General features: G+C 39.1%; 394 protein-coding genes, 10 tRNA genes, 3 pseudogenes and 2 riboswitches (2 of these 409 only partly in view). Of the genes and pseudogenes, 219 read left to right on the top strand and 188 right to left on the bottom strand.

Features of this window, described 5'->3' with window-relative positions; all coding sequences use genetic code 11:
• The 4 genes from fbaA to AC5NT5_RS10915 all read left to right on the top strand — a co-directional run.
• Positions 1-280, top strand: partial view of a class II fructose-bisphosphate aldolase gene (gene fbaA / locus AC5NT5_RS10930; protein WP_002962276.1) — the final stretch only. Its footprint begins 803 nt before the window's first position; the window shows 280 of its 1083 coding nt (coding positions 804-1083); its start codon lies beyond the left edge, outside the window; it ends in the stop codon at positions 278-280.
• Entirely contained in the window at positions 277-1239 is a 963-nt protein-coding gene (locus AC5NT5_RS10925) for a class 1 fructose-bisphosphatase (RefSeq protein ID WP_494512822.1), read from the top strand. Before fbaA ends, AC5NT5_RS10925 begins: the two co-directional genes overlap by 4 nt.
• Before the next feature lie 449 nt (positions 1240-1688).
• Positions 1689-4421 carry a poly(beta-D-mannuronate) lyase gene (locus tag AC5NT5_RS10920; RefSeq protein ID WP_494512823.1) on the top strand — a complete coding sequence of 911 codons (2733 nt, stop codon included), beginning with the start codon at positions 1689-1691 and terminating at the stop codon, positions 4419-4421.
• Positions 4422-4744: 323 nt separating this feature from the next.
• A complete protein-coding gene (locus AC5NT5_RS10915; RefSeq protein WP_494512824.1) occupies positions 4745-7777 on the top strand; it encodes a TonB-dependent receptor in 3033 nt (1010 codons plus the stop codon).
• Positions 7778-8097: 320 nt separating this feature from the next.
• Here AC5NT5_RS10915 and AC5NT5_RS10910 read toward each other — a convergent pair whose 3' ends face one another.
• The 3 genes from AC5NT5_RS10910 to AC5NT5_RS10900 form a co-directional block, all read right to left on the bottom strand.
• The gene (locus AC5NT5_RS10910; protein WP_033021837.1) at positions 8098-10008 is read right to left on the bottom strand and encodes an aminotransferase class V-fold PLP-dependent enzyme; all 1911 of its coding nucleotides are present in this window, start codon (positions 10006-10008) and stop codon (positions 8098-8100) included.
• A gap of 347 nt (positions 10009-10355) precedes the next feature.
• Positions 10356-11177: a hypothetical protein gene (locus AC5NT5_RS10905; protein ID WP_303428715.1), complete on the bottom strand. Its 822-nt coding sequence runs from the start codon at positions 11175-11177 to the stop codon at positions 10356-10358.
• Between the two features lie 123 nt (positions 11178-11300).
• Positions 11301-11633, bottom strand: coding sequence for a DUF1493 family protein (locus AC5NT5_RS10900; RefSeq protein WP_182672796.1), 333 nt, complete (start codon positions 11631-11633; stop codon positions 11301-11303).
• Between the two features lie 305 nt (positions 11634-11938).
• Between AC5NT5_RS10900 and AC5NT5_RS10895 the strand changes: the two genes are divergently transcribed.
• Positions 11939-12562 carry a tyrosine-type recombinase/integrase gene (locus tag AC5NT5_RS10895; RefSeq protein ID WP_182672797.1) on the top strand — a complete coding sequence of 208 codons (624 nt, stop codon included), beginning with the start codon at positions 11939-11941 and terminating at the stop codon, positions 12560-12562.
• 140 nt (positions 12563-12702) lie between these two features.
• On the opposite strand, the gene AC5NT5_RS10890 is transcribed toward AC5NT5_RS10895, so the two are convergent.
• The 3 genes from AC5NT5_RS10890 to AC5NT5_RS10880 are packed head-to-tail and all read right to left on the bottom strand — an operon-like array spanning position 12703 to position 14309.
• On the bottom strand, positions 12703-12918 hold the full coding sequence (locus tag AC5NT5_RS10890) for a putative antibiotic biosynthesis monooxygenase (protein ID WP_024594841.1): 216 nt from the start codon (positions 12916-12918) through the stop codon (positions 12703-12705).
• A 60-nt stretch (positions 12919-12978) separates the two neighbouring features.
• The gene (locus tag AC5NT5_RS10885) at positions 12979-13602 is read right to left on the bottom strand and encodes an isochorismatase family protein (protein WP_058551563.1); all 624 of its coding nucleotides are present in this window, start codon (positions 13600-13602) and stop codon (positions 12979-12981) included.
• 23 nt (positions 13603-13625) lie between these two features.
• Entirely contained in the window at positions 13626-14309 is a 684-nt protein-coding gene (locus AC5NT5_RS10880; protein WP_182672799.1) for a pirin family protein, read from the bottom strand.
• A gap of 112 nt (positions 14310-14421) precedes the next feature.
• Between AC5NT5_RS10880 and AC5NT5_RS10875 the strand changes: the two genes are divergently transcribed.
• Positions 14422-15321, top strand: coding sequence for a LysR family transcriptional regulator (locus tag AC5NT5_RS10875; protein ID WP_024595477.1), 900 nt, complete (start codon positions 14422-14424; stop codon positions 15319-15321).
• Positions 15322-15412: 91 nt separating this feature from the next.
• On the opposite strand, the gene AC5NT5_RS10870 is transcribed toward AC5NT5_RS10875, so the two are convergent.
• The 14 genes from AC5NT5_RS10870 to AC5NT5_RS10805 all read right to left on the bottom strand — a co-directional run bounded on the left by AC5NT5_RS10870 (position 15413) and on the right by AC5NT5_RS10805 (position 26595).
• Entirely contained in the window at positions 15413-15793 is a 381-nt protein-coding gene (locus AC5NT5_RS10870) for a VOC family protein (protein WP_494512825.1), read from the bottom strand.
• Positions 15794-16545: 752 nt separating this feature from the next.
• Entirely contained in the window at positions 16546-17178 is a 633-nt protein-coding gene (gene nth, locus AC5NT5_RS10865) for an endonuclease III (protein ID WP_024595475.1), read from the bottom strand.
• Positions 17179-17227: 49 nt separating this feature from the next.
• Complete coding sequence (locus tag AC5NT5_RS10860) at positions 17228-17926, bottom strand: electron transport complex subunit E (protein WP_182672803.1); 699 nt, start codon at positions 17924-17926, stop codon at positions 17228-17230.
• Positions 17923-18564 carry an electron transport complex subunit RsxG gene (gene rsxG, locus AC5NT5_RS10855; RefSeq protein WP_182672804.1) on the bottom strand — a complete coding sequence of 214 codons (642 nt, stop codon included), beginning with the start codon at positions 18562-18564 and terminating at the stop codon, positions 17923-17925. Before rsxG ends, AC5NT5_RS10860 begins: the two co-directional genes overlap by 4 nt.
• Entirely contained in the window at positions 18561-19619 is a 1059-nt protein-coding gene (gene rsxD, locus AC5NT5_RS10850; protein ID WP_154903409.1) for an electron transport complex subunit RsxD, read from the bottom strand. Before rsxD ends, rsxG begins: the two co-directional genes overlap by 4 nt.
• Positions 19616-22063, bottom strand: coding sequence for an electron transport complex subunit RsxC (gene rsxC, locus AC5NT5_RS10845; protein ID WP_494512826.1), 2448 nt, complete (start codon positions 22061-22063; stop codon positions 19616-19618). The genes rsxD and rsxC overlap by 4 nt, the downstream gene beginning before the upstream one ends.
• Positions 22064-22071: 8 nt before the next feature.
• Positions 22072-22626 carry an electron transport complex subunit RsxB gene (gene rsxB / locus AC5NT5_RS10840; protein ID WP_007585357.1) on the bottom strand — a complete coding sequence of 185 codons (555 nt, stop codon included), beginning with the start codon at positions 22624-22626 and terminating at the stop codon, positions 22072-22074.
• A 1-nt stretch (position 22627) separates the two neighbouring features.
• On the bottom strand, positions 22628-23209 hold the full coding sequence (rsxA, locus tag AC5NT5_RS10835; protein ID WP_008172491.1) for an electron transport complex subunit RsxA: 582 nt from the start codon (positions 23207-23209) through the stop codon (positions 22628-22630).
• 81 nt (positions 23210-23290) lie between these two features.
• Positions 23291-24109: a substrate-binding periplasmic protein gene (locus tag AC5NT5_RS10830; protein WP_494512827.1), complete on the bottom strand. Its 819-nt coding sequence runs from the start codon at positions 24107-24109 to the stop codon at positions 23291-23293.
• A gap of 15 nt (positions 24110-24124) precedes the next feature.
• Positions 24125-26068, bottom strand: a complete 1944-nt coding sequence (locus tag AC5NT5_RS10825; RefSeq protein WP_494512828.1) for an EAL domain-containing protein — start codon at positions 26066-26068, stop codon at positions 24125-24127.
• Between the two features lie 148 nt (positions 26069-26216).
• A tRNA-Asn gene (locus AC5NT5_RS10820) sits at positions 26217-26293 on the bottom strand.
• 29 nt (positions 26294-26322) lie between these two features.
• A tRNA-Asn gene (locus tag AC5NT5_RS10815) sits at positions 26323-26399 on the bottom strand.
• Positions 26400-26420: 21 nt separating this feature from the next.
• Positions 26421-26497, bottom strand: a tRNA-Asn gene (locus AC5NT5_RS10810).
• A 21-nt stretch (positions 26498-26518) separates the two neighbouring features.
• A tRNA-Asn gene (locus AC5NT5_RS10805) sits at positions 26519-26595 on the bottom strand.
• Positions 26596-27648: 1053 nt separating this feature from the next.
• Between AC5NT5_RS10805 and AC5NT5_RS10800 the strand changes: the two genes are divergently transcribed.
• The 5 genes from AC5NT5_RS10800 to AC5NT5_RS10780 all read left to right on the top strand — a co-directional run bounded on the left by AC5NT5_RS10800 (position 27649) and on the right by AC5NT5_RS10780 (position 33765).
• Positions 27649-29028: an MATE family efflux transporter gene (locus AC5NT5_RS10800; RefSeq protein ID WP_138489356.1), complete on the top strand. Its 1380-nt coding sequence runs from the start codon at positions 27649-27651 to the stop codon at positions 29026-29028.
• The gene (uvrB, locus tag AC5NT5_RS10795) at positions 29025-31019 is read left to right on the top strand and encodes an excinuclease ABC subunit UvrB (protein ID WP_039487290.1); all 1995 of its coding nucleotides are present in this window, start codon (positions 29025-29027) and stop codon (positions 31017-31019) included. Before AC5NT5_RS10800 ends, uvrB begins: the two co-directional genes overlap by 4 nt.
• Before the next feature lie 2 nt (positions 31020-31021).
• Entirely contained in the window at positions 31022-31960 is a 939-nt protein-coding gene (locus AC5NT5_RS10790) for a class I SAM-dependent methyltransferase (protein WP_182682114.1), read from the top strand.
• Entirely contained in the window at positions 31961-32641 is a 681-nt protein-coding gene (locus AC5NT5_RS10785; protein ID WP_494512829.1) for a tRNA (adenine(22)-N(1))-methyltransferase, read from the top strand.
• A gap of 101 nt (positions 32642-32742) precedes the next feature.
• Positions 32743-33765, top strand: coding sequence for a hypothetical protein (locus AC5NT5_RS10780; RefSeq protein ID WP_278380883.1), 1023 nt, complete (start codon positions 32743-32745; stop codon positions 33763-33765).
• 4 nt (positions 33766-33769) lie between these two features.
• Here the strand turns inward: AC5NT5_RS10780 and AC5NT5_RS10775 are convergent, their stop codons facing one another.
• Entirely contained in the window at positions 33770-34012 is a 243-nt protein-coding gene (locus AC5NT5_RS10775) for a hypothetical protein (RefSeq protein ID WP_010553668.1), read from the bottom strand.
• A 197-nt stretch (positions 34013-34209) separates the two neighbouring features.
• Here AC5NT5_RS10775 and AC5NT5_RS10770 point away from each other — a divergent pair, with 197 nt between their 5' ends.
• On the top strand, positions 34210-34659 hold the full coding sequence (locus tag AC5NT5_RS10770; RefSeq protein WP_494512830.1) for a methyltransferase family protein: 450 nt from the start codon (positions 34210-34212) through the stop codon (positions 34657-34659).
• A 94-nt stretch (positions 34660-34753) separates the two neighbouring features.
• Here the strand turns inward: AC5NT5_RS10770 and queC are convergent, their stop codons facing one another.
• On the bottom strand, positions 34754-35410 hold the full coding sequence (queC, locus tag AC5NT5_RS10765) for a 7-cyano-7-deazaguanine synthase QueC (protein WP_002960416.1): 657 nt from the start codon (positions 35408-35410) through the stop codon (positions 34754-34756).
• Positions 35411-35555: 145 nt separating this feature from the next.
• Between queC and queE the strand changes: the two genes are divergently transcribed.
• The 3 genes from queE to AC5NT5_RS10750 all read left to right on the top strand — a co-directional run bounded on the left by queE (position 35556) and on the right by AC5NT5_RS10750 (position 39012).
• Positions 35556-36221: a 7-carboxy-7-deazaguanine synthase QueE gene (queE, locus tag AC5NT5_RS10760; protein ID WP_002960417.1), complete on the top strand. Its 666-nt coding sequence runs from the start codon at positions 35556-35558 to the stop codon at positions 36219-36221.
• Positions 36222-36438: 217 nt separating this feature from the next.
• Positions 36439-37182: a class I SAM-dependent DNA methyltransferase gene (locus AC5NT5_RS10755; protein WP_024604945.1), complete on the top strand. Its 744-nt coding sequence runs from the start codon at positions 36439-36441 to the stop codon at positions 37180-37182.
• Between the two features lie 249 nt (positions 37183-37431).
• Positions 37432-39012 carry an SNIPE associated domain-containing protein gene (locus AC5NT5_RS10750; protein WP_169045016.1) on the top strand — a complete coding sequence of 527 codons (1581 nt, stop codon included), beginning with the start codon at positions 37432-37434 and terminating at the stop codon, positions 39010-39012.
• 43 nt (positions 39013-39055) lie between these two features.
• On the opposite strand, the gene AC5NT5_RS10745 is transcribed toward AC5NT5_RS10750, so the two are convergent.
• The 3 genes from AC5NT5_RS10745 to AC5NT5_RS10735 all read right to left on the bottom strand — a co-directional run bounded on the left by AC5NT5_RS10745 (position 39056) and on the right by AC5NT5_RS10735 (position 40549).
• Complete coding sequence (locus AC5NT5_RS10745; protein WP_494512831.1) at positions 39056-39322, bottom strand: hypothetical protein; 267 nt, start codon at positions 39320-39322, stop codon at positions 39056-39058.
• Positions 39323-39524: 202 nt separating this feature from the next.
• Positions 39525-40004: a thioredoxin-dependent thiol peroxidase gene (gene bcp / locus AC5NT5_RS10740; protein ID WP_002963124.1), complete on the bottom strand. Its 480-nt coding sequence runs from the start codon at positions 40002-40004 to the stop codon at positions 39525-39527.
• Positions 40005-40015: 11 nt separating this feature from the next.
• The gene (locus AC5NT5_RS10735; protein WP_149591933.1) at positions 40016-40549 is read right to left on the bottom strand and encodes a glycine cleavage system transcriptional repressor; all 534 of its coding nucleotides are present in this window, start codon (positions 40547-40549) and stop codon (positions 40016-40018) included.
• 358 nt (positions 40550-40907) lie between these two features.
• Between AC5NT5_RS10735 and bamC the strand changes: the two genes are divergently transcribed.
• Together bamC and AC5NT5_RS10725 are read left to right on the top strand one after the other, a co-directional pair.
• The gene (gene bamC / locus AC5NT5_RS10730) at positions 40908-41969 is read left to right on the top strand and encodes an NlpB/DapX family lipoprotein (RefSeq protein ID WP_494512832.1); all 1062 of its coding nucleotides are present in this window, start codon (positions 40908-40910) and stop codon (positions 41967-41969) included.
• 66 nt (positions 41970-42035) lie between these two features.
• Positions 42036-43406 (top strand): YjiH family protein, encoded by a 1371-nt coding sequence (locus AC5NT5_RS10725; RefSeq protein ID WP_138489349.1) that lies wholly within the window; start codon positions 42036-42038, stop codon positions 43404-43406.
• Between the two features lie 52 nt (positions 43407-43458).
• Here AC5NT5_RS10725 and AC5NT5_RS10720 read toward each other — a convergent pair whose 3' ends face one another.
• The gene (locus AC5NT5_RS10720) at positions 43459-43605 is read right to left on the bottom strand and encodes a DUF2897 family protein (RefSeq protein WP_076914920.1); all 147 of its coding nucleotides are present in this window, start codon (positions 43603-43605) and stop codon (positions 43459-43461) included.
• Between the two features lie 88 nt (positions 43606-43693).
• The gene (locus AC5NT5_RS10715; RefSeq protein WP_138489347.1) at positions 43694-44230 is read right to left on the bottom strand and encodes an acyloxyacyl hydrolase; all 537 of its coding nucleotides are present in this window, start codon (positions 44228-44230) and stop codon (positions 43694-43696) included.
• Between the two features lie 245 nt (positions 44231-44475).
• Here AC5NT5_RS10715 and AC5NT5_RS10710 point away from each other — a divergent pair, with 245 nt between their 5' ends.
• Both AC5NT5_RS10710 and AC5NT5_RS10705 read left to right on the top strand, forming a co-directional pair.
• Complete coding sequence (locus AC5NT5_RS10710; protein ID WP_024595677.1) at positions 44476-45069, top strand: MlaC/ttg2D family ABC transporter substrate-binding protein; 594 nt, start codon at positions 44476-44478, stop codon at positions 45067-45069.
• A 356-nt stretch (positions 45070-45425) separates the two neighbouring features.
• Positions 45426-46763, top strand: a complete 1338-nt coding sequence (locus AC5NT5_RS10705; RefSeq protein WP_494512833.1) for an ankyrin repeat domain-containing protein — start codon at positions 45426-45428, stop codon at positions 46761-46763.
• Between the two features lie 76 nt (positions 46764-46839).
• Here the strand turns inward: AC5NT5_RS10705 and AC5NT5_RS10700 are convergent, their stop codons facing one another.
• Genes AC5NT5_RS10700 through AC5NT5_RS10680 form a run of 5 tightly spaced genes read right to left on the bottom strand, consistent with a single transcriptional unit; the run spans position 46840 to position 50359 of the window.
• On the bottom strand, positions 46840-47283 hold the full coding sequence (locus tag AC5NT5_RS10700) for a DUF2069 domain-containing protein (protein ID WP_494512834.1): 444 nt from the start codon (positions 47281-47283) through the stop codon (positions 46840-46842).
• Positions 47280-47834 carry an NAD(P)H:quinone oxidoreductase gene (wrbA, locus tag AC5NT5_RS10695; RefSeq protein WP_002961459.1) on the bottom strand — a complete coding sequence of 185 codons (555 nt, stop codon included), beginning with the start codon at positions 47832-47834 and terminating at the stop codon, positions 47280-47282. Before wrbA ends, AC5NT5_RS10700 begins: the two co-directional genes overlap by 4 nt.
• The gene (arsC, locus tag AC5NT5_RS10690; protein WP_024595681.1) at positions 47834-48181 is read right to left on the bottom strand and encodes an arsenate reductase (glutaredoxin); all 348 of its coding nucleotides are present in this window, start codon (positions 48179-48181) and stop codon (positions 47834-47836) included. The genes wrbA and arsC overlap by 1 nt, the downstream gene beginning before the upstream one ends.
• A 53-nt stretch (positions 48182-48234) precedes the next feature.
• Positions 48235-49692, bottom strand: a complete 1458-nt coding sequence (gene bepA / locus AC5NT5_RS10685) for a beta-barrel assembly-enhancing protease (protein ID WP_039487326.1) — start codon at positions 49690-49692, stop codon at positions 48235-48237.
• A gap of 1 nt (position 49693) precedes the next feature.
• The gene (locus AC5NT5_RS10680) at positions 49694-50359 is read right to left on the bottom strand and encodes a hypothetical protein (RefSeq protein WP_024597628.1); all 666 of its coding nucleotides are present in this window, start codon (positions 50357-50359) and stop codon (positions 49694-49696) included.
• A 145-nt stretch (positions 50360-50504) separates the two neighbouring features.
• On the opposite strand from AC5NT5_RS10680, the gene AC5NT5_RS10675 reads away from it, so the two are divergent.
• The 11 genes from AC5NT5_RS10675 to AC5NT5_RS10625 all read left to right on the top strand — a co-directional run bounded on the left by AC5NT5_RS10675 (position 50505) and on the right by AC5NT5_RS10625 (position 65732).
• A complete protein-coding gene (locus tag AC5NT5_RS10675; protein WP_039487329.1) occupies positions 50505-50723 on the top strand; it encodes a hypothetical protein in 219 nt (72 codons plus the stop codon).
• On the top strand, positions 50716-51792 hold the full coding sequence (locus AC5NT5_RS10670) for an AI-2E family transporter (RefSeq protein WP_182682122.1): 1077 nt from the start codon (positions 50716-50718) through the stop codon (positions 51790-51792). The genes AC5NT5_RS10675 and AC5NT5_RS10670 overlap by 8 nt, the downstream gene beginning before the upstream one ends.
• Before the next feature lie 135 nt (positions 51793-51927).
• Positions 51928-54183 carry an aminotransferase class V-fold PLP-dependent enzyme gene (locus AC5NT5_RS10665; RefSeq protein ID WP_494512835.1) on the top strand — a complete coding sequence of 752 codons (2256 nt, stop codon included), beginning with the start codon at positions 51928-51930 and terminating at the stop codon, positions 54181-54183.
• A gap of 400 nt (positions 54184-54583) precedes the next feature.
• Entirely contained in the window at positions 54584-56230 is a 1647-nt protein-coding gene (gene pgi / locus AC5NT5_RS10660; protein ID WP_494512836.1) for a glucose-6-phosphate isomerase, read from the top strand.
• Positions 56231-56501: 271 nt separating this feature from the next.
• Entirely contained in the window at positions 56502-57974 is a 1473-nt protein-coding gene (gene zwf, locus AC5NT5_RS10655) for a glucose-6-phosphate dehydrogenase (protein WP_024597624.1), read from the top strand.
• A gap of 2 nt (positions 57975-57976) precedes the next feature.
• A complete protein-coding gene (pgl, locus tag AC5NT5_RS10650) occupies positions 57977-58687 on the top strand; it encodes a 6-phosphogluconolactonase (RefSeq protein WP_188162351.1) in 711 nt (236 codons plus the stop codon).
• Positions 58688-59024: 337 nt separating this feature from the next.
• Positions 59025-59729, top strand: coding sequence for a SapC family protein (locus AC5NT5_RS10645; RefSeq protein WP_024597622.1), 705 nt, complete (start codon positions 59025-59027; stop codon positions 59727-59729).
• 127 nt (positions 59730-59856) lie between these two features.
• Positions 59857-60888 carry an isoaspartyl peptidase/L-asparaginase family protein gene (locus AC5NT5_RS10640; protein WP_494512837.1) on the top strand — a complete coding sequence of 344 codons (1032 nt, stop codon included), beginning with the start codon at positions 59857-59859 and terminating at the stop codon, positions 60886-60888.
• Between the two features lie 194 nt (positions 60889-61082).
• A complete protein-coding gene (gene hrpA, locus AC5NT5_RS10635; RefSeq protein ID WP_182672823.1) occupies positions 61083-64970 on the top strand; it encodes an ATP-dependent RNA helicase HrpA in 3888 nt (1295 codons plus the stop codon).
• A gap of 75 nt (positions 64971-65045) precedes the next feature.
• The gene (locus AC5NT5_RS10630) at positions 65046-65426 is read left to right on the top strand and encodes a response regulator (RefSeq protein WP_024597850.1); all 381 of its coding nucleotides are present in this window, start codon (positions 65046-65048) and stop codon (positions 65424-65426) included.
• A 9-nt stretch (positions 65427-65435) separates the two neighbouring features.
• A complete protein-coding gene (locus tag AC5NT5_RS10625) occupies positions 65436-65732 on the top strand; it encodes a PilZ domain-containing protein (RefSeq protein ID WP_024597619.1) in 297 nt (98 codons plus the stop codon).
• Positions 65733-65762: 30 nt separating this feature from the next.
• Here the strand turns inward: AC5NT5_RS10625 and AC5NT5_RS10620 are convergent, their stop codons facing one another.
• Positions 65763-66953, bottom strand: coding sequence for a class I SAM-dependent methyltransferase (locus tag AC5NT5_RS10620; protein ID WP_002961441.1), 1191 nt, complete (start codon positions 66951-66953; stop codon positions 65763-65765).
• A 140-nt stretch (positions 66954-67093) separates the two neighbouring features.
• On the opposite strand from AC5NT5_RS10620, the gene AC5NT5_RS10615 reads away from it, so the two are divergent.
• Positions 67094-67750, top strand: coding sequence for an HD domain-containing protein (locus AC5NT5_RS10615; protein ID WP_442449249.1), 657 nt, complete (start codon positions 67094-67096; stop codon positions 67748-67750).
• Between the two features lies 1 nt (position 67751).
• Positions 67752-68192, top strand: coding sequence for a VOC family protein (locus tag AC5NT5_RS10610; protein ID WP_182672825.1), 441 nt, complete (start codon positions 67752-67754; stop codon positions 68190-68192).
• Here the strand turns inward: AC5NT5_RS10610 and AC5NT5_RS10605 are convergent.
• Positions 68189-69181, bottom strand: a complete 993-nt coding sequence (locus tag AC5NT5_RS10605) for a response regulator (RefSeq protein ID WP_200219122.1) — start codon at positions 69179-69181, stop codon at positions 68189-68191. The genes AC5NT5_RS10610 and AC5NT5_RS10605 overlap by 4 nt on opposite strands.
• Positions 69182-69184: 3 nt before the next feature.
• Positions 69185-72517 (bottom strand): MHYT domain-containing protein, encoded by a 3333-nt coding sequence (locus AC5NT5_RS10600; protein WP_494512838.1) that lies wholly within the window; start codon positions 72515-72517, stop codon positions 69185-69187.
• Positions 72518-72833: 316 nt separating this feature from the next.
• On the opposite strand from AC5NT5_RS10600, the gene AC5NT5_RS10595 reads away from it, so the two are divergent.
• Positions 72834-73532 carry a M48 family metallopeptidase gene (locus tag AC5NT5_RS10595; RefSeq protein WP_182672827.1) on the top strand — a complete coding sequence of 233 codons (699 nt, stop codon included), beginning with the start codon at positions 72834-72836 and terminating at the stop codon, positions 73530-73532.
• 191 nt (positions 73533-73723) lie between these two features.
• Here the strand turns inward: AC5NT5_RS10595 and AC5NT5_RS10590 are convergent.
• Together AC5NT5_RS10590 and AC5NT5_RS10585 are read right to left on the bottom strand one after the other, a co-directional pair.
• Positions 73724-73808: transfer RNA gene (locus tag AC5NT5_RS10590), tRNA-Tyr, on the bottom strand.
• Positions 73809-73857: 49 nt separating this feature from the next.
• A tRNA-Tyr gene (locus tag AC5NT5_RS10585) sits at positions 73858-73942 on the bottom strand.
• A 112-nt stretch (positions 73943-74054) separates the two neighbouring features.
• Here AC5NT5_RS10585 and AC5NT5_RS10580 point away from each other — a divergent pair.
• The 3 genes from AC5NT5_RS10580 to AC5NT5_RS10570 all read left to right on the top strand — a co-directional run bounded on the left by AC5NT5_RS10580 (position 74055) and on the right by AC5NT5_RS10570 (position 76175).
• The gene (locus AC5NT5_RS10580) at positions 74055-74582 is read left to right on the top strand and encodes a VC2046/SO_2500 family protein (RefSeq protein ID WP_182673112.1); all 528 of its coding nucleotides are present in this window, start codon (positions 74055-74057) and stop codon (positions 74580-74582) included.
• 179 nt (positions 74583-74761) lie between these two features.
• Positions 74762-75064 (top strand): DUF6172 family protein, encoded by a 303-nt coding sequence (locus AC5NT5_RS10575; RefSeq protein ID WP_002961433.1) that lies wholly within the window; start codon positions 74762-74764, stop codon positions 75062-75064.
• A gap of 193 nt (positions 75065-75257) precedes the next feature.
• Positions 75258-76175, top strand: a complete 918-nt coding sequence (locus AC5NT5_RS10570) for a diguanylate cyclase (RefSeq protein ID WP_182682131.1) — start codon at positions 75258-75260, stop codon at positions 76173-76175.
• A gap of 74 nt (positions 76176-76249) precedes the next feature.
• Here the strand turns inward: AC5NT5_RS10570 and AC5NT5_RS10565 are convergent, their stop codons facing one another.
• From AC5NT5_RS10565 to AC5NT5_RS10555, 3 genes are all read right to left on the bottom strand, one after another.
• Positions 76250-76729 carry a YchJ family protein gene (locus AC5NT5_RS10565; RefSeq protein WP_182673114.1) on the bottom strand — a complete coding sequence of 160 codons (480 nt, stop codon included), beginning with the start codon at positions 76727-76729 and terminating at the stop codon, positions 76250-76252.
• A 38-nt stretch (positions 76730-76767) separates the two neighbouring features.
• Positions 76768-77202, bottom strand: coding sequence for a SulA-like leucine-rich domain-containing protein (locus AC5NT5_RS10560; protein ID WP_494512839.1), 435 nt, complete (start codon positions 77200-77202; stop codon positions 76768-76770).
• Between the two features lie 298 nt (positions 77203-77500).
• A complete protein-coding gene (locus tag AC5NT5_RS10555; RefSeq protein WP_002961427.1) occupies positions 77501-77965 on the bottom strand; it encodes a tetratricopeptide repeat protein in 465 nt (154 codons plus the stop codon).
• Between the two features lie 118 nt (positions 77966-78083).
• Here AC5NT5_RS10555 and AC5NT5_RS10550 point away from each other — a divergent pair, with 118 nt between their 5' ends.
• A complete protein-coding gene (locus AC5NT5_RS10550; RefSeq protein WP_002961426.1) occupies positions 78084-79376 on the top strand; it encodes an NCS2 family permease in 1293 nt (430 codons plus the stop codon).
• Between the two features lie 72 nt (positions 79377-79448).
• On the opposite strand, the gene AC5NT5_RS10545 is transcribed toward AC5NT5_RS10550, so the two are convergent.
• Complete coding sequence (locus AC5NT5_RS10545) at positions 79449-80207, bottom strand: hypothetical protein (protein WP_182673115.1); 759 nt, start codon at positions 80205-80207, stop codon at positions 79449-79451.
• Positions 80208-80531: 324 nt separating this feature from the next.
• Between AC5NT5_RS10545 and cysB the strand changes: the two genes are divergently transcribed.
• Positions 80532-81509, top strand: a complete 978-nt coding sequence (gene cysB, locus AC5NT5_RS10540; protein ID WP_002961670.1) for an HTH-type transcriptional regulator CysB — start codon at positions 80532-80534, stop codon at positions 81507-81509.
• Between the two features lie 76 nt (positions 81510-81585).
• Here cysB and AC5NT5_RS10535 read toward each other — a convergent pair whose 3' ends face one another.
• The 3 genes from AC5NT5_RS10535 to pabB form a co-directional block, all read right to left on the bottom strand.
• On the bottom strand, positions 81586-82962 hold the full coding sequence (locus tag AC5NT5_RS10535; RefSeq protein ID WP_494513219.1) for an L-serine ammonia-lyase: 1377 nt from the start codon (positions 82960-82962) through the stop codon (positions 81586-81588).
• A 103-nt stretch (positions 82963-83065) separates the two neighbouring features.
• Complete coding sequence (locus AC5NT5_RS10530) at positions 83066-83641, bottom strand: NUDIX hydrolase (protein ID WP_182696425.1); 576 nt, start codon at positions 83639-83641, stop codon at positions 83066-83068.
• 6 nt (positions 83642-83647) lie between these two features.
• Complete coding sequence (gene pabB / locus AC5NT5_RS10525; RefSeq protein WP_494512840.1) at positions 83648-85006, bottom strand: aminodeoxychorismate synthase component I; 1359 nt, start codon at positions 85004-85006, stop codon at positions 83648-83650.
• Between the two features lie 155 nt (positions 85007-85161).
• On the opposite strand from pabB, the gene AC5NT5_RS10520 reads away from it, so the two are divergent.
• From AC5NT5_RS10520 to AC5NT5_RS10500, 5 genes are all read left to right on the top strand, one after another.
• The gene (locus tag AC5NT5_RS10520; RefSeq protein WP_165742758.1) at positions 85162-86688 is read left to right on the top strand and encodes a fumarate hydratase; all 1527 of its coding nucleotides are present in this window, start codon (positions 85162-85164) and stop codon (positions 86686-86688) included.
• 430 nt (positions 86689-87118) lie between these two features.
• Entirely contained in the window at positions 87119-88159 is a 1041-nt protein-coding gene (locus AC5NT5_RS10515; RefSeq protein ID WP_494512841.1) for a Leu/Phe/Val dehydrogenase, read from the top strand.
• Between the two features lie 136 nt (positions 88160-88295).
• Positions 88296-88934, top strand: a complete 639-nt coding sequence (locus AC5NT5_RS10510) for a CatA-like O-acetyltransferase (protein WP_494513220.1) — start codon at positions 88296-88298, stop codon at positions 88932-88934.
• 352 nt (positions 88935-89286) lie between these two features.
• Entirely contained in the window at positions 89287-90111 is an 825-nt protein-coding gene (locus AC5NT5_RS10505; RefSeq protein ID WP_182673534.1) for a M90 family metallopeptidase, read from the top strand.
• Between the two features lie 105 nt (positions 90112-90216).
• On the top strand, positions 90217-93396 hold the full coding sequence (locus tag AC5NT5_RS10500; protein WP_494512842.1) for an amidohydrolase family protein: 3180 nt from the start codon (positions 90217-90219) through the stop codon (positions 93394-93396).
• A gap of 138 nt (positions 93397-93534) precedes the next feature.
• On the opposite strand, the gene AC5NT5_RS10495 is transcribed toward AC5NT5_RS10500, so the two are convergent.
• Entirely contained in the window at positions 93535-93876 is a 342-nt protein-coding gene (locus tag AC5NT5_RS10495; protein ID WP_494512843.1) for a hypothetical protein, read from the bottom strand.
• Between the two features lie 150 nt (positions 93877-94026).
• Between AC5NT5_RS10495 and AC5NT5_RS10490 the strand changes: the two genes are divergently transcribed.
• Positions 94027-94779: a Nif3-like dinuclear metal center hexameric protein gene (locus AC5NT5_RS10490; protein WP_182198005.1), complete on the top strand. Its 753-nt coding sequence runs from the start codon at positions 94027-94029 to the stop codon at positions 94777-94779.
• A gap of 14 nt (positions 94780-94793) precedes the next feature.
• Here AC5NT5_RS10490 and AC5NT5_RS10485 read toward each other — a convergent pair whose 3' ends face one another.
• The 3 genes from AC5NT5_RS10485 to AC5NT5_RS10475 all read right to left on the bottom strand — a co-directional run bounded on the left by AC5NT5_RS10485 (position 94794) and on the right by AC5NT5_RS10475 (position 99280).
• Positions 94794-95558, bottom strand: coding sequence for a YdcF family protein (locus AC5NT5_RS10485; protein ID WP_182682136.1), 765 nt, complete (start codon positions 95556-95558; stop codon positions 94794-94796).
• 54 nt (positions 95559-95612) lie between these two features.
• Complete coding sequence (locus AC5NT5_RS10480) at positions 95613-96500, bottom strand: LysR family transcriptional regulator (RefSeq protein ID WP_002961689.1); 888 nt, start codon at positions 96498-96500, stop codon at positions 95613-95615.
• A 410-nt stretch (positions 96501-96910) separates the two neighbouring features.
• Entirely contained in the window at positions 96911-99280 is a 2370-nt protein-coding gene (locus tag AC5NT5_RS10475; protein ID WP_494512844.1) for a bifunctional diguanylate cyclase/phosphodiesterase, read from the bottom strand.
• A gap of 291 nt (positions 99281-99571) precedes the next feature.
• On the opposite strand from AC5NT5_RS10475, the gene pyrC reads away from it, so the two are divergent.
• From pyrC to AC5NT5_RS10430, 9 genes are all read left to right on the top strand, one after another.
• Positions 99572-100624, top strand: a complete 1053-nt coding sequence (gene pyrC / locus AC5NT5_RS10470) for a dihydroorotase (RefSeq protein WP_494512845.1) — start codon at positions 99572-99574, stop codon at positions 100622-100624.
• 438 nt (positions 100625-101062) lie between these two features.
• The gene (locus AC5NT5_RS10465; RefSeq protein ID WP_002961702.1) at positions 101063-101266 is read left to right on the top strand and encodes a cold-shock protein; all 204 of its coding nucleotides are present in this window, start codon (positions 101063-101065) and stop codon (positions 101264-101266) included.
• Between the two features lie 1069 nt (positions 101267-102335).
• Positions 102336-103106, top strand: coding sequence for a DUF3450 domain-containing protein (locus tag AC5NT5_RS10460; protein ID WP_024590812.1), 771 nt, complete (start codon positions 102336-102338; stop codon positions 103104-103106).
• Positions 103107-103112: 6 nt separating this feature from the next.
• Positions 103113-104477, top strand: coding sequence for a MotA/TolQ/ExbB proton channel family protein (locus AC5NT5_RS10455; protein ID WP_494512846.1), 1365 nt, complete (start codon positions 103113-103115; stop codon positions 104475-104477).
• A complete protein-coding gene (locus AC5NT5_RS10450; RefSeq protein ID WP_002961709.1) occupies positions 104477-105001 on the top strand; it encodes a MotA/TolQ/ExbB proton channel family protein in 525 nt (174 codons plus the stop codon). The genes AC5NT5_RS10455 and AC5NT5_RS10450 overlap by 1 nt, the downstream gene beginning before the upstream one ends.
• 14 nt (positions 105002-105015) lie before the next feature.
• Positions 105016-105420 (top strand): ExbD/TolR family protein, encoded by a 405-nt coding sequence (locus AC5NT5_RS10445; RefSeq protein WP_002961710.1) that lies wholly within the window; start codon positions 105016-105018, stop codon positions 105418-105420.
• Positions 105420-106037, top strand: coding sequence for an energy transducer TonB (locus AC5NT5_RS10440; protein WP_007583869.1), 618 nt, complete (start codon positions 105420-105422; stop codon positions 106035-106037). Before AC5NT5_RS10445 ends, AC5NT5_RS10440 begins: the two co-directional genes overlap by 1 nt.
• Positions 106038-106048: 11 nt before the next feature.
• Entirely contained in the window at positions 106049-107308 is a 1260-nt protein-coding gene (locus AC5NT5_RS10435) for a tetratricopeptide repeat protein (protein ID WP_002961712.1), read from the top strand.
• Between the two features lie 61 nt (positions 107309-107369).
• Positions 107370-108413, top strand: coding sequence for a DUF885 domain-containing protein (locus AC5NT5_RS10430; RefSeq protein WP_494512847.1), 1044 nt, complete (start codon positions 107370-107372; stop codon positions 108411-108413).
• Between the two features lie 16 nt (positions 108414-108429).
• Here AC5NT5_RS10430 and AC5NT5_RS10425 read toward each other — a convergent pair whose 3' ends face one another.
• Both AC5NT5_RS10425 and AC5NT5_RS10420 read right to left on the bottom strand, forming a co-directional pair.
• Positions 108430-108756 (bottom strand): TraR/DksA family transcriptional regulator, encoded by a 327-nt coding sequence (locus tag AC5NT5_RS10425; protein WP_002961716.1) that lies wholly within the window; start codon positions 108754-108756, stop codon positions 108430-108432.
• A gap of 61 nt (positions 108757-108817) precedes the next feature.
• Positions 108818-109798, bottom strand: coding sequence for a tRNA-dihydrouridine synthase (locus AC5NT5_RS10420; RefSeq protein WP_002961717.1), 981 nt, complete (start codon positions 109796-109798; stop codon positions 108818-108820).
• Positions 109799-110024: 226 nt separating this feature from the next.
• On the opposite strand from AC5NT5_RS10420, the gene AC5NT5_RS10415 reads away from it, so the two are divergent.
• The 12 genes from AC5NT5_RS10415 (at position 110025) to adk (ending at position 122325) form a co-directional block, all read left to right on the top strand.
• Positions 110025-110522, top strand: a complete 498-nt coding sequence (locus AC5NT5_RS10415; protein WP_272450451.1) for an HvfA family oxazolone/thioamide-modified RiPP metallophore — start codon at positions 110025-110027, stop codon at positions 110520-110522.
• Positions 110523-110589: 67 nt separating this feature from the next.
• Positions 110590-111447 carry an HvfB family MNIO-type RiPP peptide maturase gene (locus AC5NT5_RS10410; protein WP_494512848.1) on the top strand — a complete coding sequence of 286 codons (858 nt, stop codon included), beginning with the start codon at positions 110590-110592 and terminating at the stop codon, positions 111445-111447.
• 36 nt (positions 111448-111483) lie between these two features.
• Positions 111484-112236: an HvfC family RiPP maturation protein gene (locus tag AC5NT5_RS10405; RefSeq protein ID WP_494512849.1), complete on the top strand. Its 753-nt coding sequence runs from the start codon at positions 111484-111486 to the stop codon at positions 112234-112236.
• Between the two features lie 72 nt (positions 112237-112308).
• Positions 112309-112431 (top strand): hypothetical protein, encoded by a 123-nt coding sequence (locus AC5NT5_RS10400; protein ID WP_002962301.1) that lies wholly within the window; start codon positions 112309-112311, stop codon positions 112429-112431.
• A gap of 171 nt (positions 112432-112602) precedes the next feature.
• A complete protein-coding gene (gene apt / locus AC5NT5_RS10395; RefSeq protein WP_002962303.1) occupies positions 112603-113148 on the top strand; it encodes an adenine phosphoribosyltransferase in 546 nt (181 codons plus the stop codon).
• 3 nt (positions 113149-113151) lie between these two features.
• The gene (gene dnaX, locus AC5NT5_RS10390; protein WP_494512850.1) at positions 113152-115677 is read left to right on the top strand and encodes a DNA polymerase III subunit gamma/tau; all 2526 of its coding nucleotides are present in this window, start codon (positions 113152-113154) and stop codon (positions 115675-115677) included.
• 60 nt (positions 115678-115737) lie between these two features.
• Positions 115738-116064, top strand: a complete 327-nt coding sequence (locus tag AC5NT5_RS10385) for a YbaB/EbfC family nucleoid-associated protein (protein ID WP_002962306.1) — start codon at positions 115738-115740, stop codon at positions 116062-116064.
• 7 nt (positions 116065-116071) lie between these two features.
• Complete coding sequence (recR, locus tag AC5NT5_RS10380) at positions 116072-116680, top strand: recombination mediator RecR (protein ID WP_182756146.1); 609 nt, start codon at positions 116072-116074, stop codon at positions 116678-116680.
• Between the two features lie 133 nt (positions 116681-116813).
• On the top strand, positions 116814-118715 hold the full coding sequence (locus tag AC5NT5_RS10375; protein ID WP_494512851.1) for an MFS transporter: 1902 nt from the start codon (positions 116814-116816) through the stop codon (positions 118713-118715).
• 4 nt (positions 118716-118719) lie between these two features.
• The gene (locus tag AC5NT5_RS10370) at positions 118720-119457 is read left to right on the top strand and encodes an RluA family pseudouridine synthase (RefSeq protein ID WP_494512852.1); all 738 of its coding nucleotides are present in this window, start codon (positions 118720-118722) and stop codon (positions 119455-119457) included.
• A 118-nt stretch (positions 119458-119575) separates the two neighbouring features.
• Positions 119576-121489 carry a molecular chaperone HtpG gene (htpG, locus tag AC5NT5_RS10365; RefSeq protein ID WP_024605323.1) on the top strand — a complete coding sequence of 638 codons (1914 nt, stop codon included), beginning with the start codon at positions 119576-119578 and terminating at the stop codon, positions 121487-121489.
• Positions 121490-121680: 191 nt separating this feature from the next.
• Complete coding sequence (gene adk, locus AC5NT5_RS10360) at positions 121681-122325, top strand: adenylate kinase (protein ID WP_002962321.1); 645 nt, start codon at positions 121681-121683, stop codon at positions 122323-122325.
• 88 nt (positions 122326-122413) lie between these two features.
• On the opposite strand, the gene tpx is transcribed toward adk, so the two are convergent.
• The gene (gene tpx / locus AC5NT5_RS10355) at positions 122414-122995 is read right to left on the bottom strand and encodes a thiol peroxidase (RefSeq protein ID WP_182671668.1); all 582 of its coding nucleotides are present in this window, start codon (positions 122993-122995) and stop codon (positions 122414-122416) included.
• Positions 122996-123228: 233 nt separating this feature from the next.
• On the opposite strand from tpx, the gene AC5NT5_RS10350 reads away from it, so the two are divergent.
• Both AC5NT5_RS10350 and AC5NT5_RS10345 read left to right on the top strand, forming a co-directional pair.
• The gene (locus tag AC5NT5_RS10350) at positions 123229-124233 is read left to right on the top strand and encodes a response regulator (RefSeq protein ID WP_024590825.1); all 1005 of its coding nucleotides are present in this window, start codon (positions 123229-123231) and stop codon (positions 124231-124233) included.
• A gap of 3 nt (positions 124234-124236) precedes the next feature.
• Entirely contained in the window at positions 124237-125208 is a 972-nt protein-coding gene (locus tag AC5NT5_RS10345) for a sensor domain-containing diguanylate cyclase (protein ID WP_494512853.1), read from the top strand.
• Positions 125209-125305: 97 nt separating this feature from the next.
• Here AC5NT5_RS10345 and AC5NT5_RS10340 read toward each other — a convergent pair whose 3' ends face one another.
• From AC5NT5_RS10340 to AC5NT5_RS10325, 4 genes are all read right to left on the bottom strand, one after another.
• On the bottom strand, positions 125306-126820 hold the full coding sequence (locus AC5NT5_RS10340; protein WP_494512854.1) for a SpoVR family protein: 1515 nt from the start codon (positions 126818-126820) through the stop codon (positions 125306-125308).
• Positions 126821-126839: 19 nt separating this feature from the next.
• Complete coding sequence (locus tag AC5NT5_RS10335; RefSeq protein ID WP_149602426.1) at positions 126840-128123, bottom strand: YeaH/YhbH family protein; 1284 nt, start codon at positions 128121-128123, stop codon at positions 126840-126842.
• Positions 128124-128154: 31 nt separating this feature from the next.
• Positions 128155-130077 (bottom strand): PrkA family serine protein kinase, encoded by a 1923-nt coding sequence (locus tag AC5NT5_RS10330; RefSeq protein ID WP_494512855.1) that lies wholly within the window; start codon positions 130075-130077, stop codon positions 128155-128157.
• 210 nt (positions 130078-130287) lie between these two features.
• Positions 130288-130869: a superoxide dismutase gene (locus AC5NT5_RS10325; protein WP_494512856.1), complete on the bottom strand. Its 582-nt coding sequence runs from the start codon at positions 130867-130869 to the stop codon at positions 130288-130290.
• Between the two features lie 266 nt (positions 130870-131135).
• Between AC5NT5_RS10325 and AC5NT5_RS10320 the strand changes: the two genes are divergently transcribed.
• On the top strand, positions 131136-131474 hold the full coding sequence (locus tag AC5NT5_RS10320) for a Grx4 family monothiol glutaredoxin (RefSeq protein ID WP_004335359.1): 339 nt from the start codon (positions 131136-131138) through the stop codon (positions 131472-131474).
• An 89-nt stretch (positions 131475-131563) separates the two neighbouring features.
• On the opposite strand, the gene AC5NT5_RS10315 is transcribed toward AC5NT5_RS10320, so the two are convergent.
• The 6 genes from AC5NT5_RS10315 to AC5NT5_RS10290 form a co-directional block, all read right to left on the bottom strand.
• Entirely contained in the window at positions 131564-132877 is a 1314-nt protein-coding gene (locus tag AC5NT5_RS10315; RefSeq protein ID WP_494512857.1) for a sensor histidine kinase, read from the bottom strand.
• Positions 132877-134208 (bottom strand): sigma-54-dependent transcriptional regulator, encoded by a 1332-nt coding sequence (locus AC5NT5_RS10310; RefSeq protein ID WP_494512858.1) that lies wholly within the window; start codon positions 134206-134208, stop codon positions 132877-132879. Before AC5NT5_RS10310 ends, AC5NT5_RS10315 begins: the two co-directional genes overlap by 1 nt.
• A 71-nt stretch (positions 134209-134279) precedes the next feature.
• Entirely contained in the window at positions 134280-135488 is a 1209-nt protein-coding gene (locus AC5NT5_RS10305; protein WP_494512859.1) for an ABC transporter permease, read from the bottom strand.
• Positions 135489-135499: 11 nt separating this feature from the next.
• Positions 135500-136813, bottom strand: a complete 1314-nt coding sequence (locus AC5NT5_RS10300) for an ABC transporter permease (RefSeq protein ID WP_494512860.1) — start codon at positions 136811-136813, stop codon at positions 135500-135502.
• 3 nt (positions 136814-136816) lie between these two features.
• The gene (locus AC5NT5_RS10295) at positions 136817-137527 is read right to left on the bottom strand and encodes an ABC transporter ATP-binding protein (protein WP_004335374.1); all 711 of its coding nucleotides are present in this window, start codon (positions 137525-137527) and stop codon (positions 136817-136819) included.
• Between the two features lie 42 nt (positions 137528-137569).
• Complete coding sequence (locus tag AC5NT5_RS10290; protein WP_494513221.1) at positions 137570-138823, bottom strand: efflux RND transporter periplasmic adaptor subunit; 1254 nt, start codon at positions 138821-138823, stop codon at positions 137570-137572.
• Positions 138824-139520: 697 nt separating this feature from the next.
• Here AC5NT5_RS10290 and gltB point away from each other — a divergent pair.
• The 3 genes from gltB to AC5NT5_RS10275 all read left to right on the top strand — a co-directional run bounded on the left by gltB (position 139521) and on the right by AC5NT5_RS10275 (position 147210).
• The gene (gene gltB / locus AC5NT5_RS10285; protein ID WP_494512861.1) at positions 139521-143978 is read left to right on the top strand and encodes a glutamate synthase large subunit; all 4458 of its coding nucleotides are present in this window, start codon (positions 139521-139523) and stop codon (positions 143976-143978) included.
• A gap of 9 nt (positions 143979-143987) precedes the next feature.
• Entirely contained in the window at positions 143988-145403 is a 1416-nt protein-coding gene (locus tag AC5NT5_RS10280; RefSeq protein ID WP_494512862.1) for a glutamate synthase small subunit GltD family protein, read from the top strand.
• A gap of 1069 nt (positions 145404-146472) precedes the next feature.
• The gene (locus tag AC5NT5_RS10275; RefSeq protein WP_226929041.1) at positions 146473-147210 is read left to right on the top strand and encodes a GGDEF domain-containing protein; all 738 of its coding nucleotides are present in this window, start codon (positions 146473-146475) and stop codon (positions 147208-147210) included.
• A gap of 13 nt (positions 147211-147223) precedes the next feature.
• Here the strand turns inward: AC5NT5_RS10275 and AC5NT5_RS10270 are convergent, their stop codons facing one another.
• From AC5NT5_RS10270 to nadK, 4 genes are all read right to left on the bottom strand, one after another.
• On the bottom strand, positions 147224-147547 hold the full coding sequence (locus tag AC5NT5_RS10270; RefSeq protein WP_004335381.1) for a hypothetical protein: 324 nt from the start codon (positions 147545-147547) through the stop codon (positions 147224-147226).
• Between the two features lie 32 nt (positions 147548-147579).
• Complete coding sequence (gene recN / locus AC5NT5_RS10265) at positions 147580-149253, bottom strand: DNA repair protein RecN (protein ID WP_039487455.1); 1674 nt, start codon at positions 149251-149253, stop codon at positions 147580-147582.
• 75 nt (positions 149254-149328) lie between these two features.
• Positions 149329-149886: a hypothetical protein gene (locus tag AC5NT5_RS10260; RefSeq protein ID WP_024597393.1), complete on the bottom strand. Its 558-nt coding sequence runs from the start codon at positions 149884-149886 to the stop codon at positions 149329-149331.
• Positions 149887-149963: 77 nt separating this feature from the next.
• Positions 149964-150848: an NAD(+) kinase gene (gene nadK, locus AC5NT5_RS10255; RefSeq protein WP_004335384.1), complete on the bottom strand. Its 885-nt coding sequence runs from the start codon at positions 150846-150848 to the stop codon at positions 149964-149966.
• A 154-nt stretch (positions 150849-151002) separates the two neighbouring features.
• Between nadK and AC5NT5_RS10250 the strand changes: the two genes are divergently transcribed.
• Both AC5NT5_RS10250 and grpE read left to right on the top strand, forming a co-directional pair.
• The gene (locus AC5NT5_RS10250; RefSeq protein ID WP_004335385.1) at positions 151003-151968 is read left to right on the top strand and encodes an HrcA family transcriptional regulator; all 966 of its coding nucleotides are present in this window, start codon (positions 151003-151005) and stop codon (positions 151966-151968) included.
• Positions 151969-152026: 58 nt separating this feature from the next.
• Positions 152027-152638 carry a nucleotide exchange factor GrpE gene (gene grpE / locus AC5NT5_RS10245; protein WP_024597391.1) on the top strand — a complete coding sequence of 204 codons (612 nt, stop codon included), beginning with the start codon at positions 152027-152029 and terminating at the stop codon, positions 152636-152638.
• A gap of 26 nt (positions 152639-152664) precedes the next feature.
• Here the strand turns inward: grpE and AC5NT5_RS10240 are convergent, their stop codons facing one another.
• Positions 152665-153867, bottom strand: coding sequence for a Bcr/CflA family multidrug efflux MFS transporter (locus AC5NT5_RS10240; protein WP_494512863.1), 1203 nt, complete (start codon positions 153865-153867; stop codon positions 152665-152667).
• A gap of 197 nt (positions 153868-154064) precedes the next feature.
• Here AC5NT5_RS10240 and AC5NT5_RS10235 point away from each other — a divergent pair, with 197 nt between their 5' ends.
• Positions 154065-154862: a M48 family metallopeptidase gene (locus AC5NT5_RS10235; protein ID WP_182681084.1), complete on the top strand. Its 798-nt coding sequence runs from the start codon at positions 154065-154067 to the stop codon at positions 154860-154862.
• 111 nt (positions 154863-154973) lie between these two features.
• On the opposite strand, the gene AC5NT5_RS10230 is transcribed toward AC5NT5_RS10235, so the two are convergent.
• From AC5NT5_RS10230 to AC5NT5_RS10220, 3 genes are all read right to left on the bottom strand, one after another.
• Positions 154974-155990 carry an alpha/beta fold hydrolase gene (locus AC5NT5_RS10230; protein WP_494512864.1) on the bottom strand — a complete coding sequence of 339 codons (1017 nt, stop codon included), beginning with the start codon at positions 155988-155990 and terminating at the stop codon, positions 154974-154976.
• Between the two features lie 198 nt (positions 155991-156188).
• Positions 156189-156977, bottom strand: a complete 789-nt coding sequence (locus AC5NT5_RS10225; RefSeq protein WP_494512865.1) for a nucleoside-binding protein — start codon at positions 156975-156977, stop codon at positions 156189-156191.
• Between the two features lie 132 nt (positions 156978-157109).
• Entirely contained in the window at positions 157110-158423 is a 1314-nt protein-coding gene (locus AC5NT5_RS10220; RefSeq protein ID WP_004335396.1) for a Na+/H+ antiporter NhaC family protein, read from the bottom strand.
• Positions 158424-158777: 354 nt separating this feature from the next.
• On the opposite strand from AC5NT5_RS10220, the gene dapB reads away from it, so the two are divergent.
• The 6 genes from dapB (at position 158778) to ribB (ending at position 167366) form a co-directional block, all read left to right on the top strand.
• Positions 158778-159581, top strand: a complete 804-nt coding sequence (gene dapB, locus AC5NT5_RS10215; RefSeq protein ID WP_494512866.1) for a 4-hydroxy-tetrahydrodipicolinate reductase — start codon at positions 158778-158780, stop codon at positions 159579-159581.
• 361 nt (positions 159582-159942) lie between these two features.
• Positions 159943-161079, top strand: coding sequence for a glutamine-hydrolyzing carbamoyl-phosphate synthase small subunit (gene carA / locus AC5NT5_RS10210; protein WP_494512867.1), 1137 nt, complete (start codon positions 159943-159945; stop codon positions 161077-161079).
• Between the two features lie 16 nt (positions 161080-161095).
• Complete coding sequence (gene carB, locus AC5NT5_RS10205; protein WP_039487473.1) at positions 161096-164314, top strand: carbamoyl-phosphate synthase large subunit; 3219 nt, start codon at positions 161096-161098, stop codon at positions 164312-164314.
• A gap of 48 nt (positions 164315-164362) precedes the next feature.
• Positions 164363-164839 (top strand): transcription elongation factor GreA, encoded by a 477-nt coding sequence (greA, locus tag AC5NT5_RS10200; protein ID WP_494512868.1) that lies wholly within the window; start codon positions 164363-164365, stop codon positions 164837-164839.
• Positions 164840-165160: 321 nt separating this feature from the next.
• Positions 165161-166219: a S66 family peptidase gene (locus AC5NT5_RS10195; RefSeq protein WP_494512869.1), complete on the top strand. Its 1059-nt coding sequence runs from the start codon at positions 165161-165163 to the stop codon at positions 166217-166219.
• 76 nt (positions 166220-166295) lie between these two features.
• Positions 166296-166467, top strand: a riboswitch (FMN riboswitch).
• A gap of 245 nt (positions 166468-166712) precedes the next feature.
• Positions 166713-167366, top strand: coding sequence for a 3,4-dihydroxy-2-butanone-4-phosphate synthase (ribB, locus tag AC5NT5_RS10190; protein ID WP_182671740.1), 654 nt, complete (start codon positions 166713-166715; stop codon positions 167364-167366).
• 80 nt (positions 167367-167446) lie between these two features.
• On the opposite strand, the gene AC5NT5_RS10185 is transcribed toward ribB, so the two are convergent.
• Both AC5NT5_RS10185 and AC5NT5_RS10180 read right to left on the bottom strand, forming a co-directional pair.
• The gene (locus AC5NT5_RS10185; RefSeq protein WP_004335410.1) at positions 167447-168103 is read right to left on the bottom strand and encodes a nitroreductase family protein; all 657 of its coding nucleotides are present in this window, start codon (positions 168101-168103) and stop codon (positions 167447-167449) included.
• A 362-nt stretch (positions 168104-168465) separates the two neighbouring features.
• Positions 168466-169491 carry a zinc-binding alcohol dehydrogenase family protein gene (locus AC5NT5_RS10180; protein WP_494512870.1) on the bottom strand — a complete coding sequence of 342 codons (1026 nt, stop codon included), beginning with the start codon at positions 169489-169491 and terminating at the stop codon, positions 168466-168468.
• Between the two features lie 133 nt (positions 169492-169624).
• Between AC5NT5_RS10180 and AC5NT5_RS10175 the strand changes: the two genes are divergently transcribed.
• The 3 genes from AC5NT5_RS10175 to rhlP are packed head-to-tail and all read left to right on the top strand — an operon-like array spanning position 169625 to position 171808.
• Positions 169625-170560, top strand: a complete 936-nt coding sequence (locus AC5NT5_RS10175) for a LysR family transcriptional regulator (RefSeq protein WP_494512871.1) — start codon at positions 169625-169627, stop codon at positions 170558-170560.
• Between the two features lie 13 nt (positions 170561-170573).
• Complete coding sequence (locus tag AC5NT5_RS10170) at positions 170574-170918, top strand: VOC family protein (RefSeq protein WP_007375815.1); 345 nt, start codon at positions 170574-170576, stop codon at positions 170916-170918.
• 53 nt (positions 170919-170971) lie between these two features.
• The gene (gene rhlP / locus AC5NT5_RS10165) at positions 170972-171808 is read left to right on the top strand and encodes a rhombotarget lipoprotein (RefSeq protein WP_494513222.1); all 837 of its coding nucleotides are present in this window, start codon (positions 170972-170974) and stop codon (positions 171806-171808) included.
• A 25-nt stretch (positions 171809-171833) separates the two neighbouring features.
• Here the strand turns inward: rhlP and AC5NT5_RS10160 are convergent, their stop codons facing one another.
• The 5 genes from AC5NT5_RS10160 to AC5NT5_RS10140 all read right to left on the bottom strand — a co-directional run bounded on the left by AC5NT5_RS10160 (position 171834) and on the right by AC5NT5_RS10140 (position 178473).
• Complete coding sequence (locus AC5NT5_RS10160) at positions 171834-172724, bottom strand: dienelactone hydrolase family protein (RefSeq protein WP_494512872.1); 891 nt, start codon at positions 172722-172724, stop codon at positions 171834-171836.
• 106 nt (positions 172725-172830) lie between these two features.
• Complete coding sequence (locus AC5NT5_RS10155) at positions 172831-173787, bottom strand: alpha/beta hydrolase (protein WP_494512873.1); 957 nt, start codon at positions 173785-173787, stop codon at positions 172831-172833.
• Between the two features lie 38 nt (positions 173788-173825).
• Positions 173826-173999, bottom strand: coding sequence for a hypothetical protein (locus AC5NT5_RS10150; RefSeq protein ID WP_494512874.1), 174 nt, complete (start codon positions 173997-173999; stop codon positions 173826-173828).
• Between the two features lie 143 nt (positions 174000-174142).
• A complete protein-coding gene (locus AC5NT5_RS10145; protein WP_494512875.1) occupies positions 174143-177292 on the bottom strand; it encodes an efflux RND transporter permease subunit in 3150 nt (1049 codons plus the stop codon).
• A gap of 2 nt (positions 177293-177294) precedes the next feature.
• A complete protein-coding gene (locus AC5NT5_RS10140; RefSeq protein ID WP_494512876.1) occupies positions 177295-178473 on the bottom strand; it encodes an efflux RND transporter periplasmic adaptor subunit in 1179 nt (392 codons plus the stop codon).
• A 169-nt stretch (positions 178474-178642) separates the two neighbouring features.
• Between AC5NT5_RS10140 and AC5NT5_RS10135 the strand changes: the two genes are divergently transcribed.
• On the top strand, positions 178643-178906 hold the full coding sequence (locus AC5NT5_RS10135) for a YkgJ family cysteine cluster protein (RefSeq protein WP_007375812.1): 264 nt from the start codon (positions 178643-178645) through the stop codon (positions 178904-178906).
• Positions 178907-179280: 374 nt separating this feature from the next.
• On the opposite strand, the gene AC5NT5_RS10130 is transcribed toward AC5NT5_RS10135, so the two are convergent.
• Positions 179281-181134, bottom strand: coding sequence for a TonB-dependent receptor plug domain-containing protein (locus tag AC5NT5_RS10130; protein WP_494512877.1), 1854 nt, complete (start codon positions 181132-181134; stop codon positions 179281-179283).
• Positions 181135-181474: 340 nt separating this feature from the next.
• Here AC5NT5_RS10130 and AC5NT5_RS10125 point away from each other — a divergent pair, with 340 nt between their 5' ends.
• Positions 181475-181963 carry a peptide-methionine (S)-S-oxide reductase gene (locus AC5NT5_RS10125; protein WP_002963276.1) on the top strand — a complete coding sequence of 163 codons (489 nt, stop codon included), beginning with the start codon at positions 181475-181477 and terminating at the stop codon, positions 181961-181963.
• 151 nt (positions 181964-182114) lie between these two features.
• On the opposite strand, the gene AC5NT5_RS10120 is transcribed toward AC5NT5_RS10125, so the two are convergent.
• The 4 genes from AC5NT5_RS10120 to AC5NT5_RS10105 form a co-directional block, all read right to left on the bottom strand.
• Positions 182115-182666, bottom strand: coding sequence for a DUF4136 domain-containing protein (locus AC5NT5_RS10120; RefSeq protein WP_494512878.1), 552 nt, complete (start codon positions 182664-182666; stop codon positions 182115-182117).
• Positions 182667-182774: 108 nt separating this feature from the next.
• Positions 182775-185552 (bottom strand): Mks condensin complex protein MksF, encoded by a 2778-nt coding sequence (locus tag AC5NT5_RS10115; protein ID WP_182673496.1) that lies wholly within the window; start codon positions 185550-185552, stop codon positions 182775-182777.
• On the bottom strand, positions 185549-186097 hold the full coding sequence (locus AC5NT5_RS10110; protein ID WP_024605891.1) for a condensin complex protein MksE: 549 nt from the start codon (positions 186095-186097) through the stop codon (positions 185549-185551). The genes AC5NT5_RS10115 and AC5NT5_RS10110 overlap by 4 nt, the downstream gene beginning before the upstream one ends.
• A gap of 3 nt (positions 186098-186100) precedes the next feature.
• On the bottom strand, positions 186101-187372 hold the full coding sequence (locus tag AC5NT5_RS10105; RefSeq protein WP_494512879.1) for an MksB family condensin complex protein: 1272 nt from the start codon (positions 187370-187372) through the stop codon (positions 186101-186103).
• A gap of 222 nt (positions 187373-187594) precedes the next feature.
• On the opposite strand from AC5NT5_RS10105, the gene nhaD reads away from it, so the two are divergent.
• Complete coding sequence (gene nhaD, locus AC5NT5_RS10100) at positions 187595-188842, top strand: sodium:proton antiporter NhaD (RefSeq protein WP_101217585.1); 1248 nt, start codon at positions 187595-187597, stop codon at positions 188840-188842.
• Positions 188843-188943: 101 nt separating this feature from the next.
• Positions 188944-189116, top strand: a riboswitch (Lysine riboswitch).
• A gap of 75 nt (positions 189117-189191) precedes the next feature.
• The gene (lysC, locus tag AC5NT5_RS10095) at positions 189192-190583 is read left to right on the top strand and encodes a lysine-sensitive aspartokinase 3 (RefSeq protein ID WP_494512880.1); all 1392 of its coding nucleotides are present in this window, start codon (positions 189192-189194) and stop codon (positions 190581-190583) included.
• 33 nt (positions 190584-190616) lie between these two features.
• On the opposite strand, the gene AC5NT5_RS10090 is transcribed toward lysC, so the two are convergent.
• Positions 190617-191375, bottom strand: coding sequence for a 4'-phosphopantetheinyl transferase family protein (locus AC5NT5_RS10090; RefSeq protein ID WP_494512881.1), 759 nt, complete (start codon positions 191373-191375; stop codon positions 190617-190619).
• Between the two features lie 141 nt (positions 191376-191516).
• On the opposite strand from AC5NT5_RS10090, the gene AC5NT5_RS10085 reads away from it, so the two are divergent.
• The gene (locus tag AC5NT5_RS10085) at positions 191517-192839 is read left to right on the top strand and encodes a sodium-dependent transporter (protein ID WP_494512882.1); all 1323 of its coding nucleotides are present in this window, start codon (positions 191517-191519) and stop codon (positions 192837-192839) included.
• A gap of 95 nt (positions 192840-192934) precedes the next feature.
• Here the strand turns inward: AC5NT5_RS10085 and AC5NT5_RS10080 are convergent.
• A pseudogene (locus AC5NT5_RS10080) lies at positions 192935-193914 on the bottom strand (2-hydroxyacid dehydrogenase).
• A gap of 110 nt (positions 193915-194024) precedes the next feature.
• On the bottom strand, positions 194025-194585 hold the full coding sequence (locus AC5NT5_RS10075) for a glutathione peroxidase (RefSeq protein ID WP_007581908.1): 561 nt from the start codon (positions 194583-194585) through the stop codon (positions 194025-194027).
• A 121-nt stretch (positions 194586-194706) separates the two neighbouring features.
• Here AC5NT5_RS10075 and AC5NT5_RS10070 point away from each other — a divergent pair, with 121 nt between their 5' ends.
• The gene (locus tag AC5NT5_RS10070; RefSeq protein WP_494512883.1) at positions 194707-195588 is read left to right on the top strand and encodes an NAD(P)-dependent oxidoreductase; all 882 of its coding nucleotides are present in this window, start codon (positions 194707-194709) and stop codon (positions 195586-195588) included.
• Between the two features lie 511 nt (positions 195589-196099).
• Here AC5NT5_RS10070 and sbcB read toward each other — a convergent pair.
• Positions 196100-197545: an exodeoxyribonuclease I gene (sbcB, locus tag AC5NT5_RS10065; protein WP_007581911.1), complete on the bottom strand. Its 1446-nt coding sequence runs from the start codon at positions 197543-197545 to the stop codon at positions 196100-196102.
• 300 nt (positions 197546-197845) lie between these two features.
• Between sbcB and AC5NT5_RS10060 the strand changes: the two genes are divergently transcribed.
• From AC5NT5_RS10060 to AC5NT5_RS10040, 5 genes and pseudogenes are all read left to right on the top strand, one after another.
• On the top strand, positions 197846-198886 hold the full coding sequence (locus AC5NT5_RS10060; RefSeq protein WP_494512884.1) for a GAF domain-containing protein: 1041 nt from the start codon (positions 197846-197848) through the stop codon (positions 198884-198886).
• Between the two features lie 15 nt (positions 198887-198901).
• Positions 198902-199081, top strand: coding sequence for a hypothetical protein (locus AC5NT5_RS10055; RefSeq protein WP_197102435.1), 180 nt, complete (start codon positions 198902-198904; stop codon positions 199079-199081).
• A 207-nt stretch (positions 199082-199288) separates the two neighbouring features.
• Positions 199289-199417, top strand: a pseudogene (locus AC5NT5_RS10050) (alpha/beta fold hydrolase); the annotation flags it as partial.
• Between the two features lie 188 nt (positions 199418-199605).
• A complete protein-coding gene (locus tag AC5NT5_RS10045) occupies positions 199606-200013 on the top strand; it encodes a hypothetical protein (RefSeq protein ID WP_290175155.1) in 408 nt (135 codons plus the stop codon).
• Positions 200014-200305: 292 nt separating this feature from the next.
• Positions 200306-201556 carry a cation:proton antiporter gene (locus AC5NT5_RS10040; RefSeq protein WP_494512885.1) on the top strand — a complete coding sequence of 417 codons (1251 nt, stop codon included), beginning with the start codon at positions 200306-200308 and terminating at the stop codon, positions 201554-201556.
• 105 nt (positions 201557-201661) lie between these two features.
• Here AC5NT5_RS10040 and AC5NT5_RS10035 read toward each other — a convergent pair whose 3' ends face one another.
• A complete protein-coding gene (locus AC5NT5_RS10035; protein ID WP_494512886.1) occupies positions 201662-202210 on the bottom strand; it encodes a hypothetical protein in 549 nt (182 codons plus the stop codon).
• Positions 202211-202588: 378 nt separating this feature from the next.
• Between AC5NT5_RS10035 and AC5NT5_RS10030 the strand changes: the two genes are divergently transcribed.
• The 7 genes from AC5NT5_RS10030 to AC5NT5_RS10000 all read left to right on the top strand — a co-directional run bounded on the left by AC5NT5_RS10030 (position 202589) and on the right by AC5NT5_RS10000 (position 210510).
• Complete coding sequence (locus AC5NT5_RS10030; RefSeq protein ID WP_002963253.1) at positions 202589-202996, top strand: hypothetical protein; 408 nt, start codon at positions 202589-202591, stop codon at positions 202994-202996.
• Positions 202997-203506: 510 nt separating this feature from the next.
• On the top strand, positions 203507-203917 hold the full coding sequence (locus AC5NT5_RS10025; RefSeq protein ID WP_182711598.1) for a hypothetical protein: 411 nt from the start codon (positions 203507-203509) through the stop codon (positions 203915-203917).
• 556 nt (positions 203918-204473) lie between these two features.
• Positions 204474-207563 (top strand): pilus assembly protein, encoded by a 3090-nt coding sequence (locus AC5NT5_RS10020; RefSeq protein WP_494512887.1) that lies wholly within the window; start codon positions 204474-204476, stop codon positions 207561-207563.
• A 250-nt stretch (positions 207564-207813) separates the two neighbouring features.
• The gene (locus AC5NT5_RS10015) at positions 207814-208152 is read left to right on the top strand and encodes a methanolan biosynthesis protein EpsI (protein ID WP_182673484.1); all 339 of its coding nucleotides are present in this window, start codon (positions 207814-207816) and stop codon (positions 208150-208152) included.
• Positions 208145-209485, top strand: a complete 1341-nt coding sequence (locus AC5NT5_RS10010; RefSeq protein ID WP_494512888.1) for an SPFH domain-containing protein — start codon at positions 208145-208147, stop codon at positions 209483-209485. The genes AC5NT5_RS10015 and AC5NT5_RS10010 overlap by 8 nt, the downstream gene beginning before the upstream one ends.
• A 152-nt stretch (positions 209486-209637) precedes the next feature.
• A complete protein-coding gene (locus tag AC5NT5_RS10005; protein ID WP_494512889.1) occupies positions 209638-209904 on the top strand; it encodes a YrhK family protein in 267 nt (88 codons plus the stop codon).
• A 90-nt stretch (positions 209905-209994) separates the two neighbouring features.
• Entirely contained in the window at positions 209995-210510 is a 516-nt protein-coding gene (locus tag AC5NT5_RS10000) for a M23 family metallopeptidase (protein WP_188161533.1), read from the top strand.
• Positions 210511-210584: 74 nt separating this feature from the next.
• On the opposite strand, the gene AC5NT5_RS09995 is transcribed toward AC5NT5_RS10000, so the two are convergent.
• The 4 genes from AC5NT5_RS09995 to AC5NT5_RS09980 all read right to left on the bottom strand — a co-directional run bounded on the left by AC5NT5_RS09995 (position 210585) and on the right by AC5NT5_RS09980 (position 216116).
• Positions 210585-211754 (bottom strand): MFS transporter, encoded by a 1170-nt coding sequence (locus AC5NT5_RS09995; RefSeq protein WP_188161532.1) that lies wholly within the window; start codon positions 211752-211754, stop codon positions 210585-210587.
• A 397-nt stretch (positions 211755-212151) separates the two neighbouring features.
• Entirely contained in the window at positions 212152-213153 is a 1002-nt protein-coding gene (locus AC5NT5_RS09990; RefSeq protein ID WP_010553502.1) for a LacI family DNA-binding transcriptional regulator, read from the bottom strand.
• A gap of 75 nt (positions 213154-213228) precedes the next feature.
• On the bottom strand, positions 213229-214755 hold the full coding sequence (locus AC5NT5_RS09985; RefSeq protein WP_165742816.1) for an MFS transporter: 1527 nt from the start codon (positions 214753-214755) through the stop codon (positions 213229-213231).
• Positions 214756-214787: 32 nt separating this feature from the next.
• The gene (locus AC5NT5_RS09980; RefSeq protein ID WP_494512890.1) at positions 214788-216116 is read right to left on the bottom strand and encodes a GH1 family beta-glucosidase; all 1329 of its coding nucleotides are present in this window, start codon (positions 216114-216116) and stop codon (positions 214788-214790) included.
• 238 nt (positions 216117-216354) lie between these two features.
• On the opposite strand from AC5NT5_RS09980, the gene AC5NT5_RS09975 reads away from it, so the two are divergent.
• Positions 216355-218931, top strand: coding sequence for a glycoside hydrolase family 3 protein (locus tag AC5NT5_RS09975; protein WP_494512891.1), 2577 nt, complete (start codon positions 216355-216357; stop codon positions 218929-218931).
• 77 nt (positions 218932-219008) lie between these two features.
• Here the strand turns inward: AC5NT5_RS09975 and AC5NT5_RS09970 are convergent, their stop codons facing one another.
• The 3 genes from AC5NT5_RS09970 to AC5NT5_RS09960 all read right to left on the bottom strand — a co-directional run bounded on the left by AC5NT5_RS09970 (position 219009) and on the right by AC5NT5_RS09960 (position 225108).
• Positions 219009-220496 (bottom strand): tryptophan halogenase family protein, encoded by a 1488-nt coding sequence (locus AC5NT5_RS09970; RefSeq protein ID WP_494512892.1) that lies wholly within the window; start codon positions 220494-220496, stop codon positions 219009-219011.
• Positions 220489-222039, bottom strand: a complete 1551-nt coding sequence (locus AC5NT5_RS09965; RefSeq protein ID WP_494512893.1) for a tryptophan halogenase family protein — start codon at positions 222037-222039, stop codon at positions 220489-220491. Before AC5NT5_RS09965 ends, AC5NT5_RS09970 begins: the two co-directional genes overlap by 8 nt.
• A gap of 102 nt (positions 222040-222141) precedes the next feature.
• The gene (locus tag AC5NT5_RS09960; protein WP_494512894.1) at positions 222142-225108 is read right to left on the bottom strand and encodes a TonB-dependent receptor; all 2967 of its coding nucleotides are present in this window, start codon (positions 225106-225108) and stop codon (positions 222142-222144) included.
• A gap of 677 nt (positions 225109-225785) precedes the next feature.
• On the opposite strand from AC5NT5_RS09960, the gene AC5NT5_RS09955 reads away from it, so the two are divergent.
• The 7 genes from AC5NT5_RS09955 to AC5NT5_RS09925 all read left to right on the top strand — a co-directional run bounded on the left by AC5NT5_RS09955 (position 225786) and on the right by AC5NT5_RS09925 (position 230244).
• Positions 225786-226457, top strand: coding sequence for a hypothetical protein (locus AC5NT5_RS09955; RefSeq protein ID WP_494512895.1), 672 nt, complete (start codon positions 225786-225788; stop codon positions 226455-226457).
• 3 nt (positions 226458-226460) lie between these two features.
• Positions 226461-227135, top strand: coding sequence for a Crp/Fnr family transcriptional regulator (locus AC5NT5_RS09950; RefSeq protein ID WP_182711610.1), 675 nt, complete (start codon positions 226461-226463; stop codon positions 227133-227135).
• A gap of 71 nt (positions 227136-227206) precedes the next feature.
• Complete coding sequence (locus tag AC5NT5_RS09945; RefSeq protein ID WP_494512896.1) at positions 227207-227614, top strand: hypothetical protein; 408 nt, start codon at positions 227207-227209, stop codon at positions 227612-227614.
• Between the two features lie 84 nt (positions 227615-227698).
• Positions 227699-228202, top strand: a complete 504-nt coding sequence (locus tag AC5NT5_RS09940; RefSeq protein WP_494512897.1) for an Mpo1 family 2-hydroxy fatty acid dioxygenase — start codon at positions 227699-227701, stop codon at positions 228200-228202.
• Positions 228203-228262: 60 nt separating this feature from the next.
• Positions 228263-229054, top strand: a complete 792-nt coding sequence (locus AC5NT5_RS09935) for an SDR family oxidoreductase (RefSeq protein ID WP_494512898.1) — start codon at positions 228263-228265, stop codon at positions 229052-229054.
• A 61-nt stretch (positions 229055-229115) separates the two neighbouring features.
• A complete protein-coding gene (locus AC5NT5_RS09930; protein WP_290192931.1) occupies positions 229116-229709 on the top strand; it encodes a DUF2238 domain-containing protein in 594 nt (197 codons plus the stop codon).
• 82 nt (positions 229710-229791) lie between these two features.
• Positions 229792-230244 (top strand): GNAT family N-acetyltransferase, encoded by a 453-nt coding sequence (locus AC5NT5_RS09925; protein ID WP_494512899.1) that lies wholly within the window; start codon positions 229792-229794, stop codon positions 230242-230244.
• A gap of 39 nt (positions 230245-230283) precedes the next feature.
• Here the strand turns inward: AC5NT5_RS09925 and AC5NT5_RS09920 are convergent, their stop codons facing one another.
• Entirely contained in the window at positions 230284-230601 is a 318-nt protein-coding gene (locus AC5NT5_RS09920; protein ID WP_494512900.1) for an antibiotic biosynthesis monooxygenase family protein, read from the bottom strand.
• 290 nt (positions 230602-230891) lie between these two features.
• Between AC5NT5_RS09920 and AC5NT5_RS09915 the strand changes: the two genes are divergently transcribed.
• Positions 230892-231845: an IS110 family RNA-guided transposase gene (locus AC5NT5_RS09915; RefSeq protein ID WP_024598675.1), complete on the top strand. Its 954-nt coding sequence runs from the start codon at positions 230892-230894 to the stop codon at positions 231843-231845.
• A 21-nt stretch (positions 231846-231866) separates the two neighbouring features.
• Here the strand turns inward: AC5NT5_RS09915 and AC5NT5_RS09910 are convergent, their stop codons facing one another.
• The 3 genes from AC5NT5_RS09910 to AC5NT5_RS09900 form a co-directional block, all read right to left on the bottom strand.
• Positions 231867-232475: a DUF6988 family protein gene (locus AC5NT5_RS09910; RefSeq protein WP_494512901.1), complete on the bottom strand. Its 609-nt coding sequence runs from the start codon at positions 232473-232475 to the stop codon at positions 231867-231869.
• 775 nt (positions 232476-233250) lie between these two features.
• Positions 233251-233430, bottom strand: a complete 180-nt coding sequence (locus tag AC5NT5_RS09905) for a DUF6435 family protein (protein ID WP_007375469.1) — start codon at positions 233428-233430, stop codon at positions 233251-233253.
• A 151-nt stretch (positions 233431-233581) separates the two neighbouring features.
• Entirely contained in the window at positions 233582-234757 is a 1176-nt protein-coding gene (locus tag AC5NT5_RS09900) for a PQQ-dependent sugar dehydrogenase (RefSeq protein WP_494512902.1), read from the bottom strand.
• A gap of 266 nt (positions 234758-235023) precedes the next feature.
• Between AC5NT5_RS09900 and AC5NT5_RS09895 the strand changes: the two genes are divergently transcribed.
• The 3 genes from AC5NT5_RS09895 (at position 235024) to AC5NT5_RS09885 (ending at position 238310) form a co-directional block, all read left to right on the top strand.
• Positions 235024-236067: a flavin reductase family protein gene (locus AC5NT5_RS09895; protein ID WP_494512903.1), complete on the top strand. Its 1044-nt coding sequence runs from the start codon at positions 235024-235026 to the stop codon at positions 236065-236067.
• Positions 236064-237116 (top strand): fatty acid desaturase family protein, encoded by a 1053-nt coding sequence (locus AC5NT5_RS09890; protein ID WP_024595642.1) that lies wholly within the window; start codon positions 236064-236066, stop codon positions 237114-237116. Before AC5NT5_RS09895 ends, AC5NT5_RS09890 begins: the two co-directional genes overlap by 4 nt.
• 192 nt (positions 237117-237308) lie before the next feature.
• On the top strand, positions 237309-238310 hold the full coding sequence (locus AC5NT5_RS09885; protein ID WP_272941825.1) for a branched-chain amino acid aminotransferase: 1002 nt from the start codon (positions 237309-237311) through the stop codon (positions 238308-238310).
• Between the two features lie 105 nt (positions 238311-238415).
• Here the strand turns inward: AC5NT5_RS09885 and AC5NT5_RS09880 are convergent, their stop codons facing one another.
• Both AC5NT5_RS09880 and AC5NT5_RS09875 read right to left on the bottom strand, forming a co-directional pair.
• Positions 238416-240986, bottom strand: coding sequence for a TonB-dependent receptor plug domain-containing protein (locus AC5NT5_RS09880; protein WP_182733732.1), 2571 nt, complete (start codon positions 240984-240986; stop codon positions 238416-238418).
• A gap of 512 nt (positions 240987-241498) precedes the next feature.
• Positions 241499-241813, bottom strand: coding sequence for an Mpo1-like protein (locus AC5NT5_RS09875; protein WP_182733733.1), 315 nt, complete (start codon positions 241811-241813; stop codon positions 241499-241501).
• A 164-nt stretch (positions 241814-241977) separates the two neighbouring features.
• On the opposite strand from AC5NT5_RS09875, the gene AC5NT5_RS09870 reads away from it, so the two are divergent.
• A complete protein-coding gene (locus AC5NT5_RS09870) occupies positions 241978-244134 on the top strand; it encodes a prolyl oligopeptidase family serine peptidase (protein ID WP_494512904.1) in 2157 nt (718 codons plus the stop codon).
• A 97-nt stretch (positions 244135-244231) separates the two neighbouring features.
• On the opposite strand, the gene AC5NT5_RS09865 is transcribed toward AC5NT5_RS09870, so the two are convergent.
• A complete protein-coding gene (locus AC5NT5_RS09865) occupies positions 244232-245524 on the bottom strand; it encodes an anti-phage deoxyguanosine triphosphatase (RefSeq protein WP_494512905.1) in 1293 nt (430 codons plus the stop codon).
• A 248-nt stretch (positions 245525-245772) separates the two neighbouring features.
• Between AC5NT5_RS09865 and AC5NT5_RS09860 the strand changes: the two genes are divergently transcribed.
• Both AC5NT5_RS09860 and AC5NT5_RS09855 read left to right on the top strand, forming a co-directional pair.
• Positions 245773-246579: a glucosaminidase domain-containing protein gene (locus tag AC5NT5_RS09860; RefSeq protein ID WP_494512906.1), complete on the top strand. Its 807-nt coding sequence runs from the start codon at positions 245773-245775 to the stop codon at positions 246577-246579.
• Entirely contained in the window at positions 246572-247240 is a 669-nt protein-coding gene (locus AC5NT5_RS09855) for a DUF2987 domain-containing protein (RefSeq protein WP_024606444.1), read from the top strand. The genes AC5NT5_RS09860 and AC5NT5_RS09855 overlap by 8 nt, the downstream gene beginning before the upstream one ends.
• A 64-nt stretch (positions 247241-247304) precedes the next feature.
• Here AC5NT5_RS09855 and AC5NT5_RS09850 read toward each other — a convergent pair whose 3' ends face one another.
• The 3 genes from AC5NT5_RS09850 to AC5NT5_RS09840 all read right to left on the bottom strand — a co-directional run bounded on the left by AC5NT5_RS09850 (position 247305) and on the right by AC5NT5_RS09840 (position 251069).
• On the bottom strand, positions 247305-248309 hold the full coding sequence (locus AC5NT5_RS09850; protein WP_182696452.1) for a LacI family DNA-binding transcriptional regulator: 1005 nt from the start codon (positions 248307-248309) through the stop codon (positions 247305-247307).
• 62 nt (positions 248310-248371) lie between these two features.
• Positions 248372-249694 (bottom strand): glycoside-pentoside-hexuronide (GPH):cation symporter, encoded by a 1323-nt coding sequence (locus tag AC5NT5_RS09845; RefSeq protein ID WP_494512907.1) that lies wholly within the window; start codon positions 249692-249694, stop codon positions 248372-248374.
• Between the two features lie 46 nt (positions 249695-249740).
• Positions 249741-251069 carry a GH1 family beta-glucosidase gene (locus tag AC5NT5_RS09840; protein ID WP_494512908.1) on the bottom strand — a complete coding sequence of 443 codons (1329 nt, stop codon included), beginning with the start codon at positions 251067-251069 and terminating at the stop codon, positions 249741-249743.
• 268 nt (positions 251070-251337) lie between these two features.
• Here AC5NT5_RS09840 and AC5NT5_RS09835 point away from each other — a divergent pair, with 268 nt between their 5' ends.
• Positions 251338-252612: a sugar MFS transporter gene (locus tag AC5NT5_RS09835; RefSeq protein WP_494512909.1), complete on the top strand. Its 1275-nt coding sequence runs from the start codon at positions 251338-251340 to the stop codon at positions 252610-252612.
• A complete protein-coding gene (locus tag AC5NT5_RS09830) occupies positions 252612-255164 on the top strand; it encodes a glycoside hydrolase family 3 protein (protein WP_494512910.1) in 2553 nt (850 codons plus the stop codon). Before AC5NT5_RS09835 ends, AC5NT5_RS09830 begins: the two co-directional genes overlap by 1 nt.
• Positions 255165-255298: 134 nt before the next feature.
• On the opposite strand, the gene AC5NT5_RS09825 is transcribed toward AC5NT5_RS09830, so the two are convergent.
• Together AC5NT5_RS09825 and AC5NT5_RS09820 are read right to left on the bottom strand one after the other, a co-directional pair.
• A complete protein-coding gene (locus tag AC5NT5_RS09825; RefSeq protein ID WP_182692543.1) occupies positions 255299-256462 on the bottom strand; it encodes a GGDEF domain-containing protein in 1164 nt (387 codons plus the stop codon).
• 155 nt (positions 256463-256617) lie between these two features.
• A complete protein-coding gene (locus tag AC5NT5_RS09820; protein WP_494512911.1) occupies positions 256618-257508 on the bottom strand; it encodes a TIGR01777 family oxidoreductase in 891 nt (296 codons plus the stop codon).
• Positions 257509-257678: 170 nt separating this feature from the next.
• Here AC5NT5_RS09820 and AC5NT5_RS09815 point away from each other — a divergent pair, with 170 nt between their 5' ends.
• The gene (locus tag AC5NT5_RS09815) at positions 257679-258716 is read left to right on the top strand and encodes an AI-2E family transporter (RefSeq protein WP_024595420.1); all 1038 of its coding nucleotides are present in this window, start codon (positions 257679-257681) and stop codon (positions 258714-258716) included.
• A 69-nt stretch (positions 258717-258785) separates the two neighbouring features.
• Here AC5NT5_RS09815 and AC5NT5_RS09810 read toward each other — a convergent pair whose 3' ends face one another.
• From AC5NT5_RS09810 to AC5NT5_RS09785, 6 genes are all read right to left on the bottom strand, one after another.
• Entirely contained in the window at positions 258786-259865 is a 1080-nt protein-coding gene (locus AC5NT5_RS09810; protein ID WP_494512912.1) for a flavin monoamine oxidase family protein, read from the bottom strand.
• A 123-nt stretch (positions 259866-259988) separates the two neighbouring features.
• On the bottom strand, positions 259989-260399 hold the full coding sequence (locus tag AC5NT5_RS09805; RefSeq protein ID WP_494512913.1) for a hypothetical protein: 411 nt from the start codon (positions 260397-260399) through the stop codon (positions 259989-259991).
• Positions 260386-261723, bottom strand: a complete 1338-nt coding sequence (locus AC5NT5_RS09800; protein WP_002959804.1) for an ATP-binding protein — start codon at positions 261721-261723, stop codon at positions 260386-260388. The genes AC5NT5_RS09805 and AC5NT5_RS09800 overlap by 14 nt, the downstream gene beginning before the upstream one ends.
• Entirely contained in the window at positions 261717-262391 is a 675-nt protein-coding gene (locus AC5NT5_RS09795; protein WP_002959806.1) for a response regulator transcription factor, read from the bottom strand. Before AC5NT5_RS09795 ends, AC5NT5_RS09800 begins: the two co-directional genes overlap by 7 nt.
• A 3-nt stretch (positions 262392-262394) precedes the next feature.
• Positions 262395-262652: a PepSY domain-containing protein gene (locus AC5NT5_RS09790; protein WP_024594903.1), complete on the bottom strand. Its 258-nt coding sequence runs from the start codon at positions 262650-262652 to the stop codon at positions 262395-262397.
• A 160-nt stretch (positions 262653-262812) separates the two neighbouring features.
• Positions 262813-263115, bottom strand: coding sequence for a YciI family protein (locus tag AC5NT5_RS09785; RefSeq protein ID WP_024599115.1), 303 nt, complete (start codon positions 263113-263115; stop codon positions 262813-262815).
• A gap of 189 nt (positions 263116-263304) precedes the next feature.
• On the opposite strand from AC5NT5_RS09785, the gene AC5NT5_RS09780 reads away from it, so the two are divergent.
• Both AC5NT5_RS09780 and AC5NT5_RS09775 read left to right on the top strand, forming a co-directional pair.
• Entirely contained in the window at positions 263305-264729 is a 1425-nt protein-coding gene (locus tag AC5NT5_RS09780; RefSeq protein WP_024606454.1) for a sodium-dependent transporter, read from the top strand.
• A 274-nt stretch (positions 264730-265003) separates the two neighbouring features.
• Positions 265004-265456, top strand: coding sequence for a lysozyme inhibitor LprI family protein (locus AC5NT5_RS09775; RefSeq protein ID WP_024599117.1), 453 nt, complete (start codon positions 265004-265006; stop codon positions 265454-265456).
• Positions 265457-265526: 70 nt separating this feature from the next.
• On the opposite strand, the gene moeA is transcribed toward AC5NT5_RS09775, so the two are convergent.
• Entirely contained in the window at positions 265527-266744 is a 1218-nt protein-coding gene (moeA, locus tag AC5NT5_RS09770; RefSeq protein WP_182769805.1) for a molybdopterin molybdotransferase MoeA, read from the bottom strand.
• A gap of 96 nt (positions 266745-266840) precedes the next feature.
• On the opposite strand from moeA, the gene modA reads away from it, so the two are divergent.
• From modA to AC5NT5_RS09755, 3 genes are read left to right on the top strand one after another with little or no spacing between them, the layout of a single operon-like run.
• Positions 266841-267542 carry a molybdate ABC transporter substrate-binding protein gene (gene modA / locus AC5NT5_RS09765; protein ID WP_494512914.1) on the top strand — a complete coding sequence of 234 codons (702 nt, stop codon included), beginning with the start codon at positions 266841-266843 and terminating at the stop codon, positions 267540-267542.
• Complete coding sequence (gene modB / locus AC5NT5_RS09760) at positions 267529-268206, top strand: molybdate ABC transporter permease subunit (protein WP_494512915.1); 678 nt, start codon at positions 267529-267531, stop codon at positions 268204-268206. Before modA ends, modB begins: the two co-directional genes overlap by 14 nt.
• A 1-nt stretch (position 268207) precedes the next feature.
• Positions 268208-269236 (top strand): ATP-binding cassette domain-containing protein, encoded by a 1029-nt coding sequence (locus tag AC5NT5_RS09755; RefSeq protein WP_024595621.1) that lies wholly within the window; start codon positions 268208-268210, stop codon positions 269234-269236.
• Here AC5NT5_RS09755 and moeB read toward each other — a convergent pair whose 3' ends face one another.
• Positions 269237-269995, bottom strand: a complete 759-nt coding sequence (gene moeB, locus AC5NT5_RS09750; RefSeq protein WP_024595622.1) for a molybdopterin-synthase adenylyltransferase MoeB — start codon at positions 269993-269995, stop codon at positions 269237-269239. It lies immediately after the preceding gene.
• A gap of 288 nt (positions 269996-270283) precedes the next feature.
• Here moeB and AC5NT5_RS09745 point away from each other — a divergent pair, with 288 nt between their 5' ends.
• The 13 genes from AC5NT5_RS09745 (at position 270284) to AC5NT5_RS09685 (ending at position 284458) form a co-directional block, all read left to right on the top strand.
• Positions 270284-271753 (top strand): NarK family nitrate/nitrite MFS transporter, encoded by a 1470-nt coding sequence (locus AC5NT5_RS09745; protein WP_024595623.1) that lies wholly within the window; start codon positions 270284-270286, stop codon positions 271751-271753.
• A 13-nt stretch (positions 271754-271766) separates the two neighbouring features.
• Positions 271767-273509 (top strand): bifunctional protein-serine/threonine kinase/phosphatase, encoded by a 1743-nt coding sequence (locus tag AC5NT5_RS09740; protein ID WP_494512916.1) that lies wholly within the window; start codon positions 271767-271769, stop codon positions 273507-273509.
• A 9-nt stretch (positions 273510-273518) separates the two neighbouring features.
• A complete protein-coding gene (locus AC5NT5_RS09735) occupies positions 273519-274712 on the top strand; it encodes an alginate export family protein (RefSeq protein WP_494512917.1) in 1194 nt (397 codons plus the stop codon).
• 227 nt (positions 274713-274939) lie between these two features.
• Positions 274940-276463: an FAD-dependent oxidoreductase gene (locus AC5NT5_RS09730; protein ID WP_494512918.1), complete on the top strand. Its 1524-nt coding sequence runs from the start codon at positions 274940-274942 to the stop codon at positions 276461-276463.
• A gap of 43 nt (positions 276464-276506) precedes the next feature.
• Positions 276507-279215, top strand: coding sequence for a nitrate reductase (locus AC5NT5_RS09725; RefSeq protein ID WP_494512919.1), 2709 nt, complete (start codon positions 276507-276509; stop codon positions 279213-279215).
• Between the two features lie 16 nt (positions 279216-279231).
• Positions 279232-280203 carry a GTP 3',8-cyclase MoaA gene (gene moaA, locus AC5NT5_RS09720; RefSeq protein WP_494512920.1) on the top strand — a complete coding sequence of 324 codons (972 nt, stop codon included), beginning with the start codon at positions 279232-279234 and terminating at the stop codon, positions 280201-280203.
• A 37-nt stretch (positions 280204-280240) separates the two neighbouring features.
• Entirely contained in the window at positions 280241-280915 is a 675-nt protein-coding gene (gene mobA / locus AC5NT5_RS09715; protein ID WP_494513223.1) for a molybdenum cofactor guanylyltransferase, read from the top strand.
• The gene (gene moaB, locus AC5NT5_RS09710) at positions 280912-281451 is read left to right on the top strand and encodes a molybdenum cofactor biosynthesis protein B (RefSeq protein WP_494512921.1); all 540 of its coding nucleotides are present in this window, start codon (positions 280912-280914) and stop codon (positions 281449-281451) included. The genes mobA and moaB overlap by 4 nt, the downstream gene beginning before the upstream one ends.
• Position 281452: 1 nt before the next feature.
• Positions 281453-281923, top strand: a complete 471-nt coding sequence (moaC, locus tag AC5NT5_RS09705; RefSeq protein WP_494512922.1) for a cyclic pyranopterin monophosphate synthase MoaC — start codon at positions 281453-281455, stop codon at positions 281921-281923.
• Positions 281901-282200 (top strand): MoaD/ThiS family protein, encoded by a 300-nt coding sequence (locus tag AC5NT5_RS09700; RefSeq protein WP_494512923.1) that lies wholly within the window; start codon positions 281901-281903, stop codon positions 282198-282200. The genes moaC and AC5NT5_RS09700 overlap by 23 nt, the downstream gene beginning before the upstream one ends.
• Complete coding sequence (moaE, locus tag AC5NT5_RS09695; RefSeq protein WP_494512924.1) at positions 282200-282658, top strand: molybdopterin synthase catalytic subunit MoaE; 459 nt, start codon at positions 282200-282202, stop codon at positions 282656-282658. Before AC5NT5_RS09700 ends, moaE begins: the two co-directional genes overlap by 1 nt.
• A 435-nt stretch (positions 282659-283093) precedes the next feature.
• Positions 283094-283777 (top strand): hypothetical protein, encoded by a 684-nt coding sequence (locus tag AC5NT5_RS09690; protein ID WP_518528052.1) that lies wholly within the window; start codon positions 283094-283096, stop codon positions 283775-283777.
• A 21-nt stretch (positions 283778-283798) separates the two neighbouring features.
• Positions 283799-284458 carry an MOSC domain-containing protein gene (locus AC5NT5_RS09685; protein ID WP_494512926.1) on the top strand — a complete coding sequence of 220 codons (660 nt, stop codon included), beginning with the start codon at positions 283799-283801 and terminating at the stop codon, positions 284456-284458.
• Between the two features lie 392 nt (positions 284459-284850).
• Here the strand turns inward: AC5NT5_RS09685 and AC5NT5_RS09680 are convergent, their stop codons facing one another.
• From AC5NT5_RS09680 to nirB, 5 genes are all read right to left on the bottom strand, one after another.
• Positions 284851-285345 carry a hypothetical protein gene (locus tag AC5NT5_RS09680; protein ID WP_494512927.1) on the bottom strand — a complete coding sequence of 165 codons (495 nt, stop codon included), beginning with the start codon at positions 285343-285345 and terminating at the stop codon, positions 284851-284853.
• A gap of 275 nt (positions 285346-285620) precedes the next feature.
• Complete coding sequence (locus tag AC5NT5_RS09675; RefSeq protein ID WP_494512928.1) at positions 285621-286883, bottom strand: nitrate- and nitrite sensing domain-containing protein; 1263 nt, start codon at positions 286881-286883, stop codon at positions 285621-285623.
• A 274-nt stretch (positions 286884-287157) separates the two neighbouring features.
• A complete protein-coding gene (gene cobA, locus AC5NT5_RS09670) occupies positions 287158-288021 on the bottom strand; it encodes a uroporphyrinogen-III C-methyltransferase (RefSeq protein ID WP_494512929.1) in 864 nt (287 codons plus the stop codon).
• 9 nt (positions 288022-288030) lie between these two features.
• On the bottom strand, positions 288031-288384 hold the full coding sequence (nirD, locus tag AC5NT5_RS09665; protein WP_002959861.1) for a nitrite reductase small subunit NirD: 354 nt from the start codon (positions 288382-288384) through the stop codon (positions 288031-288033).
• Entirely contained in the window at positions 288371-290944 is a 2574-nt protein-coding gene (gene nirB, locus AC5NT5_RS09660) for a nitrite reductase large subunit NirB (RefSeq protein ID WP_494512930.1), read from the bottom strand. Before nirB ends, nirD begins: the two co-directional genes overlap by 14 nt.
• Positions 290945-291338: 394 nt before the next feature.
• On the opposite strand from nirB, the gene AC5NT5_RS09655 reads away from it, so the two are divergent.
• On the top strand, positions 291339-291572 hold the full coding sequence (locus tag AC5NT5_RS09655; RefSeq protein ID WP_182681440.1) for a hypothetical protein: 234 nt from the start codon (positions 291339-291341) through the stop codon (positions 291570-291572).
• A gap of 44 nt (positions 291573-291616) precedes the next feature.
• On the opposite strand, the gene AC5NT5_RS09650 is transcribed toward AC5NT5_RS09655, so the two are convergent.
• From AC5NT5_RS09650 to AC5NT5_RS09635, 4 genes are all read right to left on the bottom strand, one after another.
• The gene (locus AC5NT5_RS09650) at positions 291617-292468 is read right to left on the bottom strand and encodes a universal stress protein (RefSeq protein ID WP_182681157.1); all 852 of its coding nucleotides are present in this window, start codon (positions 292466-292468) and stop codon (positions 291617-291619) included.
• A gap of 10 nt (positions 292469-292478) precedes the next feature.
• On the bottom strand, positions 292479-293969 hold the full coding sequence (locus AC5NT5_RS09645; RefSeq protein ID WP_182672193.1) for a SulP family inorganic anion transporter: 1491 nt from the start codon (positions 293967-293969) through the stop codon (positions 292479-292481).
• Between the two features lie 271 nt (positions 293970-294240).
• The gene (locus tag AC5NT5_RS09640; protein WP_259395736.1) at positions 294241-294366 is read right to left on the bottom strand and encodes a hypothetical protein; all 126 of its coding nucleotides are present in this window, start codon (positions 294364-294366) and stop codon (positions 294241-294243) included.
• 44 nt (positions 294367-294410) lie between these two features.
• Entirely contained in the window at positions 294411-294608 is a 198-nt protein-coding gene (locus AC5NT5_RS09635; protein WP_494512931.1) for an NrtR DNA-binding winged helix domain-containing protein, read from the bottom strand.
• Positions 294609-294754: 146 nt separating this feature from the next.
• On the opposite strand from AC5NT5_RS09635, the gene AC5NT5_RS09630 reads away from it, so the two are divergent.
• Positions 294755-295210, top strand: coding sequence for a carbohydrate binding domain-containing protein (locus AC5NT5_RS09630; RefSeq protein WP_494513224.1), 456 nt, complete (start codon positions 294755-294757; stop codon positions 295208-295210).
• A 185-nt stretch (positions 295211-295395) separates the two neighbouring features.
• On the opposite strand, the gene AC5NT5_RS09625 is transcribed toward AC5NT5_RS09630, so the two are convergent.
• Positions 295396-296349, bottom strand: coding sequence for an MBL fold metallo-hydrolase (locus AC5NT5_RS09625; protein ID WP_494512932.1), 954 nt, complete (start codon positions 296347-296349; stop codon positions 295396-295398).
• 308 nt (positions 296350-296657) lie between these two features.
• Between AC5NT5_RS09625 and AC5NT5_RS09620 the strand changes: the two genes are divergently transcribed.
• Positions 296658-296960 (top strand): helix-turn-helix domain-containing protein, encoded by a 303-nt coding sequence (locus AC5NT5_RS09620; RefSeq protein WP_494512933.1) that lies wholly within the window; start codon positions 296658-296660, stop codon positions 296958-296960.
• A gap of 5 nt (positions 296961-296965) precedes the next feature.
• On the opposite strand, the gene AC5NT5_RS09615 is transcribed toward AC5NT5_RS09620, so the two are convergent.
• Positions 296966-298105, bottom strand: a complete 1140-nt coding sequence (locus AC5NT5_RS09615; RefSeq protein WP_259395096.1) for a LysR family transcriptional regulator — start codon at positions 298103-298105, stop codon at positions 296966-296968.
• Positions 298106-298302: 197 nt separating this feature from the next.
• On the opposite strand from AC5NT5_RS09615, the gene AC5NT5_RS09610 reads away from it, so the two are divergent.
• The 9 genes from AC5NT5_RS09610 to AC5NT5_RS09570 are packed head-to-tail and all read left to right on the top strand — an operon-like array spanning position 298303 to position 306015.
• Positions 298303-298992: a 4-carboxy-4-hydroxy-2-oxoadipate aldolase/oxaloacetate decarboxylase gene (locus AC5NT5_RS09610; RefSeq protein ID WP_494512934.1), complete on the top strand. Its 690-nt coding sequence runs from the start codon at positions 298303-298305 to the stop codon at positions 298990-298992.
• The gene (locus AC5NT5_RS09605; protein WP_494512935.1) at positions 298993-300066 is read left to right on the top strand and encodes a 4-oxalomesaconate tautomerase; all 1074 of its coding nucleotides are present in this window, start codon (positions 298993-298995) and stop codon (positions 300064-300066) included.
• A gap of 49 nt (positions 300067-300115) precedes the next feature.
• Positions 300116-301135 (top strand): amidohydrolase family protein, encoded by a 1020-nt coding sequence (locus tag AC5NT5_RS09600; protein ID WP_494512936.1) that lies wholly within the window; start codon positions 300116-300118, stop codon positions 301133-301135.
• Positions 301132-302025, top strand: a complete 894-nt coding sequence (locus AC5NT5_RS09595) for an amidohydrolase family protein (protein ID WP_494512937.1) — start codon at positions 301132-301134, stop codon at positions 302023-302025. The genes AC5NT5_RS09600 and AC5NT5_RS09595 overlap by 4 nt, the downstream gene beginning before the upstream one ends.
• 9 nt (positions 302026-302034) lie before the next feature.
• Positions 302035-302424 (top strand): protocatechuate 4,5-dioxygenase subunit alpha, encoded by a 390-nt coding sequence (gene ligA, locus AC5NT5_RS09590; RefSeq protein ID WP_154903787.1) that lies wholly within the window; start codon positions 302035-302037, stop codon positions 302422-302424.
• A gap of 2 nt (positions 302425-302426) precedes the next feature.
• Positions 302427-303266 (top strand): class III extradiol dioxygenase subunit beta, encoded by an 840-nt coding sequence (locus AC5NT5_RS09585; protein WP_154903788.1) that lies wholly within the window; start codon positions 302427-302429, stop codon positions 303264-303266.
• Between the two features lie 14 nt (positions 303267-303280).
• Positions 303281-304225, top strand: a complete 945-nt coding sequence (locus tag AC5NT5_RS09580) for a Gfo/Idh/MocA family oxidoreductase (protein ID WP_182681164.1) — start codon at positions 303281-303283, stop codon at positions 304223-304225.
• A 20-nt stretch (positions 304226-304245) separates the two neighbouring features.
• On the top strand, positions 304246-305232 hold the full coding sequence (locus AC5NT5_RS09575) for an aldo/keto reductase (RefSeq protein WP_182734037.1): 987 nt from the start codon (positions 304246-304248) through the stop codon (positions 305230-305232).
• Positions 305233-305256: 24 nt separating this feature from the next.
• Positions 305257-306015 (top strand): sulfite exporter TauE/SafE family protein, encoded by a 759-nt coding sequence (locus tag AC5NT5_RS09570; protein ID WP_494512938.1) that lies wholly within the window; start codon positions 305257-305259, stop codon positions 306013-306015.
• An 87-nt stretch (positions 306016-306102) separates the two neighbouring features.
• Here AC5NT5_RS09570 and AC5NT5_RS09565 read toward each other — a convergent pair whose 3' ends face one another.
• From AC5NT5_RS09565 to AC5NT5_RS09540, 6 genes are read right to left on the bottom strand one after another with little or no spacing between them, the layout of a single operon-like run.
• Entirely contained in the window at positions 306103-307233 is a 1131-nt protein-coding gene (locus tag AC5NT5_RS09565; RefSeq protein ID WP_494512939.1) for an FAD-dependent oxidoreductase, read from the bottom strand.
• 1 nt (position 307234) lies between these two features.
• Positions 307235-307591 (bottom strand): Rieske (2Fe-2S) protein, encoded by a 357-nt coding sequence (locus AC5NT5_RS09560; protein ID WP_494512940.1) that lies wholly within the window; start codon positions 307589-307591, stop codon positions 307235-307237.
• A 2-nt stretch (positions 307592-307593) separates the two neighbouring features.
• Positions 307594-308529 carry a VOC family protein gene (locus AC5NT5_RS09555; RefSeq protein WP_494512941.1) on the bottom strand — a complete coding sequence of 312 codons (936 nt, stop codon included), beginning with the start codon at positions 308527-308529 and terminating at the stop codon, positions 307594-307596.
• Between the two features lie 10 nt (positions 308530-308539).
• A complete protein-coding gene (locus AC5NT5_RS09550) occupies positions 308540-309700 on the bottom strand; it encodes an alpha/beta hydrolase family protein (protein WP_154902989.1) in 1161 nt (386 codons plus the stop codon).
• Positions 309701-309735: 35 nt separating this feature from the next.
• The gene (locus AC5NT5_RS09545; protein WP_154902990.1) at positions 309736-310524 is read right to left on the bottom strand and encodes a cyclase family protein; all 789 of its coding nucleotides are present in this window, start codon (positions 310522-310524) and stop codon (positions 309736-309738) included.
• Positions 310517-311506, bottom strand: a complete 990-nt coding sequence (locus AC5NT5_RS09540) for a fumarylacetoacetate hydrolase family protein (RefSeq protein ID WP_182681170.1) — start codon at positions 311504-311506, stop codon at positions 310517-310519. The genes AC5NT5_RS09545 and AC5NT5_RS09540 overlap by 8 nt, the downstream gene beginning before the upstream one ends.
• 149 nt (positions 311507-311655) lie before the next feature.
• On the opposite strand from AC5NT5_RS09540, the gene AC5NT5_RS09535 reads away from it, so the two are divergent.
• The gene (locus tag AC5NT5_RS09535) at positions 311656-312564 is read left to right on the top strand and encodes a LysR family transcriptional regulator (protein ID WP_182681171.1); all 909 of its coding nucleotides are present in this window, start codon (positions 311656-311658) and stop codon (positions 312562-312564) included.
• 43 nt (positions 312565-312607) lie between these two features.
• On the opposite strand, the gene AC5NT5_RS09530 is transcribed toward AC5NT5_RS09535, so the two are convergent.
• Together AC5NT5_RS09530 and AC5NT5_RS09525 are read right to left on the bottom strand one after the other, a co-directional pair.
• Entirely contained in the window at positions 312608-313597 is a 990-nt protein-coding gene (locus AC5NT5_RS09530; RefSeq protein WP_494512942.1) for an MBL fold metallo-hydrolase, read from the bottom strand.
• Between the two features lie 13 nt (positions 313598-313610).
• Positions 313611-316127, bottom strand: coding sequence for a TonB-dependent receptor (locus tag AC5NT5_RS09525; RefSeq protein ID WP_182681173.1), 2517 nt, complete (start codon positions 316125-316127; stop codon positions 313611-313613).
• Between the two features lie 361 nt (positions 316128-316488).
• Here AC5NT5_RS09525 and AC5NT5_RS09520 point away from each other — a divergent pair, with 361 nt between their 5' ends.
• Positions 316489-317055 carry an MFS transporter gene (locus AC5NT5_RS09520; protein ID WP_494512943.1) on the top strand — a complete coding sequence of 189 codons (567 nt, stop codon included), beginning with the start codon at positions 316489-316491 and terminating at the stop codon, positions 317053-317055.
• Positions 317040-317696: an MFS transporter gene (locus AC5NT5_RS09515; RefSeq protein WP_494512944.1), complete on the top strand. Its 657-nt coding sequence runs from the start codon at positions 317040-317042 to the stop codon at positions 317694-317696. The genes AC5NT5_RS09520 and AC5NT5_RS09515 overlap by 16 nt, the downstream gene beginning before the upstream one ends.
• A gap of 19 nt (positions 317697-317715) precedes the next feature.
• Here AC5NT5_RS09515 and AC5NT5_RS09510 read toward each other — a convergent pair whose 3' ends face one another.
• Positions 317716-318609, bottom strand: a complete 894-nt coding sequence (locus AC5NT5_RS09510) for a LysR family transcriptional regulator (RefSeq protein ID WP_494512945.1) — start codon at positions 318607-318609, stop codon at positions 317716-317718.
• A gap of 98 nt (positions 318610-318707) precedes the next feature.
• On the opposite strand from AC5NT5_RS09510, the gene AC5NT5_RS09505 reads away from it, so the two are divergent.
• The 3 genes from AC5NT5_RS09505 to AC5NT5_RS09495 are packed head-to-tail and all read left to right on the top strand — an operon-like array spanning position 318708 to position 321285.
• Positions 318708-319424, top strand: coding sequence for a CoA transferase subunit A (locus AC5NT5_RS09505; RefSeq protein WP_182681175.1), 717 nt, complete (start codon positions 318708-318710; stop codon positions 319422-319424).
• A gap of 2 nt (positions 319425-319426) precedes the next feature.
• Positions 319427-320098: a 3-oxoacid CoA-transferase subunit B gene (locus tag AC5NT5_RS09500; protein ID WP_494512946.1), complete on the top strand. Its 672-nt coding sequence runs from the start codon at positions 319427-319429 to the stop codon at positions 320096-320098.
• Entirely contained in the window at positions 320095-321285 is a 1191-nt protein-coding gene (locus AC5NT5_RS09495) for an acetyl-CoA C-acetyltransferase (RefSeq protein WP_494512947.1), read from the top strand. Before AC5NT5_RS09500 ends, AC5NT5_RS09495 begins: the two co-directional genes overlap by 4 nt.
• A gap of 99 nt (positions 321286-321384) precedes the next feature.
• On the opposite strand, the gene AC5NT5_RS09490 is transcribed toward AC5NT5_RS09495, so the two are convergent.
• Positions 321385-322101 (bottom strand): GntR family transcriptional regulator, encoded by a 717-nt coding sequence (locus AC5NT5_RS09490; RefSeq protein ID WP_494512948.1) that lies wholly within the window; start codon positions 322099-322101, stop codon positions 321385-321387.
• 214 nt (positions 322102-322315) lie between these two features.
• On the opposite strand from AC5NT5_RS09490, the gene AC5NT5_RS09485 reads away from it, so the two are divergent.
• The gene (locus AC5NT5_RS09485; RefSeq protein ID WP_182681435.1) at positions 322316-323407 is read left to right on the top strand and encodes an aromatic ring-hydroxylating dioxygenase subunit alpha; all 1092 of its coding nucleotides are present in this window, start codon (positions 322316-322318) and stop codon (positions 323405-323407) included.
• Between the two features lie 14 nt (positions 323408-323421).
• Positions 323422-324378: a PDR/VanB family oxidoreductase gene (locus AC5NT5_RS09480; protein ID WP_182681179.1), complete on the top strand. Its 957-nt coding sequence runs from the start codon at positions 323422-323424 to the stop codon at positions 324376-324378.
• Positions 324379-324447: 69 nt separating this feature from the next.
• Here AC5NT5_RS09480 and AC5NT5_RS09475 read toward each other — a convergent pair whose 3' ends face one another.
• The 3 genes from AC5NT5_RS09475 to AC5NT5_RS09465 form a co-directional block, all read right to left on the bottom strand.
• Positions 324448-325800: an MFS transporter gene (locus AC5NT5_RS09475; protein WP_494513225.1), complete on the bottom strand. Its 1353-nt coding sequence runs from the start codon at positions 325798-325800 to the stop codon at positions 324448-324450.
• 243 nt (positions 325801-326043) lie between these two features.
• Positions 326044-327096, bottom strand: a complete 1053-nt coding sequence (locus tag AC5NT5_RS09470) for a Rieske 2Fe-2S domain-containing protein (RefSeq protein ID WP_182753508.1) — start codon at positions 327094-327096, stop codon at positions 326044-326046.
• A 36-nt stretch (positions 327097-327132) separates the two neighbouring features.
• Complete coding sequence (locus AC5NT5_RS09465; RefSeq protein ID WP_494512949.1) at positions 327133-328080, bottom strand: PDR/VanB family oxidoreductase; 948 nt, start codon at positions 328078-328080, stop codon at positions 327133-327135.
• A 202-nt stretch (positions 328081-328282) separates the two neighbouring features.
• On the opposite strand from AC5NT5_RS09465, the gene AC5NT5_RS09460 reads away from it, so the two are divergent.
• Positions 328283-328774: a MarR family winged helix-turn-helix transcriptional regulator gene (locus AC5NT5_RS09460; protein WP_182681183.1), complete on the top strand. Its 492-nt coding sequence runs from the start codon at positions 328283-328285 to the stop codon at positions 328772-328774.
• Positions 328775-329196: 422 nt separating this feature from the next.
• On the opposite strand, the pseudogene AC5NT5_RS09455 reads toward AC5NT5_RS09460, so the two are convergent.
• Together AC5NT5_RS09455 and AC5NT5_RS09450 are read right to left on the bottom strand one after the other, a co-directional pair.
• Positions 329197-330377: pseudogene (locus AC5NT5_RS09455) on the bottom strand (IS3 family transposase).
• Positions 330378-330458: 81 nt separating this feature from the next.
• Positions 330459-331187 (bottom strand): NUDIX hydrolase, encoded by a 729-nt coding sequence (locus AC5NT5_RS09450; protein WP_182672192.1) that lies wholly within the window; start codon positions 331185-331187, stop codon positions 330459-330461.
• Positions 331188-331551: 364 nt separating this feature from the next.
• On the opposite strand from AC5NT5_RS09450, the gene AC5NT5_RS09445 reads away from it, so the two are divergent.
• The 9 genes from AC5NT5_RS09445 (at position 331552) to AC5NT5_RS09405 (ending at position 344016) form a co-directional block, all read left to right on the top strand.
• Positions 331552-332907 carry an MFS transporter gene (locus tag AC5NT5_RS09445; protein WP_494512950.1) on the top strand — a complete coding sequence of 452 codons (1356 nt, stop codon included), beginning with the start codon at positions 331552-331554 and terminating at the stop codon, positions 332905-332907.
• A gap of 62 nt (positions 332908-332969) precedes the next feature.
• On the top strand, positions 332970-334037 hold the full coding sequence (locus AC5NT5_RS09440; RefSeq protein WP_494512951.1) for a glycoside hydrolase family 43 protein: 1068 nt from the start codon (positions 332970-332972) through the stop codon (positions 334035-334037).
• A gap of 429 nt (positions 334038-334466) precedes the next feature.
• Positions 334467-337454 carry a TonB-dependent receptor gene (locus AC5NT5_RS09435; protein ID WP_494513226.1) on the top strand — a complete coding sequence of 996 codons (2988 nt, stop codon included), beginning with the start codon at positions 334467-334469 and terminating at the stop codon, positions 337452-337454.
• A gap of 176 nt (positions 337455-337630) precedes the next feature.
• On the top strand, positions 337631-338374 hold the full coding sequence (locus AC5NT5_RS09430; RefSeq protein ID WP_494512952.1) for a SapC family protein: 744 nt from the start codon (positions 337631-337633) through the stop codon (positions 338372-338374).
• A 10-nt stretch (positions 338375-338384) separates the two neighbouring features.
• Positions 338385-339395: a cupin-like domain-containing protein gene (locus AC5NT5_RS09425; protein ID WP_494512953.1), complete on the top strand. Its 1011-nt coding sequence runs from the start codon at positions 338385-338387 to the stop codon at positions 339393-339395.
• Between the two features lie 21 nt (positions 339396-339416).
• Positions 339417-340901: a tryptophan halogenase family protein gene (locus tag AC5NT5_RS09420; RefSeq protein WP_494512954.1), complete on the top strand. Its 1485-nt coding sequence runs from the start codon at positions 339417-339419 to the stop codon at positions 340899-340901.
• Positions 340902-340906: 5 nt separating this feature from the next.
• Complete coding sequence (locus tag AC5NT5_RS09415) at positions 340907-341650, top strand: DUF6445 family protein (protein ID WP_494512955.1); 744 nt, start codon at positions 340907-340909, stop codon at positions 341648-341650.
• A gap of 7 nt (positions 341651-341657) precedes the next feature.
• Complete coding sequence (locus tag AC5NT5_RS09410; RefSeq protein ID WP_494512956.1) at positions 341658-342494, top strand: ThuA domain-containing protein; 837 nt, start codon at positions 341658-341660, stop codon at positions 342492-342494.
• Positions 342495-342735: 241 nt separating this feature from the next.
• Entirely contained in the window at positions 342736-344016 is a 1281-nt protein-coding gene (locus AC5NT5_RS09405; protein WP_494512957.1) for a family 8 glycosyl hydrolase, read from the top strand.
• 152 nt (positions 344017-344168) lie between these two features.
• Here the strand turns inward: AC5NT5_RS09405 and AC5NT5_RS09400 are convergent, their stop codons facing one another.
• Positions 344169-345143 carry an SMP-30/gluconolactonase/LRE family protein gene (locus AC5NT5_RS09400; protein WP_494512958.1) on the bottom strand — a complete coding sequence of 325 codons (975 nt, stop codon included), beginning with the start codon at positions 345141-345143 and terminating at the stop codon, positions 344169-344171.
• Between the two features lie 115 nt (positions 345144-345258).
• On the opposite strand from AC5NT5_RS09400, the gene AC5NT5_RS09395 reads away from it, so the two are divergent.
• The 4 genes from AC5NT5_RS09395 (at position 345259) to AC5NT5_RS09380 (ending at position 351168) form a co-directional block, all read left to right on the top strand.
• The gene (locus tag AC5NT5_RS09395; protein WP_494512959.1) at positions 345259-346392 is read left to right on the top strand and encodes an endo-1,4-beta-xylanase; all 1134 of its coding nucleotides are present in this window, start codon (positions 345259-345261) and stop codon (positions 346390-346392) included.
• A gap of 246 nt (positions 346393-346638) precedes the next feature.
• Positions 346639-348600, top strand: a complete 1962-nt coding sequence (locus AC5NT5_RS09390) for an AAA family ATPase (protein WP_494513227.1) — start codon at positions 346639-346641, stop codon at positions 348598-348600.
• Positions 348585-350630, top strand: a complete 2046-nt coding sequence (locus tag AC5NT5_RS09385) for a UvrD-helicase domain-containing protein (protein WP_494512960.1) — start codon at positions 348585-348587, stop codon at positions 350628-350630. The genes AC5NT5_RS09390 and AC5NT5_RS09385 overlap by 16 nt, the downstream gene beginning before the upstream one ends.
• A gap of 97 nt (positions 350631-350727) precedes the next feature.
• Complete coding sequence (locus AC5NT5_RS09380; protein ID WP_494512961.1) at positions 350728-351168, top strand: GNAT family N-acetyltransferase; 441 nt, start codon at positions 350728-350730, stop codon at positions 351166-351168.
• A gap of 263 nt (positions 351169-351431) precedes the next feature.
• Here the strand turns inward: AC5NT5_RS09380 and AC5NT5_RS09375 are convergent, their stop codons facing one another.
• Both AC5NT5_RS09375 and AC5NT5_RS09370 read right to left on the bottom strand, forming a co-directional pair.
• Positions 351432-351869, bottom strand: a complete 438-nt coding sequence (locus AC5NT5_RS09375; RefSeq protein ID WP_494512962.1) for a cupin domain-containing protein — start codon at positions 351867-351869, stop codon at positions 351432-351434.
• A gap of 14 nt (positions 351870-351883) precedes the next feature.
• The gene (locus tag AC5NT5_RS09370; protein WP_494512963.1) at positions 351884-353731 is read right to left on the bottom strand and encodes a DUF5060 domain-containing protein; all 1848 of its coding nucleotides are present in this window, start codon (positions 353729-353731) and stop codon (positions 351884-351886) included.
• A gap of 157 nt (positions 353732-353888) precedes the next feature.
• Between AC5NT5_RS09370 and AC5NT5_RS09365 the strand changes: the two genes are divergently transcribed.
• Positions 353889-355028: an endo-1,4-beta-xylanase gene (locus AC5NT5_RS09365; protein ID WP_494512964.1), complete on the top strand. Its 1140-nt coding sequence runs from the start codon at positions 353889-353891 to the stop codon at positions 355026-355028.
• A 68-nt stretch (positions 355029-355096) separates the two neighbouring features.
• On the opposite strand, the gene AC5NT5_RS09360 is transcribed toward AC5NT5_RS09365, so the two are convergent.
• The 6 genes from AC5NT5_RS09360 to xylB form a co-directional block, all read right to left on the bottom strand.
• Positions 355097-356074 (bottom strand): aldose epimerase family protein, encoded by a 978-nt coding sequence (locus AC5NT5_RS09360; RefSeq protein ID WP_494512965.1) that lies wholly within the window; start codon positions 356072-356074, stop codon positions 355097-355099.
• A 13-nt stretch (positions 356075-356087) separates the two neighbouring features.
• Positions 356088-356471, bottom strand: a complete 384-nt coding sequence (locus AC5NT5_RS09355) for a hypothetical protein (RefSeq protein ID WP_024593043.1) — start codon at positions 356469-356471, stop codon at positions 356088-356090.
• Positions 356472-356578: 107 nt separating this feature from the next.
• Positions 356579-358597, bottom strand: coding sequence for a transketolase (gene tkt / locus AC5NT5_RS09350; RefSeq protein ID WP_494512966.1), 2019 nt, complete (start codon positions 358595-358597; stop codon positions 356579-356581).
• A gap of 58 nt (positions 358598-358655) precedes the next feature.
• Positions 358656-359594: a transaldolase gene (tal, locus tag AC5NT5_RS09345; protein ID WP_494512967.1), complete on the bottom strand. Its 939-nt coding sequence runs from the start codon at positions 359592-359594 to the stop codon at positions 358656-358658.
• Between the two features lie 39 nt (positions 359595-359633).
• Positions 359634-360953, bottom strand: a complete 1320-nt coding sequence (gene xylA / locus AC5NT5_RS09340) for a xylose isomerase (protein WP_494512968.1) — start codon at positions 360951-360953, stop codon at positions 359634-359636.
• 30 nt (positions 360954-360983) lie between these two features.
• Positions 360984-362441, bottom strand: coding sequence for a xylulokinase (gene xylB / locus AC5NT5_RS09335; RefSeq protein ID WP_494512969.1), 1458 nt, complete (start codon positions 362439-362441; stop codon positions 360984-360986).
• A gap of 162 nt (positions 362442-362603) precedes the next feature.
• Between xylB and AC5NT5_RS09330 the strand changes: the two genes are divergently transcribed.
• Positions 362604-363560, top strand: coding sequence for a Gfo/Idh/MocA family protein (locus AC5NT5_RS09330; RefSeq protein ID WP_494512970.1), 957 nt, complete (start codon positions 362604-362606; stop codon positions 363558-363560).
• A 94-nt stretch (positions 363561-363654) separates the two neighbouring features.
• On the opposite strand, the gene AC5NT5_RS09325 is transcribed toward AC5NT5_RS09330, so the two are convergent.
• The gene (locus AC5NT5_RS09325; RefSeq protein ID WP_494512971.1) at positions 363655-365265 is read right to left on the bottom strand and encodes a glycoside hydrolase family 43 protein; all 1611 of its coding nucleotides are present in this window, start codon (positions 365263-365265) and stop codon (positions 363655-363657) included.
• A 211-nt stretch (positions 365266-365476) separates the two neighbouring features.
• Here AC5NT5_RS09325 and AC5NT5_RS09320 point away from each other — a divergent pair, with 211 nt between their 5' ends.
• Together AC5NT5_RS09320 and AC5NT5_RS09315 are read left to right on the top strand one after the other, a co-directional pair.
• Positions 365477-366517 carry a LacI family DNA-binding transcriptional regulator gene (locus AC5NT5_RS09320; RefSeq protein ID WP_007585144.1) on the top strand — a complete coding sequence of 347 codons (1041 nt, stop codon included), beginning with the start codon at positions 365477-365479 and terminating at the stop codon, positions 366515-366517.
• A 59-nt stretch (positions 366518-366576) separates the two neighbouring features.
• A complete protein-coding gene (locus AC5NT5_RS09315; protein ID WP_404936274.1) occupies positions 366577-367980 on the top strand; it encodes a sugar porter family MFS transporter in 1404 nt (467 codons plus the stop codon).
• Between the two features lie 219 nt (positions 367981-368199).
• On the opposite strand, the gene AC5NT5_RS09310 is transcribed toward AC5NT5_RS09315, so the two are convergent.
• Both AC5NT5_RS09310 and AC5NT5_RS09305 read right to left on the bottom strand, forming a co-directional pair.
• Entirely contained in the window at positions 368200-369567 is a 1368-nt protein-coding gene (locus AC5NT5_RS09310; protein WP_182672168.1) for a TrkH family potassium uptake protein, read from the bottom strand.
• Positions 369564-370223 carry a potassium channel family protein gene (locus tag AC5NT5_RS09305; RefSeq protein ID WP_024596486.1) on the bottom strand — a complete coding sequence of 220 codons (660 nt, stop codon included), beginning with the start codon at positions 370221-370223 and terminating at the stop codon, positions 369564-369566. Before AC5NT5_RS09305 ends, AC5NT5_RS09310 begins: the two co-directional genes overlap by 4 nt.
• A 182-nt stretch (positions 370224-370405) precedes the next feature.
• Between AC5NT5_RS09305 and AC5NT5_RS09300 the strand changes: the two genes are divergently transcribed.
• Together AC5NT5_RS09300 and AC5NT5_RS09295 are read left to right on the top strand one after the other, a co-directional pair.
• Positions 370406-371710 carry a DUF4118 domain-containing protein gene (locus AC5NT5_RS09300; RefSeq protein WP_188162286.1) on the top strand — a complete coding sequence of 435 codons (1305 nt, stop codon included), beginning with the start codon at positions 370406-370408 and terminating at the stop codon, positions 371708-371710.
• Positions 371703-372371 carry a response regulator gene (locus tag AC5NT5_RS09295; RefSeq protein WP_101163047.1) on the top strand — a complete coding sequence of 223 codons (669 nt, stop codon included), beginning with the start codon at positions 371703-371705 and terminating at the stop codon, positions 372369-372371. Before AC5NT5_RS09300 ends, AC5NT5_RS09295 begins: the two co-directional genes overlap by 8 nt.
• 47 nt (positions 372372-372418) lie before the next feature.
• Here the strand turns inward: AC5NT5_RS09295 and AC5NT5_RS09290 are convergent, their stop codons facing one another.
• The gene (locus AC5NT5_RS09290) at positions 372419-373861 is read right to left on the bottom strand and encodes a sugar porter family MFS transporter (RefSeq protein ID WP_494512972.1); all 1443 of its coding nucleotides are present in this window, start codon (positions 373859-373861) and stop codon (positions 372419-372421) included.
• Positions 373862-373888: 27 nt separating this feature from the next.
• Entirely contained in the window at positions 373889-376501 is a 2613-nt protein-coding gene (locus AC5NT5_RS09285; protein ID WP_494512973.1) for a glycoside hydrolase family 3 C-terminal domain-containing protein, read from the bottom strand.
• Between the two features lie 414 nt (positions 376502-376915).
• Here AC5NT5_RS09285 and AC5NT5_RS09280 point away from each other — a divergent pair, with 414 nt between their 5' ends.
• Both AC5NT5_RS09280 and AC5NT5_RS09275 read left to right on the top strand, forming a co-directional pair.
• Entirely contained in the window at positions 376916-379924 is a 3009-nt protein-coding gene (locus tag AC5NT5_RS09280) for a TonB-dependent receptor (protein ID WP_494512974.1), read from the top strand.
• A gap of 84 nt (positions 379925-380008) precedes the next feature.
• Complete coding sequence (locus AC5NT5_RS09275; protein ID WP_494512975.1) at positions 380009-381520, top strand: tryptophan halogenase family protein; 1512 nt, start codon at positions 380009-380011, stop codon at positions 381518-381520.
• A gap of 32 nt (positions 381521-381552) precedes the next feature.
• On the opposite strand, the gene AC5NT5_RS09270 is transcribed toward AC5NT5_RS09275, so the two are convergent.
• Complete coding sequence (locus AC5NT5_RS09270; protein WP_494512976.1) at positions 381553-382728, bottom strand: helix-turn-helix domain-containing protein; 1176 nt, start codon at positions 382726-382728, stop codon at positions 381553-381555.
• Between the two features lie 218 nt (positions 382729-382946).
• Here AC5NT5_RS09270 and AC5NT5_RS09265 point away from each other — a divergent pair, with 218 nt between their 5' ends.
• Positions 382947-385460, top strand: a complete 2514-nt coding sequence (locus tag AC5NT5_RS09265) for a glycoside hydrolase family 3 protein (protein ID WP_494512977.1) — start codon at positions 382947-382949, stop codon at positions 385458-385460.
• Positions 385461-385533: 73 nt separating this feature from the next.
• Complete coding sequence (locus AC5NT5_RS09260) at positions 385534-387258, top strand: glycoside hydrolase family 9 protein (RefSeq protein WP_494512978.1); 1725 nt, start codon at positions 385534-385536, stop codon at positions 387256-387258.
• A 438-nt stretch (positions 387259-387696) separates the two neighbouring features.
• On the opposite strand, the gene AC5NT5_RS09255 is transcribed toward AC5NT5_RS09260, so the two are convergent.
• From AC5NT5_RS09255 to AC5NT5_RS09240, 4 genes are all read right to left on the bottom strand, one after another.
• A tRNA-Val gene (locus tag AC5NT5_RS09255) sits at positions 387697-387773 on the bottom strand.
• A 26-nt stretch (positions 387774-387799) separates the two neighbouring features.
• Positions 387800-387876, bottom strand: a tRNA-Val gene (locus tag AC5NT5_RS09250).
• A gap of 113 nt (positions 387877-387989) precedes the next feature.
• Positions 387990-389036, bottom strand: a complete 1047-nt coding sequence (locus tag AC5NT5_RS09245; RefSeq protein ID WP_494513228.1) for a DUF3080 family protein — start codon at positions 389034-389036, stop codon at positions 387990-387992.
• The gene (locus AC5NT5_RS09240) at positions 389017-390387 is read right to left on the bottom strand and encodes an MATE family efflux transporter (RefSeq protein WP_494512979.1); all 1371 of its coding nucleotides are present in this window, start codon (positions 390385-390387) and stop codon (positions 389017-389019) included. The genes AC5NT5_RS09245 and AC5NT5_RS09240 overlap by 20 nt, the downstream gene beginning before the upstream one ends.
• Positions 390388-390515: 128 nt before the next feature.
• Between AC5NT5_RS09240 and AC5NT5_RS09235 the strand changes: the two genes are divergently transcribed.
• Positions 390516-391142: a riboflavin synthase gene (locus tag AC5NT5_RS09235; RefSeq protein ID WP_024603969.1), complete on the top strand. Its 627-nt coding sequence runs from the start codon at positions 390516-390518 to the stop codon at positions 391140-391142.
• Between the two features lies 1 nt (position 391143).
• Here AC5NT5_RS09235 and AC5NT5_RS09230 read toward each other — a convergent pair whose 3' ends face one another.
• Positions 391144-391347, bottom strand: coding sequence for a CPXCG motif-containing cysteine-rich protein (locus tag AC5NT5_RS09230; RefSeq protein ID WP_002962509.1), 204 nt, complete (start codon positions 391345-391347; stop codon positions 391144-391146).
• A gap of 103 nt (positions 391348-391450) precedes the next feature.
• Positions 391451-392323, bottom strand: coding sequence for a fructosamine kinase family protein (locus AC5NT5_RS09225; protein WP_494512980.1), 873 nt, complete (start codon positions 392321-392323; stop codon positions 391451-391453).
• Between the two features lie 124 nt (positions 392324-392447).
• Here AC5NT5_RS09225 and AC5NT5_RS09220 point away from each other — a divergent pair, with 124 nt between their 5' ends.
• From AC5NT5_RS09220 to AC5NT5_RS09205, 4 genes are all read left to right on the top strand, one after another.
• Complete coding sequence (locus AC5NT5_RS09220) at positions 392448-393140, top strand: hypothetical protein (RefSeq protein WP_024603971.1); 693 nt, start codon at positions 392448-392450, stop codon at positions 393138-393140.
• Between the two features lie 227 nt (positions 393141-393367).
• Complete coding sequence (locus AC5NT5_RS09215; RefSeq protein ID WP_002962505.1) at positions 393368-394153, top strand: hypothetical protein; 786 nt, start codon at positions 393368-393370, stop codon at positions 394151-394153.
• Positions 394154-394253: 100 nt separating this feature from the next.
• Positions 394254-395636, top strand: coding sequence for an amidohydrolase (locus AC5NT5_RS09210; protein ID WP_182672155.1), 1383 nt, complete (start codon positions 394254-394256; stop codon positions 395634-395636).
• Between the two features lie 12 nt (positions 395637-395648).
• On the top strand, positions 395649-396896 hold the full coding sequence (locus tag AC5NT5_RS09205; protein ID WP_138489161.1) for an amidohydrolase family protein: 1248 nt from the start codon (positions 395649-395651) through the stop codon (positions 396894-396896).
• A gap of 283 nt (positions 396897-397179) precedes the next feature.
• Here AC5NT5_RS09205 and AC5NT5_RS09200 read toward each other — a convergent pair whose 3' ends face one another.
• Positions 397180-399402: an NADP-dependent isocitrate dehydrogenase gene (locus AC5NT5_RS09200; RefSeq protein ID WP_494512981.1), complete on the bottom strand. Its 2223-nt coding sequence runs from the start codon at positions 399400-399402 to the stop codon at positions 397180-397182.
• 512 nt (positions 399403-399914) lie between these two features.
• Complete coding sequence (cspD, locus tag AC5NT5_RS09195; RefSeq protein WP_002962500.1) at positions 399915-400133, bottom strand: cold shock domain-containing protein CspD; 219 nt, start codon at positions 400131-400133, stop codon at positions 399915-399917.
• Positions 400134-400341: 208 nt separating this feature from the next.
• Here cspD and clpS point away from each other — a divergent pair, with 208 nt between their 5' ends.
• Both clpS and clpA read left to right on the top strand, forming a co-directional pair.
• The gene (clpS, locus tag AC5NT5_RS09190) at positions 400342-400650 is read left to right on the top strand and encodes an ATP-dependent Clp protease adapter ClpS (protein ID WP_021032429.1); all 309 of its coding nucleotides are present in this window, start codon (positions 400342-400344) and stop codon (positions 400648-400650) included.
• A 93-nt stretch (positions 400651-400743) separates the two neighbouring features.
• Positions 400744-403005, top strand: a complete 2262-nt coding sequence (gene clpA / locus AC5NT5_RS09185) for an ATP-dependent Clp protease ATP-binding subunit ClpA (RefSeq protein WP_024595509.1) — start codon at positions 400744-400746, stop codon at positions 403003-403005.
• Between the two features lie 212 nt (positions 403006-403217).
• Here clpA and infA read toward each other — a convergent pair whose 3' ends face one another.
• The 4 genes from infA to trxB all read right to left on the bottom strand — a co-directional run bounded on the left by infA (position 403218) and on the right by trxB (position 405988).
• Complete coding sequence (infA, locus tag AC5NT5_RS09180) at positions 403218-403436, bottom strand: translation initiation factor IF-1 (protein ID WP_002962494.1); 219 nt, start codon at positions 403434-403436, stop codon at positions 403218-403220.
• Positions 403437-403526: 90 nt separating this feature from the next.
• Positions 403527-404231: an arginyltransferase gene (locus AC5NT5_RS09175; RefSeq protein WP_024606094.1), complete on the bottom strand. Its 705-nt coding sequence runs from the start codon at positions 404229-404231 to the stop codon at positions 403527-403529.
• Positions 404224-404940: a leucyl/phenylalanyl-tRNA--protein transferase gene (gene aat / locus AC5NT5_RS09170; protein WP_024595507.1), complete on the bottom strand. Its 717-nt coding sequence runs from the start codon at positions 404938-404940 to the stop codon at positions 404224-404226. Before aat ends, AC5NT5_RS09175 begins: the two co-directional genes overlap by 8 nt.
• 97 nt (positions 404941-405037) lie before the next feature.
• Positions 405038-405988 carry a thioredoxin-disulfide reductase gene (gene trxB, locus AC5NT5_RS09165; RefSeq protein WP_494512982.1) on the bottom strand — a complete coding sequence of 317 codons (951 nt, stop codon included), beginning with the start codon at positions 405986-405988 and terminating at the stop codon, positions 405038-405040.
• Positions 405989-406275: 287 nt separating this feature from the next.
• Here trxB and pssA point away from each other — a divergent pair, with 287 nt between their 5' ends.
• A complete protein-coding gene (gene pssA / locus AC5NT5_RS09160; protein WP_002962483.1) occupies positions 406276-407601 on the top strand; it encodes a CDP-diacylglycerol--serine O-phosphatidyltransferase in 1326 nt (441 codons plus the stop codon).
• A gap of 120 nt (positions 407602-407721) precedes the next feature.
• Here the strand turns inward: pssA and ald are convergent, their stop codons facing one another.
• Entirely contained in the window at positions 407722-408843 is a 1122-nt protein-coding gene (gene ald, locus AC5NT5_RS09155) for an alanine dehydrogenase (RefSeq protein ID WP_002962982.1), read from the bottom strand.
• 142 nt (positions 408844-408985) lie between these two features.
• Here ald and lrp point away from each other — a divergent pair, with 142 nt between their 5' ends.
• The 6 genes from lrp to serS all read left to right on the top strand — a co-directional run bounded on the left by lrp (position 408986) and on the right by serS (position 415783).
• A complete protein-coding gene (gene lrp / locus AC5NT5_RS09150) occupies positions 408986-409465 on the top strand; it encodes a leucine-responsive transcriptional regulator Lrp (protein ID WP_007582985.1) in 480 nt (159 codons plus the stop codon).
• Between the two features lie 173 nt (positions 409466-409638).
• Positions 409639-412137 (top strand): DNA translocase FtsK, encoded by a 2499-nt coding sequence (locus tag AC5NT5_RS09145; protein ID WP_188161752.1) that lies wholly within the window; start codon positions 409639-409641, stop codon positions 412135-412137.
• Positions 412134-412760 carry an outer membrane lipoprotein periplasmic chaperone LolA gene (lolA, locus tag AC5NT5_RS09140; protein WP_138489158.1) on the top strand — a complete coding sequence of 209 codons (627 nt, stop codon included), beginning with the start codon at positions 412134-412136 and terminating at the stop codon, positions 412758-412760. Before AC5NT5_RS09145 ends, lolA begins: the two co-directional genes overlap by 4 nt.
• Positions 412753-414096, top strand: coding sequence for a replication-associated recombination protein A (locus AC5NT5_RS09135; protein ID WP_188161753.1), 1344 nt, complete (start codon positions 412753-412755; stop codon positions 414094-414096). The genes lolA and AC5NT5_RS09135 overlap by 8 nt, the downstream gene beginning before the upstream one ends.
• Entirely contained in the window at positions 414089-414469 is a 381-nt protein-coding gene (crcB, locus tag AC5NT5_RS09130; protein WP_021032117.1) for a fluoride efflux transporter CrcB, read from the top strand. Before AC5NT5_RS09135 ends, crcB begins: the two co-directional genes overlap by 8 nt.
• Positions 414470-414478: 9 nt before the next feature.
• Positions 414479-415783, top strand: a complete 1305-nt coding sequence (gene serS / locus AC5NT5_RS09125; RefSeq protein ID WP_494512983.1) for a serine--tRNA ligase — start codon at positions 414479-414481, stop codon at positions 415781-415783.
• A 445-nt stretch (positions 415784-416228) separates the two neighbouring features.
• Here the strand turns inward: serS and AC5NT5_RS09120 are convergent, their stop codons facing one another.
• Positions 416229-416903, bottom strand: a complete 675-nt coding sequence (locus tag AC5NT5_RS09120) for a hypothetical protein (RefSeq protein ID WP_182672146.1) — start codon at positions 416901-416903, stop codon at positions 416229-416231.
• 690 nt (positions 416904-417593) lie between these two features.
• Between AC5NT5_RS09120 and AC5NT5_RS09115 the strand changes: the two genes are divergently transcribed.
• Positions 417594-418013, top strand: coding sequence for a hypothetical protein (locus tag AC5NT5_RS09115; RefSeq protein ID WP_188161755.1), 420 nt, complete (start codon positions 417594-417596; stop codon positions 418011-418013).
• A gap of 117 nt (positions 418014-418130) precedes the next feature.
• Positions 418131-418562, top strand: coding sequence for a hypothetical protein (locus AC5NT5_RS09110; RefSeq protein ID WP_518528051.1), 432 nt, complete (start codon positions 418131-418133; stop codon positions 418560-418562).
• Between the two features lie 197 nt (positions 418563-418759).
• Here the strand turns inward: AC5NT5_RS09110 and AC5NT5_RS09105 are convergent, their stop codons facing one another.
• Complete coding sequence (locus AC5NT5_RS09105) at positions 418760-419950, bottom strand: PQQ-dependent sugar dehydrogenase (RefSeq protein ID WP_494512985.1); 1191 nt, start codon at positions 419948-419950, stop codon at positions 418760-418762.
• Here AC5NT5_RS09105 and AC5NT5_RS09100 point away from each other — a divergent pair.
• Complete coding sequence (locus AC5NT5_RS09100; RefSeq protein WP_494512986.1) at positions 419935-420387, top strand: hypothetical protein; 453 nt, start codon at positions 419935-419937, stop codon at positions 420385-420387. The two genes, AC5NT5_RS09105 and AC5NT5_RS09100, sit on opposite strands and share 16 nt — an antisense overlap.
• Positions 420388-420486: 99 nt before the next feature.
• Here the strand turns inward: AC5NT5_RS09100 and AC5NT5_RS09095 are convergent, their stop codons facing one another.
• From AC5NT5_RS09095 to AC5NT5_RS09080, 4 genes are all read right to left on the bottom strand, one after another.
• Positions 420487-421686: an Nramp family divalent metal transporter gene (locus AC5NT5_RS09095; RefSeq protein ID WP_494512987.1), complete on the bottom strand. Its 1200-nt coding sequence runs from the start codon at positions 421684-421686 to the stop codon at positions 420487-420489.
• Between the two features lie 294 nt (positions 421687-421980).
• Positions 421981-423243 (bottom strand): valine--pyruvate transaminase, encoded by a 1263-nt coding sequence (locus AC5NT5_RS09090; protein WP_494512988.1) that lies wholly within the window; start codon positions 423241-423243, stop codon positions 421981-421983.
• A gap of 136 nt (positions 423244-423379) precedes the next feature.
• Complete coding sequence (locus AC5NT5_RS09085) at positions 423380-424039, bottom strand: glutathione S-transferase (protein ID WP_494512989.1); 660 nt, start codon at positions 424037-424039, stop codon at positions 423380-423382.
• 10 nt (positions 424040-424049) lie between these two features.
• Positions 424050-426341 (bottom strand): peptidase U32 family protein, encoded by a 2292-nt coding sequence (locus AC5NT5_RS09080; RefSeq protein WP_494512990.1) that lies wholly within the window; start codon positions 426339-426341, stop codon positions 424050-424052.
• Between the two features lie 506 nt (positions 426342-426847).
• On the opposite strand from AC5NT5_RS09080, the gene AC5NT5_RS09075 reads away from it, so the two are divergent.
• The 3 genes from AC5NT5_RS09075 to AC5NT5_RS09065 all read left to right on the top strand — a co-directional run bounded on the left by AC5NT5_RS09075 (position 426848) and on the right by AC5NT5_RS09065 (position 431124).
• Complete coding sequence (locus AC5NT5_RS09075) at positions 426848-427951, top strand: endonuclease/exonuclease/phosphatase family protein (RefSeq protein WP_494513229.1); 1104 nt, start codon at positions 426848-426850, stop codon at positions 427949-427951.
• Positions 427952-428092: 141 nt separating this feature from the next.
• On the top strand, positions 428093-430516 hold the full coding sequence (locus AC5NT5_RS09070; protein WP_494512991.1) for a diguanylate cyclase: 2424 nt from the start codon (positions 428093-428095) through the stop codon (positions 430514-430516).
• A gap of 188 nt (positions 430517-430704) precedes the next feature.
• On the top strand, positions 430705-431124 hold the full coding sequence (locus tag AC5NT5_RS09065) for an MAPEG family protein (protein WP_002963227.1): 420 nt from the start codon (positions 430705-430707) through the stop codon (positions 431122-431124).
• A gap of 129 nt (positions 431125-431253) precedes the next feature.
• On the opposite strand, the gene AC5NT5_RS09060 is transcribed toward AC5NT5_RS09065, so the two are convergent.
• Positions 431254-433101 carry an ABC transporter ATP-binding protein gene (locus AC5NT5_RS09060; RefSeq protein ID WP_494512992.1) on the bottom strand — a complete coding sequence of 616 codons (1848 nt, stop codon included), beginning with the start codon at positions 433099-433101 and terminating at the stop codon, positions 431254-431256.
• A 97-nt stretch (positions 433102-433198) separates the two neighbouring features.
• Positions 433199-434035, bottom strand: coding sequence for a hypothetical protein (locus tag AC5NT5_RS09055; RefSeq protein ID WP_494512993.1), 837 nt, complete (start codon positions 434033-434035; stop codon positions 433199-433201).
• Positions 434036-434258: 223 nt separating this feature from the next.
• Between AC5NT5_RS09055 and AC5NT5_RS09050 the strand changes: the two genes are divergently transcribed.
• Complete coding sequence (locus tag AC5NT5_RS09050) at positions 434259-434663, top strand: GFA family protein (RefSeq protein ID WP_494512994.1); 405 nt, start codon at positions 434259-434261, stop codon at positions 434661-434663.
• A gap of 6 nt (positions 434664-434669) precedes the next feature.
• On the opposite strand, the gene AC5NT5_RS09045 is transcribed toward AC5NT5_RS09050, so the two are convergent.
• Positions 434670-435467: a class I SAM-dependent methyltransferase gene (locus AC5NT5_RS09045; protein ID WP_494512995.1), complete on the bottom strand. Its 798-nt coding sequence runs from the start codon at positions 435465-435467 to the stop codon at positions 434670-434672.
• Between the two features lie 149 nt (positions 435468-435616).
• Between AC5NT5_RS09045 and AC5NT5_RS09040 the strand changes: the two genes are divergently transcribed.
• The 3 genes from AC5NT5_RS09040 (at position 435617) to AC5NT5_RS09030 (ending at position 438172) form a co-directional block, all read left to right on the top strand.
• The gene (locus tag AC5NT5_RS09040; RefSeq protein ID WP_182197906.1) at positions 435617-436030 is read left to right on the top strand and encodes a hypothetical protein; all 414 of its coding nucleotides are present in this window, start codon (positions 435617-435619) and stop codon (positions 436028-436030) included.
• Positions 436031-436204: 174 nt separating this feature from the next.
• The gene (locus AC5NT5_RS09035) at positions 436205-437608 is read left to right on the top strand and encodes a M28 family peptidase (protein ID WP_182753554.1); all 1404 of its coding nucleotides are present in this window, start codon (positions 436205-436207) and stop codon (positions 437606-437608) included.
• Positions 437609-437725: 117 nt separating this feature from the next.
• Entirely contained in the window at positions 437726-438172 is a 447-nt protein-coding gene (locus AC5NT5_RS09030; protein ID WP_024594685.1) for a DUF4826 family protein, read from the top strand.
• A 62-nt stretch (positions 438173-438234) separates the two neighbouring features.
• On the opposite strand, the gene AC5NT5_RS09025 is transcribed toward AC5NT5_RS09030, so the two are convergent.
• The 5 genes from AC5NT5_RS09025 to mnmA all read right to left on the bottom strand — a co-directional run bounded on the left by AC5NT5_RS09025 (position 438235) and on the right by mnmA (position 443198).
• On the bottom strand, positions 438235-438693 hold the full coding sequence (locus AC5NT5_RS09025; RefSeq protein ID WP_494512997.1) for a GNAT family N-acetyltransferase: 459 nt from the start codon (positions 438691-438693) through the stop codon (positions 438235-438237).
• A 154-nt stretch (positions 438694-438847) separates the two neighbouring features.
• Complete coding sequence (locus tag AC5NT5_RS09020) at positions 438848-440005, bottom strand: ribosomal protein uL16 3-hydroxylase (RefSeq protein ID WP_494512998.1); 1158 nt, start codon at positions 440003-440005, stop codon at positions 438848-438850.
• 88 nt (positions 440006-440093) lie between these two features.
• The gene (gene purB / locus AC5NT5_RS09015) at positions 440094-441464 is read right to left on the bottom strand and encodes an adenylosuccinate lyase (RefSeq protein ID WP_494512999.1); all 1371 of its coding nucleotides are present in this window, start codon (positions 441462-441464) and stop codon (positions 440094-440096) included.
• Between the two features lie 31 nt (positions 441465-441495).
• The gene (hflD, locus tag AC5NT5_RS09010) at positions 441496-442098 is read right to left on the bottom strand and encodes a high frequency lysogenization protein HflD (protein ID WP_024594681.1); all 603 of its coding nucleotides are present in this window, start codon (positions 442096-442098) and stop codon (positions 441496-441498) included.
• Positions 442098-443198 (bottom strand): tRNA 2-thiouridine(34) synthase MnmA, encoded by a 1101-nt coding sequence (gene mnmA / locus AC5NT5_RS09005; protein WP_494513000.1) that lies wholly within the window; start codon positions 443196-443198, stop codon positions 442098-442100. The genes hflD and mnmA overlap by 1 nt, the downstream gene beginning before the upstream one ends.
• Before the next feature lie 361 nt (positions 443199-443559).
• On the opposite strand from mnmA, the gene AC5NT5_RS09000 reads away from it, so the two are divergent.
• Complete coding sequence (locus AC5NT5_RS09000) at positions 443560-444831, top strand: sensor domain-containing diguanylate cyclase (RefSeq protein WP_494513001.1); 1272 nt, start codon at positions 443560-443562, stop codon at positions 444829-444831.
• A 1-nt stretch (position 444832) separates the two neighbouring features.
• Here the strand turns inward: AC5NT5_RS09000 and AC5NT5_RS08995 are convergent, their stop codons facing one another.
• From AC5NT5_RS08995 to AC5NT5_RS08965, 7 genes are read right to left on the bottom strand one after another with little or no spacing between them, the layout of a single operon-like run.
• Positions 444833-445270: an NUDIX domain-containing protein gene (locus AC5NT5_RS08995; protein ID WP_494513002.1), complete on the bottom strand. Its 438-nt coding sequence runs from the start codon at positions 445268-445270 to the stop codon at positions 444833-444835.
• The gene (locus tag AC5NT5_RS08990; protein WP_494513003.1) at positions 445263-445949 is read right to left on the bottom strand and encodes a pseudouridine synthase; all 687 of its coding nucleotides are present in this window, start codon (positions 445947-445949) and stop codon (positions 445263-445265) included. The genes AC5NT5_RS08995 and AC5NT5_RS08990 overlap by 8 nt, the downstream gene beginning before the upstream one ends.
• Positions 445949-446278 (bottom strand): TusE/DsrC/DsvC family sulfur relay protein, encoded by a 330-nt coding sequence (locus AC5NT5_RS08985; protein ID WP_494513004.1) that lies wholly within the window; start codon positions 446276-446278, stop codon positions 445949-445951. The genes AC5NT5_RS08990 and AC5NT5_RS08985 overlap by 1 nt, the downstream gene beginning before the upstream one ends.
• Before the next feature lie 3 nt (positions 446279-446281).
• Complete coding sequence (locus tag AC5NT5_RS08980) at positions 446282-446548, bottom strand: DsrH/TusB family sulfur metabolism protein (RefSeq protein ID WP_494513005.1); 267 nt, start codon at positions 446546-446548, stop codon at positions 446282-446284.
• A complete protein-coding gene (gene tusC, locus AC5NT5_RS08975) occupies positions 446545-446901 on the bottom strand; it encodes a sulfurtransferase complex subunit TusC (RefSeq protein ID WP_182681243.1) in 357 nt (118 codons plus the stop codon). The genes AC5NT5_RS08980 and tusC overlap by 4 nt, the downstream gene beginning before the upstream one ends.
• Positions 446898-447251 carry a sulfurtransferase complex subunit TusD gene (tusD, locus tag AC5NT5_RS08970; RefSeq protein ID WP_494513006.1) on the bottom strand — a complete coding sequence of 118 codons (354 nt, stop codon included), beginning with the start codon at positions 447249-447251 and terminating at the stop codon, positions 446898-446900. Before tusD ends, tusC begins: the two co-directional genes overlap by 4 nt.
• A 55-nt stretch (positions 447252-447306) precedes the next feature.
• Positions 447307-447972: a Bax inhibitor-1/YccA family protein gene (locus tag AC5NT5_RS08965; protein WP_008133668.1), complete on the bottom strand. Its 666-nt coding sequence runs from the start codon at positions 447970-447972 to the stop codon at positions 447307-447309.
• A gap of 251 nt (positions 447973-448223) precedes the next feature.
• On the opposite strand from AC5NT5_RS08965, the gene AC5NT5_RS08960 reads away from it, so the two are divergent.
• The 13 genes from AC5NT5_RS08960 to AC5NT5_RS08900 all read left to right on the top strand — a co-directional run.
• A tRNA-Ser gene (locus AC5NT5_RS08960) sits at positions 448224-448314 on the top strand.
• A gap of 81 nt (positions 448315-448395) precedes the next feature.
• Positions 448396-448486 (top strand) — tRNA-Ser (locus AC5NT5_RS08955).
• A 177-nt stretch (positions 448487-448663) separates the two neighbouring features.
• Positions 448664-449044 (top strand): hypothetical protein, encoded by a 381-nt coding sequence (locus AC5NT5_RS08950; protein ID WP_002961912.1) that lies wholly within the window; start codon positions 448664-448666, stop codon positions 449042-449044.
• A gap of 128 nt (positions 449045-449172) precedes the next feature.
• Positions 449173-449631, top strand: a complete 459-nt coding sequence (gene msrC, locus AC5NT5_RS08945) for a free L-methionine (R)-S-oxide reductase MsrC (RefSeq protein ID WP_149592244.1) — start codon at positions 449173-449175, stop codon at positions 449629-449631.
• The gene (locus AC5NT5_RS08940; RefSeq protein ID WP_149592688.1) at positions 449631-449909 is read left to right on the top strand and encodes a hypothetical protein; all 279 of its coding nucleotides are present in this window, start codon (positions 449631-449633) and stop codon (positions 449907-449909) included. Before msrC ends, AC5NT5_RS08940 begins: the two co-directional genes overlap by 1 nt.
• A 15-nt stretch (positions 449910-449924) precedes the next feature.
• A complete protein-coding gene (gene proQ, locus AC5NT5_RS08935; protein WP_002961909.1) occupies positions 449925-450575 on the top strand; it encodes an RNA chaperone ProQ in 651 nt (216 codons plus the stop codon).
• A 26-nt stretch (positions 450576-450601) separates the two neighbouring features.
• Complete coding sequence (gene prc / locus AC5NT5_RS08930; protein ID WP_154903037.1) at positions 450602-452626, top strand: carboxy terminal-processing peptidase; 2025 nt, start codon at positions 450602-450604, stop codon at positions 452624-452626.
• A gap of 181 nt (positions 452627-452807) precedes the next feature.
• Positions 452808-454271 (top strand): Na+/H+ antiporter NhaC, encoded by a 1464-nt coding sequence (nhaC, locus tag AC5NT5_RS08925; RefSeq protein ID WP_002961908.1) that lies wholly within the window; start codon positions 452808-452810, stop codon positions 454269-454271.
• Positions 454272-454318: 47 nt separating this feature from the next.
• Positions 454319-456913: an aminopeptidase N gene (pepN, locus tag AC5NT5_RS08920; RefSeq protein WP_494513007.1), complete on the top strand. Its 2595-nt coding sequence runs from the start codon at positions 454319-454321 to the stop codon at positions 456911-456913.
• Entirely contained in the window at positions 456914-457135 is a 222-nt protein-coding gene (locus AC5NT5_RS08915) for a DUF2835 family protein (protein WP_010552655.1), read from the top strand.
• Positions 457136-457387: 252 nt separating this feature from the next.
• On the top strand, positions 457388-459487 hold the full coding sequence (locus tag AC5NT5_RS08910; protein WP_182674349.1) for a DUF1302 domain-containing protein: 2100 nt from the start codon (positions 457388-457390) through the stop codon (positions 459485-459487).
• 13 nt (positions 459488-459500) lie between these two features.
• A complete protein-coding gene (locus AC5NT5_RS08905) occupies positions 459501-460865 on the top strand; it encodes a DUF1329 domain-containing protein (RefSeq protein WP_182681437.1) in 1365 nt (454 codons plus the stop codon).
• A gap of 126 nt (positions 460866-460991) precedes the next feature.
• A protein-coding gene (locus AC5NT5_RS08900) for a WD40/YVTN/BNR-like repeat-containing protein (RefSeq protein ID WP_494513008.1) crosses the window boundary here: on the top strand, positions 460992-461373 show its beginning. 614 nt of this gene lie beyond the right edge of the window; 382 of the gene's 996 nt are visible here — the first part of the coding sequence; its start codon is at positions 460992-460994; the stop codon falls past the right edge of the window.

Here is a 461373-nt window from a genome sequence, read left to right as displayed (position 1 = left end):
TTCTGAGTACAGTAAAATTGCAGAGTCTTTAACGTATGGCGTAGTGAAGATGAATATTGATACCGATACGCAGTGGGCGTGTTGGACAGGTATTTTAGATTACTACAAAGACAAGCAAGCATACCTACAAGGGCAAATTGGTAACCCTGACGGGGATGATAAGCCAAATAAGAAATACTATGACCCTCGTGTATGGTTGCGTCATTCAGAGCAAAGTATGGTTGCAAGACTAGAGCAATGCTTTGACGATCTAAATTGTGTAAACAGGTATAGCGCATGAAAAGATTAAATACAGTATTGAAAGAAGACGGTGTAGATACCGATCTTATTTTACTTATTCGCACAATTTTAGCGACCAGTAAAGAAATTGCTTTTCGAGTAAGCCAAGGTGAATTAGCCGGTGTTTTAGGCTCAACTTTGAATGAAAACGTTCAAGGTGAAGTTCAAAAAAAGCTTGATGTAATCGCAAACCAACTACTTAAAGACATCCTACTTGATGATAGCAGTGTACGATCTGTTGCATCAGAGGAAGAAGATCATGCGGTAGGTGGCCACCCTGAAGGTAAGTTTATTGTTGCTTTTGACCCGTTAGATGGCTCTTCTAATATTGATGTTAATGGGCAAATAGGCACTATATTTACTATTTACTTAGCCCGTGATGATGTTCCTTTTGACAGCGACGAGCAATTTAGTCAGCCCGGTGTAAATCAGGTGTGTGCAGGCTATGTGTTATACGGCCCTTCATCATTACTTGTAATGAGTACTGGCGGTCCTACGCGTTGTTATACGTTAGACTCAACACATGGCGGTTACTTACTGACAAATAAGCAGTTAAGTGTGCCAGAACAAAGTTGTGAATTTGCCGTTAATATGGCTAACTACCGTTACTGGGACGAACCAACACAAGTGTATTTTGATAAATTGCTATACACCTGTGAAAGCTTTGAAAAAAGCTCAATGCGTTGGAATGCAGCGATGGTAGGTGACGTTCATCGTATTTTATGCCGAGGCGGGTTATTTTTGTATCCACAAGATAAACGCAGTGGTAACGATAATGGAAAAATAAGACTGCTTTATGAAGCAAACCCGTTAGCACTTTTAGTTGAAAACGCAGGTGGTAAAGCAACCTCTAGAGGAACGCGAATTTTAGATATTGCGCCCACTAGCTTGCACCAGCGTGTGCCTGTAGCTTTGGGTTCAAATGAGCCTGTAGAGTTTTATAATAACGCCATGTTATAAAACAGCACTCAAAAAAAGGGGTAAGAAAATTGCCCCTTTTTACCTTTAATTTTAATTCTCTTTGTAAATCATCCTCTTTAGACAAACTCACTTCTTTTCTTATTGTCTTCAAATAAGAATACTTCACATATATTTAATAATATTACTTACTAAACCCTATATAAAACTAAGTTTTTACTATAACGCTATGTATCTTCAACGTTATTTTTCACAATTGAATTCAATTCTTAACCAACAATAAAAGCCCGAGGTTAACTTGGTGTTTATTTATTGTTATTTAATTAGGTGGGGATAGTGGAAAAACTTATTTTATTGTGGTTATATTACCAGGTTGGTTAACAATTTATTTGAAATTCAAATGAATTTGGTAATAAGCACATGATTTATTTGGTAACACACACAATAGATAACCAAATATTAAAACTATAAATTTGGAGAATAGAGCCACCATGAAATTCAAACATTTTGCGCTATGCGCTATTGCAGCAGCAATCGTTGGTTGTGACACAAACTCAAACAACAATGACAACAACTTGGGCTCTATTGCTCTTAGTGGAACTGTTACAAGCGGACAAACATTAACAGCTGAAGTTAGTGACCCTGATGGTATCTCAGGTGACGTGACTTACTACTGGTATGCAGATGGTGAGGCAATTGCTGGTGCAAATAGCGCTTCATTTACATTGACTGACGATCAGATAGGGTTACCAATTACAGTTCAAGGGCTTTATACCGATGATGGCGGTATTAATGAATCGCATATTACAGAACCAACCGCAGATGTTGCCGCAATCGCATTTCCTGCAAGTTTAACTATTACAGGTGACGCACTAGTTGGTTCGCAACTAACTGCTAATGTAGCTGACGACAATGGCTTTGATGGCGATACAGTAACTTATAAATGGTTTGCAGATGACGTAGAAATTGCTGATGAAGCACTTTCAACGCTCACGTTAACAGACGCACAGTTTGGTACAGTTATTACAGTTAGTGCATCTTTTGAAGATAGCCGTGGGTTTAACGAGTCTGTAACTTCAGCCGGTACAGAGGTTGTCGCACGAACAAACTCAGAAGGCGAAGTTACAATTAGCGGCACGCCAACTGTTGGAAATACTTTAACAGCAGAAATTAATGATACCGATGGGGCGACAGGAGATATTACTTATCAATGGCTTGCTGACGCACAAGAGATAGATGGCGCAATAGAGAGCACCTTTACAGTTGATGCATCACTTTTAGGTCAAAAGATAAGTGTTCAGGTTGCTTATACAGATGATAATGGGTTTATCGAGGATAATACATCAGAGGAAACAATTGCTGTTTCTGCTGTTGCGGTTGATGAAGCCGGTAGCGTAGCCATTATGGGTGTAGTGCCTTATTTAACAAATGGCGAGTTAACCGCTGAGATAACTGATAACAACGGCGTTGAAGAGGCTAACGTTACTTATACTTGGTCTGCTGATGGTGTTGAAATAGCTGGGAGCAATAGTAAAACATTTACGCCTTCTGATTACGCTGGCTCAATAATGTCAGTAAAAGCCACGTATACAGATAATGATGGCTTTGCGAGTGAGGTTACAAACTCACTTGATACACTGGTTTACACACAATTAGTTAGTAACCCTGAAGCACTTCTTGGTGCTATAAGTGGCGGTTTAGCTGACGGTGATGTTATCGGCTTAAACACGGGTGTTTATGCTGATATGGACGCAATTTTATTAACCAGTGCAGTAACGCTTCGCGCTGTAGAAGGTCAAACTCCTGTACTTAGTGGTGAAGTATGTGTGCATGTAGCTGCTGGAGTAGATGGCGCTGGGTTAACAGGGCTTACCTTTAAGAATATAGATACTAAAGCGGGTGCATTTTGTGAAACCGAAGAAGGTGCTGTTATTTACTCAGAAGGGGATAACTTTACTTTTTCGCAAAACACGATGGATGGAGAAGAAGCTACACTCAATAACTCTGAATACCATTGGCTGATGATAAAAGGTCAAGGTGCGTTGGTTGAGCGAAATACATTCTCTAATCGAAATGTAGCAGAAAAAGGGTCTGTGATAAAAATATCATCATCAAGCTCTGATCACATTATTCAATATAATTTATTTAGTGACAGTGATAATCCAAACTTTGATCAATCAAGTTTATACTTAATCAATGCAGGTAGTACAACGGGTAGTGGTGCAGCTGATAACGCAAACTTTACTATTCAGTATAACCGCGTAGAAAACTTTGTAACGGGTCGTCGTTTAATGCGTGTACAAACTTCTGGCGCAACCATCAAAGGCAATACAATCGTAAATCCTAATGGTGGTATTTCATTAGAAGATGGTGGATTTAACAGTGTTACAGACAACATTATTATTCGTACTACAGATATTGCAAGCTCAAGCGACAGACCTGCTGGGGTATTGATCACACCACTTGGTCACACCGTTAGTAACAACTACATTGCAGGTATTCGTTCTGGTAATAAAGAAGCGGGCGGTATTGTATTTACAGCTAACCCATTTTCACAAGCTGATGGCGGTGTGCCAAACTCAGGTAACCAAGCTGTACTTGATAGCGCTGGCGACTTTACACTAAATGTAACAAACAATACGGTTTTGAACTCACAGCAACCTATTGTATTTAGTACGGAAATAGGCCCTAAAGCACCAACAAGTGATTGCGATGAGTTAACCGCAGCGAATGCACCGGTACTATACGGGCTGACCAAAAATGCGTTTGTTATAAACTTTAATGGAAATTTAATTGCAAACGGTTTAGGCGATCAAACAGACGCAGATACAATAAACAGCAGTGCCACAACTCAAGGCCTATTTTACCCAAATACACTTGAAAGTGACCATGCTTTTGAATATGACTGTGACTTAATTAATCATGATAGTTCGGTGCTAAGTAATAACTTTGGTTATATGGATAGTCGAGTATCAGGCGATGCAAGCGGTGACTGGGTTGAAATTAGAAAACTAAATGGTAATGGCGCATTCGATACTGATGGTGCAATTGACCAAGACCCAGCAACTAACGGTAAAGAAGTGCTTGAGTACGTTACAGCAGCAAGTACGTTATTAGAAACTGACCCTGCAGGCCTTCAGGCAGAGGCGGGTGCTAAAGGTCTTCATTATATTCAATCATCTGAAGTAGGTGTTGGATCTACATGGAAAATACAAAACGATTAAGTAACCAATTAATCAGTTAACTTTTAAAAGCCCCAAATTTGGGGCTTTTTTATTATTTATACTTTTCACCACGCTTTTTTAGCCTCCATAACTCATTTATGGACTAGTTTAGAGCTATTTATATTCTAGTAAAAAACCTGCCTGACCCACTGGTAATGCCGTTAAGTTAAAATTGGTATACCTTATGGTAATATTAAAACGTCAAATTGGTTGATCATCGTGCTGGGTTTAAGTATATTAATGTCAAAGGTCACATAAAATATACATCAGCATAACAAGCTAACACACTAAAATCACACAACAACAACCAGCGGAGAATTCAAATGTCGTTGAAGTCACGAGATAACAATAATTCTACAACAGGGCAGTTTGCAATGCGCCCAGTTGCAAAATGGGTAAGAACAGCGGTCATCGCAGGTATGGCAAGTTCTTGCGTATTTACAGCAAGCGCACAGGAAGATCAGGGAAAAGCGACAGAAGTTGAAGAAGACGTTGAAATAATTAGTGTTACAGGTACACGTAGAACGATACAAGATCAAATAGCAATTAAACGTGAAGCAACAACAGTAGTTGATGGCCTGTCATCTGAAGATATTGGTGATTTACCAGCACTGTCTATCGGTGAAGCACTAGAATCAATTACAGGTGCTGCATCTCACCGTGAAAACGGTGGTGCTACAGAAATCACTATCCGTGGTCTTGGTCCATTTTTAAGTGCAACACACATTAATGGTCGTGAAGCGACAAATGGTAGTGGTGACCGCTCAGTTAACTTTTCGCAGTTTCCTTCTGAACTTGTAAAAAAAGTAGCGATATATAAAACGCAAGATGCGTCAATGATTGAAGGTGGTGTTGCAGGTGTTATTGCACTTGAAACTATAACTCCACTTGATTTTGGCAAACAGCGCGTATCAGCTGAGGTTAAATTAAATTACAACCCTGATGAAGGTAATGTAGATAACTCGCTGCAAAGTGACGCGGGTTACCGTGGCACGTTTAGTTATGTTGATCAGTTTGAATTTGATAACGGCCAAGCCGTTGGTGTGTCTTTTGGTGTGCAGCGCCAAGAAATTAGTCAACCAGAGGCTGAATACAGAAGCTCTAGCCCATCAGGTTCTTCATTATGGGCGTGTTTAAACGATCCGACTAATACCAATGAAGGTTTTTACCGAAGCAGCGCAGGCGACTGTGAAGACCAAGTTAATGGCAGTAGCAACCAAGGTTACGATACAGAAATCGATCCAGAAACAGGTAAAGCAGTAAGTGATGGGACTCCTTATGCTTGGACTGGCAGTAGCCGAAGCTTTCGTCAAAACGAGACATCTGATGAACGTGATGCAGTATTTTTTGCACTGCAATACCAACCGTCAGCTGATTGGGATATTAACTTTGATGCACAAATTTCAGATAGAACACAACAAGAAGCACGCCACGATTTAATCTTTTTACAAAAACGTGCAACACCAGGTGTAACCGGTCCAACTCTTGTAACTAACGATGTAGGCGGTATTTTACATTGGGAAGGTGAAGAGCGTATTGAATCAGCGGGTGAGCAATTTTCTCGTGAAGAAAACTACCAAGGTTACGGCATAAATATAGAACATACAGTTACCGATAGATTAACTGTTGACTTAGATTTAGCGTATTCAAAAACTGAACGTGAAGAACTTCAAATATCTAATCGTGGTAGAACATCAGGTCGCAATTTCTTTTCTTGGGATATGGGCGATGAAATTCCTCATTTCACATTGACAGATTTTGACGTAACAGATATTTCAAACTTTACAGATAGCCTAAGAACACGACTTGACCGTGAAAATGTTCGTGAAAACGAAGTTATCTCAGCGCGACTAGATTTTGACTATGCGCTAGATGGCAACGTTATTACAAGTATTCAAGGTGGTATTAGAACATCTGAAATGACCTTCCTACAGTATGGTGGTAGCCAAGGTAACGGTTCAAGAAACGAATTTACACTAGACTCTGGTACTGAAGCGCTTGACGTATTACAAGGTTGTCAAATCGATTTTCCTGAATCAGGCTTTTTATCGAGTGTATCTGATGGCGATATCGTAACAAATATTGATAGCGACGGTAACGTTGTAGCTAGCGGTACAGGTTCATCATGGGCTACATACGATAACGTATGTTTCTCACAAGCTGTAGCTGGTTCTAACGCTGATGGTGTGTTTGCTTACCCAGAAGTTGAATATGAAAATGCTGGTACAATTGATGTAACAGAGAAAACAACATCAGTGTACTTAATGGCTAACTACGATACTGAAATGTTTGGCAAATTCATTCGCGGTAACTTTGGTCTTCGTATTGTAGACACAGAAGTAACTTCGATTGGCTTTAGAAATAGCTTTGACGTAGTAACAAGTGACACAGGTATACTGTCTCTAGTTGAGTCTGATAACGGTTCAATGGATAAAATAAAAAGTGGTGGCGATTACACTAAGTATTTACCAAGCTTTAACCTAGTTATTGATTACAGTGAAGATATTTTATTCCGTGCAGGTATATACCGTGGTATGTCACGCGCAGATCCATCTGATTTAGGCTATAGCCGTACATTCCAAGAAGATACAGAAGGTACAGCAACATCAATCAGCGATTTATTAGTGGGTGTAAATGGTTCTGGTAATCCAGACACTCAACCACTTATGTCTTGGAACTACGACGCTGCGTTTGAATGGTACCCTAACGAAGATTCAATCTTAGCGTTAAGCCTATACTACAAACAGTTCAATGGCGGTTTTCAACAACAAACCGTAATTGAAGAATTTACTGTTGGTGGTGAAACAGTTTCACTACCAATCACCAACTCTGTTACGTCAGACGAGGACAGTGAAATACTAGGCCTAGAAGCTTCATTTTCTTACCGCTGGGATAATGGCATCGGTATGAAATTTGGTTACAACTATGCAGACACTGACTTTGAGTTCCAAGATAGCTTATACGGCGATACGTTTGTTACTGATGTAGACGGTAATACTACACAATTAACTGACGGTATTGTTGAGTCGGCTTCAGTACCTGGCTTCTCAAAGCATGTATTTAGCAGCCAGCTGTACTACCAAATTGGTGGGTTTGATACTGCCGTTATTTACAAATATCGTAGTGAGTATTTCCAACCATATACTACAAATGGTACTCGACTTCGTTATGTTGATGGCGTAGGTGTGTGGGAAATGCGCGCATCATACAAAATCGATGAGCACTTCAGAGTTAAAGCAGAAGCAATTAATTTGTTCAGCGCACCTAAATCACAAGATTTCTTTGTTGAAGGTAACCTAGGTGAAGTGAATGACTACGGCCCACGCTTATTCTTAGGTTTAAGCTACAAGCTGTAATAATAGTTAAAATATTATAAACATTAAAAAGGCGGTTTTACCGCCTTTTTTCATGTTTATAATTCAAGTTAGATTAGTTATGTAGACTGGTATGTGCCAGTGTAGGACGGATAAGCGAAGCGGCATCCGACACAGTAAAATACCTTGCCAATTATCATCAACATTTTGTGTTGTCGAGTGGCTGAACTCACAGCCCAAAGGAAACAAAAAATCTAGCCCGTTTGATCTTCAAACTCACACAAACCTTCAATGTTACAGCGGCAATATCTTACGATACTACCGCCAGTAATAATGCTCGAGATAGTATTAAACCAATACCTTTATTTTTTAACTTTTCCCTTAAGAACATAAATTTCACCATCGAAACTGCCTTGAATCGTTAGCCCTTGGCTTGCCAACTCTTGCAAATATTCAACATGATCATCAGTAATATGCTGGCCTGGGACTAAAAGCGGAATGCCCGGTGGGTATGGAGTAACTAAACCTGCACAAATGCGGTTGTTACTTTTGCTAATAGGCACAGATTCGCGGTCACCATAAAAAGCATCGCTTGGAATACACGCCAAGTCTATGGCTGGTAAATTTTCAGGTAAGCGAGCTCTACGCGTCGATTTCGATAATTTTACTTTACCGCTGTCTAGCTTTTTCAATGCATTGTACAAACGAATTATTTTTGAGCGCGTGCCGCCAAGCGTCAGTAAAACCAAAATGGTGCTGTGTGTGTATTTTTCTATCTCTAGCCCAATTTCATCCAGTAGATATTTATGAATATCTTTTAATGAGTAAGGTAGCTCACTAATATCAATAAGGATCTTTAATGGGTCGTGGCCCATATTATCACCACTAAAATGCGGGAATATTTCCATAAAGTCTTGCTTAGCTAATACTTTAATTTGCTTAAGCGAGGCCATCTGTTGTTTAAACTCCTCAACATGATTTAGCAGCGCATTGAGTAGCTTATAGCCTTCCATCTCTAATTGCTTTTGGCACACGTCAAGCGATGCAATAAGCTGATATTTAGGCGATGTACTAGCGTAGATACTATAAATCTCTCGAAAGAAATCGGCATCAAAATCGGGATCGTTAATATGAATATAAGACGCTTGAGAAAACGCCGATACTACTTTATGCGCCGAATGCGTAATGTAGTCAGCCCCTGCATGTATCGCAGAATAATGACGAAAGCTAGGATGAAACAAAGAGTATGCAAACCAAGCTTCATCTATAAATACCTTAATACCATATTGATGAGCATAATCTACGACTTGTTTTAGGTCGCTAAGTAAGCCATCGTAAGTACAACCGGTAAGCACTAGTAGTTTAGCATCAGTATTGTTTTCAATTGCTAACTTGATGTCGGCCAACGATGGTGGCGCGAAAATGCCATATTTTGGATTTAAAATACTCGCCAAGTAAATGGGGTAACTAGCTGATTGCAAGATGCCATAGTGTACTGATTTATGGCAATTACGGTCGACAATTACTTTATCTCCCTTACGCAGGAGCGTCTGCAAGATGATTTTATTTGAGGTGGATGAGCCATTTGTAACAAAGTAGGTGTGCTTAACTTCAAACGTCGCCGCGGCTGATTCTTGGGCGCGACCAATAGTATTAGTGCTGTCTGATAATGAACCTAGCGAGTCTACCGAAACCGACAGGTCGCCAACAAATACATTGCGGCCGTAAAACTGATAAAAATCTTTGATGTAAGGTGAGTTTCTAAAGCTAGAACCCCCACTATGACCCGGTGTATGCCAAGAGTCGTTTGCTTCACCAACGTAACGACGATACGCCGTCCAAAATGGCGTTTCAGAGCGGTCGTCAAAATCGTTGATCATATATCCTAAAATAGCTTCTGGGTCAGAAATCACTTCATCTTTAAAAAAGAATGATTCGATTTCTTCTGATTCGTTAACGATTTCCAGCCCTTTAGTGTCGTCGCCAATAACATAAACCGGTAACTCAAGACGAATTGCCTTTAAATCTTCAATAAAGCGGCTATACATCCGCTCACCCACTTTGTTGTGCATATCCCAGCTTAGAACCACGGCTTGAATATCACCATCTTCCTCTACACATTCCAGCGCGTGTTTAAGCTCGAGGCATTCAATAATATCGATATGAATATCGTCTCGCTCAAAGTTAGGAATGGTCTTTGATAGGTTCGTTGAAAGCCCTTGTAAAGTGGCTGGGTCTTGCTCAATTATCAAGATACGAAGTAGAGGTAGCATAGAGGGTTTCGCAATATAATTTTATAATGCTCACTAGCATAACCAAAGGAGTGTAACTTGTGAAATTAATACTTTGATAATGTTCTAATAATTATTCTATTTAATTGGCTACTACAAATAAGAGGCGCAATGAAATTCATGTGTTTTCTGTTTGCATCGTAAGCATAAAGATTTTGATCATTATCAACGACAATATACTTCCCTTTAAGTTTTATACCACTGCAGTATAAAAATTATACCTATTTGATGGGCAGTTTTGTGCCAATAGCGGACGTTCGTAACGACTCAAGCAGCGGCGCACGTTAGCGCGTCCAGCCACGTAGTGGCGATGCTGCCTTCTTGACTTGTTACATGTATGATATTAGCCATTGCCATACCTCCCCTAAATCAATCAATGCGGGTGAAGTAATTAGACCTGATTGAAATGCAGCGAAAAATGCCAAAATAGCAGTAAGCCTAAGCATCCAAGTATTAGAAGATTCAGCATCTTTAGCTCTGGCAGTTTCTATTTGATACTGTTCAAGAGTTGATACGGCTTTCCCGGTTATAAAATATTCAAGTTTGCCACCGTTACGTCTAAGCTCGCCAGAAGCCTCAAATGACGATAAATATAAATCCATCTTTTTCCGCAACTCTGATCTCTGAGGGTGAAGATACCACCTGAGAGAATACATATAGCTCATAAGATCTAAAGAACTAAATGCCTTTTCGGGCTCCTCGGATTGTTTTGCAATTATTGCTTCTAGAATTGACATTCGTTTGGGAAGCTGAAGTTTCTTTTTATTAAAGAAGAACTGCGGAACAGAATGCTTTGCTAGAGCAAAAATAGATTGGAGCCTATAAAATTTTGTCCACTCATGAATTGCGAAGTCGATTAACCCTGTGTATGTATGTGTAATGAGGCCGTGATAATGTTCAATCCTGATATTTAATCCTTTCGTTAGATTGAAAGGAATAGATGCATCGGTGCGAAAACCACCTCCCTCAAAATGGCTGCCACTTAGACAGTTATCATCAATAGAGTTAACCAGCATAATTGGGATATTGCCTTCATATAAACTGATCGAATAGCAATTGACTTGCTTACCGCTATCACCTGTTCTTGGAATGCGAGTTGGGCATGGCTTTGTTAGTAAGCCCTTTAAAATCCATTTCTGCAATTTATTCATATGATGTGGATTACTTTGTATATGTAACTTTTCAATAACGGGCGCAGACATGTGGGGCATAATGGCGCAGCCGCCCCGCGTGTATGCGTCCCAGCGAACGAAGTGAGTGAGTTTATTGAGTTGTTATACAAGTTTTTCAAAATCACCTTGTTCACAAGCATTGACTAAATCAGCTACAGTAAATCTTTCCTTTTTCCTTGCTAAATGCTCGTCTTTTAACTTTAGCTTACGAAACATATAGAAAGCTCCCTTGTAGCAAGGCTCTGAGCTGAAATAATCTGTGAATTTCAAGTTGCATAGATCTAAGTTAAATTGTTCATAACAACGCTCAAAAACTTCCCAAGCGTCATCGCCGTCGATATTCAAATCGACTAAAAAAGTACTGTCCATTGAAATCGATTCAATAGGCAAATTCATTTCTTGTGAAATTATTTCTACCACTTTATCTATAATCATCAGCTACTTGTATAACAATTTAATAGTGCGCTCATCGCGCATATTTCTGCCGACTAGACGCTTATTCATCTACTTTTAACAAATAACCTAAAGCATTACTACCAAAAGTTTTTTAAAGCTTTAAAGTAAAGTTTAATAGAACAATATGCGCGCGTCGCTCATTTTTATGAATATATGCGCAAAGAGCAGTTTGACCAATCAAGAACTACGATATTTAGTCAACCTCAACGTCAGCTCATCGCTCATACCCGAATTCTTTTGTAGCGGGCTAAGCTTAAAACTCCATAAACACCGGAGTACAACTAATGCATCAGTTAACAATATATCAGCCTAAAGAGCCTTGGAATAAAAATAAGCTTGTAGGACAAAAGTTACCTCTGAAATTACAGCAAATATGGGCTATCCGAATACGACTAGAACTTTTTCATAAAATAAGAGATCTAGCACTATTTAACCTAGCCATAGATAGCAAACTAAGAGGATGTGACTTAGTTTCACTAAAAGTTAACGACATCGCACATGGTAAAACAATCCAATCAAGGGCAATAGTCGTTCAAAATAAAACTGGTATGCCTGTTCAATTTGAAATTACTGGAAATACAAGGATCTCAATTGTGGCGCTCATAGAGCAATTTAGTCTCAATTCTTATGATTACTTGTTTAAATCACGAGTTCATTCTTCTGCACACCTCTCAACCCGTCAATATGGACGTATAGTTGACTCTTGGGTCACCTCAATTGGGTTAGATAAGACTCAATATGGTACTCATTCAATGAGACGTACCAAACCATCACTAATTTACAAAAAAACTAAAAATTTAAGAGCCTGTCAGCTTCTACTTGGCCATAGAAAACTAGAGAGCACTGTCAGATACTTGGGAATAGAAGTTGATGATACGTTAGAAGTATCAGAACAGATCGATGCTTAAATTTGAAGCTAAGCCAGACTCGAAGTTAGAGTCTGGCACGTGCCAATAGCACTCATAGCAACTTGTTGACTTGCTTTAGTTAGCAGTAAGCGGTCTGTTTGTTCACTTTGACAATTTCTGCTTCTAAAATTAAATGGTCCTTAATCTAACTTCTTATCAAGTAATTTTAGTGAGAGTGGTACAACAACATAAGAAATTAATGGCACAATAATACCTACAGCTACGATAACGTTGAGCAACTTATTATCTGTTACATACCGCCCAATAAAATCAGGGATAAAATAAACCAAAGGTACGAGCGCTAAGAATGAAATCAGCGCTATGATATGTTGATTAGGTTTTTTTACATTATTCATAGTCAATACATTTATCAAGAATTTTAAATAACGGCCGTACTCACATACGGCCAAATGGTTTTAGTTCTGGCCACTGGCCTGAAGGAAACTGTTATACACCCAACGATAGCTTGTATGTTCGCCCAACACTCCGCCGAGCGCTATGCCATGCTCGCTTCGCCAGTCATCCATCACTTCCGCTAATACAGATGCCCATGTGACCACTTTCACACCAGCTTGTGTCATTCGATGCATAGCAGCATCAGTTACAGCTTTATTCCAAGTGCCAGAAGCATCAACAACGGCATATACATCGTACCCCTCAGCAACGGCTGATATGGCTGGAAATAGTAAACAAACATCAGTCACAATACCTGCCATGATAATTTTCTTTCGGCCAGTGGCTTTAATGGCTTGTTTAAACTCAGGGCTTTTCCATGCATTAATCTCACCAGCACGCTCTATTATATCATCGCCTAAAATATCTGTAATTTCAGTCATGATAGGCCCGTTAGGTCCATCAGGCATACTGGCAGTAATAATGGATGGCATGCCCACGGTTTTTGCTAATGAACACAACCCCTTGATATTTTGTGTCATCAAATGCGGATCTTGGTCTCTACAACTAACCAATAAGCCTGTTTGATGGTCTATCATTGCCAAAACGGCGTTATCTATAGTTAGCATTTCAGTAAACTTATTCATTTCTTTCTCCTGATGGTTTGTAATTATTGATGTACGACTATCATGCTAAGTGGCGTAATTGCTTTTACTTCAGCATCAATGCTTCGAATTAGGTCGCCGTCTTGAATAGCCTGTCTGTCATTGGCTTCAGTAAATTCAGCGCTTCCATCTGTTACGTATACCAAAGACTCATTTGGTAATTGAATGCTTTTGCCGACATCAAGTTTTATGATGTCGATAATTGTCGAGCTATTGAATGTGTCGGACTGCTCTTTACTCCCCCCATAGATGCGTGTTACACCTTGAGCTTTTGGCGAGTAATATTTGTAACCCGCTGGTTGGCCCTTCTCTTCAGGCAATGCCCATAGTTGTATCATTCGATTTCTTTGGCTGTCGGGGTTGATTTCATTATGCGAAAAGCCCTCTCCACCAGCCCGCTGCACCTGCACATCGCCCTTTTCAAGACCTTGACCGTTTTCCAACGATCCTTCGTGGCTAACTTGACCATCAATCATCACCGAAATTACATCAATCTCCATATGCGAATGCATACCTGTTTCACCATGTGGGTTAAACTGTGCATCAGCCAAATAAACAAAATTGCCTAAGCCTTCTGATGTTTCAGGTGATTTGCGTTGCCCAAAAAGCTGTGTGTCTGTCACTAATCGATGTTCACGTAAACCTGCAAAACCTCCCAAAGTGAGGGTGTTTTTTGAAAGTATATGCATTTCATACTCCTGTCATATCTGTTAATAAAGCAATCATAGGCGCTATTTACTGTTTTATATATAAGGGCTTTTTGATAAGATAATTCCACTTTCAACAACAATTAGAAATTATATGAATTATGATGTGGATGACCTGTTAGTTTTCCTTGCAGTGGTTGAGGCTGGTAGTTTTACTGTTGGTGCTAAACGTTTAGGCATACCTAAAGCTAATGTTAGTCGCAAGGTATCACGGTTGGAGCAAAAATTAGGGGTGACACTGCTTGAAAGGTCAACACGCTCACAAAATTTAACAGAGGTAGGTACACGCTTTCTAACACATTGCAAACGCATTCGTGAGGAAATCGATTTAGCTGATGCTACCGTTTCTGAAATACTTCACAGTTATAAAGGCACGATAAGAATTGGCGCATCGGTGACTATAGGTCAGCAAATCATCAAACCGGTTATCTCTTCATTTTTACGCAAATACCCCGATATCAATATAGAACTAAGTTTAGCTAATCACCAAGTTGATCTTATTGAAGAGGGCTTTGATCTTTTAATTCGGATTGGTGACTTAGATGATTCACGTTTAATTGGTAAACGATTAGGAAGTGCTCAAAGAAAATTCTATGCAAGCCCTTCCTATTTAAAGCTTAACAATGAGCCCAAAGAAATTGGTGAGCTGTGTAATCATCACTTATTGTTAATGCGTATGCTTGGTAGCGATAATAAGGTAGAGCTTATATCAAAGGAAAAAAAAGAAATAGTTCAGCTAAATCCAAGGCTTGCTGTTGATGATTTTTCTGTCGTAAAGCAGGCGACTATTGACGGTGAAGGTATTGCACTCTTACCCAGCTATATGTGTAAAAAAGCAATCAGCAATGCAGAATTAATCAACATCCTTCCCAAATGGGGTATGAGTGATATCGATGTTTATGTGCTATATCCAAAGCATCGCGCAAAGATACCTAAAGTGAAAGCTTTTCTTAACTTTACAACAGATACTTTTTTAAAAAAATTATCACGCTGAAGGACTGCTTTGACAGTACATTTTTCTTTGAAGGTATCATTACTGAGTGATGGTTATGTGCTGAGCTGACGCTCATAAACTTAGTCACTTTTTATATACGTTTCTCAACTTTCCAAGGAAAATTTAAGCGGTTTTCACCTGCCCAGTAAAGTTTGATTTTATTACCAGACGGATCTTTAAGTATTGCTTCTTTCCACAAGTACCGTTGCTCTGTCGGCTGTTGTTCAAACTGAAAACCTTTTTTGGTCAACTCAGCACAAAGTTCATCAAGTTTTTCATGCTCGAAGTAAATCACAGAACTGTTTTCAAATTCACTGGATTCGAGTGATAAGGAAAAAGTAGAATTCCCATCTGGGCAAGAAAACCTTGTGTAATGGGGCGTATCGACAATTTGAGTGAAGCCGAGTTTTAGATAAAAGTTAACAGCAATATCCATATCTTTTACTGGTAAAGTAACCAGGTTAAGTTCCATTTAAATTCCTAGCGTATAACTTTTCAATAACGGGCGCAGGCACGTAAGCATAATAGCGAAGCCGCCCTGCGTGTATGCGTCCCAGCGAACGTAGTGAGCGAGTTTACTGAGTTGTTATGCATGTTTATATACAGAGTGAGTTGTGTTTTTAAAACAGTGTAAGGCGATAAAGGCCCCTAAAGTTAAACTAGCCACACTGCACAAATAATTTAAGCCATAGATTATCGTTTCCATTCGGCTCTCACTGTCGAGAAAAACATAACACGAGGAAATTATGTAAAGTAAAGCTATAACAGAGCTCCCAATTTTATAGGAAATCTTTGACGTGTTAAAAGCAGCGAACAGCAATGCTACTGAAAAAAACACACTTGAAAATGCTCCGATGTAATAAGCTGAATCTTGGAATTGATAACCTAATTCTTCATTTCGTAACATGACAAAAGGGGATATGAAACCGATTAATTCGGCTAGAATTGGTCCACTAAATAGTCCAAAAATTAAAATTTTAAGAGCACGGATCACTACACCTCCTTCTAAATGTATAACAACTTTATCAGAGGGCACTTTTCCTATTTTAGTGCGAAAACATCCTCATTTTGTGAACTTATATTAATAACAAATAGTGTAAGTTATTACCAGTTATAAGTATTATGCTTATTTAAACATGTGAAAAAGGGAAAGTATTCTTTTATTATTACGAAGACAATTACAACCCACCTGAATGTCTGGTTATCGCTCAAGGCTGCCTATAGTTACTCTGTTTTATCTTTAAACTCACACAAGTCTTCAATAATACAGCTGCCACATTTAGGTTTACGTGCTACGCAGGTGTAGCGCCCGTGTAGTATTAGCCAATGGTGAACGTCTACTTTAAATTCTTTTGGTACAACCTTTTCAAGCTTTTGTTCTACAGCGACAACATCTTTACCCATGGCAAGCTTGGTACGGTTAGATACACGAAATATATGAGTATCCACGGCTATTACAGGCCAGCCAAAGGCTGTGTTGAGTACAACATTAGCGGTTTTACGGCCAACGCCTGGTAGGGCTTCTAGGGCTTCACGATTTTCTGGCACGATGCTGTTATGTTCATCTACCAATATTTGGCACATTTTGTACACGTTGGCAGCTTTAGAGTTAAATAAGCCGATGGTTTTTATATAATCACGCAGTGTATCGTGACCTAAATCTAAAATGGCTTGTGGTGTATTAGCAACAGGGAACAACTTTCGAGTGGCTTTATTAACGCCTACATCAGTTGCTTGTGCTGAAAGAGTTACTGCTACTAGTAACTCAAATGGGCTTGAATATTCAAGCTCTGTAACTGGGTGCGGGTTATCGTCGCGCAGGCGCGACAGTATTTGGTGACGTTTTTCTTTATTCATGCAACTTAAAACGTATTAGTGCAAATTGTTGCTCTAATACGTTTTCCCCTTAAGTTAAGCTAGTAACACGTGCTCGAGGGCCTTTTTCAGCCTCTGGCGGTGCAACTTGTTTTGATTTTATTTGTGCGTCAATTACGTTTTTTGCAGCAATAAGCAGCCCAAGCCCTAGAAAGGCACCCGGTGGTAAAATTGCCAATAAAAACTTGTTATCAAAGTTAAATACTTCTATACGCAAGCTCTGTGCCCATGGGCCAAGTAATAAATCGGCTCCGTCAAACAGCGTACCTTGGCCAATTAATTCACGCATAGCCCCTAATACTAACAATACAGCCATAAAGCCTAAGCCCATCATTAAGCCGTCAAATGCTGATAAATGAACAGGATTTTTAGAGGCGTATGCTTCGGCGCGGCCAATAATGGCGCAGTTAGTTACAATCAACGGGATAAAAATTCCCAATGATTGATATAAACCAAAGGTATAAGCGTTCATAAGTAATTGAACTATTGTTACAAAGCCCGCGATGATCATTACAAATACAGGTATACGAATATCTTTTGGCACCCAGTTACGCACAATCGATACGGTAACATTTGAGCCTATTAGTACGAGTAAAGTTGCTAAGCCTAAACCTAAGGCATTTGTTACAGTTGAGGTAACGGCAAGCAGTGGACATAAACCTAAAAGCTGTACAAGGGCAGGGTTATTTACCCATACACCTTCTTTGTATAATGTTTTTAACTCACTCATTTAGCTACCTCCATACATTCGGCATTAGGTGCTGCAAAAATATCATCAAAATTAGTTTGTGCGAACAATACGGCATTTTTAACAGAGCCCACAACAGCACGTGGCGTTATGGTCGCGCCTGTAAATTGATCAAACTGGCCGCCATCTTTTTTAACAGCCCAGCGAGCGTCTTCTTCGCCTTCAACCGTTAAGCTTTTAAATGTTGTGATCCAAAGTGATTTTTTAACTTCTACTTTGTCGCCTAAACCAGGGGTTTCTTCGTGTTTAGTCGTACGCACGCCAGCAATAGTGCCATCGGTCAATACCGCTGTTAATAAGTTAATATCGCCACTGTAGCCGTTTGGCGTAACATGCCTAATAACAACAGCGACTGGTTTATTATTTTTACGAGCACGATAAATTACTTGATTTGCGTATGGGCCTAGTTTTTCGTCAGTAATAACTACGCAATCTTGTGATAATTGATTGTCGTACGATTTTGGGTCGAGCACTTCTTGTAGCTGCGCAGTAAGTTGCAGTTGTTCTTGCTCTGCAATTTTATCGGCAGTAAGCGCGTTGATAGAGGCAACTAAGCCCGTTGTTGCTAACGCAAACGCAGTTAAAATAGCACCATTTTTAGCCATTGACGAAATGATCATTTTACTGCTCCATGGCCATAAGTACGTGGCTGTGTGTAGTAGTCTATTAGCGGGACTGCAATATTAATCAGTAATACGCTAAATGCGATAGCATCAGGAAAACCACCAAAGGTACGAATTAAATAAATTAGTAAGCCAATTAGCGCGCCATAAATTAAGCGCCCTTTGTTAGTTGTTGCTGCAGATACCGGATCGGTTGCTATGAAAAAGGCTCCCATCATAGTGGCACCACTTAATAAGTGAAATAGGGTGCCCGGCTCTGTGCCTGGTGATGCGATATAACCAATAGCACTACATACAGCTAAAGTTACGATAAAACTGACAGGAATATGCCAGTTAATTATTTTTGCTTTTAGTAAGTATAAACCACCCACTAAATAGCCTAAATTAACCCATGCCCAACCAAGGCCAGCCCATTCGTTAAATATTGGCTTTTGCATGCTCTCGGTAACGGTTAAACCGTGGGCTATGTCTGTTTTAACAGTATCCAGCGGGGTTGCCATTGTTAGGCCATCAACCCCTGCGCGCACTTGATCTAGGCTAAACCCAGAGGCCGTAAAATCGGTAAATATTAGCCTTAGCTGATCTGCAAAGCCTATTGGCGTATTTATTAAATCAGTGACAGGCAACCATGCGGTCATTTGCACCGGAAACGAAACTAATAGCAGTACATAAGCCGCCATTGCTGGATTGAATAAGTTAAACCCAAGGCCGCCATAAAGCTGTTTAACTATAACGATAGAAAATAAACAGCCAATAACGATTATCCACCAAGGGGCAAGTGGTGGAATACTCAGTGCCAATAACACGGCAGTAAGCCACGCACTGCCATCACTTAATGCAGGCCAAACAGGGCGCTTTCGTATTAGCATTATTGCAGCTTCAAATACGCTTACAGCAACAAGCGCGAGCACCAGTTGAATAAGTACACCTGTTCCAAAAAAGAAAACTTGAGCAATTAGCCCAGGAATACACGCAGCAATAACGCTAAGCATTAATCGCGTTAACGATTTATGGCTGTGATTATGCGGCGAACTGGCCATGGTTAATTTCATGACTGATTATTTCCTTCTTTTTGTAACTTTTTAGCTTTTGCTCTCGCAATTGCAGCAGCCACGGCGGCTTTTTTCTTATCGTCGGCTGATTTAGGTTTATCTACGTTAATAAGATCTGATGAGTCATCGGTGTTACTTTCTGCACTCTTAGGTGCTGCGCTATCAACTTGTAGCTGAGTTTGTTCGGTATCTTCTAGTGCTTTAGCTGCTTTTTTAGCTTTAGCACGAGCTATGGCCGCCGCTACCGCTGCTTTTTTATCATCAACAGGGGCATCACTTTGTGGCTCTTCACTTGTGGCTTGCTCAGCGTCTTCTAATGCTTTAGCTGCTTTTTTAGCTTTAGCACGAGCTATGGCCGCCGCTACCGCTGCCTTTTTATCATCAACAGGGGTATCACTTTGTGGCTCTTCACTCACGGTTTGCTCGGTTTCTTCTAATGCTTTAGCTGCTTTTTTAGCTTTAGCGCGAGCTATGGCCGCCGCTACTGCTGCCTTTTTGTCATCAACAGGGGCATCACTTTGTGGCACTTCACTCACGGACTGCTCAGCGTCTTCTAATGCTTTAGCCGCTTTTTTGGCTTTAGCACGAGCAATGGCGGCCGCTACTGCTGATTTTTTGTCATCAACGGGGGCATCAGTTTGTGGCTCTTCACTCACTGTTTGCTCAGCGTTAACTAATACTTGTGCTGCTTTTTTAGCTTTAGCTCGAGCAATGGCTGCAGCGACTGCTGATTTTTTATCATCAACGGGTGTAGTCTCGGCCGATTCATCTGTTTGCGATTTTTGCTCTTTATATTTACGCGCTTGTTCTTTACGTAGTGCGCGCTCTTTTGCTACTTCGCTGTTGTCTGGCTCTAGTTCTTCGCCTTGTTGCTTTTTAGCTTTAGCGCGTGCAATAGCGGCAGCAACAGCTGATTTTTCATCGCCGTTATCTGATTTATTTTTAACACGGGCTAGTGCCTCAGCTACTTTTTGCTTTTCGTCAGCAGACTTAGCAGCAGGTTTGCGTTTATGGCGGTTTTGGCGTTCTTCTTGCTCACGCTCTAAACGTTCTTTTCGGGCATCAAAACGCTCTTTTGCTCTGTCGGCTTTAATTTTGTCAGCTTGTTGTTCTTTAATTTCAACTTTGGCTATACGGTAGTACTGTACAAGAGGGATTTCGCTTGGGCACACATAGGCACAAGCACCACATTCAATACAATCAAATAAATTGTGCTCTTGTAGCTTGTCGTACTCTTTTGATTTAGCAAACCACTGCAATTGTTGTGGCAATAAAGAAGCAGGGCAGGCATCGGCACAGGCGCTACAACGTATACAGGCTTTTTCAGGGCCGGGTTCCGCTAGCTCTTTATGATCAGGCGCTAAAATACAGTTGGTTGTTTTAACTATGCCAATACGTACTGTGGGTAGTGTAAAGCCCATCATTGGGCCGCCCATCACAACACTTTGCTGCGGCACAGGCGAGAACCCTTGGCAATCAAGTAAGTGTTTTATTTCAGTACCAAGTAGTGCCCATACATTTCCAGGTTTATGAATAGTGTTGCCTGTTACTGTAACTATACGCTCAATTAGCGGTTTGCCTTCATAAACGGCCTGCTGTACGGCAAACAAAGTACCCGTGTTGTGCACTAAAATACCAATATCGGCAGGAATACCAATGCTAGGAACTTCACGGTTAGTAAGTAATTTAATTAATTGCTTTTCACCGCCAGATGGATAAATAGTTGGCACCGTTTGAATAATAATTTTTGAGTTATGCTCAGCTGCTTGCTTCATTGCTGCAATAGCTTCAGGCTTGTTATCTTCTATACCCACAATGCACAGTGTTGGGTTTAAAAGTTGCTGCATTATTTCAATGCCTTGGATAACTTCTTTAGCGTGTTCGCGCATTAAAACGTCATCGGCAGTAATATAAGGTTCGCACTCAACAGCATTTACAATCAAAAATTCGATAGGTTGCTTGGTATCTGCTTTTACATAAGTAGGAAAACCAGCACCACCCATACCGCTAATACCGGCTTGGTGAATAATATTTATAAGCTCATCATGGCTAAGCTCAGCAGGATTTTTATTTTTATTTAGAGCTACCCATTCGTCTTTGCCGTCTGGTTCAATAATAACACTTAGTTCAGGCAGGGCCGATGGATGTGCTGATGGCATAGGTGCAATATCAGTAACCACACCAGAGCTTGGCGCATGCACAGGTACCGACCAGTTAGCAGCAGGCTCTGTTAGTGGTTGGCCTTTTAATACGTGTTGGCCTTTTTCTACAAGTAACTTACCATTTGCGCCTATGTGCTGCTTAAGCGCAACAATGAGTTTGTCGGGCAAAGGTAGGCGAGTGATACTCGCACTATTAGAGAGTGATTTTTGTTGTGGTGGGTGTATGCCGCCAGGAAATGCCCACACGGTGCCTTTTTTTATTTGTTCAAGTAACTTGTCCACTCAAACCTCTAATCTATTTGTGTAACAGGAATAGCGTCTAGCTGCCATTTCCAGTTTTGTTTAGTTTCGGCTACAGGTAGCATATCAATGCAATCTACAGGGCAAGGCTCAACACATAAATCACAGCCAGTACATTCATCAATTAACACTGTATGCATTTGACGAGTTGCGCCCAAAATGGCGTCAACCGGGCAGGCTTGAATACATTTGGTACAGCCAATACATTCATCTTCGCGAATATAAGCCACTGTTTTTATAGGTTCTGCTTGCTCGCCACCGGCAAGTGGTTTTTCATCAACCCCCATTAAGCCGGCAAGCTTTTTCATGGTTGATTCACCGCCTGGTGGGCATTTATTTATTTCATCGCCATTAGCTATGGCTTCGGCGTAAGGGCGACAACCCGGGTAGCCACATTGTCCGCATTGAGTTTGCGGTAAAATAGTATCAATTTGCTCAACAATAGGGTTACCTTCAACGCGAAAGCGAATTGCTGCAAACCCTAAAATAAGTCCAAAAATGAGTGCTAGCGAACCAATCGCTATCAAGGCATAAAACAAGGTCATATTAAAACTTCACTAATCCAGTAAAACCCATAAACGCCATCGACATTAAGCCTGCAGTGATCATTGCAATAGAGGCGCCTTTAAAAGGCGTAGGAACGTCAGCAGCTGCTAAACGCTCTCGTAGTGCTGCAAACAATACAAGCACTAAAGAAAAACCAACCGCAGCACCAAAACCATATACCGCAGATTGTAAAAACGAATGATCTTCTTTGATATTTAATAAAGCCACACCTAATACCGCACAGTTAGTGGTGATCAGCGGTAAAAATATGCCTAATAAACGATATAGAGTAGGGCTGGTTTTACGCACAACCATTTCGGTAAATTGCACTACAACGGCAATCACTAAAATAAAGCTCATGGTGCGTAAAAAGGCGATATCCAGAGGGATTAAAATATATTGATTAACTAAATAGCTAGTTACAGAGGCAAGGGTAAGCACAAACGTGGTTGCCAAAGACATACCAATCGCCGTATCAAGCTTACCTGATACGCCCATAAACGGACATAAGCCTAAAAATTGTACTAATACAAAGTTATTAACCAGAACGGTTCCAATCAATAACAAGACATATTCTGTCATGTGTGCCTCACGCTATAATAAACGTGGGTATTATCCTTTTTTCTTTATCGATTAACAACACATGAGAAGCAAATAAACGACTCAATCAGTAATGATATTAAAGCGACTTAAGATTTCAGGTGTAATTAGAATAGGATCAATATTATACGGCTTTAAAATATCTTTAAATTGATCGTGTTCTTGGTATAAATCTAATAGTGCTTTATTAAATAGGGCGATTTGTTCAGGAGATAATTGAATTTTATTAAACCCAATAAAATAGGGAGATTCGCTTTGTAAAAAAGCCAAATTAACATGATGTAAGTTAAATTGTTTTAGCCTAGCGCGCGCTTGTAAAGTATTGGCAAAATATCCATCTATACGGTTGTTTTCTATCATTTTTACACCCGTACCATTGGCATCAGTGAGTAAAACAATATCAAATTCTCTCAATCCGTCTTTAATCATTTGTTGCTGTATTTTGATTAGTTGAAAAGATGCATTTGAAGGGCCAAAAACAGCAATTTGCATTTTTTGTAGATCATTGAGGCTTTTAATGGTTTTTTTAGCACCTTCAGGTTGAAAAAAACCATATTGCATTTTCATAAGCGGAATCGAAAAGTAAAGCCATTCGTTGCGGTCAATATTCCAGCCCATAGGAAAGTTTCCTTGAGCTTGCAGGTTTTTTAACATCAGCTTAGAGCGACGATTTGGTACGCTAATAAACTCACATTTATAATTGAGGCGTTTACACGCTAAGGTAAGTATATCAACAAAGGGGCCAGTGGCATTATTGCTTTCATCAACAAATGAAAATGGAGGATAGTTGTGAGTGCTAAAAACTAATTCTTTTTGCGGGGTGCTTGCGTACAAACTCAAAGGCATAATAAAAAGTATAATAAAGGTAACTACTCTTTTCATGATGCCTCCAATAGACTATATGTCTTTAGGTTTTTCTATGTAATAACCCTGAACGCCATCTAAACACAAAGTTTCTATAATGTGCTTTTCTTCTTGGCTCTCAACGCCTTCGGCAAATACGCTAACACCAATACGGTGGGCTAAATCAACCATTAAGCGCATAAAATACTGATTATTTTTATCATCTTCAAGGCCGCGAGTGTAACTTGCATCCATTTTAATAAAGTCAGGTTTTAAATCGCGGAAAAATTTAAACGATGTTAAGCCAACACCAAAACGTTCAACAGTTACGCGAGCACCAACGCGGTGAACCATGTCGATAAAGCGTTTACTAGCTTTTATGTTTTGCTGTAAACCAAACTCGCTTACTTCAAATACTAGTTTAGATGCAATGTGCGTATCTTTTAATAATCGGCGTTCTAGCCAAATTACAAACTGATCGTTGTGTGCACTAGAGGCTGTTACGTTTAAACCAAAAAACTTTTCAGATAAATTACGGCTTTTAACTTTTTCAAGAGAAGAGTCGATGATCAGGCGGTCAATTTCTATTGCCATATCGAGCTTTTCAGCCATGGCTAAAAAAGAAGCGGTAGGCAGTACTTGATTGTCTTCTGTTTTAAATCGAACTTGTACTTCAGCGTAGGCTTTTATGCTTTTACCAAGCGGCATAATGTTTTGCATCACTAAATGTACACGTTTAGAGTCAATAACTTCCTTAATAACCTTGCGCCAGTTTTGATTACCAAAACCTGCACTCACATTATTAACTAAATCAGTTTCACGTTGTACGTGCCATGCGTTTACCTGTTTTGATTGCGCCATACTCATCGCGTTATCAACAACAGAAAGTAGTTCGCCTAACGGCTTACCTTTTTCGTAACCTACAATACCTGTATTAGCAACTGAGCTTAATTCTTGGTTTTGTTGGTACTGAGTGAAGCGCGATTGCAGGTTTTCACCAAAGCGCTCAGCTTCTTTTAGAGGAATGTGGGGTAGCACTACCGCAAAGTCAGAGCTGTTTAATCTAAACACTTGGCTACCTGTGTAAGTGCCGCTTATGTGCTTGATAATATCGGCAACACCTTTAACGTACTCGTCACCTTTTTGATAACCACGGCTTTGGTTTATAGCTTGTAGTTCGCTACAACGAACCATAGCTAAAGAGCCAAATGTACTTTGCTCAGTGTTTTCAATATTTTTTTCGTAGTACTCAACAAACATATTACGATTACCAAGCGAGGTAATTACATCTTTGTACGCTTCATGCTTGATAGTCATAGCAGCGCTTTGTATGTCTTCGTTTTTGTTTTTTAAAAAATGTGATAACCGATTAAAACTAGGTACTAAATCTTTTCCCATTTTTTTCAATCGAGTGCCATCTAATGCTGTTTCTAAATCATTATCAAGTTGGTTTTGATTGATATAAATATCGATAATGTCAGCAACTGTTGTACTTATATTTTTATTTAAATGATAAAAAATAGATTTCATTAGAATTATTGGAATAATAACTAAAATGGCAGAAATCAAAATAACAATAAAAAGGGACGTTTGTAGCTGCGACGCTAAATGCTCAATGTTAAGTACAAATTCAACTTTTATATCTGCGGCATCGTTTACAGCAAACTGTGGGCGTACAGAGTTAAAGTTAGAGAGTACAAAATCAGCAAACATTGGTAATTGAGTAGGGGGGTTAATGCTAAATACTTCAGCACCTTGGTAATCTCTTAGAGTAAAGCTTGAAAACGTATTACCATCTGCAATTGATTGTTTTAAATTTTGAGCAGAAATATCGTCTAAAGAAAGGTCATTAATATACTTAGTAACAGTTGTTTGTGCATTTTTTTGTGCATCACTTACCGCAGTATCAAAGCTTATAGATATGAAGTAGCTTCCTGCTGCAACACACAATAACCAAGAGATAATTTGTATAAAAATAAGTTTTTTAAATCCAGCCATGTTTTCAGTCTTTTAATGATCAAAAGGGAAGGAATCAAGTCCTTGATTAATAAACTAAGTACAGCGCATTAAAGAATTAAACTAATGCTTTAGTTATATATGGAAGAGTAGTGGAAATAGCTTGGAATGTCTATGAAATTCTTAGAATTGGCTCCCCCTCCCCGACTCGAACGGGGGACCTGCGGATTAACAGTCCGTCGCTCTAACCAACTGAGCTAAGGGGGAACTAATGTACTGATATTATTATGATGATTTGGCTCCCCCTCCCCGACTCGAACGGGGGACCTGCGGATTAACAGTCCGTCGCTCTAACCAACTGAGCTAAGGGGGAACTACATCATAAACATAAACTTGGCTCCCCCTCCCCGACTCGAACGGGGGACCTGCGGATTAACAGTCCGTCGCTCTAACCAACTGAGCTAAGGGGGAATCGTTTATGGTTGAAAAACTTGGCTCCCCCTCCCCGACTCGAACGGGGGACCTGCGGATTAACAGTCCGTCGCTCTAACCAACTGAGCTAAGGGGGAAGCGTCTTGCCTTTCAACGGGGCGAAATATTAATGATGGAGCCGCAAAGTGTCAACATATAAAAGTCATAAATTGAAAAAAGAGGTTTATTCGTTGTTTTTGTGTTCGATCTGCGTGATTTATAGCTCTATTAAAGCTGTTTTTTTAAGAATTTAAGAATACTAATGCGAGTTTTATTATTGTTGAGTCTTTAAATTGGTTAAATTAAACACGCCATTAAAGCCACTTGTAATTAAAAAACAACTCAAAAACATAAAATTTCATTTTTTACTTTGGGGTATTCTTCGTATTTATTTACTTTTTTATTTTAATTTTCTAAAAATATACCTGCACGAATAGTCATAAAAGTATTTTTCCCTCTTAATAGTGATCCAATTTTGATCTATAAATTGAGCATTTATTATCTTCGCTCAAAAATAGAACAATCAATAACTTAACTTTGTATTAAACGTTTTTTATTTACTAACGTATAACTATGTTAAGAAGAAAAATCGGCAAGCTTGCGTTTTCAGTGTGAGTTTATAAAAATGCCACAATTAGCAAATCAACAATTGGTTGGACCTCAGCGAAAATTGCGAGTCTCTCAAGGCCTTTATAAATGCGGCTTTGAATGAGTTATCCACGGTTTCTGTGGATAACTCTGTTTATGAAACTTTAAGAACATCATCGGCACCAATGTTTTAGGGTGCTACAACGATTTCAAGCTTTTAAATCACTATTTTTTATTCATTGTAAAACAGTAGGTTATGTTTTGGTGGCTAATAGATGTAACTCCATGAATGAATTTTTTCGTAACGATAAACCAAGTAGTTGCTTTGTGTAAAAAAGCATCAGATAACACAGGGTGTTTGTAATAAAAGTTATAAAAATGTGTTTTAATTGTTTTTTGGCGTGTTTAGGCTCTATTTTAACAAAAAGATGTAAAAATCAAGTTTTACTATTTTTTAGAATATTTACTTCCGTAATTACATCAATTGTAGTGATAAATCCGTGGCTTGAACTGCCTTGATGCTTTAAAATGATTCGTTCAGTAAAAAGAGGCCTATTTATTTCATGCGCGCAATTTCAAAATCTCAGACTCGCCCAGATTTACTAAACGATCCTATCTTGCCTACATTAAAGACGATGACCATACCGATGATATTCGGCATGATCACACTAATGATGTTCAATATTGTAGACACCTTTTTTATAAGCTTACTTGGCACCGAACCACTAGCTGCCGTGAGCTTTACATTTCCGGTTACTTTTACCGTTATCAGCTTAGCAATAGGGCTGGGGATCGGTACATCAGCAGTAATAGCGAAAGCGCTCGGCAGTAATAAAATTGATGAAGCACGTTTTGATGCCAGTATTTCTTTAATGGTTGGTGTGGTTCTGGTTATTGTGTTGTCATCTGTTGGATATTTACTGATTGACCCCATATTTACTTTGCTAGGAGCGGGCGCGCAAGTATTGCCGTTAATACACGAATACATGAATGTATGGTTTATCGGTAGCGTATTTTTAATAACCCCAATGATTGGTAATTCGGTACTGCGTGCCAGCGGTGATACCAAAACGCCAAGTATAGTAATGGGCGGAGCCGGGCTGATAAACGCCGTACTTGACCCAATACTTATATTTGGCTTTGGGCCGGTACCCGCGTTAGGAATTCAAGGCGCTGCCATAGCAAGTGTTGTTGCATGGTCGGTCGCTGTGGTTATTATTTTATATATATTAGCGGTTAAAAAACGTTTGTTGAGTCTCAAAGCGGGCAAGCAAACTGTAACTGGCGCTATTCGTAAAATATTAAAAATTGGTTTACCTGCTGCAGGTGCAAACATGCTTACACCCGTTGCAATGGCCGTAATGACCGCCTTAGTAGCGCATCATGGGCCAGAAGCCGTGGCCGCATTTGGAGTAGGAAGCCGGATAGAATCTATTGCAAGTATATTAGTGCTTGCACTATCGATGACATTACCGCCATTTGTGAGTCAAAACTTTGGGGCTGGCAAATTATGCCGTGTTAAAGAAGCGTATACCGGCACACTAAAATTTGTGATGGTATGGCAATTTGCCATTTACGTATTACTAATTGCATTTTCAGGTGTTATAAGCCAATTATTTGGTAAAGAACAAGCCGTAATAGATGTAATTAAGCTCTTTATTTATACCATCCCACTAAGCTATGGCTTACAAGGGGTGATCATATTATCAAACTCATCGTTTAATGCTTTACACAAACCAATGAACGCATTGGTACTAAGCGTTATTCGTTTATTCATATTTTATGTACCATTTGCTTATATCGGCAACGAAATAGCCGGATTATTAGGGTTATTTATAGGCGCTGCCATAGGTAATTTATTTACAGCAATAGTGGCATATAAATGGTTTATGAAAAAACTAGAAGCGCTGAGCGGCGAATCGTTACAGGAGTGCAATAATTGAGCGACCATTTTCAGTTAAAATCACATTTCAAACCAGCAGGCGATCAGCCTACCGCCATTAAACAGCTATGCGAAGGGTTAGAAGCGGGGCTTGCACACCAAACGTTATTAGGTGCCACCGGTACAGGTAAAACCTTTACTATGGCCAATATTATTAGCGATTTAAATCGTCCAACAATAATAATGGCGCACAATAAAACATTGGCTGCGCAGCTATACGGCGAGATGAAAGAGTTTTTTCCTAAAAACGCGGTTGAATACTTTGTATCGTATTACGATTACTACCAGCCAGAAGCCTATGTTGTATCTAGCGACACATTTATTGAAAAAGATGCTTCGATAAATGAGCACATAGAGCAAATGCGTTTAAGTGCGACCAAAGCATTGCTTGAGCGTCGCGACACCATTATTGTGGCATCAGTATCGGCTATTTATGGTTTGGGTGACCCTAAATCGTACATGAAAATGATGCTACTTTTAAAAGTGGGCGAAAAAGTCGATCAACGCGACATGCTACGCCGCCTTGCTGAAATACAATATACCCGCAATGATATAGATTTTAGCCGAGGTACATACCGCGTACGTGGCGAAGTAGTTGACATATTCCCAGCAGAGTCAGACACTTTTGCTGTACGTGTAGAAATGTTTGATGATGAAATAGAACGCCTAAGTATTTTTGACCCGCTTACCGGTGCAATTGAAAAGCACATAGTGCGCGCTACTATTTATCCTAAAACGCACTATGTTACCCCGCGTGAAAAAATACTTGGCGCTATCGAAAAAATAAAAGAAGAACTAAAAGAGCGACGCGCCCAGTTACTCAGTGCAAACAAATTAGTAGAAGAGCAACGTGTAGCACAGCGAACGCAATACGATATAGAAATGATGACCGAGCTAGGTTATTGCTCGGGTATAGAAAACTACAGCCGTTATTTATCGGGGCGTACGCCAGGCGATCCGCCGCCAACATTGCTTGATTACCTACCTGATGACGCATTAATGATTATTGATGAATCGCATGTAACCGTATCGCAAATTGGTGCAATGTATAAAGGCGACAGAAGCCGTAAAGAAAACCTTGTTGAGTATGGTTTTAGAATGCCATCCGCAATGGATAATAGGCCACTGCGTTTTGAAGAATTTGAAGCCATAGCACCACAAACTATTTATGTATCGGCAACGCCTGGCGACTTTGAGTTAGAGCGCTGTGCGGGTGAAATAGCAGAGCAAGTAATTCGCCCAACAGGGCTGCTCGACCCACTTATAGAAGTACGTCCTGTGGGCGATCAGGTTGATGATTTACTCTCAGAAATATACAAAAGTGTGGAGAAGGGCGAACGCGTACTGGTAACTACACTTACTAAACGTATGTCTGAGGATTTAACAGACTACCTAAGCGAGCATAATGTAAAAGTACGTTACTTACATTCAGACATTGATACCGTTGAGCGCGTAGAAATAATTCGTGACTTACGAGCTGGCGTGTTTGATGTGTTAGTGGGCATTAACTTACTGCGAGAAGGCCTTGATATGCCAGAAGTGGCACTAGTTGCCATACTTGATGCTGACAAAGAGGGCTTTTTACGCTCGGCTCGCTCGCTGATACAAACCATTGGCCGTGCTGCTCGTCACTTAGATGGCCGCGCTATTTTATATGGCGACAGAATTACAAAATCAATGGCCAAAGCCATGGACGAAACAGCACGCAGGCGCGAAATTCAGCATGCATATAACGTTGAGCACGGCATAGAGCCTCATGCTCTGGCTAAAAAAATACTTGATGTAATGGATGTAGGTGAAGAAGCGGCCCCTAAAGACAACCTTAAACTTATTCGTAAAGAGTCTAAAAAGGTTCTTAGTGCGAAAGAAATTGCCGTGCAAATTAAGCAGCTTGAAACCAAAATGCATGCATACGCAAGCGACCTAGAATTTGAAAAAGCGGGCTCTGTTCGCGATGAAATACATGAACTACAACAACAGTTGATTAATTAAAAATGACAGCAAACTTTACACCTCTTATTACTGCGCTTGAAAATGCGCCAATTTTAAAAAATGAACTGTGTCGTGTTTTTCATGGCCGAGGTCATAGCGTCGAAGCATTAAGCCATATTAATTTAGACTTTTACCCGCCCAGTTTATTTTTGGTTTCGTACGATGAAATTGACGAGCAAACACTAAGCGAGCTCACCAATGTTGTGTGGCAGTGGGCACAAAAAAATCAGCCAGAGCTTATTACGTCACTTGTGTACCAGCAACGTGCTGGCGTACAAAGCCAAAACACCGTGGTTTATGGGCAATTACCTAACCCACATGTTGTAACCGAAAATGGCATTCGTTTTTTGGTTGATTTACAGAGCCGTCAAAATACCGGAATATTTCCCGATATGCGTAGCGGCCGTGAATTTGTAATGGCTAACAGCAAGCATGGTAAAGTGCTTAATTTGTTTTCGTATACATGTGGGTTTTCGCTTGCCGCCATGCAAGGCGGTGCAGATCATGTGATGAACATGGATATGAGCAAAGGCGTGCTTAAAGTCGGCAAGCAAAACCATCAACTAAATGGTTTTGAGCGCGGCGTCAGTTTTTTACCTCACGATATTTTAAAATCGTTTGGAAAACTAAAAAAAGCAGCCCCGTTTGATTTAATAATAGTTGATCCGCCAAGCTTTCAAAAAGGCAGCTTTATATTAACTAAAGACTATCAAAAAGTGCTGCGCAGGTTGCCAGAGCTACTTTGCGATACCACACAATTACTATTGTGTGCTAATAGCCCAGAGCTTAGCGAAGATGCATTTAAAGCATTAATAAACGAGAACACCCAAGGCGCAATTGAATTTGTTGAGCGCCTAGCCCCCACCGAGCGTTTTATTGAAGTAGACAGCGACAAAAGTTTAAAAGCGCTTGTCTATAAAACGTCACAAATACCTGCTTAAATGAAGCTCAGTAAACGCCTAACTGCCATTGATAAATTAATTTCGCAGCATCACGATATTATTTGGGATTGTTGCTGCGACCATGGTTATTTAGGTATGGCGCTATTAAAACGCGCAGCTGCAAACCACGTTATTTTTGTAGATATAGTCGCCACTTTAATGAACGATCTAGAAGCGCAATTATCATCTATTAATAAATTACAAAAAACCTGTGATAAAAATCCGCAGTGGCAGGTCTTATGTCAGGATGTAGGCAAAATAGAAATTGCTCAAAGTAAAAGCCAAGTAGTTGTAATAGCAGGTGTTGGCGGTGAGCTGTTATTAAGTTTAGTACAACAAATCATTGCTAATAACGCAGTTGAGCATTTAAATAATGTTCGGTTTATTTTATGCCCAGTGCATCACACTTATAAGTTGCGAGTGGGTTTAAAACAACTCGGTTTAGGGCTTATAAGTGAACAAATAGTTTACGACAACAAACGTTTTTATGAAGTGATTGAAGTGAGCTTTAGTACCAATAATGAGATTAGCCATACCGGCAACAAAATGTGGGACTTTGCTAGTACAGAGCACGCTATGTACCAACGACAACTCATAAATCATTATAATAAAATGCTCAATAAAGATAAGCCATACTATCAAAAAGTTATAACAGACTATCAAGAACTCACTGATAGTTAAAAAAGCCCAAAAGTAGGGCGTACATGTGATCTAATTACGACATTGACGACGTAATGTGTTCATAGTTTATATCGCACTACGCGAGTTTATTTGGTTTATTTATGTCAGATAACAAGAGTCACATTAATCATTTGCTCAGCAATGAGCAAAAATGGCAACACAGTTACGAGCAACCTATTTCTTATGCACCCCTTGTGCAATTGGCTAATAGTAATTGGGTGGTGCCACAGCATTTTTTACGTTACAAGCACACGCTCCAAAGCGTAAACGAAGTACTTGAGAGTATTGAGTTTTCGGCTCACTTTAGAGTGCTCGCTGCACAAAAAGGTGAAGAAATTTACCTGCAAGTAGCAGTGCTGAGCCCTGATAACTACCAAAAAAGCGCATCTACTAATGAAGCCAAAGCTAAAAAACTATTATTTGGCAGACGCTGGATTGTAGAGGAAAACTTACCTACCTCAGAGCTTATTCAAACCGCATTTTTAGCGTTAAAAGTAGCGCGTGAACATGAAGTAAGAGAGCTTTTTCAGTTAATGCAAAGCGGTGCAACAAGCACACCATTTAACAATCACCACGACTTACCTGTAATGGCGCAAAACCCTGAACTTGTTAAAAGCGAAGCGGTTACAAGTAACGTTGATGAAGTGCTTAAACGTATTGTATTTGCAGGAAAAAGTATTGAGCTTAAAAGTCAGCAGCAAGTAGCCGAGCAACATTTATATACTGTTGAACTGTTGTGTGAGGATTGCCAGCTTAGCGAGTTTAATAAAAAAACAATTGCGTTTTTAACAGCAGACTCATCCGCTAATAGCTTTTTACACGGCTTAATTGCGGCATTGGTGGCCACAAGTAATGACTACGTAAACGAGCAGTTTAAATACAAAGGTTTTGCCCGTTTTAGTAAGCACGTTGCAGTTGAACAAATAGGTAACCTAAGTATCGCTATGCGCTCGCCAAGTACCGTAGGGCTTTGCTCTATGGGTAAGCAACATGCTAATCAGTTAAACTTTGAGATAGACAGTGGGCGAGCACCACAGGGCTGCGGGCAAGCTATTGGTGGGTTTTTAGCTGCTCACGGCATTGAGCAGCCAGAAAATGCGCATTTATATCCAAATTACTTATAACAACTTAAAGTTTATTAATTTCATCTTTAACGTTAAAGCTTGAATCAGTAACAATAGCCTCAAGTGTTTGTACACGCTCTTTTAATGCAAGCACTTGTGCGTTTGTTTCAGCTAGTTGTTTATGAGCATCGCTGTTGTTGTTTTGCATTTTATGCTTAAACTCAAGATGCTTTTTATACATATCGTAAACTACTCCTGAGCCAACCGAAATTAGCACAATAAGTACAATCATCGTAGTTCCAGACATAACCTCATTCCTTATCATTTTATTATTCGTTTATGGTTAAAGTATAACCTTTAAGCGCTTTTGTTAAAGCTGACAATTGTAACTTAATTTGTATACTTTATTTAATTCAGCTTTGAGCGTGTTCATCATTTATACACTTTAGATATTGTTTAATGGCTACTTAAATAAACATATTTTAGTCAATACAGTGAGTTGCCATGTTAAATAATAAAATTCCACCGGTTATCGTTGTGCTGTTTTTTGCAGGCATAATGGCGCTTATTGCGCATTACAGTGTTATTGATTTCACCGCCTTTATTACCTACTTAGCAGCAAGTTTGGTCATTATTGGGTGTGTTTTTTGTATTGCAGGGGTAGCGAGCTTTAAAATAGCAAACACCACAGTAAACCCAAATAAACCTGAGCAAGCGTCAAAACTTATTACGAGCGGCATTTATAAAATTTCGCGTAACCCAATGTATGTGGGTTTTGCATTTATTTTAGCAGGGTGGGGTGTTTGGTTAAGTTCCTTGTGGGCGCTTTTATTTATTATCGGGTTTATTGCGTATTTAACGTTTTTTCAAATAATACCCGAGGAGCGTGCGCTCACTAAATTATTTGGCGAAGAGTTTACCGCTTACAAAGCGCGCGTAAAACGCTGGCTGTAATCAATATCATTGACTTAAAACGTGACAAACAAAAAAGGCTATCGATGATAGCCTTTTTTTGTTTGCAGCAATTGTATTACTAATTAATTGCGGCTTATTCGTATTCTAACGGGTCTGTAATGTTATTTAGTGCAAATGCTTCAAGGCGTTCTTGGCAAGCGCCACATTTACCACAGGCCTTTTCACGGCCGTTATAACAGGTCCACGTTTGGCTGTAATCTAAACCCATTTCAATACCGTCGGTTAAAATACCAATTTTAGTATTATTTAAATACGGGCTAAAAATTTCTACCGCGTCGTAGTTAGCAATACGACACACATCATCCATTTTTTGCACAAATTCAGGACGGCAATCAGGGTAAATAGCATGATCCCCAGAATGAGCGCCGTAATAAACTTGGCTAGCTTTAAGTGATACCGCGTAACCAACAGCAAGCGAGAGCAAAATCATATTACGATTAGGTACAATCGTACTTTTCATGCTTTCTTCTTCGTAATGGCCTTCAGGCACATCAATATCATCAGTAAGTGATGAGCCACCAATAAGTTGGTTAATCGCCGAAATATCAACAATTTTATGTGGAACGTTTAATTTTTCACACACACTTGCCGCTACTTTAAGCTCTTTTACATGACGCTGACCATAGTCAAATGAAAGGGCATATACATCATGGCCTTGTTGCAGGGCTTTATTTAATACGGTAAATGAGTCCATACCGCCGGAATAAATAACAACTACTTTTTGCGTCATATCTGTTTTGCTCTTAGTTTTAATAGAGGTTTATATCAGGGCGCGATATACTACACGGCCGCAGCTTAAATAACAATTTTTGCACAGCGCTTTTTGGTTTTTTAATAGTAGCAATTTGGCTGCTAGGTAGTAAGTGAGATCTCTTTTGTACAAAATTAATGAAGTGTTTGAAACCATTCAAGGTGAAGCTAGCTTTACTGGCACACCCTCAATATTTTTACGTCTGCAAGGCTGCCCAGTAGGCTGCTCTTGGTGCGACACCAAGCAAACGTGGGATGTTGATAATGTATATAAAGTATCGCTGGATGAAACCGTAGAAAAAAAAGCCGACTCAGATCATTGGGCTAACGCCAGTGCAGAGCAAATTTTAGCGTTGTTTCAATCACGTGGTTATACCGCAAAGCACGTAGTTATTACTGGCGGCGAGCCATGTATGTTTGATTTAAATCCAGTATGTAACTTATTACACGAACACGGCTTTAGTACACAAATAGAAACCAGCGGCACGTTCGAAATACTCGCCCCAGAGCAAACATGGGTAACGGTATCACCAAAAATCAATATGCGCGGTGGTTATGAAGTACTTACCAGCACCATGAAGCGTGCCAACGAAATTAAACACCCCGTTGCCATGCAAAAGCATGTAGAAGAGTTAGAAGAATTATTTGCTAAAACAGGTGTTAACCCTAAGCTTGTTTATTTACAGCCAATTAGCCAAAAAGTATCAGCAACTAAACTCGCAATCGACACCTGTATTGCCAAAAACTGGCGCCTATCAATACAAGTACATAAGTATTTAGGAATTAGTTAAAGAGTTATATTGCGTATGTTGGGTAGAGCGAAGCTACACCCAACAAATCTCCACTTCCGCACCATTTTCTAATAACGTTTTATAATATTTAAATACGTAGGTCGGATAAGCGAAGCGCCACCCGACAACCCTAAAGCACATATCTTCTTCGCTAATAGCCCTAACTAGTTTACTATGCGCGACTTAAAAATATTCTACTACTTACCACTAGGCTTATATGTCCGCAAATGCGCTTTACACCGACCTTTCAGATTACTACGACTTAATGTGTGCAGATATTAATTATCAAGCCCAAAGCAATTCTATTCACAGGCTGCACCAAATTTTTGGTAATGGCGCAAACACCCATCTAGATTTAGCATGTGGCACCGGCCCGCATGTACGCCACTTTATTGATAACGGTTATAAAAGTAGTGGGCTTGATTTAAACCAGCCAATGCTAGATAAAGCAAAAACGCGTTGCCCAGAAGCGCAATTTTCATTGCAAAACATGAGTGAATTTAAGGTAACCGAGCACTTGGATTTAATTACCTGCTTTTTGTATTCAATCCATTACTGCGACGGCATTAATAAGTTAAAAGAATGCCTTGCCAGCGTACACAGCGCATTAAACGTAGGTGGAATATTTTGTTTTAACACGGTTGATAAAAACAAAATCGACAGCGATTCATTTGTAGAGCACACAGCAACAAGCGAAAATAGCTTCTTCACATTTCGTTCTGGCTGGCACTATAGTGGCAGCGGCAGTAAACAGTTATTAAAACTCAGCATAGAAAAAACCACCGCAGACAAAACACTCGTATGGCACGACGAGCACCCAATGGTCGCTTTTAGTTATACCGAGCTTAAAGAAGCCCTAAAGCCGTACTTCGAAATCCACATATTTGAACATGACTACGACAAAATAACCCCATGGGCAGAGCGCTCAGGCAACGCCATTTTCGTCTGCGTAAAAATTTAAGGCAAACACGTATGTTGGGTAGAGCGTAGCTAAACCCAACGAACCTCCATATCCACGGCCAATACCCACACCCTATAACCCCGCATTATATATTTGAAAACGTAGGTCGGATAAGCGAAGCGCCATCCGACGATGCACCGTATTTGAGTTTCGGCGCGTAAAATTCTGTATATTAATTTCAGTTTCATCGACTCAAAAATATATGCTACCTTCAAATAGTGGATTTAATAATGATAAAAGGAATTTAAAATGGAACACTCTGCATCAATTCTCCTCCTAATAATTACCATATTGATTTGTCTTGGTTGGTACAACCATACAAAAAATTTAAAAATACAGTTTAAAAAAAATATTAAGGCATTAAATGATTCTTTAGCTTTAGCGCGAGAAGAAGCTAAAAAGCAATCATTGAAAAATAAAGAGCTAACTGAGAAATATAGCCCAATCATTCAAGCCGAAGCTTACTCTCAAGCTTTATTAGATGAAGCGAAACTAAAAGCAAATGCTATAAAGCAAACTGCTGAAAATTTAGCTAATGAAGTAAAAAATGAATCTATTACTGTAAGTGAGTCATTAAAGGAACAAAGAATAGAGGGGAGCCTAAGACTTCGAGAAGCGAAGGAGAAAGCTGAAAAAATTAGGTTGGATGCTAATCAAGAAGCTGACCGTATTACTTTATTCGCAGAGCAAAGGGCTAAAGAGATTGCGGGTGATGCGTATGAAGCAAAAGAAAAAGCTAATACCTACGAGCAAGCAATAAAAGCAATGCGAAATACTATCGAAGGCTATAAGGACGACTATATCATTCCTAATCACTCAGTTTTAGATGACTTAGCTGAGGATTTTGGTCACAAAGAAGCTGGAGCAGAGCTAAAGTCAATACGTCAAAATATTAGGCAAATGATAAAAGAAGGATTTGCTGGGGATTGTGACTATGTTGAACAACATAGAAAAACATATGCAATCCATTTTGTAGTTGATGCATTTAACGGTAAAGTAGACAGTGCATTATCTAAAGTAAAACACGATAATTTTGGGAAAATAAACCAAGAAATATTAGATGCGTTCGCATTAGTTAACCACAATGGCGTTCCTTTTAGAAAAGCTAGAATTAATGAAAAATATCTTAATGCACGTTTAATTGAACTAAAGTGGGCTGTAGCTACAAGTGAATTAAAAAGAATCGAACGTGAAGAGCAAGCAGAAATTAAGGCTCAAATTAGGGAAGAAGAAAAGGCTTTAAGAGATATTGAGAAAGCAAAGAAAGAAGCCGAAAAAGAAGAACGCTTACTTCAGAAAGCTTTGAAAAAAGCACGAGAAGAACTTTCTACTGCAAATGATGAGCAGCGAGCCGACTATGAAGCGAAATTACTTGATCTAGAAAAGCAATTAAAAGAAGCAGAAGATAAAGGTCAAAGAGCTATGTCGATGGCACAACAAACCCGAAGAGGGCATGTATACGTAATAAGCAATGTAGGCAGTTTTGGTGAAGAGGTATTCAAAATTGGTATGACCCGAAGACTTGAGCCTATGGATCGTGTAAAAGAACTAGGCGATGCATCTGTTCCTTTTTCCTTTGATGTTCATGCGATGATATTTAGTGAAGATGCGCCATCTTTAGAAAAAGAACTTCATCGCCGTTTTGATATTTACTCAGTGAATAAAATAAATTCAAGGAAAGAATTTTTCAAAACTACAATATCAGAAGTTAAGAAAGCTGTAGAGGGCAATGGGATTAAAGATGTTCATTGGACTTTAAAAGCTGAAGCTTCTGAGTATCGTGAGAGTTTAGCAATAGAGAAAAACTTACAATGTAATGCGGTTGCTTAACTCTTTCTTATTTAGTTTCATGTATTAAGACAAAGTAGGTGAATTAGTTTTTTTCATCAATTTCTTTTCCGCAATTATAACAATCGTTAGTGGGAAGCTTACAACTAGAAATAGAGCGCATTACTTGGTTTTTCTTACAGGCAGGGCAGACGTAATTAATTACAGAGATTATAAGCGCAATAGCAAAAACAAAACTACCGATATAAAACGGGTTTGAGTAAAATTGCATACTTGGTTCTGAAAAGTTAAAACCAATAATACAGATGATTAATGCAGTTAAATAAAGTTTAAATTTTAGGCTTTTATTCAAGGTTTAAATATCCAATTGGCAAGGTGCTAATAATAAGTGCTTTGGCAGTTTTAACAAATTATTTACTAAATTACTAATTAAGTTTTTATATAGCGCAAATGTATAGGCATAAAAAAAGCGTTGCCCTTGAGCAACGCTTTTCTGTATTTGTCTAATAGCTGGTAGTTAACTTACTGTGCCGCTAGCTTATTCTGCAGCTAACTTATTCTGCTGCGAGATAGTCTAACACTACTTGATGGTGATCTTTGGTTTTAAACTTATCAAATAGGTGTTTAATTTTACCGTCTTGGCCTACTAAAAACGTCAAACGGTGAATACCATCGTACTCTTTACCCATAAATTTTTTGTAGCCCCATACACCAAATGCTTCAGCAATGGCGTGATCTTCGTCGGCTAATAAATCAAAGTTAAGCTCTTTTTTAGTTTCAAAGTTTTTAAGGCGCTTAATTGGATCTGGGCTAATACCTACAACGCGGGTGTTAAATTTAGCAAGCTGTGCTTGCTCATCGCGTAGGTTTTCGGCTTGTACAGTACAGCCCGGCGTTGACGCTTTAGGGTAAAAGTACACGAGTACTTGTTGCTCTTTTAACAGCTCGCTTAATGTTACTGTTTCGTCGTTTTGGTTTTGTAGGCTAAAAGCGGGTGCAGTATCGCCAGCTTGTAATGGACTAATTGTGTTCATGTTTAGCATCCTTAACGAATTCGTTTAAAAATATAATCTACGTTTAGCGTGTGAGAAAGGCTCTCAAAACTAATTTTAAATTGATCTATATCTACATCAACAGGTATGTTGAATTCAAGTTCACAACGCATCTTTATGTTGTCTTCTTGGGAATAAGTGTCTGACTTAAGTGAGCAAATACTAATATTATTGTCGGCAAAAAAGCGCGTTACTTTGCTCAATGTACCAGGGGTGTCTATGCCTGTGTATTCTAGTGTGTAACCTGCACAAAACTCCTCAGGAGTATGACTTGCTGTACGCTTCATCATGGTTAGCAGGCCAAGTTCCATGGCTTTAGTGGGCAGTACGTGCTCTATGCGGCTTATTGCCGACATGTCGCCGCTCAGTAGCATTATGAAGGTAAATTCGCAGCCTAAAATAGCAATTCGGCTGTCAATAATGTTGCAGTGGCAATCGCTAACCAGTTGGGTTAGTTCACTTACTATACCGGGTCTGTCTTCGCCAATCGCTGTTAAAACAATTTGATGATTTGAAAATGCAGTCATGAGTTCAAATACCTTGTTACTTGGATTATATCAACCGAGTTGGCAACACCAAAAATACACACGAGAAGTTGCACGGCGGCGAAGTTTAACACAAAAAGGGCTCTAAACTACAGCACACGCTAATTAAGCGCTTTTAAAGTGCGGTGTTTCTTGTTTTTACTGGCACGGGAAAGTACCATAGCTAAAATTTGCTTATTTGCGCTTAGTTGCTTACTAAGTTGAAGTGCTGAACTTTATTGCATTTAGGCAGCCAAATAATAAATGTAAAGTTAATATTGATTTTACACTGAACCAAATCGGTATTACCCACTCATATATTTGTTAAAACAATTAAAGGGTATGCTAAGGAGAAATATCTGTGCAGTATTGGATCCCAAAAGCACTTGCAGTAAGTGTATTGGTAAGTTTATCAGGGTGTAGTGTATTTATTAATAAGGCACATGACGAACGTAACTATCGTACGCATGAGCCTGTAAAAGCACCAGCGTCGTTATCTCAACCAGCTCAAGACCCAGTTTATAAAATGGATGTAGGTCAATACGACAATAATCCTGAAGCTACAAATTACCGCCCACCGGCACAAGTATTAACAATTGCGAAAGGCAGTTGGGTAGAAGAGACAGATAAACAAGCGCGTATTTATTTTGATAAAAATGATGGCATTGCTGATTTAGATGAGTTTCTTTGGGATACGATTAAATCTGTCCTAGCTGATAATAATGCAGGAACTACTAAAGAAGATAAGCTACTTGGTATTATTGAAACTGATTGGTACTCAATCATTAAAACCGAAGAAGGTTTTTGGTGGTGGGGCGATGAAGTTAACGATGATTTAGAAAAGTTTAGATTCACTATTGAAGAAAAATCACATCAACGCACTGCGTCTTTACGTGTAGAGCTGATTGATTTTAAAGGTGATAAAACGCTAACAGACTTACTCAAGCAGCAGCTAGAAGTACGTGCGCTTAACCAAGTAGTGAGCGAGTTTGATTACCGTTACCGTCAACTTGAAGTTGATATGCGTAAACGCCAAGGTATTATTTCTCTTGAAATGGGCTTTGATAATAAAGGCAATGCAGCACTTGTAACTGAGCAATCTTACGACGCTGTGTTTGACCGTTTCTCTGGGTTTTTAGAGCGCTTGTCGTTCTCTATTGTTGAAATTAACCCAGATACGGGCTTAATTACTGCAGATTATACTAAACCAGAAACAAGCGTTTGGGATTCAATTTGGGGTGATGACATAGCTCAACTACCTATTGATGAAGGCCAATACCAAATTTTAGTAAGTAAAACTAAAGAAGGCGGTACTAGCTTAACGTGGATGGATGATAAAGGCGAAACGCTTGAGCCAGGTACAATGAATGGTTTACAACAAGCATTAGAAGCAGCACTCATTCAGCGCGGCATTAAAATTTAAATAATAATAAGTTTTACCACAAAAAGAGCGCTATGCTCTTTTTGTGGTTTTTATAGGTTAAACAATATGTCTCAGCTACCTGAACGTTCACACTATACGTGGCGCACTTGGTTTACTTTTTTGGTTCCTTCGTTAATTGGTGTGTTTTTATTTATGACACCCATTAGTACTTCGCAAGGGATGACCATTCCTATTGCCGTTATGGCAAAAGCGGTTCAAGCAATGATGCTTGGCTCTGCTCAAGCAATTATTACCCTCATTATTTGTATTACAGGGGTTATTTCTGTAATTACTAAAGTGTTTAAACCCGCAGCTATATGTAACTCACCTTTGTTAAAGCATTTATTTGATGTGAGCTGGACATGGCTGGTGGTACGCTTATTTGGTATGGCGTTTGGTTTAATGACGTACTTAAGCCTAGGCAGCGAGATGATTACCTCGGCCAATACTGGCGCGCTGGTATTAAATGATTTATTGCCTGTGTTGTTTTCGGTATTTATTTTAGCGGGCTTATTACTGCCGCTATTAATTAACTTTGGCCTATTAGAGCTTGCTGGTACGTTAATGACCAAAGTAATGCGCCCTGTATTTGGTGTACCAGGTAGAAGCGCGGTTGACTGTACTGCATCGTGGTTAGGTGATGGCAGTGTGGGTATTCTGATGACTGCAAGGCAGTACGATCAAAAGCACTATACACAACGCGAAGCGGCTATTATTGGTACTACGTTTTCAGCGGTTTCAATTACATTTAGTTTAGTGGTGCTTGGGCAAGTTAAACTTGAATACCTATTTGCACCGTTTTACGCAACGGTATGTTTAGCCGGTATTGTTGCCGCTATTATTGTGCCGCGATTACCGCCACTGCGCTTTAAAAAAGACTTACTCATTGATGGCACTGAGCCAGATAGAGACGCTGAAACAATTCCGGGTCATAAAACTTTATTTGGCCATTCGTTAGATGTTGCACTAGCTAAAGCAGATAATTCAACGGGTGTTAAAGGCACTATAAAAGAGGGCGTACATAACGCGCTTGATATGGTGTTTGGTGTGTTACCTGTAGTTATGGCGGTAGGCACATTTGCACTGATAATTGCTGAGCATACGCCTATATTTCAGTATTTAGGTATGCCGTTTGTGCCATTTTTAGAGCTATTGCAAGTACCCGAAGCAGCCGCAGCGTCGCAAACTATTATGGTAGGCTTTGCTGATATGTTTATTCCGTCAATATTAGCTGCAGGGACTATCGAAAGTGATGTAACGCGCTTTATTATTGCCGCAATGAGTGTAACTCAGCTTATTTATATGTCTGAGGTAGGTGCACTTTTACTTGGCAGTAAAATACCGGTAAATATTTTAGAGCTATTTATTATATTTATTTTGCGAACGCTAATTACTTTACCTGTTATTGCGCTAATGGCGCATTGGCTAGTAGGCTAAATTAGCAAAAATATATTTAGCGAATTGGTATTATTGAAAAAGCCCTGATTGATCAGGGCTTTTTTGTGTCTGTTGTATTTTTTATATTGGCGTTGGGCTTTATAAACTCCTGTTTTGCAGAGAGTCTAATCAGCGCAATATTACCAATGATAATGGCAAAAACAACAGCGACAATAATTACAATATGCCAAGTTTGCATCGCAGTATCACTTAATATTTAGTACGTTTAAGTGTGACCGTTTTACGCTATAACAGCAATTAAATTACTCAAAATACAATCAATAACGTTAAAAACGTCTCGCTACCGAAAGCGTTAAAAAGTTAAGCCCAGGGTTTGGCTCTTTAAAGCCTGCGTTTGAATAGTGAATAACTCTAAGGGCAACGTTAGTATGACCAAAATCGGCTACAAGGCCTATGCGGTCTTCAAACTGGTAGTGAGTACTTATGTTTTTACCGGCAAACTGCGTTTCATCAATCAGTGATACACCAATGCCTGCTTCTACATAAAATGGGGTGTTGTTAAAACTAAAAGCAGGAAATTGTAGTACAGGTGACATAGCAAGTACTAGGTTTGATTGTGTTTCATCGCCGTGGCGGTATTCCCACATGTTTACGCTGGTTTCAAAGTAAAAGCGTGCATCACCAATAATGTTTTGCATACCAGGTGCATGATACTGATACGCAAGCTTAACGCCGTTTACGTTACCTTCGCCTTTGAGAAAGTCAACGGCATAACCGTGGTCCGATTGAGCAAAAGCAAGCTTGCCAAAAAGTGAAACTACTAATACAAAAGAGATAATAAGTGTTTTAAGTGACGTTTTCATAGGTGCCAAATGTTTGTTTGATTTAAGTTGATAACTAAATGATAAGGGCGGCCTGTTAACAATTACAATGAGGACAAAATGCCGGTTGTATATGAGCTGTTAATGGAATTTTCTAACTGCTTGAATTTATTTTATTTATTTGATTGGTGCTAATTGGGCATTAATAAGTTGCTTATTTGTGCCTTTTTTATTGCGTATAGTTCGCGTAAATTACAGCCATCTTAATCACACAGACATATACAATTATGAAACTCTTTAAACTATTCGTTTTAGCCACTGCTTTTTTTAGCAGTTCGTTATTTGCACAAGCTCAGCAATCACCAGATCAGTTACTTGAATCGGTAGCCGACAAGCTTTTTGCAGATATTGGCCAAGTAAACTCAAAAGGTACAGCCAGCAAAGACGCGATGGCTGCCATTGTTGAAAAACGTTTAATGCCACATATTGACGTTAAGTTTGTGTCGTTTAAATTATTAGGTAAACACATTAAAGGTATTGAGCGCGAGCAAGCTGTTCAATTTATAGATGCAGTAGAGCACTACTTAACAGGCACATACGCCGGTGCACTAATGAAGTACACGGGTCAAAAAGTAGTATTTGAGCGTAATAACGCAAAAAGTGACTCTGAGTACGCAACAGTTAATACGCAAATTATTGAGCCAAATGCGCCTACTATCGACTTAAGCTTTAAGCTTCGTTTAGGTAAAAACAATGAGTGGAAAGTATACGATATTGTTGCTGAAGGCATTTCACTATTAAGTGCTAAACAAAAAGAGATTATTCAACGCATTTCTGATGTGGGTTTAGAGCAAGTTATTAGCGAGTTAAAAAGTAAATAGACTATTTGTCTGGCTCTGATTAAGCCCAACTCCAACCTCAAAAACGGCCAATTACTTATGTACTTGGCCGTTTTTATATTTTTGCTAAGGACAATACCAATCCACAGTAATACTTAATCATTTAGAACAACTAAATAACGAAATTTTTCCTTGCTATCACACGGTTTTCTACCTCAAAATAAATCACTTAATTAAGCGAATTGTTATAATCCTAAAGGATTGTTGTTATTGCGTAATTTTGCGCTAGCAGCAAAACAAAGGTGTGCTAGAATATCGGCACTTTGATTAAGCGTGGTGTCAGCTTAAAACTGATATAACTTACCACCCCCAAGCCACACTGGAGTTGTGTTGTTTTAATGGAAAATGTACTGATTTGGCCAAAGGAATACCCATTACTTATTAAAGGACTGGTAGAACAAAACGGTGCCTTTATTTTAGATGCTTTGGAAGCTTGGCCTGCTTGTCGTTCTACAAATGAAGACGATGGTGTATGCACCACCGTGCTGCCACCTATTTATTATTTGGCATGGCTAACCCCGCTGGAGCCATTTGAAGAATGTTACTTTCAACATATCTCTGAATATGACGAAGACGCACAAGCGTATATTAGTGCGGTTAAAAGCCATTACTACGATAATGAATACACCCCTGAAAGCTTAGTGCTTATGCTGTGCCAGCGCCTTGAAAAATACGCAAGCGTGGCTGCACAAAATACCATAGATACGCCACTGTCTTTAGTCGATTTATTTTTTAGTAAACGCTACTTCACCTTAATTGAGCATGCGTTAAATAATAAAAGTAAACTCTCGGCAAAGGACACATTAGCGCTTTGGAAGGAAGTTGATTTTAGAGAGCGCCTAAGTGCGTTTATTCCAGAGTCTATTGCTGATTTAGATACTCTTTGTGAACTTGCCAGCGAAAAAGTGGCGACGGGTAAAGACTATTTTACGCTGCTGACGCAGGTTTCTCCTGATGTTGACTCTGTTGTTCTCTTAGAAAAAGCTTTGCTTACTCATTTACGTAAAAAAACAGCTAAGCAAACAATGGCAATGCGTTTTATTGAGCAAGGCGCTACTGGTGTACTTGCTGATGAAAACAATAAAACAGCCTTTATGTGGGCGGCCGAAAAAGGCTTTGTAAATGTGGTTGAAACACTACTTGCAAAGCAAGACAAAAAAGCGACAGATAACTTAGGTAATACTGCGCTTCATTATACTGTGTTTGCTAAAAATGAGTCGTTAATGGTGCTGCTTATTAAAGCCGGATACGATTTTAGAGCACGTAATAAAGAAGGTTTAAGCTGTTACCGTTTAGCGGTTAGTATTAAAGCTAATAACTTAGTTAAATGTTTAGAGCGTGACTTTGGTATTAAAGAACTTTCGCCAGAAGGGCAGTTCGATCGCATTAAAAAAGTGCATGTGCTACATGCTATTGTGACTATATTGCTGCCTTTACAGTTGTTTTTCTTTTTTGATGAAACCCTCTCAATTAAAAGTGAGCTGACGCTGGGTTTAACTATGACTGCGGTGATTTGTTTTTTCTTTGCGACCACATTAAAGCGCTGTGCGCTATATCCACATATTAAACACCCTTGGGGTTTATTTGTGCTTAGAGGCTTTTCGTTTATTAGCTTAATTGCTCAAATAGGGTTGGCGAGTATTGTGGTGCTAGCTGCCTTGAGCGACTTAGTTTAGCTAGTTTTAAACAGTTAAAAAACGCGCTTAAAGCAATTTAAGCGCGTTTTTTTGTATATAGCGTTATTGTTAAGCCTTATTTACCCTGCTCATTTGCTGCTTTTTCTTCAGCTAATTCTTCTTTAAGCTTACGGATTTTTAAACCTTGTTCTTGTCCGCGGTGTCTTGCGTAGTAAGTACAGCCAATAAACATAGATGATGCAAATACCAGCTCTAACAACACCCAAATTAATTCATCAGGAGCGGCCCACAGCATAGTAAGCCCGTGGATAAAATAAAGCATTACAATAAAGTTAGCCCACGCATAGGTATATGTGTTGTCTTGAATTATGCCTCTTAGCGGCAGCAGTAAAGGAATGATAGGAAAAAACAATGACACCCAACTAGTATTACCGTCTAGAGGGGGGACAAAATACATCCACAAAGGAATAAGAATAAGTAAACCAACATAGCCAAATAGTGCTGCACGTTGAAATTTTACCGTAATCGGCTTTTTAGCTGGACTGTCAGCTGTATTCATTTAAGTTTTCTCGCAATGTGAGTAAGGCGTTTACCAACGCTTTGGCATATTTTAATTTCGTCTTTGCTTAGCTGTGCACTGTTAGCGCTGCCAGCGACGTGTGTTGCACCGTATGGTGTTCCACCGGTTTGTGTTGCGAGTAGTTCGGGCACATCATATGGCACGCCCATAAGCATCATACCGTGGTGTAATAGTGGCAAAGATAAGTTAAGTAAGGTTGCTTCATTTCCACCATGCATACTACTTGATGACGAAAATACACACGCTGGCTTATCGATTAATTGGCCTTTTAGCCACAAGTCGCTGGTGGTTTCCCAAAAGCTTTTTGCTTGAGAGGCCATCATGCCAAATCGAGTTGGTGTACCAAATGCTAAACCATCGCAATTTATTAAATCATCTTTGGTGATCACAATATCGTGCGCATTTTTAGCCACAAAGGTGCGAAGTAGTGCACTAGCACCTTGTTGCTCTATCGACTCTGCTATCTCGTGAGCCATTGCTTCAACTGAGCCATGGCTTGAGTGATAAAGCACCACTATGGTTGCACTCATTATAAAACGCTTAGTACGTTTTCTGGTGGGCGACCAATCGCTGCTTTATTGTTATTAACTACGATAGGGCGTTCAATCAATTTTGGGTATTTAACCATAGCGTTAATAAGTGCGTCCTCATTTGTTTCATCTTTCAAATTAAGCGCTTTGTAGTCATCTTCTTTGGTGCGCATCATTTCACGTACGGATGAAAAACCAAGTTGGATTACAAGCGTTGAAATTTGCTCGTGAGTAAGAGGGGTTTTTAAATACTCTACAACACTTGGCTCTATCGCTTTACTTTGCAGTAGCGCTAGCGTTTCGCGTGATTTAGAACAACGTGGGTTGTGGTAAATAGTAACAGACATAAAATGATTCCAAAGTGTGAATTGCGTCTATTTTAGGGTAAGCGCTTGCAGACTTAAAGTCTTGCAAGCTCTTTTTGTAAAAGTCGATACTGGGTAAGTAGTGCTTTTAAACGTTGTTGCTTTACAAGTTCGGTTGGCTCTACGAAGTTAAGTGCTTTTTGTACTTCGTCTGCGGCTTTTAAATAAGCGCCGTATTGAGCCAATACATCGGCGTTCGCTTCGTGATATGAGGCTAATTTATCTTGTTTTTTATACGCATCAGCAAGAAGTTGCTTGCCTAGGTTATGATCTGGCTTTTCGAGTAAAAAACTCTTCAAAATATTTTCGGCTAGTTCATATTGCTCAGCTTCAAGTGCTGCGTTGGCATAGTTAAGCGTAATTACCTGATTATTAGGGCGATACTGATTTAAATCAGCTAAAAATTTTACGGCTTCATCTGCCTTTTTTTGCGCGATGAGTAAATCGGTATGGGTATCTATATAAAATAGGTTTTTAGGATCGTTTTTTAAAAGCTCGTCTAGTATTGGGGCTGCTTCATCAAGCTTTTTTTGATCAAGTAAGCTAATAGCTAAACCGTACTTTAAAGCGGTGTTATCGTAGCTATTTTCGCGTAGTCGTTTTCTAAATAGGTCTTCGGCGTTTTCTGGTTTGTTGTCGTAGCGGGCAAGTACGCGGCTTTTAGCTAAATTAAACTCAAGACTGGCACTCATATGACGCACAGGAAATTGCTCTGCACGCAAACGTACATCAGATACTCGGCTCTCTGGTAATGGGTGAGTAAGTAAAAACGCAGGTGGTTTATATTTATAACGAATTTGCGCGGCAAGTTTAGTTAAAAATTCGCTCGATGCACGAGCATCAAAGCCTGCATTGTTAAGCGTTTGCATGCCTATGCGGTCAGCTTCTTGCTCGGCTGAGCGACTATGCGTTAACTGACTAAAAGCAGATTGTGTTTGGCTGGCAGATATAATGGCAATACCCGCATCTGGTGCAACAACGGTTGCTAATATACCTGCAATCATACCGGCAATAGTCAGCGCGCTGTTATCTTGTTGTTGCTGTATTCTTCGCGCTAAGTGGCGCTGTGTTACGTGAGCTATTTCGTGGCCAAGCACTGAGGCAAACTGGCTCTCGTTATCGGCTTGCGCTATTAATCCTGTATGCACACCAACGTGTCCGCCATAAAAGGCGAAGGCATTTATTTCTGAGTTGTTTATCCAAAAAAACGAAAACGGAAAGCGCACGTCATTAGCATTAGCAACGAGTTTACGGCCAATAGTTGTGAGGTATTCATCAAGCACTGGGTCATTTATTACTGGTGATGAGCCTCGTATTTGCATCATCATTACTTCGCCAATGGCTTGTTCTTTTTCGAGTGGCAGTGCTTGTAATGCAGATGTCCCTAAATCAGGAAGCGTAAAGTTGGTTTGCGCTTTTAAAGGTTCGCTTATTAATAAGCTAAACGTAAGCGCAGCACTGCATAAAGTGATAAATGCTGATTTTAGCTGCATTTTATTCCTTGTTAATTTGTTCGCCAATTGCAATTTTGGCTATGTCTATTTCGTCACTGCTTGCACGGCTGTCTTTTTCGCACAATTGGTACAGTTCTTTTATTGTGACTCCATCAAGCTTTACAACGTTCAATTCTCGCTGCAAAAAAGTAATAATTTTATGTACTACTTTGTGTGCATGTAAAATAATGGCTTTATCTGCTTTGTCGCCTCGTTCAAAATAAAAGCCAATAAACTTATGTAACTGACTTATTCTGATCAAGTTTTTCATTGAATGTGGGTCCCACACTCTAAACTCCATAAAGCGATTATTTTTTATGTATTGATCAACAATAACATCTTTAGCATAAGGCTGTGCCCATAGCTCAAAGCCTCTGTCGGTAAATACTTGGTGCAGCGCAATACGTGGCTTATGTTTGGTATGTATTTCACCTAGGTTATCTTCATAGCCTTCTAATAAATCTAAGTTCCAATTGCGTTTATCTAAAAGTTGTTTAACTGCATTGTCGAACCCATGATCTAAAATTCCTTCTGATTCGCTTATTGATGAGGCAACAAGATGATAAAAAGGAGGTAGTTCGCCCCAATTAATCTGCTTTTTAAACCAATTAATCTCTTTGAGTGTTGGATTACTTGGTAGTTGCGCTTTATTATGCGTGCCAGGCATTAACTTATCCTTACTGCTAGTTATGTTATAAGGATAAACTATTGCAGGAATTGTTTTAACAAAAAGTTACAACGGTTTGAGTATATAAATACGTAGACCGTAAATATGCGACTTATTATTCATTTACTATACGGATAAAGTAGTTATGGTAGAGCGCGATTTAAAAGAGTTTAAGTGTCCTCAGCAATTTGTGCAGTTTAAGCTTGCGCTTCGAAGTGCACAGTCATCAAAACAATGCATCACTTTTAGTCTTAATAGAGGTGAAAGTGCGAACGACATTGAACGTTTTTTGCAAAAAAATGCTTATAGTTACAATTTTGATAAACAACGTGGGTTGTTATTAGTGGAGCCATTACATGTTTGAATACGTAAAAACATGGTACGAAAGGAAGTTCTCGGATCCTCATTCGTCCACCTTATTATTTTTATTATTGGTATCAGTTGCCTTACTTTACTTTTTTGGCGCGTTAATTGTTCCTGTGCTTGTTGCACTGGTTATCGCTTATTTACTAGATTGGCCGGTTGTTCATTTAGAGCGTGTTGGCTTAAAACGTTTTACTGCAACAATTATTGTAATGTTGATATTTATTAGCATTATGCTCACCCTTATTTTAGTTATTGGCCCAGTGCTTTGGAAGCAAACAAGTAACTTAGTGCAAGAAACACCGCATATGCTAGAGCAGGGGAAGTCTTATTTAATGGCTTTACCTGAACAATACCCAAGTTTAATTAATATAGAACAAGTACAAGCTATTGTTGCAACCGTAGAAGCTAAAATTATTGAGTTTGGTCAAGCGGTGTTATCGTTTTCACTTACGTCTTTAAAAGATGTTGTTGCTTGGCTTATATATTTGGTACTTGTGCCGTTACTGGTGTTTTTTATGCTTAAAGATAAGCTGGAGCTGACAGGCAGTATAGCTAAACTGATCCCGCAGCAACGACGCTTGATTTTACAAGTGTGGAACGAAATGAACCAACAAATTATGAATTACATTCGCGGTAAAGTATTCGAAATTTTAATTGTTGGTGGTGTGTCTTTCATTGCATTTACTGTTTTAGATTTGCGCTATGCAGCTTTACTTGGTGTGCTTGTTGGCTTTTCGGTATTAATTCCATTTATTGGCGCGGCACTCGTCACTATTCCGGTAGCGGCAGTTGCGCTGTTTCAGTTTGGATTAGAAACACAGTTTTGGACCATTTTAATTATTTACGGAATTATTCAGGCGCTTGATGGCAACGTGCTTGTACCGCTGTTGTTTTCTGAAGCAGTTGATTTAAATCCGGTATTTATAATTGTCGCGGTATTATTTTTTGGAGGTTTATGGGGTTTTTGGGGCGTATTTTTTGCCATCCCGTTGGCCTCATTAGTAAAAGCGCTAATAACAGCTTGGTCGTCAACGCACGAAGAGATCAGCAAAGAGCTCATTGAATAGTTAAGCAAACAGACTTTTAGTTTAAAAAAGCATAGTAAACGCACCTCTAGTGCTAATTGATTATTACTCATTACCTGTAAACTTATGTACTATTGGTAATAAGATATATTTTTTAGTAATAAGGTGCGTTTTTTAATGTCTGAGTTTTTATTGCACGATGAGCCAGTAAAACAAGTTTACCTTGATGCAAATGCAACGACCCCTGTGTTGCCTTGTATTGCTGATGTTGTTTCTCATACCATGCAAATATGTTTTGGTAATCCTTCAAGCCCGCACATCACAGGTATTCAAGCCAAGCATTTATTAGAACAAACACGTCAAAAGGCACGCACGGTTATTGGCGCAACTAATGGCGATATCCTATTTACCTCTGGTGCAACGGAGGGTATTCAAACTGCGGTGGTTTCTACATTAATTAATGCTAAAAAGCAGTCTATTAAAAACCCTGTATTATTATATGGCGCTACTGAGCATAAAGCGGTGCCAAATACACTCAAGCACTGGAATAGCGTACTTGACGTTAATGCTGAGGTGCTTGCTATTCCGGTTGATAGTAACGGTATTTTAGATTTAGATTTTATCGCAGAGCATATTAATAACGCTTTGATGATTTGCACCATGGCCGTTAATAACGAAACCGGTGTATATCAAGATTTACCCGCTATAGAGCAGGTAATTCGCAGCCGTAATAAAAATGTATCGTGGATGGTGGATTGCGTGCAGGCACTCGGTAAACAAGCGCTCGCACTGAGTAATACAACTATTGATTACGCTCCTTTTTCGGGGCATAAGCTTTACGCACCTAAAGGTATTGGCTTTTTATATATTCGCAGTGGCAGTGCGTACACACCTTTTATAGCGGGTGGCGGTCAAGAAAGTGGAATGCGCTCAGGCACCGAAAATCTACCCGGTATTGCAGGGTTAAATAAACTATTTAGTATGTTGCTTGATAAATCAGACGTTACATTTAAACCAATTAGCATACTTAACTCTTATCGAAGCCAGTTACAAAGCGCGATAAAAGACACCTTTGGCGATATTACATTTAATCATGATTTTGCTTATAGCGTGCCTACCACACTTAACTTTGCGGTAAACGATTTAACGAGCAAAGAAGTGATTGATTTATTTGATGCTGCGGGCATTCGCGTAAGTGGTGGTTCGGCTTGTAGTACGGGTGCATCTACAAGTTTTGTTTTAGATGCAATGGGTGCAAGTAAGTGGCAAAGCGAAAACGCGATTAGGCTATCGTTTGGACCTGCAGCAACACAACACGATATTGATGATGCTTGTGTGCGAATTCGCGCTCTTAAAGCAATACTACAGGCTAACTGTTTAATTGTATCTGATAGCACTACACCACAGCAAGAAGTGTGCGCACTTGGCCTTACTCAGTTTAGGCACCAAGGAGCATGTAGTTGGCTTTATGTAAGCGATGATAAGCGCGCAGTTATAATAGACCCGATTGTTGAGCTTATTCCGCGCTTTGAAAAAATAGCCAATACACAAAACTTAACTATATCAGCGGTGCTTAATACTCATCTGCATCAAGAGCGAGAGTCAGCGACTCATTTATTAACCAGTGTTCTTGCATCAAGAGTTGTAAAAGGTGAAGTTGATGCTTTAGGTTGGCCACTAAATGCAAAAAGTATTAGCTTAGCAAATGACGTACTTGAAAAAGTAGCGACACCTGGGCACAGCAAAGATAGCGTAAGTTATTTATTAAAAAATAGTAATGGCGAAACGCGTTATTGTTTTTGTGGTGATTTAATTTTGCCTGCAGGGCTTGGCAATACATCGCTTATAGGTGGGGATGCAAAAGCAATGGCACGCTCTATTTTAGCAATAAGCGAGCAACTTAATAGCACCAGCATTATTTGCTCAGGGCACGACTACCAACAATGTTTTGCCATGAACTGGGCTGTACAACAAAACCAAACGCCATTACTTAATGCGTTAGTAAGCGGCAGTATTTCAGTTGATGAATTTACAATACAAAAGCAGCAGTATGACGCTTCAAAGCAAGTAAATAACACGCAATTGTGTGGTTATGTAAATGCATTGCCTGAGATTGATACACAGCAATTAAATTTTGATGACGCTAAAGCAATGTTAAACACCAGCGATGCATATTTAATAGATACTCGGGAGCCGTATGAACATGGAGCAAATAATGTTGCTCAGTTATTTAATACGCTAGATGAAAAAACATTAAATATACCACTTAGCAGAATGGCAAATGCGGTGTTTGAAGGGCAGTTAAGTAAAAATAACAACTATATTTTATTATGCCGCAGTGGTAACCGCTCAAAAATTGCTGCGAGCAATTTAATGCAGCTAGGGTACAAAACTGTTTATAACCTAAGTGGTGGGCTAGCGCTTAGTAATTAAGCAAAGATTGTAATTTATACAAAATCGGCTTTAGAGCCGATTTTTTGTTTTTAAGGTTTATTTGTTTGCAAGGCAAACAATTACAGTAATTAGTGAATAACTATGAAAAGTAATTAGCAGCGCTTATAAAAATTCATTAATATTTCATTTTGATTGATTAAGCTATGCCGTTGCCTTTAAAATTACAGGTAAATTAATTTATAAAATTTTTATGATACCGGTGTCAAAAGCTAAAAATTGCGTTATCATCTGCACATAAAATTATAAAAACAGCACTTTTTTTGCATTTTTAGTTATACTATTTGCGCTTTAATTTATTGTGAATAAGTAGTATTAAGAGCTTTGCTTTTATAAAAAACATTTTTAAATCAATTGATTGAAAAAAATAGAGGATATTTCCATGTCTAACCGAACGCAACTAGCAAGTTGGCAAGCACTAGAACAAAGTGCAGCTAAGATGAAACAAACACATCTAAAAACGTTATTTGCACAAGATGACACGCGCTTTTCTCAGTTTTCTACTCAAGTACCAGGCGTATTATTCGACTATTCTAAGCAACTTATTGATAACGATGTTTTTGCTAACTTAATGTCGCTTGCTAAAGAATGCGATATTGCATCGTGGCGCGATAAAATGTTTAGCGGTGAAAAAATAAATATCACTGAGGATCGCTCAGTTTTGCATACGGCACTTCGTAATCGTGCTCACACTCCATTAATTGTTGATGGCGAAAACGTGACACAAGCCGTAGACAACGAGTTAGCTAAAATTAAAGTGTTTGTAGAAAAAGTTCGTAGCGGTAAATGGTTAGGCTATACCGGCAAAGCGGTAAAAGATGTTGTAAGTATTGGTGTTGGTGGCTCTAACCTTGGTCCACAAATGGCAACTGAGGCATTAAAAGCACTTGCTGATGATACGTTAAATGTTCACTACGTATCTAATGCTGACGGTGTACAAATTTCGTCTATATTAAAAGCCATTGACCCTGAAACAACATTATTTGTTATTTCTTCAAAAACATTTACGACGTCAGAAACCATGACAAACGCAAAAACGGCGGTTGACTGGTTTTTACAAACAGCAAAAGATGAAAGTACAATTGCAAAGCATTTTGTTGCAGTAAGTACAAATTTAGAAAAAACGGCAGCCTTTGGTATCAGCGACGAAAACGTATTCACTATGTGGGATTGGGTTGGCGGTCGCTTTTCACTTTGGAGTGCGATAGGCTTACCCATTGCTTTATATTTAGGCTACGACGCCTTTGAAGCAATTTTAGAAGGTGCGTTTGAAATAGACGAGCACTTTAAATCTGCGCCGTTTGAGCAAAATATACCATTAATTATGGCGTTGCTTAGTGTATGGAATACGAGCTTTTTAGGTTATACAGCGCAAGCTATATTACCGTACGACCAAGCTCTGCATATGTTGCCAGCTTATTTACAGCAAGGCGAAATGGAAAGTAATGGTAAGCACGTTAACTTTGCGGGCGAAACGGTACCTTACACCACGGTTCCAATTATTTGGGGCATGACGGGTATTAATGGTCAGCATGCCTTTTATCAGTGCTTACACCAAGGTAATGTAATTGTACCTGCAGATTTTATTGCATCAGTTAAACCACAAGTGAATGTTGATAAACATCACGATATTTTATTATCGAACTTCTTTGCACAAACAGAAGCGATGATGAGTGGTGTAGATGCAGCGCAAGTTACAGCTGATTTAACCGCTAAGGGTAAATCGCAAGCAGAGATTGATGAGTTATTAAATCATAAAATTCATCAAGGCAATCGTCCTACAACATCTATGTTATTAGATACTGTAGATGCTAAAACAGTGGGTCGTTTAATTGCACTGTATGAACATAAGATATTTTGCCAAGGCATTATTTTAGAAATATGTTCGTTTGATCAATGGGGTGTAGAGCTAGGTAAAGGGTTAGCATCTAAAATTGAAAGTGAGCTCACTGATGAAAGCGTAAAACACGCCCATGATAGTTCGACAAACGGCTTAATGGCGTACTACAAGCAAAACCGTACGCAGTAAAAATTCGCTTACGTAAGTAAGTAAACCGAGTACCTTTGAACGGGTAGCGCTGGAGTGCTTAGGGTCTGTATTTTTGTGAGAGGAGATACAGGGCCCCTAAGGCTCATTTAATAAGCGCAAATGATAAAATAAATAATAATAAATCATCAATACAGAACAATTCAGCAGGCTTTTATTTAAATACAGTTATAAAAGCCATCTAATCTAGCAATAAATAGGCATACCCGCGCATTTATAAAATGTACTGGGTATCACAACGTAGAGAGTAACTATGCTTAATCCTTTTGATATTATAATTTTTGGGGGCGGTGGTGATCTTGCGTTACGCAAATTGCTACCTGCAATGTACAGAGCATATCAAGAAGGTAATTTACCTGAAGGCTCACGTATCCTACCAACAGTGCGCGAAGAATCGAAACGTGCTGAATACATAGAAACAGCGCATAAAGCATTACAAGAATTTTTAAGCAAAGGTGAGTTTAACGCTAAAGATTGGAAAGCGTTTTCTACTTTTTTAGTGCCAGTGGTAAGTAATGTTACAGAAGCAGACGACAACTGGGATGTGCTAAAAGGCATTTTAGATGAGCACGAAAGCACTAAGTCTCGCGTGTTTTACTTATCGCTTCCGCCTGCTGTTTACGGCACATGTTGTGAAATATTATCGACTAAAGGTTTAATTACACCTACATCACGCGTTGTTGTTGAAAAGCCAATTGGTTATTGCGGTGATTCTGCTGAAGCAATTAATGGAAAAATTGCAGAGTTTTTTAATGAAGAACAAATTTTCCGTATTGACCATTACTTAGGTAAAGAAACAGTACAAAACTTAATGGCGCTGCGTTTTTCAAACTCATTGTTTGAAAATATGTGGGATGCTAAATCTATTGATAATATTCAAATTAGCTTGTCAGAAACGGTTGGCCTTGAAAGCCGCGCTGGTTTTTATGATAAAGCCGGTGCACTTCGTGACATGGTTCAAAACCACTTATTACAACTACTTTGCTTAGTTGCAATGGAGTCGCCTAATAAGCTTAACGCTAACAGCATTCGTAACGAAAAACTAAAAGTATTAGAAGCACTTCGCCCGCTTGTAGATGGTGATGTTGATGAAAATATTGTTCGTGGTCAATACGTACCAGGTGACTTAAACGGTAAAATTGTACCGGGTTACTTAGAAGAGCTAAATGAAGGTTCTAGTAAAACAGAAACGTTTGTAGCTATTCGCGCGCATATTGATAACTGGCGCTGGGCAGGTGTTCCATTTTACCTTCGTACGGGTAAACGTATGGCTAAGCGCTGTGCAGAAATTGTGGTTGAATACAAAAAAGTATCTCACAATATCTACGAAGATAACGTGGGTAATATCGAGCCAAATCGTCTTGTTATTCGTTTGCAGCCAGAGGAAACAATTCAACTAACGCTTATGTCTAAGCGCCTTGATAATCTTCAAATGCAACTTGAGCCAGTAACAATGAATATTGAGCTTTCACAAGCTTACAGCAATGGTTTCCACTCAGATGCGTACAAGCGTTTAATGCTTGATGCCGCTGCTGATAACCCGTCGTTATTTATTCACCGTGATGAAGTTCGTCAAGCGTGGAAGTGGATTGATCCAATCATCGACCGTTGGCAAGACAAAGGCAAGCCTGCGCTTTACCGTGCTGGTAGCTGGGGACCTGATGATGCTGATGAATTATTGGCAGAAAACAATCATGTATGGTTTAACACAGGCGATAAGGTATAAGCATGGCAACACTAGTTGAAAAGTTTTTTGATGATAAAGACGCGTTAACAGCTGAGCTTTCTGCAACGCTTGAGCAATCATTACGTGATGGCATTAAAAACGATGGCCGTGCTGTATTAATGGTGTCGGGCGGCTCGTCTCCTGCGCCCGCTTATAAGCATTTATCAACGCTTGATTTAGATTGGCAACATGTTGATGTTGCTATGGTTGATGAGCGTTGGGTAGACCCAAGCCATGAAAAAAGTAATGAAGCATTTATTAAAAGTACTTTATTACAAAATCATGGTAGTGCTGCCAACTTTATTACTATGAAGAATGCTGCAGCAACGGCTCAACATGGCGCACAAGAGTGTGAAGCGGCTTATAGCGAGCTAAAAAGCCCATATGATGTAACTATTTTAGGTATGGGCCCAGATGGCCATACAGCGTCGTTATTCCCAAATGCAGACGGTTTAGAGCATGGTTTAACAACTGAGCAAACAGTATGTGCAATTAATGCAATACAAAGTGATGTGACGGGTAGTATTACTGAGCGAATGACGCTTACGTTAAATGCCATTGCGCAATCTAAAGTGGTTAAGCTTTTAATTAGCGGCGAAGAAAAACTCGCTGTTTATAAGCAAGCAAAAGCGGGCGGCGATGTGAACGACATGCCACTACGCGCTGTGCTTAACCATCCAAGTATCAATATTGAAGTATATTGGGCACCTTAATTTAGATGCCAATTTAACTTTTAAAGGCCGCTTAATATAAGCGGCCTTTTTTATTTGCTTAAATTTAAGCCTAAACACTGCAAAAAAATAGCTTTGAACTGTTAACCAATGTTAATGAATAACTTTGGTTTGTATTAAAATCAACCACGAAGTGTGTTGTTTTTGAACAAAATTTATGAGTTTGAGCTGTATGTTTTTTAGCAACGTTCAGATTTAGTTAAATTTTATTTTTTCATGGTTGTTGTCATAAAAGTTTCCCTTCCTTTTTTAGCTCAAAAGCATTAGCCTAAAGGCATTAACAATGAAACATATAAATTAAAATAAACGGAGCAGTAACATGGCGGAGCAACAAGTACAGCCTTTACACAACGAAAAACATGCCAACACTAAAATTCAAAACGGCATCAATGTAGAATTCATGAAAACTCAACACTTAGTGCCAGTAGTTGCACATGAGTTTGCACGTGTAGCAAACGAGTTTCCAATGTCATTCGTTAAAAATAACGAAACCGGCACTTTTCAAGCAGTTGCTATGTTTGGCTTAGAGCCAGGCGAAAACCTTTTTGTAGAAGATGGTAAATGGACTGCAGCATTTGCACCTATGGCATCTACTCGTTACCCACTTGGTTTAGTTAAACACCCAGATCAAGATCAATACGGTATCGTAATTGACGAAGCAAGTGCGCTTGTTGGTGAAGACGAAGGTAACGCATTATTTGAAAACGGCGAAGAAACAGATTACCTAAAACGTCGTAAAGAAGCGCTAGTATCATTTATTGAGTTTTCTCAAGTAACTGAAGCGTTCACTAAATTCCTTGCTGATAAAGAGCTACTAATTGCGCAAACGCTAACAGTAGACATTAAAGGCGAGAAAAAAGACATCAACGGTATTTACCTTATCGATGAGAAAAAACTAAACGAGTTAAGCGATGCTGATTTCTTAGAGCTTCGTAAACGTGGTTACTTAGCACCAATTTACTCGTTCTTAACGTCTACTCACCAAGTAGCACGTTTAGCGCGTTTAAAAGCTAAACAAGCTTAATTACAAACACGTAAAATTTTAAAAAGCGCCTTAAGGCGCTTTTTTTATGCCATTAAACTCACTTTAGTTGAAATTAAGTCCGTAACCATTCACATTAGTTTGTAACTTCCCCATAAAAGAACTCATTATGAAAACACCATTATTAGCTATTTTTGCGAGCAGCCTTGTTGCTTTAAGTAATAGCGCAGTAGCTGCAGAGACTCCTTTTGCCATTGCGATTCATGGTGGGGCAGGGACAATTGAAAAAGCACGATTTACACCCGCTCAAGAAAAAGAGTATCGTGCAAAATTAACGCAAGCAGTAGAGACTGGTTATAAAGTATTACACCAAGGCGGCGAAAGCTTAGATGCGGTAATTGCAGCAATTGCAGTATTAGAGCAATCCCCTTATTTTAATGCAGGGCGTGGGGCGGTATACACCTACGATGGCGGGCATGAGCTTGATGCATCCATAATGGATGGTCGAAACCGTGAAGCAGGCGCAGTTGCGGGTGTAAAGCATATTGAGAGCCCAATTAACTTAGCACGTTTGGTAATGGATAACTCTGTACATGTAATGCTTAGTGGGCAAGGCGCTGAAGAGTTTGCTAAAGAGCAAGGTGTTGAGCTTGTCGAAAATAACTTATTTGATACCGAGCCTCGCTACAAAGCGCTTTTAAAAGCAAAACAAAAATTAGATAAAGCCAAAGCAACCAGTAAAGAGTACCAAGCCGCGCACAAAGCATTACCTAACTCTTACAAAATGGGCACGGTTGGCGCAGTGGCGCTTGATAAAAATGGTAATTTAGCGGCAGGTACATCAACAGGTGGTATGACCGCAAAACGTTATGGTCGTGTGGGGGATGCGCCGGTAATTGGGGCCGGAACATTTGCTGAAAATGAATCGTGCGCGGTATCGGCAACAGGGCATGGTGAATATTTTATTCGCTATAACGTAGCAAGCGATATATGTGCGCGAGTTAAGTACCAAGGTAAAACCATAGCCGAAGCAGGGGATGAAGTTATAAACGGTGTGCTTAAGCCTATTGGTGGCACTGGCGGCGTAATTATTATTGATACAAAGGGTAATATTAGCTTACCGTTTAATACCTCTGGCATGTATCGGGCAAGTAAATCGAATACGCAAGCGACCTACGTGGGCATTTTTAGTGACGAATAAGCCAACGTCATTTAATTTATTCAATGTAGTTAGCCCTGTAAATAATTGTTTAAAATAAATTTATTATTCACAGTTTAGTTCAATAGCAGCGTTTATATAACAAACAACCCCGCGTTATGCATTTTGTAGGATTAACCCCAGCCGTTTAATTTGATACAATTACGGCTCTTTAACTAATTTTATAAGGTATGCGGGTGGTAAACCTAGGTCAGTTGTTTGGCGAGCTAAAAACGTGCTTAAAAAAAGATCAATTCATTTTCAAAAAACGCTTACATGGCGTAAAAAAAATAACCGATGAAAACAAGCATGCCAACGCGCTTGAAAAAATAGCGGCTGATATAACCCGTAGCCAAGAATTACGCGATAAACGCTTAGCTGGCCTCCCTAAAGTGACTTACCCTGAGCAATTGCCGGTAAGTCAAAAAAAGGAATTAATTAAAGACGCCATTGCAAATAACCAAGTGGTTATTATTGCCGGTGAGACGGGCTCAGGCAAAACAACGCAAATACCTAAAATGTGTTTAGAGCTTGGTCGCGGTGTTGATGGTTTAATTGGTCATACGCAACCACGTCGATTAGCAGCGCGTACGGTGGCTAATCGTATTGCTGAAGAAATGAAGTGTGAACTTGGTCAGCAAGTTGGCTTTAAAATTCGTTTTAGCGATCAGGTATCTAATAATACGTATATTAAATTAATGACCGACGGTATTTTGCTGGCTGAAATTCAGCAAGACCGTTTTTTAAATCAATACGACACGATTATTATTGATGAAGCGCATGAGCGTAGTTTAAATATTGATTTTATTTTAGGTTACTTAAAAAACCTGCTTCCAAAACGCCCTGATTTAAAAATAATAATTACTTCAGCGACTATCGATCCTGAGCGTTTTTCAAAGCACTTTGATGATGCGCCCATTATAGAAGTATCGGGTCGTACTTTCCCTGTTGATGTGCGCTACAACCCTATTACTGATATTAATAAAGATGATATGGAAGCGGAGGGCGATCAGCTACAAGGTATTTTTGATGCCGTTGATGAGCTGTGCGCTGAAGGCCCTGGCGATATTCTCATATTTTTAAATGGTGAGCGTGAAATACGCGATACCGCAGATGCACTTAGCAAGCGTAATTTAAAACACACCGATGTATTGCCACTTTACTCGCGTTTATCTAACGCAGAGCAAAACCGTATATTTGCGCCGCATTCTCGTCGTCATATTATTTTATCGACTAACGTAGCCGAAACATCATTAACCGTGCCAGGTATTCGTTATGTAATAGACCCAGGTACTGCGCGTATAAGTCGTTACAGCTATCGTACAAAAGTACAGCGCTTACCAATAGAGCCTATATCGCAAGCAAGCGCTAATCAGCGTATGGGGCGTTGTGGACGTGTTGAAGCGGGTATTTGTATTAGGTTGTACTCTGAGGATGATTTTTTATCACGTCCAGAGTTTACCGACCCTGAAATACTGCGTACTAACCTTGCATCTGTTATTTTACAAATGTTGGCGCTAGGGCTTGGGGATATGGCGCAATTTCCGTTTGTACAAGCGCCAGATAGCCGCAATATTAATGATGGCCTAACATTGCTTGAAGAGCTACAAGCGGTAAAACCAGCTAAACGCGATAGTAAAACCAGCCTAACTCAATCGGGCAGGGAGCTTAGTCGATTACCCGTTGACCCACGTTTAGCAAAAATGGTGCTAACAGCCCATAAACTTGGCGCATTGCGTGAAGTGATTATTATTGTGGCGGCGTTGTCTATTCAAGACCCACGTGAACGCCCACAAGAAAAACGTGCTGCTGCCAATGAAAAACACGGTCGTTTTGATGATCCAGATTCTGATTTTATCGCTTTTTTAAACTTATGGAATTACCTAGAAGAGCAGCAAAGCGAGCTGACTAATAGCCAATTTAGAAAGCTGTGTCAAAAAGACTTCTTAGCCTATATGCGCCTGCGTGAATGGCAAGATATTGTTTATCAAATAAGTACTGTGTGTAACGAAATGGGCATGAAAGCAACCAGCCAAGCGGCTGATGGCGAACTTGTTCACAAAGCGTTGTTAAGCGGGATGCTAAGCCATATTGGCTTTAAAGATGAAAAACAAATATACAAAGGCGCACGTAATAGTCAGTTTCATATTTTTCCGGGTTCAGGTTTATTTAAAAAGAGCCCTAAATGGATCATGTCAGCGGAGCTGGTAGAGACAAGTAAGTTATATGGCCGCACAAATGCAAAAATAGACATTAACTGGGTAGAACCATTAGCACAGCACTTAGTTAAACGTAGTTACACAGAACCTCATTGGGAGAAAAAGCCAGGTGCGGTAATCGCGTTTGAACAGCAAACTTTATACGGCTTACTTGTTGTAAATAAACGCCGCTGTGTTTATAGCAACATAGACCCTAAAGTGAGTCGAGAGCTTTTTGTGCGCACTGCATTAGTTGAGCAAGAACTGGGCTTAAACGAGGGCTTTTTAGCGTTTAACCGTGAGCTAATAGAAGATATTCAAGTTCTGGAAAATAAGTCACGTCGTCGTGATATTTTAGTTGATGAGCAAACGTTATTTGAGTTTTACGATAAAAAAATACCCAAAGAAATTAATAACCGCGCTGCATTTTTAAAATGGTATAAAACACAAAAACAACAAAATAAGCATTACTTACACATGACTCGTGAAGAGTTAATGCAGCATGGTGCAAGTAATATCACTGAGTTTGACTACCCTGACACATGGCAGCAAGACAATATTATATTGCCGCTTGCTTATCATTTCGACCCAGGCCAAGCAGTTGATGGCGTTGCGGTACAAATACCGGTCGCGCTTTTAAATCAAGTACAAGAAAGTGGTTTTGACTGGCACATACCAGCATTTAGGCATGAGCTAATAAGTGGGCTTATAAAGTCATTGCCTAAATCGCTTCGTCGTAATTTTGTGCCAGCACCAAATTATGCTGATGCAGTGCTGGCAGCTATTGAGCCAATGCAAGGTAGCTTAATTGATGCTTTAGCCACGCGTTTATTAAGAATGACAGGTGTGAGGGTTGATCCTGAGGCGTGGGATTTAACCGCACTTGCACCGCATTTACGATTGCAGTTTGAAGTACGTGATGAGAGCGATAAGTTACTTGCACGAGGACTTGATTTAGCCAAGCTCAAAGCAGAGCTGCAAGGTGAAGTAACCGAAACACTCTCTAAAGTAGCCGATAAAGGCATTGAAAAGTCAGACCTAACACAATGGGATTTTGGTGAGTTACCCGCTTCATACGTTAAAAAACAAGGTCAATATGAGATAAAAGCATACCCTGCGCTGGTGGATAAAAAATCAGCCGCTGCAGTGGAGCTTTTTGATAGCGAAGCAAAAGCGCAGCAAGCACATCAACAAGGTTTGCGCCGTTTAGTACTATTAAATGTGCCATCGCCAATTAAGTACTTACAACAAAACTTACCGAATAAGGCAAAGCTGGGTTTGTACTTTAACCCATTTGGTAAAATAGCTGATTTAATTGATGACTGTATTGCCGCAGGTGTTGATAGCTTATTAGTAAAACACGGTGATATACGCGACGAAAAAGCATTTGAAACAGTAAAAGAGCAAATACGCGGTGAGCTGGGCGATGCCGTTGTATCGATTGCAACGCAAGTTGAGCAAGTATTAAGTATTGCTCATGCCCTGCATAAAAAAATGAAAGGGCGCGTTGATTTAACCATGATAACCGCGCACGGCGATATTAAGTCACAGCTTGAGTCACTTATATTTAAAGGTTTTGTGAGCGCGCATGGCGCAGATAAAATAGCGGATTTAATTCGTTATTTAAAAGCGATTCAAAAACGTTTAGAAAAGCTGCCTGTGGATCCAAATCGTGATAGGTTATGCGTACTAGAGCTAGATAAAGTTGCGCAAGAGTATAAAAAAGTAGTTAATAAAACGCCTAAAGGGTTGCCTATACCACAAGAGGTAACCGCTATTTTTTGGATGCAACAGGAGCTTAGAGTGTCGTTATTTGCTCAAACACTAGGAACGCCTTACCCAATTTCAGCCAAGCGGGTACTTAATGCGATAAAAGAGATAGAATAAAACTTGCATTTTCTATTAAGCTTAGTACCTTAATAGAAGGATTTATTTTTGTTTTGAAAAGGAAGCGACATAGTTATGTCCTCATCGATTGAACATAAAACAAAGCGACTTTTAGTGGTAGATGACGAGTATTTTAATTTTGAAATGCTCAAAGCCGCACTAGCGTCGAAATTTGATGTTAGTTACGCAGATTCAGGGCAAAGCTGCCTTGCGTCAGCAATTGCGAGTCCGCCTGATATAATTTTGCTTGATGTTTGTATGCCTGGTCTTGATGGTTATGATACATGCCGAATGCTAAAGCACACACCTGAAACAAAAAATATTCCTGTTGTTATGGTATCGGGCCTAGAGTCCCCATCTGAAAAACAAGCAGGGTTTGATGCTGGTTGTAACGCGTATGTTGTAAAGCCATTTTCAGTGGGTGCTTTGTTGGAAGAAATTAACACGGTTGTTTAGAGGTAACATATGTTTACTGATGATAAGCGAAATTTTAGACGCATGCAGATTAACACGCCTGCAAATTTAACAACGATAGAACCAATAGCGGGTTTAAGTTTTGCCGCAGAGTGCGTGGATTTAAGTGCAACAGGTTTATCAATTCATTTAGATGAATTGCTTGAACCTAATACCTTACTGACGGTGAACATTGATTCGACTCATCCAAGTATTGCGCCTTTAAATGCAACTGCAAAAGTAATACGTGCCAGCAAAGAAGATGATGGCACGGTAACAGCAGGTCTTGAAATCATTGAGTTTAACTAAATCGAATTAAGTTAAACTCAATAGTAGATATTAAAAAACCTTACAGATTAAGCCTTTTAAGTAAAAGCCTTCAGGGTAGCTGCCAGCAATTGGGTGATCGGCTGCCTGGTTTAATCGCTCCATTATCAGTAGGTCTTTACCTGCATCAAGTGCTGCATCGGCTACTACTTTTTGAAACAAGTTTTGTTCCATTAAACCAGAGCATGAGAATGTTAATAGTGTTCCGCCTGGTTTTAGTATTTGCATGGCAATCATGTTGATATCTTTATAGCCACGACACGCTCCCGTTAACTGCGCTTTATTATCAGCAAATTTTGGTGGGTCCATTACGATGGTATCAAACTGTCTACCTTCGTCGCGGTATTGGCGTAATAATTTAAATACATCCTGCTTAACAAAGCTCACTTTGTTTAAATCTAAGTTATTATGCTCAACATTACGCTTTGCTGTATCTAAAGCGGGTTGCGATACATCTACGTTAGTTACATGCTCACATCCACCACGCAGGGCATACAACGAGAATGTACCTGTGTAACTAAAGCAGTTAAGGACAGTTTTACCTTTTGAGAAGCGCTCAAGTGCAGCACGGCTGTCACGCTGATCTAAGTAAAATCCTGTTTTGTGACCTTCAATTATATCAACTTCGATTTTTAAGCCGTTTTCTTCAATAAGCACAGGCTCTTTTGGTTCATTGCCCCAAAGTGCGCCTTTAATTGGTTCTAAGCCTTCTTTAGTACGTACATCTACGTCAGAACGTTCATATATGCTAGAGCCGGGGAAAATAGACATCAAGGCGCCTACAATCTCGCCTTTATGGCGCTCGGCACCGGCGCTTAATAGCTGGCACACTAATACGTTGTCAAATTTATCTATTGTAACGCCTGGTAAGTAATCAGACTCAGCAGCGCATAAGCGAAACCCTGTTAATCCGCCTTCTTCAATAACTTGGCTACGGGCTTCTAATGAGCGACGTAAACGGCGTTCAAAAAAGTGTTGATCGATGACTTCTTTTTCGTCAAAGCTCCAAACACGTGCACGAATTTGTGAGTGAGGGCTATATGCAGCAGTTGCTAAAAACTTACCTTCGCTGTCGTGAATCGTTACTGTGTCGCCTAATCCAGGTTTACCTTTAATTTTTTTGATGGCTTTTGAAAATAACCAAGGGTGTTTTCTTTTTAATGATTTATCGCGACCAGCTTGTAGGTAAACGGCAGATGACATAAGGCTTCTCAGTAGTAATAAATAAGCGCTGTATTTTAGTCAAGCGAGGAGCAACATACAATGAATGTTTTGCAAGGGGGGCATAAAGCACGGTAAAGTACGGATAATTCATTGATTAATTAGCTTTTTGGAACCTAACTTTGCCTGACGTCGCTTTAAGCCCTGATTTAGAAATACTTAACTCACAATGTAGAGGGTTTATCGCCTCTTTAGTGCATGCCGATGTTGCTCATGACATTACTCATATAGAGCGAGTGGTGCGCGTTGCAATACAGTTATGTAATGCGGAGCAGGCAAACATGTCAGTAGTATTACCTGCAGCGTGGATGCACGACTGTGTGGCGGTGGCTAAAAACCACCCTGATCGTACAAAAGCCTCTACTATGGCAGCTGATAAGGCATTGGAGTTTTTAAAATCGATTAATTATGACGAGTCACTTTTTGATGAGATTCATCATGCAATTGCAGCACATAGCTTCAGCGCAAATATAAAAATTAAAACAGTTGAAGCGCAAATAGTACAAGATGCCGACAGAATGGATGCATTGGGCGCTATTGGCGTTAGCCGGTGCATGAAGGTTGGTGGCTCAATTTCTCGGTTATTATATAACCCAAATGACCCTTTTTGTGTTGAACGCGAGGCTGATGATAAAACATACACGCTTGATCACTTTTTCATAAAGTTATTACATATTGCCGATAGTATGAATACCCCATCAGCTAAAGCAGAGGCGAATAGACGAACAAGGTATATGCATGAGTTTTTAGAGCAATTAAAGTCAGAAATTGGTGAGTAACGTGAATAATACAAGCATACCGAAATTATCTGGCATTGATCATTGCCATTTAAATGTTGATAACTTAGCTAATGCCGTTAAGTGGTATGAGCGGGTTTTAGGTTTTAGCGTAGTGCCAGAACTTGCCTTTTGGGATGAGGATGGGCGAGGCCCTTTAACGCTTGAAGATGCTTGTTCAACCACTCGTTTAGCATTGTTTGAAGGAGAGGGGCGCAGTAAAGGGATTGCATTTTTGGCCTCAGGGGATCAATTTATTCAATGGCGTATTCATCTTGAGAGTTTAAATATAAAAGTAGTTTTAGCAGATCATGGTGTAACGTTTTCTATGTACTTTAAAGACGAAAGTGGCAATAGCCATGAAATTACGTCACATGACTATCGTTATATAAAATCTTGTTACCCAAATGTTGAGCTTGGCTCTCACAGTGCTAAAAAGAATTAGCTTTCTTGATTTGCATTTTTTATAGCAATAATATTGTCTAAGTTTTTTACTAATAGCTCGATTAGAGCGGGATCGAAATGAGTTCCTGCTTGCTCTTGCATATGCAAAACTGTTTTCTCTACACTCCAAGCCTCTTTGTAAGGGCGTTTTGAGGTAAGTGCATCAAATACGTCAGCTATAGCAACAATTCTACCTTCAACTGATATTTCTTCGCCTTTGATCCCGTTAGGATAGCCTGAGCCATCCCATTTTTCGTGGTGTTCAATTGCAAGTGTATGTGCAAGTTGTAGTAAAGGAGATGATGAGTTTGCTAAAATTTGCGCGCCAATGGTGGCGTGTTCTTTCATATGATCAAACTCTTCAGAGGTTAACTTTCCAGGTTTGAGTAGGATAGCATCAGGGATGCCTATTTTTCCTACATCGTGCATTGGGGCAGCTTGACGTAGAAGTTCTGCTCGTTGTTCATCCATACCTAGTGCTAACGCTAATACTTTACTGTATTGGCTCATGCGCACTATATGTTCACCCGTGTCGGTGTCTTTATATTCCGCTGCACGGCCTAGACGTTCTACTAAATCTACATGAGCTTGCTTTAATTGCTCTGCTTGTACTAGCGACAAGTGAGTATTAACCCTTGCCCTTACAATGGCAGGGCTTATTGGTTTAGTAATATAATCTACTGCACCTAACTCAAAACCTTTGTATTCATCGCTTTCATCGCCAAGCGCAGTTACAAAAATAATTGGGATGTGTGATGTTTTAGGATTTCTCTTAACTATTTGGCATACTTCAAAGCCATTCATATCTGGCATCATTATGTCGAGCAAGATTAGCTTTGGTAGCTCTTTTTCAAGTAGTGCTAGTGCGGCATCACCCGATTTAGCAAACGACATACGATATTGATTACCTAACACTTCGCGCATTACTTTTAGATTTGCAGGCTCATCGTCAACAATTAATACCCGTGGCCTATCTGTCGTAAAATCCATTAATTAATACTCATTGTTTGTTAGTTTTTCAAGTAAGGTTTCTAGTATTACGTGTGCTTTATCAAAATCAAATTCATCAAAGGCTTCGGCTATATCATCAACTTCATTTTGAAAGGTAGAAGGTGCGCCGCGTTGCAACTTTGCGAGTAGTTCATCATTTAATTCTGCGTTTTGCGCATCTTGATGAAGTGTTTCACACAATTGCTTAATCTCATCTATTGATAGAGTGTCGGAGCTATCATCTTCAGGCGTGCTATTTGGCTCATCGCAAGTATTTGATGACAGTAGTTGCGTTATAATAAGTAGTTCGTTTTTGATATCGTCTAAAAGACTAATAACTTTAGCATCACTTTGCTTGTGCTCTAAATCGGTTAATAACTTCATTAACGTTGTTAGCCCTAAGTTACCAGCAACACCTTTGAGTGTGTGAATGAGGCTATCGACATCTTTTATGTTTGATAATTTATCATTAAATAATCTCTCAAACCGCTTATCACTATCACTAACAAACTTAGTAATCTCTGTAAGTTGCTTACACTTAGAACCCCAAAGTGCTAATCCTTTTTCAAAATCTATATGCTGCGCTTTAGGATCGCTTTGCGATATAACCATTTCTTTGGCAATACCAAGCCCCAGCACTTGCGCTATTTCTTGGTTAAGCTGATTTATATCGACGGGTTTGTTGGCAAAGCCATTCATGCCTGCTTTTTTAGCCGTAAGCTTATCTTGCTGTAATACGCTTGCTGTGAGCGCGATAATTGGCGTGTACTTAAGCTGCCTTTGGTTTTCTATTGCTCTTATTTTTTGTGCTGCTTGTATGCCATCACACAAGGGCATATGTATATCCATTAATATGACATCAAAGTCTTGCTCTTCAAATACTTTAATCGCTTCAAGTCCGTTTGACGCTTTGGTAACTGAATGCTGATCGCGTGACAGAAGCAAAGACAGTAGTTCTGTATTTTGCTCTATATCATCAACTACTAGCACTCTAAGTGCAGGCAGTTGGGTGTGTAGACCATCAAAATAATCTATTTTAGATTCGTCACCTAAAGTAAGCGGCAATGAAAAGTAAAAACAGGTGCCTTTACCTAGCTCACTTACTAAGTTTATTGTTCCGCCCATAAGCTCTACAAGTTGTTTACTTATGGTTGTACCAAGGCCTGTACCACCAAAGCGGCGAGTAGTAGTGCCATCGGCTTGCTCAAAAGGTTGAAATACAGCTTGAATACGATCTTTTGCAATACCAATTCCGGTATCTTGCACTTCAAAAAACAGATGCTGATTTTGTGTCATGCCAACGGTGACCGTAACAGAGCCTTCTTCGGTGAACTTAATCGCGTTACCAATTAGATTAGTGAGTACTTGTCTGAGTCGATCTGGGTCGCCGTAGTACGTAGAACTTACTGATTCTTTAATATGGAGTTTAAGTTCTAAATCTTTCTTTTTAGCCTCTAACCAAAAAGTAGAAATAATACTGTCTATCACTGGTTTTAAGCTAAAGTGCACTGGCTCAATGGTCAGCTTACCGCGTTCTAGTTTTGCAGAATCGAGAATTTCATTTAACAATCTTAGCAATGAACGCGCTGCATTATTTACGGTAACCAAGTGCTTTTGTTGTTCTTGATCAAGTGGGGTATCCATTAATAGATCGCTAAAACCTATTATAGAATTCATTGGGGTGCGTATTTCATGGCTCATATTAGCCATAAAAGATTGCTTTGCATGAGCAGCTTCTTCAGCTTTAAATTTAGCTTGCTCTAGTTTTTCTTCATATTCTTTGCGTTCAGTAATATCGACTAAAACACCATCAATCCACTTTGGATTGCCTTGAGCATCAAAGTCGATACTCCCTTTATCTAACAACCACAAAATTTTGCCATTTCTATGTCTAATTCGGTATTCAATAGAATATTGAGACTTTGCATCAACAGCTTTAGTGACTTCATCAACTATTTGTTTTTGGTCTGATTTCAAGACCAAGTCATTAAACTCGATACAATGCTCTGTAAACTCATTTGGGTTATACCCTGTAAGCTCAATTATATTTGGACTAATAAATAACATAGTCCAGTTGTCATCAAACTTGCATCTAAACGCGACTCCGGGCATGTTATCGATAAGAGAGCGGTATTTTTGTTCTTTCTCTTCTAAACTTTGCTGCAAAGCGCGTTGTTCGGTCAAGTCGGTGATAAAGCCAACATATAAAGGGTTATGGCCCGGCTGATTTACTTCGCCTATACCTAAGCGAATAGGAAAAACATGTCCGTTCATGTGTTTTGCATATACATCACGGTTTATGCCTATTATTTTACCTAGATCAACATTGTGAGCATTTAAGAGGTATTCGTCGTGGTGCTTGGCAATGTTATCGTCCATTAGCATTTTTACGTTTTTGCCTTGAACTTGGTTTTCTTGCCAGCCAAAAATTTTACTTGCGGCTTCATTAAAACTTAAAATAATACCAGCATGGTCAATGGTAACAATGCCATCTATAGCGGTACCTAAAATAGCATTTAGACGGGATTCTTTTGCCGACTTCTCCTCAAGTAGCATGCGATAGCGAACCATACCATTTATTACACCAACCACGCTTGTAATCGCGATAGTTGCTGTGGCGACTGCAATGGCGATAAAAGTTAGTCCTGCGGTTGCGTTAGCATCATCATAGATTAGTGGCGATGTAGCTACAAAACGTGTAGCGGCCATACCCATATAGTGCATACCAGCAACAGCACACCCTAAAATAACAGCGCTAATTGAGTTATTTTGAAGAGGTGATAAAGAGGGTAAAAAACGCTCAAGATTAAAGCGACTGTAAAGGGCTATAAAGGAGAGGGTTACAGCAACAATGATTGATAACGCAAATATCAATGGATCATATCTAAGTAAAGGAGCAAGATCCATTGCAGCCATGCCGCTATAATGCATAGTGCCAATGCCAGCTCCTAGTAACACGGAGCAAATCGACAATATTTTTAGATTCCCTTTACTATTTACTAGCATTGATACAGCGTACTGACATGCTATAAATGCTGGTATAAAAGAAAGGAGAGTGATTGTTGGATCATAATCAATATTAGTACACAGTGAAAAGGCAAGCATACCAATAAAGTGCATACTCCAAATACCAGCCGAAAAAACAGTAGCAGCGGTCACATTTGCTAAACGTTGGTAGCTAGGAAATTGAGTTTCTTTTGCGAGCTCTATAAGTCGAATGGTGAAAAAGGCTGCAAAAATAGCAATTAGCAATGACATTGAAACTAATAGAGGATCGTAAACGCCATTAATGATTAAGCTAGGATCTTGGTCTGTGATAAAAAAAGCTGATAACATAATGGCTCAAAATATAATCTTTATTTATCAAGTCTAATCTAATTAATTAATAAATAAACCGTTAATTCAATGAAGTGAATAAAATAACGAATTTATTACTTTTAGTTTTCTTTTATTTATCAGGGATTAGTTTTTTAGTTGGTGTTTTTTATTCTAATGTATTGCCTGTCACAGGACTAAGTTAGATTTATATGGTCATATTTAAGTTTCTATCGAGTAACCTTAAGAAAACTAATGAATTGGCTTAACTAAGCGAAAATTACACTTTATTTGGTTTTATTAATTGCTGGTGAATTTTCTCGTAGCAATATCATTAATGAGTATGAAAGTGTTTGAATATCAGTTAAAGAAAAGTATAAAACGTAAAACGGTTGCCATTAAAGTACATAACAAAAAGGTGACTGTATATGCCCCTCAGTTTGTTAGTAACAAACACATTCAAGAATGGCTTTTTGATAAGCAGGTGTGGGTAAATGCTCAATTAACTAAACAGCACAATATTGCTGATAACAGACAGAACCCGCTCAAAGACAAACAAATTTTAATCTTTGATAGCATTGTAAACATAGAATTTAAGCAAGGTACTAAGTCCGAAGTACTAAACTGTAACGACAGCTTGCTTATTACACACTCTTCGCGCGTTAAAAATACTTCGCAAAAATATCAGCAACTTCTTGAAGAATATTTAAAAGAGCAACTAACTGCATATATAGAAATGCGTTTAGCGTACTTCTGCGCACAAATGGGTGAAGAATTACCTACGAGTCTAAAAGTAGCTATTTATAAGCGAAAGTGGGGAAGTTGTAATAGTAAGCGAGAGCTAACATTTAATTTGCATTTAATCGGAGCGCCTTATCATGCTATTGATTATGTGATTGTCCACGAGTTAGCGCATTTACGTCACTTAAACCACAGTAAAGCTTTTTGGCAACACGTTGAGCATTTTCTTCCTAATTATAAAGCATCATCAACATGGCTAAAGAAAAACAGTATGAGTTTACAATGGGTGTTTTGAAGTTAACCTGAATATAGGAATATAGGAATATAGGAATATAGGAATATAGGAATATAGGAATATAGGAATATAGGAATATAGGAATATAGGAATATAGGAATATAGGAATATAGGAATATAGGAATATAGGAATATAGGAATATAGGAATATAGGAATATAGGAATATAGGAATATAGGAATAGTAGAGAAGTGGTGGAGGGAGCTGGATTCGAACCAGCGAAGGCTGAGCCGTCAGATTTACAGTCTGATCCCTTTGGCCGCTCGGGAACCCCTCCACACTAATTTTATTGCATTTGGCCCCACTTAACTTAGCGGTAAGAAAAGTGGTGGAGGGAGCTGGATTCGAACCAGCGAAGGCTGAGCCGTCAGATTTACAGTCTGATCCCTTTGGCCGCTCGGGAACCCCTCCAATGCAACGGCGCTGATAATAGCAAATTGCGTATTTAAGTAAAGAAAAAAGCTAAAGAAAATTGAAATAAAGCCGATAAATATCTATCAGTTACCACAATCGACTAAAGACTATGCAAATAGATGATTTGTTAATCACAGAGAGTCAGTTAAACAGTAGGCTCAATAATAGTGTGCATGAAAATCGCCGTGGCGAATTTTCTCTACTATTAGCGATGCTGTCACATGACGCACTCGACTTTAGCCAATTTCATTTACCAAAAACTGAAATAGATAATTTAGTTATAGAAGAAGAGGCATTAAGAAAGCAATTTGGCGCAGGTCCAAAGCAACTTTTAGCCCCTGATGAATACAATATGTTGGTTGGACAGTTTAATGCCTCATTAATATCTCAAGAAGGGGAGCGCTGTGGTATGACAAGTATTAAGTTAAGGCAATGCTTAAGCCCTGAACCACTTGCGATTAGAAATGATGATAAGCATATTCCACTTAATATAATAGATAACTGTGAGCTTGCTGTCAGAAGAAGAATTAAAAGCGAACAAACACAACTTGCGAATCCTCTTATAGATGCAGCTGCTTTTTACGACAGCCTTAATAATGATGCAATACATCAACCACTTCAGCTTATTGCGGTGTGATATATGATTGTAATAATCATCAGTTAATATATGCTTTATAACGGGTCTGCTTTATATATTTGCTAATAATTGATTTAATGAAAAAAAAGCATCCAAAAATTAAATGCAATTGCTATAATGGCGTCAAATGGTATGACATGAAATGCCATTATCATTAAACCAAGGTAATTAGGAACGTAATGAAGAAAACATTCACGCTAAATCACGAGAAAATCAAATACCCTCGTATGGTTGATGCTGCAAAGCACGAAGTGAAAAAATATTTGAAAAGAGAGCGTAATAAAACGCTACCTGAAGATGCTGACTATTGGGCATTTGACTGTAAGTTTGGTAACACAGCTGAAGATGCGCAAGTTGTGCACGTTGCTGAATTAAGTAACCAAATTGGCGAAATTGAAAAGCAAGGTTTGACCTCTTTCTACGTAGAGATTTTAGCTCGACCTGCTCAACGTCAGCAATTAGATTTAGATGATGACGAATAATACTTAACTAAATTAAGTATTCGAAGTTTTAAAATGAGCCCAAGTGGCTCATTTTTTGTTTTTATGCATTAGAGATTCACCATAAATCATTTTTATTAGTAACTAATAAGTAGAATTTTATTTTATTAACATTTGCATAACAAAATATAGTGATATAGGGTGTGTTTAATTAAAAAAACAAAACAGTTGTACCATGCCTATAAATTACTCTGACCACCAATTGAAATTAAGCTTAAAGAGCTCTAAGGTACTTGTCGTTGATGATCAGCTATTAAGCTTAATTGTATTAAAAAAAATATTATCAGAGCATTTTAGTGTAACAACAACGAGCTGTGGTGAGGATGCGATTGAAATTTGTAAACATAATCCGCCAGATATAATACTACTCGATATTAATATGGAAGGAATGAGTGGTATTGAAACATGTCTAAAATTAAAAAATATATCTGAAACACAAGATATCCCCGTTATTTTTGTAACCTCATCTGAAAATCAAGAAGAAGAGTGCTGGGAAGCAGGGGCTGTAGATTTTATAAAGAAACCAACTAACTCGGAAACTTTATATAGAAGAGTGCGCGCCCATATCACGATGAAACTTCAACATGACTTACTCAATCAAAAAGTATTTCTAGATGATTTAACAAAGGTATTCAATCGTCGTTATTTTGATGCGCATTTTTCTAAAATGGAACGAAGCGCCTTACGAGAAAAAGTCGACTATGCACTATTACTCATTGATATAGATTACTTTAAGCAATACAATGATATCTATGGTCATGTGCAGGGGGATACGGTGTTAAACCTAGTAGCACAAACTATTACTAATAGTTTGCAAAGGCCAACCGACTTTGTTGCGCGTTACGGCGGCGAAGAGTTTGTAGTTGTTCTACCGCATACAAGCACTGAAGGTGCAATTTGTGTTGCTGATAAAATTAAACAAAATGTGGCCGATTTAGGAATATTACACAAATATTCAGAATATGATTTTGTGACTATTAGTATTGGCGGTGCAACCCTACAACCATACGTAAATAACAAAAACACGTTGCAGATCGCAGATGAAAAAATGTATGAGTCTAAAATGCAAGGGCGTAACAAAGTGTGTTTTTAAGTTTAGTTAGCTAATAAATCACTCTGCCACTTAAAAACACCTTTTAGGTGATAAATATTAAATAAGATTATTTATTACATGCTATGACATTTTTTGTATTTGTTATTGCTACCGCATGGGCAGTTATCATTTCTGCCTACTTTAATATCTTCAACAGGATATATAGTGCCATCTAAATAACGCCATTGAGTGTTTTCTTTAATAAACTGCGATTTTTCATGAAGCTCACAAAATAAGTTTTGATAAAAATATTGGGCTTTAAATTCTACAGTTCCAGTATCGCCATCATGGCTTGAGTCAATTAAATCAAGATTTATAAATCGGCAGCTGTTAGCAAAATCATTGATTTCTTTAATCGGATTCTCAGCTTGTTTTTCTTTTGCGTAGGTTTGATAAACATATTTTGCATTTTTAATAACATAAGCGCTGAATCGTGAGCGCATAAGTTGTTCAGGAGTGTCAGCTTGCTTTACAGATAAGTGAAGCGGCTCGCAGCAATCGGCATAATTGTGCCCACTGCTGCAAAAACATAGTATGGCATTGAGTGAAGTCATAATAATAATACAAAGTCTAAAACATTAGTTTAACAAGCTTATTGAGCGAGTGGTATCTCTGTTGTTTGTGCGTTTTTAGTAAAACAGTATAATTTTGTATGCGTTTTACTTAAATCGAACGATAGATTTGTAAGTAGTTGGTTATTAACTATATCGGTCCAGGTGATTACCGCTGCAAAGTTTCCATTATGTAACGCAGAATTTAATACATACTCTAGATTTACCAGGTGCTTCTGTCTAATAACAAGTAATTTACTTGTATCAATAGAGCATGAGTCAAGTAAAGCTTTGCTCGGTACATGATCTGGCGCAATTAATAACGTCCATGCATTAGAGCTATTGTATTGGTGTAATACTTTTAAAAGCTCAAAGGTCGCTGAAATTTCATCTTCAATTTGGATCAAATTTACGCAATCGCTTTGCTCGTCTTGTTGGTAACTTTTAACTGTTCTTACGGTAATAGGCTGTAACATAGTTTCACTCACTGGGTTTTTATACAGTATTCATATACAGTAGTTTATACAGTGCTTTCGTGCAAGCATTTTATGCTATTTATTTGTACAGTTATTCAGCCTTTGATTATTGTTTTTTATTTTTAAATCTATAATTCTTTATTAATCAAGTTGTTATAGGCTTGTTTTTGAGAAGGTTGTTTTAAAATAAATTTTTGAGTAGTGTCTTCATTTGTGGGTTTTATACTGTGTAGGAGTATCTTTGTAACTATATACAGTATTTTTCAACACTGTATACAGTACTTATAACTTAGTTGGTTTATGTGTTTTCACTCGTGCGAGGGATCATATGAGAAAACTGGAGTTGGTGAATTTGTTCGTACAAACTTGCTGCATAACATTGAGCATCTTTAAATCGCTTAGTTTCGATATGTTTGCGTATATCTGTAACCGCTGCAGTGGCAGGTGCATACCCTTGGCTACTCGCTAAGCTCAACCACGCTACAGCATGAAATACACTTTGTGGCACGCCTTCACCTTTTACAAAAAATAAACCTAAATAAAACTGTGCTCTATGGTTTCCTGCCATTGCAGCAAGGCGCATCCATTTTGCAGCCAATGGAGCTTGATTATTTTTTAAATAATATAGGGCTTTATTAATAGTACTTTGCTCATCTTTTTTATTATCAATGGGCGCGGGGCTGCTTTCTGGTTGAGTAACAAAACCTAAAATGTTGTCTAGCTGTTGCTCTAAGTCTTGCTCGCAAGGTGTTGTTTTAAGCATATTGGTTCATTTATTATTTTAACTACTTTAACAGTTTAGTATATAGCAAGGTAAAATGTCCTGTAAAAGATAATTTTTATGTTAAAATCTCGCCACTTTTTACTATCACAAGTTTATTATGTTTGAAGCCTTATTTAAACTCAGCGAAAATAATTCAACAGTTAAACGCGAATGCGTTGCTGGCCTAACTACCTTTATTACTATGGTATACATTGTATTTGTAAACCCGGCTATGCTTGCTGAGGCAGGGATGGACCAAGGGGCTGCATTTGTAGCTACCTGTATAGCAGCTGCGATAGGCTGTTTTATAATGGGTTTATGGGCTAATTATCCATTAGCATTAGCGCCTGGCATGGGACTAAATGCCTTTTTTACGTATGGCGTCGTATTAGGAATGGGTTATACCTGGCAAGCCGCATTAGGGGCTGTTTTTATGTCGGGTTGTATATTTTTATTTTTAAGCTTATTTAAAGTCAGAGAATGGATTATTAATGCCATACCTCTGGTGCTCAAGCGAGCTATCGCAACAGGTATAGGTGCTTTTTTAGCCTTAATTGCCCTTAAAAATGCAGGCATTATTGTCTCAAGCCCAGCAACACTAGTGCAATTGGGGGACATTACTTCCCCAGGCCCATTATTAGCTATATTAAGCTTTTTTGTAATTGCAGCGCTTTTATACCGCGATTTTAAAAGCGGTGTACTTATTAGTATTTTATTAGTGACAGGCATTGCACTGAGTTTAGGGCTAGTTGAATATCACGGTGTTATGGCTATGCCACCATCAATAATGCCTACTTTTATGCAACTAGATTTTGCCGCCGCTTTTGATATATCAATGATGAGTGTTATTTTTGCATTCTTGTTTGTCGATCTTTTTGATACTTCGGGTACATTAGTTGCAGTCACTCAAAAAGCTGGCTTAGCTGATGAAAAAGGTAACATGCCTCGTTTAGGACGCGCACTAAGTGCTGACAGCTCTGCAACAATTGCAGGTGCGATGCTAGGCACGTCTACGACTACATCGTATATAGAATCGGTTGCTGGTGTATCTGTTGGCGGACGTACTGGCTTAACGGCTGTAGTTGTAGGTATTTGCTTTTTACTAATGATGTTTTTTGCACCGCTTGCACAAATGGTACCGGCTTATGCTACGGCAGGTGCTATTTTATATGTCGCTGTACTGATGCTACAAAATTTAAAGTTTGTAAATTGGGATGATATGACCGATGCAATTCCTGTTACTGTGGTATTACTAATGACACCATTAACGTTTTCGATTGCGCACGGTATTGCACTTGGCTTTATATCTTATACAGCGGTAAAAGTATTGTGTGGTAAGCAAGATCAAATCAGTATTAGTGTTTGGATATTGACAGCCTTGTTTGTTTTCAAGTTTGCATTTTTGTCTTAATGACTAACAAATAGACAAAAAAGCCTGCATAAATTTAATTTGTGCAGGCTTTTTTAATACTTTTTAAAAGAATTACCATTTCTTTTTAGGAGCAAACAATATATCTAAGTCGTCTTGCTCTTCTTCTGTTTTCTTTTTAAGTGCGCTTGCATTAGAAGCTCTCAGTTCAACACTAATTGCTTCTAAGTAACCTTCAACTTCTTGGCGTTTTGTTGTTACATATTCATCGGTGTATGTAACTGCATTGAGCGTTGCCTGTGCTTTTTCAAAATACTGCCTTGCAGAGCCAACCATACTTGCTGAGCGGGCAGATAAGCCACGCTTTATTTGGCTTTCGATATTAATACGTAGTTGTAGTTTTTCGAGACGTTTATCTTCTAAAACAAAAACTTGGCTGTCAATACGACCTTTACTGTGTTCAGAGCGTAAAATTGAGCGTAATTTTTTAATGCCTTGAATTAGGCCTACAAGTTGCTTGTCATTACTCGGTAGCGTTAAAGCTTCACTGCTATTATCTTGAACGGGATTAGATAAGTGCGTTTTTGCTTCACTTAAGCGGCTTTTAAGTGCTTTAGATGTTTGCGAGTTATTAACCATTGTATTTAAAGCTTCGTAAATACGGCGTTGTAACGTACGAATTAGATTCTCAGACAGGGGTATGTTAGCACTATTCATTAGCGCTTCTTCTGTTTCTTCTATTATAGCTTTTTGTTTTGTAAGCTCTTTGCGGCGTTCTGCCTCTTGTTTTTCTTTGTGTTGTTGTACAGCACTTACCCAAAGTGCAATCACAATCAATGCAACTATAAGCACTATTATAATAGAAACGATCATGGTGTAATTCTCGGATATATAACCTAATTATTTAATCTTACATTAAATATACGTTAACAGGGTAGCTTTGCGCCGATTAACTTAAAAAATACACCCAAAAATTGATAGGTTGAGCTCTTTATAAACCGTAGTCACCCTAAGGGCTTATAAACTAAAGCTGAATAAACATCGCTACCTCAAGCATATTTATTATGCTAGCCTTGAGCTCTAATCAGATAATTGCACACCTAAAGACCTAAAGTGATATTTTACGTAAATAACACTTGGTTTTAAGCGGTATTGCCTTTATAAATAATATGAATAATAACGTTAAAATTTGCAGCCATGAAATTACAACAACTCAGATACATCGTAGAAGTACAAAATCATAAATTAAATGTTTCAGCGACTGCTGAGAGTTTATTTACCTCGCAGCCAGGAATTTCTAAACAAGTACGCATGTTAGAAGACGAGTTGGGTGTACAAATTTTTGGTCGCAGTGGTAAACATTTAACGCATGTAACCGGTGCTGGCGAAGATATAATTAATATTTCTCGTGAAATACTCTCCAAAGTAGAAGGTATTAAAGCCGTTGCTAATGAGCATACGTTACCTGATCAAGGTAAGTTAAATATTGCCACAACACATACCCAAGCCCGTTATGCTTTGCCTAACGTTATTCAAGGGTTTATGAAAAAATACCCTGCGGTATCGCTTCATATGCACCAAGGTACTCCACAGCAAATATCGGATGCTGCAGCACGCGGTGATGCCGACTTTGCTATTGCAACAGAAGCACTGCATTTGTATTCAGATTTAGTTATGTTGCCTTGTTATCATTGGAATCGCAGTATTGTTGTTGCTAAAGACCATCCGCTCGCTAAAAAGGCAAATAGTTTAACTGTTGCTGACATTGCCCAATATCCACTCATTACATATGTATTTGGTTTTACGGGCCGCTCAGAGTTAGATAAAGCATTTAGCGCACACGGACTTGAGCCACACATTGTATTTACTGCAACCGATGCTGATGTTATAAAAACATACGTACGACTGGGTTTAGGAGTTGGTGTTGTCGCTTCAATGGCGATAGATCAAGTGAGCGATACCGATTTAGTGTGTATTGATGCAAGCCACTTATTTGAAGCAAGCACGACCAAAATTGGTTTTAGAAAGGGCAGCTTTTTACGTACTTACATGTATGATTTTATTGAACGTTTTGCACCGCACTTAACTAAAGAGCGCGTAGAGCGAGCAAGCTTGTTACGTAACCAAGATGACGTAGATAAGTTATTTGCAGATATAGAGTTACCCGTTAAATAAGGTGATTGCATTGAACGAACAATAAAAAAGCTGCCTATTTTAAAATAGGCAGCTTTTTCTCTTTATAGCGAGCTGATTAACATTCGATAATATTAACTGCTAATCCACCGCGAGCGGTTTCTTTGTATTTGGTTTTCATATCGTTGCCGGTTTCAAGCATGGTTTTAATCACTTTATCAAGTGATACCTTTTGCTCACCACTGCCGCGAATAGCTAAACGTGAGGCATTAATTGCTTTAATCGCGCCCATTGCATTACGTTCAATACACGGTACTTGTACTAAGCCACCAACAGGGTCGCACGTGAGGCCTAAATTATGTTCCATACCAATTTCTGCTGCGTTCTCTACTTGCACAACATTGCCACCAACAATTTCTGTTAATGCGCCTGCAGCCATTGAGCACGCAACGCCAACTTCACCTTGGCAACCTACTTCAGCACCCGATATAGAGGCATTCTTTTTATATAAAATACCAATAGCAGCAGCCGTTAATAAATAACGTGTGGCTATATCGCGGTCTACTTCTTTCACAAATGTGTGATAGTACATAAGCACAGCCGGTAAAATACCCGCAGCACCATTAGTTGGTGCGGTAACTACACGGCCACCTGCCGCATTTTCTTCGTTTACGGCAAGGGCAAATAAATCAACCCAGTCCATTGCACGAAGTGGGTCGTTACTGACTTCTATATTTAGTTTTAAGTATAAGCTGGGCGCACGGCGTTTTACTTTTAAGCCGCCAGGTAAAATACCTTCGGTACGCATACCACGGTCAATACAGGCCATCATTACTTTCCAGATATGAAACAGCGTGTCTTTTATTTCATCTTCAGTGCGTAGTGTTTTTTCGTTCTTCATCATTAAGCTTGAAACACTAAGCCCTGACTCTTTACACATCTCTAGTAGCTCTTTTGCGCTACTGAAAGGGAAAGGAGCTGGGTTTTCTTCTCTAATATTAAGGGCTGCTTGTTTTTCGTTTTCAAACTCTTCATCAGTGACAATAAAGCCACCGCCAATAGAGTAATATACTTTGCTGTAAACTTTTTCGCCGTTGTTTGAGGCGATAATTTCCATTGCATTAGAGTGCTTAGGCAGCGTTTTGCGACGATGAAAAACAATAGCGCCTTGTTTTGGAAATTTAGCTTTGTGTGTTTTGTTTAAATAAATAACCTGATCTTTTTCGATTGTCGCTAAAATGTCGTCGACTAAATCGGCATCTATAGTTTCAGGGTCATAACCGGCTAAACCAAGAATTACGGCTTTACCCGAACCATGGCCAACACCTGTTTGACCCAAAGAGCCATAAAGCTCTACTTTAATATCGGTAACATTTGCTAATAATTGTTGTTCTTGTAGGTCATTAACAAATAAGCGTGATGCGCGCATTGGGCCAACGGTGTGTGATGACGAAGGGCCAATACCAATGCTAAACATATCAAATGCACTGATCATAATGTGTGTGTCTCTACTTTGTTTTATCAGCACGAAGCTGCTCTTTGAACGGTCGAACATGATAACGTGGAATTGTGATTGTGTAACTACTAATAACGAAGATTTAAACTGGTAAGGCGAGTTGTTTTGTAAAGTTTTTTATAATGCTTGCAGTCGCACCCCAAAGTAAACCATGTGGCGTTTTAAAACCTTGCAAAATAACCGTTTTCCCAAATCGTTGAAAAGGTAAGGGTTGCCAATTAGCTTCGTTATTTAACTCAGTGACCGAGAGTAAAAAGCTCGCTTGTACTTCATTATAGTCATTTTCCCAGGTGGTGCCTTTATTAAGTAAACCCACATAGGGGCTAATACTAAAACCCGTTAATGTTGAATACTCAGGTAAGTGACCTAATACATTAACGTTGTTTTGGGCAATATTTAGCTCTTCTTTTAGTTCGCGAAGGGCTGTGGTGCGAAGGGTAATGTCGCTTACTTCAAACTTACCTCCGGGCAAACAAATCTCCCCAGGGTGATGGTGTAAATAAGTAGGGCGTTTACACAGTAAGATATGTGCATGGTTATCTATATCAATAATGGGTAGCATAACAGCGCTAGCGCGTTTTTTACGTGTGTCTTTTAACTGATTTGGCGCAGCTGTAGGGCTTAACAGAAACCGCGCCATAATGTGTTCACTATTCAAAGCGACCTACTGTTTTAATAAAGGGAGGATTTTATTTACTTTATCGTAAGTTTCTTGATATTCCAATTCGACTTTAGAATCAGCTACTATTCCGCCACCTGCCCAGCAGTAAATTTGCGCTTTGTGGCACACCAAGGTGCGAATAGTGATACTCGTATCCATATTTCCACATGCACTTAAATAACCAATTGAACCACAGTAAATGCTGCGGCGATGCGGCTCTAGTTCTTCAATTATTTGCATCGCTCTAATTTTGGGCGCACCGGTGATTGAGCCTCCCGGAAAAGCCGCTTTTAACTGATCGACCGCTGTTTTGCCTTCATCAAGTTCTGAGGTTACCGTGCTTACTAAATGATGCACTGCCGGAAAGCTTTCAATAGCAAAAAGGGAAGGGACGTGAACGCTGCCAGGTTTTGCCACTTTGCCTAAGTCGTTACGCAGTAAATCAACAATCATGACGTTTTCAGCGCGATCTTTAGCTGATGCTGCGAGTATTTGGGCTTGGCGTTGATCCTCCAGCGCATCCGCTTTTCGCGGCAGAGTGCCTTTAATAGGTTTGGTTTCTACAACGTTATTATTTACAGATATAAAGCGCTCAGGGGAAATTGATAAAATTGCCCCTTGAGGGTGATTTATAAAGCTCGAAAATGGCGCTTTATTTGCCTCACGCAGTTTAATATAAGCTGCCCAAGGGGAGCCTTCAAACTGAGCGTTAAAGCGCTGCGCTAAATTAATTTGGTAACAATCGCCACTTTTTAGATACTCCTCAATTTGGGCAAACTTTGCAGCGTATTCCGTTTCGCTCATATTTGATTGCCAGTCGCTGTTTAGGGCAAAGGACTGCGTATTAACTTGGGAGTTAGCGTGTGTATTTAAGTATTGCTCATAAAGCGCTAATCGATCGGTGTTTGGCTGCGATACATAAAACCAGCTTTGTTGCTGTTTGTCGTAAATAAGGGCATCTAAGTAAAGGCCAATAGCCATTTGGGGAAGATTAATGTCTTCAATAGCATGAGTGGGGATGTTTTCAATTGTACGCCCTAAGTCGTAGCCAAAGTAGCCAAGCCAGCCGCCATTAAAGGGTAAATCGTAATCGGCTTTTGTTTTAGCAAGATGCGAAAGCTCATTATTCATAATTTCAAAGCAGTTATCACTACTTTCTATATTATTTAAAAAGCTTTTATTATTTTTTACTTCAAGGGTACTTTGCGGCTCAATAGCAACAATATCAAAACGGCTGTTTATATGATTACTATTTGCAGAATCTAATAGAATTGCATAAGGCAAATGTGAAAAATGCGCAAAAACGTCAATGCAGTTTTGTGTTATGCCTAATTTAATACAACTTTTTTTATTGTTTAGCATTTACTGCCCCTTTAAGAACTGGCTCGAAACGGGCTGGGAGGGTATCATAAGTCAAATTTTTTGGCAGCACTAAGCTGCAAAAAACAGTGCAAACCACCGTCACCGGTTTGATTTAGATTACGCGACAACGCGTAACGGTAACTTAAGGAACCACTATGAGTACAATTTGTCAGCAAGACTTTATTGATAGCATTGAAGATGCATTGCAATATATTTCGTTCTATCACCCACTTGATTTTGTTCAAGCACTCGAAAAAGCGTACAACAAAGAACAAAGTAAAGCGGCTAAAGACGCCATTGCACAAATTTTAATTAACTCACGCATGTCGGCTGAAGGCAAGCGTCCACTTTGCCAAGACACCGGTATTATTACCTGTTTTGTTAAAGTAGGTATGGATGTTAAGTGGGATAAAACAGATTTAACCGTTCAACAAATGGTTGATGAAGGTACTCGTCGTGCATATTTAAATCCAGATAACCCTTTACGTGCATCTATTGTTGCAGACCCTGCTGGCACACGTAAAAACACTAAAGATAATACGCCTTCGGTTGTGCATATTGATTTAGTAGCGGGTGGAAAAGTAGAAGTAATGGTTGCGGCTAAAGGCGGCGGCTCTGAAAACAAAAGTAAAATGGTTATGTTAAACCCGTCAGATGATGTTGCTGCATGGGTAGAAAAAACACTACCAACAATGGGTGCTGGTTGGTGTCCGCCAGGCATGCTAGGTATAGGTATTGGTGGTACGGCTGAAAAAGCAGCAGTAATGGCTAAAGAGTCGTTAATGGATCCGGTTGATATCCATGAACTAATAGAGCGCGGCGCAGAAACAACTGAAGAAAAACTGCGTTTAGAAATTTTTGACCGTGCTAATAAATTAGGTATTGGCGCACAAGGTTTAGGCGGTTTAACAACGGTTGTTGATGTTAAAATTAAAACAGCACCAACACATGCAGCTTCAAAACCTGTAGTGATGATCCCAAATTGTGCGGCAACTCGCCATGTACATTTTACGCTTGACGGTTCTGGCCCTGCTAATTTAAAAGCACCTAAACTAGAAGATTGGCCACAAGTAACATTTGAAGTAGGCGAAGGCACACGTCGTGTTGATTTAAATACACTGACTAAAAAAGATGTTCAAGAATGGAAAATGGGTGAAACCGTTTTACTTTCGGGTACTATTTTAACAGGTCGTGATGCAGCGCATAAACGTTTACAAGATATGATCAATTCAGGTGAAGGTTTACCTGAGGGCGTAGACTTTGATAATAAATTTATTTATTACGTAGGCCCTGTGGATGCGGTACGCGATGAAGCAGTAGGTCCTGCTGGCCCTACAACAGCCACTCGCATGGATAAATTTACCGATATGATGCTAGAAAAAACAGGCATTGTAGGCATGATTGGTAAAGCTGAACGTGGCCCTGCGACTGTTGAGTCTATTAAAGAGCATAAATCTGTTTATTTGATGGCTGTAGGCGGCGCAGCTTACTTAGTATCTAAAGCGATTAAAAAAGCGCGTGTTGTAGCTTTTGAAGATTTAGGTATGGAAGCTATTTATGAATTTGAAGTAGAAGATATGCCAGTGACTGTTGCAGTAGACAGTGAAGGCGCCAATGCGCATACACAAGGCCCTGCTATCTGGAAAGCTAAAATTGAAGAGCTTGATAGCAAGCTAAAATAACGTACGTTTTGTATTTTTAAAAAGCGAGCCTAGTGCTCGCTTTTTTGTTTTTTTAAATAGAGTTATTAGTAAGTTTACAGCTCTGACCAGTTTGCGAAAAAGCTCACTTTTTACTGAAAACCTATAGGCAGCAGTACGTGTCGGGCAAGTAGCACTTGTATATTAAACTTTACATGCAATCGCTGTATTACGTGTACGTAAACGTAAGTTAGTGAGGTTTTTATATTTATAGTATTTAAAACTTACAAATGATGGTTTTGTGAATTTTTTATCTATATAAAAGTTTTAATCTGGTTATTTAATTTAAGCTTGATGTTTTCATTGGTTTTATCATCTGTGAGTATAGCGAACACGTATATGAAGTGATAAAGTCTCGGCAATTTCCAGCGCGCATACCCTCTCACGGGTTAACTATTTCGGAGTATTTTAAGTGGCTGTGTTTAATCGAGTTGAATTTGATAACCATGAACAAGTGGTTTTTTGTTCTGATGAAGAGTCGGGTTTAAAAGCAATTATTGCTGTACATAATACCAACCTAGGTCCTGCAGTTGGCGGATGTAGAATGTGGGATTATGTGAACGACGAAGATGCTATTTATGACGTGCTACGTTTATCAAAGGGCATGACTTATAAAAATGCAGTTGCGCGCTTACCGTTTGGTGGCGGTAAATCTGTAATTATAGGTAATGCGAAAGAAATTAAATCTGAGCAATTATTCCGTGCATTTGGTCGTCAATTAGAGCGATTAAATGGCAGCTATTACTCAGCAGAAGATGTAAACATCACATGTGCTGATGTAGCTATTATGAATAAAGAAACTAATTACGTACTGGGCCTTGAAGGTAAAAGCGGTAACCCATCGCCATTTACAGCATACGGTACTTTTTTAGGAATTAAAGCAGCGCTACAGCATCAACGTGGTCATCAAGATTTTGCAGGTGTGAAAGTGGCTGTTCAAGGTTTAGGTGCTGTTGCATATGGTTTATGTAAACATTTACATGATGCGGGCGCTGAGTTGTTTGTAACTGATATTAACCAAGCCGCCATTGATCGTGTAGTAAGTGATTTTGGCGCAACTGCGGTTGGCATTGATGACATTTACGACTTAGATGTTGATGTTTATGCACCGTGTGCACTAGGCGCAACTATTAACGATTTAACTATACCGCGTTTAAAAGCGACTATTATTGCAGGCTGTGCTAATAATCAGCTGGCAGAATCTCGCCATGGTGAAGTTATTCGTGAAAAAGGCATTTTATATGCACCAGATTACGTAATTAACGCCGGTGGTATTATTAATGTTTATTACGAAACAGCGCCAGATGGTTACAGTGCAGCAGCGTCTAATAAACATGTTGAAGGTATTTTTAATACGTTAACTGAAATCTTTGCCCGTAGCGAAAAAGAGCAAAAATCAACGCATTTAATTGCTGACGAATTAGCGCAAGAGATCATTAAAAACGGTCTGTGATCTAAGTTCTAATTTATATAAGGGTGTGCAATTGCACACCTTTTGTTTATCTGTAAGTTAATGCAATTGTTACTGAACAGCGGTACACTTTATTTTTAATTTTGTGCGGCAAATTATGACTCCCTCAACTTCTCTCATGCAGTCTATCGATTTAGATAATTGGCCTAGAAAGCAACACTTTGAATTATTTAAACACTTTTCTCAGCCTTATTTTAATGTGTGTGTGCGTTTAGATGCTCAAGCACTTTACGACTATTGCAAAACCAATCAATTTTCTTTTTTTCAAGCATATGTATATTGCACCTTAAAAGCGTGCCATGAATACGATTCAATAATGCTACGTATAATAGATAGTAAGCCATGGCTACTTAACAGTGTTCGCGCAAGTGTGGTTGAGTTGTCTGAAAACGATACGTTTGTTTTTAGTTATTTTAACAGCGCAAGCGATTTTAAAGAGTTTGCAAATCATGCAAGTGACGTAAGCAAAAAAGCGAAATTACAGCCGTTATTTTCTGATGCATTTGCTCAAACAGAAGGGCAGGCCGACTTAATTCATATATCTGTTTTACCGTGGCTGAATTTTAGTGCGTTTTCGCATGCATTTAGTGAAGGGGAGAGTTTAGGCATTCCTAAATTTGTATTTGGTCAGTTTGATAAACACACAGGTACAATACCTTTAGCTATCGATGTACACCACTCATTAATGGATGGTTTGCACGTAGCGAAATTTATAAACACATTGCAGGGTACATTTGACTCCTTTTGCAAAGGTTAACTTTAAACACGTCATTTAACGGCAGTGCAAGCAGTAATTAACCTGAACTCTGGATAATAAATCTATCTCAGCAGCTATTTTTAGCGCTAACTGCGTTGAATTTACTTGCAATAGGCCCGCTATTGACGCGTAAATTCGCCTTGTTTTCACTAAAAATCTCTGGCTAGAGAAAATAAATTTAAATATCACCATGATCCAATACATTAGTAAATCTCTTAACCAAAGTTCAGGTTAAGTAATCTATAAGCAATGCGATGTGAATTACTTTATATTCAAATACATAACCTTATATGCTTGAAAAGCACGTGTGCTGGACATATTTATATACCATACCTTAGCTCAGGAAATCCCCATGATAAATGGACTGTTAATTGTTGTTTTAATTCTTTTTGTGGTGATTTTCTGGCGTTGGCCATCAATTCAAAACCGATTATGGCGCAGTAAATATAAAGACTTTGCTTTAAATTCACAGCAAAAAGATATTTTACTGCGTTGCATGCCCATCTATAAAAAAATGACCGACGCTGACAGAGAAAAGTTAGAGCGACATATTACGTGGTTTTTAAACGAAAAACGCTTTGTCGGTTGTGATGGCTTAAGGCTAACGTCTGCAATGAAGTTAATTGTAGCCGCCGATGCGTGTGTATTAGTGCTTAATAAACCGTGGCCGTTATATAGAAATGTAAAAGAAATTTTATTATACCCAAGTGCTTATTATGCTCCGCAATCAACTCGCGATAGTGCAGGACTTGTGAGTTACCATAATACGGTAAGACTAGGCGAGTCATGGCCTGGCGGCACACTAGTACTCAGTTGGCATGACGTGCTTGAAGGTAACCGCTTGCCAAGTGATGGACATAATTTAGTTTTTCATGAGTTTGCGCATCAACTCGATCAAGAAACAGGTAAAACAACGGGCACACCCATTTTAAAAAGCTCAGCAGATTACAAAGAGTGGGGCCGAGTATTTAGCCGTGCTTTCACCCAGTTGAAAAGTCATGTTGCTTATAGCATGCCACATGTTATTCACAGCTATGGTGCGACTAACGAAGCTGAGTTTTTTGCAGTTATCACCGAAACCTTCCTCGAAAAACCCGCAGAGCTTCGCCGATACGATCCTGAAATTTATAGTATGCTAGTTAATTACTATCAATTTGACCCTATTGTTTGGCATTAAACCTACATAAACCGCGCTTTATCATATAACGCTGGCAAGTTGCGTTTGTTTTTGTTGCAATCATGTGAAATAGTTTTTACTGAAACAATAACAAGCGAGAAACGCATGAAAAAAATGCTTCATACAGTATTAGCATTGTCGGTGTCATTAGCGATAGGGCAGGTAAATGCCGCTGAAAAAGACGAACAAAAATGGCAAGTAGATTCACCAAAAGGGCAATTTGTTGACGCTGCAATTAGCGTTGAGCAAGGCACATGGATGAATATTGATATTAGCCCTGATGGTAAAACTGTGGTGTTTGACTTACTTGGCGATATTTACACTATGTCAATGAGTGGTGGTACAGCTACAAAGCTCACCTCTGATATTGCATGGCAAATGCAACCACGCTTTAGTCCTAACGGCAAAAGTATTGCGTTTACCTCCGACCAAGGTGGCGGCGATAACATTTGGATAATGGACTTAAATGGCGAAAATCAACACGCTGTTACCGATGAAACCTTTAGGTTATTAAATAGTCCTGCATGGAGTCCTGATGGCGACTACTTAGTTGCGCGTAAACACTTTACAGCTAGCCGCTCATTGGGAGCAGGTGAAGTGTGGTTGTATCATAAAGCGGGTGGCAAGGGCGTACAGCTTACAAAACGCGAGAACGATCAAAAAGATTTAGGTGAGCCAATGTTTTCACCGGATGGTCGTTATGTATACTTTTCGCATGATGCAACACCCGGTAAAACCTTTCATTATTCAAAAGATTCTGTAGCGGGTATTTATAAAATTAAGCGCTACGACCGTGAAACGGGTGAAATTGAAACCATAATCGATACGATGGGCGGTGCTATTAGGCCTACACCGTCACCTGATGGAAAAAAACTGGCGTATGTAAAGCGTGATGATTTTCAAACTAGTCTTTATTTATATGATTTAACCAGCGGTGAGCACACTAAGCTTTACGATAAGCTTGAGCGAGATATGCAAGAAACATGGGCTATTCATGGTGTATACCCAACTATTGCATGGACACCCGATAATGAAGAACTGGTATTTTGGGCTGGTGGCACAATTCACAAGCTAGATGTTGCAGACAAATCTGTAAAAACCATTCCTTTTAAAGTGCAAACAAGTAAAAAAATTCAAAAAGCGGTGCGCTTTACACAAAACTTAGATACTGATGAGTTTGATGTAAAAATGCTGCGTAATGTGCAAGTAAGCCCAGATGGCGAAACGGCAATTTTTGAAGCGCTTGGACATATTTATAAACGTGATTTAGAGTCGGGTAAAATTAAGCGTTTAACAAAGCAAACTGATCATTACGAATTATTTCCACAGTACTCTCGCGATGGTAAAAAAATAGTTTACACCACATGGGATGATAACGAACAAGGGTCTGTAAGAGTGGTTTCTGCGCGCAGTGGTCGTGGCGATACAATTACTAAAGAGCCCGGGAAATATGTAGAGCCAACGTTTAGCCCAGATGGTAAAACGGTTGTTTATCGAAAAGCTACTGGTGGCAGTATTTTAAACCCTAAATGGTCACTTAACCCTGGTATATATAGCGTAAGCGCAAAAGGCGGTAAAAGTGAGCTTATTTCAAAAAGTGGTTATCAACCACAATTTGGAGATGCAAACGATCGCGTTTTTATAATGAGTCCTTGGCCAAAGCCAACGCTTAGCGTAGTTGAGCTTGAAAGTAAAAAAGTTCGCAAACTGTACGAATCAGAGCATGCTACTGAATTTAGAGTATCACCAGATGGGCAATACCTCGCTTTTGCTGAGCGATTTAAAGTATTTGTAACGCCGTTTGTTCAAAGTGGTAAAACAATTAATATTGGGCCTAAAGACAGTCAATTCCCAATAGAGCAGTTATCGGTACGTGCTGGTGAAAACATTAGCTGGAGTGCTAAGAGCAACAAACTTTATTGGACATTAGGGCCTGAGCTTTATCATGCAAGCCTTGAAGGGATGTTTGCCATTAACAAAGCCGAAGATGCCGACTTTAAAGTGAAAAGTGGCGATAATATCGGTTTCAGTAAAAAAATGGCTGAGCCTAAAGGCATGATTGCGCTCGCTGGTGCAAAAATTATAACTATGGATGGCGAAAAGGTTATTGAAAATGGTGTAATTATCACTGATGGCAAGCATATTAAAGCAATTGGTACAGCCAGCGAGATAAGCATCCCTAAAGATGCTGAGGTTATTGATGTAACAGGCAAAACAATTATGCCTGGTATTGTTGATGCTCATGCACATGGCTCGCAAGCAAGCGGTGAAATTATACCGGAGCAAAATTGGAAAAACTTCGCAGGTTTAGCGCTGGGTGTAACTACAATTCACGATCCATCAAACGATACCTCTGAAATATTTACCGCAAGCGAAATGCAAAAGGCAGGCATGATTGTTGGCCCGCGTATTTTCTCAACGGGTACTATTTTATATGGCGCAAATATGCCAGGTTATACGTCGCATATTGACTCGTTAGACGATGCTAAATTTCATTTAGAGCGCCTTAAAAAAGTAGGTGCATTTAGTGTTAAGTCTTATAACCAGCCACGCCGCGAGCAGCGCCAACAAGTTATTGAAGCAGGCCGTGAACTTGAAATGATGGTTGTCCCTGAAGGCGGCTCATTATTACAACATAACTTAAGTATGATTGTAGATGGACACACAGGTATTGAGCATTCAATCCCTGTAGAGCACATATATGACGATATAAAGCAGTTATGGTCGCAAAGTGATGTTGGTTATACACCAACACTTGTAGTGGCTTATGGAGGCATTTGGGGTGAAAATTACTGGTACGATAAAACTGATGTGTGGAATCATCCGCGTTTAAGTAAATTTGTGCCAAAAAATCAATTATTACCGCGCTCTATGCGCCGCATTAAAGCGCCCGATCATCACTATAATCACTTTAATAACGCACGCGTTGCTGCTGAGCTACAAGACCTAGGTGTATTAGTTAACTTAGGTGCGCACGGTCAGCGTGAAGGCTTAGGTGCACACTGGGAGATGTGGATGTTCGCACAAGGCGGAATGACACCGCTTGAGGCAATACGTGCATCAACACTCGATCCAGCTAAGTATTTAGGACTTGATAAAAACGTAGGCTCGCTTGAAGTGGGCAAACTGGCTGATTTAATGGTTATAGATGGCGATCCGCTTAAAAATATTCGAGATTCGGATAAAGTAGATTACACCATGATCAATGGTCGACTATTCAATGCAGAGACAATGAATGAAGTGGGTAAAAAAGAACGCGAACCACTTTATTTTGAAGAACTGTAATTTATTTTAAACTTTTTAAAGCGGCTACATAGCCGCTTTTTTTAGCCTTACACAACTTATAAAGCTTTATGTTTTTGGCAAATAACGGATATAAAAAAACCGCTTAACGCGGTTTCTTTTAAAAATCATAAATGTTGATTAAACAACACCGCGCGGTAAGCGACAGTCATGATCTTTACGAGCTAAAATTACAATCCAAAGTTCTTCCGCTGTGTAACCTTCTTCATTTTCGGTAACAACAGTGAATGGCGCTTTTTTCTGTGCTTTAACAGGAGCAGCTGCTTTTGGTTTTTTCGTTTTAGTTGTTTTACCAGAGTTTAATTTTTTAGTAAGCTCTGCTACGTCAGCTAGGCGTAAATTTTTACCGCCATCAATGCTGTACCAACCAGGTTTGGTTGTGATTTCAGGTTTTTTACCATTGGCAGTTGCGTACGCTGCTTCAAAGGCAGATAACACTTCTGTTTTGTCTAGTTTGCTCATCAGAGACCCTATACGTTGTGAACACAGATAAAGAAGAGGTATTTATACCTATTTTAAAACAGTTTTTCAATTTTTTGCGATTTTCCTTCCATTTTAGGCCTATAAACGCCAAAATTTGCACAAAATTCAGTGCTAAGTAAGGTAAGTTGTATGCAACGTAGAGAATTTAACCAACTCCTAAATGACATTTTGAAACCTCATTTAATAAAAGATTTTTGCCCAAATGGCTTACAGGTCGAAGGTAAAAACGAAATTAAAAAAATTGTGACGGGTGTAACCGCAAGTCAAGCTTTAATAGAAGCTGCCATTGAGCAACAAGCAGATGCTATTTTGGTTCATCATGGTTTTTTTTGGAAAGGGGAATCTCAACCAATAACGGGTATGAAAAAGCGTCGCATAGGCGCACTACTAGCAAACGATATTAATTTATTCGGCTATCACTTACCACTCGATATTCATCCAGCAGTTGGCAATAACGCACAACTTGCAAAGTTATTAGATATTGAAATTGAAACAGGGCTAGAGCCAACTTCAAATAGCGTAGCAATGAAAGGGCGTTTAAAAACACCATTAAGTGGTGAAGATTTTGCAGATAAAATTGCAAAAGTGCTTAATCGAACCCCGCTCACAAGCTTAGTACGCTCAGCTAAAATAGAAACCATTGCACTGTGTACTGGTGGTGGGCAAGGATATATTGACTTAGCAGCAGAGCAAGGCATTGATGCTTATTTAACGGGTGAAGCATCGGAGCAGACAATTCATAGTTCTCGTGAGCAAAACATTGATTTTTTTGCAGCCGGGCATCATGCAACAGAACGCTATGGTGTAAAAGCACTAGGTGAGTTACTTGCTCAAGAGCATGGTTTTGATGTGACATTTATAGACATAGATAACCCAGTTTAATTAGGCTATATAAGTTACAGCGCCTCTGGATCTATCCAGCGGCGCAAACTTATCCATATATTTCCTACTACTTCGTGACTGTATTGCGTAACCACAAGTAAGGCATGAGCATTGGGAATAAACTGCTTGCTCCATGGAAGTGCAGCAAAATTATGATAATCAGTGGCTGCGGTTATGACTTCAATACCTTGAGCATTAAATAAGTCTTTGGCACGGGGCATGTGCAGTACAGATGTTACTAGTGCAACTTTAAAGTCGACTAATTTTGATGCCAGTAATTTAGCTTCTTCACCTGTGTCCATTGCTTTTGGATTTTGGAAAATACGGCTCTTATTAACGCCTAAACTAATTGCCGTTTGATACATAAGCCCGCTATTAGTGGTATTTTTATAACCCCCGCCTGAAACTATAAGCTCTGCATTAGGGTAGTGCTTTGCCAGTTTTACACCTTCTACCAAGCGCGTTAGCGCACAATTACCTAATTGATTATTAGCACTGAGTGCAGGATTTGGGTTTATATCGCAACCTAGTACAACTATTTTGTCTATTTTTGGATGCTTTAGAGTATTAAATGCAAGCGACGCAGGTTCATTATTTTGGATAATTAAATTGGCGATAAAGGGTGTGCTCAATGCAAGTAATACAATTAAACTTAAAGTAGACAAAAAGAGAGCTGATTTGCGGCCTTTAAATGCCAGTAGGAGCATCAGACACGCAAATAAACCCAATAGAGGCAGTGGCATAAGTAAACCACCAATCATTTTTTTAATAACAAACATAAGAGTTAAACGCTGTAGAGTTAATTACAGCGATATTACTTATTATATTGATGATTATCGACCGTTATTTAGCTTACAGGTATTTAAAAAGTGACGATAAACAGGGTTATCTTTCATGTCTTTTTTCATCGCTAAATACATAGGGCGAGTAAGACCAAGAGCGCCCAAAGGAATTGATTTAATTAAGCCTTGGCTTTCATAAGGTGTAACTAGCCAATCAGGTAAAGCGGCAACGCCCATTCCAGCACTTACTAGTTGAAAAATAAGTAGTCCTTGGTCAACCGTTTTTAATGTACCGTCAAAACGAGCATTCTGAATGAAATGCTTAAATATATCTTGGCGTTCACGCGGAATAGGGTATGAAATAATAGTTTCGTTTTTTAAATCAAGCGCTGTTACATACGCTTTTTTAGCAAGTTCATGATCCGGCGCCACAATAAGCTTCAATTTAAAATCAAATAAGTGCGCGTATTCTAATGTGTCGGGTTCGCGTATGTCAGACGTTAAAACTAAATCGAGCTCATCGCTTAGTAAGTCAGGAATAGCGTCGTAACTAAAGCCACGTTCATAATCAATTTTTATATCAGGCCAAAAGTTATTAAATTCTTTAATAGTAGGTAATAACCAATGAAAACATGCATGGCATTCCACGCTCAAACGTAGTTGAGAAATAGGCTGGTTTAAGCTTTCTTTTAAACGACATTTAGTCGCTTCCATTTTTGGCAATATTTCGTGAGCTAATTCAAGTAATAGCATTCCTTGAGGGGTAAAGCGGACTGGTTGAGTTTTACGCTCAAATAATTGGCAATCCAATTTATTCTCTAAATCTTTGATTTGATGAGATAAAGCAGACTGTGTCAAAAATAACTCTCGTGCTGTATTAACCAAAGATCCTGTTTCTTTTAGGGTTGCTATGGTTTTTAAATGTTTAATACCAATCATCTTTAAAAATTCTCATGAAAAAAGTGAGTTCAGCTCAGATTAATTACATACTACGCCTATATAAAAAACGTTTCAACGTCTAGATGGCTAAAGTCATGCGTTTTATTGCAATTTATCGCTATGAATCGTGAAAATATTAGAGTTAGTAATGATAAAAGTCATTTGAAAACTGGTTTGATGAGTTTTAGATGAGTTTGCTTCATGTTGTATTTTAAATATAACGATTGCTGTGTATTTTAGCTCAGCGTGAGTTTTAACCATGCTGATAACGGTATGAGGTGAGGTTTGTTGAATGCTTACTTTAGATTGTGCTTTAAAAAATAGAGTCGTTTTGCCTTATAGCTTAAGTTTAGCTCAATGGGAGAGTATATGCGTAATACCTAAGCCAGCGACCTACTCGCTGGCTCTTTTTATAAGGGTTTATTAATTAGTAATATGGCTTCTTTGGCAGTAACAGGTTTTGATTTTAAAAAGCCTTGGCCATAGTCGCACGCAGTGGATTGCAAAATAGTTAATTGCTCAACTGTTTCTATTCCTTCAGCTACAACTTCAAGTTTTAATGATTGCGCAAGTGATAAAATGGCTTCAACAAGTGGGTTAGTAGAATCCTGTAGATGGTCAATAAAGCTTTTATCTATTTTTAAAATATGAATAGGCAGTTGGTGCAAGTAGCCTAGTGCTGAATAACCTGTTCCAAAATCATCAAGACATAATTTTACTTTTAAAGGTGAGAGACCTTCAATTATTTGAGTGGCGAGTTCTAGATTTTCTATTAAGCCAGATTCGGTAATTTCTAAGCATAAAGAACCTAGAGGTAATTGGTACTTATTATAAATGGAATGTATTTGCGCTACAAAATCGAGGCTTGCAAAGTGTCGTGACGATACGTTAACGGTGACTTTTAAAAAGCGATGGCCTTGTTGGTGCCAATTTGAAATATGCTGGGCCGCCAAATCAAGTAAATGTAAATCAAGATTTATAATTTGCCCTGTAGTTTCAGCTATCGGTATAAAGTCATTAGGGGGTACAAACCCTTTTGTAGGGTGGTGCCAACGAACAAGTGCTTCAAAGCCGATAACTTCACTGGTATTAATTGTGAAAATTGGCTGAAAATAGAGTTCAAACTCGTTGTGTTCTATACCGTGTTGTAAGTCGTTTTCTATATCGGCATGGGTTTTAAGTTTTTTACGCATCGTGTTATTAAAAAACTTTACCTGACCACGTCCGGTTGACTTAGCTTCATACATAGCGGCATCGGCTTGTTGCAGTAATATATAAGCTTTGTCGTTTACGTTATCTGTATAGGCAACCCCAATACTCGTTGATGCTTGGAGTAAGTGGTTATCTATATTTAAAGGTTTTGATAATGCGTTTTTAATGCGGTTCAAAGCTTCATTAACTTGGTTTTTATGCGTGATGTTTTCCATAAAAATTGCAAATTCATCGCCACCTAAACGTGCAAATGTATCCGTGCTTCGTACTGTACCTTTAATCAAGTCGCATATTTTTATAAGGAAGTGGTCCCCAACTTCATGCCCGAGCGAATCATTAATACTTTTAAAACGGTCAAAGTCTAGATACAACAGGGCATGGCTAGTACTCTTTTTAGCACGCGTTAAACGTAAAATAGCATGTTTTATACGTTCAATAAGTAGTGAGCGGTTAGCAAGGCCTGTAAGCTCGTCATGTAATGCTTTGTGCTCAAGTTCTTGGCGGGCTAATTGCCTATCAATTGCCATACTTATTTGACGACTTACATACGTTAGAAGAGCACTATCGTGTTCGTTGTAATGCAGTGTTTTATCGTAGCTTTGTACAACGATAACCCCGCTTATACGATCACTTGTTTTAAATGGAACACCCAACCAAGACTCTGATTGTCTGCCTACCATTTTAAAATCACCGTTATCTATATGACTTTGAAAGGCATCTTTGTTAAGTAATAGGGTTTGCTCTGTTTTTAGAAGGTAATATGAAGCGGTATCTTTAAGTTGTTCTTTAGATATTTTTTGATGAGTTTTAGTGTTTATGCCTTCTTCGACTATGTAAACGAGGTCAAGTATATCTACTTTTTTGTCGTATAGAGCGATAAAAAAGTTATCGGCTCGAAGTAAGTTATTTATGATTGAATGCAAGGCTTTAAAAAATGTATCTAGGTCATTCGCTTTGTAAGTTAGGTTAGCTATTTGTAATAAGCTGTTTTCTAATTTTTGTGCATTGTTGAGTTGCTCAACTGTTTTTTGTAAGTTGTTTACTGTATTAACCTGGTTAATCTTGGCACTGAGTAAGTGGGCAACTGTTGTAAGAATTTCAAGGTGTGCGTTTGTAAAGTAGCCTTTAATAGGGTGCTCACAATCAATAACACCTAAAACTTGTTCTTTATATATAAGAGGGACGCATAGTTCTGATTGGGCAGGGCGTTCATCAGCGATATAACGGCTGTCTTTCGTTACATCGTTAATAATTACCGCTTTTCCGGTCGTTGCAACTGCGCCCGTTATACCTTCACTAAAACGTATTATTTTACGTTCCGCTTGATATTTGTCCCGCGCGTGTGCAATACCCATTGATGCAACTTGGTTTAATGTATTTGCATTATTGTCAGCTAGATATATGACACAATCAACAAACCCTAAGCGATTTACAACGTGCGTTGTAACATACTCAAATAGCTCGTCTAGTGTGTCTAGTTGCAATAGGCTAGATGAAAATTGATTAATGATACTTAGTTGATCAGTTTTTATCTCAAGCGCTCTAGTAGCATCGGTTTTATAAGACATAGGCAATTTATATTGTTCTTTTTATTTTTAAATTCGCAGTTAAGTTAACCTAATCTTGGGTTTTTGTACAAATTAAAGCGATGAGTGGTTTCATAGACTGTAAAGTTTTAATATAGCGAGTTTTAATTAATCATAAATCATTACAATAAGCTAATAACATTGAATTTGCTCATTGTGCTTTAAATAGTACCTCAGTAATTTTATCCATATAAAAACTTTATTTTTAATAAAATCTTTACTCGAAAACATCATATGCCTATGATCGGATAAATTCAGCCGTGGAACAAAGTAATGACAAGTAATAATACAAACTCTGTAACAACCCTTACTATCACTCGCCCTGATGACTGGCATGTACATTTACGTGATGGTGACCAGTTAAAAGACACTGTACGCGATATTAGCAGATATATGGGCCGCGCTATTGTTATGCCAAACCTTGTTCCGCCAGCAACGTGCACAGATACGGCATTGTCGTACAGAGAACGCATTATGTCTGCAAATCCACAAGGCAACTTTGAGCCATTAATGGTTTTGTATCTCACGGATAAAACTACACCAGATGAAATAATAAAAGCTAAAGCGACAGGTAAAATAGTAGCAGCTAAGCTTTACCCTGCTGGCGCTACCACTAATTCTGACTCGGGTGTTACATCAGTAAAAAATATTTATCCAGTTTTAAAAGCAATGCAAGAAGTAGGCATGTTGCTGTTAGTGCATGGGGAAGTGACAGATTCGTCGATTGATATTTTTGACCGTGAAAAAGTATTTCTGGATACAATTTTAGGAGATGTAGTAAATGACTTTCCTGAGCTTAAAATTGTACTCGAGCATATTACGACTAAAGATGCAGTAGAGTTTGTAGTTAATGCACCTAGCAATGTAGCGGCAACAATTACAGCGCATCACTTGCTTTATAACCGCAATCATATGTTAGCGGGTGGAATTCGCCCACATTATTACTGTTTGCCAATTCTCAAGCGTAACATTCACCAGCAAGCATTAATGGCTGCAGCAATAAGTGGAAATAAAAAATTCTTCTTAGGAACTGACTCTGCACCACATTATAAAGATAAAAAAGAAGCAGCTTGTGGGTGTGCTGGTGCATACACGGCTCATGCCGCTATTGAATTATATGCTGAAGCATTTGAGGATGCAGGAGCTTTGGACATGCTTGAAGGGTTTGCAAGCCACTTTGGCCCTGATTTTTACGAATTGCCGCGTAATACAGATACAATTACATTACAAAGAAAGCCGTGGAAAGTACCTGCAAGTTATACATTGGGCAACTCTGAAGTTGTGCCTATAAAGGCTGAAAATACAATGGATTGGTCTGTCGAATAACTAATAATATATTTAAATCTAAAGCCGCTTAATTTTTAATGCGGCTTTTTTGTTTGTGCTTTTGATATTATTGAAGCGTAATTCGACGACAGGGTGGTTGTAGGTGGCTTTTGATCTCGCTTACAGCAATAAATATTACAATAATACTTATAGTTTTTTGCTTGTAAATTAGTCAGTTAAAGGCGATTTAAAACAAATTTATATTTTTAAGAAATAATTCCTAATTAATAGAGCGAAAAAAAATATAATGTGTTAATCTTACCTTGCTTTGAGTTTTTATGTATTGAATTTACGGATATTGTGCTGCGTTTAAGGTTACCGGTTAGGTTATTACTTGTTCCTGTACTGTACCTCCATATTTTTGAGCATTGACTCAGGGAGGATATTGCCATAATAATATGGCTGAATTTTAATTATTGACTTACAGGAAAATTTAGTATGTCGGTTACTGGTAAAGTAAAGTTTTTCAACGAAGCTAAAGGCTTTGGTTTCATTGAACAAGAAAATGGTCCTGACGTGTTTGTACATTTCAGCGCAATCACTGGTTCTGGTTTTCGCACTCTTAGCGAAGGTCAAGCAGTGACATTCAGCATCAAACAAGGTCAAAAAGGCCCTGAAGCTGAGAACGTAGAAGCAGCATAATTTATTATGTGAACTCTAGTTCATCTTGGTGAAGCAGATTTCTGTTTCACCATAATTCCCCTTACTTAAATCTATTTATTTCATACCTCAAATTCTCCTTTTTTTAAACTTAAAAAACTACTCAAACATTCTATCTTTGCAAAGCTAAACAACTAATAATCTAACGGACAAAACAATCCTCTAATACTTTTAAAAACCATTCATGAGAATTTATTCAATAGGCCTGATACCAGCTTAAATAAAATTGATGCTCAATATCAATCCATGCAAATTCTGTTTCAAGCTTACTCTGTGTGACGAAGGCTACTCATTGATAAGGGCTTCTAGGTGCTTCTATTACTTTATTATGTGAACGTAAAGCTTCATTTATAGTGTATTACTAATAAAGTAGGGTAACTCTTCATGATTAACTTAATTACTGAATTAACCTTAACGTTAAAATAGTATTAAAGAATACTTTAAAGCGGTAAATACAACCTGTTTAATTATCAAAAGCTTTTATGCTGATAAAAGAAATGCATTGTTGAGTTTATTATTACTATTTATGGAAAAACACGTTTTAAAATAGCTTTAAAAGTAACGTATATAAAGCGTGAGTATCCGATATTAAATATTATCCAGTGTTGTTTTTTTGTGCGACAAATGGTTTGTTTTTTCAGATGAAGTGTAACTGAGGTGATAAAACACGATAAAATCGTGTAAAAAATAACTTTTGTTATATCAATTTATATTTTTTTTAGTTTTTTTTCAGTGCGAATTCAGCTTTAGCTAAATGTTGCAATAATGTTGTTTTATGTCAGTGCAATGCGAATAAATACACCCCTTAAAAGGCTTTAATAGAAATATTAAGAAAAAGCTTCGTTGCAATAATGTTAACTGTTGTGGGCTGGTACTTTCGTTTAAGCATTAACTTAGCTATTTATTTACTGAGATTAGTAAACATCAAGTTGACAGCGCTAATTGCATTTAGCATTATTGGAAGGTTGATATCTATTAAAAGATATCAGGGTTGTTCTCCTCGGAGGATAATTAAATTATAAAAGTAACATTACTTAATTGGTTGGGAACTATGTCTGTTAAAATCAGAAAGAGTCTTGTAGCAACTGCGTTGGTTGGCGCATTTGCATTTGCAAGCAGCAATGTGATTGCAGATCCTTTGAATGACGTGCAAAAAGCAGGTCAACAAATTCAAAAGGCTGCGGTTAAGTCTCAAACTAAAATTGACAATGTATATGGTCAAACTCAGGAGCTAATCGCTGAGTACCGTAGCGTTGTTGATGAGACTGAACTTATGAAAGTGTATAACGATCACGTGTCGCGCTTGGTTGATAGCCAAAACGCTTCAATTGAATCGTTTGATCGTCAAATCGCGACTATTGATAACACTAAACAAAACGTTGTGCCTTTGATGTATCGCATGATCGATACGCTTGAGCAATTCATCAAAGCGGACGTTCCATTTAATCTTGAAACGCGTTTAGGACGTGTAGAAAGACTACGTGAGATCATGGTTTCTGCGTCTGTAACGACGTCTGAAAAATTCCGTCAAGTACTTGAAGCTTACACTATTGAAACAGCATACAGCTCTCTTGTATCTGCTTCACAAGGTACTCTAGAAGTTGATGGTAAAAGCATTAACGTTGATATCGGTCAGTTAGGTCGTATCACTTACGTTGCTCAGTCTTTTGACTTGAAACATGCTTGGGTGTGGGATAACAACACTAAACAGTGGAAAGAATTAGGTGAAGAATACCTAAAACCTGTTAAAGAAGTTATTCGTATGGCGCGTAAGCAAGCGACATTAGAACTTGTTAAACTACCTATCTTTGGCGCGGAGTAATCAATAATGAAGAAACTATTTAAAGGTTTTGCTGTTGCAGCAGTACTAACTGTTTCTGCAGGTACCGCGCTTAATGCACATGCAAATACTGGAGCTCTAGATAAAATTCTTGAGCAAGTAAAGCAAGAGCGTATCTCTGAAGGTAAAATCAATAAGCAACGTGAGCAAGAGTTCTTATCAGAACGTGCTGACAAGCAAGCATTACTTAACAAAGCTAAAAGCCAACTTGCTTCTGAGAAGTCTCGTGGTGAAAGCTTAGCTAAGCAATATGCACAAAACGAAAATACGCTAGCTGAAAAAGAAGCAGCTCTTCAAAGTGCCCAAGGTACTTTAGGTGAGATGTTTGGTGTTGTACGTCGTGCAGCTCAAGATGCTATCGGTTCTATCGAAGCGTCACTAGTTAGTGCTGAAAAACCAGGTCGTGCTGAAATCTTACGTTCGTTAGCAGCTGCTAAAGAACTTCCTACAGTTCGCGAACTTGAAGAACTTTGGATTTCACTTCAAACTGAAATGACAGAATCAGCTAAAGTTTCAACTTTTGAAACTGAAGTTGCTGGTCTTGACGGTAACCCGTCAATGAAAAAAGTAACACGTATCGGTAACTTTAACTTAGTTACAGACGATGGTTACTTAATTTATTCACCAGAGACTAAGTCTATCCAGCCTCTAGGTAAGCAACCAGACGGTTATATCTTAGACGGTATCACGGCTCTAGAAAATACATCACCAGATAACTACGCTGGTGTTTACATAGATCCGACTCGTGGTGCTATCTTACGTATCAACACTCAAAAAGCGACCCTTATGGAATACTTCCATCAAGGTGGCGTAGTTGGTTATATCATCACGGCTTTACTTGGCCTAGGTATGCTAATTACTCTAATCCGCTTTGTTGACCTTACACTTACTACTAGTAAGATTAAGAACCAGCTTAAAAATGTTGCTACACCGAATACAAATAACCCACTGGGTCGTATTCTTAAAGTGTACCATGACAACAAGAACCAAGATGTTGAAAACCTTGAGCTTAAACTTGATGAAGCGATTCTACGTGAAACGCCACGCATTGAAGCTGGTATCAATATAATTAAGATTCTTGCTGCAATCGCACCGTTACTAGGTCTACTAGGTACAGTAATCGGTATGATCTTAACGTTCCAAACAATCACATTGTTCGGTACGGGTGATCCGAAGATCATGGCAGGTAACATCTCTCTAGCACTTGTAACTACAGCGCTAGGTCTAATTGCTGCATTACCACTAATTCTACTTCATGCTCTTGTAGCTGGTCGTAGTAAGTCGGTATTACACATCCTTGATGAGCAAAGCGCGGGTATCGTTGCTACTCACGCGGAGAAGGAGAAAGCCTAATGCTAGTCCTGATGGAGATATGGGAATCTATCAGGGATTTTGTTGGCACAGGCGGCCAGGTTTTATACGTGGTCGCGATAGCACTCTTTCTTATGTGGGTTTTAATGATTGAGCGCTATTGGTTCCTACTTGCAGAATTTCCTCGCACAGCGAAAGAAATTGTAGCAAAGTGGGATGCCCGCCAAGACACTACGTCTTGGTACGCACACAGAATCCGTGAAGCATGGATTTCTGAAGCGTCTGAAAAATTAGATCAGCGTATGTTGTTGATTAAGACATTAGTAGCTGTTTGTCCTTTAATAGGCTTACTTGGTACTGTTACTGGTATGATCTCGGTTTTTGAAACCATGGCCAACCAGGGTACGGGTAACGCACGTTTAATGGCATCAGGTATTTCAATGGCAACAATCCCAACAATGGCTGGAATGGTTGCGGCATTATCTGGAGTATTTTTTAGCTCACGTCTTGAGACAAAAGCTAAAATGGTGAAAGCCAAACTTATTGATAGTATGCCTCATCACTAGAGAGAGAATTAAATATGGCACGTAAACAACGTTTTCGTGAAGAAGAAGAAGCAGCGGTTGATATGACGCCAATGCTTGACATCGTATTTATCATGCTTATTTTCTTTATCGTAACTACATCGTTCGTTAAAGAGGCTGGTATCGAGGTCAATAAACCTAAAGCGGCTCAAGCTACTAAGCAAAAAAATGCTAACATTTTTATTGCTATTCGTAGTAACGGCGAGATCTGGATTGATAAACAGCAGGTTGATGTTGAACGTATTTCAGCAAAAATCGAAAGTTTATTAGCAGAACAACCTACTGAAGTTGTAATTTTGCAAGCTGATAAAGAAGCAAAACACGGCGTAGTGGTTAAAGTTATGGACCAGATTAAAGCGACGGGTGATAACCTGAGAATTTCAATAGCTGGAGATCAGTAATGATTCGTTTTCTGTTTTCACTGATTGCAGGTGGGGCAGTTACTTTCGGCTTGTTCTACTTCATGGCATTCCTCATCTCTGGTGGGGCTGACCGTAATACGGAACAAAAAGAGCAGATCATAGTCGAAATAATGACGAATCCGCCTGAATCTAAGGTGCAGGAGAGGAAGCGTGTACCGCCTCCTCCTCCGCCACCGCCAAAGCAGCCGCCTAAACCGCAGCCGCCACAGCCGGAAAATAATAATCCAAATCCTGGTGCTATGTCATTTAATATGGGAAGCATTGATGTTGGTAGTTCGGCAGGTGGACTAAGTGGTCCTGGTGCATTTGGACGAGATGGTGATGCGACACCTATCGTTCGTATAGAACCAAAATATCCAACGCAAGCAGCACGTGATGGTAAAGAAGGTTGGGTTCAACTTTCATTCACAATTGATGAGCTAGGTGGAGTAACTGACGTTGAAGTAATTGACGCAGATCCTAAACGTATCTTTGACCGTGAAGCTAAACGTGCACTGCGTAAGTGGAAGTACCGTCCTAAGATCATTGACGGAAAACCACAGAAACAACCAGGTTTACAAGTTCAATTAGACTTTAAACTTAACCAAGGCAACTAAGGAGGCGAGTAATGAGAAATTTTTCTAAAGTAACTGCTCTTGCAATTCTTATGTCTGTGTCAGGTGCTACTTTAAGTGCATCTGTTTTAGCAGCGCCGGATTACGCAAAGATTGAAGAGCGTAAAAAAGCAAAAACTAAAATCATGGGCGAGCGTACTGGTAAAAAAGTAATTAAAGCATTTGATTTGTACAACGAAGAAAAAGTTGATGAAGCAATTGTTTTGCTTAGAGAAATCGAGCCTTCGAATGACTTTGATAAAGCGACCGTAAATCGTTACCTAGGTAGCATGTACGCTCAAAAAGAAAAGTATGACGAAGCGATCAAATACTCTAAGCAAGCCGTTGCACCTGATGTTTTAAACTTTGCTGATCAAGAACAAACTCTTAAGTTGTTAGGTGACTTATACGCTGGTACAGAAAAGTTCCAAGAAGCTAAAAAAGCATATGTAGCTTGGATGGACTTTACCGGTGAAGAGGACCCTACGGTTTATACACGTATTGCTCAAGCTAACTATCAGTTAGAGCAATACCGTGATGTTTTTGAACCAGCAGATAAGGCAATAAAACTTCAAAAAGAGCCTAACAAAGGCCCTTACCAATTAAAACTTGGCGCATACTTTGAGCTTAAAGATTATGCAAACATGGTTAAAATTGGCGAAGAAATTGTTCGTGTATGGCCTGATGATAAAAAAGCTTGGGTTAGCTTAGGTAAGTATTACCTACAAACTGAAGATTATTCTAAAGGTTTAGCAACTATGGAAGTTGCATACAAGAATGGTTACTTTGAAAATGAAGTTGAGTATAAAGTCTTATCTAACTTTTACTCTCTAAATGAGATCCCTTATAAAGCAGCTGTAACGCTAGAAAAGGCCATTAAGAGTGAAAAAGTAGAACGTACAAAGCAGAATGTTAGCGCGATTGCGAGTAATTACCATCGTTCTAAAGATTTAGAAAAAGCTGCTAAGTACTACGAAGATGCTGCTAAATTTGATGACGACGCTGAGCTTTACCGCAAAGCAGGTTCATTACTTTTACAATCTGAAAAATTCAGTGCTGCTATTGTTCGCTTGAACAAAGCATTAGAGCTTGGCTCTGACAAAAAAGGCACAATTTATTCAGATTTAGCTGAAGCGTATTACTACCAAGGTAAGTATAAGCAAGCATATGCTGCAATTACTAAAGCTATGGATGACCCTCGCACACGTAAGTTTGCAAAAGGTTGGTCTACATATATTAAAGATAAAGCCGCTCGCAACGGTGTTAAAATTTAATTTTAATTAGCTTAAGCAACTTATAAAAAGCCCCTCTGGGGCTTTTTTTATTGGAACTACTATGTATAAAAAGCTCTTTTTATCATCACTACTGTGCCTATTTTTAGCTGCATGTTCAAAGCAGCCTCAACCTTATGAGTCTTTTGAGGACGCACAAGTCGCTTTAAAAGCTTTAAACATGGCGCTTGTACAAACAGGTGCTACTAAAGGCAATAACATTGAAAAAGATCAATTGGTTTTCTCTGATGCTTACCTAACAAAACGCCATACTATTTATCAGAGCCTAATGGGTATGGAGCTTAATCTAAATCAAATTGCGCAAGTAAACTATTTGGTAATTGCAGAGCGTTTCCCTGAACGCTACTTTAATTGGCCAGCCCAAGTAAATGTGTTAAAAAACATGCTTGCTTTTGAAGGCTCAAAAAACACACCGGATAATGTTATTACTTGGCTCAAGTTAACCCAAGATACCCTAGACAGTGCTCAACAAAGCAATTTAAAGCTGAACAAGGTTGAACTTACATTGTTACAAAGCTATGTATTAAGTGCGATAGCAAGTAACCATGTTCAACCAGCGCTTAAAAGCCATATAAGAGCTTTTAGCGATTATTTAGCTAGTTATAAGCCAAGAGGAAGTGTGGGTCTAAGAGGTCTGCCAAATGGCACTCAGTGGTATCAGAGCAAACTTAATTACTTTAGTGGCGAAGTACATTCACCGTTAGAATGGGTTACTCTTTTAAACGAAAAAATAAAAGTATTAGATCGTGTTGCATTCGACAGTAAGCTGCCAACTTCTCACCAAAAATCGTTTTTAGTTCAGTATTTATCTGATGAAAAATTAATAGAAGGCTTAGATTGGCAGGCTAACTATCAAGACTTACCTGCAATGGCGAGCGCTATGGATATGTCTAATAAAGATAAAACATTGATGCTTGCGATGATGGAATCAGATATAGGTATTCACTACCATGCGTGGACTTTGCCTCAAGCAAAGGTGAACCTTATAAAGCGCCTACAAATGAGTCCAGAAGAGGCCCAGTACTTGGTTGAAGATATAATTCTCTACCCAGGGCAATCATTTAGCTTTATACAACACATTATATAATGATTTGAAAGTGCGCTTATTGTGCGCACTTTGTACACCGTTGAGTTGCGGGGTCTAGTTCAAGTGACTCAGCTGATATTTTTTCTTCACAATCACAGCAGTAGCCATACTGGCCAATTTCTATTTGACTTAGTGCGGCTTCTAGTTTGGTCATACGACTAATTAAAAGTGCATACTCAGGGCCTAACTTCTCTGCTGCGCAGTCTAACCATTCATTATTTGCTGTATCAGCTAAAATTTGTATTAAATGGTGATGTGCAGGGTAAGCTGATTTAGAAAGCATGGTTAATATATTTAATTTAACTTGTGCTATTTCATCGTTAAGTCTTTTTTGATGATGCATTATCAGTACAACCTTATTAAATGGGCTTTACGTTATACTGATATTATCTAGAGTCTTTAAGTTAGTCGTTATGATTTGAATCAAGTTGCGGTGCTTTGGCATATTTATTTAATACGCTCGCCACATCTTCTTTACTTTTTAAACGTCTGATTTCGTCAAACAAATCGATAGCTTGTGGGTACTGGCGTTTTAGATAACCAAGCCATTGCTTAGTACGTGAAGCAAAGTATTTTTCATCCTTCGCGGGGTCTTGATGAATAGCTGAGTGAATTAAGTGATAAATAATATGCTCCCACTCAAGGCCATCATATTGCTCATTATTTACATGAGCTTTAATTTTTTTTGCTAAATCAGGGTGCGAAAGGGCGCCACGACCAAGCATTAAATCAGTGCACCCACTTCGTTTTTGACAAAGCATTGCGTCCTCTACTTGCCAAATTTCACCATTGGCAACAACGGCAATATTCTTACCTTTTATTATTGGTGGAATTTTTTCCCAATAAGCTGGCGGGTTATAACCATCTCGTTTGGTTCTGGCGTGAATAGCTACACTATTTGCACCTGCACTTACCACAGCATCAACAATTTCTTGGCTGTTACTGTCATCATCAAAGCCTAAGCGAATTTTTGCACTTACTTCATGTTCATCATCTACAGCATCTCGGACTGCTTTAATAATCGTATACATATGGTCAGGGTCTTTAAGCAGTACAGCCCCCCCTCGGCTACGATTAACTGTTTTTGCTGGGCAACCAAAATTTAGGTCGACCCCATGGGACCCTAATGCGATTGCTCTTATTGCATTTTCGGCTAACGGATTTGCTTCTTGACCGAGTAATTGAACACGCACAGGAGTACCTGCTCGTGTAAATCCATTATTATGTAGTTCAGGGCAAAATCGATGAAAAACTTTGTCAGGTAAGCATGTTTCAACCACTCTTACAAACTCTGTAACGCACAAATCGAACCCACCAATGTCTGTGAGTAATTGGCGCATTTTAAAATCAACGACACCTTCCATAGGTGCTAAAACAAGTTTCATAAAGAGATTAATTTTGATAAAAAACTGGAGGCATAGTTTACCTGTAAATCACACATTGATAAATCTGTAATTACCGCCCATATTTGATGTATAAATTGCAAAAGTAAATATTATGAAAATAAATGAAAGTTTTTATTTTTGTACGGGTCTACTTAAGCATACAAGCAATTTAAAAATACATTTTTATTGCTAAGATTTACAATCCTTGATTAAAGAGAGTCATAAAATGAATACAGTTAAAAAAAATACAATCGCGTTAACTTTAGGTGCAGTAGTAGTTGGCTCTGCAAGTTTTGTATCTGCAGATGTACAAGCTAACCCATTTGAGTTTCAACAACTAGTAACAGGTTACCAATTAGATGCTGCAGAAGGTAAGTGCGGTGAAGGTAAATGTGGCGGTGACGCAAAAGGTAAAAAAGAAGGTAAATGCGGCGAAGGCAAATGTGGCGGCGACGCAAAAGATAAAAAAGAAGGCAAATGCGGCGAAGGCAAATGTGGCGGCGATGCAAAAGGTAAAAAAGAAGGTAAATGCGGCGAAGGCAAATGTGGTGGCGACGCAAAAGATAAAAAAGAAGGTAAATGCGGCGAAGGTAAGTGTGGCGGCGATGCAAAAGACGCAAAAGCTAAAACAGAAGGCAAATGTGGTGAAGGTAAATGTGGCGGCGACGCTAAAAAAACTAAAAAAGAAGGTAAGTGCGGCGAAGGTAAATGTGGTGGCCGTTAATATCTTATTCTAAATAAGTTATGCTAAAAGGGCCCTAAGGCCCTTTTTTGTTAAGTTAGAGGTAGTTATGATACAAACTCAAAGTAAAGATTTTGGGATGGTGGGCCTTGGCCTACGACGAGAAATGCTTGATGAGCTGCTTGAGCATGTACCTAATCAAGTAGACTTTTTAGAAGTTGCGCCAGAGAACTGGTTAAAACTGGGTGGACGCTTTAAAAAGCAATTTAAAACATTAACCGATGCTAATAATTTTGTGTGTCATGGATTATCACTGTCTATCGGTTCTCCCGAACCTCTTGATGTTGAATTTGTTAAGTCTTTAAAAGTGTTTTTTGAAGAGCACAATATAAAAATTTTTAGTGAGCACTTAAGTTACTGCTCCGGTAAAGGGCATATGTATGACTTAATGCCCATTCCATTTACACAAGATGCAATAGCACATGTTGTTCCTCGTATTAAACAAGTTCAAGACATACTAGAGCAGCAAATTGTGATAGAAAATGTTTCCTATTATGGCGCTCCTGGACAGCAATTATCAGAACTTGAATTTACGAATATTATTTTAGAGCAAGCTGACTGCAAGCTTTTACTTGATGTGAATAACATTTATGTTAATTCGATAAATCATGGCTACAACGCGCAAGCATTTTTAACTGGGTTACCCTCTAATCGTATAGCCTATGGGCATGTTGCTGGCCATTATAATGAGGCTGATGACTTAATTGTTGATACACATGGCGCTGATGTGATTGATCCTGTCTGGGATCTACTCGATAAAGCATACGAAGTGCATGGCGTATTTCCAACCTTGCTTGAGCGCGATTTTAATATTCCTACCATGAATGTTTTAACCAAAGAGTTAGATATAATTCATGATCTACAGGCTAAACACTTTGATTCAACAGTTTCAAAACAACGAGCTTAATATAAGCCTTTATCAACATTAAAAGAGTGCCTAGTTATGAGCTTTATTGAAATACAAAACGAATTTATGGCGCATATTCGCGAGCCTCAAAAAAATAAAAAGCCTAGCGGTATCGAAGACAGGCGTATGGCTATTTATCGCGACCTATTTTTTAATAACATTGAAGGTTTTATATCATCAGGTTTTCCGGTATTAAAAACGTTATATACCCAGAAGCAATGGCAAGCCCTCGTACGCCAGTTTTTTAGCGAATATGATTGTCATTCGCCGTACTTTTTAGACATAGCAGGTGAGTTTATTAATTACTTATCAAGTGATTATAAAATGAAAAAATACGATCCCGTGTTTATGCTTGAGCTTGCCCATTATGAATGGGTAGAGCTAGATGTATCCATTGCACACGAAGATGAGCAAGAGAAAAAATTACAAACAACAGCGCTCACTAGTTCAGCTTTATATTTATCGAAAACGGCAAGAAATTTAAGTTATCAATTTCCGGTTCAAAATATTAGCAATCGCTTTAAACCAAAAGAGCCATCACCTCAGCCTAATTATTTTGTTGTATATAGAGATGAAGATGATGACGTTCAATTTCTGGCTATGAATGCGATGACAGCTTTGCTATTGTCAATCATAGAGGCAAGCGTAGGCGCGACATTTGACAACGTCTGCCAACAGGTATTAGCTCATGCACCACAATTTAATGCAGAGCAAATTACTCAAGGTGCACTGGTTACTCTTAATGCTATGGTTGAACGAGGGGTAATTGTGACAAAAAATCAAGACTAAGGTCTTTATTGATGATTTTACATCGTCTATTATGGCAGCCTTATTTGCCGTGCTTAATAAAAGGTTGTACCAATGTCAGATGATAAAGACTTTAAAGATCCGTTCAACGCTACTTACTTTCTTGCTTTTTTAGCTGTATTTGCAGGGATTGGTTGTTTAAATGCAATATTAGGCTGGATCACTAGCTTAACGTAAAATGTATAGCGTGTATTAAGGCTGTTGCTAACTTCAGCCTTGAACCACTTTATTTTAATTACCCCGTCCATATTTAATACTTCTTTTATAATAACGCCAAACTCGCAATTAAAGGTTAGTTAAGGTTATAATCACCTGCTTTGTAATATAAACAATTGAGCAGTTAAAATTATGACTCAAGTAACACCAGCAATTATCAAAAACAGCATAACTACAATTGCTGATTATCCAAAAGCGGGCATTATGTTTCGCGATGTAACCACTTTAATGGCAAATCCAGAAGCTTTTAAAGCAACTATTGACGCGTTTATCGCAGAATATAAAGATCAGGGCTTTACTAAAATCATAGGCACAGAATCACGTGGTTTTATTTTTGGTGCGCCATTGTCTTATGCGTTAGGCATTCCGTTTATTCCAGTACGTAAACCAGGTAAGTTACCACGAGAAGTTATTCGCCAAGATTACTTACTTGAGTACGGTGAAGACACGCTAGAACTGCATGTAGATGCAATTGTACCTGGCGACAAAGTATTACTAGTTGATGACTTATTAGCAACTGGTGGCACAATTGAAGCCACTGCTAAGTTAGTTAATAAACTAGGTGGCGAAGCCACAGATGCAGCATTTGTTGTATCACTACCAGAACTTGGTGGCGAGCAGCGCATCAAAAAAATGGGTATTAAAATCCTAAAATTGGTTGAATTCGAAGGCGAGTAATCGATGAGTTATCAGGTTCTAGCGAGAAAATGGCGTCCTCAAACCTTTCATGAATTGGTTGGGCAGTCTCATGTTAAGCAAGCGCTTGTAAATGCGCTTACGCAAAATAGACTGCATCACGCTTATTTATTCACTGGAACCCGCGGTGTAGGTAAAACCACCATTGCACGTATTTTTGCTAAAAGCTTAAATTGCGATGAAGGTATATCTGCAAATCCGTGTGGACAATGTAGCAGCTGTTTGGATATAGAAGCAGGGCGCTACATTGACCTACTCGAAATAGATGCGGCTTCTCGTACAAAAGTAGAAGACACTCGCGAAATACTTGATAACGTTCAATATGCACCAACTCGTGGACGTTATAAAGTATACCTAATCGATGAAGTTCACATGCTTTCTAAGCACAGCTTTAATGCGCTTTTAAAAACGCTTGAAGAGCCACCAGAGCATGTGAAATTTTTATTGGCGACCACCGATCCTCAAAAATTACCAGTTACTATATTATCTCGCTGTCTACAATTTAACTTAAATGCCTTGTCGCAAAGTGAAATTAAAACACAGCTTGAACACGTACTTACTCAAGAGCAGCTTAGCTTTGATACCGATGCACTTAGCATTATTTCAAAAGCCGCTGATGGCAGTATGCGTGATGCACTTAGCTTAACCGACCAAGCTATTGCTCAAACAAATGGTGATATTAATAATCAAGCAGTACAAACAATGCTTGGTTTAATGGATACTCAATATAGCCAAAGCTTGCTTGCAGCATTACTTGCACAAGATGGCGCTGCGTTAATGGATGAGATTGCGCAGGTGGCAAGTCGTAATCCTAATTATGTGGCATTGCTTGATGATTTAATTGCACTTACGCATTTGACACAACTAACCCAGTTAGTACCTGAAGCGGCAGGGCTAGATGAAAAAAATGTAGATTATATTGCTCATGTTGCACAACATACGAGCCCACAACAAATTCAAATTTATTATCAGTTACTGTTAAATGGTAAAAAAGATTTACAATGGGCACCAGAGCCTCGCTTAGGTTTTGAAATGATTATGCTAAGATTATTAGCATTTAAGCCTTCCGATGTGCAACAAACTGTACACACAGCAAACGAAGAGCCAGCCCCAAATAAACAAGGCCGCGCAAATGCACTGCGAGATATATTAAATAAAAATAAAACATCGCAAAACACCGTAGCTGGCCAAAGTAGTGCCCCTGTAAACAATACTAAGCCAGTTAGAAATGCAGAGCAGCCTAAAGCCGTTGAGATAGAGCCTTCAGCTAACGTTGCCGCTCAGTCATCAAATAATGAAGTCGTGCAAAGTAATAATGAGCCTGCCCAAGTTGCAGTAGAGCAACCGGTTCAACAAAGTGAAAACGCTTCAAAGCAACAGGCTTTAGCTAAAGAGCTACCACAAACCAATGTTGTTTCAGATGCTCAAGCCCAGCGACAAAGTGAAGATGAAGCTTATATGCTCCATAGTGATGCTGAACAAACGCTGGCCTCGCAATTTGACGATATAATGAGTAGCGCTGTAGATCAGGGTTTTAACCCTGCACCTACTGCAAACTCAGAGTCTTCACCAGAGCTCTTAACAAATCACAATGCAAGTACGCCAATAGCTGAACAAGAAGCGCAGGCGCAATCTGCCATTGCTCGTATTTTACGTGACAGAAACATATCCGGTGCGGGTAGGTTATCAAACAAGAGTACAAGCACCTCTTCAAATAATGTAGCAGCGCAGCCAAACCAAGCACCCGCTAAAAAGCCAGAACATCACGCAAGAATGCCTAAAGCTCAAAGTGTTCACCAAGATAGTACCGCTGAAAATACAAACGAGCTCAACAGCGTTTCAAGCGTAGCACCTAGCGATCCCCCACCTTGGGTGAATGATAGTGCAGGTGCAAGTGAAAAAAAGCATGAGCTCCCACCAATAGGGAGCGAAAGCCAGGCACATGGTCACGCTAATACAAAACCAGCACGAAAAGTTGATTTTAAAGAAAAACATCAAACAATTACCGAAAATTTAGCGCCAGAGCTACTTGAGCAAATAAATCCTCAAAAAGTACCTGAAGCAGCGCCCGAGGAAATTAGCATTCCCGTGCCTGATGATTTTCAAAGTCCAATTAGTGAAATTAGGTTTGCACACCAACAAGATGAATGGGCTTATTTAATTAAACGTATGGGACTGGGTGGTCGTATGCGCCAATTTGCGTTGCATTCAATATTTACCAAGCAAGGCGACAGTTTACATATAGACGTTGATGAATCACAAAAGCATCTAGATACACCGATGCTTCGCCAAAGATTAGATGCCGCATTGTCGAGTATTTATGAGCATAACGTGTCGTTAAGTATTAATTTTGCTAAGGGAGTTATTGATTCTCCTTATCTTATTCAGCAAAAAATAGATGCAGGACGCCATCAACAAGCAATCGATGTGATCACATCGGATGAAAACATAGTACAGTTTCAGCAAGTATTTAGCGCCGAAATTGACGAAAACAGTATTCAGGCATTGTAATTACTTACAATCGCCCTTATGTTCATGTTAATTAATGTATTAAAAGAAAGAGAGAAAGTTATGTTTAAAGGTGGAATGGGCAACATGATGAAGCAAGCGCAGCAAATGCAAGATCGCATGCAAAAAGCCCAAGACGAAATCGCAACTCTTGAAGTTGTTGGTGAAGCCGGTGCAGGTTTAGTTAAAGTAACTATGCTTGGTAACCACAATGTACGTCGTGTTCAGCTTGATGAAAGCTTGATGGAAGACGACAAAGACATGATTGAAGACTTACTTGCAGCAGCATGTAACGATGCTGTTCGCCGTGTTGCAGAAGAAACACAAGAGCGTATGGGTAAAGTAACTGGCGGTATGCAATTACCACCAGGTATGAAAATGCCGTTTTAAGTAAATAATGCAACTTTCAGATAGTTTAAATCAGCTTATAGAAGCACTGCGCTGTCAACCGGGCATTGGTCCAAAGTCAGCGCAACGTATTGCTTTTCACCTGCTTGAGCGCGACCGAAAGGGAGGCACTCAGCTGGGCAATGCACTCACTAAAGCAATGACCGCCATAGGGCACTGTCAGTCTTGTCGTACTTTTTGCGAACAAGCTCAGTGCGATATTTGTTTAAGTACAAAACGCCAAGTCAGCGGTATATTATGTGTTGTTGAATCGCCGACTGACGTACTTGCCATCGAGCAAACAGGTCAGTATTTAGGTCTATACTTTGTATTAATGGGTCACTTATCGCCAATAGACGGTATTGGTCCTAAAGAGATTGGCTTAGATGTTTTAGAGCAAAAGCTTGCTCAAGGCGATATTAATGAGGTTATTTTAGCGACTAACCCTACCGTTGAAGGCGATACTACCGCACATTATATTGCTCAGCTTTGTCATAAATACAAAGTAGGCGCTTCACGTATTGCCCATGGTATTCCTGTGGGAGGTGAGCTTGATTTAGTAGATGGTAGAACACTTATGCATGCCTTTAGCGGCAGGCGCCTAGTTACTCAAGACTAGCTCTAAGTCACTATTTGAAAACAAATTACCAAAGCCTACATGATTAAATCATGTAGGCTTTTTCGTTTTTAAGGTAAGCTTAAAAACAATCTAATTTATTTTTGGGCTATGTCTCTAATTAGTAAGGAATACAATGAAAGATAACCAACCCTATCAAGGTGCATTACTCGGTAGTAAGCGTTTTTTACCGCTTTTTATTACGCAGTTTTTCTCAGCGATAAACGATAACGTGTATAAGCAATCAGTGCTTATTCTATTGATATTTCAGGCTGCAACGCTTGCAGATGGCGCACTTTATTCAAATATTGCTGCTGGGTTATTTATTCTTCCGTTCTTTTTATTTTCAGGGATGGCAGGGCAGCTTGCAGAAAAAACAGAAAAATCCAAACTAATCAGAATCGTAAAACTATGTGAAATCCCTATTATGGTTGTTGGGGCAGTTTCTATTTTAACGCAGTATGTGTGGCTAATGTTAGCCACCGTATTTTTAATGGGCGTGCAAAGTGCGTTTTTTGGTCCATTAAAATATTCTATTTTACCGCAGCACGTAGCACCTAATGAATTAACAAAAGCGAATGGTTTGGTTGAATCAGGCACGTTTGTGGCGATACTAATGGGTACAATTTTTGGCACTTATTATATTACTCAATCAGTAGGGCCTACGCTTATAAGTATTGCAGTATTAGTCTTGGCCGTGATGGGTTATGTGAGCAGTCGCTTTATACCCACTAGTGAAGCAAACGAGCCTAACTTAAAATTTACCTATAATATATTTTCATCGACAAAAAACGTATTTTCAGCACTTAATTCGCAAACAGAATCGGTTGGTAAATCAGTCCTTGGGATCAGTTGGTTTTGGTTAATTGGCGCCATCGTTTTAACGTCCCTACCAAATTATGTAAAACACACAATGGGTGGCGATGAACTGGTTGTAACTAGCGCACTTGTTGTGTTTTCACTAAGTATTGCTATTGGTTCGTTACTGTGTGAAAAGCTTTCCCGCTCTCGAATAGAATTAGGAATTGTGCCTTTTGGCGCTATCTTAATTACCTTGTTTTTATACTTACTGAGCCAAGAGCCAGCCATTAGCTCTTATTTACCTCAACACCCTGAGTTAATAACGCTTCAGGAGCTATTAAAAACAGGCGATATGGTGTGGCACTTTGTTTGGATGGCAGGCATTGGTATAGGCTCTGGTTTTTACACTGTACCGCTGTATGCGCTTATTCAACAGCGTACTGAAGAGTCGAGTCGCTCACGAGTTATAGCAGCTAACAATGTATTAAATGCACTGTTTATGGTGGGCAGTGCTGTTTTAAGTATTGTAACGCTGTCTGTTTTTCAGTGGAGTATTTCAGAGTTACTACTGTTACTTGCTGGGCTAAACTTACTTATCTCTGTTTATATTTATACCAAAGTACCAGAGTTCTTTTTACGATTTATTATATATATTTTAGCTATTTGTATGTACAGAGTGCGTACAAAAGGTGAAAGTAATATACCTGATACAGGCGCTGCGGTTGTCGTGTGTAATCATGTCAGCTTTGTTGATTGGATGTTTATTTTAGCCGCATCACCAAGGCCTATCCGGTTTATGGTATTTGCCCCTATTTATTATTCGCCGGCCCTACATTGGTTATTTAAAATGGCTAAGGCTATTCCCATTAACAGTGAAAAAACCAATCCAGAAGCGTTTAAAAAAGCCTTTGACGAAGTAGCTGCTGCGCTTAATAAAGGCGAACTTGTTGGTATTTTCCCTGAAGGAAAACTAACCAGTGACGGCTCAGTGGATATTTTTCGCCGTGGAATCGAGCGCATTATTGAGCGCTCACCTGTGCCCGTTATTCCTGTGCACTTAGGTGGGTTATGGGGCAGCATGTTTAGTCGTAAAGCTAAATGGCAATTGCCTCGATTAAAATGGTCTTTGGTGTCGGTTGCAGTCGGTGCCCCGATTGCTGCTGATAAAGTAGTAGCAGATGATTTACGTGAAAAAGTATTGGCTTTAAAAGCGCTTCATTCAAAAGATAGTGACTAATTTAATGATTAACTTAATGGCTAACTCAACATCGCAAACACCTTCAGAACAACCCATTATAGTTGATGATTTTGTAGCCCCTAAGTGCGACGGGTTTATTGAAATATTATATCAAGATGACGATATTTTACTGATCAATAAACCCAGTGGACTATTAAGCTTATCAGGTAAAAATCCGCTTAATTGGGACTCAGTGCATTACCGCTTAGTAAATGGTCAAAAGGGCTTAACAGCTGCATTTGCAGAGGCTAAGTTACCGCATCGGCTAGATTTGGGCACATCGGGCATTATGATTGTTGGATTAAACGCAATTGCGTCAAAGCACCTTAATAAGCAATTTCAAGCGCGTACTATTCAAAAGCGTTATGTAGCCATGTTAGAGGGATGCTTGGCTGTTGATGAAGGGCAAATTACTGCGCCAATTGCAAAAGATAAACTGCTTTTTCCGCGTGTTAAAATTTGCCAATCGACAGGTAAAACAGCGCTGAGTAGATATAAAGTACTTGAGCGGCTCAGGCAGCCGTGCAGAACCTTAGTGCAATTTACACCTATTACTGGGCGTACCCATCAATTACGAATACACAGCCAGTTTATAGGGCACCCAATTTTAGGCTGTGATTTATATAAAAGTGCGCAAAGTGAACATATGGCACGGCGGTTACAATTACATGCCAGCGATTTATATTTTGAACATCCAACAACTGGTGAAAAGATTCATATTAATTGTCCGCATTCGTTTTAAACAAATTAATGGTTCTTTGTTTTCGTTTCACCTTTTTTAAATTTTTCCCTTGAAGTTCTAACACCTCACCCCATATTAAGTGCATAACGCAGACACTTTGCAAATTGGAGATATATAAATGACTGCAGCACAAAAAGAAACATTAGGCTTTCAAACAGAAGTAAAACAATTATTAAACTTAATGATTCATTCTCTTTATTCTAATAAAGAAATATTTTTACGTGAGCTTGTGTCAAACGCATCAGATGCAGCAGACAAGTTACGCTTTTTAGCATTATCTCAAGGTGACCTTTACCAAGGTGATGCCGATTTACGTGTTCGTATTAGTGCAGATAAAGAAGCAAATACAATTACCATTTCAGATAATGGTATTGGTATGACGCGCGATGAAATCATTAGCTCATTAGGTACTATTGCAAAGTCGGGTACTGCTGAGTTTTTCAAAAACTTAACAGGTGATCAAAGTAAAGATTCACAATTAATTGGTCAATTTGGTGTTGGTTTTTACTCTGCATTTATTGTTGCTGATTTAGTAACTGTTCGTACACGTAAAGCCGGTGAAACAACCGCTTACGAGTGGGAATCTCAAGGTGAAGGCGAATACACACTTCAAGAAATTGAAAAAGAAGGCCGTGGTACCGACATTATTTTACATCTTCGCGATGAAGAAAAAGAATTTGCTGATGACTGGCGCCTACGTAGTATCGTTACTAAATACTCTGATCACATTTCAACGCCAGTACAAATGTTTAAAGCAGAAGTGCCTGAATCTGAAGGCGAAGACGGCGAAAAAATTCCAGCAGTACCAGGTGAGTGGGAAAGCATTAACCGCGCGACTGCATTGTGGACACGCGATAAATCAGAGCTTTCTGATGATGAATACAAAGAGTTTTACAAGCATGTAAGCCACGACTGGGAAGATCCTCTTAGCTGGGCACATAATAAGGTTGAAGGTAAAACAGAATACACTAGCCTTTTATATATTCCTAAAAAAGCACCTTTCGACTTATGGAACCGTGAACGTCAAAGTGGTTTAAAACTTTACGTACAACGTGTGTTTGTAATGGATGATGCTGAGCAATTCATGCCAAGCTACCTTCGCTTTGTAAAAGGCTTACTAGATTCAAACGATTTACCACTGAACGTATCTCGTGAAATTCTACAAGACAACAAAGTAACGCAAGCTATTCGTAAAGGGTGTACATCGCGTATTATTAAAATGCTTGAGCGTATGGCTAAAAACAAAGCTGACGATTACCAAGTATTTTGGAATGAGTTTGGTCAAGTAATGAAAGAAGGCCCAGCTGAAGATGCTGCAAATAAAGAAGCTATTTGTAAGCTACTTCGTTTTTCTTCGACACATACTGACTCAGAAACACAAGATGTGTCGCTTGAGCAATATGTTGAACGCATGAACGAAGGCCAAGACAAAATTTACTACGTAGTAGCTGATACATTCACCGCTGCGAAAAACTCACCGCATTTAGAGATTTTCCGCAAAAAAGGCATTGAAGTATTACTACTAAGTGACCGTGTTGACGAGTGGATGATGAGCCACTTAACTGAATTTGCTGATAAGCAGCTACAGTCGATCACACGTGGTGACTTAGATTTAGGTAAGCTTGACGACGAAGAAACTAAAAAAGCGCAAGAAGAGTCTGAAAAAGAAATGGCTGGGCTTGTTGAACGTATTAAAACAGCACTAGGTGATGACGTTAAAGAAGTGCGCTTTACGCACCGCTTAACAGATTCTCCAGCATGTGTTGTAAGCGACGACAACGACATGAGCTCACAAATGCAAAAGCTAATGGAATCTGTTGGTCAAGCAGCCCCTGAAGCAAAACCTGTGTTTGAGCTAAACCCAGAGCATCAACTTGTTAAGCACTTAAATGACGAACAAGATGAAGATAAGTTTGCGCAGTGGTCACACGTTTTACTAGATCAAGCACTACTTGCAGAACGCGGTACACTTAAAGATCCAACAGGATTTGTTACTCGCTTAAATAAATTGATGCTTGAACTAAGTAAATAAGCAAATAGGTATTTACTCAGTTAATAAAGTATAAATTATGTACTTTAAATAAAAGGGAACGTGTGTTCCCTTTTTTAATGCCCTGTAAACACCCCAACGGCTCATCAATTAGTATAAGTTGCTTGAGTATCGGCGGCGCTTGTGGAAGAATTCAGGCTTTAAAATAAATATCCATACTAGGGGACAATAATATGCGCATTATTCTTTTGGGCGCGCCGGGTGCAGGTAAAGGTACTCAAGCTCAGTTTTTAATGGACAAATACGGTATTCCACAAATTTCTACTGGCGATATGTTACGTGCGGCAATTAAAGAAGGCACGCCACTGGGTCTAGAAGCAAAAAAAGTAATGGATGCTGGTCAACTAATTTCTGACGATATTATTATTGGTTTAGTTAAAGAGCGTATTACTAAAGCGGATTGTGAGAAAGGTTTTTTACTTGATGGCTTCCCGCGTACAATCCCACAAGCGGATGCAATGAAAGAAAATGGCGTAGTGGTTGATCACGTTATTGAATTTGACGTGGCTGATGAAGTCATTGTTGAGCGTATGGGCGGACGTCGTGTTCATCCTGGTTCTGGTCGTGTTTACCACGTTGTTTATAATCCACCAAAAGTGGAAGGTAAAGACAACGAAACTGGCGAAGACTTAATTGTTCGCGCTGATGATACTGAAGAAACAGTACGTAAACGTTTAGGTATTTACCACGAGCAAACTATGCCATTGGTTGATTACTATCAAGCAGAAGCGGCTGCTGGTAATACTCAATACCATAAACTAGATGGTACACAAGCTGTTGAAACTGTTAGCCAACAACTTGGTGAACTTTTAGGTTAATTATAAAAGCACATTAAAAAACCGCCAATTGGCGGTTTTTTGTTTTAAGGCTATTTAGCATTGCTTAATTAGTGCTACTTAATGGACTTTACAGTGTTTTAAGTTTTTCAATCACGCTGTTGTATTCAGGTTCAGTTGAAAGGCTACTAACTAACTGTTTATAAATGACGTTATGGCTTTCATCCAAAATAAATACAGTTCGCGTTAGTAAGCCCATATCTTTAATAATCAATCCGTATTTTTGACCAAAATCACGCCAAACAGAATCTGATAACGTAATGATTTTATCGATATTTTCAGCTTTGCAAAAACGCTTTTGAGCAAATGGTAAATCAGCACTAATTGTTAGCATAACTACACTTGGGAATTGTGAGGCTACTTTTTCATTAAAGTGCTTAGTTTGCAGGCTACAAATGCCGGTATCTAGGCTGGGTACTACACTTATTAATACAGCTTGGCCTTTGTAATCCTCAAGTGTCACTGGAATAAAGTTGTCATCAACAACTTTAAAGTTTGGCGCACTATCTCCAATTGAGATACCTTGACCTAATAAAGTGACTGGTTTGCCTTGCGCGGATACTTTTCCTGCATCAAGCGTGTTTTCTGGATAGTCGGCTGCAATAGCCACAGAACAAAATGCACTCAAAGCAAAGGCAAGTGAACGTAACATAAGGTATTTCCTTTTAAATTAACGCAATGGGCGTCAGTGTATTATACTGGGCTATAGTTACCAAGTGATTAAACCTGCTTAATAGAGTGGGTATTAGCTCTGAAATATAAAAATTGTAACTATGCTAAACTTTGATTAACATGAAGTTACAAAAGATATCTTCAATAATAAAAATAAAAACCATCATAAAATGATTTTAATGCTCATTACTGGTTTAGAAACAGAGAGATAATATGTCAACATCGGTATTAATATGTGATGACTCGAAATTAGCTAGACGTCAGTTGGCTCGCTCATTACCTGAAGATTGGGACATTAAAGTTGAATTTGCACTTGACGGCGTTGATTGTATAAAGCAAATAAAGTTAATTGAACCAGAGATACTTTTTCTCGATTTAAACATGCCAGAAATGGACGGTTATGAAGTATTAATCGCTATGAAAGAACAGGGGCTTAATATTCTCACTGTTGTCGTCTCTGGTGATATACAACCAAGTGCACACCAAAGAGTGCTTGAGCTTGGTGCTATCGATTTTATTCAAAAACCATGTTCTCCCGAAAAACTAGCCAGCATAATTGAACACCATGGGATTAAAGATAAAGCCATGCGTGAGCGTCTCTCTCATTCGCTAGGAGAGCAAGTCGACCCTGATGTTCGGGATATATACCAAGAGCTAACTAACGTTGCTATGGGGCAGGCTGGGGATTTACTTGCACGTCTTCTTAACGTATTTGTAGAGTTACCAATTCCTAATGTGAATATTTTGGAAGTTAATGAACTCGATATGGCGCTGCAGTCTATAGATAATAACGCAGCTACATCGGGTGTGTGCCAGGGCTTTATTGGCGGTGGTATTTCGGGCGAGGCGCTATTACTTTTAAATGATTCAAGCTTTAAAGAAATAGCTTCTTTGATGAACTATGACGGCGAGTTAAACGATAAAGTTGAACTTGAGCTGCTTATGGATATTAGTAATATTTTGATAGGCGCTATTTTAACGGGTCTTTCAAAACAACTCGATATGTCATTTAGTCAAGGGCACCCGATTGTACTTGGCCAACACAGAGATGTATCTGAGTTGGTTAAATCAAACAAGTCACGTTGGCAACGCACCCTTGCAATAGAGATTAGTTACGGTATTGAAAACCATGATATAAATTGCGACCTCATGCTGTTATTTACTGAAGATTCACTTAAAACTTTGAAGTATAAAGTTGCTTACCTATTAGAAGATTAAGTTATGGCCGCTGATTTAGAAATGAATGAGATCCATTGGTTAATGGATATGTTTAATACCGTTGATGTAGGCCTTGTGGTACTCGATAGGGATTATAAGGTGTGTGTATGGAATGGTTTTATGGAAAACCACTCAGGGCTTCTACCAAGCGCAGTAAAAGATAAAGATCTATTTGATTTATTTCCAGCAATAGACGAAAAATGGTTTAGAAGTAAATCTGAGTCGGTTTTTGTTTTAAAAAACCGCTCTTTTACGATTTGGGAGCAGCAGCCATACATTTTTAGGTTTAAAAATTATCGACCTATTACTGGTAAAGCTGATTACATGTATCAAAATGCGACATTCATCCCTCTTACCAATACGATGGGCGAAGTTAGCCACATTTGTATTATTTTGTATGATGTAACAGATGTCGCGGTAAATAAAAAAGAGCTTGAAGAGTTAAACAAAAAATTAGAACAAGTAAGTCAAACAGATAGCTTAACGCAGCTTGCAAACCGTGGACATTGGGAAGGTACGCTACGCCAAGAGTTTTTAAGAGTTAAGCGAAGTGGTGGCTGTAGTACATTATTAATGTTTGATATTGATCACTTTAAAAAAATAAATGATGAATATGGCCATAGCTGTGGTGATGAATCGCTTCGTCATTTATCTAACCTACTACGTACGACGCTGCGCGAGACTGATGTTGCAGGGCGCTATGGCGGTGAAGAGTTTGCAGTGACATTACTTGATACAGACAAAGAAGGCGCTTTTATATTTGCTGAGCGTTTAAGGGTATTGATTGAAACTAACCCTGTTAAGTATAAACACTTTGAAATAACAATGACGGTAAGTATAGGGCTGGCTGGTAGCAGTAATGATTTTCAAAATCATGAGCGCTGGATAGAGGCTGCAGATAAAGCACTGTACCAGTCTAAAAATACAGGGCGAAATAAAGTAATAGCCTACGAAGATATAAAAAATGACGCTTAAGCGTCATTTTTATATCCAGAATTTAGAGTTAAATAATACCGTGTTTTTACAATTTGCTGAGCAAACCCAATCAGTATGAAAATTGTATTGCCCTTCATTATTGTGTTGTGTGTCGAGAGTCATCTATTGGGCATTGACCAATCATTGAAACCTCACCAGAATTTGACTCTTGCTCTAGTTTTACTTTAAAGCCCCATAATCTGTAAAGATGCTTAAGCACTTCCTCGTGCGAGTTTGCTAAAGGAATATTGTTATGAGGTACATAGCGTAGGGTTAATGAACGGTCACCTCTAATATCAACATCATACACTTGAATGTTAGGCTCATGATTACTTAAATTGTACTGCGCTGAGAGTGCTTCTCTCACAGCCTTATAGCCGTTGTCGTTATGTATTGCGCCAATCTCTAAATGGGGATTATTAGTATGGTCAATAATAGTAAATAATTTAAAATCACGAATTAACTTAGGCGATAAAAACTGGCTAATAAAACTCTCATCTTTAAAGTTTTCCATTGCAAAATGCAGTGTATCTAGCCAGTTACTACCTGCATATTCAGGAAACCAGCGTTTATCTTCTTCAGTTGGGTGTTCACATATTCTGCGAATATCAACCATCATATTAAAGCCTAAAGCATATGGGTTAATGCCTGAATAATATTTACTGTTATAAGGTGGCTGATAAACTACGTTGGTGTGGCTTTGTAAAAACTCTAACATGAAAGAGTCGGTGAGCTTTCCCTCATCATATAAGTGATTAAGGATGGTGTAATGCCAAAAAGTTGCCCAACCTTCATTCATTACTTGAGTTTGTTTTTGTGGATAAAAGTATTGCGAAATTTTACGTACAATACGTATCACTTCACGTTGCCAAGAATCGAGTAATGGGGCATTTTTTTCAATAAAATACAAGATATTTTCTTGAGGTTCAGAAGGAAAATGGCGGACTTTCTTTTTGGTTTCTTGCTGTTGCTCAGGAATAGTTCGCCATAATTCGTTTACTTGCGATTGAAGGTAGTCTTCGCGCTCTTGTTGGCGCTTTTGCTCTTCAAATAGTGATATTTGTTGTGGACGTTTGTAGCGATCGACCCCGTAATTCATTAATGCATGACATGAGTCGAGTAGGGCTTCTACCCGTGTAATACCATGCTTTTCTTCACAGCGGCTTATGTAGTTTTTAGCAAATACCAAGTAATCAATAATTGAACCTGCATCGGTCCAGGTTTTAAATAAGTAATTACCTTTAAAAAATGAGTTATGTCCGTAACACGCATGTGCCATTACAAGCGCTTGCATAGGTAGGGTGTTTTCTTCCATTAAGTACGCAATACAAGGGTCTGAATTTATCACTATTTCGTAAGCGAGACCCATTTGTCCGCGCTTATAATTTTGCTCTGTTTGAATGAACTTTTTACCGTAAGACCAATGACTGTAGCCAATAGGCATACCAACGCTTGAATAAGCATCCATCATTTGCTCTGCGGTTATCACTTCAATTTGATTAGGGTAAGTGTCTAACCTGTAGTGAGCTGCAACACGAGCAATTTCATCTTGGTACTCATCTAATAAATCAAAAGTCCAATCTGGGCCATCACTCAATCGTTTATCATTCATAATACTACCTCGCTTTTGGCTATGCAGAGTTTTGCTGTTGACGACCTTTTTTAAATAGCTCCCTAAAAATTGGGTAAATATCTTCAACGCTTTGAATATGCTGTATGGCGAAATTATTATGGCTGTGTGTTATAGATTCATATTCGCGCCATAGGCTTTGATGAGCACGAGTGGTTATTTCAATATAAGCAAAATAGCGTACTGCGCTTAAGAGCTTATTACGTAATATTTCACCACACTGCGGGGTGTCGTCCGCCCAGTTATCGCCATCAGAGGCTTGTGCGGCGTATACATTCCACTCATTTGCGTGATAACGCTCTTTTATTATTTCGTTCATTAATTTAAGAGCGCTCGAAACAATAGTACCGCCAGTTTCTTGGGAGTAAAAAAACTCTTGTTCGTCTACTTCTTTAGCTTGTGTGTGGTGGCGAATATAAACAACTTCTATGTCTTTATAACTGCGTGTTAAAAATTGATAGAGCAAAATATAAAAACGCTTTGCCATATCTTTTGTTGGCTGATCCATTGAGCCTGACACATCCATAATACAAAACATCACCGCTTTGCTGGTGGGGTGAGGGCGCTTTTCGTAATTACGAAAACGTAAATCGTAGTTATCAATAAACGGGACCGATTTAATTTGTACTTTTAATGCAGCAATTTCTTTTTGTAATAAAGTAATTGCCGCTTTATCGCTATGTTGCTCATCAAGCAACGCATCAAGTTGTTTTTCAAGCTCGACTAGTCGGCGTTTTTTACCTGCACTCATGGCAACACGCCGCGCAAGCGAGCCTTGTAATGAGCGGACAATGTCAATATTACTTGGCATGCCGTCGCTACAAAATCCTGCGCGATGGGTTTTCATTTGCACTAACTTATCAAGTTGGTTTTCTTGTAAGTTAGGAAGTTCTAGATCTTCAAACAGTAAATCAAGGTATTCATCTTTTGATATTGAAAATACAAACTCATCTTGTCCCTCGCCCGAATCGCTGGCGTCACCTTCACCGGCACCACCGCCTTGTCCGCCTTTAGGGCGCTCAATTTTATCACCTGTAGAAAACTGATCGTTACCAGGGTGAATTTGTTCTCTATTCCCGCCTTGCCCTTGATGAAATGTAGGTTCGCTGATATCGCGTTGTGGAATAGAAATACTCTCACCAGAGCTTGAATCGGTAACGCTGCGTTTGTTAATCGCATCTGAAACCGCTTCTTTAATTTGTTTTTTATAGCGCCTAATAAAGCGCTGGCGATTAAGCGTACTTTTATTTTTTCCGTTTAAACGCCTATCTATAAAATGCGCCATATTGACCTCCTATATACTACGACTATGAAGGTTATTGCGATTTTCTAACCCGTAAATACCACTCAGAAAGCAAGCGAACTTGTTTTTGTGTATAGCCTTTTTCGACCATACGGTTCACAAAGTCTTCGTGCTTTTGCTGATCCTCTGCAGACGTTTTAGTATTAAACGAAATAACGGGTAGTAAATCTTCGGTATTAGAGAACATTTTTTTCTCAATCACCGTGCGTAGTTTTTCGTAGCTTGTCCATAGTGGGTTTTTACCGTTGTTGTGTGCACGGGCACGCAGTACAAAGTTCACTATTTCATTACGAAAATCTTTAGGATTAGAAATACCCGCTGGCTTTTCTATTTTTTCAAGTTCAGCGTTTAGCGCTGCGCGGTCAAATAGCTGTCCTGTATCGGGGTCGCGATATTCTTGGTCTTGTATCCAAAAATCTGCATAAATAACATAACGGTCAAAAATATTTTGTCCGTATTCCGAATACGATTCTAAATAAGCGGTTTGCAGTTCTTTACCTATAAACTCGACATATTGTGGAATTAAATAGCCTTTTAAAAAGCTTAAATAACGCTCTTCTATTTCACTTGAAAATTGCTCGCGCTCTATCTGTTGCTCAAGCACATAGAACAAATGCACTGGATTTGCAGCAACCTCAGTGGTATCAAAGTTAAACACACGGGACAAAATTTTAAACGCAAAGCGGGTAGAGAGCCCCGTCATACCTTCATCAACCCCTGCGTAATCACGATACTCTTGATACGATTTTGCTTTAGGGTCGGTGTCTTTTAGGGTCTCGCCATCGTATACCCGCATTTTAGAATAGATACTTGAATTTTCTGGCTCTTTTAAACGTGATAGCGTCGTAAATTGCGCCAATGTTTTAAGTGTACCCGGTGCACATGGCGCGTTGTATAGCTCACTGTGCTCAAGTAATTTGTCGTAAATTTTAATTTCTTCAGTTACACGTAAGCAATAAGGGACTTTTACAATATAAACACGGTCTAAAAATGCTTCGTTGTTTTTATTGTTTTTAAAGGTTTGCCACTCAGACTCATTCGAGTGAGCGAGGATCATGCCATTAAAGGGCAGGGCACTAATGCCTTCTGTGCCGTTATAGTTACCTTCTTGGGTTGCGGTAAGTAAAGGGTGCAGCACTTTAATAGGCGCTTTAAACATTTCTACAAATTCCATCAGCCCTTGGTTAGCTAAACATAAAGAGCCAGAGTAGGCGTATGCATCAGGATCGTTTTGGGCAAAGTGCTCAAGCTGGCGAATATCGACCTTACCAACCAGTGCTGAAATATCTTGGTTGTTTTCATCTCCAGGTTCGGTTTTGGCAATGCCTATTTGGTTTAAAATAGAAGGGTAGCGTTTAACCACTCTAAACTGGCTTATATCACCATTGAACTCTTTTAAGCGTTTGCCAGCCCAAGGCGACATAATGGTTTTTAAGTAGCGCGGTTTAATACCGTATTCTTTGCTGAGTACGTCTGCATCTTCGATAGGATCAAACAAGGAGAGGGGGTGATCGTTTACAGGAGACCCTTTAATTGAATAAATAGGCACTTGTTGCATTAAATACTTTAGTTTTTCAGCAATGGATGATTTACCCCCACCAACAGGTCCAAGTAAATAAAGCACTTGTTTGCATTCTTCTAGCCCCTGAGCCGCATGTTTTAAATAAGAGACTATTTGCTCAATGGCGTCTTCCATACCATAAAAATCAGCAAAGGCAGGGTAGCGCGCAACTACTCTATTTGAAAATAATCGACTTAGTCGTGCATCCCTTGCGGTATCTACCATGTGTGGTTCGCCAATTGCCATGAGTAGGCGTTCTGGTGCGCTGGCGTAGGCAGACTTATCGGTTTTACAAATCTCAAGAAATTCAGCGATACTGTATTCTTCTTCCTGTGCCGCTTCGTATCGTGCTTGGTAATGCTCAAAAATCGTCATAATAACCTCCGAAACCCGCTGTAAAAAGGTGCTTACCTTTTAAAGTCTAGTCACGAATGTGTATTTTTGTGCAATAAAATTAAAAATTTAAGTGAAAAAAGATCATGTTACTAAAAGCGTTTTATTAAATGATGAGGCGCTTAGGTGTGATAAACAACAAACAAAAAAAGACGCCTAAGCGTCTTTTTTACATTAGCGTTTAAAGGCTAATTAAGCGAAGTTAGCGTTCGCGAATTCCCAGTTAACAAGCGACCAAAAACCTTTAAGGTAATCTGGACGAACGTTACGGTAATCGATGTAGTAAGCGTGTTCCCATAAATCCACTGTAAGGATTGGAGTAACGCCATCATCAGTTAATGGTGTAGCAGCGTTAGATGTATTAACGATGTCTAGTGAACCATCAGCAAGCTTAACTAACCACGTCCAGCTTGAACCAAAGTTATTTACTGCTTTGTCATTTAATGCATCTTTAAACGCATCAAAAGAACCCCATTTAGCGTTGATTGCATCAGCAATTGCGCCAGTAGGCTCGCCGCCGCCGTTTGGAGATAAGCTGTTCCAGTAAAAAGTATGGTTCCAGATTTGTGCTGCGTTGTTAAATACGCCGCCTTCTGATGAACATACGATCTCTTCTAGAGATTTGTTTTCAAACTCAGTACCAGGGATTAAACCATTAAGCTTAACCACGTAAGTGTTGTGGTGTTTGCCATGGTGAAACTCTAGCGTTTCTTTTGAAATATGTGGCTCAAGTGCGTCGATTGCATATGGTAGTGACGGTAGTTCAAATGCCATTTTTTTATCTCCATCTTCTTTGGTTGATAGTCCATTTGGTAATACGTAATGCCTGTTGAAACAGAGCAGTTACCTATACCAAGCGGTAATATAGTGTTACTATAATTGTTGAGTATTTTACTCAAGTTTAAGCAAACAGCAATGCTATTGCGAAAGACTATTTCAATTGCGGCTTTATTTGCCCATTTTAAGTTATATATTTGTGGTCACGATGAGTTATTTTCAAGACCTAAATATATTTAGCTATCGTTACTTTGAGGTTGTAGATGGAAACCATTGATAAAATTAAACAGCAAATTTCAGAAAATCCAATAATCCTTTTCATGAAAGGGTCACCAAAATTACCAAATTGTGGTTTTTCTTCACAAGCATCGCAAGCGTTAATGTCATGTGGTGAACCATTTGCATACGTTGATATTTTACTTAATCCAGACATTCGTGCTGAGCTTCCAGCATACGCAAATTGGCCAACATTCCCACAACTTTGGGTAGATGGCGAATTAGTTGGTGGTTGTGACATTATTATCGAAATGTTTCAACGCGGTGAATTACAGCCGTTAATTACTGAAACTGCTGCTAAATATAAAGAAGCTGACGCAGAGTAATTTATTACTCAACCTGCTATCAGGTTATTAAGCTCTTTAAACACAAAGCCACTTTTTAAGTGGCTTTGTTGTTTTTAATTTGTGTAAATTTATGAATAAGGAAGGCTCACTTGTACGTTTAAGCCGCCCTCTATTTTGTTATGTAAACTTATATGCCCTTGGTGCGCCTCTGCTATTTCTCTGCATAAGGCTAGCCCTAAACCACTCCCCGCACTTTTTGTTGAATAAAAGGGCACTAGAGCGTTTGCCATTACTTGCTCGCTCATTCCTTTGCCGCAGTCACTTACATTTATAACACATGCTTGGGGTACAAACTCGACCTGAATATGTATTTCATTGACGTTGGAGCCTGACTCGTGTGAATTTTTTAATAGGTTTATGAGTAGCTGCTCGAGTTGTGTTTGATCAGCTTGTAATTCATTGTGTGAATTTTTTATTTCGTAGCTAAATTGCCAGTGATTTTTTAAATTATTGAGTGTGTTTTGCCAGTTAACCTGTGTTTTTTGTGGCTGAGGTAATTTAGCAAACTTACCATAGCCTTGTACAAATTCAGTTAGATGACTAATTCGCTCATCAATAGTTGCAAATACACGGGCAAGGCGGGGCTCATCAACTTTATTTGCGAGCAATTGTGCGCTGTGTAACATGGACGACATAGGGCCGAGTGAATTATTCAATTCGTGGCTGATAATGCGTATTACCTTTTTCCACACGGCAACTTCTTGGCGACTAAGTTCACGTGTTAACTGTTTAAATATATATAAATGATGCTTTTGGTTATTGAGTAAAAACTCCCCAGTGGCTAAATGCCAAGTTTGTGAGTCTTGATTCTCTATTTCTATATTAAAGAGGCCATCAATACCATGCTCTATAGCTGATACTAATTGCAGAGGCGAATTTTCGAGTAACTTACTTAGTTGCATACCTTCAAGGCGAGTTGCGCTATTAAATAAACTACGGCTAATTAAATTACTAAATACCACCGTATTATTATCATTGACCAGCAATAACGCTTGCGGCGAGCTTTGCAATACTTTATCAAGCATTAACTCGCGCTGGTAAATCCATTGTTTTTCTTGGCGAAGCTGTTTTGCGGTTTGATTATAAAGTTGGCATAGTTTTCCAAGTTCATCATTACTTTTATACGCAAGCAAACTAGAGAGCTCACCATCTTTAAAATTAAGTAATCCGGTTTCAAGCGATTGCATGCCAAGCTTTATTGGCTTGGTGAGAGCTCTTGAAAGCAGTGTGCTAAATGTAAGCGTTAGTAATATCAAAAACAGAGTGTAGTAAACATCCAAGTTACTTAGCGCGGCAATAATAACAACAGGCAGCGCGCTACAAAGCCCGCAAATTAATACAACCTTTTGGCTTAGGGTAAAGTTGCTAATAAAGTTTGGCATTAATAATCAATACCCATTTTTTGTAACCGTCTGTAAAGTGCTTGTCGGCTTAAACCAAATTCACGGGCCACTTTGGCTATAACACCTTGATGAGCGCGCATTGCGTGTTCTATTTCCTGCTTGGTCGGCTCTGCTTTTGCTTCTTGTTGAGCAGTAACCGGTGACGAAAGTGCAAAGTCATCGACTGTAAGCGTACCTTTAGGTTTTAGTACCGCTACGCGTTTACAAGCGTTTTCTAACTCTCGCACGTTACCTGGCCATTTGTAGTGTTGAAGTGCTTGCTCTGTGTTTATAGTCAGCTCTCGGTGAGGTAAAAAATGGCTAATAAGTGCTAAAACATCATCTTGTCTTTCGCTAAGGGCAGGCACATTCAGCTCAATTACATTAAGGCGATAGTATAAGTCTTCCCTAAATCGACCTTGTTCAATTGCTTGTAGTAAGTTTTCGTTAGTGGCCGATATAACGCGCACATTTACTTTTCGTGTTTGCGTTGAGCCTAAACGTTCAAACTCGCCGGTTTGTAGTACGCGTAGTAATTTTATTTGTCCTGAAAGTGGTAAATTACCAATTTCATCTAAAAATAACGTACCGCCATCAGCTGCTTCAAATCGACCAATACGTTGTTTAGTTATCCCCGTGTATGCGCCAGCTTCAGCGCCAAAAAGTTCGGCCTCTATAAGTTCTTGCGGTAATGCACCTGCGTTTACCTTAATAAAAGGTTGCGATACAAGTGGGGAGTTTTTTTGAATAATATGCGCAATACACTCTTTGCCACTCCCATTAGGGCCTGTAATTAATGCAGATATATCAGATTTAGCCACTTGTAGCGCCATAGTAACCAGTCGTTCCATCGCAGTACTTTTAAATATTAGCCCAGCAAGGTCTGCATTTTTAAATGTACCTTCACGTTCTTGTTGGTGGCGATTATGTGTCGCCACTATTTTTTTAGCACTGCCTAGCTCTATTAAGTTACCGATACAAACTAGTAGTTTTGCATCATCCCAGGGTTTTGGTAAGTAATCAGCAGCACCGGCTTTTACAAGCTCAATGGCGGTGGCAAGTTCGGTCCAGGCTGTAATAAGTATAATAGGGAGGTGTGAGTTTATTTCTCGTAGTTCATAAAACAAGGCTTTACCTTCTTCACCAGAGGTCGTGTCACTGGTAAAGTTCATGTCTTGAATTACAAGCTCAATTCGCTGATAGCGAACTATTTGCAGAGCATCAAACGGATTTGTTGCAGTGACTACCGAAAAGTCGTGGATCTCGAGCAACAATGAAAGTGCGTCGAGTACTGCTTGGTTATCATCAACAATGAGTATTTTATGAGTCATAGGTTATTTTTATAATTTTTTAATGGCTACACTGCCTTACTAAGCAGTGTAGCATAGTGATTTACATATTATTAAATAGTGCGAGTTGCGATACTGGGCGAAATATTAGCAGCGCGTTTAGCCGGCGCTAATACTGCAAGTAAACTCATTAAAAATACGGCAATGGCGGTAACGGCTATATAACTTGGCGGTAGTGCGGCTACAGAAAAATACTGCATTAACATTTTCCCAAGTAGTATTGCTGTTACTACCCCTAAGGCTAAACCTAGGCTACAAATTAATGCATTTTCTACTAAAAAGTAGCTAACAATAGCTGACTTTCTTGCGCCAAGTGCTCTGCGTGTACCAATTTGCTTAGTACGTTTGCTAATATTAAATAAGGTTAAGCCAAAAATACCGAGAGTGGTTATAAGCACTAAAATAGTGATTAATACTATGAGCATGCGCATCATTAGGCGATCTTGAGCGGTATACTCATTTTTTAATTCATCAAGCCCTTTAATGTTGTTAATAACGCGTTTGCTGTAATTTTCGAGCATAGCATTTTCTATTTCTTTCATTACAGCTGCTCGCTGACCAGGCTTAGTACGAACGGCAACTTGTGCATAACTTTCTGCTTTAATATAAGGAATAAACGCAAGATTATCGGGTTTACTGTCTTTGAGCCACGGGCCTTTCATTTTTCCGATCACGCCAATAACTTTAAGTGGTAGGTCACCAAAATAAACTATCTTTCCTAAACCATCTCCATCAGGGTAGAGCTCATCAAGTAAGGCTTTAGTGACTATAGTGACGTTGGTGCGCTTTTGTGTAATTTCGTTTTTAACGAGCACTTCATCTTCGGTAAAGTTTCGCCCTGCAATTAAGTTAACGCCGTAGGTATTAATTGCGTGGTCATCTATAAAAATATAAGCGGTCCTGACACTTAGGCCTTCTTGTGGAGCAGGTTTTAAATTAAAGCTCGAAGCGCTGCCACCCCCTGATAGCGGAATACTACTGCTTAATGCGGCATCAACTACGCCTGGCATTTTTCTAAGCATGCTTTCATCAAGCTCAAACTGCTGGCTTAAGTTAATATCAGTACCAAAGGTCATTACATTAAACTTAAATATATCTTGCTCAGGGTAGCCCGTTTCTTGGTTTAAATAGCTAATTCTATCTTGAATAATAAATGCAGCATTACTGACTATAGCTGTGGTAATTGCAATTTGAATTAGTAGTAATACAGCGCCCACCTTTGAGCGGCATAAGGCGTTAAATATAGGTTTTATTTCTAACATTGTGACATTCCTTATTGGCTCTTAAGATAAATAGCAGGATTGGTTTTACACACTAACCAAGCTGGGTACAAACCAGCTAAAATGCAGGTTGTAATTGCAATCAATGGAGCGCTCAATAGCATGGTTAAATCCATTGTCGCTAAGTTTTCATAGTAGTCGTAGCTTTGCCCTACGCCCATTAAACCAAGTTGTGCTAGTACAATTCCTAGCATGCCACCTATAAAGCCAAGCATGGCAACCTCAACTAAGTGCTGTAAAAATATTTGCCTTTTACTAGCACCTAATGCGCGTCTTACACCTACTTCTGGCGCTCTGCGTAAAAACTTAGCTAAAAGTAAACCTAAAATATTGGCTAAGCAGACACCTAAGAACATAAAGCTCAGGCCCACTAAAATTTTATTGTCTTCGGTGACGACGTTGTTGTATTGCATCCATTGGTTTACATCGCGAAGTTTATACTCAAGTTCTTTACGATTAAATCGACCACGTTTTTGTTGTTCTTGCATATAGGCTAATAAGTAATTTTGATAGGCTTGTTTTTGTTCAAGCGTATTTAGCTCTGCCCAAAACTGGATCCATACTTGTTCAGATTGCAGTTTATCTGCAAAGGTTGGTGTGTTTTCGTGTTTCCATCCATTGCTATTGCCCCAACTTACTAGCTCTTTTGTCTTTATTAAGCTAAAGGGCATAAATAACTCTTCTACTTGATTAAATGCACCGTTGTTTAAATCATAATATTTAATATTGAGAGGCCAATGGTTAATAACACCAACTACTTGATAGCTTGCATCATCTAAGTAAATCAGTTCTCCGACAGAGTTTTTTCCAGCAAATAGTCTATCGTTTATCTCTTGGGTAATAATAACCACAGGTGCGGCAGAGTCTTCTTGCTCTTTGCTCCAAGCCCCCCCGTATAAAAATGACAAATTAAACATGCTAAAAAAGTCAGGCGTTGTCATGCGAGCATTACCTATAAAAGGTTTTATTTTGTCGGAGTCTAGATAAACTGAAAAGCCGGTACGCATCATAGCCACTTTTTTCTCTGGCATGGGTGCGTTTAATAAGTTCTCAGCATCTTGATAGGTCAGTTGCAGTGGCATGTTATCTTCTGTCCACCACGTACTACCATCGTCCATTGTTTGTAATTGCACACTGTAAAGTTGGCTGCTTTTTTCTGGGATAGGATCGGCCGACATCATGTGATAAACACTAAGGCTGGTCATTGTTATGCCTATACCTATCGCAATGGCCAGTACCATTAAAAAGCTAACCAGTGGGGTGCGCTTGAAGCTGCGCCAACTTAAATCTAAATAATGAATAAACATTAGTTAAACCCCCGATGCTGTTTTTATAGTTTGCGCGCCTTGATAAAGTGTAAAGTCGGCAAGTTGCCCATCAACTACTTGAATATTACGCGGAGCACGGCGGGCTAATTCGCTATCATGCGTTACCATTACAATAGTGGCACCGTCGCGATTGATTTGTTCAAGTAACTCCATAACTTGGCGAGCCATTAAGCTGTCAAGGTTACCTGTTGGCTCATCGGCAAGTAAAAAACGAGGTTCACCGGCAAGCGCACGGGCTATTGCCACACGTTGTTGCTGGCCACCAGAGAGTTGTTGAGGTAAGTGTTTAGCGCGAGATGCTAAACCAACTTGTTCAAGGCATTGCTCAATTCGACGTTTCCGCTCATTTGCTTTAATCCCTCTATAGCGAAGAGGAACTTCTATGTTTTCATATAAATTTAAATCGGGGATCAAATTAAAGCCTTGGAATATAAAGCCAATTTTTTGATTACGTAAATCAGCACGTTGGTTATCGTTTAGGCTGCCAACATTAACACCATCCAACAGGTATTCACCTTCGTTAAAAGGCTCGAGCATACCTGCAATATTTAAAAAGGTTGTTTTTCCTGAGCCGCTAGGACCGGTAACAGCAATAAATTCGCCTTCGTTTACTTGCAGGTTAAAGTCTCGAAGCGCATGGGTTTGTACCATTTCTGTTTGGTATACTTTACTTACATTGTTCATTTGTAACATGGTTGTTCCTAATTATTTTTAGCGTTGGTTGAGAACGTCTGTTTAATTTAATAAAATCGTATCGGCTTGCTTAAAGTCGCTGTAGCTTGAAATAATAATCTCATCGTTTTCTTTTAGTCCGCTCAAAAGCTCAACCGCATTAATGCTGGTAGCGCCTATTGTAATAGGTATACGCTTTGCAATATTGCCTTCTACCTTATAAGCAACAATTCCGCCTTGCTGCATAAATGCACCGCGCTTTACTTGCATTACACCTTCTCGGTTGTCGAGTAAAATACGAGCAGTTAAGCGTTGGTTTTGACGGATGTTGTTAGTAACACCTTTAAATCGGACGCGTGCTGTTACTTCACGATTATTAACTTCTGGTGATATGGCGGATAAATTCCCCATCACTGTTTCATTGCCTAACTTAAGCTCTACTTCCATACCGAGTCCTAATTCGTTGGCGTAACTTTCAGGTACTTGAAGTTCCGCTTCGAAATTACTTAAGTCGACGAGAGTCATAAGAGGTTGGCTTTGCGTCACTGCGGCTTTTTGTTGCACTAATAGGTTACCCACGATCCCAGTAACGGTAGCCTTAATAGATAGGTTGCTTACTTTTCTGATTAAATCATCAACGATAAGTTGTTGGCGGGTCACATCACTTTTAGCGGCTTGTGACTCGAAGGCGAGCGTGTCTTTGGCAAGCAATACCTCTTGTTGTGCATGTTTATATGAGAGCTTTGCACGTGATAAATCATCAACTGCTTTTTCAAGATCAATTTGGCTAATTAAGTGCTTTTGAATTGATAACTGCGCCCGGCGATTTTCGCGCTCAGCGGCATTAAGCTCAACTTGTGCCATATCGAGTGTTTTATTTAAAGTGAGTGTTTGGCGTCTTGCTTGCAAATGCTGCCTTTGCTGCTCGCCTTGTAGTCTTTTAAGTACAGACTCCTGTTGCTTTAATTCGTTAGTTAACTCAGGGCTTTGCAGCAGGGCAAGTGTGTTGCCTTGCTTTACTGTATCGCCGGCCTTTACTTTTAAATCTATAAATCCACGTTCTGGACTGTAGATTTTAGGAGCATTAGCAGCAACAATTTTACCACTGGCGGCAATATCTCGAATGAGCGCTTTAACATGTACTTTTGCAACCTGTACTTTTGAGCGGCTAATAGAGCTTTTAGCGCTATGACTCGTTAAAAAAATATAAGCAATTGTAGAGGCTGCAATGAAAATAACCGCAGTGATGATCGCGTATTTTTTATAGTTTATAGGTGCCTTTACTTGTACGTCTTGTGCACTGGTATCTTTAATTATTTAATTCCCCCTACATTGCTTTTATGTATTTTTCGCACAGCAGTAATAAAGCTGCTGTGCAAATGGCGGCAATAGGAGAGAGCAAAAATAAGCTTAGAGTAAACATGGTAATTCCAATTAGCGATTATATGTAAAGCTATACGATTAATATGCCAACTATTATCACATTGATATTAAAGTGCTTTTTATTTTTTGTTCTTGAAAATGATGTCCGCGGACAGTTTTATGTCCGCATCGGACACCGCTTTAAATAAAAATTCACTATTAATGTACAAAAAAGGACATGAACTTTCATAACTATACTAATGAGCAGCAATAATCGGGGATGTTAAGCCATTAAAGTAATGAAATAGCATAAAACTATCTAAATGTTAACTGAATAGCCCTTCATGTGTTGAATACTTATTCACTTTTACCTGCCTTTACGTTTACGTAAGCTGCACCTTTGGGTGCTTGTGTTTTTTACAATATGTTAAACTTGACACCAGTGTCATGAAAAAATAGTGGTTAAAATAACGCTAAATGTTAAAAATAATGATAAAAAGAAATCTTGCTATGAAGTGAGAAATATTCAAGAATGTGAATATGTATTCAAAGTGCTATTGACTCTATTTAAGATAGAGGCTAGTTTTGTCCGTCTGTTAGCAAATCGTCGAGCAGTTCATCCACGCTAACAGTGCAGCAAGGGGAGGGGTCTATGTTATACGACTCAAAGTTAGAAAAAGAAAATTGTGGCTTTGGCTTAATAGCCCAAGTTAATGGTCAAGCTAGTCATAGGCTTATTCGTACTGCTATTACGGGGCTTGATCGCATGCAGCACCGTGGCGGTATATCTGCCGATGGTAAAACAGGTGATGGCTGTGGTTTATTATTACAAAAACCAGATAGCTTTTTCCGTGCAATTGCCAGTGAACATAATTGGCACTTAGGCAAAAACTACGCAGTGGGTATGATATTTTTAAATTCAGACCCTGTTTTAGCACAAGCTGCAAAACAAATACTTAGCGAAGAATTAGAAAAAGAAACGCTAAATATTTTAGGTTGGCGTGTTGTACCAACCGACCCATCTATGTTGGGTCCTATTGCTGTACAGCAATTACCAGGTTTTGAACAAATTTTTGTTAGCGCGCCAGAAGGTTGGCGTTCTAAAGACTTAGAGCGTCGCTTATATGTAGCACGCCGCCGCGCTGAAAAGCGCATTGTTGATGATGAAGCTTTCTATATCGCAAGTCTATCTGGTTTGGTAACTATCTATAAAGGCTTAATGATGCCTGCGGATTTACCTAATTTTTACCTAGATTTAGCTGATATTCGTATGACGAGTGCGATTTGTGTTTTCCATCAGCGCTTTTCTACTAATACTCAGCCGCGTTGGCCTTTAGCTCAACCTTTCCGCTATTTAGCACACAATGGTGAAATTAATACTATTGAAGGTAACCGCCAGTGGGCACGCGCACGTTCTTATAAGTTTGCGTCACCGCTTATTCCTGATTTACAAAGCGCAGCGCCGTTTGTAAACGAAACCGGTTCTGATTCATCAAGCCTAGATAATATGCTTGAGCTATTTTTAGCTGGCGGCATGGATTTATTCCGCGCTATGCGTATGCTCGTTCCGCCTGCATGGCAGAAAAACCGTGCAATGGACGACGATTTACGTGCATTTTACGACTTTAACTCTATGCATATGGAACCATGGGATGGCCCGGCAGGTATTGTTATGTCGGATGGTCGTTTTGCGGCGTGTAACCTTGACCGTAATGGACTTCGCCCAGCACGTTATGTAATTACACAAGATGGTTTTATTACGCTTGCATCAGAAGTGGGTATTTGGGATTACACTGCCGATGAAGTGGTTGAAAAAGGCCGTGTTGGTCCAGGTGAATTATTAGTTATTGATACTAAACTTGGCAAAATCTGGCACTCGGATGAAATCGATCAGGATTTAAAATCTCGCCATCCTTACAAGTCATGGCTTGAAGAAAACGTTAAACGTTTAGTTCCATTTGAAGAACTTACTGAGCAAGACGCTGGTAATCGCTCATTTGATGACGAAACGCTAGCTAAATATCAAAAAATGTTTGGTTATACCAACGAAGAGCTTGATAGCGTTATTCGTGTAATGGGTGAAAACGGCCAAGAAGCGACAGGCTCAATGGGTGATGACACGCCATTTGCTGTGCTTAGTGAAGGGCATCGTTCACTTTATGATTACTTCCGCCAAAAATTTGCGCAAGTAACAAATCCACCTATCGATCCACTACGTGAAAACCATGTAATGTCGCTTGCAACCTGTATTGGTAGTGAGCAAAACGTATTTAACGAAACAACGGGCCACGCTAAGCGCCTACAGTTTGATACACCAATTTTAATGTACGCAGATATGCAGCAGCTATTAAATGCTGATGAAGCGCACTACAGCTACTGTAAAATTGATATTACCTACACAGTTGAAGAGGGTTTAGAAAACGCGGTTACGCGTATTTGTGACCAAGCACAAGAAAAAGCAGCTGCGGGCTGTATCATGCTTATTTTAACTGACCGTAACTTTGATGAAATAAATTTACCAATTCCAGCAGCTATGGCTGTAGGTGCGGTACAAAAACGCTTAGTTGATAATAACTTGCGCTGTGAATCAAACATTATCATTGAAACTGGCAGCGTGCGAGATGCGCACCAGTTTGCTGTGCTATTAGGTTTTGGTGCTACGGCAATTTATCCATACCTTGCGTATGAATCGTTAGTTGCGATGAGCGACAGCAAAATTATTGATAAGTCGTATTGCGAAGTGACCCTTGCTTATCGTAAAGCCATTAATAAGGGCTTGTACAAAATTATGTCTAAAATGGGCATAAGTACGGTTGCGTCTTATCGTTGTTCAATGTTGTTTGAAGCGGTGGGGTTATCTGATGCGATTATTGAAATGTGCTTTAAAGGCGTTGCAAGTCGTATACAAGGTGCGTGCTTTACCGACTTTGATGACGATCAGCAAAGTTTGCACAAACTTGCTTTAAGTAAGCGTAAATTATTAAGCCACGGTGGTTTATTTAAGTACGTCCACGGTGGTGAGTATCATGCTTATAATCCAGATGTTATTCAAACTCTGCAAAAAGCGGTTCGCTCAGGTGAATATAAAGACTACAGTGCGTACGCTGATTTAGTTAATAATCGTCCAATTGCGACTTTGCGCGATATGTTAGCGCTTAAACTACCTGAGCAAGGTATAAGCATCGATGAAGTAGAGTCTGCAGAAAACCTATACAAGCGTTTTGACTCAGCAGCAATGAGTATTGGTGCGTTATCACCAGAAGCTCATGAAGCGCTAGCAATTGCGATGAACCGCTTAGGTGGTTGTTCAAACTCGGGTGAAGGCGGTGAAGATAAACTGCGTTATGGTACAGAGAAAAACTCGCGTATTAAGCAAGTCGCTTCAGGTCGATTTGGTGTAACGCCTCATTACTTACGCAGTGCTGACGTTATTCAAATTAAAGTAGCGCAAGGTGCAAAACCAGGCGAAGGTGGACAATTACCAGGTGAAAAAGTAACGCCGTATATTGCTAAGCTTCGTTATTCGGTACCAGGTGTTACGTTAATTTCGCCACCACCTCATCACGATATTTACTCAATTGAAGATTTAGCACAGCTAATTTTCGATTTAAAACAAGTAAACCCTAAAGCACTTATTTCTGTAAAACTTGTTTCAGAGCCAGGTGTGGGAACCATTGCAACAGGTGTTGCTAAAGCATATGCCGATTTAATTACTATTTCTGGCTACGACGGCGGTACAGGCGCAAGCCCACTTACTTCTGTTAAATATGCAGGTAGCCCATGGGAGCTTGGACTTGCTGAAACACAGCAAGCACTAGTTGAAAATGGCCTTCGTCATCGCATTCGCCTGCAAACAGATGGTGGCTTAAAAACAGGTTTAGATATTATTAAAGCGGCAATTTTAGGTGCTGAAAGCTTTGGCTTTGGTACTGGTCCAATGGTTGCCCTTGGATGTAAATACTTACGTATTTGTCACTTAAATAACTGTGCGACCGGTGTTGCAACACAAGACGAAACACTTCGTCAAAAGCATTATCACGGTTTACCAGAAATGGCGATGAACTACTTTAAGTTTATAGCGCAAGAAGCGCGTGAAATTATGGCTAGCCTAGGCGTTGCAAATTTAACTGATTTAATTGGTCGTTTAGATTTATTAGAAGAAATTGAAGGCAAAACTGCAAAGCAGAAGAAAATTGATTTATCGTCTGTTATTGCTCAGCCGAACAACCCAACTGGCGAAACGCTGTATTGTAGTGCGCCTAACAGTTCGCATTACCTAGGTAAGTTAAACGAAAGTTTATTAGCTAAAGCGCAAGAGGCAATCGATACGTCAAGCGGTATCTCGCTTGTGAGTCGTATTTGTAATACTGACCGCTCTGTAGGTGCAATGCTTTCGGGTTATATTGCTGATAAACACGGTAATCAAGGTATGGCGGCAGACCCTGTAGCAATTGAATTACACGGTACGGCGGGTCAATCGTTTGGTGTATGGAATGCCGGTGGTCTTGAAATGACATTGGTTGGCGATGCTAACGATTACGTAGGTAAAGGCATGGCAGGCGGTAAGTTAGTTATTCGTCCACCACTTGGCTCATCTTTTGAAAGCCATAAAGCAACCATTGCTGGAAACACATGTTTGTATGGCGCTACAGGCGGAAAACTGTTTGCAGCGGGTTGTGCCGGTGAGCGCTTTGCAGTTCGTAACTCAGGTGTGCAAGCGGTTGTTGAAGGTGTAGGTGACAACGGTTGTGAATACATGACCGGTGGCGTTGTGTGTGTACTTGGTAATGTAGGTGTTAACTTTGGCGCGGGTATGACTGGTGGTTTTGCTTATATTTTAGATGAGCGAAATGATTTTGAAAAACGCATTAATCCAGAGCTTGTAGAAATAGTAACACTAGACGAATTAACGTCGCATCAAGAGCATTTACGCGGCTTAATTGCTGAGCATTTAGAGCTTACGGGTTCGTGCAGAGCAGAAAGCATTTTAGCTAACTTTGAACTGTACTTACCGATGTTCAAATTAGTAAAACCAAAATCAAGCGACGTAAAAAGTTTACTCGGGCATCGCGCTCGCAGTAGTGCCGAACTACGTGTTCAGGCGCAATAAGGGGGCAGTATGAGCGAAAATGTATATCAATTTATAGACGTGCAGCGTGTAGACCCACGCAAAAAACCAATCTCGTCACGTAAAAAATCTTTCGTAGAAATTTACGAACCCTTTTCAGAGAATCAGGTTAACTCACAAGCTGATCGTTGTTTAGATTGTGGTAACCCGTATTGTGAGTGGAAGTGCCCAGTACATAACTACATTCCACAATGGTTAAAGTTAATACGCACAGGTCGTATTATAGAGGCAGCAGAGCTTTCTCATCGTACAAATAGCTTACCAGAGGTTTGTGGGCGTGTTTGCCCACAAGACCGTTTGTGTGAAGGCTCGTGTACATTAGATGAAGAGTTTGGTGCGGTTACAATTGGTAATATTGAAAAATACATTACCGATGAGGCATTTAAAATGGGCTGGAAGCCTGATATGTCTTATGTAACTTGGACCGACAAAAAAGTAGCTATTATTGGTGCAGGCCCAGCTGGTTTAGGGTGTGCTGATATTTTAGTTCGTAACGGCGTAAAACCAGTAGTGTTTGATCGTCACCCAGAAATTGGCGGACTACTCACGTTTGGTATTCCTTCTTTTAAACTTGAAAAAGAAGTGATGCAAAAGCGCCGTGAAATTTTCACTGAAATGGGCGTGGAGTTTAAGTTAAATGTTGAAGTAGGTGTTGATATTACGCTTGATCAAATTTTAGCTGATTACGACGCCGTATTTTTAGGAGTTGGTACGTATAAAAGTATGCGTGCAGGTCTTGAAAATGAAGATGCACCAGGTGTTCACGATGCACTCCCGTTCTTGATTGGTAACACTAACCGTGTAATGGGCTATGACGAGACTAAGCAGCCGTGTATTGATATGGCTAACCAAAAAGTAGTTGTACTTGGTGGTGGTGATACAGCGATGGACTGTGTGCGTACGTCTATTCGTCAAAACGCTGCAAAAGTAACGTGTGCTTATCGTCGTGATAAAGAAAATATGCCTGGTTCTAAACGTGAAGTTAAAAACGCCAAAGAAGAAGGCGTTATATTTACCTATAACGTTCAGCCTAAAGGCATTGTATTGAACGATAAAGGTAAAGTAACTGGCGTTAGAATGGTTAAAACTAAATTAGGCGAACCTGACGCAAATGGCAGAAGTCGTGCTGAAGAAGTACCTGGTTCAGAGCATGTGATAGAAGCTGACCAAGTTATTATGGCATTTGGTTTCCAGCCTCACAAAATGGATTGGTTAGAAAAATACGATGTAGAAATAAATCACTGGGGCGGCATTAATGCACCAGAACAGGGTGAATTTACACATCAAACAACGAACCCTAAAATATTTGCTGGTGGCGATATTGTGCGTGGTTCAGATTTAGTGGTAACCGCTATTTTTGAAGGACGTAATGCTGCAGAAGGTATTATGGATTACTTAAAAGTTTAATTGTTCGTATTAATAAAATAAATAAGAAGCAAGCCAACTGGCTTGCTTTTTTTATTGTTTTATTCGAATGTAATGTCAACGTAGTTAGCCACAAACGGTATTATATTAATATCACCTGTAGCATAGCTTTCTTTAGCGACACCTTGAGTTTTTACCTTTAGAGTACTACCAAGAGGGATTATTATGCTTTAGTGTGGGTGAGCTTGTTTCGAGCTAAATACGGATGCTTAGGGCATCTATTAAGCAGCCTTGAGGGTTAATTCATACATCAAACTTTACGCTTTACTTAACCAACACAAGGGGGCAGGCATTTACTTATAGCAACTCGATTTTTTTGGATTTTCAGTAGTACTAGCTAACGTTATTTGGCCATAATCTGTAGCTTCTTTTGTTGCTTAATATGCTATAACTCTTGTTTGCATCGTTGTATAAATACTTTGATTTGAAGAGTTAATTGATTGGTTGCTTGGCTCAATACATATATACAGTACCGTTAACACCATCTTTAACTACGTGTGTTATATCACTACTTTAACTATTACTATTAGTGCGGGTAGTGTGGGAATAAAAAAGTAAACTTATTTATTTTTTAACCCTTAATATTATTGCATTATCCCTAACAAAGGTAAGTAATGGTTAAAGTATTCGCTTTTATCAACCCGAAATAACTAATCTTAAGAGTTGATTTAAATATAAAGTTGGTCCATTATCGCACGCTGTTTACGGTTTGCTTACTTTTTGTCTACAAGTAAGCTTTTATATATTAATAAAATAAATAGAAATTATGTACGAATATTCAAACAAGTCGGAAAGGAAACTCATTGTTCGATTCTTCTCTTCAATAGGGTTTATAGCAACGTTTTCTATGGCTAGCTTAGCATTTATTAATAGCAGTTATTTATTAGCGTGTACCTTGGTGGTTTCTTCGTTTGTCTATTTATTGGCATTTAGCATAAGTAGGGGAGTAGAGAAGTCAGGCACTATAATTTTATACAACCTTTATGCACTAATGTTTTACCTAGTCCTCACTGGTGGAGCACAAGGAACAGGGCCTATATGGATATTCATAGTGTCTCCTGTTACTTATTCAATACGCGGACTTAAGCGAGGTACATTTGATATAATTTTGTTTTTATTAGCGATTGTTTTAGGCTTTTACTGCGCTGATACATTCAATATATATGACTATAGTCCGGAACAGTTTCCTATCAGAATTATACTCGCTTTTATAATTGTCGCGTCGCTGAGTGGCTACTACGAGTTTTCAAGAGAAAAATACAGCAGTAAAATAATTGCTTTGAGTCAAAAGAATGAATTTTTAGCAACTATAGATCCACTCACCAACCTGCCAAACCGTCGCTATACCATGAATAAGCTTGTGGCTTTTAAAAGTGAGCTGAAAGATAATAATACTCCCTTTGTAATTTTATTAGCTGATGTAGATAATTTTAAAAAAATTAATGATCAATTCGGCCATGATTTTGGCGATGAAGCACTTATTCAGTTAGCTAAAACCTTTGATAAAAGTATTCCAAAAAATGCGATTGCATCACGTTGGGGCGGAGAGGAGTTTTTAATTGTTATCCCAAATGCAACAGTTGAGCAGGGGGAGCAAGTTGCAGAAAAAATCCACAACGCCCTTAAAGCTTCAGCTGTGAGCTTATTTTCAGATAGTACCAATATTACGCTAAGTATTGGTGTTATCTCTGCAAGTGCCGAACGCTCAATTGATCTTGATATCAAGCGTGCTGATGAACTACTTTATAAAGCAAAAGCGCAAGGTAAAAACAGAACGTGTTCTTCTTAAAAGTTTATCTACTTTAATCCATTGAAAACGAATCAAGTGATGGCTTTATTTTAGCCTTTCTGCGCTTTACGCTCATGTAACACATTGCATTACAGGCAATCTGCATTGTAATTAATAGCCAATAACTGATGCCTAAGTCACTTAGGTTATTTATTTTTTCGCTAGTAAAGTAATAGGCTACGGCGATTATCTGAAGAACTAAAAAGCTATTTAAAAACCTCAGTAAACGCTGTTTAAAGTAAGTATGCTTATATTTACTAAAAATTATTAAACAGCTGCTTAGCGCTAATAAAAACCAACTTAAAATGATACAAAAATTAACTAAAGTACTGTGCATTATTTAATCCTTCAAAGCTCTATTAACCAATATTAGGCATGGGCCATTATTAGTTCTTTAGCATTCGCTTTAGCTGTTTTACTAATATTATCACCACCAAGTAAGCGAGCTATTTCATTAATACGACCATCTTTATTCAAAGGCAGCATATGAGTGAACGTTTCGCCTTGTGCTATTTCTTTAGCTACAAAAAATTGTTGGTGTGCGCTACTAGCAACTTGCGGTAAATGAGTAACACAAATCACTTGAGTAGACTTACCTAACTGGCGCAATAGTTTGCCTACGGCTGATGCTGTAGGGCCAGAAATACCTACATCAACTTCATCAAAAATAAGCGTTGGGGTTGTTACTTTTTGGGCAATAATTACCTGTATAGCAAGGCTAATTCGCGAAAGCTCACCACCTGAGGCTACTTTAGCTAACGGCTGAAGTGGCTGCCCCGGATTAGTTGATACTAAAAACGACACATTATCGTACCCTAAGCTATTAGGTGCGCGGCTACTCTCTTGAGTTAAAGCTATTTCAAATACACCGTTTTCCATCGATAAATTAGCCATGCTTTCACTTATTAGTGTGTTAAGTGTATTAGCATACTCATAGCGACTTTTACTTAGTTCATCGGCAGCTTGCTTATAACTAAGTAACGCGCTTTCTATTTCTGACTCTAGTTGCTCCAGACGATTACTATTATTACTTATTGACTCAAGCTCCTGAGCAATCGATTGATGAAACTCAACTAGCTGCTGTGGTTTTATGTGATGCTTACGCGCTAAATCCATCGCACCGCTTAGTCTATTTTCTACTTCACCTAAACGAGCAGGATCTAAATCTGCTTGCTCAGTATAATTTCGAACTTCACGGCTTGCTTCTTCAACTTGTACTGCGGCTTCACTAAGGAGGGCTGCTACGCCCGCTAAGCTTTCGTCGTATTGAGCCAGCTCAGCGAATTGTTGGGCACTGTGCTGCAGCATTGAACAAGCATTTTGTTCATCACTTTCATATAAATATTGTAATTCACGTTGGCACGATTCTAATATTGTTTGGCTGTTACTAAGTTTGTAATGCTCGGCCTCAATTAAATCAAACTCACCTTCTTGTAAGGCAAACTCATCGAGCTCTGCAACTTGGTATTCTAACAATTGTTTTTGCGCTGCTTGTTGCTGCTGTTGTTGTTCTAAATGTTTAAATTCTTTTTGTAAGTTAGCAAACTGTTTATAGTTGTTATTTACATCATTTACTAAGTGGTGATGTCCTGCATAAGCATCTAAAAGCTGTAACTGATGCTCAGCTTTTAATAAGTGTTGGTGGGCATGTTGTCCATGAATAGATATTAAATATTGACCAAGTTCTTTTAATTGTGATGCGGTAACGGCACTGCCATTAATATAGCTTTTACTGCGTCCATTTTTGCAAACAACACGACGCAATAAACATTCATTATCGTCATTGTTTAGCATATGTTGCTCTAAAAACGATTGAGCTAGCGGTAAATCTGTTAGGTCAAATTGAGCGCATACTTCTGCTTTATCAGAGCTTGGGCGCACTGCTGATGCTTCAGCTCGTTCACCTAAACATAATGATAGCGCATCAATAGCAATAGATTTACCAGCACCTGTCTCGCCAGTGATCGCGGTCATACCGCTGCGCCATTCTGTGCTTAAATTACTAACAATTGCAAAATTTTTAACTTCTAAACCAATTAACATACTGTTTATCCATCCAGTCAATTAACTGTTAATTTATACAGTGTTTTGGTTTTTTGCAAATTAATTTTTTATTATTTATGCAACGCTTACATCTTGAGTAAATTGTGTATCAGAAGTTTTTGGAGAGGTATCAATTTGATCATCAACAATATCAGTAGCTTGTATAATGTCTTCGGTTTTAAGTAGCCCGATAAGTGGAGGTAAAGTATTTAGGTAAAAACTCTTATTGTATAAAATTCCTTGCTGAGGTAACTCAGATACAAAGTACTGTATATTATCAATCAATGGCTGGATTATATTCGTTTGATTAGTTTTAATTAACTCGTTGGACAACGTATTAATTAGTAGGTCAGCGGTATCTTCAAGTTGTTGCAAATTCTCGTCTGTATGCGATTGCACAACAAAAAAATTATTTACAATAGCTTGAATACGAGGAACGTATTTTGGGCGAATTATTTTAGCATCAAGAAGATCATTAAGCTTTGCTTTAAGGCGTGAATTTACATGCGAAACACGTTCATTAAATAGCTTTTTTCTAGCTTCGATTGCTTTTTTGCGATTACTCTCAATTTTGAGGTAACTGTATAAAAGTGTAATTAATAGCAGTAAAGCAAAGAATACTACATAAGTCATTGCTACTCGTTCCTAAATTATTTGATTATTATTTTAAGCCGCCATTTTGCTTTATAGTACTAAATTTGGCAATAAAATTAGTACAAACGACTACCCCAATTTAGTTTTGTACGTAAAACGTTGTAGTACGAGTAATTTTTTGGATGAATTAAGCGCAATTGTTTATCCGCTTTTTTAATTACTACCTCATCGCCGGGTAATACGGCAAGCACAACATGGCTGTCGCAACTTACTTGTAAGCTATCTGTATTTTCTAGGCTTAGCTTTAAGCGTACTTCGTTATCGGCATCGACCACTAAAGGTCTGCTAGATAAGGTATGAGGAAACATAGGCACTAACGATATTGCATTTAGCTCTGGCGTTAAAATTGGCCCGCCACCTGAAAGTGAATATGCCGTAGAGCCAGTAGGGGTTGATACTATTAAACCGTCAGAGCGCTGAGAAAACACAAAGTCATTATTTATAAAAGCTTCAAACTCAATCATATGCGCTACTTTATCGGCATGAAGTACCGCTTCGTTAACGGCAGAATTTGCACTCTTTAATTCGTTGTGGCGATATACTTCTACTTCTAATAAAAAGCGTTTTTCTTCAAGGTACTCACCACTGAGGACTTGCTCTAAGCTCGCTTCAAACCCTTCAGGGTTTAAATCAGTTAAAAAGCCAAGGTTACCTCTATTTACTCCAATTACAGCAATGTTAAAGCGCGCAAGCACGCGTGCAGCACCAAGCATGTTACCGTCACCGCCTACAACAATAGCTAAATCGGCTTGTTCTCCTAAGTCGACTAACTTAACAAGTTTGTCATGCGGGATATCGTCTAATTGACTCCCTGTGCGTTTTTCTACTATTACCTCAAAACCAAGCGCAAGTAAAAATGTATGTAAGCGCTGAAGGGTAGCAGCGGCTCCCGGGTGATTAGGTTTGCCAATTAGGCCAATGGTATTAAAAGGAGAGTCCATAATGTACGCACAAAAAGATTTAATAATTGTAGAGTAACTCAAAACAGAAGTGTTTGAAAATACAGATTATAGCAATATTATAAACCTTCAATTTTATTCGCAGTGAGTTAACTGCACGACTTGAAAAACAACTAAACGCCCCGATATCTCTTTCATGCAACAAGATGTAGATACCATGAAACTAAACTCACGAGATCAGCAAATTTTTTCAGCTGTTATGAACATGTACTGTAATGGTGAAGGCTTGCCTGTTCCATCAACAAAAATTGCCAAGCTCAAAGGCATGGCAGTATGCTCGGCTACGGTTCGTAATGCTATGGCTCGCTTAGAAAAAGTGGGGCTATTGTATTCACCTCATACATCTGCAGGACGAGTGCCCACAAATGAAGGGTTTGATTATTGGTTTGACGAGTTTTTTCCACTCGCTGACATTGCTAATTATTGGCAACCAGAGCAATCACAACTCGTTGAATTAGCACATGGTTTGAGCCAAAAATACCAAATATGTTGTTGTGTTGGTTTACCACAAGCCAGCTCGCAGCAAGTGTTTAGAGTAGAAGTGCTTGATTTTGATTCTACCGACTGGCTTATTCTATTAATAGACAGGGCTGGGCAGAGCCACAACATTTGTATTGATAAACCTCATGATTCGTCAGACTCTGTTCGTTATCAGTTTGCAACATGGTTGAACACCGTATTTAGCCAACAAACTCTTATGGAGGGTTTGTATCGTATGCAGGCGATGGCAAATACAGCGCCTCGAAATTGTCATGATTCGCTTAATCAATGGACGCGACAACTAAGTCAAAAATTAGGCTCAGATAATAGTATTGTAGTTGGCGAAAATTACCTCTATAAACAAATCGATTGTGAGCAAAGTTTAAATATTGGTGTTTCGTTTTTAAATTATGTAGAAGATAAACTCGCTTTTAAAAACGGTGTCTCGGTACTTAATAGCGAAAAATTGCCTTTTACTGAGTGTGATGAATTGATCGTAATAAGCGTGCCGTACTTTCAAAATCAAGAATACCAAAGCCGCTTTTGTATAATTTGCCCTAAATCAGCGCAAATCGAAGAAATAATTCGAGAATTTAAATTAATTGAGGCATCTAACTCTTGAATCTTTTTATTCAATCCCCATAATTACCGCAGTTGTAAAGAATTGGAGCACGTATTTTATGTCTGAGCAGACACAAAACCCTGAGCAAGAAGTAGAATTAAACGAAGAAATTTCTAAAATGCAGGCTGATGTAGAAGCAGCAGTAGAAGCCGCTGATCAACATGCAGAAGAAGAGCAAAGCCCTGAAGCAGAAATAGCTATGCTATATGCAGAGCTTGAAGCTGCTAAACAAACTATTGCTGACCAAAAAGATGGTGTTGTTCGTGCTGCAGCAGACGTAGACAACATTCGTCGTCGTGCAGCACAAGATGTAGAAAAAGCGCATAAGTTTGCACTAGAAAAATTTGCTAACGAATTACTACCTGTAATTGATAATCTTGAGCGTGCTATTGAGTTTTCTGATAAAGAAAATGAGACTCTAAAGCCGTTGCTTGAAGGTATCGATATGACAGTTAAAAGCTTTAACGATGCTGTTGCAAAGTTTGGTGTTGAAATTGTAAACCCACAAGGTGAGCAGTTTAATCCAGATTTTCATCAAGCAATGTCAATTCAACCAAGTAACGATGTAACACCTAATACAGTACTTGCTGTTATGCAAAAAGGTTACACATTGAATGGTCGTTTATTACGCCCTGCAATGGTTATGGTTTCTAAAGCTGCTGATGCTTAATTGAATTATTAGTTTTAAAAAATGCCTCATATTGAGGCATTTTTTTTGTCTTTTTTATAGTGAATTAACTGTACGAGCATAGTAAGCAAAACCGCGCTAAACATTAGACTTGAAAATGGCACTGCGCTTTTTGCATGCATAATAGCGAGTAGTGGGCCAACTAATGCGCCACTGCCAAAACGAAGTGTGCCAATTACGGCCGTTGCCGTGCCTGTGTTTTTTTCAAACTTCATTAATATTAGCGAGTCAGCATTACTTGCAGTGACGCCTAAGCTCATCATTAATGGCGCAATAGCAGCCACAATATAATAAAGTGATAAATGCAATAAGCTAAATGTTAACAAAGCCAGCCCCGATACAAATCCAAATGTAAGCCCAATATAGAGCATTTTTCGAGAGCCCAGCCTTGGTACAATTCGCGTATTTAAAAAGTTACCAAACATCAGCGCCATTACGTTAAAGGCAAATAACACACCAAATAACTGTTCTGACACTTCATATAAATCTAAATAAATAAATGGTACTGAGGTCAAAAAGCAAAAAAATCCAAACGATACAAACATAGAACTGAGTATGTCGGCACGTGCATCTTTATTACTGAGTACTGTTTTATAGCTATCAAAAAATAGAGCGAGACCCTTTTTTTCATTTTTGTGAATAGGAATATCAATTAGATACACTTGCACTAACGCCAATATTAAAAAGCTATATCCAGCAAGAACCAAGAATATTGTTGACCAAACAGAAAATCCTAAAATAAACGAACCAACAGAGGGGGCAACTAACGGTGCTACCATCATGATCATCGATACATATGACATTCCTTTAGCTGTATTTTGCTGATAAATATGGCGAATAATACCCGGTACTACTACCGTTGCTGCCGCTCCCGTAAATGCTTGCACTGCTCTAAGAGTCCAAAAAGCATGGATCTCGGTGGTAAATGCCAGTGCAAGTGAGCTTGCACCAAATAAGGTTAAGCCGATACGTGCAAGCTTACGGCGGCCAATTTGATCGGCAATGGGGCCAAAAAATAGCATCCCTAATGAATAGCCTGCTAAGTAAATACTCAACGATATTTGTACATTGGGCATATTAGTGTGTAAATCGTTTGCAATTACCAGCATGGCAGGTAAGTACATATCTATCGCCAATGGCGTAATCGCCACTATACTGGCTAATAAAGGCAATAAAATACGGGTATTAAAAGACGAGGCTGAGGCGTCCATGTGTAAACTCAACAATCACTAAAAACAAGGGTTATAGTGTAACAGGGCATTGTATTTGGATAAACTTAGTTTGCCCGCTAAGTTTATCGTCATATTGCTTTTTTTTAATATAACGGTACATAAAGCAAATATTTTAAATTGGTACTGTGTTTGCTATTCTACAAGCAATAAAAAATTCATTACTTAAGAGAATTATCATGAAAAAACTAGTACTTGCAGTATTAGCGACAGCCGTTTTAGCCGGTTGTAAAACGTCACCAACAGGACGTACTCAAATAGCGCTTTACTCAGATCAACAAATGAGTGAAATGGGCACAGCTAGCTTTGCCGAAATGAAAGCATCTCAGCCAATAAATAAAGACGCTAAAACAAATTCTTATGTAAATTGTATTGCTGAAAAAGTAGTGGCTGTATTACCAAAAGAATACGCGTCGCAAAATTGGGAAGTAGTGGTATTTGAAGATGAATCTGCTAACGCTTTTGCATTACCTGGGGGTTACATTGGGGTTCATACGGGCTTATTAAAAATAGCCACCAATCAAGACCAATTAGCAACAGTGCTAGGGCACGAAGTAGGGCACGTAATTGCTGAGCATTCTAATGAGCGTGTTTCACAAAGCTCTATTTTAGATACCGGTATGCAGCTTGGTAGTGCTGCACTTGAAATGGGTAATATTCAATACCGTAACGAAATTATGCAAGGCTTAGGTTTGGGCGCACAATATGGAGTTGTTTTACCATTTAGCCGCTCTCACGAATCAGAAGCCGATACTATAGGTCTGGATTTAATGGCACAGGCGGGTTTTAATCCACAAGAGTCGGTTACACTTTGGGAAAATATGAGTGCAGCGGGCAGCGGTACAACCCCTGAGTTTTTATCTACTCACCCAGCGCCAAGTAACCGTATTAAAAATTTACAAGCGCAAATGAGTAAAGCACTTAGCGAGCAAGGCACTGCTAAAGCACAGGGTAAAAACCCACAATGCACACTGTAGTTAAGCGCTTTACTATTTGAAGTAGTGTACGTTTAGTATTAATGCGTAATTAAAATAAAACCCCTGTAAGTATTTTACCTACAGGGGTTTTATTTTAGTTTTTAAGCGTGGTTATTTAGCAGCAAGTGCTTGTTTAAATACATTTTTAAAGCGTTCGAAATCTTCAATGTGCGGCAGGTGCCCTAAATTATCCAGTTCAAATAATTGTGCGTCAGGGATAAGTGTTGCAGCGTGTTTGCCTAATTTATCATATCTACCAAGCTCGTAATCAACACCGTCTTTTTTCCAGTTACGGCCAGGGCCGGTTCTATCGCGTGTACCAATAATTAATTTAACCGGTACAGTTAAATCTTTAAATTCGGTTATTACAGGTTGAGTGAAAATCATATCGTATGTTTTTGCATTTACCCATGCCACTTGTTCTTTATCCGGGCCTTGTATTTGCCCTGTTATAAAGTCGGTTAAGGCTGAATATGTGGCATTCCACTTACCATCGTAGTAATTTTTCTGTTGGTATTTTCTTACGCCTTCTGGTGTTTTTGAAAATTCGTTTTTATAGAAAAAATTTGTATCTTTGTAATCAACATACTGCAGGTAGTTTTCAAGCCCAATAGGGTTAAGTAAAATTAATTTACTTGTTGTGTTTGGGTACATTAATGCAAAACGACTCGCTAGCATCCCACCCATAGAGTGCCCTAATACAATTGACTCTTTTATATTAAGTGAGTCCATTAACGCATGAGTATGATGAGCAAGAGCCGCAAATGAATACTGGTAATTAGTTGGTTTAGATGATTTTCCAAAACCAATTTGATCAGGAATTAATATGCCGTAGCCTAAAGATTGCAGGTATTGCGCAGTGGTAGTCCAGTAATCTGCATTAAAATTTTTGCCGTGCATAAGCGTCACTGTAGGCATGTCGGATTTGGTAGGCTTTAAGTAAATATAGGCCATTTTAAGAGACTGTTTTTGTGACTCAATGTTAAAGTAATTTACTTTAAAGTCGTACTGGTAACTGCTTAAAAGCGCATCATAAGAAAGTGAAGAGGTATCTTGCGTTGTGCTCGCTAATGCATTGTTTGTTAATAACAATAAAGTAGAAAAGCAAATAACTTTAATCGACGACATTTGGTTACTCCAATTAAGGACAAATAATATGAGCTCTAATATATAAAACTCAGAATAATTCATTATAGTAACCAAACATTAAGTACTATTCAATTGAGGCTTTGTCATGCTCAACGTTGTTTAATTTGGAGATGAAAAAAGCGAAGCTAAAAGAGAGCTTCGCTTATTAATGTAGGGTAAAAGAAGTATCGTTAAAGCTTAAAACGTCCACTCAATATGGATTTGTGGCACTGACTCAGTGACTTCAGTACCTAGTTTATTGTGCCAGTATTGTAATTCCATACCCAACAGTAGTGTGTTTTCTTTCATTTGAAGAGCGTGGCCCATATCCCATACTAAAATAGGCTGTGCGAGGATCCACGCCTCTACATCGTTACCAAATTCATCTTCACGTTCTGCAATGTATTCAGCGTGGCCTTTAAAGCTAAATTTTTGTGAGCCAATAGTGAAAGGGTATTCAAAGGCAACATCAAGCATCCAGCTATTTGTTTCAATAGGAGCCCCGCCTTTTGCTACACCTTCACTATCGTCAATGTAAGCTGTTAATAGCGTTTGAAAAAAGTTAAACCCAGGTACATCCCAGCTTAATTTAACACCAGGCAAGTATTTCATTACTTTAGCGTCGCCAGCAACGTTAATACCACCGGTAAGGCCCACATCTAATAATGCGCCTGCGCCAATTTTTTCGCCGCTAATGGCCGATAAGCTTACCGTTGAATACCACTCACCATAAAAATCAGCATCTTGGTAACCATCATCGGTATCGTCTTTACTGTAATCGATAAAAAAGAAGTTATCGCCGTAATCGTAACCCGATGCATGTTGAACCGAGTAAACAGTGGTGTTTGACTCTTGCTCAGTGAATGGGTTTTTTTGGTCGCCATTATTAATATGTAGTGCTGTGCTGCTCCAATTAGCCGCAAAAGCAGAAGACGATAAAACAATTGATGTAAAAGTAACGAGAGGAAGTAATTTTTTAAATTTCATATCTGTATTTAACTATAATTTTAGTGACACGCGAAGGCGCGCATTATAGCAAAAGTGATTGGTATGTAGAGTATTATTTTAACATATGTTGCAGCTTACTTATTAAGCTGCAACATAGTGTCGGTGTTTAAACTATGCTTTATTACGGCGTAAGCAAATAACTGCAATGGCTGTAAATGCTAAAATAAAGCAGTAATAAGAAGACGTTGATACTTCCCACGGGCTAATTTTAAACGTAGCACCTAATAACAATGCTTGGGCACCGTATGGCAATGAACCCTGTGTAACACAGGCAAATATATCAAGTAAACTGGCAGAGCGTTTACCGCTTATTTCACCGTCATCTGCTAGTTTTTTAGCAATAGGACCGGCCACAATAATAGACACTGTGTTATTAGCAATACATACATTACTTGTTAAAACTAACGCAGCGATACCTAATTGATCTGCCACTTTACGGTGCCATTTTGCAATGATTTTAGTAATCGCTTGAATTTTTTGAGCAATGTAATCAAGACCACCGTTAATACGAATAAATTCAGATAAGCCACCAATAAACATAGAAAGTAAAAATATTTCCTGCATATCAGTAAAGCCTTTGTAAATGTCTTTTACAAAGCTTGCGCCTTCGTAACTTCCTGTAAAGCCCATTAATGCGGCAAAAATAATACCGCTAAATAACACGACAAATACGTTCAAGCCAGCAACTGCTAACACTAAAATAAAGGCATAAGGAAGTACTAACCAAATATCATAGTCTTTAGTTTCAACTACTTGTGCAGCAGGTGTTAAATAAAACAACAGGGCGATTGTTAGAATGGCTGCAGGGACTGCAATTTTAAGATTTTCTTTAAACTTGTCTTTCATTTCACAGCCCTGCGTGCGCGTAGCTGCAATAGTGGTGTCTGAAATAATAGATAAGTTATCGCCAAACATAGCGCCAGATACAATCGTACCTGCCATTAATGCTGGGTCTATACCTGTTTTAATTGATACCGCATAAGCGATAGGGCCAATGGCGCCAATCGTACCCATTGACGTTCCCATTGCAGTAGAAACAACGGCCGCAATTAAAAACAAACCAGGGAGCAATAACGAAGGTGGAATAAGTGATAAGCCTGCATTTACTACCGCATCTACTCCACCGGTTGCACTTGCCACAGCCGAAAAGGCACCTGCAAGTAAGTAGATTAAACACATGGTAATAATATTGTTGTGTCCGGCACCTTTAATAAAGGTCTCTACACATTGGTTTACCGTGCCTTTATTTAAAATAAACGCAAGCATGATGGCGGGCAATATAGCAACAGGTGCAGGTAGTTGGTAAAAAGCATAATCAACCCCTTGCGATTGCAAATACAAACCTGAGCCTAAAAATAGCGCTACAAAGGTAAGTAGGGGAAGTAAAGAAAGTATTGCTTTGTTTTTATTAAATGATGGCTGCATCATAATCCTCATAACCAGTAAAATTTATCACAGCCAAAACTCCTCTTTTAGCTGAATTTAGCAGTACAACTTTTTATTTTAAAAAGTTGTTAGCCGCAGCGTCCGCAAGCCAAAGACCAAATCGACGCGAAAGAGAAGTTTAAATGTATAGATGGCTAAAGTAAACTGGTATTGTTATTATTATTAAATTAAAAGGTCACCTGACTATTGCATGACTTTTAGATAATATCTATAAAGCAACGCGATTTTCAGCGATTAATATTTATCCAACTGCATAAAAATACCCACCTGCGTATTTTGTAATGCCCGGATATATGGCTAATAAACGGATTCAAATTAAATTAGGTAAAAACCATGACTACAAATCGAATAGGTGTTTTTGGTGCTAACGGCAGAATGGGCTTAGCCCTATTAGAAGCCGCGACAATTAAAGAGCAAACACAACTTACAGGCGCATATGTTCGTAGTGGTTCATCGCTATTGGGCATTAATGTAAATCAAGTAAATAGCGCAGCCGATAACAGTGTTAGCTTTAGCGCCGAAAGTACAATAGATGATGTAGATGTTTTAATCGACTTTACGCTGCCAGCGGGTATGAAAAACCATTTAAAAACAGCTGTTGCACAAAAAATTCCTATGGTGATTGGCACAACAGGTTTAACAAATGATGATATGGCGCTATTACACGATGCCGCTAAACATATCCCTATTGTATTTGCGCGAAATTACAGCGTAGGTGTCAATGTATTACTTAACCTTGTGCAAACTGCAGCGACTAAATTTGGTGACGATTTAGATATCGAAATATTTGAAGCGCATCACCGTCATAAAATAGATGCACCATCGGGTACTGCACTGGCAATAGGTGAGTCAATCGCGCAAGCGAAAGGCTGGGATCACGACGAGGTTGCGGTACATGACCGAAGCCAAATAGAAACAGCGAAATCTCAAAATGAGATTGGTTATTCTGTCCTAAGAGGTGGCGATATAGTAGGTGAACATACCGCATACTTCGCTACAATGGGCGAAAGGCTTGAATTAACACATAAAGCAAGTTCGAGAATGACGTTCGCTCTAGGTGCTATAAGGGCTGCAAGCTGGTTAAAAAATAAACCTGCTGGACTTTATGATATGCAAGATGTGCTAGATCTTAAGTAGTTTAGTTACTATTTTAACTGTTTGGGTCTAATTTTACCTACAGTGACTTATTTGTAACAATTAACCAAATAATGTTAGACCTAAATAGCAACTTCATGTAATATGCAGCCAATTTGCCAAAAATTACTAAATGCGTGTTTCCAATTATACCCAAGTGGCTAGTAAATCCAGGGTTTCAGTGGGAATGAAAATAGTTTTAGGCAAGAAAAATGATTGAAGGTTGAATGCTTTACATCTGCATCATTTAAGACTGCGTAAAACAATTTAAGCTCACAAAAATCTGGTTTTGACGATCCCTCTGGGTATTGGCGGGGTGTTAAGCAATTGCTTACTCCCGTTTTTTACTGTTAGGAGGTTTAACTTGACTAAATCCGCTCTGTTAGTCCTAGAAGACGGCACAGTGTTTCGCGGTACTGCAATCGGCGCTGACGGCATGTCAGTCGGTGAAGTGGTATTCAATACGTCTATGACTGGTTATCAAGAAATTTTGACTGATCCATCATACGCGGAACAAATCGTAACTTTGACGTACCCACATATCGGTAATACGGGTACCAACAGCGAAGACGAAGAAGCGAATCAAATTTGGGCTAAAGGCCTAGTGATCCGTGATTTGCCACTGCTAGCAAGTAACTTTCGTAACGAGCAATCGTTAGATGATTACTTAAAAGAACGTAATATTTTAGGTATTGCGGACATCGACACCAGAAAGCTAACTCGAATTTTGCGTGATAAAGGCGCACAAAACGGGTGTATTGTTGCCGGTGACGAGCTAGACGAAAATAAAGCGTTACAAGCCGCGCAAGCCTTCCCAGGCTTAAAAGGTATGGATTTAGCAAAAGTTGTCTCAACCAAGGAAAATTTTGAGTGGCGCGAATCAAGCTGGACATTAGGTGAAGGATTTAAAACCCTTGACGCTGCTGATGAAAAGTTTCATGTTGTTGCCTACGACTTCGGTGTAAAACGTAATATTTTACGTATGCTTGTAGACCGTGGTTGTAAACTTACAGTAGTACCAGCGCAAACTTTAGCCGCTGACGTACTTGCTTTAAACCCTGATGGTATCTTCCTATCTAATGGCCCTGGTGATCCTGAGCCATGTACTTACGCTATTGAAGCCATTCAAGCCTTTTTAGAAACCGACACACCTATTTTTGGTATCTGTTTAGGTCATCAGTTATTAGCCCTTGCCTCAGGTGCTAAAACAGAAAAAATGAAATTTGGCCACCACGGTGGTAACCATCCAGTTAAAGACCTAGACCGCAATGTAGTTATGATCACAGCTCAAAACCATGGTTTTGCAGCTCAAGAATCAAGCCTACCAAGTACGCTTCGTGCCACGCATAAATCGTTATTTGATGGAACGCTTCAAGGTATTCATCGTACTGATAAGCCTGCGTTTAGCTTCCAGGGTCACCCTGAAGCAAGTCCAGGTCCACACGATGCAGCACCATTATTTGACCACTTCATCGATTTGATGCAAGCGCGTAAACACTAATTTAACTGGAGTAATAATGCCAAAACGTACCGACATAAAAAGCATTCTTATCTTAGGCGCAGGCCCAATTGTAATTGGTCAAGCTTGTGAATTTGACTACTCTGGTGCTCAAGCGTGTAAAGCACTTAGAGAAGAAGGCTATAGAGTTATATTAGTTAACTCAAACCCTGCAACTATCATGACCGATCCTGAAATGGCCGATGCTACCTACATCGAACCAATTCACTGGGAAGTGGTAGAAAAAATTATTGAAAAAGAAAAGCCAGATGCAGTACTGCCTACAATGGGTGGTCAAACAGCATTAAACTGTGCACTTGATTTAGACAAGCACGGTGTATTGGCTAAGCACGGCGTTGAGCTAATTGGCGCAACGGCGGATGCAATCGACAAAGCAGAAAACCGTGAACGCTTTGACGTAGCAATGAAAAACATTGGCCTTGAATGTCCTCGTGCTGAAATTGCTCACTCAATGGAAGAAGCTAAAGATACAATGAGCCGAATTGGCTTACCATGTATCATTCGTCCTTCTTTCACCATGGGTGGCACCGGTGGCGGTGTTGCTTACAACATGGAAGAGTTTGAAGAAATTTGTGAGCGCGGTTTAGACTTATCGCCAACAAACGAATTATTGATTGATGAATCACTGATTGGTTGGAAAGAGTACGAAACAGAAGTTGTACGTGATAAAAACGATAACTGTATTATTGTTTGTACCATTGAAAACTTTGACCCTATGGGTGTTCACACTGGCGATTCAATCACCGTTGCACCAGCGCAAACGCTAACCGACAAAGAATACCAAATTATGCGTAACGCCTCTATGGCGGTATTACGTGAAATTGGTGTAGAAACTGGCGGTTCTAACGTGCAGTTTGGTATTAATCCTGAAGATGGCCGTATGGTTATCATTGAGATGAACCCACGCGTATCACGTTCATCTGCACTTGCATCAAAAGCAACGGGTTTCCCAATTGCTAAAATTGCTGCAAAGCTAGCAGTAGGTTACACGCTTGACGAGCTTCAAAACGATATTACTGGCGGTAAAACTCCCGCGTCTTTTGAGCCTTCAATCGATTACGTTGTAACAAAAATTCCTCGCTTTAACTTTGAAAAATTTGCCGGTGCTAACGATCGCTTAACTACGCAAATGAAATCGGTTGGCGAAGTAATGGCGATTGGTCGTAACCAACAAGAATCATTACACAAAGCATTACGTGGTCTTGAAGTGGGCGCAACAGGTTTTAACCCAATAGTTGCACTTGATGACCCTAAAGCGAAAGAAAAAATCATCCGCGAATTACGCGAACCAGGTGCTGAGCGTATCTGGTACATTGCCGATGCAATGCGCCATGGTATGAGCGTTGATGATGTTTATGAGCTGACTAAAGTTAATCGCTGGTTCTTAGTACAAATAGAAGATATTTTAAAAGACGAAGCAAAAATTGGTGAAGTAGGTATGGCTGGTTTAAATGCCGACTTCCTACGTAAACTTAAACGCAAAGGTTTCGCAGATCCACGTATAGCTGAAATTGCTGGTGTATCTGAAGCTGAAATTCGTAAAAAACGTCACCTATTAAACATCGTGCCAGTATACAAGCGTGTTGATACGTGCGCCGCAGAATTTAGCTCAGACACAGCTTACATGTACTCATCTTACGATGAAGAGTGTGAAGCAAACCCAACAGATAAAGACAAAATCATGGTTATTGGTGGCGGTCCTAACCGTATCGGCCAAGGTATTGAATTTGATTACTGTTGTGTACATGCCTCGCTTGCGCTTCGCGAAGACGGCTATGAAACCATCATGGTTAACTGTAACCCTGAAACGGTTTCTACCGATTACGATACATCTGATAGACTATACTTTGAGCCAATTACACTTGAAGACGTACTCGAAATCGTACGTGTTGAAAAGCCAAAAGGCGTTATCGTGCAGTACGGTGGTCAAACACCACTTAAATTAGCACGTGAGCTTGAAGCGAATGGCGTGCCAGTAATTGGTACTTCACCTGATGCGATTGACCGTGCAGAAGATCGCGAACGTTTCCAACAACTTGTTGAGCGTCTGAACTTACTTCAGCCAGAAAATGCAACAGTAACTTCAACTGAAGAAGCACTACTTAAATCAGTTGAAATTGGTTTCCCACTCGTTGTACGTCCGTCGTATGTACTAGGTGGTCGTGCAATGGAAATTGTATACGATGAAGACGATTTACGTCGCTACATGACCGAAGCTGTATCTGCATCAAACGAAGCACCTGTATTACTGGACCGTTTCTTAGATAACGCAATTGAAGTTGACGTTGACGCAATTTGCGACGGCGAGCAAGTAATTATTGGCGGTATCATGGAGCACATTGAGCAAGCGGGTGTTCACTCTGGTGACTCAGCATGTTCATTACCAGCACATTCTTTATCGCAAGAAGTGCAAGATGTAATGCGCAAGCAGGTAACAGATATGGCGCTTGAGCTTGGTGTTGTTGGCTTAATGAATACACAGTTTGCTGTAAAAGATGGCAAAGTGTACTTAATTGAAGTTAACCCGCGTGCAGCACGTACAGTACCGTTTGTATCAAAAGCAACCGGTGTGGCGCTTGCTAAAGTAGCGGCTCGTTGTATGGCGGGTCAGTCTTTGGCAAGCCAAGGTATTACTAAAGAAGTGATCCCTCCTTATTACAGCGTTAAAGAAGTTGTACTGCCATTTGCTAAGTTTCAGGGTGTGGATCCAATCCGTGGTCCTGAGATGCGCTCAACGGGTGAAGTGATGGGTGTTGGTGATACTTTCGCCGAAGCATTCGCAAAAGCACAATTAGGTGCAAGCAACACTTTACCACGCGGTGGTCGCGCGTTATTATCTGTTCGTAATAGCGATAAGCCACGCATTGTTGAATTAGCCAAGATTATGACCGACTTAGGTTTTGAACTTGACGCAACAGGTGGCACGGCACAAGCTCTTGAAGAAGCTGGCATTGAAGTACGACGTGTAAACAAAGTATATGAAGGCCGACCGCATATTCTTGATTATATCAAGAATAAAGAGTACAGCTATATCGTTAATACCACCGAAGGTCGCCAAGCGATCGAAGATTCGAAGGTGTTACGTCGTGGTGCATTGCAAAATAAAACCAACTATACGACAACCTTGAACGCAGCTTTTGCTAACTGTACTGCTAACAAAGCAGATGACCGTAGTAAAGTAACGTCAGTTCAAGAGCTACACCTGCGATTGAATTAAGGAAATGTGCCAAGGCCAACTAGGGCCTTGGTGTTAAGTGAGAAAAGTATGCAATCAATTCCGATGACAGTTCGTGGCGCAGATTTACTGCGCAAAGAGCTTAACGAATTAAAAACAGTTACCCGTCCTAAAATCGTAAGTGATATTGCGGTTGCACGTGAACATGGTGACTTAAAAGAAAACGCTGAGTACCACGCCGCGCGTGAGCAACAGGGTTTTTGTGAAGGTCGTATTCAAGAAATTGAAGCAAAGCTTTCAAATGTTCAAATTATCGATGTAACTAAAATGCCAAATACGGGCAAAGTTATTTTTGGTACCACAGTAACTATAGTAAATGTAGATACGGATGCTGAAGTAAAATATCGTATTGTAGGCGATGATGAAGCAGATATTAAAAACAACTTAATTTCTGTTAATTCACCGATTGCACGTGGCTTAATTGGTAAACAAGTAGACGATGCAGTGTCTATCCAAACGCCAAAAGGTATCGTTGAGTACGAAATCATTGAAGTTGAGTATCTTTAACGCATAACTCACTTTAACGTTTTAAATAAAAACCGATGTATTTACATCGGTTTTTTTATGCCTTAAATAAATCACTATACTGATAAGGGTGTTCATATTGCATAAAGAGTAAGCATGATGATATAGGTACATAATCACTTTATACCAATCTGCTTATATATGGGGTCTATTTAACGTTAAGAAAATTACGCTAGAACTAGGCAAAAGTTTTAATATCTAGTTGTTCTAAATAAAAAACTTTTAACGACGTTATAGTGCAATTTAATTCGTTAAATTGATCAAAGATTTATGCAGGTTGGTATTATTAAAAAGGAACACTCAATGGCTAATATACTTTACCCAGCGCCTTTAAAAGTAGGCTCTAAAATTGCTATTTGCTCGCTTTCATCTGGGCTAAAAGAAAAGTATCACGGACGATTAGATATTGTTATAAATGGACTAAAACAACGAGGGTATAATGTTGTTGAAGGCGAGTTTTTACGTCAAAACAAACCACGTGAACAGCTTAATGCTAAAGCGCATGCTAAGCAGCTAATGGGTTTTTTATTAGATGATGAAATAGATGCGATTATGCCGCCAATGGGTGGTGAGCTGGCAATGGAAATACTGCCACTACTTGATTTTAACGCCATTAAAGAAGCAAAGCCTAAGTGGTTAGTTGGTTTTTCTGATGTGAGTACTATTGCATGTGCACTCACTGCTAAGTGCCAATGGGCAACCCTACACAGCGCCAATCTTATGCAGTTACACCCAGATGAAAAAAATCCGTATAGCTTACAAATATTTGAAACTCTGACCTACGAAGCCGGTAGTAAATTTGAGCAAGGTCCTTCTTCTTTATACCAAAAAAATAAGCCTAATTACGCGAAAAACCCGAACGAATTACTCAGCCCGAGTGAGCCCACAAACTGGCAATGTTTAAACTACACAGATAAACGTACCATAGAAATGTCTGGTCGGTTATTTGGTGGGTGTTTAGATACCGTAGGTTTATTGCTCGACTCGCCATTTTTAGCGCTGCATGAGTTTAAAAAGAACAGTGCGCCCGAAGGGCTTATTTTATACCTCGAAAACTCAGAACTTACACCAACAACCGTTGCACGATTTTTACTGTCATTAAAATTAGCCGGTATATTTGATGATATCAATGGCTTGGTTTTAGGGCGAAGTGAAATAACACAAGGTCATTACGATGCCTTTGATTATCGCCATGCGTTAGATGTAGCGCTAGGTGGGTGTTTATTTCCTGTAATTTTTGATGCAGATATAGGGCACGTTCAACCTAATTTAAATTTGGTCAATGGTGCTACCTGTACGCTAGTTGCTGATATAAACGAAGGTATTGTGGAGTGCGCATCGTTAAATATTCAACTTTCGTAGTTTTTATTGTATTTAGTTTTGAAAAACAAATAAATACAAGCGTATAATATGCCTACAGTAAGTGCTAATGCTTACTGTAAATTCTCAGGGCGGGGTGAAATTCCCCACCGGCGGTATGTTTAATGTTTTTTATGACTTAAACGAGCCCGCGAGCGCTTTATTTAACTTATTTTAGGTTAAGTAAAGGTCAAGCAGATCTGGTGAGATGCCAGAGCCGACGGTTACAGTCCGGATGAAAGAGAATATGGCTTATTATACTAAAACCAATTTTATTAAAGACATGACCGTTGTATCGCGTTAAGTGAGCTATTTTCTTTGCGCTATAATTAGTCACTAATTTAATGTTATTGGTATAACAGTGTGCGCTGCATTTTGCTGCGTGCTTTTTGTTATTTTATTTAAGCTATTTTGGTAGTGATCGCTTTAAATTTAAGTGATGTATTACTGATCCTTTCACAGTCCTGAATCTATTATTTTTATTTGGAATATAATGATGATTCAGTCTCTACTTACTCAATTCGGCGAAAGCCATACCCGCGTACAAAGCGCCATCACTGCACTACAGCAAGGCCAAGGCGTACTTGTTGTTGATGATGAAAACCGTGAAAATGAAGGCGACTTTGTTTTTTCAGCTGAGCATTTAACGACTTCTCAAATGGCCGAAATGATCCGCGAAGGCAGCGGTATTGTTTGTTTATGCATGGGGGATGAGCGCATTAAACAGCTCGACTTACCGCAAATGGTAGCTAACAATACGAGTCAAAATAACACCGCTTATACAGTCACTATTGAAGCTAAGCATGGCGTTACAACGGGCGTGTCAGCGGCTGATAGAGTAACTACTATAAAAGCAGCGACAGCGGATAATGCAAAACCAAGTGATTTATCGCGCCCAGGGCATGTATTTGGTTTAAAGGCACAAACGGGTGGCGTATTAGTGCGTCGCGGTCATACCGAAGCATCCGTTGATTTAATGCAACTTGCCGGCTTAAAACCATTTGGCGTAATTTGCGAGCTAACAAATCCTGATGGCTCAATGGCGCGCTTACCTGAGGTGAGTGATTATGCTAATAAACATAATATGACCGTTGTTTCTATTGAAGATTTAGTGCAATACATTCAGGCTGCACAGCGCAAAGTAAGTTAAACTGCTTTAAAGCAAAAAAACCACTTATTTAAATAAGTGGTTTTTTAATATTGTTATCATTTAAGTTTATAACGTATTACTTATAAAACCTGAATAACTTGCTCTTTTGCTAAGCGAGATTTAGGTAATTTAGCATTATAATCTTCAGCGCTATCATGATAGCCAAGTACTAATGCCACGTCGCATACGTAACCATCAAGTTCTTTTTCAAAGACTTCGCCAATCAGCTCGGCATCTACGCCTTCCATTGGGGTTGAATCAATGCCTAAACGTGCAGCGGCATGCATAGTGTTACCCAGTGCAATGTAAGTTTGTGCTTTAGTCCACTCTTCATTAACGCCTTGCTCATCAGTATTCATATCAACAAACGCATAAGCACCAAAAGCTTGTTCGCGATTTTCTGCTTTAGTACGGCCATTTTTAATATCTGCATCAATAACTTGTGCGTAGTCATCGCGGGTATATTTAGGATTGTGAGCGAACAATATTATATGCGAAGCTGTTTTAATATGTGGCTGGTTAAACGCAAATTTATTAGCAAATGTACTATGCATACGCTCTTTAGCCTCATCTGATTCAATTACGATGAATTTCCAAGGCTGCGAGTTAATAGATGATGGAGATAGGCGCATAGCTTCGTAAATAACGGCTAAATCGTCTTGAGATACACGTTTCGTTGCATCGTAACGTTTTGCTGTGTAACGCTTTTCTAAGTCATTAATAATAGGGTGAGTCATTAGTTTCTCCATTGAGTAGGTGTTTTACCTGTATTTACTATGTTGAGTCAGTTTTAGTAAAAACAAACCCTTTTAAAAATTTATTACAAAAATAATATCGTGTTTTTAAATCACTCTAATTATTTAATTCAATTGATATCTACGTAAAGTAAAGCCTATCAATATAGCTAGGTACGGATAGTAGTGGGTTATTACAATATGATAAACAGGTATATGGTTGAATCATTATCAAATATTATTAGGTAATAGTTTCTTTAATAAATATAAATACACTAATAGCCACCGCGAAATATTGGTTGAAGACACCAATTACATTGGTGCCTCCAATTAATTCAGGCAGCGCGTATTTGGTATTTATGGAATTAAAAACCTTCCAACACTATTTTGCCAATAGAGCGACCTTCTTCAAGTTCTGCGTGTGCAATACGCAGGTTAGCCGCATTTATAACGCCTAAATTTTTACCAATCGTTGTTTGAATATGGCCCTGATCAATTAACTCAGCAACATGATTTAATAACTTGCTTTGCTCAATTAAATCTTTGGCATTAAACATTGAGCGGGCAAACATAAATTCCCAATGTAGCGATAAGCTCTTCATTTTTAATTTACTAACATCTAATGACTCAGGATCGTCAATCATTGCAATTTTACCAAATGGTGCAAGTACCTCTGTATACGCTTCAAAATAAGTATCAGTACTGTGCAGACTTGCTACATGTGTTACCGAGCCAATGTTTAATGCGTCAATTTGAGCCGGTAATGGTTTTGTATGATCAACAACATAATCTGCGCCTAGTTTTATAACCCATGCTTGTGAGCTTTCACGCGATGCAGTGGCAATCACTGTTGCACCAGTAATCGCTTTAGCAAGCTGGATAAAAATAGAACCAACGCCGCCTGCGGCACCTGTTACTAAAATAACTTCGTCTGATTTTGTTTTTGCATCAGCTGCTTGTTTTACAATGTTTAAATGCTCAAATAATAACTCGTACGCTGTTATTGCAGTAAGTGGTAATGCAGCAGCTTCAGCATCGTTTAAGCTTTGTGGTTTGAACCCTACAATGCGCTCATCCACTAATTGAAATTCTGCATTACTACCTGGGCGGGTAATATCACCTGCGTAGTAAACCGCATCACCTGGTTTAAAGTCTGTAACAGCTTCACCTGTTGCAACCACTTCGCCAACTGCATCCCAACCAATAACTTTTATTTCACCGTTTGTTGGTGGCATATATAGGCGCACTTTATAATCGGCAGGGTTAACTGCAATAGCTTTAACTTTAATTAATAAATCACGACCTGTTGCAACTGGCTGTGGTAATTCAACATCAATTAACGACTCAGGGTTTGAAACAGGAAGAGATTTTTTATAACCAATGGCTTTCATAATAAGTGTCCTAATCTATTTACATATAAGGTGCAAGCCATGCTTTGGCTAGCTGATGGATAGATAGTAGACCTTGCTTTAATATAGATAAACCGCATAATTGTTGAATCATTATCAAATATAAATAGATAATATGAACATAGAAGATTTAAAACTTATTTTAAAAGTAGCTGAGTTTAGAAGTATTACGCTCGCAGCTGCTAAGTTAGATATGCGTACAGCCACAGCAAGCGCTGCTATTAAACGCGTGGAGTCAGCGCTTGGTAGCGAGCTGTTTGTTCGTACCACACGTCATTTAAGGTTATCGGCTGCTGGGGAGCGCTACATACCACAATGTGAGCAGGCTTTAGCTGTACTTGAGCTTGCAAAGCAAAATCTAAAAGGTGAGCACGACGAAATAGAAGGCGAGCTGCGTGTTGCCCTTTCATCTGATTTAGGCCGTAACTTAGTGATCCCATGGATTGATGAACTCATGGACACTTATCCAAAGCTAAGTTTAAGAACGCATATAAGTGATAGTAATATCGACTTTTACCGTGACTCAGTTGATATAGCGCTTCGTTATGGCTCGCCTAATGATGCTAGCGTTTATGGATTCAAAATTTGTAACGTACCGCGCTTGTTATGTGCAACTGACGAATATCTCTTACAAAACGGGGCTCCCATGCATCCCGATGATTTAGCGTCGCATCAAGGTTTGTTTTATCAGTTGCAGGATATTATAAATAATACGTGGGAATTCACCGATGGTGAGTCAAAATATAAAGTTAAAATGAATGGCAGGCGCGCCTCAAACGATGGCGATTTAGTAAGGCGCTGGTGCGTTGCGGGTAAAGGCTTGGCTGTAAAATCAGCCCTTGATATAGCCGATGATTTACTCAATGACAGGGTGGTTACTGTAATGCAAGATTATCAACATGTTAATGGTGAACTTTGGCTTATTTGCCCAAGTAGGCAGTCAATAACCCCAGCGGTGCGTTTACTACGTGATGCATGCAGAGCAAAATCCCAAGCTATTTTGCAGCAGTTGGTAAATAAAGGAATTATTGATAAAAGCGTACTGAGCTAATTAAGGAAGATTTATGCAAGTTGATGATATTAGAATTTTTATTCCCTGTAAAAATTATGAGCAATCTCAGCGCTTTTATAAAGCGCTTGGATTTAAGATTGAAGATGCCTCAAATGATTTATGCGTGTGTACTTTTGGCGAATGTACGTTCTTTTTACAGCGTTATTATAATAAAACGTTTGCTGAAAACTTAATGCTGCAACTTTGTGTGTTAAATATAGATGAAGCATATGAACTTATTAGTAACCTAAACGGTTTTGATATCCGCTTTGAGGGTATAAAACAAGAACCTTGGGGTAGCGTTATTTACTTATGGGGACCATCGGGTGAGCTTTGGCACGTAACTGAATTAAATTAAATTAAAAATAAAAAGGAATAAATGTGAAATTTAATAAATATATAATTATTTTTATGGCGACCTTACTTGCTTCTTGTAGTTCGTTTGTGAGTAACAATACAGGTAAAAATACGCAATCTAGTAGCTTAATGGACTTCTTATATCCTGATCAACAAAGCCGCTCTACCTATAAACCTGAGATACCTGTTTTAAAACTCCCTGTTACCGTCGGAATTGCATTTGTACCGTCTAAAAACTGGCAGCCAGACGGGTTAGAGACCCAGAACCAAGTCGAGTTACTCGAAAAAGTAAAAAAGTTATTTCTACAATATGATTACATTGACCGCATTGAAGTTATACCAAGTACCTATTTAAAAGGAGGTGAAGGTTTTGCAACACTCGAGCAAGTCGGGAGGCTTTACGATGTAGATGTAATGGCACTGGTTTCATATGATCAAGTTACGCAATCGTATGAAAATAATGCAGCCTTACTTTATTGGACAATAGTCGGTATGTACGTTATTCCAGGTAATGAAAATACAATTCAAACCTTTGTGGATACAGCTGTTTTTGATATTAAAAGTAGAAAAATGTTATTTAGAGCACCAGGTATAAGTAAACTTGAAAAAAGAACAACAGCAATAGGTATTGATGAAACGTTATCTGAAAAGTCGGCTGAAGGTTTTAATCTAGCAGTTAGTGATATGAGTACTAATTTAGATGCAGAACTAGCAAGGTTTAAAACACGTGTTAAAGAAGAAAAAATTGCAAAAGTCGAAAATAAAGATGGCTCTAGTAGCGGTGGCTCTTTGAGTATTTATTTACTCATCTTGTTGTCGTTATTAGTTATGCGTAGCAAAAAATTTAAAGTTAATAAAAACCAAGTATTTTTAATAGTGCCACCGGCTTAGATCTGGTGGCATTATTTTTTATTCGTTAACTTAGCTTTTTATTGAAAAACTCAACGGTACGTTGCCATGCAAGCTCGGCATTGTCTTTATCATAGCGACCTGTCGAGTCGTTATGAAAACCATGATTTGCCTCTTTATACATATGCATAGTGTATTCAACATTATTAGCTTTTAAATCTTCTTCGTATTGTGGCCACGACGCGTTTACACGTTTATCCAGCTCGCCTAATTGAATCATTAACGGTGCTTTAATATTTTTACGTAAACTTTCACTGGCGGGAGTGCCGTAAAAAGGCACGCCAGCGCTGATTAAATTACTATCTACTGCCGCTAAATAATTAACAATGTAGCCACCAAAACAAAAACCGACAGCGCCTAACTTACCGTTACTGTTAGCATGTGATTTTAAAAAGTGCGCTGCGGCAACAAAATCGTTTTGAATTTTAGCGCGATCCATGGTTTTTTGCATAGCGCGTCCTTCATCATCATTACCAGGGTAGCCACCCAGTGGAAAAAGCGCGTCGGGTGCAAACGCAATAAAACCGACCTTAGCTAAGCGCCTTGCTACGTCTATTACGTAAGGATTTAAACCACGGTTTTCGTGTACCACAAGTACAACAGGAAGCTTACCTTCTATGTTTTTAGGGGTTGCTAAGTAACCTTTGCCTTTTCCGTGCCCGTCTGGCGAATCAAATTCTTCGTATGTTGCTTTAATATCATCGTCATTAAACGACACTTGTTCAGCCAATGCATAGTTAGGTAATAATGCTGATGTAAGTACAGCCATCGAAAAGCCAAGTGCGGCAAGGCCACCGAGTTTTTTCATAAAAGTACGTCGGTCCATTAAACCGTGGGCGTACTCGTCATACCAATCAAAGGCTTCTTGAGGAATGTGATCAGAGGGGGATGTATTCATGGCTGTTCCTTAACTTTATTATGTCTATTTATTATTTAAATACCATAACGTATTAGGGATAAAAAACGAGCAATATTTCTCTCAATTATTAGGATTGTTGCCAAAGTTATCCATCAAGCAAGGAAAGGAGCACATCCCTTTGTTGTGCGGATATTAAAGAAACCATTTCAAGGTGATTTAAATCTTTTATCTCATAAATGCTCACTTTTGGGTTACTAAGAGTAAGCAACCCATTATATGGACTCACTTTGTCTGCATTACTTGAAAAGATGTAAGTTTGTCTTGCATGAGGGGTCTTATTTAGATTACTTAATATGTCGAGTTTATTAAGAGGTACTTTACTTTTTTCAATTACCTTAGCCGCGACTTCGTTTATATAAACATCACCTAACAGTTTGCTATAAACAGGGTATGATAACTTAGCAATTGTTCTTAGTGCGGCTTCAAAATTAATCATTGGAGCAAAAAGTATATGCTTATTAATATTGAGTTTGGTTGTGAGGTCGATGCTTGCAACTGCACCCATTGAGTAACTAAGCAAAGAAATGTCGGTGTATTTGTGTTCATTTATATATTTTACTAATAAATCAAGGGAGTTTAAGCCATACTTAAATTCATCGTACTGATTACTTGCAGGCATCACTATTACATTCTTTCCAGTGATATGGCTAAGCCATCGGGCTTGCATGGTGTAAACCAAACTATTTACGCCATATCCCGGAAAAATAATTAAAAGTCCATCGTTTGACTTCCTCGGTAAATTATCAGCATTGAGTTGATATTCAAAAGTATCGTCTTCAGTGCTTCCTTTACTAATTAAAGTTAATGTTAACGTATTGCCACTTAGTAGATAATTATTAATATCCTTAGGTGAAATAACCCTAAAATCAAGACAATCTATTTTGCTGCTGCAGTAATGGGTTTGTACTCCAGATAAAGCGATAGAGCTCTCAAATTCTTTAGGGAGAACTTTCTCCGGAGGCTTAGTTATTTGATAAGCAATATAGCTCTGGCAACCACTTAAAAAAATAACTAAAGAAATAATCAGTATGTATAAGCGCATTAAAGTCCCTTTAATTTTCAAGCTAAAATTTTTATTGATTAATTAATGCCTGATATCCCTTCATCTACGCCGATTAAAAAGTCGAGCCCTACAAACGCAAACGATATTGCAACGGCGCCTAATAGCATTAAGTTGCGGTTATTCTTTTTGTAGCCAAGAGTGGTTAGTACAGCAAAAACAATAAATAAAATAAGTTGAAGTGTGCCCATCATTATTCCTTTTGAGGGTTATATTTATAGAGTTAAACTATCAGTAAGATAAAGACTTGGCAAATAGGTGAATATTATTTTTAAACTAAAAATAAAAAGCTCGGCATATAATATGCCGAGCTTTTTTGGTTGGGATGTTACTTAATTTAGCCATTTGTAGGCGCTGGTTGGGCATCTACTAGTGGCGGCTTGCCACGCATTTTACGAACTAATCGTTTAGCATCTTCTAGTGCAACATACTGGCACGGTATAAGTATCAGTGTAATTACTGTGGCAAATAACACACCAAAAGCAAGTGATACAGCCATCGGAATAACAATTTTAGCTTGTAAACTCGTTTCAAAAATAATTGGCATTACACCAATAAAGGTAGTGATTGAGGTGAGTAGTATTGCTCTAAAGCGACGAGCACCGGCTTGTACTACTGCATCTTTAATTGCAACACCTTCGGCGCGGGCTTTGTTTACAAAGTCAACCATAACGAGGGAATCATTTACGACCACACCCGCTACCGCAATAATGCCAAACATAGATAAGCTGCTCATAGTCATACCTAAAATCATATGGCCAAACATCGCGCCCACTACACCAAACGGAATAACCGACATTATAATAAGTGGCTGCGAGTAAGAGCGAAGCGGAATCGCTAACAAGGCAAATATAATCATCATTGATATACCAAAATCACGAAGCTGCTCTGAAGCACTATCCATTTCTTCTTGAATGCGCCCAGCTACATCACTTGTAACGCCAGGGTAGCTTTTAAGTAATGTTGGTAAGTATTCATCACGAATTTCCTCAGCAATTGCAAATGGTTCGGCTTGGTCGGTATTTACAGCAGCCCATACGTTTACAGTACGTTTAGAGTTTTCGCGGCGAATACGGTTTACACCGTCAACCAACTTAACTTCGGCTATTTCACTTAGCGGTACTTCAGCGCCTGTAGGTGTAATAATACGCACACTTGCGATGTCACTTATTGAGTTACGTTCGTCTTCTGGATAGCGGATCATGACTTTAATTTCTTCGCCTTCACGCAATATTCGCTGCGCTTCTAAGCCGTAGTAACTAAAGCTAACTTGCGACGCTACATCAGCAAGCGTTAAACCCATGCTGTAAGCGAGTGGTTTTAAATCAAGTTGCACTTCGTCGGTAGCGCTTTGCATTGAATCGTTTACGTCGCCAACGCCTTCCATTGTTTGTAATTTGGCTTTTAATTTACCTGCTACTTCTTTTAGCTCGTTAGCATTTTTGCCTTCAAGTTTAAAGCTAACGTCGCCATCATCTCGACCGCCATTCATTATACTGTCTTGAATGGTCATGGTTTTAATGCCGGGTAGAGCGGGCATTTGCTCGCGCCATAACGCACTTAGGGCAAAGGTATCGATAGGGCGTAAATCAGGCTCTACTAAAATGGCCATAATATTTGCTTGCGTTCGCCCGCGCAGACTTACTGATAAATCGCGGATCATCGGTTTACCGTATTGCTCATGTAGTTGCTGATCGACCTTTAACAACACGCTTTCTATTTTACGTGCGGTTTCAAGTGTTGCTTGCTCAGATGAGGCAAGGTTCATCTCTATATCAATACGTGGAAAGTCGTGCGGTATTTTAGGGTTTGGTACAAACTTAACTAAACCACCTGCAAACATACCTGCGCTTACAATAAGCAAACACATAAAGCCAACAATTACGGTATAGCGGTAGTGAATACAGCGGCTAACAAATGGAAGGTAGTAGTTATTCACAAAGCCTTTTAAACCACTATCAATCACCATACGTAAGCGATGTAATGGATTTTTAGGATTTGGTTTACGTGGGTTCATTGCTGCAATATGCGCAGGTAAAATTAGTTTTGATTCAATGAGTGAAAAAATCAAACATAAAATAATAACGCCACCAATTGCCTTAGAAAAAGCAGCGCCAGGGCCGGTTGCGAGTGTTTGAGGTAAAAATGCCGCAATAGTTGTTAGTACACCAAAGGTTGCTGGCATCGCAACGCGTTTAACACCGCGTACAACGTTATCAAGTGTGTGGCCGTATTTTTCTATTTCGGCACTGGCTGACTCGCCCACAACTATGGCGTCATCAACAACAATCCCGAGTACAAGTATAAAGGCAAAAAGAGAGGCTAGGTTAATTGTTACATCTAAAAAGCCAATAGGCATAAACAAAAAGGCGCCCAGAAAAGACACCGGTAAACCCATCATTACCCAAAATGCTAAGCGTAGCGGTAAAAATAGTGCCAGCACTATCATTACTAATAAGCCACCCCAAATCATGTTATCGACCATCATATCGAGTCGACCTTCAAGGTAGTAAGTTAAATCAACAATAGGAGATAGCTTAACGCCTGCAGGTAAAAGTGGCTCTTTAGTTGCCATGTAGCTTTTAAGTACTTTTGCTACATCGGTAATGTCTTGATCTTTTGATGCGTTTACTTCAAACGAGAGTGAGTTTTTACCATTGTATTTTGAATATTGTAGACCTTCTTCAAAGCCATCATTAATAGTTGCTACATCGCCTAAATAAATTTGTGCGCCATCAGCAAGGGTAATAAGTGGCAGTTTTTCAAACTCAAAACCACGGTAGGCTTGTTTTTCAACACGCATCGAAATATAACCATTTTCAGAGCGTATTTGCCCCGCCGACATATTTGCCGAAAAGTTTTGTACGGCGCCTGCAATATCTCTAAATGTTAATCCGTACTCGCGTAGTTTATCAGGGCTGACTTCTATACCAATTTCGTATTCTAAGCCGCCGTTAAAATTAACAAGGTTAACGTGAGGCAGTGCTTGTAGTTCGTCTTTTATATCGTTGCCAAGCTCTTTTAACTGGTAGTTACTCATGTCGCCGTAAAGCGCGAGTATCATTACCTCTTGCTCAAACTTATCGCGGCGCACAACAGGGCGCTCCATTCCCGCAGGAAAGGTGTTTATTGAATCAACTTGTACTTTAATTTCATCAAGTACTTCTCGTGGATTGTATTGCTCTTCTATTTCAATCCACGCTTGTGAAAAACCACGGTTAGAGTACGTAATTAGGCGTTTAATGCCTTCAATACCTTCGAGGTTTTCTTCAACTTTTATGGTTATGCCTTCTTCAACCTCTTGCGGGGCTGCACCTGGGTAAACTGCTTGTACGCTTATCCAGTTGCTTTCAAACTGTGGAAACATTTGTTTGCGAATGGTCATCGCCATTAAAATACCGCCTACTAATATAAATATCATTAGTAGGTTGGCAGCAACGGGATTTCGGGCAAACCATGCTATTAACCCTGTTTCACGAGTGTTCATGATTATTCCTCTTTCAGCGCAAGTTGAGTTACATCAGTTTTATCAGGCGCAATATCTTCAATTTTTACTGCCATACCTTCAGTTGGGTATTCAAGCGCTGAGGTAACAATTTGCTCGCCATTCTTTAACCCTTGGCTGGCTATAATCATGCCGTTTTGTTCGCGTATAATATTGAGGGTTTTAAACGACAATGTTAAATCGTCATTTAAAATTACAATTTTATTATCTTTAACTAAGTGGTGCGCAACAATAATTGCGTTATCAAGCGGGCGACCTTCAATGGTAGCGTTAATGTACGAACCAAAACGAAGAGGGCGTGTTTTGTCGCCATAAGGTGTTGCAAGTTGTGCTACCAAATAGCTCATGCGGCTTGTTTGATCAACCACACCTTCGGTGCGAATTACTTTGGCTTGCCACATTGTTTGCTTACCCGCGTATTCTGCGTTAAATGTAACATTTGAGCCTACGCCGCCATTTTTTAAATATTGCAGTTCTTGATCGGCAACAGGTAAACGTACCTCTGCAACTGAGGTTGCACTTAGTGCGCCAAAACTATTACCTGGGTTTACTACTGAACCCAAGCTAATTGTGCGCTCATTAATAATGGCATCATAAGGGGCTTTAATATAAGTACGCTCAAGATTGCGGCTAGCACGCTTAACACTTGCTTGAGCAGAGCGGTAACGCGCTAATTTTTCGGCCAGCTGTGGTTTTCGTAAATAAAGTTCTGATGCGATAGCGTCGCTTGAGTCTGACTTAATGCGCTCCCACTCAGCTTGAGCGACATGTGCTTGCGCGCGTTCTATTTCAAGTGCTGAGCTTGCTTGTGCTAAACCCGCTTGCGCTTCAATAAAGTCTGCTTCGTAATCATTTGCATCAATTCGTGCTAAAATATCGCCTTGCTTTACAAACGCGCCTTCTACAAATTGATCTGATACCGAAATAACTTGCCCGCTAACTTGTGCTATTAGCTCGGTACGATACTTTGGTTTAACAATGCCGTACGATTTAACATCGAGCGTTATAGAATTTAAAAGTACGCTTTGTGTTGCTACTAAAGGACGTAAATCTTGCTCTGGCTTTTCTTCGGGTGGCTGTTTCATCATCTTAAAGGCTATAGCTAGCGCAATGCCGCCTGCTAAAACAGCGATTGGGAGTATTATTTGTTTTGTAGTAGCCACAAGGCATTCCTTCATAATTGGTGGTGACAGAGCAATAATACGCAATAAAGTGTTTACAAGCTGTTTTAAGATGTAACAAAGCATTACATGTGTGTGTTACAACTTACTATGCGACTAATTAAGTTCCTAAAAAGAAATTAAAGTAAGTGTTTTTTATACCGAGGAAATTATGAAAACCGAATCGATGAATTGCAGGCTAGGCTGCGGCGCATGTTGTATTGCGCCAAGTATTAGTTCGCCTATTCCAGGTATGCCAAATGGTAAAAAAGCCGGAGAACGATGTATTCAGCTGGACGAACGTAATTTATGTAAGTTATTTGGTGATGAAAGTCGACCAAAAGTATGTAGCGATTTTAGTGCCACGCTTGATGTGTGCGGGTCAACAAATGCACAAGCTTTAGCGCTTATTACAGAGCTCGAAGAGCTCACTTAGTGAGCTATTAAAATACACATATATTTACACTTATCTATTAGTGAGTATTTATTTTAAGTAATTAAAAGCTGTGCTTTTCACGCGAGCAAGCTCTACGTTTACCGCCAAAGTGTAGGTTTGTGTAGACGTGAAGCTTGCTTACGTGACAGGCAAAGCATGTAAAAGTGATTTATTCACAAAGAGGGGAGGAGGCGCTGCGCTTTTAGAGGAGGAGATTAATTTAAAGTAATAGTTGGCTTTTGTTTTTCTCATTTACTCCTAATTCTTTTTTCTTTGTGTAATATTTTTTTCCTAAAAACTGCACTTTTATATAAATAAACACGGCGTTTACAAACCAAAGTATAAATTGAGTTCGTAAACGCTGGCTTTATTTTCTACCAGCTATACGTTGCGCTTAACGTATATTGCTCACCGCGCCCTGGTGTACCTGGTATTTCTTCAAACGACTCATCCCATAAGTTATCTGCCGCTAAGGTGATAAATAAATTACTCAACTGTGGCGGGGTTATTTTAAGTGTTAGCTGGGTAAATAACGCGTTATCATTGCCGTTTCTAAGTGCATTTTTGTGTTGTGTACGCCATTCGTTATCTATTCTAAATTCTAAAATATCAGTTGGGTTGTACACAGCGCCAAGTGTTAAACGGTGATCAGGAAAGTTTAACGCGTAAAAGCTGGCATCAATATCGGCTGCGCCGTAGTTTTCTGATTTATGTAAATAGGTGTAGCTTGCTATAAGCTTTGCTGTATCAAAGTGCTTAGTCGCTAAAAATTCAACCCCTGCAGTATCAATATCAACTGGGTTTGCAAAGCGCGCTGAGGTTGAATCAAAATTAAAGGTCCAATCGGTCAAGTTATTATCTTTTCGATAAAAAATAGCCGAGTTTAACTGCCAGCTTTGTTCTTCAAGTAATAAACCTAGCTCCAAGTTTGATGTGGTTTCGCGCTCAAGGTTGTAGTTACTTCTAAATAACCCGCCAGAGTCGCTGCCGCCAATGGCTGTGTAGCCTGCAACTTGACTCGCCTGCGCGTATGATAAGTAAAGGGTTTGCGCTGTGCCGTCACTATTTTGGGTGTTTAAGGTTATGTCACCAATAGCTGATACTTCAGCATTATCACGATTTGTATCGTCAAACGCAGCACCTAAACGAAATGTAAGTTGTTTATTATCCTCAAGCGCCATTTTGTATTCAGGCAATACGCTTAATTTATAATACTTACGAGAGGTAAAGTTGTTTTCAAGTGTGGTTGATTCAATCGAGTCATCAATAAATTGTGCAGAGTAATTTATTGCCAGTGCATCACTTTGTGCATGACGACCCGAAAGTCCAAGCGATTTAACTTCACTTTTATGAAAAGCTTCAAATGCACTAGGATTTTCGCGCGAGTAAATATAGTGATCGTCATGGGTACGATAATAAGCAGATACTTCAAAGTTGCTGTTATCAGCGTAGTTTTGCTTGTGATTAAGCATCCAAAGACGGGTTTCTAAATCTTCAGTTTCGTTAACGCCAAAAGGGGTGTACAAGTTAGGCCAGCCAAAAAACTTATCTTGTGAGCCAAAAAACAAATCTGTTTGGCTGTGCTCGCTTGCTAATTGCACGCGAGCTGAGGCGCGCGAAAAGTCATGATCGCCATTATCAATGGTGCCATCACTTTGCGAATGAGAATACTCACCTTCAAAGGCCAGAGTATAGTTAGCTAAGCTATCAAGTTGTGTGTTTTTAGCAGCGTGAATACTTTGCAGATTAAAGTCGTTTGTACCAGTACCAAGGGATACACTACCGCCAGTAATAATCGGTTTCCAACCAAACGAAACTGTACCTACAGAGCTATTCATACCGTAAAGTGCGTTATCGGCACCGGTTAAAACATCTGGGCCGCTTAGCATTTGCGGTGCAATGGGTATTTCAGCAAAATAATGCCCAGATTGAGGGTCAAGCAGGGTAGCGCTTCCTACTCTAAAACCGGTGTTTTCAAAAATCCCACCACGAATAGTTACATCAGCTTGCGCCTCAGCCATATTACGCGATTGAAGGTCAACACGGGGGTCATATTCTAAATTAGAAATAGGCGAGTCGAATGTACCTACTGGCAACTTATTTGCAGTGGGTGAGGCCTCAACCGTTATTTTCTCGATTGCCGACTCATCAGATAGCGTATTAGCATTGGCAAATGCAGTAACGCTGCATAATATTGCAGGTATTATAAGGTGTGGTGTGCGATTCATGTGTTTCTCATCATTTTTTATTTGTAGCTGCGGTTACAATTAATTTCAAAGCTTATATTTGAGCATGATAAAATAACTAAATGTAACAGCAGTCATTTTGTGCGCGATTGTACATTAATTTGTTAATAACTGCATTTGATAACCATTTACGTAATACCGACTTTATTAAAAACATGGTTATTCTATCGTATTAAATAGCGCACTCACTGCGTTAAAAATTATTTATATAGAACAACTATATGTCATAATTTTCGCCTTGTTATTGCGCTATTTTCTTGGCGCTATAATAGAACACTATTTTAATGCAATCGGTATAATTACTTATTAGGTAACATTTATAATGGATACTAAAGAATATAATACTATTTACTTTGCTGGTGGCTGCCTGTGGGGCGTACAAGAGTTTTTAAAGCACTTACCAGGCGTAATAAGTACTGAAGCAGGACGCGCTAATGGTACAAGCAAAACCACTGACGGCGAATACGATGGTTATGCCGAATGCGTAAAAGTCATTTTTGATTTAAAAGTCGTTAGCCTAAATAAGCTGTATGATTACTTTTTTGAAATTATTGACCCATACAGTATTAATAAACAAGGGGATGACGTAGGCCCTAAATACCGCACTGCCATTTATAGCAAAAACCAAAGCCATTTAGATGCAGCAAGCAATTATATAAATAAGCGCAGTGATGCCGATAAAATTGTGGTAGGGGTAGAGCTGCTAACTAACTACGTGCCAAGCGATCCTGAGCATCAAGACCGACTAACTAATCACCCTGATGATTACTGCCATATACCGCTTGAGTTACTGCATAAGTATAAATCGTAAATTTAACGCGGTGTTTTTTGTAGACGTGCAGCTTGCTGACGTGACGAGCGTAGCTCGTAATTACTTAAGTCTGTAAGCCCAAAAATACACACCCACAAAAAAGCTCACGTACTGTGAGCTTTTTTAAAACTTACTTATAGCTAATTATAACTTACTGATGCTTTTGCGGCGGGAAGTTACTTAAAATTTCGCTCACTGTTTTATTAATTGATGCTTCACGTTGTTCTGGCGATTGGTTTTTCTTTAATCGGCCTTCTTTTGCGCCGCGCCATACTAGCTGGTTTGACTCACGGTCTACAATATCAATAATCAGTGTACCCACTTCGTATTCACGCGCAGTTGTATCGCGTTGAAAACCAGTACCCCAATAACCCCAATGCGGGCGGTAGTTTACATTAAATGTATCTACTTCAAGCTCTTTGTCTACCGATGCATGATAGTTAACAAGTACATCAGCATTTGCTGCATCAACTAAGCTCATACCTAGTGTTTGGCTCAGCTCAGCGTTAACGGCAGTGCGAACACGTTTTTCCATTAGGCCATTAATTTGGTAGTTATTTGTGTCTTTAGTTAGGCTGGCGTTTTCTACCCAAGCAAATGTTTTAAAATTACTAAAGTTGGCTGATTTATCGTAATCCCAATCAGGGGTTTGTGTACAGGCTGTAAGTAGTGCTAGCGCTGCAACAATAAGTATGTTTTTCATTACGTTTGCTCCAATAAAATGCATTAATTTAAAATAACACACATAGCTTAAATGTGTATTATTTAAACGTCCTATATTTTAGTTTAGTTGGTTTGCCTTAACGGCCAATTAATTGTGTTCAACTTCAATCCAATCTTTTTCATCTACCCAGTTTTGTGCACCGTCTTTTACTGAACGAATCGGCACAATGTAGTCACAACTTATTTGTGGCTTAACTGAGGCAAATATAGGCACAAAACCAAAGCTTAGTGCGGTTTCTATAATCGCTTTTTGATTTTGCGGGTCAATGTCGGCCGCTTCATCTATGTAAATAGGTATACGGTATAGGTTTTGTTCCTGATCGCTTAATAAGTAACGAATAAACAACATGCCACACAATAATTTAATCGTAATACGTGTGCCGTTTGAACCTGCAGAATCTATTTTTTCAAAGTGCTCTGTTTCACCTGCGCGGTTAACTACTTCAAATCGAATATCAAATAAATCGGTAAGTGTTAAGCCCGCTTTATCTGATGCGAGTTTAATTAAGTGATCTTTTGCTTCGTTTACCGCACTTTCGCTGTAAGGTTCTTGGCTCAGTAAATCAAGTGTGTCACCTTGCTCAAACTGATGCGACGTGCTGATAATGGTATCTATACTATCAACCAGCATTTTGCGCGGTATTACGTTAATTTTAAACGCTTGCAGGTTTGAAATACGGTGCTGGCTTATACCTTTATTAAAGCTGTTCATTTCGCGGCGAAGTCGGTCTAAATCTTCTCGCAAGCCTTTAATAGTTGCAGCCACTTCGGTGAGCGCAACGCGTGCTTGGCGTTCAACCGCATCGCGTTCGTTATCAATATTATGAAAGGCGCTTATTAGCTTTTGGTATTTAGTATATTCGTCGTTTTCGTTGTCGAATTTAGTAATACCCGCGTTATATACATGTAAATAGGTGTTGCGTACGTTTATGTCAAAATTACGCAGCTCTTGGCAGTCTTTATTAAAGTGATGAACAAGGTCGCTTAAGTTATCAAAGTCGACCGTAATATCAATCATGTACGGGGTTACTTTGCCGCTGTATAAATCAAGCGTGTGATCGATTCGCTCGCTTTTAACTTGGCGTAAGCGCTCAGTTTGGCGATTAATTTGCTCTTGTTTCGATTTAATTAACGAGCGACGATCGGCAATTGAGCCACTATTTTTTTGAATATCTTGCAGGTAGTCGTCAACTTGTTCGCGCTCAGCTAATAATTGCTCTTTTAGCATGGCTTGCGCTTCAACCGACTGCTGCATTACCTCAAACTGCTCTAAGCGTTTTAGGGCGCTCTCTGCGCTCATAAGCTCATCGTATAACGCGTCTTTTTCTTTTTGCTTGTCGGCAACGTTTGCAGCAACATCGCGTTGTTGCTTAAACTCTTTAAGTGAATGCTCAAGTGCATTTAGCTGAGCGGTTAATTGCTCTTTGTTTTCGCCGCTTTGCATTTGCACAGGCGAGAGCTTTTTAAGCTTAATGCTCGCACCTGGTAGCGTTAATACGCCGCCTTTAACGTTTTCACTTAACAGCGATAAAAATTCCCCAAACGCGTCTTCGTCATCAATGGTTATATCGCCATTAGTGGTGGTCGCAAACGAGAGAATATCTGGGTTTAAAATCCGCGATATTTCTTCTACTTCTTTTAACGAGAGGTCTTCGCGCATGCGGGTAAACAAATTAAATTCAAGATTTTTAAGTTGCAGCTTTAAGCTCTTAATTTGTTTTTGTGTTTCGCTGATGCGGTAGTCAAGCGTGTGCAGGCTTTGCCCTTGTGCGCTAGTTATAGAGTGCGAAAGCGACTCGTAATCTTGCTTTAACTGAGTCAGGCTGGTTTTGAGCGTGGCTTTATTTACTAGTTCAAACTCGCTTTTAAGCGCATCGTAATCTAAGAACCACTGCTCAATTTGAGTTTGTCTGCGCTCTATATCACGCGATTGCTGTACGTATAGGCTTTGTTTTTGCTCAAACTCGTGTTTTTCGTGCTCTATATCTTCAAGCGCAATGCCCAACTCATTAAGTTGCGATTCTTGATAGGTATCAAAATCAATCAGTGCTTGGTCAATTTTAGGCGCATACGCCGCTAATTTACCTTTAAGCACAGTTTGGTTTTCAAGCATTGATTCAAGCGCGGCTATTGGCTCTTGCATTGACTCAAGGGCTTTTAATTCGCGTTTTGAGCGATTTACTTTATCAAACGAGCGACGCCATACTTCATAAAAGTCGACCTTAGAGTTCGACATATGGCGTTCAAAAACGCGTAGCATAAAGCGTTTTACGTCGCTTGCGCCTAATTTGTGTAAGTTAAGAATACGTCTAAATATTTCTTTATAAATAGAGGAGTCTTGGACATTGTTAAGCGGGATCATTTTTAGGTTAATGTCGCCGTCAAAAGGCGTTGCGCCGCCAGTCAATAGCGCGTTTAACTCTTGTGCTTTAAGCTCAATAGGGTTGTAGTTAAGCGATTTTAAATGGTTGAACAGCTTGGTAAATTTAATAATAGTTTTACCTTGCGTGTACTGCTCTAAATCAAGCTTTCCTTGATAACAAAAGTACTGATGCGCGTAACCGGCAATTTTACCAAGGCCTGCCACGCCTATTACTACCGAGCCATGAGGCAAGTTAGCTTCTAGTAAAATGTACGACTGATCGGATGAAAAATAAAACTTACGAGTTTCATCTAAATCGTGTCCATCCCATTCTGTTAAGCGTAAATCGTTAATAAGCGGGAACTGCAGGGCGTTAATAACCGAGCTTTTACCTGTGTTATTGGGCGCGCAAATAGAGCTGCTTTTATCAAGCGGGATCACACATTTTGCATAGCCTGCGGTGTTAAGTAGGGCGAGTTTGCTTAGTCCGTATAGATTTTTCATTCCTCGTCCTCTGTAATGTAGGTTTCTTCGTTTACTTCCATGAGTGCATCTATGTAGCGGTGAATTGGCGCTTGTAGCATAAAGCCGCCTTCTACTTCACGGGCTAAACCTAAGCGCACCATGCGCAGGTAAACGTCTTTACGTAGGTCTGATCCCGAAAATATCTCAAGCTGATCAAACAAATGTTTGTTAATTTGCACCAGCGTTTGCATAAGCTCTAAATCGTTTACGTCGTCAAACAATGCGCGCATTGGATCTTTACCCGTATTGGCGTAGTGCTCAATTAAAATGTAAATGGTGAGTGCGATAGCGCGAGATATTTTGCCCATATTGGGTGTGCTTTCGTCGCTACCAAAATAATAAAAGCCACGGCTATCGTGTTTTAAATCGTTACCTAGGGCGGTAAATAGGGCGGTGTAGTCTTCTATGTGTTGGTCAAGCTCTTGCCACATTACGTTGTCTTGCTCGCAAATGTGATAACCCGCTACTAATTTTTTATTAATGGCTTGTAGATGAGTTAGCTCGTCTAAGTTTATGTGTGTCATGGTTTATTTACCTGCCTTTGGATCTGGCTGAGGCTCTGAATTAAATGGATATAAAGAAAAGTGCTGACCGGCAATTTTTACGCGGGCTTTTTCATCGCTTTGAATTATTTTAATATCGCTGTCGCTGACCAATTTTTGATACAAAAATAGCATTTCGTCGGCATCGAGATCTGGATAGCTTTCGTCTAAAAATTGCAGCAAGGGCTGCGGCTTTTTGCGTTTTTTATTAAAGCGCTTAGCAAAGCTGGTTTTAACATCGTTGTAGTCAGGAATATTAGGCGTAACAAATGCAGGCACGTCTTGCTGGTCAGGCAATTGGTATTCTTCGTGTTCAAATTCAACCAAGCTTGCCATGTAAGCCACAATATGGCGTTGCTGACCAAGCGAATATCGCTGCGCGTCGCTTACAAAATGTGGTTGCACAGCACTTAGCATATTGTCTACGCCATTTTTACGTACAAGCCCAAGTACTTTGGCTGCTTGGCGAGTAATTAAGTTATTACGGCGTAGCTCCTCGCGCAGTGGCATAAGCATATCGGCACTTTTACGTAAGCTTTCTCGGCCCATTAAATGCATTTCGAGTATACGGGTACGTAATTGCTCCAGCATACGTTTGTCGTTATACGCTTTACCTGAGCGCTCAATGTGCAGTATTTGCTTACTTATTTGCTCTTCAATGAGGGTAAAACATGCATGAAACTCACCACGAATATCAACCATTTCAAGCATTGGCTCTATGTATTCGTCAAAGGCTTCTATTACCGCTTTATAACGCTTTTGCAGCGATTGCGCTGTATTATTTGATTTGGCTTGTTCAACAATGTTTAAAATAGCGTTTTCGTTGTGCGTATAGAGCTTCATTATTTTACGCACCCGATCATCCATAATGCGGCTGTAGCGTCGTAAGTCGTCAAAGTCTTCTATTTCGCCAGCGTTATCTAGGCGGTTACCTAAACGAGCAAGGTCCTCTACTAATACGCTAATTTCTTGCGCTAAACCTAAATGCTCTTCTTGCAGTAAAAAAGTAGCAAAATCAGCAATAGCACGATTTATTTCAAGCTGAGAGGATTTAGCCAGTGGAATTAAAATATCTTGGTTTAACAAACGATTTGTTTCTTTATAAATGCGTTCGTTTGACCACGTAGGCTGCTTTTGCTTAATCGCGTTTTGTACGTCTTTTAGGCTAAAGTCAGCCATTTTAAAACGTTTAAATAATAGCTCTAATACACCCCAATGTTCGGTTATGGTGTTTAGCAGCTTTTTAGCTGGGATCATATGGGGTTACAACATCCTAGTATTTTATTATTGAGTTCTTTTAGAAGACTCATTATTACGTATTTTTAATTAATCTTGTTTGTATATAGTATTCGTTTTTAAGACCATTTAATAATAGTTTTTGCATAGAGGCAGTGCTAAAATTCGCGCCGAAAATAGGCACATGAAATGGAATGTTATTTGTGTGTTCTTTAAAACTATATCAAAGGTTGTTTAACTACCATGGTTTCCTCGATTATTCTAACCCTGATAGCGATTGCATTTTTACTGATCGTTATAGAAGATATAATCCATGTCAATAAAGCTAAAACCACGCTGTTTTTTGGTACGCTTTGCTGGATTCTTCTTTTTATATACCCTCTACACGGGCAAAGCCCCGACACGATTCAACACCTCTTAAATGAAAATATTTTAGAAATTGCCTCATTATGGCTATTTTTAATGGCTGCAATGACCTTTGTAGCGTATTTAAATTCAAAGGGGTTTATAGAAAATATTGTGCACCGTGTTATGCCAAAAAGTATTAGCGAAAAAAAGCTCATGTTTTTGGTGGGTGGTTTTGCGTTTTTGTTTTCGTCGATTTCAGATAACGTAACAGCGACGCTTATATCGCTTGCGGTTGTAATGTCGTTAAAGCTTGAACCTAAAAAGCTCGTTAAATACGCCACGCTTATTGTGTTTGGAGTGAACTCAGGTGGGGTATCGCTAATAACAGGTGACGTAACCACACTAATGATATTTTTAGATGGCAAAGTAACCATTGCTCATTTATTACTACTTATAGCGCCAGCACTTGCAAGCGTTATGCTGCTTGCTGCGTTACTGTCTATAGGTATGAAAGGGCGTGTTGAGTTTGCTAGTGCAGGTAAAACCCGCATTGAAAAAACCGACATAACCATTGCTGTTATATTTTTATCTACCGTAGTGAGCACACTTACGCTGAGTGTAATTTACAGCGTACCGCCTCTATTAACCTTTTTGTTTGGCTTGTCAGTGATGTTTTTAGTGGCGCAATTTTTAATGCGCAAAAAAGACATAAACAAAGACATAATCGATTTTGTTCGCGATATAGAATACGACACATTATTGTTTTTTGTAGGTGTACTTTTACTTGTTGGCGCACTTAAAGAAATTGGTATGTTGAGTAAATTTACCGACCTATACACGGTAATGGCACCAGAATACGCAAACTACTTAATGGGCATATTATCAGCAGGGGTCGATAACGTACCGCTTACCGCTGCATTATTAAAAGCCAATATAGTAATGAGCCAACAACACTGGTTGTCGTTTACGTATGCAACGGGCGTGGGCGGTTCAATGCTTATTATTGGTTCGGCTGCGGGCATTATTGCCATGAGCAAAGTTAAAGCGCTTACCTTTATGAGCTACTTGCGTTTATCGCTGCATTTATTAATTTGTTACACGGTTGGATATGCGGGCTCGTATTACATGGGCAGTTTTATTTAACTCATAAATTATTAAATGCTTGACAGCTAGACGTCTAAACGATAACTTTCAAAGCCCCGCTACTTAGTGGGGTTTTGTTTTATTAGCCACTGGTTAATAAAGCATTCAGAAGAGGTGCGATACTTAGGTACTTAATGTTAGGCGACGAAAGCCGATGATCATTAAGGAGGGAAGTACTCGCCGAGGAAAATAATGGTACGTCGTCATTGTTTTTCGGTTTATGGGGCTGAATCCTCAAAACTGTCACCAATATAGGTGGAGAGCTTCTGGCAGTGGACTTATCTTCAAGCATTCCTTTGCCAAGTTCTTCTTGTTTTATTGCGGTTTGGATACCGCGAAAGGAGACTAAATGACTACCCAATCAGTGCCACAAACAGTATCAGGCGCAAAATCAGATTACATCGTTGCCAAATTTGGTGGAACAAGTGTTGCAAATTTTGAAGCGATGAGTCGCTGTAGCGAAATTATTGTTGCAGATAAAAGCGTACGTATTGTTGCCGTGAGCGCCAGTGCCGGCGTAACTAATCACTTAGTTGCACTGTGTAAATCAAGCATTACCTCAAGTGAACGCCAAGAACACATAAACGGCGTGCTTGCTATTCAACAAACTATATTAGATGAATTATCGCTAGATGCTGATTTAGCGGTTGGCTTTAACGAAACCTTAAAAGCATTTCAAACATTGGCTCAAGAGCCACTAACAACCGATCAGCAACACGACGAGCTACTTAGCTTTGGTGAGCGTTTATCGTCGTATTTGTTTGCTCAAGTGCTGCGTTTACAAGGTTTAAATGCCGATCGCTTTGATGTGCGCAAGGTGCTTAAAACCGACAGCCAATTTGGCAAAGCAACGCCTAATGTTGCAGCAACAGCGCAAGCTGCTAAAGAGCATTTAATTCCGTTATTAGACGCTCAAGTAATTGTGACTCAGGGATTTGTTGGCAGTGACGAATACGGTCAAACCACAACGCTAGGACGTGGTGGTTCTGACTACAGCGCTGCATTATTAGCGGAAGCGATTAACGCTAAAAGCGTGCATATTTGGACCGACGTAGTGGGCATTTTTAGCACCGACCCGCGTTTGTGCGCAAAAGCGACGCCTATTGCACGTTTAAGTTTTGACGAAGCCGCTGAAATGGCAACCTTTGGCGCAAAAGTATTACACCCAGCGACTATTTTACCAGCGAGCCGTAGCCACATTAACGTGTTTGTAGGTTCTAGCCGCGAGCCAGAGCGTGGCGGTACGTGGATTGAGCGCGAAAAATCGCAGCAACCAGGTATACGCGCAGTAACGCAACGTAAAAACCAAATATTGCTTACGCTTAAAAGCCCAGAAATGCTACTAGCAAGCGGCTTTTTAGCACGCGTATTTACACTATTAAGTGAATACAATATATCGGTAGATTTGGTAACCACATCAGAAATCAGTGTAGCTATAACGCTTGATAACGCGCAAAACGCCTCGCGCCCAGAGCTTGATCAAGAATGCCTAGATAAGCTTGCAGAGTTTTGTCATGTTTCGGTAGAAAACAACCTAACATTGGTGGCACTTATTGGCTCTGAGATTCAATTACGCCAACACGAAATGAACTTAATGAGTGTACTAAAAGACTTTAACATTCGATTAATTTGTCACGGTGCTAGTAAGCACAACCTGTGCTTTTTAGTAGAGCAAACTGAGTCAGATAACGTAGTACAGTCTATTCATAGCCGTTTATTAGAAAATGATTTTGCTGCGTAAGTAATCGTTATTCAGGGAAATTAACTAGTAAAATCAGTTAATAAAGTCATTTAATAAAAAGCATCGCCAGTCGGTGCTTTTTTTATGCACCACACTCACATCAAAACAAGCATTACTGTCACTGCTATCAGCTACAGTAATGCTATTACTGCAAGCGCTAAGCTTTGCACTATGTAATTCGTCAAACACATTGGGGCTAAGTAATTTTGCAATAGGGCGGCTGGTGGCTTTAGCAAGTGACTCTTTTAATGTCCAAATTCTAAAAAACGTATCTGCTTGGGCTTGGGTATTAGTGGGCTCAGTGATAAGTGTAATTTCATCATTATGATAAAAATGCTTAGCGAGCTTTTCAAACGGGCGCTTTAGGCTTACTTTTTCAATATCAAAACCAAACTCACTTTTATCAAAATTTAGCGCGACCCCAACTAAACCATGCGAATGCGAAATACAGGTATTTATAACATCATCACCCACGTGTATTTGCAGTTTTGAGCTTTCTTCGTCAAATTCTGTACTCATTTTATTAAGGGCTACGTGCGCATGTTGCGGCTGCGCTACTTTAATAAGGTGTTTTAGCAATAACCGCGTAGCTAAATACTCTTGCTTAGCTTGTGGGCTTTTACGGCGGTTTATAATGTTTAACTCAAATGGGCTTAAGCAATCGGGCAAATTAAAGTCACTAAGCTCAAGTGTTTTAGCATTAAATAATAAAATACTGTTACTCGCTAAAGACAAATTTGCCAATTGAGTTGAAGTAATACTCAAGGCGTTTTTAAAATAGTGTTCAGTCATAAAAGCCCTAAAGCAAAAGAAGTCGCTGATATTGTGAGCGGTTAACGCCACTAATAAAGGCTGGGTACAATTTTATTACTCAGCTGGCATGAAATATGGTTTAATTCACAATAATCAAAATAATAACAGATTTGTAGATGTATGGCACAAGTGCGTGATGGGTTTCAAAGCCGACTTGGTTTTGTTTTAGCCGCTGCTGGCGCAGCAGTGGGTTTAGGTAATATTTGGGGTTTTCCTACGCAAGCGGCCAACCATGGTGGCGGTGCATTTTTACTGGTTTACTTTATTGTTATATTTTTACTTGCGCTTCCTGCGCTGTATACCGAACTATATTTAGGTCACAAAGCACAAGCTAACCCTGTAAAAGCATTGGGCGATGCATGGCAAAACACTAACCGTAAGGTTGGTGCTGCGGCAGGTTATATAGGCCTTGCGGGCGCAGTTGTTATGCTAAGTTTTTACTCAATAGTAGCAGGGTGGATGCTCTCGTACGCTATTGAACCTATAACAACTTTTTTTGGGTTTACAGGCGCAAGCGAGTTTTTACATAGCGACTCAGTGCTGCGTAATTTTGTATTTACGCCGCTTATGCTTATTTTAACTGCCAGTATTATTTTAAAAGGTGTTAAATCGGGAATCGAAACCTGGTCGCGCCGTTTAATGCCACTGTTACTTGTGCTGCTTGTTGGTTTAATTGCCTACATTGCAACACTCGATGGCGCAAGTGAAGGCTTTGCTGCGTATTTAATTCCTGATTTTAGCCAAATACTCGACCCTAATTTAATTATTGCTGCAATGGGGCAAGCGTTCTTTTCGCTCTCTTTAGGTGTGGGCTGTATGATGATTTACGGCTCGTATTTACAGCCAGATGCTAATTTACCAAAGCTCACCGCAGGTGTTGCACTACTGGATACTGGCGTTGCTTTTTTAGCGGGGTTACTTATTATTCCTGCTATTTATGTGGCGCAGCACAACGGTGTAGAAGTATTTAGTGGCGGTAAACTGATTGGTGAAGGGCAACTTATTTTTGCTATTTTGCCTGAGCTATTTAGCACCATGGGCGAAATTGGTTTATTAGTCGGTTTATTGTTTTTTGTATTAATGTCTATCGCATCGGTTACGTCAACTATATCGACTACTGAAATTCCGGTAGCGTTTTTAGTCGAAAATCACAACGTTAGCCGCACCAAAGCAACGTGGGCAGTAAGCGCTGTTGTACTTGTGTGTGCAAGCGCGATTATATTAAATTTTGATTGGTTATTTGGCTTAGTCATTATGCTATTTACCCAATACCAATTACCGCTTATGGGCTTATTTTACTTTATTACAGTAGGGTGGATGTGGCAGCGTGGTAATAAATTACACCAAGCAACAATCGGCGTACATTACTGGTTTTCTCAGTATATTCGTTTTGTTTGCCCAATATTAATGACCTTGGTATTTGCAAACGTTGCCTTTGGTTAATTTTATCTAAGCCCTAAAATAAATTAATAAAGCGAAGTGAGTTTAAAACGCACTTCGCTTTTTTTGTGCCTATTATTTAGGTACAGCTAAGGTATTTATAAAACCTCATTAGTTAGAGGTTTACCTTCATTTACTTCAAGCGCGTTAAGTAAGCTGTGTTTGCTATTTCGGTGAGTGCTTCTTGGGTAAAAAAGCCCTGATGGCCTGTTACTAAAACATTTTTAAAGCTCACTAAGCGCGAGAATATATCGTCTTGATTTATTTCGTCGCTGTGGTTTTTAAAAAACAGCTCCGACTCTTGCTCGTAAACGTCGAGCCCCAAGTAGCCTAATTTTTTAGTTTTAAGTGCATTAATGCACGCTTTGCTGTTAAGCAGTGCACCGCGAGAGGTGTTAATAAGCATAACGCCGGTTTTCATTTTACTAAATGCCTCATCATCTATTAAATGATGAGTTTGCTCCGTTAGGGGGCAATGCAAAGAAATCACATCGCTTTGGCTAAGTAAGGTGTCTATATCGGTAATTGTATAATTGCCAGGTTGTGCGTAGGGGTCGCACACTAATACATTAGCGCCAAAGCCATTTAAAATGTTACACAGCGCAAGGCCAATTTTACCGCAACCTACAATACCCACGGTTTTATTGTGCAAGTTAAAACCAAGCAATCCATTTAAATCAAAGTTGTCTTCGCGTACGCGGTTATACGCTTTATGTGTTTTACGGCTAAGCGTTAGCATAAGTGCAATACAATGCTCGGCTACGGCCTCAGGGCTGTAAGCAGGAACACGTAATACTTTAATTTTATGTGCTTTTGCTGCAGGTAAATCAACATTATTAAATCCTGCACAACGTAGCAAAATAGTATTTATGCCTTGGCTCGCCAATTGTTCAATAACAGTGGCGTTTACAGTGTCGTTAACAAATACGCATATGGCATCAAACCCGTTTGTTAAAATGGCCGTTTGTTCGCTCAGGGCTTGCTCAAAATACGTTATTTTTATATCACGGTGATCGCGTGTACTTTGTTCAAAAAAAGGCAGTTCGTACTTTTGAGTACTAAAAAAAGCAATGTTCATGGTAATAGCCTCGACGCTTAAGGAGTATTATTTATTACTAATACAATAAACTACTTTATAAACCTGTGCTTTAGTAACACGCATTTTATTGATTTAAATTAAGCCCTAATTTATGCCTTAGCCGACGTAAACAAAGGTATTTTTGACGATACTTTTTTACCACCTCTAGCAGCGCTTAACTTTGCGGCTTGCAGTAGGTTGCTTTCTATTACTTGTTTAAGTGTTTCGGGCTTAGTACGTGGTGCATAGCGTGCAACAAGTTGCCCTTGTGAGTTAATTAAAAACTTAGTGAAATTCCACTTAATTGCACGATTTTGCGAAATACCCCGCGTATGCGACTTTAAATAATTAAACAACGGATGTGTTTCTGGCCCGTTTACCATTACTTTACCAAATACCTCAAATGAGACATTAAATTGCTCTTGGTAAAAGTCTTTAATGGCTAAATTATCAAGCGGCTCATTTTGGCCAAACTGGTTACACGGAAACGCAAGTACAGTAAAACCATTGCTTTTGTATTGCTGATAGAGCTTTTCGAGCGCATTTAATTGCACCGAAAAATTACACTTACTCGCTGTATTAACAATAAGGACGGTTTTGCCCTGTAACTGGCTAAGAGAAAAATTTTCGCTGTTAAAAAGTGGTGCATTAAATTGATAAATACTGTCCATAGGTTACCTACTTACCTTTCCCGCTAAGGAAATTTTATAAAGACTTTCATTCGCTTTTTTATCGACCGGTTGACATAATCGAGGTCTAGTTTCTAAGTTATCAGTTAAATAGGTCATTTTTATGTCAATGAAAATCGCATTTATAGGTTTAGGCGTAATGGGTTACCCAATGGCGGGGCATTTAGCAAAAGCAGGGCACAGCGTATGCGTTTATAACCGTACTCAAGCTAAAGCACAAACGTGGACTGCAGAACATTCAGGAAGCCTTGCATCAACCCCGCGCGAAGCTGCCAACAATGCCGACATCGTATTTATGTGTGTTGGTAACGATGACGATTTACGCTCAGTAGTGTATGGCGAAGATGGTGTGTTAGCGGGCATGTTACCGCACACTGTTTTGGTTGATCACACCACAACCTCTGCCGAAGTAGCCCGCGAAGTGGCTGCAAAAGCGGCTCTGCAAAATATCGACTTTATAGATGCGCCTGTATCGGGCGGACAAGCTGGCGCCGAAAACGGCGTATTAACGGTTATGGCGGGTGGCAATGAAGCCGTATTTGCTAAAGTGCAGCCAGTAATGGCGGCGTTTAGTCGCTTTAGCCAACTGTTAGGCGGCGTTGGCTCGGGACAACTTTGTAAAATGGTTAATCAAATTTGTATTGCTGGCGCAGTGCAAGGTTTAGCCGAAGGCTTACATTTTGCTAAGCAAGCTGGGCTTGATGGTGAAAAAGTAATAGAAACAATATCTAAAGGCGCAGCCGGTTCGTGGCAAATGGAAAACCGCTACAAAACAATGTGGGCGGGTGAATATGAGTTTGGTTTTGCCGTAGATTGGATGCGTAAAGATTTAGGCATTGCACTCGATGAAGCTAAAAACAATGGCGCTACTTTACCAATGACCGCAACGGTCGATCAATACTACGCCGACGTACAAGCACTCGGCGGTGGCAGATACGACACCTCAAGTTTACTAGCACGCATTGAAGCGCTGCATAAAAAGTAACGCTGTAGACGCGAAGCTTGCTTGCGTGACGGGCAAAGCCCGTAGAGTGATTTATCACAAAGAGGTTTAGAGGCGCTGCGCTTTTAGAGGCAGTGATAGATAAAAAAATTATTGTTTTTATGTCTTCTCATTTACTCCTCATGCGCTTCTTTTGTGAATAGAGTTTTATTTAAGTAATTAAAAGCTGTGCTTTTCACGTGAGCAAGCTCTACGTTTACCCCAAAGTGTAGCTGGGGTTTAATTTGTAGACGCGAAGCTTGCTTGCGTGACGGGCAAAGCCCGTAAAATAATTTATTCACAAAGAGGTTATGAGGCGCTGCGCTTTTAGAGGCAGTGATAGATCTAAAAAACTATTGTTTTTATGTTTCTCATTTACTCCTCATTCGCTTCTCTTTGTGAAATAGATTTTTCTTTTTTTGAAGTGGTACAGATATTTATAAACAAAAAACGCGACACTTTATTGCTAAAGTGTCGCGTTTTTAATGCGTTATATAAACAAAATTAAAGCAAATTACATGCTTTGAGCGTAATTATATAGCGCCTTTAAAATTGTAAGATTTTTTTCGCTGTCGTCATGTTCATGCGCTAGGTTTTCAAGGGTGATCATAAAATCTTGCGCATTAATCGATGGTTGATCTTCGCCGTGCATTAACTTGTTTTGGCAATATTGGCGCCATTGGTCAAGCTCTTGCTGGTTTAGCGTTTCAGGCCAGTTACGGGCGCGGTATCTAAACAACAACGTATTAAACTTTTTATCTTCAAAGTCTAACTTCAACCCAGCTAATTCATCTGGTTTAGCATCACGAATAATCGCAAACTTAGCTTTATCGGCATGGCTTGTAAACCCATCGTAAAGTAAGTAGTCAACGTTAGTGGTTGCGCTGTAATCACCTTGCTCGTTAAACACTTCGGTTACTTTATCGCGAAGGTCGGTATTGGCTTTTAAAATAGCTAAGTTAGCTAAGCACTGCTCACGGTCAATCCCAAGGCGGGCGGCGTTTTCAGGCAATAATGTTTTAGCTGGGGCTAAAATAGGGCACTTGTTTAAATGCACTAGTTTTAAGCCAACAGGTAAATCGTCCTCGGCTAAATCTACACGTTTGGTGTATAAACGTTTGCGTAACTCTTCTACGTTTAAATCAATGAGTACTTGTGGGTTTTGGGTTAAATCAAAACAAATAACCGCGTTTTTATTTACCGGATGAAAGCTCATTGGTGCAACCCAGCTTGTACAGCCTTGTGTTGCAGGTATGCGCGACGTGGTATGCACCAGCGGCGTCATGTTAAATACATCAACCAATTCAGCAAGGGCTTTTTTGCCACGCAAACCAAAAAAGAAGTTATATAGCTTTGGCTGTTTTTCTTTTATTAGTTTAGCTAGTGCAATAGTGGCGGTTACATCGCTTAGTGCATCATGCGCTGCAGCGTGTTCAATACCATTGGCTACCGTTAAATGCTCTAGCTTAAAGCTTGGGCTGCCGTCTTCTTTTAACGGCCATTCAATCCCTTCAGGGCGCAGCGCGTAACAAGCACGCACTAAATCAATAATATCCCAGCGGCTATTGTTATTTTTGTATTCGCGCTCGTACGGGTCGTAAAAGTTACGGTAAAAGCTATAACGGCTTACTTCGTCATCAAACCGAATACTGTTATAACCGGCAACACAGGTGTTTGGCACGCTAAATTCGGCATGAATTTTTGCTATAAACTCAGCTTCAACTAAGCCTTTTTTCATCGCCACTTGTGGCGTAATACCTGTAATTAAACATGCCTCAGGGTGAGGCAAGTAATCCGCTTGCGGCTTACAATATTCAATAAGCGGCTCGCCAATAATATTTAAATCAAGATCGGTACGAATACCCGCAAACTGGCTCGGCTTATCCTTTTGAGGGCTTGCTCCCCACGTTTCGTAGTCGTGCCAATAGATTGTTGCTTGATTTTGCTCTTGATATGCCATTTGAAAACCCTGAGTAGTTAACTTAAAAGCGCCTAAATACGCGCCAAGTTACTAAAATAATGAATTATTTAGATTATGGCATATGGGCGAGGGAGTTTATAGGTTTGGGTGATAAATGATGTTTTAGTATATAGGGAGCTAATATTAGATATTGCTATTTTTAATTGGATAAAGCTAATCTTTATTTTAGCTGTAAATTTTTATAACTACTCATACATATACGATATTTTAGTTGCTTGTAAATAGGCAATATAAGTGTGCATAATGAGTTCATTGAATAATATATAAAGGACTAAAATATTGGAACAAGATGACAAGCTTAAAAATCTTGCAAATGCAGCAAAGAAGAATAACGACATAACAGAAAAAATAGTCGAGCGGTCAGTCACTTTTGCTCAAATCTGGTTTACTCTAATTGCACCAATAATAATTGGTTTCTCAGCTACCCTTATTACTACTGATAGAGATGTCCCGCTAAATGACTTAGTTTTTACATTCATCTTAATATCAATTATTTTTTTTGTACTAATCCATTTATTATTCACTTACGTTAATCATAACTACAGTAAGAAAGAGTCGTTGTATGCTGGAATTTTAGAAATGAAAAGGCATAAAGATGAAGAAGTGGGAGAACTAAGGACTGAGTTAGCTCAAAATAAAATAGGCTTAAGGAAGATGGCCGACATATACAGCAATCAGATATCGACACTTTATCTATCTGCTTATGCGGCTGATATGGCTATAGGCGATTTAAAAAAGATAGAAGAAAGTGATGAAGGTATTAGTGAAAATAATTTTTGGAAAGAGATAACCGCATCTTTAGCTCCTATACTTCAGCCATTAGTTGTTGAGAGGGAAGCGTTGTTCAGCTTTGAGTCAGAAAGTAAATATAATATTGCTTTGTATTTTTATGATGAGGTTGCAGATGAGCTTAGTGTTGTTTGGAGAGATTGTGACAGCCGCTTACCACAACGTAATAGAAGTTGGAAGCCTGGTCATGGGCATATAGGCCTAGCCTTTCTTCATAAAGAAACAAAGCTTTGTCCTGACATTCAAACAAGTAGTGAGCTCAACTCAAGTTATAGTCAAGGAGATAGCGCTAATTACAGAAGCTTTATGTCAATACCCATACTTCGTTGTGATGACGATGGAAAAATAAATAATATAATGAAGCCTCTAGGTGTATTAGTCCTAACAAGCGCTAACCCAAATCAGTTTATAAAAGAAAGGGATTTTCAATTTCTATCTATTATTTCTAAGCATCTTGCCATATACTTAGCAGCAGTAGATGTGTTTTTAGCCCACAATACGTTAACCAAAAATGCATCGGATGCAGAGTGAAGGTAAGGTGTAATTATGAATTATAAAACTGAGATAAAAAAAAATACTAAGACTGAAAAATCAACCCAATCAGTGTGTATGTCCCAAGGTTTTAGATTAGTTCAAGCTATTACAAGTGAACCATTGAAAGTGGAAGAATGGTTTAGTAAGCAGAGACTGGAAAAACATAAATTTGCAAAAATGCTTGTTGGCTAGAAATAATATAAAAACCCGTTTCCTAACGGGTTTTTCAATATTTGATGTATGTTTAGCTTCTTTCTTGTTTTTGTGCTTGCAATTTCATTACCTTAATTACCTTAATTACCTTAATTACCTTAATTACCTTAATTACCTTAATTACAAACGTATAAACTCACTCACTTTGCTTCTTTGGGAAGGATTAATAATGCAGTTAGGTTCACCTCTAAACTAGCTAATGCATTTCCTCGGGGTGAAATAGTAATAACAAATAAGAGCTATCACTACCCGCAAAATGACGAGCCAGAAATGGTTGTAAGCCAAGTAGTTAAGTTACTTGAGCGCACTAAATAAGGTGTGGGTTTGGTTGCTGATTATATAAATATCAATTGTCGTAAATTATTAATTTGGCATTAGACTAAAGTCTATAGGTTAGATTTATTCACTTATTAGGTTTGTTTTAATCGTTTGTCGGTTTTGTGTTAATTCTCTAAAGTTCAGTTGTCGGCAACAAGCACGGCTTAACCAACAGGACTACGACCATGAAACTTACTCTTATCAAAACTATCGCTCTTAGCTCACTACTTACATGTTCAGCTGCTGCAATGGCTGAGCAAAGTGATTACAAATTAATGGTTATTGAAACTGCAACAGCGCCACAGCCACTTGAGCAATCATTTAATAGCTGCGCACTGAATGTTAAGTCAAAAAATTATGCACAAGCCGAAGCAATTTGTACTAAAGCAATTGCGCTTTTAAAAGACGCAGATGGCCCTAAATTTAAAGTACGCCAACTTACATCGTTTGCATTAAGTAACCGTGGTGTTGCACGTTTAAAAGCGAACAACGACACTGCTGGCCTTGCTGATTTATACGAAGCAAACCAAATGTCTACAAGTACAATGGTATCGCACAACTTAACTCGCGCTAAAGAAGAGCTTTCTTTATAAGTACTTTATAAACGCTTTTATAAAGTGCTTACCAAAAGCATGATATAAAATAGCGAGAGTAAAAAAACCCATGTTAGGTTAATTCCTAACATGGGTTTTTTGGTTTTATTTAATGCGTAAATTAATACCTAAATACGTTAACAGAGTAGGGGGTGTATTTATAATTAATATTTTGGGTATGCTTGTTTAGGCTACGCGAATATAATGCGAGATAAGTATATAAAAAATAATAACCCTTCTGCTTTGCTTGTTTTGAGCAAGGCATCATTAAATAAATATTGAGATTTAAACCATGGCACCAGGAACCAGCCTAAGCGTACTTGAAATAAGTGCGATATTTTTATCAATTACCGCGTTACTCACCTATGTAAACCATCGCTTTATTGGCTTGCCAACAACCATTGGCGTTATGGTTATTTCGATGCTTTTATCTATCGGCGCTATATTTTTGGGCTTTTTAGGGTTTGATGATCTTATAGATTACGAAGTGAGCTTGCTCGATCAGTTAGATTTTACTGAAGTTTTGCTTGATGGCATGCTCTCTATGCTGCTGTTTGCTGGGGCGCTACATGTAAATGTTAGCGATTTAAGGCGCTATAAATTGCCAATAGGTATTTTGGCCTGTGTTGGTACATTGCTATCAACGGTTATTGTTGCTGGTGCGCTTTATTTAGTACTTCCTTTGCTTGGTTTTGATTTAGCGTTTATTTGGTGCTTACTGTTTGGCGCATTAATTTCGCCAACTGATCCTATTGCGGTAATGGGTATTTTACAATCTGCGGGGGCGCCTAAAAGTATTGAAACCGTGATTGCGGGTGAATCGTTGTTTAACGATGGTATAGGCGTGGTTATTTTTGTGCTTTTATTGGGTGTTTTATCAAGTGGTGATATTCCTACAACCTATTATGTAGCACACACGCTGGCGGTTGAAGCCGGTGGCGGTATTATTTTTGGTTTGGTATTAGGTGGTATTTTATATTACTTACTTAAAAGTATTGATAGTTACCAAGAAGAAGTATTACTTACTTTAGCGGGCGTTATTGGTGGTTATGCATTGGCAAGCCATTGGCATTTGTCGGGCCCACTTGCAATGGTAATGATGGGGTTAATGGTGGGCAATCATGGTCGTAGTATGGCTATGAGCGATAAAACACGCCACTACGTTGATTTATTTTGGGAACTGATTGACGAAATTTTAAATGCCATTTTATTTGTACTCATAGGGCTTGAAGTCGTCATGATTGCATTTTCGAGTAATTTGTTTATTGCTGGTGGCTTAACAATTTTAATAGCGTTAATGGCACGTTTAATCGTTGTGGGTATAACAACCACTACATTTAATAAGCAATTAGAGTTGCCATCTGGTGCATGGAAAGTTTTAACCTGGGGTGGCTTGCGCGGTGGTATTTCGGTTGCACTGGTATTGCAGTTACCTGATGGGAACGAGCGCGATATTTTGTTGGCTCTTACTTATGCGGTTGTGGTGTTTTCTATTTTAATTCAGGGTTTGAGTATTGGTAAAGTAGCCAAAACTATCCGTTAAATATAAGTTGCTTAGATCAAACCTGTTAAATGTAATTTTTTAAAAAGCGTGTGAAATAGCTGTATTTCACACGCTTTTTATTTTTCTTATAAAACAAAAGGGGAGTTAAAATGTAAAGCTGAGCTGCACACCGCTGTAAATGTGTTCTTGTGCTTCCCAGTAGTCGCCATCTATTTGGCGTGCTCGGGTAAATATTTCTATTTTAAATGGCTTAAAGTGATAACCCGCACCTATACCTGCGTAGCCGTCTATATCGTTGTTCGATTTTTCTATTTGGTAGGTGTTATCGCCTCTATCGTTTTTAAAGGCAAGTTCGAACAGATCTAAGCCTAGCTCGGCGTATATAAAAAAGTCATTAAAATAACCAAGCTTCATTCCGTTGTCCCACGTTATAAATTCTTCTTGCTCGCCTTGTTTATTATCGATTACTGCCGCGCCAATTGCGCTTGTAAAAACAACACCAAAGTTACTGTAATTTTGTTTGACCATCATTTCTAAACCCGCAGATGTAATGCTGCTATCGCCATTAAATTCTGATTTTATAAACATACCGGTGTTAGGCATGTTGTTACCGAGTAAAAGCCTTGCGTTAGCATTTTGGCTAAATGATAAAAGCGTGCTTAATAAAACAAAAAGAGGAAGTGTGTGTTTCAAAAAAGTTAATCCATTAATGATGAAAAGTTACCAGAGCTGTAATTATAAATACATGACTTAGTATTGCATGTAATTAAATGTATAAATTTGTTTGATTGTTACTCAGCTATGCCAAAGTAAGGTGCTTAAAATAAAACCAACTAAAAAAAGGCATAAATAATTATATACATTTTAAAACGTAAAGTAGCGATTTTAGGCACGATTTTTGGTTCGTAAGTTATTTAAATATATAGAAAAAATTCAAGCGTATTAGACTAAGGTCTATAGGTTAATTTTTCTCACTTATTAGGTTTGTTTTAATCGTTTGTCGGGGTTGTGTTAATTCTCTAAAGTTCAGTTGTCGGCAACAAGTACGACTTAACTTACAGGAAATTAATCATGAAATTTACACTTATCAAAACTATCGCTCTTAGCTCACTATTAACATGTTCAGCTGCTGCAATGGCTGATCAAAGTGATTACAAATTAATGGTTATTGAAACTGCAACAGCGCCACAGCCACTTGAGCAATCATTTAATAGCTGCGCACTAAATGTTAAGTCAAAAAATTACGCTGAGGCTGAAGCAATTTGTACTAAAGCAATCGCACTTTTAAAAGACGCAGATGGCCCTAAATTTAAAGTACGCCAACTTACGTCATTCGCATTAAGCAACCGTGGTGTTGCACGTTTAAAAGCGCATAACGATACAGCTGCACTTGCTGATTTATACGAAGCATCAAAATTGTCTAACAGCTCAATGGTATCGCATAACTTAACTCGCGCTAAAGAAGAATTATCGTTATAAAAAACCTTTATAACGTGTTTTATAAAGTGCTTACTAAAGCATGATATAAAATTGCGAGAGTAAAAAAGCCGATGTTGGATTAAACCCCAACATCGGCTTTTTTGTGTTTATTAACTTTGTATTGTGTTATACCAATCCGCAATAATACATAATCATTTTGCGGGGCTAAACGTGTCGCTACCTGCGTTAAAAAATTCTCATTTAGAACAACCAAATAGCGAATTTTTTGCCTAGCTATCAACACGTTTTTCCATCCTCAAAATAGACCACTTAATTAAGCGAATTGGTATTATTAAAAATAAAAAAATGTATTTTCTATTTATTGTTTAGTTGTTTTTATGGTTTTAACTAATTGTAATTAATAAGTATTTTTACGGTTGTTAGACTAAAGTCTATAGATTAGATTTATTCACTTATTAGGTTTGTTTTTATCGTTTGTGGTAATTGAGCTAACACTCTAAAGTTTAGTTGTCGGCAACAAGTACGACTTAATTAATTAGGAATATAATCATGAAATTTACACTTTTAAAAACCATCGCTCTTGGCTCATTATTAACTTGCTCAGCTGCTGCAATGGCTAATCAAGGTGATTATAAATTAATGGTTATTGAAGACTCTGTAACTGCAGCACCTGCATTTGAAAAATCATTTAATAGCTGTGCTTTAAATGTTGAATCAAGAAACTACGAAGAAGCAGAAGCTATTTGTACACAAGCAATTGCATTGCTTAAGCAAAGTCATGGTCCACGTTTAAAAGTACGTGAACTTACATCGTTTGCATTAAGTAACCGTGGTGTAGCACGTATTAAGGCTCAAAAAGACACTGCTGGTATTTCTGATTTATATGAAGCAGTTCAAATTTCTAAAAACTCACTTGTAACACATAACTTAACTCGCGCTAAAAAAGAGTTATCTTTATAAGAATGCTTGTATAAAGCGCCTATAATTTAGCGAGAGTGTAAAAGCCCATATTAGGTAGCACCTAATATGGGCTTTTTTGTATGTTTGAATAACCGTAGTTACCTATAAACACACTTCTTTTAATAAAACAGTTTTACTGAATAATAGTGTTTTTAAAGGTGATTTTTAGAGCTTTACGTTACTAATTTATATTGGTAAGTACTTGTTACCTAAAACATAGATCTATAAATATAGAAACATAGGTAAAAATATTACTTTGTAACGTGATTATACTGTGCAGAAAAACGGGATTGTTTTGTTTAAGTTGTTGTTTTTAATTGAAAATAAAACCTAATGTCTTTGACTTTAGTCTGTTTTTATTTGAAAATCGAAGTAATATATATTTTATAGCATTGACACCATGTGGATGCTAATCACTGTTTTGTGATGAATAGCTAGATATGACTTTTGTTTTAATTTTTAGTCCCACCTCAATATTACTAAAAATTAAACAGGGAATAGAGTAGTTATTAACTTGCGCAATAAAAATAAAAAGCGCAAATAAAGGGATTTAAAAATGCAATTTAAACTAAAAAAAATAGCTGCCTTGTTATTCGGGGTAGGTATTAGCGTTTCTGTATTTGCCGAAGATATAGAACTATACGTAAACCATAATGTTGAAACCGACGAAAACCCTCGTGTACTTATTATTTTTGATACTTCAGGAAGTATGAAGACTAAGTTGCCTAATGGTGGACCTAGAAAAATCGATGCTGGTATAAGCGCAATGAGTCAGTTAGTTACCGATAATAGCTCTATCGATTTTGGTTTGATGCGTTTTAAAAATGATAATGGCGGCTATATTATGGCTGGCCTTGGATCTCCCCATTCTACAATTCTAAGCCAAATTTACAATTTACCAGCAGCTGGTAGTACCCCAGTTACAGAAACCCTATGGGAAGCCTACTTGTATCTAACAGGTCAGAAAGTGTACTACGGGCAAAACTCAAATGAGCGCGATTTTTCTGCTGAAACTGGTTCTCTATACTACGACAATAACTCTAGATACATATCACCATTTACCCAAGCAGTTGGTGCCGACGTACGTTGTGATAACTCAATCAATTTAATTTTGATGACTGACGGTGATCCTCAAAATGATACTAACCGAAACAATGATATCAAATCATTATACAAATCTACTTTTGGCTCAAACCCTACTAAAACAAGTAGTAGTTATTTAGCCGCTTTAGCTCAGATAATACATGGTACAAGAGATGTAGAGGTGGATTTGTACGACACTACGCCAGAGGTTGCCGATACCGGACGCGTTTTTACTATCGGTTTTGGTAGTGGCATGAGTACAAATGGTAAAAAGTTATTAGAAAAAACCGCTTTATTGGGCGGCGGCGAGTACTTACATGCAGAAACATCGACTGAACTTTCTGAAGCGCTTAATAATACAATATCGAAAATACGCGAAGTTAACGATAGTTTTTCATCCCCTACGGTAGCTAGTAATAATGTTGACCAAACACGTAGTCGAGAGTCAATTTACTTTGCGATGTTTTACCCAGAAACAGGCGCACGTTGGAGCGGGAATTTAAAAAAGCTTAAAGTGTCTGGTGCAAATATAGTCGATTCAACTGATAAAATAGCCCTTGATGAAAATGGGTTAATTGATGAGAAAGCGCGAACATTTTGGTTGCCAACTAATAAGCCTGCAGATGGGAATTTAGTAGCTCAGGGTGGCGTAAATTTACTTTTATCAACTTTAGACCCCGATAGCCGTAAAATTTATATAGATAAAACGGGCAGTATTATTGATTTTACTTTTGATAAAGTACAAACCATTTTAAATTTAGCGACAAGTACAGTTACCGATCTTGCTCCTGATTTGATTCCTAATATTGGGTTAACTTTACAGGAAAGTGATATTAGCTGGGCGCGAGGAATTGATGTTGATAATGAAGACGGTGATAACTCATCAGTAGATCAACGAATCAATATTTTTGGCGACCCTTTGCATTCAAAGCCGGTATCTATAGATTACGGCGATGGAAGTATTCATATACTCGTTGGTACTAATGCCGGCTTTTTGCATATGTTCGAAGACAAAGGCGATACTGTTGAAGAAAAGTGGGCTTTTACACCTGCTGCCTTATTAAAAAATATTCCTGCTTTGCGTAGTAATCTTGCAAATACAAAAGTGTATGGCATGGATGGGCCTATAAGTGTGTTCTTTAATAATAAAGGCTCAAATAGCGAAGGGTTAAATGATGGTGTTATTAGAGCAAGTGATAATGATGAAGTGTGGGCATTTGCAGGCATGCGCAGAGGCGGTAATAATTACTACGCGCTTGATATAAGTGACCCAAAAAAACCTAAAAAATTATGGAATAAGCCTATTGTTGGTGGCTCAGAAGAATTTAAATATTTAGCGCAAACATGGTCTAAACCTCAAATTGCATACATTAAAGCCTTTGGTCAGGATCCATTGCTAATATTTGGCGCAGGCTACGATACAAACAAAGATAATGCGATTAGAACAACAGATGAAACCGGGCTGGGTATCTACATTGTTAATGCTAAAACTGGCGAAAAGGTATGGGCGCTCACTCCAGATGAACATGGTTTTACCGGTGAGCACAGTATTGCAGCGGATGTAACTACGCTTGACTCAGATTACGACGGGTATATTGACCGAATTTATGCAACCGATACTGGCGGTAATATTTGGCGAGTAGATATTCCTAGTGACGATGAAGATGATATTACTCATTTTAAACTTGCGGAGCTTGGCAGTACATTAGCGTCGCAAGACAGACGTTTTTTTTACAAACCGTTAGTTGCGAGAACGCTGTTTAGTAAAGTCACTAAAACCAATTATGGTGGTGAAATGATCACGACCCGTTTAGATACCCCGTACGACGCAATAGTAATAGGTAGCGGAAATCGTTCAAACCCACTAGCTACTAATGAGCAAGATCAGCTGTATATGATCCGTGATGAAAACACCGTAACAAAAATATTTACTGAATTTCCAGCCCCAATAGTGCCAGATGATTTAATGAAAATGAATGAAGACCCATTCGGTAACGCACTTGATGACGTTGATAAATTTGTTGATCTTGAAGTTGATTTAGCGGAATTTAAAGGGTGGCGATATGAATTAGGGACAGGCGAAAAATCCCTTGCTGCAGCAACAGTCGTTGGTGGGGTTGCTTACTTTACTTCCTTTACGCCTGCATCTTCATCATCAACACAAAACCAATGTTCGTTAACGGGGGGCGGTGGTTCGCTTTATGCTTTTCATTTGCATTATGGAACAAAGGTTTATGACGATGTGAAATTTGCAACAAGTAATGATGTACCAGATACACCGCAGCTATTTTTTGGGGAAGGCCCGTCGTGTGCAGATAATGATGCAGATGGTAAGTGCGATTGGGATGACGAAACGGATGTAACGCAAGTTAGTCAGTTTTATTTAATAGGCCCTGGCATTGAGGGTTCTGATAAGCCAATAAAAGCGATTGAAATACTTGGACCAAATTTAAATATTGAAGATGGAAAAGTTAAGCTAGTAAATGGCGCTGAACCAATTGGTTTTGGCTTCAAAACTCAACAAACGTATATTTATAAACGCGAAGAAAACGATAGTAATTAATATTTAAAACTAAGCTCAAAAATAAGCTTAAAAATAAGTAGTTATAAAACGGCTGCCCTAATCAGGTGGCTTTTTTATTAATATAAACCTACTTTTCGATGCTCAGTATAATTTCAGCTTTAAATTTATTCGTGATTATTTAATCTGTTTTTTGCTTGGGTTTAATGTAAAATCATCGGCTTAACAAATTTGTATCAATTTTTACAAGTGTTATTACTGATAAATATTCTAACCAATTTAAGTAGATCCTATGATTATTTATATTATTGGGCTAAGTTTACTTGTTATTATTTTATGCGTTGCACTTTATGTAATTTACAGCAACGTACATAAAAGTCGGGTAAGAAAATCCAAGGAATACAACGTACTGTTTGATAAAGACACGATAGTGGATGAACTAATCACTCAACTAACAGAAAAAAATCAAACACAAGAAAACCAAGATAAAACAGCTAAGGGTAAAGAAGAGATCCTTGCAACATTTGTTGAGTTACATCGCTCTGGTAGCTTTTGCGCACATTTGAGTGAACAGGAAATTATTTACTTTGTTAAAAAGAAATTAAACATGGAGAGTAATATAAATGGATAGCGAAAAAGCAGTCCCAGCAGTAAAAAGTGACTCATTTATGAGTCGATTTGGTCGTCGTAATGTAATTATAGTGTCATCAATTGTGGTTGTATTGGTCGTGATAGCAACTCTTACATCGCAAGTTGTTTCGTGGAATGAAGCAGATGAGCGTTTAGTACATCAGTCGGCTTTTACAGGTAACTTAACCGTAATAAATCAAGCCGGCCCTTACTTAAAAGCATTTGGTAGTACATCCGCTTATAAAAAAGTAATTTCGATTAACTTTACGGGCGATGCCGGTGCAACAGCAAGCGCAATTGTACCGCTAATACCAATTCGATTTTTAGATACCACAACAGGTGGCGCACGAGGTGTCTCTCGTTTTAGATTACCAGGCAATGTACCAGCAGCAGAGTCGGGTGCTCTACGTGGTTTACTTAAAATACACGAAGAGTTTGGTTCACAAGAAACATTAATATCTAATTTATTAATGCGTGCAACCACCGAAAATGTAAAAGCGTCGGCGCGAATGATGTCGGTAGAGCAACATTACTCTGGTGGTAATGGTCAATTAAGCCAAGATTTTGCTGATCAATTAACCAACGGTATTTTTGTTACTGAACAAATTATTAGTACGGGTGAGCGCGATAAATCTGACGATTTAGGCAATTTAAGTAAACAGCAGCGTGTAACGATTAATATTAAAGCGGATGACGAAGGTAATTCGCTACGCAACGCTCCTATTTTAGGCGCATATGGTATTACAGTAGTTGATGCCAGCATTATTGATATTGATTATGAAAGCAAAGTAAATGCTCGCCTTGAAGCCCAAAAACAGGCTGCCGCTGATGAAGCGCTAGCGCGTCAAAACCTTAAAAAAGCTGAGCAACAAGCGCGTACTGAAGTGGCTTTAGGTGAACAAGCAATTGCTAAGCAACGTGCTGAATCTGAAAAGCTAAAAATAAAAGAGCAAATTGATGCTGAACGAATTAAGGCAAATGCTATTATTTCTGCGCAGCAACGAGTGGCTGTAAAAGCGGAGCTTGCAAAAGAGCAAGAAGAGATTTTAAAGCAACAACGTTTAGAAGCATTAGGTATGGACGTTTTAGCTGAGGCTCGTTTAAGAGCTAAGTCTGCTGCACTTGATCCAAAGTATGTATTTGATGAAACGCTAAAAGCAGAAGTTAAAATTCAAACCGCTTTATTTACAAGCTTAGGTAATAGTCGTTTAGTGCCTGAAATTGTAATAGGCGCAGGCCAAGGCGAGCAAAGTAATGGCTCTGAATTTATGCGTTTATTAGCCGCCGATGCAGCATTGAGTCTTAAAAAGCGTTTAGAAAAAGAGAAAAAATAAACGATTAGTTAAGTATTGCACAAACAATAAAAACGTTGGCTGATTCGTATTGGCCAGCGTTTTTTATTGCGTAAATTTTGTTATTGTATGGTGCGGCTTAGCTTGTGAAAACAAGCTTTTTAAATTATGAAATAAAAGAGTGAGCAGTACTTATGGATTCCAGTAATCAGTTTATTTTAGATTTAGGACAAGAGCATATTACCATCCAGCGACGATATGAAGTGCTGGGAGCGTTTAACGATTTTTTGATTGCTGTTTGGTTTTTAATTGGCAGTTTTTTCTTTTTAAATGACTCACTAATAGAAAGTGGCACATGGCTGTTTATAGCGGGCAGTGCTCAATTGCTTATAAAACCTGTTTTGAAATTGATCAGCTTAGTACATGTTAGTCGGGTATTTCATTCAAATAAAACTTCATAAATAAAACCATAAATACGACTCATGATGAGTTCAGTTATTATGGCTAATAATTTACCAGTATAAGTTATTTAAATATCAAGGATAGAAAAAGTGAAAGTACTTAAGTGGATTGCAATTGGAATAGCTATTTTATTAATAGTAGGCTTACTAATTCCCGAAAAAATAATGATTCCGGTACAAGGTGCCACAAGTAAAGATTGGAACCATAACACGTTTTGGTACGAGCCTTGGGGTAAATCAGGTGTGCACAAAGGAATTGATATTTTTGGCACAAAAAATACCTCCGTAGTTGCCTCAACGAGCGGTATTGTTATATTTGCAGGTGAGTTAACTCGTGGTGGTAAAGTGGTTGCGGTGCTTGGGCCTAAATGGCGCGTGCATTATTTTGCACATTTAAATGACTACTCGGTAAGTACAGGTGATGTAGTAAGCATAAACAGTCAAATTGGCTTACTGGGCGATACCGGAAATGCCGCAGGAAAACAGCCTCATGTGCATTATTCTATTTTATCGTTAGTGCCTATGCCGTGGCTTTTTACAACGCAAAACCAAGGGTGGAAAAAGATGTTTTTTTTGAGCCCGCATAAAAAACTCACTGCTAAATAATAGTTTTAGCTGTTAAATCAAGATGTTTAACAGCTAGAATTAGTTAATAAGCAAGCGTGTATTTAAGCTAAAAATTAGCCTGCAACAGGTGTTTTACCCGCGCGAATATTTTTAATGCTTTTAATAAACATATAAATACAGGTAGTGATTAAACAGCCTGCTAAATAAAACACAATACCATTGGGTGCATCAGATAAATTTGCAGCAAGCATAGGGCCAAATACCGAGCCAATACTGTAACTCAAAAGCATTACCTCAGTTGCTGAGACTATTTTTGCCATTGGCAATGAGTCGCACGCAAGTGTTATAGCAATCGGGTAAAGTGCAAAGCTGCATGCGCCTAGTATTAAGTAGCTTACTATTAATCCTGCTAAAGTGTTTGCTTGTAGTATACCCACAGCACCGGCTGCGCCTACTAAACAGAACATACCCATCAATAAGCTTTTTTCAAGCCGAGTAGATAAGTAACTCACAAGCGGCTGCACGACCATGCCGCCTAAAATAATAACCGCCATAAGTGTCCCTGTGTACTGAGTTTGATCAGCTTGTGCTGCAATATACACCGGCATTAAGCCGTAAATAGGGCCCAGTAATAAGCCCGATGCTAAGCATCCGAGCATAGCTGGGTGGCTTAATGTTTTTATTTCTTTTAGTGGTAGTTTTTCAAGGTGCTGTTTTTCGGGCTGACCTTTAGTTATTAATAAAGGTGCCAAAATTGCTAAAAATAATAACGAGGCTACAAATAAATAAGGCGTTGAACCTTCGGTGCCAAGCGGCCCTATAGCAAGTTGACCTACGGCGCTGCCCCCATAAAGTGAGGTCATGTATAAACCCAAACGTTTAGCCCGCGACTTTGCTGTGTTGGTCATTAACAACCAAGACTCAACAACGACAAACACACCGGCAACAGCAACACCAGCTACAAATCGTGCAATTAACCAGTTAACGGTATTTGGCAGTGCAAGTTGTGCAAGCACACTTACTATTAATAAGCTTAAAAATAATATAAAGGCGAAGCGATGACCAATTTTTACCACAATGCGCTCTATTGTGGTTGCGCCAATAAGTAAGCCAAAGTAAAAAATGCTCGCAAGCCAAGGCGCTAGGTTTTCATCGAGTTTAAATGCGGGTAACGACAGCGGAATAAGGCTCATTAAAAAGCCTGATGCAATAGCAAAAAATGACAGCCCGATAACGGGTGCTAAAGGGTTATTAGAGGTGCTTGTGGCGGCTGATTCGGCCATTTGTGTTTATCGACTCTTGAAGGTAAATAACCACTGTTTTAAAGTTTGAGAGGTTACTTTAATAATAAAATTTGCGCGAATTTAGAGCCAAATTAAAAATAAGTAAAGTGATATTTTATTAAACAATATAAATAAACTTTAAAACGATCTATTTGGTAAATTATCGGATCTATTATGCTTTTTATTGTAGTTTTTTCATGTGGATATTGTTTTATATTTGTGAGCATTTATGTCTGAATAGGGTTTTTTGAAATGCAAGCAGACAGGCACATATCGCATGCTGCACGTCACTTTTAAAAGTTTACGCAGCAGCGCGTAGATCAATATTTAAATACGCAGTGGGTGCGTAATGAATTACATAACTTAGATTCAAACTAGATTTAAACTAGGTTTAAAGTTAATTAATATCGGGTGTTGAGTCTCTTAAAATAAGCTTTGGCTGAAACACGTGCTTTACTGTTATGCCGCTTTTTTTGTAAATGTCTTTAAGCACTAAGTTAGCCGCAGCTCGGCCCATTTCGGGAACGGGGTTATCTATTGTAGTCAGTGTTGGGTAGAGATAATTGGTAAAAATTACGTTATCGAACCCAATAATGGCTAAATCTTTTGGCAGGTTAAAACCGTGTTCGCGGGCGTATTTCATAGCACCCGATGCCATTTCGTCATTGGCGCATACAAGCGCGGTTATTTGCGCTTTATTTTGAATAAAATGCCTTAAGCCGTCGCTTCCGCCGGTTTCTTTAAAGTCGCCTATGTAAAATAGCTTTTCGTCAAAGGTTAGGTTGTACTCTGCTAGGGCTTGTTTGTGACCTTTTAAACGGTTTGACGCGTCTTCTTTAAACTGCGGGCCTGCTATGTACGCAATGTTTTTATGGCCTTTGTTGATCATGGCTTTAGTGGCTAAGTAGCCGCCCATTACGTTGTCGAGGCTAATGCAGTTTTCTTCAATTTCTTTAACGTAGCGGCTCATTAAGTAAATCGGGGTTTTACCTTTACTTAACTCAATTAGGTACTCGTTTGATACAGCTTCTACGTGGGCAATAATAGCGTCGCAATTACGGCCTATTAAAAACTCAAAGCCGCTTTTTTCTTTTTTCTCGTCACTGTGCCCAGGCGTAATAATAACGTGTTTACCCGCTATACGAAGGTGCTCTTCAATGGCTGACATCATTTGACCAAAAAACGGACCATCCAACTCAGAAACTAAAATACCGACGCTGTTTGTAGTGCTAGATGCCAAAGAGCGTGCAATAGAACTTGGCTGATAGCCTAGCTCTTTCATTGCTTCTAATACCTTTTTTTTAGTTTTTTTGCTTACGTAGTCGTTGTCGTTAAGTACCCTTGAAACAGTTGATAAAGACACACCTGCCATTTCTGATACTTGATAAATTGTCGCCATTGATGTCCTAGCTTATATGTGTTTTTACTCGCGCTTTATAAAAATATAAAGCGCGAAGGGTCATTAAAAGTTAATTTACACATTACTGCGTCTAATTGCTAAGTCTTCTGTTATTTTTTGCGTCATCGCTGAGGTTAGTGGATAAATAAGCATCAATGCGGCGCCTAAAAAAGCAAATGCGGCAGGTATCCAGCTCATAAGTAACTGCATACCAGGTAAGGCTTGTGTAATTGTTAGCTCATCCATACCGTTATAGCCGTAGCCTGCAAGTACCACCAATACTAATGCACCGGCAAAACCACCACCTGTTTTTTGCACAAATGTACCCGCAGAATAAATAAGGCCTGTAGCGCGGCGTTTGTTTTTCCACTCTGAATAATCGGCTGAATCACCAAGCATACTAAAAAATAATGTTGGCATCATCGCGGCAAAAAATTCAGCAGCGCAACCAAAGGTAAATACAGCAACCAGGTTATCGCTAGGCACCCAGTAAAATGCAGTAGTGAGTATGCCGCTTAGCATTAATGATGCAATAAATAGGTTTCGTTTACCCATAATTTCGGCCAGTTTACCTGTGGCAAGTGCGCCAAATATAGATACAACCAACAAAGCGATAAAGTATTGCCCAGCCATGAGTTCATTGGCTACGTGATACTTAAAGTAGTACGCAATTACACCGTATTTTATGCCATTAAACATCATGGTTAAAAAACCAATGCCGAGTAACACCAACCAAGGTTTGTTGGTCAGAAGATCAACCATGTCGCGCTGTGATCCCGTTAAGCTTTGCTTATCTTTACTGAGCAATTTTTTAATAACGAATGTCATTGCAGCCATAACAAGGGCAAAAAATACGCCGCTGTATAAATCGCGGTAATAAAAAAACAGGGTGGTAGCAAGCAAAGGTAGGATTATAAATGGCAGGCTTTTGGTTAAATCAAATAACTCTGATTTTAAATTCCCTTCATTTGAGGCATGCGGTGTTACACGCTCTTTGGTGGTCGCAAACGTTATAATCATTAAAATAATAAGTAAGCTGGCAAATAAGTACATAGTAAGCTGATAGCCTTTGGTGTTGTCGCCGCCACCAAAAAATGCCACTAGCTCAGGTAAAAAACCCATAACCAATAAGCCACCAGTAAACGCACCTGCAAACCTAAAACCAGAGAGCTTTGTGCGCTCTGTATCGTCTGGTGTCATTACGCCCATAAGTGCCGAGTAGGGCACATTACTTACGGTGTAAGCAAGCGTTAAACCTATATAAGTTACGTAGGCATAAATAAGTTTATTGGTGGTGCTAAAGTCGGGTGTAGTAAAACACAACACCATAAACAAGCCCAAAAATGGTGCCGAGTAGAGTATCCATGGGCGAAATTTACCAAAGCGCGACTGCGTTCTATCGGCAATCATACCCATAATAATATCGGTTACGCCATCAGATAGCCTTACCACCAAAAACAACATGGCAGCAGCGGCTGCAGATATGCCAAATGTATCGGTGTAAAACACCGCTAAATAAGCAAGCGCGCCGCGCCATACTAAGTTAGCGCCGGCATCGCCCATGGCGTAACCGACTTTTTCGTATAAAGGGAGTTTGTTCACAGTGTGTGTTCTTATTGTTATAAGCCGATAAATTATCGGCTAGTTATTAGGTTACTGTACGCTTTACCGCTGGCTTTAACAGTTCGTTTTTGTGTATTGTAGTCTACGTGTACTATTCCAAAACGTTTTAAATATCCTTCAGCCCATTCAAAGTTATCCATTAGGCTCCACGCAAAGTAACCATCTACTTTTACGCCTTGCTCGGTTGCGTTATGCAGGGCATTTAAATGCTCGTGGTAATATTCAATACGGTCGTTATCTTTTACTTCACCGTCTTTAAATTCGTCAGCCATGGCTGCACCGTTTTCGGTAATATAAATAGGTGGTAGGGTGTATTTTTCGTTTAACGATACAAGTAATTCTGTCAGCGCTTTAGGATAAATTTCCCAGCCTATATCAGTCATTGGTGCTTTATGTGGCAGCTCATGGTAAAAGTCGGAATCGCTTGCTTGATAATGCATGCGGGTATAAAAGTTAACCCCTAGGTAATCTAGCGGTTGAGCAATTATTTCCATATCGCCATCTAAAATATCAGGGTGGTGGGTTTTAGGTAATTGCTTAATAATATCAGGGTATTTACCTTGCATTACAGGCTGCATGTACCATTGGTTTATATAGTCATCAGCAAATGCAGTGGCTTTTAAATCGTCTTCACTTTGGGTAACTGAGTAACAAGGCGTAAAGTTAAGTACAATACCGTTTAGTGTATTTGGGCTATTTTTAGCAAGTACTTGCATAGCCAAACCGTGACCCAGTAATAGGTGGTGCGCGGCTTTACGACCAAATTCTCGACCTACTATGCCAGGTGCATGTACGCCTATTTCGTAACCTAAGTAAGAGCTGCAAAAAGGCTCGTTTAAGGTGGCGTAAGAGTGCACACGTTCCCCAAAAGCTTTGGTAATTAAATCTGTGTAATGTGCAAATTCGTAAGCGGTGTTACGGTTTAGCCAGCCACCTTCGTCTTCAATATGTTGTGGTAAATCCCAGTGGTACAGCGTTACAAAAGCTTTAATGTTACGGCGTTTTAATTCATCTAAAATGTCGGTATAAAACTTAACGCCTGCCGGATTTAAGTGACCGCTTTTAGTCATTACGCGCGGCCACGAAATCGAAAGTCTGTAAGCGTCTACACCTAATGATTCAATTAAGTTTATATCGTCTTTCCAGCGAGTGTAGTGCTCGCAGGCTACATCGCCATTTGAATTATCGACTATTTTGCCTTCTTTACTGCAAAAGGTATCCCAAATACATGGCAAGCGATCAGCTGCGCCGCCTTCAATTTGAAATGAGGCCGTAGCTACACCATAAGTAAAATTTTTGGCTAAAAGTGGTGAGCCACTAGGTAAAGATAATTGTTTCATTAAGAGAAAACCTCTGCTTCTTTTTGGTAAAGTTTGCTTTGTATAGAGCGTATATTAAATTTATTATTGGAAGCGCTTCCATATTTAATTTGATTAATCACTAAGTATGGTATTTAATAACTTTAAGGAAGCGCTTCCATATTTAGGTTAGTGGCTATTGTTAAACAGGTCAATAGTTAAATTTAAATAACAAATAGGCGCTCAAAAAATCACACTGACACAACACAGGGCTATAAAAATGAAAAAAAGCTTAAACACTAACAGGTTACACATGCTCCCTATTTTAATAGGAGGATTGTGCGTTTTAAGTGGGTGTAACAAACAAGAGATTAACGCAAATAATAGCCAAAGCGCCGTAGTCAAAAAGGCTGAGCATGAGCAAGGTGATTTATCACTTTGGCCAACGCTTAAAAGCAAAGTAGTTAAAACGCCTGAAATTGAAAATACGATTGCACAGTACTTAAAAACAATGACGCTTGAGCAAAAAGTAGCGCAGATGATCCAACCTGAAATTCGCGATATTAGTGTTGAAGACATGCGTAAATATGGTTTTGGCTCGTATTTAAATGGCGGTGGCTCGTTCCCAAATGCTAATAAGCATGCAACGCCTGCAGATTGGATAACACTTGCTGAGAGCATGTACCAAGCCTCGGTTGATGACTCAATTGATGGCAGTAAAATTCCAACCATGTGGGGCACTGATGCAGTACATGGCCATAATAATGTGATTGGCGCGACGTTATTTCCGCACAATATTGGTTTAGGTGCTGCTAATAACCCCGCATTAATTGAGCGCATTGCAGCAGCTACTGCAATAGAGGTAATGGCAACAGGCATAGATTGGGTGTTTGCACCGACTGTTGCGGTGGTGCGCGACGACCGATGGGGCAGAACGTACGAAGGCTACTCAGAAGACCCTGCAATTGTACGTGAGTATTCAGCCGCAATTGTAAACGGATTGCAAGGCAGAGCCGATGAAGACTTTTTAAGTGACAAACGCGTAATTAGTACCGTTAAGCACTTTTTAGGCGATGGCGGCACAGTAGATGGTGACGATCAAGGCGATAACATTGATAGCGAAGAGGTGTTATATAACATTCATGCGCAAGGTTATATAGGTGGCTTAACCGCAGGTAGTCAGTCGGTTATGGCATCGTTTAATAGCTGGAATGGTAAAAAAAATCACGGCAATAAATACTTACTTACCGATGTATTAAAAACAAAAATGGGTTTTGATGGCTTTGTTGTAGGAGATTGGAACGGACACGGACAAGTTGCAGGCTGTACAAATGAAAGTTGCCCGCAGGCTGTTAATGCGGGGCTTGATATTTTTATGGTGCCAACGGGTGCTTGGAAACCACTTTATGAAAATACAATTAAACAAGTAAAAGCGGGCACAATAACAATGGCGCGAATAAATGACGCCGTAGCACGTATTTTACGCGTTAAATTACGTGCGGGTTTATTTGATAAACCAAGCCCCGCAAATCGAAAATATTCAGGTAAATTAAAACTAATAGGTGCGCCAGCACATCGCGATATTGCCCGCCAAGCGGTACAAGAGTCGCTAGTACTGCTTAAAAACAACAACCATTTATTACCGCTTAACCCATCAAGCAACATACTTATAGCAGGCGATGCGGCAGACAACATAGGCAAGCAATCGGGTGGTTGGAGTATTACGTGGCAGGGAACTAATAATCAAAATGCAGATTTTTCTGGAGCAACGTCTATTTATGCCGGATTAAAAACGCAAATAGAGGCTGCTGGCGGTAACGCTATTTTAAGCCCAACGGGTGAGTTTAATACCAAACCTGATGTAGCCATTGTTGTATTTGGTGAAGAACCATACGCAGAGGGACATGGCGATAAAGACAACCTTGAGTTTGAACGTAACAATAAACGTTCTCTTAAAATATTAAAAACATTAAAGCAGCAAAATATACCGGTTGTTTCTGTGTTTATATCGGGCAGACCAATGTGGGTTAACAGCGAGCTAAACGCGTCAGATGCATTTGTAGCAGCATGGCTTCCTGGCACTGAAGGACAAGGCATTGCAGATGTTTTATTAGCGGATGCAAGTGGGCAGGTACAGTACGACTTTAAAGGTAAATTGTCTTTCTCATGGCCTAAATCGCCACTACAAACCGCAGTAAATAAGGGCGATGCTGATTACTCACCATTATTACCCTATGGCTTTGGTTTAACATATAAAGATGAAAGTACGCTTGCCAATAATCTAAATGAAGACTCAGGTGTTGATATTAGTAACCTTGCGCCGTTGTCTATATTTAATGGCAGTTTTAAAACGCCGTGGCGTTTGTTTTTAAATTCAAACAGCGAGCAGCACCAAGTAGCAAGTAACAGTGTAAAGCTCGGTGGCATTACTTATCGCACTGAAGACAAAGCGATTCAAGAAGATGCGATGCAATTTAACTTTGATGGCACTGCATCCAGCTACATCGAAATTAATAGTAACTTTACCGAAGACAAAGTGGCCTACATTGAAGCAAATTCGGCCCTTAGTTTTAGCTATAAAGTAAACCAAATACCTAGCTCACATACATACCTTGCAATGAAGTGCGAACAAGGTTGTGGTGGCGAGCTTGATATTACCAATGAGCTTGAAAATGCTGATTTAAATACATGGCAAACCATGAGCATAGATTTAACGTGTTTTGCTAAAAAGGGTGTTGATTTTGCCAGAGTAACCAGCCCTTTTATTATTAAAACGGCAGGCGAGCTTAACGTTTCAGTTGCAGATATTAGCTTTGAACCACAAGGCGCTGAAACAGCAAAAATAAAGTGTGAGTAGTAGAGTGCTTATAAGTTAAGTTTATTGTGTGTTGTCTCAAAGCCCTTAGTAATAAGGGCTTTTTTTAAAGAGGATATTTATGCTGGGCAATACTGCTTTAAAAACTCATGATGAGGCGGTAATTGGCTTACGCGTTGCTCTATTTGTTGCTTAATACCGTGTAAAAAACGGGTGAGTTCTTCGTCGCTCATCATGCTGGCTATTAAGTGATGTTGATTAGGCTCAATACCTTGACCAAGCATAACTTGCACCCATGAATCGACTCTAAAAATGTCGCCATCATCTAAAAATACACGGCCGGTTTGTTTAAACAAATCAATTTTATGCTGAAGTGTTTTTGGCACTTCCATGGCATTACAATGCTGCCAAAACTCACTGTCATCGCGATTAGTTACTTTGTAGTGCAGCACAATAAAGTCGCGAATATTTTCAATTTCGCTTTTAAGTTGTTTGTTGTATTCATCAATGGCGTGATTGGTAATGCCATTAAACGGAAATAAACGCATAAAGCGAATAATACCCGACATAATTAAGTGAATGCTGGTGGACTCAAGTGGTTCAACAAAACCGCTAGCAAGGCCAAGCGCTAGGCAGTTTTTGTTCCAGCCTTTTAAGCGGCGCCCTGTTTTAAATTTAATTATACGGGGCTCTGTAAGCGCCTCGCCTTCAATGTTATTTAATAATAGCGCTTTGGCTTGTTCGTCATCCATATATTGGCTGCAATAAACTAATCCGTTGCCGACACGGTTTTGCAGTGGTATACGCCATTGCCAACCGCTTTTATGGGCAATAGAGCGGGTAAGTGGCAATACGGTATCGCTGATTGATTTTGTTTGCACCGCAATGGCGCTGTTACACGGTAGTAAATGCGACCAGTCTTCGTAGCCAGTATGCAATGCTTGCTCTATTAATAAGCCTCTAAAGCCGGTGCAATCAATAAAAAAGTCGCCGTTAATGTGCTCGCCATTATTTAAAATCAATGATTCTATATGGCCCGTTTTAGTGTTTTTTACTACTTTTTGTATTTTACCTTCAATGCGTTTTACACCCAATGGCTCTGAAAATTCACGTAAAAACTGTGCGTAACGCGTGGCATCCATATGGTAGGCATAGTTAATGGGGTTTTGCTGATTAAACGCAAATTTACCGGCTTTAGCCGCTTGCAGCTCGTAGCAGTAATCGCCAAATGGGTTGTTTATTCCAAGTGCTTTACCTTGCAGCCAAAAGTGATGAAATTCACCCGCCCAACATTCTTTGCCCGTTGCGCCAAATGAGTGAATATAATGCGTGTTTCCATCGCCCCAGTTTTCAAAGCTAATACCTAATTTAAAGCTTGCTTGAGTGGCTTTCATAAATGCTTGCTCGTTTATACCCAGCAATTTATGAAATGTACGAATAGGCGGAATTGTTGCTTCGCCAACACCTACAGTGCCAATATCGTCAGATTCAACAAGGGTTATGTTTATATTGTTACCAACTAGTTTAGCAAGTGCCGCTGCGGCCATCCAACCAGCAGTGCCGCCTCCAGCAATTACTACGTTTTTAACAGCGTTTGTTTTAGTCATTATGTGGCTGCCCATTATTTGATAAAAGATGATTTAAAAGCGCGCGATTACTTGGCAGTCCATTTAAGCACTGCGCTATTTTTTCGCGATTTTGCTGATAATAGTAATCCCCAGCGCGTGGGTCGTTAAATGTATTTTGTGCAGATACTGTTTGTGTATCAAAGCCCATGCCATATAAAACGTATTGGTAACTACTTGATGAAAACACTTCTTCGTTTTCAATAAAATCAAAGCGGCTAGGGGGTTGAAATTGCCAAAGTTTAAGTAAGTTTTGCAGGCGCTCGGGCGCGGTATTTAAATTACTAATATCTTGCCAATAAGGAGTGTCGTCGCGCTCGCTTAGCACATAATGAAGTTTTAAAAACTCAATAACGCGCTGCCAACGAGTGCTAAAACGCTCATTAAAACGCGTTTCAAGCTGGCTCATGTGGGTGCGGTTTTGCGGGAGTTGCTCGCTTATCATGCTAATTGAAAGCTCAACCATAGCAAGAGCTGACGCTTCAAGCGGCTCTAAAAAGCCAGCAGACATACCCACGGCAACACAGTTTTTAATCCAAAATTTTTGCCTGTAACCAGGGCTGAATTTTAATACGCGGTAGTTAAGTTGCTCAGCTTGTTGCTCACTGGTAGTTTTAGCTATGTAGCTTTTTAGAGTATTTGTTGCGCTTTCATCACTTTGATATTTACTGCTAAATACATAACCTGTACCACGGCGCGTTGGTAGGGCTATATCCCAAATCCAGCCGTTACTTTGCGCTGTAGATAGCGTAGCAGAGGCAATTGGTTGATTGATGTGTGCATTAGGTATTTGCGCCGCAACAGCGCTGTTATTAAATAAAATATGATCTTGCGCTATAAACTCACTATTAAAATGCTCACCAATTAAACGAGCACGAGAGCCTGAGCAATCTATAAATAAATCACCTGCTATATCGCCATTATTATTTGTTTTTAATGAAGCAATATAGGCATGCTCGTCGTTAATAACCTCGGTTACATCGTCAATAATATGTGTAACGTTTAGATTTTTAACACAGTGATTTTTTAAAAACTCAGCAAATTTACCCGCATCTAAATGATAGCCATAGTTGGTGACCGCTGCATATTCGGGTGTTTGTAATTGTTTTGGTGCAAGTGCTGCTTGGCATACAAAGCTTTGCATATTAACAACGTCGGCAAATTTTTGATCAGGTGCAATGCGTTGCCAGCTGGCGTGTAAATTAGTGTGCTCGTAGCCTTGTGGATTCATAAAAGGGTGGTAGTAGTTTTCTCCCTCGCTGAGGTTGCGCCAATTTATAAATTTAGAACCTTGCTTAAATGACGCGTCGCACTGGGTTATAAAATCAATTTCTTTAATGCCAATGCGCTGCAGCGTGTTACGCATTGACGGCCATGTGCCTTCACCTACGCCCAATATAGGCACGTTTGCCGACTCCACCAACGTTACACTTAGGTGCGGGTGTTCGGCGGCTAATAAGCCTGCGCTTAGCCAGCCGGCAGTACCACCACCTAAAACGACTATTTTTGTTATTGGTTTGGTCATGAGTTAACACCCTAAAGTTGATAACAATTAAACTAGCATTAATACTGTTTTAAATACAAAAAAGCCGCTAGTAAAAACTAACGGCTTTACTTTGTATTACCTTTAGAAGTTGTAACGCATACCAATATTGTAACGTGCACCTAGCTGTTGTAGGTTCCACAATTGTGCTGACGTACGGCCATGTTCGCGGCTGTTTTGTTCAGTAATGTTAAGGCCTTCAACAAAAAACGATAGTTGTTCGCTGTAGTTGTACGCAACATTAAAGTCGATTTGATAATATTCTTCAGTAAAGCCTGGCTCGTTTACGTATCGAGCTGCGCTATTTAAAAACTTATCACGCCAGTTGTAAGCAATACGTGCTTGAAAATCATCGTTTTCGTACATTGCAATAAAGTTAGCTGTATCGCTTAAACCCACTAGTGCAAATTGTGTTGTAGTAGGGTCAGCGTTTACATCAAAGTCTATGTCGCCATTAACTGTGGTGTAGTTTGCTTGCACACCAAAACCGCTTTCACCAAAAAAGTGCTGAAAGGCAATTTCAAAACCATCAATGGTGGCATTTTTATTGTTGGTAGGTACTTGCGCTGTAAATTCTAGTAATGGGTCATCGCTGTTAGCAATTACATCGTAAGCGGCTTCAAACTCTTCGTAGGTCATAGAGTCAAAATCAACGCCATTTTCTGTTGCGGCAACCATTTGAAATAAGTTTGAATCGGTTAGAGCAAGTCCGCGAGATTCTAGCTCAGCAATGGCAGCTTGTGCGCGAGGACCCGCTGTTGCATCGCGTAATCCGTAGTAGTTTTGCGTCATTGGTGTTAAACCAATAAAGTTTTCAATGTCTTTAGTGTAATAACCTACCGACACATAACTTGTTTCTGCAAAGTACCACTCAGCCGATACATCAATATTATCTGATTCAAGCGGCACTAAACCAGGGTTACCTGTTGACGCTGTAGCCGGTGAAGAACCCGCTAAAAGAGTAGGGGCACCTGGTACACCAACAGTCGCTGCTGAACTTAAGTTATCGTAAGTTGGGCGAGCAATTGTCGTGCTATAAGAAAAACGCGCTTTTACGTTTTCAATTACTTCTATGTCAAAGTCAAAGCTTGGTAAAAAGTGATCGTAGCTAGATTTAAGCGTGAAATCTTCTTTAGCTGAGCCAAAACGAACATTAAAGTCGTTATTACCTTCCCACGCTACTGCGTTAGGTAAATCGATATTAGCCGTTGAGGTAATGTCGGTAGACTCTTGGCGCGCGCCAATAACAATGTTGTATGGCATATCGCCAATGTAACCATTGTAAGTAAATTGCACAAACGCAGCGGTTATGTCTTCTTCAATGGTGCGGTTAGTTGCAAATGCGCCATCGGCCGCAAAGTTAAAGCCGTATTCTTCACCTGCCCAGTAACCAATTTGCGATGCGCTGCCAGTGTAACCTTGGTTGAACGAGCCTGATGTATCGTAGTCGTCAAACTCAGCTAAAAAGTTTGTTGGGTTTAAGTAGCCATCAGGTAGTTCGCCTGGGTTTTCTATACCCCAATTACCCATTGTATTACGCGTAAGTGATTGCAGTGAATGGCTTTCCATAGAGCGAGACTCTATACCAAAGTCAATTGCACCGTTTTCAATTTCGTATTTACCATGGATTCTAAATTCTGTAATTTCAGATTCTTGGCGAGCAAAGTTAGAATCTAAAATAGACGTACCCACATCAGAGGCATCTAATGTGTTATTACAATTTAGGTTGTCTCGGCGGCAATCATCAAAATCGATACTCATTGATGGAAGCTCACGGCTAAAATCAACTTCTTGTGCGTTAACTACGTTTGCTCCCAAGCCTGCGTTTACCCAGCTGCCGTAAGGTGCATCTGGTTTGCTAGTGGCTTTTGAATTGTGCGCATCAAACATAAAGCTCAATTCTGAATTGAAATAGTATTCAACGTTTAAACCAATAGAGTCGTTTTGGTTAACTTGGTTTAGCTCTTGAAATGCTAAGCCTAAATCGCGTGTTTGCTGATCGCGACGTTCTTCTCGGTAATAAATCGGGGTTTTTACCGTGTTATCGTCAAACGTTAGCGCGCTTTTGTAGTTATCCATCCAAATTGATTGCTCAGCACGGGCTTCGAATAAATCTTGCTTAGAATATGTGTAATCAAGCGTGGCTGTTAAATCGTCAATAGGGCTGTATTGCAGCGTTAATTGCGCGTTTGTACGAGTACGTTCTCTGTCGGCAATGGTGTAGCGCAAATCTGATGGCATTGAATAAAGCTGGCCAACGGCGGGTGCATTAGTTAAAACAATATCGTCTGCAGCTTGTGGGATTGTGCCGTCAAAAGCTGATGTATTCCATTGATTTACAAACGCACCTGTTGATGAGCTATCGCGCTGTTGCATGCTTGCAGTTAACGAGGCACCAAATTTAGCTTCACTGTCGGTCCAGCTAATTAAGCCCGAAAGCTCAGGTGTTATGTCATCACCAACGCGGTTTGTTGAGTCGTGTAATGCTTTTACGCCCATGCTTGAAACAAAGCCTGGATTGTCGAGCGGGCGAGCCGTATTAATATTAATTGTTGCGCCAATACCACCTGATGCAATGCTTGCTTTACCCGTTTTATATACTTCAACCGATTTAACGCTATCAGACGCTAAGTTTGCAAAGTCAAATGCACGAGAGCTGGGTGTACCACCGCCTGCAGGCAAAGATGCCGCCGGCATTGTACGCCCGTTTAGGGTTACCATATTGTAGTCGGGGCCAAAACCACGAACCGTTACTTTAGAGCCTTCACCATTTGAGCGATCAATCGACACACCCGTAATACGCTGTAGCGACTCGGCTAAGTTGGTATCGGGGAATTTACCAATATCCTCAGCTGATATAGCATCTACAACACCAGCGGCGTCGCGTTTTAAACGAGTCGACTCTTTAATACTGCTTTTAAAACCAGTAACTTGGATTACTTCAACGTCTGTATTTGCTTCTTGTGCATATACAGGCAAAGAGATTGATGCACCTAAAATCAGAGATAGGCTGGTCGCTATCTTTGTTTTTCTTACAATATGGTTGGACATTCGGTTTCCCTCGCGCTTTTATCATTATTATTAACAGCTTGTATGGGGCTGTTATTGTGTAGTTATAAACATTGTCAAATGTGTGGAAGCGCTTCCAGAAAGTTCTGTTTAAATGGATTTTGTGGAAGCGCTTCCAGAAATGCTAGTTTATATTTTGAATAGGGTCAACTGTTGTTTTAATAAAATGAGACTAAATTGTTTTTAAAATGTATGTTTTTTAGATTTAATTTTATTTAAATTATAAATTACAATTGGTTATAAAAAACCGTTTGAAATAGTGCGGTAACAACATTTTATTATAAGAAAACCAATTATTGATTAATTTAGTTATTTACACACTTTTATAAGGTGTTTAAATCAGCTTTTAATACTAGCTAAAATTAATAAATTTGCCGTTGGTCACTCAACAAAAAATAGGTACATTTGCTAACTTAGCAAAAATGCCGATGTAGTGATTATGTACAACGCAATTGATGAAAACGCATCAAGCGGCGGTTCTATCTCAGTTTATGAATCGGTCATTAAAAAACCAGTAGTTGTTTAAAAAATCGTTAATTAAATCACTAAAAAGTAACGTAGTTTTTGCAGAAGATGGTTTAAAAATAAACTTATAAAGTATTGCGCATAAGGTGTTGCGAGTCGCTAGTTTTATCGCTATTTTAAAGGCTCTCTCATAGATGGATTTTATTATGCGCATTAAATTTTTAGCGAGCTTTTATTCTTTCTTCTTGTTTGCTCTGTTTGGTTGTGACGATCAAAGTATGGCAATTCAAGGTAGTCCTCAGCTAAATAATAATGTAAGTAACTCACCCTCTAATCTCAAAGTAAACACGCCTTCAGCAGCTCAAACACACGAACCCGCTTTAGTGGTCGGTATGCTAGCAACACATTGTAAAAGTAATGAAGCAGCCTACATTAACGCAAAAATGCATAAAGTTGTGCGTAACCCAGATGAAAAGACAGCCTATAAGTTAGAGCCTACCGATAAAGTGCTTTCTATTTGCGTTGCAAAAGATGACTCATCGCTTAGTTATCGATTTGGTAGAGTAAATGACATAGGGCTTGAAAAAGAAGCAACACCAGATGCACCATTTGGTAGTTACTACAGGCAAGTAGGGCGTATTGGCGAGAGTATTTTATTTTTTAGTAATGGCGAATATCACTACTATATTATTAACTCAGGCGGTATGGGCAGCGGTGTAACCGTTAATGTTTATAAAAACGATGCATTAATAACTGAGCTGTTTTCGGGTAATGATCCTTACGATGATTTTGTTATAGCAACCGATTTAAATTTCCCTAAAAAATTGGTTAGCGAAAAACAGCCATTTAATAAGCAAATGCAGTAAATAATGACTCCACAGCAGCAAAACGTAATAGAGCAAGGGCATTGGTTTAAAAACCGTAGCGCTTATTTAAAAAGCTTTTTATTAACGCAGGGCAAAACGCTCTCGCTTAAAGCTCAGCAGTCATTATTTTTGCGAGGTGATAAGCACGATGGAATTTATGCAGTACTTAGCGGCGTGGTGCGTATTAGTGGCGTAAGTAACGAAGGCAAAGAAGCCGTATTGAGCTTTATTGATTCATCACTGTGGTTTGGCGAAGTTACCTTGTTTGATGGTGGCCTGCGCACTCACGATGTATATGCACAAACCGATGTTGTGCTTTTTTACGTGCCCCAACGCGCGCTTGAACAGCTATTAAACGAACAGCCACAATATTGGCAAGAGTTTGGTTTATTGCTGGCACAAAAGTTACGCCTAATGTTTACCTCAATGGAAGATCACGCATTACTAAGCGCTGAGCAAAAAGTATGCAATCGACTTTTAATGCTTAGCGAACATACAGAGCACTTAACACCGCTTGTTTTATCTCAGCAGCAACTTGCTGATATGACCTACCTAACGCGCCAAACTATTAATCAAATACTGCAACAGCTTGTTAGCCTACAAGCCATTAGTTTGGGGTATCAACGCATAACTGTTTTAGATAAACAAAAGTTACAGGCGCGTGCTACACAAGCTTAAATAGAGACTTTTTTATTTAGTTGGAACCAAAATTGCTACATAACATGTAATGCAACAATGGATTTGAGCTAATGACTACAATAACCTTTAAAAATCAATATAGTAATTATAACTCTCTAACAGTAAATAAAGCGGCAGGTTCAAGCGAAGTTGCGGCAACTAATGTCCTCCCTAATGAAAAACCAAATGATGTTAAAGGCATTACCTCAGCCCCTAAAGAACCAACGTTTTTAGAAAGTGCCCAAGAAGCGCTGGTGTATCAGCGCTTAGGTGTAAACAAAAACAAAATAGACGAGCTAAAAGCAACAATAGAAGAGCTCACTAAAGAGCTACAAGGTCAGGGCCCAGACCCTAGCACCATTGCTGATAAAATAGAGGAACTTCAAAAAATGCTTGAGCAAGAGTATCAAAAAGGGCGCGAGCGAACGGATATGAAAGGTGAGCATGAGCCGGGTAAAATAATTTCTGCATTTGTTTAATTTACAAAATGTCGGATACCTGACATTGTTGCTGTACTTACTTTTGTTAAAGTAAGTTTTATAAATAAAAATAAAGGCAAAACAATGAAAACACTTCAACAGCAGCTTGGTAAATATGGTTTGTATCATCGTTCTAAGCGCAATGTACTAACGCACTTTATTGGTATTCCGCTTATTGTATTTGCAGCGTTGTGTTTACTAGCGCGCATTCAAATACCCCTTGGTAGTGTAGTAATTGATGGTGCACAACTTTTTGTATTAGCGTCGGTTGTTTATTATTTTATGCTGAGCTTTTCGCTTGGCTTTATTATGGCCGTGATATTCACTTTACTCCTTGTTGGTGCTCAGCCTATTGCGGCAATGGCGTTTTGGCCTTGGTTGAGTATTGGCGTAGGTGTGTTTGTATTTGGCTGGGTATTACAGTTTATTGGGCACTATTACGAAGATAAAAAACCGGCGTTTGTAGATGATCTAATTGGTTTAATTATAGGCCCTTTGTACGTAACTGTTGAGCTACTATTTTTAATGGGTTTTTACAAAACATTAGAAGATGAAGTAAACGCAATAGCAGGTCCTACAAAGGAGTAAAATACTTTACTAAGTACCTTTATAAAACCTAATAAATAACAATAAAAGGGCAGATAACGCATGCAATATAATAATAAAACCGTGTGGATCACCGGCGCATCATCAGGTATTGGTAAAGAGCTTGCTATACAATTTGCCGAGCTTGGAGCGCGCGTTATTTTATCGGCGCGCAATGTAGAGAAACTGAACGACTTAAAAGCAACGCTTAAAGGCGAAGGGCACTTAGTTGTGCCGCTGGACTTAGCTGAGCCAGAGCAAGTACTGAGCACAATAACAGCAAAAATGAGTGAGTTTCCTGCAATTGATATTTTAATTAATAACGGCGGCGTATCGCAACGCAGTTTATTTTTAGAAAACGACTTTAACGTGTATCGCCAATTAATGGAGGTTAATTACTTTGGCTTAATTGCACTTACTAAAGCTATATTGCCTACTATGGTGGCAAGGCGCAGTGGCTCAATTGTGTCTATTAGTAGTGTGGCGGGTAAAGTTGGTTCAAAATTTAGAACGGGTTATTCGGGTTCCAAATATGCGGTTGTTGGTTTTATGGATTGCCTACGTGCAGAAGTAGCACAACATAACATTCATTGTTTAACAATTTGCCCAGGCTCTATTAAAACAGCAATTGCGCATAACTCATTAAACGAGCAGGGAATAGCTCAAAATAAACCAGAAGAATCGATAGAAAATGGGATGGATGTAAGCGTAGCTGCTACAAAAATGATTCGTGCCATAAGTAATAAAAAAGACGAAGTGATTATTGGCAAAGGTTTGAGTGGTTGGGCGCCTACAATTAAGCGCTTTTTTCCTACTTTGTTTAATCGCATTACCGCAAAAACAAACTATAGGTAGCGTCGTTTATTTCAAAGGCGTAAAATGCCGTAAATTTGATCAATTTAGAAAAGGATTCTAAATGAAGTATTTATGGCTGAGCCTGTTTTTTATTGTATTAATTTGGTCTGGTATTAACCCAAAAGATCAATTTACATGGCTGCTTGAAGTTATCCCCGCAATTATTGGTTTAGTGCTGCTGGCAAGCACCTATAGCCACTTTAAACTTACCCCTATTTTATATACATTTATTTTAGCGCATTGCATAGTGCTGATGATTGGTGGGCATTACACCTACGCCGAAGTCCCTTTTTTCGATAACCTATTTGGTAGCGAGCGTAATAACTACGACAAAGTAGGGCACTTTTTTCAAGGGTTTGTACCTGCACTACTAGCACGCGAAATTTTACTACGCAAAAAGGTAGTAAATGGTCGAGGCTGGTTAATCACCTTTGTTATTTCGGTATGTTTAGCATTTAGCGCCTTTTACGAATTAATAGAGTGGTGGGTTGCAGTGTTAAGCGGCGAAAACGCAGAAGCATTTTTAGGCACGCAAGGTTACGTGTGGGATACCCAATCAGATATGGGACTGGCGTTATTTGGGGCTATTTGCTCATTGTTAGTGCTTTCAAAAGTACACGACAAACAGCTAAAAAGCGTTAAAGATTATTTATAGGCTATAGCAACGTTGAAGACTATTTATAGGAACGTTTTATAGAAATGTTTATAAAAACATTGGTAAAAAAGACTACTAACGTATGACAGTAAACATTAGTAACTACTCAATAAGCACAGACAAAAGCAAACTTAACTTTAACGTTATTTATAACTTTATTGCTAATAGCTATTGGGGCAAAGGCATTCCTAAAAGTGTGATGCAATCATCTATTGATAACTCAATGTGCTTTGGTGTTTACAGCGCTCATAACGAGCAAGTTGGCTTTGCCCGAGTCGTGACCGATAAAGCAACCTTTGCTTATTTAGCAGATGTATTTATTGCCCCGCACTTGCAAGGTAATGGTCTGAGTAAGTTACTTATTAAAACGATAGTAGAGCACCCTGATCTGCAAGGGCTCAGGCGCTTTTTATTAGCGACTTCTGATGCACATGGTCTGTACGCGCAATATGGGTTTAAGCCAATAGACAACCCCGCACTGCTAATGCAAATAAATCCTGAGAATGTGTATGATAAAAATAATCGTGAGACCTAATAAACGGGGGGGAAGAGCATAGTCCTTTGTAGTGACTTGTTATATACCGTAGTCACGTTCAACTTTGGATAAACGAACCTTAAATGAATCGTACCAAGACTTACGGCCAGTTTTTTGAGCTTCTAAGTGTTCAGAGTTAGCTTTCCAATTTTTAATTGAATCTAAATCTGCCCAATAAGAAACAGTTATACCGACATTTTCTCTTGCTGATTCTATACCCAAAAATCCGGATTGTTGTTCTGCAAGCTCAACCATCCTATTTGCCATATCACCGTAACCATTATCACCTTCTGTTCGTGTGGAAGTGAAAATAACAGCAAAATATGGAGGTTTAGGTGTATTAGCTATAACTGACATTGATGCTCCTAGGTATATAACGCCTAAATCAGTCGCCGCCGGAGGCGGTCGGCTGGATTGACTTGTATGGATAATAAACCCATAAATTAATTAATACTTTAACCAAGTTCGGGTAATGTGAGGCCCAAGCTTTGGCTGCAACCAAAGCCTTTTATACAGTAGTTCGATTGATTGAAGGCTCCTCTATTGAGAGACCGATAACAAGAAAGAACGCTGTATAAACTCCAAGCATTAAACTCGGATAGTCAACGGGGCCTCGAGCCCGAATCGCAAGGCAGAGTCAGCTTATTATGAATACACTCAATAATCAAAATGAAATTAACGTCGGTGTCGATACAGGTAAAACTCAACTCGATATTTACATCCGACCTTTAGATATATATTTCACCGTAGAAAACAATGACGGCGGCATTAAACACGCTATAAAAACACTAAAAAAGCACCCAATAACGCGTGTTACTATTGAAGCAACTGGGCGCCTTGAACACCCCTTTATTATGGCGTGTGCTCAAGCGAATATCCCTTTCGTTGTTGCTAATCCCGTTAATATTAAACGTTTCGCAGGCGCTATTGGCCAAAAAGCAAAAACAGATAAACTTGATGCGCAACTCATCGCTCATTTTGGTGAAGCAATAAAGCCACCACTCTCTTCTTTAAAGCCAGAGCAGATGCGCTTGATGAGTGATTTACTTTCTAGAAGAAGGCAGTTAATGGATATGCAAACGATGGAGAAAAATCGTTCACAGATAATGCCAAAAACAATATCATCACTAATAAAACCTATCCTAACGGCATTAAAAAATCAGATTGAAAAAGTAGATTTGAAACTACAAAAACTCATCAAAGAATGTGACGAATATAAGGTCAAGAATGACATTATTCAAAGTGTGCCTGGCGTTGGGAATGTTGTCGCATTTAACTTACTTAGTGACATGCCTGAGCTTGGGTGTGTAAACAATAAAGAGGCTGCATCACTGGTTGGTGTTGCACCATTTAATCGAGAAAGTGGTGCTTATCAGGGTAAACGGATGATACGAGGTGGACGGCCAAAAATTAGAACCGCAATGTATATGGCAATGATGTCAGCTATCCAATGTAACCCTAAATTTAAAGCTATTTATCATCGGCTAGTCGCGGCAGGGAAACCTAAAAAAGTGGCTATTATTGCCTGTATAAGAAAGCTTATAGTAATCATAAATTCTATGGTGAGGGATGGTGTCATGTGGGATCCTAAAATGGTTTGAAATTAGGAATTGACACCATAGTCACTTGTTAAATGGCTGTGAAATGTGTTCACTGGAAAGATTTATGCAGCACTGGATTATTTTCGTACTTTTCACTATTTTTCCTAAACTACCGAGCGAGTGTATGGCCAATCTTTTTGAGAAATCTAATAAGGTCTCTGCGTAATCATCAGAATATTTTCTTCTCATTTCTCCATTATTAAATTGATATTTAAATTGTTGGGTTCCCGAGTGAGTTAAACTATTCAAGCCCTTCCAATGATTCTTTTTAAAATCACTCAGTGACCCATTTAAGTGAGGCATTTCTTTTTCGATGTCAGAAATCATTTCTTGAAACGGTATGTTATTTTTAGGTTTTACTCTTGATTTAACACTGTCTTTTTTGTACTGCTGAACTTGTTTGTCAGTAGCGCATGCGAATAGCCATATTCCTCTAACATGGGCTTCAAATAATACGCGTAATAAAGCAGATGCAGGGGTCAAGTGACCTAGCTGAACAAGATCAAATATTGCTCGTTGATTATCAAAAACAACATCATGAAGCATAACGCTTAATAACACGCGATCAGAACCTTCGACTTTCATCCCGTCAAGCACTTCCGAAATCTTGGTTCCTATTATATTTTCCATAATTTCCTATAACTCAGATGTATGGAGCCATTTAACACTTTAGTATTTATGCGACACGCAGTTTGTGTTGCATAATCGCTTGTTGGACTGAGGCGCTACCTGCTCGGTGTGTCAGAGTTGGTGTTGTTTATGCTATGGGAATTTGCTTTTTAGAGGCTCTAGCTAAATCAGCTAATTTAATAAGCTTACCTATTATAATTTAAGCTTTCCCTGCAATGCTCAGCGTTTATTATCTATTCATTAAACCTAATATTTAACTGTTAAGCAATGATATTTTCATCACGCACAGTCGCTATTAGCCTGAGCAATTAAGCAAGTTAACTCATTGATTCTATTCAGCAGGCTCGCCCGCTAACTCGTTCGCTCTGTTGTAAGAATTGCTGTTTCCGACGCTGATATACCAATAAATCGTAAGATGCCAACCTTGTAAATCATTTAACAGCCACTAAAAAACGGTGGTGATAATGCAAGTAGCCGCTTTAAGTACACTTGTTTGTGTATGCATATTATAAAAAGTGGTTTAGGAATGGTGGAAGTTGTATAAGGAGGTCATGAATTATTTACTAAACGCGTCTTCCTGCTTTTGAAACAGGGGTGACACGTTAAATATACTGATACCAATCGACTTAAATATTTAGCCTTTCTAGCGTGCTAAATAAAGCGTTAACGGCGTTATAAATTTCTCATGTAGAACAACTACATGTTGAAATTTATGCCTTGTTATCACTCTATTTATCCGTCGCTATAAATGTCTAATAACTTAACACGATTGGTATTATTTAGCTTTTTTTGCCTCTAGAGTTTCTATTTCACTCCAGATCTTTTCGGCTTCGGCGCTTAACATTGCGAAGCTTTTAATGTCGCCTTTTCTTTGTGCCTGCATGCCTTGCTCTAGTTTTACGTCGTATTCTTTACGCAGTTTTTTTACGGGGTCAGGCTTTAAAAATGAAAACATTAGTATTCTCTTAATTTATTAAATTATATTTAGTTAGTGTACGCATTAATGGGCTTAATAGTTCTTTGTTTGGTGAAAATGTTTACTTTGCGCTTTAAAAGCGCAAAGTAAACACGGTGTAATTTTGCATACTGTGTGCTAGTTCTAGTGTTTACGTTTCTGGCTCTAGGCGTTTAATACCTTGGCCATCAATACCTAAATAAATAAAACCATCACTGCCTTGAGCTAAGCTGCGTACTCTGCCTATTCCGTCGAGTATTTTATATTGCTTAACAACCTTACCCTTTGAGATTTCCAATGCGCTAATAAATGCAAATTTCATTGATGCTAGTAATAGCTTACCTTTAAGCTTTGGGTATTTGTCACTCGTTACGTACAACATATCGGAAGGGGCAATTGAAGGGGTCCAATGTAATACGGGCGATTGCATGCCGTCTTTTTCTTTAAGGTCGGTAAACTTGGTGCCGCTGTAGTTAACGCCATAACTTACTAAAGGCCATCCGTAGTTAGCGCCTTTTTTTATAATATTAAGTTCATCGCCGCCGCGTGGCCCGTGTTCGTGAGACCATAAAGTATTATTTTGATTATCAAACCACATACCTTGTGGATTACGGTGTCCATAAGACCATACCGCATGTTTTGCATTTTTTTGTTCAACAAACGGATTATCACTTGGGATATTACCATTTTCGTGTAAGCGATAAATTTTACCGCCATCACGGGTGAGATCTTGTGGGTTTATGTCGCGCGAGCCGCGATCGCCAATTGAAAAATAAACATAACCTTCATCATCAAACACAATACGGCTGCCGTAGTGTTGGCCTTTGGTACTATTATGCTCGCCTTTGTATAGCAATTGCTGATCAGACAACTGCGTATGATCGCTACTTAGCTTGGCGCGCATAAGGGCGGTGTTACTGCCGCTTCCTTTGCCCTCACTACTTGAGTAACTAAAGTACAGCCATGGATTTTGCTTACTATCGGTGTGTAGTGCTAAATCAAGCAATCCACCTTGGCCATTAGCGTCAATGTCGGGCAGCCCAGAGACCTCAGTTAATTTAGTGGTATTTTTAGGTAATAAAAATAACGTTCCACTGCGCTCAGATATTAGCAAATCGCCGTTAGTTAAAGGCTCTATAGCCCAAGGTATAACCACAGCTTCTGCCGCTGTTACTGCGTTAACGCTAAGCGATAAAGTATCGAGCTGCTTATAGTTTTTTACGTAATCGCTTTTTGCATGCGCGGGTGCGTTAGTAGCAAATATAGCAACGGCTAAGCCTGCACTTATTAGTTTAGGGTGAGTGTTATGTGACCTTAAATTTATCATTATGGCTTCCAAAATTAATCCAATCTTACATAACCTTATCATGGCATAAATAAATTTGTTAAGTGTTGAGTTGAATGAAAAATGCACACTTATATGTTTTAAAATTATCTCTTCACAGGAAATTGTTTAAGCAAATTGCGCTAATAAAAATTGAATAATTACTCTATTGGGGTTGAAAACTTAAAATTTGAGCGTACACTTGTGCGCTGAAGTTTGGGCGTACACGTGTAAGTTCAAAGTAATTAAGATTTGATAGAGATTTAACCATGATGACTCAAGTATTAAACCAATTTTCAAAATGGTTTTTACACCATCAAAGTTTTGCAGGCTACATAGAGCCCGTAATGCAGGTGTTTAAACCTGCGTGGCGTGCAGGGCAGTTTAGAGCGCAAGTAGTTAGTACAGCTGTAATTGATGGCGGTTTTTTAAGTGTACAACTTAAGCCAAGCAAACAATGGCATGCACATACGTCAGGGCAGCATATAAGTTTAACGGTTGAAATTAATGGGCGATTATTAACACGCGTTTTTACCGTGGCCTCAAGCGCTAAGCAATTTAAAAATACAGGTTTGGTGCGCTTACTAATCAAAACAAATGCGCAAGGGCGCTTTACAGGCTTACTAAGCAGTGCATTAAAAGCGGGGTTGTGGTGCAATATTTCTGCGCCAAGCGGCGACTTTGTATTTAAAAACACACACACGCCAGCCACTTTTATTGCAGGCGGATCGGGTATAACACCTATGCTGGCTATGCTTGATGATTACTTAAGCCAAACTACACAAAAAGTGTCGTTAGTGTATTACGCAAAAGCTACTGAGCATCAATGTGTTGATGAGCTAAGTGAGTTGGCGGCGCAGTTTGAGCATTTTTCGTTTTTATTATTAACGCGTGAGCAATCAAGCGATATAACCAGCAATATTAAGCCGTGGGAAAATCCAGACATTTACTGCTGTGGTCCTGCAGCATTTATGCAAACGGTGGGTGATTTTGCTAAAACGCATAAGCTAAATTACTACCAAGAGGCCTTTGGTTTGGCGCTGCCTACCTTAAACGACGACAGCCAATTTAATGTAAAAATTAACGCCAGTGCCCATGTTGTATCGGGCAATGATGTTTTACTGACTCAGTTTGAAGAAAAAAAGCTACCCGTTAAACGCGGTTGCGGTATTGGTATTTGCCATCAATGCCAATGTATTAAAAAGTCAGGCGTGGTACGTAATTTAAAAACAGGTGAATTGAGTGACAACGGCGAGCAATTAATCCAACTTTGCGTAAGCCAACCTGTTAGTGATTTGGAGTTACAATTATGAAAAACATTAACTATGACATGCTCGCAAGCGAGCTAGATGCCATTAAAATGGACACCCTTGGCAAAGTTGGCCAACAAGATGCTGACTACATTCGCTCTGTTGTGCGCAAACAGCGAGTGTGTGAATGGAGCGGGCGAATTTTGCTAATGCTCGGTTTTATTCAACCATTATTGTGGGTTGCAGGTGTGTTGCTATTAGCGCTTGCTAAAATTTTAGACAATATGGAAATTGGCCACAATGTAATGCATGGTCAATACGATTGGATGAACGACAAGCAACTTAACTCACAACATTATGAATGGGACATAGCGTGCGACGGGCAAAGTTGGCATCGCGTTCATAACTTTGAACACCATACGTATACTAATATTATTGGTAAAGACAGAGACTTTGGTTATGGCTTGTTGCGTTTAAGCGATGATTTTAAATGGCGTTTTAAAAATGTATGGCAGTTTTTTACGTATATTAATTTAAGTGTGTTATTTCAGTGGGGCGTGTCGTATCACGAATTGGCTGCAGAGCGTGTTTTTATTGGTAAAAAGAAAGAAAACCGTGAAGGGCTTGTATCACACTCTACATTAAAGCAGCGCTTTTTTAGTAAAGGCGCTCGCCAGTTAATTAAAGATTATGCGATATTTCCGTTACTTGCAGGGCCTTTATTTTTATGGGTATTAGCGGGTAACTTGGTAGCTAACTTAATCCGTAATTTATGGACGTCGACCATAATATTTTGCGGTCACTTTACTGAAGAAACGCAAACCTTTAAACAAGAAGACTGCGTAAACGAAACGCAAGGGCAGTGGTATTATCGCCAAGTACTGGGCTCGTCTAATATTAAAGGGTCGCATTGGTTTCATGTTTTAACGGGGCATTTGAGCTGCCAAATAGAGCATCACTTATTTCCAGATATGCCGTCTTCGCGCTACCAAGAAGTTGCACCTCAAGTACAAGCCGTTTTGAAAAAACACGGTATTGATTACCATACAGGTAGCTTTTTTAAACAGTATACCTCGGTGCTAAAACGTATTATTAGATATTCGTTCAAGTAAATTATTTACTTCTAAAAAATCGGCTAGTGCAACTGCATTAGCCGATTTTTTTGTTTATAGCACCCAATGCGGTTGATTAGTAAACAGCACTTGCAAAAAATTCTCATCGTTAATTAAAAAAGCCTTACTTTAGCTATGGTTAAATAGCGTGTGATTGTCATACAATGGAGGGAAATAGACCACACAAGAGAGATTAAAATGGCCGCATTTGGTACCGTGTTTATGCCGCAGATGATTCAAGCTCGTTTTTCTGATAATAAATGGAGCGAAAGCTCAATTGTCCCTTCCGATAAACTTGAACTTCATGCTGGTGCGCACGTTCTTCATTATTCAAGTACATGTTTTGAAGGCTTAAAAGCCTTTCGCCATGAAGATGGTTCTGTTTATCTTTTTAGAATGGATGCAAACATTGCACGCATGCAACAAAGCTCAGCGCTATTAAGCTTACCGAGTTTTGACAGCGATATGCTAAAAACGATGATTATCGATATTATGCGTGAATACGCAGATGAAACGCCATTACCGCCGGGTTCTATGTATATTCGCCCAACGCACATTGGTACAGAGGCTGCAATTGGTAAAGCCGCAGCGCCATCAATGAGCTCGCTTTTATACACATTACTATCGCCAGTAGGTGATTACTTTGCCGGTGGTGCAACTGCACTGCGCGTGCTGCTTGAAGAAGATGGTATGCGCTGCGCTCCGCACATGGGTATGGTAAAAAGTGGTGGTAACTACGCCAGTGCACTAGCACCTATTAGCGCTGCACGTATAAAGTATCAGGCAGACCAAATTTTATTTTGCCCAGGTGGCGATGTACAAGAAACCGGTGCTGCTAACTTTATACTTATTGATGGCAACGAAATTATTACTAAAGCGCTTGATAGCACGTTTTTACATGGTGTAACGCGTAATAGTATTTTAACCATAGCCAAAGATTTAGGTATGACGGTAAGCGAACGTAACTTTAGCGTTACTGAGCTATTAGAGCGTGCTGCTAAACCTGGTACTGAAGCGGCGCTTTCGGGCACTGCAGCTGTACTAACTGCTGTGGGTACATTTATTCATAACGATAAAGAATACAAAGTAGGTACTGGCGAGCCAGGCCCAACTACTGCGCGCCTTCGCCAAGCATTGAACGATATTCAATGGGGTAAAAGTGAAGATAAGCACGGCTGGTTAACTAAAATCTAATAATAGATTTAATAATAGATTTAGTAATAGATTTAATAGTAACTCGCATTAAAAAGCCACCTAATCGGTGGCTTTTGTGTGTTTGGTTACTTTAAGCTGCGCTTATTAAAACTTCATTTCTATTTTACCGTACACGTAGCGTCCGTTAAATCCATACGGCGAGAAGCTAGAGTAAGCAAATAAACGTGAGAAGGTGGTTACATCGTCAACATTTTCACGGGTTGCATCTGGATAAACATCAAAAATGTTATTAGCCCCTAAGCTCAGCGATAAGTTTTCACTAAGCGAGTAGGCGACATCTAAGTCGGTTATCCATTTGGGCTTAAGCACTTCGTTACGTTCTGGGATATCTGAAGGGTCTTGAGTTTCGCCGTAACGTGTTGTTCTAAGCGTGGTACGTATGTCGTCGTTAGTCCATGTTGCGCTTAAGTTGTACTTATTACGCGGTGTGCTTACTTCAAAACGACGCAGCTCAGTGCCTGAGAACAGGTTATCTTGATCAAACCCAGCACCTTGCAGCTCTGCTGGTGGGTCGATAATATTTGTTACTTCATTTTTACCGTAGTTGTAACCTAGGTTAAAGGCTAAATCGCCATAACCATCAGTTGCTACATTATAAGAGGCAACCACATCCACACCACGGGTTTTACTGTCAATTGCATTTAAGAAGAAACGACCTTGATTAGCACCTGTGCCTTGAAGTAAATCGGCAATAGCATCGCCCGATAAGTTGTTTGATAACACAATGCGGTCATCAATTAATATTTGGTAGTAATCAACCGACAAGCTGAAATTAAAGTCGGTAGACCATGTAAAACCAACGCCGTAGTTTGTTGCTTCTTCTGCATCAAGACCAGGTGAGCCCAGTGCTTTTGCTACATCGCTGCTTGGTGCGAACGTACCTGTTTCGGTTGGTTCGCCATCAACAAATACAGTGGCCACTGAGGTAAAGTATTGTTGCTGCAAAGAAGGTGCTCTAAAGCCAGTTGATACAGAGGCGCGCAGCGCTAAGTCTTCAGTTAATGAATAACGAGTCGCAACTTTACCGTTAAGTGTATCGCCAAAGTCTGAGTAATCTTCATAACGGGCGGCAACCGCTAAATTCCAATCGTCGGTTAGGTAGGTTTCAAGGTCTATATACAAGCTCACGTTATGGCGGCTATTATCGCCCTCTGATTCGGGTGTAAACCCCGGGAATACTTGTGCGCCCGCTGCGCCAAATGGGCCATCGACTGGGTCGGTTACTGCGCCTCCTGGGCCAAATGTGCCTTGTGCATATGAAGCTTCTTCGCCTGCATCTATTTGGTATCCTTCGCGGCGATACTCAGCACCTACAGCTACACTTACCGAGCTTTCTAAAAAGCTGACGTCTACTTCGCGACTAAAATCAACGTTTAAGGTAAGTTGATCGTAGGTAAGTGTTCCGGCATCAAAGCTTGTTTGGCTAGTCGGGCCGTATGAGGTATTTAAACTATTTATAACACCAAACTCAAATGCATCTTGACCATATACAGCCGATACATCGTAATTCCATTCACTTACAAAACCTTTAGCGCCAAGTGCCAGTGAAAAGTCATCTATGTCTGAGGTGATAACAGGCAAAAAGCCATCAGGGTAAACTTCTTCTATATTACGGCTATCGCTTGCACGGCGATAAAAACCACCGCCTTCGCCTTCGCGTTTGCTGTAAGAGCCAAACGAATATAAATCTACTTCGTTTGTTAATTGGTAACCTGCGTTATAAAACACTGAAAAGTCTTCTACATCGCCATTACCAAAGTTATGGTTATATCGATTTACGGTAAGTTCACGTGGGTCGAGAGAGCCATCATCTAATCGTGCGTAGTTTTCACGATTATCGTAGTCAGAGCGGTTAGTTGAATGTCGGTCGCGGTATTCTGTTGAGATATTTAAAAAGCCATTATCGCCAAGCTCAAAACCCATATTACCTTGCAGCGTTAGTGTTTGGCCGTCTGTTAAAGAGCGATCGCCCCCTTCAGTAAAGGCTAAATTACCATCACTGCCTTCAGATACAGACTCAAGCTGTGGTACACCGTCCATTTCGGTTACGTTAGCACCATATATAGCCGCAACTGAACCACCGCTGCTGGCACTTTTAAGCACAATATTAATAACACCGGCTATAGCATCAGAGCCATATTGGGCTGCTGCACCATCACGTAATACTTCAATGCGGTCGATAGCATTTGCTGGAATAGCATTTAAATCAACTGATGATGAACCACGACCCGTTGAGCCATTTAAGTTAAGTAATGCATTACTGTGGCGGCGTTTACCATTAACAAGCACTAAAGTGTGATCGGGTGCTAAACCACGAAGTTGAGCAGGGCGTACATGGTCACTACCATCAGTAAGTGATGCTTGCGGGAAGTTAAAGCTAGGTAATAAATTGCTAAGTAGGGCATTCGTTTCAGTAAAGCCTGAGTTTTTAAGTGCATCTGCACCAATTATATCGATGGGTACTGCACTGTCTTCTACTGTACGGCCTAATCGGCGAGAGCCAATTACGCTTATTTGTTCGATGTTTTCTTCTGCTTTGGTGTCTTGCTCTGCAGCATTTACTGAGAGCGAACCAAGTAGCGCAGCTGATGCACTCATGGCGAGTAATATTTGTGGTACCGACTGCTGTAATTTAAATAACGGTTTTCTATTCATGCTGTATTTCCCCATACCCATTGAATTATTTTAGTTTTGAACAAAAAGATAAAGATTAAACCTCTTTGTTACCTTGAACATATACTTAATTAACAAAGCCAGTCAATTGAATAACATTCAATTAATTTAAGGGTTTTTATAATTACATTTAGTTGTTTTTTATAATGACCATTGTTTTAGTTATATAGCGAAGGTAATTGCTAAGTAATTGATGGATAATGAATTATATTTAAAAATTAAATTTAACGTTTAATTAACTGGTAAGATGAGGTTGGTAGATTTAACTAATTATTTGTAGGAAGCCATTTTTATTGGGCTGGCAATAAACAACTGTTGAGCTATAAATATTTTTAAAAATATAAAATAAAAATACACCCATTAAATGTTAACTAAATTAACATTTAATGGGTGTGTTATAAATTATGTACTACTTATTAGAACCTATACTTTAAAGCATGAAGTAATTTTGTTTTTATAAGTAATTGGTATAAAAAAGAGTGCTAGAAATAGTGTTAAAATTTAATTTTTCCAATAAGTATGTCTTTAAACATTACCCAATCTCCCCACAAACTGTAAAAAGGGTGTTTAAAAGTAGCAGGGCGGTTTTTTTCAAAAAAGAAATGCCCGACCCACGCAAACCCATATCCAATAACAGGTAATAGCCACAATAAACTGTAGTGTTGTTTTAATAATGCTATTGCGATTACAGCAAGAACAAGGGTGCTTCCTATAAAATGTAAGCGGCGGCAAGTCACGTTGCGGTGCTCTTTTAAATAATAAGGGTAGAAGGCTTTAAAGCTTTTAAACGTGGGGTTTGTACTTTGCATAGTGTGCTCTTTTATTGTTTTTTATTTTAATGAGGGTCGTGCTATTAAAGCGTAAGTTTACATTTGTTTACAGCGATAAATGGCGCTTAACGCATCTAAATAGACAAAAGGGCTAAAAGTTAATAACTTAGGCGCACTATTAATAAATAAGAATGGAACTCGGGATGTTTAAACACACTCTAGCGTGTGCTGTAATTGTAGCGCTTAGCGGCTGTTCAGAGCCAACTAATACGGTAACTCAAGAAGAAGTAAAAGCACCTATGAAGCAAGTTAACGCAGTTATATACCCAGAAACAAAAAAAGGCGATATCGTAGACACCTACTTTGAAGAAACCGTTAGTGACCCATATCGTTGGCTTGAAGATGATATGAGCAGCGAAACTGCCGATTGGGTTAAAACGCAAAACAATTTAACGTTTTCTTATTTAGAACAAATACCTTATCGCGATAAGTTAAAGCAGCGCCTTGAAAAACTAATGAACTACGAAAAAATAGGCCCTCCTTTTACTGAAGGCGATTACACCTATTTTTATAAAAACGATGGCCTGCAAAATCAATATGTTTTGTACCGTAGTAAAGATGGCGGCGACGTAGAAGTATTTTTAGACCCAAACAAGTTTAGTGAAGATGGTACGACGTCTATGTCGGGTTTATCGTTTTCAAAAGATGGGTCATTGCTCGCGTATCAAATATCTGAAGGTGGTAGCGATTGGCGTAAAATTATAGTTATTGATGCACATACTAAAGAGCAAGTTGAAGAAGCGCTTGTTGACGTTAAATTTAGTGGCATTGATTGGTTAGGTAACGAGGGCTTTTATTATTCAAGTTACGAAAAACCTAAAGGCAGTGAACTCTCGGCTAAAACAGATCAGCATAAAGCGTATTACCATAAGTTAGGTACAACACAATCTGCAGATAGTGTTGTATTTGGTGAAACTGATGAGCAAAAACATCGCTATGTAGGCGCTGATGTAACTCATGACGGCCGCTACTTACTTATTTCGGCAAGTACGTCTACTTCAGGCAATAAGCTGTTTATAAAAGATTTAACAAAAGAAAACAGTGAGTTTGTAACGATTGTAGGAAATACTGATTCAGATACATCAGTTATTGATAACGAAGGCAGCAAGCTGTTTTTAGTTACTAACCTTAATGCACCAAACAAAAAAGTAGTGACGGTTGATGCAAGTAACCCAAGCCCTGAAAATTGGGTTGATTTAATTCCTGAAACCAAAAACGTACTAAACCTTACAAAAGGCGGCGATACCTTTTTTGCCAACTACATGGTTGATGCTATTTCGCAGGTAAAACAGTACAACAAAAAAGGCGAGCTAATTCGCGAAATTACATTGCCAGGCGTGGGTACAGCACGTGGTTTTGGCGGTAAAAAAGATCAAACAACGCTTTATTATTCGTTCACTAACTACAAAACACCAGGTACTACTTATACGTTTGACGTAACTACGGGTGAATCGGGTGTTTATCGTAAGTCGGCTATTGATTTTAATAGTGATGATTACACGTCTGAGCAAGTGTTTTACACATCAAAAGACGGCACTAAAATACCGATGGTAATTACCTATAAAACAGGCATTAAGCTTGATGGTTCTAACCCTACAATTTTATACGGTTACGGTGGTTTTAATATTAGTTTAACGCCAAGCTTCAGCCCCGTTAATGCAGTATGGCTTGAGCAAGGTGGTGTATACGCCGTCGCTAATATTCGCGGTGGTGGTGAGTACGGTAAAGACTGGCACAATGCAGGCACTAAATTGCAAAAGCAAAATGTGTTTGACGATTTTATTGCCGCAGCTGAGTATTTAAAAGATAAAAAGTACACATCTAAAAAGCGCTTAGCACTTCGCGGTGGATCTAATGGTGGTTTGTTAGTTGGCGCAGTGATGACGCAGCGCCCAGACCTATTCCAAGTAGCTCTACCTGCTGTAGGCGTACTTGATATGCTGCGCTACCATACATTTACTGCGGGCGCTGGTTGGGCATACGACTATGGTACCAGTGAGCAAAGCAAAGAAATGTTTGAATACATTAAAGGTTATTCACCACTTCATAATGTAAAAGCAGGTGTTGAGTATCCAGCGACTATGATCACAACTGGCGATCATGATGACCGAGTTGTTCCTTCGCATTCGTTTAAGTTTGCCGCTGAGCTTCAAGCAAAGCAAACGGGTAATAATCCAATGCTTATTCGCATAGAAACCGATGCTGGGCATGGTGCAGGTACACCAACGAGTAAAACAATTGAGCAGTACGCTGATATATTTGGTTTTACGTTATACAACATGGGCGTAGAGTCGTTATAAAAGCGCTTTAACAAAATAGCTAACTTTAATAGCTGAGCAAAAAGGCCGAGTAAATTAAATTTACTCGGCCTTTTCAATGTTAGCAGTTAGCAGTTAGCTACTGCATAGGTGAAAACAATCGTTGGTATGTTTTATAGGCGTACTCGTCGGTCATTCCACTCAAATAATCGCAAATTATACGCATCCCTTGGTTTTGCTTTTGCGCTTCTATGTATTGTGCTTGTGTTGTTTCGGGCAATAAACGCAGCGGATCGCTAGCAAAAGCGGTAAATAACTCTATTAGCAAATTTTGACCTTTAAATTCTATTTGCTGCATTTCGGGGTCACGTATTAAACGTTGAAACACAAAATGCTTAAGTATTTGCAATACACTGTCGTATTGGGCATCTAATTTAGCGGTGTACTTTAAAATAGGGCATTCAAAGTTATCGTTTTGAATATCCAAATGTATATGAATAATAAAGGTATTAACCAGCTCACCTATGGCATCTTTTCGCTCATAATCATTTTTTGAAAACAAGCGCTGGGTCAGCGATTCAAGCATGTCGTTTAGCCAGTCAAAGTTTAGTGCTTTTAAATGGGGCAGAGCATGGGTTTGCCAATCGTCTAATGTGAGTACGTGGGTTGCAATGGCATCTTCTAAGTCATGTACCGCGTATGCTATATCGTCGGCATGTTCCATTATGGCGCTGTCGAGCGATTTATACGTTGTTTTAGCGCGGTACTTATCAATAGCGGCATGGTTACCTAGCAATGTTTTATCGTTTTGACTCAGTGGTTCTACTATCCAATTGAATATGGCTGCATCGTCGTTGTATAACCCTTTGGCAGGGCGCCACTCATCTGCTTTTATAAATGCACGACCGGTTGTGGCATCGGGAATGGTATGCCAAAGCGTATTAATAAACGCGGGGTATTTTATAAAACCTAATAAAGTACGACGAGTTAGGTTCATACCGTGCCCATTACTATAGGGCTCAAGTTTTGCAACTATGCGCAGTGTTTGTGCGTTACCTTCAAAACCACCGTGATCGCGCATCATGTAATTTAGCGCTATTTCACCACCATGACCAAAAGGCGGATGGCCAATATCGTGCGCCAAACACAGTGTTTCTAGCAGTCCAGTTGATGGAAAGTGCGTAAAGTCGCTATGTTGCGCTTTTAAATGGCGCAATATGCCGGTACCAATTTGCGATACTTCTAAAGAGTGGGTAAGGCGAGTGCGGTAAAAATCGTTTAGGCCAATACCCATAATTTGGGTTTTAGCTTGCAAACGCCTAAATGCTGCGGCATGAATAATACGCGAACGGTCGACCTGCCACGGCGAGCGGTTATCGTTAGGACGATGTTTATATTGCTCTATTATTCGGCTTTGCCATTGTTTATCCATACTGCTTACTCACACATAGTTAATATTATTAAACTTTGCTCAGTATACCCATGGACTTATAAATTGCGAATGAACAAATGCACTACATAGGCTCTGTTTTATCTAAAACCCAAATCCACTGCTGAAAATTCAACCGTAAAAGGTCATCAAATCCCAGTTATTCGCGTTTATAAAGTGGCTTAGGTATAATGCGCCTTCGTATGCTTGTGTATTAACCATGCATAGTTGTTGTTTCAAAGAGAGAATACATGTTAAAAACGATTTTTAAGCTTTTACTAACCGTGTTTTTTGTATGGGCGCTTGCATATCCGTTTATACAAAATGATGATGTTGAACTAAATGAACAAACGTCAGAACAACCAAAAAAAGTGAAGAAAAAAGAAAAACCATTACATAATGTAAAACTGCCAAAGTTTTCAGAATTTAGTGATGTTAAAGAAAAAAAACATGCATTTTTTAGCTTTATTCGTCCGCACGTTGAAGCCGAAAACAAAAAAATATTACAGCAACGCGCTAAGCTTGAAATAGCACGCATGATGCTACAAAACGAATTACCTTTAGAAAAAAAGCAAAGCAAAGATATTGCAGCAATATTAAAGTCGTACGGCTTACCAACCACCATTGATACGCTAATACTTACGCAAGCACTACGCCGTGTTGATATAATCCCTAAAGAATTAGCGCTTATGCAAGCTGCAAATGAATCGGCGTGGGGCACATCGCGTTTTGCACGTATTGGCCTTAACTTTTTTGGTCAGTGGTGTTACACAAAAGGTTGTGGCATGGTACCAAAACGCCGTAATACTGGAGCTGCACACGAAGTTGCTGCGTTTAAATCGGTAAGAGCTGCTATAAACTCTTATTTTAAAAACATAAATACGCATCCTGCTTATAAAGATTTACGCGCAATACGTGAAAACTTACGTCTTGAGCAAAAACCAATTTTAGCGACTGAACTTACACATGGTTTAATGTCTTACTCTGAGCGCGGTGAAGCGTATATAGAAGAGCTAAACACGATGATTAGCCAAAATAGAGCCTACTTTGATGAATAAATACATTTTTAATTGCACCAACGCCATTGCGTTAGTGCTGCTGGGCATGAGTGCATTTAATGTTAATGCAAGAGAATTTGTTATGTCGTATGACGGTTTTTATGACCGATTAAAAGTTGTTAACAAAGGCGACTTTCAATATGCGCGAGTTAATTTTTATATAAGTGATATAGCAACTAATGAAGCGTGTGCCATTAAAAGCGGCACTATTTTAACTGAAAGAAACGAGTACCCACTTAACTTCACCGATAAAGCACAGCTATTATTACCGTTCGATAAGCAACTTGATACAGATAAAGCCGTCATTGTGGTGCAGCCACAAAATCCAGATCATGATTGCCAATTAAAACTTCAAATAGAAGCAAACGAACTTGAAGATTTAACATTTTCAAAGCAGTCGTTATATACCATTAACGAAGAACTTGATGAGCTGTTAACTGATTTATCGGGCTTTTTTGTAAGTAAATTAATGTGGTTTTTATTACCAGAGCAAAAGGGCGTAGCAGTTACATTTAAAAGCCCAATGCAATTTGATGATAAGAGCATAACGTGTGAAAAGTCAGTGTGTTATTTTGCAGTTGAAGATAGCTGGGAAGATGATAGCGCAGTGCTTGGCGATATATCGAACGTTATTAAAGTAACGCCTTGGATTGTTAAGTAGCTCACATATAAAAAGCGGCATTTAGCCGCTTTTTTGTACCAAAATTAGTATTCGCTTTTAGTCTTTATTTGATAAGTGGTGCAGATGAATCGCGCTGCATTAAAGTAGGTTCAAAAAAGCGATTTATAACAAGGTTTTTATTTTGATATACGTCTTTAAGCACTAATTTAGCTGCCATTTCGCCCATTTTCCCGACCGGATTATCTATAGTCGTGAGTGTAGGGTATAGGTAGTTTGCAAAAATAACGTTATCAAATCCAACAATCGATAAATCAATTGGTAAGTTATAACCGTGCTCTCGTGCATACTTCATGGCACCGGAGGCCATTTCGTCATTGGCGCATACCAGTGCAGTAAAGCTAAGTTTTTCATCAATAAAATGTTTTAAGCCTTTACTACCGCCGGTTTCGTTAAAGTCCCCAATGTAATAAAGCGCAGGATCAAATTTAATACCAGCCTCTGTGAGTGCTTGTTTATGACCCTCTAAGCGGTTAAAAGCATCGGCTTTAAACTGCGGACCTGCAATGTACGCTATTTGTGTATGGCCTTGATTTAATATCGATTTAGTGGCTAGGTAGCCACCTAATTGATTATCTAGGCTGATACAGTTGTCTTTTAATTGCTCTACGTAACGGCTCATTAAATAAACGGGCGTAGAGCCTTTACTTAGTTTTATTAGGTAGTCGTCTGAAACGGCTTCAACGTGCAAAATAATAGCATCGCAGCGTCTGCTAATTAAAAACTCAATGCCTTCTTGTTCTTTGTCTTCTTCACTGTGCCCGGTGGTAATAATAACGTGTTTACCCGCAGCACGAAGCTCCGACTCAATACCTGCCATCATTTGGGCAAAGAAAGGACCATGTAACTCAGACACTAAAATACCGACACTGTTAGTACAGTTAGAGGCTAAAGATTGCGCTATTGAGTTAGGCTTGTAGCCAAGCTGCTCCATGGCATCAAGCACTTTTTGTTTGGTTTTATCGCTTACACGGGTATTTTTGTTCATCACGCGAGAAACGGTGGCTAACGATACGCCCGCAAGCTCTGAGACTTGATAAATTGTTGCCATGTTATTTGTTCACTCGCTTATCCTTAACTACTTCGGCTAAATAATACCTTAGAGTATATATCTTAACTAGCTGTTAGTTTAGATTGAATATTTTCAACAACCTGATTAGTCAGTGTATATTTTTTCATTATGTAGGCAACAAATAAAGATCCAAAAGCAGGTAGTACAGTAAATGAAAGTAAAATACCGTGTTGAGTATCAAGTGTTTGTACTACATCGGCCTGATAACTGTAAAAAGATAACAACCAGCCTGCAATTGCGCCGCCTACCGCCACGCCCATTTTAATAAAAAATATGACGCCTGAATAAACTAAACCCGTAATGCGTACACCTGTTTTTTTATGCCCGTAATCTATGGTGTCGGCCATTTTTGCCCACAACAAAGGGGTTGCCATATCTAAAAAGAATTTCCATAAAATAAAGGCAGTAAATGCGAGTACTAATTGATCTTTACTAATAAAGTAACTAAAACCACAAATAGCGGCGGCAATAACTTGTAAGCTTATATAGGCTTTTATTTTACAAAAGCGCTTTGCAAGTGGTTGAGCTAAAGCACACCCTAGCATGCTTGCTGCAACGCCTAGTGTCATAAATAAGGTGATTAGATCGTCTCGACCTAAATAGTATTTTACGTAGTAAACAGCAAGCGTAAGCCTTAATACTTGACCGGTAAGTAAAAAAAACGCAGCTAAGCAAAGTGTTCGCCATTGATCGTTTTTAATTAATGCTTTAATACTTTGGGCAAAAGGAATGTTTTGCTCTTTTGGCTGTTGTATACGCTCTTTTGTGCCTAAAAAACAAAGTAAAAAAAGTACAAAGCCTAAAATGCTCATTGCAGTCATGGTGTATTGATAGCCCTTAGCTGCATCGCCTTGGCCAAAGTACTCAACCATTGGCATAGTACAACCCGCTACTATTACGCCGCCTAACATACCAAATACAAACCGGTAAGACTGAATAGTCACGCGCTCTTTTACATCTGCAGTAAGTACACCGCCCAGTGCACAATAAGGAATATTGATAGCGGTGTAAGCCACCATAAGAAGTGTGTAAGTAGTAAAGGCGTAAATTATTTTATCGGTGCCTTCTAAATCAGGCGTAGTAAACGCTAAAATACTAATAATGGCAAAAGGAAGTGAAAGCCAAAGTAGGTAGGGGCGAAAGTGCCCCCAGCGCGTATGTGTTTTGTCAGCAAGGTTGCCCATTAATGGGTCGGTTACGGCATCAAAAATACGTACTGCTAAAAACATAGTACCGACAACAGCGGGTGATAAACCCACTACGTCTGTGTAGTACAGCATTAAAAACATCATAACTGTTTGAAAAATGATATTACTGGCGGTGTCGCCTAAGCCATACGCTATTTTTTCTTTTACACTGACCATGATTATTTATCCCGCTTTATACTTGTTTTTAGTTATGGGTATGCTCTTATCTTTTAGAGATGAGTTCTTTATAAGCTAAGCCACTTTTTTTAATAGTGCGTTGCTGGGTTTTATAATCTACATACACAATACCAAAACGTTTTAAATAGCCTTCAGCCCATTCAAAGTTATCCATTAGGCTCCAAGCAAAGTAGCCATGTATAACAACACCTTGTTCAATTGCATTATGAACCGCGTTTAAATGAGTATTATAATAACTTAAACGGTCTAAGTCGTTAACTTCACCATTATTATACGTATCGGGCATTGCTGCACCATTTTCGGTTATATAAATAGGCGGTAAGGTGTATGTTTTATTAAGCGATACGAGCAAGTCAGTGAACGATTGCGGGTAAATTTCCCACCCCATATCAGTTAGCGGGCCTGTAGGTGCAATAGGCTCATAAATGTCAGTAGGGTGCGCTTTATAAACTTGGCGGGTATAAAAGTTAATACCTAAGTAATCAATAGATTGAGAAATTAGTTCCATATCGCCCTCAAGAATTTCAGGCTGATGGTTTAATGGTAATTGATTAATTATATCAGGATATTGGGCATCAATTATTGGTTTTATATACCACTGATTAAGATAGTCGTCTGCAAATCCAGTGGCTTTTAAGTCTTCATCACTTTGAGTAAGGCTATAACACGGCGTAAAGTTAAGCACTATGCCATTTAATGTATTAGGCGAGTTTTGCTTTAATACGCTCATAGCGAGTCCGTGGGCTAATAATAAATGGTGCGCTGCTTTACGGCCATATTCTTTACCCACTTTACCTGGGGCATGAATACCAATTTCGTAACCTAAAAACGCACTACAAAATGGTTCATTCAATGTGGCATAAGAGTGAACGCGATCGCCAAAGGCTTTGGTAATTAAATTTACGTAATGTTCAAAAGCGTAAGCTGTTTGTCTGTTAAGCCAACCGCCTTCATCTTCAAGGTGTTGCGGTAAATCCCAGTGGTACAAAGTAACAAAGGCTTTAATATTGCGACGTTTTAGCTCATCTAAAATATCAGTATAAAACTTCACGCCCACAGGATTTAACTTTGCGTCTTGGGTCATCACACGCGGCCATGAAATAGAAAGCCTGTAAGCATCTACGCCAAGTGACTCAATAAGGTCTATATCATCACGCCAAAGGTTATAGTGATCGCACGCGGTATGACCGTCTGAGCTATCGACTATTTTATTGGGCGTATCGCAAAAAGTGTCCCAAATACATGGGAGACGATCTTGTGATCCGCCTTCTATTTGAAAAGAAGCTGTGGCCACACCGTATACAAAGTTTTTAGATAAAAGCGGTGAATGGGGTGGTAGTGATAATTTTGTCATTAATAACAAACCTTTTGTTAGTCATTTACAGAGAAATAAGCTCTGTGTTTTTGCTTAATTAATGCTGTATGCGTGGTACAAAAAATAAAAAGTGTTGAAATATACAGCTTGTTCGTATTTAATTGTATATGAAAGCGCTTACATTTAAGGTTAGTGTTTATTAATTCTTAGGTCAACTCTTTAATGCTTCTGGATGGTTTAAAGACAGCTGAAAACTAAAACAGAGCAGCTTAAGAATAGATTTATAATAATAAAATACGGAGAACACATGGCAAGTTCAGCACCAGTGACAACACACACACAGTCGCAAAACTATCAGGATAAAAATTACAGTTTTGCATTAACTTCTCTAACAACATTATTTTTTATGTGGGGATTTATAACCTGCTTAAATGATATTTTAATCCCACACTTAAAAGCCGTATTTAACTTAACGTATGTACAAGCCATGTTGGTTCAGTTTTGCTTTTTTGGCGCTTACTTTTTAATGTCACTTCCAAGTGGTTATATAGTTAAAAAGGTGGGCTATAAAAAAGGCATTGTGATTGGATTATTAATTGCAGCAGTCGGGTGTATCTTATTTTACCCAGCAGCGTCTTTACATAGTTATCCTGTATTTTTATTTGCTTTATTTGTACTGGCCAGTGGCATAACGTTATTGCAAGTATCTGCAAATCCTTATGTAAGTTTGTTGGGTTCAGCAAAAACTGCGTCGTCTCGTTTAACACTAACCCAAGCTTTTAACGCGTTGGGTACTACGGTTGCGCCATTATTTGGTGCTCTGTTAATTCTAGACTCAGCGTCAGAAACCTTTTTAACACCTGCACAAAATGCAGAATCAGTACAACTTCCTTACCTCCTTTTAGCTGCAATGCTTATTTTACTAGCCGGTATTTTTGCATGGCTTAAATTACCAGACATTATGAGCGAGCAAAAAGCAGAAGCCGAAAAATCAGAGGCAATTGAAGGCAGTGCTTGGCAGTATCGCCATCTTGTATTAGGTGCTGTGGGTATATTTATGTATGTAGGCGCCGAAGTGGCAATTGGTAGCTTTTTAGTAAGCTTTTTAGCACAAGAAAATATAGCAGGGCTAAAAGAGAATGTTGCAGCTCATTACATCACTTATTATTTTGGTGGTGCTATGGTTGGGCGTTTTATTGGTGCTGCTGTAATGCAAAAACTACCCGCAGGTAAAGTACTTGGCTTTAACGCAACCATGGCTATTATTTTAGTCATTATTGCCATGAGCACGTCGGGTCAATTAGCAATGTGGTCAATACTATTGGTTGGTTTATTCAATTCGATTATGTTCCCAACTATTTTTAGTTTAGCGTTAAATGGACTTGGTAAGCATACCGCTCAAGGCTCTGGTATTTTGTGTTTGGCGATTGTAGGTGGTGCAATAGTGCCACTTTTACAAGGTGCGCTTGCTGATAGTGTGGGTGTTCAACTTTCGTATGTTTTACCTATTTTATGTTACATATTTATTGTTTTTTACGGCCTACGAGGCAGCAAACCAGTATTAGTGAAGGAGCCATCATAATGAAAACGACTTTTAAACTTAATGCATTAGCAATTGCAACGTTAGTAGGAAGTGTTACTGCACTAAGCGGATGTACTAACGAAAGCAATGTTGAAAAAGTAAATGTTGAAGCGCAATCAAAGCTTGAGAAAATTTGGCCAAAGCTTTCAATTGCAGTGAAAAAAGACCCTGCTATTGAAGCTCAAATTGTCACGTTTTTAGAAAATATGACGCTTGATCAAAAAGTAGCGCAAATGATTCAACCAGAAATTCGTGATATTACCGTTGAAGACATGCGTAAATATGGTTTTGGCTCTTACCTCAATGGCGGTGGTGCTTTTCCTAATGGCGATAAGCATGCAACGCCAGAGGATTGGGTTGCACTTGCAGAAAAAATGTATCAAGCATCTATTGATGACTCAGTGGACGGCAGCAAAATTCCAACTATGTGGGGCACCGATGCAGTACATGGTCATAATAACGTAATTGGCGCGACACTTTTTCCACATAACATTGGTTTAGGCGCGGCTAATAACCCAGATTTAATAGAGCAAATAGCGTCTATTACCGCAGTAGAAGTAATGGCTACGGGGATAGATTGGGTATTTGCACCCACTGTAGCAGTAGTACGAGACGACCGTTGGGGCAGAACGTACGAAGGCTATTCTGAGGATCCAAAAATTGTTCACGATTACTCAGCAGCGATTGTAAATGGATTGCAAGGTAAAGCCGATGGCGACTTTTTAAGTGATAAGCGCGTTATTAGCACGGTTAAGCATTTTATTGGCGATGGCGGCACCGTTGATGGTGATGATCAGGGAAATAATATAGACAGCGAGCAATCGCTATTTGATATTCATGCTCAAGGTTACGTAGGTGGTTTGTCGGCGGGTAGTCAATCTGTTATGGCATCTTTTAATAGCTGGAATGGCGTTAAAAATCACGGCAATAAATACTTACTTACAGATGTATTAAAAACACGTATGGGTTTTGATGGTTTTGTAGTGGGTGATTGGAACGGCCATGGGCAAATTAAAGGCTGTACTAACGAAAGCTGCCCAGAAGCGGTAAATGCTGGCCTTGATATTTTTATGGTACCAACAGGTGCGTGGAAGCCACTATATGAAAATACAATTGCACAAGTAAAAGCAGGTAAAATAAGTATGAGCCGCATTGATGATGCGGTTGCACGTATTTTACGCGTTAAGTTACGCGCTGGGTTATTTGATAAACCAAGTCCGGCTAAGCGTCTTTACTCGGGTAAAACAGAGCTTATTGGCGCGCAAGCTCATCGCGAAGTAGCACGTCAAGCTGTGCGCGAATCGCTTGTATTACTTAAAAATAAAAATAACCTATTACCTATCGCAGCTAATCAACGCGTACTTGTTGCAGGTGATGGTGCCAATAACATAGGTAAACAGTCGGGTGGGTGGAGTATTACGTGGCAAGGGACTAATAATAAAAATGCAGACTTCCCTGGAGCAACGTCAATTTACAAAGGGCTTGAAGAGCAAATATCTGCAGCAGGTGGAAGTGTTACTTTAAGTGCTGATGGTACGTTTGAACAACGTCCTGATGTTGCCATTGTCGTATTTGGTGAAGAACCTTACGCAGAAGGGCACGGCGATAAAGATAACCTTGAGTTTGAACGCGGAAATAAAAAGTCGTTAGCACTTTTAAGCTCGCTAAAAGAGCAAGGCATCCCTGTTGTATCTGTGTTTATTTCAGGTCGACCTATGTGGGTGAACAGCGAACTTAACGCATCTGATGCGTTTGTAGCTGCATGGCTACCTGGTACAGAAGGTGCGGGTATTGCTGATGTGTTATTAAAAGCGGCAGACGGCACCATCCAAAATAACTTTAAAGGTAAGCTATCGTTTTCTTGGCCTAAATCGGCGGTACAAACTGCGGTTAATAGAGGCGATGAAAATTACGATCCATTACTTCCTTATGGTTTTGGTTTAACGTATGGCGATAAAAACGTGCTAGCTGACGACCTTGATGAAGACTCTAAACTTGATAACTCAGGGCTTACGAGTATGGATATACTTGTTGGTGCACCTGTAGCACCATGGCGCTTATTGTTAAAATCGGGCGATGAGCTTTTAGATGTATCGAGTAGTACCCATGAATTTGGTGCAATTAAATACCGTACTGAGGACAAAACAGTACAAGAAGACGCGCGCCAATTTAACTTCAGCGGTGCAGAAAAAGCCAGTGCTGAAATAGTAACGAGCTTTGCAGAAGATACCATTGCCTACGTCGAAGCAAACAGTGTGATTAGCTTTGATATTAAATTAAACGAGGCACTAACGAGCGATGTAGCCCTTGCTATGACTTGTTCTGGTGAGTGTGGTGCAAGCATTGATTTAGCAAACGTAGTTGATAAAACTATTGAAAATAAATGGCAGTCAGTATCAATCGATTTAGGTTGTTTTGCTGATAAGGGTGTTAATTTTGCAAGCCTAACAAGCCCATTTAGCTTACACAGCAATGGTAAAGCATCAATTTCTGTAGCTAATATTCAGTTTGTACCAAATAAAGCGGACGAGGCTACGCTGTCTTGTAAGTAGTTTATTAACTCTATTGTGTGTATACCAAAGCCCTTCTAATGAAGGGCTTTTTTTATGGATAGATGTTAGCTAGATAAAATATGGTAGTTTAAATATAGTTGTTTTTAATGCGCTTATAAGTCACTTAAAAGCAATTAACTTTTCGTGAGTAAGTTTTTTTCATCAAAGGTTACTACTTTGTCTCGGCCAGTTTCTTTAGCTAAGTAAAGGCGTTTATCGGCATAAGCGAGCAGTTCTTTTATAGTTGCATTCCCATTAATTGCATTACTTACCCCAGCGCTTACGGAAAGTTTTATATGCTGATTTTCATGATAAAAAGCTTGAGTGCTTATATTCTTTCTTAATAGCTCAGCATCACTTTTTGCTGCACCAAGGGTGTAATCAGGTAGTAAAATGGCAAATTCTTCTCCGCCAATTCTGGCACTAATACCTACATTTAAAAATTGCTCTTTAATAAAGTGAGATATCCACTTAATTGCGTGGTCGCCCGCTTCGTGACCAAACTGATCGTTTACACGTTTAAAAAAATCAATATCGAGCAAAATAACAGACACATTTTTGTCTATATTTTTAGGATCACTTAGTGCTTCTTTACTTTTTGTAAAAAAGCCACGGCGATTAAGTAATTGGCTTAAAGTATCGGTGTTAGCAAGGCTTGAAAGTGTATGCTCTGTATTAGAAGCCAGCAGGTATGGCAATATTAGTGCGCTACAAGTGGCCAAAATTAAATGACTACTTAAGATAAGTTGCAGTGGCTCTATGTAGTTTGGCGAATTAATACTAAAAATAGATATTGCCAATAGTGTTGTTTGTATGAGCATTAAAATGCTGTGAATTGAAAAACAAACTATCAGCGCTTTTTTTTGCAAAGTGGCTACAAAGTTCATCTGCTTAATAATATATGCGGAATATAGGTATAAAACCGAAATAATTAAGCTTGTCAGCATTTGCCCTGCAGGGTCTGAATATATGGGTAATAAAGCAACCCCCGTTAATCCAAGGAGACAATAAAGAGGTTTTAAGTTTAGTGCCTTACTGTGCTTATATTTATTTAACCCAATAATAATTAATAATGGACTTAGTAATATAAAAATATCAGCCAAATAGTGTGTAATAAAAGGCGCGTCTATTACTAACTTTAAACAGGCAAGTAACTCGGCAAATGCAAAGGTAATGCATGCTAGGCCAAATAATAAAAATGATGTTTGTTTTTTAAAGTTATGTACGGATAAAAAAAACAAGCCTATTAATACGTTAAGAATAAAAGAGAGACTGATCACAGTAGGCAGGTGTAGCATTTAAGATTCTCTTTTATTAAAGATAGGCGTGGTTGGTGTGGAAAACTTGCTGATTATTATGTATTAATGTTTAAAGGTCAATATGGGTAAAAAGTAGTAATTTACCCATGTATCTAATTTGAAAGGGATTTTAACTGAACGAATATTAACGCCCGCTAAACCAAGCTCTCTAAAGCCGATTTTATATCAGGATGATGAAAACGATAATTGTTAACGAGTGCCTTTTTAGGGATTACAAATTGCCCCGTTGTTAGTAAGTCTGACATTTCACCCATTAATAGTTTAAGTACTGGGGTTGGCATAGTGATAAATGCAGGTCGAGAGAGCGCCTCGCCTAAGCTTTTACTAAATTGAGCATTGCTTACAGGGTTGGGTGCTGTTGCGTTAACAGGGCCTGATATTTCTGGGTGTTTAATAATAAAGAGTATTAGCTGAATCATATCGTCGATGTGTATCCACGACATGCCTTGCTCGCCATTACCAATCGGGCCACCCAGGCATAATTTAAAAGCAGGTAACATTTTTCCAAGTGCACCTCCTTTTTTAGCTAAAACAATACCCGTTCGCAAAAGGCATACTCTGGTTTGTTCTGATTGGGCGAGTAGTGCTGCATTTTCCCAGTCTTTACAAAGCTGGTGGCTAAATTCATCGTGTGGGCGTTCAAAAGTTTCATCAATAGGATTACTATTTTGTCGACCATAAAAACCAATTGCACTGCCAGATATAAAAGTATGCGGGGGTATACTACAGGCTTTAATCGCTTGACTAATTTGCTGTGTAATATCAATACGACTGTTTCGTATTATTTGCTTTTGTTTGTCGCTCCAGCGTTTATTTACAATCGGCTCGCCAGCGAGATTAATAACGATATCAACAGTGTTAAAGTCAACATCACTAATGTCACTTACGGCTTTAACTTTGTGGCCTAATAATACGTTTGCTTTAGTTGGAATGCGGCTAAGTACAGTAACAGTATTATGATGAAGTAAAAAAGGGCATAAGTGCTTACCAATTAATCCGGTCGCGCCAGTTATAAATATATGCATTATTCATCCTTACAATAAAATAGAAGCAAGTGATTAAAAAACATACTCGCTAGCAAACAGCTTTGCAAATTTATACGTAAAACAGGCTTTTATGATCACTTCGTAATTATTTCATTTAATTACCTTTTGCCTTACACTGGGACGATATAGTTAATAAAAGGATTAATAAATTGGCAAGTTTAACTGGAGTAAATAAAAGCTTAATAGTTTTTGCTTCCTTAGTAGTGGTCCTCGCTGGAATAAAAGCCGCGAGTGTAATTATTATTCCGTTTATTTTGGCGGCATTTATTGCCATTATTTGTAACCCGCTTATCAAGTTTTTTGCGCGCTACAAAATTCCTAAAGGCATTGCTGTTATGTTGGTCGTGCTGATTATAGTTGGCTTAGGGGTAAGCCTTGGCGGGCTTGTAGGGCAATCTATCAACGACTTTTCTCAGCAGCTTCCTGAGTATAAAACACAACTTAAAGAAGAGTTTGTGTGGCTGGTCGATTTAGCATCTCAATACAACATACTGATCAATAAAGATCAGTTAATTAATATGTTCGACCCTGGCAAAATGGTTGATGTGGCCACTAATATGCTCACTGGGTTAGGTGGCGTAATGGCAAACATGTTTTTAATTATTTTAACGGTTGTTTTTATGCTGTTTGAAGGGCCAATGCTGAGCAAGAAAATACATATGGCACTTGAAGACCCTGATAGTAAAATGAAGCAAATTGACCGCTTTTTAGAATCTATTAATTCATACTTGGCAATTAAAACGCTAGTAAGTTTAGGGACGGGTATTATTGCTGCGTTTTACTTATGGATTTTAGACGTTGACTACTTTGTGCTTTGGGGCGTGTTGGCATTTATGTTCAATTACATTCCAAATATAGGTTCAATTATTGCGGCTGTACCAGCTGTATTACTTGCCCTTATTACTCAAGGCCCATTAGTGGCAGGACTTGTTGCTGCAGGGTATTTAACAATAAATACGGTAATGGGTAATATTGTAGAGCCTAAATTTTTGGGCAAAGGGCTGGGTCTTTCAACGTTAGTGGTGTTTTTATCATTAATATTTTGGGGCTGGTTATTAGGCACTGTGGGTATGCTTTTATCTGTACCATTAACAATGATTGTAAAAATAGCCCTAGAAGCCAGTGCAGAGGGCAAGTGGGTTGCCACTTTACTGGGCAGTGGTGAAGACGTTACTAAAAATAACTAACATTTATAACCATCAAGGGCTGTAAAATTAAAACCCTTGATGGTTAAGTTATCAATAAATACAGGGCTATTAATTAATAAACGATTTAATAGCGTCATCCACTGCGTATATTGCGCCTTCTAAATATCCTGCTTCTTGTTTTGCAAACTCACTCGCTACAAAATGAATATTGAGGTTACTTAATTGCTCTTCCAAGTTTGAAAAATCAAATTCTGGGTGCTGTGAAGGCTGAGTTTGATCGTCTTTATTAGCTACAAATTTATCCTCTGCCCAGTCTTTAATAAAGTATCCGGTTGCCTTTTCAGCATCCTTACCATAAAAGTAGCTGAGCTGTTGGGCACAGGCTTGAATTAATTGCTCTTGAGTTACTTGGTTTCGTGATAAGTAGGGCACACCTATAAAGCCAAATAATGCGGCGTAATTACTATCCTCAGCACTAGCATCGTGAATTTCTACCATAGGGCCTACGCGGCTAAAGCTTTGCCCAGATAAGTTTTTATCACGCCAGAATGCATGTTCAAAAGTAGCTATAAACTTGGCTTGTCCTGCCATCCATGTAGGTACACTACTAAGGCGGTTTATGAGTGTTGGAGTCGCCCATAGTTCAGGTGTTAAATGCGTTGTAACCATACGAGGAGGAATTGCTGAAATTAATTTGCCAGTAGTAAAGTGCTTTATATTGCCTAAGTGATTAACAGTAACTTGCCAGCTATTATCGTTCTTTTTAAGCTCAATGACATTGTGTTCTAATAGCACTGAATTAGGATTAAGTTTCTCGTATAAGGCAGTTATTAAGGTATTCATGCTATGTTTGAGTCTAAATAGTTGCATATCTCCAGCGCCTGCAATTTGTTGAGGTTGCTTGGAGTTAGGTGCTTGATATAACACATCACCTTTATTGTATTGCTCAAATATACTTAAGTTGAGTGACTTAATTAGCGCTTGAATTTTTGGTTGGTGGGGAAATATCCACGTAGGACCCAAATCAAAACTAACATCGTTATTTATTGGTGATTGCGCGGCAAAAATTCGGCCACCTAATTGCGATTTAGCTTCTAATAATAAGTACTCAATATTAAGTAGTTGTAATTTATACGCACTGTACAAACCAGCAAGTCCGCCACCTATAATAATTACTGGTTTAGTCATCTGTTTATCCATTAGTTTTTAGCAATCTACTAGTAGGTAGTTTGTTTTGATATGAATAAATTGTCAAGTAAGCTAAAGGGAGTGAGTAAAGAAACGTAACTAGTTTAGTGTGCTTAAGTTACGTCAAAATGGGTGTTTTAGTGATTCTGTAAATTGATTTATAAGCTCAATTTCACACAGTTTATAGCTAATGGCTGCGGTTATCGCATTAGGAAGTTTTATTAAGTAACGCCATTGGCAGGCGCTCTCAAGGTACTTTTCATTATTTTTAATGCTGCGCATAAATAACGGCAGCACTTGCGTATTGCCTGTGCTTTCTTGTGATTGAGTTAGCTCATATTTACGCTTTTGTATCCAACTACCTTGTGCTTGTTTTGCTTTATCAATTTGGCTATCTAGGCATTGAATATATCGCTTAGCTTCATCGGTTGTTGCTTTAGCGGCTAAAGTACATGTCTCATCTGCAAAGCTGTATTGGCTTGAAGCTAATAACACAATGGCAGTTAGTTGTAATAAATGGTTACTTTTTGTCATTGTAATTAAACTCTAAAATAAATTGAGCGCCGCCTAAGTTATCAGCTTCTGTAATGGTAAGTGTACCGCGATAGGACTTAACCAAGTCAGATACAATTGCCATCCCTACGCCGTGTCCACTTTCGTATGTATCCAGACGAGTACCCCGTGTAAGTAGAGATTCACGTTTGTCCTCTGGTACGCCAGGGCCATCATCGCTAATTCCAATACACAAAGTTTTGCTTTGAATAACTTGTATTGCTACTTGTGAGCGACACGCTTTACAGGCGTTATCAATCAGGTTGCCAAGTAATTCCATTAAATCTGTTTGGTCACCTAAAAAGTAATCTTTTTCAGTTACGGTGCAGGTAAAAATAATATCTTTATCACGGTACACTTTTGCCATAGCACTGAGTATTGAATCGAGTACTGGCTTAATAGGTGTTTGTTTTTTCCACGTGTCTGATGCACCGGTTGCAGCACGCTTTAATTGGTGCTCGATCATCACATTAATTCGGTCGAGTTGTTCTTGTGCATCGGCATCGTTTGCCAATGGACTTGATTTTAATACAGCAAGCGGTGTTTTAAGAGCATGAGCAAGGTCGCTTAATGAGGCTCTGTAACGTTCTTTTTGGCGCTGTTGCGACTCAAGTAGCAAGTTTAGGTCTGCTTTTATTGTTTGCAGTTCTACAGGGTAGAGGCCTTTAATTTCTTGAATATCACCCGATTCAATTGCTTTTATTTCTTTATCGAGTCGTTGGAGTGGGCGAGCGCTCCAAATAAAACCAATCGCCATAAGGCCTGCAATTGCAATGCCCATTATAAACATCCAATCTACAAGGGTTTGCTTAAAGCCATCCATTAAACGAAGCAGAGCGTCATTACGTTTAACTAATATAAAGCGAGCTTGTTCTGATTGATCTATGTTATTTAAAATTACAGTCAGGCTAAGTTGCCAGTACGCGGTGTTATTATACTCCACGCGCCTGAAATCGGCAGCACCGGCTTTGGTTTCTATTTGTTGAGGTACATAGTTTAAGTTTACAGCCGATTCTGAGTTCCAAACAGGATCATCATCGCGGTAAATCATAGCGTAGGTATCTGAATTTAATCTGTTTAACTCAGGCGCTAAAATAGTGCTGGGCATAATAATACCATGCTCAGTAAAGTCGACTTCAGATATTAGCGAGTAAAGCTGTGCTTCGAGAGTTTTTTCTGTCGCATCAACAAGTGAAGCGTAATACGCTTTGCCAATTGAATAAAATAAGATAGGGAGCGCGACTAATAAAACAAAGACAAGGATAAATCCTTGCCTTATTTTTAACGATATTTGCGGTATTACCACTGGCTTTTAAGCCTGTAACCACGCCCACGTAGTGTCTCTACTGGGTTTAGCACGCCATCAGGGTCAAGCTTTTTACGCAAACGTAGTACAAATACTTCAATTACGTTTGAATCAAGGTCGAAATCTTGGTCGTAAATATGCTCAGTAAGTTCTGATTTAGAAATTACTTTTTGCGGATTTACCATTAAGTATTCAAGTACTTTATACTCGTAAGCTGTAAGGCTAAGCTCTTTATCATCAACCCATACTTGTTGTGAACGTGTATGAATTTTAATTGGGCCCGCAGTCATTTCTGGATTTGCTTTACCAGCACTGCGACGAATTAATGCATTACAACGTGCGATAAGTTCTTCAACATGAAATGGTTTGGTAAGGTAGTCATCAGCACCTGCATCTAAACCTTCTACTTTATCCTGCCAGCGATCGCGCGCTGTTAAGATTAAAATAGGAATAGTAATGCCTTGTGCTCGTGCTTTATTGATTAGCTCAATACCGTCTATTTTAGGTAAACCTAAATCAACTACGGCCATATCAAGCGGGTATTCTGTAATGTGGAAAAGACCTGCTTCACCATCGTGACATAAATCCACGCTGTAACGTTCTTTTTCTAAAGCATTACGTAGGTTATCTGCTAAATGTAAATCGTCTTCAATAACTAAAATTCGCATTTGTTAATCCTTTTTCACTTCGCCGGTTTTTTTATTTATATGTAAATCAACGACGTGGCCGTCAGATTTGAGTATTCGTACGGTATAAAAATCTGTCTTTTCGGTAATTTTTAAGGTCTTACCGCCAATTGTTTTCTTTGCGAGTATTACGGCTTTCTTTTTGTCCACCTCAGCATGAGATGCTTGGGTGGCGGTTGCTGCTTGACTAAAGTTAGCTAAGCTAACACAAGCAATAAAACCGAGGCTTAATAATACGCGCATAATGGAAAACTCCTAGACCAGACTCACTTAGTTTAATTAACTAAGTTACTAAAATTCAAGTAAAAACGGTAAATTCGTTTTTATCCTGATAATTTTAATTAAAAACCTGTGAACAAACCCTGAATTACAGTGCAACGCACGCTCTAGGGTTTAATACTTTTTAAGCAGGAAATACCTTTTTAAAAGGTTTAACAATTGTATTTTCATAGATGCCAGCGGCAACGTAAGGGTCTGCTGCTGCCCACTCTCGAGCTGCTTCAATTGATTCAAATTCAGCAACCACTAATGAACCGGTAAAACCTGCTTCTTGAGGATCTTCACTATCGACTGCCGGTAATGGACCGGCGGTAAGTAGACGGTTTTGTGAATCAAGCTCACTAAGGCGTGCTAAATGTGCCGGGCGTGCTGCTTTTCTAAGCTCTAAGCTGTTTTCAACGTCTGTTGAGTGAATCATGTACAACATAAGGAATCTCATAAAAATTGTTAAATTTGATTAACGCAATACTACCACAGCGTTGAAAATTGGTGAATTAAAAGCGTATTTACACAGGTTTACACTTCGATTTTATTTTTAAGCTGTAATTGCTTGAAAATCTCTGTGTAACACTGGTAGAGTCGCTGAAATATACAAAATAATAAAAAGGTTTTATGCATGAGCGAAAATAGAGAACGATTTAGTTCCCGCCTTGGATTCATAATGGCAGCGGCCGGTTCAGCTGTTGGTATTGGTAATTTAGTTGGTTTTCCGGTTTCTGCTACTAAAAATGGTGGTGGCGCATTCTTATTAATTTACGCTTTATTTGTCATATTCATTTGTTTACCAGTCATGATGGCTGAAATGGCAATGGGTCGTAACGCTCAAAAAGATCCACTTGGTTCGTACAAACTATTATCTAATAACGATAAAAAATGGAAGTTAGCTGGTTTTTTTGCGGTGCTTACACCATTTATGATTGCTGTATTTTATATGGTGATTACGGTTTGGATCTTTGGTTATTTAACGCAAACAGGCCTCGGTAATTTAGATTTACTTGCAGATCCTGGCCACTTTGGTGTTTTTATTAATAGTTACACTGTGTTTGGTTATATGGCTGTTGTGGTTATTATGGTGAACTTAATTTTGTTAGGTGGTGTTAAACAAGGCATAGAAAAAGCCGCCAAATTTTTAATGCCCGCTTTATTAGTTATGCTACTAGCTCTAGTTACTTATGTATTAACGCTTGATAACGCAATGGCCGGTGTTAAATACTATATTATTCCTGATTTTTCTAAAATGAATGCAAGTGTCTTAAATGGCGCATTAAGCCAAGCGTTTTTCTCGCTATCTTTGGGCATGGGTATCTTAATGACTTACGCATCGTATATTTCTAAAAAGGATGACATTGTCAGTAGCGCTAAAATGGTTGCTATTACTGACTCACTCGTTGCGTTTGTAGCGGGGCTAATGGTGTTGCCAGCGATATTTAGCTTTGACCCAAATACAGACCCATCAGCACTTTCTGACTCGTCCGTATCAATGATTTTTGTATACCTACCTAAAATATTATTAGCACTGCAAAATGATATTGGCTATGTAGGTGCGTCTATTGTTGCGTTCTCATTCTTTTTATTGGTATTTTTTGCAGCGATTACTTCACTTGTTTCAATAGTGGAGGTACCGACAGCAACACTAAGCGACCGTAAAGGTATTAGCCGTAAAAAAGCACTGGGCATCCTTACACTTTCAACCGGTGTACTTACTATTTTATGTACAATGTCGTTTGGTATGATTGACAGCCTTACATCTTTCACCAGTTATGGCGGCGTTAGTAAGAGCTTTTTTGATATTATTGTTGATGTATTTTACGACACAATTTTACCGCTTAATGGCTTAATGGTGTGTTTGTTTGTAATGTACCGCTGGAAAAAAGCACGCTTAACACAAGAGCTAAGCTTAGGTTCGCCTAATTATGCGGGAAGCTTGATGGAAAAGTACGTTAACTTTTCACTTTCAACGTTTATTCCTGTCATTCTAGCTGTAATATTTATAAATACAGTGGCGACTAAGTTTTTTGATTTAAAAATATTTGGTTTTTAATAGGCCTCTTTAAAAGCTTATTGAATAATATAATGCCGCTCAGTTAAGCTTAGCGGCATTTTTTATAGGCGTTTTTTACAGGTATCTGGTCTAACTATTATACCAACCTGCATAAATCTTTGATCAATTTAACGAATTAAATTGCACTATAACGTTGTTAAAAATTTTTTATTTAGAACAACTAGATACAAAAATTTTTGCCTAGTTCTAGCGTAATTTTCTTAACGTTAAATAGACCCCATATATAAGCAGATTGGTATTAAAGGGATTTAAAATGAATAAAATTATTATTGGGTTTGCTTTTGCTATTTCATCATTTGGCGCATTTGCACAAAGTACTGATGATTGGCCAGAAGGCGGTGCAATGCACACGGGCAATACTTATAATTTAGAGGGCAATAGATACAAAACTAAAATCAGTAAAATGATGGATGAGATCTACCCGCAACTAACTGATGATTACCAAGTAGATGCAGTTAAAGCGCAAATAAAAGCATGGGAGCAGTATATAGATGCTACATGTAACGTTGTTGGCATAGCAACGGGTGCCGGAGGCTCTTGGCCCTCAACGTATAGTGTTAAATGCGAAAGAAGCCTAAGTTATGATAGATACTTTGCGACTAAAAATGCGCTGAAGTGTGTTAATAGGTTGAGCAAAGAAGAGTTTGTAGGACGTAGCGAAAAGTTAAACTGTTTAATCCAAACTCTAAACATAAAAATATTTTAAATTAGAGTAGCGCTACAGCTAAATTATACAGTTAGCTGTAGCATGTTAGGCTTTATAACACCTCAATATTTTATAGCAACTCAATACTTACTGTTGCGCCTTTTTCGATATTGCCGCTTTGTGCTGGCACTACAATTAAGCAGTTAGCTTTACTAAGCGACGAAAGTACACCCGAGCCCTGTTTATTAAACGGGGCAACCACTAAGTCACCTTGCTCGTTAATTGTTGCAGTACCGCGTTGAAAGTCAGCTCTGCCAGGGCGCTTTTTAATAACGGATGTAGTAACCGCGTTAAATCGCATTTTAGGATTTACTTCACCAAGACCCGACAGCTTTTGCAGTGCAGGCTCTACTAACTGATTAAACGTAACAGCAGCCGACACAGGGTTACCTGGCAAGCCAAAAAAGTAACTGTTACTTAGTTTACCAAAGGCAAAAGGTTTGCCTGGTTTCATGGCTATTTTCCAAAAGTGAATTTCGCCAATTTCGTTGAGCACTTCTTTAGTAAAGTCGGCTTCTCCAACCGATACGCCGCCTGAGCTTATTACGGCATCGGCGAGTTCATTCGCTTTTAAAAATGCATTGGTGATGAGGTCTTTGTCATCAGGGATAATTCCTAAATCAAGCACGTCGATATTTTTTTGTTGCAGCGCACTAATAATAACAGCGCGGTTACTTTCAAAAATAGCGCCTTGCTTAAGAGGCTGACCAGGTTCAATTAGCTCATCGCCTGTAGAAAGTACGGCTATTTTCAAAGTTCTCACCACGTCTATATTGGCAATCCCTAACGATGCAAGTAACCCCACATCAACGGCTTTTAATTTATCGCCTGCTTTTAAAATAACATCGTCTATAGCAATATCTTCGCCAGCAAAACGCACGTTTTCATTTAGCTCTGGTTGCGCGGTGAACGTAATTTTATCGCCATCTACCGAGGCGTTTTCTTGCATTACAACGCCGTTAGCGCCTGGTGCAATGGCGGCGCCGGTCATTATTCTTACGCATTGCCCTGGGGTAAGTGTTCCTTCAAAAACTTGACCTGCAAACACGCTGCCTACTTGTGTGTAGGTTAAGCTTTTATCTGAAATACACAGCGCATAGCCATCCATTGCTGAGTTGTTATGAGCGGGTACGTTTATAGTTGACTTAACATCGCTTGCTAAAACGCGATCAACACTTTGCATTATAGAAATGGTTTCAACGTCTTTAACAGGCGTTATTGTGCCAAGTATATTTTGTATTGCAGTTTCAATTGGTAATAAACCGGGTGCATTGCAAACATCGTTCATATATATTGCTTACTTAAATCATTTTATTTTGAAACAATACTTATAATGTCAAAGCTTTACAATACATGGTTGGGTTATTTTTTGTGTGTGATATGCATGCTTTCGTGCAGCGTAAACGCAAAAGAAACGCTGCATGTAGCCGTAGCGAGTAATTTTAAAACTGTATTGGAAACCCTACTAAAAAAATCCCCATTACCTAATGTTGACGTGAAAATATCAGCCGCTTCTAGCGGTGTTTTATATTCGCAAATAGTGCATGGCGCGCCATTTGATGTGTTTTTATCGGCCGACGATTTTCGCCCGCAATCGCTTATTAAAGAAGGTTATGCCGAGCAAAGTAGTTTGATCACTTACGCGTTAGGCGAACTTGCTTTGTGGCAACCCAAAGCTGAAAAAGTAAATGATAAAGTAGCCATTGCTAATCCGCGTTTTTCACCATACGGACGTGCCTCAGAGCACTACGCGAATAACCATTTTAAAAAACCAATAAATTATGTGTACGGGAATAATATTACGCATGCGTTTCAGTTTGTGCAAAGTGGTAATGTAGGAGTAGGGCTGGTGGCTGTTTCATCCCTAAAGGCGGCTTACCATAACACGCAAGATCAAAAATATTTAGATTATACCGTGCTGCCTACCAATCAATATCCCGATATAATTCAACAAGGCGTTATTATTAGCTCGACTAAAAAACATGCTAGCGCTAAGCAACTTATGCAATTTTTAATGGCAGAAGCTACGCAGCAGCAGTTAATTGAATTAGGTTACAGAATAAAGGACAACAATGCTTCAAAGTGATTTAACCGCGCTGTGGTTAACTATAAAACTTGCCTTTATAACCGCAGTACTTCTTCTTATTTTTTGTATTCCTCTGGCTTACAAGCTCGCTGGCTATAACGGTAAATTTAAACCATTTTTAGAGGCATTAATTGCAATGCCTTTAGTGCTACCGCCTACGTTGTTAGGGTTTTATTTACTTGTTTTGTTTTCGCCTGATCACGCTTTTGGGCATTTTTGGTTTTGGCTAACGGGTACGCAGCTTGCGTTTAGTTTTCAGGGCGTGGTTATTGGCTCGCTTTTTTATTCGCTGCCTTTTGTAATGCAGCCGCTTGTGGCTGGGTTTAAGCATATTAATCAAACCTATAACGAAGCTGCCATTGCGCTTGGATTAAGCCCATTTAAACGCTTTGTGCATTTAATTATTCCGCTTTTAAAACCCAGTATTGGTAGCGCATTTGCTTTAGGCTTTGCGCATACATTGGGTGAATTTGGTTTGGTATTAATGATTGGCGGTAATATTCAGGGGCAAACACAGGTGGTGTCTATTGCGCTTTATGACCATGTTGAATCGTTAAATTATACGGCGGCGCATCAGCTTTCACTTATTTTACTGGCTATTTCGTTTGCCTGTTTAGTGCTGTTATTTAAGTTTAATAAAAGCATTGTAGGGGTTAAGCAATAACATGATTAAGTTAAGCCTTTTTAAAGCACTCAATAATTTTGATTTAGATATAAACCTTGAGCTTGAGTCGTTTAATGTATTGGGTGTTTACGGTCCTTCAGGCTCCGGTAAGTCAACATTACTGCGTTGTATTAGTGGTTTAGAGCCTGCAAAAAGTGTTCATATTAATAATCAGCCAGTGCATGAGTTGCCAAGTGATAAACGCGGTATAACGCTTCAGTTGCAATCGTGCCCGTTGTTTCCTCATTTAGATGTGGCAGGTAATTTAGCGTTTACACAAAAACACTGCGAAAATAAGCAAACCAGCTTAACGCTTCAATACGTTGTTAAAACACTTGAATTACAAGATTTACTAAATCGTGATGTACAAAGCTTATCGGGTGGCGAGCGCCAGCGTGTAGTATTTGCGCGCACTTTGCTTGCCGGTCAAAAATTTATAATGCTTGATGAGCCTTTTAGTGCGCTTGATTGGTCATTGCGTTTTAAAACGCTCACTAAACTCAATGAGTTAGCCGTTAAGTTTAATATTAAATTTATAATAGTAAGTCACTCATTAAAAGAGCTGCTATTTTGCTGCGATACCCTTATTCAGCTTGATAAAGGTAAGGTGATAAACCAAGGTGCAAGTGCGCACGTTGCAAAGGCTATTTACGCAAACGACAGGCAAACACCGCTGAGCTTAATTAATTACGATGTGGTTAAATTTGATAAAGACTACGGGCTATATCAACTGCAATTACAGCAAAGTGAGCAACCGCTTTTTGTGCTTCCTGCACTTGTCGATAGCAGTAATAAGCTAATTATAGAAAGTGAGCAAATGTCGCTTAGTGTGTTAAAGCCTGAGCAAACAACGCACAGTAATGTTTTAAGGTCGGTATTAACTCAGGCTGAGCTTATTAATAATAAGTGGCAGTTAACGCTTAATGTTGACGGGCAAACTTTGTTTGGCTTGGCTTCAAGGCGAGTGTGGGACAAAAACAACTTTAAAGTTGGCGATGTGCTTTATACAACAATCAGTAATCTAGAATAACTAAATGCTGCACACCGCACATTGACTGTTTTTAGCTATTTTAAAACGATTAAACTCCATGCTTAAACCATCCACCAGCAATAAGTGTTTGTCTAAGCCACTTGGCAAACCAGCAAGCATTTTTAGCGCTTCAGTTGCCTGAATACTACCTATTAGCCCCACAATAGGAGAGAGCACACCGGATTCAGAGCAGCTTTGTGTTTGTTCACTAAAAAATTGCGATAAACAACCATAACAATGACTGTTTTCATCCATAGTAAAACACGCGACTTGTCCTTCCATTCGTATTGCAGAGCCTGACACTAGCGGAACTTTAGCTTTAAAACAGGCGCTATTAAGTGCATTACGCGTTGCTAGGTTATCTGAGCAATCAATTACTATATCAATGTTATTAAATAGCTGCTCTGTAGAGGTATTTGCATCAAAAAATGCCTCAATAGTATTTATGTTTATTTCACTATTAAGCGCGTTAAGCTGTTTTTTAGCAACACTGCATTTTGAGCTACCAATGTCGCTTTCTTTATACAGTATTTGCCTTTGCAGGTTGGTCACGTCTATTTCATCGTTATCAACTAAGGTAAGCGTGCCAACGCCAGATGCCGCTAAGTATTGACCTACCGCGCAACCAAGCCCACCCACACCAATAATTAAAGCATGCGATTGCCATAGTTTCTCTTGTCCGTCTATATCAAGCTGCGGCAGCATAATATGCCGAGAATAGCGTAGTTGCTGTTGGTACGTTAACGGTGCTTTTTGCATTTTTAAATATCTCATACTTTTTTTGAACAATACCAATTTGTTAAATCCTAGAGCAAGTAGTAACGCTTTTTATTTGCACTGTAACAGCCCTTACCCCCTCACTCATATAGTGCAACTATAACGCATTAAAATAATAAATACATATAACTAGCTGAAATATATGGTTTTTAATTAGTGGCTCAGTAATTGCTGTGTTTGGTTAACTAAAATTTAACAAAGTTTGAGCTACTACTCATATAAAAGAGTGGGGCATTTATAAAACAATAATACGTTTACGAGGAAATAAACATGCAACCGAGTTCTGGATTTAACTTAATATCCTTTAAAGGAAAAATGAAAGTATTACATCTGAGTTGGATGGTCTTTTTTGTGTCATTTTTTGTATGGTTTAACCATGCTCCTTTATTAGGTGCAATTGCGGGCTCGCTTGGTATTACCATGGCACAAGTTAAAACATTACTAATTTTAAATGTAGCGTTAACTATTCCTGCCCGTGTTGTGGTGGGTATGCTGACCGATAAATTTGGTCCCCGGATTGTTTATGCCGCGCTACTTATTACCTGTAGTATTCCGTGTTTTATGTTTGCTATGGCAACCACATTTGAACAAGCCGCTATAGCGCGTTTTGCGCTAGGCTTTATTGGTGCTGGCTTTGTTGTGGGCATTCGTATGGTGAGTGAATGGTTTCCTGCTAACGAGCTGGGCATAGCAGAAGGTATTTATGGCGGCTGGGGTAACTTTGGTTCAGCAGCAGCGGCTATGTTATTGCCAATTATTGCACTTATGTTTGGTGGCGAAGATGGTTGGCGTTACGCAGTAGGTTTAACGGGTGTATTAAGCGTTATATTTGGTATTATTTGGTACTTAAATGTAACCGATACACCAAAAGGCGGTACATACTTTAAGCCTAAAAAAGTAGGCGCAATGGAAGTAACCAGTAAAGGCGACTTTGTATTACTTCTTATTATGAAAATCCCTATGTATGGTGCACTAGCATTACTTACTTGGAAGCTTTCACCAACCGGTGCTAACCTAATTTCGGCTAACTTTGTACTTGCCGTGTATGCTTTTTTAGTTCTGCTTTATATTTACGAAGTGTATAAAACCTTTGACGTAAATGGTCATATTTTTAAAGAGCCTGTACCTGAGTCTCATCGTTATGAATTTAAGCAAGTGGCTGTTTTAAATATTTTATATTTTACAACTTTTGGTTCTGAGCTTGCAGTTGTATCTATGTTACCGCTATTTTTTATGGATGTGTTTGCGCTTGATATGGTGTACGCGGGTATTTTAGCCTCAGCTTATGCATTTATGAACTTAGCATCTCGCCCAGGTGGCGGTTGGATTTCAGATAAATTAGGTCGCCGTATTACCCTTATTGTACTTACAACGGGTCTTGCTGTTGGTTATTTTGTAATGGGCTTGGTTGATGCATCTTGGCCTTTATGGCTTGCAGTTGTTGCGGCTATGGCGTGTTCGTTCTTTGTGCAAGCTGGTGAAGGCGCTGTATTTGCCGCAGTACCGCTAATTAAGCGTCGTTTAACTGGGCAAATAGCTGGAATGACAGGTGCTTACGGTAATGTAGGTGCAGTAGTGTACTTAACGGCATTGTCACTTGTTGATTATCAAACTTTCTTTTTCATTATTGCGGGTAGTGCATTACTTGGTCTAGCTGCACTGTTTTTTATGAGAGAACCAGATGGCCATATTACCGAAGTAAATGAAGACGGCACCGTTGAACTTATTTCAGTGACTTAAGGCATTATTGACTATGTTTGATGAAACACTCCACGCTAAAGCACTCAAAAATGAACTCAACGTTTCATTTGGCGGGCACAGCGCTAAAGGGTTAAAAGCAGAAAACCAAGATGCGTTTGCAGCTCTTAATACCAAAGCGCAAGAAAAAGAGTCTAAAGGCGTTATTGCCTGCTTAGCCGATGGGTGTTCATCAGCAAAAAATGCGAAACAAGCGTCTCAACTTTCGGTTACTCATTTTATAAATGAGTATTTAAATACCCCCGAAAGTTGGGCGGTTAAAAAGTCAGTGTCGAAGGTGCTAGCAAGTTTAAATCAGTGGCTGTATTCGCAATCGGTTAATTACAATCACTTAGGTCAGCGCCAAGCTGATTGGATGACGACTTTTACAGCGCTTATTTTAAAGTCGGCAACGGGTTATATATTTCACTTAGGTGATACGCGTATTACGCGCCTACGCGGGACTAAAATAGAGGCGATAACACGGGATCACAAAGTAAACGACACGCTAACACGTGCGCTTGGCGCACAACTTCATCAAGAAATAGATGTTTACGAAGTTGACCTAAAAGCAAACGATATTTATATATTAACCTGCGATGGCGTACACGATGTGCTCCCAAGTAGTGATATAGCTAAATTAATTAATGAGCACACTAATTTAGAAAATGCAGCTAAAGCAATTACCGAACTTGCATTAGCACGAGGCAGTGACGACAACGTAAGTTGTTTACTGGTAAAAGTAGAAAACATTGCTGAGCAAAAACTAGATGAGCTTTATCATTCGCTAACTCGTCGCAAAATTCCACCAGCGCTTAATGTTGGGCAAAAAATTGATGACTACACGGTTATTCGTAAATTGCATGCCAGTAGTCGCTCGCACATTTATTTAGTGCAACAAGCGCCCGATATACCGCCAGTGGTTTTAAAAGCACCTTCGGTTAATTTTGAAGACGATGTGCACTACCTTCAAGGCTTTATAAGAGAAGGCTGGGTAGGGCAACGCATAAACCATTTAAATGTAATGAAAGTATTGAGTACGCAATCGCAAAGTCGTTTTTTGTATCATATTTGTGAGTACATGGACGGACAAACACTCAGTGATTGGAAGCACGACGTGCCGCACCCAGAAATAACCCAAGTACGCAGTATTGTTGAACAAATAGTACATGCACTAAGGGCGTTTCAGCGACTCGATATGGTACATCGCGATTTAAAACTCGATAACGTAATGATAGATGCGCACGGAAAAGTAACGCTCATTGATTACGGCACAGTAAGTGTTGCGGCTATGGACGAGTCGGTTAAACAAATTGCGGATGATTGCCCGCAAGGCACTGCCGACTACACCGCACCCGAAACACTTATTACTATGCACGCCGATTTTAAAAGTGATTTGTTTTCACTTGGCGTTATTGCATACGAGTTATTGTGCTCAAAATTGCCTTACAAGCCACTGCCACTTAACCACGTAGCGCCAAAAGATTATAGCCATTGGCACTACACAAGTATTCGTAAATACAGAGCCGATATTCCGTTTTGGTTAGATCAAGCCCTTATGAAGGCGCTTGCCCCTAAACCTGAGCTCAGATACCAAGCTTTTTCTGAGTTTATAAACGATATCAATAAACCTAACCCTTATTTAGAAAGTACCGCCAATAAAAGCTCAATACTAAAACGCGATCCAGTGATGGTCTGGAAATGTATTTCGCTGTGTTTATTTATTGCTTTGGTATGTGTATTAATAATTAAAACTTAGAGAACCAAAATGCTTAATTATAAGAACAACTTACCTATTATTTTTATACTGGGTTGCTTCACTGCGCCTTCAATAAGCCAAGCTTCGCAAACTGATCTTGATTTTAGACTGCGCTTTGAAAGCGTTGATCAAGAAAATGCTTTAAAAGATGCAAGTGGCTTAACACTTAGAACCCGCTTAACGTATCAAACAGATGAGGTGAATGGCTTTTCAGCCCTTATTGAAGTAGAAGACATTCGCAGCCTATTGGGCGTAGATAATTACAACAATACGGTGGGGAAAAATACTAATTACTCTGTTATTGCAGACCCAGAAAACACTGAGATTGACCAAGGCTTTGTTAAATATGTACGCGATGGTTTATCGCTAAAAGTAGGGCGCCAAATAATAGCACTTGATGGGCAGCGTTTTGTTGGGCACGTAGGTTGGCGCCAAGACAGACAAACCTTTGATGCCGCAACCGTTAATTACGCATTTAATAACATAGATTTACAATACAGTTATTTAAATAAGCGTAACCGCATATTTGCTGACGATAAAGACATTAAATCGTCCGATCATCTAATTAATGCAAGCTTTAAAACCGACTACGGTAAAGTGGTTTTATACAGTTATTTATTAAGTGACGATGCACTACAAGACGACAGTTTAGACACTTATGGCGTTTCTTTTAACGGTAATAAAACTCTAAACGACATAAAACTTTATTATAAAGCGGAATATGCAACGCAGTCTGCCTCAACAAGCGTGAACGATTTTGATGCAGACTATTATGCACTTGAAGGCGCTGTGGATTTAAATGGGTTGGGTATAAAAACAGTAACATTAAAAGTCGGCATAGAGTCACTTGGCTCTGATAATGGCGATTACGGGTTTGCAACACCACTTGCCACGTTACATAAATTTAATGGTTGGGCAGATACGTTTTTAAATACACCCACTCAAGGCTTGGACGACACTTACGTAAGTTTAAATGGTAAAGCGTTTGACGGAAAATGGCTGGTGGCTTATCACAGTTTTGATGCCAATGAGCAATCAAATGGGGTTGACGATTTAGGCAGTGAGCTAAACGTACAATACGTTAAACCTATTAACAAACAATACGCAGTGGGTGTTAAATACGCCGATTACTCAGCGGGGGATACTGCTGCTAATAAAGTCGATACTCAAAAATTATGGGTATGGATGAGTGCTAAATTTTAACCCTCACTATCTTCTAATATCCTCTTGTAATTTATAGCGACACAAGATGGTGCAATTGCACCATCTTGTGGGGATTTACGCTTTGCACCTCTGCACCAAAGTAGGCAACTTACTGATATTAAATGCTTATATATTTGGCTTGCATATTGCTATAACAATCCTATAACAAATTATTCGATTTCAATTTTAGTCAATTACTAAAGTAGATATCACTTTGAGGTGGGTAAATGCTAAGCAAGCAGCGTGTTGTAGTGGTAGGAAACGGAATGGTCGGGCATCATTTTGTGCAGCAGCTAGTTTCTCAAAATCAAGCTGATGAACAATTTGAAATTACGGTACTGAGCGGTGAAGACCGTTTAGCGTATGACCGAGTGCAACTATCTTCCTTTTTTAAAGGTAAAACCGCAGACGACCTCGCACTTACATGCAGTAAAACCTATGACGATTGGCAAGTGTGCTTTCATACTCATTCTAAAGTGGTTGATATAAATCGTGATGCGCAAACAGTAACAACCGCTAAAGGGGAGTTGTTTGAATACGAGAAACTGGTGCTTGCTACAGGTTCATTTCCATTTGTACCTCCTATACCGGGTAAAGATCGTGAGCATTGCCTTGTTTATCGCACTATTAACGATTTACACGCAATAAAAAACTCAGCCCACGGTAGTAAAGTAGGCGTGGTAATTGGTGGCGGTTTACTGGGGCTTGAGGCTGCAAACGCATTAAAGCAACTGGGTTTACACACTCACGTAATAGAATTTGCACCGCAACTTATGGGCGTACAAGTTGATGCGGGTGGCGGTCGGTTGCTAAAAAGCAAAATTACAGATTTGGGCGTTACTGTGCATACATCGGTAGCAACTGAGGAAATAGTAGAAGGTGAAAGTTGCCGTTACAAAATGTGTTTTAAAGGCGGTAAAACCCTTGAAACCGACATGATTGTATTTTCTGCGGGTATTCGCCCTTATGATAATTTAGCCCGCGAGTTTAGTTTAGAGTTAGGTGAGCGCGGCGGTATTGTAATTAATAACCACTGCCAAACGAGTGATAAAAACATATACGCAATTGGTGAATGTGCATTGTGGAATAATTTTATTTTTGGCTTAGTGGCACCCGGTTACGCCATGGCTAAAATAGCAGTTGGGCATATTTTACAAGATACACAGCAAGGTACTTTGCAAAGTACTGGCTTAGACAATAAAGCCGATGAATTTAGCGGTGCCGATATGAGCACCAAGCTTAAATTAATGGGTGTTGAAGTAGGCTCTATTGGCGATGCGCATGCAAGAAGCGAAGGCGCAATAAGCTATTATTTTGAGGATCAACCCAATGGCATTTATAAAAAAGTAGTCACTAATTCACAAAGTAATAAGCTGATTGGCGCGGTACTTGTTGGCGATACCAGCGATTACGATAATTTACTGCAATATCATTTAAACGACATTGAACTTACCACCGCCCCCGAAGCGCTCATTATGCCCCTTGCTGGCGACATAGCAGAGCTAAGCGCCGACGACTTGCCTGATGACGCTATTATTTGCGCTTGTCATAAAGTAACTAAACACACCATTGAACAAACAGTCGCTAAAGGCTTTATAGACCTAGCAAGTGTGCAGCAAAGCACCAAAGCCAGTACAGGTTGTGGAGGGTGTGAAAAACTCGTTCAAAACGTAATAAACAGCGCACTCGCAAAAGCTAGTAACACCATTAACGTAGTTACCCTTAATGAGCCTGTAAAGCAACCTGCATAAATTAAAACGTACTAATTAAAGCACACTAAAAGAGAGCAGTAGCATGACAACCGCAAACACGTCACCAACTATAAATAAAACCAGTTTAAAACAAACAACATGTGCTTACTGTGGTGTAGGGTGTGGTGTTGATATTTCACTTTTTAATAATGTGCCAACCAAGCTTGAAGGCATGCGAGAGCATCCCGCAAACTTTGGTCGCTTATGTGTAAAAGGCACGCATTTGCTCGACACGACAGGCAGTGATAATCGCTTAACGACGCCTCTTATTAATAACCAAGCCGTTACGTGGGATGAAGCCACCGACCATGTTGCCAATAAATTTAACGATATAATACAAAAGCACGGCCCCGATGCTGTGGCTTTTTATGTGTCGGGGCAATTACTTACTGAAGATTACTACATCGCTAATAAATTAATGAAAGGCTACATAGGCTCAGGCAATATTGATACAAATTCGCGCCTGTGTATGTCATCTGCTGTGGCAGGTTATAAACGCGCTTTTGGTGAAGACGTAGTGCCGTGTACCTACGAGGATTTAGAGCAAACTGAGCTGCTTATTTTAATCGGCTCTAATGCAGCTTGGACTCATCCGGTTTTGTATCAGCGAATGGAACGTGCAAAGCAGCTTAATCCAAATATGAAGGTGGTGGTTATTGATCCGCGTAAAACTGACACAGCTGAGCTTGCCGACACATTTTTAAATATAAAACCAGGCAGTGACGCCGCGCTTTATAACGGTTTGCTTAATTATTTAAATGAGCATAACCACCTCGATACGCAATTTATTGCTCAGCACACAAACGGCTTTGAAAGCGCACTGCAAGAGGCACAAAAATGGAGCTGCGAGGCAGTTAGCGACTTTTGCGATATAACAATTGAGCAAGTCACTGAGTTTTACACGCTATTTGCTAAAAGCTCAAGTGCGATTAGCTTTTACTCAATGGGTATAAATCAATCAAGCTCGGGTGTAGATAAATGCAACGCCATTATTAATGCGCATTTAGCCTCAGGTAAATTACTTAAGCCAGGTAGCGGTCCATTTTCGATTACTGGGCAACCCAATGCGATGGGCGGGCGCGAAGTAGGTGGTTTGGCTAATCAGTTAGCGGCGCATTTAGATATTGAAAACGAAGCGCATCAATCACTTGTACAACGTTTTTGGCTCTCGCCAACTATCGCTAAAAAAGCAGGCAGCAATGCCATTGATATGTTTGATGAAATAGCCGCAGGAAAAATAAAAGCAGTGTGGATAATGGCAACAAACCCAATGGTGAGCTTGCCAAATAACGCTGCAATTAAAAAGGCATTAGAGACCTGCGAGCTGGTTGTTGTATCTGACTGTATTGCAAAAAGTGATACGTTAAAATTCGCCGATGTTGCTTTTCCATCAACTGGATGGGGTGAAAAAAATGGCACTGTGACTAATTCAGAACGCAGAATATCAAGGCAACGACCGTTAGTAGCGCCTTATTCAGGAGCTAAAAACGATTGGCAAATTATGTGCGACGTTGCTAAAAAAATGGGCTTTGAAGGTTTTGATTTTACAGATCCAAGTGGCATTTTTGAAGAATGGGCACAATTAACCGACTTTGAAAATAACGGCAGCCGATTATTAAACCTCTCTGGTTTAGTTGGGCTCACAAAAAGCCAGTACGATAACTTAAAACCCATTATGTGGCCTGTTGTTAAAAATCAGCCTTATAAAAACGGTCAGGTTTTTACAGATAACCAATTTAGCACCGCTGATAAAAAGGCGCGTTTTATACCTATAACGCCGCAACTACCTGTTCAACAAACATCAAGTGATTATCCGTTTGTAATGAACTCAGGACGTATACGCGACCAATGGCATACCATGAGCCGCACGGGTAAAAGCACTGCGCTTTCATCGCATATTACACGCCCGTACATTGAAATTAATCCACTTGATGCCAGTAAATTAGCAATTAAACAAAACGATTTAATAAGTGCGATTGCCCAAACAGGGCAGGTTACCGCGCATGCAAAAGTAACCGATTCGGTGCGAAAAGGTGAATGCTTTATGCCTATGCATTGGAACAAGCAATTTGCGTCATCAGCAACAGTAAGCGGGCTGTATCAATCAGTAGTTGACCCACTATCTGGTCAGGCTGAGTGTAAACACGGCGCTGTTAATATAGTTAAAGCACCCTATGTGCAATATATGCAGCTGTTTGCTAAAAACGAACTTGTTATAAACAGTGATTTTTGGCTCAAAGTTAATGCAAGTAATTGCTTTAATTATCAGTTGGCGCTTAATGAACCACAAAGTGATTTACTGTATTACTGCCAAACCTTAACTGGTTTGCAAGGGCAGTGGTCGGCTATGAATACGGCAAAAGCCATGCATGTGCAGTGTATTCAAAACAATCAATTAGCGTTTGTTGGTGTTATATCTAATGAGCAAAAAGAAATATCACTTGAGTGGATAAACCATTTGTTTGCAGAGCCATTACTGACGTTTACACAGTTACAGTCTTTGCTTTATGCAACTCCAGATGAAGAATTTACCCAAGGTATGCAAGTGTGTAGCTGCTTTAAAGTAAGAGAGCAACCAATTATAAACGCCATTAAAAACGGTGCAAACACAGTCGAGCAATTGGGGTCTGAACTTAAATGTGGAACGAACTGCGGTTCGTGTAAAACGCAATTAAGCCAATTAATAAAACAACATTACAAAGCAGGTTCTAGCAGCATTGATGTTGATGTTGATGTTGCTGTTGTAATGTAAAGAAAAAAGGAAGCATATGCTTAATGATCAATTTGGTCGGCAGTTTAACTATTTGCGCCTCTCAATAACCGATGTATGTAATTTTAGTTGTAGTTATTGTTTACCAAACGGGTATCAGTGCGATACGCCGCGTAATTTTTTAAATAAAAATGAAATTAGCACGCTTGTAAATGCGTTTGCAGAACTAGGTACTAAAAAAGTGCGTATTACAGGTGGCGAACCATGCTTACGAAACGACGTAACCGATATTATAAAGCTTTGTAAAAACACGCCCGGCATAGAAAAAGTAGCCATTACTACCAACGGCTTTAATTTATTAAAGAAAATTGATGAATTTGCAGAAGCAAGGCTTGATGCGCTCAACGTCAGTATTGATAGTTTAAATCCGAGTATGTTTAAACTCATAACAGGGCACGACAAACTTAACCTTATTTTAAAAGGAATTGAACGCGCGGTAGAGCTGGGAATAAAAGATATAAAAATAAATGCGGTGCTTGCCAAGCAGTTTAATAAAAACCAATTGAAGGATTTTTTAGCGTGGGTAAAACACCACAGAGTTACGGTGCGCTTTATAGAACTAATGGAAACAGGTGACGGCGCAACCTTTTTTGAAGAAAACCACTTAAGTGGACAAACAGTTAAAGCCCAATTACTCGACCAAGGTTGGTTACAAGTTGTGAGGGGGAAACTAAACGGACCCGCCGAGGAATTTTGTCATCCTGATTACGATGGTCGTATTGGTTTAATAATGCCTTACAGCAAAGATTTTTGTAAAAGCTGTAATCGCTTAAGGGTGTCGGCGCTGGGTAAATTACACCTATGTTTATTTGCCGAGCAAGGAATCGATTTACGCGAGCTACTAAACGAGGACGATACTGCAGCGACAGTAAAGGCTATTCGAGCTGCTATGGGCAATAAAGAAATAAGCCATGAGCTAGATAAACGCTTAACAGGTGCGACAACTCACTTAGCCATGTTAGGTGGTTAATATGGGAGCTGATGTGAATACTCATATAAAAGCTAATATGAAAGTTAAGCGAGATTTTACAGGTGTTGTGCTTGCTGGTGGTAAGTCATCAAGAATGGGCACAGACAAAGCTGATTTAGTTTTAAAAAATAAAACGCTATTGCACAATGCATGTGATTTATTAAAAGACGCAGGCGCTAAAAACATACTTATAAGTCGCAATGTTATAAATCCGCTCAAGTCATCGAGCCATTATTCACCGAGTGATTATCCCTCAGAAAAGTACGTTAAAGATATATACCCAAATAGTGGACCCCTTGGCGGTATTTACTCCACATTAATAGCCACTGATCATGACTTACTTATTACTGCGGTAGATATGCCTCTACTTACGAGTAGTTTGTTAAGCACAATAGTGCTGGCTTCTCAGACAAATAACGTACAAAGTGTGAGCAATCAATTAAATCAGTCACAAATACATGCTTGGCACTTTGAAAATGAACCTCTACCGCTGTATATTCGTAATACAAGCAGTGTAAAAAATCATTTAAAACACATACTCACAAACGCAAGCAGTCATAAATCAATAAAACAGTTTACCCAAAGCATTGGTGTGCAAACGCTTTTATGTAATAAAGCGCATGCATTAATAAACACCAATACACCGGCGCAATTTAAAGCTGTAAATGAGCATTTTGACAAAAGCATTAACCAATTGAGAAGAACATTATGAGCCACACAAACGATACACAAATACCTTTAAACATTGCCGTACTTACAGTAAGCGACACGCGCGATGCGATTACCGATACTTCTGGTCATTACTTAATTAAAGCGCTAACTGAGGCGGGTCATCACTTAGCGGATAAAGAAATTGTAAAAGATGATGTTTACCAAATGCGCGCTATTGCATCGCAGTGGATAGCCGACGACACCATTCACGCTATTTTAGTGACTGGTGGTACAGGATTTACCGAACGTGATTCAACACCTGAGGCATTTGCGCCGCTGTTTGATAAAAGCGTAGACGGCTTTGGCGAGCTATTTAGACATATATCGTACGGTGAAATTGGTAACTCAACTATTCAATCTCGTGCATTGGCAGGACTTGCTAACAACACTGTTATTTTTTGTATGCCGGGCTCTACTGGCGCATGTAAAACAGCGTGGACAGGCATTATAAAAGATCAACTTAACTCAATGCATAAACCGTGTAACTTTGCACCGCACATTACCATTGGTAAAAAGTGTGAATCGCGTGAGCAATAGTATGTTAAGTCACGTAGACGAAAACGGCCAAGCTAATATGGTTGATGTGTCGCTCAAAGACGTAACCCTGCGCGATGCCTCAGCTGAAGCCTTTATTCGCATGAGCAAGCTTGCCTTTGAGCAAGTAATGCTTAATCAAAACAAAAAGGGCGATGTGTTAGGCGTGGCACGTATTGCGGGTATTCAAGGCGCTAAAAAGTGCGCTGATTTAATCCCGCTTTGTCATCCGCTTGCACTTAGTAAAGTAGCAGTCGATTTTGAGCTTGATGAAGCAAACAGCCAAATTAAAATAACCAGCTACTGCAAGCTTGCCGGTAAAACTGGCGTAGAAATGGAAGCGTTAACAGCGGTATCTGTGGCTAGCCTTACTTTGTTTGATATGTGTAAAGCAGCCGATCCACTAATGGAAATTAGCAGCATGCGGGTTACTCAAAAAGCAGGGGGCAAAAATGGCAGTTGGCAGCGCGATTAATCCAAACGATGCTATATCTAGCGCCCAAAATGTAGAGATATTGTTTTTTGGGCAACTAAAAGAGCGGTTAAAGTGCAGTAAATTAAGCCTTGAGATTACGCAGCCGCTTACTATTTCAGAACTTAAATTAAGATTAGTTAGCCAATATCCGCATTGGCAACCGTGGTTGGAGGAGCGTGAGCTACTTGCAGCGCTTAATCAAACTATGTCATCAAGCGACGAAATAGTGAAAGCAGGGGATGAGCTTGCCTTTTTCCCGCCGGTTACAGGTGGCTAATGAGCATACATATTCAAGTACAAACCGATGATTTTAATGTAGGTGACGAGCACAATACGCTTTGTAGTAATAATAAAAGCGATGGCGCTGTTGTCACCTTTACAGGTTTGGTAAGAGAGTTCAGCAGTGGCGATAACGTTATTGCACTTGAGCTTGAGCACTATCCTGGTATGACCGAGCAACTGCTTCAATCTATAGCAGAGCAAGCACAAACGCGCTGGCAACTGGCGCGAATATGTATTATTCACCGCGTTGGTTATTTAGCACTTGGTGAGCAAATTGTGTTTGTTGGCGTAACTTCCCGACACCGCAAAGCCGCCTTTGAAGGCGCACAATTTATAATGGATTATTTAAAAAACCACGCCACGTTTTGGAAGAAAGAGCACTTTAAAAACTCATCAAATTGGGTTGAGTTTAAACAAAGTGACAAACAAGCGTTAAATAAGTGGGTAAAGTAGGTCTGTATAAGCTTAAATAAATGCGTTTATAAAATATTAATGAAAAAATTTATCTCAAAAAGAGAATCCATAGAGTCTGCTGCTCTTTGGGTCGCGGCTCTATTAATTTTAGTAATCATGTTAGAGCTTATAACAGGCTGGTCGATAGGTGGAAAGAGCTCGCCGAGTCAATCTAAAAATATTAACCCTGAACAGTTTTGGTTTGAAATAAAATTACACTGCAGCTTAGTCTTATGGTTGATTTTTAGATCATTTTTTACATTCCCATTTTTTAGAGCTATGTACAATAGCTTGCTTCATTTTAGGGAAAAACACAAAATTATATCAAATATCTTTTTTTATATACTGACCCCCATATTTGTTGTGTTTCTAATTTTAACTTTATTATATATTAACGACTTATAATATTACTTTGTTGATCATCAAGGATGAATGATGAAAATCTACACTCTCTTATTATTGGCTATTTTTATACAACCTTTCTGTATTTACTTTGCTTTATATGCAAAAGCAAAATATTCATCAGAAAATAAGCCAATCAATCAACTCGCATTAGGCGTCACGCCAAGTCTTGCATATCTATCTGCTGAAGATTTCTGGGGAGCATTCGTTTTAATGTTTATGGTTACAGCAGTGTCACTTGTTTTATCGTTATTACTAAACTTTAGATATGTGATGACAAGAAAAATAAATACGAGTGCAATCCTAACTTCACTTGTTTCATTTCTTTTGGCATTTGGGTTCTTTTATTGGTTAATTAGCCACTTTATAGTTGAAAACTGGTATGAAACATTTTGGCCTTCACTTTATTTTTTAGGGCTACTTTGTTGTGTTTTTGTAATAAAAATTATTGAAAATAAGCGAAAAATTAAAGATGGGCTAAGCAATATGCTGGTACTGGCTTTATCTGTTGCTGCGTCAGTTGTATCTGCATTCGGGGATGCATTTATTTTATGCACACTTATTAATGTATTTTTACTTATCCCAATAGGCGGCGCTATTGTGAGCAGTGGTGTTGACAAAACTTCTGCTGGTGGTATCGCCTTTTTTTATGGTTACGTATTTATTATGACTTTGCCTATTTCTGGCCTGCTTTATTTAGCGCTTAGCTCTATTTAAAGTATTAATCAAAGGTTTTATATGAAAATCATCTCGACTAATATCTCTAAAATTAAAACTCTTATTCATAATGATAAAGAGGTGAAAACGGGAATATTCAAAACGCCAACTAACGAACCTGTTGTTATTGAAAAGCTAAATATTATAGGGGATGAGCAAGCTGATTTAGTTAATCACGGCGGGGTTGATAAAGCGGTTTACGCGTTTTCGCACAATCATTATGATTACTGGAAGCAAACCCTCGAGAATGATGATTTGGCAGTAGGTGCCTTTGGCGAAAACTTCACGATTTCTGACCTTGATGAAGCGAATATACACATAGGTGACCATATTCGAATTGGTACTGCATTACTTGAAGTAAGCCAGCCTCGTGTGCCTTGTTTTAAACTCGCTATCGCCCTTAATAATAAAAACAGCCTTAAACTGTTTACGCAGCATTACTGCACTGGCGTGTATTTTAGGGTACTAAAGCAAGGCGTTGCAAAAACGGGTGATAGTGTTGTTATCGAGAAGAAAGCCTCGCACGACATATCAGTTAAAAAACTGTTCCAGGCATTTTTTGATAAAAAATATCCAGATTATGAAAGTGTATTATTAGCTGCACTCGAATTGCCCGAGATTGCTCTTGAGTGGCAAACTAAAATCAAAAAGAAGCTTTGTATTAAAAACGAACAAAGTTAAGCGTAAATTGTTATTTATAGAGGAGCTAGTAAAAAAGATAAAATCTGCTATACCTAAGGTTATAAATACTATAATTATTATAGTATTATTTAAAAATTGTTGGGTTAGTAGCTAAAATAGGTGTCGTATATGAATATCTCCAGAAAACTGATGCTTATTGTGATTTTAACAGCTGCAGAGGTAAGTATTACTGTTTACTCAGCTTTTGAAATAGCTAAAGGGGCTAAGTTTCACTAGCTTAATTTTCTTCACTTAAAATATACTCATCAACTTACTAAGTCAGTTAAAAAAATAGAAAATGATCTCCCCATAGATATAAATACCATTGAGTCAGATATATTGTTAATTAGGCAGCAACCAATTGACTGTATTGAAGAAATAAATCCATTAAATTATGCTGTTATGAAATTTATTAACACAGAGAAAACTTTAACAATTTGTGAAAAAGATATAGAAAATGAATTTTTACGTTGGACTAACTGATTTACAAAGTTTTTTTGTAAACTATTTAAAATTGATTTTTCTTTTTCTGTAAGTAGTGAATCACTTGCTCGCTCGAATATCAACCATCCAAACTTAAGACCTGAGGGCAAAATAATAAGCGATATAACTCTAAATATTTTAGGATCATGCTCAATAATCGATTCATTAAAAATATCATCAGATAGTTGCTCTTTAGCTACTGCTATTTCTGAACCTGATTTATATAGCTCGACAGCACGTTGAGGCAGATTAGCAACAATAGAAAATGAGCTCGCATCAAAAATGTTTAAAATTAGCTCAGCAATGTTTTCTATGTTTGTTTGAATGTCATTATCAAGAGAAGTTGTTAATTGCTGCTCATCTATAAATGATACACCTTCTATATCACTCTCTACATTGGGCATTCAAACTCCTACAACAGTATTAAATATGCCTCATTAAAATGAGATGCAACAAATGATTAACTTATTGTAGTTGATTATTTTGAATGCGTTGAATAATTTGCATTATAAATAGACTTCAAATTAGGGTTTTACCTTATTATAGTCAGCAGGTTATGAATCAATTTTAAAATAAGGCAAAACTCAATCTGGGTGTGAAATTTGTAACTTAATAAATAACTATTATTTAGGGTAGTGGTATTACTAAAGATCAACATGCCCAAGTAAAAACAGCATATTTAATCGCTCATTTGTACAATTGTTTGCGCTACGCTAAATAAGGTTTTATGCGTATCCATTGCTTGTTTTTGTAGCTGTTTATGGGCTTGCTCTTCGGTGAGCTTTAACTGCTCAATAAGTATGTACTTGGCTTGGTGAATGACCTTTTGCTCACTAATAACTTTTTTAGCGTCAAGTAACGCTTGGTTTATTTGTTTTATATGCTGGCTTTGCTCGATAATTAAATCATACATAGTTTTATTACTGTTGAGCTTATCGGCCGCTATATTTTGGTTTACTTCTGGCTCTGGTTGCTTAATGGCTAATTGGCCAAAAGTAGGGGCTATGTGTTGCTCTACCATATTGTTAAGTACCTGCTTATTTGTATTTAAGCTACGTTGAGCACAGGCTATTTGCATTGCTGCGGTATCAATTAACTGATCTGCTATATTTTGTTCAATTTTGTGCATTATATCTATGCGCGTAGTGGTTACTTCGTACCATACTTCGCTTAGTTGCGAGAGCGGTTGAGCATTCTCGTCATCGAGTTTTTGCAGTAAACTTCTAAGTTGGTCTACCTGATTATTCACCTGATGTGTTATTAACGTGGCAAAGCATTTTAAAAGGTGCGCATCGGCGTACCCATTAAAAAAGTCAAAACTGTGGTTTTGCTCTTGTACGAAATGCGCGAGTTGTTGTTTTTGCTCAGTGGTAAATTTACTCGCTGCAAATGCTTGTGCACCACAGGCACGTTCTTGTCCTGCGTATTCTTTACCTTGCATAAAGTTAAAAAAGGCAACTAATAAACGCGTTATTTTAGGATCGCTTGCGCCATCTGCTGCCTCTAAAATAATATTGAGTAAACTAGCAATTAACTGCGTGAAAGACTGCGTAGCATGCACTGCACTAATGTTTTGTTGTGCTATTTGCTTGCGCAATACCGGTAATGCATCGAGTGCTTGTAAGCTATAGGTAATTAAATTAAATAACCGAGTATGGCCAGTATCGGCGTTGTCGTTTATAAATGTTTGTTTAAGAGAATCATAAAATGCAGTTTGTGCGCTGTCGCTTAAAGGGATTTGTTCTTGTAATTGGGTTTTAAATCGCTCGCGATTTGAGGCCAAAAATATATTACTCATTGCGCGTTCTTTTTGTAACTGATGTACAAAATCGCCTAATTTAGTAAGCGAGGCACAACTGTTTTGTAATTGCTTTAGCGCGTGTATTTCTTGATACTTTGCTGCTAATAAAAACTGTTTTGTGAGAGGATTGCTTGTCGCCATTGGTATTATTCCACACTTTTTTGTTTTTAAAGTGCAACCACTGTTCCAATCATTAATAAATTTCATCATTGAATTTAAAATCAAGCTAATACAATTGCTTAAAGTGTTGTTTTTGTTTGCCACTGTTTTTCTATAATTTAAATTACCATTACTTTTAACTTATTTGGTGCATTTAAACATGTTATTGCACACAACTTGAACCCAAATTAAAAACAAAAAAAGCGCCTACTCCTGGGGAGGTAGTAAGCGCGAAAAGTGCATTATTCATTTTGTATCATGCGTTAACATTTATACTGTTTAATAACTCAGGGCTAATTGCCATTTTATGATTTATTACTTCACCAATCATAATTAGGGTAGGACCTTGAAGGTTGTGTTTAGCATGCTCATTTACTATCAGTTCAAGCGTACTAGTAATTACTTTTTGCTTAGTGGTAGTGGCATTCTCTATTAGTGCAATGGGTGTATTACTTGGCCAGCCCACTGATTGCAAACCGTTGCTTAGCATTTGTAAGCGCGAAAGCCCCATATAAACCACTAAAGTTGGGTTGTTGTTTGCAGGCATAAACGCGTAATTTTGCCAATGAGGTTGCTTGTTAGGATCGGCAAACTGCGCCGTTAAAAATGTAACACTACGCGCTACATCGCGTGCAGTGAGCGGAATACCCGTATAAGCAGAAGTAGCACAAGCCGTTGTAACACCCGGAATAATAGCAAAATTAATATTATGCTTGGTAAGCGCATCGGCTTCTTCGTTAATACGTGCAAATATACTCGGATCACCGCCTTTTAAACGCACTACGTTTAAGCCTTGTTGCGCGTATTTAACCAGTAGTTCGCAAATATTAGCTTGGGTCATCGAATGCTTACCAGCACGTTTACCTACAAATACACGCTGCGCTTTTTTAGGAAGCGTTTTTAATAAATCATCGCTTACTAACCAATCGTATAAAATAACATCGGCGGTATTAATTAAACGCTGCGCTTTTACCGTAATTAGCTCTGCGTCTCCTGGGCCCGCACCAATTATATAAACGTTGCCGCTTTTAGCACTGCGATCATTTGAGCTTGTTAGCTTAGTAACAAGCTTATTTAGCCACACGTTTTCAATACCCGAAAAATAAGACAGTACACTCATAATATTCCCCTAAGCCACAGCTGTTGTAACTTTTGGTTCAGAGCTTATAAATACACTGCCGTCTTCAATTTTTGCATTAAAAACCGGTAAGTGTATTGCTTCTGCTTCTAAACATTCGCCTGTTTCTAGGCAAAAGTGTTGCTTATATAAAGGCGATGCGACAACTAATTTATTGTCGATTGAGCCAATAATGCCACGCGATAATACGTTGGCTTTGCCAATCGGGTCGTAGTTGCTAATGGCAAACACAGCCGTTGGATTTTGTGGAATGTAAAAAATAGCCACTTGCTGATTATTAACTAATGCGCATACGCCGCTATTAGCCACTAAGTTGTCGATTGTTCCAATATTATGCCAAGACATCAGCTTGCTCCTCTTCAACTTCCATTACTGGAATACGGTTTTGTGTATTACGTTGCTCACGTTTTTCGGCTTCTGTAGCAGGGCGGATTTGGTTACGCTCTTGCACAAATAAAATGTTGTCGTCGGTTTCGGGGCTATTAACAAACTGGCGGAATCGTTTGGCAGCATCTGGGCTTTCAATCGCTTTTTTCCACTCACAGGCATAGGTTTGTGTAATTAATTCCATTTGCGCTTCTAGCTCGTCGCAAATGCCTAAGCTGTCGTCAATGACTACGCTTTTAAGGTAGTCTAAACCGCCTTCAAGATTTTCCATCCATACCGACGTACGCTGTAATTTGTCAGCCGTTTTAATGTAAAACATAATCACGCGGTCAATATATTTAATCAGTGTTGGCGTGTCTAAATCGGTCGCAAATAAATCAGCATGGCGAGGGCGCATACCGCCATTACCACACACGTATAAGTTCCAGCCGTTTTCGGTAGCTATAATGCCAATATCTTTACTTTGTGCTTCGGCGCATTCGCGGGTACAACCCGATACCGCCATTTTAAATTTATGCGGCGCACGTAGTCCTTTATAGCGGTTTTCTATTTCTATTGCGTGTCCAACGCTGTCTTGCACACCATAACGACACCACGTACTACCCACGCATGATTTAACGGTTCTAAGAGACTTACCATAAGCATGACCTGTCTCAAATCCGGCTTCTATAAGTCGCTCCCAAATAACAGGAAGCTCTTCTAAGCGTGCACCAAATAAATCAATACGCTGACCGCCAGTGACTTTGCAGTACAGGTTAAAGTCTTTGGCTACTTGTCCAATTACAATGAGTTTGTCGGGGGTTATTTCGCCACCAGCAATACGCGGTACTACAGAGTACGAACCATCTTTTTGCATATTTGCTAGGTACGTATCGTTAGTGTCTTGCAAGCCAACATGAGCGGGCTCTAAAATGAAGTCGTTCCATGTTGAGGCTAAAATAGAGCCAATGGCAGGTTTACATATTTCACAGCCATGACCGCTGCCGTGTTTAGCTAGTAAGCCATCAAAGCTTTTAATGCTTTCTACTTTTACCATGTGCAGTAGTTCTTGGCGTGAATACGCAAAGTGCTCACATACATGGTTGTTAACTTCAACACCGCGGCTTGCTAATTCGTTATCAACAACTGATTTTAATAATGCGGCACAACCACCACAGCCGCTTGCTGCTTTAGTGCATGATTTTACCGAGGCTAAATCGCATGAGCCGCCATCAATTGCACCTACAATGTCGCCTTTACTCACATTGTGACACGAACAAATAGTGGCTGTGTCGGGTAGGGCACTGCCAGATAACGACGGCGCGCCGCCGCTATCTGGTAAAATTAAACACTCAGGGTTTTCTGGTAAGTCCATGTCGTTAAGCATGTACTGTAATAAAGTATCGTAATCGCTGGTATCGCCAACAAGTACAGCGCCCAGTAATTTATCGCCTTTTTCACTTAGTATTATTTTTTTATAACAGCCGCGAATAGCGTCTTGATATATAAGCTCTTTACAGTCTGGCGTTTTTGCATGAGCGTCGCCAATTGAGCCTACTTCCACGCCTAATAGCTTAAGTTTGGTGCTCATATCGGCACCTAAAAACTCAAGCTCGCCACCACTTAATTGACTCGCTGCAACGCGCGCCATGTTGTAACCCGGTGCTACTAAACCAAATAGTTTTTTGTCCCACAGGGCACATTCACCAATGGCTAAAATATCAGGATCTGACGTTTGGCATTGGTTATTAATAATAATACCGCCGCGCTCACCGAGTTCTAAATCAGCAATTTTACCTAGCTGATCATACGGGCGAATACCGGCAGAGAACAAAATTAGGTCTGTTTCTAAAAATGACTCATCCGAAAAATTTAATCTAAAGCGACTGGTTTCGCCTTTTACTATTTCGCTGGTTGCTTTTGATGTGTGTACCGTTACGCCAAGTTTTTCTATTTTATTTTTTAGTAGCGTACCGCCTTGTCCATCAAGTTGAACAGCCATAAGTTGTGGCGCAAATTCAACTACGTGGGTATCAAGCCCTAGTTGCTTAATGGCGTTTGCGGCTTCAAGCCCCAACAAACCACCACCAATAACAACACCGCTTTTACTTACAGCGGCACTGGCTTTTATTTGTTCTAAATCTTCTAATGTGCGATACACCAAACAATGGGGTTGGTCGTTACCTTTTATAGGCGGCACAAACGGAAATGAACCTGTTGCAAGTATAAGTTTGTCGTACGGGTATTGCTCACCTGTTAATGTGGTCACTATTTTTGCTGTTCTATCAATGCCTTCAACCCACTGGCTGGTATGCACATTAATATTAAGCTGTTTGTAGTTGTCGTGAGTGGTAAGTGCTAAATCGGCGGCTGTTTTACCATCAAATACACTTGATAAGTACACGCGATCGTATGCAAGATTTGCTTCTCCGCAAAGTACAGTAATGTCTGCGTTGGCATCGCTTTGGCGCATTTGCTCAACAAAGTGGTGTCCGACCATACCATTACCAATAATGAGTATTTTTTGCGAGGTTTGCATAGGGCATTCCTTAAAGTGACGGTTTAAATACAAATAACAAAAAAGCCCGCCACAAATACGCAATATGCATAACTGTGTGCGGGCTTCTTTGCCGATGGTTGCTAATAGCTATTGTGCTAACAACCTAAATTTTTGCCGTAAGTAAAACGGGCTTGTTAATAGAATGTTTGCAAAAATACAGCCAGTTTTTTAAGTTATTGTTTAAATAGTATTTAATGTATTTTTAGAGTGAAGATAAAACCCGTTTTGTTATATTTTGGTGCGCGCCTGGCACTAAGAGGGTGCAAGTATTGTCATTGTATTGTGCATTATCAGTCAATAAAACACCCATTATCATTCATTGTGTATTGAGTTAAATTTAGCCCATAAAATACGCACACGAATTACAAGCAAAATGATAAACACAAATTCAATAGATGATTCCCCTTTTCACGAAGGCGAGCTGGCAATACAAGACAAACTCGGTAAACGAGAAATAATGGCAACATTTAGCAAACGTGGCGTGCGCTCATTTATGCCAGAGCAGCATAGAAAGTTTGTGGCTCAAAAGGTTACGTCGTTTATTCAGTTTTTATTTGAAAAGTTTGAAGCTAGGCCAAAAACAAAAAGCCTAAAATCAGTTAAGTGATTTTAGGCTTTTGATACTGGTTTAAACTTATTTAAAATAGCTACTTACTTTAAAATAACCACAGGCACATCGCTGTTCTCGAGCATTTGAATGGTGTTACTGCCCACAAAAAACTGCCTTAGTTTAGAATGCCCAAATGCACCCATTACAATCAGTTCTACATTATTTTGCTCTTTATATTGCATTAACGAGTCGAAAATATTGCCCTCTAAAAAGCTTGCCGACACTTCAAAGTCCATACTGATAAGCTTGTGCTGTGCGTTAACAAATTTTTCTTGAAGGTCTTTTTCGTTGTTTTTAATACTCACTAAATGACAATGCAAACCATGTAATAAGCCGCCATCAATCACTTGTTGTAGCGCTTTGTCGGCTGTTTCGCGGCCGTCGTACGCAATCATAAATGATTTAGGTTGTTTAAATGTTTCAGGAATAAGCAAAATAGGTTGTGTTGCATTGCGCACTAAGGTTTCTATATGTGAGCCCAGCACCGCAAAGCTATTACTATGTCCAGCACCATTTTGGCCAATAACAATAAGGCGTGTATCGTCTTTTAAGTCTATAACGGTATCGAGCAAATCACCGTGGCGCTTAATTAGTTCAAAATTAGTAACACCTGCCGATTTAGCATGCTCACTTACTGAATTTAATAATTCGTCAGCCATTTTTAAACTTACTTTGCAGCGTTGTTCGTCAAGCTTAGTCATTTCATCAAGAAGTGTTGACTGTGCACCAAGCCCAATACTACCAGAGTAGTCGCCGATATTAGTTTGCTGCGTTTTTTCAATTGTATGCACAAAGCTAATTGGTTTATTTAGCTTTTTTGAAGCCCAAATAGCAGCGTCGGTTACATTTTTTGTAATGGCTGAGCCATCTACATAGGTAATTATTTTAGTCATTGCATTCTCCTTAATGTCCGCCAAGTAGTTTTTCGACTTCTTCAGGGTTGTTATGCACACCAAATTTATCAATTACAGTTTCGGTTGCGCTATTCATACCAATAATATTAACTGTTGCGCCTTCGCGTCTAAATTTAATAACCACCTTGTCGAGTGACGATACACCGGTTATATCCCAAAAATGTGCATGGGTTAAATCAATTACGACGTTAGAAACCGCATTTTTAAAATTGAACGATGCAATAAATTGCTCAGCTGAGGCAAAAAACACTTGGCCAACGACTTCATAGGTTATTTTATCGTTGCTTTCATCATGGTTAGCTTTAACCACCATGAAGCGACCAATTTTATTAGCAAAAAACAGCGTAGCTAACAACACGCCTACTAAAACGCCAATGGCTAGATTATGCGTGGCAACAACCACAATAACGGTGGAAATCATCACAACATTTGATGAAAGCGGGTTCTTTTTTAAATCCTTAACAGATGTCCACGAAAACGTACCAATCGATACCATAATCATTACCGCAACTAATGCTGCCATAGGAATTAAACGCAGCCATTCATCTAAAAACACCACCATGATGATTAAAAATAAACCTGCAATAAAGGTAGAAAGCCTGCCGCGACCGCCCGATTTAACATTAATAATTGATTGCCCAATCATAGCGCAACCCGCCATACCACCAAATAAGCCTGCGCCAATATTAGCAATACCTTGGCCCTTACATTCTTTATTACGATCGCTCGTTGTATCAGTTAAGTCATCAACAATAGTAGCGGTCATCATTGACTCAAGTAAGCCCACAACAGCAAGACCAATTGAATACGGTAATACAATTTGCAGTGTTTCGAGTGTTAGCGGTACATCGGGCCATAAAAATATAGGTAGAGTGTCTGGCAGTTCGCCCATGTCGCCAACGGTTCTTATATCAAGACCCAAAAATATTGAAATCAGTGTAATAACAACAATACATACTAAAGGAGAGGGAAGTATTTTGCCAATAGTTGGAATATATGGGAATAAGTAAATAATACCTAAGCCCGCTGCGGTCATCGCATAAACATGCCAAGTAACATTAGTCAGCTCAGGTAACTGCGCCATAAATATTAAAATCGCCAGCGCGTTTACAAACCCTGTTACAACAGAGCGCGATACAAAGCGCATTAATTCACCGAGCTTTAAAAAGCCTGCAAATATTTGTAGTACACCAGTGAGTAAGGTAGCAACCAGTAAGTACTCCAGACCATGATCTTTAACCAGCGTTACCATTAACAGTGCCATTGCACCGGTGGCCGCCGATATCATACCTGGACGTCCGCCTACAAAGGCAATAATAACCGCAATACAAAATGAGGCGTATAAACCTACTTTTGGATCAACACCGGCAATAATAGAAAAGGCAATAGCTTCAGGTATTAGGGCAAGCGCCACAACAATACCAGCAAGCACATCACCACGAACATTAGAGAGCCAATCTCTTTTTACGTGATCAAACATGTAATAAACCTAATTAGTTAGTTTCCCAAAGTATAGGGGAATATTTTATTTAAATAACAGTGATTCTCGCGCAGGCGGCGATTAAGGTTGCACGTAACGTGCTGATGAAAAAGGGGAGTGGTTGCCTAGGGCGGCGTAAGTTTCAAGAAAAAAGCTCCTTTTGATTAGTTTATATTAATAATGCGGACGAATTATAAGCATCACATATATATTAGCAATATGTTATTTGGCCTTAAAGACCAAACATTAATTTAATTATGCATTTGCTTATTTAAAACTCAAATGTAAAACCAAACTCTCTTAGTTTTTCGTATACGTTTATATAAAAATGGTACAAAGTAGCAGCTCGGTGAGCTACGTTGGTTTGTTTTTCTTTGCAGTTTATTAGTAAGTTCATTTTTTGGAACTTACGTCTAAAGTTAGGCTTATCGAGTGATTTATTTAAATCGACTCGTAAATTCCTTGTAGCTCAAGCAAGGTAAACTTTTCAGGGAGCAGGCTAAAACCAATCGGCTCGTGCCTTACTTTATAGCGTAAGTAATCTAAACCACTTTTTAAAATGTCGGCGTGGTCAAACATTAAAGGGGGAACGTTATTTACATCAAACCATTCACATTCTAAAGCATTGTCGCCGCTCACAAGATTGGTTTCTTCAAAGCGTACGAGCGAATAGTAAACAATGGTTATAATACGTCTAGCAGGGTAGCGGTCAACGTTACCAAACGCACCTAACTGATCTAAATAAAGGTTTTCAACACCGGTCGTACTTTTAACAACACGCAGAGCTGCTAACTAATGGTGACTTTGAAGGCGGTCTTGATTCATGGCAATCACGAGGCAGTGCTACTATTTCACTTGAAACATCCCAAGCTCACAGCGGAAATAATAGCGCTTTAGTACAAGGGCGAGCTGAAACGTGGAATGGGTTACAAAAAGATGTAAAAGGCTTATTTACAGCAGGTAAAACCTATAATGTATTTGCGTGGGTTAAGTTATCTGACTATAACACAGCGGTATCGCCAGGAGTTAAGCTCACACTGAAAATTGAGCATGCGAGCACTGAATACCTCGAGCTAACCACTGTTAAAAACGTAGTTGCAGGCGATTGGGTACAGCTTTCGGGCACTTATACCCATTCAATAACAACCGAGGAAAGTGCGGCTTTACTTTATGTGGAGTCAAACGAACTGACTGCTGATTTTTATGTAGACGACGTATCGGTCACTTTGGTAGAACAATAAACCAAACTAACAGTAATTAACCCCACATTTTATAGTCTGTATTTTTATACAGACTATTTTTTTGAGGGCTTTCATAAAAAGAAGTGCACTATGCTTTTATATTAGTAATGAGTATCGCTTTAAAGCGACACATACCGTCATGATAAATACATTAGCACGATAACACCGGTGCGTGAAAAGCTATATTAGTTTGACTCAAATGACGAAAGTTTCTTTTGAACGTTATTTCGTAATACATCGTCTATGTACTCATTAAATGCCTTATTACCGGTTACCACGGGGTTTTGTTGATCAGGTTTACGATTTTTTAATGTATTAATTTGATTAATTAGATCATGTGAAAACGGGTGGTTTGAGATACTTCCATCAACATCGTTTTTGTTTGCAATTTTTTGAAAATAATTTAAAGAGTGCAAATAAGTTTGATTTGCTTCTTTAGTATCCGGTAAACCGGTACCTCCCCAAAGTGCAACTGTATGAGGTATGTCATTATCTGTAACAGGTATTATCAAAGACAACCCACCAGGCGTATGCCCTGGTGTAGCAAGTACCGTTAAATTAGTTTTACCTAAACTTATTTTTTCACCATCGATAACTTGGGTGTAAGTGCTAGGTAATGGTATTTCGGTAGAAAAATTACCGAAAGGATCAGTTAATACAGGTGCATTTGGATTATGGATGTAGTTCCACTCATTTTTTCTCATTAAAATTTTAGCGCCATAATGTGATTCAAAGTAGTGAGCGCCACCATAATGGTCGCTGTGGCCGTGAGTAACTATCACGTATTTAATATCTTCAGGATTTAAGCCTAACTCTTTTAGTCCAGGAACAATCACATGTTTGGCATCGTGCGGGGTCCACATGGTATCGATTAAAATAATGCCCTCAGTTGTAGTGATAACAAAAGTACCTACGCTGACATATCCTACAAAATAAAGGTTATCAAATAGCTGAGTGGGTTCAACAACAGTGGTATTGAACAAATCACTAGAGGTTAGCGAGGAAGGTAATTTATTTAATCTAGTACTTATTTTATCTTCACTCAATTTTGTAATATTACCGTTATTTGATGTTGTGCAGCCGCTCAGTAAGTAAGTTATTACTGTAATCGAAAAAATGCCTAAAAATGTTTTTTTCATATTTACACCTTAGTTAACTAGGCATATTAAAAGCCCAAGTAATAAACTTTAGTACGTCGTATATTTAATTATTAAATACAGGGTATGAACTCAAAATTAAAATTTAATGAATAAAACAACTTTAGCCTTTGTTTGTTTAGAGATCGAGTTTGTTATCTTTAGGCTAAATGAGAGATGCGAAAGCATTAGTCATTTTGTAAAAGAGGGTTTGAATAACGATAGAAGCGAATATATCGTTATTCATTGTATTGAAAATAGCTCTAGTTTACTTACTATCCAAGGCGTTTATATCATTGACTCGGTTAATTATGATATTAATTAAAAAAGCACAAAAAATAACGGCAGGTATTCCTGACTACGCTGAGAAGCTACATATATCTACTTCAAAGTTAAACCGTATTTGTAAAAGTTTATTAAATGATTCTCCCAAAGCAATTGCTCATCAACGTCTGATCACTGAGGCAAAGCGACGTTTAATCTATACTACACAAACAATCGACGAAATAGCGCTTCATTTAGGATTTAAAGATAGCGCGTATTTTTGCCGTTTTTTTAAGTTAGCCACTAATACAACCTCAACATTATTCAAGCAACAGTCGAATATTAACTAGCTCGATTAAAGCATGCGCGTATTGTTTTTAATTATTGTTAAAAAACGCGATTGCATTTGGGTAGGCTGCCAGTCTTTTCGTATCGTCAGTCCTATACTACGGTCAGTATCGGGCAGTGTCATCGGGCAGATAGCTAATATTCCTGTTTGTACTTCTATTTCAACTTGCTTGGCTGGTAACAAGGCCGCTCGAGAACTGTTTAATAAAATACCGCGCGCAGCAACTTGCGAGCTGCACTCTATTACATGGCTTGGTGGTGGTAAACCTCGGCTAACAAATATGTTACTAAAAACCTGCCACGCGGGTGTGCTTTTGTTAGGTGCTACCCAATCAAGTTGCTGGAGCTCTTTTGTTGATATTGTTTGGCGGCTTGCCAAAGGGTGTTGAGCATTTACTACAACACAAAGTTGATCTTTAAATAATGGAATTTGTTCAATATCATTATGTTGAGCAGGGATGCGTAATGCACCGACAATGATGTCAATTTCACCATGAAGCAAGTTAGCTAGCTGCTCTTGGTATGGACCATCTATAATACTTAGCTGGGCATCAGGAAATTCATTATTTAAAGCAATAATACTCAATGGCACAATAGCTGAGCGTGCCAATGGTAAGCTACCTACTTTTAGAGCACCATCCATTTGTCCATTAAACTCCCTCATTTCATAAATACCTTGGCGTAATTCAGAGAAAAACAGCTTTGCAAAACGATTTAGCAAGTTTGCCGTCCAAGTAGGTTCAATACCCACGGGTGAACGTACCGCCAGGTCCTTTTTACATAGTTGCTCTAAATCTTTGATGCTGCGGTGTAAGGTAGGTTGCGACAAATTAAGTTTATTGGCTGCAGCGGTGTAGTTTTTCATTTGTACTAAGTGTATGAGTGCTACTAATTGCTTTGAAGTGACAGAGCGATTAAAGGCATCTTGCTTATGTTTATTATTAAAAATAACCCTCGAAAATTCATCCAAATACTCAAATGCACGTTCAACCCGATTTAGAAAAAATATACCGCTTGGCGTCGGTGTCATCCCCGAGTGGGTCCGAATAAATAGGACTTGATTAAGTTCGTTTTCAAGTTTTTTAATGCCTTGGGTGAGTGCCGACTGGGTTAAGTGAACAGTATTAGCTGCCTTGCTTAACGACATTAAGTTCCTTATATACAAGGCGCTTAACAAATGTCTATTGTTGAAATTCATTTTTATTTAACTCACATATTAATATTTGATTACTGCCACTATAGAAAAAACTAATGTCCTTTGACAGCTTTTTAAAGTTCTTTATATAGCTGACTTCAATATACTCATTGCATCAATAGCGTTTAATTATAAATAAGGTAAATAGTATGGCTGTGTGTATTACAGATATAGCGCGCCCTAATAAAGAGGTATTAGAAAAATACCAAAATGCTGAAGTTGCAACGGTACATGAGGCACAAGGTCGCGTTGGCTTATTAGCCAGCTATATGAAGCCTATTTATCGCTCTGCTCGTATTGCTGGCAGTGCAGTAACATGTGAAGTGGCTCCTGGCGACAACTGGATGATTCATGTAGCTGTAGAGCAATGTCAGCCAGGTGATGTACTTGTCGTTACACCTACGAGCGGGTGTATTGACGGTTTTTTTGGTGACTTGTTGGCAACTTCATTACAAGCGCGAGGCGTTAAAGGTTTAGTTATTGATGGTGGCGTACGCGATATCGCAACACTGACTGAAATGGGCTTCCCGGTTTGGTCTAAAGATGTTTATGCGCAAGGTACAGTTAAAGAAACCATTGCAAATGTCAATGTGCCAGTTGTGTGCGCAGGGGCTTATATAAAACCTGGAGACATCATTGTTGCTGATGATGACGGCGTTGTTGTTGTTGAACAAAGTCGTGGTGAAGAGGTTCATGAAAAAGTCCTGAAACGTGTTGCTAACGAAGAAGACAAGCGAAAGCGTTTAGCTTCGGGTGAGTTAGGTTTGGATATATATGCTATGCGCGAGCGTTTAGCAGCTAAAGGCTTAACTTATATAAAGCAAAGTGAGGATAAGTAAATGCACGCGGCTATTCCTTGCTCAATTATGCGCGGTGGTACCTCTAAAGGGCTTTATTTTTTAGCCAGTGATCTTCCGAGTGATTCCTCAAAGCGCGATGAATTACTGTTACACATAATGGGGTCGCCTGACACAAGGCAAATTGATGGTTTAGGTGGTGCGCATCCTCTCACCAGTAAAGTGGCTATTGTTGAAAAATCAATGCGAGCAAATACTGATGTGGATTACCTTTTTTTACAAGTTGTAGTCGATAAAGCGGTGGTGAGTGATACACAAAATTGTGGCAATTTACTCGCCGGTGTTGCGCCATTTGCAATTGAGCAGGGCTTAGTGAATGCAAAAGAAAAAACAACCGATGTACGAATTCATATGCTAAATACTGCAGCCTCAGCTGTTGCACGGGTTCAAACTCCTAATGGCAAAGTAAGCTATAAAGGGGATGCCGTAATCGACGGTGTACCAGGTTCAGCAGCGCCTATCACGCTCGACTTTCTAGATATAGCGGGTGCCAATTGTGGTGCACTTTTTCCTACGGGTAATGCCATAGATGAAATTAATGGGTATTCAATAACCTGTATTGATAACGGCATGCCGGTGGTTATTTTAGATGCTAGCGAGTTTGGTTTAGTGGGTGATGAGTCGCCTAATTCACTCGAAGATAATACCGATTTAAAGCAAAAGATTGAAGCTATTCGTTTAATCGCGGCTAAGATGATGAATTTAGGGGATGTAACTAATAAAACGATTCCAAAAATGTCTTTAGTAAGCCCTGCAAAAAATGGTGGGGTAATTAACACTCGAACATTTATACCCCACCGTGTTCATGAGGCTATTGGGGTGTTAGGCAGTGTGAGCGTAGCAAGTGCATGTGTTTTAAAAGGTACAGTAGCCTATAGGCATGCTAACCAAAACTTTATTGATGGGGAGTTTGATATCGTTGTTGAGCATCCAACGGGTCAGTTTACTGTTGAAATGCAGGTATCAGGTGTTACACAGCTGAGCACTTATAAAATACATCGCTCTGCGCTATTAAGAACCGCGCGGTTATTAATGGTCGGCTCCGCAATGGCTTGATCGCATATTAAAAGATAGTTTCAATAATACTCTTAGCAGGAGACACACAATGATAATAGACTGCCACGGACATTACACAACAGCGCCAGAGTCATTACAGCTTTTTAGAGCAGCGCAAATTAAAGCATTTGAAGAGGGAAGAGCCCTTCCAGGCGTTCCCTATATTTCGGACGATGAAATTCGCGAAAGTATTGAAAAAAATCAGTTAAAATTACTTGATGAACGCGGCTTAGATATGACTGTTTTTTCACCTCGTGCATCGGCTATGGCTCATCACGTAGGTAATGAGGAGGTATCAAAACAATGGACCTCAGCCTGTAACGATTTAATAGCGCGAGTTGTTGACTTATACCCTACGCGTTTTATAGGAGTGTGCCAATTACCACAATCGCCGGGAGTACCAATTGAAAATTCAGTTGCTGAGCTAGAGCGCTGTGTTAATGAATTAGGATTTGTTGGTTGTAATTTAAACCCTGACCCTTCTGGTGGTCATTGGACTTCAGCTCCGTTAACCGATCCGAGTTGGTTTCCACTTTATGAAAAAATGGTTGAGCTCGATGTTCCTGCAATGATCCATGTATCGGGCTCATGTAATCCAAATTTTCATGCGACGGGCGCGCATTATATGAATGCTGATACCACCGCATTCATGCAATTTTTACAAGGTGACTTGTTTAACGAGTTTCCTGATTTACGGTTTATTATACCCCATGGTGGTGGAGCGGTGCCTTATCATTGGGGGCGTTATCGTGGATTGGCTGATATGATGAAGCAGCCACCACTTAACGAGCATGTTATGAAAAATGTATATTTTGATACCTGCGTTTATCATCAACCAGGCATAGATTTATTAGTAGACGTTATTGATACTAAAAATATTTTATTTGGCTCTGAAATGATTGGGGCTGTGCGTGGTATTGATCCGCAAACCGGACACTATTTTGATGATACTAAACGTTACATTGACACATTAGAAATATCGGCAGCAGACAAAAAAGCGATTTTTGAAGAGAATGCGCGTCGCGTATACCCACGCTTGGACGTCAAATTAAAAGGGATGGGTTTGTGAGTAAATTTATAATGGATGCCGATTGGCTTCATTGGCATCAATCGCCATCAAAACCTGGTTTTGAGTTACCCGAAGGTGCGGTTGATGCGCATTGTCATGTATTCGGCCCCGGCAATGAGTTTGGTTTTGCGCCCGAGCGTAAATACACACCGTGCGATGCATCAAAACAGCAGCTCTGGGATTTACGCGATTACTTAGGATTTAGTCGAAATGTTATTGTGCAAGCAACCTGTCATGGAGCTGACAACAATGCGATGGTAGATGCGCTTTTAGCATCAAATGGTTTATCACGTGGTATTGCAACTATTAAAGAAGATATTAGCGAAGCCGAGCTTGATAAATTACATGCTGCAGGTGTACGCGGTGTACGTTTTAATTTTGTAAAGCGCCTAGTTGATGCCTTGCCATTTGACTCGTTAAAACGTATAGCTGATCGTATTGTTAAACGTAATTGGCACATTGTTATCTATTTTGAAAGCCAAGATTTGCCCGAGCTTTATGATTTTTTCACTAGTTTGCCAACGACATTAGTCGTTGACCATATGGGGCGCCCAGATGTTACTAAACCTGTTGAAGGCGAAGACTTTGCGTTGTTTTTACAGTTTATGCGTGAGAATGAAAATGTGTGGTCTAAAGTAAGTTGCCCTGAACGGATCTCTGCTGATGGTCCTGATAAAGGCTACCAAGACGTTGTTCCTTTTGCGCGTAAAGTCGTGGAAAGTTTTCCTGATCGTGTTTTATGGGGCACTGATTGGCCGCACCCAAATATGAAAAGCCACATGCCCGACGATGGTAAATTAGTAGACATGATTCCACTTTTTGCACCTACTGCTGAATTACAGAAAAAGTTATTAATTGATAATCCAATGCGTTTGTATTGGTCGAAATAAGGAATACATATGGCTATTAATAAACCTTACAAAGAGGTGCCAGGTACCATTATATTTGACGCCGATATGGCGCGTTTAGGTTTTCACTTAAATCAATTTTGCATGTCGTTGATGAAAGCGCCAAATCGGAAGAAATTTAAAGCAGGTGAGAAAGTCTACCTTGATGAGTGGCCAATGAGCGAAGCACAAAAAGAAGCGGTTATAGCACGTGATTACAACAGAATGATGAGCCTAGGCGGCAATATTTATTTTCTTGCAAAAATATTTTCTAGCGACGGTATTAGTTTTCAAGCCGCAGCATCAACGATGACGGGGATGACACAAGATGAATACGCGCAAATGATGCTATCAGGGGGTCGTGCACCCGACAGCAGTAATACATTAAAGAAAGGAAGTTAATCATGGCCAAAATAAATGCAGGTGTTGCTACATCACATGTTCCGGCTATTGGGGCTGCTATTGATAATGGCATAACAGATAATGAGTATTGGAAACCATTATTTGAGGGCTATGATTACGCTAAAGAGTGGATAAAAAAGCAAAAACCAGACGTTGTATTATTAGTATATAACGATCATGCAACCGCGTTTGACTCTAATTTAGTTCCTACCTTTGCGATTGCAACGGGTGAAGAGTTTAAGCCAGCCGATGAAGGATGGGGGCCACGTCCTGTGCCAAATGTAAAAGGCTATCCTGAATTTGCTTCACATATTGCTCAATCTGTTATTCAAGACGATTTTGACTTAACTGTCGTCAATACTTTAGATGTTGATCATGGCTTAACGGTCCCGTTATCACTGATGTTTGGTCAGCCTGAAAATTGGCCGTGTAAAGTTATTCCTATTGCAGTAAATGTAGTGCTTTATCCAACCCCATCTGGGCAGCGTTGTTACAATTTAGGTAAATCGTTACGTAAAGCTGTAGAAAGTTTTGATGAAGACCTGAATGTACAAATTTGGGGGACGGGCGGCATGAGCCATCAATTACAGGGACCGCGTGCAGGTTTAATTAATAAAGAATTTGATAATGCTTTTTTAGATGACATTGTTGATGATGCTGAAAACTTAGCCCTAAAACCACATCTTGAATACATTAACCTAGCTGGCTCTGAAGGCATTGAGCTTATTATGTGGCTCGTAATGCGTGGTGCGCTCAATGATGAGGTTGAATTAAAGAAGCGTCATTATCATGTACCCGCATCTAATACTGCTGTTGGTCATCTTGTTTTAGAAAATAAATAACCTGGAGAAATTTTATGAAAGTAATTGTTGTTGGACCAGGCGCATTTGGAATTAAGCACCTTGACGGTATTAAAAATATCGACGGTGTTGAAGTGGTAGCACTTGTTGGTCGTACGCTAGAAAAAACTCAAAAAGTGGCTGATGAGTATGGCATTCCACAGGTTTTTACAAGCTTAAATGATGCGCTTAAAATTGACGCAGATGCAGTTATTTTATGTACACCTACTCAGCAACACGCTGCGCAATCTATCCAATGTATGGAAGCGGGTAAGCATGTGCAAGTTGAAATCCCATTAGCAGATAGCTGGGAGAATTCATTAAAGGTAGTTGAGGTACAAAAGCGCACGGGGCTGACTTGTATGGTTGGGCATACTCGGCGCTTTAATCCATCACATCAATGGGTTAATAATAAAATAACGGCTGATGAGTTTAGTATTCAGCAAATGGATGTACAAACGTACTTTTTCCGTCGTAAAAATATCAATGCTAAAGGCGAGGCCCGGTCGTGGACTGATCACCTTTTATGGCACCACGCTGCGCACACTGTTGATTTATTTGCTTATCAAGCAGGCGCTAAAGTGGTTAAAGCGAATGCTATTCAGGGACCAATTCACCCAGAGCTTGGTATTGCTTTAGATATGTCTATTCAATTACTAGCTGAAAATGGTGCAATTTGTACCTTATCATTATCGTTTAACAATGATGGGCCTTTAGGAACATTTTTCCGCTATATTGGTGACACAGGAACATACATAGCACGCTATGATGATTTAGTGGATGGCAAAGAAAATGCGATTGATGTCTCTGCTGTTGATGTATCAATGAATGGTATTGAGCTGCAAGATAGAGAGTTTTTTACTGCTATAAAAGAAGGTCGCGAGCCTAATTCAAGTGTGGAGCAGGTACTTGATTGTTATCGGGTGCTTCACGACTTAGAGCAGCAATTAAATAATCAATAATTAATCGCAAAGGAGGGCGTATGAATAAGCGTAAAATTAATGGTCATAGCGTTAATCCAATTGGGTTGGGCTGTATGAACTTGAGCCATGCCTATGGGAGTCCTCCCTCAGATGAAGCTGCAATTAATTTATTACACGCAGCGATTGATTTAGGTGTTGAGCATTTTGATACTGCCGCTTTGTATGGATTTGGTAAAAATGAAGCCCTACTAGGTAAAGCTTTAGCACCACACCGAGATAAAATTTTTTTGGCGAGCAAATGTGGTATGGCGGGCGTTAATGGCAAGCGTGTTATTGATGGGCGTCCACAAACGCTTCGATCAACAATAGAGGCGTCTTTAACTAGTCTAAATACAGAAGTTCTAGATTTATATTACTTACATCGTATGGATAAATCTGTGCCGATTGAGGAGAGTGTTGGCGAGCTCTCGCGCTTAGTTGGTGAAGGAAAAATTAAAGCAATTGGCTTATCTGAGGTATCAGCTGAGTCAATAATGCGAGCAAATAGCGTACATTCGATTGCAGCAGTGCAAACAGAGTATTCGTTATGGACACGTAATCCTGAAATTGCAGTCCTCGAAACATGTAAGCATATAGGGGCTGCTTTTATTGCATTTTCACCATTAGCGAGAGGCTTCTTAACTGAGCAGGTTACCAGTCTAGAGGTACTAGTTGAAGGTGATATTAGACGTGGTATGCCACGCTTTAATGAACCTCATTTTAGCAAAAACAAGCAATTGTTAAGTGCATTAAAATCTATCGCACAAAGCACAAATTTAACACTGGCTCAATTGTGTTTAGCCTGGGTGCTTCATCAAGGTGAGCATGTTCATGTTATCCCTGGCACACAGAATAATGCACATTTAGCCGATAATGTAAGTGCTGAAAAAATTGTACTGTCAGCAGAGCAGTTAACGCAACTATCAGCTTTATTCTCACCGTTCTCAGTTAGTGGTCCGCGTTATCCTGAGGCAACTCAAGCGGAAATAGACACCGAAGAGTTTTAAATGTAGCAATTAAGGTTTTTCGTTTTGAGCTTATTACTAAATGATTTACTCACCCCGCTATATGCGGGGATTTTAATTGCATTCGCTTTTTTTGGATCATTTATTACCGCCGCATTTGGCGCAGGAGGCGGGTTATTACTACTGCTTTCAATGGCCTTTATACTGCCTATGTCAATTGTTATTCCCGTTCATGGCCTTGTTCAGTTAGGCTCTAATGCGACTCGAGCAATAGCAACGTTTAGATACATTGACCTGAATATGTTGGCTTATTTTTCAGTAGGAGGGCTGTTTGGTGCTGTGCTATCGACTACTGTAGTAACACAAATAGCACTTGAGCCGATGAAAATTGTGTTAGCAATATTTATTTTTTATTTGTTGTGGGGCCCAAAGCCTAAATTTAGTGGCACATCACCAAGCGTGCGCTTTATTGCAGGGTTAAGTACTGCCTTTCTCTCTGTATTTGTTGGCGCTAGCGGCCCAATTGTAAGCAGTTACTTGTATACAAACGAGTATGAAAAATTAAAATTTACGGCAACATTTTCAAGCTGTATGGCACTTCAGCATGTATTAAAAGCGGGAGTTTTTAGCGTTGTTGGATTTGCATTTTTTAATTGGCTGCCTTTAATTTTTTGTATGGTTATTAGTGGTGTGTTCGGAACGTTTGTAGGTTTACATGTATTAAATAAAACTCATGGAGCTAACTTTAGAAAGGTATTACGACTTATCTTGAGCTTTTTATCCCTGCATTTGATATGGCAAGGCGTCCGTTATTTTTATAATTAGTTGGGATAATATAAATAATACCCCCTCGCTGTCACTCATTTTCAGCGAAGGGGTATTAACAACCTAGTTAACCTAAAATCGGGTCAGTTATATTGCTTTAGCTAAAGCAATATGGGAGTCGCGCATAATTGCAGAGTGCTCAGCTTTGTCGCCTCCTTCTATTTCAATTTGAGCAAGTCGACCTGAGTTTTCAACAACAAGCTTACAACGCTCCCAACGGCGCTCTTTAAAAGCGGTTAGTGCGTGTTCTAACTGAGCATGCTTAGTTAGTTCATCAGCCAGTACAATAGCGTCTTCAATACCTATACATGCACCCGACGCTAAATGAGGTGTCGTTGCATGTACTGCATCGCCAATAAGTACGATTCGGTTTTTATGCCATGCTTCTTTAACTAATAGCCCTTCAAGTGGTCGGTAATCAATTTTAGAGTTTTCATTTAGGTGAGCATGTATTTCTTGTACTACCGGTGCTGGAAATTTGGCTACAAGTGCTTTTAATAAAGGTAAAAAGTCTTTTGGTTCAATATAATTATTTTCAATTTTATCCTCTGTAACAAACATATACATTTCGTTTTTCGACATAGGGTTAACCCCTACTTTAATATGTTCGCCTACCCACATTACCGTGTTATCAATGCCTTCAAGGCGAGGCAGTACGGCTCGCCATACACCTTGGCCTACAAATTTAGGCTTTTCAGCTTCAGGGAATGTGACTTGTCGTACTTTTGAGTACAAGCCATCAGCACCAATAATTAGGTCATATGTTTTTGACGTGCCATCGGTAAAGGTTACTGTTGCCCCATTTTCGTCTTGTTCAATAGATGAAAATGTACAGCCAAGCCTAACATTGGCATTGGTTTGTTTCGTTTTATTTGCCAAAATTTGTGCAAGTGCTGGTCGCATTATAGCGCCCGCTTTTGGAATATTAGCATCAGCTATTAATGGCGTTGGTATATGGGCGAGGTGCAAACCATGCGGGGCATATATATCTAGCCCTTCATGGGCACTGCCTTTTGCTAAAAACTCTTCTAAAATTCCAAGTTGTTGAAAAGCTCGAATGGTGGCTCCGCCTAAACTGATCCCAGCCCCTTCTGCTCGCCAGTTAGGATCAATTTCTACCAAATCGACAGCAATATTTTTTTTCTCAAGTTCGATGGCTGCCGACATACCAGAGAAACCACCACCAATTATTAATACATTAGAAATACACGGGTTCATTTTAGAACTCCTTTATTGTTGTTATATCCACCCAAATTTCATTGTGTTGGCGAATATCTAATTCAATGTTTGTTAAGGCCTGATTTTTACATGGCCCTTGTATGCAAATACCGGTGCTTATTTCGAATAAAGCGCCGTGAGCAGCACAGACTATTTGATCACTTTTTGAATCTAAGTATTTATCTTTTTTCCAAGGTAATGTGGTATCACCGTAGTGAGGACAGATATCTTTATAGCCATAATACTCCCCATTTTTATGAACTATAAAGAGGCTGTCGCGCCCTTGATTAAGAGGGTCAAAGCCTTTAGCTTGACCCTCTGTAATATCGCTTTTATAGGCGATAAATACTTTACTCATGATTACTCTGGTTTACCGGGAGGTGGGCCCATTGGTGCCCACTTTTCGCGGAACTGAAGCAAGAAAGCTTGCGAATTATCAGCACCCGGCATTGCTTCTCGTGCAGTCCATTCAACATCGTGTAAATCCATATCAGCATCATATTCAATGTTGCAGCCAAACGGACTTTTGAAGTACCAAAACCAGTTTGATCCGAATATATGACGACCTGGCCCCCAAAAGCTTTGATAGCCTTTATTAACTAAGGCAGTACCTGCCTGAGAAACTTCTGTTGGTCCGCTCATATGAAAAGTAAAATGCTCAATACCTTGCATGTGTGGCGGGGTATTTATAAAAAATAATGTGTGGTGATCGTTGGTACCGGCAGGGCGCATAAAAGGACCTACATGGGTAAAACGATCCGTAGTAATAAAGCCTAAACGCTGTGCGTAAAAAGCTTCAGCTTTAACGGCATCCGGTACAAAATACACAACATGAGAAAGGCTACGAGGCTTTGCCTTGAAGTCTGTATTAATACCAATATTGTTTACAGCACGGTTGTTTTCACACCCTGGCGCGTTGACTTTTTCTGCTGGTAGATTCTCGAGCGATTGCCGTATGGTCACTTGAAAACCAATAACAAACCCTAAATCGTCAACAGATTCGATACTGCCATCGTCTAAAGTTGTTACTGTTCGGTCTTTTTCAAGCTCTGTTTTTAAAGCATCTATTGTATGCTGATCTTTTACACCGTAAACTGTTTTACGCAGCATTGAACCAGTAGCAAGAGGATTCGGTAATGAGCTGTCATCTGCTTTTTTAATCTCAATACCTGTGCCATCAAGAGCAACAAATCGTGTTTCAGTTTTTTGTGTTAAGCCATAATCTAGTGCGAACTGCTTACAACTCTCGGTGTCTTCAACACCAAAAACAAGCGTATCGGGGCCAATAATATTCATGGTGTGATCCTTATTGTTTTTTTAATTCGTTAAATGTTTCAGCTACCCAATCAGCTATGTACTGACCCGCGTTTGAACTGTTGTCGAAGCTAGAGTGCTGTACACCACCTTCTCGTTCTGTAAAGATTTTTAGCTCACGCTTAGGGCTATTGACTAGTTGCTCAAAGGTGCGCTCGGCCCATTTAAGTGGAATTTGCGAATCTTTAGCGCCGTGAGTGACTAAAAATGGCACTTTAATTTTTTCAATTTGACCATCAAGGTGGACGTTTTCAGCAATTTCCATGAAATCATCCATATTTTTTGCACCCCAAACCCATTGCACATGTGCCCAGTAATGAGGTACGGGGAAGTCACCTTCTTTTTCTAAGCGACGTTTTTGAACGTCGCGCCAATCGTGGTTTGCACCCCATACACAGCCTAGGGCAAGTCTCGGTTCATTCGCTACCGCACGAGGGCAGTAATAGCCACCTAAAGAGACACCTTCCATGCCAATTAGCTTGCTATCTACTTCATCATGTTGTTCTAACCAATCAACAACAACACTTGCCCAATGCTCAGTGTCAAAACGAGCATGGAAGTCTTGTAGCTTTAACGCTTCACCTGTACCTGGTTGATCTAAAACAAGTGATGAAACGCCACGTTCTGCTAACCATTGTGGTAAACCAACGCGATATTTCATTTCCTTTGATGAATCTAGGCCGTTTATTTGTATAAGAATAGGGGCAGGGCCTTTAACGCCTTTGGCTTTGACATAAAGAGCACTAAGGTGTTTGCCTTCATAAGGAATTTCCACGCGTTCACAGTTTTCGTGACCCAGTTCGATTGATTTTTGAAAAAGCGAAAGTGAACGTTTATACAGCTCTGTTCTTCCCGAGGCGCCATGTGCTTGAATGCGTTCACAGGTTATAAGGTAGGTTGCAGCGCGATTATATTTGTACCCTGCAGAAAGTAGTCTGCCACGTTCTAGATCTTCTTCAGCAAGACCACATAGTTTATCGGCCATTTTAGCCCACGTGTCTCTAAATGCTTGAACGCCTTCTTTATCTGGTGATTTTGCAGCCTCTTGTAAAGGGCCACACATTTCTTCGATTTCGCCAATGCGAGCGCCCATTTCGATAGCTAAATTTACTGATAAATTCCATACATAATTCGTCGGGAAATACTTAAACATAATAACCTCTTAATAAATTAATGTGTTGTGCTCAACTACTTTTCTAGAAATGCGACAGCTCTGACAAAACCTGCTGAGGCATGTTTAATTTTGTAAGGAAAACATGAAACTAAAAAACCACTACTTGGTAGTGATGCTAAGTTTGCTAGCTTTTCCATTTGCCCATAACCAATGTCGCGACCCGCTTTATGGCCTTCCCAAATGATTGATGGGTCGCCGCTTTCTTCGAAACGTTGTTTAGTGAATTTAAAAGGAGCATCCCAGCTCCAAGCGTCGGTACCCACAACTTTTATACCGCGCTCTAAAAGATACAAGGTGGCTTCGCGGCCCATACCAACACCAGCATCAAGGTAACCAGGCTTACCGTAAACAGAGCCTGCACGGGTATTGACTAACACGATGTCTAACGGCGATAAGGTGTGATTAATTCGGGCTAGCTCTTTTTCAACGTCTAGGGCAGTAATTACATAACCATCAGGGAAATCTCTAAAATCTAATTTAACACCGCGTTGAAAACACCACTCCAAGGGCAACTCATCAATACCAAAGGCTGGTTTTCCACCATCTGTGGTAGAGGCATAGTGCCATGGTGCGTCCATGTGAGTGCCACTATGAGTGGTGATCTCTAAACGTTCAGCCGCCCACGATTCATTTCCTGGGAGTTGATCTTTTTTTAAACCAGGGAACATTGATGACATTTCTGGCCAACCTTGTTGGTGGTCGGTATACTCGATTTTTGGTAATAATGGCGGTGGATCGGTATAGGGGTTATTCTCAAGCGTTACCGATAAATCGATTAATGTGTATTGTGATGGATTAAACATGTGTATTCTCCATTATGGCTTCTTGTTTTATATCTCCAAATATTGACTTGCCCTGCGAATCTAGTACTCGCATATGAACTGTTTCGCCAGATTGTAAAAAGTCTGTTTGTGGTTTGCCTGTGGCAATCATTTCCTTAGCACGTAGCTCTGAGATACAGGCTTGTCCTTTACTAATATCTGCGTTAGAAACAGTACCTGAGCCAAACACGGTGCCCGCTTTAATAGGGCGAGTTTTAGCGACATGGGCAATTAATTCATGAAAACCAAAAAACATCTCTGTGCCATCAGGCGCACCAAACCATTTGTCGTTACGGTAAACTTCTAGTGGCAGTGAAATACGACCATTGCGCCAGTTTTCACCAAGCTCATCAGGGGTAATAGCAAATGGTGCGAAGCTGGTAGGGCCTTTAGCTTGTACAAAGCCAAAACCTGTTTTCATTTCTCTTGGCCCGAGTGCGCGATAGCTGATGTCGTTAAGCATGACTATTAGACGTATTTTCCCAAGTGCAAACTCTGGACTACTCCCCATTGGGATGTCACCGACCATCACGCCAAATTCGCCCTCAAAATCAAGACCAACTTCGTTACTTGGAGCTGCAATTTTATCATTAGCGCTAAGAAAGCTATCGCCAGCACCTTGATAAACAAGTGGATAAATATCAGCATCTTCGATTGGGTCCAGATGAAATGCTTGCTGCATCAACACGCCATGATTTAAAAAAAGTGAACCGTCTAACCATTGCCAACTACGTGGTAAAGGGGCCATTAATTGAGTGTTACACACTTTATTAATGCCTGTTAGCTCAAGTGCGTTAAGTGCCTCGTAGCGAAGTAAAAGCTTATCTTGTATAGCAGGCCATAAATCTAGTGCCTCTTGGAGCGTGCCGGCTAGGTCGCTAATGTCTACGTAGTCAGTTAGATCCTTAGAGACTAATACAAGCTGACCATCTGGTTTTGAATTATTAATTGTTGCAAATTTCATTGTGTGTCCGCAGATGTTGTTAAACTTTGGTTTAAGTTATATTAATACTTCATTTGCAATTGATGAAATTGAATGTTTAGATAGGTTGTATCAATAATTTTAATACTTAAAAATAACCAAAATTTAAAAATCAGCAGTGGACCAATGTTATGAGATTTGAGCATTTAGATTTAAATTTACTGGTTGCATTAGATGTTTTACTAGAAGAAAAAAACATAACCAAAAGCGCTAAGAGACTGCATTTATCCCAGTCTGCTATGAGCAGTATTTTGGGTAGAGCACGTGCCTTTTTCGAGGATGACTTGTTGGTGCAAGTTGGTAAAACTATGCAACCGACCCCTTTTGCGCTTGAAGTTCAAGTACCAATTACTGAAGTACTGACAACCATTAGAGGCGGGATTATTGGTAAGCGATTTAATGATCCATTAAAAAGTGAACGTCATTTCAAAATTGTTGCATCGGATTATGTTATTCAAGTTTTGTTTTCTAGTATTTTAACCGAGCTTGCTACGTTAGCTCCATTATTGACGTTTGAGTTTTTATCGCCGTTTTCGCATGAAGTTAATATACTTACCAAAGGAGGAGCCGATTTATTTATAGCACCGGAAGCGGTAATGCTTGATGGTTACCCTAGTTCATTACTTATGGTTGATGAGCTTGCATGTGTAGTCGATATGGATAACAAGTTAGTTGCTGGTGATGTAATTTCAGCTGAACAAGTTGGCAGTATGGGGCATGTGTCGGTAGGTTTTGCACGAACAAGTCATTTAAGTATTGAAACATGGTTAACGGAGACGATGGGAGGAAGTCGAAAAGTTGATATTATTACAAATGACTTTTCTACTATGATTTATACTTTGAAGGGGACTCAACGCGTAGCTATTTTACCCAAAAAGTTTGCCAATATACACGCACAAAAGCATGGTTTAAAGGTAGTTTCATTTCCCTTTGATACACCCCTTTTAGTTGAATCAATGATGTGGCACCCTACACTTGATAACGACCCTATACACCGGTGGTTAAGAGAAAAAGTAATTTCTACTGCACAAAACTTATAAAAAAGTCGCCTTAATAGGCGACTTATAGTTTTATATAATTAGGTCAGTGCTTTAATTCATACCGATTCAAATCTTGAGCTATTGATATCGTCCCTTTGTATTCACCTTGCACTTGCTTGGTATAAAAGTCGATTTCCTCTGAAGTATCTAACCCTGGCGCCATATGAGTAATGACGAGTTTTTTTACGTCTGCTGCTTTAGCCAGCTCACCGACCTGCTGAGGAGATAAGTGATGCTTTGAAAGGTGCCTATGAATACCTTTAAATTTTTTCTCTGGCATACGAGGATTCGTTTTCTTAATTTGATTAACGGTATGATCAATATCCATCATCTCACTAACTAATAAATCAACGCCGTTTGCGAGTTTTTCTACGGCCTTACTAGGGCCCGTGTCACCAGTGTAAACAGCAGTATAACCATCATCCAGTGTAAACTTAAACGATAAAGCTTGAAACTTGTTCCATTCGTCACTGCCTTTTGGCCAGCTATAATGAGTGTTTCTAATTACATTTAGAGTAAAGTCATCAAATTTAATATCTGAGCCATCTTGAACCTCAATTACTTTAATATTGTTATTTGCAGGAGCTGGAACTTGACCAGGAACACCATAATGACCTAATGCACCGTAAGTCATGTATTTAAAAATACCATCAACGGTTTGCTGAGTACCTGGCGGGCCATATATAACAAGCTCATTATTAGCACTTGTTTGCCACCTTAAGCTAATAATTGCAGGCAAACCACCTGTGTGATCAAAGTGAAGGTGACTTAAAAATATAGCATCCACATCCTTTATATTAAGGCCTGCTTTTGCTAATTGCCCTGCAGTTCCATCACCCGCATCTACTAAATAGGTATTACCATTAACAAGCATCGCATTAGCTGGTTGAGAGTGTTTTGCATTAGGAATAGGGCCTGCCATCGTACCTAGAGTTATCCACTCATTTTTTGTTTCGCTTGCGTTACCGTTAAACGTAAATGTTAAACAGCCTAAAGATAGAAATAAATTAAATAAAATACTACTTTTTTTCATTGTGTGTGCTCTCTTAATAGAAGTCATATTTAAATGTAATGCCGTATGTTCTTGGTTTTTCATAGGTTGATACCATGGTATTGCCACCATTTGCAAATAACTGTGATGTTGCTTTTATCTCTTCGTCAGTTATGTTTCTCACATATGCGAGAATTGACCACTTATCATTTGCTGAAAATAATTGCATAGAAGTGTCTAAGGTAATAACATCTTCAGCACGCTGTGATGGTAAGAAGTCAAAGCCAACCCAACGTTCGTCGCGGTAACGAGCATCAAAAGACACCGATGCCGAATAACCATTATTAAACTCTAAGTAATGGTTAATACTTGCAGTTAAAGAAAGTGATGGCGAGTTTCTGCCTTCCTTACCTGAACAGTTGACATTATATGTGGGCTCCCCATCAGTCATGCTTATTACCGTTGTGTCACAACCAGTCACAACATTTACAGCTTCGTCTGGCGTTTTTTGAAGGTAACTAAACTCTTCAATCTCATTTTTTAGGTATTGAATATTACCTTTGATTCGTGTTGCTTCAGTCAGTTGATAAAGAATATCAACTTCAACGCCTTTAATACTTGATTGACCTATATTTTCAGTAAAGAACGCGGAATTACCATTACCATCAATACCAAAGTGACTTGCCTGTTGATCTTCATAATCCCAAATAAATGCCTCAGCATTGATTTGTAAATAATTATCTAAAAATCTATTTTTAGAACCAAATGTCCATGCATTTATATACTCAGGTAAAAACTCTTCACGACCTGCTGTTGGACTAAACCCTCCTGAACGATAGCCTGTTTCGTAACTAGTGTAGAGTAAATTACTATCAGCAATATCGTATTCTATTGCTGCTCGATACGTTATTTCGTCATTTTCTTGAACACGGTCAATTTGTGTTTGGTTAATGAAAAGCAAGTTTGCACGCAGGTTATCTGGCGCACCAGGAAACAACGGAATTTGGCCATACGGAACAGGACCTCGGTTAGCTATAGGAGCTCCTTCTGGCAAATCAGCTGGATCAATAGATGCAATTGTTTCTGCAACAGTTGCACCAACAGGAATAACTGGCGCACCGTCACAATTAGGGATTTCTGGTCCGCCAGGGTAGGCTGGTAAATCTCTAATACATAAATTTAGAAATACATCCGCTTGTCCCTGGAATTCTTTTTTATCTTTGGTCCAACGCACAGCACCAACGAGTCTAAGATCTTCAGAGATGTGATATTTACCATGAACAAAAAACGCGGTTGACTTTGTACTGGAGTTTTCAATATCTTGCGTTGATTGCAGGCTGTATTGGTTAAATGAGGCTAGACCATCAACTTTTTCATCAAAGTAAAAGCCACCCATAATTAAATCAAGCGCCCCTACGGTTGTAGAGAAACGAGCTTCTAAACTAGATTGCTGGTGATTTTCTTGATTAATAGCTGCTTGGAAAGCGGGATTATTAAATAAAACGTCAACCGTATTCTCTCTATAAGCCGGAATAATTGTTAGATCACCCAATGATGTTGCAACGTTTAACTCTGCCGATACCCCCATATACTCGTTGTCTATATAAGGGTCATATAGGGGAGTGATAGAAGTAAATGCTGGCGAGGTTATTTGGCCTGTGTAGTATTCAACTGCAGCTGGTGTACCTGGGCCTGTATGAGGAGCTGATACGTTATCTGGAGCAGGATTAAAGTTGTAACCTGGAATATTTTTTGGGTGGTTATTACTTCCTTGGAGTGGGAATCCGTAACTACCTTCAAATGAAGGTGAATTACCATTGCCTTTTGTTGTTGAGTAATCTGCAGTGACGGTAAGGTTTACATCTTCTGAAAACTCACCAAATAAACGTGCGCGGAATGCAGTATCATCTGTTGCCGCTGTACCATCATCGTTGTAGCCGTCATTTTTAGTTTTGCCAATCGCAAAACGAGCTGCCCAGTCATCGCTTATTGGTAAATTGACAGCACCAGAAGCTGTTATTGTTCCATAGTTAGCAGCACCAATAGAAATATTGCCAAATGTCTCACCAAGTTCAGGTTTTGTTGAAATAACATTGATCGCACCCGCTGTTGCATTTCGGCCATAAAGAGTGCCCTGAGGTCCCTTTAAAACCTCTATACGTTCTACATCTAAAAATGATGCCGTTGTGGCTGTTGGGCGCCCTAAAAATACACCGTCTACGTTAAATGCTAAAGCAGCATCTGTGTATGCATTTACAGCAAAGTTACCAACGCCTCTGACAAAAAATACAGTATTAGAGCCGCCACCAGAGACAACATTGAGTGCAGGTGATATTTTATTAAGCCCTGTTGCATCGGTAACACCGATGCGTGATAGTTCTTTACCTGTTGCGGCATCAATAGGTACAGCCACATCTTGTAAACTTTCTGTTTTTCTAAGTGCTGTAACCGTTATTAACTCAATACCACTATCTGCTTTAGGTTCTGTAGTTTTTTCGGCAGTTTGTGCCGAAATAGCTAAAGGTGCTAAACATGCAGTCAGAATACATGAACGTAAATACGATTTGTTCATAGTTCTATCCTTATAATTGTGTGTGTAAAAGCGTTTTACTAATAACTTGTTAATACAAGTGACGAGATTGCGATGTGTGTGCAACGCAAAAGTAAAGATAAAGTAAAAACTGCATATCAAGTTAATTGATTTTTATGATTGAAGTTACCTATTTCATAGATACATGAGAGAGCTAGGCACTCTAGCGAGGAAAGGTGATAAAAAAGGTAATTGCAATTAACTATTTATTTACGTGATACATTCTATCTAAATATTAAATTCTACAATTGGAAACTTTCAACACATAGTGGAGCCTTCGGGTTTGTATTTAATGACCCGACAACACACTAAGCAAAACACACAATAATTAAAGGAAGTTTTTATGAATACTATCTCGCCCACTGTGGCTTCTACTAAACACGGTATTATTTTAATTTTAGCGGCTATTATGCCTGTTATGGCAGTCATCTCCCTTGTTCCTGTGCTGCCTATGTTACTTGAAGAGTTTAAGCAAATTAGTGGTTATGAGGTTTTAGTGCCTATTGCTATGACTATTCCTGCACTCTGTGTTGCTGTCTTCTCTCCAATTGCGGGGTCTCTTTCTGATAAGTTTGGCAGGAAGTCGCTCCTTATTTTTGCTCTGTTAATATACAGCGCTGTTGGGGTATTACCTTATTTCTTGGAAAGTTTATCTCATATAATAGTATCTCGTATTTTTTTAGGTATTACAGAAGCGGTTATTATGACAATTGCTACCGCATTAATTGCTGACTACTTCATAGGAAAAGAAAGACAAAAATGGATTTCTATACAAATAGCGTCAGTGAGCTTAAGTGCTATTTTTCTCATTGCACTTGGCGGTATGTTGGGTGAAGTATTGGGTTCAAGAGGCCCATTTGTTTTATACTTACTTGCCTTGCCTTGCCTGTTGCTTTGCTGGTTGCTTTAAACTTATTTGAACCTAAAGTAAGAGCAAATGAAGACAAACAACTCACGGGATTCCCTGTAAAAAAAGTACTGCCTCTATTATTTATAACACTATTTGTTGGTATTATTTTTTATTCTATGATTGTAAAACTAGGTGAAGTACTGTCGATTAGTCAGGCAGTGACGCCCGCTATTATTGGCGGAATAGGAGCTTTAGCAAATATAGGTGTTGCATTAGGTGCATTTTGTTACGGAAAAATTAAGCATATCTCAGGGCCACTTTTATTATGTGTTGGTTTTGGTTTAAGTGCCTTTGGTTACTTTGCAACAGCAGTGTCTTCTTCAATTGTAATTTCATCAATAGCTATTTTTATTGGTTGCTTGGGTTTTGGCTCTTTATTACCAACGACTTTAACATGGGTATTAAAGCTACTCCCTGAAAATGTACGTGGTAAAGGAACTGGGATGTGGACGGGTATGTTCTTTTTAGGTCAGTTTACAGCACCTATTGTTGTAACTTTACTTCAAAAAACATTGGACTCTTTGAGTGCTGTGCTTGTGCTAATTGCTATTTGTTGTGCAATTGCATCGCTGGTCGCTGCACTAAAAAGTAAAGGTGCAAGAGATTTAAAGTGTGATGATACAAATAAGGCACCTGTTTGAACATTCAATGGACCTAAATTCAATCTCTTAACTCCAATGAATAGAGCTTAATTGTTTCAAGCATTGATTTAGCCGCGATAGATAAAGACGTGATAGGTTTAGAAATAACGCCTACACGTCTTGCAATAATAGGGGAATTTATTTCTCTGCATATTACGCCTGCTTCTAATGCTTGCTCTTTGCAAAGTGCAGGTACAACAGCCACTCCTAAATCATTACTCACCATCCTTATAACTGTCGCTAACTGGTGCGCATCAAATGCAGGGTTGAGTGCAATGTTATGCTGCGAGAGAGTGTCTTCAATTAGCACTCTGACTGAAGAGGGACTTTGCAGAGTAATTAACTCAAACTTAAGTAGCTCCGACCAACTAATACTATGGCACTTAGCAAGCGGATGAAATTGAGGTAAAACCACAATAAATTGATCGTTATACAGCGGATGAAATACTAAGTCACCATTATGTTTAGGCTCAAATGAAATACCGAGTTCCACCAAGTCAGCATTGACCAAGTCAATAACCGTATCAGATAACACATCGTCCACTGAGAGTTTTATGTTTGGGTACTTTGTATGAAAACGCTTAATTATTTTTGGCAAAATTGAACTGGCAAAAGAGGGCATGGCTGCGATAGATGTATGCCCAAGATCCAGTGCAAATCGCTTATTCATCTCTCGTTCTGCTGCGTCTATTTGGTTTAATAAGTTTTTAGCGACAGGTAAAAATGCTTTACCTTCTTGGGTGAGTACTAATGTACGTGTTGTGCGAGTTAATAATTTACCGCCCAAGCTCTCTTCTAAATTTTTGATACTTAAACTAAGCGCGGGTTGCGATAAGTGTAATTTAGCTGCGGCTTCTACAAAGCTTAGGCTGGAAGCCACCTGGGTAAATGCCTTCAATTGTCTTATATTCATTTATAAGAAAAACTAATTAATAAAACATAATTATAAAATTAACTATATCTTGCTTTGTTGTCAAACTAATAAACACATTCTTAATTTGGACTTAAACAATGGCTGGATTTAATAAAGTAGTAATTACGTATTCTCAAGCGCTTGAAGGACTTGAAGACGGTATGACCGTTTTAGCTGGTGGCTTTGGCTTATGCGGTATACCAGAGAATTTAATTAAGGAAATACAAAAAAAAGGTACTAAGGGGTTAACGCTTGTGTCGAATAACTGTGGTGTTGATGACTTTGGTTTAGGATTGCTGCTAGCAAAACGACAAATCAAAAAGATCATTGCGTCTTATGTTGGTGAAAATGCAGAGTTTGAGCGACAAATGATGTCTGGTGAACTGGATGTTGAATTGACACCTCAAGGTACATTAGCCGAAAAAATGCGTGCCGGTGGTGCCGGTATTCCTGCCTTTTTCACCGCAACGGGTTATGGAACTCAGGTTGCACAAGGAAAAGAAGAACGTAACTTTAAAGGTAAAACCTACATTTTAGAAGAATCGATAAAAGGTGACTTTGCCATTGTAAAAGCGTGGAAAGCCGATACGTATGGTAATTTAGTTTATCGAAAGACAGCACGTAACTTTAACCCTTTGGCGGCTACAGCGGGGAAAATTACGGTGGCAGAGGTTGAAGAGATTGTAGAGGCAGGACAATTAAATTCAGATGAAATTCATACTCCTGGCATTTACGTGGATCGTATTATTAAAGGTTCATTTGAAAAACGTATAGAACAACGCACTATTCGTGCTTCGCAAGCTGAAGGAGTGTAACAATGGCTTTATCTCGTGAACAATTAGCAATGCGTGTTGCGCAAGAATTACAAGATGGATATTACGTTAACTTAGGCATTGGTATTCCGACGCTTGTTGCTAACTATGTCCCTGAAGGTATTGAAGTAATGCTTCAATCTGAAAATGGCTTATTAGGCATGGGTCAATTTCCAACAGAGCAAGAAATTGATGCTGATTTAATTAATGCCGGCAAACAAACGGTGACTATGGCAACCGGCGCCTCTGTTTTTGATAGTGCAGAGTCGTTTGCCATGATCCGTGGCGGGCATGTTGATTTAACCGTATTAGGTGCCTTTGAAGTAGATGTGAATGGTAATATTGCGTCTTACATGATCCCTGGTAAGTTAATTAAAGGGATGGGAGGCGCTATGGATTTAGTGGCGGGTGCTGATAATATTATTGTCACAATGACTCATGCATCAAAGCATGGTGAATCAAAGTTATTAGCAAATTGTACATTGCCATTAACAGGTAAAGGTTGTATTAAAAAAGTATTAACTGATTTAGCTTTTATAGAAATTCAAGACGGTAAATTTCATTTGTTAGAAAGGGCGCCGAACGTCTCGGTAGAAGATATTCAACGGTTAACAGCAGGTGAGCTTGTTATTCCTGAGTATGTACCAGAAATGGACTTGCCCGAGGTGGTAGCATGAAGGCTGTTATTGTGGCAGCCAAAAGAACTGCAATTGGCGGTTTTGGACAAAGTTTGGCAAGTCTGTCAGCCATTGAAATAGGCAGTCAGTTACTTAAAACCGTTCTTGATGAAACACCTCAAGTAAAGCCACACATTGAGGAGGTAATTTTAGGGCAGGTGCTAACAGCAGGTTGTGGTCAAAATCCAGCAAGGCAAACAGCACTTAATGCTGGACTACCTATTAGTGTGTCTGCTTTTACTATTAATCACGTATGTGGCTCAGGACTAAAAGCGGTGCAATTGGCTGCGCAATCAGTTCTTTGCGGCGATACTAAAATGGTGGTTGCAGGTGGGCAAGAAAGTATGTCTCAGGCGGCGCACGTATTACCCAATAATAGAGTACCTAAAAAATTAGGTGATTTATCACTGGTTGATAGCTTAATAAAAGATGGGCTGTGGGATAGTCGTGAAAATATTCATATGGGAGTAACCGCCGAAAATATTGCCGAAAAATTTTCGGTTTCACGAGAAGCACAAGATAAATTTGCAGTTCATTCACAGCAAAAAGCAGCACATGCTATTAGTAGTGGTTTATTCAAAGATGAAATTGCCCCTATTCATATTGTAAAACGTGGAGGCGATATCCAGAGTTTTGATGTTGATGAATCAGTAAAAGCTGATACACAAATTATAAACCTTAGTAAGCTTAGGCCTGCGTTCAAAAAAGGTGGCTCAGTTACTGCCGGAAATAGTTCTACTATAAATGATGGTGCAGCGATGGTTGTGGTAACCACAGATGACCATGCCAAAGAGCTAGGTTTACCTATTTTAGCTGTGATTGAAGCTACCGCTTGTGAAGGCGTTGATCCGCTTTATATGGGGGTGGGGCCTATAGCCGCTACGCAAGCCGTGTGTAAAAAAGCGGATTGGCAAGTGCATGATATTGATTTAATTGAGGCTAATGAGGCATTTTCAGCCCAAGCGCTGCATGTAATTAATGAATTAGGGCTTGATCCTAAAAAATTAAATGTAAATGGGGGGGCGGTAGCTTTAGGCCACCCCATAGGTGCTTCAGGTTGTCGTATTTTAGTCTCGCTGATATATCAAATGCAGCGAGCTAATAAAACAAAAGGGTTAGCAACACTTTGTATTGGTGGTGGTATGGGCATTGCTATGTTGGTTTCGCGTGAGCGCACAAAGGCTTAATAAGTTGTAATATTTAAAGGCCGTCTTTATTAGCAAGCTTCATACCTTACAGAATATGGCTCATTCAATGTGTAAGAGTGAGTAACACTCCTGCGCAGGTTATTTATTTGCGTGCGAAATAACAGTGAGTATGTTTTTAAGCTCTGTTCGGTGATAGTTTCGATCGTAACCGAGTGTTGCTTGTGCATGCTCACGCATAATTCCTTCTGCACGAGCACCTTGGCGAGAAAGCATTGCATGAAATACGTGGTGATGTTGCTGATGGGCAAATGCAAAGCGTTTAAACTCTTTTTGCATATTATTTTTGTCGATGGCAAGCGCGCTTACCGATGCAAATGGTAGGTGCTCATTTTTAGATAGTGCAGCCTGGATAGCCAAGTTACCCGACGCTTCAATAATTAGTAGATGAAAACGGCGGTTCATATCATGGTAGGTTGCTAAGTCATCTTCAGTTAGCTCGGCCCCTTCAAATAATAAATCACCACAAGTAAGCAGGGATTGCATTTCATTTTTTTGTTCTTCATTAAGGCCGTTTTCAGCAGCTTGTCGAGCAGCTAGGCCTTCTAATACTCCTCTTACTTCAATAGCGCCTTCAATTTCAATTGGTGAGACTGAGCGAACTTCGTAGCCACGCCTAGGAAGTTTGGTCAACAAACCCTCTTGTTCAAGTGCTCTAAATGCAATTCGTACCGGCGTTCTTGAAACACCTAGACGTTCAGAAGTGGCAATTTCAACTAGCCTTTCTCCGGTTTTTAGTGCTCCAGTTAAAATCATTTGTCGCAATGTGGTTACTGCATTTTGGCCTGACTTAATCATAAAAAATTACCTTAATTACTTTTTAAACTGGATCCAATTAAGAATCTATACTGCATATAGTCATTGAAATAGTGTGAATTTACAACTAAAGCGTGACTAAAAGTACAAAAAAGAAAATTATATGGATCCAATACGTGCGTATTTGTTTCATTTATCTTGTTTATTAATTTATATTGGATCCAATGACAACAAAAACACAACAGGAGATCAAGGTATGGCTAAGCAGACCTTTATTAAAAATACATGGTATGTGGCGGCAATGAGTGATGAAATCAATCACAATAAACCACTCGGCCGAAAAGTGTGTGATCAAAGTATTGCTTTTTATCGTCAGGCGGATGGAAAAGTAGCTGCGGTGCTAGATTTTTGTCCACACCGTGGCGCAGCTTTATCTTTAGGATATGTTGAGGACGGCTTGCTTGTATGCGGCTATCATGGTCTAAAAATGGGTGAAGACGGTAAAACAAAAGAAATGCCGCTGCAACGAGTGCAAAAATTTCCGTGTATGAAGTCATTTGCAGTTGAGGAGCGCTTTGGTTTTATCTGGGTTTGGCCTGGTGATAAAGAAGCTGCAAATACAGATCTTATCCCATATTTACCTTGGGCTGAAGATGATGCTTGGGCCTATGGGGGCGGGGTGTATCATATAAAATGCGACTATCGTTTAATGATCGATAATCTAATGGACTTAACTCACGAAACCTACGTTCATGCTAGTAGTATAGGTCAAAAAGAAATTGATGAGTCTCCGGTGCAAACTAAAGTAGAAGGCGATAAAGTTTTTTGTCGCCGTTATATGGAGAATATTATGGCACCGCCATTTTGGCGAACTGCTCTGGAGGGAAATGGGCTTGCATCGGATACACTAGTAGACCGTTGGCAAATTTGTCGCTTTATGCCGCCATCACATGTAATGATTGATGTGGGTGTAGCACATGCTGGTTATGGTGGTTTTGATGCACCAAAAAATAAAAAAGCGAGCAGTACAGTGGTTGATTTTATTACTCCTGAGACTGAAAATACGATGTGGTACTTTTGGGGGATGGCACGTAACTTTAATGCCCGAGACGCTACATTAACTAATAAAATTAGAGAAGGGCAAGGCAGTATTTTCCAAGAAGATTTAGAGGTATTAGAGCGCCAGCAGCAAAATCTGAAGAATTTCCCGCAATTTGATCTTTTAAAGCTTGATATAGATGCCGGTGGTGTTCAGTCGCGACGTATTATTGAGCGTTTAATTGATAAAGAAATAAATGCGAAAAATATATCTACAGATGAGCTACCGCTCCAATCAGTAACATTTTAACAAAGGGAATTAGGATGATTTCAGTTATTGTTAAAAATGTGGTCGTTGAAGCAAAGGCGGTTGTTAGGCTCGTACTTGGACGCGCTGACAATGAGGATTTGCCACCATTTGAGGCAGGTGCACATATTGATATAAAGCTACCAAATGGTTTGCTTCGTCAATATTCTCTATGTCGGTTACAGTGCGACCCACGTTACTACGAAATTGCAGTATTAAAAGATCCTCAATCTCGTGGTGGATCAGTAGAGGTACATAACCTACAAATAGGCGATAGAGTCGAAGTAAGTAAACCTAAAAATCACTTTCCATTGCTGAAGCCAAAGAAAAATACACTATTGATTGCGGGTGGAATAGGGGTTACGCCATTATTAACGATGGCTCAAACATTACATAGTTTAGGCACACCTTTCGCATTTCACTATTGCGCTAAATCTTCTGAAACTGCAGCATTTGTTGAAGCATTAAAATTAGGGTCGTTTAGCGATAAAGTAGCATTTCATTTTAGCCAAGAATTGCAATCGGGTCGTATGGATGTAGAACAGGTGCTAGGTGAGCATATTCATGATACTGACTTGTATATATGTGGCCCTGCTGAGTTTATAACATATGTATTAAATCAAGCTCGTTTGCTAGGTTGGTCTGAGGAGAGATTGCATCGAGAGTACTTCGCCGCACCAGTGGTTGCTGAAAATATTTCAGAAGACACGTCATTCACTATAAAAATTGCTAGCTCAGGTAAACAGTTTACTGTAGGCGAAGGGCAGTCTATCTCTCAAGTGCTAGAAGTTAATGGGATATTTATACCAGTTGCATGTGAATCAGGAGTTTGTGGCACTTGCCAAACTGGTGTAGTGGAAGGCAATCCGGAACATCGCGATGTTTTTTTAACAGACAAAGAAAAAGCACAAGGCAAGTTGATTATGCCGTGTTGTTCAAGAGCAAAAACAGGGTCCATAACACTCGATTTATAAATACACTTACACGTATAAAACGATTTATAATTACTTTTATACGTGTAACCCGTATCAGCAACGCATAATTTAGGCTTTCCCACGAAATGCCGAGATACAGCTTGCTAGAATTACAAAGCCTAAAGACACGTTAAACGCGAGTGAAATTGTACTCATTAAAGCATGACTATGTTGCGCTGAAAAAGTGCTGTCCCCTAAGTAATAATGCACAATTAAATTTACCAAGCTCATTCCAAATAAATTACCAATTGTTCGTGATAAATTCATGGAAGAGGAGGCTACGCCTAACTCATTCTTATCTACAGCACCCATAATTGCATTATTGTTAGGCGTTGAGAATAAGCCAAAGCCAATACCTAACAATAACAGTGAGCCACTTATGTATGTGATACTTGAGTCCATAGATAACAGTGATAGTAAAAAAAAGCTGACCATAACAATTATACAGCCAAATGTAGCTATTATGCGTGGCTGTAATTTATCTGAAAGTTTACCAGACAATGGTGCCATAATGGCCATAGAAACCGCTTGCAGTAACACGATTTGGCCAGCATGAGAAGGACTTAACCCTTTAATATATTGCAGATATAAGCTTAACAAAAAAGCCAATGAAAAATTACTGGCGTACATTAAAAACGATGTAGACAGCGATAAGCTAAATACTTTGCTTTCTAAGAACATTTGTACTCTGATTAGTGGTCGCCTGCTTTTACTTTGGTGAATAATAAATAATCCTAAGCTTATTACCGAAAGTAATGTTAAACCCCATCCAGTCATAGTGGGTAAATCACTGAGTCCTAATACTAAACATATTGCAAAGAGTGAGAAAAGCGCAGTACCCCACCAGTCAAACGAGGATTTTTTATCGTTTTTCCACTCACCATGTAAAAAAAGTTTAATAGCAAGTAGTAGCAGAAGTACAAGCGGAATCTGAGAGTAAAATACAGACCGCCATCCCCATATTTCGGTGAGCCAACCGCCTATTGCAGGGGCTGCACTTAAGCCTATATACACACACGCTGCAGAGGTGCCCAGTGCCATACCCCTTTTATTATTTGGCGTAATAGAAGTAATAATTGCAACACCAATACCAAAAATTATGGCACCTGCAGCGCCTTGTACAAAACGCCAAAAAAGTACCCATTCAATTGATGGCGCAATAGCACACATCAGTGATGCTAGTGCATTTAGGCCTAAACCAAATGCATATACTCGTTTTCGACCATAGTTATCGGCTATTTTCCCGCAAGGCAGCATAAATATCACGCTACTAAGTAAGTAAAGGGTCGGCATCCAACCAATCATTTTAGCGCTTGCTTGTAAATCCTCTGCAAGATTTGGAATAGCTATGTTGACGCCGGCCATGCCGAGAGGTCCGATAATAGATCCGCTGCATACAATTATAAGCGCGATGGTAGTAATAGGGAGTTTAAACAAATATGATCCTTAAACGCATAGACTATAAAAATAATAAAAGGTGGTGTTTGAGAACATGGGTTTTTTAATGTGTTTATTATTGCCAATAGCAACAGAGGTAGCAAGCTGGTCTACTAAGTATCTACGTAATTTTTAATTAGCGTATTTTTGGTCCAATATGATGAGGTATTACTTTGTAGGCCATTGAAAAAGTAATACCGTATTTTTTAATATAAATAAAACAAGCCTTTAAGCTTCACATAAGCGCTTAATTATTCGCCTAGCGTGATTTGCACCGGTATCAACATGGATATCAATCATAGGTTGCCCTTTAAAGTGCTTCATTGATTTGTGTTGCGCTTCAATAACCACTTTGTCTTCATTGAACGTGTAACGAGTTTGCTCTACTACTTTTTGTTTTACGTTTTCAATATCAGTTGTTGGGTTTGTTGATATAGTCCAAAAATAATGACATGTTTCTTCTGTCTCTGGAGTTATGCAATGTAAGCCACGCATATGAAAGCCGCCACGGTTAGGGTTAGTTACCGATTCACTGTTTGCGTCAATACCGCCAGTCCATATCCTTAAATGTGATGGATAGAATTCAATTTCTTGCCAGCGATCTATTTTATCTTTAAATGGGTAAGCAGCTGTATATGTTGGTGGCGGGGTTGAATTTGGCATGTAACGTTTTACGGTCACTTTATCACCTATAGCTTCTACATCCATTTGTGCATGCATATGCGTTTTAGCGTCACCACCAATAGTTTTAAGGTGCACGTAACCTAGGTGGCTAAGATCGAGTAAGTTGTCATGTATGAGTTGAAATGGTGCTTGGTAGTGATATACATCACCATCGTAAACATATTTTTCGTCAGAATGATAAAGATAGCGAGGTGGGTCTTGAACAGGGGTTGAGCCTTGCTCTGAACCAAACCAAATCCAAATTAAATCATCTTGCTCTTTAAGTGTAAAAGGCATTACTTTTGCTTTTCTTGGAACTTTTTTTTGCCCTGGTACTTCAAGACATTGGCCTTGGCCATTAAATAATAGACCATGATAACCGCATCTTAATCCTTCTTTTTCAAGTGTTCCCATCGATAAAGGCAGTTGGCGATGGCAACAACGATCTTCAAGTGCGCTAGCATGGCCTTGTGCATCTCTAAACAAAACGATAGGGGTGTTTAATAAAGTGCGCGCTAGTGGTTTATCTGTTAACTCTTTGCTTAGTGCTGCTAAATACCACATATTAAGAGGAAAGGGTGTTTTAGCGTCCGAATTAGTTTGTGTATGTGTGGTCATAAGTGTCTCGTGTAAAGTCTAGTGTTAAAATTTTCTCTATAAATCTAGCGTTAGAGAGTCGCTTAACGCTCTTGAACAACAGGGGGTGAACCTATCGTTTTTTGCCTTTTCATCAGCAGTAAAAAATTCATCTCTGTGGTCGGGTATACCGCATGTCACAGAGGTAACGCATGTACCGCAAATTCCCATTTCGCATGATACGTCTAACTCAATACCCGCATCTTCCATTGCTTCTAATGCGGTTTGATCTGCAGAAACATCAATTTCTAAGCCTGAACGGCTCAAAATGAGCTTAAACGGAATATCTTCAGAACCTTCTGCTTTAGGTTCAGCTTTAAAATTTTCTTTGTGTAAGTACTCGCCTTTCCAGGTATTTGATTTAGCACTGTCAAAAATATATTCCATATAAGCTGCTGGGCCACAAGTGTATAAATGCGTATTCGTTTTAAATTCACCAATAAGTTCTTTGGCATCTTTTTTTGGTTGGGTTGAAAAGTGAAAAAATACCTTTTCAGAAAATGAACACTCTAGCAATTCTTGATAAAAAGCAGCCTCTACGGGGGATTTAGCATGATAATGAAGCTCAAAATCAACGCCGTTAATATCAAGCTCTCTTGCCATTGAGATTATCGGAGTAATGCCTATACCGCCTGCGAATAATAGTGCTTTATTATGAGTTGAATTGAGTGCAAAGAGGTTGCGAGGATCAGAAATTGATAATGTATCACCGACTTGCACATCAGAGTGAAGTGCAATTGAGCCTCCTCGTGAATTGGCATCTTTTAATACCGCTATTTTATAAAACTCATCGGATTGAGGATGGCTGATAAGTGAGTACTGACGAGTTATTTTATCATTAAGCACCACATCAATGTGGCTACCCGCATCAAATTTAGGTAAAGCTTGCCCATTTATAGGTACTAGCTCAAAACTGACAATATTAGGTGTTTCAACCTTTTTACTGCGTACGTTTACTGAAAACATAAAGTTCCTAATGTTTGTTACTTTATGTTTATAATGTTGAATTATGGTTGAGGTGTCAACTATAATTTGGGTGTAGAGATTAACTTAGTGTTAACGTTATGAATGTAAAACACTTAGATCGTAATAAGCAATGATCATAAATAGTTTTAATCTCAAGATTTACCTAGTAAAATTTATTTATACCTAAAAATTGGAAAAACCAATGCCTTCTAAACCCAAAGAACCTAGTGCTAAGCAGCTAGATCTTGAACGTTATATACCTGCGCTTGTAAATTTTCTTTCTAATAAACTCTCAAGTGGTGCATCTGTATGCTATCGAAAAAACTTTAATGTAGGCGTTATTGAGTGGCGTGTATTAGCGATGCTGAAAGTAGAAACTAACATTTCTGCAAATCGTATTTGTCAGGTGATTGGCCTAGATAAAGCAGCTGTTAGTCGAGCTTTAAAACAATTACAAACGTTAGGCCATATTAGCTTTATAAAAAATGCTAAAGATGGTCGTTCATCATTAGCAAAGCTGACGGAAAAAGGTGAAAAGTTACATGATAAAATTCTCTATGTAGCTTTAGAGCGAGAAAGATTGTTATTACAAGGGGTTTCACAAAAAGAGCTTGATACACTTATTGAGGTATTGTTAAAACTAAATAAAAACATTAAGCAAGTAAATGAGTTTAAGGTAAGTAATACCACATAGGGATTCTTCCTCGAACTGTTGAAAGGTAATTGTTTAAATTTTTTGTTGCTCAATCTAAACTACTGTAAAGTTATACACTTGCTAAGAAGTGGTCTATTTTAACTGAAAATAGCTTTAGGCGTTCAGATATTGTTTTAGGAACAACTCGATGAAAAGCATAATATTTAGGACGGTTTTTTGGATTTGGCTTTAGTCAGTTCTAAATTTTGAATACAAAATAATAAAAACTTAGAATTTAAATTCAGCGTAAAAATTATATAGATAGATTATTTAGGTTTTTAACCGTTTGAAATGTATAGTTTAATTGGTACGGCTGAGTGGATTCGAGTTACTGCCCCTTGGACCGGGTGGTCAAGAGTAGGTAGTGCTTTTTCCTTCAGATGTACTTTTATTTATTTTACTTAAATGTTGGTATGTAGTGGTCAACTAATTTTGGCCACAGTTTTAGAATCTTGGTATCTAACCTCAGATTCATTTGGTGCTAAACCTGCATTATAATAATGTGGTCTAACATTGTTGTAATATCCGTTGATATAATCACTCACACTATATTTAGCTTCTTCAAAGTTTTCATATCCAACTTTTGTCATCCACTCCGTTTTAAAGCTTCTAAAAAATCGTTCCATTGGCGCATTATCCCAACAATTTCCGCGCCGACTCATGCTTTGTGTGATTTTATAGCGCCATAAACGTTGGCGATACTTCAAGCTTGTATAGTGGCTTCCTTGGTCTGAGTGAAACATCAGTCCTATCGGTTTTCCTCTGCTTTCATACGCGAGTTCAAGCGCTTTTAGCCTTAAGTTAGTATCTGGCGACAATGACATTGCCCAACCAACGACTTTGCGTGCAAATAAATCAACAACGACCGCTAAATAAGCCCAGCGATTACCTGTCTAAATATACGTCACATCACCGCACCACACCGTATCCGGCTCAACAACATCAAACTGCCTATCTAGAAAATTCGGGATTTCAAGGTGCTCATTACCACCGCGTTTATATTGATGTTGTGGTACTTGGCAGCTCTCTAGTTTTAGTTTAACCATCAGCTTAGTGGCGCGATAACGGCTTAATTCAAAACCGTTATTCGTTGCAATTGCTGCGATTGTCCGTGCCCCAGCCGAACCGCCACTCATTGCATGTATAACTTTAACTTCCGCTTCTAACCTTACTTGCTCTGGTGTCGATGTTGTATCCCGTATGGCCCAATATTTATAGCTGCTGCGATGCACTTTGAATACGCTACACAACACGCTGACTGGGTAACGCTCTCGTTGATTTAATTTCTCAATTAACGAGAATTGCTCAGGGAGTCGGACATCAAGAGAGCGGTAGCCTTTTTTAATATATCCTTTTCTAATTCAATGCGTTGGATTTGCTCTTTAAGTTCGCGGATTTCAATTTGTTCAGGCGTCATTGGTGAAGCCAATGGGGACTGGCCATTCCGTTCTTGCTTTAATTGAGTTACCCACTTACTTACAGTTGATTTACCAACCCCCATAGCTTTAGCTGCATCTTCTTGCGTGTAGCCTTGATCAACTACAAGCTGAGCTGTTTCTAATTTGATTGCAGTAGAATACGTTGCCCGTTTTAATTTCGTCATTTTTTCACCCAAATTTGTATGCTTATTAGCATAACATTTCTTTCTTAATGGGTGGCCAAATTAACTATGCCACTACAGTATTCAAAACTCAAATGTAAAACCAAACTCTCTTAATTTTTCGTATACGTTTATATCAAAACGGTACAAAGTAGCAGCTCGGTGAGCTACGTTGGTTTGTTTTTCTTTGCAGTTTATTAGCAAGTTCATTTTTTGGAACTTACGTCTAAAGTTAGGTTTATCGAGTGATTTATTTAAAATTGACTCGTAAATTCCTTGTAGCTCAAGCAATGTAAACTTTTCAGGGAGCAGGCTAAAACCAATCGGCTCGTGCCTTACTTTATAGCGTAAGTAATCTAAGCCACTTTTTAAAATGTCGGCGTGGTCAAATATTAAAGGGGGAACGTTATTTACATCAAACCATTCACATTCTAAAGCATTGTCGCCGCTCACAAGATTGGTTTCTTCAAAGCGTACGAGCGAATAGTAAACAATGGTTATAATACGTCTAGCAGGGTAGCGGTCAACGTTACCAAACGCGCCTAACTGATCTAAATAAAGGTTTTCAACACCGGTCGTACTTTTAACAACACGTAAAGCTGCAAGGTCTAAGTTTTCATCTTTACGAACCCAATGACCAATTAAACCCCATTGGCTTGTTGCAAGGCCTCGATTATATTTAACCAGCAACACCTTTAACTTACCTTCATGAATAGCAAATACAATATTATCTACGGTTAGATTACTAATGCAGTCATCAGGAATCGATTCTTCGTCGATGTTGTTAGAAATGTTTGATGTTTTATAGTGCATAAATTACTCAGCCAAAGCTATACGAAGATATTGTTATAAAGACTATTAAGGGTATATAAAAGGTGGGTAAAGCGCAAATAAAAAGCTTTTATAATTCCTATTTAAAACAATCACATCTATTTAATTAATCACTTTATACACTGTACCTGTTTTTACGCGTTAACGCCGATATTCGGCTTTGGTTTGGTATAGGTTTTTTATTGAACGAATAATACCTTTGTATGTTAGTAAATTTAGCGCTTAATTAGCGCCGTGTATTAAATAAATTACTGGCTGATTAAAAATGTAACATAAATGTTTACATGCGCTAAAAATGCATATAGTATTTTTGACTATATCGATTTGCATTGAAAATTGAGCACACATGAACAACACAAAACACACACTCACAATTAAAGAAAAAATAGGGTACGGCCTTGGTGATACAGCCAGTAATATTGTATTTCAAATGGTCGCTAACTTTATGTTGATATTTTATACCGATGTTTACGGTTTATCTGCAGCCGCTGCGGGTACCTTATTATTAGCGGTTCGTTTATTTGATGGTATTACCGACCCTATAATGGGCAGCATTGCCGATAGAACGCGCAGCCGTTGGGGCTCTTACCGCCCATATATATTATTTTTAGCCGTGCCTTACGGTGTGTTTGCTTGCTTAGCATTTATAACCCCAGATTTTGATTCTACGGGCAAGCTTATATATGCCTACTTTACTTACGGGCTATTAATGACGTGTTATACCGCTATTAATATACCTTATGGCGCACTTGGCGCAGTAATGACAAACGATCCAAAAGAGCGTGCATCGCTTCAGTCATACCGATTTGCAATGGCAATGTCAGCTCTGCTTGTAATTGTATGGGCACTGCCAAAGCTGGTTGCTTTTTTTGGCGACGGCGACGATGTAGTAGGTTACCCGCTAGCAATGGTGTTTTTAGGCGGACTTGCTGCGGCTTGTTTTTTACTATGTTTTAAAATGACTAAAGAAACCAAACAAGTTAAACCCGCGCAAACTAAAAAGAATGCCTTTCTTGAGTTTTTAAGCTTATTTAAAAACGATCAATGGGTTGTTATAGCCGTTATAAGCCTAGCAACATTAATCTTAATTGGCGTTAGAGCCTCTGTAGCACCGCATTATATTAAGTACTACGTAGGAGAAGCCTCACTTACTTCTAACTTTTTAACACTCTCAGCAATTGGCTCAGTACTAGGCGCTGTGTCTACTAACTTTTTAACCAAATTTATTGAAAAGAAAACACTATTTATAGTCGCTTTAGTTGTCGTAATTATTTCTCACAGCATGTTTTACGTACTCGAGAGCGACGCAATAGTTACCATTTTTATCGTCTACTTTATTGCTAACTTTGCCCACATGATAATTACCCCAATTATGTTTTCGATGGTGGCAGATACGGTTGACTACGGGGCATTAAAAATTGGTCGCAGATTAACCGCCGTTACGTTTTCGGGTCATTTATTGGCAATAAAACTAGGCTTTGCAATTGGCGGTGCTATTGCAGGCTGGATATTATCTGGCTATGCATACGTGCCTAATCAAGAACAATCAGAACACACGTTATCAGGCATTTTACTCGCCTTTGCTGGCATTCCAGTAATTTGTACCGTGGCATGTTTAATTTTTATAACACGTTACAAACTTACCGAGCCTGAGGTAAAGCGCATTCAAACGCAGCTGGCTGATAACAAAACCATAAACTAATTTAGCAGTCCATTTTGCACCTTTTAAAAGTGCAAAGTGGGCAGGCAATACTAGGAGTAAAAATGCAAAATACAGCGCAAGCAGCACCCCCATCTAATGGATTAAGTGACGCTGAACTTAAACAGTTAAAAGACCTACAACGAGCCAACTCGTTAAAACAAAATCACAATGTGTTAGTTGATCACATGTATACCGCCGATCCGTCTGCGCATGTGTTTAATGGCAAAGTGTATATTTATCCATCGCACGACATTGAATCAAAAAATGAAATTAATGATAACGGCGACCACTTTGCAATGCGCGACTACCATGTGTTTTCGCTTGACGAAAGCTCAGGCAAAGCCATAGACCATGGCGTAGCACTTTGTGTAGACGACGTAAAATGGGCAAGCAAGCAAATGTGGGCACCCGATGCAGCGCATAAGCTTGATCAGTACTACCTTTATTTTCCGGCGCGTGATCAGCAAGGTATTTTTAGAATTGGCGTTGCAAAAAGTGACAGTCCAATAGGTCCATTTAAAGCCGAAGACGATTACATTCAAGGGACATTTAGTATTGACCCTGCTGTATTTGAAGATGACGACTCAAGCCATTATTTATATTTTGGCGGTTTGTGGGGCGGCCAATTACAAAATTGGCAAACTAGCGAATTTAATGAACAAAGCACGTATCCCAAAAATGGTGAACCTGCAATTCCTGCGCGCGTTGCAAAATTATCGCAAGATATGATCAGCCTAAGCGAAGACGTAAAAGAGGTTGTTGTACTAGATGAAAGCGGCTCACCAATTACAGTATGCGATAACAACCGCCGCTTTTTTGAAGGCCCTTGGGTACACAAACACAACGGTGTTTATTACTTTTCGTATTCAACGGGCGATACACACAAAATTGTATACGCTACGGGCGATAACCCTTACGGACCATTTACTTATCAGGGCGTTATTTTAAACCCAGTACTTGGTTGGACCACACATCACTCAATTGTTAAGCACAATGATGGTTGGTTTTTATTTTATCACGACAGTACGTTGTCGGGCGGACAAACCCATTTACGCAGTATGAAAATGGCTAAGCTTGAGCACGACTCAAACGGAAAAATCCAAACAATAAGCCCATATGAACACGCTTAATATAAATAGTTACAAACAATGCAAATTATCTGCGTAAGCAAAGCTTAAGCTTTTATTTGCACAAAAAAGATATAGTCAATATGACCATTAATTTATTTTGTTAATGGTCTAAATAAGAGGAAGCTGAGGACATATGACAAAATGAAAATATTTTAAAGCAAAAAATTAGCACAAAGAATTAGCATAAACATCCTGTTGCTTAACGGTTTTTAGTTAAGTAGTACATGTTTAAAACTGGTTGTGGTCTTTGTAAAACGTTTAAAACATACACACACAATAATTATTTATTGACCGTAAAATGAAACAAATAGTTTACAATTATGTTTCGAGTAATTCTTAAAGTCTTGCAGTACGTCAATAATAATTAAATAAGAAAAAGGCATCATGATGTTTAAGAAAAAGATAATTTCAACAGCCATACTCGCTGCAATGGGTACCGTTACGCTTACTCACCAAAGCTACGCTGCAGAAACCGTTGCCGATGAAGATGTAGAAATAATACAAGTAACAGGCATTAGAGGTTCATTGCAGCGCTCTATGGATGTTAAACGCGATTCTTCTGGTATTGTCGATGCAATTTCGGCTGAGGATATGGGGAAATTTCCTGATACTAATCTTGCTGAATCGCTACAACGTATTACCGGCGTATCAATTGATAGAGCGGGCGGTGAAGGTAGCCGCGTAACAGTTCGTGGATTTGGACCTGCTAATAACTTAATTACTATTAATGGCCGCCAACTTCCAAATACAACAGGTGACCGTACATTTGATTTTGCAAATGTGGCATCTGAAAGCGTATCGGGCGTGCAAGTTTATAAAACATCAGACGCAAGTGTTACCTCAGGTGGCATTGGCGCAACTATAAACTTAACAACAAACAGGCCTTTAAATAGCCCAGGTATAAAAGCATCGTTTGGCGTAAAAGCTGTAGACGATCAATCAACCGAAGAGGGCAGTATTACACCAGAGGTAAGTGGTTTATATTCGCAAACATTTGGTGACGATAAATTTGGTATATCTATTTCAGGTAGCTACCAAGACCGTGAAAGCGGTATGCAACAGTTTATTCAAGATCAAGGCTACAGAGCATCTGATTACACAAATACAGGATGGGGCGGTGTACCAGCAGGCGCAGAAGGCGGAGCAAACAGACCTACATCAGGTATTTATTCAAACCCGCAACAACCACGTTATGTGTTTGAAGAACGCCAACGTGAACGTGTAAATGGCCAGTTGGTATTTCAATATCAACCTGTTGAAAATATTACAGCAACCCTTGATTACACGGGCTTTAAAACAACCGTTGAAGAGCAGCACACTGATGCGTCAGTTTGGTTTAACTACGCTGGCGACAGAAGTGAATCTGTTTGGGCGGGCGAGCCTAACGCGTACCCACTCATTTACTCAGAAATTTATGACATTCAAAGTGATGCCGATTACCGCGATACGTCGCTTACGGTGGGTTCTTGGGGTCGCGAAGAAAAAACAGATTCATTAGGCTTTAATCTAGAATGGGCGGTGTCTGATCAGCTTAACCTAGAGTTTGATCACCACAGTTCAAAAGCATCAATGAAAGCAACTGATCCACGCCACGGTACACGTAACAATATTCAGTTACCGTCGTACACACGTTCGCGCTCAGGGCTTGATTTAACAGGCGACTTACCAGGTATTGCAATTGGTAATATTGAAAACTTTAACCCGAGCACCATGCGTTTATCGGGTAGTTGGTTTGCAAACGATAAATACGATTCAGAAATCGATCAAACGCAAATTTCGGGCGACTACTACATTAACGACAACCTAAGTATTGATTTTGGTATTGCGGTTAATAAAGTAAATAACCATTACCGTCATACGCAAGTACAGCGCCCAGATTGGGGTGGAGTTGGTGTTGAAGGTGACTTTGCTGATATTGATTGGCGCCAAGATACTATTTTAGATAAGTTTCAAGCTAAAGCGGGTAACTTTGAAGGCACTGCAACACAAGGCGAATACGATTTATTTAATACAATCTTTTTTGCCGACTTTGATGCGATTGTAAATGCAGCAGAGTACGCAGATCCTATTGCTAACGTAGATAACCTTTATGGTGATTGTAAAGCAGCCGACGGCGCAGCAGCAGGACCAAACGGCGAAGGACAATTTTGTGCCTCAACCGACTGGGATGCAGCAACAAACCGCTTTACTGAAGAAAAAACGCAGTCTGCTTTTGCACAAGTAAATTATAAAGGTGAATTGAGTGGCATGTTCTTCGACCTGCAAATTGGCTTACGCTACGAAAAAACAGACGTATTTTCTAAAGCAACCGCACCCGGTTACAGCCGCGTAGAGTGGAACGAAGATACAGCTACATCAGTAACCGGTGTTACTGGTATTGAAACGCTAAGCCAATCTGCAGATTACAGCCAGTTCCTGCCAAATATTAACTTTAATATTGAAGTTGTTGAAGATGTAATGATTCGCGCAGCAGCGAGCAAAACTATTTCAAGAGCGGGTTATGGTCAACTGCAAGGCGGTACAACTATTAATACCGGCGGTAGCTTAAGTGGTTATTCGGGTGGCTCTGGTAACCCAGGACTTAAACCGCTTGAATCAATTAACTATGACTTATCAAGTGAATGGTATTACGGCGAAGGTAGCTATATTTCGTTTGGTTACTTTAAAAAAGACGTAACAAATTGGATTACTACAGGTACTATCGACTCAAATATATTTAACTTAGCTGATCCATTAAATGGTGAAAAGTTTAGAGCTGCTACAGCGGCACTTGGCGCTAATGCATCTAACGAAGATATCAGAACCTATATATTTGAAAACTTTGCTGATGATCCAAATGTACAACCTAAATTTGATGAAGATGGCGAGTTAGACGGCGGCACAATTGTTGGTGACCCAGACTCAGATGATCCAATTAACTTTAGAATAAACGTGCCTGTAAATGGCGACCAAGAATACACCATTGATGGCTTTGAATTTAATATTCAGCATTTATTTGGTGAGTCAGGCTTTGGTGGTATTTTTAACTACACCATGGTTGACTCGGGTCTTGAATACGACAACGATTCGCTAGAGGATACAGAAGCACTCGTAGGGTTAAGTGATACAGCAAACGTGGTGTTCTTTTACGATAAAGAAGGCTTACAAGCACGTATTGCGTATAACTGGCGCGACTCGTTTTTAAATGAACGTCGTGTAAATGGCGATTTAACCGCACCAATTTACACCGATGAGTATTACCAAATAGACTTTAACGTAAGTTACGAAGTACCCGCAGTAGAGGGACTTACTGTATTTATTGAAGGTATAAACATTACCGACGAGTACGTAACATCGTACGGGCGTAAGCAACAGTTGATTTATAACATCACTCAAACAGGCTCTCGTTACGGTTTAGGTGTTCGTTATAATTTTTAATAAATTACCCTTGTAGCAACCTTATAAAAGCCGCATTTTGCGGCTTTTTATTTGCCTAAATTAACCTAGTAATAATAACACCCAGCTGTTATAGTCAATATGAATTTAACTTATTGGTTACATTTGATGTGTAGCAATAGGTAAAGGCACACAACAACAATTGGAGCACACAATCCATGGCCAATCATGCATTATTAAATAATGTTGAACATCAGCATTTAAAAATAAACCCTGCACGCAGCACACACCTAGGTGACGGGGTTTGGTACAGCGAAACATTTGTGAGCGAATTTAGAGTCGCTCAAGCACATTACCCAATATTTTTTACCAAAGACGATACAACAAATACATTTTCGCCGGTGTGTTTGTACGGCACAAATAAAGACGAAAACTTATTTTTAGTAAACCAGCAATGGCAAGCACACTATATTCCACTGAGTATGCAGCGACTGCCTTTTGCTATAGCGACTCAAAATACAATGCAAAACGGTGTGGCAACGCAAGAGCGTATGCTTAGCATTGATTTAGACTCGCCAAAAGTGTCAACAAAGCAGGGTATTAACTTATTTTTAGAACACGGCGGGAATAGCGATTACCTCGAAAACATAATAAACGTGCTCGACAACTTGCATCATGGTTTGCAAGAAAATCAGCCATTTATTAAAACTTTGATTAAACATGGTTTGCTTGAATCAGTATCGCTAGAGCTTGATTTAGTAAACGGGCTTAAACACAACTTACTTGGTTTTTATACCATCAACGAAGACTCACTTAACCAGCTAAGTAGCGATGCAATTGCAGAGCTGCATTCACAAGGGTATTTAGCGTGTATATACATGATCATTGCATCGCAAGTACATGTGCGTGATTTAGTGGCGCTTAAAAACGAGCAACTTATGCTACAAAAGCACGCTGTGTAAGTACTTAGCTATGGAAAATTTAGCAAATAATATTCAAACCCTGAGTGGCTTAACTCCCAGCACGTTACCCAAGGAGCTTTTAAACTCGCCTGTGCCTATTGTTCTAAAAGGGTTTGTGAGCGATTGGCCTCTAGTTATTGCCGCTAAAAAATCTGATGCTGCAGCGATTGATTATTTAACGCCGTTTTACGAAGGTTTTTTAGTTAACACTTGCACAATACCCGCCAGTCAAAATGGGGTTGTAGGGTATAACAGCGATATGAGCGGTTTTAACTTTACTAATCAGCAAGCGGCATTTATCAATACGCTTGAACAAATAACGCAAAGTGCTAATAACCCACAAGCCGACACCTTATACATTGGCTCTACTAGTATTGCACAGTGCTTACCTGGTTTGGTTAAACACTGCCTCGTTAACGCATTAAGCGAAGGCTGTTTATTTAATGTATGGGCAGGCGGAAAGGTTACCGTACCAGCACATTACGACGTAGCGCAAAATTTAGCATGTTGCGTTGCAGGTAAAAGGCGTTTTACTTTATTTGCCCCCGATCAAATAGATAATTTATATATAGGCCCGCTTGATAAAGCACCCGGTGGTCAGCCAATAAGCTTAACCACTACAACTGCACCTAACTTCACGCAATACCCTAAGTTTGAGCAGGCAATAAAAGCGGCAATTACCGTTGATCTTGAAGCAGGCGATGCCCTTATATTACCCAGCATGTGGTGGCACCAAGTAGAGGGGCTTGGCAGTTTAAATATACTGTTTAATTATTGGTTTAAAAATACGCCTGCGGTGTATGGGCAGCCTACTAATGCGTTGCACCTTGCTATTTTAAACATACGTAATTTACCAAAGCATGAGCGCGCAGCATGGCAACGTTTGTTTAATTACTATGTATTTACTGATAACGAATTTACACATATACCAGAGCCCGCACAGGCTATTTTAGCAAAGCCAATGGATGAGCTTACAGCGCGTAAATTAAGAGCCCAATTACAAAATAAATTAAGACGCTAGGCGACTTGTAAGGTTTGAATTATGAATCAAAATGCAATTAAAAAAATAGTAATAGCAGGTGGCGGCACCGCTGGTTGGATGTGCAGCGCTGCAATGGCAAAGCTACTAGGTAAAAATATTGAAATATGCTTGGTTGAATCTGATTTAATACCTACCGTAGGGGTCGGAGAGTCAACTATTCCTACGCTGCATATATTTCATGATTTACTAAAAATCAGCGAATCAGAATTTATGGCAGCCACTAATGCCACGTTTAAATTAGGCATATCGTTTGAGGGCTGGAAACAAAACCAGCAAAGCTACTTTCACTCATTTGGTTATGTGGGGCAAGGCTGTTGGGCTGCAGGTTTTCAGCACTTTTGGCTAAAAGGCATGCAACAAGGTGTTGCAGCCGATATTGGCGACTATTGCACAGAGCACGTAGCAAGTCGCTTGGGTAAATTTGCCGTAATACCGAATCAAGACCGTAACCATGCTTATCAGTTAGATGCCGGTTTGTACGCTAAATTTTTACGAAATTTTGCACAGCAAAACGGCGCTAAACGTATAGAAGGCATGATAAGCAAAGTTAACTTAGAGCCCACTAATGGCTTTATAAAATCGCTTACTTTAGGTGACGGGCAAATTATTGAGGGCGATTTATTTATAGATTGTACCGGCTTTAAAGGTTTATTAATAGAGCAAGCGCTACACACCGGATACGAAGATTGGAGCCATTGGCTCCCGTGCGACAGCGCAGTAGCAGTACAAACCGAATTAGTAAGCCCAATAGTGCCATATACGCGTGCAATGGCACATAAATGTGGTTGGCAGTGGCAAATACCGCTGCAAAGCCGCCGTGGTAATGGTTTAGTGTTTTGTAGTAAATACATGAGCGATGATGAAGCCAAAACAGCGCTACTCAATAACGTAGAAGGCAAACCGATTAATGAGCCGCGCGTTATTAAATACCGCACCGGTACACGGCGTAAACATTGGAACAAAAACTGCGTAGCGATTGGCTTGGCAAGTGGTTTTATTGAGCCGCTTGAATCAACCAGTATTCATTTAATTCAGCAAAGCATTATAAGATTAATGCAAAACATGCCAACCAAAGCAATCGAGTCGTGCTATCAAGATGACTTTAATAACAAAATGCGTTTTGAAGCCGAAAACATTCGCGACTTTATTGTTCTGCATTACCATGTGACGCAGCGCACCGATAGCGACTTTTGGCTCTACTGTAAAAATATGCCAATTCCAGAGTCGCTTGCCAAACGACTTGAGCTATTTAAGCAAAGCGGGCACGTATATAAAGCAGAGCAAGAGTTATTTGGCGAAGCCTCGTGGTTACAAGTGATGTTAGGGCAAGGGCTAATGCCGCAAAATTATCACCCAATTGTTGATAGCATGAGCAATGATGAGTTAAAGCGCTTTTTAGATTCAATAAAAAACCATGTGGCTAAAAAAGCAAATAGTTTACCGAGCCACATCGATTTTATTAATCATTATTGCAAGGCTAAGTAAGTATTATGCTAACACTTGGCAATAACTTACAGCCGCAATATGAGTTTATAGGGCAAGAGCAAACGCCAATTATTATAATTGACAACTACCTGAGTGAGCCGCAAAAACTTATAAACTTAGCGCAAAGTGCTGATGAAAGTGCTGCCCTAAGTGATGAAAATCATGCGCAAAATCAGGGAGAGTTTAAACCCGACGAACTCACTCAATACCCAGGTTTACGCATGCCGCTACCAAAGCAATATGTGGTTGATTACCTAAAGCCGCTTATACAGGGGCTTTATAACGTATTTAATATTGGGCAAACACTTACCCCATACCCAAAAGATAATACCTTATCGTTAATTACTAAAACACAGCAGCAGCTATCACCAATACAAACCTTGCCACACTTTGATACCAACGATCCTAACTTAATTGCCATTATTCATTACCTTGGCGAAGGCGAACACGGCGGCACTGGGTTTTTTAGGCATAAAAAAACAGGGTTTGAAACAATCAGCACAAAGCGCAAAAATACTTATTTAACATATGCTCAGAAGTACCTTGAATTAGCAAATACAAAGCCTAGTTACTGCACCACGCAGCACAGTGAGTTTGAGTGCTACAAGCACATAGAATATAAGCCAAATAGGCTTATTGTGTTTCCTGGGTATTTGCTGCACACCATTTTACTTAACACGTCTACCGATATTTCGTCGTGTCCACAAACAGGGCGGCTAACGGCTAATATGTTTGTTCATTTTAAATAGGAATACTATGTCTTTTTCTTTATCTAGATTCGCATATAAGGGTTGGCTATTAAGCTTTGTTGTATTGGCGCTGAGTATGGCAACAGTGCAAAAAAGTAATGCTACAGGGTTTGATACCCTCCCTAAAAAGCAATTTAATGTGCTGCTATTTACAAAAACCGCAGGGTGGCACCATAAGTCGCAAACCGAAGGCGTTAAAGCGCTAGAAGGCTTAGCCGATAAGCACTTTTTTAACTTAATTTGGCACGAAGAAAGCCATTATTTTAACGACGATTACTTAAAAAATGTTGATGTAGTGGTATTTTTATCAACCACGGGCGATATTTTAAACCCAAAAGAGCAAGCCGCGCTTGAGCGATTTGTAAAAGCAGGTAAAGGCTTTGTTGGCATTCATAGCGCATCAGATACCGAATACGACTGGCCTTGGTACCAAAAGCTGGTGGGGCGCACCTTTAACATTCATCCTGTTATTCAAACTGGCGTACTAAGTAAAGTACCTAATACTCGCTTTATTGGCTTAAACCATATGCCGCAGGAAATGCTTTGGACCGACGAGTGGTACGAGTTTGGGCCCGAGCTAACTAAGTTAAACTACTTACTCACAGTTGATGAGCAAAGTTACGACCCAAATGCCGATTGGGGTAATAACAAAACAGGCTCAGGTATGGGGGCGTTTCATCCTATTTCGTGGTATCACAATTACGATGGCGGACGCTCGTTTTATACAGCCCTTGGGCATACTAATGCGGTGTATAAAAGTGAGTTTTTAACAGAGCATATTTATGGCGGAATTTATTGGGCTGCAACGGGTAAAGGGTTAAAAAAAGTAGCAGTTAATAAATAACTAATAAATACGCTTTTTAGCACAATTCATGTCGATTCAGGCTGCTTTTTTAAGCGGTCTTTTATATTTTTTAAACACTTCTTAAACACTTCTTAAACACTTCTTAAACACTTCTTAAACACCTCACACATTTCACTTAGTTTATAAAACAAACAAATGATTTTGAGAATTCCTTGATCAAATGGTCAAAAAGACTATGTTTAATTTGCACGCTGATATAATTCAAATAAAGAGGATAAACATGAAAGTATTTTTTAAAATAACAACTTTATTGTTAACGCTAATAAGCTATCAATCACTTGCTGCATTTAATAATAACCCATCGAGTGTAGGCGCCTACAGTTCAGGGACATACCGTAACCTCGCACAAGAAATGGGTAAAACAAATATACAGCAAAAGGTGAATAGTACTTTTGACAATATGTTTGGCTATAACAACACACAACAACTTTACTACCCGTACACCGAAAACGGTGTTTATAAAGCACACTACATAAAAGCAATTAACCCAGACGAAGGCGACGATATAAGAACAGAAGGGCAATCGTGGGGAATGACCGCCGCTGTCATGCTTAATAAACAAGAAGAATTTGATAACCTATGGCGCTTTGCAAAAGCGTATCAAAAAAATCCAGACAATCACCCTGATGTAAAAAAACAAGGCGTTTACGCGTGGAAACTAAAGCTTAATCAAAACGGCTTTGTTTATAAAGTAGATGAGGGCCCCGCTCCCGATGGCGAAGAATACTTTGCGTTTGCACTACTTAATGCCTCTGCTCGTTGGGGGAATTCGGGTGAGTTTAACTACTACAACGATGCCATTACCATGTTAAACACAATTAAAAATAAGCTGATGGAAAACCAAATAATCCGCTTTTCGCCTTACATTGATAACCTAACAGACCCTTCTTATCACATACCTGCGTTTTATGACTATTTTGCAAATAACGTAACTAACCAAGCAGACAAAAATTACTGGCGACAAGTAGCCACAAAAAGTAGAACCTTACTTAAAAACCATTTTACAAAAGTAAGTGGTAGCCCGCATTGGAACTTACCTACATTTTTATCGCGCTTAGATGGCAGCCCTGTTATTGGCTACATTTTTAACGACCAAGCAAACCCAGGTCAATGGTATGAATTTGATGCATGGCGCGTAATTATGAATGTGGGTTTAGACGCGCATTTAATGGGTGCTCAAGCGTGGCATAAAAGCGCAGTAAATAAAGCACTGGGCTTTTTAAGTTATGCAAAAACTAACAACAGTAATAACTGTTACGAGCAAGTGTATTCGTACGGTGGAGCGCAAAACAAAGGCTGTGCAGGCGAAGGTCAAAAAGCCGCGAATGCAGTAGCATTACTGGCTTCAACAAACTCTGGGCAAGCAAATGAGTTTTTTAACGAATTTTGGTCTTTATCGCAACCAACAGGTAGCTACCGTTACTATAATGGTTCGTTATATATGTTAGCTATGCTGCATGTATCGGGCAATTTTAAGTTTTATAACAACACGTTTAATTAAAATACCGGTGCCTAAGTAGCAAAAACCTAAGCAGCAAAAGCTTAGGCAGCAAAAACTTAAATAATAAAAAACCGGTGTAACCAAGTTACACCGGTTTTTTGCTTAACTAATGTGCTTAACTTTCTCTTTAATACGTTGCTTAACTAATTTAGCTAATTAGCCAAACCCGCAACTTTTACATCAAGCGTAAACAAGCCCTTTGCGGTGGTTATTAATAATGTTTTGCGATTTTTACCACCAAAGGCAAGGTTGGTTACATTAGGGCCCAGTTCAATTTTATCGATATATGCGCCACTTGGCGTGTAAATATTAATAACGCCTTTTTTGTGGCTGCTTACGTAAATATTGCCAGCTGAATCTACTTTTATACCATCGGGCGAGGTTACTTTAATAAAGTCTTCGCGCGGTGAAATATTACCGTTTTCATCAATAGTGTATTTGCTGACGCGGTTACTAAAGTCGCCAATATAAAGGGTACGTTGATCGGGCGAGAGCGCAACACCGTTGGGCTTTTCAAGCGTAGCGTCAATTAAACTAAGTACGCCCGTATTACTTAATTTATACACACCGGTATAAGGCATTTGTTGACTGCGTTCGCCGAGTTGCCAATTAGGATCGGTAAAGTAAATATCGCCATTTCTGTGCATAGTCATATCGTTTGGTGAGCTAAAGCTTAACCCATCAAACTTATTGACTATTACGGTATTGGTCTTACTTTTTATATTAATTTTAGAAAGCGATTGCGTACTATGGTTAAGCGTATAGAGGCTCTCTCCTTTGGCATACAAGCCGTTTGTACCACTGTGTTTTAAATAAGTGGTGAGGGTATTGGGCAGCACTAATTTATAAATGGTCGAATCAGGGCCAAGTGCTTGCGAGCTAGCAAAGTTCATTTCTGAAAAATAAAACGCATTGTCATGGCTTGACCACGTTGGGCCTTCTAAAAATAATAAATTGTCACTAACAAGTGTGGGTTTTACGCCCTTTATTAATGGCGACTGCTCATTGCTTTGGCTGTTTACAGTGTTTAACAAAGGTGTATTTTCAGGTTGTTGTGCCAGCGCTGCTTTATTAAGACAGAGCATTAATACAACTAAGCTTAGCGTTTTTTTGTGTGTTTTTAGCATAGACGTTTACTCAGGTTTGTTTAACTTATAATTAATGGTCATTTTGACTATATCATTTATTTTTTTCGTTGTATGATATTTATCGAAAATAATAACGATTCAACGGAGCACACACATGCATAAAAAACACACACTCAGCCTGCTTTTACTTGCAGGATCATTAAGCGTAAACGCTGCACAAGACCAAGGCCTTAAAAATACCTTTGCAGACTCATTTAAAATGGGGGTTGCTGTAAATCAAGATATAGTGACAGGCAAAAACGCAGCCGCGCAGTCAATTATTGCTAAGCAATTTAATACAGTCACCCTAGAAAACGCCATGAAAGCAGAAGTAATTTACCCACAGCAAGGTAAGGTCGATTTTAGTGGTGCAGATGCGTTTATAGATTTTGCCAAGCAAAATAATATGTTTACCGTAGCCCACACCTTAGTGTGGCATAACCAAACGCCCGACTGGTTTTTTACAAATAGCAAAAATGAGCCAAATACCCCAGCACAGCAGCTTGAGCAAATGCGCAAACACATAGAGCTGGTAGCAGGGCGCTATAAAAACAAAGTAGATGCGTGGGATGTAGTTAACGAAGTAATTGCTGATGACGGATCTTATCGCCCAACTGTGTGGGTTAACCGCGTGGGTGATGGTGATACGATGGTAAAAGCTGCGTTTAAATACGCCCAGCAGTATTCACCTAATACCGAGCTTTACTACAACGACTTTAATGCATGGCGACCAGAAAAAAGAGACGGCATTATACGTATGATCAAAATGCTGCAAAAAGAAGGTATTCGAATCGATGGCATTGGCATACAAGCGCACTGGGGGCTTAATTTTCCTAAAATGCAATATATTGAACAAGCCATTGACGCCTACGCCGCGCTGGGTATAAAAGTGATGATCACTGAGCTTGATATAGACGTGCTGCCTTTAACAAAAGAAGGGCAGATTACCGGCACCGATATGATGAAACCGCAGTTTCAGCTAGAAGAGTTTGAAACCTACCTCGACCCTTATAAAAATGGCTTGCCAAGCGACGTAGAAGCGCAACTAAACGCCCGTTATAAAGCCTTATTTGAACTGTTCTATGCAAAACGCGACAAAATAGACCGCGTAACCTTTTGGGGATTACACGATGGTATGTCGTGGAAAAACGACTACCCAATCCCAAACAGAACAAACTACCCATTACTATGGGATCGTAATTTAAATCCTAAACTGATTATTAAAACAATTGCTGATGTAGTTCAGTAAGCAATTTAATGTGTAAAATGTAAAGCCGAGTATTTTTAAATACTCGGCTTTTTTTGGAATTTTCACAAAGAGAAAAGAATGAGAAGTACAGTATTATTCATGAGCAAGATAAACGACTAAAAAATCCTTAAGTTTATAACTAGTAATACATATTGCTATTTGGTACTAATATAGGAAATAAAAAAATCACGAGTATTAAGGGACTAATGTGTACATCAATTCAATAAAAGTTAAAAATTTCGGCTTATTAAAAATGCAGTATTAAATTTAAAAGGTGATGAGCAGGAGCTCAAGAAAGATGATGACAAGTTATCTTTACTAATCGGACGAAATAATACAGGAAAAACTTCATTTATAGTCTTACTAGAACGATTTTTAGGAAGTAAAAATCCTGTATTTCAATTTGATGACTTTCCACTCTGCCTTAGAGAAAAACTACTGAGTATCGATAGAAACACTAATGTTGAAAATTTAGCAATTAGTTTACTTTTAGATATTAAGTATGATGTAAAAGATAATTTAGCTAATGTTTCTGACTTCATTTTAGATCTCGATGATAAACAAAGGTCAGTTAAAATTTACTTTGAGGCTAAGATATTATTGAATCCTTTATTGAAAGAGTTAGATAAAATATCTGACAGACATGATGATTACATTAAAAAATATTTGTATAAATTTTTACAAACTAAAGTTTATGCTTTAGAGGATGAAAGTGATTTAGAGCTGATTAATCAAGTCAAGCTAGAAGAACAAGTTCGTGATTGGACTACAGTTAAGAATCTGATAAACATTCAAGTAATACATGCTAAAAGAGATGTAGCTAGCTCAGAGTCGGGTAATAAAAAAGCAGTACTTTCGCGACTAACTTCAGCTTATTATAATAAAAAAAATAAATTATCATTTGACGATATTACAGCAATTAATAAATCAATGATCGATATGGATGCTTCACTAAATGAGCTGTATAAAAGCCAATTCAAAGGGTTCTTAGATACAGCTAAGGAGTTTTTAGGACTCCATAATTTGGGAGTTATCTCTGCTTTAGAGTCAGAAGGAGTAGTGGAGAATTTTTCAAAGGTGATATACGGGAAATTAGAGGAGCAGCTACCTGAACATTTAAACGGTCTTGGATATATGAATATCTTATACTTGATACTCCAAATTGAAATTAGGAAGCTTGATTTTGAAGACGCACCCAAAGATATTAACCTGTTAATAATAGAGGAACTTGAGGCTCATACTCATCCACAGATGCAATATGTATTTATTGATAAAGTAAAAAATTTAGTTAGTACAATTCCTAACCTTCAAACGTTAATAACGAGTCATTCATCACATATAGTAAATCGCTCAGATTTTAAAAGTATCCGTTATTTTTTAAAATCTGAAGGAACTGCGAAGATTAAAGATTTTTATCGTGACTTAAATGAAAAGTACTCGGCTGAAGATGAGAAAGCAAATAAGGATGAAAAAGCAAACTTTAAGTTTTTGCAACAATATCTAACGGTACACTCTTCTGAGCTATTTTTTTCTGAGAAAATCATATTTATTGAAGGTACGACTGAAAAACTGTTATTACCTCTATTCATCAATCAGTTAGATAAAGATAATAAAGACACATCTAGTTACAACCCAATTAGCTCTCAAAATATTTCAATATTAGAAGTTGGTGCAAATGCAAAAGCATTTAGGCACTTCATCGATTTTCTACAAATTAAAACACTAGTAATTACTGATATTGACACCGCCATTAAAAATGGATCTAATTATCCTGCGGCTCCAGTAAAAGGGTCAACTCATACAAGTAACGCTAGTATTAAATACTATTTAAATGCTCCTGTAATTTCAGATAAGCTTTCATATAGTGATTGGATGAAAAAGCTAAAAGAAAATAAACTGAATGATTTAAATTCCTTTGTAAATGTAGTGTATCAAAATGAAGAGAATAACTATCATGCAAGAAGCTTTGAAGATGCTTTCATTGCTATAAACTTAGATGAGATAAATAAACAAAAGGATAAACTTGAAGGGTTGAAACTTAAAAGTAAATTAGCTGATAAAAATCCTGACTATTACCAATTAACAGAAGACATACTCGGGGGGAAGTCTGAATTTGCTTCATCTCTTTTGTGGTTAGCTTTGACAGAAGGTGTTACTTGGAAAATCCCTAAATATTTAAAAGAGGGTCTGTTATGGATAGCAAAATAATAACACCAATTGAGTTACTCAAAGAAAGTATTCGTAATAACACGAATTTGGTTCTCCAAGGTGGTGCTGGTAGTGGCAAAACTGAAACATTGAAGCAAACGCTATCCTTTGTTTCAAAAGAATATCCTACTAAAAAAGTTGCTTGTATAACACACACAAATTTAGCTGTAGATGAAATTAAATCCCGTGTTGAAGGTGATTATACAATATCGACTATTCATTCTTTTCTCAATAATGTAATAAAACCGTTTAAAAAAAATCTACATCAAGAATTATATCGATTATTTATATTGCCGCCCTTTGTATCAGAAAATTTGAATGATTTCTCTAGTGAGAAGGAATATAAATTGGATGAACATACAAGGTATAAGAAAAAATACGAACAGTTAGGGAAGAAATTATTTTCATTAAAGAAAGAGTCAATACCTAAGGTTATAGGGAAATTAATCTACGATAAAAATCCGACTCAATATAATACAGTTCTTAATGATAAAATAACCGAACTAAATGAATATATTGAACGCGAGATATCTGATAAAAGTTGGCATAAGGTAAAATATAACGACAGCCCATATGATAACTTTTCAAACTTAACTTTTGGACATGATGGATTAGTTATAATTTCCAAAGTCTTGTTTGATAACTATCCCCTCTTGTCTAAAATCCTAATGGATAAGTTTGATTTTATTTTCATCGATGAATTTCAAGATACTCATCCCAATATTATGAAAATATTTTTAGAGTTAATACCAAAAGATAAAATCACCATAGGGTTATTTGGAGACTCTATGCAAGGAATTTATGATGACGGGATTGGTACAGTAGAGCCTTATATTAAAAACAACACTTTAATAATGATTCCCAAAAAAGACAACTATAGATGTTCTGAACCAGTGATTGATTTTTTAAACCACATCCGTGTGCCAATTGATGGACTTAAGCAAGAAATTGCCTATAAGAAAAACAATGGTCAATTAGAGTCAATAGCACAAAGAAACGGTAATGTTGCTGTTTATTATTCAATTTATCCAAATTCTAGACCGCATCAAAGAAGTACTGCGGAAACTAAAACTGATTATTTACAATCTATTATGAATACTTTAAAAAAAATTGAAGAAAAGAATCCTGATTATAAAAAACTAATGTTAACTAATAAAGCAATTGCCGCAAATCTTGGTTTTTTAGACTTATTTAATCTATTTAACGATCGCTATAACGAGGTTAATAATGAAATTGAAAACTTATTAGAAAAACTTGGGTTATTAGATCTTGCAGAAATATGTATAGCGTTTAAAGAAAAAAACTACAAAAATTTGACATCAAAATTAAAAAAATCAGGCTTTGTTATCAATAAAATATCGGACAAATCAAAAGCCACTAAGCTATTGAACGCTCTTATAAAAACTAAGTTAGGGGTAGTAAGGGTATTAGAGTTTGCTCTGAAAAATCAATTAGTGAATTCACAAGATAACTATGATTTGTATGTGGCATCTAAAAACGAATTCCTTGATGGACTAAATTCTGATAATGAATACCAAAAATTTAAGAAAGCATATTTTAGCAATAGTAATTCATTTACAAAATTCGATAAGAACCATTCAGATTTTTTTACTCCTGATACGGAATACACAGGTCGAGAGGCGAGTTATGATTACTTATGCAGGAAGTTAAAAAAAGAACGATTTTATATTGATTTATTTTCAAATAAAGTGAGGTTTGATGAAGTTATAACTTTTTATAATTATGTAAATGAAAACACTGAGTTTATTACAATGCATAAAACCAAAGGTACGGGTATAAACAATGTTTTAGTTGTTCTGGAAGATTTTTTTTGGTCAAAATACCAATTCAATTCTCTGTTTGATATTGGTTCTTCTACTTTTGAAATGAAGAGTAAAATAGAGAAATTATTTTATGTCGCATGCTCTAGAACTAAGAGTAATTTAATTTGCTTAAAGTTGATAACTCAAGATGAAGAAGAGATGTTTAAAAAGTATTTCCCAAATAATGTTCAATTGAATAAAATTTAGTTGGATTTATAGAGTTTCACTGACCTTAAAAACATGCTAGTTAGCCTCATGTTTTATTGGCATATTAAGTGTTTTCGTAAACTTTTAGTGAGTAAAAATGAAGAGCCAAATTGCAAAGCAGATAGCAGATCTACTAAATACTGAGAATCAGTTAGTAGTTAGGTATACAGAAGAAAAAGTATTAGATTCATCAGGTAATTATATTTATGAAGAAGCTGATAATTCCATTAAGGCATTTATTGAATGCAAAAAAGTTCAATGGTACCAGTTTGAATTATGCCATCTAACAGTCTCTCCAGGTTTTAGAAGGCAAGGTCTTGGAAAAATAGTCATTAATAAAGCACTTGAGCATGCCAAAATAAATGGCGCAAAAGTGGTGCAATGTACAATTCGTGATGATAATACTGAGAGTAAAAGTCTGTTTTCTAAATGTGGTTTTATTCAAATATCTACATTCTATTACCCTGGAAGTGGAAATAATGTAGGTGTTTGGCAAAGAGTTGTCAGTATAAATGCATCATATGAAGCTTATAAATAAAATGTGCGTCTCATTTGGGTGATATAAAATAATAAAGTGTGTAATAAAAATGCTTGGAGTGTAAAGCAAGAGACAAATCGAACTCTTGGTTTAATTCTAGGTACCTTATTGAAATATAATTTTGATAAATATTTGTAAATGAATAAAGCTTAAAACAGCCTGACCTAATATCAGGCTGTTTTTCCCACTCTAAAAGCGAAGCGTCTCTTAACCTCTTTGTGAATAATTCTCTTGCTCTATTTCACTTTAAAAATCACCCAAAACTACTTAGCCTGATACCTCACTACCACAAATTTAAGCGACACATCGCCGTTGTTATAAATGCCGTGTACGTCGTTAGGGGCTGCAAATAAAATATCTCCAGTATGCGCTGGCTGGCTTTTGCCATTAAGCGTCCACGTGCCAGAGCCTTCAAGAATCATTAAGTACTCTTCATCAGGATGCTGGTGGGCTGGGTGTATTTCGTTATTAGGTTTAATAACCGCAACGCCCGTAATAGCGCCTTTGGTGAGTGGTGTATCGCCATAAAAGTAAGTATGAAAATCGCCGCCTTCGTAGTGAGTAATGTGCGCATCTTTTTGACTCACAATAGCTGATGTAAGTTGTGTGGGTTTATCTGCTGCGTTTACAGGCAATGCTATGGTGGCTGCGGTTGTAAGTAATACGCCGGTTACACAATGTTTAACTGTTAAATGATTCATGGTTGTTATCCTTATTATTTAGCGCTTAGGTTAATTAAATAAACCCAGTCGTTGTTAGGTGTGTTGGGTGGTGTTGCCAGTTGTGTACTCGTTGCGGTATTTACACAAAAGCGTTTGCCGTTTATGTAGTTGTTAGTTCGTGGATTAAACCAGTCGAGTGTATAGCAGGCGTTTGGTAATGTGACCTGAGCTTGGCTTGTGTTACTAAAATAAAATAAGTAAAACGCTGAGTTATCACTTAACGCCCAGCCTGTTTTTGTAAGCTCTGGGGTGGGTGTAAGCTTTGTAAATGGCACGTATTTTTGAAAAAAAGCAACGGCGTTGGTCATCGCTAAATAGTAATCTTTGTAAGGCGTTAAATCTTGTTCAACAAGGTCGCCGCCACCGCCTAAATAAAACTCAATACCTGCGCCACCTGCCATAAATGTGGCCCACACGTTACTTTTACGCCACGTATCTACATTGTTTGCATACTCATAAATATAGGCTTCGTCCATGGTGATCACCCACGGGTGAGGATTGTTTTGAGTAAGCTGGCGGTACTTTAAAACATCGCCGTAAGTGGTGTTTGTTTTAAGTTCACCTTGTAAGCTTGCGCCTGTGTAGGCGGGGTAACCCAAAATATTGTCGTTTGGTTTATCGTAAATGTGGTAGTCGAGCGACGGGCCATTGTGTACAACAATATGCTCAGGATAGTAGGTGAGTGATTGGAAGTAATCGGCAAATTGCTTTCTTTGTTTTGTGGTATTAGCTTTTTGTTGTTTATCGTCGCCGCTTGGATCTTGCCAGCCGTTTTCTTCGCCTATATTCCACGTGGTTGCTAAATGATAGCCAAAGCGGGCAAATAACTCGCGATAGTAAATTTTACGACTAACAGCAAAATCGTTTTTAAGCTGGCTTTCGTTCCATTCAAACAGTGACTCGTTTTCGGTTTCGCTCATTACAAAGTGAGTCATTATGCCTTTTTGCTGCATGTGGCTAAATACAATATCCCACTGAGCTAATTTAGATACATCGTAGCGTGTGGTTTGGGTTTTGCTAAGCCATGGCCAAACTTGGTCGCCATCGCCGTAGGCGTTCATGGTTAAAAAGTAATACGCGTTAATGTTAAGCGACGCTAAATAATTTATTAGCCCAATAATGCCTTTAGAAGATTGATGACTACTGTTATCAGTCTCTGTATTGGTTGTTTGCCATGTAGGGTCGCTATTTTGCCAATGCTTTATGTGCGCTTGGTAGTTACGCTTTGTGGGAGTGGCATCAAACCCTGAAAAGCCAAGCAGCACTTCGGGGCTGTTAGCACCGGCTTTTAAAAAGTACTCTTTTGAGCCATTAAACTGCAAATAGGGTTTGTTAACGTATTCAAGCTTCCCTTTGCTTTTAAAGTCTTTACTACTGGATGACTTAGTGGCGGCGGTAACATTAAACTCGCCTGTTTGTTTATCAAAAAATCCGGCTGATTGCTCATTTGTAACAGTATTTAATGGCACGCTTGCGATATTACGGCCTTTAACAAATGAGAGTGTATAGCGCCATTTGCCAAGCTCGTTGGGCGAAAACAAAACCTGCCATTTGTTGCCTGCTGTTGCATGTGTTTGAGCAGTGTTTGCATCGGCTGCATAATATCCAGGTACTGTATATTGCTTATTAGTGGGGCTGGTAAATGTGGCGTCTAAGCGGTAATCGGTAAAAGGGTTAGGCGTGGCAAGCTCGCTGGTGTGCGGGCCTTCAAGGGTTAAGCTAAATTTATGCCAAATAGGCACGTGAGTGCTGGTTTGATCTGCTCGAATTAGGGCGCTGAATATAAATGAGGCGAAAAATGCGCTAATTAACAGAAGCCGTTTTATTGTAATTTTTTTCATGTGTATCCTTGCTAATTTTGTTGCTAGTAAAGTGTGTGATTAAGGAATATGTACTGTGTTATTTTTGTTCAGTCTATTTTAACAAAACGTTGTTGTCAAAAGGACTATATGGTGTTAGGTTTACATTGCACACTAAAAAATAAACAACAGGTAAACCATGCATAAAAATAAACTTACAATTGCTATTTTATTAGGAATGTCGAGCCTTGCACTTGGCTGTAATGGCTCAGCAGAGCAAAGTAAACCAACATTAAAAGCGCCGGAGCAATTAACGCTTAAAGCGCAATTTAAAGAGCACTTTAAAATAGGTACAGCGATTAGCCGAGACCAAATATTAGGGGCTTTGCCTGAAGATTTAAATGTGGCTAAAACGCAATTTAATACCTTTACGCCAGAGAACTCAATGAAGTGGGAGCGTATACACCCAGAGCTTGAAACCTACGATTTTGAAGCCGCTGATGCGTTAGTTCAGTACGCACAAGAGAACAACCAAGAATTAGTTGGGCACACATTAGTGTGGCATTCGCAAACGCCTGACTGGGTTTTTGAAGACGAACAAGGCGAGCCGCTAACCCGCGATGCATTACTTAAGCGTATGCAAAACCATATTAATGCAGTTGCAGGGCGCTATAAAAACCGTATTTTTGCATGGGACGTGGTAAACGAAGCACTTAACGAAGACGGCACACTGCGTGAATCTAAATGGAGCACCATTATTGGTGACGACTTTATAGAATATGCGTTTAAATACGCTAAGCAGGCAGCGCCTAATGCCAAGTTATATTACAACGACTATAACTTGTTTAAGTCAGAAAAAAGAGCTGGTGCAATTGCGCTTATTAAAAACTTGCAAAATAAAGGTATTCAAATTGATGGAATTGGTATGCAAGCGCATTATTCCCTTGATAACCCAGAGCTTTCGTTAATGGAAGACTCTATTGTGGCATACGCTGCCACAGGTATTGATGTGATGATAACCGAGCTTGATATTTCGGTATTGCCATTCCCTGAAGGTGAAGAACAAGGGGCTGATATTTCGTTAGATATTGCGCTGCAAGAGCGATTTAACCCATACCCAGATGGTTTGCCTAGTGAAGTAAACACCCAGTTAGGCGAGCGCTATAAAGCCGTGTTCGACATACTTAAAAAACATGACGACAAAGTAAGCCGCGTTACTTTTTGGGGTATAAGCGATGCACGTACTTGGCGCAACGATTGGCCAATGCAAGGGCGCACCGATTACCCACTATTAATTGACCGTGAGTTAAAACTTAAAAGCTTTGTAAGCGATTTATAATTGCACTAAACATTTAATCTCCCGTAAAGGATCGCTTAATAGCGATCCTTTTTTGGTTTATAAAATAGCTATTTTTTATTGGTTTTAGTTAAGCAGTAACTAATATGCGTTTGCAAAGGCACTTGTGGTGTTAAATAGCTAAATGGGAAGTGTGAGTTATTGGGGCTGTCGGGGCAAAATTGCGGCTCTAGGCAAATACCGTCAAATTGGTTAAACGGGCTTTTTAAATGCTGCCCTGTATACACCTGAATGGCAGGGTAGTTAGAAAGCACACTCAGCATTACTTTTTCATCGGCGCTAGTAAGCTCTGCGTGTTGCTTATTGGCTTGCAGATTAAGTACTTGCTCGGTTACAAAGTTATGATCGAGTTTATCGATTTTATTAAGCACCCGCGCATTTGTGTAGTCAAAAGTTGTATTTGCTACAGGGGCTATTAAACCTGTGGGAATGGCGTTTGTATCTACGGGGGTATAATGCGCGGCGGCCAGTTTTAATGTATGCCCTTGTGCGCTGTTAGTAATGCCATTTAAATTAAAATATGGGTGCGCTGTTGGCCCTGCAATGGTTTTTTTATTACTGGTAATCGTAAATTTAATATCAAGATTACTTTGGTTTTTACTGTTAGTGGTAAAGGTATACAGCACGTTAAATATAGTTTTACCGGGGTAGCCGTTGTAACCATCAGGCAAGGTAATACTTAAACTTAACGCATTTTTTTGATGATAATCGAGCTGCCAAAACAAGTCGCTTAATGCTTTTTGACCGCCGTGGAGTTGGTTTACGCCTTCGTTTTTATTAAGCGCATAGGCTTTATCATCAATGTTTATTTGGGCGTTACTTAGCCTGTTTGCATAAGGGCCGGCTATAGCGCCTAAGTAAAACGTGTCGTTTAAATAGTCATTAATATTAGAATAGCCAAGTACAATATTTCGTTTTTTATTATCAACATGGGCAACCCAGCTGGTAAGCCGGGCACCATAGTTAATAATAGAAATAGTGTCGTTTGCTTCATTACTTAGTGTGTATTGAACAATTGAAGTTGTCATGTTGGTTACTCTTTTAATTGTTCGTTCTGGCTTTTTTAATTTCTTCTTTTACGATTGGGTACAGATCGTATGTTGGATAAAACTCAGTGCTGTAGGCTTTCCAACCATAACGTTCAATCGATAAATTTACTTTTGGTAATAACGCTGCCGGAAAGCGCAAGGTAACAACTTGCCCTATGCCCATCATTACTTTCCAAGATTCTACTGTTGCGCCCTCTGGCGGGAAGTGTTTGTAAAAGTTAGCGTTGTTTAGTATTTCTTTTATTTCAGAGAGGTTTTTTGATTGGTCGTGCTTTAGAAAAATCGTTAGCATTAGTTCATCATTTTGCTCGTCATTTGCCCATGCGTTAAAACTAGTACTTGCACTAAAAAGCATAATTAATAGTAAGTATTTCATAGTTCACCTTTGTTAGTTAATTATAAAAATGCGCCGAGCTTTGAAAGGCTTAGCGCATTAATTGGATAAAGTTTGGATTATTTAGCGCATTACGCGTACTAAATATATTAAGCGTTGGCTTTAATTAACGCCTGCGCGGTGCTCACTACATTTTTGGTGGTAAAGCCAAAATGCTCTAATAACACGTTACCTGGCGCCGACTCACCAAAAGTGCTCATACCAATTACTTTGCCTTGTAAGCCAACATATTTAAGCCAGTAATCTTGATGTGATGTTTCAACTGCAATACGGTTTGCTATCGAGTTTGGCAATACACTTTGCTTGTAATCGTCTGATTGTAGATCAAACAATGTGGTGCTTGGCATTGATACCACACGCACTGCAACACCTTGTGCTGTCAGCTCTTTTGCGGCTTGCATTGCTAAATCAACTTCAGAACCCGTTGCAATTAAAATAAGCTCAGGCACTTTATTGCTATCGCTAAGAATATAGCCGCCTTTTTCTATGTCGCTAATTTGCTGAGCTGTACGTGGCTGGTGGTTGAGCCCTTGGCGACTAAAAATAAGCGCGGTAGGTTGCTGCTGATTTTGTATCGCGTTTTTCCACGAAACGGCGGTTTCTACTGCGTCACATGGGCGCCATGTTACTAGGTTTGGCGTCATACGTAGGTTGGCTAGTTGCTCAATAGGTTGGTGAGTTGGACCGTCTTCACCTTGGCCAATAGAGTCGTGGGTATACACAAATATATTTTGAATACCCATAAGTGCCGACATTCTTACTGCGTTACGGGCGTATTCCATAAACATTAAAAACGTAGCACCGTAATTAATAAAACCACTGTGCAGTGATATGCCATTCATAATGCCGCTCATACCAAACTCGCGCACGCCATAAAACAGGTAATTACCGCTGGCGTCATCTGCGCTTATGCCTTTGGAGCCAGACCACAGCGTTAAGTTAGAACCGGCTAAATCGGCAGAGCCACCCAGTAACTCTGGTAAATGCGGGGCAAAGGCTTCAATGGTGTTTTGCGAGGCTTTTCGGCTGGCAATGTTAGCGGCGTTATTGTTGCACTGTGCAATATAGTTGTTTGCAATGGCTTCGAAGTTGTCAGGCAGGGTGCGCTTAATTACGCGGCGCTCAAATTCTTTAGCAAGCTTTGGGTGGCTTTTGGTGTAGTCGCTAAATAGTTGCTGCCATTGTTTTTGTTTTTTATCACCGCTTTGTTTAGCGTCCCAATGGGCGTAAATATCATCACTGATACTAAATGCTTCATTTGGGAGGTTTAAGAATTTACGTGCAGCAGTTATTTCGTCATTACCTAATGGCGAGCCATGGCAGTCGTGCGAGCCTGATTTATTAGGTGAACCAAAGCCAATCACGGTTTTACAACAAAGTAGGGTGGGTTTATCGCTCACTTGTTTTGCTTGTGCAATAGCGCTTGCAATTTGTTCTGGGTCGTGACCGTCTATATCTTTTATTACATGCCAGCCGTACGCTTCAAAGCGTTTAGCGGTGTCGTCGGTAAACCAGCCCTCAACGTGTCCGTCGATAGATATGCCGTTATCATCCCAAAAAGCAATAAGTTTACCCAAGCCTAGTGTGCCTGCAAGCGAGCATGCTTCGTGCGATATGCCTTCCATTAAACAGCCATCGCCCATAAAACAGTAAGTGTAATGATCAACAATATCAAAACTCTCTTTGTTAAATTGCGCTGCTAGGGCTTTTTCGGCAATGGCCATGCCTACGGCATTTGATAAACCTGCGCCAAGCGGACCTGTGGTTGTTTCAACACCTGGGGTGTAACCGTATTCAGGGTGGCCTGGGGTTTTTGAATGCATTTGTCTAAATTGTTTAAGCTCGCTAAGTGGTAGTTCGTACCCGCTTAAATGCAATAAAGAATAAATAAGCATAGAGCCGTGACCGTTACTGAGTACAAAGCGGTCTCGGTTTGGCCAATTTGGATCGGTTGGATTGTGGTTTAAAAAATCGTTCCACAGTACTTCGGCTATATCGGCCATACCCATAGGTGCGCCCGGATGCCCTGAGTTTGCTTGCTGTACCGCATCCATACTGAGTGCACGAATGGCATTAGCAAAAGGCGCACGAGAAGAAAGTCGAGTCATGTATTACCTCAAATAAAATTAAAAAAGCCCGCACGTTATGTGGCAGGCTTGAGGGAAATTAGTTTAGTAAGTCTTCAACCAATTTAGCCAAAATACGCTGATCTTTGGCAAAATTACGAATACCTTCACCGAGCTTTTCGCTGGCCATTGCATCTTCGTTGTGCTGCCATAAAAATTGCTCGTGGGTGAGTGGGGTTATGTCGCTTTGCGGTGCTTTGGCAATGTTTGCAGCGTCAAGCTTTGTAACCAGTTCACCTTCTTGGCTTTGTAAATCATTGAGTAATGATGGCGAGATAGTCAGTAAATCGCAGCCAGCAAGTTCGATTATTTCCTGGGAATTTCTAAAGCTTGCACCCATTACCACGGTTTTATAATCGTACTTTTTATAGTACTGATAAATACCTGTAACCGACTGCACACCAGGATCTTCGCTTGGGGTGTATTCTTTATTATCGCGGGCTTTGTACCAATCAAGAATACGACCAACAAACGGAGATATAAGCGTTACGTTAGCTTGTGCGCACGCAATGGCTTGAGCCATCGAAAAAAGCAGCGTTAAGTTACACTTAATGCCTTCTTTTTCTAACTGCTCGGCGGCTTTAATGCCTTCCCATGTTGAAGCAAGTTTAATAAGTACGCGGTCTTTTGAAATACCCGCTTGCTCGTAAAGTGAAATAAGCTTACGCCCTTTGGCAATACTTGCTTGGGTATCAAACGATAAACGCGCATCTACTTCGCTCGATATACGCCCAGGTATTACTTTTAGTATTTCACAGCCAAAGTTAACAATAAGTTGGTCGCATATAGCGTCAACGTTGTTGCCAGCTTTATTTATAGCGTCTTCAATTAAATGTTTATATTGAGGTAATTTTGCAGCTTGTAAAATTAACGAAGGATTGGTTGTTGCATCAACCGGTTGTAGGGCTTTGATTGACTCTACATCGCCACTGTCGGCAACGACTGTGGTTACTTTTTTGAGTTGTTCTAACAAGTTCATAATGATGTACGCCTCGGCTTTAAAACCGAGGCGATGTCCTTATACGTAGCGGTTAACAATATTCTCAAGCAGTTCTTGGCGACCAGAAACTTGCTTAGGATCGATGTTGTTCTCGTGTACTAAGGCTGAAAGGCTCTCAAGTGATTGCTCACCATTTAGAATGCTTTGACCTAGGTCTTCTTTCCAACCAGCGTAACGTTTTTCAACAAAATCAGTCAGCTCGCCACCTTCAATCATTGCTGCTGCATTGAGTAATGCTTTAGCCATCGTATCCATACCGCCAATGTGACCAATGAATAAGTCATCACGCTCACACGATTGACGACGAAGCTTAGTGTCAAAGTTAAAGCCACCGGTTGTAAAACCGCCATTCTTTAAAATTTCGTAAACGACAAGTGTGCACTCAGCTACATCGTTAGGGAATTGATCTGTATCCCATCCGTTTTGCATATCACCACGGTTAGCATCAATACTACCCATAATACCTTCAGCGCAAGCAACGGCAATTTCGTGGTGGAAGCTATGACCTGCAAGTGTTGCGTGGTTTGCTTCAATGTTTACTTTAATTTCGTCTTGTAAGCCGTGCTTGTGTAAAAAGCCTGCAACCGTTGCTGTATCGTAATCGTACTGGTGCTTAGTTGGCTCTTGTGGTTTTGGCTCAATTAATAATGTGCCTTTAAAACCAATTTTTTTCTTGTGCTCTACAACCATTTTCAAAAAGCGTGCGTACTGCTCGCTTTCTTGCGCAAGGTCTGTATTTAGTAGTGTGTCGTAACCTTCACGACCACCCCAAAGTACGTAGTTTTCGCCGCCTAAACGATGCGTAATTTCCATTGCATGTTTAACTTGCGCTGCTGCATATGCATACGTATTAGGATTAGGGTTTGTTGCACCACCGGCACAAAAACGTTTGTTTGAGAACAAGTTAGCAGTACCCCACAGTAGTTTTACGCCTGTGCGCTGCATTTCTTTTTCGATAATGTTAGCTATGTGCGTTACGTTATCGTGGCTTTCTTGTAGTGTTTTGCCTTCAGGGGCAATATCAACATCATGAAAACAAAAGTAAGGTACGCCTAGTTTTTCGAAAAACTCAAAAGCTACTTTTACTTTTTGTTCAGCAAGTTCTAATTGGTTGCCTACAGGTTGGATCCAAGGGCGGTCAAACGTACCTTCACCAAAAATATCAAACCCTGTAGAACAAAAGTTATGCCAGTAACAAGCTGCAAAACGTAAATGTTCTTTCATTGTTTTGCCAAGCACTACTTGGTTTTCGTCGTAATAACGAAATGCAAATGGGTTTTTAGAGTTTTCACCCTCAAATTTAATTTTTTCAACGTTTGTGAAAAATTGCTCGCTCATATTGTGCTCCATTAATTTTATAATAGTGTTTTAAAAGTATGTTTTTACACTTTGATAAAGTGCTTTGTATGTTGTGTATTGCTGTGCGTAAAAGTCTTGCATGACTGGGTCTGGCTCAATTGTTTGCGTTACTTTGCCGTTAACACACACTTGTTGTACAGGGAGTTGTGTTACTGCTATTCGGGCAAGTCTTGCAGCGCCAAATGCAGGGCCAACTTCTGAGCCTTCTCGGTAAATTAGGGGGCGGTTGAGTACACTTGCGATGATTTTTCCCCAAAGCGGGCTTTTAGCGCCACCACCAATTACTGTTACATCGTCAATTTGTGCGCCAGCATCAAGCAGTACTTGTTGGCCATCGGCAAAAGCAAAGGCAACGCCCTCGAGTACTGCACGGCCAAGGGTTGCTGCATCGGTGTCGCTGTCTAAACCAAAAAACACGCCTTTTGCGTTGGGGTTATTGTGCGGCGTGCGCTCGCCAGTTAAATAAGGTAAAAATATGACTGAGCTTGGTTTGCTAAAATCGCATTTACTTACTTGTTCAAGGAGTGCGCCTTCGTTTTCAAAACCGGTTAATTGAGTCACCCAGGTTAAACAGCTTGCTGCGCTTAACACCACTGACATTTGGTGCCAGGTGTTTTCAATACAATGACAAAAAGTATGTACTGCACCTTCTGGGTTAGGCAGGTATTTTTCGTTGGCAACAAAGTAAACACCCGAAGTACCTAACGATAAAAATCCTTGTTTTGGCTTTACTACACCAACACCTGCAGCGCCTGCAGCATTATCGCCACCACCTGCAACAACAGGCACTTGTTCCATACCCCATTTAGCAGCAACTTGGGCTGTTAATTTGCCAGTAATTTGTGTGCCCTCAAAAAGGGTAGGCATGTGCTGCTCTGTTAAGTCGCAAGCGCTGAGCATTTTTTGCGACCATGCTCTTTTTTCTACGTCTAGCCACAGTGTGCCTGCAGAGTCAGACATGTCTGATGCAAAATCGCCGGTCATTAAAAAGCGTAGGTAGTCTTTTGGTAGTAATACTTTGGCTACTTTTGCAAAGTTTTCTGGTTCAAACTCTTTTAACCACACCAATTTAGGCGCAGTAAAACCAGGCATTGCTATGTTGCCGGTTATATTACGAGAATTTGGTTCGCGTTTTTCAAGCTCTACACATTGTGCTGCACTGCGCCCGTCGTTCCATAAAATGGCTGGGCGAATAATGTTATTGTTTTTATCAAGCAGCGTAGCGCCATGCATTTGCCCAGAAAGGCCCACAGCCTTTACCGATTTTAGTAATGCAGGGTGAGTATTTTTAAGATTCTCGATTGCACTACAGGTAGCAAGCCACCAATCTGTAGGGTTTTGCTCAGAAAAAAGTGGTGCTGGGCGTGAAACGCTTAAAGATCCACTTGCTTGAGCAAGCAATTGGTCTTGCTCGTCTAAAATAATTACTTTTACACCTGAAGTGCCTAAATCGATACCAAGGAACATGAATGTGATACTTAATGTTGTTTTAATGTTAGCGCTAACATTAATGATTTGATATTGTTAAGTCAAGCTAGTTTTAAACTATGTTTAACAATTAATTTGCAAGTTTATTGCTTGGTTGTTGGAGTTCACTTAAATTTCTTTTTAAGATCATAAGGAAACACGATGAAAAAAATAAACTGGGGTATTGTTGGTTGTGGCCGAATTGCTGCACAATTTTGTGAAGACTTAGCACATACAAATAATGGTGTTGTGTACGCAGTTGCAGCAAGAAATGGAGATGATGCAACCGCTTTTGCGAGCAAGTATGGTGCGGCCAATGCTTACGAAGGGCATCAGGCATTATTTGACGATAAAAACGTTGATGTAGTTTACATTGCGACCCCGCATAACTTTCACTTTAAAAATGCCAGCGATGCTATTAAAGCAGGTAAGCATGTATTGTGCGAAAAGCCCATTACGGTTTCGGCTGAAGAGTGCAAGCAGTTGTCTTTACTGGCTAAAAAGCACGACGTATTTTTAATGGAAGCCATGTGGACGTACTTTTTACCTGCAATACAAAAAGCAAAACAATGGGTAGAGCAAGGGCGAATTGGCACTATTAAACATGTTAAAGCTGACTTTGGCTATCCTGTGCCTTTTAATCCCGATGGGCGTGAATACAACCCAGATTTAGCGGGCGGTTGTTTACTTGATATGGGAATTTATCCGCTTGCCATTACCAATTACTTTTTAAATAACGACCTTAAAAACTTACACGTAAGAGCAAATATTCGCTACAAAGGCGTGGAAGACGATGTACTTATTACTGCTAATTGTGGCGATGTAATGGTGAGCTTAGCAACGTCATTTCAATGCCGGTTAGGGAATGGCGCGTATATTATTGGCGACAAAGGCTATATAAAAATACCCGATGCATTTAGGGCTTATGAGTGCTCTTTGTATGAGCTTGATGATTTAATTGAGCATTTTGAAGATGGCAGGCAGTCACAAGGTTATAGCTTTGAAGCCCAAGAAGTAGGGCGCTTACTGAGCGAAAACAAACGAGAGAGTGACATTATGAGCCACTCTCAAAGTTTACTTTTACAATCACAAATGGAACGTATTAAAGCCCTGTTTTAAAATAGTTTTAAGAGAACTTTAAGAGAACTTTAAGAGAACTTTAAAGCAGTTTCAAAAAGCTTTCAATCAAATAATAAACTTAACTGGCGGCGATTTATTCGCCGCTAGGTTCGTCATAATTAAAAAATGAATAGTGAGCTTCTTTATTTCTCCCCGATAAGTCTTGGCACGCCATCCCCACAAAAGCACCGGTAAAACACGGGCGATACCCTTGCGGTGATTGCTGCACGTAATCATCAGATAAAATACTGCCATCGAGCACTGGACCAAACTTTATCCAGCAGTTTTCCTCGGTGGCGTAGTAAAACTGCAGCTGAGCGCCATTAAAATCAGCTTTTAAGTAAACAGGTTTGTTTGTTTTAAGCAAAAGCGGTGCAACAGGCGTGCTTGTTTGGTATTTATCGCAGCTTATTATATTTAAATAACGTGGTGTGGTTTCATCGCCTACATCGCCGCCGCTTATATGCAAATAGTAGTAATGAGCGGTGTTGTAATAACATACTAGCCCCGCCATTTGCTGAAAACTGCTCGGCGCAAAATCAACGCATGTGCTGCTAACAGTATGATGAGCCTGTACACGCCTGGCAATAAAACTTTGCTGATGCAATGAGCTTAAAGACTCTTTTCCCACTAGGGTGAGCGATGCTTTTTGAGTATTTTTATACACCCAGCTTTTGCACATGGGCATACGCAATGACTGAAAATCAACAGTCAGATCATCTTTACTAAAATCAATATGTGTTGTGGGTTGCGGCTGTGGGTTTAGTGTTAAACCTTCAACGGGTACGTGTACTCTGGGGGCTTTATTTGTGTGTTTTGCATAAGGCCAGTCATCGTCTTTCCAGATTATTTGCTCAATCCCTGTTTCACGCCCTGTAATGCAGCGGCCACGCTCAGACAGCGGTCTTGATGTCAAAAATACCGTGTACCAATCACCGGTTTGTGTTTGAAAAAAATCTCCATGGCCACATTTTTGTAGCGTATTACTCGGCTCGTGGGCTGCTGTAATAACGGGGTTGTGCGGGTGTACTTGGTAAGGGCCAAATACGTTTTTAGCACGCGCTACACTAATGCAGTGTTCATACCCAGTGCCACCTTCAGCGGTAATTAAATAGTAGTAATCGCCGCGTTTTAAAATATGTGGGCCTTCAGTGCAACCAAGTTTTGTGCCTGAAAATATAGGTTTAACATCGCCTATTAATTTATTGGTTTTTAGGCAAAGCTCTTGCATTACTATGCCACCAAATAGTGCGTTGTTGCGGTGATCAACCAGCATGTTTAGCAAATAGCTTTTACCGTCATCATCGTGAAAAATAGACGGATCAAAACCGCTAGAGTTTAAGTAAGTCGCTTGTGACCAGTTACCGGTAATATCAGTGGTTGATACAAAATAGTTTGGCGTGTCTTTGTAAGGGCCATCAAAGCTTTTTACATTGGTATATACCAAATAAAAACGGCCATTATTGTAACTAAGTTGCGCAGCCCATACGCCGCAAGAATCAGGCACTCCTCGCATATCGAGTTGCTCTACGGTGTTAAGTGCTTGGCCTATAACTCGCCAATTTACTAAATCGGTAGAGTGGTGAATTTGCACACCGCCAAACCATTCAAATGTTGAAGTGGCTATGTAGTAGTCGTTATTAACTCTGACAATGTTTGGGTCTGGGTTAAAGCCTCTTAGAATTGGGTTTTGCAGCATGCTCATAATATAGGCCTTTTTAAGTTTTTTATATTATTGGATGTGAATATTATAAATTTGTTGTTAGCGCTAACATTTTCAGTGTAGTATAAGACTTTGTCAATAAGTAATCATTTAAAACGCGCTGTAAACAATATCAAGCTTTACAATTATGTATAATGAAATTTAAGAAAGTTAATTATAACAATCCACTGATTGTGAGTAGGTAATAACAGTAATGGCCGATCCTAAAAGAGCAAGAATACAAGATGTAGCCGAGCAGGCTGGTGTATCAATGATGACAGTTTCGCGTGTGCTCAACCAAGACAAAAAAGTAAGCGACAAAACCCGCGAAAAAGTAATGGCTGTTGTTGAGCAATTAAACTACCGGCCAAATGTGTCTGCTAGGCGCCTTGCTAGTACTAAGTCATTCTTTTTAGGGCTTTTATACGATAACCCAAGTGACTCTTACATAAGCCAGTTTTTATTGGCAGCGCTTAAAAAATGCCGCGCACTGGGCTACCACCTTGTTGTTGATGAAGCGCATACCGATATTGACAAAACAATTGAATCGGTAAAGCAACTTATTGATGTTACACAGGTCGATGGCATGATTTTACTGCCACCTATGTGCGACAACGAACAGGTTTTAGATGTGCTTACTAAAGCACAAGTGCCATTTGTAAGAATAACGCCAGATACAAAATTAAATCGCTCCCCTTATATATGCATGGACGATTATCAAGCGGCGTTTGATGTTACAGAGCATTTAATAAATCAAGGGCATAGCAAAATTGCACATATTATTGGCGACACTAAACAAGGTGTAAGCCGTTTGCGTTACCAAGGTTATTTAGATGCGCTGCGCTCTAATAAAATAATAACGCCACCTGAGTATATAGAGCAGGGCAGTTTTACCTATCAATCGGGTATGGAAGCGGCAATAAAATTGCTTTCGCTTGATGATAAACCAACGGCTATTTTTGCAGCTAACGATGATATGGCAGCCGCTGTAATCTCAATAGCTCAAAAACAAGGTATTAATATTCCAAGCGAACTGTCGGTTGTTGGCTTTGATGACACGCAACTTGCAACCATAGTTTGGCCAAATATTTCTACGGTAAAACAGCCCATTAATGAAATGGCTGAGCTTGCGATTACTTTACTTGCATCGGGTCAGTATAACGATTTAAGCAATGTAAAAAGCTTAGACTTAAGACATATTTTAGATTTTGAATTAATAGAAAGAGAATCAAGCTCAACCAATAAAAACAACTAAATAAGCACACCCTTTTGAGCTTCAAAATCTATATAAAATAACAACAACACACAATATGGATACTTATGAACGAGAAAGAAAATGTACTTTTAATCGTACTGGTTTGCTTTGTTGCGACCATTGGCGGTTTTTTATTTGGTTTTGACAGCGGCGTAATTAACGGCACTGTTGATGGATTACAAACGGCGTTTGGCTCCAGTAGTGCGGGTACGGGATTTAACGTATCGAGCATGCTAATTGGTTGTGCCATTGGTGCGTTTTGCGCAGGTCGATTGGCTGATAAATTTGGTCGGCGTCCAATTTTACTTTTTGCCGCTGCTTTATTTATTATAAGTGCTTGGGGCTCGGGTGTGTCAGTCACATCGTTTGAATTTGTGATTTATCGCATTTTAGGCGGCTTAGCTGTAGGGGCTGCATCGGTTATGACCCCAGCTTATATTAGCGAAATTGCCCCCGCACGATACAGAGGCACGCTCTCTACACTTCAACAAGTGGCTATTATATTTGGTTTGTTTAGCGCATTTGTGAGTAACTATTTTTTAGCAAATACGGCTGGCGGCTCTACGGCTATATTTTGGCTCGACTTTGAAACATGGCGTTGGATGTTTTGGGTTGAGTTATTACCTGCATGCTTGTTTTTAATCGCTTTATTTTTTATCCCTGAAAGCCCTCGATACTTAATTATGGCTGGTAAAAAAGACGCTGCTGCACGTGTTTTATCGTCATTATATGGTGCTGAAACTGCCTCTCTTAAATTAAATGAAATAGCAGAGTCTCTTGCTGGCGATAAACACCAACCTAAATTATCTGATCTTATTGATAAACCTAAAAAACGTTTACGCCCCATTGTTTGGATAGGAATTGGCTTAGCTACATTTCAGCAATTAGTCGGCATTAACGTTGTTTTTTACTACGGCGCGGTACTTTGGCAAGCAGCCGGTTTTACTGAATCTGACGCGTTACTTATTAATATAATAAGCGGCTTTGTAAGTATTTTAGCAGTGTTTATTACCATGTATTTTATAGACAAAATTGGCAGAAAACCTTTTTTGTTAACCGGCTCAATTGGTATGACGGTTACGCTTTCTGTTATTGTTTATGCCTTTTTAAACGCAGATATTGGCTCAACAGGTAACTTAGAACTAGGAGAGCAGGGCATAGTTGCTTTAATAGCCGCTAATGCGTATGTTTTCTTTTTTAACTTATCGTGGGGCCCTGTAATGTGGGTTATGTTAGGCGAAATGTTCCCTAACCAAATTCGCGGCTCTGGCCTTGCAGTTACCGGCTTTGCCCAGTGGATAGCTAACTTTTTAATTACCTGGTCGTTCCCTGTTATGCTCACAGGCATTGGTTTAGCTGGGGCTTATGGTTTTTACGCATTTTGTGCGTTTGTTTCAGTCATATTTGTATTTAAGTTTTTACGCGAAACCAAAGGCAAAGAGCTTGAACAAATGAAAGGATAAATATTACCCTTTTAATAAGCGCCAAAACTATTGTAATGGTTTTGGCGCTTATTTTATTAATTTTCATATCTGCAATAATAAAGTGAGGTTATAGTTACCTTTGTTTTTTCTATAAAAGTCTCTCAATTGATAAAGCCATATTTAGGAGTCGCTAATTTCCTTGCTTACACTGCCAAAAACCTTACATAAATTATGCTGGCTAAGTGGCCTTAATAATAGTTACCCTATTTGTATGGTTGTTTTAGCAAATTTAAGAGGTTGTAATTTAGGTTTTGCAAAACAATAAGCAAATGTCAGTGGACCTACTCTGCCAATCAGCATAAGTAAAATTATTATTAGCTGGCTTGGCATACTTAAATTACTAGTAAAATCACGAGATAGCCCTACAGTGCTCAATGCCGAAATTACTTCAAAAGTAATATCTAAAAGAGACGCTTGCTCGATTTTACTCATAATCATGATGCTTAAAAAAGCCGTAAATAAGTATAAAATTACAACACTCAATGCTTTTATCACAAGTTTGTCGCTTAGCTCTCTGTTAAATATGGTTACCTGTGGTTTTTGGCGTAAATAGCTATACATAGCAAGTAGTAAAATAACAAAAGTTCCTATTTTAATGCCGCTTGCTGTACTTACCGAACCGCCACCTATTACCATTAATAACAATGTAAGCAATGTCGAGTCGGAACTGAGCTGGCTAATAGGTAAAGTATTAAAGCCTGCAGTACGTGGTGTAACTGCTTGAAACCAAGCAGCAATTACTTGCTCGTTAATAGGTAGGTTGGCAAGTGTGGCTGGATTTGAATATTCAAATAAAAAAATAAGCAAAAATGCACAGCAATTAATTACAGCACTTGCAATTAATACAATACGTGTATTAGTTGCTAATTTATGCCAGCGACGTTGTTGATATATATCTATTAAAACGGTAAACCCTAAGCCACCGATTATAAATAATGCACTGATAATAAGATTAACAGATACATCACTTTTAAAAGCCATTAAGCTATTACTATCGAGTGCAAACCCGGCATTGTTAAAAGCCGAAATAGTATAAAATAGACTTTGATAGGCGCTACCCGCAATACCATAGTCATCTACCCAGCTAATAAAAAGTAAGCAAAATGCTATAGTCTGAATTATTAGCGAGTAAGTTATTACACATCTAGCTACATGGATCACTCCATTTAAATCGCTTGTATCGAATGCTTGGCTTGCAAGTAAACGTTGTTTTAATCCTAAGTTTTTACCAATACTTAAAAATGAAATAACGGCCACGGTCATAAAGCCGATTCCTCCAATTTGAATAAGTACCATAACAACACATTGCCCAAATGTGGTTAGCGCAGTGCCTGTATCAATAACAACTAAGCCTGTAACTGTAACCGCAGAGGATGCAGTAAAAAAAGCTTGAATAAAGCTAAGCGATTCAACACTTGCAAAAGGTAATAGTAATAAGCAAGTGCCTAAAATAATGAGAACAAAAAAACCAGCAGTTAAAATTAAAGGGGGGTTAACAGGCCTTTTCAAATTTTTTAAACGGCGATTAAATTGCTTTGGAAGTACGTGTGCTTGCCAGTTGATCATAAAGCTTTAAACCGTTTGGTGAGTTTTGTTAGGTAATGTTTAGAGCCCAGTAATACAAGGCTATCACCATGGCGTAACTCGGTGTCGAGTGTTAGGTCTGTATTAAAATTATCATCTCGGCGTAAGGTGAGCGGTTTTATATCTGAGTTACGCTCTTTTAAAAGCCAGCCAATATTGCGCCCTGATAAATGTAAATCTATGGCAAGCTCAACAATAAATGTAGATTGTGTAAGCGCAAAGTACTGGTTAACCATAGGGTAGTTAAGTGCATGTGCTACTCTGATACCCATTTCTTCTTCGGGGTGAATAATACGGGATACGCCAAGTTTACTTAAAATTTGATGGTGACTTTTAGAGCACGCCTTAACCCATATTTGTTTAACACCAAGGTTTTTTAAATGCAGCACGCATAAAATACTCGCTTCTATATTTTCACCGATTGCAACTAATACAGCTTGGCAGCTGGTTAAGTCGAGTCGAGCAAGCTGTGTTTCATCACTAGCATCTAAAATGACAGTGTAATTTAACTGATTAGCAAACGTGTTAATGGTGCTTTCGCTTATATCGGCTGCGCAAACGTGATGCCCCTGATTAGCAAGCTCAAGCGAGGCGGTAACACCAAAACTACCTAATCCAATTACTGCAAACTGTGCCATGTGCGTTCCTATTTAAAAAATACTACATAGCAAAGACTATGGAATTTTAGAAAAGAGTCACCCCATATCAATTAAGCTTTATAAACATTTAACACTACAGCCAAAAATCTTTATAAAAACTTTATACACAACGTATTAAAAAGCAGTAACCTATAAAAAGAGAATTTTATGGGAGTGCACAAATGGGTATTAATAAATGGCTTAAGCCGCTTTTATTAACAACAATTGCGCCTATTTTTATTGTGCTGGCTATTTTTCCAGTTCGAGAGTGGCTAACGACCACCGACATTGTGATGTTGCAATTACTTTGGGTGGCATGGGTTGCGGTGCGTCAAAATGCCGCCTTAGCGGGGATTACAACGTTAGTTAGTGTGGCATGTACCGACTGGTTTTTTGTACTGCCGTACTTTACATTTCATATCGAAAAAATTGAATACTTAGTCACTTTTACTGTCATGCTTATAGTTGGCTTGATGATAAGCAAATTGGCGGGCGAGCTAAGTAAAAACGTTCGTGATACCCAGTTACATGCCAGTAATACACGATGTTTATATGAGTTAGCTAAGGCGCTTAATGGGCTTGATGATATAAACGCTCAGCGCCAAGTATTTACAACATCGATTAAAAACCATCTAGGTATTACACTTAGTTGGAACAATAATACAATGGATAATGGAGAGTACTTCAATATCGAACAAAACACACAATGGGGCGGCTTTATTTCAGATGCCGAACTTAGTCCTGAAAACCGTGCGTTTATAGATACGGCACTGTCTTTGTTGTTTCAGGTCCACGAAAACTCAAATCTTAGAAACCAGTCGGCATCGATGAAAGTACAAGCAGAGTTAGAACGTGCTAAAAACGCATTGCTGCGTAGTTTATCTCATGATCTACGCACGCCTTTGGCGACTATTATGGGCTCATCAAGCATGTTAGCTGACGAAAATATTGAGCTAAGTAAGGCATCAATTACAGAACAAGCAAAAAATATTTATGAGCAAAGTGAAATCTTAAATCAGCATTTTAATAAAGTGATGGAGCTTAGCCGGGTAAATAAAATAGGAGAGCAGCTAGCATGGCAAGCTATCAACGTACATACACTGGTTACTGAGGCTAAAGCACGCAGGCAGCAGCAATTAAGCGGTTTTAACTTAGCGTTAGTCTTTGATAAAGCTACTTGTTGTATAGGTGATATAACACTTTTAGAAATCGCGCTTGCGAATATATTCGAAAACGCGGCACGTTACGGTGATGGAGTGGCGACAGTGGACTTTAATACTGAACGAATTGCTAATATAACACACTATAAAATAGCCGTAAGCAATCTCATAGTTACTCATCCAAGCAGTTCGGATGAAGGAGTTGGGCTTGGTAGCGTAATTTGCGATGTAGTTGCTCAGTTTCATCAAGGCGAATTTGTATTAGCTATTGATGAGCTGACCCAAGTAGCCACAGCAATACTTAGCTGGAGTGCAAAGAATGATTAATGTATTGGTGCTAGAAGACTCACCTGCACTGCAAAGTTTTTTAAAAACATTACTAGGTGCCAGTGGCTATAACGTATCAATTAGTGCGAAAGGGCTTGATGGTTTTTCATTAATGAGTGAGCAAAGCTTTGACTTAGTGTTACTTGATTTGGGATTGCTTGATATGGATGGACAGGCTTGGTTACTTGAAGTACGACAATGGAGCCAAATACCAATATTAGTGCTTTCGGCTCGCGATGGCGAGGTGGAAAAGGTTACAGCCCTTGATAATGGGGCAAACGATTATATAACCAAACCTTTTAGTGCAAACGAACTTCTGGCAAGAATGCGTGTGCTACTAAGAGTAAATACACAGCCCAGTTTGGCACTGCAATGCGGTAACATCATTATAGATCCGCATAAGCACACAGTTACGCTTAACAGCAGCGATGTAAAGCTCACTAATAAAGAATATAAAATTTTGCTTATGTTATTTCAAAATAAAGATAAAGTGCTTACTCATAATGCTATTTTAAGTCAGGTATGGGGGGAGCAATACATTAATAGACCTGAGTATATTCGTGTACATGTAGCGCAACTAAGACAAAAGCTTGAGGTAAACCCTGCAAGCCCTATTCATATCTTAACTGAGCCAGCGGTAGGTTATAGATTAGTTGGGTAGGCACTAAAAAATTATCGTCCTAAATTTAGCTATTTAGGACGATAAAGTTATACGTTTTCTAGTTTCGTTCCTTTGGTTTCAGTTACTAAGTAAATAACAAAAAGTACCGATATAAAAGCAAAAAAAGCATAGAGCGAATACGCGAGTGCAAGCCCTCCACCGGCTAGCAATATTGGAAAGGTCATAGTAACTAAAAAGTTAGCCAGCCATTGAGCAAGCCCTGCAAGCCCTAAGCCTAATCCTCTCATGTTATTTGGAAATATCTCGCCGAGCATTACCCACATTACAGGACCCCATGAAAGGTTAAAAAAGAATACATATAAGTTGGCCTGTACGAGTGCAGTAAAGCCCCAGTCGCCAAGTTGTAATTGTCCTTGAGGGTCTATAGTGCCGTTAGAAAATGCGACAACCAAACCAATGAGTGAGAAGGTCATGCCTATTGAACCGATTAATAAAAATGGCTTTCGGCCTAATTTATCAATAAGCGATAAAGTAATAAAGCAGGCAACTAAGCTAATTACGCCACTAATAATATTGATTAAAAGCGCATCTGATTCTGAAAAACCAACAGCCTGCCATAATATAGCGCCATAATAAAATACCACGTTAATACCGACTAGTTGCTGTAATGTTGCAAGCCCAATTGCAATATAAACGACTGGTTTTAGCTTGAATGAGTGTGCTTGAAATAAGTTACTTATCTTTGTTTTTTCGCTATTACCTAATGACTGCCTTATTTCTTCCCACATTGATTTGGCGTTTTTAGCACCGAATAACTGCGATAGAATTTTCATTCCTGCTTGTTGTTTATTTTTCATTGCTAAATAACGCGGGCTTTCTGGAATAAAAAATAAAGTGACCAAAAAAATAGTTGCAGGGACTAATTCTATCCAAAACATCCATCGCCACGTATCAAAGCCTGACCAAAGTACTTCGGTTGAGTTCCCTGATATTTGTACTAATGAATAGTTACTTAAAAAAGAGCAAAATAATCCTAAAATAATAGCAATTTGCTGAATAGAAGTAAGCGTACCACGTAAACGTGCCGGGGCTATTTCACTTATATAAGCGGGCGTTAGTATTGAAGCTGCACCTACCGCTAAGCCGCCAATTAAGCGATAAATTATAAATTCCCCCGACGCCCCTGCAATGCCTGAACCCCAGGCACTGATAATAAAAAGAACAGCAGTTGCAAGTAATACCTTTTTTCGACCAAAGTGATCGGCGCTTTTACCTGCTATTAATGCACCAATAGCGCAGCCTAGCAGCATACTTGCTACATTAAAGCCGGTTACTACGCTGTCTGAGTTAAAGGCACCTTTGAGTCCATCAACTGTGCCATTAATTACACCGCTATCAAAACCAAATAAGAATCCACCAATCGCAGCTACGCAAGCGATAAAAAATATACGTAGCAAGTTCTCATTTTCGATACTCTTTAATTGAATAGATGTACCACTGAGCGTGGGATCTGTTGCTGTATTTTCCATTTTTTAATTCCTAGATTTTTATTATTTTTATAAAACAATGTTAGACACCGTAAATTTATCTTTTGGTATTTTAATACCTTGCCCAGAGCCCACCGTAACAATTAAGCGTCCTTTGTAAGCCACGGCATTACCTTGCTCATTGATATAAGTGAGTTGGTTTTTAGGAACTGTGAATTTAACCTCGTTTTGCGTTTTGTTTTTAAGGGTAACGTGTTTAAAACTCACTAATTGTTTATTAGGTGTTTTAATTGGCGCGTCGGGCATAGAAATATAAACTTGAACAACATCGTCAGCTGTAAAACTGCTTTGGTTAGCGATTGTTGTTGTTAGGTTTAAATCGCCAGTGTCTGCGTTTATTGAATGACGTGTATTTTTGTATTTAAAGTCTGCGTAACTTAAGCCGTAACCAAATGGGTAAAGTACTTCACCTTCATAATATTTGTATGTACGGTTTTGCATTGAGTAGTTTTTAAAGTCAGGTAAATCTGAAACTGATTTATAAAAGGTGATAGGCAATTTACCTGATGGGCTAAAGTCGCCGTAAAGTAAACCAGCTAGCGCGCTTCCTGCTGCCTCACCTGGATAGAAGCCCTGAACAATGGCATCTATATTTTCGTTCTCCCAATTTAATGCCATTGCACTACCGCTCATATTTACAAGTACGATAGGTTTACCGGTCTGCTTTAGCTTTTTAAGTAAATTAAGTTGGCTTTTAGGTAAATTAATATTGGTTCGATCTCCGTGAGAAAACCCTTCAATTTGCAGTGGCATTTCTTCACCTTCAAGATTGGCACTAATACCGCCTACAAATACAATAACATCCGCTTCATTGGCATTATCTAGCGCTTGTTGAGTAAGGTTTTGAGGGTTTTTTAACCAGCCTAAACTCGCTGTTGGGTTAATAACGTTGCTATGCCAAAAATGATTGAATTTAGCTTGTGCAGTTAATATATATTCTTCATTTTTATTAAGCGTTATAGCGCCATTAACAGTTTTACCATTAAGTGTAAAACTTATATTGGTTGCTTTAAAATAGTATTGTGCTGTTTGCTCAGGTTTAATTATTCCGTCCCATTTAACAGCAAATTCTTGCTCAATAGAGTTGTCGATAGGGGAGCGTTCCCAGCTAAAATCGATATTTTTATCTATTTGTCGTTTAGCTGGTTGACGGTCAAAATTACTCGCTGGGTAATACTGGGCAATTAACCCTGGCTGCATTTGATTATTATGATCTAGATGAAAAAAATGCTTTGCCTCAATAGGTTGGTAATGTGTATAAACCTCACCGGTAATGCTTGAGCCTGCAGAATATGTAAGTTTATTTTTACCTAGGCGTTTTTCTAATGCGTATTTAGGAGTAATAGGTTTGATAGGTGTGCCGTTGTAATTTCCTAATAAAATAGCGGTGTTATTTGCATTCGGGCCGATTAATGCTATTTTTTCGTTACCTTTTAAAGGCAGCAATTGTTTATTTTTAAGTAATACTAATGATTTTTGAGCTGCTTCTTCGGTGAGTTTTAAATGCTCTGTAGATCCAACTAACGTCATCGGTTTTTTAGAAAAAGGCACATTGTTAGCATCATCAAACATTCCTAATTTAAAGCGCGCATACATAAGGCGTTTTAATGCTATATCTATATCATTTTCTTCAACTAATCCTTCTTGTACTGCCTGAGTTAAATAACTATAGGTATTACCATGATGATCACCGCAGTTTAAATCGGTTCCTGTTCTAAGCGCCATAGCTGCAGCTTGTGCTTCTGTACTGACTATATTGTGGGATTTTATGTCGTAAAAATCGGCTATAGCACCACAGTCAGATACGATGTAACCTTTAAAATTAAATTCATCGCGTAATTTATTTTGAATTAACTCGTTGTTACCACAAGCCGGCGTGCCATTTACGCTGTTATATGCACACATCACTGATGCTACATCCGTTTGTGCTATTACATCTTTAAATGCAGGTAAATAGGTTTCTGCTAAATCTTTTTTAGAAGCAGTGTAGTCGTCACTGTGCCTTGAAACCTCCGGGCCGCTATGTACTGCATAATGCTTAAGTGTCGCTACAGATTTTAAATACTTAGAGTTATCACCTTGTAAGCCGTTAATAAAATTAACCGCAATACGGGTTGTTAAATAAGGGTCTTCACCGTAGGTTTCTTGGCCACGGCCCCAGCGTGGATCTCTAAAAATATTTATGTTTGGCGACCAATACGTCAGCCCTGTATACATTGAGTGGTTATTTTCATTTAAAAAGGCATGATGCTTTGCTCTGCCTTCGTCAGAAATAGCCGTACCAACTCTTAACATTAAGTCTTCATCAAATGTAGCAGCAAGACCAATCGCCTGAGGAAAAACAGTTGCTTTACCGGCTCTTGCTACACCGTGAAGCGCTTCGTTCCACCAATTATATTTTGGAATATTTAAGCGCTCAATTGCGGGGGATTTATCAAATAGCTGAGCTACTTTTTCCTCTAATGTTAAGCGATTTACTAAGTCATTTACGCGCTCGTCAGTTGTTGCCGATTCATTTAGATAAAGTGGTGTATCTTTATTTGATTGTTTATGGGGCGCACAACTAACTAAAGTAGCGATTGCTGTAAGTGCAATAAAACCTTTTATATTTTTGTTAATCATTGTTACCAACTCTTTATGGGTGTGTGATAAAAATAAATTAACAGAGGTTATTATTAGAGTCGTCTAAGGGTAAGATTAATATAAATTTGAACGTTTAAATGGACGTATTTACGTAAGTTCATACTTTAGTCCCCTAAATAATGGGCATTACGCTGCAAATACGTGTTAATTACTATTTAACAGTATGATTTTCAGTCCCTATGTATTAATCCACTTATAAAAACGAGGTATGTATATATAACCAAAGTGGCTTAATAAAGCGTTCAAATAGCGGTATGTGTGGTTAGTTAGGCGATTTTTTCCTTTAATTTTATTAAACCTATACCTACACGATAACCACATACACAAAAAAGACAGGATAAGAATTTTAAGTGCTACGTAAGTAGTCTTTAAATTCTGATTGGGGAAATAAGAATGAAGAAAATAAAACAGAGCCGTAAATTTAAGTTGTCGATAATTGCCTCTGCAATTATGGCATCACCATTTTCTTGTAATGTATTTGCAGCACAAGAAGAAGCCGTAGCAAAAGCTGATGAAGATAATATAGAAATTGTGATTGTAGAAGGGACACGCTCAAATCTCATTAATGCCCAAAATATGAAGAGAGAAGGCGAAACAGTACTCGATGCTATCTCAGCAAAAGATATTGGGTCTTTACCTGATCGAAGTGTACTTGAGGCAATTACCCGTTTACCAGGAGTGTCTATTGAACGCTTTGCAGCTGCAAACGATCCAGATCATTATGGTGTTGAAGGCAGCGGTGTTGTTGTTCGTGGATTAACACATACTCGCAGTGAATTTAACGGCCGTGACACTTTTACTGCAGATTCAGGGCGAGGGTTAAGCTTTCAAGATGTACCGCCAGAATTAATGGGGTCTGTTGAATTATTTAAAAACCAATCGGCAGATATGATTGAAGGCGGTATAGCTGGTACTGTCAATTTGGTTACACGTAAACCTTTTGATGCCGACGGCCGAGTAATCGCTTTTACTTTAGATGGAACATATAGCGAATTTGCAGATGAAACAACACCGTCATTTTCTGGCCTATATAGCGATATATTTGATTTAGATAATGGCAGGCTTGGCGTATTAGTAAATTATTCAAACTCTAAACTAAAGGCGCAGTCAGACGGTACACAAATAGGCCGTTACGAAGAGCAAAATGAACTTGTTAATGGGCAAGCTGTATTTGTGCCTCGTACTACGCGTTTAACCCGAAAAGAAGATGACAGAAATAGAGAAGGTTTTGCAGGAGCACTACAGTTTGAAAATGAAAGTAAAACGCTTTTAGCTACAGCCCAATTTATTCGCTCTGATTCGTCACTAGCGTGGACCGAACACGCTATTGAAATGGCCGATGATGCTGTTATTAATGATTTAGTGGCTCTTGAAGGTACTGAGTTTGATATTACTGACCAAGGGCTTTTTGAATCGGGTTTTATTACATCAAATGCAGGTTGGCGTGGTAATGATGCGCAGCGTCAACCATCAGGTGAATTTGGTGCACAACATGCGATGATCACACGTTTTAGAGATCAAGATAACGTAGTGGACGATTACGGCTTTAATCTTAAGTATCGCCCTAACGATACATGGTCGTTTAATTTTGACGCTCAATATGTAGAGTCTACATCAGAGATTTTTGATTTTTCTGTGATGGGCGCAACTCGCGCTGTAATTGGTATTGAACAAAACGGCTCAGAGTTACCTGATATTACTTTACTTGACCCTGCAAATAGCGGCGATGCAGGATTTTTTACCGATCCTCATAACTATTTTTGGCGCAGTGCAATGGATCACATATCTGATAATGATGGTAAAGAAGTTGCCTTTGCAGGTGATACACAATACACATTTGATAGTGGCTTTTTTACTAGCGTAAAAGTTGGTGCTCGTTATGCTAAGCGAGAGCAAACTACACGTCAGTCTACTTTTAATTGGGGATGGCTGTCTGAGGCGTGGGCAGGTAATGGCAGTGCATGGTTTGATGCGCAAGGCGACGAGCTAGGTGCTAGTTTAGGCGATAGCTATGAGGAAGTAACTTTTGATAACTTCGCCAGAGGCGGGGTATTAAATGTTGCCTCAGAGGGAGCATTTTTGTTTCCTAAAGAGTCATTTGTAAAAGACTATAATAATGCAGAATCGGCCTTTGCGTCTTTATCACCAAATTGGCAACGTTTGTCGAGCAGAGACGGTGCGGTTGGAGATTTTTTAAATAACGAAATAAATGAAACGTCTGAGGTGAATAATGCGTTTTACATTAAAGGTAATTTTGAAGGTGAATTAGGTGACATGTTTTATAGCGGTAATGTGGGCCTACGCTATGTAAAAATAAAAAATGAAACAGATGGCTTTTTAACATTCCCAGATACCGTTGGCGATATTAACGATGCATCCGATCCCGATAATTTTTTACCCTCGGATCAAGCGGCCTTTGGCAATGCAGGATTTACAGAGCAAACTGCAAACAGCGAATACACAAATATACTGCCTAGCTTAAATGTAAAATTAAATTTAAAAGATGATTTAATTTTACGCTTTGGCTTTTCAGAAGCTATAGCACTACCGGCTCTAGGAAACCTAAGAAACTTTGTAAAAATCACGCCTGAAGACTTAGTGATCACCTACGATGAAAGCTCAGATGAAAGACAAATTCAAGACGCACGCTATTCGCGCTATACAGCTAACTCGGGAAATCCATTTTTAAAACCAATGGAGTCATACAACTACGATTTAGCACTTGAGTGGTATTTTTCTGAAGGAGTGGGTTCACTTACATCATCATTCTTTTATAAAGATATGAGTAATTATTTTATTAATGGCTCAGTAGATAGAGAGTTTGCTAATAATGGTGCTACTCAGGTAGTACAAGTAAACGGTGCTACAAATGGTGATGAAGGTTCTGTGCAAGGTTTTGAGCTGGCTTACCAGCAGTTTTATGACTTTTTACCTGGTGCCTTTAGTGGTATCGGGATGCAGTTTAACTATACCTATATTGAAGAAGAAGGATCACCAAATGCAGGATTATCACCAGATAAGCCTGATTCAACAGAAGGCGCCGATGTTGCATTTGATGGATTGCCTCTTGAAGGGCTTTCTAAAGACAACATAAACATTGTAGCGATGTACGAAAAGTATGGCATAAATGCACGCTTAGCTTATAACTGGCGCTCTGAATATTTGCTAACCAGTAAAGATGTAATAACTCAATTACCTATCTATAACGAGGCGGGTGGCCAGCTTGATGGTTCTGTATTTTATAATCTAACGGATTCATTTCAAATTGGCTTACAAGGTACCAATTTAACAAACGAAGTGGCGCGTACTTCTATGCAAATAGACAACGATAATAATCGTATATCACGCTCTTGGTTTGCCAGCGAACGTCGATTTAGCATTATTTTAAAAGGTAACTTTTAATAAATACCACTGGCACATAAATATACGCTATTACTGGCTAAGTTGCAGTAGTAGCGTATTTTTTAGTTAAAAAGGTTATACAAAATGAGCGATACACACATTAAGTCGATTGTAATTGTGGGTGGCGGTTCGGCAGGTTGGATGAGCGCCTCGGCACTTGCAAAAGTTATTGGTTGCGATAATTGTAGCATTACACTTGTTGAATCGAGCGAGATAGGGACTGTGTCGGTAGGTGAGGCAACTATTCCGCAAATTCAGCTATTTAATACAATACTCGATATCGATGAATCTGAGTTTATTCGCTCTACAAATGCAACGTTTAAACTAGGTATCGAATTTATAGATTGGAAGGAAAAGGGGCATCGCTATTTTCATCCTTTTGGAAATTACGGTACTAATATGGAGGCGCTGCCTTTTCATCATTTTTGGTTGAAAATGCAAGATGACCCAAAATTTGAAAAAACTTCCAACTTATCTAACTACTCACTGGCATCGGTAGGTGCTTACGCCAACAAATTTATGCACCCGTCTACCCAGCAAAATACACCGCTAGCAGGTATTAATTATGCCTACCACTTTGATGCAACCCTTTATGCTAAATTTTTAAGTAAATACGCTATAAATAAAGGTGTTAAGCGTATTGAAGGCCAGGTTGATGAAGTAAAAACCAACTCTGTAACAGGAATGATAGAGTCGTTAGTGTTAAACGATAACACGGTACTCAGCGGTGATTTATTTATTGATTGTTCAGGTTTTAAAGGACTGCTAATTGAGCAAGCACTTAAAACGGGCTACGAAGATTGGACACATCTACTTCCTTGTAATAAAGCGGTTGCAGCGCCTTGTTTATCTACAAAATCACTAAACCCTTATACACAGTCTACGGCGCAGAGTGTTGGCTGGACTTGGCGAATACCGCTACAAAACAGAGTAGGTAATGGGTTTGTGTATTCAAGCGAGTTTATGGATGACGATAAAGCGCAGAGTTTATTATTAAACACACTGGAATCAAGCCCTTTAAATGATATAAATAGCTTACAGTGGGTTACAGGTATGCGTAAAAAAAGTTGGAATAAAAACTGTATTGCTATTGGTTTATCGGCAGGCTTTGTTGAACCACTTGAATCTACAGGGTTACATTTAATTCAGTCGGCTATTGCAAAACTGATGACGTTGTTCCCAAGTAAAGCTTTTACGCAGTGCGATATTGATTTGTTTAATCAGCAAACTGAAACAGAGTATCATCGTATTCGAGATTTTATTATTTTGCATTATAAGTTAACAAATCGCGATGATAGTGAGTTTTGGCGTTATTGTAAAAACATAGAAATGCCAGATTCATTAAAACAAAAAATAGATATGTTTAGTGAAAACGGTCGTATATTTAGACATGACAACGAGTTATTTAACGAAACATCTTGGCTTGCTGTTATGCACGGACAAGGCATTAAACCTAAAAGCTACCACCCATTAGTTGACAGGCTAAGCCGTGATGAGATAAAACGCAGACTAAAAAATATTGAATCAGTAATTAGTCGCTCAGCAAATGTAATGCCCGATCATCAGGCGTATATTTTAAAAAATTATACGCCATAATACATTGTTGTAGAGAGTTGTAAGTGGACAATCTAAGCTTTTGCTTGGCGTTCCCAATGCTCTTTTCTAAATTGAGTGGGTGTTATACCCACTAGTTTTTTAAAAAATGTATTAAAAGTCGCTTTGCTGTTAAACCCTGCTTTATCCATAATGTCCAACATGGTCACTGTTTTATTTTCTTCTAAAAGTAGCAGCCGTTTACTTTCTTCAATTCTGTAGTGATTTATAAACTCAAAAAAGTTTTTACCAAAGTGCCTATTAATTATTGATGAAAGGCTTCTTGACCCCATTCCTAATTGGCTTGCTAGGTTATCTAGTGTGAGTAAATGGTTTAAATAAGGCTTGTTTTGTAGCAAGTAGCTTTCAATTTTTTGTATTTTTTCGGGTTCAAAGACCTCTGGCAATTTACTTTGTTCGGTAGTGAGTGTGTCGTCAATACCTTGGAATATTCTTGAATGACCTGCACTAAAAAATATTAGGCTTGTTATTAATAAAAGTACCGCGTAGTTAGAGGTAAGCCCCAATAGTTCGTGATCGACAATTATTCCAATGTCATAAGACATAATAATACCAAGCGAGACAAATATCGCGTTTAAATGAACAACTAAAAAGCCAATAACTAAGACTTTTAACCAAGTCAGATCGACACTTTCTAGTTCTGCAAATTCATTTTTGATATTTTTTTGATATTTTTGTAATTCTAAAAAGCACAAAACACTGATACAAAACCGGAAACATTCTCGAGAAAAATAAATTATACGATCAACGATAGGTGTAGTTTCAATAGTACCGTTTTGGAGTGCATTTAATTTAACGCTGTTGTCGAGCATAAGCCAATCTAGTGTGAAATAGATGGCATAAAGTATAAAAGGAATAAAATACAGTGCGTCAACTTTTTTAACTTCATAATTTTTATTAACTAACGATTTTATATAGAGCAAAAGTAGCGGGACTTCTAACCAAAATGCTAATCCGAATGTATAAAACAAATTTGGCGATAAATTTAATGCAAAAGGTCTAAATGCTTCACCAAAGTTTATAAGATTATCCATAGGGATAGCGGCTTGAGCTAATAAAAAGCAGGCAAGTAGGCAGTTACTTAATTTATTCCCTTTTTTCAATGTGATTAAAAATACGCTAAACGATAAGCATATAAACATGGTAAAAATTAAAGCGAGATCGTGAGTGTTAAAAAGTACTTCTTTCACAATTTAATACACCTTTATTAAAATTCTTATTTGGCACATCTGTGTCATTCGTGTGGGTATGTATTATCGAACAAGTTTAAATATTTAAAACAGTTTTAGCGTTCAAATAAAGTGTATTACACGTATTAGAACGCCTAAAACCTCTATTTGAACGACATTATAGTGTATTTGTAATAAAACTATTCGCCACACTAACAAAGTATCAGGTTATCAATTTAATGAAAAATATTTATTCTTCATTTGTTTTAGGCTCATTTTTGAGCATGTCATGCTCAGCTGCATTTGCTAAAAATGATATAACGCTATGGCCAAAACAAAAACCCGCAATAGAAAAAAATGCATCGCTAGAAGCTGACATTACACGCTTAATAAATAAAATGTCGCTTGAACAAAAAGTCGGTCAAATGGTTCAAGCAGAAATAACATGGGTCACTCCGCAAGATGTAAAAAAATACCATTTAGGATCGGTTTTAAATGGAGGGGGTACATTTTTGCATAATGACCGCAATGCAAGTGTGTCTGATTGGGTGTCGTTTATGGATGAGTTGTACTTAGCCTCAATGGATACATCCGCTGGTGGTTTAGCTATTCCTGTTACGTATGGTATTGATGCCGTACATGGAAATAATAAATTTATTGGCGCTACTTTATATCCTCATAATATTGGTTTGGGTGCAGCCCATAACCCCGCGTTAATTTATAAAATTGGTGAAGCAACAGCAAAAGAAGTCCTCCTTGCAGGAATCGATTGGACCTTTGCACCTACATTGGCAGTTGCCAGAGATGATCGGTGGGGGCGAACCTATGAAAGCTACTCTGAAGATTCAGAGATAGTTGCTTTGTATTCAAAAGAAATGATTGAAGGACTGCAAGGTAAAGTAAACACATCTAACTTTTTAGATGACGACCATATCTATTCTACCGCTAAGCATTGGGTAGGCGATGGTGGTACTTATCAAGGGATTGATCAAGGCGATAATAGAGAAACTGAAAAAGATTTAATTAAAAATCATGCTGCGGCTTATTTTCCGGCTATAAAAGCGGGTGTACAAAGTATTATGGCCTCGCATAATATGTGGAATGGACTGCGTTTACATGGCAGTAAATATCTGCTTACGGATGTGTTAAAAACTCGACTCGGTTTTGATGGCTTTATTGTAGGCGATTGGAATTCGCATAGTAAAATACCTGGCTGTACTAATGATAGCTGTCCACAGGCTGTAAATGCTGGGCTTGATATGTTTATGGTAGTCGAAGACTGGAAAGCTTTTATAGGTAATACTATAGAGCAAGTTGAAAATGGCATTATTCCCATTGAACGTATTGACGATGCCGTTAGGCGTATTTTGCGCGTAAAAATGCGTTCGGGGCTATTCAATAAAGGACTTCCATCAAAGCGTAAATACGCAAACCAAAAACAATTATTAGGTGCTCCTGAACACAAGGCGATTGCAAGGCAAGCTGTACGAGAATCTTTAGTGCTGCTGAAAAACAATAATAATTTGTTACCGCTTAGCCCAAATAGTAAAGTTTTAGTTGCTGGTGACGGCGCTGATAATATGAGTAAGCAAACTGGCGGTTGGACGATTAATTGGACTGGTGAGGGTAATGTAAAGTCTGATTTTCCTGGGGGAACGTCAATTTTTGATGGTATTGAGCAGGTGGTAAACAAAGCCGGTGGTAAGGCGGTATTAAGCCCTGATGGAAGCTTTGATGAAAAACCCGATGTAGCTATTGTTGTATTTGGTGAAAACCCATACGCAGAGTGGATTGGTGACTTGAAATCAATAGCTTATCAGGCTCACTCTCATCGTGACGCTAAATTAATCGAGTCATTAAAATCAAAGGGCATAAAAGTGGTATCTGTATTTTTATCTGGCCGGCCACTTTGGGTTAATAGAGAAATCAACGCATCTGATTCGTTTGTTGCTGCTTGGCTTCCAGGTAGTGAAGGCGTAGGTGTAGCTGACGTGTTATTTACCAATAAAAAAGGAAATATCGAGTATGACTTCAAAGGTAAGCTTTCTTTTTCATGGCCTAAATACGCGTCTCAAGTTGTATTAAATAGATTCGACAAACCGTACGACCCATTATTTGCTTATGGATTTGGCTTAACTTACAAGGATAATGTAAATCTTGGTAAGTTAAATACTCACAATGATTTTGTATTTGAAGTACCCACTAATACACCCTATGTAATTATGCAAGGTAGGGCAAAAGGTGATTGGAACTACCAATTGCAAACAGAACAAGAAACAAAGGATATTCAAACTCCGGTTGGTAAAATTCAAGGCTTAAGCATGATTGAAGCTGACAAGGAAATTCAAGGAGACGCAAAAGAATTCACTTGGACTGGCAGTAATCATGCATCTGCATTAATTAGCTCAACATGGTACAGAGAGGATTTATCGCAGTACTTAATCAATAAAAGTGCCTTGACATTCGATGTGCGTGTAGAAGCCTACCCAGAAAAAACGTTAAATGTTCAAATGGGCTGTGGTAAAAGCAAGTGTGGTTCGTTTGACATAGCGCCTATTATTAAAGAATTTAAATTAAGTACATGGCATAAAGTATCGATAGACCTATTGTGTTTTGCTAATAAGGGAGTTGAATTTGAACGCTCTAGTGCGCCATTTGTTTTATCAAGTGAAGGCGCAGCTAAAGTACGCGTTGCTAATGTTCAATTTGAACCTAAAGCAAAGGAAACAGCTAATATAAAATGCGGTGAATAAATGGCAAAGGGTGCATATTAGTGCACCCTTGTTGTATTTTCGCTTGAATTTATGCGCATACGGAAAGGGCATTATGAAAAATGTTGTTTTAAAATTAACGTTAATCGCTGTGCTTTTCTTGAGTGCATGCACGGCGGTAGTAAAAGATGATTTTAGTAAACTGAGCACAGAGTCATCTAATCAAAAAATAGCAGTTAATCAGCTTGGTTATTTAGTTAATAGCGAAAAAATAGCAATAGTGCCAAATGTAACCGCGACTACTTATGATTTAGTGGATGTAAATACTAATAAAATAATACGTAGCGGCCAGTTATCACACGCTAAAATGTGGGACAACTCAGGAAATGACACCTTTAAACGCGCTGAATTTACAGATATTGTAACACCAGGAGATTACCTTTTACGTGTAAAAGGAGTGAGAGATTCTGCCGTATTCTCAATTAATAATCATGTATATGACTCGATTCATACAGCGGCGTTAAAATACTATTACTTAAATCGTTCAAGTATTGTAATAGAGAAAAAGTATGCAGGTATTTATGCGCGGCCTTTAGGGCATAAAGACGACGACGTGCTTTATCACTCATCAGCAGAGCAAGGCGATGACTTTAAAGCGAAAGAGGTGCAATCTCAAAAAGGCTGGTACGATGCGGGCGATTATGGCAAGTATGTTGTTAATTCTGGTATTACCACGTACACATTACTTGCGGCGTTTGAGCACTACCCTGAAGTGTATCAAAAGCAAATATTAAACATCCCTGAATCGTCAGATGACGTCCCCGATATTATAAACGAAGCACTATGGAACCTTGAATGGCTGATCACTATGCAAAGCGATGATGGGGGTGTTTATCATAAACTCACAACGCGTGAATGGCCAGGCTATGAATTGCCGCATGAAGATAAAAGAGCGCGCTACATGATAGGAAAAAGCACAGCGGCTAGCCTTGATTTTGCCGCGACGTTATCGGTGGCCAGTAGAGTAATTGCTCCCTATTATCCCAATAAAAGTAAGCAATATTTAGCGGCTGCTATTAACGCATGGAAGTACTCGCTTGAAAATCAAACCCAATATTATGAGCAACCTGATGATATTAAAAGTGGAGAGTATGGTGATAATCAGCTAAAAGATGAGTTTGCTTGGGCCGCTGCAGAGTTATTTATAACAACTAGAGATAAAGGTTTTTATAATACTTACAAAGAGATAAATATTCATTATTCAGCTCCTTCATGGAGAAATGTATCGTATCTTTCTTTAAGCAGTTTACTGTTTAAAGCAAAAGATTTATTGAGTGAACAAGAATACGAAGATCTTAAAATAAAGCAAAAACACTTAGCTGATGTGTATTTAAAACAACATAAAAATAGCCCATATATTGTTGCGATGGAAAAGTCTGACTTTGTGTGGGGAAGTAATTCAGCAGCGTTAAATAAAGCGATAATTTTGCTACAAGCCGCTGAGTTAAATAATAATTCGCAGTACTTAAAGGCTGCGCAAGGGCTTGTTGATTACATTCTAGGACGCAACCCAACAGGATATTCGTTTGTTACTGGTTTTGGTGATAAAACACCACAACACCCGCATCATCGAATTTCACAAAGTGATGGCATTACAGCTCCAGTACCAGGTATGTTAGTTGGCGGTCCCCAAGCTGGGCAGCAGGATGAGTGTAACTATGATTCCAACGAACCTGCAAAATCATACAGCGATAGCTGGTGTAGTTATTCAACGAACGAAGTGGCAATTAATTGGAATGCGCCTCTTGTATATGTGCTAGGAGCGTTTGTTAGCCGGTGATACTTACTTGAATCTTTTTATTATAGCTATAAATCACTGGTATAAAGCTTTAGCTTACCAGTTGTGTTCAATAGTATGCGGTGTGTTTCCTTACTTTACGCTAGTAGAAGTAGAGCAGATAGCCTAGAGCTGTCATTCCCTGTTGTGCTGTATTTATACATTGCCATTCAATCTTATAATTTGACTTGTAATTATCAGGGGTGGGGGTCTAATTTTGAGGTGGATTAAAGAGCTAAAAATGTGCTTTGGGCGCTTGGGCACTAGTTTGGGCACAAATCGATAATAACTGTAATTTTTAGGATGATCTTTTAAGGCTTGACTCTCGTTATTTTTAAATTTTGAATACAAAATAATAAAAAGCTAAGAATTTAATTTTCAACAAAAAATTAATGGGTATATTGAATAGGGTTTTTTACTGTTTGAAATATAGAGTTTAATTGGTACGACCGAGTGGATTCGAACCACCGACCTCTACCATGTCAAGGTAGCGCTCTAACCAGCTGAGCTACGGTCGTACAATTTTTTTAGGGTTCTTAAATGTTGGTACGACTGAGTGGATTCGAACCACCGACCCCTACCATGTCAAGGTAGTGCTCTAACCAACTGAGCTACAGTCGTATTACTTTATTTAAGTAAGTGTTAATTGCTTAACAACGGCGGCTAATATATAGCGTGGCGGTTGGTGAATCAAGCAAGTTTGTTGTTTTTGAGTTTATTTGCCGTTTTTTTATTCATATTGGGCTTATTTCACACGTTTTATAAAAACCTTGCCACCAAACCACATGTTTTTTAGCTGAGCTTTTAAGTAAGTTCAGTAAGTCACTTGTCGAGCCCGTTTTGACTAAGTTATTAATTTGAGGACTTGAGATACTTACGTTAAACCAAAGTTCGTTATAAAGCGGTTGTAATACCTCTAGATAACCAGTTAATTGCGCTTGATAGGGCTGAATTTCTTTTAGGTAAAACTTTTGAAATACGTTGCTTATGATTTTTGCGTTTTTATTATTTTTACCCTGAGGGCACAGCGTATTAAAGTTTAGTTTTTTTACAAACTGTGTGGCGCTGTTATTTAACACGACCTGCATGCGCACTGATTGAATGAGTGCTTGGTTAAATTGAAATTTATTAAGCTGCTCGAGTGCGCTAAAAATAGAGTCGCTATTAATTTCACTAAACTCTTTGGCCTTAATTTGCTGCTTAATGAGTACAAGTTGTTTTAGCGCCTGCAAGGTATCGCTGAAGCCTGCGGGTTCTGTAGTGAGCTCGTTTGAGGTGAGTTGCCAGGTACGATTTAACTCAGGTTCTTTAAATAACATGGTATTAAAAAAGTACATTAGGTGTGTTTCTTTATAGTTTTTGGCTGCGAGTATTTTTGTGTAACTAGGACTATTTTTATCAAGCGTATTTAAGCAAACCTGCGCACTTTTAATAAAGTTTATTTGATATTTTAATTGCCCAGCAGCGCTGGCTGTTTTTCCTAATTGGTTGTTGTGCTCACTTATAAGTACGTTAAGCTTACATTGGCTAATGCCTGCAAGCTCAACAATACTCAGTGTTAAGTCACTTTGTGCTATTGGGGGAGGCTGCAGTAAAGGAAGTTGCTTGAGCGGCTTAGGCTGTGTTGGGCTTGCATTAACTGTGCTACTTAAGCGTTCAATATAAGTAGCGTTTACAGTACTTTGTGGTTTGTTGCAGCCAGTAAGCATTAAAAAACACATTACCAGCAAAGCAGCTGGTAATGATTTAAGGCTGAGTTTATTAGTTTTGATTGAGTGCATCACTGTTAGCAAATTCATATTTTAGACGCTTTCTTACTGTTAGCATTAATAAAATAGCAGCGACACTAAGGCCTACTATTATTCCAACCCAAAAGCCATGCGGTCCCATAGCTGGCACAATTATGTCTGTTCTTGCCAATACGTAACCTAAACAAAAGCCGATTAACCAATACGATATAAACGTAATATACGATATAGGCGTGGTGTATTTTAACCCACGAAGCATGCCATTTGCAGCAACCTGTAATGCATCGGGTAACTGGTAGACACACGCTAGTATCATAATTGATGAAGCCAGTGCCATTACAGCGGGGCTGTCGGTATACAGTTGGCTAATTAAATCACGACCTGTAAAAGTCATAAGTGCCAAAAATAGTGCAATTACAATAGCTAATATGTAACTAGTCGATACGGCAACTTTTAACTGCTGTAAATTATTTTGACCATATAGATTACCAATACGAATACTTATAGCGATAGATAGGCTCAGTGGCATCATAAACAGCAATGTAGTTACACTCGCTGCTATTTGATGCCCCGATACAGCCACTGCACCTAAATGCGCAATAAATAGCGGTATACACGCAAATAAAGTGACTTCAAAAAAGGTGGCAAGTGAAATTGGTATACCTAGCTTAGTAATAATACCAATGGTAGTGAAATTAGGTTTTTCGAATGATGAAAGCAGGCCTCTAGCATCTACCTTTTTACTCATTTGGCAGTAAGTGACTTGTGCTATTGCCATAACAGTTAAAACAATTGCTGTGGCAATGCCACAGCCTGCGCCGCCATAAGCAGGAAAACCAAATAAGCCATTTATGAAAATATAATTTATTGGAATATTAACGGCTAAACCTAATAGGCTTATATAAAAGGCGGGTTTGGTCATCCCCATGCCCTCGGTAACGTTTCTGTATACTGTAAAAATTAAAAATCCAAACACACCCCATTTCACAAAATGGATGTAGTCAATGGCAAGGTTTGCAATAGCAGGCGTTGTATCGAGCTTTAAAATAATGGCATCTGCTAAATGGGCAATACCAAAACCTGTAAAGCTTAAAATAGCGGTTAAATAAAGCGCTTGTTGAAAATAGTGGCTAATGCCTTTGCGGTCATCACTGCCCGAAAACTGCGCAATAATACCAGTAAGCGCTAATAAAATACCTTGCAGAGCAAGTAATAATGGGTTCCATATTCCTGTTGCAATAGAAAGTGCAGCTAAGTCAGTAGGGCTAACTTGGCCGGCCATAATTGTGTCGACTACCGACATTAAAATAAGTGTAACTTGTGCTAAAAAAACAGGTAAGGCTAGGGAAAGTAAACGCTTGGCTTCCCAATTGCAAAAGGTCATAAAAAAAGCTATTAAATAAAACAGACGGCAATTGTAATCTATTGCGTTTCAAATAAAAATCACAGTAGTGAATGATTTTATGAGTTGATACGTTAAACTAGCACTTTGTAATAATTTTAAGTGATTTTATGTTTACAGGAATAGTGCAAACACAAGCAACAGTGGTCTCTAAAACTCAAGCTGATGGTGTGTTACGCTTAGTTGTATCGGTGAGCGATGAGTACGTTAAGCATTTAGATTTAGGCGCAAGTATTGCTATTAATGGCTGTTGTTTAACGGTTGTGCAAGTTGAGCTAAGTAATCATGATGTGGTGGCGCAAGTGCATTTTGATGTGATTGACGAAACCCTAAAGTTAACTAATTTAGGCCTGCTTGAGCTAGGTAGTTTAGTAAATTACGAACGCTCTGTTACGTTTGGTACTGAGCTAGGTGGGCATATAGTGTCTGGGCATATTCATTGTACGTCACAAATCTCTCAAATAGTGAAGCTTGAGAATAACTGCAAAATACAATTAAGCTTGCCAAAAGAGTGGCAAAAGTACGTGTTATATAAAGGCTTTGTTGCTATAAATGGCGCAAGCTTAACCGTAGGCGAAGTTGATGAACAAGGTTTTTGGATACACCTAATTCCGGAAACGCTCGCCATTACAAACATTGGTGCAGCGCAAGTGGGTGACAAGTTTAATATTGAAGTTGATCAGCAAACTTACACTATTGTAAATACGGTAGAGAACTACTTACGCCATCAGGCTTAAGTTAAAATATTTGTTCGTCGTCACTGTCTACGTGTAGCTCCAATTTATTGTTAGCATGGTCTATATGCATATTTAAATGAATTGGGTTACAGCAGGCAGTGCAATCTTCTATATAGTCTTGATCGCCGCTGCTTGCGTCTAAGTCTAGATGTATGTGGTGTCCGCAGTGTGGGCACGTTATTCGTTGTGATAAAAAATCTTTCATAATCACTCCAGTTATAAATAATTAAGTTAGGTTCAACTTAATCGCTTACAGATGAACGTCTACTTACTCATTAAATATAGTGCTCAAATGCAGCTTATGACACTTATTTTATATCTTCAAATACCAGCTTTTCTATATGTTGTTTAGCTTCAGTAAGATAGTGACCGGCAAAGATGTTGGCATGATTTAAAATGGGGTATAGCTGGTATATTAACTTACGTTTTTCGTAATTTTGAGAAAGCGGGTAGTGCGCATTATAGGCGCTATAAAAGTCTTTAGGCAGTGGGGCAAATAGTTCGCTCATTGCAATATCCACTTCCCGATCACCATAATAGCAGGCAGGGTTAAATATTGTTGGTTCTGCTTTTAAAAATCCCATATTGCCACGCCAAAAATCGCCATGTAATAATGAAGGTTGTACTTGATGACTATGTAGTTGCTCTTTTACGGTATTAATTAAGCGTTCGGGCTCAATAAAGTTAATGCCTTTTTCAGCGAGTAGTTGTAATTGCCACCCTATACGCTCTTCGGCGTAAAATACATCCCACTTTTTGTGCCAGCGGTTTGGCTGTATGGTCGTGGCTAGGTAATTGTCTACATCAAAGCCAAACATAGCTTGGTCATGTTTTTGATGCATTTTAGCGAGGTTGCGCCCCATATTAGTCCACGTGTCGTGGGGTTGTTTATCTAAAACAAGCCATTGTAAAACAATAAACGAAAACTCTATATTTGCACCAGTTGTAATACATTCTGGTACTTTAAAATTACTATTTTGAGCCAAAAGCTTTAAGCCAATAAATTCACTTTCTAAACGTTCGAGCTCGCTTTTTAGTGCTATTTTAACGAAGTAGTTATGCGTACCATTGGTAATATGAAATAGTTTGTCGGTGTTTGTACTTTGTAATTGGCGTTTGTAGGTGTGCTTAAAGTCAAAATTAATGGCTTGGCTGATGTGCTCATTTACTGTTTTCCACATAACAATTGCTCGCCTTTTAAACAGATACTTAAACTATGGCAAAAAGGTATTAATTTAACAATCTAAACGTTGTAAAATTAACGGCTATATTGAATAAAATTACACTTACTGTAGTGGAGTTAAAATGAACAAAAGTTTAATAACCAATTTGCTAGCGGGTTTATGTGTTGTTGTAGGTTTTATGTTTAACCAAGCAATTGTGTTGTCTGTTGGTTTATTTGCACTTTCTGGCGCGGTAACTAATTTATTAGCTATTCATATGTTATTCGAAAAAGTCCCGTTTTTATATGGTTCTGGTGTTATAGCGCTTAAGTTTGAAAGCTTTAAAGTAGCTATACGAAACCTGATATTAACGGAGTTTTTTTCAGAGCAAAAAATTAATAATTTACTCAATAAAGCGCAGCCTAATATCGACTTTGAGCCAATAATTAGCAATGTTGATTTAAACCCAGCATTCGACAATTTGTTAGAGGTAATAGAGCAGTCTCAGTTTGGTAGTATGCTAGGAATGTTTGGCGGTACAGCGGCAATAGAGCCAATGCGTGAAAAGTTTATTGAAAAAATGCAGTTGTCGCTTAGTGAGATTTCTCAAACTGACGACTTTAAAGCATTAGTAAGCCAAACACTTTCACAAGGTAATAGCGCAGAAAGCCTACATAAAACGGTGCTTAAACTAGTTGATGAGCGCTTGGATGAGCTTACTCCTAAAATGGTTAAAGAGATTATTCAGACCATGATCCGCGAGCACCTAGGTTGGCTTGTAGTATGGGGCGGTGTGTTTGGTGGTTTATTTGGTTTAATAGCGGCCGTTATTTAAATCTAGCGACTAATAAAAAACATAATCATTCTATTGCATTAAATAGTGTACTTACTGCGTTAAAAATTATTTGTATAGAATAACTACACGTTGTTATTTGTGCCTGTTATTGCTCTATTTTCTTAGCGAAATAATAGAGCACTAATTTAATGCAATTGGTATAACTTATTTTTTCAGGCTGTTATTATCGCCCCCATAATTTAGTCGTGTTTTTTTTAGGAGTAACGGTGAGCAAAACGTTAGCCAGTTATTATCAGCAAGCATACGCTTGCGATCAGCAGCATTTTAATCAGTGTTTTTATTGTGGCTGTGAAGCGACAGAGCGCGATCATTGTCCGCCACTGCATATGCTACAAAGTATCGTTGATTTGGGTGAAGAGGCTGACTTTATCTCTATCCCTGCGTGTTATGAGTGCCACGCACTTTTACATAACGAAAGACTGATGACGATTGATGAGCGCTTTACCAAGCTTAAAAAAAAGCTCTCAAATAAATATGCTAAACCACTGCGCGTTTATAACATGTGGGAAGAAAGCGAACTTGGCGACATGAGCGACGAGTTTGCCCATAGTATTCAGGCGGGTATGAAATTAGGCAAAGAAGCCGCTGAGCGTTTAGCCTTTACGGGTTTTAGCTATGCCACAGAAGATGCCAAAGTAGCAGTGCGCGAAAAAACAAAAGAGTTTGATGTAGAAGGCATGATATTTACCGACTTTAAAGAGGCGCTAAATTACTGCATTAACGATTTAAATGTTCAAAAAAGCGACTTTTATAAAATTTTGGTTGAAGACTATCAAGGCGATTTTAATAAAGCATTGAGCCAGTATCGTCATCGTCATGACAAAGTAACGGCGGCTAAAGATGGTAATACACTTATTAAAGATTTTTCTAAGCTACATAAGCAAAACTCTGATTTTGTAACGCGTACGGTTAAGCACTTTATTAGTAAAGATCCCTCGCTTACCACCGAAGGTGCGCTTGAAAAGCTATATAACAATTATATAAAGAAATAATTACAGAAATTCATCTTAATTAACTGCGTTTTCACCTGTTTTTTTGGCTTTATTCCTTAGCTTTCGCTAAAGTAGCAAAAAAACAGGAGATCCAAACAACATGCAAAAATTTGCACCTTCTTTATTAGCGGTTGGCTTAGCTGCTGCACTTGTAGGCTGCCAAGAAAACGGCCCACAAGACGATAAAATAACAATTAACAAAAATCCTTACCCAAGTACTTATCAGCCAATTTCTACATCAAGCACTCTTATTACAAATGCAACAGTACTTACCGGTACTGGTGAGCGTTTAGATGAGGCTGATGTATTACTTGTTGATGGTAAAGTACAACAAGTAGGTAAAGACTTAACAGCCACTGCTGATATAACAATTGATGCACAAGGAAAATGGGTAACACCGGGTATTATTGACGTACATTCACATTTAGGCGCATACCCAAGTCCTTCGGTCGAGTCGCATCAAGATGGTAACGAAATGACCAGCCCTAACACTGCAGAAGTGTGGGTTGAGCATTCTGTTTGGCCACAAGATCCAGGCTTTAATCGTGCACGCGAAGGCGGCATTACTTCTCTACAAATTTTACCAGGCTCAGCTAACTTATTTGGTGGACGCGGCGTTACGCTTAAAAACGTACCAGCGCACACTATGCAAGGGATGAAATTTCCAGAGGCGCCGTATGGTTTAAAAATGGCGTGTGGTGAAAACCCTAAACGTGTTTATGGTCGTCAAGGTGTATTGCCTTCAACCCGTATGGGTAATATGGCTGGTTACCGTATGGCATGGGCTGAAGCCGCTGAGTACAAACGTGCATGGGATAAATACGATGCCGATTATGAAGCCGGTTTAAACCCAGAAGCGCCAGTACGTGATATTAAACACGATACGCTTCGCGGTGTGCTTGAAGGCGAAGTACGTATTCATAATCATTGTTATAAAGCTGAAGAAATGGCAATGATGATTGACCTGTCAAAAGAATTTGGTTACCACGCAGGTACTTTTCATCACGGTGTAGAAGCATATAAAATTGCTGACTTACTTGCGCAAAATGGTTCGTGTGCTGCACTTTGGCCAGACTGGTGGGGCTTTAAAATGGAAGCCTACGACATGGTTCAAGAAAACGTTGCTATTGTTGATGCGGTTAAAAACTCGTGTGCAGTTGTTCACTCAGATTCAGATACTACTATTCAGCGTTTAAACCAAGAAGCGGGCAAGGTGATGTACCGAGCTAACGAAAATGGTTTTGATATTTCTGAGCAACACGCTATTAAATGGATCACGTCTAACGCTGCTAAATCGCTAGGTATTGATGACAAAACAGGTTCACTAGAAGCGGGTAAGCAGGGCGATGTTGTTATTTGGAATCAAAGCCCATTTAGTGTCTATGCTAAAGCTGAACAAGTGTTTGTTGATGGTGCAAAGGTTTACGATAGAAACGACAGCGCGTACCAAGCAACAAGTGATTTTATGTTAGGTCAACAATAAGGAGCACCCAGAATGAAAAATTTATCACGTTCGTTTTCGCTTTCTCTGGTTGCTGCAGGATTATTAGCATCTGGTGCTGTAAGCGCACAATCACTAGCAATTATTAATGCAACATTGCATACGTCTTCTGATCAAGGTGTATTAGAAGCGGCAAGCATTGTAATGACAGATGGTAAAATCACAGCGATTAACCCAACTGAAATTAAAGTAGATCAAATTATTGATGCAAAGGGGCAAATTGTAACCCCTGGCTTTATAGCAAGTATTAATCAACTTGGTTTAGTTGAAGTAAGTGCAGTTGCAGGCTCACGCGATGCAGGTGAAGAAAAAGCCGGTATTGATTTTGATGTAAGCCTTGCTTACAACGCACATTCAAGCTTAATTCCTTACGCTCGTAAAGGCGGCGTAACACGCGATGTAATTACTCCCCATGGCGGCGATAGCATTTTTTCAGGCCTTGCGAGTGTTGTTGATTTAAGTGGTAGTTTTGACAGCGACATGCAAAAACAAGCGGCTTTAATTGTTTACTTAGGTGAGCGTAGTAAAGGCTCACGTGCTTTTACTTTGCAAACACTTATTAATAAGCTTGATGAGCACAAAACTAAAGCTGGTAAAAAAGCGAAAAAAGACGATGACAAGCCAAGTACTGAAGATAAAGTAATGGCTAAAGTACTCAGTGGTGAAATGCCATTAGTGGTTGGCGTTTCGCGTGCGGCGGATATTATTGAGCTAATTAAAGTAAAAGAGCAATTTGGTATTAACCTAGTACTTAATGGTGCGCAAGATGCTGTTGTAGTAAAAGAGCGCGTTGCTAAAGCAAATATTCCAGTGATTATTAGTGCAATGGATAGCTTACCAGGAAGCTTTGATTCGCTTCATGCAAGTTTAGATAATGCAAGTGTGCTTGAAAAAGCAGGCGTTAAAGTATTATTAACGGTAGGTGGTGATGCAAGTCACAATATTTATCAGCTGCGTTTTGATGCTGGTAATGCTGTGTCGTATGGTATGAGCCAAGAAGGTGCGTTAAAAGCGCTTACATCAAACGTTGCTGATGTATTTGGCATTAATGCAGGTAGCCTTGAAGTAGGCAAAGCTGCTGATGTAGTAATATGGAGTAATGACCCGTTTGAGTTAAGCAGCCATGTGAGCAAAATGTTTATTAATGGCGTTGAGGTTTCTACACAATCTCGTCAAGATAAACTGCGTGACCGTTATACGACAGATTCAAAAATGCCACGGGCTTATACCAACCCGCAATAATACTTAATCAATTTGAGGGATTAAATCTGACGGTAACTGCGTTAAAAATTTCTGATATAGAGCAACTAAATAACGAAATTTTTTCCTTGTTATCGACAAGATTTTCTTGCCTCAAAGTTGATCACTTAATTAAGCGAATTGGTATGATACTAAATAATTAATTAAATTAATTTGATTATTTTAAAGGCCGCTATTTTATAAATAGCGGCCTTTTTTACAAGATACAGACATAAAAAAGCCGCTTACTTTTACAAGTAAGCGGCTTTTAAATTTAAACCGATATTTATACTAATTTAGCAAGAATATCGTTAAATGTAGCGCTTGGACGCATTGCTTTAAAGGCTGCATCATCGTTAGGCTGGAAGTAACCGCCTAAATCAACTGCAGGGCCTTGCGCATCGTTAAGCTCACTTACGATTTGCTCTTTATTAGACTCAAGGTCGCTAGCGATTTGAGTAAACTGTGCTTTAAGTTCACTGTCATCATTTTGCTTAGCAAGTTCTTGTGCCCAGAATAAAGATAGGAAGAAATGAGAACCACGGTTATCAATTTCTTTCACTTTACGTGACGGCGATTTGTTTTCAGCAAGGAACGTACCTGTTGCTTTATCTAGGGTATCAGCAAGTACTTGTGCCTTGTTGTTACCAGCAGTTACGCTTAAATGCTCAAGTGATGCAGCAAGTGCTAAAAATTCACCTAAAGAATCCCAACGTAAGTGGTTTTCTTTTTCGAATTGTTGAACATGCTTAGGTGCAGAACCACCCGCGCCAGTTTCAAATAAGCCACCACCGTTCATAAGTGGAACAATTGAAAGCATTTTAGCACTTGTACCCAGCTCTAAAATTGGGAATAAATCTGTAAGGTAATCACGTAGTACGTTACCTGTTACAGAAATCGTGTCTTTACCTTCTTTAATACGCGCTAATGAGAACAATGTTGCTTCAAGCGGTGCTAAAATTTGAATATCTAGGCCAGCTGTATCGTGATCTGGTAGGTATTTATTTACTTTTTTGATTAGCTGCGCATCATGTGCACGGTTTTCGTCTAACCAGAAAATAGCTGGAACGCCTGTTGCGCGTGCACGATTTACTGCAAGCTTAACCCAATCTTGAATTGGTGCGTCTTTAACCTGACACATACGCCAGATATCGCCTTGCTCAACACTGTGCTCAAGTAATGTATTACCATTTGCATCAACAACACGGATAGAACCGTCCGCTTTTGCTTCAAATGTTTTGTCGTGTGAACCGTATTCTTCAGCTTTTTGAGCCATAAGGCCAACGTTTGGAACGCTACCCATTGTTGTTGGATCAAACGCGCCATTTTCTTTACAAAAATCGATAGTTGCTTGGTAAACACTTGAGTAACAACGATCAGGAATTACAAAGCTAGTGTCTTGTAATTTACCATCGTTATTCCACATTTGACCGCTTGAACGGATTGCTGCAGGCATAGATGCATCGATGATCACGTCACTTGGTACGTGTAAATTTGTAATACCACGGTCAGAATCAACCATAGCAATAGCAGGACGGTTAGCGTAAACAGCTTGAATGTCTGCTTCGATTTCTTCGCGCTTAGCATCGTCTAATGTTTGAATTTTAGAATATACGTCGCCTAAACCATTATTTACATCAACACCTAGCTCTTCAAAAAGCTCACCGTGTTTAGCAAATACATCTTTGTAGAATACTTTTACAGCGTGACCGAAGATGATTGGATCAGATACTTTCATCATTGTCGCTTTCATGTGAAGCGAGAACAAAACACCTTTTTCTTTAGCAGCGTCAATTTCTGCAGCTAAGAAAGCTTGAAGCTTAGAAGCGCTAATGCTTGATGCATCAATAACTTCGCCAGCTAAAAGAGGTGTGCTTTGTTTAAGAACAGTAACGTCACCGTTAGTTGCAACATGTTCAATACGCACATCAGTGGCTGTATCAACAGTTACTGATTTTTCTGAACCGAAGAAATCGCCTTCGCTCATACTTGCAACGTAAGACTGAGAATCTTTGCTCCACGCACCCATTGAATGTGGGTTGTTACGTGCATATTCTTTTACAGAGCCTGGCGCGCGACGATCTGAGTTACCTTCACGTAGTACAGGGTTTACTGCACTGCCTTTAATTTTGTCGTAAGCCGCTTGAATTGCTTTTTCTTCATCATTTTTAGGTTCAACAGGGTATTCTGGAAGAGCGTAACCTTTTGCTTGAAGCTCTTTAATTACAGCGCGAAGCTGTGGTACTGATGCACTGATGTTTGGTAATTTGATGATGTTTGCTTCTGGTGTTTTAGCAAGCTCGCCAAGTTCAGCAAGTGCATCACCAATGCGTTGTTCTTCTGTTAAATAATCAGGGAAGCTAGCAATTACACGACCTGCTAATGAAATGTCGCGAGTTTCAACTTCAACACCGGCCGCATTTGTATATGCTTGGATGATCGGTAGCAACGAATAAGTTGCTAGTGCCGGAGCTTCGTCCGTTTTTGTATAGATAATTTTTGATGTCATCATCATTCCTAGATAGTCGACCGATAAGGTCTTATTCAACAATGCAAAGAAAATCATTACTTATGAGTGAGTACATATTATTAAACAAGTTAATGAACACGTACGCTCGTAATGAATAGTTTGTTAGGTGTTGGTACTCAGCGTTGCTCTTTTATAAAAGCAGAATAGTCACACCTGACGAACTGGAATCGTATTTATAGCTAAAAAATTAACAAAAATAAATCAGCCTTTAGCCTAGTACATATAAAAGAGGCGATAAGGTGTTATGCGCAATTTTTAGCACCAAGAGTGTAACAAGCTTAAATAAAAAGGGCTAGAGTTTGAGCATGCCCAATAAGCAGTTAAACAATCAACTCTTAGAACATTGGGGTATATAAAATAAATTCAAGGAAAAGGGTTGAATTTGAATGAAAAGAGGCAATAAATAAGGGAAGAAGAGATAAGATTAGTATGCTTAAGGAATTAAGCGAGGATCTTAAAAGGTCGCTCGCTTTAGTCGAACAAAACAATCGTCACTCAATAATGTCACCATCTGGGGCAATATTTTTAGCGTGTAGGCCTTTGGGCCCTTGTTCTAATTCGAATGTTACATCTTGACCAGCTTTAAGCGTTTTATAGCCGTCCATTACAATTGTTGAGTAATGAGCGAAGATATCATTCTCGCAGCCGTCTTCTACGATGAAACCAAAGCCTTTGGCGTTGTTGAACCACTTAACTTTACCACAAGCCATACTTCTACATCCTTCAATAAGTTGACTAATTTAGTTATTCTAAACCGTATAATTTGCTAGACTGACTAAGGTTTAATCAATCTATGTTTGACTGTAGTTTATTTAGCCAACCAGTCAAGTGTTTTGAGTTATTTTTTAACATTTTATTTATTTTTTATTCAAGTTTGCTTGAGTTACAAAGACAAGACTATATTTAATTATGAGTGGTATGAAAGATTCAGGTGTTATCGACACTGTTCGCGACAGTGAAAAGCAAAAGCTACAGCCGCCGCGAAAATATAAAGTTGTTTTAAATAACGACGACTACACGCCGATGGACTTCGTAATTGAAGTTTTAACGACGTTTTTTAATATGGATAGCGATAGAGCAACCGATGTGATGCTTCAGGTTCATGAAAAAGGTAAGGGTATTTGCGGTGTTTACAGCGCCGATGTTGCCTACACCAAAGTTGAACAAGTTAACCGTTACTCACGGGATAACGAGCATCCACTGCTTTGTAGTTGTGAGCAGGAATAATACCAATTTAATACAATTGGTATAAATACCAATTAGGGTGATCAAACATCCGATTGTTGTGGTATAAATTATTATCTCAGTAAGGGGTTGCCAATGCTAAACAAAGACTTAGAACTCACTTTAAATGCCGCGTTTCGTGAAGCGCGCACTCGCCGTCATGAGTTTATGACCGTAGAGCACCTTTTACTTGCGCTATTAGATAATCCTTCTGCAGGAGAAGCCTTAAACGCGTGTGGTGTTAATCTTTCAGGCTTAAAAACCGAATTATTAGAATTTATTGACGAAACAACACCCGTCATCCCAGATTTAGAAGAAGAGCGTGAAACTCAGCCAACGCTTGGTTTTCAGCGTGTATTACAACGCGCTGTTTTTCATGTGCAATCGTCAGGAAAAAACGAAGTGACGGGTGTCAATGTCCTAGTTGCTATTTTTTCTGAGCAAGAGAGCCAAGCAGTTTATTTACTTAAAAAGCATGATGTATCGCGCTTAGATATTGTTAACTTTATTTCGCACGGCATTTCAAAAGCTGATGATGAATTAGGCGACGACAGCGATGATATACATGAAGAAGTGCAAGAAGTTCAAAACGAAGAAGCAAGTAAGCTAGACAGCTTTACAACTAACTTAAACGCTCAGGCTCGTGAAGGTAATATTGACCCACTGATTGGGCGCGACAGCGAAGTAGAGCGCACGGTACAAGTATTGTGTCGTCGTAAAAAGAATAACCCATTACTTGTTGGTGAAGCGGGCGTTGGTAAAACAGCCATTGCTGAAGGTTTAGCATACCGTATTGTGAATGAGCAAGTACCAGAAGTAATTGCTGATGCCGTTGTGTACTCTCTAGATATGGGGGCATTGCTTGCCGGTACTAAATACCGTGGCGATTTTGAAAAGCGCTTCAAAAGTTTATTAAAAGAGCTACAAGCACAACCTGGGTCTATTTTATTTATTGATGAAATACATACCATAATAGGTGCTGGCGCAGCGTCTGGTGGTGTTATGGACGCATCAAACTTACTTAAACCACTTCTTTCAAGTGGTAAGTTACGCTGTATGGGCTCAACCACTTACAATGAGTATAAAAATATTTTTGAGAAAGACCGTGCATTAGTACGCCGTTTTCAAAAAATTGATGTACTTGAACCAAGTGTTGCCGATACCACTAAAATTTTAAATGGGTTAAAAGAGCGTTACGAAGAGCACCATGGTATTCGCTACACTCAAAAAGCATTAAAAGCAGCTGCTGAACTTAGTGCTAAATACATTAATGAGCGCCACTTGCCAGATAAAGCAATTGATGTAATTGATGAAGCGGGCGCTAACCAACGTTTACAGCCTAGTTCTAAACGTAAAAAAACCATTGGTGTGGCTGATATAGAGCTAATAATATCGAAGATGGCACGTATTCCACCACAAAATGTGTCTTCAACAGATAAAGAGACGCTTAAAAATCTAGACCGTAATCTTAAAATGCTTGTGTTTGGACAAGATCAATCTATTGATGCGCTAACATCGGCTATTCGCTTATCTCGCTCAGGTTTATCAAGCGAAGAAAAACCAGTGGGTTCGTTCTTGTTTGCAGGCCCAACAGGTGTTGGTAAAACAGAAGTAACTAAGCAACTTGCTAAATGTATGGGTGTTGAGTTTATTCGTTTTGATATGTCTGAATATGTAGAGCGCCACGCAATAAGCAGACTAATTGGTGCTCCACCAGGATATGTTGGTTTTGAGCAAGGCGGGTTATTAACAGAAGCTGTGATTAAAAACCCACATGCAGTTGTACTACTAGATGAGATTGAAAAAGCGCATCCAGACATTTACAATATTTTACTACAAGTTATGGATCACGGTACGTTAACCGATAATAACGGTCGTAAAGCTGATTTTAGAAATGTAGTGGTTGTAATGACTACCAATGCGGGCGTACAAGAAACCACACGTAAGTCGATTGGTTTTACAGAGCAAGATCACACGCACGATGCAATGGGCGAAATTAATAAAGTTTTCTCGCCAGAATTTAGAAACCGTTTAGATAACATTATTTGGTTTAACCACCTTGAACGTGAAGTTATTTTACTGGTGGTTGATAAGTTTATTGTGGAACTGCAAGCTCAGCTTGATAAAAAATCGGTTAATCTTGAGCTTACGCCTAAAGCGCGTGAATGGCTCGCAGATAAAGGTTATGACAAGGCTATGGGTGCACGACCAATGGCACGTGTTATTCAAGAAGAGCTTAAAAAGCAATTAGCTAATGAAATACTGTTTGGTGAACTTGTTGATGGCGGTACAGTTAAAGTATCGGTTAAAGACAAGAAGATCCGCTTTGATTACGAGAGCAATTTAACGCCAGCCTAAACGTTAATTACACAGCTAAGTTAAATAAAAATGGCCCGCTAAATAATAGCGGGCCATTTTTTGCCATTTTTATAGGCAACAAAAAACCCAGTAAAAACTGGGTTTTTTGTTTATTAAATGTAATTGCTAGTCAATGTCTATCAATTACATTTAATAAACGCTTAAAGCTAGTAAAACACTAGCCAAAAACTAAATCTCGTTTACGCACTTACTTAGCGAGCACGGAATACGATACGACCCTTTGATAAATCGTAAGGAGTCATTTCTACCGTTACTTTATCGCCGGTTAAAATACGGATATAGTTTTTGCGCATTTTGCCTGAAATGTGAGCCACAACTACGTGACCATTTTCTAGCTCAACTCGGAACATTGTATTTGGTAAAGTATCAAGGACTGTCCCTTGCATTTCGATTACGTCTTCTTTCGCCATGTTTAGCGTAACACCTCTTTAATAGTTAAACGCTGCAGATTTTGCCCAAAATACACCAATAAGTAAAGGCGCAGGGGCTATATTTGCAAATTAAATAGCCACCCACTCATCATTGAGCTGTTTTTGAGCTGGTAAAAACTGAGTTTTGTACTTCATTTTATCGCATTCATCAATTTGATAGCCTAAGTACACGTATTGCTTATTTTGCTCTTTTGCAAATTTAAGCTGCTCTAATATCATCACAGAGCCTAAACTATAGTGTTCAAAGTCGGGGTCAAAAAAAGTATAAATTGCAGAAATAGAGCTGTTCATACAATCAGTTACGGCAACTGCGGCTAAAGTATCTTGGTGCCATAGTTCAATAAATGTGATTTTGAGCCAACTGCAAAGTAAAAAGCTTTGAAACTGTTCTTTTTCAGGAGGATACATACTTCCATCCTGATGGCGCATCGTTATGTATTTACTATAAAGCGGATAATACTCAGGGCGTTCTTGCGTTGAATATTTTACCTCAAACTGGTTTTTTGCTTTGTTTAGTTTACGTTTTTGCGATTTTGATGGGATAAAGTCTTGTGCTAATACACGTACAGAATTACATGCACTGCATATTGGGCAGTGTGGACGGTATATTTGGTTACCACTGCGACGAAATCCTAAGCCTAATAATGACTCAAATTTGTCTGTGCTGTAGCAACTAGGATCTAGAATAACCAATAGTTGCTCTTGTCTGTTGGGTAAATAACTACAGTCAAACTCTTGGGTTAAACCAACACGTGCAGGAAGTTGCTCATTCATAGATTGCGTCAAGTTCTTGTGGCTCCCACATAATAGGATTAATAATATAGTTATGTGCAGCTTTTAGTTTAGTCAAAAATGTTGAGCGGGGGATTACTTGTGCACCTAAGGTCATTAAATAAGGGTTTTCTAACTGGCAATCAATAAAATGCGCATTATGACGTTTAAGCCAATTTACCAGTGCCCACATAGCAAGCTTTGAGCAATTGGTTTGATGATGAAACATTGATTCACCACAAAAAACACCATTTTGCATAATACCATATAAGCCACCTGCAAGCTCTCCGTTACTCCACACCTCTAAACTGTGTGCAATGCCCGCATTGTGTGCATTAACATAAGCGTTGAGCATGTCAGAGGTGATCCAGGTACCATCGGTATCAAGGCGTTGATCCCTACAAGCTTCTATTACTTCCTCAAAGGCATTATTAATGGTTACTTTTACAGGGTGTTTTTTTAAATGCTTACGTAGGCTCTTACTTATATGAAAATCATCCAGTTCAAAAATGCCTCGCTCGCTTGGCGACCACCACATAATAGGTTCATCTTCGCTAAACCAAGGAAATATTCCGCTTTTGTAGGCATTACTTAGGCGAGGCAAACTTAAATCTCCGCCAATTGCTAACAAGCCATCAGGGGATTCTAATGCGTATTCCGGATTGGGGAATGCTATATCGGTTTCACTTAATTGGTATAGCTGATTTCTCATACAGTACTTATTTTATAATTTATCGTAAAAGTGTAACTATATTTTAGACATAAAAAAAGGGCTGAATAATCAGCCCTATTATAATTTATTTAATTGCTTATAAATTATCTAAGAAACGTTCAGCATCAAGGGCAGCCATACAGCCTGTACCCGCAGATGTGATTGCTTGACGGTAAATATGGTCTGACACATCACCTGCAGCAAAAACGCCTTCTACGCTTGTTTGAGTCGCGTTACCGTGAAGACCAGACTCTACAACTAAGTAGCCATCTTTCATTTCTAGTTGGCCTTCAAACATATCTGTATTTGGCTTATGACCGATAGCAATAAATACACCGGCTAAATCTAGCTCTTGTGTTGCATCAGAGTGTGCATCTTTAATACGAATGCCAGTTACGCCCATTTGGTCGCCTAATACTTCGTCAAGCGTGCGGTTGTAATGTAAAACAACGTTACCATTAGCTGCTTTTTCAGCAAGACGGTCTGCAAGTATTTTTTCACTACGGAAACTATCACGGCGGTGAATAACATGCACTTCGTCAGCAATGTTAGATAAGTAAAGCGCTTCTTCAACTGCTGTATTACCACCACCAACAACCGCTACTTTCTGACCTTTATAGAAAAAGCCATCACATGTAGCACAGGCTGAAACGCCACGGCCTTGGAAATTAGTTTCAGACTCTAAGCCTAAGTATTTAGCAGAAGCACCTGTTGCAATGATTAACGCATCACATGTGTAAGTACCTTGGTCGCCAGTAAGTGTGAAAGGGCGCTTAGATACATCTACTTTATTGATGTGATCGAATATGATTTCAGTTTCAAAGCGCTCAGCGTGCTCTTTCATACGATCCATTAATGCAGGGCCCGTTAAGCCGTGTGCATCACCAGGCCAGTTTTCAACTTCAGTTGTGGTTGTTAATTGACCACCTTGTTGAATGCCTGTAATTAAAACAGGGTTTAAATTTGCACGTGCTGCATATACTGCGGCAGTATAACCAGCTGGGCCAGAGCCTAAAATTAGTAGCTTACAATGTTTTGCTTCAGTCATTATTTTTTCCTAAACGTTTAATACGGTCTTTAATGCGCTCGATTCTAAGAAAATCAAGGCGGATGTAAACAAAATCCGCGATTATTTTTTTTCGCAAATCGAAAAGCTGTGCAGTATTGTGTACTAGAGCTCAGCACTTTTACAGTTAAAACACCTAAGTAGCTCAATAAATAGACTAACAGGCAACAAAACAGCGTTAATTCATGACCCCTTTGATTTTTTTTGTTATGTTTTACCTAATTTTATTTGTCACTGATAGATTATGTGACCTAAGCGAATAGGCAACTATGTTATTTTGGCAGGAAAAACCCGCATTCGGGTTGACTTCAAAAGACGTTAACGTCTTAACCAATGCGCAAGATTACCGAACGCAATTGCTACGTTTGATAGCTAATGCAAAAAAACGAATTTATATCACAGCGCTTTATTTACAGGATGACGAAGCAGGCCGCGAGATTTTAGAAGCCCTGCATCGAGTATCATTAGAGAACCCTGCGCTTGATGTAAAAGTGCTGGTGGATTTTCATCGTGCGCAACGTGGTTTAATTGGTGCAGAGAAGTCTGATGGTAACGCAAGTTTATACTGTGACGATTTAGAAAAGTTTAAATCGAACGTACAAGTTTATGGCGTACCTGTAAAAGCTAAAGAATTATTTGGCGTATTACATTTAAAGGGTTTTGTCATTGACGATACCTTACTTTACAGCGGCGCAAGCTTAAACAACGTGTATTTGCAATATAACGAGCGTTACAGACTCGATCGTTACTTTTTAATAACGCAGAGCGAGCTGTGTGACTCAGTGGTTGATTTTATTGAGACAAAGCTAATTAGCTCTGTTGCTGTGCCACGCATAGACACACGACCGCTTAAGCGTTTACACGACTTCAAACTTGATCAAAAGCAATTAATGCGTGATTTAAAAGTCGCAAGTTACAACGCAGCAGAGCAACTAAATACGCAAGCATTAGGTATTCGTTTGTTTTTAGGGCTTGGTCGTCGTAATAACGAATTAAATCGTTTAATAAAAGCGTTATTTGATACCACAGAGCAAGAGCTTGTGTTGTATACGCCATACTTTAATTTTCCGGCACCACTTATGCGATCACTGCGCCGATTATTAAAGCAAGGCAAGCAAGTGACTATTGTTGTAGGCGATAAAACAGCAAATGACTTTTATTTACCGCCAAGCGAGCCGTTTAGTAAAATAGGGGCATTACCTTATTTATATGAAACTATTTTGCATAAGTTTGTAAAAACGCAAAAACGCCATATCGATAACGGTAATTTAAATGTGTATCTGTGGAAAGATGAAAGTAATTCGTTTCATTTAAAAGGTATTTGTTCAGATAGAACAAAACATTTACTGAGCGGGCATAACTTAAATCCGCGTGCATGGGGTCTTGATATCGAAAACGGTATTTTAATAGAAGATCCAGAGCAAACAATTATGGATGCTATTGATAACGAAAAGCAGGAAATTTTACAACACTGCCGCCGTTTAACAGGCCCAGATGATTTAGAAACAATGGATGATTACCCGCAGCCAGTTAAAAAACTACTAGGCCAAGCTAAGCGCGTAAAAGTAGATTTTATAATTAAGCGTTTTATCTAAATAAGTTTATATAAATCTGAAATTTAAATATAAAAAAAAGCAGCTAATTAGCTGCTTTTTTTATGGGTTGTAGTTAGGTTACTATATTATTTAATACCAACCTAACTACGAAACGCTAAATTATGCGTTTTCTACTGCTGTGCGTGGGTCAACATATTCCATGTTGAACGCTTCAGCTACTTCTTTGTAAGTTACTTGGCCTTTAATTACGTTTAAGCCTTTTAAGAAGTGAGCGTCATCTAGTAGCGCCTTTTTATAACCTTTGTTTGCAAGGTTAATGATGAAAGGCAATGTTGCATTGTTAAGTGCAAACGTAGATGTGCGTGGAACAGCACCTGGCATGTTAGCAACACAGTAGTGAACAACTTCATCAACGATGAAAGTTGGATCAGCATGCGTAGTTGCTTTAGAAGTAGCAATACAGCCACCTTGGTCGATTGCAACGTCAACAATTGCAGAACCAGGTTTCATTGCTTTAATGTGCTCAGCAGTTACTAGTTTAGGTGCAGCTGCACCAGGGATCAGTACACCACCGATTACTAAATCAGCTTCTAGTACGTGTTTTTCTAGTGCATCAGCAGTTGAGTAAATAGCTTTAACTTTATTACCAAATTGCGCGTCTAGTGCACGTAATACGTCGATGTTACGATCAAGAACGACAACTTCAGCACCAAGACCAACAGCCATTTGAGCTGCGCTACGACCAACCATGCCGCCGCCAATTACAACAACTTTAGCAGCTTCAACGCCAGGTACGCCACCTAGTAGCATGCCACGACCGTGGTTAGATTTTTCTAGCGCTTGTGCACCAGCTTGAATAGACATACGACCAGCAACTTCGCTCATAGGAGCAAGAAGCGGTAAACCACCGCGTGAGTCAGTTACAGTTTCGTATGCAATACAAATAGCTTTGCTTTTTACAAGGTCTTCAGTTTGTGGAAGATCAGGTGCAAGGTGTAAGTAAGTGAAAAGAATTTGGTCTTCACGTAGCATTGCACGTTCAACAGCTTGCGGCTCTTTTACTTTTACAATCATGTCTGCTTTAGCGAAAACATCAGCAGCAGTTGCTAAAATTTCAGCACCCGCTTGTGTGTAATCTTCGTTAGTAAAACCAATGCCCATGCCTGCATCAGTTTCTACAATCACTTGGTGACCGTGGTTTACTAATTCACGAACACTTGCAGGAACCATACCTACACGGTATTCATGGTTTTTAATTTCTTTAGGAACACCAATAATCATATCATTTGCCTTATTAAGAACGGATTAACATTTTCCACTATTATATTCATCATAAGCCCGTGTGTCTCACCTTTTTTAAACTCAAATCTAGTGTTATCATCTAGATAATAAAAATAAACAGCATAAAAAACTAGTTGGTACTATGCATCAATTATTAGATAGAATTGACCGTAAAATTTTAATGGAATTACAACACGATGGACGCTTGTCGAACGTAGAACTGGCCAGACGAGTTGGCCTAAGCGCCACGCCCTGCTTGGAGCGAGTAAAAAAGCTAGAACGAGAAGGTTATATACTTGGCTATAAAGCGGTGGTCGATCCCGCTAAGCTTGGGCAAGGTTTATCTGTGTACGTAGAAGTAACGATTACTAAAACATCTCCCGACGTATTTGATGAGTTTAGTGCGGCGGTTAAAAAGCACGAAGAAATTATTGAATGTCATTTAGTATCGGGTAATTTTGATTTTTTACTTAAAACGCGCGTAAATGATATGTCAGAATACCGTGGCGTATTAGGCGACATACTTTTGAAACTGCCAAACGTAAGTGAAAGCCGAACTTATGTAGTAATGGAAGAAGTAAAAGGTGAAGAAGGCGTAATTATTCGTCCTTATATTACTTGAGGTTATTTATATTAACTGCGTCATTTGCTTATATAAGCTCAAATTATAAAAACTTGTTCATAATCAGGCCATCAAGGTTAAGATAAAGTGCAACAAATTGCATTTCCTGCTAAGGTATTTCACTGCTAAGTAAGTGTGAATAAAAATAGAATAATAAAGAGGAATAGGGAACTATGCGCCTAAACGGTGTGCAAAGACTATTAGAAACAGGGCTGATTATCAGTACCTTTACGGCAATATTTATTTTATGTGCCTTGATCAGCTTTGATCCAGCAGATGCTGCATGGTCGCAAACTAGCTTTAGCGAAGTAAGCAACATCACAGGAGCAGCCGGTGCATGGATAGCCGACATTTTATTACTCACCTTTGGTTGGTTGGCTTACTTAGTGCCAGCGGCCATTCAGCTATTTGGCTACTTGCTATTTAAACAACCTCACCGCATTTTACAGCTTGATTACACTACCTTAGCGCTGCGAGTTATTGGTTTTGCTTTATTTATTACCTCAGCTACCGCTATTAGTAGTATTAATTTCGACGATATTTATAACTTTTCATCGGGTGGGGTAGTGGGCGATGTTATTGCATCAGCCATGATGCCTGCGTTTAACTTTACCGGTACATCTATATTATTGTTGTGTTTCTTTTTTGCAGGGCTTACCTTATTGACGGGAGTATCGTGGGTTGATTTTGTAGATTACCTTGGCGATTTAATGGTTAGGCTTTATCGCTATGTTGTATCGTATGCAAAAGGCTGGATGCATCGAGAACACACTGCAGGTAAAGTAAATAATAACGATGAAATAGACGCCCATTTTGAAGACGATATAAAAGAGCAAATAGAGCTGCCTACATCAGCTAAAAAAGCAGATAAACAAAAAGCAATAGATAAGCCTCAAACACCATTTAGTGAACCACAAATTAGTGATGACTTTATGCCGTTTGATGAACTTGACGATATACTCGATCAAGAAATTGGCTTTAGCGCAATAGATGACGAACCAATGGACACGGCTGCTGCATTAAATGCGCTTGATCAAAGCCCAGTTGTGGAGCCTGAAAAACCAGTTACAACGGTGGTATCGCCAGCAAGACCAATGCCTAAACCAAAAGCGCAATATCAACCACCGCCAACGGCAAAAGAAAAGTTTGAGCAATTATTAACGCAAGAGCCACCACCAGGGCCATTACCATCGCTCGATTTACTCGACAGACCGGATAAAGCTAAAAACCCAATTTCGCAAGAAGAGCTTGATAGCGTATCGCGCCTAGTAGAGACAAAACTTCTCGACTTCAATGTACAAGCAACCGTAGTAGCGGTATACCCAGGCCCCGTTGTTACGCGTTTTGAGCTAGATTTAGCGCCAGGTATAAAAGTTTCCAAAATCACAGGCTTAGCTAAAGATTTGGCCCGTTCGCTTTCGGCAATTAGTGTACGTGTTGTAGAAGTTATTCCAGGTAAAACCTATGTTGGTATTGAGCTTCCAAATAAACACCGTGAAATAGTTCGTTTATCAGAAGTTATAAACGCCCCTAAATTTGAGCAAAATCCGTCGCCACTTACTATGGTGCTTGGTAAAGACATTGCTGGTCAGCCGGTATGTGCTGATTTAGGTAAAATGCCACATTTATTGGTAGCCGGTACAACTGGTTCAGGTAAATCAGTGGGCGTTAATGTCATGATAGTAAGCTTGCTTTACAAATCGGGTCCTGACGATGTACGTATGATCATGATTGACCCTAAAATGCTTGAGCTTTCAGTATACGAAGGCATTCCGCATTTATTGTGTGAAGTAGTTACCGATATGAAAGAAGCTGCTAACGCACTGCGTTGGTGTGTAGGCGAAATGGAACGTCGTTATAAATTAATGTCAGCATTGGGTGTGCGTAACTTAAAAGGTTACAACCAAAAAGTGCTTGAAGCCAATGAAGCGGGTTACCCGATTCTTGATCCATTATTTAAAGACACCGATGGCATGAAAGAAGGCCCCGACGAGCTAGGTAAATTACCAAGTATCGTTGTAGTAATAGACGAATTTGCCGACATGATGATGATTGTAGGTAAAAAAGTAGAAGAGCTAATTGCACGTATTGCTCAAAAAGCACGTGCGGCAGGGATTCACTTAGTGCTTGCTACGCAGCGCCCATCGGTTGATGTAATTACCGGCTTAATTAAAGCTAATATTCCAACACGTATGGCGTTTCAGGTATCGAGCAAAATAGATTCACGGACAATACTTGACCAACAAGGTGCAGAAAACTTACTAGGTATGGGCGACATGCTTTATTTACCGCCAGGCACTAGCGTACCAGAGCGTGTGCATGGCGCGTTTGTAGACGACCATGAAGTACACGCCGTAGTAAACGATTGGAAAGCACGTGCTAAACCAAATTACATTGACGAAATACTCAATGGCGATGCCACTGAAGATATTTTATTACCGGGTGAAGCTAGCGAAAATGCAGATGAAGAATCTGATCCTTTATACGACGAAGCTGTGTCGTTTGTAATTGAAACCGGCAAAGTATCTGTATCGTCAGTGCAACGTAAATTACGTGTTGGCTACAACCGCGCAGCACGTTTAGTAGAACAAATGGAAACATCGGGTATCGTGAGTTCACCAGGTCATAACGGTGCTCGCGATGTATTAGTACCTAATGGAGCAAATTCATGAAAAAAGTTAACGCCTTATTATTAGTGTTAGGCAGTGTACTTGCCGCACCAAGCTTTGCTGACGACAGCCAAGCATTACAAGACAGACTTGCCACTTTAAAAAGCTTTAAAGCGCAGTTTGCACAACAAGTAACAGACAAAGAAGGCCAAGCAGTTATGCAAGGCGAGGGCACAATAGCGCTTCAACAGCCTATGATGATTCGCTGGCAGCAAACTAATCCGGACGATACGTTATTTGTATCAAACGGTGATAAAACATATTACTTCGACAGCTTTGCTGAGCAAGTAACGATTATGAAAACCAGCAGCCTAATCGACTCAACACCATTTGTGCTACTGACATCAAAAGACCCAGCACAGTGGGAAAAATACAGCGTACTTGCAACAAGTACAGGCTTTAGCGTAACGCCAAATAAAGGCGTAGAAAGCCAAGTAGAACAACTTGATATAGCATTTGCGGGTAACGAGCAAGGGCTTGCTAAACTAGTGGTTACCGACAACTCAGGGCAGCTATCGTCATTTACGTTTAACAATGCCCAAGTTAATACGCCGCTTGATCAAAGCACTTTTGAATTTACGCCTCCTGAAGGTGTTGAAATAGACGATCAGAGTAACGGTGAGTAATTTAGGTTTTAATTTTGGGCCCGATGTACGCCCACTTGCTGCGCGTATGCGCCCTACAACGCTTGATGAATACATTGGTCAGCAGCACTTATTAAGCGGTGATAAACCACTGCATCAAGCCATTGTCGCGGGGCGATGCCATAGTTTGATTTTATGGGGCCCGCCGGGTGTAGGTAAAACAACACTTGCGCAAATAATTGCCAACCATGCTGATGCCTCACTTATTCAAATGTCGGCGGTAACTGCAGGCGTAAAAGATATACGCGACAGCGTAACGCAAGCGCGGGACAACCTAGAAAGCCGTGGCCAACGCACCCTTATGTTTGTTGACGAGGTTCACCGCTTTAATAAATCCCAACAAGATGCGTTTTTACCGCACATAGAAGACGGCACCTTTATATTTGTAGGTGCAACCACCGAAAACCCATCGTTTGCACTTAACAACGCTATATTGTCGCGTGCGCGCGTGTATGTTTTAAAATCGCTTGCCGATACCGACTTATACACTGTAATAGAGCGCGCACTTAAACAAGACGAGCAGCTAAGTCAAAAACACATCACTATTGCCGATAACGCTAAAAAGGCACTATGCCAAGCAAGTGGCGGCGATGCGCGTAAAGTACTTAATTTACTTGAACAAGCAGTTGATTTAACAACCGAGCAAAACGGTCAATACAACGTAGACGAGCACGTACTTAGCCAAGTGTTACCAACGCATTTAGCCAAATACGATAAAGGCGGCGATGAGTTTTACGATTTAATATCAGCCTTTCACAAATCAGTACGTGGTAGCTCACCCGATGGTGCGCTGTATTGGTATTGCCGAATTTTAGCCGGTGGCGGCGACCCTTTGTATGTGGCAAGGCGTTTACTTGCCATAGCTACAGAAGACATTGGTAACGCCGATCCGCGTGCGATGGAAGTGGCTTTAAACGCGTGGGATATATTTCAACGTGTTGGCCCAAGTGAGGGCGAACGTGCAATAGCACAAGCCACACTGTATTTAGCCAGCGCACCTAAAAGTAATGCGGTGTATATGGCGTTTAATCAAGCCAAAGCAGATGCCAAAAACGAGCCAAGTTACCCAGTACCAGAGCATTTACGCAATGCGCCAACCAACTTAATGAAAGACTTAGGGTATGGCGCTGAGTATCGTTATGCGCACAATGAAGAAGGCGCATTTGCCGCAGGTGAAAAATACTTACCACCAGAAATGAAAGGCAAAGAATATTACTTACCGTGCGAGCGCGGACTTGAGCAAAAAATTAAACAAAAACTCGATTACCTAAAAGAGCGCGATGCGCAAAGCCCACTTAGACGATACGAAAATGATTAAACTTTATATGATGATCGCCCTTGGCGGAGCCTCAGGTGCGTGTTTACGGTTTTTTATTAGCGAAAGCATGCTAAAACTCCTCGGTAGGGGATTCCCTTTTGGCACGTTGACGGTTAATATTCTGGGTTCATTGTTAATGGGCATTTTGTACGGTTTGATAGATAAAGAAATTATCACCGCAAGCCCCGCCAAAACTCTTATCGGTATTGGCTTTTTAGGTGCATTAACCACCTTTTCAACATTCTCAATGGACTCGTTGTTGTTATTACAACAAGGTCACTTTATTAAAATGGCCCTCAATATCATCTTAAACGTGATGGTGTGTATTTTTATGGCTTGGCTGGGCCTTCAGCTAGTAATGCAAAAAGGTTAAAAAACTAACATGTTAGATTCTAAATTTTTACGTCAAGACATCGAACAAACTGCAGCACGTTTAGCGGCACGCGGTTACGAACTCGATGTAGCGACGGTAACGGCACTTGAAGAAAAACGCAAAACATTACAAGTAAAAACGCAAGAACTTCAAAGTCAACGTAATGCAAGCGCAAAAGCAATTGGTCAAGCCAAAGCTAAAGGCGAAGACGCACAGCCATTACTTGATGCAGTGGCTAACTTAGGCAGTGAGCTAGACGCCGCTAAAACTGAGCAAGATGAAGTATTAGCCGCAATTAACGACATTGCGTTAGCAATTCCAAACTTGCCAGACGAGTCAGTTCCTGAAGGTAAAGACGAAGACGACAACGTTGAAATTTTAACGTGGGGCACACCTAAAAAGTTTGATTTTGAAGTTAAAGACCACGTAGATGTAGGCCAAGACCTAAACGGTTTAGACTTTGAAATGGGCGTTAAAATTAGTGGTGCACGCTTTACCGTAATGCGCGGCCAAGTTGCGCGTATGCACCGTGCACTAACGCAATTTATGCTAGATACACACGCTGATAAAAACGGCTACACAGAAATGTATGTACCGTACCTAGTAAATAGCGCAAGCCTTTATGGCACCAGCCAATTACCTAAATTTGCAGGCGATTTATTCCACACATTAGGCCTTGTAAATGACGACGGCGAACAACAAGCCGGCTTTAGCTTAATTCCTACAGCTGAAGTACCACTTACAAACAGCGCCCGTGACGAAATTTACGACGAAAGCGATTTACCAATTCGCTTAGTTGCCCACACTCCGTGTTTCAGAAGTGAAGCAGGCAGTTATGGTCGCGATACACGTGGCTTAATTCGTCAACACCAGTTTGATAAAGTTGAACTTGTACAACTTGTAAAACCAGAAGACTCAATGGCAACGCTTGAAGAGTTAACAGGTCACGCAGAGCAAATACTACAAGCGCTTGAACTTCCGTACCGTAAAGTAATTTTATGTATGGGCGACATGGGCTTTGGTTCAGCTAAAACATACGATTTAGAAGTATGGTTACCTGCGCAAGACACGTACCGCGAAATTTCATCATGTTCAAACATGACTGACTTTCAGGCGCGTAGAATGCAAGCACGTTTTCGCCGTGAAGGTGTTAAAAAGCCAGAGTTACTACATACACTAAATGGTTCAGGCTTAGCCGTTGGCCGTACATTAGTAGCCATCCTAGAAAACTACCAACAAGCCGATGGTTCAGTAGTTGTGCCAGAAGTATTACGCCCATACATGGGTGGACTTGAAGTGATTGGTAAACAATAAAAATCTAGTTTAAGTTAAGCAAGCTTTAAGCTTGTAAATTATAATTAAAAAGCCGCTGTTTGTAATGAACAGCAGCTTTTTTGTTGAGTAAAGATTCGTATTAGTACTAAGAAATTTTAATAAAGTAAAAGATTTTTATCTTTAGCGCCAAGGAAAATGACTGATAAGGATTTGAATCAATTTCTACGCATGAGCTCGAGCACTCATTTCCAACATATATTTGGTGGTATAAATTAATTCTGGTAGATGAATAAATTTTAAATTAATGAAGATTTGAAGCAAAAGGTAAAATATAGTAATTTAATCTTATTCGAAGTGAGTTTAAAAATTATAAATTATAACTTTAAGCCTCCGTGTCGAGGGTGATATGAAGCTTTAAGTTAAAATAGGGGCTCTTCAAAAGCCCCGATTTTAATAATAATAAATATTACTTACTTATTTATTATTACTCTGAGAGTGTCTTAGTATCATCCGCGAAGAGACCCTTCCACTTACTTGGTATATAACTATCAATAACTTTTACTTCTGCGTTTAAGCTAGCTAATGAATCTTTTATTTTAACCATCGTAGTAGGGATATTCTGACTCGTATCTCCTGCAATAGAGCGAACTAAACTTTGGCTTAGTGCATTAACAGATATGCCACCAGTTTGTTGTTCAAAGGTCGTGTATACATCAACTTGAAACCCTTTTTGATATTGTACAACACATATGAAAAATGTCGTTCTTTCACTCCAACCACTTGCAGATTTATCTGACTTCATTGTAAGTAGAGGGTCTTTACACTGTGGGATTTTCATAGTTGCCCCGCCAGAGGCTTGTGATAAAGCAGAGAATCCACTTACTAGCCCACCTAATTGTGTATTTTCAAATGGGCTGACTAGCTCAAATCTTGAAGCCGTTTCTGGCAGTAATGAAGGTGGGATTCCTCGGTTGACTGAAAGACTACTCATACTACTTTGAGCAGTTTCAACAATAGTATCTAACAAATTATCTCTGATAGTAGCATCGCCTTTAACATCTATTACCATGTAGGCTTGTTCTGTTGTTCTTGTAGGGGTAGTGGAAGCACAGCCAGCTAAAACTAAAAAACTAAAAGCTAATATTATCTTATTTTTCACTAAATTTTCCTTTTAAATTTATCTTGTTCTTAAGTCGGTAACTTAAGAAAAGCGATATTTTACAATCACCTAAGTGTAAATCAATTAAATATTTAAATATTTGGTTTGTTTGCTTTAAAAGTGGTCAGATGAGTTGTTATTTGAACAAGTTTTACTACCCTAAAGCTGTTCTATAAATGTAAATAAGTTTAATTTTTACTTTAAGTATGATGAAAAAAGCTAAAAGCTAAAAGCTAAAAGCTAAAAGCTAAAAGCTAAAAGCTAAAAGCTAAAAGCTAAAAGCTAAAAGCTAAAAGCTAAAAGCTATAGAGGTCAAAATTAAATTTATAGATTAATTTAGCTGCGGGTTAAGCCGTCTTGGAAATAGAAGCTAATGTAGTAAGAGTAGAGGTAAGGTCTTTCTTTTTGCCTTTAGGTTTTATTATTGGTTATTTCATGCAAATTAATTCGGTATCACCAACATAAGCTTTGCATCTTCCTCAGTTGTAACAAACACATCTCTTACTTGCATTGCGGCCTCAGGGAATACGTGAGACTGCATAAATTCACCAATGCGGACTTTGATATTACACGTAAACATTCAACAATCGATTGTACCCAGGTAGAAACACGGCTATGGTTTGTTTATCAAGATAAATAAACCAGCTAATTTACAGGTTTATTTATGTCTCACGGAGGTTTTATCGCTCTATGAATGTTTTTCTAATAATTGCAGGCACATTAAGTGCTGTTGTAGCAACTTTGCATTTAGGTTGTATCTATTTTGGAGGTTCTTGGTATCGGTTCTTCGGTGCAGGAGAGCAAATGGCATTACTTTCTGAGCAAGGAAGTATTAAACCAACTCTTATTACTAGTATAATTGTTCTGATTCTATCAACTTGGTCATTGTATGCATTTTCAGCCGCAGGTGTTATTTTTAAACTTCCATTCACCCGACTAGCTCTTGTGTTAATAACTTTTATTTATTTAGCTCGTGGGATTACTGGATTCTTTCTAATAAATAACCCTATGGGGCGTTCGCCTGAATTTTGGGTTTGGAGTTCTATTATTTGTTTATCTTTTGGTATTGTTCACCTTGTTGGTTTAAAACAACAATGGGCAAGCTTGTGAGTAAAGTGTAATCTAATAAAGAATCAAACAAGGGCTATTACAATTGGCTTTTGGTAAAGCATTATATTTATAGTTAACTACTTCTCGCTAATAATTGACGGAACAAGGAATATTAAAATGGATAAAATGTCAGTTCACATAACCTCTAAACCTTTAGAAACTTACCCGCAAAAACAAACTTTAAAGGTGGTAGCTGATGAAGTAACCGAAAAAGCGACTGTGCACAAAGCAGCGGTTCAAAGTGACCAAGTGGATATATCCGAAGAAGGAAAAGAAAAAAGTCTGGAAGATCAAAATCGTGAAGCGTTACGTAAATTATCAGGCAATGAAGATGCAAGTCAGGCGTCACAATCAGAAGGTGACCCTATTGATGAACAGATTGCTGAAATACAAGAAAAGATAGAAAAACTACTACAGGAAACTGCATTATTACGCAGTAAAGATGATGAAGAGTCGCAGGCTAAAGTGAAGGTGCTAGAAGCAGAAATTACCGGGCTTAACACTCAACTTATTGAATTATTGAGGCAGCAATTAGAATCGGGTAAATAACAAGCACAGTAAGTATATGCAAAGGCAATTGGAGACAAGAACGTTATTAAGAACATAATAAAGACGCTCACTTTAATCTTAAAACTAAAGGGGTTAACCCCTAATCTTACTGATCAAATTACTTAATTAACCAAAGTGGCTTATTTAAAGCCGCTATCTTACTTTAAAAGCGAAGCGGCTTTTATTTGCTTTATGAATTAGTTTGCTGTCATCAACATTAGCTTTGCCTCTTTACCGTCTGTTAATACTGCGACGTTACCTTTATCAGTTATAAACACATCTCTTAACCTGCCTGCGGCCTTGGGAAATACGTGAGACTGTGTAAATTCACCATTGGCCAGATTAACGCTGTAGAGCTTTTTATCAACAAGAGTAGTGATAAGCACATGTTGTTGTAATGAGGGAAACGCTGCATGTTTAGAGCCGTAATACGCCATGCCTGATGGCGCTATTGATGGCGTCCAATTAACACTTGGTTTTTGCATGCCTTTATATTCGGTAAATGGTGAAATACGCGCTTGCGAATAATCTTTGCCATAAGTGATTACAGGCCAGCCATAATTAGTGCCAGCGGTTAAATAATTTAGCTCGTCACCGCCTGCAGGGCCGTGTTCGTGGCTAACAATTTGCTGCGTATCGTAATCATACACTAAGCCTTGAGGGTTACGATGACCAAAGGAGTAAACAGCATGTGCATTTAGGTTTCTGTGACTAATAAATGGGTTGTCTGTTGGAATGGTGCCATCTAAGTTTATACGTAATATTTTACCAAGTTGGCTAGTGATAACTTGCGCTTGCTCTCTAAAGTCAAAACCATCGCCCGTTGAAACTAATAACGTATTGTCGGGTAGGATAAGGGCGCGACCAGCGTAATGTTGTGGTGTGTTTTTATCAGTCGCTACTTTATAAATAACGTTAGGCTTTGAAAAGTCAGTGCCATTAAACGTGGCTTTGGCAACAACAAGCCTGTTTTCGCTTGCATCACCTTGGGCATAGGTAAAAATAACTTCTTTGGAGTCGTTATAATCTGGTGATAATACAATGTCGAGTAAACCACCTTGGCCTGCAACGTATAAACCTGTTAGGTTTAATTTTACTCTTGATTGCACGTTGTTTTTAACTATAACTACGTGGCCATCACGCTCTGTAATTAGCCATGTGCCGTTTGGTAGTTCAACCATGCTCCACGGAGACTGTAATTGCGTAGCCAGTGTTTTTGTACTGTATTGCTCCTTTGGGAGCGCAACATCTGCATTAACAGAAAACGCACAAAGCGAAAGCAGAGTAAAAAAAGAGATACATTGTTTACGGGGCAAGCCTTTGCTAGCATGGCTAGCATAAGAGAAAAGCTTTATTTTAAGTTGAGATAACCATGTCGTTTTTAACACGTATATTGCCTTCATTTTTAGTTTCTTGGTTACTTACATTCACACTAGCTAGCTTGTTTCATAGCCAATACGTTGTCAATCAATTAGTTAATGTAGGTGTAGTGGTGGGCTTTAGTGATCGTGCTAGTTTAACGCTTGATGATTGGTTAGGCCTATTACCTACCTACGGCGCTATTATTGCCCTAACACTTGCCATCGCTTTTTTTGTTACCGCAAAGCTTAATAAAAAGGTTAAAAAATACAGTACTCAGCTATTTGTTATTGCTGGCATTTTGGCATTTACTATTGTGTTAATTGCCATTGAATCAATTATGAATATTCATATTATAGCGGGCGCAAGAGGCTGGGGTTTTTATGCTCAACTGCTTGCAGGCGCGGTAGGTGGTTTTGCGTTTTCGCAATTATTTAAAGCAACTAAAAACCAAAAAGCTTGTTAGATGTGTGAATATAAGTAAGGCTTATACGTTATTTGGTGATTAATAAAGGCCGCTGTTTATTGTAAACAGCGGCCTTTAAATATGGTTTTTAGAATTTAATCAAAAAATTAAACTAATTAGTTTGTAGCTACTTAGCCCAAAAATTAGGATTAAAACGGGTAGGGTAACCAGGTTTAATACCAAAGAGTTAGTGTAGTTTCCCATAACCCCTTTTTGATTAACCAGCCATACAAGGTAGGTGCTAACAATAGGGAGTAATAACCCGTTAGCCGCCTGTGCGAATATAATTACCGCGACAGGGTCTAAACCGAGTGACGCCACCGCAGCACCAAACAATAAAATAACAATAGCGACGCCTTTAAAACGTGAGTTACCCATATCGTTTGACCAACCTAACATGCCACACACTGCGTAAGCACCGGCAAGTGGCGCTGTAATAGCACTTGTTAAACCTGCAGCAAATAAACCAATAGCAAAAAAGTAATGAGCGGCATCACCAAGCAATGGCTCTAGCTGCACAGCCATGTTAGCCGCACTAATTTGCCCCGCATCGGTTCCATAAAATGCAACTGAAGCTGTAGATAAAATAGCTAAAGTGATCACACCGCCTAAGGTGACTGATAGGCCTGTATCAACATTTGTTTGTTTAATCACTTTTTGCATATCGCTGTTACTGTCGTGTCTAGCAGCGAGCACGCCGGAGTGTAAAAATAAGTTGTATGGCACAATGGTAGTGCCAACTAAAGCTAGTATGGTTGTAATAGAGCCTTCAGGCATACTAGGAATAAAACCAGCAAATACATCACCCAGTGAAGGCGCTGCCATTACAAGTGTTGAGATAAACACGAAGCTCATTAAAATAACGAGTAAAATTAGCGCGTTTTCAACCACTTTATGTTTGCCGCTATACAGTAAAGCTGCACTAAAAAAAGCAATAAGTGGTGTCCATAGTTGGGAGCTAACTTGAGGGAATATTTCAATTAATCCCATGCTAGCGCCACTTAAGTTACCCGCTTCATAAGCTGCACTGCCCACACCAATGGCGCTGATGACTAAAAATATAGCTAAAAATTTAAATAAAGGCGTTTGAATATGTGCTCTGAGTGCTTGAGCTAAATCTTGCCCGGTGGCAACGCCAAGGCGCGCCGCCATAGATTGTAATAATATAGTGGCAATTACTGAAAACAGTAATGTCCATATAAGTGCAAAACCAAAGTTTGCACCTGCCACGCTAGCGGTAGTAATGGTCCCTGGTCCAATGAAGGCAGCGGTGACGAGTAGTCCTGGTCCTAATCGCATAATTGACCTTAATAGTGCTATTGCATGTTGCTATTTAAAGTTACATCTTACGTTTAAAACCAATAATTATACGCGATGCCTGTTGTGTTATTGCTGCCACTTAAAATAAGTGCCCTGCAGCGATAGTCGCTCCTTGACTGGTTCTTTTTTATAAGCATATGCTAAAAAAGGTCGCGTAGGATACCAATTTATATATAAATTTAAAGGGGATAGAATGTGTTTGCGTAAATTTTAAACGAACGTATAAGCGAATTAAATATACTGATGCCGATATTTATATCGGCATCAGTATATTTACTTTATTAGGCTTTTAATCGCTTCTAAGCCTTTTTTTAGGGTATCTGCATCGGTAGCATAGTTAATACGGATACACTCGTGCTTGTGCGCCCAATCATCGTCAATGCCGATAAAAAAGTTATGACCAGGGATCACATACACGTCTTGCTCTTTAAGTTGTTGATACAATACCTCGCTTGTTATTTTTGTATCTTTAAACCACAGCCACATAAAAAATGCACCTTCAACTTTGTGCAAATAAACAGGCAGTTCGGCAAACACTTCGTCAAACAATTCAATCGCGATTTGTGCTTTTTTACGATAAAAAGGCAGTACAACGTTGCGGCACAGTGGTAGTAGTTCGTTGTCGTTAATTAAGCGTGTCACTAAGCTTGGGCCAATACTATTTGGCGATAAAACCATGCTGCCGTTTACGCGGCCAATTGCTTTAATAATCTCATTATTGGCAACCACAATACCGCTGCGTAAACCCGGTAGGCCCAGTTTTGAAAGTGACATACATAAAATAATGTTTGAGTTCCACGTTAGGTTTGCATCGGTGTAAATACAACCTGGAAACGGGTCGCCATATGCGTTATCAATAATGAGTGGAATACCATATTGCTTAGCGAGCAAATCAAGGTGTTTTACTTCATCATCAGTAATTACATTACCTGTTGGGTTAGTAGGGCGTGATACGCACAGCGCGCTTATGCTGCTGTCGTTTGCTAGTGTTTTTTCAACTGCTTTAAAATCAATGACGTATTTAAACTGTTTTGATGTGCTGCCTGTATTCAAAATTTCGATATCAGGTTTTATGGCAACAAACATATCAGCCGATAAACCTTGATCGGCATAACCTATGTACTCTGGCGCAAGGGGAAATAAAATCTTTTTATGGCTGCCATCCGGCATTTCGCCTGCCAACATATTAAACAGCACAAAAAAGTTAGCTTGGCTGCCATTGCCAAGTGCTACGTTATCGGCGCTAATATCCCATGCGTACTCTTTACTTAGCTGGCCAGCTAATGCGGCTCTAAACTCGTCGTTACCGGTTGGGCCATCGTAAAGGCCAAACACCTGCGATACTTTATTGCTGGCAACAAGCTTTTGTAATTCACTTAAAAAAACCTCATTTACTTGTGGTACTAATGCGGGATTACCGCCACCCAGCATAACAATATTTGGATTGTTACTGTTTTTAGCCCCGCCTAAGTCTTCCATTAATTGGGTAATGCCGTTGGGTTGTGTAAATTTAGTGCCAAAGTTTGAGTAGTTCATAATGCATAGCGTTTGTTAATAATGGGGAGGGCAGTATAGCGTAAATATAGGGCTTAAATCCGATGATGAGAATAATTCAATGCTAAGATTTACAGCTAGTTAAAGTAATGTAATTCCTTATAAAACAAAGGCTAAGTTAAGACTTTTTAACGCCGTATAAAAACTCTTCGCCGCAGTCCATATACAAATCAAATTTGGCCATAACTTTGGTAAACATGGGGGCGTGTAAAAACTCGTTTAACCATGCGCGAACATGCGTGTATTCACTTTGTAAGTACCAATGTTTATCTACACGGGCAAACTGTCTAATAAATGGCAGCAGGGCATAATCGGCTAGACTTTTTTCATCGCCTATTAAGTATTTATGGGTGGCTAGTTTTGCTTCAAATTGCTTAATAAACTCTTCGCAGGCTTTTTGGTAATAAATTTGTGCCATGTCTTTTGTACGCGCATAAAATTTGTACTTTTCGAGCACAGGTTTAAATTGCATATCGTTTAGCTTAATTAACTCAAGCATGCGCTCAAGTGCTAATGGGTCTTGAGTATGCAGTAAATTATGCGGATCGTTTTGCTTTAAAGCCCACAGCATAATGTCTAGGCTTTCATCTATAACTTGGTTGTTAGGTAGTAATAAAACAGGCACAGTGCCTTTTGGCGATATTTGCAAAAGATGCGGCGGTTTATTTTTAGTTTTTATAGCGCGTAGTAGCACGTGTTGATCTGCCATTAAAATACCCATTCGTGCACGCATTGCGTATGGGCAGTGTTGTAATGAATATAATAATGGCAATGTCATGTTAGTTACCTTAGCTGTTTAGGCCTTCAACATACTGCTGACGGGTTTGTACTTTAACCAAGCTATTTAAGTGTTCAACCGCTTGTGTTTGCCCGTTAATTAAATCTTGAAAATGCGCAAGTAACACGGCTTTATCCAGTTTTTCTTTATCGCCTGAACCAATGTCAGTTAAATCAATCATGAACTCGTCAAACTTATCGGCATAATCGGTCACAATATCCATATTTAAAAATTGCTCATGATTATAAATGCTCGGGTAGCCGCCTTTTTGTTTATCAATGGCAAAACTAATGCCTTTAACATTGGTAACGGTTGTTTCCTTTTTACAGCTCAGCATACAGCTGGCATCAATACGTGGTTTTTTACAGCCAACGGTTTGCTGGAAAAAACACTGGCGGCTGGTCATCATTAGTATTGGGTGATAAATGCTGTACATCATTTTAAAGTTGTTAGGGCGTTTAATATTACGCATTTGTGGTTTGTTTATTTCGTTTGAAATAAACGCGCCTTTTGCGTTTAAATCTTCTTGTAGTGTTAGTAACGCATAAGAGTTTGTGGTGTTTAACAACGGGCCTGCAATCCAGTCAATACCCATTTGTACTGCTTTAAATGCAACGCCTGTGTTGTTACTAATAATAAGCTTAGGTTTTACAACCTCGAGCAAACGTACCGCTTCTTCAAAATCTTTACCAATTAATACCGCCGGAAACCACGGAATTAACTGTGGGTGCTCTAAAAATACATTAATGTATTTATCGTTATCGGTTCTAAAGCTCTCTGGTAATTTAAAGTAAACATCGCCACCTGTTAAATCGCATAGGTGAACGTCTTTTATGTCCGATATTAAAATAGAGAGTGTTGTTTTGTTATCGGCTTTAGGGTGGTTTACTAGTTTTGGCAGTTCAACAGGGGCGAGGACGTCTTTGCCTTCGTTTAATAAAAACGCGACTTGCTTCTTAATACGGGCAAGCTCTTTAAACGGAATGCTTAAGTTGTTGCCTAAGTTTGAGTAATCCATATTTTTAATTTCAAAATTGGCATTACTAAACGTTTTAAAGCGCTTATCAATGGCAGCAATATCAACAACCGATTTATCGGCGGTTTGCATAGGCATTTGCGATTGAACTTCAAAGCGTAGAGGTTGAAGGGCGCTTTGCTCTGCTAGGGTGTTGTTGTGTTTATCGTTTATTGTCAGTGTTACTGTAAATGGCTGGTTTAATTGGCCTGTAAACTCAAAGCGTAGTTCTCGTTTTGAAATATCTAAAAACTCAATCTTCTTTTTAACTAACGTATCAATGTCATTTTTTTCTGCGGCGAGCTCTTGTTGTGCATCGTAAATTTGCACAACCGAAATCGCGTTACTCTTTTCGTTAGCGTGATCAAAGCTATGGTCGCGCGGGTTGTCGGTAAACATGTTTTTTGTCATGTCACCTTGCAAAAACTTATTAGTAAAATTACGGTTAAATACTTTGTATAAGCTTGAATCATCTTCAATTAAATTACCTGTTTGTACAAAGGTATCTATTTGTTTGCGCCAGCTATCAATAACGGTATGTACGTAGTTAGCACCTTTAATGCGGCCTTCTACTTTTAACGAGTCAACACCTGCGGCTACCAGCTCTGGCAAATCAAAATAGGCTGAATTGTCTTTTAAGTTTAACGGATGTTTGTTACCCATAGCCGTTGGCTCGTATTCATCACGACATGCTTGTGAGCAACGACCACGGTTACCTGAGTTACCCACACTTACTGAGCTTGAATAACATTGCCCCGAAAACGCAATACACAATGCACCATGTACAAACACCTCGGTCAATACATCGCATTTGTGCGCTACATCGGTCAGTATTTTAATTTCAGTTAAGTTAAGCTCGCGCGATAAATTTACACGTGTAGCGCCAATGCGCGCTAAAAACTCAACCTGTGATTCGTTATGGGTGGTTAACTGAGTTGATGCGTGAATATGCAAAGTAGGAAAGTGCTTTTTAACTATATTGAACAACCCTAAATCTTGCACAATAATGCCATCGAGCGTGGTATTTACGAGTTGGTTAAGTAGCTTAAATAGCGCGCCTATTTCGTGCTCTAATATAACTACATTAAGTGTTAAAAATATTTCACAGCCGTATTCATGGGCTAGGCGAAGTGCGCCGTTAAGCTCATCAAACGAAAGATTAGACGCTCGGTTACGTGCATTAAAGGTATCTAATCCACAATAAACCGCATTAGCACCGGCTACAATGGCGGCTTTTACTGCGTTAACATCACCGCCTGGGGCTAATAGTTCAATCTTTCTACTCATTACAATGTCGCTTCGCTCATATTTAATTGCCGCGAATTTTATATGGTTAAGCACGTTAATGCTATTTATTGAGGGATATAATAAAGACTAATACCAATTCGCTTAATTAAGTGATCTATTTTGAGGCTGGAAAAACGTGTTGATAGCTAGGCAAAAAATTCGCTATTTAGTTGTTCTCGGCAATTGCTCCTGCATTGCTCTACCTTCTGCATCCATGCAGTCGTAAATGAGGATTTTTTAACACAGGTAGCGACACGTTTAGCCCCGCAAAATGATTAAGTATTATTGCGGATTGGTATAAAGTAAAAGAGTGTATAAAATTACAATTAAGCTGGCTGATTTATTACGTAAACATGTAATAAAATGATAGTTTATAAGCCAGCAAAACTTTCAACTTTACTTAGGCGAACCCCATCAGCAATCAAGATCTTAAACAGTTAGATACAGATTTAAACAGTGATGAATCTGGAATTATTAACACCCAACTAAAAATAGCCACATTTAATCTGTTTAACTATCTTGAGCCGCCCAATGCATACTATGAGTTTGAGAAAATTTATACCGCGCAGCAGTGGGCTAAAAAGCAGCGTTGGATTGTTGATTACTTAACAGAACATGCCCCTGATGTGATTGGTTTTCAGGAAGTGTTTAGCACTGACTCATTAAAAGAGCTAGTAGGCGAGCAAGGTTATAATTACTTTGCTGTAGTTGATACGCCAGAGGTGATTGATGACTTTATTTATAAACGCCCTGTAGTGGCAATCGCCTCTAAATACCCCATAGTTGAAGTAGCAGCGGTTGAGCACGATAGTGAGCTTGCAAATGCGCTTGGCCTTAATAGTGAGTTTACTTTTAGTCGTAAAGTACTAAGAGCAACTATAACGCTGCCGCATATAGGTAATACCGATTGTTACGTGGTGCATTTTAAATCTAAGCGCCCAATGATTAATGTCGATGAGCATAATAAAGAGCTTACACCCGAGCAAAACATAATTGAAATTTTAAAAGCGAATGTAGCGGGTGGGTGGGGCTCAACTATTCAGCGTGGCAGTGAAGCTACATTACTAATGATACAAATGATTGCCCGTCGCGAAGCTACGCAACAACCCATGATATTAATGGGGGACTTTAATAATGAACTTGCGGATGGCGTATTAAGCCATTTACTAACGAGTACGCTACGCTTTGCACCTGCATTTGATGCTAAAACCTACCTCGCTAAATATTGTTTAAATGATTCATGGGATTTGTTTGTTAAGTCGCAGCTAAGCGAAGATGAACTATTTAATGGTGGGGCAATGGCTAGCGATGAAATAAGCGATAGTGAAAGCAATAGCATTTTTGATTTAGCTGATGAAAACGAAGCAAAAAATGTTAATGCAACTAAGCTTATGCCCTTAAGAGCACCAACACATTATTATGGCGCGAGCAGCTCCGTTCTTGATTATATTTTATTATCATGTGAGTTTGATGCCAGCTACCTTGGCAGTTTTTTTGAGGTGATTGAGTATAATACTTATGATCGTCACTTAATTAACCCCGAATTCGAGCGCGATGATTTAAGTACTGATCATGGTATTGTGTTAGTTACACTAAAACTAAGGAGCTAGGCTTACTCTACGCATAATTATGCTTAAATTATAAATTAAAAGTATTCATATAGCAGCAATACTTGATGTATTGCGACGGTTTGTATATTTTATCACCAGTCTTTTGCATTGTATTAATAATAAATTACTAAAATGGTAAATATGGAATTTTATACCTACTCGAATCATCAGCAAAATATGGATTTACCTTCGCAAATACATAGCTTCATTGTAAAGCGAATTAATAATTTTATATTTTTAGTAAAAGCTTCGCTTTTTGCTTTGTTTATTAGCCTAAGTAGCACTTACGCACAAGAAACCACTTCGTACAGTTTAACTAATGAATCTACTGCAGGGCTGCTAAAAAGAGCTGAATTACTTATAGATACTGACGTTATAACAAGTATTGAACTAAGTAAGTCGTTGTTGTTACAAGCGCAAAACGCCGATGACACGTTACTCAGCGCAAAATTACATAACTTGCTAGGTAGGGCGAATAAAAAAAATAACAATATTAATGAATCGCTCGAGCACTTTTTACAATCCTCTGATTACTACAGCAAATTAAATGATTCACGAAACCAAATAAAGGCGTCTATTAATTATATAAATATATTATTAGAAGAAAAACGTTATGACGAACTTACTACCCGCATTGAAACTTTATTACCAACAACTCTTGTGTATGGCGATGACTTTTTTATAGCGCAAGTGCTACTCACTAAGGGGGATTCGTTTTATGATCAAAAAAAATACAACAACGCGAACGCGCAATATACATCTGCTTTAAAATACCTTGTTGAAGAAGATGAATTAATACAAAGACAGTTAGGTGAAACGTATAAAAAATTAGCTCAGTCGTACAAACGTCTCAAAAATAGAGAGCAAACGGCTCACTTTTATACAAAAGCTTTAGAGATATACACAAGTTTAGGTGATTTAAAGCTAATGGCGCGTACTTTAAATACACTAGCAGAAGCACACCGTTATTTAGATAACTTAGTTTTAGCCCTTGATTACTCCACTCGCGCATTAGAAATACATAAAGAGATTGACGATCCTGTGGGCTTTGCTAAAGCATTACTAGGGGCGGGTATTATTTATCGTCATATTAATCTTTATGAAAAATCACTTAAGCATATAAATCAGGCATATTTATATTATAAAAAAGTAAATAACATGCTTGGGATTGCTAAAACATCAAATCAAATGGGACTGGTATATACACGATTAAGGCAGTTTGATCAGGCCGAATTTTTCTATCAAATAACTATCGATTTGCCAACAGGTATGGTTGAGGAAAAAACGCTCGCATCAGCTCTAAGAGAAATGGCTGTTATTAACCTCGAATCTGGCGACTTAGCATCAGCGATGAAATATGCTAAAAAAGCTTATATCATTTATAAAAACAAAAATCTTACATCGAACATTTCTACAACAGCACGTATTATTGGTAATATTTATCGTGCTCAAGGAAATAACAACAAAGCTATAGAGTATTACAAAGAGTCATTGTCGTTTGCCAGAGAAACAGGTGGTAAACTTTATGAGATAAAGTCGCTTACTGCGCTTGCGGCCATTTTAATTGGTATTGATACAAATGAGGCGATTTCTTTACTAAAAAGGTCACTCGCTTTATCAACCGAAATAGATGATAAGTTACATATGCTATATGCCTATCGGGAAATTCGAATAGCAGAGAAATTGCGTGGTCGTATAGAAGAGTCACTTCGTTATGCAGAAGAAGAAATAGCCCTAACCAATATTATTCAAAATGAAAGAAATGAAGATAAGTTAGCGCTTGAAAAAGCACATTTACATTCGCACAAAATGGAAACAGAGCTTGAGACGTTACGAGAAAAAGAAAAACGCCATCAGCTTGAGCTTGAAAAGAAAAATAATCAAATTGAAATTGCCGCCCAAGCTAGAGTTATATCAGAGCTTGAACTTTCAAAGAATAAATACGCCAGCATTGCGCTCGCATTTTTATTAGCCGCTTGTTTAACTACTGTACTACTGGTTTATAGGAGTTTTATTGCCTCTAAAAAACGTAATGAAGAGTTAGACTACTTGGCAGCAAGAGACCCTTTAACCAATTGTTATAACCGTCGTATTTTATTTGAGGTTATGAATCGCGACTTTTTGGATTTACCTCAGATTGAAGAGTACTGTATTTTAATGGTCGATATTGACCATTTTAAAAGCGTTAACGACACCTATGGGCATAGCATTGGCGACACAGTACTTTGTGGCGTAGCCGAACTTTTACAAGCTAATATACGTAAAAGTGATAGCGTGGCCCGTTTTGGTGGCGAAGAATTTTGTATTATTTTACCCAACACAACTCCAGAGCAAGCAATACATATAGCTGAGGCTATTCGTATTAAAGTTGAAAAAGCGACATTTGATGATATTCCTGTTACGTGTAGTTTTGGGGTTACGTCTATTAAATTTAAAGCCAGAACACCCTCTGAGTTGATTGAACAGGCTGATTTAGCTCTTTATGAGGCTAAGTCCTTGGGGCGTAATCAGGTAGCGTTATGGGATGCTTCGCTAGAAGAGTTTAAACTTTTTAGATCGGAGTAAACCCAGCAGTATACAGTTTAGTTTTGATGTTATTTTTAAAATTATAACAAGTAAATTTTATATAGCGCTGTGTGTTACTTACATATGTAATTAAGCTTATTAAATTAACCCTTTGAATATCAGTGTATTAACTTAGGCTTTAAAATTGCAATCAATACTAAGTTAAAAACAAAACAAGGGATTTAATAATGACTGAAGTTGCACTTTCGGCCTATTTGGCATTTTACCTCTATTTAATTATGTTGCTTGTACAGTGGGCTGTGGCTACGTTTAGCAAAGCTAAAGAACCAAATGCTGTACCAGGTAAAATTGACGAGGATTTATCACACGACAGCTTTATATTTAGAGCACATCGTACGTTTCATAATACGCTTGAAAACAGTGCATTATTTATAGGTACGGTGTTATTTGCGTTTGTAATTAATTATCAAAGCCCGATTTTTGCAATGTGTATTTGGGTGTACTTAATTGCGCGTTTAATTCATATGGCGCTGTACTACGCTATTGCAACGGAGAAAAACCCAAGCCCACGTAGTTACTTCTTTTTAATTGGTGTGCTAGCTAATGTGGTTATGCTGATAATGATAGGGTTAAGGCTAATCTCTTAATTTATAAAAAGTTATAAAATTTATTTATAACGGTAAACAAAAAAGCGAAGAGCCTCTAAGGCATCTTCGCTTTTTTGTTTAAGTAGCAGCGGAATATAAACCACGTCTACAGTAGGGCAATATTAATGGTTAATCGATGCCTATAAACCCGCCTGTTTGGTGTGTCCATAGAGCTGCGTATATTCCACCCTTAGCTATTAGTTCTTCATGAGTGCCTTGCTCAACTACGCCGCCGTCATCAAGTACAATTAATCTGTCCATTTGTGCAATGGTTGATAGCCTGTGCGCTATGGCAATAACTGTTTTACCTGTCATTAAGTCATCAAGGCTTGCCTGAATTGCGGCTTCTACTTCTGAGTCGAGTGCGCTGGTGGCTTCGTCGAGTATAAGTATGGGTGCATTTTTAAGTAGCACACGTGCAATAGCAATACGTTGGCGCTGACCGCCCGAAAGCGTAACACCGCGTTCGCCCACTTGTGCATCAAAGCCTTTGTTACCTTTGCTATCTACCAAGTCGTTTATAAACTCAAGTGCCTTAGCTTGTTTGGTCGCGTTAATCATCTCATCGTGGGTTGCATCGGGGCGACCGTACAAAATGTTGTCTTTTACTGAGCGATGAAGCAAGGAGGTATCTTGCGTTACCATGGCTATATATCTGCGTAGGCTTTCTTGGCTTACGTCCGTGATGTTTTGCCCATCAATTTTTATTGTTCCAGAGTCGGTATCATAAAAACGCAGTAATAAGTTAACAAGTGTTGATTTACCCGCGCCAGAGCGACCGACTAAACCAATTTTTTCGCCAGGTTTAATGTTTAAGTTTAATCCGTTCATTACTGGGCTGCGATTAGTCTCGTTTGCAGCTTTGCCGTAGTTAAAGTGTACGTTGTTAAACTCAATAGCACCTTGGCTTACGTTAAGTGTATCGGCGTTTGGTTTATCGGCAACTTCGATAGGGTTTGACAGTGTTTTCATGCCATCGGCTACGGTGCCAATGTTTTCGAACAAGCTGCTTATTTCCCACATGATCCACTGCGCCATACCGTTTAATCTGAGCGCTAAGCTAACAGCAACTGCAATGGCGCCGGCGCTAATTGCACTAAGTGACCATAAATAAAGTGATACAGCGGCAACCGAAAATACTAATAGGTAATTTAAGCTTTGAATAACAAAGTTTAAGCTGGTTACTAAGCGCATTTGCTTGTACACAGGCTGTAAAAATACATCCATGCTTTGTTTTGCGTATTGCTCTTCACGCTGGGTATACGAAAACAATTTAATAGTTGAAATGTTAGTGTAACTATCAACAATACGGCCGGTCATTTCTGAGCGCGCATCGGCTTGTGAGCTGGCAATTTTTTTAAGGCGCGGTACAAAGTAAAGTTGCACGCAAATGTATAAAACCAACCAAACTAATAAAGGGATCATTAAGCGCCAATCGGCTTCGGCAACTAAAAATACCATTGAGCCAAAATAAACCACTATATACATTAATACATCGAGTAGTTTGGTCACTGTTTCGCGAACGGCTAAAGAAGTTTGCAGTACTTTGGTGGCTATTCTTCCTGCAAATTCATTTTGATAAAAGCTAACACTTTGGCGCAGTAAATAACGATGCGCTAACCAGCGAATCGACATAGGGTAATTGCCAAGCAATGCTTGGTGCAAAATAGCAGAATGAAAAAATACGACTACGGGCAATACTAATAGCAGCATGACAGCCATTTTAATAAGCTCTGACTTTTGCTCTACAAACAAGGTTTCGGGCGTGTAGGCTGTTAACCAATCAACAAGCTGCCCCATATAGCTAAATAAAGAAACCTCTAAAATAGCGAGCATGGCGGCACTGATTGACATAAGCAGCAACGACAGTTCCATTCCTTTGGTGTAGTGGCGACAAAAAGCAAATAAAGTCGAAGGCGGCTGAGTAGGTTGATCCTCAGGAAATGCTTTTGTCATTTTTTCAAATAATCGATACATTTTAAAAACTTAAATGGCAAATAATGACTAGTATCATACCATTTAAGTATTTTTAAATGCAGGTTTGTGGGGCATTAATTATGGGTATTATTCTTATTTATTGCGTTGGGTTACTTAGGTTTATTCCTTCGCTCATGTATAAGTCGTCATATCTGAGACCACCATTTCCGTAAGGCTTTTTAATTGGGCCTGTATTACAGTTTGCTAAAAAGTATATAAGAGGTTGTTCGCGCTTCATTCTAAATTGTGCATTTTTATATACCAGCGTTTGACTGTTAAACTCACCACCTTTTACGTAAACATCATATTGCTGACCTTGCTCTGAGGCTGCTGCGTTATTAACAACGTACCATACGTCGTACCAAGTATTTGTTTGCAGAGGTTTAGCTGACTGGTTTGTAGTGTAGTTTTGAATGTTGCTATATCCGCTGTCGGTTTTAACCATTAAAGCGCCATCGTTTACAAACCCGTTTGATTCTGTTTTATCGGTTACGCGAAGTGTTGGCTCAAACGCATCGTACGCATGTTTATTTATTAGCGCTGGAGTAAGGTTACTCAATCCAAAAGCATGGTTATTAGGAAACGCAGCCACGTTTATACGCATATAAAATGTGTAGGTTGCACCAACTTCAACCGCTTGTGGAAGTTTTGTATAAGAAAGCGCTTTACGATTTCCTACAATGCCCTCAGCCGCAGGCTTTTTTAGTAAATAATGATTTATTGATGAGTTTGCTTGTTCTGATTGTATAACTGTTATTTGTGGATTTTTAACCTGTGGCTTAGTTTCATTTTGGGTATCGACACTTTGCCACTTGCTAAGTGAATTTTCAAAGTCATCAATAAGTAGCCAATCGCTCGATGTATTTTTGTGAATGTTTGAACACGCAGATAGCGCGCTGAATAAGCAAAGAATTAAAATGTGTTTGGAATGCATAATTGGCTCTCGCAATATTATTGATATTTGGTTAACCAATTTTAATTTTGGCTATAGCTTTTTATTAATAACTATATAACCAATTTAATTTTTTTATGTCAATCACTAAAACAAAAGTTATGGTTTAATAGAGCTGAGAAATATAATGTTGTTATTGTATTTATAAAATCAACTCAGCAAATTTTAACTGAGTATAAAAATAATTTAATAGTTAGGATGTTATATGTATACGGGTTCGTGTTTGTGTGGTGAAGTAAACGTTGAAGTGTCGGGCAGTATAACCAGCATTATTCATTGTCATTGTTCACTGTGCAGAAAAAACAGCGGGACTGCATTTGCAACCAATGGCTTTGTAAATACAAGTGACTTTACAATAACAAAAGGTCAAGAACGACTCAGTGAATATAGTTTTAAAGCAGGGCGCACACGTTATTTTTGTAGATGTTGTGGCTCGCCTGTTTACAGTAGCAACAGTGATGACAAAAGCAGAATACGAATTCGTTTAGGAATATTCGATACCGATATTACTGAGCAGGTATTATCGCATAATTTTGTTACGTCTAAAGCTAACTGGGAGCAGCTCGAAACAAGCTTACCGTGCTATGAAAAACATGAACCTGGTCGATAAAGCGTTTTATTCAATGTGGTAAATGCTGTTAATACTTTTATAAAGGTCTGGCGCAAAGTTTATAAACACCGGTGAGTTTTGTATTTCATCAACGTTTATATGCATTAATGTTTGCTGGCTTAGTATGATGACTATATTTTTGTATTCGTTAAACTCTATTATCGCTAAGCACTTAAAGTGTTGTCTTAAAAGTACTAAAAGCATTTGCAGCTCTTGGCCTGTTTGTGGGTTTAAATTAATGATTACTTGCGTATTTTGCTCACTGCAGCGATTTATATTTTGCCAAAAGCTATCGCTGGTTAAAAAAGGCTGATGACATTCACCACTAAAAATATCGATAGTGATTACGTTAAAGTGATCAGTGCATTGGGTAATATATTGCTCGGCGCATTGTAAATAGCTGCTGTGCTTAATTGGTAACTTAAAGTGCTGGGCTGCAATTAAGGCAATGCTTGGGTTTATTTCTACCGTGTTAAATGTATTGATGGTGTTTATGTAAGGCGTATTACTTTGTAAGTGATACATAATTCGCTCAAACCCTGCCGTGCCTAAACCTAAATTTAATATATTTAGTGTATCTACTGGTTTAAGTAAAAATAACATCATACATTGGTTTACAGGCACTATTACTTGCTCAGGGTGTATAAGGTTCATAACGCCTTGAATTGTTATATCTTCATTGGTTTTTTGTGCAAGCGTTAACCAACGGTATTCTTTGTTTTGATACACGCATACTGGGCCGTATGCACTTTGCTGCGACTCAATAAGGTTACTTTTAATTGTATCTTCTTTTAGCTGACGCATAACTTAAACTATTAATGTATACACAATTACAGTGTGCCACGAAAATCGCATTTTTTTATAGATTATTGTGTAACAAGGTTTGTAATTTAACCTCTAAATATAATATTGTATTAGCAATTAATTACTTAGACGTTATTCAAGGATTGGAAATGGGGTTGATTCTAGGGCCTGCTGTTTTAGCGTGGTTTGCGGTATTTATCTATTCTTTACGATTAGGGTATGTGCTTATTTATAAAAATATGAGCGTGTTAACCACAGTGTCTACTTTTGCAATTAGTATTGTTGGTATGTTGGCTTTTATGACGTATGGATATAGGCAGTTTGTAAACAATACCTCTGTTTGGGCATTTGAGATCCCGAGTTACTTTTTATTTAGCAAAATAGCTTTTATAGGTGTATTGAGTGGTTTTTTACTTAACTACTATATTAATCCTGAAAATAGTTCGGAGTTTTTGAGCTGTTTAGCATTTGTATTAATATTTATGTTTTCTGCTGGTGTGCTTGCTAGCTTAGGAGGACATGAGGCCTTTTTGAAAGAATTTGATATTAAAACTACTCATTAAAAGTATGCATAATAAATTTTGGCCCAGTACCTATAAAAGGTAGTGGGCTTTTTACTATCCTAATAACCTCTTGTAAATGCGCTTTAGCGTGATCCTTTCTACATCTACCTCAAATGTATTGCCATAAAACCTTAGTTAAGTAATGGTTACACTATAATAATTAGGAGCTAATAGATGCTTAAAACACCTTTGAAAATCACAACAACGTTACTTAAATTTACTGCAATTGCAGGCGCCTGCACACTTGCATTATCAGCACATGGGAAAACACAACTTCAATACACAGAACAGCAAAAATTACATGATATAGCAGCTCAAGTATCAGCCGAACGTATTGGTAGTGACATTCAAACGCTGGTGGATTTTGGTACTCGCCATACGCTTTCAGAAACTAAATCGGATACTCGAGGCATTGGTGCGGCTAGGCGCTGGATAAAAAATGAATTTGAAAAAATATCCGCGCAGTGTGGCGGTTGTTTGGAAATTATTGAAGTAAAGGACACTATATCGGGCGAAAAGCGCATTCCTAATCCTGTTGAAGTTGTTAACATTGTGGCTATTCAACGAGGGTCAAGCGAGCCTAATCGCATGGTGATTATGTCGGGTGATATAGATTCTCGTGTGAGTGATGTTATGGACTTTACGAGTGATTCACCTGGGGCAAATGATAATGCATCAGGTGTGGCGGGAGTAATTGAAGCTGCCCGTGTTTTAAGTAAATACAAATTTAATGGTTCGGTAGTTTACGCGGCGCTTTCGGGCGAAGAGCAGGGTTTGTTTGGTGGAAAAATATTAACGGCTTATGCGCAAAAGCATGACTGGCAAGTTCATGGCGTTTTAAACAACGATATGATTGGCAATATTACCGGTATTAATGGGGTAACTGATAATACAACTGCGCGTATATTTTCAGAAGGTACCCGTGTTGTAGAAACAAAAGAGCAAGCCAATACTCGCCGCTTTACGGGTGGTGAAGTTGATTCGGCGAGTCGAAATTTAGCTCGTTACATAGATACTATTGCTGACAGATACATTCCTAACTTAGATACAATGCTTGTATATCGATTAGATAGATTTGGCCGTGGTGGGCATCATCGTCCATTTAATGATGCAGGTTTTGCAGCCGTGCGTATTATGGAAACTAACGAGCACTACGATCGTCAGCATCAAGATTTACGCACTGAAAATGGCGTTGAGTATGGCGATACAATTGAAGGCGTTGATTTTGATTATACAGCTAAGTTAACTTCACTTAATGCGGTAACTATGGCATCTATGGCGTGGGCGCCCGCACCGCCAAAAGAAGTTAAAATAAAGGGAGCTGTTACAGCTGATACATCGTTTTCATGGCAACAAAGCAATGATGAAAATATTGCTGGCTATAAAATTTATTGGCGTTACACGAGCGAGCCGCAATGGCAGTTTAGTAAATACGTTGGTAAGGTTTCACAGTACACACTTAAAAACGTAGTGATTGATAATTATTACTTTGGTGTAGCCTCTGTTAGTAAAGACGGTGTTGAGTCGCCAGTAGTATTTCCGGGTGATGTGGGTTCATTTGATCACAATATAAAATAATAGTTTGGCTAAAAACACAGCAAACAGAGCGCTTTAAGGTGCAAATGACCGTTTTATACTTGCACCTTATTTACTAAGCCCTTAGAGTGTTAAAAAAGAAGTAAAAGGTTAATAAAAATGCAGCAACAAGAAAAAAAGCCGTTAACAGCAAAAGAACAAGTTATAACTGATGAGCAAAGAATGCAGTGGCAACGCGAATGTTTTCAAACAGCGCAAAAGCATTTAGCCGAAAAGGGCATTATGCCAAAATCAGTAGTTGATAAAGACAGTCGGTTTTTAGCACCACTTTGTGCAATGTGGAAATTTAAAGCACAGAACGGTAAAACATATTGGGTAGTAACAGGGCGGTTACCTACAGATCATGCTGAGGTAAGTGCAGCTACAGATGCTCGTGATGCAATGCGTTACTTTTCTTTGCAGTGGCAATTAAAAGCGGATCAGATTATGAGTACAGGCGCGCGTGATAAAACACAGGTAGACTTTGCTAACTTACTTATAAATAGAGCACATGGCTTGTACGAAATGTATGATAATGAACCGCTGTGGGCAAATGAGGCAAAGTAACGACAGTTTGGGTTAAGTAAAAAAGTAGAGGGTGATAGCTTATTTATTGCCCTTTGCTTTATCTAATGGAGAAGTGTGAAGGGGGTTGTATTAAACGCTGAAACAGGGCATTGCATACGTTGCCTAGGAATTCCCGCCTCCATAAATACATTCCCTTGCTGAATAAAGCCATTTCGCTTAAAACGCTCTACTTCATTTAAAATACAATTAATGCTTACTTCTTCAATACCTTGGTTTGACGCTAATTCTACAATAAAGTTGAGAAGCGATTTATATACTTTGCGATTACGGTGCTCAGGTAATACAGCTATTCTGCCGATTAAGCCATCTTTACATAATCTACCTGTTGCTATTGGGCAGTTTGCATCGTCTGTAACAAGTACATGTAATGCAATTTTATCTAGGCTATCAAATTCGATGTGTTTGGGGATATGTAACTCGTAAACAAAAACTCGCTCTCGAATTTTTTGTAGCATATCTTTTTTTATATCCCATTCAACCTTATCAACCAGATAGCCCATTGCAAACTCCTATTGATACCAAATTAGAATGAGTAAGCAATCACAGCAAAATTATTTAAGCCAATATCAGATGAAAATTAAAAATTTTAACTGACCTGTATACATAATATCTTACGCTGTAAAATGCTCATCATTATTAATATAATTGATATTATTACTCGTGGTCTATATTAAACCAGATCCCCTCATTAACAAGTGTAGTAAAAGTTTGAGTAAAAACTAAACTTGGGTTTGTTAAATTTAATGCTGAAGTTTCAAACTCAGTATGATCGGTAAGTAGTTTTACCGCCGCTAAGTCGGTTAACGGCATAGCGTAATTTTCGCCATTTACACTTAGTAAAACTTCTGTATCGAGTTGCTGATAAATAGCGCGTGTGCCACCTAAGCGTTCAAACACTGTTTCTTCATTACTTAAATCATCGCCTATTTGCTCTGACGTAAATGGAGGCTCTACTGGCGCTAAATCCATTTCATGTTTTGGCTGACTAAGCGTTGAGCCTAACCATTGTTTAAATAAATCGTCATTTTCTAAAAGTGCTGCCATCAGTGTTTTAACTTTATCAACTTCAAGGCTTGTAAGTTCACCTTTAGATTTTCTTAGTGTGATGTTGTGATCGGTATAACGTTTTTGGCCGCTTTCGGTATCAATAATATGATCGGCAAAGCACGATAATAAATCTTGTTGATTTGGCGCTCTAAAACCAACTGAATAATTGAGCGCGTTTTCTACGGCGTAACCTTCGTGAGGGCACCCTGGTGGAATATATAAAATATCGCCTGGCTCTAATATGCAATCAATTACGGCTTCAAATGCTTCTACTTGCAATAATTTTTTGTTTTGAGCGAACTGCTTAAGTGTTGGATCGGGCAGCCCTACGCGCCAATGACGTTTGCCTTCGCCTTGAATAATAAACACGTCATATTGGTCTAAGTGTGGGCCAACACCACCATTAGGCGTTGAGTAGCTGATCATTAAATCATCTATGCGCCAGTTTGGAATAAATCTAAATGGCTCTAGTAGTTGCGCAGCTTCGCTATGCCAGTGATCAACTGCTTGCACGAGCAGTGTAGAATGATCGTCTGTTAACTGCTCAAAGTCTTCAAATGGACCTTGGTAGGTTTGCCAATCATTTTTGTGATTGGTGATAATACGTGACTCTATGCTTTCTTCCATTGCGAGGCCGGCAAGTTCATTAGCATCAAGTGGGTCTTGAAAGTCTGCAAAACCTTGTTTGATTAAAAGCGGCTTTTTTTGCCAAAAATGGCTTAAAAACTCTTGCTCAGACAAATTATTTATTTTTAATTGATACATACATTATGCCTACTAGTTAGTGCAATGGGGTTAAAACAAAAAAAGCGAAAGGATAATCCTTTCGCTTTTTAAAAGAGTAATTTAGTTTTTAAACTAAGTCAGCAATAAACTCAACAGCACGACCAATGTAATTAGCAGGTGTTAGTTTTTTCATTTCTACTTTAGCGTGCTCTGGAAGGTCAAGACCATCGATAAAGTCAGCCATTATTTCTTGATTTACACGTTTACCGCGTGTTAAATCTTTGAGTTTTTCGTATGGCTTTTCAATACCATATTTACGCATAACTGTTTGAATCGGCTCGGCTAGCAATTCCCAGTTTTGATCAAGCTCGTCAGCTAAACGTTGCTCGTTTACTTCAAGCTTACTTACACCTTTAAGTGTTGATTGGTATGCAATGATCGCATAACCCATACCTACACCTAAGTTACGTAATACCGTTGAATCTGTAAGGTCACGCTGCCAGCGAGAAACTGGTAATTTTTGTGCAAGGTGAGCAAAAATAGCGTTTGCTAAACCTAAGTTACCTTCTGAGTTTTCAAAATCAATTGGGTTAACTTTATGCGGCATTGTAGATGAGCCAATTTCGCCCGCAATTGTTTTTTGCTTAAAGTGATTAAGTGCGATGTAACCCCACATGTCACGGTCAAAATCGAGCAAAATAGTGTTAAAGCGTGCAATTGCGTCAAACAACTCTGCAATATAGTCATGCGGTTCAATTTGTGTAGTAAATGGGTTAAGTGTTAAACCTAAGCTTGATACAAATTTATCTGCGTGAGTATGCCAGTCGTAATCTGGGTATGCGCTAAGGTGAGCGTTGTAGTTACCAACAGCACCGTTCACTTTACCAAGCATTTCTACTTGTTCAATTTGGTCGCGTTGACGCTTTAAACGCATGTATACGTTAGCAAACTCTTTACCCATAGTTGATGGTGTAGCTGGTTGCCCGTGCGTACGAGTCATCATTGGGATTGCTTTGTATTCAATCGCTTTTTCTTTAATTGCGCTTAAAAGTTCATCGCAATAAGGAAGTAAAACCTTGTTACGTGCTTCGCTAAGCATTAAACCATGAGATAGATTGTTAATATCTTCTGAAGTACAAGCAAAGTGAATAAATTCATTGATTGCATGAAGCTCACTGTTATCGGCTACTTTTTCTTTTAATAAGTATTCAACCGCTTTAACATCGTGGTTTGTAGTGCGTTCAATATCTTTAACGCGCTGTGCATCAGCTTCGCTGAAGTTATCTACAATAGCGTTAAGTAGTGCATTTGCTTGCTCGCTAAATGCAGGTACTTCTTTTATATCGCTTGCTGCAGCTAACGCTTGCAACCAACGCACTTCAACAATTACGCGGTATTTAATTAAGCCAAATTCGCTGAAAATACTGCGTAGTTCAGTGGTTTTGCTGCCGTAGCGACCATCCACCGGAGAGATAGCCGTTAACGCTGAAAGCTCCATAATAACTCCTAAATTTTAGTTTGAACGATAGTTAAATTTTTGTTTTAGCAATGGCGAGTATTTTTCTTTTTGAAAAGAAAAAGTGACGGCGTTTACCGCCCATTTGTCGCCATAATACTGCACTTCTAACACCGGCTAGTAATAGGGCACGGATTTTATTTTGAGTGAGCTGCTGTTTTAATAACTCGGGTTTACCATAAACCTGTATTCGGTGCCCAAGGGGGCTCAGCACCGACGAGTATATATCTGCTAAACCGGCAACAACGCTCTCGTCGGTAATAGCAAAATGATCTAAACGACGATGAATATCATCAATTCGTTTGCCTAATTCGTTTAAGCTCTTGTCGTTTGCATTGAGTGCACGCTCAAGCTGCATTAAACCACCTACGTACTTTACTATTTCAACATCTTTTTGAGCGCCTGCAGTAAGCTGCGCCATTAATGTTTTATAGCCATCACGCAGGTTATCTGTACCTTGATAAACGTCCTCTGGAGATTCAGGAGATGTTTGAATAATACTTGAAAGTAAGATTTCTAAATCGTGTTCGTTGTTGCTGCCGTATTGGGCAATTTTTTGAACTTGTTTAGCAACCTGGCACATGGCGGCAAGCGCCATGACTTGGTATTCATTCATTACTTAATCACCGAGTCAATAATACCACCACCTAAACACACATCTCCTGCATAAAATACGGCAGATTGACCTGGCGTAACTGCTTTTTGTGGTTCGTCGAATAATACACGAGCCATGCCGTCTTCACCTACAAGTAGGGTACAGCTTAAGTCTTCTTGACGGTAACGTGTTTTAACTGTGCAGCGAGTGGTGCCTTTAGGGCCAACGCGGTCTACCCAATGTAATTGGTTTGCATTAAGACCATTACTGTAAAGGCGAGGGTGATCTTTGCCTTGGCCAACAACAAGTACGTTACGTTCTAAATCTTTATCAACTACGTACCATGGTTCGCCAGAACCTTCCTTCATACCACCAATTAACAAGCCTTTGCGTTGTCCAAGTGTATGGTACATTAAGCCTTCGTGCTCGCCTACGTTGTTACCGTCAGTGTCTTCGATAACGCCAGGTTGCGCTGGTAAGAACTTTTGTAAAAAGTCTTTAAATTTACGTTCACCGATAAAGCAAATTCCGGTGCTGTCTTTTTTATCGTGAGTGATTAGGTCTTGTTCTTCTGCTATGCGGCGTACTTCTGGTTTTTCGATATCACCTACAGGGAATAACGTTTGGCCAATATGTTCATGGCTTAGGGTATATAAGAAGTAGCTTTGATCTTTATTGTTATCAAGTCCGCGACACATTACGTATTTGTCATCGCGAAGTTCACGGCGAACGTAGTGTCCGGTTGCAATAAAGTCAGCACCGAGTGCTTGAGCCGCAAATTCTAAAAAGGCTTTAAATTTAATTTCTTTATTACACATTATATCTGGGTTTGGTGTACGGCCGGCTTTGTACTCTGCTAAAAAGTATTCAAATACATTATCCCAGTATTCAGCAGCGAAGTTTACTGTGTGAAGCTCAATGCCTAATTTGTCGCATACGGCTTGTGCATCTTTTAAGTCATCAGCGGCAGCACAGTATTCATCATTGTCGTCTTCTTCCCAGTTCTTCATAAACAGGCCTTCTACTTGGTAGCCCTGTTGTTGTAATAAATATGCAGATACAGAAGAATCAACACCGCCGGACATGCCAACAATGACTTTAATGTGACTATTTTCGCTCATGAATAATTTCGCTTATACAGATTGCTGTTAACTTGGAAAGGCCGCGATTATAGCATGTATTTTGTTTGAGCTTAAAGAGCGTAGGGCGGCAAAGGACATAATTTGTCGCTATTTTATTTGTATAACAAATAGCAAACTAGACTTAAACGCATTATCAGGCTGTAACTTTAGTAATATTAAAGTGATCTTCACTAATAAATTAAGACTATAGAATAATTCATGTAGTTATTGAGTTTTATTAATAGTATTTTCTTTTAAAACTACTAGAGTAAATATACACTTAATAAAAATAAAATAGTGGTGAGTATATGAATGTTAACCACTTTAAAGCCGCTTGAAATATAGTCAATGGAATGAATATATGAATTATGCCTATCAAATAAACAAGATAAATTCTTTAGTTGAGCATTACACACGAAAACCGGATTTTGTGGATAGCGAATTACTTTCTAGCAAGACGACAGAGTTTAAAAAATCAGCCTATCATCTTTTTTATGAGTTAATAAAACTCAAAAACCCTCATATTTACCAAGAGCCAAACCATGTACATGAGTTATTTAGCTTAATAAAAGGTTCAACAGTTAAAAAGAACGTTGAGTTAAAGGTGCTTGAGCATGTAGAGCACTGGTGGCTTGAATGGTATTTCGCTTTAGAAATGGACGAAAAGCTTAGTATAGAAAAAAATGATATGCCAATGAGTTACTTGCCTCAAAGTACACTCAACCCTATGCGCAAACATGAGATAAGCCACTACGCTAGGTTATTTACCGTTTTGCCAATGCCAGTATGTAATGTATGTGCTAAGACGGGTGATATTTTGAAAGTTAATCAACGTTTTGTAGATGTTTTTGGTTATACAGTAGAAGATGTGCCGAATCTTAAATCATGGTGGGAAAAAGCGTATCCAGATCCCCAATACAGAGCACTTGCAAAAGAGCTGTGGCAAGACTCACTTGAAAAGGCACTAAATAACAATAACGACATACCCGCAAATAACTATCGAGTTTCTTGTCGTGATGGCTCGCAAGTAATGATGGAAATTTCAGGGATTGATATAGGTGAAGAGTTTTTAGCTGTTTTTAATGATGCAACAGAGCGTTTAGAAGCAGAAGATATACTCAGGGATATGGCCTTTTTGGATGCATTAACCAAAATTGCTAATAGGCGTCGGTTTGATGAAAAGCTAACGCATGAGTTTGAACGAGCAAAAGAATGCGAAGGCATGCTATCGATGATTATTATTGATATTGACCATTTTAAGCAATTTAATGACCGGTATGGGCATGTAGCGGGCGATACGTGCTTATATGACGTGGCTCAAAAAATTGCTTCAACGGTTAGTCGCCCAGAAGATTTTGTGGCTCGCTATGGTGGAGAAGAATTTGTTGTTTTACTTCCACAAACGGATAGGCAAGGAGCGTTGTTTATAGCTGAGCAAATACAAAAAGCTGTAGAAAGCTTAGCTATTGCTCACCAAGATAGCTTTACCGGATTTTTATCAATAAGTATGGGCATTAATACCATTAGCAACTATACAAATAGTAATGAAATCAGCTTTGTTAAAGCCGCTGATAACGCCCTTTATTATGCTAAAAAACAAGGACGTAATTGTATAGCGCTAAGCTCAGAGTAAATCAATTATAAATAGTTTCTAAGCTTAACGGTGGTCGATTCAAGCTGTCGTTAATGCACTTGAGCACTAAAGGGCTTCTAAGAGGTAATGATTTTATTTGCTCTAATGTATGCCAGCTAGCGCTGATGATGTCGGAATCCATTGGTGTTGGTGCTTTTATATTATTAGGCGCTTCAAATAAAAAACAGAACCGTAAATAGTGCACTGCGTTATCGGCATGCAAATTATAAACACCTAAAAACCCAATAGGCGCAAGCGCTAAGCCTGTTTCTTCTAGTAGCTCTCTGCTTGCAGCTTGTGCAAGTGTCTCATTTTGCTCTAAATGACCCGCAGGTTGATTGTAACAAATTTGCTTTGTAAATTTATCGCGCTCTTTTACAAGTAAAAACTCATTTTGCTTTTTTACTATTGCTGCAATCGTGACATGCGGTTTATGCATCAACTACGCCCTTAATTACTTTGTATTCACCACAATTAATATCATCCAACGTATAGTTGCCAATGCTATAGCGGATGAGGCGAAGTGTAGGGTGTCCAATATGCGCGGTCATTCGACGAACTTGTCTGTTTCTACCTTCATTAATGGTAATACTTAGCCAAGTGGTAGGGATTGCTTTTCGCTCGCGTACAGGGGGATTACGCGCCCAAATTGTTGGCTCATCAATTACTTTAACGTTAGCGGGGAGTGTAAGCCCGTCTTTAAGTTTTACGCCATTACATAAATCATTAATTGATTCACTCGTTGGTTCACCCTCAACTTGTGCCCAGTAGGTTTTATTCGTTTTTTTATCAGGAGCAGTTAAGGTGTTTTGTAGTTTCCCACAGTTTGTTAAAAGCAATAAACCTTCACTGTCTCTGTCTAACCTTCCTGCTGCGTAAACTTCTTTAATAGGGATAAATTCTGCAAGCGTTTTTCTGTCTGCGTCATCTGTAAATTGGCATAGCACATCAAACGGTTTATTGAATAACACAATTTTTCTGTCTTTAGATGCTATTTGCAGCTTTATTTCTCTTTTACCAGATGGCGTTTTGTTAAGTGCACTGCGTGAATAAGTACGCCCAGTACTTCTTTTTGGCTTGGCTTGTGTTGCTTGATTATTGCCTGATTTAGCTCTCATTATATGCACCTAGCTGGTTTTGGTAATCCGGCAATTTTTGTTGCTTGCTTGGCTGGGCCTTTAGGAAATAATTTATATAAATAAAGGCTATTTCCTTTATCTTCACCGAGTGCTTTAGCCATTGCTTTTACAAGCATTCTAATCGCTGGACTGGTGTTATATTCAATGTAAAAATCACGAACAAAGTTAATAACTTCCCAGTGCTGCTCACTAAGTGTGATGTTTTCTTGAGTAGCAATTATAGGCGCCAGCTCCTTTGACCATAAAGTATGGTCGAGCAAGTAGCCTTGTTTGTCGGTGTCAATCTGTTGGTTGTTAAATTCAAGCATGAGTTACCACGTAATGGATTGATTAGTTGATAAAGTGAGTGCCACAAAGTCTTCATAGCTAATTGCTTTATCGTCATCTGCTAATTTTATTGCACGTACTTGCGCGTCTTGTTCAAGTATTAACAGTGTATCTGCAAATTGTCTAAATTGTTTTTTTGCAAAGCAGGCATCACCAACAAGTAGTACCTTATCGCCTGATAAAATTAAATTCTCAAGCTGATTTGCGCAGTAATAGTTAAGCGGCTTTGAAAAAATATGTAACGTACTCATAGATTCACCACATGTTGCTGCGCTTTAATTAGTGTTTGTTGTTGACTAAAGTTAAGGACTTTTGCCTCTATGAGTAAATCATGTTTATTTAAACCATAATCAAGCAATGATTTTTCACACACGAAAATATTTTCAACATCATATATTTCGAGTGTTTTAATATTTTTAAAAAAGTCTTTTAAGCCAATATTGTTTGGTTGTTGGTGCTTTTTTAAAGCTAAGACGGCGGGGCCGCTAAACAACCAACTTACATTTTGATCAACAGCAGCAAATATCAATGTCATATCAAGTGCATCACGAATATTTAAATCGTCAAATGGGCTGCACTGACTCATTACTAATACGTTTATCATTTAAATTGCACCCATTTATCTGCGTCGCTTGCAAGCATTGCAAATTCAGCTAATCCTGCGACTTTAAATACACCTGTGTTTTTAATATCTAACCCGCGCTTTTGCGCAGCGGTAACACACAGCATTAAATTTAGTTTTTGATCAGCGAGTTGCTGCCAAAGTGCTGAAATTTGAAGTTCGTCTGAGGATAAATCAAAGTGGGTAGATGCATGATAAATACCTTGCTGGTATAAAAAAATAGCATCAATGGTGTGCCCTTGGGCTAAACATGCATTCGCAAATTTAACTACGCGTTGCGTGGTATCGTGATCGGATGGTGGTGTATGTAATGAAAGAACAAAGCGTGCCAAAACAATTCCAATAAAAAAGCCCCAATAAAGGGGCTATTTTAACAGAACTATTTAATTAGTCATCACTTGCGCCAAGTAGAGCAAGCAAAGAAGTAAATAAGTTATATACGCTTAGGTATAAAGACACTGTTGCGCGAATGTAGTTAGTTTCACCACCGTTTATGATTCGGCTTGTATCAAATAAAATCAAACCAGACATAATCAGTACAACTGCTGCATTAAGCACCATAAACATCAATGAACTGCCAATAAAAATATTAACGATACTTGCTACAATTACAACGATTAAGCCAACAGTTAAAAAGCCACCCATGAATGAGAAGTCTTTTTTAGTATTTAGTGCATAAGCAGATAAACCAAAAAAGATAAGCGCTGTAGAACCTAAGGCTTGCATAATAAGCATTGGGCCATTTGGTAATGCAGCATAATGGTTAAGCAATGGACCTAAGCCTGCCCCCATTAAACCTGTGAAAGCAAACACCCAAAATACACCAGATGCTGTATCTGCTTTTTTATTTACAACAAATAATAAACCGAACGAAACGAGTGTAAACACAATTCCCATAAAGTAAGGTAATTGTAGTGCCATTGAAATACCGGCTGTAACTGCACTAAATGCAAGTGTCATAGCTAGTAAAAAGTAGGTGTTTTTAAGTACCTTGTTTGTTTCAATGGTAGACATTACCGGTTTCGCGGTATTGTACGATTGATTAAACGCCATTGTAGAGCTCCTTTAAGTGAAACGTGTGTGTTTCGATAATTTAACTAAAATTAGATTACCAACTCTTATATGTTTGGGCAAACCTTTGTAGATCAATAGAGTTAAATATTTAAATAAAAGTATATTGACGGCTAAATTAAAAACACTTTGTTTTATCTTTAAACAAATTAATTGTTTTTTAAGCACTTAAACAATTAATTTAAAAAAAAGCTTCACAAAAGGGATGGGTTTCCCTATTATGCAGGCCGTGCGGAGAGATGGCAGAGTGGTCGAATGCACCGGTCTTGAAAACCGGCATGGGTTTATAGCCCATCTAGGGTTCAAATCCCTATCTCTCCACCACTTATTAATTAGTGTGTGGTAATTTATTTATCATTCATTTAAAAGTTATTAGTACACTCTTACTTTTAGCTTAGCAGTATCGGAGAGATGGCAGAGTGGTCGAATGCACCGGTCTTGAAAACCGGCATGGGTTTATAGCCCATCTAGGGTTCAAATCCCTATCTCTCCACCATATAACAAAATAGCCCGCTAATTTAGCGGGCTTTTTTGTGCCTGTAAAATAAATAAGTGCAAATAGAAATTGTGCGTTTTGTCATCATAAATTACGACCATAGTCTCTGTTTCTAACCTTTAGATCTTGGTGCATGCTTTATACACAGAATTTAGATTTGTGTATTAAGGATTTTAAATGAAACATCAGCTAGCAAAAAGCGTAGGGCTTTCGTTATTATCGCCTGTTATTGTAGGCAGTTTACTTGGTGTTTATTACTCTCTTACGCTTGAAGGTGAGTTTGTATCAATATTTCTTACCTTATTAATGACCGCTATATCAAATGCACACATAGTAGGCTTAACAATGGCTGCTTTTGTTGTGCCAGGGTATTTACTCATGTTTAAGTATTCTAAAGTTAATTATTCAGGGGTATTAACTCTTGGATTACTAGGCGGAGCGATATTTAGTTACTTATTAAGTGCCACAACTGGCGAGATATTTTTGATCAATAGTGTAATGTCAGCATTCGCTGCAGGGCTGTTTTTGTTTGGTCTTCGTAAAACAGCAAAAAAATAATCGCAGCATTATTAACCAAGCACGCTGATAAACGGTGCGATTTCCTTTTTTTTACCTCCAAAAGGTTCCAATTTTTCACGACAAAGAGTACCTTTAGCTACTGTATGTTTAATAAGAAGTAGTTTGGTATGCAAAAGCACGATTTTTACCAGTCATTAGTTAAGCAAACGCAATCGCTGATAGCTGGTGAATCTAATGTAATTGCCAATATGGCAAATATAAGCGCGCTGTTATTTACCTCTTTAGAAGATGTAAATTGGGCGGGTTTTTACTTTATGGATTCTCCTACTGAATTAGTACTTGGCCCGTTTCAAGGCAACCCTGCATGCATCCGTATTCCAGTTGGAAAAGGGGTATGTGGAACTGCCGCTGCAAACGCAGAGACACAACTAATTGAAGATGTTCACGCTTTTGACGGGCATATAGCCTGCGATGCAGCGTCTAACTCTGAAGTAGTTGTACCTATCATGAAACATGGTAAAGTATTTGCAGTTTTAGACATTGATAGTCCAAGTATTGGCCGATTTGATGCTGACGATAAAGCGGGTCTAGAAGCATTAGTAAAATGCTTAGAGGCGAGCTTGTAATGAAAGATTTGCTAAATGTTCAAGACTACCTATTTGCTGTACAAGATGTCGGTGACTGGGAAGGCGATGAAGAACATGTAGCGGAAACGCTCAATGATTTGATTCATATTGCATGGGATCGTCTTCCAGATGATTCAGAATGTGAATTTATTGATGAAACAATTAATGGTATTTGGGAACACCTTCGAGGTGATATGGCTGTTATAGAAGCCGATTTCGAAGAGTTGGTCGACTGGGTAATACACTACGTCGATTCGTCCCTTGATGAAAAGATGTGAAAAATAGGTTCTAAAATGGAAACCACAAACAAGCTAAAAGATATTAATGAAGTGTTGGAATTTTTATATCAAGAATTTCCACAATGTTTTAAACAAAAAGATGGCATCAAGCCGCTTAAAGTCGGTATTTTTAAAGATATTGCTGAGCGTATTGAAGGGTCTGAAAAAGTAAGTAAGACTCAAGTTCGTCAAGCGCTTAGAAAATACACGTCTAACTGGCGTTATTTAGAAGCTGTGACCAAGTCAGAGTTTCGTATTGATCTTGATGGTAATCAAGGTGAAAAAGTTGAGCAAGAGCATATCGACCATGCACAAAAAGCATTGGAAGAAAGCCGCGCTAAAATGGCTAAACGCAAAAAACAACAGCGTCCTCGCCAAGATTCTGATTCTAAATCTTTCAAGAAAAAACCAGCTCATGCTAGCAAACCAGGCGATAAAAACGCTCCTGCAGCTAACAAACCTGCTAAAGCAGCGCCGGCTAAGCGTTCAGGAAAAATTGAACCTTTGCCAGCAACTGAGGTCAAGGTTAATAATAAGGTTAAGGTTAAACTTGGCCAAGCACTTGTAAATGCAGTAATAACTGAAGTGAACAAAGATGATGTTCATGTTGAGTTAGTAACAGGTATGCAAGTTAAAACCAAAGCTGACAGCTTATACATTGTTTAAGTTGTAAATAAATTAAGGAGTTGTGTATGAGTAAAAAGTTTACGCTCATTCCGTTAGTTGCTGCCCTGTTTTCAGGTTCATTATTTGCTGCTGTAGAAGCCGTCACTATTGACGATTTACCCCAGCTCAAGCAAGAGAGTCAACATGGTACTGCTAGCAAACGAGTGGCTAGCTTATTTGCTCGTTCACACTATACACCGGTTCGATTTAACGATGAGCTTTCTAGTAAAGTGTACGATCGTTATATCGAATCCCTTGATTTTAATAAAAGCGTTTTCTTAGCCAGCGATATCGCCTCATTTGAGCAATATCGTGATGACTTTGATAACGCTATTACTACCGGTAAATTAGACTTTACGTTTGATATTTTTAACTTAAGTCTTAAACGCCGTTTTGAACGTTACGAGTATTCACTTACTCTGCTTGAAAAAGAGATGACGTTTGATAAAGAAGATGAATACTTTTTTGACCGTGAAGATTCAGCATGGCCTGCGTCACAAGCTGAGCTTGATGAAATTTGGCGTGAGCGTGTAAAGTACGACGCACTGCGTTTAAAAATGACGGGTAAAGATTGGGAAGGCATTAAAGAGGTGCTGACTAAACGCTACAAAAATGCAGAAAAACGTTTAGTACAATCAAATTCAGAAGATGCTTTTCAAATTGTTATGAATTCGCTAGCACGCAGTATTGAGGCGCATACGTCTTATTTATCGCCACGTCGTGCAGAGCAATTCAAAATGGATATGGACTTAGAGCTTGAGGGCATTGGTGCCGTATTAAGCCCTGATGAAGATTATACCGTTATTCGCAGCTTAGTGCCGGGAGGCCCTGCAGATAAAACAGATCAAATTAAAGCTGATGATCGCATTATTGGTGTTGCTCAAGATGGCGAAGAGTTTGTAGATGTAATTGGCTGGCGTTTAGATGACGTAGTTGATTTAATTAAAGGTCCTAAAGGGACTAAAGTACGTTTACAGTATTTAAAAGGTGTTGATGCTCACGGCGCTCCGAAAGTTGTAGAAATCACTCGCGATAAAATTCGACTTGAAGATAGAGCGGCTAAATCAGAAGTATTTGAAGCAAAATATTCTGATTTAACAAGTAAAATTGGGGTGATTGAAATTCCTGGCTTTTACAATAATCTTTCGAAAGATGTAAAAGTAGAACTTGCTAAGCTTAAAGAAGAAAAGGTTGATGGTATTATTATCGACTTGCGCCAAAATGGTGGTGGTTCATTATATGAAGCAACACAATTGTCAGGTTTATTTTTTGACCAAGGCCCAGTTGTTCAAATTCATACCTTAAATAACCGTATAGAAGAGCAAAAAGATCGTGATGGTATAACTTACTATGACGGCCCTTTAACTGTGTTAGTTGATCGTTACAGTGCATCTGCTTCTGAAATATTCGCAGCAGCAATGCAAGATTACGGTCGCGCTGTAATTATTGGTGAGCAAACATTTGGTAAGGGTACTGTACAGCAGCACAAAGGCTTAGGCCGTGCTTATGACCTATACGATAATGCGCTAGGCAGTGTACAGTATACTATTGCTAAGTTTTATCGTATTAACGGTGGTAGCACGCAACATAAAGGTGTTATCCCTGATATTTCGTTTCCATCAGCAATTGATCCTGCACAGTGGGGCGAAAGTAAGCAAGATAATGCACTTCCTTGGGACAGCATTGTTAAAGCGAAATATAAAAAACTAGGTAATCTAACACCTATTATTACGTACCTTGAAAAACAACACGAAGTACGAATTAAATCAGAGCCAGAATTTGGTTATGTATTTAATGACATTACCTTATACAACGAAGAGAAAGACCGTAAAACTATCTCTTTAGTTGAAGCAGACCGTATTAAAGAAAAAGATGAAGGTGAAGCACGTGCACTTGTACGTACTAACGAACGTCTTAAGCGTTTAGGTAAAGATCCGGTAGAAAACTTAGACGATATACCAGAAGTAATCGAAGAGCTTGACCCATTTTTAGAAGAGGCTGCATTAATTACTCAAGATTATATTAATTATGGTCGTATAGCTAAGAAGTAATAACTGGTTTTACCTCTGTAAAAAAGGCGCATTGGCGCCTTTTTTACTACCTAAAATTTACTAAATTGTTATAATCTTCGATTACATAAAGTTGAGCTGAATTAATGACGCTCAATTAATGCGCTTTACGTGCTAAAAATAATAATTAAACACACAGCAAGTGTGTGTAGGAGTCTCTATTTTGAAGCCATTGGAAGATAAACCAATCAAACCCGCCTCGTTTTTTGATGCATTAATTCCTATCTCTGTATTAATCTGTTTACTTGGCGCGGCTGTATACTTATTTGGTGACAACTCTTCATCCGGTCCTAACCAAATAGCACTTTTATTTGCCACTTTTGCAGCGGCTTTAATTGGTCTTAAAAACGGTTACACATGGAAAAAATTAGAACAAGCTATGATCGAAGGCATAACGCTTTCACTTGGTGCGATTTTAATTTTACTTATGGTAGGTGCATTAATTGGTACTTGGCTACTTTCTGGGACTGTACCAACTCTAATTTATTATGGCTTACAAGTTATCAATCCAAGTTGGTTTTATGCAGCGAGTTGTTTAATTTGTGGCATTGTAGCAATGAGTATTGGTAGTTCTTGGACCACGGCTGCTACGATAGGTGTTGCTTTATTAGGTGTTGCTACGGGTCTTGGACTTGAGCAAACAGTAACCGCAGGTGCAGTTATATCTGGTGCATACTTTGGTGATAAGCTAAGCCCGCTGTCAGAAACAACCAATCTGGCACCAGCAGTTGTTGGCGCTGATTTGTTTGAGCATATTCAACATATGCTGTGGACGACAGTACCAAGTTTTGTAATTGCACTGATTATATTTATATTCATGGGGTTTAATGCAACAGCTTCAAGCGAAGCAGGGCGCATTGATGAAATAACGGCTATTTTACAGCAAAACTTTAATATTGGTTTTGAAATGCTGATCCCGTTAATCGTACTTTTAGTTTTAGCTATTAAAAAAATGCCAGCATTTCCTGCTATATCAATTGGTGCTGTTGTGGGCGCTGTTTGGGCTATGTTGTTTCAGTCTGATCTAATTGCTAGCCAAATTGATGTTTCTCAAGGACAGCTAGTTGGCTACTTTAAACTTGTTTGGACTACTTTCTTTGATGGTTTTAGCATAAGTACCGGCGATGATAAGATGGATTCGTTACTCAGCGGTGGCGGTATGGCCGGTATGCTTACAACTACATGGCTGATTATGACTGCACTGATGTTTGGTGCCATTATGGAAAAAACAGGCCTTTTGGATATTTTCGTAAAAAGCATACTTAAAATAGCTAAAAGCACGGGGTCGTTAATTGCGGCGACAATAGCTACGTGTATAGGAACTAACGTAATAGCGGCCGATCAATATATAGCGATTGTTGTACCTGGACGTATGTTTAAAGATGAATACGAAAAACGTGGTTTGAAGCCTGTTAACTTATCTCGTACATTGGAAGATGGCGGTACAATTACTAGCCCACTAATTCCATGGAATACGTGTGGCGCATACATGCAAAGCGTTTTACTTATAAACCCTTTTGATTATGCACTCTACGCTTTCTTTAACTTAATTAACCCTGTTTTAGCGGTTGTTTATGCCTACTTAGGCATTAAAATTTTACGTATTAAGCCAAAACAATCTGCCTAATTTTAAGCAGCTCCTTTTAACTTAAAAGGAGCTGCTTTGGAGTATCTATGACTGAATCAAGTAAACCTCAAGCACAATATCTTAAAGACTACAAAGCTCCTGACTTTCTAATTGACCACACAGAGCTAACATTTGACCTACAACCTTTATCAACCAAAGTAAGCTCTTTACTAACACTTACCCGTGTTGGTGATAAAAAAGCACCTTTAGTGCTTGATGGTATTGATTTGCGTTTACTGTCTTTATCTGTTGATACAGTTGATATAACGGATTATGAAATTGTTGGTGAGCAGCTAATAATTAATAACCTACCGGATAGTTGCCAATTAAGTATTGTGACCGAGATATCACCTGAGACGAATACTTCTTTAGAAGGTTTATATTTATCGGGCGGTGCGTACTGCACACAGTGCGAAGCGCAGGGATTTAGAAAAATCACCTATTACATGGATCGCCCTGACGTACTTGCCACGTTTGATGTAACTATTATTGCCGATAAAAAGTATCTACAACTTCTTTCTAATGGTAATCAAGTAGATAGCGGTGAAACATCAGATGGTCGTCATTTTGTGAAATGGCAAGACCCATTTAAAAAGCCGAGCTATTTATTTGCACTTGTAGCGGGCGATTTTGATGTTTTAAAAGATACGTACACAACTAAAAGCGGCAAAGACGTAGAGTTAGCATTATTTGTTGATAAGGGTAATTTATCTAAAACACCTCATGCTATTGCTTCACTTAAAAAAGCAATGCAATGGGATGAAGAACGCTTTAATTTAGAGTATGACCTTGATATTTATATGATTGTAGCCGTCGATTTTTTCAACATGGGCGCGATGGAAAATAAAGGGCTAAACGTTTTTAATAGTAAATGTGTATTGGCCAATCAAGAAACAGCGACAGACAAAGACTACCATACGATTGAATCCATTGTAGGGCATGAGTACTTTCATAACTGGACAGGTAACCGAGTTACTTGTAGAGATTGGTTTCAGTTATCGCTAAAAGAAGGGTTAACCGTATTTAGAGACCAAGAGTTTAGTAGTGATTTAGGCTCTCGTGCACTTAACCGAATTGATGCAGTTAAAGTAATGCGTACGCATCAGTTTAGCGAAGATGCAGGCCCTATGGCGCATCCAATTCGTCCTGAAAAAGTTATTGAAATGAATAACTTTTATACTGTAACAGTATACGATAAAGGTGCTGAAGTTATCCGTATGATGCACACATTACTGGGTGAAACTAATTTTCAAAAAGGAATGACACTTTACTTTGAGCGCCACGATGGGCAAGCAGTAACATGTGATGACTTTGTCAGTTCAATGAGCGATGCATCAGGTGTAAATTTAGAGCAATTTAAGCTGTGGTATAGTCAATCGGGTACCCCGCGCTTAAATGCAATACAACATTTTGATAGCAGTTCAAATACGTATACATTAACAATAGAACAAGCAGCACCGGACAATCAGCCAGACAATAAACCACTTCATATACCTTTTGCTATTGAACTACTTGATGCGAATGGGGAAAGTATTGCTCTGCAATGTAAAGGTAAAAAACTAGATCATGTGCTTGATGTAACAAGTACAACTCAAACATTTAGCTTTGATAATATCTTAGAAAAGCCTGTTGCGGTTTTACTCGAAGATTTTTCTGCACCTTGTATTTTAAATCAGCAAACAACAGAGCCCGAACTATTACATATTATGCGTTTTGCACGCAGTGATTTTGCACGTTGGGATGCACAACAGCAGCTATTTATTAAAGCGGTTAAGTCTCAGATTACCGACACAACTAATAGCATGTTAAGCAGCGAAACTATAAATGCGCTACGTGTACTTATAAATACCAAAGAGGGCGATTTAGCCTTAATCGCAGAGCTGTTTAAACTGCCAAGTTTTGATACATTAGCCGCTGAATTTGAAGTAATACCTGTTGATGAGATTATTGAAATAACAGAAAAGTTTGAGCAACAAATTGCTGACGAACTTGCTGATGAGCTGCTTGCTTGTTACGAATCTCTTGAAGATGATGGCAGTATAAGTGCAAGCTCCGTTGCTAAGCGCGCTTTAAAACAAATATGCTTGCATTATTTGGCTAAAACTCAAAAGCCAGAGGCTGTAAGCTTTATTAAAGAAGCCGCAAGTTCGACTAACATGACCAATGTACTTGGTGCACTGAGCGCAGTGGTAAAAGCATCCCACCCTATACAAGAAGAGCTTTTGAATCATTTTGATAGTCAATGGCGCCATGATGTTTTAGTGATGGATAAGTGGTTTGCACTGCAAGCTATGCAGTCAGGCAATAAAGCTATAGAAAATATTAAGGCACTTTACGAACATCCGTGTTTTGATTTTTCAAACCCGAACCGTGTACGTGCACTTGTAGGAAGCTTTAGTCACTTTAATACAGCACAATTTCATCGCTCAGATGCCCAAGGCTATACGTTATTAGGTGACTTGTTAATAAAACTTAATGCAATTAATCCACAAAATGCGTCTCGTATGCTAACACCGTTCATGTCATGGAAGCGTTACGATGATGTTCGCTCTCAAGCAATGAAACTGCAATTACAACGCTTAGCTAATCTAGATGGGCTAAGTGCTGATTTGTATGAAAAGGTTGAAAAAGCGCTCGCATAAATGATTGAGTATTATTTTACCTTAAGATTGAGCTATAACGAGTGCATGGATTACTACCATGGCCGTTTTAGCTCTTTACAAGTTGTAGAAGATGGCGGTAAAACGATTCGTTTTGCTGCTACACATTTGAGGCCCTTCATCTCAAGTTTAGGTGTACGTGGTCGTTTTAGACTCTTATTAACCCCCGAAAACAAGTTTATCCGCCTAGAGCGAGTGGCCTGACACTCGGTTTTTATGTTATATATACATAAAAATATTGTATTTTTGTTAATTTCAATTTGTCCTATTGTTAAATTACGTGTATAAATTATCTGGTACGACGTCTTACCAATACGTAAGCGTCAACCAAAATATAAAGTATACGGAAGATTAGAGCGAGTATTTGTAATTTCACTGATTCGCTTCTATCGTTATGATTACACTAAAAACAATAACTTGATCACACAAAATGACCCGCGACAGGGGGGAACCAAAATGATAAGAAGATCGCTTTTTGTTAAAAATAGAATCGCTATAGGTATAGCAGCCGCTAGCTTAGGTTTATCTGCAGCAAGTACACAAGCTGTAACATTTGAAGCTGGAGGTTTTGACATTACCTTCGATTCAACCTTTTCATATGGGCAAAGTGTTCGCGTAGAAGACAGAGACTTTAGCCTAATTGGTAAAAGTAACAATCCGGCATTTGATTGGACAGGTTACAACCCTGCGCTAAACAACACTATTTACTCATCTCAAGATGTATGGGCTCAACCTGGCTCTTATTCAAATAATGGTGATGCTGGTAATTTAAATTTTGACAGTGGTGACTCATTTTCAAAACTTTTGAAGGGAACACACGACCTTTCAATAAATAAAGATAACTACGGTTTGTTCACTCGCTTCATGTATTTTTATGACTTTGCGTTGATGGATGGCTATCATGCATATTCAAATCCTACATCAGGGCAGGGGGTTGATCCGTGTGATGATAAAGACACTAAAGCGCAAAGTTGTGCAGATATTCGTTTATTAGATGCGTTTGTGTGGGCTGATTTTGATTTAAATGATGGTAATAACCCTTTATCTGTCCGTTTAGGTCAACAAGTAGTTAACTGGGGTGAGAGTACACTTATATCTCATGGTATTAACGTAAACCCAGTTGATATTGACCGATTGAAAGCGCCAGGTGCTGAGCTTAAAGAAGCATTCATACCTGTAGGCATGCTTTGGGCATCGCTTGGCATTACTGACAACATTACCCTTGAAGGTTTCTACCAATACCAATGGCAAGAAACGCGTTTACCCGCAGCTGGTACGTATTTTTCGACTAATGACTTTGCAGCAGAAAATGGTTATCAGCAGAATGTTCAATTAGGTTTTACGTCTAATCCTGATATTGATGTTGCTTTTTTAACAGATAGCTTGAATAACTTAACATCTGATTTTGCATTAGCCGCAGCTGCTCAAGGTATTGATCCTTCAAGTGCAGAAGGAAGTGCTTTATTAGCTCAAATGTATCTTGCATACCCAACTAAAGTTGCTTTAAAAGGTAAAGGGGATAATGGTAAAACAGAGCCTGAAGATGGCGGTCAGTATGGTTTACGTTTAGGTGTATTTTTACCTGAATTTAATGATACTGAAATTGCACTCTATCACGTGAATTATCATAGCCGCCGTCCGCTTATATCTGGTCGCGTATCAAACTTTTCACAAGCTGCAATTGCCCAAGATTTAGCGATGATCATGACAACAGAAATCACGTCAGATAATGTTGCTGATTTAACTGCTTTTTCTAAAGCTGAAAACGAGTACCCTGAAGATATTAAGTTATATGGTTTAAGTTTTAATACGACTATCGGCGAAACAGCCTTCGCTGGTGAATTTGCTTTTCGCCAAGATGAACCGCTACAAATTGATGACGTAGAGTTACTTTACACAGCTATGCCTGAGCAATTGGCGGTCGCTGGTATTCGTCCTGATTTTGCGGGTATTTCGCAAATGAGTATAGGCGATGCGGTAAGCTCAGTTGGTGCAGGTGAAGTTGCCAAAGGCTACATTGAACGCGACACATCACAAATTCAATTTACAGCAACGCATTTATTTGGCCCTTCATTAGGAGCTGATAGTTGGGCTGTAGTTGGTGAAGTGGGTGTAGTTAAAATTCACGATATGCCTGACTATGACGAAATGCGTTTAAATGTATCAGGCACTGGCCGTAGTGGCACAATAACAGGCCCAGGTACTACTGATTATTCAACATTGCAACTTGGTCTATCAAATGGTGCTGAAGAGAAATCATTCGCTACAGCATCGTCTTGGGGTTACCGCCTAATTGCGAAAGGCGATTACTTTAACTTTTACAAAGGTATTAACTTTTCACCACGTTTTGTATTTTCTCATGACGTAAACGGTAATACACCAGATCCTATGTTCTTATTTATAGAAGATCGTAAATCTTTAGGTGCTACGATGAACTTTAACTACCAAAATGCGTGGTCACTTGATGTGAGCTATAACTCGTTTTGGGGCGGTGGCGGTGTTAATACATTCTCAGACCGCGATTACGTTTCTTTTAACTTAAAATATTCTATTTAGGGGTAACATTACTATGATTAAAAAACCTACCCTCATCGCTACAGCATTTTGTAGTTTGTTTGCAAGCAGCGCAGCTTTGGCTAAATTAAGCGCTGATGAAGTTGCTCAATTAGGTCAAAACTTAACGCCAATGGGTGCAGAAAAAGCTGCGAATGCTGATGGTTCTATTCCAGCGTGGAATAATGGAATTACAACAGCGCCTGCAGGTTATAAAGCTGGTATGCATCATCTTGACCCATTTACAGCTGATAAAGTACTTTTCACTATCGATAAAAGTAATATTGAAAAGTACAAAGCCAATTTAAGTCCGGGTCAAATTGCTTTATTTGAAGCATACCCAGACACATTTAAAATGCCAGTGTATGAAACACGCCGCTCAGCTTCGTACCCTCAGTTTGTTTATGACGCGACTAAAAAGTTTGCACCGACTGCTGAATTAATCGAAGGCGGTAACGGTATTAAAAATACGGCGATTGGTATTCCTTTCCCTATTCCTAAAACAGGTTTAGAGGCAATTTGGAATCACTTATTACGTTACCGTGGCCAGTCTATTGAGCGCTTTGGTGGTCAAGCTGCACCGACTGCATCTGGCTCTTACAACTATGTTGGTTTTGATGAGCAGCTATTAGTTAAATACTCAGACCCAAGCGCAACACCTGCAGAGCTACAAGACTCAAACATTTTGTTTAAGTTTAAACAAAGCGTTACAGAGCCTGCACGTTTAGCGGGTACTGCATTATTAGTTCATGAAACAATGGACCAAATATTAACGCCGCGCCAAGCATGGACTTATAACTCGGGGCAACGTCGTGTTCGTCGTGCACCTAATGTTGCATATGATGCACCAGGCACAGCTGCAGATAGCCTGCGCACTACCGATGATTTTGATATGTTTAATGGCTCACCAAATCGTTACAACTGGACGCTAAAAGGTAAGCAAGAGTTATACATACCTTACAACAGCTATAAACTTCATAGCGACAAGCTAGAGTACGATGATATTTTAATGCCTGGCCATATTAACCCAGAACATACACGTTACGAAAAACATCGTGTTTGGGTTGTTGAAGCTAACTTAAAAGATGATACACGCCATATCTATAAAAAGCGTGTGTTTTACATTGATGAAGATAGCTGGCAAGTACAGGTAACTGATATTTATGATAACCGCGACCAGCTTTACCGTGTAGCCATGGCTTATGGCCTTAACTATTACGAAGTTCCTACACAGTGGAGTACGCTTGAGGTTTATCATGATTTGAATTCTCGTCGTTATTTAGCAATTGGTTTAGATAACCAAGAAAAAATGTACGATTTTTCACAGTCGTTTAACGATAACGAATTTACTTCAAGCGCTTTACGTCGCGCAGGTAGATAGTATTAAACTAGGCACTTAACAATATGTTAAGTGCCTTTTCCTTTCTCATCGCGTTTGTCTTACAGCGCGCAACGCACTCCCTAGTAAAAAGACAAACAACTCTCTCGTACAAGGCGATTAAAATTTATGAAGTATTTGGTATATGCCAGCCTGATAATAAGCGGTGCGAGTGTTGCACAAGAAGCCCCTAACTATGCAATCAGTGCAACAAATGCAGCTAAAACCTTACTCACCGATATAACTAACACGGGTAATGGCTTAATTGCTGTTGGTAAACACGGTACTGTTATTAAAAGTACATCGGGTGATTCATGGCAACAAGCTGAGCTAGTTCCAACTCAAGTGCTCTTAACTGCCGTTGATTTTAGTAACGAAAATAATGGATGGGCGTGTGGCCACGATGCAACAATCATAAGTACTACTGACGGTGGCGTTAATTGGCACCTACAACAAGCATTACCTGAATTAGATAAACCATGTTTAGATATTTTATTTGAAGATGACTTAA

The organism is Pseudoalteromonas sp. J2K-J599 (assembly GCF_059295115.2).
This window is presented reverse-complemented; position numbering and strand designations above follow the sequence as displayed.

Excerpts from the sequence above, each read along its gene's own strand:
- AC5NT5_RS09865 (WP_494512905.1), bottom strand. The coding sequence starts at position 245,524 with ATGGATAAACAATGGCAAAGCCGAATAATAGAGCAATATAAACATCGT.
- AC5NT5_RS09785 (WP_024599115.1), bottom strand. The coding sequence starts at position 263,115 with ATGTTGTACATGATTCACTCAACAGACGTTGAAAACAGCTTAGAGCTT.
- AC5NT5_RS09305 (WP_024596486.1), bottom strand. The coding sequence starts at position 370,223 with ATGGCACAGTTTGCAGTAATTGGATTAGGTAGTTTTGGTGTTACCGCC.
- AC5NT5_RS10605 (WP_200219122.1), bottom strand. The coding sequence starts at position 69,181 with ATGGATTTTACGACAGATAGGCCACGGGTATTAATTGTTGACGATGAG.
- AC5NT5_RS10260 (WP_024597393.1), bottom strand. The coding sequence starts at position 149,886 with ATGACTTATGTAGTATTCTTTGCTTTACTGCTATTAATTACACTTTTA.
- AC5NT5_RS09575 (WP_182734037.1), top strand. The coding sequence starts at position 304,246 with ATGAATAAGCGTAAAATTAATGGTCATAGCGTTAATCCAATTGGGTTG.
- pyrC (WP_494512845.1), top strand. The coding sequence starts at position 99,572 with ATGACAAGTAATAATACAAACTCTGTAACAACCCTTACTATCACTCGC.
- AC5NT5_RS10675 (WP_039487329.1), top strand. The coding sequence starts at position 50,505 with ATGGTAGAGCGCGATTTAAAAGAGTTTAAGTGTCCTCAGCAATTTGTG.
- AC5NT5_RS09360 (WP_494512965.1), bottom strand. The coding sequence starts at position 356,074 with ATGACAACTTCAATTGTTCAATACACACTAAGTAATGAAGCAAACGAC.
- AC5NT5_RS09070 (WP_494512991.1), top strand. The coding sequence starts at position 428,093 with ATGGAATTTTATACCTACTCGAATCATCAGCAAAATATGGATTTACCT.
- AC5NT5_RS09480 (WP_182681179.1), top strand. The coding sequence starts at position 323,422 with ATGATTTCAGTTATTGTTAAAAATGTGGTCGTTGAAGCAAAGGCGGTT.
- gltB (WP_494512861.1), top strand. The coding sequence starts at position 139,521 with ATGTTATACGACTCAAAGTTAGAAAAAGAAAATTGTGGCTTTGGCTTA.
- pgi (WP_494512836.1), top strand. The coding sequence starts at position 54,584 with ATGTCTAACCGAACGCAACTAGCAAGTTGGCAAGCACTAGAACAAAGT.
- AC5NT5_RS10170 (WP_007375815.1), top strand. The coding sequence starts at position 170,574 with ATGCAAGTTGATGATATTAGAATTTTTATTCCCTGTAAAAATTATGAG.
- AC5NT5_RS09020 (WP_494512998.1), bottom strand. The coding sequence starts at position 440,005 with ATGTATCAATTAAAAATAAATAATTTGTCTGAGCAAGAGTTTTTAAGC.
- AC5NT5_RS08940 (WP_149592688.1), top strand. The coding sequence starts at position 449,631 with ATGAAAGATTTGCTAAATGTTCAAGACTACCTATTTGCTGTACAAGAT.
- sbcB (WP_007581911.1), bottom strand. The coding sequence starts at position 197,545 with ATGGCATATCAAGAGCAAAATCAAGCAACAATCTATTGGCACGACTAC.
- apt (WP_002962303.1), top strand. The coding sequence starts at position 112,603 with ATGACTCAAGTAACACCAGCAATTATCAAAAACAGCATAACTACAATT.
- AC5NT5_RS10445 (WP_002961710.1), top strand. The coding sequence starts at position 105,016 with ATGGCACGTAAACAACGTTTTCGTGAAGAAGAAGAAGCAGCGGTTGAT.
- AC5NT5_RS10185 (WP_004335410.1), bottom strand. The coding sequence starts at position 168,103 with ATGACTCACCCTATTATTAATGACTTAGAAAAGCGTTACACAGCAAAA.
- AC5NT5_RS09055 (WP_494512993.1), bottom strand. The coding sequence starts at position 434,035 with ATGCATTCCAAACACATTTTAATTCTTTGCTTATTCAGCGCGCTATCT.
- hflD (WP_024594681.1), bottom strand. The coding sequence starts at position 442,098 with ATGAATGAATACCAAGTCATGGCGCTTGCCGCCATGTGCCAGGTTGCT.
- nth (WP_024595475.1), bottom strand. The coding sequence starts at position 17,178 with ATGAATAAAGAAAAACGTCACCAAATACTGTCGCGCCTGCGCGACGAT.
- AC5NT5_RS09095 (WP_494512987.1), bottom strand. The coding sequence starts at position 421,686 with ATGCGATTAGGACCAGGACTACTCGTCACCGCTGCCTTCATTGGACCA.
- AC5NT5_RS10825 (WP_494512828.1), bottom strand. The coding sequence starts at position 26,068 with ATGGCTGGATTTAAAAAACTTATTTTTATACAAATTATCTCTTGGTTA.
- AC5NT5_RS10315 (WP_494512857.1), bottom strand. The coding sequence starts at position 132,877 with ATGCCAAACTTTATTAGCAACTTTACCCTAAGCCAAAAGGTTGTATTA.
- bcp (WP_002963124.1), bottom strand. The coding sequence starts at position 40,004 with ATGAACACAATTAGTCCATTACAAGCTGGCGATACTGCACCCGCTTTT.
- AC5NT5_RS10595 (WP_182672827.1), top strand. The coding sequence starts at position 72,834 with ATGAGTATGAAAGTGTTTGAATATCAGTTAAAGAAAAGTATAAAACGT.
- moeA (WP_182769805.1), bottom strand. The coding sequence starts at position 266,744 with ATGAACGATGTTTGCAATGCACCCGGTTTATTACCAATTGAAACTGCA.
- AC5NT5_RS09265 (WP_494512977.1), top strand. The coding sequence starts at position 382,947 with ATGAAAAATATTTATTCTTCATTTGTTTTAGGCTCATTTTTGAGCATG.
- AC5NT5_RS09585 (WP_154903788.1), top strand. The coding sequence starts at position 302,427 with ATGGCCAAAATAAATGCAGGTGTTGCTACATCACATGTTCCGGCTATT.
- AC5NT5_RS09540 (WP_182681170.1), bottom strand. The coding sequence starts at position 311,506 with ATGAAATTTGCAACAATTAATAATTCAAAACCAGATGGTCAGCTTGTA.
- AC5NT5_RS09625 (WP_494512932.1), bottom strand. The coding sequence starts at position 296,349 with ATGAAAAAAACATTTTTAGGCATTTTTTCGATTACAGTAATAACTTAC.
- AC5NT5_RS09910 (WP_494512901.1), bottom strand. The coding sequence starts at position 232,475 with ATGGAAAATATAATAGGAACCAAGATTTCGGAAGTGCTTGACGGGATG.
- bepA (WP_039487326.1), bottom strand. The coding sequence starts at position 49,692 with ATGCAGCTAAAATCAGCATTTATCACTTTATGCAGTGCTGCGCTTACG.
- AC5NT5_RS09450 (WP_182672192.1), bottom strand. The coding sequence starts at position 331,187 with ATGCACTATAAAACATCAAACATTTCTAACAACATCGACGAAGAATCG.
- AC5NT5_RS09850 (WP_182696452.1), bottom strand. The coding sequence starts at position 248,309 with ATGGCAACAATTTATCAAGTCTCAGAGCTTGCGGGCGTATCGTTAGCC.
- AC5NT5_RS10115 (WP_182673496.1), bottom strand. The coding sequence starts at position 185,552 with ATGAAAAATCTATACGGACTAAGCAAACTCGCCCTACTTAACACCGCA.
- AC5NT5_RS10860 (WP_182672803.1), bottom strand. The coding sequence starts at position 17,926 with ATGAGTGAGTTAAAAACATTATACAAAGAAGGTGTATGGGTAAATAAC.
- AC5NT5_RS09805 (WP_494512913.1), bottom strand. The coding sequence starts at position 260,399 with ATGACAAAAAGTAACCATTTATTACAACTAACTGCCATTGTGTTATTA.
- moaC (WP_494512922.1), top strand. The coding sequence starts at position 281,453 with ATGTTAAGTCACGTAGACGAAAACGGCCAAGCTAATATGGTTGATGTG.
- aat (WP_024595507.1), bottom strand. The coding sequence starts at position 404,940 with ATGAGAAATCAGCTATACCAATTAAGTGAAACCGATATAGCATTCCCC.
- AC5NT5_RS09955 (WP_494512895.1), top strand. The coding sequence starts at position 225,786 with ATGGATTTTATTATGCGCATTAAATTTTTAGCGAGCTTTTATTCTTTC.
- serS (WP_494512983.1), top strand. The coding sequence starts at position 414,479 with ATGTTAGATTCTAAATTTTTACGTCAAGACATCGAACAAACTGCAGCA.
- AC5NT5_RS10280 (WP_494512862.1), top strand. The coding sequence starts at position 143,988 with ATGAGCGAAAATGTATATCAATTTATAGACGTGCAGCGTGTAGACCCA.
- AC5NT5_RS09470 (WP_182753508.1), bottom strand. The coding sequence starts at position 327,096 with ATGACCACACATACACAAACTAATTCGGACGCTAAAACACCCTTTCCT.
- pssA (WP_002962483.1), top strand. The coding sequence starts at position 406,276 with ATGTTATTTTGGCAGGAAAAACCCGCATTCGGGTTGACTTCAAAAGAC.
- AC5NT5_RS10640 (WP_494512837.1), top strand. The coding sequence starts at position 59,857 with ATGAAAACACCATTATTAGCTATTTTTGCGAGCAGCCTTGTTGCTTTA.
- AC5NT5_RS09795 (WP_002959806.1), bottom strand. The coding sequence starts at position 262,391 with ATGCGAATTTTAGTTATTGAAGACGATTTACATTTAGCAGATAACCTA.
- AC5NT5_RS09415 (WP_494512955.1), top strand. The coding sequence starts at position 340,907 with ATGCTAACACTTGGCAATAACTTACAGCCGCAATATGAGTTTATAGGG.
- dapB (WP_494512866.1), top strand. The coding sequence starts at position 158,778 with ATGACTACAAATCGAATAGGTGTTTTTGGTGCTAACGGCAGAATGGGC.
- AC5NT5_RS09045 (WP_494512995.1), bottom strand. The coding sequence starts at position 435,467 with ATGCGTCAGCTAAAAGAAGATACAATTAAAAGTAACCTTATTGAGTCG.
- AC5NT5_RS09775 (WP_024599117.1), top strand. The coding sequence starts at position 265,004 with ATGAATAAAATTATTATTGGGTTTGCTTTTGCTATTTCATCATTTGGC.
- AC5NT5_RS10150 (WP_494512874.1), bottom strand. The coding sequence starts at position 173,999 with ATGATGGGCACACTTCAACTTATTTTATTTATTGTTTTTGCTGTACTA.
- AC5NT5_RS10735 (WP_149591933.1), bottom strand. The coding sequence starts at position 40,549 with ATGACTGCATTTTCAAATCATCAAATTGTTTTAACAGCGATTGGCGAA.
- AC5NT5_RS09600 (WP_494512936.1), top strand. The coding sequence starts at position 300,116 with ATGATAATAGACTGCCACGGACATTACACAACAGCGCCAGAGTCATTA.
- AC5NT5_RS09975 (WP_494512891.1), top strand. The coding sequence starts at position 216,355 with ATGAAAAAAAGCTTAAACACTAACAGGTTACACATGCTCCCTATTTTA.
- AC5NT5_RS09535 (WP_182681171.1), top strand. The coding sequence starts at position 311,656 with ATGAGATTTGAGCATTTAGATTTAAATTTACTGGTTGCATTAGATGTT.
- AC5NT5_RS09465 (WP_494512949.1), bottom strand. The coding sequence starts at position 328,080 with ATGTTTTCAGTAAACGTACGCAGTAAAAAGGTTGAAACACCTAATATT.
- AC5NT5_RS10040 (WP_494512885.1), top strand. The coding sequence starts at position 200,306 with ATGGCACCAGGAACCAGCCTAAGCGTACTTGAAATAAGTGCGATATTT.
- AC5NT5_RS10505 (WP_182673534.1), top strand. The coding sequence starts at position 89,287 with ATGATAAATGGACTGTTAATTGTTGTTTTAATTCTTTTTGTGGTGATT.
- ald (WP_002962982.1), bottom strand. The coding sequence starts at position 408,843 with ATGATTATTGGTGTTCCTAAAGAAATTAAAAACCATGAATACCGTGTA.
- AC5NT5_RS09930 (WP_290192931.1), top strand. The coding sequence starts at position 229,116 with ATGAAGTATTTATGGCTGAGCCTGTTTTTTATTGTATTAATTTGGTCT.
- AC5NT5_RS09235 (WP_024603969.1), top strand. The coding sequence starts at position 390,516 with ATGTTTACAGGAATAGTGCAAACACAAGCAACAGTGGTCTCTAAAACT.
- xylB (WP_494512969.1), bottom strand. The coding sequence starts at position 362,441 with ATGTTCCTTGGTATCGATTTAGGCACTTCAGGTGTAAAAGTAATTATT.
- AC5NT5_RS10385 (WP_002962306.1), top strand. The coding sequence starts at position 115,738 with ATGTTTAAAGGTGGAATGGGCAACATGATGAAGCAAGCGCAGCAAATG.
- AC5NT5_RS09110 (WP_518528051.1), top strand. The coding sequence starts at position 418,131 with ATGGATAAAATGTCAGTTCACATAACCTCTAAACCTTTAGAAACTTAC.
- AC5NT5_RS09840 (WP_494512908.1), bottom strand. The coding sequence starts at position 251,069 with ATGACAAAATTATCACTACCACCCCATTCACCGCTTTTATCTAAAAAC.
- AC5NT5_RS10135 (WP_007375812.1), top strand. The coding sequence starts at position 178,643 with ATGAAAACCGAATCGATGAATTGCAGGCTAGGCTGCGGCGCATGTTGT.
- AC5NT5_RS09900 (WP_494512902.1), bottom strand. The coding sequence starts at position 234,757 with ATGATAAATTTAAGGTCACATAACACTCACCCTAAACTAATAAGTGCA.
- AC5NT5_RS10375 (WP_494512851.1), top strand. The coding sequence starts at position 116,814 with ATGAAAGATAACCAACCCTATCAAGGTGCATTACTCGGTAGTAAGCGT.
- AC5NT5_RS10665 (WP_494512835.1), top strand. The coding sequence starts at position 51,928 with ATGTCTGAGTTTTTATTGCACGATGAGCCAGTAAAACAAGTTTACCTT.
- AC5NT5_RS10310 (WP_494512858.1), bottom strand. The coding sequence starts at position 134,208 with ATGACTCATAAAATACTCATTGTTGATGATAACCAAGCAGTACTCGAC.
- AC5NT5_RS09225 (WP_494512980.1), bottom strand. The coding sequence starts at position 392,323 with ATGTGGAAAACAGTAAATGAGCACATCAGCCAAGCCATTAATTTTGAC.
- adk (WP_002962321.1), top strand. The coding sequence starts at position 121,681 with ATGCGCATTATTCTTTTGGGCGCGCCGGGTGCAGGTAAAGGTACTCAA.
- AC5NT5_RS09365 (WP_494512964.1), top strand. The coding sequence starts at position 353,889 with ATGCATAAAAATAAACTTACAATTGCTATTTTATTAGGAATGTCGAGC.
- AC5NT5_RS09560 (WP_494512940.1), bottom strand. The coding sequence starts at position 307,591 with ATGAGTAAAGTATTTATCGCCTATAAAAGCGATATTACAGAGGGTCAA.
- AC5NT5_RS09685 (WP_494512926.1), top strand. The coding sequence starts at position 283,799 with ATGAAAATCATCTCGACTAATATCTCTAAAATTAAAACTCTTATTCAT.
- AC5NT5_RS09945 (WP_494512896.1), top strand. The coding sequence starts at position 227,207 with ATGACTACAATAACCTTTAAAAATCAATATAGTAATTATAACTCTCTA.
- AC5NT5_RS10295 (WP_004335374.1), bottom strand. The coding sequence starts at position 137,527 with ATGTTACAAATGAACAATGTAAGTAAAGTATACCAAACAGAAATGGTA.
- rsxB (WP_007585357.1), bottom strand. The coding sequence starts at position 22,626 with ATGACCTTGTTTTATGCCTTGATAGCGATTGGTTCGCTAGCACTCATT.
- AC5NT5_RS10790 (WP_182682114.1), top strand. The coding sequence starts at position 31,022 with ATGACAGCAAACTTTACACCTCTTATTACTGCGCTTGAAAATGCGCCA.
- AC5NT5_RS10900 (WP_182672796.1), bottom strand. The coding sequence starts at position 11,633 with ATGATTATAGATAAAGTGGTAGAAATAATTTCACAAGAAATGAATTTG.
- AC5NT5_RS10490 (WP_182198005.1), top strand. The coding sequence starts at position 94,027 with ATGCAACGTAGAGAATTTAACCAACTCCTAAATGACATTTTGAAACCT.
- AC5NT5_RS09990 (WP_010553502.1), bottom strand. The coding sequence starts at position 213,153 with ATGGCGACAATTTATCAAGTATCAGAAATGGCAGGTGTGTCTTTATCA.
- AC5NT5_RS09000 (WP_494513001.1), top strand. The coding sequence starts at position 443,560 with ATGAATTATGCCTATCAAATAAACAAGATAAATTCTTTAGTTGAGCAT.
- AC5NT5_RS10300 (WP_494512860.1), bottom strand. The coding sequence starts at position 136,813 with ATGTTTATTCATTATTTAGATTTAAGTTGGCGCAGCTTCAAGCGCACC.
- AC5NT5_RS10475 (WP_494512844.1), bottom strand. The coding sequence starts at position 99,280 with ATGTCTTATAAAACCGATGCTACTAGAGCGCTTGAGATAAAAACTGAT.
- AC5NT5_RS10430 (WP_494512847.1), top strand. The coding sequence starts at position 107,370 with ATGTATAAAAAGCTCTTTTTATCATCACTACTGTGCCTATTTTTAGCT.
- AC5NT5_RS09825 (WP_182692543.1), bottom strand. The coding sequence starts at position 256,462 with ATGCTACACCTGCCTACTGTGATCAGTCTCTCTTTTATTCTTAACGTA.
- AC5NT5_RS10710 (WP_024595677.1), top strand. The coding sequence starts at position 44,476 with ATGAAACTCTTTAAACTATTCGTTTTAGCCACTGCTTTTTTTAGCAGT.
- AC5NT5_RS10120 (WP_494512878.1), bottom strand. The coding sequence starts at position 182,666 with ATGAAAAACATACTTATTGTTGCAGCGCTAGCACTACTTACAGCCTGT.
- AC5NT5_RS09700 (WP_494512923.1), top strand. The coding sequence starts at position 281,901 with ATGGCAGTTGGCAGCGCGATTAATCCAAACGATGCTATATCTAGCGCC.
- AC5NT5_RS09420 (WP_494512954.1), top strand. The coding sequence starts at position 339,417 with ATGAATCAAAATGCAATTAAAAAAATAGTAATAGCAGGTGGCGGCACC.
- AC5NT5_RS09295 (WP_101163047.1), top strand. The coding sequence starts at position 371,703 with ATGATTAATGTATTGGTGCTAGAAGACTCACCTGCACTGCAAAGTTTT.
- AC5NT5_RS10425 (WP_002961716.1), bottom strand. The coding sequence starts at position 108,756 with ATGCATCATCAAAAAAGACTTAACGATGAAATAGCACAAGTTAAATTA.
- AC5NT5_RS09030 (WP_024594685.1), top strand. The coding sequence starts at position 437,726 with ATGCAGCAACAAGAAAAAAAGCCGTTAACAGCAAAAGAACAAGTTATA.
- dnaX (WP_494512850.1), top strand. The coding sequence starts at position 113,152 with ATGAGTTATCAGGTTCTAGCGAGAAAATGGCGTCCTCAAACCTTTCAT.
- AC5NT5_RS09860 (WP_494512906.1), top strand. The coding sequence starts at position 245,773 with ATGTTAAAAACGATTTTTAAGCTTTTACTAACCGTGTTTTTTGTATGG.
- AC5NT5_RS10020 (WP_494512887.1), top strand. The coding sequence starts at position 204,474 with ATGCAATTTAAACTAAAAAAAATAGCTGCCTTGTTATTCGGGGTAGGT.
- AC5NT5_RS09445 (WP_494512950.1), top strand. The coding sequence starts at position 331,552 with ATGAACAACACAAAACACACACTCACAATTAAAGAAAAAATAGGGTAC.
- AC5NT5_RS09525 (WP_182681173.1), bottom strand. The coding sequence starts at position 316,127 with ATGAACAAATCGTATTTACGTTCATGTATTCTGACTGCATGTTTAGCA.
- nirB (WP_494512930.1), bottom strand. The coding sequence starts at position 290,944 with ATGCAAACCTCGCAAAAAATACTCATTATTGGTAATGGTATGGTCGGA.
- AC5NT5_RS09300 (WP_188162286.1), top strand. The coding sequence starts at position 370,406 with ATGGGTATTAATAAATGGCTTAAGCCGCTTTTATTAACAACAATTGCG.
- AC5NT5_RS10085 (WP_494512882.1), top strand. The coding sequence starts at position 191,517 with ATGGCACAAGTGCGTGATGGGTTTCAAAGCCGACTTGGTTTTGTTTTA.
- AC5NT5_RS10225 (WP_494512865.1), bottom strand. The coding sequence starts at position 156,977 with ATGAAATTTAAAAAATTACTTCCTCTCGTTACTTTTACATCAATTGTT.
- AC5NT5_RS09740 (WP_494512916.1), top strand. The coding sequence starts at position 271,767 with ATGTTTGATGAAACACTCCACGCTAAAGCACTCAAAAATGAACTCAAC.
- AC5NT5_RS09875 (WP_182733733.1), bottom strand. The coding sequence starts at position 241,813 with ATGCAAAGTACAAACCCCACGTTTAAAAGCTTTAAAGCCTTCTACCCT.
- AC5NT5_RS09510 (WP_494512945.1), bottom strand. The coding sequence starts at position 318,609 with ATGAATATAAGACAATTGAAGGCATTTACCCAGGTGGCTTCCAGCCTA.
- AC5NT5_RS09375 (WP_494512962.1), bottom strand. The coding sequence starts at position 351,869 with ATGAATCATTTAACAGTTAAACATTGTGTAACCGGCGTATTACTTACA.
- mnmA (WP_494513000.1), bottom strand. The coding sequence starts at position 443,198 with ATGAGCGAAAATAGTCACATTAAAGTCATTGTTGGCATGTCCGGCGGT.
- xylA (WP_494512968.1), bottom strand. The coding sequence starts at position 360,953 with ATGAGCGAGCAATTTTTCACAAACGTTGAAAAAATTAAATTTGAGGGT.
- AC5NT5_RS09090 (WP_494512988.1), bottom strand. The coding sequence starts at position 423,243 with ATGAACTACTCAAACTTTGGCACTAAATTTACACAACCCAACGGCATT.
- AC5NT5_RS09790 (WP_024594903.1), bottom strand. The coding sequence starts at position 262,652 with ATGCGCGTATTATTAAGCCTCGGTTTTATTGCTTGTGTTAGCTTAGCT.
- AC5NT5_RS10910 (WP_033021837.1), bottom strand. The coding sequence starts at position 10,008 with ATGCTACCTCTACTTCGTATCTTGATAATTGAGCAAGACCCAGCCACT.
- AC5NT5_RS09650 (WP_182681157.1), bottom strand. The coding sequence starts at position 292,468 with ATGACTAAAATAATTACCTATGTAGATGGCTCAGCCATTACAAAAAAT.
- recR (WP_182756146.1), top strand. The coding sequence starts at position 116,072 with ATGCAACTTTCAGATAGTTTAAATCAGCTTATAGAAGCACTGCGCTGT.
- AC5NT5_RS10895 (WP_182672797.1), top strand. The coding sequence starts at position 11,939 with ATGCATCAGTTAACAATATATCAGCCTAAAGAGCCTTGGAATAAAAAT.
- AC5NT5_RS10030 (WP_002963253.1), top strand. The coding sequence starts at position 202,589 with ATGAAATTTACACTTATCAAAACTATCGCTCTTAGCTCACTATTAACA.
- AC5NT5_RS10580 (WP_182673112.1), top strand. The coding sequence starts at position 74,055 with ATGCAAATAGATGATTTGTTAATCACAGAGAGTCAGTTAAACAGTAGG.
- AC5NT5_RS09310 (WP_182672168.1), bottom strand. The coding sequence starts at position 369,567 with ATGATCAACTGGCAAGCACACGTACTTCCAAAGCAATTTAATCGCCGT.
- AC5NT5_RS10830 (WP_494512827.1), bottom strand. The coding sequence starts at position 24,109 with ATGAAAAGAGTAGTTACCTTTATTATACTTTTTATTATGCCTTTGAGT.
- AC5NT5_RS09690 (WP_518528052.1), top strand. The coding sequence starts at position 283,094 with ATGAAAATCTACACTCTCTTATTATTGGCTATTTTTATACAACCTTTC.
- AC5NT5_RS09550 (WP_154902989.1), bottom strand. The coding sequence starts at position 309,700 with ATGTTTAAGTATTTCCCGACGAATTATGTATGGAATTTATCAGTAAAT.
- recN (WP_039487455.1), bottom strand. The coding sequence starts at position 149,253 with ATGTTAATTGGTTTAGAAGTTAAAAATTTTGCAATTGTTAGTAATTTA.
- AC5NT5_RS10145 (WP_494512875.1), bottom strand. The coding sequence starts at position 177,292 with ATGAACACTCGTGAAACAGGGTTAATAGCATGGTTTGCCCGAAATCCC.
- AC5NT5_RS09495 (WP_494512947.1), top strand. The coding sequence starts at position 320,095 with ATGAAGGCTGTTATTGTGGCAGCCAAAAGAACTGCAATTGGCGGTTTT.
- AC5NT5_RS09905 (WP_007375469.1), bottom strand. The coding sequence starts at position 233,430 with ATGTTTTCATTTTTAAAGCCTGACCCCGTAAAAAAACTGCGTAAAGAA.
- AC5NT5_RS10885 (WP_058551563.1), bottom strand. The coding sequence starts at position 13,602 with ATGAATAAGTTTACTGAAATGCTAACTATAGATAACGCCGTTTTGGCA.
- AC5NT5_RS10250 (WP_004335385.1), top strand. The coding sequence starts at position 151,003 with ATGCAACAAGATGTAGATACCATGAAACTAAACTCACGAGATCAGCAA.
- AC5NT5_RS09060 (WP_494512992.1), bottom strand. The coding sequence starts at position 433,101 with ATGTATCGATTATTTGAAAAAATGACAAAAGCATTTCCTGAGGATCAA.
- AC5NT5_RS10435 (WP_002961712.1), top strand. The coding sequence starts at position 106,049 with ATGAGAAATTTTTCTAAAGTAACTGCTCTTGCAATTCTTATGTCTGTG.
- moaE (WP_494512924.1), top strand. The coding sequence starts at position 282,200 with ATGAGCATACATATTCAAGTACAAACCGATGATTTTAATGTAGGTGAC.
- AC5NT5_RS09730 (WP_494512918.1), top strand. The coding sequence starts at position 274,940 with ATGCTAAGCAAGCAGCGTGTTGTAGTGGTAGGAAACGGAATGGTCGGG.
- AC5NT5_RS10625 (WP_024597619.1), top strand. The coding sequence starts at position 65,436 with ATGTTTACTGATGATAAGCGAAATTTTAGACGCATGCAGATTAACACG.
- greA (WP_494512868.1), top strand. The coding sequence starts at position 164,363 with ATGCAATCAATTCCGATGACAGTTCGTGGCGCAGATTTACTGCGCAAA.
- pgl (WP_188162351.1), top strand. The coding sequence starts at position 57,977 with ATGGCAACACTAGTTGAAAAGTTTTTTGATGATAAAGACGCGTTAACA.
- AC5NT5_RS09605 (WP_494512935.1), top strand. The coding sequence starts at position 298,993 with ATGCACGCGGCTATTCCTTGCTCAATTATGCGCGGTGGTACCTCTAAA.
- carB (WP_039487473.1), top strand. The coding sequence starts at position 161,096 with ATGCCAAAACGTACCGACATAAAAAGCATTCTTATCTTAGGCGCAGGC.
- AC5NT5_RS09725 (WP_494512919.1), top strand. The coding sequence starts at position 276,507 with ATGACAACCGCAAACACGTCACCAACTATAAATAAAACCAGTTTAAAA.
- AC5NT5_RS09035 (WP_182753554.1), top strand. The coding sequence starts at position 436,205 with ATGCTTAAAACACCTTTGAAAATCACAACAACGTTACTTAAATTTACT.
- AC5NT5_RS10105 (WP_494512879.1), bottom strand. The coding sequence starts at position 187,372 with ATGATCCCAGCTAAAAAGCTGCTAAACACCATAACCGAACATTGGGGT.
- nadK (WP_004335384.1), bottom strand. The coding sequence starts at position 150,848 with ATGGACTCTCCTTTTAATACCATTGGCCTAATTGGCAAACCTAATCAC.
- AC5NT5_RS09290 (WP_494512972.1), bottom strand. The coding sequence starts at position 373,861 with ATGGAAAATACAGCAACAGATCCCACGCTCAGTGGTACATCTATTCAA.
- zwf (WP_024597624.1), top strand. The coding sequence starts at position 56,502 with ATGCTTAATCCTTTTGATATTATAATTTTTGGGGGCGGTGGTGATCTT.
- cobA (WP_494512929.1), bottom strand. The coding sequence starts at position 288,021 with ATGAGTGTACTGTCTTATTTTTCGGGTATTGAAAACGTGTGGCTAAAT.
- AC5NT5_RS10400 (WP_002962301.1), top strand. The coding sequence starts at position 112,309 with ATGTCAGATGATAAAGACTTTAAAGATCCGTTCAACGCTACTTACTTT.
- AC5NT5_RS10880 (WP_182672799.1), bottom strand. The coding sequence starts at position 14,309 with ATGCATATACTTTCAAAAAACACCCTCACTTTGGGAGGTTTTGCAGGT.
- AC5NT5_RS10800 (WP_138489356.1), top strand. The coding sequence starts at position 27,649 with ATGCGCGCAATTTCAAAATCTCAGACTCGCCCAGATTTACTAAACGAT.
- wrbA (WP_002961459.1), bottom strand. The coding sequence starts at position 47,834 with ATGAGTGCAACCATAGTGGTGCTTTATCACTCAAGCCATGGCTCAGTT.
- AC5NT5_RS09385 (WP_494512960.1), top strand. The coding sequence starts at position 348,585 with ATGGATAGCAAAATAATAACACCAATTGAGTTACTCAAAGAAAGTATT.
- prc (WP_154903037.1), top strand. The coding sequence starts at position 450,602 with ATGAGTAAAAAGTTTACGCTCATTCCGTTAGTTGCTGCCCTGTTTTCA.
- AC5NT5_RS10500 (WP_494512842.1), top strand. The coding sequence starts at position 90,217 with ATGAAAAAAATGCTTCATACAGTATTAGCATTGTCGGTGTCATTAGCG.
- AC5NT5_RS10410 (WP_494512848.1), top strand. The coding sequence starts at position 110,590 with ATGATACAAACTCAAAGTAAAGATTTTGGGATGGTGGGCCTTGGCCTA.
- AC5NT5_RS09320 (WP_007585144.1), top strand. The coding sequence starts at position 365,477 with ATGGCCGATCCTAAAAGAGCAAGAATACAAGATGTAGCCGAGCAGGCT.
- rsxA (WP_008172491.1), bottom strand. The coding sequence starts at position 23,209 with ATGACAGAATATGTCTTGTTATTGATTGGAACCGTTCTGGTTAATAAC.
- AC5NT5_RS10025 (WP_182711598.1), top strand. The coding sequence starts at position 203,507 with ATGAAATTTACACTTTTAAAAACCATCGCTCTTGGCTCATTATTAACT.
- AC5NT5_RS09830 (WP_494512910.1), top strand. The coding sequence starts at position 252,612 with ATGAAAACGACTTTTAAACTTAATGCATTAGCAATTGCAACGTTAGTA.
- AC5NT5_RS10305 (WP_494512859.1), bottom strand. The coding sequence starts at position 135,488 with ATGTTAGAAATAAAACCTATATTTAACGCCTTATGCCGCTCAAAGGTG.
- AC5NT5_RS10125 (WP_002963276.1), top strand. The coding sequence starts at position 181,475 with ATGGATACTAAAGAATATAATACTATTTACTTTGCTGGTGGCTGCCTG.
- AC5NT5_RS09490 (WP_494512948.1), bottom strand. The coding sequence starts at position 322,101 with ATGATTAAGTCAGGCCAAAATGCAGTAACCACATTGCGACAAATGATT.
- AC5NT5_RS09210 (WP_182672155.1), top strand. The coding sequence starts at position 394,254 with ATGCAAAAATTTGCACCTTCTTTATTAGCGGTTGGCTTAGCTGCTGCA.
- AC5NT5_RS09330 (WP_494512970.1), top strand. The coding sequence starts at position 362,604 with ATGAAAAAAATAAACTGGGGTATTGTTGGTTGTGGCCGAATTGCTGCA.
- AC5NT5_RS10550 (WP_002961426.1), top strand. The coding sequence starts at position 78,084 with ATGTTTGAAGCCTTATTTAAACTCAGCGAAAATAATTCAACAGTTAAA.
- AC5NT5_RS10875 (WP_024595477.1), top strand. The coding sequence starts at position 14,422 with ATGAATTATGATGTGGATGACCTGTTAGTTTTCCTTGCAGTGGTTGAG.
- AC5NT5_RS10775 (WP_010553668.1), bottom strand. The coding sequence starts at position 34,012 with ATGTCTGGAACTACGATGATTGTACTTATTGTGCTAATTTCGGTTGGC.
- AC5NT5_RS09040 (WP_182197906.1), top strand. The coding sequence starts at position 435,617 with ATGGGGTTGATTCTAGGGCCTGCTGTTTTAGCGTGGTTTGCGGTATTT.
- AC5NT5_RS08950 (WP_002961912.1), top strand. The coding sequence starts at position 448,664 with ATGAAACATCAGCTAGCAAAAAGCGTAGGGCTTTCGTTATTATCGCCT.
- AC5NT5_RS10175 (WP_494512871.1), top strand. The coding sequence starts at position 169,625 with ATGAACATAGAAGATTTAAAACTTATTTTAAAAGTAGCTGAGTTTAGA.
- AC5NT5_RS09145 (WP_188161752.1), top strand. The coding sequence starts at position 409,639 with ATGCGCCTAAACGGTGTGCAAAGACTATTAGAAACAGGGCTGATTATC.
- AC5NT5_RS09915 (WP_024598675.1), top strand. The coding sequence starts at position 230,892 with ATGAATACACTCAATAATCAAAATGAAATTAACGTCGGTGTCGATACA.
- AC5NT5_RS10345 (WP_494512853.1), top strand. The coding sequence starts at position 124,237 with ATGGCCGCTGATTTAGAAATGAATGAGATCCATTGGTTAATGGATATG.
- queC (WP_002960416.1), bottom strand. The coding sequence starts at position 35,410 with ATGACGCAAAAAGTAGTTGTTATTTATTCCGGCGGTATGGACTCATTT.
- AC5NT5_RS10670 (WP_182682122.1), top strand. The coding sequence starts at position 50,716 with ATGTTTGAATACGTAAAAACATGGTACGAAAGGAAGTTCTCGGATCCT.
- AC5NT5_RS09355 (WP_024593043.1), bottom strand. The coding sequence starts at position 356,471 with ATGAAATACTTACTATTAATTATGCTTTTTAGTGCAAGTACTAGTTTT.
- AC5NT5_RS09845 (WP_494512907.1), bottom strand. The coding sequence starts at position 249,694 with ATGGTCAGTGTAAAAGAAAAAATAGCGTATGGCTTAGGCGACACCGCC.
- AC5NT5_RS10195 (WP_494512869.1), top strand. The coding sequence starts at position 165,161 with ATGGCTAATATACTTTACCCAGCGCCTTTAAAAGTAGGCTCTAAAATT.
- moeB (WP_024595622.1), bottom strand. The coding sequence starts at position 269,995 with ATGCAAAAAGCACCGTTAACGTACCAACAGCAACTACGCTATTCTCGG.
- AC5NT5_RS09505 (WP_182681175.1), top strand. The coding sequence starts at position 318,708 with ATGGCTGGATTTAATAAAGTAGTAATTACGTATTCTCAAGCGCTTGAA.
- AC5NT5_RS10535 (WP_494513219.1), bottom strand. The coding sequence starts at position 82,962 with ATGATCAGTGCATTTGATATGTTTAGCATTGGTATTGGCCCTTCGTCA.
- AC5NT5_RS09100 (WP_494512986.1), top strand. The coding sequence starts at position 419,935 with ATGTCGTTTTTAACACGTATATTGCCTTCATTTTTAGTTTCTTGGTTA.
- AC5NT5_RS10420 (WP_002961717.1), bottom strand. The coding sequence starts at position 109,798 with ATGAAACTTGTTTTAGCACCTATGGAAGGTGTCGTTGATTTTAAAATG.
- AC5NT5_RS09580 (WP_182681164.1), top strand. The coding sequence starts at position 303,281 with ATGAAAGTAATTGTTGTTGGACCAGGCGCATTTGGAATTAAGCACCTT.
- AC5NT5_RS10920 (WP_494512823.1), top strand. The coding sequence starts at position 1,689 with ATGAAATTCAAACATTTTGCGCTATGCGCTATTGCAGCAGCAATCGTT.
- AC5NT5_RS10240 (WP_494512863.1), bottom strand. The coding sequence starts at position 153,867 with ATGGACGCCTCAGCCTCGTCTTTTAATACCCGTATTTTATTGCCTTTA.
- AC5NT5_RS09565 (WP_494512939.1), bottom strand. The coding sequence starts at position 307,233 with ATGAACCCGTGTATTTCTAATGTATTAATAATTGGTGGTGGTTTCTCT.
- AC5NT5_RS10460 (WP_024590812.1), top strand. The coding sequence starts at position 102,336 with ATGTCTGTTAAAATCAGAAAGAGTCTTGTAGCAACTGCGTTGGTTGGC.
- AC5NT5_RS09430 (WP_494512952.1), top strand. The coding sequence starts at position 337,631 with ATGGCCAATCATGCATTATTAAATAATGTTGAACATCAGCATTTAAAA.
- AC5NT5_RS09640 (WP_259395736.1), bottom strand. The coding sequence starts at position 294,366 with ATGAACTTACTAATAAACTGCAAAGAAAAACAAACCAACGTAGCTCAC.
- proQ (WP_002961909.1), top strand. The coding sequence starts at position 449,925 with ATGGAAACCACAAACAAGCTAAAAGATATTAATGAAGTGTTGGAATTT.
- AC5NT5_RS09735 (WP_494512917.1), top strand. The coding sequence starts at position 273,519 with ATGCTTAATTATAAGAACAACTTACCTATTATTTTTATACTGGGTTGC.
- cspD (WP_002962500.1), bottom strand. The coding sequence starts at position 400,133 with ATGGCTTGTGGTAAAGTTAAGTGGTTCAACAACGCCAAAGGCTTTGGT.
- AC5NT5_RS10630 (WP_024597850.1), top strand. The coding sequence starts at position 65,046 with ATGTCCTCATCGATTGAACATAAAACAAAGCGACTTTTAGTGGTAGAT.
- AC5NT5_RS08905 (WP_182681437.1), top strand. The coding sequence starts at position 459,501 with ATGATTAAAAAACCTACCCTCATCGCTACAGCATTTTGTAGTTTGTTT.
- AC5NT5_RS08980 (WP_494513005.1), bottom strand. The coding sequence starts at position 446,548 with ATGAGTACGTTACATATTTTTTCAAAGCCGCTTAACTATTACTGCGCA.
- AC5NT5_RS09835 (WP_494512909.1), top strand. The coding sequence starts at position 251,338 with ATGGCAAGTTCAGCACCAGTGACAACACACACACAGTCGCAAAACTAT.
- AC5NT5_RS09980 (WP_494512890.1), bottom strand. The coding sequence starts at position 216,116 with ATGAAACAATTATCTTTACCTAGTGGCTCACCACTTTTAGCCAAAAAT.
- AC5NT5_RS10890 (WP_024594841.1), bottom strand. The coding sequence starts at position 12,918 with ATGAATAATGTAAAAAAACCTAATCAACATATCATAGCGCTGATTTCA.
- AC5NT5_RS09610 (WP_494512934.1), top strand. The coding sequence starts at position 298,303 with ATGGCTGTGTGTATTACAGATATAGCGCGCCCTAATAAAGAGGTATTA.
- AC5NT5_RS08910 (WP_182674349.1), top strand. The coding sequence starts at position 457,388 with ATGATAAGAAGATCGCTTTTTGTTAAAAATAGAATCGCTATAGGTATA.
- AC5NT5_RS10415 (WP_272450451.1), top strand. The coding sequence starts at position 110,025 with ATGAATACAGTTAAAAAAAATACAATCGCGTTAACTTTAGGTGCAGTA.
- AC5NT5_RS09050 (WP_494512994.1), top strand. The coding sequence starts at position 434,259 with ATGTATACGGGTTCGTGTTTGTGTGGTGAAGTAAACGTTGAAGTGTCG.
- clpS (WP_021032429.1), top strand. The coding sequence starts at position 400,342 with ATGAAAGATTCAGGTGTTATCGACACTGTTCGCGACAGTGAAAAGCAA.
- AC5NT5_RS09680 (WP_494512927.1), bottom strand. The coding sequence starts at position 285,345 with ATGCCCAATGTAGAGAGTGATATAGAAGGTGTATCATTTATAGATGAG.
- AC5NT5_RS10620 (WP_002961441.1), bottom strand. The coding sequence starts at position 66,953 with ATGTCATCTGCCGTTTACCTACAAGCTGGTCGCGATAAATCATTAAAA.
- AC5NT5_RS10010 (WP_494512888.1), top strand. The coding sequence starts at position 208,145 with ATGGATAGCGAAAAAGCAGTCCCAGCAGTAAAAAGTGACTCATTTATG.
- AC5NT5_RS10705 (WP_494512833.1), top strand. The coding sequence starts at position 45,426 with ATGGAAAATGTACTGATTTGGCCAAAGGAATACCCATTACTTATTAAA.
- AC5NT5_RS10220 (WP_004335396.1), bottom strand. The coding sequence starts at position 158,423 with ATGCAGCCATCATTTAATAAAAACAAAGCAATACTTTCTTTACTTCCC.
- AC5NT5_RS10110 (WP_024605891.1), bottom strand. The coding sequence starts at position 186,097 with ATGACACACATAAACTTAGACGAGCTAACTCATCTACAAGCCATTAAT.
- AC5NT5_RS10780 (WP_278380883.1), top strand. The coding sequence starts at position 32,743 with ATGTCAGATAACAAGAGTCACATTAATCATTTGCTCAGCAATGAGCAA.
- AC5NT5_RS09440 (WP_494512951.1), top strand. The coding sequence starts at position 332,970 with ATGCAAAATACAGCGCAAGCAGCACCCCCATCTAATGGATTAAGTGAC.
- AC5NT5_RS09995 (WP_188161532.1), bottom strand. The coding sequence starts at position 211,754 with ATGGCCGAATCAGCCGCCACAAGCACCTCTAATAACCCTTTAGCACCC.
- AC5NT5_RS09410 (WP_494512956.1), top strand. The coding sequence starts at position 341,658 with ATGTCTTTTTCTTTATCTAGATTCGCATATAAGGGTTGGCTATTAAGC.
- AC5NT5_RS10465 (WP_002961702.1), top strand. The coding sequence starts at position 101,063 with ATGTCGGTTACTGGTAAAGTAAAGTTTTTCAACGAAGCTAAAGGCTTT.
- AC5NT5_RS10075 (WP_007581908.1), bottom strand. The coding sequence starts at position 194,585 with ATGGACAGTATTTATCAATTTAATGCACCACTTTTTAACAGCGAAAAT.
- AC5NT5_RS08915 (WP_010552655.1), top strand. The coding sequence starts at position 456,914 with ATGATTGAGTATTATTTTACCTTAAGATTGAGCTATAACGAGTGCATG.
- AC5NT5_RS09645 (WP_182672193.1), bottom strand. The coding sequence starts at position 293,969 with ATGTTTGATCACGTAAAAAGAGATTGGCTCTCTAATGTTCGTGGTGAT.
- AC5NT5_RS09065 (WP_002963227.1), top strand. The coding sequence starts at position 430,705 with ATGACTGAAGTTGCACTTTCGGCCTATTTGGCATTTTACCTCTATTTA.
- AC5NT5_RS09285 (WP_494512973.1), bottom strand. The coding sequence starts at position 376,501 with ATGATTAACAAAAATATAAAAGGTTTTATTGCACTTACAGCAATCGCT.
- AC5NT5_RS09370 (WP_494512963.1), bottom strand. The coding sequence starts at position 353,731 with ATGAAAAAAATTACAATAAAACGGCTTCTGTTAATTAGCGCATTTTTC.
- AC5NT5_RS10555 (WP_002961427.1), bottom strand. The coding sequence starts at position 77,965 with ATGCTTAAAACAACACCTTGCGAGCAAGACTTAGAGCAACAGCTAGAC.
- AC5NT5_RS10565 (WP_182673114.1), bottom strand. The coding sequence starts at position 76,729 with ATGACTTCACTCAATGCCATACTATGTTTTTGCAGCAGTGGGCACAAT.
- rhlP (WP_494513222.1), top strand. The coding sequence starts at position 170,972 with ATGGCGACCTTACTTGCTTCTTGTAGTTCGTTTGTGAGTAACAATACA.
- AC5NT5_RS10440 (WP_007583869.1), top strand. The coding sequence starts at position 105,420 with ATGATTCGTTTTCTGTTTTCACTGATTGCAGGTGGGGCAGTTACTTTC.
- nirD (WP_002959861.1), bottom strand. The coding sequence starts at position 288,384 with ATGTCTTGGCATAATATTGGAACAATCGACAACTTAGTGGCTAATAGC.
- modA (WP_494512914.1), top strand. The coding sequence starts at position 266,841 with ATGCTTTCGTGCAGCGTAAACGCAAAAGAAACGCTGCATGTAGCCGTA.
- AC5NT5_RS09200 (WP_494512981.1), bottom strand. The coding sequence starts at position 399,402 with ATGACATCAAAAATTATCTATACAAAAACGGACGAAGCTCCGGCACTA.
- AC5NT5_RS10755 (WP_024604945.1), top strand. The coding sequence starts at position 36,439 with ATGTCCGCAAATGCGCTTTACACCGACCTTTCAGATTACTACGACTTA.
- AC5NT5_RS10325 (WP_494512856.1), bottom strand. The coding sequence starts at position 130,869 with ATGGCATTTGAACTACCGTCACTACCATATGCAATCGACGCACTTGAG.
- AC5NT5_RS10495 (WP_494512843.1), bottom strand. The coding sequence starts at position 93,876 with ATGAGCAAACTAGACAAAACAGAAGTGTTATCTGCCTTTGAAGCAGCG.
- AC5NT5_RS09080 (WP_494512990.1), bottom strand. The coding sequence starts at position 426,341 with ATGAGTAGAAAGATTGAACTATTAGCCCCAGGCGGTGATGTTAACGCA.
- AC5NT5_RS10925 (WP_494512822.1), top strand. The coding sequence starts at position 277 with ATGAAAAGATTAAATACAGTATTGAAAGAAGACGGTGTAGATACCGAT.
- tpx (WP_182671668.1), bottom strand. The coding sequence starts at position 122,995 with ATGTTACGTTCACTTGCCTTTGCTTTGAGTGCATTTTGTTCTGTGGCT.
- AC5NT5_RS09400 (WP_494512958.1), bottom strand. The coding sequence starts at position 345,143 with ATGCTAAAAACACACAAAAAAACGCTAAGCTTAGTTGTATTAATGCTC.
- AC5NT5_RS10720 (WP_076914920.1), bottom strand. The coding sequence starts at position 43,605 with ATGCAAACTTGGCATATTGTAATTATTGTCGCTGTTGTTTTTGCCATT.
- AC5NT5_RS10570 (WP_182682131.1), top strand. The coding sequence starts at position 75,258 with ATGCCTATAAATTACTCTGACCACCAATTGAAATTAAGCTTAAAGAGC.
- AC5NT5_RS10480 (WP_002961689.1), bottom strand. The coding sequence starts at position 96,500 with ATGATTGGTATTAAACATTTAAAAACCATAGCAACCCTAAAAGAAACA.
- AC5NT5_RS09940 (WP_494512897.1), top strand. The coding sequence starts at position 227,699 with ATGAAAACACTTCAACAGCAGCTTGGTAAATATGGTTTGTATCATCGT.
- AC5NT5_RS09500 (WP_494512946.1), top strand. The coding sequence starts at position 319,427 with ATGGCTTTATCTCGTGAACAATTAGCAATGCGTGTTGCGCAAGAATTA.
- AC5NT5_RS10785 (WP_494512829.1), top strand. The coding sequence starts at position 31,961 with ATGAAGCTCAGTAAACGCCTAACTGCCATTGATAAATTAATTTCGCAG.
- AC5NT5_RS09925 (WP_494512899.1), top strand. The coding sequence starts at position 229,792 with ATGACAGTAAACATTAGTAACTACTCAATAAGCACAGACAAAAGCAAA.
- crcB (WP_021032117.1), top strand. The coding sequence starts at position 414,089 with ATGATTAAACTTTATATGATGATCGCCCTTGGCGGAGCCTCAGGTGCG.
- AC5NT5_RS10405 (WP_494512849.1), top strand. The coding sequence starts at position 111,484 with ATGAGCTTTATTGAAATACAAAACGAATTTATGGCGCATATTCGCGAG.
- AC5NT5_RS08990 (WP_494513003.1), bottom strand. The coding sequence starts at position 445,949 with ATGAGAGCTAAATCAGGCAATAATCAAGCAACACAAGCCAAGCCAAAA.
- AC5NT5_RS09240 (WP_494512979.1), bottom strand. The coding sequence starts at position 390,387 with ATGACCTTTTGCAATTGGGAAGCCAAGCGTTTACTTTCCCTAGCCTTA.
- AC5NT5_RS09745 (WP_024595623.1), top strand. The coding sequence starts at position 270,284 with ATGCAACCGAGTTCTGGATTTAACTTAATATCCTTTAAAGGAAAAATG.
- moaB (WP_494512921.1), top strand. The coding sequence starts at position 280,912 with ATGAGCCACACAAACGATACACAAATACCTTTAAACATTGCCGTACTT.
- AC5NT5_RS09810 (WP_494512912.1), bottom strand. The coding sequence starts at position 259,865 with ATGACTAAACCAGTAATTATTATAGGTGGCGGACTTGCTGGTTTGTAC.
- AC5NT5_RS09615 (WP_259395096.1), bottom strand. The coding sequence starts at position 298,105 with ATGTCGTTAAGCAAGGCAGCTAATACTGTTCACTTAACCCAGTCGGCA.
- AC5NT5_RS10700 (WP_494512834.1), bottom strand. The coding sequence starts at position 47,283 with ATGAATACAGCTGACAGTCCAGCTAAAAAGCCGATTACGGTAAAATTT.
- AC5NT5_RS09920 (WP_494512900.1), bottom strand. The coding sequence starts at position 230,601 with ATGTCAGTTATAGCTAATACACCTAAACCTCCATATTTTGCTGTTATT.
- infA (WP_002962494.1), bottom strand. The coding sequence starts at position 403,436 with ATGGCGAAAGAAGACGTAATCGAAATGCAAGGGACAGTCCTTGATACT.
- ligA (WP_154903787.1), top strand. The coding sequence starts at position 302,035 with ATGGCTATTAATAAACCTTACAAAGAGGTGCCAGGTACCATTATATTT.
- AC5NT5_RS09870 (WP_494512904.1), top strand. The coding sequence starts at position 241,978 with ATGTTTAAACACACTCTAGCGTGTGCTGTAATTGTAGCGCTTAGCGGC.
- AC5NT5_RS10335 (WP_149602426.1), bottom strand. The coding sequence starts at position 128,123 with ATGGCGCATTTTATAGATAGGCGTTTAAACGGAAAAAATAAAAGTACG.
- lolA (WP_138489158.1), top strand. The coding sequence starts at position 412,134 with ATGAAAAAAGTTAACGCCTTATTATTAGTGTTAGGCAGTGTACTTGCC.
- AC5NT5_RS09485 (WP_182681435.1), top strand. The coding sequence starts at position 322,316 with ATGGCTAAGCAGACCTTTATTAAAAATACATGGTATGTGGCGGCAATG.
- AC5NT5_RS09380 (WP_494512961.1), top strand. The coding sequence starts at position 350,728 with ATGAAGAGCCAAATTGCAAAGCAGATAGCAGATCTACTAAATACTGAG.
- AC5NT5_RS09880 (WP_182733732.1), bottom strand. The coding sequence starts at position 240,986 with ATGAATAGAAAACCGTTATTTAAATTACAGCAGTCGGTACCACAAATA.
- htpG (WP_024605323.1), top strand. The coding sequence starts at position 119,576 with ATGACTGCAGCACAAAAAGAAACATTAGGCTTTCAAACAGAAGTAAAA.
- AC5NT5_RS10485 (WP_182682136.1), bottom strand. The coding sequence starts at position 95,558 with ATGTTTGTTATTAAAAAAATGATTGGTGGTTTACTTATGCCACTGCCT.
- AC5NT5_RS09325 (WP_494512971.1), bottom strand. The coding sequence starts at position 365,265 with ATGAGCATGCTGCAAAACCCAATTCTAAGAGGCTTTAACCCAGACCCA.
- AC5NT5_RS10160 (WP_494512872.1), bottom strand. The coding sequence starts at position 172,724 with ATGAATACATCCCCCTCTGATCACATTCCTCAAGAAGCCTTTGATTGG.
- mobA (WP_494513223.1), top strand. The coding sequence starts at position 280,241 with ATGAAAGTTAAGCGAGATTTTACAGGTGTTGTGCTTGCTGGTGGTAAG.
- lysC (WP_494512880.1), top strand. The coding sequence starts at position 189,192 with ATGACTACCCAATCAGTGCCACAAACAGTATCAGGCGCAAAATCAGAT.
- AC5NT5_RS10750 (WP_169045016.1), top strand. The coding sequence starts at position 37,432 with ATGGAACACTCTGCATCAATTCTCCTCCTAATAATTACCATATTGATT.
- AC5NT5_RS09530 (WP_494512942.1), bottom strand. The coding sequence starts at position 313,597 with ATGAAAAAAAGTAGTATTTTATTTAATTTATTTCTATCTTTAGGCTGT.
- pabB (WP_494512840.1), bottom strand. The coding sequence starts at position 85,006 with ATGCTAAACAATAAAAAAAGTTGTATTAAATTAGGCATAACACAAAAC.
- AC5NT5_RS10510 (WP_494513220.1), top strand. The coding sequence starts at position 88,296 with ATGCAGTCTATCGATTTAGATAATTGGCCTAGAAAGCAACACTTTGAA.
- AC5NT5_RS10680 (WP_024597628.1), bottom strand. The coding sequence starts at position 50,359 with ATGCCTGGCACGCATAATAAAGCGCAACTACCAAGTAATCCAACACTC.
- AC5NT5_RS10520 (WP_165742758.1), top strand. The coding sequence starts at position 85,162 with ATGAGTACAATTTGTCAGCAAGACTTTATTGATAGCATTGAAGATGCA.
- ribB (WP_182671740.1), top strand. The coding sequence starts at position 166,713 with ATGATTCAGTCTCTACTTACTCAATTCGGCGAAAGCCATACCCGCGTA.
- AC5NT5_RS10130 (WP_494512877.1), bottom strand. The coding sequence starts at position 181,134 with ATGAATCGCACACCACACCTTATAATACCTGCAATATTATGCAGCGTT.
- pepN (WP_494513007.1), top strand. The coding sequence starts at position 454,319 with ATGACTGAATCAAGTAAACCTCAAGCACAATATCTTAAAGACTACAAA.
- AC5NT5_RS08985 (WP_494513004.1), bottom strand. The coding sequence starts at position 446,278 with ATGCTTGAATTTAACAACCAACAGATTGACACCGACAAACAAGGCTAC.
- AC5NT5_RS09435 (WP_494513226.1), top strand. The coding sequence starts at position 334,467 with ATGGGTACCGTTACGCTTACTCACCAAAGCTACGCTGCAGAAACCGTT.
- AC5NT5_RS10155 (WP_494512873.1), bottom strand. The coding sequence starts at position 173,787 with ATGCGCTTATACATACTGATTATTTCTTTAGTTATTTTTTTAAGTGGT.
- AC5NT5_RS10455 (WP_494512846.1), top strand. The coding sequence starts at position 103,113 with ATGAAGAAACTATTTAAAGGTTTTGCTGTTGCAGCAGTACTAACTGTT.
- AC5NT5_RS09855 (WP_024606444.1), top strand. The coding sequence starts at position 246,572 with ATGAATAAATACATTTTTAATTGCACCAACGCCATTGCGTTAGTGCTG.
- AC5NT5_RS10230 (WP_494512864.1), bottom strand. The coding sequence starts at position 155,990 with ATGTCGTCGATTAAAGTTATTTGCTTTTCTACTTTATTGTTATTAACA.
- AC5NT5_RS10560 (WP_494512839.1), bottom strand. The coding sequence starts at position 77,202 with ATGTTACAGCCTATTACCGTAAGAACAGTTAAAAGTTACCAACAAGAC.
- AC5NT5_RS09970 (WP_494512892.1), bottom strand. The coding sequence starts at position 220,496 with ATGACTAAAACAAACGCTGTTAAAAACGTAGTAATTGCTGGAGGCGGC.
- tusC (WP_182681243.1), bottom strand. The coding sequence starts at position 446,901 with ATGATAAACGTATTAGTAATGAGTCAGTGCAGCCCATTTGACGATTTA.
- AC5NT5_RS10645 (WP_024597622.1), top strand. The coding sequence starts at position 59,025 with ATGGCGGAGCAACAAGTACAGCCTTTACACAACGAAAAACATGCCAAC.
- purB (WP_494512999.1), bottom strand. The coding sequence starts at position 441,464 with ATGGAGCTTTCAGCGTTAACGGCTATCTCTCCGGTGGATGGTCGCTAC.
- cysB (WP_002961670.1), top strand. The coding sequence starts at position 80,532 with ATGAAATTACAACAACTCAGATACATCGTAGAAGTACAAAATCATAAA.
- AC5NT5_RS09260 (WP_494512978.1), top strand. The coding sequence starts at position 385,534 with ATGAAAAATGTTGTTTTAAAATTAACGTTAATCGCTGTGCTTTTCTTG.
- AC5NT5_RS10600 (WP_494512838.1), bottom strand. The coding sequence starts at position 72,517 with ATGTTATCAGCTTTTTTTATCACAGACCAAGATCCTAGCTTAATCATT.
- AC5NT5_RS09280 (WP_494512974.1), top strand. The coding sequence starts at position 376,916 with ATGAAGAAAATAAAACAGAGCCGTAAATTTAAGTTGTCGATAATTGCC.
- AC5NT5_RS10715 (WP_138489347.1), bottom strand. The coding sequence starts at position 44,230 with ATGAAAACGTCACTTAAAACACTTATTATCTCTTTTGTATTAGTAGTT.
- AC5NT5_RS09675 (WP_494512928.1), bottom strand. The coding sequence starts at position 286,883 with ATGGCGACAAGCAATCCTCTCACAAAACAGTTTTTATTAGCAGCAAAG.
- AC5NT5_RS10090 (WP_494512881.1), bottom strand. The coding sequence starts at position 191,375 with ATGACTGAACACTATTTTAAAAACGCCTTGAGTATTACTTCAACTCAA.
- AC5NT5_RS10330 (WP_494512855.1), bottom strand. The coding sequence starts at position 130,077 with ATGACGATTTTTGAGCATTACCAAGCACGATACGAAGCGGCACAGGAA.
- AC5NT5_RS09890 (WP_024595642.1), top strand. The coding sequence starts at position 236,064 with ATGAAAAACATTAACTATGACATGCTCGCAAGCGAGCTAGATGCCATT.
- grpE (WP_024597391.1), top strand. The coding sequence starts at position 152,027 with ATGTCTGAGCAGACACAAAACCCTGAGCAAGAAGTAGAATTAAACGAA.
- AC5NT5_RS08995 (WP_494513002.1), bottom strand. The coding sequence starts at position 445,270 with ATGCATAAACCGCATGTCACGATTGCAGCAATAGTAAAAAAGCAAAAT.
- AC5NT5_RS09755 (WP_024595621.1), top strand. The coding sequence starts at position 268,208 with ATGATTAAGTTAAGCCTTTTTAAAGCACTCAATAATTTTGATTTAGAT.
- AC5NT5_RS08965 (WP_008133668.1), bottom strand. The coding sequence starts at position 447,972 with ATGGCGTTTAATCAATCGTACAATACCGCGAAACCGGTAATGTCTACC.
- AC5NT5_RS09950 (WP_182711610.1), top strand. The coding sequence starts at position 226,461 with ATGACTCCACAGCAGCAAAACGTAATAGAGCAAGGGCATTGGTTTAAA.
- AC5NT5_RS10005 (WP_494512889.1), top strand. The coding sequence starts at position 209,638 with ATGGATTCCAGTAATCAGTTTATTTTAGATTTAGGACAAGAGCATATT.
- AC5NT5_RS09245 (WP_494513228.1), bottom strand. The coding sequence starts at position 389,036 with ATGCACTCAATCAAAACTAATAAACTCAGCCTTAAATCATTACCAGCT.
- AC5NT5_RS09820 (WP_494512911.1), bottom strand. The coding sequence starts at position 257,508 with ATGCATATATTTATAACTGGCGCGACCGGATTAATTGGTAAGCACTTA.
- AC5NT5_RS10725 (WP_138489349.1), top strand. The coding sequence starts at position 42,036 with ATGTCTCAGCTACCTGAACGTTCACACTATACGTGGCGCACTTGGTTT.
- AC5NT5_RS09175 (WP_024606094.1), bottom strand. The coding sequence starts at position 404,231 with ATGAATGAGCAACTTCCTGCACGTGTTGGTTTAACCCAAGAGTTTGAC.
- AC5NT5_RS10905 (WP_303428715.1), bottom strand. The coding sequence starts at position 11,177 with ATGAATAAATTGCAGAAATGGATTTTAAAGGGCTTACTAACAAAGCCA.
- arsC (WP_024595681.1), bottom strand. The coding sequence starts at position 48,181 with ATGTCTGTTACTATTTACCACAACCCACGTTGTTCTAAATCACGCGAA.
- AC5NT5_RS10045 (WP_290175155.1), top strand. The coding sequence starts at position 199,606 with ATGAAACTTACTCTTATCAAAACTATCGCTCTTAGCTCACTACTTACA.
- AC5NT5_RS09220 (WP_024603971.1), top strand. The coding sequence starts at position 392,448 with ATGAACAAAAGTTTAATAACCAATTTGCTAGCGGGTTTATGTGTTGTT.
- lrp (WP_007582985.1), top strand. The coding sequence starts at position 408,986 with ATGCATCAATTATTAGATAGAATTGACCGTAAAATTTTAATGGAATTA.
- AC5NT5_RS10915 (WP_494512824.1), top strand. The coding sequence starts at position 4,745 with ATGTCGTTGAAGTCACGAGATAACAATAATTCTACAACAGGGCAGTTT.
- AC5NT5_RS09205 (WP_138489161.1), top strand. The coding sequence starts at position 395,649 with ATGAAAAATTTATCACGTTCGTTTTCGCTTTCTCTGGTTGCTGCAGGA.
- AC5NT5_RS09895 (WP_494512903.1), top strand. The coding sequence starts at position 235,024 with ATGATGACTCAAGTATTAAACCAATTTTCAAAATGGTTTTTACACCAT.
- msrC (WP_149592244.1), top strand. The coding sequence starts at position 449,173 with ATGCAAAAGCACGATTTTTACCAGTCATTAGTTAAGCAAACGCAATCG.
- AC5NT5_RS09025 (WP_494512997.1), bottom strand. The coding sequence starts at position 438,693 with ATGGGCTATCTGGTTGATAAGGTTGAATGGGATATAAAAAAAGATATG.
- rsxG (WP_182672804.1), bottom strand. The coding sequence starts at position 18,564 with ATGATCATTTCGTCAATGGCTAAAAATGGTGCTATTTTAACTGCGTTT.
- AC5NT5_RS09395 (WP_494512959.1), top strand. The coding sequence starts at position 345,259 with ATGCATAAAAAACACACACTCAGCCTGCTTTTACTTGCAGGATCATTA.
- AC5NT5_RS09425 (WP_494512953.1), top strand. The coding sequence starts at position 338,385 with ATGGAAAATTTAGCAAATAATATTCAAACCCTGAGTGGCTTAACTCCC.
- clpA (WP_024595509.1), top strand. The coding sequence starts at position 400,744 with ATGCTAAACAAAGACTTAGAACTCACTTTAAATGCCGCGTTTCGTGAA.
- AC5NT5_RS10545 (WP_182673115.1), bottom strand. The coding sequence starts at position 80,207 with ATGATCGTTTCTATTATAATAGTGCTTATAGTTGCATTGATTGTGATT.
- AC5NT5_RS10350 (WP_024590825.1), top strand. The coding sequence starts at position 123,229 with ATGTCAACATCGGTATTAATATGTGATGACTCGAAATTAGCTAGACGT.
- AC5NT5_RS09230 (WP_002962509.1), bottom strand. The coding sequence starts at position 391,347 with ATGAAAGATTTTTTATCACAACGAATAACGTGCCCACACTGCGGACAC.
- AC5NT5_RS09555 (WP_494512941.1), bottom strand. The coding sequence starts at position 308,529 with ATGAATATTATTGGCCCCGATACGCTTGTTTTTGGTGTTGAAGACACC.
- AC5NT5_RS09545 (WP_154902990.1), bottom strand. The coding sequence starts at position 310,524 with ATGTTTAATCCATCACAATACACATTAATCGATTTATCGGTAACGCTT.
- trxB (WP_494512982.1), bottom strand. The coding sequence starts at position 405,988 with ATGACTGAAGCAAAACATTGTAAGCTACTAATTTTAGGCTCTGGCCCA.
- AC5NT5_RS10320 (WP_004335359.1), top strand. The coding sequence starts at position 131,136 with ATGGAAACCATTGATAAAATTAAACAGCAAATTTCAGAAAATCCAATA.
- AC5NT5_RS09965 (WP_494512893.1), bottom strand. The coding sequence starts at position 222,039 with ATGACCAAACCAATAACAAAAATAGTCGTTTTAGGTGGTGGTACTGCC.
- AC5NT5_RS10015 (WP_182673484.1), top strand. The coding sequence starts at position 207,814 with ATGATTATTTATATTATTGGGCTAAGTTTACTTGTTATTATTTTATGC.
- AC5NT5_RS10340 (WP_494512854.1), bottom strand. The coding sequence starts at position 126,820 with ATGAATGATAAACGATTGAGTGATGGCCCAGATTGGACTTTTGATTTA.
- AC5NT5_RS10070 (WP_494512883.1), top strand. The coding sequence starts at position 194,707 with ATGTCAATGAAAATCGCATTTATAGGTTTAGGCGTAATGGGTTACCCA.
- AC5NT5_RS09520 (WP_494512943.1), top strand. The coding sequence starts at position 316,489 with ATGAATACTATCTCGCCCACTGTGGCTTCTACTAAACACGGTATTATT.
- AC5NT5_RS10055 (WP_197102435.1), top strand. The coding sequence starts at position 198,902 with ATGAATTATAAAACTGAGATAAAAAAAAATACTAAGACTGAAAAATCA.
- AC5NT5_RS09935 (WP_494512898.1), top strand. The coding sequence starts at position 228,263 with ATGCAATATAATAATAAAACCGTGTGGATCACCGGCGCATCATCAGGT.
- AC5NT5_RS10270 (WP_004335381.1), bottom strand. The coding sequence starts at position 147,547 with ATGCACAGTACTTTAGTTAATTTTTGTATCATTTTAAGTTGGTTTTTA.
- modB (WP_494512915.1), top strand. The coding sequence starts at position 267,529 with ATGCTTCAAAGTGATTTAACCGCGCTGTGGTTAACTATAAAACTTGCC.
- AC5NT5_RS09115 (WP_188161755.1), top strand. The coding sequence starts at position 417,594 with ATGAATGTTTTTCTAATAATTGCAGGCACATTAAGTGCTGTTGTAGCA.
- AC5NT5_RS10575 (WP_002961433.1), top strand. The coding sequence starts at position 74,762 with ATGAAGAAAACATTCACGCTAAATCACGAGAAAATCAAATACCCTCGT.
- AC5NT5_RS10770 (WP_494512830.1), top strand. The coding sequence starts at position 34,210 with ATGTTAAATAATAAAATTCCACCGGTTATCGTTGTGCTGTTTTTTGCA.
- AC5NT5_RS10180 (WP_494512870.1), bottom strand. The coding sequence starts at position 169,491 with ATGAAAGCCATTGGTTATAAAAAATCTCTTCCTGTTTCAAACCCTGAG.
- AC5NT5_RS09780 (WP_024606454.1), top strand. The coding sequence starts at position 263,305 with ATGAGCGAAAATAGAGAACGATTTAGTTCCCGCCTTGGATTCATAATG.
- tkt (WP_494512966.1), bottom strand. The coding sequence starts at position 358,597 with ATGACTCGACTTTCTTCTCGTGCGCCTTTTGCTAATGCCATTCGTGCA.
- AC5NT5_RS09275 (WP_494512975.1), top strand. The coding sequence starts at position 380,009 with ATGAGCGATACACACATTAAGTCGATTGTAATTGTGGGTGGCGGTTCG.
- AC5NT5_RS09620 (WP_494512933.1), top strand. The coding sequence starts at position 296,658 with ATGATATTAATTAAAAAAGCACAAAAAATAACGGCAGGTATTCCTGAC.
- AC5NT5_RS09960 (WP_494512894.1), bottom strand. The coding sequence starts at position 225,108 with ATGTCCAACCATATTGTAAGAAAAACAAAGATAGCGACCAGCCTATCT.
- AC5NT5_RS09405 (WP_494512957.1), top strand. The coding sequence starts at position 342,736 with ATGAAAGTATTTTTTAAAATAACAACTTTATTGTTAACGCTAATAAGC.
- AC5NT5_RS09655 (WP_182681440.1), top strand. The coding sequence starts at position 291,339 with ATGATAAACACAAATTCAATAGATGATTCCCCTTTTCACGAAGGCGAG.
- moaA (WP_494512920.1), top strand. The coding sequence starts at position 279,232 with ATGCTTAATGATCAATTTGGTCGGCAGTTTAACTATTTGCGCCTCTCA.
- AC5NT5_RS10870 (WP_494512825.1), bottom strand. The coding sequence starts at position 15,793 with ATGGAACTTAACCTGGTTACTTTACCAGTAAAAGATATGGATATTGCT.
- AC5NT5_RS10450 (WP_002961709.1), top strand. The coding sequence starts at position 104,477 with ATGCTAGTCCTGATGGAGATATGGGAATCTATCAGGGATTTTGTTGGC.
- tal (WP_494512967.1), bottom strand. The coding sequence starts at position 359,594 with ATGAACTTGTTAGAACAACTCAAAAAAGTAACCACAGTCGTTGCCGAC.
- AC5NT5_RS09460 (WP_182681183.1), top strand. The coding sequence starts at position 328,283 with ATGCCTTCTAAACCCAAAGAACCTAGTGCTAAGCAGCTAGATCTTGAA.
- rsxD (WP_154903409.1), bottom strand. The coding sequence starts at position 19,619 with ATGAAATTAACCATGGCCAGTTCGCCGCATAATCACAGCCATAAATCG.
- AC5NT5_RS09085 (WP_494512989.1), bottom strand. The coding sequence starts at position 424,039 with ATGACATTGCCATTATTATATTCATTACAACACTGCCCATACGCAATG.
- AC5NT5_RS10235 (WP_182681084.1), top strand. The coding sequence starts at position 154,065 with ATGAAAAAACTAGTACTTGCAGTATTAGCGACAGCCGTTTTAGCCGGT.
- nhaD (WP_101217585.1), top strand. The coding sequence starts at position 187,595 with ATGGTTTCCTCGATTATTCTAACCCTGATAGCGATTGCATTTTTACTG.
- AC5NT5_RS10370 (WP_494512852.1), top strand. The coding sequence starts at position 118,720 with ATGATTAACTTAATGGCTAACTCAACATCGCAAACACCTTCAGAACAA.